The 443,999-nt window shown below is 65.4% G+C and carries 435 protein-coding genes, 3 tRNA genes and 4 pseudogenes (2 of these 442 running past the window's edge); 179 read left to right on the top strand and 263 right to left on the bottom strand.

Going from position 1 to position 443,999, the window contains the following annotated elements; translation table 11 throughout:
• The 3 genes in view from ACQ6S1_RS09275 to ACQ6S1_RS09265 are tightly spaced (at most 38 nt apart) and all read left to right on the top strand, a layout consistent with a single transcriptional unit that may run on beyond the window.
• Positions 1–95, top strand: partial view of an alpha-E domain-containing protein gene (locus ACQ6S1_RS09275; protein ID WP_445040892.1) — the 3' end only. Its footprint begins 850 nt before the window's first position; 95 of the gene's 945 nt are visible here — the last part of the coding sequence; its start codon lies off the left edge, out of view; it ends in the stop codon at positions 93–95.
• 3 nt (positions 96–98) lie between these two features.
• Entirely contained in the window at positions 99–917 is an 819-nt protein-coding gene (locus ACQ6S1_RS09270) for a transglutaminase family protein (protein WP_445040891.1), read from the top strand.
• Between the two features lie 38 nt (positions 918–955).
• Complete coding sequence (locus ACQ6S1_RS09265) at positions 956–1,702, top strand: proteasome-type protease (protein ID WP_445040890.1); 747 nt, start codon at positions 956–958, stop codon at positions 1,700–1,702.
• A 28-nt stretch (positions 1,703–1,730) separates the two neighbouring features.
• Here the strand turns inward: ACQ6S1_RS09265 and fdhD are convergent, their stop codons facing one another.
• From fdhD to ACQ6S1_RS09235, 6 genes are read right to left on the bottom strand one after another with little or no spacing between them, the layout of a single operon-like run.
• Positions 1,731–2,531: a formate dehydrogenase accessory sulfurtransferase FdhD gene (gene fdhD, locus ACQ6S1_RS09260; protein ID WP_445040889.1), complete on the bottom strand. Its 801-nt coding sequence runs from the start codon at positions 2,529–2,531 to the stop codon at positions 1,731–1,733.
• Complete coding sequence (locus tag ACQ6S1_RS09255; RefSeq protein WP_445040888.1) at positions 2,524–2,781, bottom strand: hypothetical protein; 258 nt, start codon at positions 2,779–2,781, stop codon at positions 2,524–2,526. The genes fdhD and ACQ6S1_RS09255 overlap by 8 nt, the downstream gene beginning before the upstream one ends.
• A 10-nt stretch (positions 2,782–2,791) precedes the next feature.
• A complete protein-coding gene (locus ACQ6S1_RS09250; RefSeq protein WP_445040887.1) occupies positions 2,792–3,064 on the bottom strand; it encodes a formate dehydrogenase subunit delta in 273 nt (90 codons plus the stop codon).
• A gap of 3 nt (positions 3,065–3,067) precedes the next feature.
• Positions 3,068–5,923 carry a formate dehydrogenase subunit alpha gene (gene fdhF / locus ACQ6S1_RS09245; protein WP_445040886.1) on the bottom strand — a complete coding sequence of 952 codons (2,856 nt, stop codon included), beginning with the start codon at positions 5,921–5,923 and terminating at the stop codon, positions 3,068–3,070.
• Positions 5,924–5,937: 14 nt separating this feature from the next.
• Positions 5,938–7,497 (bottom strand): formate dehydrogenase beta subunit, encoded by a 1,560-nt coding sequence (locus tag ACQ6S1_RS09240; RefSeq protein ID WP_445040885.1) that lies wholly within the window; start codon positions 7,495–7,497, stop codon positions 5,938–5,940.
• The gene (locus ACQ6S1_RS09235) at positions 7,494–7,967 is read right to left on the bottom strand and encodes a formate dehydrogenase subunit gamma (RefSeq protein WP_445040884.1); all 474 of its coding nucleotides are present in this window, start codon (positions 7,965–7,967) and stop codon (positions 7,494–7,496) included. The genes ACQ6S1_RS09240 and ACQ6S1_RS09235 overlap by 4 nt, the downstream gene beginning before the upstream one ends.
• 210 nt (positions 7,968–8,177) lie before the next feature.
• On the opposite strand from ACQ6S1_RS09235, the gene ACQ6S1_RS09230 reads away from it, so the two are divergent.
• The 3 genes from ACQ6S1_RS09230 to ACQ6S1_RS09220 all read left to right on the top strand — a co-directional run bounded on the left by ACQ6S1_RS09230 (position 8,178) and on the right by ACQ6S1_RS09220 (position 11,764).
• On the top strand, positions 8,178–9,890 hold the full coding sequence (locus ACQ6S1_RS09230; RefSeq protein WP_445041256.1) for an HAD family hydrolase: 1,713 nt from the start codon (positions 8,178–8,180) through the stop codon (positions 9,888–9,890).
• A gap of 90 nt (positions 9,891–9,980) precedes the next feature.
• Complete coding sequence (locus ACQ6S1_RS09225) at positions 9,981–10,898, top strand: diacylglycerol/lipid kinase family protein (protein ID WP_445040883.1); 918 nt, start codon at positions 9,981–9,983, stop codon at positions 10,896–10,898.
• The gene (locus ACQ6S1_RS09220; protein WP_445040882.1) at positions 10,895–11,764 is read left to right on the top strand and encodes a metallophosphoesterase family protein; all 870 of its coding nucleotides are present in this window, start codon (positions 10,895–10,897) and stop codon (positions 11,762–11,764) included. The genes ACQ6S1_RS09225 and ACQ6S1_RS09220 overlap by 4 nt, the downstream gene beginning before the upstream one ends.
• Here the strand turns inward: ACQ6S1_RS09220 and ACQ6S1_RS09215 are convergent.
• Complete coding sequence (locus tag ACQ6S1_RS09215) at positions 11,745–11,918, bottom strand: hypothetical protein (RefSeq protein WP_445040881.1); 174 nt, start codon at positions 11,916–11,918, stop codon at positions 11,745–11,747. The two genes, ACQ6S1_RS09220 and ACQ6S1_RS09215, sit on opposite strands and share 20 nt — an antisense overlap.
• Positions 11,919–11,978: 60 nt before the next feature.
• Positions 11,979–13,748 (bottom strand): chloride channel protein, encoded by a 1,770-nt coding sequence (locus ACQ6S1_RS09210; protein ID WP_445040880.1) that lies wholly within the window; start codon positions 13,746–13,748, stop codon positions 11,979–11,981.
• Positions 13,749–13,885: 137 nt separating this feature from the next.
• Here ACQ6S1_RS09210 and ACQ6S1_RS09205 point away from each other — a divergent pair, with 137 nt between their 5' ends.
• Positions 13,886–14,188: a hypothetical protein gene (locus tag ACQ6S1_RS09205; RefSeq protein ID WP_445040879.1), complete on the top strand. Its 303-nt coding sequence runs from the start codon at positions 13,886–13,888 to the stop codon at positions 14,186–14,188.
• A complete protein-coding gene (locus ACQ6S1_RS09200) occupies positions 14,185–15,144 on the top strand; it encodes an SRPBCC domain-containing protein (protein WP_445040878.1) in 960 nt (319 codons plus the stop codon). Before ACQ6S1_RS09205 ends, ACQ6S1_RS09200 begins: the two co-directional genes overlap by 4 nt.
• Positions 15,145–15,152: 8 nt before the next feature.
• Here ACQ6S1_RS09200 and ACQ6S1_RS09195 read toward each other — a convergent pair whose 3' ends face one another.
• The 8 genes from ACQ6S1_RS09195 to ACQ6S1_RS09160 form a co-directional block, all read right to left on the bottom strand.
• Positions 15,153–15,815 carry a DedA family protein gene (locus ACQ6S1_RS09195; protein ID WP_445040877.1) on the bottom strand — a complete coding sequence of 221 codons (663 nt, stop codon included), beginning with the start codon at positions 15,813–15,815 and terminating at the stop codon, positions 15,153–15,155.
• Positions 15,816–15,944: 129 nt separating this feature from the next.
• Positions 15,945–16,967 (bottom strand): alcohol dehydrogenase AdhP, encoded by a 1,023-nt coding sequence (adhP, locus tag ACQ6S1_RS09190; protein ID WP_445040876.1) that lies wholly within the window; start codon positions 16,965–16,967, stop codon positions 15,945–15,947.
• Positions 16,968–17,075: 108 nt separating this feature from the next.
• Complete coding sequence (locus ACQ6S1_RS09185) at positions 17,076–18,092, bottom strand: bifunctional enoyl-CoA hydratase/phosphate acetyltransferase (RefSeq protein WP_445040875.1); 1,017 nt, start codon at positions 18,090–18,092, stop codon at positions 17,076–17,078.
• A 62-nt stretch (positions 18,093–18,154) separates the two neighbouring features.
• On the bottom strand, positions 18,155–19,216 hold the full coding sequence (locus ACQ6S1_RS09180) for an NAD(P)H-dependent flavin oxidoreductase (protein WP_445040874.1): 1,062 nt from the start codon (positions 19,214–19,216) through the stop codon (positions 18,155–18,157).
• Between the two features lie 39 nt (positions 19,217–19,255).
• Positions 19,256–20,038: an ABC transporter ATP-binding protein gene (locus ACQ6S1_RS09175; protein ID WP_445040873.1), complete on the bottom strand. Its 783-nt coding sequence runs from the start codon at positions 20,036–20,038 to the stop codon at positions 19,256–19,258.
• Complete coding sequence (locus tag ACQ6S1_RS09170; protein WP_445040872.1) at positions 20,032–21,051, bottom strand: ABC transporter permease; 1,020 nt, start codon at positions 21,049–21,051, stop codon at positions 20,032–20,034. The genes ACQ6S1_RS09175 and ACQ6S1_RS09170 overlap by 7 nt, the downstream gene beginning before the upstream one ends.
• Complete coding sequence (locus ACQ6S1_RS09165; RefSeq protein ID WP_445040871.1) at positions 21,038–22,066, bottom strand: ABC transporter substrate-binding protein; 1,029 nt, start codon at positions 22,064–22,066, stop codon at positions 21,038–21,040. The genes ACQ6S1_RS09170 and ACQ6S1_RS09165 overlap by 14 nt, the downstream gene beginning before the upstream one ends.
• A 29-nt stretch (positions 22,067–22,095) precedes the next feature.
• Positions 22,096–22,650 carry an OsmC family protein gene (locus tag ACQ6S1_RS09160; RefSeq protein ID WP_445040870.1) on the bottom strand — a complete coding sequence of 185 codons (555 nt, stop codon included), beginning with the start codon at positions 22,648–22,650 and terminating at the stop codon, positions 22,096–22,098.
• 439 nt (positions 22,651–23,089) lie between these two features.
• Between ACQ6S1_RS09160 and ACQ6S1_RS09155 the strand changes: the two genes are divergently transcribed.
• Positions 23,090–23,176, top strand: a tRNA-Leu gene (locus ACQ6S1_RS09155).
• 168 nt (positions 23,177–23,344) lie between these two features.
• On the opposite strand, the gene copM (ACQ6S1_RS09150) is transcribed toward ACQ6S1_RS09155, so the two are convergent.
• Both copM (ACQ6S1_RS09150) and ACQ6S1_RS09145 read right to left on the bottom strand, forming a co-directional pair.
• Entirely contained in the window at positions 23,345–23,749 is a 405-nt protein-coding gene (copM, locus tag ACQ6S1_RS09150; protein WP_445040869.1) for a CopM family metallochaperone, read from the bottom strand.
• Positions 23,750–23,761: 12 nt separating this feature from the next.
• Positions 23,762–23,986, bottom strand: a complete 225-nt coding sequence (locus ACQ6S1_RS09145) for a heavy-metal-associated domain-containing protein (RefSeq protein ID WP_445040868.1) — start codon at positions 23,984–23,986, stop codon at positions 23,762–23,764.
• A gap of 130 nt (positions 23,987–24,116) precedes the next feature.
• On the opposite strand from ACQ6S1_RS09145, the gene ACQ6S1_RS09140 reads away from it, so the two are divergent.
• From ACQ6S1_RS09140 to ACQ6S1_RS09095, 10 genes are all read left to right on the top strand, one after another.
• Positions 24,117–26,684 carry a heavy metal translocating P-type ATPase gene (locus ACQ6S1_RS09140; RefSeq protein ID WP_445040867.1) on the top strand — a complete coding sequence of 856 codons (2,568 nt, stop codon included), beginning with the start codon at positions 24,117–24,119 and terminating at the stop codon, positions 26,682–26,684.
• Complete coding sequence (cueR, locus tag ACQ6S1_RS09135; protein ID WP_445040866.1) at positions 26,681–27,127, top strand: Cu(I)-responsive transcriptional regulator; 447 nt, start codon at positions 26,681–26,683, stop codon at positions 27,125–27,127. The genes ACQ6S1_RS09140 and cueR overlap by 4 nt, the downstream gene beginning before the upstream one ends.
• 34 nt (positions 27,128–27,161) lie before the next feature.
• Positions 27,162–27,626 (top strand): DUF411 domain-containing protein, encoded by a 465-nt coding sequence (locus tag ACQ6S1_RS09130; RefSeq protein WP_445040865.1) that lies wholly within the window; start codon positions 27,162–27,164, stop codon positions 27,624–27,626.
• A gap of 10 nt (positions 27,627–27,636) precedes the next feature.
• Positions 27,637–28,989 carry an MFS transporter gene (locus tag ACQ6S1_RS09125; protein WP_445040864.1) on the top strand — a complete coding sequence of 451 codons (1,353 nt, stop codon included), beginning with the start codon at positions 27,637–27,639 and terminating at the stop codon, positions 28,987–28,989.
• 30 nt (positions 28,990–29,019) lie between these two features.
• A complete protein-coding gene (locus tag ACQ6S1_RS09120; protein ID WP_445040863.1) occupies positions 29,020–29,778 on the top strand; it encodes a glutaredoxin family protein in 759 nt (252 codons plus the stop codon).
• Positions 29,779–29,902: 124 nt separating this feature from the next.
• Positions 29,903–30,106: a DUF2934 domain-containing protein gene (locus ACQ6S1_RS09115; RefSeq protein ID WP_445040862.1), complete on the top strand. Its 204-nt coding sequence runs from the start codon at positions 29,903–29,905 to the stop codon at positions 30,104–30,106.
• A 156-nt stretch (positions 30,107–30,262) separates the two neighbouring features.
• The gene (gene glgP, locus ACQ6S1_RS09110; RefSeq protein ID WP_445040861.1) at positions 30,263–31,954 is read left to right on the top strand and encodes an alpha-glucan family phosphorylase; all 1,692 of its coding nucleotides are present in this window, start codon (positions 30,263–30,265) and stop codon (positions 31,952–31,954) included.
• A gap of 17 nt (positions 31,955–31,971) precedes the next feature.
• Positions 31,972–32,634 (top strand): CBS domain-containing protein, encoded by a 663-nt coding sequence (locus ACQ6S1_RS09105; RefSeq protein WP_445040860.1) that lies wholly within the window; start codon positions 31,972–31,974, stop codon positions 32,632–32,634.
• The gene (locus ACQ6S1_RS09100; RefSeq protein ID WP_445040859.1) at positions 32,631–33,641 is read left to right on the top strand and encodes a hydroxyacid dehydrogenase; all 1,011 of its coding nucleotides are present in this window, start codon (positions 32,631–32,633) and stop codon (positions 33,639–33,641) included. The genes ACQ6S1_RS09105 and ACQ6S1_RS09100 overlap by 4 nt, the downstream gene beginning before the upstream one ends.
• A gap of 50 nt (positions 33,642–33,691) precedes the next feature.
• Positions 33,692–34,369 (top strand): DUF6629 family protein, encoded by a 678-nt coding sequence (locus ACQ6S1_RS09095; RefSeq protein ID WP_445040858.1) that lies wholly within the window; start codon positions 33,692–33,694, stop codon positions 34,367–34,369.
• Here ACQ6S1_RS09095 and ACQ6S1_RS09090 read toward each other — a convergent pair.
• A complete protein-coding gene (locus ACQ6S1_RS09090; protein ID WP_445040857.1) occupies positions 34,359–35,429 on the bottom strand; it encodes a type II glyceraldehyde-3-phosphate dehydrogenase in 1,071 nt (356 codons plus the stop codon). The two genes, ACQ6S1_RS09095 and ACQ6S1_RS09090, sit on opposite strands and share 11 nt — an antisense overlap.
• 149 nt (positions 35,430–35,578) lie before the next feature.
• On the opposite strand from ACQ6S1_RS09090, the gene ACQ6S1_RS09085 reads away from it, so the two are divergent.
• Both ACQ6S1_RS09085 and ACQ6S1_RS09080 read left to right on the top strand, forming a co-directional pair.
• Complete coding sequence (locus tag ACQ6S1_RS09085) at positions 35,579–36,001, top strand: hypothetical protein (protein ID WP_445040856.1); 423 nt, start codon at positions 35,579–35,581, stop codon at positions 35,999–36,001.
• A gap of 50 nt (positions 36,002–36,051) precedes the next feature.
• Positions 36,052–37,080 (top strand): saccharopine dehydrogenase NADP-binding domain-containing protein, encoded by a 1,029-nt coding sequence (locus ACQ6S1_RS09080; protein WP_445040855.1) that lies wholly within the window; start codon positions 36,052–36,054, stop codon positions 37,078–37,080.
• A 21-nt stretch (positions 37,081–37,101) separates the two neighbouring features.
• On the opposite strand, the gene ACQ6S1_RS09075 is transcribed toward ACQ6S1_RS09080, so the two are convergent.
• The 9 genes from ACQ6S1_RS09075 to arcC form a co-directional block, all read right to left on the bottom strand.
• On the bottom strand, positions 37,102–38,385 hold the full coding sequence (locus tag ACQ6S1_RS09075; RefSeq protein ID WP_445040854.1) for an MgtC/SapB family protein: 1,284 nt from the start codon (positions 38,383–38,385) through the stop codon (positions 37,102–37,104).
• Positions 38,386–38,428: 43 nt separating this feature from the next.
• Positions 38,429–38,947: a cytochrome b gene (locus ACQ6S1_RS09070; protein WP_445040853.1), complete on the bottom strand. Its 519-nt coding sequence runs from the start codon at positions 38,945–38,947 to the stop codon at positions 38,429–38,431.
• A gap of 2 nt (positions 38,948–38,949) precedes the next feature.
• The gene (locus ACQ6S1_RS09065; RefSeq protein ID WP_445040852.1) at positions 38,950–40,479 is read right to left on the bottom strand and encodes a thymidine phosphorylase family protein; all 1,530 of its coding nucleotides are present in this window, start codon (positions 40,477–40,479) and stop codon (positions 38,950–38,952) included.
• Positions 40,476–41,834, bottom strand: coding sequence for an MBL fold metallo-hydrolase RNA specificity domain-containing protein (locus ACQ6S1_RS09060; protein ID WP_445040851.1), 1,359 nt, complete (start codon positions 41,832–41,834; stop codon positions 40,476–40,478). The genes ACQ6S1_RS09065 and ACQ6S1_RS09060 overlap by 4 nt, the downstream gene beginning before the upstream one ends.
• Positions 41,835–41,842: 8 nt before the next feature.
• Entirely contained in the window at positions 41,843–44,212 is a 2,370-nt protein-coding gene (locus ACQ6S1_RS09055) for a phosphoketolase family protein (RefSeq protein WP_445040850.1), read from the bottom strand.
• Positions 44,213–44,241: 29 nt separating this feature from the next.
• Positions 44,242–45,267, bottom strand: coding sequence for a ribose-phosphate pyrophosphokinase (locus tag ACQ6S1_RS09050; protein WP_445040849.1), 1,026 nt, complete (start codon positions 45,265–45,267; stop codon positions 44,242–44,244).
• 2 nt (positions 45,268–45,269) lie between these two features.
• Complete coding sequence (locus ACQ6S1_RS09045) at positions 45,270–47,381, bottom strand: heavy metal translocating P-type ATPase (protein WP_445040848.1); 2,112 nt, start codon at positions 47,379–47,381, stop codon at positions 45,270–45,272.
• Between the two features lie 189 nt (positions 47,382–47,570).
• A complete protein-coding gene (locus tag ACQ6S1_RS09040) occupies positions 47,571–48,011 on the bottom strand; it encodes a universal stress protein (protein ID WP_445040847.1) in 441 nt (146 codons plus the stop codon).
• A 21-nt stretch (positions 48,012–48,032) separates the two neighbouring features.
• Entirely contained in the window at positions 48,033–48,944 is a 912-nt protein-coding gene (arcC, locus tag ACQ6S1_RS09035) for a carbamate kinase (RefSeq protein WP_445040846.1), read from the bottom strand.
• A gap of 252 nt (positions 48,945–49,196) precedes the next feature.
• Between arcC and copM (ACQ6S1_RS09030) the strand changes: the two genes are divergently transcribed.
• Together copM (ACQ6S1_RS09030) and ACQ6S1_RS09025 are read left to right on the top strand one after the other, a co-directional pair.
• Positions 49,197–49,640, top strand: a complete 444-nt coding sequence (gene copM / locus ACQ6S1_RS09030; protein WP_445040845.1) for a CopM family metallochaperone — start codon at positions 49,197–49,199, stop codon at positions 49,638–49,640.
• A gap of 4 nt (positions 49,641–49,644) precedes the next feature.
• A complete protein-coding gene (locus ACQ6S1_RS09025) occupies positions 49,645–50,136 on the top strand; it encodes a hypothetical protein (protein WP_445040844.1) in 492 nt (163 codons plus the stop codon).
• An 86-nt stretch (positions 50,137–50,222) separates the two neighbouring features.
• Here the strand turns inward: ACQ6S1_RS09025 and ACQ6S1_RS09020 are convergent, their stop codons facing one another.
• From ACQ6S1_RS09020 to ACQ6S1_RS09010, 3 genes are all read right to left on the bottom strand, one after another.
• Positions 50,223–51,473, bottom strand: coding sequence for a cyclopropane fatty acid synthase (locus tag ACQ6S1_RS09020; protein WP_445040843.1), 1,251 nt, complete (start codon positions 51,471–51,473; stop codon positions 50,223–50,225).
• 331 nt (positions 51,474–51,804) lie between these two features.
• Positions 51,805–52,449, bottom strand: coding sequence for a methyltransferase family protein (locus ACQ6S1_RS09015; RefSeq protein ID WP_445040842.1), 645 nt, complete (start codon positions 52,447–52,449; stop codon positions 51,805–51,807).
• 22 nt (positions 52,450–52,471) lie between these two features.
• Complete coding sequence (locus ACQ6S1_RS09010) at positions 52,472–52,738, bottom strand: DUF2933 domain-containing protein (RefSeq protein ID WP_445040841.1); 267 nt, start codon at positions 52,736–52,738, stop codon at positions 52,472–52,474.
• Positions 52,739–53,055: 317 nt separating this feature from the next.
• Between ACQ6S1_RS09010 and ACQ6S1_RS09005 the strand changes: the two genes are divergently transcribed.
• Positions 53,056–53,508 carry a hypothetical protein gene (locus tag ACQ6S1_RS09005; protein WP_445040840.1) on the top strand — a complete coding sequence of 151 codons (453 nt, stop codon included), beginning with the start codon at positions 53,056–53,058 and terminating at the stop codon, positions 53,506–53,508.
• Between the two features lie 208 nt (positions 53,509–53,716).
• Positions 53,717–54,121 carry a CopM family metallochaperone gene (gene copM / locus ACQ6S1_RS09000; protein ID WP_445040839.1) on the top strand — a complete coding sequence of 135 codons (405 nt, stop codon included), beginning with the start codon at positions 53,717–53,719 and terminating at the stop codon, positions 54,119–54,121.
• A 69-nt stretch (positions 54,122–54,190) separates the two neighbouring features.
• On the opposite strand, the gene ACQ6S1_RS08995 is transcribed toward copM (ACQ6S1_RS09000), so the two are convergent.
• A complete protein-coding gene (locus tag ACQ6S1_RS08995) occupies positions 54,191–54,538 on the bottom strand; it encodes a hypothetical protein (RefSeq protein WP_445040838.1) in 348 nt (115 codons plus the stop codon).
• 917 nt (positions 54,539–55,455) lie between these two features.
• Here ACQ6S1_RS08995 and ACQ6S1_RS08990 point away from each other — a divergent pair.
• The gene (locus ACQ6S1_RS08990; protein ID WP_445040837.1) at positions 55,456–56,367 is read left to right on the top strand and encodes a Crp/Fnr family transcriptional regulator; all 912 of its coding nucleotides are present in this window, start codon (positions 55,456–55,458) and stop codon (positions 56,365–56,367) included.
• A gap of 21 nt (positions 56,368–56,388) precedes the next feature.
• Here ACQ6S1_RS08990 and ACQ6S1_RS08985 read toward each other — a convergent pair whose 3' ends face one another.
• On the bottom strand, positions 56,389–57,282 hold the full coding sequence (locus ACQ6S1_RS08985) for a DMT family transporter (RefSeq protein WP_445040836.1): 894 nt from the start codon (positions 57,280–57,282) through the stop codon (positions 56,389–56,391).
• Positions 57,283–57,321: 39 nt separating this feature from the next.
• Complete coding sequence (locus tag ACQ6S1_RS08980; RefSeq protein ID WP_445040835.1) at positions 57,322–57,978, bottom strand: RNA polymerase sigma factor; 657 nt, start codon at positions 57,976–57,978, stop codon at positions 57,322–57,324.
• Between the two features lie 312 nt (positions 57,979–58,290).
• Here ACQ6S1_RS08980 and ACQ6S1_RS08975 point away from each other — a divergent pair, with 312 nt between their 5' ends.
• Positions 58,291–59,316 carry a LysR family transcriptional regulator gene (locus tag ACQ6S1_RS08975; protein ID WP_445040834.1) on the top strand — a complete coding sequence of 342 codons (1,026 nt, stop codon included), beginning with the start codon at positions 58,291–58,293 and terminating at the stop codon, positions 59,314–59,316.
• A 31-nt stretch (positions 59,317–59,347) separates the two neighbouring features.
• Here ACQ6S1_RS08975 and ACQ6S1_RS08970 read toward each other — a convergent pair whose 3' ends face one another.
• The 16 genes from ACQ6S1_RS08970 to ACQ6S1_RS08895 form a co-directional block, all read right to left on the bottom strand.
• The gene (locus ACQ6S1_RS08970; RefSeq protein ID WP_445040833.1) at positions 59,348–59,623 is read right to left on the bottom strand and encodes a DUF2274 domain-containing protein; all 276 of its coding nucleotides are present in this window, start codon (positions 59,621–59,623) and stop codon (positions 59,348–59,350) included.
• A gap of 39 nt (positions 59,624–59,662) precedes the next feature.
• Complete coding sequence (locus ACQ6S1_RS08965) at positions 59,663–60,829, bottom strand: TraB/TrbI/VirB10 family type IV secretion system protein (RefSeq protein ID WP_445040832.1); 1,167 nt, start codon at positions 60,827–60,829, stop codon at positions 59,663–59,665.
• Complete coding sequence (gene trbG / locus ACQ6S1_RS08960; protein ID WP_445040831.1) at positions 60,826–61,812, bottom strand: P-type conjugative transfer protein TrbG; 987 nt, start codon at positions 61,810–61,812, stop codon at positions 60,826–60,828. The genes ACQ6S1_RS08965 and trbG overlap by 4 nt, the downstream gene beginning before the upstream one ends.
• Positions 61,809–62,498, bottom strand: a complete 690-nt coding sequence (gene trbF / locus ACQ6S1_RS08955; protein ID WP_445040830.1) for a conjugal transfer protein TrbF — start codon at positions 62,496–62,498, stop codon at positions 61,809–61,811. Before trbF ends, trbG begins: the two co-directional genes overlap by 4 nt.
• Entirely contained in the window at positions 62,495–63,847 is a 1,353-nt protein-coding gene (gene trbL, locus ACQ6S1_RS08950; RefSeq protein WP_445040829.1) for a P-type conjugative transfer protein TrbL, read from the bottom strand. Before trbL ends, trbF begins: the two co-directional genes overlap by 4 nt.
• A gap of 2 nt (positions 63,848–63,849) precedes the next feature.
• Positions 63,850–64,119: a putative entry exclusion protein TrbK-alt gene (gene trbK-alt / locus ACQ6S1_RS08945; protein WP_445040828.1), complete on the bottom strand. Its 270-nt coding sequence runs from the start codon at positions 64,117–64,119 to the stop codon at positions 63,850–63,852.
• A gap of 24 nt (positions 64,120–64,143) precedes the next feature.
• The gene (gene trbJ / locus ACQ6S1_RS08940; RefSeq protein WP_445040827.1) at positions 64,144–64,905 is read right to left on the bottom strand and encodes a P-type conjugative transfer protein TrbJ; all 762 of its coding nucleotides are present in this window, start codon (positions 64,903–64,905) and stop codon (positions 64,144–64,146) included.
• Positions 64,902–67,394 carry a conjugal transfer protein TrbE gene (gene trbE, locus ACQ6S1_RS08935; RefSeq protein ID WP_445040826.1) on the bottom strand — a complete coding sequence of 831 codons (2,493 nt, stop codon included), beginning with the start codon at positions 67,392–67,394 and terminating at the stop codon, positions 64,902–64,904. The genes trbJ and trbE overlap by 4 nt, the downstream gene beginning before the upstream one ends.
• Positions 67,395–67,404: 10 nt before the next feature.
• Complete coding sequence (locus tag ACQ6S1_RS08930; RefSeq protein WP_445040825.1) at positions 67,405–67,686, bottom strand: VirB3 family type IV secretion system protein; 282 nt, start codon at positions 67,684–67,686, stop codon at positions 67,405–67,407.
• Positions 67,683–68,060 carry a TrbC/VirB2 family type IV secretion system protein gene (locus ACQ6S1_RS08925; RefSeq protein ID WP_445040824.1) on the bottom strand — a complete coding sequence of 126 codons (378 nt, stop codon included), beginning with the start codon at positions 68,058–68,060 and terminating at the stop codon, positions 67,683–67,685. Before ACQ6S1_RS08925 ends, ACQ6S1_RS08930 begins: the two co-directional genes overlap by 4 nt.
• Entirely contained in the window at positions 68,057–69,040 is a 984-nt protein-coding gene (gene trbB / locus ACQ6S1_RS08920) for a P-type conjugative transfer ATPase TrbB (protein ID WP_445040823.1), read from the bottom strand. The genes ACQ6S1_RS08925 and trbB overlap by 4 nt, the downstream gene beginning before the upstream one ends.
• 422 nt (positions 69,041–69,462) lie before the next feature.
• A complete protein-coding gene (locus ACQ6S1_RS08915; RefSeq protein ID WP_445041255.1) occupies positions 69,463–71,325 on the bottom strand; it encodes a heavy metal translocating P-type ATPase in 1,863 nt (620 codons plus the stop codon).
• Positions 71,326–71,466: 141 nt separating this feature from the next.
• Complete coding sequence (locus tag ACQ6S1_RS08910; protein ID WP_445040822.1) at positions 71,467–72,252, bottom strand: sulfurtransferase; 786 nt, start codon at positions 72,250–72,252, stop codon at positions 71,467–71,469.
• Positions 72,253–72,297: 45 nt separating this feature from the next.
• Positions 72,298–73,701, bottom strand: coding sequence for a chromate efflux transporter (chrA, locus tag ACQ6S1_RS08905; protein ID WP_445040821.1), 1,404 nt, complete (start codon positions 73,699–73,701; stop codon positions 72,298–72,300).
• Positions 73,702–73,711: 10 nt separating this feature from the next.
• Positions 73,712–74,530 (bottom strand): chromate resistance protein ChrB domain-containing protein, encoded by an 819-nt coding sequence (locus ACQ6S1_RS08900; protein ID WP_445040820.1) that lies wholly within the window; start codon positions 74,528–74,530, stop codon positions 73,712–73,714.
• A gap of 194 nt (positions 74,531–74,724) precedes the next feature.
• Positions 74,725–75,222 (bottom strand): DUF6428 family protein, encoded by a 498-nt coding sequence (locus ACQ6S1_RS08895; protein WP_445040819.1) that lies wholly within the window; start codon positions 75,220–75,222, stop codon positions 74,725–74,727.
• Positions 75,223–75,268: 46 nt separating this feature from the next.
• Here ACQ6S1_RS08895 and ACQ6S1_RS08890 point away from each other — a divergent pair, with 46 nt between their 5' ends.
• The 6 genes from ACQ6S1_RS08890 to ACQ6S1_RS08865 are packed head-to-tail and all read left to right on the top strand — an operon-like array spanning position 75,269 to position 79,655.
• On the top strand, positions 75,269–75,631 hold the full coding sequence (locus ACQ6S1_RS08890; protein WP_445040818.1) for an ArsR/SmtB family transcription factor: 363 nt from the start codon (positions 75,269–75,271) through the stop codon (positions 75,629–75,631).
• Positions 75,624–76,166 carry an arsenate reductase ArsC gene (locus tag ACQ6S1_RS08885; protein ID WP_445040817.1) on the top strand — a complete coding sequence of 181 codons (543 nt, stop codon included), beginning with the start codon at positions 75,624–75,626 and terminating at the stop codon, positions 76,164–76,166. The genes ACQ6S1_RS08890 and ACQ6S1_RS08885 overlap by 8 nt, the downstream gene beginning before the upstream one ends.
• Before the next feature lie 7 nt (positions 76,167–76,173).
• Entirely contained in the window at positions 76,174–76,599 is a 426-nt protein-coding gene (gene arsC / locus ACQ6S1_RS08880) for an arsenate reductase (glutaredoxin) (RefSeq protein WP_445040816.1), read from the top strand.
• Between the two features lie 37 nt (positions 76,600–76,636).
• Positions 76,637–77,725, top strand: coding sequence for an ACR3 family arsenite efflux transporter (arsB, locus tag ACQ6S1_RS08875; protein WP_445040815.1), 1,089 nt, complete (start codon positions 76,637–76,639; stop codon positions 77,723–77,725).
• The gene (gene arsH, locus ACQ6S1_RS08870) at positions 77,722–78,441 is read left to right on the top strand and encodes an arsenical resistance protein ArsH (protein WP_445040814.1); all 720 of its coding nucleotides are present in this window, start codon (positions 77,722–77,724) and stop codon (positions 78,439–78,441) included. Before arsB ends, arsH begins: the two co-directional genes overlap by 4 nt.
• Positions 78,438–79,655 carry an MFS transporter gene (locus ACQ6S1_RS08865; RefSeq protein WP_445040813.1) on the top strand — a complete coding sequence of 406 codons (1,218 nt, stop codon included), beginning with the start codon at positions 78,438–78,440 and terminating at the stop codon, positions 79,653–79,655. Before arsH ends, ACQ6S1_RS08865 begins: the two co-directional genes overlap by 4 nt.
• A 141-nt stretch (positions 79,656–79,796) precedes the next feature.
• Here the strand turns inward: ACQ6S1_RS08865 and ACQ6S1_RS08860 are convergent, their stop codons facing one another.
• The 38 genes from ACQ6S1_RS08860 to ACQ6S1_RS08675 all read right to left on the bottom strand — a co-directional run bounded on the left by ACQ6S1_RS08860 (position 79,797) and on the right by ACQ6S1_RS08675 (position 110,730).
• On the bottom strand, positions 79,797–80,240 hold the full coding sequence (locus tag ACQ6S1_RS08860) for a CopG family transcriptional regulator (RefSeq protein ID WP_445040812.1): 444 nt from the start codon (positions 80,238–80,240) through the stop codon (positions 79,797–79,799).
• A gap of 10 nt (positions 80,241–80,250) precedes the next feature.
• The gene (locus ACQ6S1_RS08855; RefSeq protein ID WP_445040811.1) at positions 80,251–82,245 is read right to left on the bottom strand and encodes a conjugal transfer protein TraG; all 1,995 of its coding nucleotides are present in this window, start codon (positions 82,243–82,245) and stop codon (positions 80,251–80,253) included.
• 16 nt (positions 82,246–82,261) lie between these two features.
• Positions 82,262–84,025 carry a relaxase/mobilization nuclease domain-containing protein gene (locus ACQ6S1_RS08850; protein WP_445040810.1) on the bottom strand — a complete coding sequence of 588 codons (1,764 nt, stop codon included), beginning with the start codon at positions 84,023–84,025 and terminating at the stop codon, positions 82,262–82,264.
• 250 nt (positions 84,026–84,275) lie between these two features.
• Entirely contained in the window at positions 84,276–84,998 is a 723-nt protein-coding gene (locus tag ACQ6S1_RS08845) for a lytic transglycosylase domain-containing protein (RefSeq protein ID WP_445040809.1), read from the bottom strand.
• A gap of 3 nt (positions 84,999–85,001) precedes the next feature.
• Complete coding sequence (locus tag ACQ6S1_RS08840) at positions 85,002–85,343, bottom strand: DUF736 domain-containing protein (protein WP_445040808.1); 342 nt, start codon at positions 85,341–85,343, stop codon at positions 85,002–85,004.
• 36 nt (positions 85,344–85,379) lie between these two features.
• Positions 85,380–85,940, bottom strand: a complete 561-nt coding sequence (locus ACQ6S1_RS08835) for a S26 family signal peptidase (protein WP_445040807.1) — start codon at positions 85,938–85,940, stop codon at positions 85,380–85,382.
• A complete protein-coding gene (locus tag ACQ6S1_RS08830; protein ID WP_445041254.1) occupies positions 85,937–86,674 on the bottom strand; it encodes a DNA-methyltransferase in 738 nt (245 codons plus the stop codon). Before ACQ6S1_RS08830 ends, ACQ6S1_RS08835 begins: the two co-directional genes overlap by 4 nt.
• A gap of 89 nt (positions 86,675–86,763) precedes the next feature.
• Positions 86,764–87,267 (bottom strand): DUF2840 domain-containing protein, encoded by a 504-nt coding sequence (locus ACQ6S1_RS08825; RefSeq protein WP_445040806.1) that lies wholly within the window; start codon positions 87,265–87,267, stop codon positions 86,764–86,766.
• The gene (locus ACQ6S1_RS08820) at positions 87,264–88,406 is read right to left on the bottom strand and encodes a replication initiator protein A (protein ID WP_445040805.1); all 1,143 of its coding nucleotides are present in this window, start codon (positions 88,404–88,406) and stop codon (positions 87,264–87,266) included. The genes ACQ6S1_RS08825 and ACQ6S1_RS08820 overlap by 4 nt, the downstream gene beginning before the upstream one ends.
• The gene (locus tag ACQ6S1_RS08815; protein WP_445040804.1) at positions 88,396–88,677 is read right to left on the bottom strand and encodes a helix-turn-helix transcriptional regulator; all 282 of its coding nucleotides are present in this window, start codon (positions 88,675–88,677) and stop codon (positions 88,396–88,398) included. Before ACQ6S1_RS08815 ends, ACQ6S1_RS08820 begins: the two co-directional genes overlap by 11 nt.
• A gap of 259 nt (positions 88,678–88,936) precedes the next feature.
• Entirely contained in the window at positions 88,937–89,218 is a 282-nt protein-coding gene (locus ACQ6S1_RS08810) for a helix-turn-helix domain-containing protein (protein ID WP_445040803.1), read from the bottom strand.
• Positions 89,218–89,553, bottom strand: coding sequence for a type II toxin-antitoxin system RelE/ParE family toxin (locus ACQ6S1_RS08805; RefSeq protein WP_445040802.1), 336 nt, complete (start codon positions 89,551–89,553; stop codon positions 89,218–89,220). Before ACQ6S1_RS08805 ends, ACQ6S1_RS08810 begins: the two co-directional genes overlap by 1 nt.
• A gap of 51 nt (positions 89,554–89,604) precedes the next feature.
• Positions 89,605–90,174 (bottom strand): DUF2285 domain-containing protein, encoded by a 570-nt coding sequence (locus ACQ6S1_RS08800; RefSeq protein ID WP_445040801.1) that lies wholly within the window; start codon positions 90,172–90,174, stop codon positions 89,605–89,607.
• On the bottom strand, positions 90,086–90,376 hold the full coding sequence (locus ACQ6S1_RS08795; protein ID WP_445040800.1) for a transcriptional regulator domain-containing protein: 291 nt from the start codon (positions 90,374–90,376) through the stop codon (positions 90,086–90,088). Before ACQ6S1_RS08795 ends, ACQ6S1_RS08800 begins: the two co-directional genes overlap by 89 nt.
• A gap of 110 nt (positions 90,377–90,486) precedes the next feature.
• Positions 90,487–90,759 carry a DUF2285 domain-containing protein gene (locus tag ACQ6S1_RS08790; protein ID WP_445040799.1) on the bottom strand — a complete coding sequence of 91 codons (273 nt, stop codon included), beginning with the start codon at positions 90,757–90,759 and terminating at the stop codon, positions 90,487–90,489.
• Positions 90,760–90,870: 111 nt separating this feature from the next.
• A complete protein-coding gene (locus ACQ6S1_RS08785) occupies positions 90,871–91,122 on the bottom strand; it encodes a helix-turn-helix domain-containing protein (protein ID WP_445040798.1) in 252 nt (83 codons plus the stop codon).
• A gap of 167 nt (positions 91,123–91,289) precedes the next feature.
• Positions 91,290–91,463, bottom strand: a complete 174-nt coding sequence (locus ACQ6S1_RS08780) for a hypothetical protein (RefSeq protein WP_445040797.1) — start codon at positions 91,461–91,463, stop codon at positions 91,290–91,292.
• 460 nt (positions 91,464–91,923) lie between these two features.
• On the bottom strand, positions 91,924–92,322 hold the full coding sequence (locus ACQ6S1_RS08775) for a single-stranded DNA-binding protein (protein WP_445040796.1): 399 nt from the start codon (positions 92,320–92,322) through the stop codon (positions 91,924–91,926).
• 670 nt (positions 92,323–92,992) lie between these two features.
• Positions 92,993–93,409, bottom strand: coding sequence for a hypothetical protein (locus ACQ6S1_RS08770; protein ID WP_445040795.1), 417 nt, complete (start codon positions 93,407–93,409; stop codon positions 92,993–92,995).
• A gap of 270 nt (positions 93,410–93,679) precedes the next feature.
• Complete coding sequence (locus ACQ6S1_RS08765) at positions 93,680–94,612, bottom strand: DUF2493 domain-containing protein (RefSeq protein ID WP_445040794.1); 933 nt, start codon at positions 94,610–94,612, stop codon at positions 93,680–93,682.
• Between the two features lie 321 nt (positions 94,613–94,933).
• Complete coding sequence (locus ACQ6S1_RS08760; protein WP_445040793.1) at positions 94,934–95,974, bottom strand: DUF7146 domain-containing protein; 1,041 nt, start codon at positions 95,972–95,974, stop codon at positions 94,934–94,936.
• Positions 95,974–100,323 carry a strawberry notch-like NTP hydrolase domain-containing protein gene (locus ACQ6S1_RS08755; RefSeq protein WP_445040792.1) on the bottom strand — a complete coding sequence of 1,450 codons (4,350 nt, stop codon included), beginning with the start codon at positions 100,321–100,323 and terminating at the stop codon, positions 95,974–95,976. The genes ACQ6S1_RS08760 and ACQ6S1_RS08755 overlap by 1 nt, the downstream gene beginning before the upstream one ends.
• A 155-nt stretch (positions 100,324–100,478) precedes the next feature.
• Positions 100,479–100,895: a hypothetical protein gene (locus ACQ6S1_RS08750; protein ID WP_445040791.1), complete on the bottom strand. Its 417-nt coding sequence runs from the start codon at positions 100,893–100,895 to the stop codon at positions 100,479–100,481.
• Between the two features lie 68 nt (positions 100,896–100,963).
• A complete protein-coding gene (locus ACQ6S1_RS08745; RefSeq protein ID WP_445040790.1) occupies positions 100,964–101,161 on the bottom strand; it encodes a hypothetical protein in 198 nt (65 codons plus the stop codon).
• Positions 101,158–101,613, bottom strand: coding sequence for a hypothetical protein (locus ACQ6S1_RS08740; RefSeq protein ID WP_445040789.1), 456 nt, complete (start codon positions 101,611–101,613; stop codon positions 101,158–101,160). The genes ACQ6S1_RS08745 and ACQ6S1_RS08740 overlap by 4 nt, the downstream gene beginning before the upstream one ends.
• Before the next feature lie 71 nt (positions 101,614–101,684).
• The gene (locus ACQ6S1_RS08735; RefSeq protein ID WP_011583132.1) at positions 101,685–101,879 is read right to left on the bottom strand and encodes a hypothetical protein; all 195 of its coding nucleotides are present in this window, start codon (positions 101,877–101,879) and stop codon (positions 101,685–101,687) included.
• Positions 101,880–101,888: 9 nt separating this feature from the next.
• A complete protein-coding gene (locus ACQ6S1_RS08730; RefSeq protein WP_445040788.1) occupies positions 101,889–102,290 on the bottom strand; it encodes a hypothetical protein in 402 nt (133 codons plus the stop codon).
• Positions 102,291–102,355: 65 nt separating this feature from the next.
• Positions 102,356–102,913 carry a hypothetical protein gene (locus ACQ6S1_RS08725; RefSeq protein ID WP_445040787.1) on the bottom strand — a complete coding sequence of 186 codons (558 nt, stop codon included), beginning with the start codon at positions 102,911–102,913 and terminating at the stop codon, positions 102,356–102,358.
• 154 nt (positions 102,914–103,067) lie between these two features.
• Positions 103,068–103,490, bottom strand: a complete 423-nt coding sequence (locus ACQ6S1_RS08720) for an antirestriction protein (RefSeq protein WP_445040786.1) — start codon at positions 103,488–103,490, stop codon at positions 103,068–103,070.
• Positions 103,491–103,583: 93 nt separating this feature from the next.
• Positions 103,584–103,835 (bottom strand): DUF6117 family protein, encoded by a 252-nt coding sequence (locus ACQ6S1_RS08715; protein ID WP_011583129.1) that lies wholly within the window; start codon positions 103,833–103,835, stop codon positions 103,584–103,586.
• Positions 103,836–103,904: 69 nt separating this feature from the next.
• A complete protein-coding gene (locus ACQ6S1_RS08710) occupies positions 103,905–104,378 on the bottom strand; it encodes a UCP036055 family protein (RefSeq protein WP_445040785.1) in 474 nt (157 codons plus the stop codon).
• Positions 104,379–104,479: 101 nt separating this feature from the next.
• The gene (locus ACQ6S1_RS08705) at positions 104,480–106,651 is read right to left on the bottom strand and encodes a ParB/RepB/Spo0J family partition protein (RefSeq protein WP_445040784.1); all 2,172 of its coding nucleotides are present in this window, start codon (positions 106,649–106,651) and stop codon (positions 104,480–104,482) included.
• A gap of 105 nt (positions 106,652–106,756) precedes the next feature.
• Entirely contained in the window at positions 106,757–107,101 is a 345-nt protein-coding gene (locus tag ACQ6S1_RS08700) for a hypothetical protein (RefSeq protein WP_445040783.1), read from the bottom strand.
• 470 nt (positions 107,102–107,571) lie between these two features.
• A complete protein-coding gene (locus ACQ6S1_RS08695) occupies positions 107,572–107,970 on the bottom strand; it encodes an A1S_2505 family phage non-structural protein (protein WP_445040782.1) in 399 nt (132 codons plus the stop codon).
• A gap of 201 nt (positions 107,971–108,171) precedes the next feature.
• Entirely contained in the window at positions 108,172–108,948 is a 777-nt protein-coding gene (locus tag ACQ6S1_RS08690) for a hypothetical protein (RefSeq protein ID WP_445040781.1), read from the bottom strand.
• Positions 108,948–109,319: a DUF2958 domain-containing protein gene (locus tag ACQ6S1_RS08685; RefSeq protein ID WP_445040780.1), complete on the bottom strand. Its 372-nt coding sequence runs from the start codon at positions 109,317–109,319 to the stop codon at positions 108,948–108,950. Before ACQ6S1_RS08685 ends, ACQ6S1_RS08690 begins: the two co-directional genes overlap by 1 nt.
• On the bottom strand, positions 109,316–110,281 hold the full coding sequence (locus tag ACQ6S1_RS08680; RefSeq protein ID WP_445040779.1) for an ArdC family protein: 966 nt from the start codon (positions 110,279–110,281) through the stop codon (positions 109,316–109,318). Before ACQ6S1_RS08680 ends, ACQ6S1_RS08685 begins: the two co-directional genes overlap by 4 nt.
• A 131-nt stretch (positions 110,282–110,412) precedes the next feature.
• On the bottom strand, positions 110,413–110,730 hold the full coding sequence (locus tag ACQ6S1_RS08675) for a hypothetical protein (protein WP_445040778.1): 318 nt from the start codon (positions 110,728–110,730) through the stop codon (positions 110,413–110,415).
• Between the two features lie 208 nt (positions 110,731–110,938).
• On the opposite strand from ACQ6S1_RS08675, the gene ACQ6S1_RS08670 reads away from it, so the two are divergent.
• The 4 genes from ACQ6S1_RS08670 (at position 110,939) to ACQ6S1_RS08655 (ending at position 115,483) form a co-directional block, all read left to right on the top strand.
• Complete coding sequence (locus ACQ6S1_RS08670) at positions 110,939–111,457, top strand: SOS response-associated peptidase family protein (protein WP_445040777.1); 519 nt, start codon at positions 110,939–110,941, stop codon at positions 111,455–111,457.
• Between the two features lie 401 nt (positions 111,458–111,858).
• Positions 111,859–112,077, top strand: a complete 219-nt coding sequence (locus tag ACQ6S1_RS08665; protein ID WP_445040776.1) for a type II toxin-antitoxin system HicA family toxin — start codon at positions 111,859–111,861, stop codon at positions 112,075–112,077.
• 90 nt (positions 112,078–112,167) lie between these two features.
• Positions 112,168–114,237 carry a hypothetical protein gene (locus ACQ6S1_RS08660; RefSeq protein WP_445040775.1) on the top strand — a complete coding sequence of 690 codons (2,070 nt, stop codon included), beginning with the start codon at positions 112,168–112,170 and terminating at the stop codon, positions 114,235–114,237.
• Complete coding sequence (locus tag ACQ6S1_RS08655) at positions 114,176–115,483, top strand: hypothetical protein (protein ID WP_445040774.1); 1,308 nt, start codon at positions 114,176–114,178, stop codon at positions 115,481–115,483. Before ACQ6S1_RS08660 ends, ACQ6S1_RS08655 begins: the two co-directional genes overlap by 62 nt.
• A gap of 28 nt (positions 115,484–115,511) precedes the next feature.
• Here ACQ6S1_RS08655 and ACQ6S1_RS08650 read toward each other — a convergent pair whose 3' ends face one another.
• The 10 genes and pseudogenes from ACQ6S1_RS08650 to ACQ6S1_RS08605 form a co-directional block, all read right to left on the bottom strand.
• A complete protein-coding gene (locus ACQ6S1_RS08650) occupies positions 115,512–116,600 on the bottom strand; it encodes a hypothetical protein (RefSeq protein WP_445040773.1) in 1,089 nt (362 codons plus the stop codon).
• Positions 116,597–117,055, bottom strand: coding sequence for a DinB/UmuC family translesion DNA polymerase (locus ACQ6S1_RS08645; RefSeq protein WP_445041253.1), 459 nt, complete (start codon positions 117,053–117,055; stop codon positions 116,597–116,599). The genes ACQ6S1_RS08650 and ACQ6S1_RS08645 overlap by 4 nt, the downstream gene beginning before the upstream one ends.
• A gap of 72 nt (positions 117,056–117,127) precedes the next feature.
• A complete protein-coding gene (locus ACQ6S1_RS08640; RefSeq protein WP_445040772.1) occupies positions 117,128–117,973 on the bottom strand; it encodes an HNH endonuclease family protein in 846 nt (281 codons plus the stop codon).
• Positions 117,970–119,544 carry an AAA family ATPase gene (locus ACQ6S1_RS08635; protein WP_445040771.1) on the bottom strand — a complete coding sequence of 525 codons (1,575 nt, stop codon included), beginning with the start codon at positions 119,542–119,544 and terminating at the stop codon, positions 117,970–117,972. Before ACQ6S1_RS08635 ends, ACQ6S1_RS08640 begins: the two co-directional genes overlap by 4 nt.
• A complete protein-coding gene (locus ACQ6S1_RS08630) occupies positions 119,534–121,099 on the bottom strand; it encodes a restriction endonuclease subunit S (RefSeq protein ID WP_445040770.1) in 1,566 nt (521 codons plus the stop codon). Before ACQ6S1_RS08630 ends, ACQ6S1_RS08635 begins: the two co-directional genes overlap by 11 nt.
• The gene (locus ACQ6S1_RS08625) at positions 121,096–122,172 is read right to left on the bottom strand and encodes an HsdM family class I SAM-dependent methyltransferase (RefSeq protein WP_445041252.1); all 1,077 of its coding nucleotides are present in this window, start codon (positions 122,170–122,172) and stop codon (positions 121,096–121,098) included. The genes ACQ6S1_RS08630 and ACQ6S1_RS08625 overlap by 4 nt, the downstream gene beginning before the upstream one ends.
• A gap of 123 nt (positions 122,173–122,295) precedes the next feature.
• A pseudogene (locus ACQ6S1_RS08620) lies at positions 122,296–122,607 on the bottom strand (type I restriction-modification system subunit M N-terminal domain-containing protein); the annotation flags it as partial.
• Complete coding sequence (locus tag ACQ6S1_RS08615) at positions 122,546–122,914, bottom strand: XRE family transcriptional regulator (protein WP_445040769.1); 369 nt, start codon at positions 122,912–122,914, stop codon at positions 122,546–122,548. The pseudogene ACQ6S1_RS08620 and the gene ACQ6S1_RS08615, both read right to left, overlap by 62 nt.
• A gap of 1 nt (position 122,915) precedes the next feature.
• Positions 122,916–123,119, bottom strand: a complete 204-nt coding sequence (locus tag ACQ6S1_RS08610) for a type II toxin-antitoxin system RelE/ParE family toxin (protein ID WP_445040768.1) — start codon at positions 123,117–123,119, stop codon at positions 122,916–122,918.
• A gap of 452 nt (positions 123,120–123,571) precedes the next feature.
• A complete protein-coding gene (locus ACQ6S1_RS08605; RefSeq protein ID WP_445040767.1) occupies positions 123,572–124,999 on the bottom strand; it encodes a tyrosine-type recombinase/integrase in 1,428 nt (475 codons plus the stop codon).
• Between the two features lie 349 nt (positions 125,000–125,348).
• On the opposite strand from ACQ6S1_RS08605, the gene ACQ6S1_RS08600 reads away from it, so the two are divergent.
• Entirely contained in the window at positions 125,349–125,720 is a 372-nt protein-coding gene (locus ACQ6S1_RS08600) for a glutaredoxin domain-containing protein (RefSeq protein ID WP_445040766.1), read from the top strand.
• 34 nt (positions 125,721–125,754) lie between these two features.
• On the opposite strand, the pseudogene ACQ6S1_RS08595 reads toward ACQ6S1_RS08600, so the two are convergent.
• Positions 125,755–126,164 (bottom strand): annotated as a pseudogene (locus ACQ6S1_RS08595) (TIGR00645 family protein); the annotation flags it as partial.
• Between the two features lie 145 nt (positions 126,165–126,309).
• Here ACQ6S1_RS08595 and ACQ6S1_RS08590 point away from each other — a divergent pair.
• The 3 genes from ACQ6S1_RS08590 (at position 126,310) to ACQ6S1_RS08580 (ending at position 129,246) form a co-directional block, all read left to right on the top strand.
• On the top strand, positions 126,310–126,753 hold the full coding sequence (locus tag ACQ6S1_RS08590; protein ID WP_445040765.1) for a hypothetical protein: 444 nt from the start codon (positions 126,310–126,312) through the stop codon (positions 126,751–126,753).
• 477 nt (positions 126,754–127,230) lie between these two features.
• The gene (nirK, locus tag ACQ6S1_RS08585) at positions 127,231–128,703 is read left to right on the top strand and encodes a copper-containing nitrite reductase (protein WP_445040764.1); all 1,473 of its coding nucleotides are present in this window, start codon (positions 127,231–127,233) and stop codon (positions 128,701–128,703) included.
• 72 nt (positions 128,704–128,775) lie between these two features.
• Positions 128,776–129,246: a hypothetical protein gene (locus tag ACQ6S1_RS08580; protein ID WP_445040763.1), complete on the top strand. Its 471-nt coding sequence runs from the start codon at positions 128,776–128,778 to the stop codon at positions 129,244–129,246.
• An 8-nt stretch (positions 129,247–129,254) separates the two neighbouring features.
• Here the strand turns inward: ACQ6S1_RS08580 and ACQ6S1_RS08575 are convergent, their stop codons facing one another.
• The 5 genes from ACQ6S1_RS08575 to ACQ6S1_RS08555 form a co-directional block, all read right to left on the bottom strand.
• Positions 129,255–130,433 carry an NnrS family protein gene (locus ACQ6S1_RS08575; protein ID WP_445040762.1) on the bottom strand — a complete coding sequence of 393 codons (1,179 nt, stop codon included), beginning with the start codon at positions 130,431–130,433 and terminating at the stop codon, positions 129,255–129,257.
• Between the two features lie 105 nt (positions 130,434–130,538).
• Positions 130,539–131,246, bottom strand: coding sequence for a Crp/Fnr family transcriptional regulator (locus tag ACQ6S1_RS08570; RefSeq protein WP_445040761.1), 708 nt, complete (start codon positions 131,244–131,246; stop codon positions 130,539–130,541).
• A gap of 164 nt (positions 131,247–131,410) precedes the next feature.
• On the bottom strand, positions 131,411–131,560 hold the full coding sequence (locus ACQ6S1_RS08565) for a hypothetical protein (protein ID WP_445040760.1): 150 nt from the start codon (positions 131,558–131,560) through the stop codon (positions 131,411–131,413).
• A gap of 12 nt (positions 131,561–131,572) precedes the next feature.
• Positions 131,573–131,869, bottom strand: coding sequence for a cytochrome C oxidase subunit IV family protein (locus ACQ6S1_RS08560; RefSeq protein ID WP_445040759.1), 297 nt, complete (start codon positions 131,867–131,869; stop codon positions 131,573–131,575).
• On the bottom strand, positions 131,866–132,366 hold the full coding sequence (locus ACQ6S1_RS08555) for a cytochrome c oxidase subunit 3 (RefSeq protein WP_445040758.1): 501 nt from the start codon (positions 132,364–132,366) through the stop codon (positions 131,866–131,868). Before ACQ6S1_RS08555 ends, ACQ6S1_RS08560 begins: the two co-directional genes overlap by 4 nt.
• A gap of 258 nt (positions 132,367–132,624) precedes the next feature.
• Here ACQ6S1_RS08555 and ACQ6S1_RS08550 point away from each other — a divergent pair, with 258 nt between their 5' ends.
• The 6 genes from ACQ6S1_RS08550 (at position 132,625) to ACQ6S1_RS08525 (ending at position 138,390) form a co-directional block, all read left to right on the top strand.
• Entirely contained in the window at positions 132,625–133,077 is a 453-nt protein-coding gene (locus tag ACQ6S1_RS08550; RefSeq protein ID WP_445041251.1) for a c-type cytochrome, read from the top strand.
• A gap of 12 nt (positions 133,078–133,089) precedes the next feature.
• Positions 133,090–134,439, top strand: coding sequence for a cbb3-type cytochrome c oxidase subunit I (locus tag ACQ6S1_RS08545; protein WP_445040757.1), 1,350 nt, complete (start codon positions 133,090–133,092; stop codon positions 134,437–134,439).
• A gap of 57 nt (positions 134,440–134,496) precedes the next feature.
• Positions 134,497–135,309 (top strand): CbbQ/NirQ/NorQ/GpvN family protein, encoded by an 813-nt coding sequence (locus ACQ6S1_RS08540; protein ID WP_445040756.1) that lies wholly within the window; start codon positions 134,497–134,499, stop codon positions 135,307–135,309.
• Entirely contained in the window at positions 135,309–137,234 is a 1,926-nt protein-coding gene (locus ACQ6S1_RS08535) for a nitric oxide reductase activation protein NorD (protein ID WP_445040755.1), read from the top strand. The genes ACQ6S1_RS08540 and ACQ6S1_RS08535 overlap by 1 nt, the downstream gene beginning before the upstream one ends.
• Before the next feature lie 13 nt (positions 137,235–137,247).
• Entirely contained in the window at positions 137,248–137,841 is a 594-nt protein-coding gene (locus ACQ6S1_RS08530; RefSeq protein ID WP_445040754.1) for a DUF4142 domain-containing protein, read from the top strand.
• Positions 137,842–137,937: 96 nt separating this feature from the next.
• Entirely contained in the window at positions 137,938–138,390 is a 453-nt protein-coding gene (locus ACQ6S1_RS08525) for a pseudoazurin (RefSeq protein WP_445040753.1), read from the top strand.
• Positions 138,391–138,427: 37 nt separating this feature from the next.
• Here the strand turns inward: ACQ6S1_RS08525 and ACQ6S1_RS08520 are convergent, their stop codons facing one another.
• Positions 138,428–138,904, bottom strand: coding sequence for an Rrf2 family transcriptional regulator (locus ACQ6S1_RS08520; RefSeq protein WP_445040752.1), 477 nt, complete (start codon positions 138,902–138,904; stop codon positions 138,428–138,430).
• A gap of 115 nt (positions 138,905–139,019) precedes the next feature.
• Between ACQ6S1_RS08520 and hmpA the strand changes: the two are divergent.
• The 4 genes and pseudogenes from hmpA to ACQ6S1_RS08500 form a co-directional block, all read left to right on the top strand.
• Positions 139,020–140,219, top strand: a pseudogene (gene hmpA, locus ACQ6S1_RS08515) (NO-inducible flavohemoprotein); the annotation flags it as partial.
• Between the two features lie 21 nt (positions 140,220–140,240).
• The gene (locus ACQ6S1_RS08510; RefSeq protein WP_445041250.1) at positions 140,241–140,726 is read left to right on the top strand and encodes a PAS domain S-box protein; all 486 of its coding nucleotides are present in this window, start codon (positions 140,241–140,243) and stop codon (positions 140,724–140,726) included.
• A gap of 71 nt (positions 140,727–140,797) precedes the next feature.
• On the top strand, positions 140,798–141,928 hold the full coding sequence (locus ACQ6S1_RS08505; RefSeq protein ID WP_445040751.1) for an HPP family protein: 1,131 nt from the start codon (positions 140,798–140,800) through the stop codon (positions 141,926–141,928).
• 22 nt (positions 141,929–141,950) lie between these two features.
• The gene (locus ACQ6S1_RS08500) at positions 141,951–142,790 is read left to right on the top strand and encodes an OsmC family protein (RefSeq protein WP_445040750.1); all 840 of its coding nucleotides are present in this window, start codon (positions 141,951–141,953) and stop codon (positions 142,788–142,790) included.
• A gap of 3 nt (positions 142,791–142,793) precedes the next feature.
• Here the strand turns inward: ACQ6S1_RS08500 and ACQ6S1_RS08495 are convergent, their stop codons facing one another.
• The 10 genes from ACQ6S1_RS08495 to ACQ6S1_RS08450 all read right to left on the bottom strand — a co-directional run bounded on the left by ACQ6S1_RS08495 (position 142,794) and on the right by ACQ6S1_RS08450 (position 151,928).
• Positions 142,794–143,513 (bottom strand): fumarylacetoacetate hydrolase family protein, encoded by a 720-nt coding sequence (locus ACQ6S1_RS08495; protein ID WP_445040749.1) that lies wholly within the window; start codon positions 143,511–143,513, stop codon positions 142,794–142,796.
• Positions 143,514–143,682: 169 nt separating this feature from the next.
• Positions 143,683–144,027: a RidA family protein gene (locus ACQ6S1_RS08490; protein ID WP_445040748.1), complete on the bottom strand. Its 345-nt coding sequence runs from the start codon at positions 144,025–144,027 to the stop codon at positions 143,683–143,685.
• A gap of 55 nt (positions 144,028–144,082) precedes the next feature.
• The gene (locus ACQ6S1_RS08485; protein ID WP_445041249.1) at positions 144,083–145,210 is read right to left on the bottom strand and encodes an NAD(P)/FAD-dependent oxidoreductase; all 1,128 of its coding nucleotides are present in this window, start codon (positions 145,208–145,210) and stop codon (positions 144,083–144,085) included.
• Position 145,211: 1 nt separating this feature from the next.
• Positions 145,212–146,648 (bottom strand): FAD-dependent oxidoreductase, encoded by a 1,437-nt coding sequence (locus ACQ6S1_RS08480; protein ID WP_445040747.1) that lies wholly within the window; start codon positions 146,646–146,648, stop codon positions 145,212–145,214.
• Positions 146,645–146,947 carry a (2Fe-2S)-binding protein gene (locus tag ACQ6S1_RS08475; protein WP_445040746.1) on the bottom strand — a complete coding sequence of 101 codons (303 nt, stop codon included), beginning with the start codon at positions 146,945–146,947 and terminating at the stop codon, positions 146,645–146,647. The genes ACQ6S1_RS08480 and ACQ6S1_RS08475 overlap by 4 nt, the downstream gene beginning before the upstream one ends.
• A complete protein-coding gene (locus ACQ6S1_RS08470; RefSeq protein ID WP_445041248.1) occupies positions 146,928–148,046 on the bottom strand; it encodes an NAD(P)/FAD-dependent oxidoreductase in 1,119 nt (372 codons plus the stop codon). Before ACQ6S1_RS08470 ends, ACQ6S1_RS08475 begins: the two co-directional genes overlap by 20 nt.
• A gap of 21 nt (positions 148,047–148,067) precedes the next feature.
• Complete coding sequence (locus tag ACQ6S1_RS08465) at positions 148,068–148,868, bottom strand: ABC transporter permease (protein WP_445040745.1); 801 nt, start codon at positions 148,866–148,868, stop codon at positions 148,068–148,070.
• The gene (locus ACQ6S1_RS08460; protein WP_445040744.1) at positions 148,865–149,755 is read right to left on the bottom strand and encodes an ABC transporter permease; all 891 of its coding nucleotides are present in this window, start codon (positions 149,753–149,755) and stop codon (positions 148,865–148,867) included. The genes ACQ6S1_RS08465 and ACQ6S1_RS08460 overlap by 4 nt, the downstream gene beginning before the upstream one ends.
• Positions 149,752–150,792 (bottom strand): ABC transporter ATP-binding protein, encoded by a 1,041-nt coding sequence (locus ACQ6S1_RS08455; protein ID WP_445040743.1) that lies wholly within the window; start codon positions 150,790–150,792, stop codon positions 149,752–149,754. The genes ACQ6S1_RS08460 and ACQ6S1_RS08455 overlap by 4 nt, the downstream gene beginning before the upstream one ends.
• 89 nt (positions 150,793–150,881) lie before the next feature.
• Entirely contained in the window at positions 150,882–151,928 is a 1,047-nt protein-coding gene (locus ACQ6S1_RS08450; RefSeq protein WP_445040742.1) for an ABC transporter substrate-binding protein, read from the bottom strand.
• Positions 151,929–152,049: 121 nt separating this feature from the next.
• Here ACQ6S1_RS08450 and ACQ6S1_RS08445 point away from each other — a divergent pair, with 121 nt between their 5' ends.
• Positions 152,050–153,018, top strand: coding sequence for a LysR substrate-binding domain-containing protein (locus tag ACQ6S1_RS08445; RefSeq protein WP_445040741.1), 969 nt, complete (start codon positions 152,050–152,052; stop codon positions 153,016–153,018).
• A gap of 72 nt (positions 153,019–153,090) precedes the next feature.
• Here ACQ6S1_RS08445 and ACQ6S1_RS08440 read toward each other — a convergent pair whose 3' ends face one another.
• The 3 genes from ACQ6S1_RS08440 to ACQ6S1_RS08430 form a co-directional block, all read right to left on the bottom strand.
• Entirely contained in the window at positions 153,091–153,522 is a 432-nt protein-coding gene (locus ACQ6S1_RS08440; protein ID WP_445041247.1) for a c-type cytochrome, read from the bottom strand.
• 152 nt (positions 153,523–153,674) lie between these two features.
• The gene (gene pqqA, locus ACQ6S1_RS08435) at positions 153,675–153,773 is read right to left on the bottom strand and encodes a pyrroloquinoline quinone precursor peptide PqqA (RefSeq protein ID WP_445040740.1); all 99 of its coding nucleotides are present in this window, start codon (positions 153,771–153,773) and stop codon (positions 153,675–153,677) included.
• 67 nt (positions 153,774–153,840) lie between these two features.
• Positions 153,841–154,293, bottom strand: coding sequence for a hypothetical protein (locus tag ACQ6S1_RS08430; protein WP_445040739.1), 453 nt, complete (start codon positions 154,291–154,293; stop codon positions 153,841–153,843).
• Positions 154,294–154,658: 365 nt separating this feature from the next.
• Here ACQ6S1_RS08430 and pedA1 point away from each other — a divergent pair, with 365 nt between their 5' ends.
• Genes pedA1 through ACQ6S1_RS08405 form a run of 5 tightly spaced genes read left to right on the top strand, consistent with a single transcriptional unit; the run spans position 154,659 to position 159,092 of the window.
• Positions 154,659–155,819, top strand: coding sequence for a lanthanide ABC transporter ABC transporter substrate-binding protein PedA1 (gene pedA1, locus ACQ6S1_RS08425; protein WP_445041246.1), 1,161 nt, complete (start codon positions 154,659–154,661; stop codon positions 155,817–155,819).
• Positions 155,820–155,858: 39 nt separating this feature from the next.
• A complete protein-coding gene (locus ACQ6S1_RS08420; protein WP_445040738.1) occupies positions 155,859–156,830 on the top strand; it encodes a YVTN family beta-propeller repeat protein in 972 nt (323 codons plus the stop codon).
• Between the two features lie 44 nt (positions 156,831–156,874).
• Entirely contained in the window at positions 156,875–157,609 is a 735-nt protein-coding gene (gene pedB, locus ACQ6S1_RS08415) for a lanthanide ABC transporter ATP-binding protein PedB/LutE (protein ID WP_445040737.1), read from the top strand.
• Between the two features lie 8 nt (positions 157,610–157,617).
• Positions 157,618–158,475 (top strand): lanthanide ABC transporter permease protein PedC, encoded by an 858-nt coding sequence (gene pedC / locus ACQ6S1_RS08410; protein ID WP_445040736.1) that lies wholly within the window; start codon positions 157,618–157,620, stop codon positions 158,473–158,475.
• Entirely contained in the window at positions 158,472–159,092 is a 621-nt protein-coding gene (locus tag ACQ6S1_RS08405) for a hypothetical protein (RefSeq protein ID WP_445040735.1), read from the top strand. Before pedC ends, ACQ6S1_RS08405 begins: the two co-directional genes overlap by 4 nt.
• A 7-nt stretch (positions 159,093–159,099) precedes the next feature.
• On the opposite strand, the gene ACQ6S1_RS08400 is transcribed toward ACQ6S1_RS08405, so the two are convergent.
• The 4 genes from ACQ6S1_RS08400 to ACQ6S1_RS08385 all read right to left on the bottom strand — a co-directional run bounded on the left by ACQ6S1_RS08400 (position 159,100) and on the right by ACQ6S1_RS08385 (position 162,969).
• The gene (locus ACQ6S1_RS08400) at positions 159,100–159,963 is read right to left on the bottom strand and encodes a substrate-binding domain-containing protein (RefSeq protein WP_445040734.1); all 864 of its coding nucleotides are present in this window, start codon (positions 159,961–159,963) and stop codon (positions 159,100–159,102) included.
• A 36-nt stretch (positions 159,964–159,999) separates the two neighbouring features.
• Positions 160,000–160,527, bottom strand: coding sequence for a c-type cytochrome, methanol metabolism-related (locus ACQ6S1_RS08395; RefSeq protein ID WP_445040733.1), 528 nt, complete (start codon positions 160,525–160,527; stop codon positions 160,000–160,002).
• Between the two features lie 79 nt (positions 160,528–160,606).
• A complete protein-coding gene (gene xoxF5 / locus ACQ6S1_RS08390; protein WP_445040732.1) occupies positions 160,607–162,409 on the bottom strand; it encodes a lanthanide-dependent methanol dehydrogenase XoxF5 in 1,803 nt (600 codons plus the stop codon).
• A gap of 188 nt (positions 162,410–162,597) precedes the next feature.
• Positions 162,598–162,969, bottom strand: coding sequence for a hypothetical protein (locus ACQ6S1_RS08385; protein ID WP_445040731.1), 372 nt, complete (start codon positions 162,967–162,969; stop codon positions 162,598–162,600).
• A gap of 464 nt (positions 162,970–163,433) precedes the next feature.
• Here ACQ6S1_RS08385 and gfa point away from each other — a divergent pair, with 464 nt between their 5' ends.
• A complete protein-coding gene (gene gfa, locus ACQ6S1_RS08380; RefSeq protein WP_445040730.1) occupies positions 163,434–164,015 on the top strand; it encodes an S-(hydroxymethyl)glutathione synthase in 582 nt (193 codons plus the stop codon).
• 69 nt (positions 164,016–164,084) lie between these two features.
• On the opposite strand, the gene mnhG is transcribed toward gfa, so the two are convergent.
• From mnhG to ACQ6S1_RS08350, 6 genes are read right to left on the bottom strand one after another with little or no spacing between them, the layout of a single operon-like run.
• Positions 164,085–164,441: a monovalent cation/H(+) antiporter subunit G gene (gene mnhG, locus ACQ6S1_RS08375; protein WP_445041245.1), complete on the bottom strand. Its 357-nt coding sequence runs from the start codon at positions 164,439–164,441 to the stop codon at positions 164,085–164,087.
• Positions 164,441–164,722 carry a K+/H+ antiporter subunit F gene (locus ACQ6S1_RS08370; RefSeq protein WP_445040729.1) on the bottom strand — a complete coding sequence of 94 codons (282 nt, stop codon included), beginning with the start codon at positions 164,720–164,722 and terminating at the stop codon, positions 164,441–164,443. Before ACQ6S1_RS08370 ends, mnhG begins: the two co-directional genes overlap by 1 nt.
• The gene (locus ACQ6S1_RS08365) at positions 164,719–165,204 is read right to left on the bottom strand and encodes a Na+/H+ antiporter subunit E (protein ID WP_445040728.1); all 486 of its coding nucleotides are present in this window, start codon (positions 165,202–165,204) and stop codon (positions 164,719–164,721) included. The genes ACQ6S1_RS08370 and ACQ6S1_RS08365 overlap by 4 nt, the downstream gene beginning before the upstream one ends.
• Positions 165,201–166,835 carry a monovalent cation/H+ antiporter subunit D gene (locus ACQ6S1_RS08360; protein ID WP_445040727.1) on the bottom strand — a complete coding sequence of 545 codons (1,635 nt, stop codon included), beginning with the start codon at positions 166,833–166,835 and terminating at the stop codon, positions 165,201–165,203. The genes ACQ6S1_RS08365 and ACQ6S1_RS08360 overlap by 4 nt, the downstream gene beginning before the upstream one ends.
• 2 nt (positions 166,836–166,837) lie before the next feature.
• A complete protein-coding gene (locus ACQ6S1_RS08355; RefSeq protein WP_445040726.1) occupies positions 166,838–167,176 on the bottom strand; it encodes a Na+/H+ antiporter subunit C in 339 nt (112 codons plus the stop codon).
• Complete coding sequence (locus tag ACQ6S1_RS08350) at positions 167,176–170,097, bottom strand: monovalent cation/H+ antiporter subunit A (RefSeq protein WP_445040725.1); 2,922 nt, start codon at positions 170,095–170,097, stop codon at positions 167,176–167,178. Before ACQ6S1_RS08350 ends, ACQ6S1_RS08355 begins: the two co-directional genes overlap by 1 nt.
• 88 nt (positions 170,098–170,185) lie before the next feature.
• Here ACQ6S1_RS08350 and ACQ6S1_RS08345 point away from each other — a divergent pair, with 88 nt between their 5' ends.
• Both ACQ6S1_RS08345 and ACQ6S1_RS08340 read left to right on the top strand, forming a co-directional pair.
• Positions 170,186–170,431: a helix-turn-helix domain-containing protein gene (locus tag ACQ6S1_RS08345; RefSeq protein ID WP_445040724.1), complete on the top strand. Its 246-nt coding sequence runs from the start codon at positions 170,186–170,188 to the stop codon at positions 170,429–170,431.
• Between the two features lie 19 nt (positions 170,432–170,450).
• The gene (locus tag ACQ6S1_RS08340; RefSeq protein ID WP_445040723.1) at positions 170,451–171,662 is read left to right on the top strand and encodes an aminotransferase; all 1,212 of its coding nucleotides are present in this window, start codon (positions 170,451–170,453) and stop codon (positions 171,660–171,662) included.
• A 4-nt stretch (positions 171,663–171,666) separates the two neighbouring features.
• Here the strand turns inward: ACQ6S1_RS08340 and ACQ6S1_RS08335 are convergent, their stop codons facing one another.
• The gene (locus ACQ6S1_RS08335) at positions 171,667–172,554 is read right to left on the bottom strand and encodes a LysR family transcriptional regulator (protein WP_445041244.1); all 888 of its coding nucleotides are present in this window, start codon (positions 172,552–172,554) and stop codon (positions 171,667–171,669) included.
• A gap of 93 nt (positions 172,555–172,647) precedes the next feature.
• Between ACQ6S1_RS08335 and ACQ6S1_RS08330 the strand changes: the two genes are divergently transcribed.
• Positions 172,648–174,144 carry a CoA-acylating methylmalonate-semialdehyde dehydrogenase gene (locus ACQ6S1_RS08330; protein ID WP_445040722.1) on the top strand — a complete coding sequence of 499 codons (1,497 nt, stop codon included), beginning with the start codon at positions 172,648–172,650 and terminating at the stop codon, positions 174,142–174,144.
• 13 nt (positions 174,145–174,157) lie between these two features.
• Here ACQ6S1_RS08330 and ACQ6S1_RS08325 read toward each other — a convergent pair whose 3' ends face one another.
• The 7 genes from ACQ6S1_RS08325 to ACQ6S1_RS08295 are packed head-to-tail and all read right to left on the bottom strand — an operon-like array spanning position 174,158 to position 183,136.
• Positions 174,158–175,153 carry an FAD:protein FMN transferase gene (locus ACQ6S1_RS08325; RefSeq protein WP_445040721.1) on the bottom strand — a complete coding sequence of 332 codons (996 nt, stop codon included), beginning with the start codon at positions 175,151–175,153 and terminating at the stop codon, positions 174,158–174,160.
• An 8-nt stretch (positions 175,154–175,161) separates the two neighbouring features.
• Entirely contained in the window at positions 175,162–175,779 is a 618-nt protein-coding gene (locus tag ACQ6S1_RS08320; RefSeq protein ID WP_445040720.1) for a nitrous oxide reductase accessory protein NosL, read from the bottom strand.
• On the bottom strand, positions 175,776–176,606 hold the full coding sequence (locus ACQ6S1_RS08315) for a DUF2705 family protein (protein WP_445040719.1): 831 nt from the start codon (positions 176,604–176,606) through the stop codon (positions 175,776–175,778). The genes ACQ6S1_RS08320 and ACQ6S1_RS08315 overlap by 4 nt, the downstream gene beginning before the upstream one ends.
• On the bottom strand, positions 176,603–177,520 hold the full coding sequence (locus ACQ6S1_RS08310) for an ABC transporter ATP-binding protein (RefSeq protein ID WP_445040718.1): 918 nt from the start codon (positions 177,518–177,520) through the stop codon (positions 176,603–176,605). Before ACQ6S1_RS08310 ends, ACQ6S1_RS08315 begins: the two co-directional genes overlap by 4 nt.
• On the bottom strand, positions 177,517–178,908 hold the full coding sequence (locus tag ACQ6S1_RS08305) for a nitrous oxide reductase family maturation protein NosD (protein ID WP_445040717.1): 1,392 nt from the start codon (positions 178,906–178,908) through the stop codon (positions 177,517–177,519). The genes ACQ6S1_RS08310 and ACQ6S1_RS08305 overlap by 4 nt, the downstream gene beginning before the upstream one ends.
• A 5-nt stretch (positions 178,909–178,913) precedes the next feature.
• The gene (nosZ, locus tag ACQ6S1_RS08300) at positions 178,914–180,851 is read right to left on the bottom strand and encodes a TAT-dependent nitrous-oxide reductase (protein ID WP_445040716.1); all 1,938 of its coding nucleotides are present in this window, start codon (positions 180,849–180,851) and stop codon (positions 178,914–178,916) included.
• A 17-nt stretch (positions 180,852–180,868) separates the two neighbouring features.
• Entirely contained in the window at positions 180,869–183,136 is a 2,268-nt protein-coding gene (locus tag ACQ6S1_RS08295) for a 4Fe-4S binding protein (RefSeq protein WP_445040715.1), read from the bottom strand.
• 308 nt (positions 183,137–183,444) lie between these two features.
• Here ACQ6S1_RS08295 and ACQ6S1_RS08290 point away from each other — a divergent pair, with 308 nt between their 5' ends.
• Positions 183,445–184,314, top strand: a complete 870-nt coding sequence (locus tag ACQ6S1_RS08290) for a ferritin family protein (protein WP_445040714.1) — start codon at positions 183,445–183,447, stop codon at positions 184,312–184,314.
• A 7-nt stretch (positions 184,315–184,321) separates the two neighbouring features.
• Here the strand turns inward: ACQ6S1_RS08290 and ACQ6S1_RS08285 are convergent, their stop codons facing one another.
• The gene (locus tag ACQ6S1_RS08285; protein ID WP_445040713.1) at positions 184,322–185,071 is read right to left on the bottom strand and encodes a sulfite exporter TauE/SafE family protein; all 750 of its coding nucleotides are present in this window, start codon (positions 185,069–185,071) and stop codon (positions 184,322–184,324) included.
• Between the two features lie 97 nt (positions 185,072–185,168).
• Here ACQ6S1_RS08285 and ACQ6S1_RS08280 point away from each other — a divergent pair, with 97 nt between their 5' ends.
• Complete coding sequence (locus ACQ6S1_RS08280) at positions 185,169–186,056, top strand: LysR family transcriptional regulator (RefSeq protein ID WP_445040712.1); 888 nt, start codon at positions 185,169–185,171, stop codon at positions 186,054–186,056.
• Positions 186,057–186,066: 10 nt separating this feature from the next.
• Here ACQ6S1_RS08280 and ACQ6S1_RS08275 read toward each other — a convergent pair whose 3' ends face one another.
• Both ACQ6S1_RS08275 and ACQ6S1_RS08270 read right to left on the bottom strand, forming a co-directional pair.
• Positions 186,067–186,714, bottom strand: coding sequence for a glutathione S-transferase family protein (locus ACQ6S1_RS08275; RefSeq protein WP_445040711.1), 648 nt, complete (start codon positions 186,712–186,714; stop codon positions 186,067–186,069).
• Between the two features lie 14 nt (positions 186,715–186,728).
• Positions 186,729–187,640: an alpha/beta hydrolase family protein gene (locus ACQ6S1_RS08270; protein ID WP_445040710.1), complete on the bottom strand. Its 912-nt coding sequence runs from the start codon at positions 187,638–187,640 to the stop codon at positions 186,729–186,731.
• Positions 187,641–187,712: 72 nt separating this feature from the next.
• Here ACQ6S1_RS08270 and ACQ6S1_RS08265 point away from each other — a divergent pair, with 72 nt between their 5' ends.
• The 5 genes from ACQ6S1_RS08265 to ACQ6S1_RS08245 all read left to right on the top strand — a co-directional run bounded on the left by ACQ6S1_RS08265 (position 187,713) and on the right by ACQ6S1_RS08245 (position 194,347).
• Complete coding sequence (locus ACQ6S1_RS08265; RefSeq protein WP_445040709.1) at positions 187,713–188,282, top strand: TetR/AcrR family transcriptional regulator; 570 nt, start codon at positions 187,713–187,715, stop codon at positions 188,280–188,282.
• A 280-nt stretch (positions 188,283–188,562) separates the two neighbouring features.
• On the top strand, positions 188,563–189,066 hold the full coding sequence (locus ACQ6S1_RS08260; protein ID WP_445040708.1) for a sigma-70 family RNA polymerase sigma factor: 504 nt from the start codon (positions 188,563–188,565) through the stop codon (positions 189,064–189,066).
• Between the two features lie 94 nt (positions 189,067–189,160).
• Entirely contained in the window at positions 189,161–190,129 is a 969-nt protein-coding gene (locus ACQ6S1_RS08255) for a FecR family protein (RefSeq protein WP_445040707.1), read from the top strand.
• A 114-nt stretch (positions 190,130–190,243) separates the two neighbouring features.
• Positions 190,244–193,675, top strand: a complete 3,432-nt coding sequence (locus ACQ6S1_RS08250; protein WP_445040706.1) for a TonB-dependent receptor domain-containing protein — start codon at positions 190,244–190,246, stop codon at positions 193,673–193,675.
• 72 nt (positions 193,676–193,747) lie between these two features.
• On the top strand, positions 193,748–194,347 hold the full coding sequence (locus ACQ6S1_RS08245; RefSeq protein WP_445040705.1) for a biliverdin-producing heme oxygenase: 600 nt from the start codon (positions 193,748–193,750) through the stop codon (positions 194,345–194,347).
• Between the two features lie 36 nt (positions 194,348–194,383).
• Here ACQ6S1_RS08245 and ACQ6S1_RS08240 read toward each other — a convergent pair whose 3' ends face one another.
• Positions 194,384–194,797, bottom strand: coding sequence for a DUF3830 family protein (locus tag ACQ6S1_RS08240; RefSeq protein ID WP_445040704.1), 414 nt, complete (start codon positions 194,795–194,797; stop codon positions 194,384–194,386).
• 98 nt (positions 194,798–194,895) lie between these two features.
• Here ACQ6S1_RS08240 and ACQ6S1_RS08235 point away from each other — a divergent pair, with 98 nt between their 5' ends.
• Entirely contained in the window at positions 194,896–195,483 is a 588-nt protein-coding gene (locus ACQ6S1_RS08235) for an LOG family protein (RefSeq protein ID WP_445040703.1), read from the top strand.
• A 35-nt stretch (positions 195,484–195,518) separates the two neighbouring features.
• On the opposite strand, the gene atzD is transcribed toward ACQ6S1_RS08235, so the two are convergent.
• The 9 genes from atzD to ACQ6S1_RS08190 form a co-directional block, all read right to left on the bottom strand.
• Positions 195,519–196,616 (bottom strand): cyanuric acid amidohydrolase, encoded by a 1,098-nt coding sequence (gene atzD / locus ACQ6S1_RS08230; RefSeq protein WP_445040702.1) that lies wholly within the window; start codon positions 196,614–196,616, stop codon positions 195,519–195,521.
• A gap of 28 nt (positions 196,617–196,644) precedes the next feature.
• Complete coding sequence (locus ACQ6S1_RS08225) at positions 196,645–198,108, bottom strand: amidohydrolase family protein (RefSeq protein WP_445040701.1); 1,464 nt, start codon at positions 198,106–198,108, stop codon at positions 196,645–196,647.
• Entirely contained in the window at positions 198,087–199,133 is a 1,047-nt protein-coding gene (locus ACQ6S1_RS08220) for an ABC transporter substrate-binding protein (RefSeq protein WP_445040700.1), read from the bottom strand. The genes ACQ6S1_RS08225 and ACQ6S1_RS08220 overlap by 22 nt, the downstream gene beginning before the upstream one ends.
• Positions 199,134–199,170: 37 nt before the next feature.
• Positions 199,171–199,941: an ABC transporter permease gene (locus tag ACQ6S1_RS08215; protein ID WP_445041243.1), complete on the bottom strand. Its 771-nt coding sequence runs from the start codon at positions 199,939–199,941 to the stop codon at positions 199,171–199,173.
• Positions 199,942–199,946: 5 nt separating this feature from the next.
• On the bottom strand, positions 199,947–200,840 hold the full coding sequence (locus ACQ6S1_RS08210) for an ABC transporter ATP-binding protein (protein ID WP_445040699.1): 894 nt from the start codon (positions 200,838–200,840) through the stop codon (positions 199,947–199,949).
• Positions 200,841–200,903: 63 nt separating this feature from the next.
• Positions 200,904–202,364 (bottom strand): allantoinase AllB, encoded by a 1,461-nt coding sequence (allB, locus tag ACQ6S1_RS08205; protein WP_445040698.1) that lies wholly within the window; start codon positions 202,362–202,364, stop codon positions 200,904–200,906.
• Between the two features lie 11 nt (positions 202,365–202,375).
• Positions 202,376–203,167, bottom strand: coding sequence for an SDR family NAD(P)-dependent oxidoreductase (locus ACQ6S1_RS08200; protein ID WP_445040697.1), 792 nt, complete (start codon positions 203,165–203,167; stop codon positions 202,376–202,378).
• Positions 203,168–203,194: 27 nt separating this feature from the next.
• Complete coding sequence (locus tag ACQ6S1_RS08195; RefSeq protein ID WP_445040696.1) at positions 203,195–204,223, bottom strand: ABC transporter substrate-binding protein; 1,029 nt, start codon at positions 204,221–204,223, stop codon at positions 203,195–203,197.
• Positions 204,224–204,226: 3 nt separating this feature from the next.
• Complete coding sequence (locus tag ACQ6S1_RS08190) at positions 204,227–205,027, bottom strand: cysteine hydrolase family protein (RefSeq protein WP_445040695.1); 801 nt, start codon at positions 205,025–205,027, stop codon at positions 204,227–204,229.
• Positions 205,028–205,135: 108 nt separating this feature from the next.
• Here ACQ6S1_RS08190 and ACQ6S1_RS08185 point away from each other — a divergent pair, with 108 nt between their 5' ends.
• The 11 genes from ACQ6S1_RS08185 (at position 205,136) to ACQ6S1_RS08135 (ending at position 216,190) form a co-directional block, all read left to right on the top strand.
• On the top strand, positions 205,136–206,053 hold the full coding sequence (locus tag ACQ6S1_RS08185) for a LysR family transcriptional regulator (RefSeq protein WP_445040694.1): 918 nt from the start codon (positions 205,136–205,138) through the stop codon (positions 206,051–206,053).
• A 157-nt stretch (positions 206,054–206,210) separates the two neighbouring features.
• The gene (locus ACQ6S1_RS08180; RefSeq protein WP_445040693.1) at positions 206,211–207,320 is read left to right on the top strand and encodes a BMP family ABC transporter substrate-binding protein; all 1,110 of its coding nucleotides are present in this window, start codon (positions 206,211–206,213) and stop codon (positions 207,318–207,320) included.
• 25 nt (positions 207,321–207,345) lie between these two features.
• On the top strand, positions 207,346–208,446 hold the full coding sequence (locus tag ACQ6S1_RS08175) for an ABC transporter permease (protein WP_445040692.1): 1,101 nt from the start codon (positions 207,346–207,348) through the stop codon (positions 208,444–208,446).
• A complete protein-coding gene (locus ACQ6S1_RS08170; protein ID WP_445040691.1) occupies positions 208,443–209,360 on the top strand; it encodes an ABC transporter permease in 918 nt (305 codons plus the stop codon). Before ACQ6S1_RS08175 ends, ACQ6S1_RS08170 begins: the two co-directional genes overlap by 4 nt.
• Before the next feature lie 9 nt (positions 209,361–209,369).
• Positions 209,370–210,386 carry a formamidase gene (locus ACQ6S1_RS08165; protein WP_445040690.1) on the top strand — a complete coding sequence of 339 codons (1,017 nt, stop codon included), beginning with the start codon at positions 209,370–209,372 and terminating at the stop codon, positions 210,384–210,386.
• A 17-nt stretch (positions 210,387–210,403) separates the two neighbouring features.
• Positions 210,404–211,102 carry a biuret amidohydrolase gene (biuH, locus tag ACQ6S1_RS08160; RefSeq protein ID WP_445040689.1) on the top strand — a complete coding sequence of 233 codons (699 nt, stop codon included), beginning with the start codon at positions 210,404–210,406 and terminating at the stop codon, positions 211,100–211,102.
• Positions 211,099–212,670, top strand: coding sequence for an ABC transporter ATP-binding protein (locus ACQ6S1_RS08155; RefSeq protein WP_445040688.1), 1,572 nt, complete (start codon positions 211,099–211,101; stop codon positions 212,668–212,670). Before biuH ends, ACQ6S1_RS08155 begins: the two co-directional genes overlap by 4 nt.
• Entirely contained in the window at positions 212,667–213,329 is a 663-nt protein-coding gene (locus tag ACQ6S1_RS08150) for a cysteine hydrolase family protein (protein WP_445040687.1), read from the top strand. Before ACQ6S1_RS08155 ends, ACQ6S1_RS08150 begins: the two co-directional genes overlap by 4 nt.
• A complete protein-coding gene (locus tag ACQ6S1_RS08145) occupies positions 213,326–213,709 on the top strand; it encodes a cupin domain-containing protein (RefSeq protein WP_445040686.1) in 384 nt (127 codons plus the stop codon). The genes ACQ6S1_RS08150 and ACQ6S1_RS08145 overlap by 4 nt, the downstream gene beginning before the upstream one ends.
• Positions 213,706–215,502 (top strand): allophanate hydrolase, encoded by a 1,797-nt coding sequence (gene atzF / locus ACQ6S1_RS08140; protein ID WP_445040685.1) that lies wholly within the window; start codon positions 213,706–213,708, stop codon positions 215,500–215,502. Before ACQ6S1_RS08145 ends, atzF begins: the two co-directional genes overlap by 4 nt.
• Before the next feature lie 10 nt (positions 215,503–215,512).
• A complete protein-coding gene (locus tag ACQ6S1_RS08135) occupies positions 215,513–216,190 on the top strand; it encodes a GntR family transcriptional regulator (protein WP_445040684.1) in 678 nt (225 codons plus the stop codon).
• 143 nt (positions 216,191–216,333) lie between these two features.
• Here ACQ6S1_RS08135 and ACQ6S1_RS08130 read toward each other — a convergent pair whose 3' ends face one another.
• Complete coding sequence (locus ACQ6S1_RS08130) at positions 216,334–217,344, bottom strand: aldo/keto reductase (protein ID WP_445041242.1); 1,011 nt, start codon at positions 217,342–217,344, stop codon at positions 216,334–216,336.
• 378 nt (positions 217,345–217,722) lie between these two features.
• On the opposite strand from ACQ6S1_RS08130, the gene ACQ6S1_RS08125 reads away from it, so the two are divergent.
• From ACQ6S1_RS08125 to ACQ6S1_RS08105, 5 genes are all read left to right on the top strand, one after another.
• The gene (locus ACQ6S1_RS08125; protein WP_445040683.1) at positions 217,723–218,817 is read left to right on the top strand and encodes an ABC transporter ATP-binding protein; all 1,095 of its coding nucleotides are present in this window, start codon (positions 217,723–217,725) and stop codon (positions 218,815–218,817) included.
• Between the two features lie 24 nt (positions 218,818–218,841).
• A complete protein-coding gene (locus ACQ6S1_RS08120) occupies positions 218,842–220,128 on the top strand; it encodes an ABC transporter substrate-binding protein (RefSeq protein WP_445040682.1) in 1,287 nt (428 codons plus the stop codon).
• 84 nt (positions 220,129–220,212) lie between these two features.
• A complete protein-coding gene (locus ACQ6S1_RS08115; RefSeq protein ID WP_445041241.1) occupies positions 220,213–221,103 on the top strand; it encodes an ABC transporter permease in 891 nt (296 codons plus the stop codon).
• Positions 221,104–221,105: 2 nt separating this feature from the next.
• The gene (locus tag ACQ6S1_RS08110) at positions 221,106–221,933 is read left to right on the top strand and encodes an ABC transporter permease (RefSeq protein WP_445040681.1); all 828 of its coding nucleotides are present in this window, start codon (positions 221,106–221,108) and stop codon (positions 221,931–221,933) included.
• A gap of 8 nt (positions 221,934–221,941) precedes the next feature.
• On the top strand, positions 221,942–222,685 hold the full coding sequence (locus ACQ6S1_RS08105; RefSeq protein ID WP_445040680.1) for an aspartate/glutamate racemase family protein: 744 nt from the start codon (positions 221,942–221,944) through the stop codon (positions 222,683–222,685).
• A gap of 2 nt (positions 222,686–222,687) precedes the next feature.
• Here ACQ6S1_RS08105 and ACQ6S1_RS08100 read toward each other — a convergent pair whose 3' ends face one another.
• The gene (locus tag ACQ6S1_RS08100; protein WP_445040679.1) at positions 222,688–223,623 is read right to left on the bottom strand and encodes a LysR family transcriptional regulator; all 936 of its coding nucleotides are present in this window, start codon (positions 223,621–223,623) and stop codon (positions 222,688–222,690) included.
• A 104-nt stretch (positions 223,624–223,727) separates the two neighbouring features.
• On the opposite strand from ACQ6S1_RS08100, the gene ACQ6S1_RS08095 reads away from it, so the two are divergent.
• The gene (locus ACQ6S1_RS08095; RefSeq protein WP_445040678.1) at positions 223,728–224,594 is read left to right on the top strand and encodes an SDR family oxidoreductase; all 867 of its coding nucleotides are present in this window, start codon (positions 223,728–223,730) and stop codon (positions 224,592–224,594) included.
• A 249-nt stretch (positions 224,595–224,843) separates the two neighbouring features.
• On the opposite strand, the gene ACQ6S1_RS08090 is transcribed toward ACQ6S1_RS08095, so the two are convergent.
• Positions 224,844–224,933: transfer RNA gene (locus ACQ6S1_RS08090), tRNA-Ser, on the bottom strand.
• A 126-nt stretch (positions 224,934–225,059) separates the two neighbouring features.
• Between ACQ6S1_RS08090 and ACQ6S1_RS08085 the strand changes: the two genes are divergently transcribed.
• Complete coding sequence (locus tag ACQ6S1_RS08085) at positions 225,060–226,151, top strand: DNA topoisomerase IB (RefSeq protein ID WP_445040677.1); 1,092 nt, start codon at positions 225,060–225,062, stop codon at positions 226,149–226,151.
• Positions 226,152–226,190: 39 nt separating this feature from the next.
• Positions 226,191–227,027 (top strand): SDR family oxidoreductase, encoded by an 837-nt coding sequence (locus ACQ6S1_RS08080; protein ID WP_445040676.1) that lies wholly within the window; start codon positions 226,191–226,193, stop codon positions 227,025–227,027.
• Between the two features lie 3 nt (positions 227,028–227,030).
• Here ACQ6S1_RS08080 and ACQ6S1_RS08075 read toward each other — a convergent pair whose 3' ends face one another.
• Entirely contained in the window at positions 227,031–229,193 is a 2,163-nt protein-coding gene (locus tag ACQ6S1_RS08075; protein WP_445040675.1) for an amylo-alpha-1,6-glucosidase, read from the bottom strand.
• Between the two features lie 43 nt (positions 229,194–229,236).
• Entirely contained in the window at positions 229,237–230,358 is a 1,122-nt protein-coding gene (locus tag ACQ6S1_RS08070) for a glycosyltransferase family 4 protein (protein WP_445040674.1), read from the bottom strand.
• Between the two features lie 103 nt (positions 230,359–230,461).
• Here ACQ6S1_RS08070 and mepA point away from each other — a divergent pair, with 103 nt between their 5' ends.
• On the top strand, positions 230,462–231,532 hold the full coding sequence (mepA, locus tag ACQ6S1_RS08065; RefSeq protein ID WP_445040673.1) for a penicillin-insensitive murein endopeptidase: 1,071 nt from the start codon (positions 230,462–230,464) through the stop codon (positions 231,530–231,532).
• On the opposite strand, the gene msrA is transcribed toward mepA, so the two are convergent.
• The 5 genes from msrA to ACQ6S1_RS08040 all read right to left on the bottom strand — a co-directional run bounded on the left by msrA (position 231,472) and on the right by ACQ6S1_RS08040 (position 235,087).
• Positions 231,472–232,128, bottom strand: coding sequence for a peptide-methionine (S)-S-oxide reductase MsrA (gene msrA / locus ACQ6S1_RS08060; RefSeq protein WP_445040672.1), 657 nt, complete (start codon positions 232,126–232,128; stop codon positions 231,472–231,474). The genes mepA and msrA overlap by 61 nt on opposite strands.
• Positions 232,129–232,147: 19 nt before the next feature.
• Positions 232,148–232,468, bottom strand: a complete 321-nt coding sequence (locus ACQ6S1_RS08055; protein ID WP_445040671.1) for a hypothetical protein — start codon at positions 232,466–232,468, stop codon at positions 232,148–232,150.
• 164 nt (positions 232,469–232,632) lie between these two features.
• Complete coding sequence (locus tag ACQ6S1_RS08050; RefSeq protein ID WP_445040670.1) at positions 232,633–233,253, bottom strand: fasciclin domain-containing protein; 621 nt, start codon at positions 233,251–233,253, stop codon at positions 232,633–232,635.
• Between the two features lie 551 nt (positions 233,254–233,804).
• Entirely contained in the window at positions 233,805–234,530 is a 726-nt protein-coding gene (locus ACQ6S1_RS08045) for an anti-sigma factor (protein WP_445040669.1), read from the bottom strand.
• On the bottom strand, positions 234,527–235,087 hold the full coding sequence (locus ACQ6S1_RS08040) for a sigma-70 family RNA polymerase sigma factor (RefSeq protein ID WP_445040668.1): 561 nt from the start codon (positions 235,085–235,087) through the stop codon (positions 234,527–234,529). Before ACQ6S1_RS08040 ends, ACQ6S1_RS08045 begins: the two co-directional genes overlap by 4 nt.
• 126 nt (positions 235,088–235,213) lie before the next feature.
• On the opposite strand from ACQ6S1_RS08040, the gene lepA reads away from it, so the two are divergent.
• The 3 genes from lepA (at position 235,214) to ACQ6S1_RS08025 (ending at position 238,864) form a co-directional block, all read left to right on the top strand.
• Complete coding sequence (gene lepA, locus ACQ6S1_RS08035; protein ID WP_445040667.1) at positions 235,214–237,019, top strand: translation elongation factor 4; 1,806 nt, start codon at positions 235,214–235,216, stop codon at positions 237,017–237,019.
• 8 nt (positions 237,020–237,027) lie between these two features.
• Positions 237,028–237,912 carry a polyphosphate kinase 2 gene (ppk2, locus tag ACQ6S1_RS08030; RefSeq protein WP_445040666.1) on the top strand — a complete coding sequence of 295 codons (885 nt, stop codon included), beginning with the start codon at positions 237,028–237,030 and terminating at the stop codon, positions 237,910–237,912.
• A gap of 187 nt (positions 237,913–238,099) precedes the next feature.
• Positions 238,100–238,864, top strand: coding sequence for a L,D-transpeptidase (locus tag ACQ6S1_RS08025; RefSeq protein WP_445040665.1), 765 nt, complete (start codon positions 238,100–238,102; stop codon positions 238,862–238,864).
• Positions 238,865–238,956: 92 nt separating this feature from the next.
• On the opposite strand, the gene ACQ6S1_RS08020 is transcribed toward ACQ6S1_RS08025, so the two are convergent.
• The 10 genes from ACQ6S1_RS08020 to rsmI all read right to left on the bottom strand — a co-directional run bounded on the left by ACQ6S1_RS08020 (position 238,957) and on the right by rsmI (position 255,701).
• On the bottom strand, positions 238,957–241,107 hold the full coding sequence (locus ACQ6S1_RS08020; RefSeq protein ID WP_445040664.1) for a putative bifunctional diguanylate cyclase/phosphodiesterase: 2,151 nt from the start codon (positions 241,105–241,107) through the stop codon (positions 238,957–238,959).
• A 156-nt stretch (positions 241,108–241,263) separates the two neighbouring features.
• The gene (locus tag ACQ6S1_RS08015; protein ID WP_445040663.1) at positions 241,264–244,068 is read right to left on the bottom strand and encodes a [protein-PII] uridylyltransferase; all 2,805 of its coding nucleotides are present in this window, start codon (positions 244,066–244,068) and stop codon (positions 241,264–241,266) included.
• Between the two features lie 43 nt (positions 244,069–244,111).
• Positions 244,112–246,808, bottom strand: a complete 2,697-nt coding sequence (gene mutS / locus ACQ6S1_RS08010) for a DNA mismatch repair protein MutS (protein ID WP_445040662.1) — start codon at positions 246,806–246,808, stop codon at positions 244,112–244,114.
• 66 nt (positions 246,809–246,874) lie between these two features.
• Positions 246,875–247,789 (bottom strand): l-ornithine N(alpha)-acyltransferase, encoded by a 915-nt coding sequence (gene olsB / locus ACQ6S1_RS08005; protein WP_445040661.1) that lies wholly within the window; start codon positions 247,787–247,789, stop codon positions 246,875–246,877.
• Positions 247,790–247,848: 59 nt separating this feature from the next.
• Positions 247,849–249,378 (bottom strand): YifB family Mg chelatase-like AAA ATPase, encoded by a 1,530-nt coding sequence (locus tag ACQ6S1_RS08000; RefSeq protein WP_445040660.1) that lies wholly within the window; start codon positions 249,376–249,378, stop codon positions 247,849–247,851.
• Between the two features lie 72 nt (positions 249,379–249,450).
• Entirely contained in the window at positions 249,451–250,782 is a 1,332-nt protein-coding gene (locus tag ACQ6S1_RS07995) for a virulence factor family protein (protein WP_445040659.1), read from the bottom strand.
• Entirely contained in the window at positions 250,779–253,385 is a 2,607-nt protein-coding gene (mprF, locus tag ACQ6S1_RS07990) for a bifunctional lysylphosphatidylglycerol flippase/synthetase MprF (RefSeq protein ID WP_445040658.1), read from the bottom strand. The genes ACQ6S1_RS07995 and mprF overlap by 4 nt, the downstream gene beginning before the upstream one ends.
• Positions 253,386–253,426: 41 nt before the next feature.
• Positions 253,427–254,371 carry a glutathione synthase gene (gene gshB / locus ACQ6S1_RS07985; protein WP_445040657.1) on the bottom strand — a complete coding sequence of 315 codons (945 nt, stop codon included), beginning with the start codon at positions 254,369–254,371 and terminating at the stop codon, positions 253,427–253,429.
• Positions 254,372–254,394: 23 nt separating this feature from the next.
• Positions 254,395–254,769 (bottom strand): YraN family protein, encoded by a 375-nt coding sequence (locus tag ACQ6S1_RS07980; protein WP_445040656.1) that lies wholly within the window; start codon positions 254,767–254,769, stop codon positions 254,395–254,397.
• Positions 254,766–255,701, bottom strand: a complete 936-nt coding sequence (rsmI, locus tag ACQ6S1_RS07975; RefSeq protein WP_445040655.1) for a 16S rRNA (cytidine(1402)-2'-O)-methyltransferase — start codon at positions 255,699–255,701, stop codon at positions 254,766–254,768. Before rsmI ends, ACQ6S1_RS07980 begins: the two co-directional genes overlap by 4 nt.
• A gap of 135 nt (positions 255,702–255,836) precedes the next feature.
• Here rsmI and ACQ6S1_RS07970 point away from each other — a divergent pair, with 135 nt between their 5' ends.
• On the top strand, positions 255,837–257,051 hold the full coding sequence (locus tag ACQ6S1_RS07970; protein ID WP_445041240.1) for a penicillin-binding protein activator: 1,215 nt from the start codon (positions 255,837–255,839) through the stop codon (positions 257,049–257,051).
• Positions 257,052–257,060: 9 nt separating this feature from the next.
• On the opposite strand, the gene ACQ6S1_RS07965 is transcribed toward ACQ6S1_RS07970, so the two are convergent.
• On the bottom strand, positions 257,061–257,987 hold the full coding sequence (locus tag ACQ6S1_RS07965) for a hypothetical protein (protein WP_445040654.1): 927 nt from the start codon (positions 257,985–257,987) through the stop codon (positions 257,061–257,063).
• 527 nt (positions 257,988–258,514) lie between these two features.
• A complete protein-coding gene (locus ACQ6S1_RS07960; protein ID WP_445040653.1) occupies positions 258,515–259,447 on the bottom strand; it encodes a LysR family transcriptional regulator in 933 nt (310 codons plus the stop codon).
• 221 nt (positions 259,448–259,668) lie between these two features.
• Between ACQ6S1_RS07960 and ACQ6S1_RS07955 the strand changes: the two genes are divergently transcribed.
• On the top strand, positions 259,669–260,526 hold the full coding sequence (locus tag ACQ6S1_RS07955; RefSeq protein ID WP_445040652.1) for an alpha/beta fold hydrolase: 858 nt from the start codon (positions 259,669–259,671) through the stop codon (positions 260,524–260,526).
• Between the two features lie 54 nt (positions 260,527–260,580).
• Here ACQ6S1_RS07955 and hemW read toward each other — a convergent pair whose 3' ends face one another.
• The 7 genes from hemW to ACQ6S1_RS07920 form a co-directional block, all read right to left on the bottom strand.
• Entirely contained in the window at positions 260,581–261,732 is a 1,152-nt protein-coding gene (gene hemW / locus ACQ6S1_RS07950; protein ID WP_445040651.1) for a radical SAM family heme chaperone HemW, read from the bottom strand.
• Positions 261,729–262,382: an RdgB/HAM1 family non-canonical purine NTP pyrophosphatase gene (rdgB, locus tag ACQ6S1_RS07945; RefSeq protein ID WP_445040650.1), complete on the bottom strand. Its 654-nt coding sequence runs from the start codon at positions 262,380–262,382 to the stop codon at positions 261,729–261,731. The genes hemW and rdgB overlap by 4 nt, the downstream gene beginning before the upstream one ends.
• On the bottom strand, positions 262,379–263,098 hold the full coding sequence (gene rph, locus ACQ6S1_RS07940; protein ID WP_445040649.1) for a ribonuclease PH: 720 nt from the start codon (positions 263,096–263,098) through the stop codon (positions 262,379–262,381). Before rph ends, rdgB begins: the two co-directional genes overlap by 4 nt.
• A gap of 84 nt (positions 263,099–263,182) precedes the next feature.
• Complete coding sequence (locus tag ACQ6S1_RS07935; RefSeq protein ID WP_445040648.1) at positions 263,183–263,911, bottom strand: amino acid ABC transporter ATP-binding protein; 729 nt, start codon at positions 263,909–263,911, stop codon at positions 263,183–263,185.
• 9 nt (positions 263,912–263,920) lie between these two features.
• On the bottom strand, positions 263,921–264,613 hold the full coding sequence (locus ACQ6S1_RS07930; protein ID WP_445040647.1) for an amino acid ABC transporter permease: 693 nt from the start codon (positions 264,611–264,613) through the stop codon (positions 263,921–263,923).
• A 3-nt stretch (positions 264,614–264,616) separates the two neighbouring features.
• A complete protein-coding gene (locus ACQ6S1_RS07925) occupies positions 264,617–265,348 on the bottom strand; it encodes an amino acid ABC transporter permease (protein WP_445040646.1) in 732 nt (243 codons plus the stop codon).
• An 84-nt stretch (positions 265,349–265,432) separates the two neighbouring features.
• Positions 265,433–266,344 (bottom strand): amino acid ABC transporter substrate-binding protein, encoded by a 912-nt coding sequence (locus ACQ6S1_RS07920; protein WP_445040645.1) that lies wholly within the window; start codon positions 266,342–266,344, stop codon positions 265,433–265,435.
• A 218-nt stretch (positions 266,345–266,562) separates the two neighbouring features.
• On the opposite strand from ACQ6S1_RS07920, the gene hrcA reads away from it, so the two are divergent.
• Positions 266,563–267,651, top strand: a complete 1,089-nt coding sequence (hrcA, locus tag ACQ6S1_RS07915) for a heat-inducible transcriptional repressor HrcA (RefSeq protein ID WP_445040644.1) — start codon at positions 266,563–266,565, stop codon at positions 267,649–267,651.
• A 9-nt stretch (positions 267,652–267,660) separates the two neighbouring features.
• Here hrcA and ACQ6S1_RS07910 read toward each other — a convergent pair whose 3' ends face one another.
• Both ACQ6S1_RS07910 and ACQ6S1_RS07905 read right to left on the bottom strand, forming a co-directional pair.
• Entirely contained in the window at positions 267,661–267,933 is a 273-nt protein-coding gene (locus ACQ6S1_RS07910) for a BQ00720 family protein (RefSeq protein WP_445040643.1), read from the bottom strand.
• Positions 267,934–267,957: 24 nt separating this feature from the next.
• The gene (locus tag ACQ6S1_RS07905; RefSeq protein ID WP_445040642.1) at positions 267,958–268,371 is read right to left on the bottom strand and encodes an Hsp20 family protein; all 414 of its coding nucleotides are present in this window, start codon (positions 268,369–268,371) and stop codon (positions 267,958–267,960) included.
• Between the two features lie 237 nt (positions 268,372–268,608).
• Between ACQ6S1_RS07905 and ACQ6S1_RS07900 the strand changes: the two genes are divergently transcribed.
• Complete coding sequence (locus ACQ6S1_RS07900) at positions 268,609–269,541, top strand: ABC transporter ATP-binding protein (RefSeq protein WP_445040641.1); 933 nt, start codon at positions 268,609–268,611, stop codon at positions 269,539–269,541.
• Complete coding sequence (locus tag ACQ6S1_RS07895; RefSeq protein ID WP_445040640.1) at positions 269,538–270,299, top strand: ABC transporter permease; 762 nt, start codon at positions 269,538–269,540, stop codon at positions 270,297–270,299. Before ACQ6S1_RS07900 ends, ACQ6S1_RS07895 begins: the two co-directional genes overlap by 4 nt.
• Here ACQ6S1_RS07895 and ACQ6S1_RS07890 read toward each other — a convergent pair whose 3' ends face one another.
• Entirely contained in the window at positions 270,300–271,052 is a 753-nt protein-coding gene (locus ACQ6S1_RS07890) for a sulfite exporter TauE/SafE family protein (protein ID WP_445040639.1), read from the bottom strand.
• A 159-nt stretch (positions 271,053–271,211) separates the two neighbouring features.
• Here ACQ6S1_RS07890 and ACQ6S1_RS07885 point away from each other — a divergent pair, with 159 nt between their 5' ends.
• A complete protein-coding gene (locus ACQ6S1_RS07885; RefSeq protein WP_445040638.1) occupies positions 271,212–272,108 on the top strand; it encodes an alpha/beta hydrolase in 897 nt (298 codons plus the stop codon).
• A 23-nt stretch (positions 272,109–272,131) separates the two neighbouring features.
• On the opposite strand, the gene ACQ6S1_RS07880 is transcribed toward ACQ6S1_RS07885, so the two are convergent.
• Complete coding sequence (locus ACQ6S1_RS07880) at positions 272,132–272,575, bottom strand: hypothetical protein (RefSeq protein ID WP_445040637.1); 444 nt, start codon at positions 272,573–272,575, stop codon at positions 272,132–272,134.
• Between the two features lie 133 nt (positions 272,576–272,708).
• Between ACQ6S1_RS07880 and ACQ6S1_RS07875 the strand changes: the two genes are divergently transcribed.
• The gene (locus tag ACQ6S1_RS07875; protein ID WP_445040636.1) at positions 272,709–273,044 is read left to right on the top strand and encodes a hypothetical protein; all 336 of its coding nucleotides are present in this window, start codon (positions 272,709–272,711) and stop codon (positions 273,042–273,044) included.
• A gap of 85 nt (positions 273,045–273,129) precedes the next feature.
• Positions 273,130–273,597, top strand: coding sequence for a DUF411 domain-containing protein (locus ACQ6S1_RS07870; protein ID WP_445040635.1), 468 nt, complete (start codon positions 273,130–273,132; stop codon positions 273,595–273,597).
• 143 nt (positions 273,598–273,740) lie between these two features.
• Here ACQ6S1_RS07870 and ACQ6S1_RS07865 read toward each other — a convergent pair.
• Together ACQ6S1_RS07865 and ACQ6S1_RS07860 are read right to left on the bottom strand one after the other, a co-directional pair.
• Positions 273,741–273,816: transfer RNA gene (locus ACQ6S1_RS07865), tRNA-Ala, on the bottom strand.
• A 104-nt stretch (positions 273,817–273,920) separates the two neighbouring features.
• Positions 273,921–274,349, bottom strand: a complete 429-nt coding sequence (locus ACQ6S1_RS07860; protein ID WP_445041239.1) for a TIGR02300 family protein — start codon at positions 274,347–274,349, stop codon at positions 273,921–273,923.
• Positions 274,350–274,489: 140 nt separating this feature from the next.
• Between ACQ6S1_RS07860 and aroA the strand changes: the two genes are divergently transcribed.
• From aroA to ACQ6S1_RS07805, 11 genes are all read left to right on the top strand, one after another.
• Positions 274,490–275,827 (top strand): 3-phosphoshikimate 1-carboxyvinyltransferase, encoded by a 1,338-nt coding sequence (aroA, locus tag ACQ6S1_RS07855; RefSeq protein ID WP_445040634.1) that lies wholly within the window; start codon positions 274,490–274,492, stop codon positions 275,825–275,827.
• On the top strand, positions 275,824–276,459 hold the full coding sequence (gene cmk / locus ACQ6S1_RS07850) for a (d)CMP kinase (RefSeq protein WP_445040633.1): 636 nt from the start codon (positions 275,824–275,826) through the stop codon (positions 276,457–276,459). The genes aroA and cmk overlap by 4 nt, the downstream gene beginning before the upstream one ends.
• A gap of 149 nt (positions 276,460–276,608) precedes the next feature.
• Entirely contained in the window at positions 276,609–278,333 is a 1,725-nt protein-coding gene (gene rpsA, locus ACQ6S1_RS07845; protein ID WP_445040632.1) for a 30S ribosomal protein S1, read from the top strand.
• Positions 278,334–278,434: 101 nt separating this feature from the next.
• Positions 278,435–279,394: a signal peptide peptidase SppA gene (sppA, locus tag ACQ6S1_RS07840; protein WP_445040631.1), complete on the top strand. Its 960-nt coding sequence runs from the start codon at positions 278,435–278,437 to the stop codon at positions 279,392–279,394.
• A 35-nt stretch (positions 279,395–279,429) separates the two neighbouring features.
• On the top strand, positions 279,430–279,735 hold the full coding sequence (locus ACQ6S1_RS07835) for an integration host factor subunit beta (protein ID WP_445040630.1): 306 nt from the start codon (positions 279,430–279,432) through the stop codon (positions 279,733–279,735).
• 8 nt (positions 279,736–279,743) lie between these two features.
• The gene (locus ACQ6S1_RS07830) at positions 279,744–280,091 is read left to right on the top strand and encodes a lipopolysaccharide assembly protein LapA domain-containing protein (RefSeq protein ID WP_445040629.1); all 348 of its coding nucleotides are present in this window, start codon (positions 279,744–279,746) and stop codon (positions 280,089–280,091) included.
• A gap of 53 nt (positions 280,092–280,144) precedes the next feature.
• Positions 280,145–280,813, top strand: coding sequence for a phosphoribosylanthranilate isomerase (locus ACQ6S1_RS07825; RefSeq protein WP_445040628.1), 669 nt, complete (start codon positions 280,145–280,147; stop codon positions 280,811–280,813).
• Positions 280,810–282,021 carry a tryptophan synthase subunit beta gene (gene trpB / locus ACQ6S1_RS07820; RefSeq protein ID WP_445040627.1) on the top strand — a complete coding sequence of 404 codons (1,212 nt, stop codon included), beginning with the start codon at positions 280,810–280,812 and terminating at the stop codon, positions 282,019–282,021. The genes ACQ6S1_RS07825 and trpB overlap by 4 nt, the downstream gene beginning before the upstream one ends.
• Positions 282,018–282,857 carry a tryptophan synthase subunit alpha gene (gene trpA / locus ACQ6S1_RS07815; protein WP_445040626.1) on the top strand — a complete coding sequence of 280 codons (840 nt, stop codon included), beginning with the start codon at positions 282,018–282,020 and terminating at the stop codon, positions 282,855–282,857. Before trpB ends, trpA begins: the two co-directional genes overlap by 4 nt.
• Positions 282,858–282,873: 16 nt before the next feature.
• Positions 282,874–283,794, top strand: a complete 921-nt coding sequence (accD, locus tag ACQ6S1_RS07810; RefSeq protein WP_445040625.1) for an acetyl-CoA carboxylase, carboxyltransferase subunit beta — start codon at positions 282,874–282,876, stop codon at positions 283,792–283,794.
• Entirely contained in the window at positions 283,791–285,119 is a 1,329-nt protein-coding gene (locus ACQ6S1_RS07805; protein ID WP_445040624.1) for a bifunctional folylpolyglutamate synthase/dihydrofolate synthase, read from the top strand. The genes accD and ACQ6S1_RS07805 overlap by 4 nt, the downstream gene beginning before the upstream one ends.
• Positions 285,120–285,165: 46 nt before the next feature.
• Here the strand turns inward: ACQ6S1_RS07805 and trxA are convergent, their stop codons facing one another.
• The 7 genes from trxA to ahcY form a co-directional block, all read right to left on the bottom strand.
• Positions 285,166–285,486, bottom strand: coding sequence for a thioredoxin (gene trxA, locus ACQ6S1_RS07800; RefSeq protein WP_445040623.1), 321 nt, complete (start codon positions 285,484–285,486; stop codon positions 285,166–285,168).
• 71 nt (positions 285,487–285,557) lie between these two features.
• Entirely contained in the window at positions 285,558–289,019 is a 3,462-nt protein-coding gene (gene addA / locus ACQ6S1_RS07795) for a double-strand break repair helicase AddA (protein ID WP_445040622.1), read from the bottom strand.
• Positions 289,016–292,138: a double-strand break repair protein AddB gene (gene addB / locus ACQ6S1_RS07790; RefSeq protein ID WP_445040621.1), complete on the bottom strand. Its 3,123-nt coding sequence runs from the start codon at positions 292,136–292,138 to the stop codon at positions 289,016–289,018. The genes addA and addB overlap by 4 nt, the downstream gene beginning before the upstream one ends.
• A complete protein-coding gene (locus ACQ6S1_RS07785; RefSeq protein WP_445040620.1) occupies positions 292,119–292,838 on the bottom strand; it encodes a nucleotidyltransferase family protein in 720 nt (239 codons plus the stop codon). Before ACQ6S1_RS07785 ends, addB begins: the two co-directional genes overlap by 20 nt.
• Positions 292,835–294,370, bottom strand: coding sequence for a tRNA (adenosine(37)-N6)-threonylcarbamoyltransferase complex ATPase subunit type 1 TsaE (gene tsaE / locus ACQ6S1_RS07780; protein WP_445040619.1), 1,536 nt, complete (start codon positions 294,368–294,370; stop codon positions 292,835–292,837). The genes ACQ6S1_RS07785 and tsaE overlap by 4 nt, the downstream gene beginning before the upstream one ends.
• 2 nt (positions 294,371–294,372) lie before the next feature.
• Entirely contained in the window at positions 294,373–296,844 is a 2,472-nt protein-coding gene (locus tag ACQ6S1_RS07775; protein ID WP_445040618.1) for an ATP-binding protein, read from the bottom strand.
• A gap of 182 nt (positions 296,845–297,026) precedes the next feature.
• Positions 297,027–298,442 (bottom strand): adenosylhomocysteinase, encoded by a 1,416-nt coding sequence (gene ahcY, locus ACQ6S1_RS07770; protein WP_445040617.1) that lies wholly within the window; start codon positions 298,440–298,442, stop codon positions 297,027–297,029.
• 273 nt (positions 298,443–298,715) lie between these two features.
• On the opposite strand from ahcY, the gene ACQ6S1_RS07765 reads away from it, so the two are divergent.
• Positions 298,716–299,192, top strand: a complete 477-nt coding sequence (locus ACQ6S1_RS07765) for a Panacea domain-containing protein (RefSeq protein WP_445040616.1) — start codon at positions 298,716–298,718, stop codon at positions 299,190–299,192.
• A gap of 23 nt (positions 299,193–299,215) precedes the next feature.
• The gene (locus tag ACQ6S1_RS07760) at positions 299,216–299,644 is read left to right on the top strand and encodes a hypothetical protein (RefSeq protein ID WP_445040615.1); all 429 of its coding nucleotides are present in this window, start codon (positions 299,216–299,218) and stop codon (positions 299,642–299,644) included.
• 62 nt (positions 299,645–299,706) lie between these two features.
• Here ACQ6S1_RS07760 and ACQ6S1_RS07755 read toward each other — a convergent pair whose 3' ends face one another.
• The 8 genes from ACQ6S1_RS07755 to ACQ6S1_RS07720 form a co-directional block, all read right to left on the bottom strand.
• A complete protein-coding gene (locus tag ACQ6S1_RS07755; RefSeq protein ID WP_445040614.1) occupies positions 299,707–299,841 on the bottom strand; it encodes a hypothetical protein in 135 nt (44 codons plus the stop codon).
• Between the two features lie 115 nt (positions 299,842–299,956).
• Entirely contained in the window at positions 299,957–300,316 is a 360-nt protein-coding gene (locus tag ACQ6S1_RS07750; RefSeq protein WP_445040613.1) for a hypothetical protein, read from the bottom strand.
• A gap of 68 nt (positions 300,317–300,384) precedes the next feature.
• On the bottom strand, positions 300,385–301,134 hold the full coding sequence (locus ACQ6S1_RS07745) for an SDR family NAD(P)-dependent oxidoreductase (protein WP_445040612.1): 750 nt from the start codon (positions 301,132–301,134) through the stop codon (positions 300,385–300,387).
• Positions 301,135–301,221: 87 nt separating this feature from the next.
• A complete protein-coding gene (locus tag ACQ6S1_RS07740; RefSeq protein ID WP_445040611.1) occupies positions 301,222–302,535 on the bottom strand; it encodes an MFS transporter in 1,314 nt (437 codons plus the stop codon).
• Between the two features lie 132 nt (positions 302,536–302,667).
• A complete protein-coding gene (gene glcF / locus ACQ6S1_RS07735) occupies positions 302,668–303,987 on the bottom strand; it encodes a glycolate oxidase subunit GlcF (RefSeq protein WP_445040610.1) in 1,320 nt (439 codons plus the stop codon).
• Position 303,988: 1 nt separating this feature from the next.
• Complete coding sequence (locus ACQ6S1_RS07730) at positions 303,989–305,194, bottom strand: FAD-binding protein (RefSeq protein ID WP_445040609.1); 1,206 nt, start codon at positions 305,192–305,194, stop codon at positions 303,989–303,991.
• A gap of 5 nt (positions 305,195–305,199) precedes the next feature.
• Positions 305,200–306,696, bottom strand: coding sequence for an FAD-linked oxidase C-terminal domain-containing protein (locus ACQ6S1_RS07725; RefSeq protein WP_445040608.1), 1,497 nt, complete (start codon positions 306,694–306,696; stop codon positions 305,200–305,202).
• A 171-nt stretch (positions 306,697–306,867) separates the two neighbouring features.
• The gene (locus ACQ6S1_RS07720) at positions 306,868–307,413 is read right to left on the bottom strand and encodes a gamma carbonic anhydrase family protein (protein ID WP_445040607.1); all 546 of its coding nucleotides are present in this window, start codon (positions 307,411–307,413) and stop codon (positions 306,868–306,870) included.
• A 248-nt stretch (positions 307,414–307,661) separates the two neighbouring features.
• Here ACQ6S1_RS07720 and ACQ6S1_RS07715 point away from each other — a divergent pair, with 248 nt between their 5' ends.
• From ACQ6S1_RS07715 to ACQ6S1_RS07675, 9 genes are all read left to right on the top strand, one after another.
• Positions 307,662–308,663, top strand: a complete 1,002-nt coding sequence (locus tag ACQ6S1_RS07715; RefSeq protein ID WP_445040606.1) for a Bug family tripartite tricarboxylate transporter substrate binding protein — start codon at positions 307,662–307,664, stop codon at positions 308,661–308,663.
• 100 nt (positions 308,664–308,763) lie between these two features.
• A complete protein-coding gene (locus ACQ6S1_RS07710) occupies positions 308,764–309,246 on the top strand; it encodes a tripartite tricarboxylate transporter TctB family protein (protein WP_445040605.1) in 483 nt (160 codons plus the stop codon).
• Positions 309,247–309,268: 22 nt separating this feature from the next.
• Positions 309,269–310,810 carry a tripartite tricarboxylate transporter permease gene (locus ACQ6S1_RS07705; RefSeq protein ID WP_445040604.1) on the top strand — a complete coding sequence of 514 codons (1,542 nt, stop codon included), beginning with the start codon at positions 309,269–309,271 and terminating at the stop codon, positions 310,808–310,810.
• Between the two features lie 73 nt (positions 310,811–310,883).
• The gene (locus tag ACQ6S1_RS07700) at positions 310,884–311,603 is read left to right on the top strand and encodes a GntR family transcriptional regulator (RefSeq protein ID WP_445040603.1); all 720 of its coding nucleotides are present in this window, start codon (positions 310,884–310,886) and stop codon (positions 311,601–311,603) included.
• Between the two features lie 88 nt (positions 311,604–311,691).
• Complete coding sequence (locus tag ACQ6S1_RS07695) at positions 311,692–312,954, top strand: CaiB/BaiF CoA transferase family protein (RefSeq protein ID WP_445041238.1); 1,263 nt, start codon at positions 311,692–311,694, stop codon at positions 312,952–312,954.
• Positions 312,951–313,724: an enoyl-CoA hydratase/isomerase family protein gene (locus ACQ6S1_RS07690; protein WP_445040602.1), complete on the top strand. Its 774-nt coding sequence runs from the start codon at positions 312,951–312,953 to the stop codon at positions 313,722–313,724. The genes ACQ6S1_RS07695 and ACQ6S1_RS07690 overlap by 4 nt, the downstream gene beginning before the upstream one ends.
• Before the next feature lie 227 nt (positions 313,725–313,951).
• The gene (locus ACQ6S1_RS07685; RefSeq protein WP_445040601.1) at positions 313,952–315,106 is read left to right on the top strand and encodes a LysR substrate-binding domain-containing protein; all 1,155 of its coding nucleotides are present in this window, start codon (positions 313,952–313,954) and stop codon (positions 315,104–315,106) included.
• 25 nt (positions 315,107–315,131) lie between these two features.
• Positions 315,132–315,554 carry a RidA family protein gene (locus ACQ6S1_RS07680; protein WP_445040600.1) on the top strand — a complete coding sequence of 141 codons (423 nt, stop codon included), beginning with the start codon at positions 315,132–315,134 and terminating at the stop codon, positions 315,552–315,554.
• 96 nt (positions 315,555–315,650) lie between these two features.
• On the top strand, positions 315,651–316,598 hold the full coding sequence (locus tag ACQ6S1_RS07675) for a LysR family transcriptional regulator (RefSeq protein ID WP_445040599.1): 948 nt from the start codon (positions 315,651–315,653) through the stop codon (positions 316,596–316,598).
• 10 nt (positions 316,599–316,608) lie between these two features.
• Here ACQ6S1_RS07675 and ACQ6S1_RS07670 read toward each other — a convergent pair whose 3' ends face one another.
• The 12 genes from ACQ6S1_RS07670 to lldD all read right to left on the bottom strand — a co-directional run bounded on the left by ACQ6S1_RS07670 (position 316,609) and on the right by lldD (position 327,852).
• A complete protein-coding gene (locus ACQ6S1_RS07670) occupies positions 316,609–317,223 on the bottom strand; it encodes a glutathione S-transferase (RefSeq protein ID WP_445041237.1) in 615 nt (204 codons plus the stop codon).
• 17 nt (positions 317,224–317,240) lie between these two features.
• Positions 317,241–317,663: a GlcG/HbpS family heme-binding protein gene (locus tag ACQ6S1_RS07665; RefSeq protein ID WP_445040598.1), complete on the bottom strand. Its 423-nt coding sequence runs from the start codon at positions 317,661–317,663 to the stop codon at positions 317,241–317,243.
• A complete protein-coding gene (gene argE, locus ACQ6S1_RS07660) occupies positions 317,660–318,841 on the bottom strand; it encodes an acetylornithine deacetylase (protein ID WP_445040597.1) in 1,182 nt (393 codons plus the stop codon). Before argE ends, ACQ6S1_RS07665 begins: the two co-directional genes overlap by 4 nt.
• Positions 318,838–319,992, bottom strand: coding sequence for an ABC transporter ATP-binding protein (locus ACQ6S1_RS07655; protein WP_445040596.1), 1,155 nt, complete (start codon positions 319,990–319,992; stop codon positions 318,838–318,840). The genes argE and ACQ6S1_RS07655 overlap by 4 nt, the downstream gene beginning before the upstream one ends.
• Complete coding sequence (locus tag ACQ6S1_RS07650) at positions 319,976–320,791, bottom strand: ABC transporter permease (protein ID WP_445040595.1); 816 nt, start codon at positions 320,789–320,791, stop codon at positions 319,976–319,978. The genes ACQ6S1_RS07655 and ACQ6S1_RS07650 overlap by 17 nt, the downstream gene beginning before the upstream one ends.
• Positions 320,791–321,642 (bottom strand): ABC transporter permease, encoded by an 852-nt coding sequence (locus ACQ6S1_RS07645; RefSeq protein ID WP_445040594.1) that lies wholly within the window; start codon positions 321,640–321,642, stop codon positions 320,791–320,793. The genes ACQ6S1_RS07650 and ACQ6S1_RS07645 overlap by 1 nt, the downstream gene beginning before the upstream one ends.
• A gap of 59 nt (positions 321,643–321,701) precedes the next feature.
• Positions 321,702–322,742 carry an ABC transporter substrate-binding protein gene (locus tag ACQ6S1_RS07640; protein WP_445040593.1) on the bottom strand — a complete coding sequence of 347 codons (1,041 nt, stop codon included), beginning with the start codon at positions 322,740–322,742 and terminating at the stop codon, positions 321,702–321,704.
• A gap of 148 nt (positions 322,743–322,890) precedes the next feature.
• On the bottom strand, positions 322,891–324,345 hold the full coding sequence (locus tag ACQ6S1_RS07635; protein WP_445040592.1) for a 4-hydroxyphenylacetate 3-hydroxylase family protein: 1,455 nt from the start codon (positions 324,343–324,345) through the stop codon (positions 322,891–322,893).
• 96 nt (positions 324,346–324,441) lie between these two features.
• Positions 324,442–325,377, bottom strand: coding sequence for a 2-hydroxyacid dehydrogenase (locus ACQ6S1_RS07630; RefSeq protein ID WP_445040591.1), 936 nt, complete (start codon positions 325,375–325,377; stop codon positions 324,442–324,444).
• The gene (locus ACQ6S1_RS07625; RefSeq protein ID WP_445040590.1) at positions 325,374–325,823 is read right to left on the bottom strand and encodes a type II 3-dehydroquinate dehydratase; all 450 of its coding nucleotides are present in this window, start codon (positions 325,821–325,823) and stop codon (positions 325,374–325,376) included. Before ACQ6S1_RS07625 ends, ACQ6S1_RS07630 begins: the two co-directional genes overlap by 4 nt.
• A gap of 16 nt (positions 325,824–325,839) precedes the next feature.
• Entirely contained in the window at positions 325,840–326,514 is a 675-nt protein-coding gene (locus ACQ6S1_RS07620) for a DUF1028 domain-containing protein (protein WP_445040589.1), read from the bottom strand.
• Positions 326,515–326,643: 129 nt separating this feature from the next.
• Positions 326,644–327,852 carry an FMN-dependent L-lactate dehydrogenase LldD gene (gene lldD, locus ACQ6S1_RS07615; RefSeq protein WP_445040588.1) on the bottom strand — a complete coding sequence of 403 codons (1,209 nt, stop codon included), beginning with the start codon at positions 327,850–327,852 and terminating at the stop codon, positions 326,644–326,646.
• A 202-nt stretch (positions 327,853–328,054) separates the two neighbouring features.
• Here lldD and ACQ6S1_RS07610 point away from each other — a divergent pair, with 202 nt between their 5' ends.
• Positions 328,055–328,888, top strand: a complete 834-nt coding sequence (locus ACQ6S1_RS07610) for an oxygenase MpaB family protein (protein WP_445040587.1) — start codon at positions 328,055–328,057, stop codon at positions 328,886–328,888.
• 3 nt (positions 328,889–328,891) lie between these two features.
• On the opposite strand, the gene ACQ6S1_RS07605 is transcribed toward ACQ6S1_RS07610, so the two are convergent.
• The 8 genes from ACQ6S1_RS07605 to cyoA form a co-directional block, all read right to left on the bottom strand.
• Positions 328,892–329,854, bottom strand: coding sequence for a DMT family transporter (locus tag ACQ6S1_RS07605; RefSeq protein ID WP_445040586.1), 963 nt, complete (start codon positions 329,852–329,854; stop codon positions 328,892–328,894).
• Positions 329,855–329,915: 61 nt separating this feature from the next.
• Positions 329,916–330,449 carry a response regulator transcription factor gene (locus ACQ6S1_RS07600; protein WP_445040585.1) on the bottom strand — a complete coding sequence of 178 codons (534 nt, stop codon included), beginning with the start codon at positions 330,447–330,449 and terminating at the stop codon, positions 329,916–329,918.
• Positions 330,439–331,809 carry an ATP-binding protein gene (locus tag ACQ6S1_RS07595; RefSeq protein ID WP_445040584.1) on the bottom strand — a complete coding sequence of 457 codons (1,371 nt, stop codon included), beginning with the start codon at positions 331,807–331,809 and terminating at the stop codon, positions 330,439–330,441. Before ACQ6S1_RS07595 ends, ACQ6S1_RS07600 begins: the two co-directional genes overlap by 11 nt.
• Positions 331,810–331,850: 41 nt before the next feature.
• Positions 331,851–332,642, bottom strand: coding sequence for an SURF1 family protein (locus ACQ6S1_RS07590; protein WP_445040583.1), 792 nt, complete (start codon positions 332,640–332,642; stop codon positions 331,851–331,853).
• Positions 332,643–332,650: 8 nt separating this feature from the next.
• Entirely contained in the window at positions 332,651–333,061 is a 411-nt protein-coding gene (gene cyoD, locus ACQ6S1_RS07585) for a cytochrome o ubiquinol oxidase subunit IV (protein ID WP_445040582.1), read from the bottom strand.
• A complete protein-coding gene (gene cyoC, locus ACQ6S1_RS07580; protein ID WP_445040581.1) occupies positions 333,058–333,687 on the bottom strand; it encodes a cytochrome o ubiquinol oxidase subunit III in 630 nt (209 codons plus the stop codon). The genes cyoD and cyoC overlap by 4 nt, the downstream gene beginning before the upstream one ends.
• Before the next feature lie 4 nt (positions 333,688–333,691).
• The gene (cyoB, locus tag ACQ6S1_RS07575; RefSeq protein WP_445040580.1) at positions 333,692–335,695 is read right to left on the bottom strand and encodes a cytochrome o ubiquinol oxidase subunit I; all 2,004 of its coding nucleotides are present in this window, start codon (positions 335,693–335,695) and stop codon (positions 333,692–333,694) included.
• Between the two features lie 41 nt (positions 335,696–335,736).
• On the bottom strand, positions 335,737–336,915 hold the full coding sequence (gene cyoA / locus ACQ6S1_RS07570; RefSeq protein WP_445041236.1) for a ubiquinol oxidase subunit II: 1,179 nt from the start codon (positions 336,913–336,915) through the stop codon (positions 335,737–335,739).
• 164 nt (positions 336,916–337,079) lie between these two features.
• Between cyoA and ACQ6S1_RS07565 the strand changes: the two genes are divergently transcribed.
• Entirely contained in the window at positions 337,080–338,405 is a 1,326-nt protein-coding gene (locus ACQ6S1_RS07565; protein WP_445040579.1) for an MFS transporter, read from the top strand.
• Positions 338,406–338,565: 160 nt separating this feature from the next.
• The gene (locus ACQ6S1_RS07560; protein ID WP_445040578.1) at positions 338,566–339,555 is read left to right on the top strand and encodes a DUF808 domain-containing protein; all 990 of its coding nucleotides are present in this window, start codon (positions 338,566–338,568) and stop codon (positions 339,553–339,555) included.
• A 4-nt stretch (positions 339,556–339,559) separates the two neighbouring features.
• On the opposite strand, the gene ACQ6S1_RS07555 is transcribed toward ACQ6S1_RS07560, so the two are convergent.
• Positions 339,560–339,997, bottom strand: a complete 438-nt coding sequence (locus ACQ6S1_RS07555) for an Lrp/AsnC family transcriptional regulator (protein ID WP_445041235.1) — start codon at positions 339,995–339,997, stop codon at positions 339,560–339,562.
• 159 nt (positions 339,998–340,156) lie between these two features.
• Between ACQ6S1_RS07555 and ACQ6S1_RS07550 the strand changes: the two genes are divergently transcribed.
• Positions 340,157–341,410, top strand: a complete 1,254-nt coding sequence (locus tag ACQ6S1_RS07550; RefSeq protein ID WP_445040577.1) for a D-amino acid dehydrogenase — start codon at positions 340,157–340,159, stop codon at positions 341,408–341,410.
• On the opposite strand, the gene ACQ6S1_RS07545 is transcribed toward ACQ6S1_RS07550, so the two are convergent.
• On the bottom strand, positions 341,407–342,282 hold the full coding sequence (locus ACQ6S1_RS07545) for a helix-turn-helix domain-containing protein (RefSeq protein ID WP_445040576.1): 876 nt from the start codon (positions 342,280–342,282) through the stop codon (positions 341,407–341,409). The two genes, ACQ6S1_RS07550 and ACQ6S1_RS07545, sit on opposite strands and share 4 nt — an antisense overlap.
• 239 nt (positions 342,283–342,521) lie before the next feature.
• Between ACQ6S1_RS07545 and ACQ6S1_RS07540 the strand changes: the two genes are divergently transcribed.
• From ACQ6S1_RS07540 to ACQ6S1_RS07520, 5 genes are all read left to right on the top strand, one after another.
• The gene (locus ACQ6S1_RS07540) at positions 342,522–344,759 is read left to right on the top strand and encodes a TonB-dependent siderophore receptor (RefSeq protein WP_445040575.1); all 2,238 of its coding nucleotides are present in this window, start codon (positions 342,522–342,524) and stop codon (positions 344,757–344,759) included.
• A 170-nt stretch (positions 344,760–344,929) separates the two neighbouring features.
• Positions 344,930–346,645, top strand: coding sequence for an ABC transporter ATP-binding protein (locus ACQ6S1_RS07535; RefSeq protein ID WP_445041234.1), 1,716 nt, complete (start codon positions 344,930–344,932; stop codon positions 346,643–346,645).
• A gap of 138 nt (positions 346,646–346,783) precedes the next feature.
• Positions 346,784–347,233, top strand: coding sequence for an RrF2 family transcriptional regulator (locus ACQ6S1_RS07530; protein WP_445040574.1), 450 nt, complete (start codon positions 346,784–346,786; stop codon positions 347,231–347,233).
• 74 nt (positions 347,234–347,307) lie between these two features.
• Positions 347,308–347,562 (top strand): hypothetical protein, encoded by a 255-nt coding sequence (locus ACQ6S1_RS07525; protein ID WP_445040573.1) that lies wholly within the window; start codon positions 347,308–347,310, stop codon positions 347,560–347,562.
• A 347-nt stretch (positions 347,563–347,909) separates the two neighbouring features.
• Positions 347,910–348,569: a Crp/Fnr family transcriptional regulator gene (locus tag ACQ6S1_RS07520; RefSeq protein ID WP_445040572.1), complete on the top strand. Its 660-nt coding sequence runs from the start codon at positions 347,910–347,912 to the stop codon at positions 348,567–348,569.
• Between the two features lies 1 nt (position 348,570).
• Here ACQ6S1_RS07520 and ACQ6S1_RS07515 read toward each other — a convergent pair whose 3' ends face one another.
• The 7 genes from ACQ6S1_RS07515 to ACQ6S1_RS07485 form a co-directional block, all read right to left on the bottom strand.
• Positions 348,571–349,056, bottom strand: a complete 486-nt coding sequence (locus ACQ6S1_RS07515) for an Lrp/AsnC family transcriptional regulator (protein WP_445040571.1) — start codon at positions 349,054–349,056, stop codon at positions 348,571–348,573.
• Positions 349,057–349,059: 3 nt separating this feature from the next.
• Positions 349,060–349,920, bottom strand: a complete 861-nt coding sequence (locus tag ACQ6S1_RS07510) for an NADPH-dependent oxidoreductase (RefSeq protein WP_445040570.1) — start codon at positions 349,918–349,920, stop codon at positions 349,060–349,062.
• Positions 349,921–349,937: 17 nt separating this feature from the next.
• Entirely contained in the window at positions 349,938–351,368 is a 1,431-nt protein-coding gene (locus ACQ6S1_RS07505) for an FAD/NAD(P)-binding protein (protein ID WP_445040569.1), read from the bottom strand.
• 30 nt (positions 351,369–351,398) lie between these two features.
• A complete protein-coding gene (locus ACQ6S1_RS07500; RefSeq protein WP_445040568.1) occupies positions 351,399–352,742 on the bottom strand; it encodes an LLM class flavin-dependent oxidoreductase in 1,344 nt (447 codons plus the stop codon).
• 137 nt (positions 352,743–352,879) lie between these two features.
• Positions 352,880–353,995 carry a cytochrome-c peroxidase gene (locus ACQ6S1_RS07495; RefSeq protein ID WP_445040567.1) on the bottom strand — a complete coding sequence of 372 codons (1,116 nt, stop codon included), beginning with the start codon at positions 353,993–353,995 and terminating at the stop codon, positions 352,880–352,882.
• Positions 353,996–354,000: 5 nt separating this feature from the next.
• Positions 354,001–354,579, bottom strand: a complete 579-nt coding sequence (locus ACQ6S1_RS07490) for an SCO family protein (RefSeq protein WP_445040566.1) — start codon at positions 354,577–354,579, stop codon at positions 354,001–354,003.
• Positions 354,580–354,581: 2 nt separating this feature from the next.
• Positions 354,582–355,421, bottom strand: coding sequence for a transporter substrate-binding domain-containing protein (locus ACQ6S1_RS07485; protein ID WP_445040565.1), 840 nt, complete (start codon positions 355,419–355,421; stop codon positions 354,582–354,584).
• Between the two features lie 221 nt (positions 355,422–355,642).
• On the opposite strand from ACQ6S1_RS07485, the gene ACQ6S1_RS07480 reads away from it, so the two are divergent.
• Genes ACQ6S1_RS07480 through ACQ6S1_RS07455 form a run of 6 tightly spaced genes read left to right on the top strand, consistent with a single transcriptional unit; the run spans position 355,643 to position 360,975 of the window.
• The gene (locus tag ACQ6S1_RS07480; RefSeq protein WP_445040564.1) at positions 355,643–356,722 is read left to right on the top strand and encodes an ABC transporter substrate-binding protein; all 1,080 of its coding nucleotides are present in this window, start codon (positions 355,643–355,645) and stop codon (positions 356,720–356,722) included.
• Between the two features lie 59 nt (positions 356,723–356,781).
• Entirely contained in the window at positions 356,782–357,621 is an 840-nt protein-coding gene (locus tag ACQ6S1_RS07475; RefSeq protein ID WP_445040563.1) for an ABC transporter permease, read from the top strand.
• A 26-nt stretch (positions 357,622–357,647) separates the two neighbouring features.
• The gene (locus ACQ6S1_RS07470; RefSeq protein WP_445040562.1) at positions 357,648–358,421 is read left to right on the top strand and encodes an ABC transporter ATP-binding protein; all 774 of its coding nucleotides are present in this window, start codon (positions 357,648–357,650) and stop codon (positions 358,419–358,421) included.
• On the top strand, positions 358,405–358,905 hold the full coding sequence (locus ACQ6S1_RS07465) for a tetratricopeptide repeat protein (RefSeq protein WP_445040561.1): 501 nt from the start codon (positions 358,405–358,407) through the stop codon (positions 358,903–358,905). Before ACQ6S1_RS07470 ends, ACQ6S1_RS07465 begins: the two co-directional genes overlap by 17 nt.
• Complete coding sequence (locus tag ACQ6S1_RS07460; RefSeq protein WP_445040560.1) at positions 358,902–359,846, top strand: amidohydrolase family protein; 945 nt, start codon at positions 358,902–358,904, stop codon at positions 359,844–359,846. Before ACQ6S1_RS07465 ends, ACQ6S1_RS07460 begins: the two co-directional genes overlap by 4 nt.
• 52 nt (positions 359,847–359,898) lie before the next feature.
• Complete coding sequence (locus ACQ6S1_RS07455; RefSeq protein ID WP_445040559.1) at positions 359,899–360,975, top strand: NADP(H)-dependent aldo-keto reductase; 1,077 nt, start codon at positions 359,899–359,901, stop codon at positions 360,973–360,975.
• A gap of 39 nt (positions 360,976–361,014) precedes the next feature.
• On the opposite strand, the gene ACQ6S1_RS07450 is transcribed toward ACQ6S1_RS07455, so the two are convergent.
• Positions 361,015–361,821: a MetQ/NlpA family ABC transporter substrate-binding protein gene (locus ACQ6S1_RS07450; protein WP_445040558.1), complete on the bottom strand. Its 807-nt coding sequence runs from the start codon at positions 361,819–361,821 to the stop codon at positions 361,015–361,017.
• 154 nt (positions 361,822–361,975) lie between these two features.
• Here ACQ6S1_RS07450 and ACQ6S1_RS07445 point away from each other — a divergent pair, with 154 nt between their 5' ends.
• Positions 361,976–363,049 (top strand): methionine ABC transporter ATP-binding protein, encoded by a 1,074-nt coding sequence (locus ACQ6S1_RS07445; protein ID WP_445040557.1) that lies wholly within the window; start codon positions 361,976–361,978, stop codon positions 363,047–363,049.
• Positions 363,039–363,704 carry a methionine ABC transporter permease gene (locus ACQ6S1_RS07440; protein WP_445040556.1) on the top strand — a complete coding sequence of 222 codons (666 nt, stop codon included), beginning with the start codon at positions 363,039–363,041 and terminating at the stop codon, positions 363,702–363,704. Before ACQ6S1_RS07445 ends, ACQ6S1_RS07440 begins: the two co-directional genes overlap by 11 nt.
• Positions 363,705–363,718: 14 nt before the next feature.
• On the opposite strand, the gene ACQ6S1_RS07435 is transcribed toward ACQ6S1_RS07440, so the two are convergent.
• From ACQ6S1_RS07435 to ACQ6S1_RS07390, 10 genes are all read right to left on the bottom strand, one after another.
• The gene (locus ACQ6S1_RS07435) at positions 363,719–365,173 is read right to left on the bottom strand and encodes an FAD/NAD(P)-binding protein (protein WP_445040555.1); all 1,455 of its coding nucleotides are present in this window, start codon (positions 365,171–365,173) and stop codon (positions 363,719–363,721) included.
• A gap of 31 nt (positions 365,174–365,204) precedes the next feature.
• A complete protein-coding gene (gene ssuD, locus ACQ6S1_RS07430; protein ID WP_445040554.1) occupies positions 365,205–366,377 on the bottom strand; it encodes an FMNH2-dependent alkanesulfonate monooxygenase in 1,173 nt (390 codons plus the stop codon).
• The gene (locus tag ACQ6S1_RS07425) at positions 366,374–367,342 is read right to left on the bottom strand and encodes a sulfonate ABC transporter substrate-binding protein (protein ID WP_445040553.1); all 969 of its coding nucleotides are present in this window, start codon (positions 367,340–367,342) and stop codon (positions 366,374–366,376) included. The genes ssuD and ACQ6S1_RS07425 overlap by 4 nt, the downstream gene beginning before the upstream one ends.
• A gap of 73 nt (positions 367,343–367,415) precedes the next feature.
• Positions 367,416–368,258, bottom strand: a complete 843-nt coding sequence (locus ACQ6S1_RS07420; RefSeq protein ID WP_445040552.1) for an ABC transporter permease — start codon at positions 368,256–368,258, stop codon at positions 367,416–367,418.
• Positions 368,255–369,082 (bottom strand): ABC transporter ATP-binding protein, encoded by an 828-nt coding sequence (locus ACQ6S1_RS07415; protein WP_445040551.1) that lies wholly within the window; start codon positions 369,080–369,082, stop codon positions 368,255–368,257. The genes ACQ6S1_RS07420 and ACQ6S1_RS07415 overlap by 4 nt, the downstream gene beginning before the upstream one ends.
• Before the next feature lie 4 nt (positions 369,083–369,086).
• Positions 369,087–370,082 carry an ABC transporter substrate-binding protein gene (locus ACQ6S1_RS07410; protein WP_445040550.1) on the bottom strand — a complete coding sequence of 332 codons (996 nt, stop codon included), beginning with the start codon at positions 370,080–370,082 and terminating at the stop codon, positions 369,087–369,089.
• Positions 370,083–370,102: 20 nt separating this feature from the next.
• Positions 370,103–370,669: a flavin reductase family protein gene (locus ACQ6S1_RS07405; protein ID WP_445040549.1), complete on the bottom strand. Its 567-nt coding sequence runs from the start codon at positions 370,667–370,669 to the stop codon at positions 370,103–370,105.
• Entirely contained in the window at positions 370,662–371,471 is an 810-nt protein-coding gene (locus tag ACQ6S1_RS07400) for an ATP-binding cassette domain-containing protein (RefSeq protein ID WP_445040548.1), read from the bottom strand. Before ACQ6S1_RS07400 ends, ACQ6S1_RS07405 begins: the two co-directional genes overlap by 8 nt.
• Complete coding sequence (locus ACQ6S1_RS07395) at positions 371,468–372,307, bottom strand: ABC transporter permease subunit (RefSeq protein WP_445040547.1); 840 nt, start codon at positions 372,305–372,307, stop codon at positions 371,468–371,470. The genes ACQ6S1_RS07400 and ACQ6S1_RS07395 overlap by 4 nt, the downstream gene beginning before the upstream one ends.
• 190 nt (positions 372,308–372,497) lie before the next feature.
• Entirely contained in the window at positions 372,498–373,697 is a 1,200-nt protein-coding gene (locus ACQ6S1_RS07390) for a pyridoxal-phosphate-dependent aminotransferase family protein (protein ID WP_445040546.1), read from the bottom strand.
• Positions 373,698–373,889: 192 nt separating this feature from the next.
• Between ACQ6S1_RS07390 and ACQ6S1_RS07385 the strand changes: the two genes are divergently transcribed.
• The 5 genes from ACQ6S1_RS07385 (at position 373,890) to ACQ6S1_RS07365 (ending at position 380,838) form a co-directional block, all read left to right on the top strand.
• Positions 373,890–374,591 carry a GntR family transcriptional regulator gene (locus tag ACQ6S1_RS07385; protein ID WP_445040545.1) on the top strand — a complete coding sequence of 234 codons (702 nt, stop codon included), beginning with the start codon at positions 373,890–373,892 and terminating at the stop codon, positions 374,589–374,591.
• 183 nt (positions 374,592–374,774) lie between these two features.
• Positions 374,775–375,755: a Bug family tripartite tricarboxylate transporter substrate binding protein gene (locus ACQ6S1_RS07380; protein ID WP_445040544.1), complete on the top strand. Its 981-nt coding sequence runs from the start codon at positions 374,775–374,777 to the stop codon at positions 375,753–375,755.
• A gap of 75 nt (positions 375,756–375,830) precedes the next feature.
• The gene (locus ACQ6S1_RS07375; protein ID WP_445040543.1) at positions 375,831–376,358 is read left to right on the top strand and encodes a tripartite tricarboxylate transporter TctB family protein; all 528 of its coding nucleotides are present in this window, start codon (positions 375,831–375,833) and stop codon (positions 376,356–376,358) included.
• Positions 376,359–376,368: 10 nt separating this feature from the next.
• Positions 376,369–377,886 (top strand): tripartite tricarboxylate transporter permease, encoded by a 1,518-nt coding sequence (locus ACQ6S1_RS07370; RefSeq protein WP_445040542.1) that lies wholly within the window; start codon positions 376,369–376,371, stop codon positions 377,884–377,886.
• A gap of 24 nt (positions 377,887–377,910) precedes the next feature.
• Positions 377,911–380,838: an FAD-binding and (Fe-S)-binding domain-containing protein gene (locus ACQ6S1_RS07365; protein ID WP_445040541.1), complete on the top strand. Its 2,928-nt coding sequence runs from the start codon at positions 377,911–377,913 to the stop codon at positions 380,836–380,838.
• 3 nt (positions 380,839–380,841) lie between these two features.
• Here ACQ6S1_RS07365 and ACQ6S1_RS07360 read toward each other — a convergent pair whose 3' ends face one another.
• The 3 genes from ACQ6S1_RS07360 to ACQ6S1_RS07350 are packed head-to-tail and all read right to left on the bottom strand — an operon-like array spanning position 380,842 to position 383,377.
• The gene (locus ACQ6S1_RS07360) at positions 380,842–382,194 is read right to left on the bottom strand and encodes a sensor histidine kinase (RefSeq protein WP_445040540.1); all 1,353 of its coding nucleotides are present in this window, start codon (positions 382,192–382,194) and stop codon (positions 380,842–380,844) included.
• Positions 382,191–382,847, bottom strand: a complete 657-nt coding sequence (locus ACQ6S1_RS07355; protein WP_445040539.1) for a response regulator transcription factor — start codon at positions 382,845–382,847, stop codon at positions 382,191–382,193. Before ACQ6S1_RS07355 ends, ACQ6S1_RS07360 begins: the two co-directional genes overlap by 4 nt.
• The gene (locus ACQ6S1_RS07350; RefSeq protein WP_445040538.1) at positions 382,847–383,377 is read right to left on the bottom strand and encodes a PepSY domain-containing protein; all 531 of its coding nucleotides are present in this window, start codon (positions 383,375–383,377) and stop codon (positions 382,847–382,849) included. Before ACQ6S1_RS07350 ends, ACQ6S1_RS07355 begins: the two co-directional genes overlap by 1 nt.
• Before the next feature lie 127 nt (positions 383,378–383,504).
• Here ACQ6S1_RS07350 and ACQ6S1_RS07345 point away from each other — a divergent pair, with 127 nt between their 5' ends.
• From ACQ6S1_RS07345 to ACQ6S1_RS07310, 8 genes are all read left to right on the top strand, one after another.
• Positions 383,505–383,777, top strand: coding sequence for a PepSY domain-containing protein (locus tag ACQ6S1_RS07345; protein ID WP_445040537.1), 273 nt, complete (start codon positions 383,505–383,507; stop codon positions 383,775–383,777).
• Between the two features lie 178 nt (positions 383,778–383,955).
• Positions 383,956–384,306, top strand: coding sequence for a CidA/LrgA family protein (locus ACQ6S1_RS07340; RefSeq protein ID WP_445040536.1), 351 nt, complete (start codon positions 383,956–383,958; stop codon positions 384,304–384,306).
• Positions 384,303–385,013: an LrgB family protein gene (locus ACQ6S1_RS07335; RefSeq protein ID WP_445040535.1), complete on the top strand. Its 711-nt coding sequence runs from the start codon at positions 384,303–384,305 to the stop codon at positions 385,011–385,013. The genes ACQ6S1_RS07340 and ACQ6S1_RS07335 overlap by 4 nt, the downstream gene beginning before the upstream one ends.
• A gap of 276 nt (positions 385,014–385,289) precedes the next feature.
• Positions 385,290–386,369, top strand: a complete 1,080-nt coding sequence (locus tag ACQ6S1_RS07330; protein WP_445040534.1) for an ABC transporter substrate-binding protein — start codon at positions 385,290–385,292, stop codon at positions 386,367–386,369.
• The gene (locus ACQ6S1_RS07325; RefSeq protein WP_445040533.1) at positions 386,366–387,175 is read left to right on the top strand and encodes an ABC transporter ATP-binding protein; all 810 of its coding nucleotides are present in this window, start codon (positions 386,366–386,368) and stop codon (positions 387,173–387,175) included. The genes ACQ6S1_RS07330 and ACQ6S1_RS07325 overlap by 4 nt, the downstream gene beginning before the upstream one ends.
• The gene (locus tag ACQ6S1_RS07320) at positions 387,172–387,957 is read left to right on the top strand and encodes an ABC transporter permease (RefSeq protein ID WP_445040532.1); all 786 of its coding nucleotides are present in this window, start codon (positions 387,172–387,174) and stop codon (positions 387,955–387,957) included. The genes ACQ6S1_RS07325 and ACQ6S1_RS07320 overlap by 4 nt, the downstream gene beginning before the upstream one ends.
• A 20-nt stretch (positions 387,958–387,977) precedes the next feature.
• Complete coding sequence (locus ACQ6S1_RS07315) at positions 387,978–389,432, top strand: amidase (protein ID WP_445040531.1); 1,455 nt, start codon at positions 387,978–387,980, stop codon at positions 389,430–389,432.
• A gap of 132 nt (positions 389,433–389,564) precedes the next feature.
• Positions 389,565–390,662, top strand: coding sequence for a DUF1176 domain-containing protein (locus ACQ6S1_RS07310; protein WP_445040530.1), 1,098 nt, complete (start codon positions 389,565–389,567; stop codon positions 390,660–390,662).
• On the opposite strand, the gene ACQ6S1_RS07305 is transcribed toward ACQ6S1_RS07310, so the two are convergent.
• From ACQ6S1_RS07305 to ACQ6S1_RS07290, 4 genes are read right to left on the bottom strand one after another with little or no spacing between them, the layout of a single operon-like run.
• Entirely contained in the window at positions 390,631–391,401 is a 771-nt protein-coding gene (locus tag ACQ6S1_RS07305) for an ABC transporter ATP-binding protein (protein WP_445041233.1), read from the bottom strand. The genes ACQ6S1_RS07310 and ACQ6S1_RS07305 overlap by 32 nt on opposite strands.
• A gap of 5 nt (positions 391,402–391,406) precedes the next feature.
• Entirely contained in the window at positions 391,407–392,384 is a 978-nt protein-coding gene (locus ACQ6S1_RS07300) for a FecCD family ABC transporter permease (RefSeq protein ID WP_445040529.1), read from the bottom strand.
• Entirely contained in the window at positions 392,381–393,367 is a 987-nt protein-coding gene (locus tag ACQ6S1_RS07295) for a FecCD family ABC transporter permease (RefSeq protein WP_445040528.1), read from the bottom strand. The genes ACQ6S1_RS07300 and ACQ6S1_RS07295 overlap by 4 nt, the downstream gene beginning before the upstream one ends.
• Positions 393,364–394,401 carry an iron-siderophore ABC transporter substrate-binding protein gene (locus tag ACQ6S1_RS07290; RefSeq protein WP_445040527.1) on the bottom strand — a complete coding sequence of 346 codons (1,038 nt, stop codon included), beginning with the start codon at positions 394,399–394,401 and terminating at the stop codon, positions 393,364–393,366. Before ACQ6S1_RS07290 ends, ACQ6S1_RS07295 begins: the two co-directional genes overlap by 4 nt.
• Positions 394,402–394,819: 418 nt before the next feature.
• Here ACQ6S1_RS07290 and ACQ6S1_RS07285 point away from each other — a divergent pair, with 418 nt between their 5' ends.
• The 3 genes from ACQ6S1_RS07285 (at position 394,820) to phnA (ending at position 398,003) form a co-directional block, all read left to right on the top strand.
• Positions 394,820–395,902 carry a DUF2218 domain-containing protein gene (locus ACQ6S1_RS07285; RefSeq protein WP_445040526.1) on the top strand — a complete coding sequence of 361 codons (1,083 nt, stop codon included), beginning with the start codon at positions 394,820–394,822 and terminating at the stop codon, positions 395,900–395,902.
• A gap of 74 nt (positions 395,903–395,976) precedes the next feature.
• Entirely contained in the window at positions 395,977–396,504 is a 528-nt protein-coding gene (gene hutX, locus ACQ6S1_RS07280; protein WP_445040525.1) for a heme utilization cystosolic carrier protein HutX, read from the top strand.
• Positions 396,505–396,752: 248 nt separating this feature from the next.
• The gene (gene phnA, locus ACQ6S1_RS07275; protein WP_445040524.1) at positions 396,753–398,003 is read left to right on the top strand and encodes a phosphonoacetate hydrolase; all 1,251 of its coding nucleotides are present in this window, start codon (positions 396,753–396,755) and stop codon (positions 398,001–398,003) included.
• Between the two features lie 17 nt (positions 398,004–398,020).
• On the opposite strand, the gene ACQ6S1_RS07270 is transcribed toward phnA, so the two are convergent.
• A complete protein-coding gene (locus ACQ6S1_RS07270) occupies positions 398,021–398,980 on the bottom strand; it encodes a LysR family transcriptional regulator (RefSeq protein ID WP_445040523.1) in 960 nt (319 codons plus the stop codon).
• Between the two features lie 273 nt (positions 398,981–399,253).
• On the opposite strand from ACQ6S1_RS07270, the gene ACQ6S1_RS07265 reads away from it, so the two are divergent.
• The 5 genes and pseudogenes from ACQ6S1_RS07265 to nikE form a co-directional block, all read left to right on the top strand.
• The gene (locus tag ACQ6S1_RS07265; protein WP_445040522.1) at positions 399,254–400,561 is read left to right on the top strand and encodes an alkaline phosphatase family protein; all 1,308 of its coding nucleotides are present in this window, start codon (positions 399,254–399,256) and stop codon (positions 400,559–400,561) included.
• Complete coding sequence (locus ACQ6S1_RS07260; RefSeq protein WP_445040521.1) at positions 400,558–402,117, top strand: ABC transporter substrate-binding protein; 1,560 nt, start codon at positions 400,558–400,560, stop codon at positions 402,115–402,117. The genes ACQ6S1_RS07265 and ACQ6S1_RS07260 overlap by 4 nt, the downstream gene beginning before the upstream one ends.
• The gene (locus tag ACQ6S1_RS07255; RefSeq protein ID WP_445040520.1) at positions 402,114–402,980 is read left to right on the top strand and encodes an ABC transporter permease; all 867 of its coding nucleotides are present in this window, start codon (positions 402,114–402,116) and stop codon (positions 402,978–402,980) included. Before ACQ6S1_RS07260 ends, ACQ6S1_RS07255 begins: the two co-directional genes overlap by 4 nt.
• Positions 402,977–403,897 carry an ABC transporter permease gene (locus ACQ6S1_RS07250; protein WP_445040519.1) on the top strand — a complete coding sequence of 307 codons (921 nt, stop codon included), beginning with the start codon at positions 402,977–402,979 and terminating at the stop codon, positions 403,895–403,897. The genes ACQ6S1_RS07255 and ACQ6S1_RS07250 overlap by 4 nt, the downstream gene beginning before the upstream one ends.
• A pseudogene (gene nikE, locus ACQ6S1_RS07245) lies at positions 403,894–405,465 on the top strand (nickel ABC transporter ATP-binding protein NikE); the annotation flags it as partial. The gene ACQ6S1_RS07250 and the pseudogene nikE, both read left to right, overlap by 4 nt.
• Before the next feature lie 23 nt (positions 405,466–405,488).
• Here the strand turns inward: nikE and ACQ6S1_RS07240 are convergent.
• The 9 genes from ACQ6S1_RS07240 to ACQ6S1_RS07200 all read right to left on the bottom strand — a co-directional run bounded on the left by ACQ6S1_RS07240 (position 405,489) and on the right by ACQ6S1_RS07200 (position 416,580).
• The gene (locus ACQ6S1_RS07240; RefSeq protein WP_445040518.1) at positions 405,489–407,210 is read right to left on the bottom strand and encodes an ABC transporter permease; all 1,722 of its coding nucleotides are present in this window, start codon (positions 407,208–407,210) and stop codon (positions 405,489–405,491) included.
• A gap of 44 nt (positions 407,211–407,254) precedes the next feature.
• The gene (locus ACQ6S1_RS07235; RefSeq protein WP_445040517.1) at positions 407,255–408,235 is read right to left on the bottom strand and encodes an extracellular solute-binding protein; all 981 of its coding nucleotides are present in this window, start codon (positions 408,233–408,235) and stop codon (positions 407,255–407,257) included.
• 217 nt (positions 408,236–408,452) lie between these two features.
• Entirely contained in the window at positions 408,453–409,562 is a 1,110-nt protein-coding gene (locus ACQ6S1_RS07230) for an ABC transporter ATP-binding protein (protein WP_445040516.1), read from the bottom strand.
• A 109-nt stretch (positions 409,563–409,671) separates the two neighbouring features.
• Positions 409,672–411,078 (bottom strand): amidase family protein, encoded by a 1,407-nt coding sequence (locus ACQ6S1_RS07225; RefSeq protein ID WP_445041232.1) that lies wholly within the window; start codon positions 411,076–411,078, stop codon positions 409,672–409,674.
• 55 nt (positions 411,079–411,133) lie between these two features.
• Positions 411,134–411,835: a cyclase family protein gene (locus ACQ6S1_RS07220; protein WP_445040515.1), complete on the bottom strand. Its 702-nt coding sequence runs from the start codon at positions 411,833–411,835 to the stop codon at positions 411,134–411,136.
• Positions 411,836–411,877: 42 nt separating this feature from the next.
• The gene (locus ACQ6S1_RS07215; RefSeq protein ID WP_445040514.1) at positions 411,878–412,615 is read right to left on the bottom strand and encodes an ABC transporter ATP-binding protein; all 738 of its coding nucleotides are present in this window, start codon (positions 412,613–412,615) and stop codon (positions 411,878–411,880) included.
• Positions 412,612–414,408 (bottom strand): branched-chain amino acid ABC transporter ATP-binding protein/permease, encoded by a 1,797-nt coding sequence (locus ACQ6S1_RS07210; RefSeq protein WP_445040513.1) that lies wholly within the window; start codon positions 414,406–414,408, stop codon positions 412,612–412,614. The genes ACQ6S1_RS07215 and ACQ6S1_RS07210 overlap by 4 nt, the downstream gene beginning before the upstream one ends.
• Positions 414,405–415,280, bottom strand: a complete 876-nt coding sequence (locus ACQ6S1_RS07205; protein WP_445040512.1) for a branched-chain amino acid ABC transporter permease — start codon at positions 415,278–415,280, stop codon at positions 414,405–414,407. The genes ACQ6S1_RS07210 and ACQ6S1_RS07205 overlap by 4 nt, the downstream gene beginning before the upstream one ends.
• Before the next feature lie 103 nt (positions 415,281–415,383).
• Entirely contained in the window at positions 415,384–416,580 is a 1,197-nt protein-coding gene (locus tag ACQ6S1_RS07200; protein WP_445041231.1) for an ABC transporter substrate-binding protein, read from the bottom strand.
• A 305-nt stretch (positions 416,581–416,885) separates the two neighbouring features.
• On the opposite strand from ACQ6S1_RS07200, the gene ACQ6S1_RS07195 reads away from it, so the two are divergent.
• From ACQ6S1_RS07195 to ACQ6S1_RS07160, 8 genes are all read left to right on the top strand, one after another.
• Entirely contained in the window at positions 416,886–417,857 is a 972-nt protein-coding gene (locus ACQ6S1_RS07195; protein WP_445040511.1) for a LysR family transcriptional regulator, read from the top strand.
• A 94-nt stretch (positions 417,858–417,951) separates the two neighbouring features.
• Positions 417,952–419,247 (top strand): amidohydrolase family protein, encoded by a 1,296-nt coding sequence (locus ACQ6S1_RS07190; protein WP_445040510.1) that lies wholly within the window; start codon positions 417,952–417,954, stop codon positions 419,245–419,247.
• Positions 419,248–419,545: 298 nt separating this feature from the next.
• A complete protein-coding gene (locus tag ACQ6S1_RS07185) occupies positions 419,546–420,022 on the top strand; it encodes a nucleoside deaminase (protein WP_445040509.1) in 477 nt (158 codons plus the stop codon).
• 11 nt (positions 420,023–420,033) lie between these two features.
• Entirely contained in the window at positions 420,034–421,191 is a 1,158-nt protein-coding gene (locus ACQ6S1_RS07180) for an ABC transporter substrate-binding protein (protein WP_445040508.1), read from the top strand.
• Positions 421,192–421,240: 49 nt separating this feature from the next.
• Entirely contained in the window at positions 421,241–422,122 is an 882-nt protein-coding gene (locus ACQ6S1_RS07175; RefSeq protein ID WP_445040507.1) for an ABC transporter permease, read from the top strand.
• The gene (locus ACQ6S1_RS07170; protein ID WP_445040506.1) at positions 422,119–422,928 is read left to right on the top strand and encodes an ABC transporter permease; all 810 of its coding nucleotides are present in this window, start codon (positions 422,119–422,121) and stop codon (positions 422,926–422,928) included. The genes ACQ6S1_RS07175 and ACQ6S1_RS07170 overlap by 4 nt, the downstream gene beginning before the upstream one ends.
• 7 nt (positions 422,929–422,935) lie before the next feature.
• Entirely contained in the window at positions 422,936–424,012 is a 1,077-nt protein-coding gene (locus tag ACQ6S1_RS07165; RefSeq protein ID WP_445040505.1) for an ABC transporter ATP-binding protein, read from the top strand.
• Positions 424,013–424,037: 25 nt separating this feature from the next.
• Positions 424,038–425,543: an amidohydrolase family protein gene (locus ACQ6S1_RS07160; protein ID WP_445040504.1), complete on the top strand. Its 1,506-nt coding sequence runs from the start codon at positions 424,038–424,040 to the stop codon at positions 425,541–425,543.
• On the opposite strand, the gene ACQ6S1_RS07155 is transcribed toward ACQ6S1_RS07160, so the two are convergent.
• The 5 genes from ACQ6S1_RS07155 to ACQ6S1_RS07135 form a co-directional block, all read right to left on the bottom strand.
• Positions 425,515–426,396, bottom strand: coding sequence for a metal ABC transporter permease (locus ACQ6S1_RS07155; protein WP_445040503.1), 882 nt, complete (start codon positions 426,394–426,396; stop codon positions 425,515–425,517). The genes ACQ6S1_RS07160 and ACQ6S1_RS07155 overlap by 29 nt on opposite strands.
• Positions 426,393–427,271: a metal ABC transporter permease gene (locus ACQ6S1_RS07150; RefSeq protein WP_445040502.1), complete on the bottom strand. Its 879-nt coding sequence runs from the start codon at positions 427,269–427,271 to the stop codon at positions 426,393–426,395. Before ACQ6S1_RS07150 ends, ACQ6S1_RS07155 begins: the two co-directional genes overlap by 4 nt.
• Positions 427,271–428,137, bottom strand: coding sequence for a manganese/iron ABC transporter ATP-binding protein (locus ACQ6S1_RS07145; protein ID WP_445040501.1), 867 nt, complete (start codon positions 428,135–428,137; stop codon positions 427,271–427,273). The genes ACQ6S1_RS07150 and ACQ6S1_RS07145 overlap by 1 nt, the downstream gene beginning before the upstream one ends.
• Positions 428,134–429,048, bottom strand: a complete 915-nt coding sequence (locus ACQ6S1_RS07140; protein WP_445040500.1) for a metal ABC transporter substrate-binding protein — start codon at positions 429,046–429,048, stop codon at positions 428,134–428,136. The genes ACQ6S1_RS07145 and ACQ6S1_RS07140 overlap by 4 nt, the downstream gene beginning before the upstream one ends.
• A gap of 220 nt (positions 429,049–429,268) precedes the next feature.
• Positions 429,269–430,528, bottom strand: coding sequence for an amidohydrolase family protein (locus ACQ6S1_RS07135; RefSeq protein ID WP_445040499.1), 1,260 nt, complete (start codon positions 430,526–430,528; stop codon positions 429,269–429,271).
• A 138-nt stretch (positions 430,529–430,666) separates the two neighbouring features.
• On the opposite strand from ACQ6S1_RS07135, the gene ACQ6S1_RS07130 reads away from it, so the two are divergent.
• Positions 430,667–431,080 carry a nuclear transport factor 2 family protein gene (locus ACQ6S1_RS07130; RefSeq protein ID WP_445040498.1) on the top strand — a complete coding sequence of 138 codons (414 nt, stop codon included), beginning with the start codon at positions 430,667–430,669 and terminating at the stop codon, positions 431,078–431,080.
• 6 nt (positions 431,081–431,086) lie between these two features.
• Here ACQ6S1_RS07130 and ACQ6S1_RS07125 read toward each other — a convergent pair whose 3' ends face one another.
• Entirely contained in the window at positions 431,087–431,833 is a 747-nt protein-coding gene (locus tag ACQ6S1_RS07125) for a GntR family transcriptional regulator (protein ID WP_445040497.1), read from the bottom strand.
• Between the two features lie 104 nt (positions 431,834–431,937).
• Here ACQ6S1_RS07125 and ACQ6S1_RS07120 point away from each other — a divergent pair, with 104 nt between their 5' ends.
• The 6 genes from ACQ6S1_RS07120 to ACQ6S1_RS07095 all read left to right on the top strand — a co-directional run bounded on the left by ACQ6S1_RS07120 (position 431,938) and on the right by ACQ6S1_RS07095 (position 437,671).
• Positions 431,938–432,765 carry an ABC transporter ATP-binding protein gene (locus ACQ6S1_RS07120; RefSeq protein WP_445040496.1) on the top strand — a complete coding sequence of 276 codons (828 nt, stop codon included), beginning with the start codon at positions 431,938–431,940 and terminating at the stop codon, positions 432,763–432,765.
• Position 432,766: 1 nt separating this feature from the next.
• The gene (locus tag ACQ6S1_RS07115) at positions 432,767–433,543 is read left to right on the top strand and encodes an ABC transporter permease (RefSeq protein WP_445040495.1); all 777 of its coding nucleotides are present in this window, start codon (positions 432,767–432,769) and stop codon (positions 433,541–433,543) included.
• A 33-nt stretch (positions 433,544–433,576) separates the two neighbouring features.
• Entirely contained in the window at positions 433,577–434,602 is a 1,026-nt protein-coding gene (locus ACQ6S1_RS07110; protein WP_445040494.1) for an ABC transporter substrate-binding protein, read from the top strand.
• Between the two features lie 8 nt (positions 434,603–434,610).
• Positions 434,611–436,053 (top strand): amidohydrolase family protein, encoded by a 1,443-nt coding sequence (locus ACQ6S1_RS07105; protein WP_445040493.1) that lies wholly within the window; start codon positions 434,611–434,613, stop codon positions 436,051–436,053.
• A 200-nt stretch (positions 436,054–436,253) separates the two neighbouring features.
• Positions 436,254–437,261: a quinone oxidoreductase family protein gene (locus tag ACQ6S1_RS07100; protein WP_445040492.1), complete on the top strand. Its 1,008-nt coding sequence runs from the start codon at positions 436,254–436,256 to the stop codon at positions 437,259–437,261.
• Entirely contained in the window at positions 437,258–437,671 is a 414-nt protein-coding gene (locus ACQ6S1_RS07095) for a PaaI family thioesterase (protein WP_445040491.1), read from the top strand. The genes ACQ6S1_RS07100 and ACQ6S1_RS07095 overlap by 4 nt, the downstream gene beginning before the upstream one ends.
• 43 nt (positions 437,672–437,714) lie before the next feature.
• Here ACQ6S1_RS07095 and ACQ6S1_RS07090 read toward each other — a convergent pair whose 3' ends face one another.
• A complete protein-coding gene (locus ACQ6S1_RS07090) occupies positions 437,715–438,848 on the bottom strand; it encodes an ABC transporter substrate-binding protein (RefSeq protein ID WP_445040490.1) in 1,134 nt (377 codons plus the stop codon).
• A 164-nt stretch (positions 438,849–439,012) separates the two neighbouring features.
• On the opposite strand from ACQ6S1_RS07090, the gene ACQ6S1_RS07085 reads away from it, so the two are divergent.
• The 4 genes from ACQ6S1_RS07085 to ACQ6S1_RS07070 form a co-directional block, all read left to right on the top strand.
• Positions 439,013–440,533, top strand: a complete 1,521-nt coding sequence (locus tag ACQ6S1_RS07085) for a class I adenylate-forming enzyme family protein (protein ID WP_445040489.1) — start codon at positions 439,013–439,015, stop codon at positions 440,531–440,533.
• 162 nt (positions 440,534–440,695) lie between these two features.
• Entirely contained in the window at positions 440,696–442,570 is a 1,875-nt protein-coding gene (locus ACQ6S1_RS07080; protein ID WP_445040488.1) for an ABC transporter permease, read from the top strand.
• On the top strand, positions 442,570–443,409 hold the full coding sequence (locus ACQ6S1_RS07075; RefSeq protein WP_445040487.1) for an ABC transporter ATP-binding protein: 840 nt from the start codon (positions 442,570–442,572) through the stop codon (positions 443,407–443,409). The genes ACQ6S1_RS07080 and ACQ6S1_RS07075 overlap by 1 nt, the downstream gene beginning before the upstream one ends.
• A protein-coding gene (locus ACQ6S1_RS07070) for an ABC transporter ATP-binding protein (RefSeq protein ID WP_445040486.1) crosses the window boundary here: on the top strand, positions 443,393–443,999 show its 5' portion. 131 nt of this gene lie beyond the right edge of the window; the window shows 607 of its 738 coding nt (coding positions 1–607); the start codon lies at positions 443,393–443,395; the stop codon falls past the right edge of the window. Before ACQ6S1_RS07075 ends, ACQ6S1_RS07070 begins: the two co-directional genes overlap by 17 nt.

Here is a 443,999-nt window from a genome sequence, read left to right as displayed (position 1 = left end):
AGATCTTTCAAAGCGGCCTGCATGAATTCCTGCAGGACTTTCTCGTCGACAACCAGCGAATCGGCCAGACCATCGCCGACCAATACCTCAACTGACCCATGCGCATCCGCATCACTCACGACACGACCTATCGCTACGCGCCGGCGGCACGCTCGGCGATCCAGGTCCTGCGTCTCACCCCCCGCGACCATGAAGGACAGTTCGTGGCGGACTGGGATGTCCGCACCGAGGGAGACGCGAGCCTGGCGCGGCGCGAGGATTGCTACGGCAACATCACGCATGTGCTGTCGGTCGGAGGTCCGCTGGAGGAGATATGTCTGCGCGCCACCGGGGTGGTGGACACCGAGGACCAGGCCGGGATCGTGCGGGGGGCGGCGGAGCGGTTTCCGCCGGGCCTGTTCCTGCGCCAGACCAGGCTGACGGAAACGACATCGTCCATTCGCGACTTCGCTGAAACGGCCGTTTCCGGCGAAGTGGAGAACCTGGCGCGTCTTCATGCCCTGACCGCCGCGCTATACGACCATCTGCGTTTCGATGTGCATGCGACGGACGTGCTGACGACCGCCGATGAAGCCTTCACGGCCGGCCATGGTGTCTGCCAGGACTTTGCGCATGTGTTCCTGGCGGGGGCGCGCAGCCTGCAGATCCCTGCGCGCTATGTGTCGGGCTATCTCTACAAGCCGGGCGAGGAGGAGCAGGAAGCCTCCCATGCCTGGGTGGAGGCCTATGTTCCGGAACTGGGCTGGGTGTCGTTCGACCCAACCAACGGCATCAGCGCCACGGAATCTTACGTGCGGATGGCGGTGGGCCTCGATTACCTCGATTGCGCGCCGATCAAAGGCTCCTACCAAGGCCTGTCGACGGAAAGCATGAGCGTGACGCTGAAAATCGAAAGCGCGCGCCGCCGCCGCTCCTGATAGACAAGGCACGACAATCCGCGGTGAGGGAGGACGCCATGACCTATTGCGTCGGGATTCTGGTCGACGACGGTGTGGTGATGATCGCCGATACCCGCACCAATGCCGGCATCGACAACATCGCCACCTTTCGAAAGCTGCACGTTTTCGAGGTGCCGGGAGAGCGGGCCATCGGCCTGGCGACCAGCGGCAACCTTTCGGTCAGCCAGTCGGTGTTGTCGTTGCTGCACGAGGGCCTGGCTAACCCGGAGACGGGGCAGGTGGAGACGCTGCTCAACGTGACGTCCATGTTCGGGGCGGCGCATCTGATCGGGCGCGCGATCCGGAAGGTGTACGCGCTGGATGGTGAAGCGCTGGAGGAGCACGGGCTTCATTTCGACATGAAGGTCCTGCTCGGCGGGCAGATCGGGCATGGCCCGATGCGGCTGTTCCACATCTATTCCGAGGGGAACGCCATCGAAGCCACAGTGGACACGCCGTTCATGCAGATCGGGGAGCCCAAATACGGCAAGCCGATCCTGGACCGCGCGATCTCTCACGACGTCGATATACGTGACGCGCTGAAGATCGGGCTGATCTCGATGGATTCGACGCTGCAATCCAATCTGAGCGTGGGCCTGCCGGTAGATATCGTGGTGATGCGCCGCGATCAATTGCGTGCCGCCGTGTCATGCCGGATCACCGATCATGACGATTATTTCCGGGATCTGCGCGAACGCTGGTCGAGCGCGTTGCGCGCGGCGCACCAATCGATCCCCTATCCGCCTTATTCCGAGAACCTCTGACTCGGACGGCCACTGGCGCGTATCGGTGTTATCCGGCCGTTATGTGCTGCTTGCCGGTGAAGACCTCGAATTCGGAGCCACGGGCGATGGCTATGAGGGTTATGCCCGCAGCGTCCGCCGTTCGGAGGGCGAGGCTGGTGGGGGCCGAGACGGCGACGATGGCCGATGCTCCGAGGACGGCCGTCTTCTGCACCATTTCCACCGACACCCGGCTTGTCAGCACGACGATGCCGTGAGCCGCCTCGCGCTTTTCCCGGATCATGCAGCCCACGAGCTTATCAAGAGCGTTGTGCCGGCCCACATCCTCGCGGACCGCCAACAGCCCTTGCTCGGGAGACCAGAAGCCGGCCGCGTGCATGGCGCGCGTCTGCTGGTTCAGGATCTGAGCGGGCGAGAGGCTTTGCGCCGCCTCCACGATCTGAGTCGTGGTAAAGGACGTCTGATGCGGCACTCGACGGGTCGGCTTCACCGCCTCCTCGAGGCTTTCGATGCCGCACAATCCGCACCCGGTGGGCCCGGCAAGGAGGCGCCGACGCCGTGAATATGTGTCCGCGAGCTCGGGCGCCAGCCACATACGGAGCTCGATGCCCTGGTCTTCTTCCACGACTTCGAGGGAGGCGATGTCGTCAATCCCCGAGATCAGGCCTTCGGTGATGCCGAAGCCCACGGCGAAGTCTTCGAGATCGCCCGGCGTGGCCATCATCACGGCCTGCGTGGATCCGCCATAAGTGATTGCGATGGGGACTTCGGAAGGAATAGCGCGCTCGATGGTCGAGAGCGCTTCATTACGCCAGGCAAGGGATTCGACGTGTTCGGCCGGGTCAGGCATGGCCCGCCGGCTTCTCCGCGTCGAGCCGTTCCGCAACTTCGATCAGGGCTTCGGCCAGATTGCGCAGCTGATCCCGCTCCAATGCGAGCTGGAGCGCCGGGACCTTGTCACCCTCCTTGACGGGAGCTGCAATCTCCAGACGAAGGCCGCCCCGTTCATTGGCGAACAGAGCGGTGGTGAAGGCTGCCAGAGGCCACACCTTCAACCGTCCCTGATCGTCTTTTTCCCAGTCCTGAAACGCGTCGCTCATGATCGTGGCGTCAGCCTGCGTCGCTCGTCATCTCACCGAATTCGCGCTGGGTGGGCGCGAGCCGGTCGTCCGTCAGACGCTGGAACGCCTGAAGGACGATGGGCGAAAGGCCCTCGCCTCCGTGCTCGATGTGCGCCGCGAGATCGCGACGCATGACGGGCGACCAGAATTTGTGCAGATGCAGATGGACGCCCGCCACCCCTTCTTCTTCCGGATAGGGAGCGAAGAAGGCGGCGATCTGGTTCGCCATGCGAACCAGAGTCTTGGTGTTGTCGCCGGCCATTTCTTACTCCGCCGCGTCCAGAATACGGGTCAGGGAGATGTCCTCTTCCATGAACTTCTCCTGCCAGTACGACGGACCGTTCGTCTTGCGGATCTGCACTGCCGTGACCTTGTATTCCGGGCAGTTCGTGGCCCAGTCCGAGAACTCGGTCGTGATCACGTTGGCGCCCGTCACCGGATGGTGGAAGGTCGTGTAGACGACGCCGGGCTGCATGCGCTCGGAGATCTTGGCACGGAGAGAAACCTCACCCACGCGGCTCTGGATGGCAACGAGATCGCCATCCCGCAGGCCACGATTTTCGGCATCGAACGGATGGATTTCCAGCACATCCTCGGGATGCCAGGCGGTGTTGTCCGTACGGCGGGTCTGCGCGCCCACATTGTAGTGCGCAAGGATGCGGCCCGTGGTCAGAACCAGCGGGAAGCGCGCCGTGGTGCGCTCGTCCGTAGGCACGAACTCGGTGAGCATGAACCGGCCCTTGCCGCGAACGAAGCGGGAGACGTGCATCAGCGGAGTGCCGAGCGGCGCTTCGTCGTTGCACGGCCATTGCAGCGAACCGACCTTTTCCAGCTTCTCATAGGAGACGCCGGCGAACGTCGGCGTCAGCGCCGCGATCTCGTCCATGATCTCGCCGGGGTGAGAATAGTCCATCTCATAGCCAAGAGCCTTGGCGAGCATCACCGTGACTTCCCAATCGGCATAACCGGCGAGAGGCGGCATGACCTTACGGACGCGGTTGATGCGGCGTTCGGCGTTGGTGAAGGTGCCGTCCTTCTCGAGGAAGGATGCGCCCGGCAGGAAGACGTGCGCGTATTTGGCCGTCTCGTTGATGAACAGATCCTGGATGACCACGCATTCCATGGCTTCCAGACCGGCTGCAACGTGCTGGGCATCCGGGTCGGACTGAACGATGTCCTCGCCCTGGATGTAGATGCCCTTGAAGCGGCCGCCAATGGCCTCGTCGAGCATGTTCGGGATGCGCAGGCCCGGCTCCGCGGAGAGCGGACGGCCCCAGAGGCCCTCGAACATCTCGCGCGTGGCGTCGTCTTCGACGTGGCGATACCCCGGCAATTCGTGCGGGAACGAGCCCATGTCGCACGAACCCTGCACGTTGTTCTGACCGCGCAGCGGATTGATGCCCACGCCTTCGCGGCCGATGTTGCCGGTGGACATGGCGAGGTTGGCCATGCCCATGACCATCGTCGAACCCTGGCTGTGCTCGGTGACGCCGAGGCCGTAATAGATCGACGCATTGCCGCCGGTGGCGTAGAGGCGGGCGGCAGCGCGAACCTGCTCGGCCGGCACGCCTGTGATGCTTGCGACGTTCTCGGGCGAATGGCGCTCATCGGCGATGAACCGCGCCCAGCTCTCGAATTCCGCCAGATCGCAGCGCTCGCGAACATATTGCTCGTTCACGAGGCCTTCCGTCACCACGACGTGAGCCATGGCGTTGATGAACGCCACGTTGGAGCCGGGCTTCAGCTGCAGGTGATAATCGGCCATCACATGGGGCGATTTCACGAGGTCGATGGCGCGCGGGTCCGCCACGATGAGGCGCGCGCCCTCGCGAATACGGGCCTTCATGCGCGAACCGAACACCGGATGGGCGTCGGTCGGGTTGGCGCCGATGACCAGAATGACGTCGGAATGCGCGACGGAGGCGAATTCCTGCGTGCCGGCTGAGGTGCCGAGCGTGACGTTCAGGCCATAGCCCGTCGGCGAATGGCAGACGCGTGCGCAGGTATCGACGTTGTTGTTGCCGAAGGCTGCACGGATCAGCTTCTGAACGAGATAGGTTTCCTCGTTCGTGCAGCGCGACGAGGTAATGCCGCCGACCGAATCGCGGCCGTATTTGTTCTGGATACGGTGGAATTCGGAGGCCGCGTGGTTCAACGCTTCCTCCCAGGAAACCTCACGCCACGGGTCCGTGATCTTGGCGCGGATCATCGGCTTCAGCTTGCGATCCTTATGGGTGGAATAGCCGTAAGCGAACCGGCCCTTCACGCAGGAATGGCCCTCATTCGCCTTGCCATCCTTCCACGGCACCATGCGCACCAGAGTGGAGCCGCGCATCTCGGCCTTGAAGGAGCAGCCCACGCCGCAATAGGCGCAGGTCGTGACCACCGAGTGCTCGGGCGTGCCGATCTCGATGACCGACTTCTCGTTGAGAGTGGCCGTCGGACAGGCCTGCACGCAGGCGCCGCAGGAGACGCATTCCGAGGTCAGGAACGGCTCGGACATGCCCGGCGACACGCGGCTCGCAAAACCGCGGCCGGAAATCGTCAGGGCGAAAGTGCCCTGGACTTCCTCGCAAGCGCGAACGCAGCGGTTACAGACGATGCACTTCGACGGCTCGTAAGTGAAATAGGGGTTCGACTCGTCCTTCGGCATGACGAGCTCGGATGTGGGCGCGAAATGGTTCTTGCCCTCCATGCCGTAGCGAACTTCACGCAGACCGACGGCGCCGGCCATGTCCTGCAGCTCGCAATCGCCGTTGGCGGAGCAGGTCAGACAGTCGAGCGGGTGATCGGAGATGTACAGCTCCATCACGCCCTTGCGGAGGCGTGCGAGCCGATCCGTCTGGGTGGACACCTTGATGCCAGGCGCAACCGGCGTGGTGCACGAGGCCGGAGTGCCGTTGCGGCCTTCGATCTCGACAAGGCAGAGTCGGCAGGAGCCGAACGCCTCGAGCATGTCGGTGGCGCAAAGCTTCGGGATCTCGGTCCCCATCTCCATCGCGGCGCGCATGATGGAGGTGCCTTCCGGCACGCTCACCTCAACGCCGTCGATGAACAGCGTGACCATGTTTTCCGAACGGGACTTCTTGGTGCCGTAGTCGATTTCTTCAACGAGAGACATGAGACGGCCTCCTCTTATTCAGCGGCCTGGAGCTGAGGCTCCGGCGCGAAATCCTCAGGGAAATGACGCATTGCGCTCACCACGGGATATGGGGTGAATCCGCCGAGCGCACAGAGCGAGCCGAGTTTCATCGTCTCGCAGAGGTCTTCGATAACAGCGAGATTCTTTTCCCGCTCCTGGCCAAGACGGATCTTGTCCAGAGTTTCGACGCCCCGTGTCGATCCGATGCGGCAGGGCGTGCACTTGCCGCAGCTTTCCACGGAACAGAATTCCATGGCGAACCGGGCCATTTTCAGCATGTCGACGTTTTCGTCGAACACCACGATGCCGCCATGACCGATGAGCGCGTCCTTCGCGGCGAAGGCTTCGTAATCGAACGGCGTGTCAAACTGATGGACCGGAAGATAGGCCCCCAGGGGGCCGCCCACCTGCGCCGTGCGCACGGGAAGGCCGGAATAGGTGCCGCCACCGAAATCGTTGATCAGTTCGCCCAGCGAAATGCCGAAGGCCACCTCGACGAGCCCGCCGTATTTGATGTTGCCGGCGAGCTGGATCGGCATCGTTCCACGGGAACGGCCCATGCCGAAGTCCTTGTAGAACCTGGCGCCTTCCGCAAGGATCACCGGGACGGAGGCCAGGGACATCACGTTGTTGATGACGGTGGGCTTGCCGAACAGGCCGACAAAGGCCGGCAGCGGAGGCTTTGCACGAACGAGGCCGCGCTTGCCCTCGATGCTTTCGAGCAGAGAGGTCTCCTCGCCGCAGACATAGGCGCCGGCGCCCATGCGGACTTCCATGTCGAAATGGTAGGGCGAACCGCCGATGTTCGTGCCCAGCAGGCCGGCCTGGCGGGCGATCACGATCGCGTCGTTCAGGGCCCGGATGGCGTGGGGGTATTCGGAGCGGGTGTAGACGTAGCCCTTGGTGGCGCCGACCGCGATGCCGGCGATCGTCATGCCCTCGATGAGGACGAAGGGGTCGCCTTCCATGATCATGCGGTCGGAGAAGGTGCCGCTATCGCCTTCGTCCGCGTTGCAGACGATGAACTTGCGGTCGGCCTGGGCGCCCGCGACGGTGCGCCATTTGATGCCGGTGGGGAAGCCCGCGCCGCCGCGACCGCGCAGGCCGGATTCGAACACCTCTTCCACGATGGCCGCCGGGCCGAGCGTGAGGGCGCGCTCGAAGCCCTTATAGCCGCCGAGCGCCTTGTAGGCGTCGAGCGAGCGGGGATCGATTATGCCGCAACGGGCGAAGGTGAGGCGCTGCTGGCGCGTCAGATAGGAATGCTGGTCGACGACGCCGATGCAGAGCGAATGACCGGCCTTGCCTTCGTGGAAGCCGGCGTCGAACAGGGCCGGCACGTCGCCCGGGGTGACCGGGCCGAAGCCGATGCGGCCCTGCGCGGTCTCAACCTCAACGAGCGGCTCAAGCCACAGCATGCCGCGCGAGCCGTTGCGGATGATCTCGACCGGAAGGTTGCGGTTGGCCGCTTCCTGGCGGATGGCGGTGAGGACTTCCTCGGCGCCGCAGGCGAGCGCGGCGACATCGATGGGGACGTAGATGCGGATGGTCACGACTGGGCCTCCGTCAGGATGGCGTCGAGCTTGTGCTCGTCGAGCCGGCCGATCATGCGGTCATCCAGCATGGCGGAGGGGGCTGTTGCGCACAGGCCGAGGCAATAGATGGGCTCCAGCGTGACGCGGCGGTCGGCCGTGGTCTCGCCCAGCTTGACGCCCAGGCGGGATTCGGCCCTCTCGGCCAAACGGTCCGCGCCCGCGGCCTGGCAGGCCTCGGCGCGGCAGATCTTGACCACGTGGCGGCCCGGCAGCTCGCGGCGGAACTCGTGATAGAAAGTCACGGTACCGTAGACTTCGGCGCGCGACAGGTTGAACGCGTCCGCGATCATCGGGATCACGGCCTCGGGAATGAACCCGAATGCGTGCTGGATCTCATGGAGCACAGGCATCGTCGCACCTTCGACGTCCTTGAACTCCTCGATGATGTCCGCGGCCCGTTCGCGGTTCCACGGCTCGAAATGGGACATGATCTACCTGTGTTGCATCTCTGGAACGTCTCCAGAAATGGGGCTTATTCGCTCAAAGATCAACGCGGGATTCTCGTTGAGCGATTTGAAATCGCTATCGTTCTAAACTGGATGCGACGTTTTTCATCGGAACTGCCGATCAATGTGCCGGTTGTGTGCCGGTAAGTGCCGATGATGCGCACATGTGCCGATGACGACGAGGTGACCCGAATGTATCTCCTTGCCTTTGCCACCGATTACGACGGCACGCTGGCTGAACATGGTGTGGTCGACGACAGCACGATCGCGGCGCTGGAGCGGTTGAAGGCAAGCGGACGGCGGCTTCTGATGGTGACGGGCCGAGAGCTTCCGGACCTGAAACGGGTGTTCGAGCGCCTCGATGTCTTCGATGTGATCGTCGCGGAGAACGGATCGCTTCTTTATTTTCCGGAGACCAAGGAGGAGCGGCTCGTCGCGGCCTGCCCGCCACCGGCGCTCGTCGACGCGCTGCGCGGGCGCGGCGTCGAGCCCTTGTCTGTGGGGCAGGGCATCATCGCGACCTGGGAGCCCAACGAGACGGCCGTGCTGGAATGCATCCGCGACCTCGGGCTCGACTGGCAGATCATCTTTAACAAGGGCGCGGTGATGGTGCTGCCGCCCGGAATCAACAAAGCGAGCGGGCTTCTGGCCGCGCTCGACACGCTCGACCTGTCTCCGCTCAACGTGCTGGCGATCGGCGATGCCGAAAACGACCATGCCTTCATGCTGGCGAGCGGGTGCGGCGTGGCGGTGGCCAACGCACTGGATTCGGTGAAGGAGACCTCGGACGCCGTGATGAAGGGCGAGCGGGGCGCCGGCGTGGTGGAGGCGATCGATCTCCTCATCGAGGATGAAAACCATTTCATGGACCGGGCCGAGCCGCGCCGCCGCATCACGCTCGATCCCGATGCGACCGCGATCCTGCGGCCCAACCATGGCGGCGTGCTGATCGCGGGCTCGTCGGGCATCGGCAAATCGACCCTTGCGACCGCAATCGTCGAAAAGCTGTCGGCGCAGGGGTTCCAGACCTGCGTGCTCGATCCGGAGGGCGATTACGACCATCTGGAAGGTGCGGTGGTGTTGGGCGACGCGCGGCATCCGCCGGTGGCGAGCGAGGTCATCGACGTGCTGCGCAAGCCGACCGAGAAGGCGCTGGCGGTGAACATGCTCGGCCTGCGGCTGGAGGACCGCCCGAATTTCTTCATCAGCCTGCTGCTGCAGATCTGCGAGTTGCGGGCGCAAACGGCGCGGCCGCACTGGATGATCATCGACGAGGCGCACCACATGCTGCCCTCGGAATCCGAGATGCCGACGGCCTCGTTCCCGCAGAACCTCTCGGCGGCGATCTATGTGACCGTGCATCCGGACATGATGAGCGCGAAGGTGCTGTCGGGCGTCAACACCATCATCGGCGTCGGCCCCAAGGCGGGCGACGTGATCGCCAGCTTCTGCCAGATCGTGAACATTCCGGTTCCGCCGCTGCCCGAGGGCGGCGACCGCGAACAGGTGCTCTATTGGGACCGCACGAACGACGACCCGCCGCGCCGCATCGAGGTGGACAAGCCGAAGCAGGCGCACCAGCGCCACACCCGCAAATATGCCGAGGGCGAGCTTGGCGAGGAGAGCAGCTTCTTCTTCCGCGGACCTGACGGGAAACTGAACCTGCGCGTTCACAATCTGATGATCTTCCTGCAGATCGCAGACGGCGTGGACGACGCGACCTGGCTGCACCACCTCAAGCAGGGCGATTATGCAAACTGGTTCCGGGACGGCATCAAGGACGACGATTTGGCGGAAGAGGCCGAAGGGGTGCATGGCGACGACGCGCAGGAGACGCGCCGCCAGATCCGCGAGATCGTGGAGCGGCGCTACACCGCCCCGGCACAGGCGAAGGACGGCCGCTAGCGGTAGGCGCCGGAACCCGGCCCCGCCGCAAGCCGTTTGCGGACAGCGGCGCGGGGTCGGTCCGGCCGAAGGCCCTGGGATCACGTCCTTATGCGAGCAGCCGTCGTTCTGAACGCCAAGGCCGGCGCGGATGTCGGCCGTGCGTCCAGCCCGGATGAAATCATCGCCGCCCTGCGGGAGCGGGGCGTGGATGCCGCTCTGGTCGGTACGGCGGACGAGCCAATCGGCGAGCGCATCTGCCGCGCGATCGACGACAGGCCCGATATGGTGATCGTGGGCGGGGGCGACGGGTCGATCGGTTGCGCCGCCCAGAAGTTGATGGGCACGGATATTCCGCTCGGCATCCTGCCTCTGGGCACGATGAACCTGCTGGCGAAGGATCTCGGCCTGCCGCTCGATATTGCCGGCGCGATCGACGTGATCGCGCGTGGCGAGAGCCGGCACATCGATGTCGGGACGCTGAACGGGCAGGTGTTTCTCTGCAAATCCATGATCGGCCTGCCCGCCAACATCGCCCAATTGCGCGAGCGCGGGCGCGGCAGCATGAACGTGCTGAGCTGGCTGCGGCTGGTGCGGGCATTCGCGGTGGGGCTGACGCGCTATCCGCCGCTGTCGCTGGGCCTGAGGATCGACGGCCGCATGCGGCGCGTGCGGGCGCGGGCCATCGCCGTGTCGTGCAACGCCTACGATGCCGGGTTCGGCCGGGTGCTGAAACGCTCGCAGCTCGATGCCGGGGAACTCGTGCTCTACATCCCGCACGGCCTGACCTTCTGGAAATTGCTGAGGCTGGGGGCGGGGCTCGCGACCGGGACCTGGCAGAACCAGGAGGGGCTGGAGAGCCATAAGCTGCGCAGCATGGTCGTCATGAGCCCGCGACCTTTGCTGCGCATCATGCTGGACGGCGAGGTGAGCCTGATGACGCCGCCGCTGCGCTTTCGCATCCGCCCCCGCGCCTTGCGGGTGATGGCCCCGCCGCCCGAAACCGCCGAACCCACGGAGACGACATGACCCGCCTGGTGCACATTTCGGACCTGCATTTCGGCCGCACCGACCCCGAAGTGGTCGACGCCCTGCGCGCGGAGATCCGGGCCGACCCGCCGGACATGGTGGTGTGCTCGGGCGACCTGACGCAGGTGGCGGCGGTGCAGGAATTCAAGGACGCCAAGGACTTTCTCGACAGCCTGGGCGTGCCCGTCTTCGCCATTCCCGGCAACCACGACATCCCGCCGACCAATCTGTGGGAACGCTTCACCGACCCCTACAAGAGGTGGCGGACCTATTATTCCGAGGTGAAGGAGCCGGTCTGGTGCAATGACGAGGTGGCGCTGCTGGGCGTCAACACGGCGCGGCGTTTCGGCTGGCACTGGAACTGGGCGCATGGCCGCGTGACGAAGAACCAGCTGGAGGCGCTGGAAAACCGTCTCGCCGCGCTGCCGAAGGACGTGGTGCGCATCGTCGTGGCCCATCATCCCTTCCTGCCGCCGGACAAGGCGCCCGACACCAAGCTTGTCGGCCGGGTGGACAAGGCGCTTGCCCTGTTTGCGCGCCACGATGTAAAGCTTATCCTGGCCGGGCATCTGCACCGCGCCTATGCCCGCGTGGCGACCGCCGGCGGCGCAGGCTCGGTGGTGGTGGTGCAGGCCGGGACCGCGACTTCGACCCGGCTGCGCGACGAGGCCAACGCCTACAACCGCTTCACGGTCTCGGCGGGACGGGTGTCGATGGACACCCGCGTCTGGAACGAGCACGGCTGGGAGACGGGCTACACGTCTGCGAACCTGCTGGCCCCGCAGCCCGACGAGGTGAAAGAAGTGGTCCCCACCGAAACGGCGGGAACCACGGCCAAGGTGGAGATCACTGGATCGGCGGGCTGATCTCGTCCGGGTTCGGATTGGGCAGCTCATCCGGCAATTGCTCGGGCGGCGGCTCCTCGACCGGTGCCGGGGGTGTGGGCTCGGGCATTGGCGGCGGGATCGGCTGTGGTTCGGGCGTGGGGGTCGTGCCGGGTTCGTTTCCGGGAATGGACATGGCGGCCTCCTCTGCGTGTCCCAGAGGGAACGGGGCGCGAGCGGGCGCGGTTCCGCGCGATCAATCGGCGAAGGTGTCGCTGCGGGCCCGGTCGAGTTCGTCGGCGTAGCGGCGCACCGCATGGCTTTCGTTGAGAAGGCCGATGGGCGTGAGGCCGGTATCGACCACGGTGAGGGTTTCCGCCTCGGTGCGGTCGAACACGGCGATGGCTTCCTTCACCATCATCGCCGGCGTGAGGACGTCGGAGGCGTGGCGCAGGAGCTCGGACACGCGGGTCTTGCCGGAGCGGTCCGACGAGAACGCATCGGGCAGATAGAGCATGCCGGCATATTTGCCGCTGCCATCGATGGCGATGAGGTGCTGCGTGGTGCCGAGCGGAAAACTGGCGCGGACCTCGTCGAGGGGCGCGTCGTGCCGCACCATGGGGACGTCGCGCCGCATCAGCCGTTCGACGGTGAGGGAGCGCAGCCAGCCGACATCGTGGGCGCTGCGGATGGTCTCGCCGCGCAGATGCAGCCGCCAGGTGGAGAAGGAATAGCCGAACAGTTCGCGCACCGTCAGGCCGGAGATGATGGCGGAGGTGAGCACCGCGCCGGTGATGACGAAATCGCCCGTCATTTCGAGGACGAGGAACGTCATCGTCAGCGGGCCGCCGACGATGGCGACGCCGAGCGCCGCCATGCCGATGAGGGCGGCCGTCATGGGATCGACGGCGATGGCAGGCAGCGTCCAGATGAGGATGCCGGCCGCGAGCTTGCCGAACACGCCGCCGAGGAACAGGGAGGCGAAGAACAGGCCGCCGCGAAAACCCGCGCCGAGCGAAATGGCGGAAGCAAACGCCTTCATGACGAAGAGGAGCGCCAGCGCGCCGATCTCGAGGTTGGGCACCAGTTCGTAATGCAGCGCCTCGTGGCCGCTCGACAGGATCTGCGGCGTGACGAGGGCGAGGCCGCCGAGAGCGAGGCCGCCCAGCATCGGGCGAAGAGGCGCGGGGATGCGGGTGGCGTCGAACAGGGCCTCGACCGCCGTGACGCCGCGCATGATGGCGATGCCGCACAGGCCGCAGACGAGGCCGAGTGCGGCGAACAGGGCGTATTCGCCGAGATGGGTCGGCGCTTCGAGCATCAGATGGAGCGGGGCGATGCCGTAGCCCAGCGTGCGCACCGTGAGGGAGGCGGCCAGAGCGGCGGCCATGACCGGGGCGGCGCCGGCGATGGAATAGGTGCCGATGATGAGCTCGAAGGCGTAGAAGGCGCCGGTGAGGGGCGCGTCAAAGGCCGCGGCGATGCCGGCTGCCGCGCCCGCTCCGACCAGAATGCGCATGTCGCTGCGGCGCAGGCGGAACTGCCGGCCGAGCCGCGAGCCCAGCGCGGAATTGACCTGGGTGTAGGCGGCTTCAAGCCCGACCGAGGAGCCGCAGCCATTGGAGATAATGGTCTGCACGGCGACGATGAAGCTGTCGGTGAGCGACATGCGGCCGCCGTGCAGCGCATTGGCCTCGATGGGATCGACGGCCCGTTTCGGCCGTGCGCGGCGGGAAACGATGATGACAAGGCCCAGCACGATGCCGCCGAACGCCGGGACAAGCGCCATGTAGGGACTGGCGAGGCGGGCGGTGCCGCTCAGCCGATCTCCGGCGGGGAGCTGGTAGAGCCATGTCTGGATGGCGTAGGCGGTCTGGCTGATGAGCGTGACCACGGCCCCGCCCGCGACGCCGATGAGCACGGCCAGCACGACGAGCGCCAGTTCGCGGCGGCGGACCAGCGCGCGCAGGCCGGCCCACAGATGAGCCCGGCGTGAGAACATCGGAAAGAGGCGGTGGGCGCGCATGGGTGTGGCAATACACAGGGGCGTGGCGGGACACCACGACAAAGGGCGGGGCTCCGGTGAGCTCCGCATTGAAGATGACAATGGACATGCTACTTTAGCGTGAAGGCGTCGGATGTGGGCGCCGGTGGAGACGGGCCATGACCGTGCTGAACCGCTTTCTGCTCTTGCATGCCCTCGGCGGATTTTCCGTGGCAGTGGTGTTTGTCGGCGCGATGTTGTGGTTCGACGTGGCCGGCCTCGGCACCCTGATCGGGCATTCCTCGTCCGGACTTCTGGCGGCCGCCATCCTGACCTTCGCCACGGGGCTGACCTTCGGCAGCGTGCAGATGGGATTCGCCGTGATGACGCTCGGCACCGGTTCGGACACGCCGCCGCGCGGCCGGCGCATGCCGGCCGGCCTTGCGCGTCCGATCCCGGTTCGCATTCCCGCACGACGGTGACGGCGCCCGTGGGCGATTACGCCACGAGCCCCGAGCCCGGAACGATCCGGCTGGAACGCCGCTTCGCCGCGTCGTGCGAAACCGTGTGGAGCCATCTGGCCGAACCCGAGGCGCGCAGTCTTTGGCTGGCGGGCAGCACGCTCGATCTGCGGCCCGGCGGGGCGGTTGACCTGAAGTTTCACCTCGACACGCCGATGATCGGCGACGAGCCGGGCCTCAATCGCGACGACGACGAGCATCGCCATGGTCGTGTGACGCGGCTGAAACCGCCCCATCTCCTCGCCTTCACATGGGGCGAGGATGGCGAGGTGTTGTTCGACGTGACGGAAATGGGCGAGGATAGCTGCCGGATCGTGCTGACCCACAGGCGCCTCGGCGGGATGGGCGAGATGATCCGCGCGGCGGCCGGCTGGTATGCCCATTTCAACCGGCTGGGCGACGTGCTGGACGAGCGGATGCCGCGGCCGTTCTGGGCGGATTTCGCGACGGCGCTTCTGGAGCATGAGGACCGGATCGGCGAGCCGCCGCTTTCGGTGCGTCTCGTTCGGCATTTCGCCTGCGCGCCCGAACGGATCTTCGACGCCTGGCTCGATCCGTCACACGCCGCGCTGTGGATGTTCGGCGATGGCGCCGGGCAGATGGTGAGGACCGAACTCGACCCGCGCCCGAGCGGCGTTTTCGTGTTCACGGAACGCCGGCGGGGAGAGGACATCGAGCACCGCGGACGATTTCTCGAGATCGACCGGCCGAACCGGCTCGTGTTCGAGTTCGGCATTCCGCGCGTGTCGCCGGAGCGCGATCGCGTCAGCATCGACATCAGCCCGCGCGGCGAGGGCTGCGATCTCGTGCTCGTGCATCAGATGAAGCCGGTCTGGGCGAAATTCCTCGACCAGGCCGAAGCTGGATGGGTGCGAATATTGGCCAAGCTCGTCGACCGGCTGCACCAGCGCGATTAAGTCTTAGCTTATTCCGGCTCGGCGGCGGCGATGCGCTTGCCGCGCACGCGACCCTTCTGCGCGCCCATGATCCGCGAACCGATGGCGACGGCCCCGAGGCTGAGCACGACCACCACGAGGCTGATGCCCAGCAGGTGCCCTTCGCTGATATCCTCCGCCGAGCCGAGGCTGCGAGCGGCGAGATAGCCGGGGGCGAACATGGCCGGCACCCACAGAACGGCCGAGCTGATATTGGCGATCTGGAAACGGCGCTGGTCCATCTCCATCACGCCGGCGACGAGCGGAATGGTGGCGCGGATGGGGCCGAGAAAACGGCCGAGAAAGATGGAGACGAAGCCGTAGCGGCGGAAGAACAGCCGGGCGCGGGCCACCATGGAGCGGTGACGGTTGAGCGGCCAGCGGCGGTAGACGGAGGGGCCGATGTTGCGCCCCACGCTGTAGGACACCCAATCGCCCAGCACCGCGCCGAGGACGGCGCAGGCCATGACCGGTGCGGGGTCGAGCACGCCCGTGCCGATGAGCCCCCCGACCGCGATCATCAGGGCCGTGGCCGGGATGAGGAGGCCGACGAAGGCGAGCGATTCACCGAACGCCAGGAGGCCGACAATGGGCCCGGCCCAGACGCCGTGTTCCGTGATGAACGCGGTTGCGCGTGCGATGAGCTCTTCCACCCGGGAATTCCCTTCACGGTGCGGCCGAAGGGCCGCACCATCGATGCCGGTCCATAAAGACCGCGACGCCTTGCCCGGCGTCGCGACCAGTCTAGACCGGATTTCGTTCCCGCAGGGTTTAAAACCACATCATGGCTGAAGAACGATGCGCCCCTCGACCTTGCCGGCGCGCAGGCGATCGAACACCTCGTTGACGGCGGTGAGCGGCTCGACCGACACGTTGGTCGTCACCTTGCCCTCGGCCGCGAAGGCCAGAGCCTCGGCGAGGTCCTTGCGGGTGCCGACGATGGAGCCGCGCACGGTGATGCGCTTCAACACGACGTCGAAGATCGGAGTGGGAAAATCGCCCGGCGGGAGGCCGACCAGCGCGACCGTGCCGCGCCGGCGGACGCAGGCGATGGCCTGACCGAAGGCGGCCGGCGAGACCGCCGTGACCAGAACGCCGTGGGCGCCGCCGCCGGTGGCCGCGAGCACGGCAGCGGGCGCATCCTCGGTGGCGCAATTGACGACGAGGTCGGCGCCGAGCTTGCGGGCGAGATCGAGCTTGTCCTGCGATACGTCGAGCGCCGCGACATGCAGGCCCATGGCCTTGGCGTATTGCACCGCGACATGGCCCAGCCCGCCGATGCCGGAAATGACGACCCATTCGCCCGGCCGGGCCTCGGTTTCCTTGAGGCCCTTATAGGTGGTGACGCCGGCGCACAGGATGGGCGCGAGCGTGGGGAAATCCGGATTGGGCGGCAGGAAGCCGACATAGGGGGCGCTGGCAATGGCGTATTCGGCATAGGTGCCGTTGACGCTGTAGCCGCTGTTGTTCTGCTTCTCGCAGAGGGTTTCCCACCCCGTCTGGCAATATTCGCAATGGCCGCAGGCATCGTGCAGCCACGGAATGCCGACCGCGTCGCCTTCCCGGAGGCCGGTGACGCCGGCGCCCAGTTTCACCACATGGCCGACGCCCTCGTGGCCGGGGATGAGGGGCATGATGGGCTTGACCGGCCAGTCGCCGTCGATGGCGTGGAGATCGGTGTGGCAGACGCCCGTGGCCTCGATCTTGACGAGAACCTCACCGGGGCCGGGCTCGGGGATCGGAAGCTCCTCGATCGTGAGAGGACGGCCGAACTCACGGGCAATCGCTGCCTTCATCAACGCCATCTGACTGTCTCCTTTTTCTCTCGGGTGTTTGCTTATCCGCCCCTTGCCCAACCCGGTCCTTGATCTTCCTCAAATCCGCGCCCGGAAGCGGCGATACTTTCCGACGCTTTATGCGCCCGGCTCAGCCACGCCCGGCGCGGCCTTCGGCGCGGCGCGCGACAGCAGGACGGCGATGGCGCACGATGCCATGCGGGTGCGCTGGCTGTCGGCGCGGCTCGTCAGGATGATGGGGGTGCGGGCGCCCAGCACGACGCCTGCCGCGTCCGCGCCCGACAGGAAGGTGAGCTGCTTGGCCAGCATGTTGCCGGCCTCCAGATTGGGCACGACGAGGATCTGCGCGCGGCCCGCGACGAGCGAGACGATGCCCTTCTCGCGCGCCGCCTCCTCGTTGATGGCGTTGTCGAAGGCCAGCGGCCCGTCGAGCACGCCACCCGTGATCTGGCCGCGATCGGCCATCTTGCACAGGGCCGCGGCCTCGATGGTGGAGCGCATGGCCGGCGTGACGGTCTCGACCGCCGACAGGATGGCGACACGCGGATGTTCGATGCCGATGACGTGCGCCAGATCGATGGCGTTGCGCACGATGTCGGCCTTCTCCATCAAGGTCGGTTCGATGTTGATGGCGGCGTCGGTGATGATGAGCGGACCGGAATAGCCCGGAACGTCCATGACGTATGCGTGGCTGATGCGGCGCTCGGTGCGCAGGCCCGCTTTGGAGGAGACGACCGCCGACATCAGCTCGTCGGTGTGGAGCGAGCCCTTCATCAGCAGCCCGGCCTCGCCGGAGCGAACGAGGGCCACCGCCTCCTCGGCCGAGGCATGGCTGTGGGGGGCGGGCACGATGCGCAGCGCGTCCGGGGCATGGCCCAGCTCTTCCGCCAGCGTTGTCAGACGCGCCGGCGGCCCGACGAGGATGGGTGCGATGAGGCCGGCTTCGGCCGCCTCGAACGCAGCGCTGAGGGCCGCGGGGCTGCAAGGATGGGCGATCGCGGTTGGCACCGGCTCGCCACCCGCCGTGGCCTCGATGAGGCGGCGATAGCCATCGCCGGCATTGCGTCGGGGACGGGCGATGCCGGCAGCGTGGCCTCCCGCCAGGCCGCTGTCGGTTTTGGAAGACGTGATCATGGCGACAGCCTAGCGCGCGGACTTGACGGGAAGAAGCCGATACTGGCCCGGGGAGCCGCCGATCATGTCACCCATGCAGAGCGGGCGGTCTCGATTTCTCGCGCCAATGTGGCCACAAGATCGGCCGCCGGCATCGGGCGGACCAAAGGTGCGCCCTGGCCTGCCCAGTGCGCACCAAAGCCATGTTCGCCGCGCGCCTTGGCCGCGCCGTGCAGCGCTTTTCCGGCATCGTAGGCGATGGGATAGTCTGGCACGGCGGGATGCGCGAATTGGCCGAGCGCGGTGAAGTGGTTGGCGAGCGCGCGGGCCGGCCGGCCGGAGATGAGATGCGTCAGCCGGGTGTGGGCGGCGCCGGGGCCTGCCAGCGCGATGCGATAGGCGTCGTCGGCCGCGGATTCCGGGCAGGCGATGAAGGCCGTGCCGAGCTGGGCGGCGACAGCGCCGAGGCCGAGCATTGCCGCGATGCCTGCGCCGTCCATGATCGCCCCCGCCGCGATGACGGGCAGCCGCCCCTTCCGTACGAGTATTTGGGTGACCGCGAAGGTGCTCAGCGCATCGTCCGGCTCGGACGGATCGAACATTCCGCGATGGCCGCCGGCCTCGATGCCCTGGGCGACGACGGCATCGAGGCCGGCCTCTTCGATCCGGCGCGCCTCGTCGGGATTGGTGGCGGTGGCGAACAGAAGCGAGCCCGCCGCTTTCAGTGCGTGGATTGCCTCGGCCGGGGGCAGGCCGAAATGGAAGCTGACGACCGCCGGCTTCGTGTCGAGCAGCACCGCGAGCATATCGGGATCGTCGGCGAAGCTTGTGTAGATCGTGCGCAGCGCCTGCGGAGGCTCGGCGCCGAACTCGGCGAAGCGGGGGCCGAGAAATTTCAGCCAGGCAGCCTCCCGCGCCGGATCGGGCCTGGCGGCGGCATGAGCGAAGACATTGACGTTGAAGGGGCGATCGGTGCGGGAGCGGAGCTCCTCGATCATGGCCCGCGCGCCTTCGGCGTCCGTCGCACCCACACCGATTGAGCCGAGCCCGCCGGCGTTCGACACCGCGGCTGCCAGCGCCGGCGTCGACACCCCGGCCATCGGCGCCTGGATGACCGGCAGCTTCAGTCCCAAACGATCGAGCATGATGTCCCTCCGATGGTCTTCACCAACGAAGCAGCGGAACTACCAGCTCGCGTCAAGACCCAGATTGGCGAGCGCCTCGCCGCGCAATTCGTTCAGACGCGGATCGCCGCGCCGCCGGGGATAGGGCAGATCGTTGGCGATCTCGGCGACGATGCGGGCCGGACGATCGCTGAGGATGATGACGCGCTGGGCGAGAAAGAACGCCTCCTCGACATCGTGGGTGACAAGGAGCGTGGTGAAGCCCTTCTGCCGCCAGAGATCGACCAGTTCGCCCTGCATGGTGATGCGCGTCAGCGAATCGAGCTTGCCGAGCGGCTCGTCGAGGATGAGCACGGAGGGGTCATTGACGAGCGCCCGGGCAAAGGCCGCGCGCTGTGCCATGCCGCCCGACAATTGGCGCGGAAAGGCCTGTTCGAACCCCGTGAGGCCGACGAGCTTCAGCGCCTCGTCGACGCGGGCGGACTGGCGGCCCAGCAGACCGCGCGCCTCGAGGCCGAGCGCGACGTTCTTCCAGACCGTGCGCCAGGGATAGAGCGTGGGGTCCTGAAAGACGACGATGCGGGACGGATCGGGCGAGACGACCTCGCTCCCATCGGCCTGTACGGAGCCGGAGGTGGGGTGATCGAGCCCGGCGAGAAGGCGCAGGAGGGTGGACTTGCCGCAGCCGCTGGGACCGAGCAGGGCCACGAACTCGCCCGGCGCGATGTCGAGATCGATGCCGTCGAGAACCGGCAGCGAGCGCCCCTCCAGATGAAAGGCGTGCCGCACCGCTGTGAAGCGGACGTCGACGCCGACCGCCGTATCGGTCTCCGCCGCTACCATTTCAGCACGTCCTTCTGCCAGCTGAGGAGCCGGTCGCGGACGCTGAAGAGCAGCGTGATGAGGCCGGAGAAAACGAGCGCCATGACGAACAGCGCGCCGTACATGTTGGAATAGGCGGCCCAGCCCTGCGCCCATTGCAGATACCAGCCGAGGCCGGATTTCACGCCCATCATCTCGGCGGCGACGAGCACCGAGAAGGAGGCGCCGAGGCCCATGAACAAGCCGACGAAGAGGTGCGGAAGGGAGGCGGGGATGGCGACCTTGAAGATGAGGAAGCCCTCGCGCGCGCCAAGCGTGCGGGCGACATCGTAATAGGCCTTGTCGACGCTGGAGACGCCCGACCAGGTGAGCACGGTGACCGGAAACCAGGTGGCCAGCGCGATGAGGAAGACGGCCGCCGAGAAGCTGGACGGAAAGAAGAAGAACGCCATGGGCAGGAGCGCGGTGGAGGGCACCGGGCCGAGGAAGCGCAGCACCGGATGGACCCAATAGCCGAGCCCGCGCGACCAGCCGATGGCGACCCCGGTGATGAAGCCGGCAATGGCACCGAAGAGATATCCGAACGCCAGCAGCCGCAGCGAGTTCAGCAGGCTGTCGGACAGGCGCGGCCAATCGCCGACATAGACCTCGACCAGCGCGGAGGGCGGCGCGAAGAACGGTGTGGGAAGGTAGGCGGTTTTTGCCGTCAACAGCTCCCACAGCAGGACGAAGGCCGCCAGTACGACAAGCCAGGGGGTGATGCGCCGGAGGGCGACGCCGGCCGCCGGCCAGAACGCGGAAACGGCGGTCCAGAGCCCGAGAAAGGCGGCCCAGCCGACATAGCCGAGATGGGTTTCGCGCGCATAGAGCGGTTCCGCGAAGCCGACGACTTTGTCGGGCAGCAGAAGGGCTATTGCCGCGACGATGGCCCAGGCGGCGACCGACGCCGCCCCCGCCACGAGAAACGGCGTGGCGGTGTGTGACGGGGCGGCGAACTCATGTGCCGGATGGCCGATCTGGTCAGCCGAGGACATCGGGAACGATCTTCTGGGCGAACAGCTCGGAATTGGTGTTGGGTCGGATGACGTTGATCTTCTTGAGCTGTTCGGTGAACAGGACCACGTCCTTGCGCAGCGCGGCCCCTGTGGCATGATGATTGTGGGTGTGGCTGCGCAGGATGTCGGCCACCGTTTCCTTGGGCACATTGCCCGGCACGAAGGGCGCGAACACCTCGGCGGTCTGGTCCGGGTTTGCCGCCGTCCAGGCCTGCGCATCGACGATGGCACGGGAAATGGCGGCCGCGACCTGCGGCTCGTCGCGGATCAGGCTGCCGCGCAGGCCGAACACGCAGCAGGTGGAATTCGCGTAATGGTGGTCGAGGTTGGTGGCGACCTCCACCAGCTTGTCGCGCTCGCGGATGAGATAAAGGTGCGGATCGTCGCCGGCGATGGCCTGCACCTCGCCCTTGCGCAGGGCCTCTCCGAACAGATCCTGCGGATATTGCAGCCATTGCACTTCCTTGTCGGGATCGATGCCGAGCTCGGCGAGGCGGATGGCGAAGAAATTGCGGACCGGGCTGGCCTGGTCCGTGACCGCGATGGATTTGCCCTTCAGGTCTTCGATCTTCGTGATGCCCGCCTCGGGCGGGGCCAGAAGGCGCATGCAGCCGCCATGGGTGCCCACCGTGAGACCGACGTCGAAGCCCTGTTCGAGCGGCTTCAGCCAGCGCAGTGCCATGCCGATGCCGCCATCGGCCTGGCCGGTGGCGATGGCCTGAAGAAGGGCGTCGGTCGGGCCGCTGAAGTTCACCGGCTCCACCTGCAGATTGTATTTCTCGAACAGGCCCTGCTTCAGGCCGACCGAGATCGGCGCCTGGCAGACCGCCGTCTGGCCCCAAGCCAGCTTGAGTGTGCGCTTTTCCTTCAGCGGCTCGATCTGGGCCCAGGCCGCGGACCCGAAGGTTCCGAACGCGGCGCCGAGGCCGGCTGCGCCTGCGAGCTTCATGAGGGCGCGGCGGGAGAGATGATTGTGCTGTGAGCGGTGATCCATGGCGTGTTCCTTTGATCGGATGAGAGCGTTCACGCGGCGCCGCTGAGGGCAGGCGCCGTGCCGCTCGCGGGCAGGCGCCGCACCTCGCCCGGAATATCGATCGCCCGGCGCAGCAGATTGAGGATGGGACAGAAGCGTGCGACTGCGTCGTTCAACTCGGCCAGGTCCTCGACATCCGTGGTGACCGTGACGCGGTAGGACAGATCGTGCGGGTAGACGGGGATGGCGTCGAAGTCCTTCGAGCCGCCGCGCGGATCGATCCGGCCGTCGACCTCGACCGACACGGCCTCGAGTGGAATGCCAAGGTCCGCGGCCTGGATGAGGTAGGTGTGCGTGAGGCAGCTCGACAACGCGCCGAGCAGAAGCTCCGGTGAACTGGGGCCGAGATCGTAGCCCGCGAAATCGGGCGGGCTGTCGGAAATGACCTGGAAATCGCGAATGCGGATGCGGCGGACGCCGCTGCGTCCTTCCGCGCTGGCCCGCGCCGACAGGGGAAAGGGACCGGCGCCCGGCTGGTGGGCCTTTTCGCGGCGCGCCTGAAGGGCTGCGCGCTTCTGGTGGAGATATTCCGGAAGAGTGGACATTCGCGACCTCTTGGATCGAAACGCAGCCTCGCGGCCGGCAATTCACCCGGCCTCTTCGAACTCTCCATAAAACTACAGAACGTGTCAATTAAATAAGAAGAAACAACATATGTAATAAGTATATCGTGTTCCGACGCGTTGCGTGCCATTCGCAGGCCGACATCCGTCTGGCGTTCTTTTCCCGGTTGCGATATAGCAGCCGCCGGCCCGGTCTCGGCTCACCGCCCGAGGGGCCGCAGGCATGCGGGTGTGGTGGAATTGGTAGACGCGCCGGACTCAAAAAGTGGTTTGTCTATCAATCCACAGGAAATCACGACGAATTGAAAACGTCGTTTTTTCAATGGCCTAACGCGGAGGGTGATTGAGAGGGTCGGACTGCCGATTAGGCGCTAGGTGCAGAATAGGTGCAAAGCGCATAGGATAGAATCGGCGGCCATGTGCGGGCGTGGCGGAATTGGTAGACGCAGCGGATTCAAAATCCGCCGTCCTCACGGATATGTCGGTTCGAGTCCGACCGCCCGCACCATCAGTTTTCGGTCCTCAGAAAATCTATTCGGCCGCTCCCTAAATGTGGAGGCGCCACGTTTGAATCGTGTCGAACTCGTCCTCCCTTGGGTGTCCCTCTGAGCAACTGTAGTCCCTGGTGCGAACCAAGCAGGAATAGCGGGCGGAACAGGTGTCCGCCCGCTTTGCCCTAGTGGCCTCGATCGCCGAGCCATCCTCGCATCATCTCGATCTCGGCTTCCTGCGCGGAGATCACTTCCTCGGCCAGAGCGCGGACTTCGGGATCGGTTCCGTGCTCCAGCACGACCCGAGCCATGTCGATCGCCCCTTGATGGTGGGGAATCATTCCAAGCATGAAGTCGACGTCCGCATCGCCGGTGTATTCGATCGCCATGTCGGCGTGCATTCGATCGTTGGCTTCCCGATAGGCACGAACCGCGGCATCGTCAGTTTGTGTGCTCGCGGCTTGAGGCGCGTGCCCGCCGTGATCCCTATGCACGTCGTGGTCGGTTCTGCCGATTTGCGATTCTGCGACCCCGAGCCCGGCTGCGACCGCAATCGCTCCAGCGATGAAGATTGGCGTGAGCCGGTTCATGGCGCACCCTTTTTAGCGACTGACCTGGGCGGCCGGGTAGCCAGCATTTGCGAGAGCGGCTTCCAGAGCCTCGCGTGGCCGATCGGATGTGATCTCCACGTTCCGGTTGGGCAGGTCCGGGGTGACGGTCGCGGCCGGATCGACGGATTGAACCGCCTTGGTGACGCTGCGGACGCAGCCTCCGCAAGACATATTCTTGATGTGGAATTGCATGAGAACCTCCTGTTCGTCTCTCATGCCTCTCCAGATGGGGCTTCCCACCGTTGGAAGGTCAAGGGCAGAAAATAAAAAAAGCGTATTGACCTTCCCATCGTTGGAAGCCCCACCTTGATCGGCGAATGTTGAATTTCGCCTGCAAGGAAGCACGATGAACGCGCCGCTGAGAAACCACATCGCCAAGCGTCAAGACATCACTCTCCCTATTGAGGGGATGACTTGCGCCTCGTGCGTGGGCCGCGTCGAGAAAGCATTGCGGGCTGTGCCGGGCGTGGAATCTGCCAGCGTCAATCTCACGACGGAAAAGGCCGAGGTCTCTTTCGGCGCTCCGGCTGGCCGCGTTGCGCTTGTCGCAGCCATCGAAGGGGCAGGCTATGCGGTTCCTTCGTCGACGATCGAACTTTCCGTCGAAGGCATGACCTGCGCGTCGTGCGTCGGCAATGTGGAGCGTGCGCTGAAGGCGGTTCCGGGTGTGACGGATGCCACGGTAAATCTCGCCACAGAGCGCGCTCAGGTTCGCGGGCTCGCTGCCGCCGCCGAGCTGATCGGGGCGATCGAACGGAGCGGTTATGTGGCGCGGGTGCTGGATCACGGTGTCCCGCACGAAGACGAGACGGAAGCCCGCAAGGACCGAGAGCAGGCGGAATTGAAGCGCGATGTGATCGTGGCCGCGACGCTGACGCTGCCGGTCTTCGTGCTGGAGATGGGCTCCCATCTCATTCCCGGCGCGCACGATCTCATCATGGCGACCATCGGCATGCAGTGGAATTGGTATCTCCAGTTCGCTCTGACGACCATCGTGCTGTTTGTGCCGGGCGTGCGCTTTTATGAGAAGGGCTTTCCCGCCCTCGTGCGCTTGGCACCGGACATGAACTCGCTGGTCGCGGTCGGCACGATGGCCGCATACGTCTATTCGATGGTCGCGACCTTCTCGCCCTCGCTCCTTCCGGAGGGCACGATCAACGTCTATTACGAAGCCGCCGCCGTCATCGTCACGCTGATCCTGCTCGGCCGCTTTCTCGAAGCACGGGCCAAGGGCCGCACCTCCGAGGCGATCAAGCGCCTCGTCGGCTTGCAGGCCAAGACCGCCCGCGTGCGCCGCGACGGCAGGACGGTCGAGATCGCCATCGGTGAGGTCGCGCCGGGCGATGTGGTGGAAGTCCGGCCAGGTGAGCGCGTGCCTGTCGACGGAGAAGTGGTCGAAGGCGAGAGCTACATCGATGAATCCATGATCACCGGCGAGCCGATCCCCGTCGCCAAGGCGGCGGGCAGCCAAGTCGTCGGCGGCACGGTCAACCAGAAAGGCGCGCTGGCCTTCACAGCGACCGCCGTGGGCGGCGCGACGGTGCTCTCGCAGATCATCCGCATGGTAGAGCAGGCGCAGGGCTCGAAGCTGCCGATCCAGGCGCTGGTCGACAATGTGACCATGTATTTCGTGCCCGCCGTGATCGGCGTGGCTTTCCTGACCTTCCTCGTCTGGCTCGTCTTCGGACCAGAGCCGGCTCTTACCTTCGCGCTGGTCAACGCGGTCGCCGTCCTCATCATCGCCTGCCCCTGCGCGATGGGTCTCGCCACGCCAACTTCGATCATGGTCGGAACCGGGCGCGGCGCGGAAATGGGCGTGCTGTTCCGCAAGGGCGAGGCGCTTCAGCTCCTGAAGGACGCGAGGGTCGTGGCGCTCGACAAGACCGGCACCCTGACCGAAGGCTGGCCGGCCCTGACGGATCTGGAGGCGGCCGAAGGCTTCGACCGGAGCGACGTGCTGGCGAAGGTCGCGGCGGTGGAAGCGAAGTCGGAGCATCCGATCGCGCGCGCCATCGTCGAGGCGGCCGAGGCCGAAGGGCTGGTCATTCCCGCGATCTCGGGCTTCGAATCCGTGACCGGATTCGGCGTGAAGGCGGAAGCGGACGGCGAGCGGATCGAGGTCGGCGCCGATCGCTACATGAAGAAGCTCGGCCTCGATGTCTCCATCTTCGCCAAAACCGCATCTCGGCTCGGCGACGAGGGCAAGTCGCCGCTCTACGCGGCGATCGGCGGCAGCCTAGCGGCGATCATCGCGGTCGCTGATCCGATCAAGACGACGACGCCGCAGGCGATCGCCGCCCTGCACGATCTCGGCCTCAAGGTCGCGATGATCACCGGCGACAACGCCCGCACCGCAGACGCCATTGCAAGACGCCTCGGCATCGACGAGGTGGTCGCCGAGGTTCTGCCCGAAGGCAAGGTCGAGACGGTCAAGGCGCTCAAGGCGCAGCACGGAAAGCTCGCTTTCGTCGGCGACGGCATCAACGACGCGCCGGCGCTGGCCGAAGCCGATGTCGGCATCGCCATCGGCACGGGCACCGACATCGCGATCGAGGCGGCCGACGTCGTGCTGATGTCGGGCAGCCTGAAGGGCGTGCCCAACGCCATCGCGCTGTCGAAGGGCACGATCCGCAACATTCGGCAGAACCTGTTCTGGGCCTTTGCCTACAATACGGCGCTGATCCCGGTGGCGGCGGGCGTGCTCTACCCGGCCTTCGGCATCCTGCTCTCGCCGGTGCTGGCGGCAGGCGCGATGGCGCTGTCCTCGGTCTTCGTGCTCGGCAACGCATTGCGCCTGCGTGGATGGAAGCCGCCGATGGGAGCTTCGGGCAACGCAGCGATCCCGGCCGCCCGAAATGCGGCGTCGGACGTGACCGGCAACGACCCTACGGGAACTGAAAGGAGCGCGGCATGAACATCGGTGAAGCGGCGCGCGCTTCGGGCGTCAGCGCGAAAATGATCCGCTACTACGAGCAGACCGGCCTGATCCCGGCGGCCGATCGCACGGTGGCCGGTTACCGGGACTACTCCGAGACCGACGTGCATATGCTGCGCTTCATTCGGCGCTCGCGCGATCTCGGCTTCTCGGTCGCGGAGATCAACGATTTGCTCGGGCTCTGGCGAGATCGCAGCCGGCAAAGCGCAGACGTCAAGCGCATCGCGCTCGCCCGCATCGAGGACCTGCGACGCAAGATCGACGAGATGGAGCAGATGGCTGCGACGCTGGAGCACTTGGCGTCCTGCTGCGCCGGCGACAATCGGCCGGACTGCCCCATCCTTGCCGACCTCGAAAGCCCCGGTGAATCCGATGAAGAGCCGAAGCGCCCGCGCGGAGCGATAGACACGCGCCTGCAATGATGAGCAGGCGCCCGACAGGGAATGGAGATCGACGATGACAGAACTATCACGGCGAAAGGTGCTTGGCCTGGCTGCAATCGGCCTCAGCGCGACCGTAGCCGCCAGCATTCCGGGACTTGCAGCGGCCGCGCAGCCGGTGATTGACGTCGCTCGCTCTCCGAGCTGCGGCTGCTGCGGGGACTGGATCGACCACATGCGCGCGGCCGGCTTCACGGTCAACGACAGGCTTATCGACGATCTCGCGCCTCTCAAGGCGCAGCTCGGCGTGCCGGCCGACCTGCAATCGTGCCACACCGGCGTTGTCGAGGGCTATGCGATCGAAGGCCACGTCCCGGCTGAGGACGTGCTTCGTCTCCTGCGTGAGCGACCATCCGCGACCGGCCTTGCGGTGCCCGGTATGCCCCTCGGCTCTCCGGGCATGGAGGTCGGCGGACAGACGGAGTCCTACGAGGTGATCCTGTTCAGCGCGTCGGGCCGCGACGTATTCGCCCGCCACTAAGACTCGCCTCATGTTGTCCGTCCTCGCCAACCGCACCTATCGGAATCTGTTCGCCGCACAGATCCTTTCGTTGATCGGAACTGGCCTGACCACGGTAGCGCTTGGGCTGTTGGCCTATGATCTGGCCGGCGCCCATGCGGGACAGGTTCTCGGCATCGCGCTCGCCATCAAGATGATCGCCTATGTGGGCGTCTCGCCCTTCGCCGGGGCGCTGGCGGGGCTGTTACCCCGGCGCGGCTTTCTGGTGAGCCTCGACGTCGTCCGGGCTGGCATGGTCCTGCTCCTGCCGTTCGTCACCGAGGTCTGGCAGATTTACGTGCTGGTCTTTCTGTTCCAGTCCTGCTCCGCCGCCTTCACGCCCACCTTCCAAGCGACGATCCCCGACATCCTGCCGGACGAGGAGGAGTATACCTCGGCGCTGTCGCTCTCGCGGCTTGCGTATGATCTCGAAGCCCTGCTGAGCCCGCTGCTGGCCGCGCTCGCGCTGACGATCATCAGTTTCCATTGGCTGTTCGTCGGAAACGCCGTCGGCTTTCTCGCCTCCGGCCTGCTGGTTCTTTCGGTGGTCCTGCCTGCCGCGAAGACGGTGCAGCGTCCCTTTATGGAGCGGCTAACGCGAGGGAGCTGGATCTACTTCGCCACACCGCGACTGCGCGGGCTTCTAGCGCTGAGCTTCGCGGCGGCGGCCTCCGGCGCGATGGTGATCGTCAACACGGTCGTGATCGTCCGTGCCGGCTTTGGCGGAGACGAGGGCGACGTTGCGTGGTTCTTCGCCGCCTACGGCGCAGGCTCGATGGCCGTTGCGCTCGCCCTGCCGAAGCTGCTCGACGGCCGCTCTCCGCGTGCCGTGATGATCGGTGGGGCTGCCGTCCTGCCGGTGCTGCTTGTGATCGCGGCGGTTCATCCGACGTGGTGGACGATCCTTTCCGTGTGGTCGTTGCTCGGCGCCGGCGCGTCCGCGATCATGACACCGGCCGGCATCCTGCTGCGCCGGTCCGCCCATCCGGAAGACAGGCCGTCGCTGTTTGCGGCGCAGTTCGCCCTCTCCCATGCCGGCTGGCTGGTCACCTATCCGCTCGCCGGTTGGCTCGGAGCGAATGTCGGCATGACTGCGGCCTTCCTCGTGCTCGGCGCGGGAGCGGCGGCAGGCGCATTTGCGGCCATGGTTCTGTGGCCCAGCCACGATCCGGGGATCATCGAGCACACCCATGAGGAGATCGAGCACAGCCACCCGCTGGAGGCTGGCGCCGATCATGCCCCACCGATCGCAACGCGCTCCCGGGACTCTCACCGGCACGCGGCCATCCGCCATGCGCATCCCTTCGTCATCGACGATCACCATCCGATCTGGCCGAAGCCCTGACCGCAAGAACGACAACGACAGGAGGATGAGATGACAACTCTCACCGACGGGAAAACGGCGACCCTCTATCGCCTCTCCACCACTGACCATCTGTGCCCATATGGGCTGAAGACGAAGTCGTTCCTCGAACGGCGGGGGTTCGCGGTCGAGGACAACTTGCTCACCTCGCGCGCAGAGGCCGACCGCTTCATGGCCGAGCACGATGTGAAGACTACGCCGCAGGTCTTCATTGGCGGGAAGCGGATCGGCGGCTACGACGAGACCCGCGCGCATTTCGGCAAGCCGCTGCGGGGAAAGGACGAGACCACCTATCAGCCGGTGATCGCGCTGTTCGGCGTGGCTTTCCTGATGGGTCTCGCCGTAAGCTGGTTTGCGTTGGGCACGATCTTCGACCTTCACGCGATCGAGTTCTTCATCGCGATCGCCATGTGCCTGCTCGGCATCCAGAAGCTTCAGGACGTCGAGAGCTTCTCCACGATGTTCCTGAACTACGACCTGCTTGGGCGGCGCTATGTTCCCTACGCCTATTTCTACCCCTTCGGCGAGACACTGGCGGGCGTGTTGATGCTGGCCGGAACGCTTCTGTGGATCGCGTCTCCCGTTGCGCTGTTCATCGGCACGGTCGGCGCGGTTTCGGTGTTCAAGGCAGTCTACATCGACAAGCGCAAGCTCAAATGCGCTTGCGTGGGCGGCAACAGCAACGTGCCGCTCGGGTTCGTCTCGCTGACGGAAAACCTGATCATGATCGCCATGGCGATCTGGATGCCGCTGCGCATGGGGTGGATTTAGCCGGGAAATGGCAAGTTCACTCGAAATACTCGGCCTCGATCTCTTTAACCTGCATCAACGATCGGCCCGCGTTTCCCGGTGATCCTTCTGTCGTTCCGCAATGCCCAACAATGGAGCGATGGCAATGTCAGACAGCGAAACGATAGCGGCCGGCGAGCTGGTCCACCTCAGAATCGAGCAGCGGGCGTATCAGATCTGGGAGGACGAGGGGTGTCCCACGGACTGCGAACTCGACCACTGGCTGCGCGCCGAGTCCGAGGTCACAGCAGCAGATGCAGTGCCCGAGCTGGAAGTGGCAAACGGCGCGGGGTCGAGGAAAAAGTCCTGAGCCTTGCTGCCTGCAACGACGAAGCGAAGCCGTCGCCGAGTTCAATCGTTCGGGTGAAGTGAGACCTGCCCGGATCGACGAGTGGCCGGCACACGACCACGTGTGGTCGGCCACTCATGTGTCAGTGCGCGAACCACATCAAACAGGGGATACGAGTTGAAATTCTTTGAGCGCTCCGTGCGCCGGGCCCGGATCGCCTACTTCTCGATGGAGATCGCGCTGCGGCCGGAGGTCCATACTTACAGCGGCGGGCTCGGCGTCCTTTCCGGCGACACCGCCAGATCGGCCGCTGATCTGGATTTGCCTATGGTCTTCGTGACGCTGCTCAGCAGACAGGGCTATGTCCGTCAGGCGATGACGCCAAGGGGCGAACAGGAAAGCGGCCCCAATCCCTGGTCGCCCGCGGATTGGGCCAAGCCGCTTCCAGGGATGGTCGCTGTGCAGATCGAGGGACGCGATGTCTGGATTCGGCCGTGGCTCTATGCAGTGGAATGTCCGCTCGGCCACGCTGTTCCGGTCCTGTTGCTTGATACGGACCTCCTGGAGAACGAGCCGGCGGACCGGGGCATCACTGATTTTCTCTATGGCGGTGACGACGCGTATCGCCTGAAGCAGGAGATCGTCTTGGGGATCGGCGGCCGGCTCATCCTGCGGGCGCTCGGCTTCGAGATCGACAAGTTCCATCTCAACGAAGGCCACGCCGCGCTCTTGACGTTGCCGCTTCTGCGGGAGGCATCACTAAGCGACGCCGATTCATCCCAACGCCACTTGCGATATGACATCGGCGCTGTCCGCGACCGATGCGTTTTCACGACGCACACGCCTGTCGAAGCAGGCTTCGACAAATTCGACTACAAACTCGTGGGGACCATACTGGGCGACTACGTCGAACTCGAAACACTGAAGGCTCTGGCCGGTCCAATGCGGCTCAACATGACGCAGCTCGCGTTGAATCTCTCCAGCTATGTGAACGGTGTGGCGCGCCGACATGCAGAGACTTCTCGCCAGATGTTTCCTGGCTACGAGATCACTTCGATCACGAATGGCGTGCATGTTCACACATGGACGCATCGTGCCTTCGGCGACCTATACACCAGCCGATACCCCAATTGGGCTCACGAGCCGGAGACACTGGCCTTTGCCGACGAGCTCGATGACGCCACGGTCTGGAGCGCCCATCAGGAGGCAAAGGCGGAGCTGCTTGCGATCATATCGGAAGAGACGGGCGTGCAACTGCGCGACGACGTTCCGCTTATCGGCTATGCCCGCCGGATGACCGCCTACAAGCGGCCCGAGCTGGTTTTTTCTGACATCGAGCGGTTGATCGCGATCGCGCACAAACACCCCTTTCAGATCGTCCTGGCCGGGCTGGCACATCCCAAGGACGAAGGGGGTGCCAAGGCAATCGCGGCGTTTCGCAGGCATATCGAACGTCTCGACGGCATCGCTCGGATCGTCTTCCTTCCCGGCTATGACATGCGGCTTTCGGCTGCCCTGGTGGCTGGATGTGACATCTGGCTCAACACGCCCCTGGCTCCTCTCGAAGCTTCGGGCACGAGCGGGATGAAGGCGGCTTTGAACGGTGTTTTGAACCTGAGCGTGCTGGATGGATGGTGGCTGGAAGGCTGTGTCGACGGCGTCACCGGGTGGTCGATCGAGGGATCGCCGCCTGGCACGGGTGATGGTGCAGCACTCTACGCGAAGCTGGAGGATGTGGTCCTGCCTCTCTACTACCAGGATCGGCCAAGGTGGGTGTGGATGATGAAGCAGACGATCAGCAAGATCGGGCCCCTGTTCAACAGCCACCGCATGATGAACCGATACGTGACCGAGGCATATGCACGCTAGGGGAACGGGGCTTTCCGATGCAGGCGAAGGACCTGATGACAAGGAACGTGGCGACGGTCAGCCCAGACCATAGCGTTTGGCATGCTGCCCGCATCATGCTCGCCGGAGGCGTGAGCGGCTTGCCGGTCGTAGACGACACGGGCAGGTTGCTCGGGCTCATCACCGAGGGCGATCTGTTGCGAAGAACCGAGCTTGGGACGTCGGGCCTGATCCTCGACGCCGGTGGTTCGCAAAATAATGCGGCGCGCGAGTTTGTCAGGAGCCGGAGCTGGAAGGTTGGCGACGTCATGTCCCCGCAGGTCATCACGATCGAGGAAGACACTCCTGTCCATAAGGTTGCGATGCTGCTGGGCGTTCATCGCATCAAGCGCCTCCCCGTCATTCGGGATGGCCGGCTTGTTGGCGTCGTAAGCAGGGCTGACCTGCTCAAGGTCGTGGCGGCTGGCAAGCCCGAGCCAGAGGTCAAGGGGGACGAAGCCGCGCGTCGTGCGATCGTGGCCCGCCTTCAAGACGCCCTGGTCTACCTGAGCCGCCAACCCTCGGTCGAGGTTGCCGCAGGGCGCGTCCGCGTCGCCGGCACGGTGCGATCGTCCGCTGAACGGGATGCAATCCGGTTGATCGTCGAGAGTGTTGCAGGTCCGGGATTTGATGACCGGCTTGAAGTTGAGGTCGAGCAATGAAGATCGCGGTGTTCGAGGCAGAGGACTGGGAAGAGGCCGCGTGCGCCGGCCTGCGACCCGTCCATGAGGTGCGCTGCACCCGCCAGTCGCTGAACAGAACCTCGGCCGGTGAGTATGCCGACGCGGAGGTGGTCAGTCCCTTTATCGCCTCGAGGATCGATGCCGAAGTGCTTGAGAGCCTCCCCGCTCTCAAGCTTGTCGCGACGCGATCGACAGGCTTTGACCATATCGACCTTGGAGCGTGCAGGCGCCGAGGGATCATGGTGGCCAACGTCCCCGACTATGGCGATTCCACTGTGGCGGAACACGCCTTTGCGTTGCTTCTCGCGCTGGCCCGCAACATCGTCGACAGCGTGGACCATACCCGTCGCGGTGGCTTCTCCATGGCGAGAACTCGCGGCTTCGAGCTTCACGGCAGGGTCATGGGAGTGATTGGAACCGGCCGAATCGGACGTCGCGCCATTGAGATCGCCAATGGCTTCGGCATGAGAGTTATCGCCCATGATCGCCACGAGGACCATGAGGCTGCGTCCAGGCTGGCGTTTTCCTATGGCGCGCTGGGCGCGGTGCTGGAGCAGGCGGACGTCGTTTCCCTCCACGTGCCGTCCCTGCCCGAAACGGTCGGGCTCATCGGAGATGCGGCGTTCTCGGCGATGAAACAGGGGGCTATCCTGATCAACACGTCGCGCGGAAATGTTGTCGACACCGAGGCGCTGGTGCGGGCGCTGGCGGAAGGAAAACTGCGCGCAGCGGGGCTCGATGTCTTGCCGCAGGAGCCTTTGATCCGCGAGGAAGCCGAGATATTTCGCCAGCAACGGTTTCTCGATGCCCCTGATCTCAAGGCACTTGTGGCAAACCATGTGTTGCTGCGGTTTCCAAACGTCCTCGTCACGCCACACAACGCCTACAACACGGACCACGCGCTTCGCCGGATCATCGACACGACCCTGGCCAACATCAGGTCCTTCGCTGCGGGAAACGCCCTCAACATCGTGGAGGGCCGATAGCGTGGCGGCCGGCACCCGCCAGCGCAAGAGAGCCGACCGGATGTGACGCGATGTGCCTTTCCGCCACGGTCAGTTTTGCCGCCGCTGCGGTCCTCATCCCTTCCGGCGCCGTTGCGACGGTCTGGGCGTGGACCGGGGATCGCCGCTATCTGATGCTCGCGATCCTGCCTCTTCTTTTCGGCCTGCAACAAGCGGCGGAAGGCATGGTGTGGGTCGCCGGAACTGCCGGGCATGCTCATCATGTCGAGCAATATTCCTTCATCTATATGTTCTTCGCCTGGATCGTCTGGCCGGTCTGGATTCCGATGTCGGCCTACTTCCTCGAGAGCGGCGGGCGAAGCGCGATCATCCTGTTGTTTGTGATCGCCGGAGCCATGCTCGGTGGCCTCCAGTTCGTCCCCTACTTCGTGCATGACGGGTGGCTGTCGACGTCGTTTCTTGCCTGGGCGGTTCGATACGAGGACATCAACCTGCTCGATGCTATCGTGTCGCGGGTGGTGACATACGGGATCTACCTGGCCGCGGTAATCGTGCCGCCCTTGCTGGTCCGCGATCGCGCCGTCAAAGTATTCGGACTGCTGGCAGGCGTCGTCGTCGTGGTTACCTACCTGTTCTTCTCCTACGCCTACATCTCCGTCTTCTGCTTTGGCGGCGCGCTGATCTCGACCTACTTGCTAGCGCTGATCTGGTGGAAGCGATCGGATCGGAGAGCTTTGCTCAGCGCATAGGCGTTCGCCCGGATGGCGTCAGACAAGACCGCGTCCGATGCCCAACGCGGCGTTGGTGCGGGCGATCGAATCCGCGGCCTCCGGTGCGGGTGACGCAAGCGCGCGGATGGCATCGATTGTGTCGGGAATGACGATCGCCTGGTTGTCGACCATGTAGGCGTAGAACAGCTCGTCGCCCTGGACCTTCAGCATATCCTCCCACAAGGCGACCTCGTAGAGGCTGTCGTGCGGGCGGCTGAGATCGGCCATAAGTTCTTCTGACGGTGTTGAGCGCCGTCAGCCCCTCGTCCGTGCGGATGAGGGCGATACGGGGGGAGGCGCGAAACGCGTCGACCACCTCGTCCTTGGTCGCCGCCCGCGTCAACTGAACCGACCAGTAGTGCAGGTGCGCAAGCGTCTGAGGGACCTTTACAGCCATCGTGACGACATCGAGATCAGGATCGACACTCTGAGCATCGGGGCCTTGATGGCTTGGGATTTCGGGCTCCGGCACCAGCGTGTTCATGATGCCTCCCTCGTGGCTTTCCCAAGGATCGGTGGCGCGCCGAAGAAGCGTCCCGCGCGCCCGTTTCAAAAGGCCGGCAGTCTTGAGCGCCGTGAGGGTCCGGACGATCGAGGTGGTGTTGCAGGAGACCACGCGGGTCGCTGTGCGGCCGATTGCGCTGGCGAAAGATACTTCTGCAACGAACGAGTGGCCTGTCACGTCGTGTTTTTCGCCGCCGTGGACGATGAATTTAAGTTCGCGTGCCCGATAGGTCTCGACATTCTTCGCGGCGATGCGCTTGGGCGTGCAATCCACCACCACGTCAGCTTGCCCGAGAAGGTCGTCCAGCACGCCAGTCACCGTCACGCCGGCATCGGTCATCGCCTTGGCGTCCTCCTGCGTCGCGCCGAAGAGCGCGATCCCTTTCGGCCCGAGCGGGCGGACGCGCCAATCCGCAACGATGTCGGCCACTCCTGCCAGCTCCATATCGTCCTGTGCGAGGACGGCGTCTGCGACGCGTTTTCCGATCACGCCATACCCGTTGATGGCGACGCGGATGGGGGTGCTCTGAGTCATGCCGATTGCCTTCCCTGGGCAAGGATGTGTGACAGATTTTGCCGAGTCTCCCCTTCTGCCGTAGCTGCATCCTTGATCGAGGTTAAGGACACCAATAGAAGTGACGGCATTGGTGCTCCGGTAGTTCTCAACTTCTGCTGGAGACAAGCATGCAAACGACACAGAACCGCCTAACAGGCGGCCTCCTTACGATCCTCGGCGTGCTCGCCTTGGGAACCGGCATCTATTTCCTGGGCATCCGTCCCACATTGCTTCCCGAGGATATCCGGTTCACCGGCATCGACGCGGCGACGTTGCCGCAGCCGTTCCTCGATTGGCTCGGAATCGTCTTTCGGACATGGGGTGGGTTCATCACCGGCTTCGGCATCGTGATCATCGGGATCGGTTTTGCGACTTTTGTAGGGGACACCAAATGGCTGCGCTACGGGACAGCCGCGGGTATCCTCGTCGCCTTCGGACGGTTCGCTTACAGCAACGTCGTCATCAGCGGGGATTATCTGATCTTCATCGCGTCGATGTTCGTCGTGGCGCTGATCGCCGCTGCACTTCTGCTCTGGAGGGCCGAGCCATAGTCAGTGTGGCTCGGCCTGTTGAGCCGATGTGAGGAAGGTGGCCGGCAAGCATGGGAAAGGCCACAAAACATATCCTGATCGTCGGCGGATACGGGCATGTCGGAAAGCTGATTGCTCGGGAGCTGCTTGCAAAGCCGAACCTGGGAGTTCGGCTGGCTGGCCGAAACCGCGAGAAGGCTGAGACGGCGGCGGCTGCGCTCGGGTGCGGCTTCGCAGTCCTCGACATCGCCAAGAGCGAGACCTGGGAGCCAGCGGTTGTCGAGTCCGATGTCATCGTCATGTGCATCGATACGCCCGACAACAGCTTCGCGGCGCATGTCTTGATGAAGGGGAAGCACTACGTCGACATTTCGGCTAATCCGGCTGTGATCGAGAGTGTCGAGTCGCTCGACAGCTTGGCGCGTTCTTCCGGCGGCAGCGCGATTGTGTCGGTCGGCTTCGCGCCTGGACTGACCAACCTGATGGTCAAGTCCGCTGCCGCGCGGATGGATCGCGCCGAAACGGCGCGGATCGGCGTCCTGCTGGGGCTCGGTGATGCCCACGGCGAAGCGGCAATTCTCTGGACGCTGAGCAACGCGAGCGATCCCAAGATGCCTGATCGAACGCCGGCACACATCCGCTTTGGCGACGATCGCAAGGCTTCCGTCGCCTATCCATTTCCCTTTTCCGATCAGTATGCGGTGCGACGAACGCTTGGTCTCTCGGACGCCAATACGTTTCTGTCGGTCGGCCACGACTTCTTCACGACGCTGGCGTTCCGTGGAGCCCCGCTCTTGCGGGATCGTCCCCGCGCGCAGCGGGCGATTGCAGCACTCCTTACGCGATTGCGGGTCGGCTCTGATCGGGCCGCGCTTGCCGTCGAGGTTCTCGGCCGCCTGAATGGCCAGCGGGCGTCGGTTACGATGACATGCGAGGGCCACCGAGAGGCCGTGATAACCGCCCGAGTGGCGGCTTTTTTGATCGGCCGACTGCTGGTCACAGCGGCGGCGCCGGGCGTGCATCACATCGACGAGGTCGTCGACGCCAACGCAGTTTTTGATGAACTTGCAGCCTTCGGCGTCGCCATCACCGTTCGCTAGAGGGGCTCACCAACTCGGCCACTATGAGCCGAGAACACCGGGGGAGCCGGGCCAATCGAAATGGGGTAGCGTCAGGAACGCGGCGTAGCCGATCGCTCCGGCGAGAAGGGTTGCGAAGACGATCGGAAGCCAGAAGCGCACGGGACCTGTCGCGGCTGCGACGAAGAGCCGGCCCAGCGCGTTGGTGGTGAGCGCAAGCAGAACGGCGTGGCCGACTGCTTCAAGGTGCGCGGCCTCACCAAGCAAGCGCAACGCGCTCAGCACGGCGACGTCGACCTCGAAAATTCCGGAGATCGCTGACGTGACGACCATGCCGCTCGTGCTTCCCATGGCCAGGACGGCGCTGATCGTCGAGACGACGGCGAAGAAGAGAGCGAAAACCAGCAGAGCTGGCAGGTCGAACGGATTGCGCAGCACCTGAGCGCCGTCGCCCTCCAGTCTGCCCCTCATGAGAAAGAAGGTGCCGCACGCGGCAAAGACGACGACAGCGGCAAGGATGGCGAGGCCGGCTACGCCCAGCACCGCCGGCGCGACGATGATGACTATGCCGGTCACCCGCAGCACGGACACGCCGGCAGCAAGCGTTGCCGCGCCAGCGAGCGGCCAAGGGTTTGCGCCGCCGGCGGCGGTGCGTGCTAGCGCAACGGTCACGGCCGTTGACGAGACGACGGCCCCGGCCAGCCCGCCAACGAGGATACCGCGAGTGGTGCCGAACAGGCGAACGGCGATGTAGCCCAGGAAGGAGATCGCTGCCGTCAGGACCGTGAACAGCCAAACCTGATAGGGATTGAAACCGCCCCAGGGATCGATGGCGCGGGCGGGGAGCATCGGCAGGATGATGGCCGTCATCACGGCGAGCACCATCGCCGACCGAAGCTCTACCCAGGACAACTTTCGCAGCAGGCCGTGGAGCGCGTCCCGGCTGGCGAGGATCGCAGCCAGCGCGGCGCCCCCGGCCGCTGCGGCCCGCTGATCCCCGGCGATGGCCAGTGCGCCGAGCATGAACACGCCGAGCCCAGCGATGATGCCTGTGACGCTGAACGTCTCATCACGGAGGGCCTCGCGCGTCTTATACCAGGCAAATACCGCCGTGAAGGCGAGAAGCCCCGCGATCAGCACTGCCGGCGAATCCATACTGATGGCGAGCGCGGCAGTGACGCCGCCGAGAAGCCCGGAAATCCCGTAGGTCCGAATGCCCGCCGTGCGACCGCCCTCGGCCGTCTCCCGGTCTCGCCAGCCGCGCTCGAGTCCGACGAGGAGGCCGATCGCGAGCGCAAGCCCGAGGTTGAGGATCAGCGTGTCCATCAATCGGTCCGGCCGGGGCGAGCGCGAAATGTTCCTAGCCGGGTCATCGGGCGCCGCCGATCATGCGACGCAGCACGTCATCGCGGCGGTAGAAATGATGCCAGAGAGCGGCCGTGACGTGGATCGAGACGAGGACGAGAAGAGCCCAACTCAGCAGGCTATGGGCTGGAGCGACGCGAAAGCTCACATACATCGCGACCGTTCCGGTGACCGGCAGCGCGATCAGCAGGCCATAGAGTGCCCAATGCGCGGCATGAGCCACCCAGCGCTCCAGATCCGATCGGTTGTCCGGGTATGCAGGTCGACGGAGAACAAGGCGGAGGCCGAGCTGACCCAGCGCCAAAGCCAGGATGAGCCAGCCGCTCCAGGCATGAACCTCATGGAGGAAGAGATCGAACGGGTCCGGCTGGGCGGGCGGATGGGCCAAATGAGTGCGCCGGATCGCCCACGAGGTCGGAATCTGAACCAGGCAGAGGGCGAGCACGGCCCAATGCATTGCGCGCTGCTGGATGCTGTATCCGGTGCGAGACCGGGCATCTTGCTGCTCGGTCGCCGCCGACAATCTCAAGGCTCGATCTCGATCATGTCGCCGGCCTGCGCCGCATAGTCCAGAGCATAGGCCAGCTCGCCGGGCGTCTCGGCGTGGACGTGGAGAAGCGGCTGTCCCCGGTCGATCTCGTCGCCCAGCCGGACCTCCATGTGAATGCCGGCCGCTTTGGCGTCGGGGGCGCCCGCGAGCTTCGCAAGCCGGGCGAGCTTGCGGTTGTTGACGTGAACGACACGTCCGGCACGTGAAGCGACCAGGGGATGAATGTGAGAGGCGCTCGGCGGCGTGCGCAGTCCGCCCTGCGCCTCGCAGATCGCCGCGAACTTCTTCCATGCGCGACCTTCGGCCAGCGTGTCCAACGCGAGCGCCAGACCCTCTCCCTTGCCGGCCTTGCCGCCAATCTCCAACGCAGCGCCGGCCAACATGGCCGCGCGGCGGCGCAGATCGTCCGGAGCGTCGGGCGCATCCTGCAGCACAGCGAGGACGTCGAGCGCTTCGAGGGCGGGACCGATGCCGCGGCCGACCGGCTGAGACCCGTCGGTCTGGACGCACGTTGCGGAAAGACCGAAGCGGCCCGCGACCGCGCTCATGCGGGCTGCAAGATGGGCGGCCGTCTCCTCGTCTCGAACTTTCGCCGTGGGTCCGACCGGAATGTCGATCACGACGTGGGTGGAGCCAGCGGCGATTTTCTTTGAGAGCACCGAGGCGATGAGCTGGCCTTCGGTGTCGACGTCCAACTCGCGCTCCACGCGCACGAAGATGTCGTCGGCCGGGCTCAGATGCACGGCTCCGCCCCAGGCGACGCAGCCGCCTTCGGCCTCGACGACGCGCCGCAGCGTGGCGAGGTCGAGATCGACGGGCGCGAGCGTCTCCATCGTATCGGCGGTTCCGGCCGGAGAGGTGATGGCGCGCGAGGAGGTCTTGGGCATGAGCAGGCCGTTCGCCGCGACGATGGCCACGACGATGGGCGTGGTGCGGTTGCCCGGCAGACCGCCGACGCAATGCTTGTCCACCACCACAGGGGCATCCCACTGCATCTGGTCACCGACCGCGATCATGGCCCCGGTCAGATCGGCGGTCTCGTTCTCGTCGAGCGGCAGGGCCGCGCTCGCGGTCAGGAAGGCTGCGAGGTGGACGTCCGTGTAGCGCCCGGCAACGACGTCTCTGACGATTGCAGAGAAGGCATGGCCGTCGAGCCGATGCCCATAGATGCGCCGGCGCACGCTGGCGAGCGATTCCAGTGCCGGAGGATGGGTGACGCGAACGGCGTCGCCCTCGGAGACGCCGAGCAGGTTCCAGGCTGTTTCGGACAGGCCGACCTCGTCGTGGCCGAGCAACGCATCGCCATCGACCTGAAACAGCGTTGCCTGAACCTGTCCCTTTCCGTTGGTGACGAGGACTTGGGCGCGCGCGGACAAGCCTTCGGCACGGCAGACGTGACAGTCGGAACGCATGACGACGACGGGCTGATGCTGGGTATGCAGAGCCAGACGCCGAGCGCGCAGCGTGGGTTGCTCAGGACCGGGAAGGGAAAGGAGCGCGGTCATAGGTCGAACGCTTGCTTCTGGCGTGGCACGGTGGCGTTCCAGCCCAGTTCGCGATCGATGCGGACGCGCAGGGCTTCCGACGCTTCGTCCTCGCCATGGACAATGAAGACGCGGGAAGGCGCATGCTGGAAACCGGATAGCCAGCGCATCAGCTCGTCGGCGTCCGCGTGGGCAGAAAGCACGGAGAGGTCGTCGACCTCGGCGCGCACGGGCACCCAGTGTCCATGGATCTTGATCTCCCGCGCGCCCTGAACCATCGCGCGACCGCGCGTTCCAGCCGCCTGATAGCCGGAGAACAGGATGGTGTGCTTCGGATCGGACGCGAAGGATTTGAGATGGTGGAGCACGCGGCCGCCGGTCGCCATGCCGCTGGCGGAAATCACCACCTTCGGCCAGGCGCTCGCGGTGATCGCTTTGGAGTCTTCCACGTCGCGGGTGTAGGTGGCGATCTTGCAGATCGCGGCGCACTCATCATGGCTGAGGCGATGATCGTCGCTGTGGGCGTGCAGGAGGTCGGTCGCGTCGATCGCCATGGGGCTGTCGAGATAGATCGGAATGCTGGACAGACGCCCCGCCGATTTCAGCTTCCACAGGTGATAGAGAAGAGACTGCGCGCGGCCGACCGCGAAGGCCGGTATGACGACTGTGCCGCCGCGCTTGACGGTGCGTTCGACGACAGCGCCCAACGCGTCGGTCGTTTCGACGGGATCGTGGATGCGGTTGCCGTAGGTGGATTCGACGACGACAAAGTCCGCTTGCGGAATGGAAGCCGGATCGGGAAGCACTGGGTCGCCATAGCGGCCGAGGTCGCCCGAAAAGGCCACGCGGCGGCCGCTCCATTCGACGTCCGCGCTGGCCGCGCCGAGGATATGGCCCGCGTGGCGGAACGTCAGGGTCGCGCCGCTCGGCAGTTGGACGGCAGTGTCGAACGGCACGGTATAGAAGGACTCCATCGCGCGCTCGGCATCGCGGACGCCGTAGAGCGGGAGGGCCGGCTTGTGCTTCGAAAACCCCTTGCGGTTGGCGTAATCGGCGTCCTTCTCGTTGAGGTAGCCGCTGTCCTTGAGGATCAGCTCGGCCACGTCGCGCGTCGCGGCTGTGGCATAGATGCGCCCCTTGAAGCCGTCGCGGACGAGCTTCGGCAGGTAGCCGGAGTGATCGAGATGGGCGTGGGTAAGCACCACCGCGTCGATGCTAGACGGGGCGATCGGCAACGGCTCCCAGTTCATCTCGCGCAAGTTCTTGAGACCCTGGAACAACCCGCAATCGATCAGGATGCGGTTGTCGCCGTTGGTGAGAAGGTGTTTCGATCCGGTGACAGTGCCCGCACCGCCGAGAGAGGTGAGCGTGAGCATGAGGGCCTTCAGATGGTAAATGCAGCGATGTCGCCTGGATGGCCGCGACCGTCCACGGCGTCCCGCTCGGCGGGCGCGAGAAAATCGTCACGGCTCCAGCCGGCAAGCGGGACGGCGGCGTCGATCAGATGCGCCCAGGAACAGCGATTGGCGAACAGCATCCCGGCCACGTCGAGCGTGCCCCCTCGGCTGACATAACCGCGTGCGGCCGTTCTTTCGGGCCCACCATCCAGTCGCCGAAGCAGGCCGAGCATGGGTTCCGGTCGGGTGTGCGAGACGACTACGCGCGGCATGCCCTTCGGGAAGAGCGCGGCCAGTTCTTCGTCGCTCACCGTGAAGTCGGCCTCGATCGGGTCGCGGGGGACACGGAAGCGGCCCGGCTCGAACAGGGCCGTGACGAGGACGCGACGCCCGTGGGCCTTGAGACGATGAGCGGCCTTCAACGCCTCCTCGAGTTGGTAGGCTCCGATGGCGGCGATCTGAAGCTCGGCGCTCGCCGCGTCCCCCTCGATATGCGCCGCCCCTTCGCTGACCAGGCGTGCAGCCGCTCCGGCGTCGAAGCGGTGCGGCATGTCGCGCTTGGAGACGATCAGGCACGCAACTTGGCCGCGGCCGTCATAGACCGAGCGGAGCGCAGCCATCGCGGTGTTGGCGTCGACCGGGAACAGGACGCGGGAAGTGTCGGACATTTCACCCAACAGCGCCTCGCCGATCGTCGGGTCCTGATGCGACTGCTCGTTTTTGGAGTTCTCCCAGGTGTGTGAAGTGACGACGAGGGGCACGGAGATCCACCCCGGTTCTTGTCCGGTCTCGCGTTGACGCCGAGAGAAGACGATCTCCTGCCGCAGGCCACCGAGCATCTTCATCGCGAAGGCTTCGTAGCTGACGATCAGGTTGATGCCGCCCTTGTTGGCGAGCGCGGCTCCCGCCACGGCTTCCTCGTTGAGCGCGGTGATGACCGCGCCGTCGATCGCATCGGCGACGCCCGGGTCCGAGATGTTCACGCGATGGCGCAGCCTGTCGAGTGTGGCGCCCATGTGGTTTGAGCGCAGTTCGTCGGGATTGCCGACGCGCGGACGCAAGCCGGGGTTGGCTTCAACAACACGGACGAAAAAGCGGTCGAGCGCGTGCATGGCGCAATCGGGCGGATCGCCCGCAGCGGTCCATTGCGGCTCCGGCAGGTCGGGCGCGGGCGGATTGCGCGTGGCGAGCGGGTGCCGGCTCTCGCGCTGACGGCCCTGCCAGTCATGGGACGCGATCTCGCCGACCGCGCGCTCGATCGCATCGGGCGCAACGAACAGAGCGCGGGCCGCGTCATTGAAGGCGGCTCGAGCTTGCTCGTCATGTGCGGGGTTGCCGCCAAGCGGAAGATTGTGAGCGGCGTTGGTGCCGGCGCCGGGGAAGCCGAAGCCCTTGACCGTCTCGGCGATGACGTAGGGGATCGGCGCAGGATAGGTCCGGCCGGGATCGGCCGCAAAACGTTCGAGCCGGGTTTCGGCCTCTATGATCGCGCAGGCGATGGCGGCAGGATCGCGGCCATCGACGATGAAGGGATCGAAGCCGTTGAGCCTCAGATGGTCGGCGAGCCACCCGGCGCCACCCTGCTGCGCGATCTGGACGCGTTCCTCGATCCGCCGGCCGTTGAGGATCATCACCGGAACGGCAAGCCCGGAATCGTTCGCCCGCCACCAGCGCGGCGTCCAGTCCGAGCCGCGCTGTTCCTCGAACGCCCCGTCGCTCAGGAAGGCGACGAGGCTTTCGCCCGGCAGCGGCGCATGGACGTATTGCACCTCGGCGAAGCCGAGATAGCCGCCTTCCGAGATCGCGCCGGCGGTATTCGGTCCGGCATGGCTGCCGAGCGGCACCGCGGCGCGCCCCTCCGCGTCGATCGCATAGGAATAGAAGTCGGCCGCGAGCTGCGAGAGACCGATTTCGCTGCGGTCATATCGGCCTCGTTGGGCGTCCGAGACGTCGCCGGTCAACGCATTGACCGCCTCGATCGCGGCCACGCAATGGCCCTGACCCATCATCCAGGCGCGCGTCCTCGCGGTAATCGCGTTGGCCGCAAGGTAGCCGACGAAGGCGGGCACCATGTTGAGAGAGCCGCCGGTGTGACCCTCCGGCGTCGGCTTGAACGCCTCGGCCGGCAGCGGCGCGCCGGAAAGATCGACGCGGCGGGCGTAGGTCATGTGAACGACGGTCCACATGGCAGCGGATGTCAGACGGTCGGCGGCAGAGAGGATGCGGTAGAGGGCATCCGGGTCGATCCGTCCGGACGAGGCCAGGGTTGCGACCTGCTCCAACGTCTCGTTGTTGTGCTCGATCGGGCCATAGCCCTTTCGCCATATCTCGAAAGCTGTCGTAGTCGTTTCGCTCATATCGTCGCCGCTCTCGGTCTTCTCGTTCGTCAGCTCACGCCGCCTGTCCAGGACGGAGGGTCACTGGCGGGAAAGGAATCGAAGCCCGCCTGCTCCACCTCGTCGCGCGGCTCCGGTGGGCGGCGATGCCGCACGAGGTCGCCGTCGCTGGTGTCTGCGGAGGCCATCGCCTTCGCGACCAGAGGGGCGAGACTGACGACGTCGCTCTCATGGGGAACCGAGTCGGCCGAGACCACCCGATCGCATAGCGGCGCGAGCCGCGCGAACGAGTCCTCCGCAAAGAGGCCATGCACCACGGCGACCACCGGCCGAGGGAAACCCTGAAGCGGGAGTTGCCGTGCCGCCTCGATCAATGTGTGCCCCGAGGCTGCTATGTCGTCGGCGAGCACCGGCGTTCGTCCGCGCCATTCGGACAGGTCCGGCAGGGCGATGTCGACATTGCGGTCGCCATGACGGATCTTGCGCAGGACCGCGTGCGGGGCGCCGATCCGCTCGGCAATCGCCGAGACCCATTGCTCGCTTTCCTCGTCGGGGCCGACGATCAAGGGCATTTCGACCTCTGCTGCGATCCAGTCCGCAAGCAAGGGAGCTGCGTGCAGCGTATCGGTCGGAATGGTGTAGAGCGCCGACAGCGTCGGATAACGATGGAGATGCGGATCGACCGTCACCAGCCGGTCGAAACTCGACGAGACCAGGCGCGCGAAGCTCTTCGATGTCACCGCCTCGCCCGGCTGAAAGCGTCGGTCCTGCCGCATGTAGGAGAGATATGGAGCTATGAGGTTCACTTGCCGCGCACCGAGATCGCGGGCGGCATCGGCGGTAAAGATCAGGCGCAGAAAGCCATCATCCGGCCTGGCCAGGGTGCAAACGAGATCGACCGCCTTCTCCTTCACATCCGACAGGATGCGCACATAGGTCTCGCCATCGGGAAAGCGTCTCGTCTCCAGCGCGCCGAGTTCCCATCCGCCGGCATCGGCGAGCCGCCGCGCGAACCCTTCGTTTCCGGGCAATGGCAGGATCAGTCTGCCGCTCTTTTCCGGCGTCTCGTCCGTCATCGTCAGCCCTTCCGCCTGTAGTTGCGCAGGAACTGGGCGTTGATGGCGACGATGACGGTGCTGGCCGACATGAAAACGGCGGCCACAGCAGGCGTCATCATGAAGCCGGTGCCGAAGGTGATGCCGGCCGCCATCGGAATGGCGACGGCATTGTATGCGGTCGCCCAGATCAGGTTCTGCACCATCTTGCGGTAGGTGGCGCGCGAGAGCCCGAGGATCGCAGCGACGTCACGCGGGTCGCTCCTGACCAACACGACATCGGCCGATTCAACGGCTACGTCGGTGCCCGCACCGATGGCGATCCCGAGATCGGCCACGACCAGCGCCGGCGCGTCGTTCACGCCGTCGCCGACCATGGCAACGGAGAGCCCGCGCGCTTGCAGCTCCTCGATCTTCTGAGACTTCTGATCGGGCAGCACCTCCGCGAAATACTCGGTAATGCCAAGCTCCTCCGACACCGCTTTCGCGACGCCCTCGGCGTCCCCGGTGAGCATGACGGAGCTGATGCCGAGCGATTGAAGCTCGGCGATAGCTTCCTTCGATTCCGGGCGGACGATGTCAGCGAGCGCGAACAGCGCGCGCGGCGTGCCCTCGCGGACAAGGACAACCACCGTCTTGCCCTGTCCTTCGAGCCGCTTGAGGCTGTCGTGAGCGATCGCGTTGCCCTGCCGCGCAAGGTGACCGGGGCTGACGATGCGGATGTCCTGGCCGTCGACTTTGGCGACGATACCTTCGCCGGTGATGTTGCTGACCTCGCTCGCCTTCGGAACCGTCAGATCCCGGCCCTTCGCCTCCGCGACGATGCCGTGGGCGATCGGGTGCTCTGACTGGCTCTCGGCCGCTGCCGCATAGGCCAGTTCCTCGTTCTCTTCGCCATCGCCGAGCAGCACGATGTCGCTGACGCCGAAGCGGCCTTCGGTCAGCGTGCCGGTCTTGTCGAAGACGGCGGCGTTGAGATTGCGGGCACGCTCGAAGGCGGCGCGGTCGCGGATCAAAAGGCCATTGCTGGCTGAGAGCGAGGTGCTGACGGCCACGACGAGCGGAACGGCGAGCCCGAGCGCATGCGGACAGGCCACCACCATCACCGTCACCATCCGCTCCATCGCGAACGCGAGGGGCGCACCCAACACCAACCACCAGATGAAGAGCGTTCCGAACCCGACCGTGAGGGCGATATAGGTCAGCCACGAGGCCGCGCGGTTGGCCAGGTCCTGCGTGCGCGAGCGGGTCGCCTGCGCTTTCTTCACCAGATCGATGACCTGCGCGAGATAGGTCGCATCGCCCGTGGCCGTAACGGTGATGGTGACGGCATTGGCCCCGTTGATCGCCCCACCTATGGCTGTCGCGCCTACGCCTTTGGTGACGGGGCGGGATTCGCCGGTCAGCATCGCCTCGTTGAAGCCGGACGATCCCTCGACGATCTCGCCGTCGACCGGAACCTTGGCGCCGGGCCGCACCAATACGCGGTCGCCCGGCTGGAGCGCCGAAATTGCAACCTCGTGCGTCGTGCCGTCAGCATCGATCCTGGTCGCGCTGTCGGGAAGAAGCCGCACCAGCTCCTCGAGCGCGCGCGAGGCGCCCATGACCGAGCGCATCTCGACCCAATGGCCGAGCAGCATGATGGCGATCAGCGTCACCAGCTCCCAGTAGAACTCCTCGCCGGGAAAGCCGAAGGTGACGGCGGCTGAGAAGAAGTAGGCCGCCGATATCGCCAGCGCGATGAGTGTCATCATTCCGGGCTGGCCCTTGCGCAGCTCGGAGCTGAAGCCGGTCAGGAACGGCCAGCCACCATAGACGTAGGCGATGGTCGAAAGGACGAAGAGCACATAGCGGTCGCCCGGAAAGGCCAATGCCTCGGCGATGCCGAACCAGTGCTGGATCATCGGCGACAGCAGCAGGATCGGGGGGGTCAGGACCAGCGTGATCCAGAAGCGGCGGCGGAAATCGGCGACCATCGCGGCGTGGTCGTGCCCACCATGGCCCGCGTGCTCGGAATGGCTTGACCCGGCGGCGGCCACGATCTTCGGGTCGCCATAGTAATCGTCTCCCCCGCGATGCCCGGTTGCATGCGTCTGATGGTTCTGATGGCCGTGGTGGGAATGGGGAGAACTCATCAGGACTGTCCTTGGTCTGGTCGCGGCGATGCTGAGAGCGCAACTGGTGTGTTGTTTCCGTCCGGAGCCTCGCCCGTTCCCGGCACCGAATCTTTGATCGAGGTTAAAGTCTCCATCGGCGCGGAGCACATTCCACCGGGAGTCTTGACCATGCCGACTGATGGCGAGAGGCGGGTGGTGAGACGACTGCTATCTCACCACGAGAACGGGAATCGGTGAGTGGCTGACCACCTCGCCGGTCTGGCTGCCGAGCAACAACCGGCCCAGGCCACGCCGGCCGTGCGAAGCCATGACGATCAGCGAACAGCCTTGATCCGCGGCGACGTCGAGGATGGCTTCTGCGGGTCGACGGCCCGGAACGTGGCGCGTCTCACAGGCGACCCCGAGCTTTGCGGCATCAGCCTTGATGGGGTCGAGAAGTTCATGGGCGAATTTGACCTGATCCGCATCGTAGCGCTCGAAGTCACCCGGTCCGAGGGCCCAGCCCTCCCCGGCATAGATCGGGAATGGTTCGGTGACCGTCACAACCGTAACCCTCGCGTCAAGGTTCTTGGCCAGTGACAGTCCGTGGTCGACGCCCTTGCGGGCAAGCTCTGATCCGTCCGTGGTGATGAGGATGTGCTTATACATCGCGTTGGTATCCGTTCTTTTTCATTGCAGGGAGAATGTTGTGCCCCAGCGCCGTTCGAGGATCGCGCGGGCATCCTCGAGCCTGCCGATTCCGGCGATCCGCCCATTCGCCGAGGCGAATGCGACCGACGCCTCGACCTTGGGGCCCATCGAGCCGGGCGGGAAGTCTGTCGGGTCGATCTCGTCGGGGCGGACGCGCTCGATCCGACGCTGGTGCTCAGTGCCCCATCCCTCGTAAACGCCGTCCACATCGGTAAGCATCAGGAAGGCGTCGGCGGACAGTTCTTCAGCCAAGAGTCCGGCGGCACGGTCCTTGTCGATCACGGCCTCCACGCCGACGAGGTCGCCTTCCTTGTTGCGGATCACGGGAATCCCGCCGCCCCCGGCGCAAATCGCGATCACACCGTTTTCCACCAGAAGGCGGATCGTTTCGATCTGGGTGATGCGTCCGGGCAAAGGCGAGGCGACTACGCGTCGCCATTTGCCGGGACTTTCCTCGACAAGCGGCCAGCCGTTGCGTTCCCCGATCAGTTTGGCTTCCGGCGCCCCGTAGTTCGGCCCGATCGGCTTCTCGGGCCGCTGGAAGGCTGGATCGTCGCGGTCAACCTCGATCTGGGTCAGCAGCGTCGCGATGCGCGTTCCTTCCGGCAACACGTTGGCCAGCTCCTGCTCGATGAGATAGCCGATCATGCCGATGCTCTCGGCGCTGATAATGTCGAGCGGAAAAGGCGGGACCTCCTTGTAGGCCGCCGCCTGCAGAGCGAGCAAACCCACTTGCGGCCCGCTTCCATGAGCAACGACGATCTCGTGCTCGCGAGCAAGATCGGCGAGCGCGCGGGCCGCCGTGCGCGCGTTGGCCCGCTGGACGTCCGCCGTCATCGGCTCGCCGCGCTTGAGGAGCGCGTTTCCGCCTAGCGCCACGACGACCCGCATGTATCGCTCCCATCCTCGAAACCATGCCGCCGCGCACCGCGCTTGGTGCGAAAGGCGGACCGGACTCGACTGTTCTCCCCATCTTGGGGACCGCCCGGAACTGCATGTTGCTGGAGCGAAAGTGTCGATCGCAGCGAGTGCGTATTCTTTAATCCAGATCAAGTCTTGGCACGACGACGGCCGCTAGTTTCCGGAACGACGTGCTTCTCTCTGAACATTCCGTGGGAGGCGTGCGAACTAGGAGATGTCGCGATGCAACTCTTTGGACGAATGGCCCTGGTCGCTGGGCTAGCCATCCTTCCGATCGGCGTGATGGCGCAAACCGATCCCCACCACCCGGACGGAGATGGTGAGCATACCGAGCCCGCTCCCGTTCAGCCATCCGGGCCCATGATGCAGATGATGGAAGGCATGATGGCGGAGCGCATGGCGACGATGCCAGAAGCCTCACGAGCCTATATGGGCGCTATGATGGGCATGCACGCGCCCATGATGGAGGCGATGCAGGAAGAGAACGCCGACGTCGCGTTCGTCAAGGGCATGATCGCGCATCACCAGGCCGCGATCGACATGGCCCGTGCGGCTCTCGAGTTCGGTGAGGACGAGCAAAGCCGCCAATGGGCGCAGGAGATCATCGACGCCCAGCAGGCCGAGATCGACGCGATGCGGGCGTGGCTGTCTGATCGCGGTGAATAGCGAGATGGTCAAGCGCAAGCCGTCAACGGTGAGGAGATTGTTCGCCGGGCGAACCCTGTCCGCAACGCTCGGCGCGCTTCTCGTGTCGGCAGGCTTGGCGTCGGCCGACGACGGCTACCAATCGGCCGATGGGCTTTCGGTGTATGTGGGCATCATGCCGGCTTCTGTCGTTCGCGGCCATCCCTCCGACCATGAGGAAGGCGCGATGCACGGCGGAGCACCCGCTGGACGGCACCCTCAGCACATCGTCGTCGCCGTCTTCGACACTCGGACGAGCGACCGGATCGAAAACGCCGAGATCGTGGCAACGGTCTCCTCGCTCGGCCATGTCAGCCATGAGCGGATCGATCTGGAACCGATGTCGATCGCCGGCACGATCACGTATGGCGGCTTCGCGAACTTTCCTGGCCGCAGCCGTTATGAGATCGAATTGTCGATTTCGATCCCCGACCGGGACCGGCCGACCCACCTCACATTTTCCAGCGATCATCCGTAGTCGCGTTTGCCGGAGGGCAAGAGTGGCAAAGCCCGGAGCGGAAGGGGCAGAGGTCGCACCGTTGCGGCCGCTAGAATGGCTTTTGCCTACACCGCACTCGTTCGCACTCCGGTATCGGAGCTGGAGTTATGAAGACGGGCCTCTTCCGCGCCGATGTAATCGCGCTTCAGCGGAACGCTCGTCTGCCTCTTAGCGATCTGCATCTGAAACACCATCATACCCTGATACCGGAACGCCATTTCCGAGACCGCAAGGTAGAACTCCCAAAGGCGCGCAAAGCGCTCGTCGTAGAGATCGACCGCCTCGTCGCGCCGCGCAAGGAATCGCTCCCGCCAATGGCGTAGCGTTTCGGCATAGTGAAGTCGCAGGATCTCAACGTCGGTGACCACAAGTCCAGACTTTTCCACGGCCGGAAGCACTTCGGACAGGGATGGAATGTATCCGCCAGGAAAGATGTATTTTGCAATCCATGGATTGGTGAAACCTGGCTGGTCGCCCCGTCCGATCGAGTGAAGCAATAGAACGCCGTCGTCGGCAAGCAGATCACGGCACTTGCGAAAGAATGTGCCGAAGTGGCTGACGCCGACGTGCTCGAACATGCCGACCGAGACGATACGATCGAACCTCCCCTCGACCTCGCGGTAGTCGCAAAGCTGGAAATTCACCCGGTCGCCGTGAGGCGCCGCCGCCGCTCGTTGGCGTGCATATCCATGCTGCTCTTCTGAAAGGGTGATGCCGGTCACGCGAGCGCCATAGGTCTCGGCCAGGAAGAGCGATAGTCCTCCCCATCCGCAGCCGATGTCGAGAACCGACGCGCCAGGTTCAACGAGAAGCTTTGCGGCGATATGCCGTTTCTTGGCTGTCTGCGCTTCGTCCAGCGTCAGGTGCGACTCCGCGAAATAGGCGCAGCTATATTGCCGATCCTCGTCGAGAAACAGATCGTATAGGCGCCCGTCAAGGTCGTAGTGGTGAGCGACATTCCGCCTGGACCGTTTTCGGAGGTTGCGTTGAAGGATACGACGCAGCGCGAGCCGGGTTCCAGATAGCAGTCGCGACGTAAACCGGCGTTGGAGGGCCTCGCCCTGCGACAGGAGAAGATTCAGCAGATCGGCAATGGTGCCGTTTTCGATCGAGAGCTGGCCATCGGCGTAAGCTTCTCCGAGCCGGAGTTCGGGGTCCGCAAGCACACGCCTCTGCGCGGCCATGCAGGCAAAGCGGACCGAAACGGGCGGACCGCTGCCGTCCCCGAAGACCTTGGTGTTGCCTCGGGCTGTTGTGAGCTGAAGTGAGCCGTTTTTGATCAGACGATCAAGCGTTCCAAACAGAATTGCGTCCACGTGTCGATACCGAGCTTTGCGAGAAAACCAGAGCAAGGCGACAATGGCGCGAGGCCGAATATTCAGACTTTAAAGTGGATCAATCAGTTCGAGGGGCTGTGGGTATCGAGCCCTACCGCTGTTCTTAGTAGGTCTCATAGCACACCCGCGCGATCATCCGGCAGAATGTCTTCATCAGCCTCGGGGTCGTCGCGCTCCTGGTGCCCGCGACGATCTTCGGCCTCGGCATCGGGCCGGCGGTCGCGCTTCACGAGGGCTCGACGCTGATCGTCGTCTTTAACGCACTACGGCTGCTCGCCTGGCGAGACTGATGGAAGGCGCTGGATTCCCGTCAAGCTGGCCGTGGGGTTAAACGAGGGAAGTATCCCGGCACGTCTCGCATGTAGCGCGCATATGCTTCCCCGTGCTGAGCAAGCACTTCCTGCTCCTCCCGGCGGGCAAGCCGCCAATACATGAAGACGAGGATCGGGAACATAACGGCGGTCAGGAGGGTCGGCCACTGGAGCAGGAACCCGAACATCACGAGGACGAAGCCCACATATTGGGGATGACGGACCCAGGCGTAGACGCCGGTGGTCGCGAGCACGGCTTGCTTCTGAGCTTCGTAGAGCACCTTCCACCCGGAGGCGATCAGCATGAACCCGCCACCGATGAACACGAAGCTCAGAAGATGGAACGGTCCGAAATGCGGGTTTAGCCGCCAGCCAAGCAGCGTCTCCAGAAGATGGCCGGCATCGTGGGATAGCCAGTCGATCTGGGGATAGCGCGTCTGTAGCCAGCCCGAGAGGAGATAGATCGTCAACGGAAACCCATACATCTCCGTGAACAATGCGACGATGAACGCGCTGTAGGCGCCGAAAGAACGCCAGTCGCGAGTTGTCGACGGCTTGAAGAAGCTGAATGCGAAGAAGATGAACACGGCCGAGTTGAGGAACACCAGCGACCAGAGCCCGTAAGCTTGAACGTCGTCGTGCATGTCTTCGTGCTTCCCTGGATGCTTAATGTTTGTGGGGAGGATTGTCAGAACGCCTCGAAGACGAGCTTCCGCCATGGTCGTGGCCACCGTGGCTTCGGTGCATGAAAATATGGAGCAGCGGACACGCCAGGATGATAAGCCATGGCAGCCACCCGAGCAGGTGCGCACGATGCTCGGCGATGAGGTAGAAGGCGCCAATGGCAAGAAAGCCCCACAGCGCGATGGTCGTGGCTGGGCTGCGCCGTGGCGGTTGATCGTCGTGATCGTGATTTCTCTCGCTCGGTGCCATGATCCTTCGACCTTCCTGGAAATAGTGTGCGCGTTCCCGGTCATGGTGGGGCTCGGGATGATCCAACATGAGCAGGCGAGCGCATGGAGACTTTGATCTCGGTTATAGTTTTGGCCGGTTTCGCCGCGATCCCGGCAACCCGCCTCGAAGCGTTCCGAGGCGGATTCCGGGCGCCTTCGACACCGTTTGACGCTTGATCTGGATTAAAGATCGCGGTCTGGCCTCAGCCCTAAGCTGCTTTGGTGTGGCCACTGCGAACGATGCCGATCGGCCACGCAAACCATCCTCGCCAGCAGTATGGAGACAGGAAAATGCCCGTGGAGACGAAGGACGGTGTGACGTCAGGAACCGAACGATTGAACGCAGTCATCGCTCGGTGGGGCCTCCCCTCGGCGGCCTACCCCGGCGCGATCGAAAAGAGCCTCAAGCGATGGCAGGCTCTTGCCACCGAGCTACAGACAATCTTTGCCGAAGCCTACGAAGCCGAGATGAAATCGGGCGTCGAGCGCGGCGACCGCCTTGGCCAATCGCTTCATGCATTCATGCTTTGTCGCAACCCGAGTGATTTCCTAGCCGCGCAGTCCCAGCTCTCCGCCGTCCTTCACGAAAGTGCTTCGCATCGCGCGAAGCGCTTCTCCGACGTGACGCAAGGTGTGCATGGGTGCTGTGCCTCGATGGCGCGGGAGACGGCAGACGATTTCCGTGGGCAGCATTCCGAGGTCGAACAGCCATTGGACAAAGCAGGAAAACGGCAGACCAGCTCAGCATGAAGACGACCGTGAGGCCGTAACGCTTGCCCTCAACCCGCGCGCCTCGACCGGATCGGTGAAGCGTCGAGGAGTTTGGTCAGTTCGTAGCAACGTTCTTGATCTCGGTTAAAGAGTCAACCGGATCGCCGTGGAGACTGATCCCGCAGACTGTGCCGACAATCCGGTGCGAGACCTGTCGGGAAAAGAACCACACTGAAAGGAACGTCCCATGAAAATGCAGAAACTTATGATTACGTCGGTCGTGGCGGCTGGTCTCGGCTTCGCGGCTTCGATCCCGGCATGGTCGCAGGCCGACCACAGCACGATGCACGGTGGCCCGGCCGCAGGCGAGACATCCGTGTCGCCCGATGCCGATCCGGCGGTTCGCGGTTACGTCGATGCGATGGAGACGATGCACGCCGCGATGTCGACCATGGACTACAGCGGCAATCCGGACGTGGATTTCGCCCGCGGCATGATCCCGCACCACCAGGCCGCCATCGACATGGCGCGCGTCGTCCTCGAGCACGGGTCCGATCCGGAAATCCGTCAGCTCGCCGAGGATGTCGTTTCGGCGCAGGAGGCCGAGATCGCCCAGTTGGAGGAATGGCTTCGCGCGAACGCGCCCGAATAAGCGCGGATGCAAGGATGAAAGGGAGGCGCGGGTTGGCGCCTCCCTTGTCGTTTTCCGGGGTCGCTGGCCTCATGCGGCCGGCAGACTGTCGAACGAGGTGACGAGATCGTTGACGGTGCGCGCGCACGAGCCGAGGCGGATGTCGATCCCGGCGGCCCGGAGCCTGTCACGGTCGGGAACGGCCACATAGCCGCAAATGAGACGCGTTACTCCGCTGGCCAGGATAAGGTCGCACGCGGACTCGTTCGTCCGGGCAGCGTTGGCACGATACCGCCGTCGCCGCTCCACGGGATCGACTATGAGGAGCCCATCGCTCTTGGCGAAAAACGGGCTCAGCGCATACCTTCGGCGGTCGCGGGCGACGAGTAGCGCGACGCTATGCTTTCGATCAGAAGAGGGCGAGGCTGTCGATGCCATTCCTGGGCCGTGAAGAAGTCAGTCGGACTTGTCACTGAACCGTCACTATCATCGCCCCGGCTGCCGCGCACTTTAATCTCGATCAAGTGAGGCAACGAAAGCTCATCCTTTGACCTCGCAATCGACGGGCAGGCCGTGCGAGCGGTATTCGACACCAAGCAAGTCTGGCATACGGGCGAGCGATGGTCGACTGCTCGTCTGCACACGGCGATGGGAGCCTTTCGCTGGGCTGTCAGCCGATGGCGAAGACGGTTGATCTCGATCAAGGCGCCCCGAGCGGTATTGTCGTGTAGTGCGGGGGCGTGATCTTGCGCGCCAAGGGCGATGGGGTAGACTCCCCGCCGGATAGAGCGTGAAGGGGCGCTGGGTCGTCAACGGAGCGGAACAAGCAAATGCTAAGGTTTCTGGCATTGCTGGTCGTCTGCACGGTTTCCTTTTTGATGCAAGGGGAGCCAGCGTCCGCGCACGAAGCCAGGTTCGTTCCGCTTCAATCTATCAGCCAGCCGGCCGCTGTGGCAGATGTCGTTTTGACCGCAGCGACTCCCGCCAACGACTGCTCCTCCCGACTGTCGTGCTGCACCATGGTGTGCGCACCCTGCAAGTTGCCGCTGCCAGACTATCGCGGCGAGTTCATGTGGAGACCCCTCGAAGCGTCCGCCATGCCTGGTCTCCGTGATGATTGCCTCCGATCGATCATCCTCGGCAGAGACCCTCCGGTCCCGCGCCTCAGCTTCCTCTAGGTCGTTGCCTCGCGTGCCCTGACCACGCCGACACGCTCGCGTGCCCGCTCTCCCGTTCGGGGAGCTGGCGGAGGACGCGTTGGAGGCGCCGCTACGGCGGAGCGAGGCTCTTCTTCAGGACAGTTGCTGGCTGCGGAATGCAGCCGCCGGAACGGGCCGTGCGCCCGGAGGTGTAATATGAGCTGGGATCGAGCGTCCTTATCGAAAGAGGCAGCCCGGTCGCTCTTCCGCGACGAATGGGACGATTTTGAACGCGGACGGAGCAGACCATTTCTTCGAGGATTCGTGACACGGGAAGCGGAGCGCCCTCCGGGCGTTGCGCTCGGTGAGTTGAGCAGGCGCCCAAAGCGCGAGGGTGACGGAAATGTCGGCCAGACCTGGGCTCCGGCGACGGGGTTGCCGCCGTCAACCGATGCCTATCGCCTGCTTCCGCGGCACCGCAAGGGTGACCGCAAGATCGCGGCTGGCCGAGATTTGTTCAGTATCGGTGATACCAATACCGCAATCTTCAACCTGCTCTCGGGTTGGGTTGCGATCTACACACTACTGGAGGACGGAAGACGGCAAATCGTCCACTTCGCGCTGCCTGGGGCGGTGATGGGAATGCCAACGTCGAAGGGCGCCCAGGTCAGCTACAGCGCGCAGGCATTGACCGAAGTGGTCGTCTCCGTCATCCCGAACAGCGTGCTGGCAGCGGCCTCGCGGGACGATCCGGAGTTGAGCATGCGGCTGGCGAGCGCGTTGGCACGCGATACGTCAATGGCCTATGACCATATGACCAGCATCGGACGCCGGACGGCGCGCGAGCGCGTGGCGCACCTGCTCCTGGAGTTGTTCACGCGCTATCGCGCCCAATGGCCGGGCGACCGTATCGAGGAAATGGCGATCCCGCTGACCCAGGAGCAGATCGGGGACGCGACGGGACTAACCTTCGTCCATGTGAACCGCGTGCTCAGCACGCTCCGCAAGGAGAAGATCGTCCATTTCCACTATCGGCGGCTCCGGATCTTGGACCCCGATCGGCTCATCGAGGTCGCCGGCGTCGATCCGCAGACCGCCATGTCGTGGTTTCAGCGACGATCGCCTTGAAGGGCAGCAGGTGTGGTTGAACTAGGCGGTCGGAGCGATTTGGCCCCGACTGTTCCGTTGGACGATCACGACGCCGATGCAAGTCAGAATGAGACCCGACACCAACAGAGGTCCGATCTGCTCATCGAACGCGATGACACCGATCAGAAGGGCCAGCACGGGCGTAAGGAACGTGAAGGCGTTGGCGTAACTGAGAGGAATCCGTTCGAGCACCCAGAACCAAAGCCAATATGACAGGGCTGTTCCGGGGAGTGCCAGCAAGACCAGCGTGAGCGCAAAGCCGGGTGAAAGGTGGATCTCGGAGGGCTGCTCCGTCAGCAGCGCCAGGATCGCAAGAGGCAACGCGCCGAGGAGGAGTTGCGCAGCCATTGCGACGAGAGGATCGATGCTGCCGCGGATTGTTTTCATCACCACGTTGCTGACCGCAAGCCCAGCAGCGGCGAGGAGAGCGTAGGACAGGGCCGCAACCTCCCCGAAGCCATCCCCGAAACCAAGCTGTGGCATCGCGATGGTGATGATCCCCAGGAAGCCGATCCCCAGGCCCATGTATTGCGCTGGTCGCAATCGTTCGGAAAGAACCCCGAACGCGAGCACCGCAGCGATCAACGGCTGGGTGTTGGTCAGAATCGTCGCGAGGCCCGGCGATACGAACTCCGCAGCGCGGAACATTCCGAAATAAGCCAAGGTGGTCGCTCCCAGACCTATCGCACACAGTGCAATCCACGATCCGACATCCGTAGGGATCGGACGTCGGAGGATGGCCGCGATAATAGCTAGCGAGAGGCCGGCAATCATCGCCCGCAGCGTGGCGAAGGTGATGTGAGGCGCGTGCTCCAGGCCGAGCGTGACAAGCGGAAAGCAGAGCGCGTTGAGAAAGGCGACCAGGATGAGGATTGGTATCGAGCGAGTGAGCATGAACCCGTCACCGGACGGAGCTGCTGCGAAGCGCTGCCTTCATTTCACGCGACCCGCCACGGCGGCGTGTTCCACTCTAAATTTCTCCGCCTTCTCGCAATGGCAGTCGAGGAAGCCGTGTATGGGACAGGTCCGACACATCTCCTCCAGGCGATTGCGCAATGCGCGACGCCCGCGGTGCAGCCGCACGGTGACGTTGTTCAGCGACGTGCCAAGGCTTGCTGCGAGCCGGTCACGGGGCTCGCCCAGAATGTCCGCGCGCCAGATGATGTCGGCGTATTCGGCCTTGAGCGTCGGCAGCAAACGATAGAGGCAGTTGCATATAGCGGCATCCATCTCGGGGTCGGGCTCGGCCTCCGCGTTTTCCAGAGTTTCGGGGTCCAGCTCTTCTTCGCGCTGGCGTCGCCTGATCACATCGCGTTGATGGTCGACGATCGTTGTCGCGAGAATCCTGCCCAGCCAACCGCGCACGGTGCGAACGTCACGGAGCTGCGAGGCTCGCTCCAGTGCGCGCAGGGAGAAGCGTTGAAGCACTTCCTCCGCCTCGTCCCGGTCTCGAAGGCGGTTCTGAAGAAAATGCAGTATCGTCTGCTGTGCCTCGACCAGTGCTCGTTGCACTGCCGCGTCGTGAGGCTTCGCGGTCTCACCTTCCCAGGGCCCTTCAGGCACTTCGTGATCTTCGTCGCGGGCCACCATACTCTCCTTCTCGGCAGCAAATCCGGAATTGCTCGGATGCTGAAGCTCGTTCCAATAAGGTGAAGCTTCAGGCTCGTAAGTCTTTAATCCAGATCAAGATTTTCTCGTCAGCCGAATCTTAACCTGCTTAGCGATGTGGCGGAAACCGCACGACAGGTTCCAGCACCGGCTGAATGAAGGCGATCGTCGACGCTCGTTCCGTGCGAGTGAGAACAGCTTTGCGGACAATTCTCCCGAGCGCATGTCGGAAGCTGACCACCCTTTGCCATGGCGGCCGATTGACGGATCTGCGTCTGGAAAGGAGGCGGGAGCATGAACGACGATCGGCGCGAGTGGCAAATGCAAGTCCGGAATGAAGGGCACTCAGACGAGAGCCCTCCCCTCGATCTTCGCGCACTTCGCTACGTGCTGGCAGCAGCCGAGTATCTGAGCTTTCGCCGCGCCGCCGAAGCTCTCGATGCACACCCGTCGAGCGTGAGCCGAGGCGTGAAGGACCTCGAAGACGAAATCGGGGTCGCGCTCTTTGAGAGAGGCTCGTCAGGGGTTCGACTGACGGACGCTGGCGCCCACTTTCTGGATCAGGTCGTTCCAGCGGTGAGACAAATCGGTTCAGCATTTCGAGCGGCGGGCGCCGCCGGCCGTGTGGCTGCTGGCACCGTTCGGGTTGGCATCATCGTCTCGATAGCGGGCGGGTTCATGCGAAATCTGTTGCTCGACTATTCGTCGAAGCATCCAGAGGTGGCGGTCGAAGTCTACGATGGCGGTCGGCGGGATCATGTGGCGGCCCTGCGTTCTCGGCAACTCGACGTCGCCTTCTTTTCTGGAAGCGGGGAGATTCCCGACTGCGAGAGCGCCGAACTGTGGCAGGAGCGGGTTCACGTGGCGCTGCCGGTCAGCCATCCTCTTTCGGGCTTCGAGCGCCTCGATTGGCCGATGTTGCGGGACGAGCAATTCATCGTAACCAGACGTGAGCCAGGCCCGGAGGTTCACGACTACATCGTGCGACGAGTCGCCGACTACAGCACCTATCCGAGAGTGGAGCACAAACCCTGCTCTCAGGAGACCTTGATGAGCCTCGTCGCACTCGGCCAAGGCATCACGCTCGTTTCGTCGGTATGGACAGAGGTGCGCAGGCCCGGCCTGGTCTTTCGGCCGCTTACCGCATGCGAGGATGTTGTCCCGTTCAGTGCTGTTTGGTCTCCGGACAACGACAACCCTGCACTGCGCCGCTTCGTGTCGGTCGCTTATCTGCTCGCTGGCCGCTCCCGTCACGGGAAGGCGCTTACGGTTCGGGCGCAACGCCCGAACGTTGGCGGACGAGATCGGCTCAAGCCCTAGCCGACGATTTCCGGAAACATGCCTTTTGCGCTCACGCGCCCGGTTCGTGTCGCCGCGAAAGGTCGGCAACAGGCTTCGAGCGATCATCGCCGCGGTCTTTCCTGGCCCGGCGGGTGCGCCAGCCACGATCCGAGCGCAGAAACTCTTCCAGCATGTGCGGGATCAGGGCGATGGCGTCAACCGGCTCGTAGAGCCGACTATGCTCTGCGGCGTATTCCTCAAGTTCCTCGCTCAGAGGCTCCGGCAGCATGATGGTCCTGCGGACGTAGCGGACTTTGGGGAGCGGCCCCAGCTTTAGTTCGGACATGGCGCGCCTCCTGTGGCTCTTGGGTTCGTTCTGGCCGCGTCAGTGTGCAGCGTAGGGCTCAAGCACGAGATCGCGTGTGACCACGACGCGCATCGGGAATCCCGGACGAACGGTCAGCGTCGGTGCGACCTGCAACTGGCGCTGGATGATCTGCTGGCCCGCGTCGTTGATCGTGTCGCCAGCGCCCCGACGGATTGCCTGGATAAGCCGGTCCTCGTCACTTGAGACAAGGTTGGTGCCGACAGCGAGCAACGTGGACAGCCCGGCGGCCCTCGCCAGATCCCACCAATGATAGTCGACCTGATCCTCAAGGCCGGCATAGCCGGCGGTGTCAGCGCCAGGCTGGCGTTCGAGAACGATCGAGCGGCCATTCGGAAAGATCAGCCGGTTCCAAACCAATAGTATCCTGCGCTGGCCAAAGGTGACGCCCGCGTCATACTGACCGATGATCCGGGTCCCCTGCGGAATCAGCAGCAGACTTCCGGTGGGCGAATCGTAGACGTGCTGCGTAACCTGTGCCGTGATCTGGCCCGGCAGGTCCGATCGGATGCCGGTGATGAGCGCCGCCGGGATCACTGATCCGGCCTGGAGCACGTAGGGCGATGCCGGTGCAGCGACGCGATCTTGCGCCACGGTGCGCCGATCGACCTCGGCGTTGAGGAAAGCCAGATGCCTGTCCTGAGTGCCGGCCGCTGTCGTGCCGGGCGCACCGCCGAGGTTCGGCTGGAAGGTCGGCAGGCCGGAGCTGCCGTCCGAACGGGTCTGAAAGAAGAGCTGGCTGATGCGCGCGGCTTCCATCTCCGCAAGCCGTCGCTGCTCCTCCGGGTCCGCTTGCGGCACGGGCATGGTCTCGGCAGGAATGGGGCGGCCCTCCTCGCGAGAACGCACGATCGGCCCGCCCAGATCGCCGGGCAGCGGCGGCCCCAACTGCGGGATGCCGGTGTAGTCGGATGGCAGTCCTTGCAAGCCGTCGGCGGTCTGGCGCCGGTCCGTGGTGAACAGCTCCTCGCCCTGCCGTTGGCGATCGGCGGTCTGGAGAGCATAGATCAGCGCGCCGCCGATGCCGAGCCCGGCGATGAGGCCGAGCCCGGTGAGCACCTTGCGCGAGACGCGCGTGACGCTCGGCGCGTCGCCCCGCAGCCGCATGGATGCCGCCGTTTCCGTCGCCGCCATCCCTTCCCCCTTTCCGGTCTCGTTGACGGTCATGTCGTCGGCCTCCCGTCAGTCCTGACGATCCGCACGACCTGCTGGCGATCGCCGCTGCCAAGCCTCAGCTCAGCCGCACCGAAGAGGCGATCCACGATCAGGACGTTGTTGTGGACGCGACTATTGACGATTTCCGGTTGCCCGTCCGAGCCGATGACGAAGATCGGGGGCATCTCGCCTTGCACGATTCCGCGCGGAAACTCGATATAGACACGTCTCCCGTCGTCGTAGACTGAGATCGGGCGCCAGGGCGGCGCGTCGCCGGTGAGGCCGTAGCGGTAATTGCGCGCGGCGACAGCCGGGATGACCGGCGCGGCCGGCACTGCCTGGCGCTGCGACGCCGGGGGCGTGGGATAGGCCCACGCGACTGCCGGCATATAGGGGGTTTCCCCAGAACGAAGTTCGATCATGTAAACCCGCCGGTCGGTGCTGACGACGAGGTTGGTCGTTATGTCGGGCCGCGTGGGCTTGACAAGAACATGCACGCGGCGGTTTGCGCCGGACCCGGATTCAGTGTCTCCGATAATCCACCGGGTCGTGTCACCAGCCGCAATGGGGCCGGCTCCGGTCAGGCTTTCGCCCGGCTCGAGTGCGATCGTCGTGATCTGGCCGGGCGCGGCGTAAACTTGATACAGCGCGCCTTCAGACCAGGGGTAGATCTGGATCGCATTGTAGTAGCCCTCGCGCCGTGGCTCGACGCGCGCGGCGAGATTGGCGTTTTCGACGCGGGCGGCGGGCGTCGAGGCCGGCGACCCGCCTGTCCCTGGTGTCCATGCAGGAGGAACGTGGATCGGCCGGGGTGTTTCGTCGGTGATGGCGGCCGGCACCACGGCCAGCGGCGGCACATCGGCGTCGTAGGTGATCTGCGGCGGTCGCGGCGCCGTTGCGCAGCCGGCAAGCGCCGTAGCCGACATGAGCGCCGCGAGGAGGATACTGGCGCGCGCGGCCCGGCGACCATGCGCGAATATGGTGGGTTGCTTCATTGCCCCAGCTCCCGAGACCAGTTGATTGCATTGACGTAGACTCCCAAGGGGTTGCGCCGCAGTCGCTCGGCATCCCGCGGCGCCTGAATCGCGATGGTCAGGATCGCGGTCCATCGCTCGGTGCCGGCGAGCTGGCCGTTCTCGAATCGGCGCTCGGTCCACGCGACGCGGAACGAGTCCGGTGAGGCCCGGATGACGCTGGACACCTCGACACTGATCTGCTGACGGCCGACGCGGGTGAACGGATCGTTGGCGCGGGCGTAGTCGTTGAGCGCGATCGCGCCGCGGTCGGTGGTAAAATCGTAGGCGCGCAGCCAATTCGTCCTGACGACGATGGGATCGGCGGGCAGGCCCCGGACCTGCTCGATGAACCGCGCAAGGTGGAACGCGATCTGCGGATCGGTCGGGCGATAGTCGGCCACAGCGGGTTCGACGGCACGGGCCTCTCCCCGGCCGTCCACCTCGACCACCCAGGGCACGACGGTGCCGCGTGCCGACTGCCAGACCAGGGCCGAGGCGAAGCCCGCCGACAGGATCAGGCAACCGAAGGCCATGTAGCGCCAATTGCGGGCTTGCACACGGGCTGAGCCGATGCGGTCGTCCCACGTCTGAGCGGCGCGCTGATAGGGAGTTTCCGGTTCCGGTGTCTTGCCGTAGCGGGTCATAGGTCGCTTGAAGATGTTCATGTGCGGTCACTCTGCGAAAGGCTGATGGAGGCGCCGCCGCCGTGGCTGTCGCCGGAACGGACGGCATGGGCGGCCGCGGAGACGCCATGGCTCATCGCCTGGCTGCGGCGCATGCGCTGAGCCCAGGCGGGCGGGCCCCCGGTGGACGAGGAACCGGGTGCTCCGGGCTCTCCCCCGATCGTTCCCATCGAGGAACTGCCGCCGGTTACGGCCATCGCGGAGCGTCCGCCGGCGGCGTAGGACGAGCGCATGGACTCGGAGGCGCGGGATACGGCGCGCTTGACGGGGGCCATCGTGGCGCTGCCGCCGGCGCGCGCGACGCCGCCGAGCCCGGATGCGATGCCGGCAGCCCCACTCTGTCCGGCCGAGCCGAGGGTATAGGCCGTAGCGGCGCCGCCTGCGGCGGCAGCTCCTCCACGCGCGGCGGCGGCGCCACCAGAAAGAGCGGCTGCGCCACCGCGAGCGGCGAGCATCGCGCCGCCACCTGCTGCGACCCCTGCGCCGGCTACTGCAAGGCCGGTCCCGACGGCCGCGCCCGCGCCGAGCTGCGGGCCGCCGCTGACGATACCGTTGGCGATTCCTGGCCCGAAAATGCCCAGGCCGAGCAGGGAAAGCGCCGCCAGGACGATCGCCATCGCGTCCTCGACGGTCGGCTGCTCGCCGCCAAAGCCGGCGGTGAACTCGCCGAACAGTGTAGAGCCGATGCCGATGATGACGGCCAGGACCAACACTTTGATGCCGGAGCTGACGACGTTACCCAGGACACGCTCGGCCATAAACGCACTTTGCCCAAACAGTCCGAACGGGATGAGGACGAAGCCAGCGAGAGTGGTCAGCTTGAACTCGATCAGCGTGACGAAGAGCTGGATCGCCAGGATGAAGAAGGCGAGCAAGACGAGGGCCCACGCGAAAAGCAGGCAAATGATTTGCAGGAAGTTCTCGAAGAACGACCAATAGCCCATGAGGTCGGAGATGGATTCGAGCAGCGGACGGCCGGCGTCGAGTCCAGTCTGCGCGACACGACCCGGCCGCATGAGGTCGGCGGTCGAGAACCCGGTCCCGGAGGCTTGCAGGCCGAGTCCGGCGAAGCTGTCGAAGACGATCTGCGCAAGGCTCTGCCAGTTGCTGATCAGGTAGGCGAAGACGCCGACAAAAATGACCTTCTTGATGAACTTCGCGAGAACATCGTCATCCGCTCCCCACGCCCAAAACAGGGCGGCGAGCGTGACGTCGATGACGATGAGCGTGGTCGCAATGAACGCGACCTCACCGCCGAGCAAACCAAAGCCGCTATCGATGTATGTGGTGAAGACCTGCAAGAAGCGGTCGATGACGCCTGCGCCTTCCATGCTCAGCGTCCTTCGGTCCGGCCGAGGAAGCGGCGGCGGTTTTCGGCCCAGGTGTTCAGACACTCAGGATCGCGAGTTGCGGCCTCGCCCAAGCCCTGGCACCTGACGAGGCTTTCGCGCAGAGGATCGGCGCGGGGCGTATCCGCGCCGATCGCAGGCGGTGGACGGTTGGGCGCTGGAGCGTCCCGGCGCGCCATATCGATGACCGCCGCCGTCATCGCGATGGAGACGAAAACGATCGCACCGATGCGGGTGAGCACTTTGCCGTCCATGGTGTCCCCCTTTCCGGTCGGGCTCTAGTTGCCCGGCTGGTAGCCGGGACCGGGGGTGAGGAAGCGCTGGCGCTGGACGCGCCCCTGCTCAGCCGCAGCCGCACGCTCGGCATCGACGAGGGCGGTGGCGCGGCCGTTGGCGGCGAGCATGGCGGTAAGGTCAGCGAGCTGTTGTGCCTGAAGCGCGAGGAGCTGATTGCCCGCCTGTGTCGCCTGGAGGGCGCCAACGGCGTTCTGGCTCTGCCCGACCAGGGCGGACATCTCGGTCCTTTGGGCGTCGATGTTGCCAACGACGCCCGCCTGGACCCGCATGGCGTCCTGAAGCGCGCCGACCGTGTTGCCCCAACGATCTCGCGCCTGATCGACGAGCTGACGGTCCGTCATCGAGAGATCGACATTGGCGTATTGATTGTCGAAGATCTGGTCGATCTCCCGAACGTCGAAGGCGATGCGCTGCGCTTCACCGAGAAGCTGCTGCGTTCGCGAGACAGCCTGCTGGAGCTGCTGGAGTGACGAGTGCGGCAGGCTGGTGAGGTTACGCGCCTGGTTGATCAACATCTGCGCTTCGTTTTGCAGCGACTGAATCTGGTTGTTGATCTGCTCGAGAGAACGCGCTGCGGTCAGAAGGTTTTCTGCGTAGTTTGTAGGATCGAACACGATCCGGCCAAAGCCGAAGAGCTGCGCATGAGCCGGCGTCGAAATGACGGGCGCGAGCGCAAGTGGGGATGCAAGTGCGAGCGCGATTGCGCTGGCGCCGACGAGCCGGCGCGTGGGATTGGTGGTCATTGATCGATCTCCTTCGGAGGCTGGTTGGGGAGCGGCACATCGGCCGGCGCCGTGTCGCTGCCGGCAATGTTTGCAAGGTCGGGAATGAGGTCGGCTGCCCAGCCGAGTCCGCACTCGCCGAGCCAAGCTTCGAGGAAGTGGTCGTGGCCGCTGGCGGCGAGCACGCGGTCGACGCGGGCATGGTGCTGCTTGGAGGATGCGGCGCAGAGGGCGAGAGCGATGTCGCCCAGGCCCAGCTCGAACAGGCGATTGCCGCGACGGCTCTGGCAATAGTAATCGCGTTTCGGTGTCGCCCGCGCCAGGATTTCGATCTGGCGGTCGTTGAGGCCGAACTTGCGGTAGATCGCGAGGATTTGCGGCTCGATGGCGCGTTCGTTGGGCAGGAACAAACGCGTCGGGCAGCTCTCGACGATCGCGGCCGCAATCGCGGAATCGCCAATGTCGGAAAGCGACTGCGTGGCGAAGATCACGGCTGCGTTCTTTTTTCTGAGCGTCTTCAGCCACTCGCGAAGCTGGTCGGCGAAGTTCTCGTCATCGAGCGCAAGCCAACCCTCGTCGATAATGAGGAGCGTGGGGCGGCCGTCCAGGCGGCCCTCGATGCGGTGGAACAGGTAGGTCAGCACGGCAGATGCAGCGCCGGTGCCCACCAGGCCCTCGGTCTCGAAAGCTTGCACCGAACCCTCGCCGAGGTGCTCGCGCTCGGCGTCGAGCAGTCGGCCCCAGGGACCGCCGACACAGTAGGGTTGCAGGGCACGCTTCAACTCGTTCGATTGCAGCAGCACCGAAAGCCCGGTGATGGTGCGCTCGTCGACGGGCGCGGAGGCCAGCGAGGTTAGCGCCGACCACAGGTGCTCCTTGACGTCGGGGGAGATCTGGACGCCCTCGCGGCTGAGGATCGACACGATCCAGTCCGCCGCCCATGCTCGCTCGGGAACATCATGGATACGCGAGAGTGGCTGGAGAGAGACGGTCGCGTCTGCGCTGTCGCTCAGCCCGCCGCCCAGGTCGTGCCAGTCGCCGTCCATTGCGAGCGCGGCGACTCGGATCGAGCCGCCAAAGTCGAAGGCGAAGATCTGGTTGTTCTCGTAGCGGCGGAACTGGAGCGCCATCAGTGCCAGCAGCACGGACTTCCCCGCGCCGGTCGGACCAACGACGAGGGTGTGGCCCACGTCGCCCACGTGAAGGGAGAACCGGAACGGAGTCGATCCCTCGGTCCTGCCGTAAAGCAGCGGGGGCGCGCCGAGATGATCGTTCCGTTCCGGCCCCGCCCACACGGCCGAGAGCGGCACCATGTGGGCGATGTTGAGCGTCGAGACCGGCGGCTGCCGAACGTTGGCGTATGGTTGGCCGGGCAACGAGCCGAGCCAGGCTTCGATCGCGTTGATGGTTTCGGGGATCGACGTGAAATCCCGCGCCTGAATGATCTTCTCGACCAGCCGGAGTTTTTCAACCGCGATCGCCGGATCGCGATCCCACACCGTGACCGTGGCGGTGACGTAGGCTTCGCCCACGTCGTCGCTGCCCAGCTCCTGCAGGGCCATGTCCGCGTCGAGCGCCTTGTTGGCGGCGTCGCTGTCAAGCAGCGTGGACGCCTCGTTGGTCATCACTTCTTTGACGATGGCCGCGACAGACTTGCGCTTCGCGAACCACTGGCGACGGATACGCGTAAGCAGCTTGGTCGCGTCCGTCTTGTCGAGCAGGATCGCCCGCGTCGACCAGCGATACTCGAAAGCCAGCCTGTTCAGCTCGTCGAGAATGCCGGGGAACGTGGCGGTGGGAAATCCCGTGACTGTGAGCGTGCGCAGATGATGCTCGCCCAGGCGCGGTTCGAGACCGCCGGCCAACGGCTCGTCCACGAGAATCGCGTCGAGATACATCGGCGCCTCGGGGACGCGGACCTTCTGGCGCCGTGTCGAGACGGTGGAATGGAGATAGGTCAGCGTCTCGCCGTCATCGAGCCAGTCGACTTCCGGCACGAAGCCTTCGACAAGCTGGAGGATGCGATCGGTGCGATCTACGAACCCGGCGAGCAGTTCCCAGGGGTCGACCCCGGTGCGCGCTTTGCCCTCATACAGCCAGCTCTCGGCGCGGCTCGCCTCCTCGGCTGGCGGCATCCACAGGAAGGTCAGGAAGTAGCGGCTCTCGAAATGGACGCCCTCGGCCTCGAACTGCTCGCGCCGCTCGACGTCGATCAGGGCGGAGGCCGCGTCGGGAAACCGGCTGTCGGGATAGTGGGTCGCCTGGACGCGCTGCGCTTCGACGAACACCGCCCATCCGCTGCCAAGCCTGCGCAGCGCGTTGTTAAGCCGGGCCGTCGTGCCAACCAGCTCGGCCGGCGTGGCTGAATCGAGATCCGGGCCCCGGAAGCGCGCGGTGCGTTGGAAGCTTCCGTCCTTGTTGAGCACGACGCCCGGCGCGACAAGAGCGGCCCAGGGCAGATAGTCGGCGAGACGGGCGCTTCGATTGCGGTATTCGGCGAGGTTCAGCATGATCATCCCCTCACGAGCGCATGAAGGGCGGATAGCGCAGGTGCCGGCGCGTCACGTCCATGAACTGCGCGTCGCGTCGCGCAGCCCACACGGCTGCGAAATGCCCGATCGCCCAGATGACGAGGCCGGCGAGCCAGAGGCGCAGGCCGAGGGCGATCGCTGCGGCGATTGTGCCGTTGGCAATGGCGACGGCGCGGGGCGCGCCGCCCAGAAGGATCGGTTCGGTCAGCGAGCGGTGGACCGGCGCGAAGAAGCCGGTGATCGGCCCGGTGTGATCTCCGAGACCGTTCATCCGACCAGCGCTCCACCGCCGAATGAGAAGAAGGACAGGAAGAAGCTCGACGCGGCGAAGGCGATCGACAGACCGAATACGATCTGGATCAATCTCCGAAAGCCGCCGCTGGTGTCGCCGAATGCGAGCGTTAGGCCCGTGATGATGATGATGATCACCGCAATGATCTTGGCGACCGGCCCCTCGATGGATTCGAGGATGGATTCCAGAGGCGCTTCCCACGGCATCGAGGAGCCGGCCGCATAGGCCGGGAGCGTGTAAAGCATCGTGGCGGCAGCGATTCCTGCGGTGCTGAGCCGGCCGAAGATGAATCGATAATAGGTCGGACTGCGCAGGCGGCGTGCCGGGCGCACGGACTTTCGTTCCGGGTTCATGACGTGTCTCCGTCGGGGCCAAGGGTTGCGGGCTTGAGGCGGTAGTCGCCGTCCGGGCCGAGCCCATCGACGGCGGAAAGTTCGGAGAGACGGCGCGCGGCGCCGCGGCCGGAGAGCACGGCGATCAGGTCAACCGTCTCGGCAATCAGAGCGCGCGGGACGGTGACGACGGCTTCCTGGATGAGCTGCTCGAGACGACGCAGTGCGCCGATAGCGCTACCGGCATGGATGGTGCCGACGCCACCGGGATGGCCGGTGCCCCAAGCTTTCAGGAGGTCCAACGCCTCGCTTCCGCGAACTTCCCCGATAGGGATGCGATCGGGCCGAAAGCGCAGCGACGAGCGCACCAGATCGGAGAGCGTCGCCACGCCGTCCTTGGTGCGCATGGCGACGAGGTTGGGCGCGCTGCACTGAAGCTCGCGCGTGTCCTCGATAATGACGACGCGATCGTCGCTCTTGGCCATCTCGGCCAAGAGCGCATTGGTGAGCGTTGTTTTGCCTGTCGAGGTGCCGCCGGCGACGAGGATGTTCTTGCGCGCGGCGACCGCCATGCGCAGCACCTCGGCCTGGCTGGCCTCCATGATCCCCGCGGCCACATAGTCGTCGAGGGTGAAGATTGCGACCGCCGGCTTTCTGATCGCGAAAGCCGGCGACGAGACCACGGGCGGCAGGAGACCTTCGAACCGCTCGCCCGTCTCGGGCAACTCGGCGGAGACGCGCGGGGAGCGCGGATGCACCTCGACACCGACATGATGCGCCACTAGCCGTATGATGCGTTCGCCGTCAGCGGGCGAAAGCCGCTCTCCCGTATCGGCGAGCCCCTCAGAGAGGCGGTCGACCCACAGGCGACCGTCCGGATTGAGCATGACTTCCACGACGCGGGTGTCTTCGAGGAAGCCGGCGATGGCCGGACCCATCGCAGTGCGCAGCATCCGCGCCCCGCGTGTCGTCGCCTCTGATTGCCGGCTGAAGTCCGCCATTCCAGTCCCCGTCTTTCTCGTGCGCGGGATGGATCGCCGCGCCTCGGGGACGATTAAGAGAACCGGAAAAAGTGCTTATGCAACAGGGATTTGATCGTAGTAGTGCCTTGGCGTGCAAAGACAGGAGAACGGCGGAGTCGCCGTTACAGGATCGCGAGGAAAATCGCGAAGGAATCGCGAATCAGTTTGATTGACGGTGTCTTCAGCCGGTGACGGGACGCACGGTATCGCGTCCAATTTGGGGTCATTGCGGTCAAGGGCCTTAAATACGCCGCTGCGGCCGGCGCGGGGTGGAAACGGGACTGGCAGCTTCTACACCAGAACGTAGGAAAGCGGTCGTTTCTTAACCTGCGGGTTATTGCCGTCTGCCGATGGGCGGGTGCCAGAGGAGGTAGACGCGCGCAACCCATCTTTGATGCTGCCTATCGTCGAACACTCCTGATTGGATCTGCGAGGAGTCTGAGCCCGTTCAGTACCACCAGCACCGTGCCGCCCTCGTGTCCGAGAACAGCCAAGGGCAACGGAAGGTTAAAGAACAGGGTCGAGGTGACGAGGAGCACCATCATCCCCAGGGCGAAGCCCAGGTTCTGGCGGATCACCCGCTGCGTGCGCCGCGCCAGGCGGTGTGCGGCAGCGAGGCGAGCCATGTCATCGGACAAAAGCGCCACATCGGCGGCCTGAAGCGCGACCTCGCTGCCGGCCGCGCCCATGGCGATGCCGACGTCAGCCCGCGCCAGCGCAGCCGCGTCGTTCACGCCGTCACCCACGAAGGCTACCCGGCCCTGCGAAGCCAGTTCGCCGACCAACCGGACCTTGTCCTCGGGCAGAAGATCGGCATGGACATTCTCGGCCGAAAAGCCCAGTTTCGCCCCGATCCGCAAACCCACCGGGCGACGATCGCCGGTCATCATGGTGATCGCGCCCACCCCCTCCTTGCGCAGTGCGGCAAGCCCGGCTGCCGAGGTTTCGCGCGGGCGATCGGCGACGCTCAGGGCGCCGATGACCTGGTCGCCACGCCCGAGCCAGGTCACCGTCTGCGCCGCCTCGGCCAGCACGGCGAACTCCGGCCCCTGAATATCGGCTCCCATGCGCGCCGCCATGCGCGAGTTGCCGGCCCAGATCGCGCCGGTCGCGTCACGGCCGACGATCCCCTCGCTCGGCACGGTTTCGACATCATGGACCTCGGCGGGCTGAATGCCGCGCATCTCGGTATAGCGGCGGATCCCGCCGGCGATCGGATGCTCGGACTGCGCCTCCAGCCCCGCGATCAGCGACAGGAATGTTTCCTCGCCTCCCGGCGCGACGATGTGCGTCACCTCGGCCTTGCCGGTGGTAAGCGTGCCGGTCTTGTCGAAGGCGAAGGTCTGAACCTCGGCCAGCGTCTCCAGCGCCGCACCGCCCTTGAACAGAACGCCGCCGCGCGCCGCCGCGGCCAGTGCCGACAGGATTGCCGCAGGCACGGAGATCACGATGGCGCAGGGACTGGCCGCGACCAGGAGCGTTGCGGCGCGATAGAGCGCTTCCTGCATCGGCCAGTCCAGCCACAGGAACACCGCCCATGCTAGCCCCGAGCCAGCCAGCACCGCTATCGTATAGCGTTGGCCGAACCATGCGCTGAAGCGTTCGGACGGCGCGCGCGCCGCCTGGGCTTCGGTCACGAGTTGGATCATCCGGGCCACAGTGCTATCGGCAACCGAACGGGTGATAGTGACCGCCAGCACGGCGTTGAGGTTCACCGTCGCCTCGAACACCTGCGCGCCGGGGCGCTTTTCGACCGGCATCGATTCTCCCGTGATCGTCGCCTCGTCCAGCGAGCCCTCGCCTTCGAGCACCACCCCGTCGGCCGGCACCCGCGCGCCGGGGCGCAGCACCACCACGTCGCCGGGGGAAAGGTCAGCGACCGACACCTCGGTCACCGAGCCGTCCGGGCTTCGACGCAGCGCGGTATCCGGCCGGAGCGCCATCAGCGCCTCGACCGCGCGTCGCGCCCGTCCCATGGCGCGCTGCTCGAGCGTGGTCGAAAGGCTGAAGAGCGTCAGCAGCACCGCCCCTTCCAGCGCCGCGCCGACGGCGGCGGCGGCTATGGCGGCCACGATCATCAGGAGGTCGATGTCGAGCACCCGTTCGCGCCAGAGCGCCGCGAGTGCCCGCACTGCCGTAGGCACCCCGCCGGCGAGATACACCAGGGCGAGGCCCAGAGGACCCCACGGGCCGGAAATCGCGAAGCCATCGAACGTCGCGAGAACCATTCCAACCAACGTCACGCCGGTCAGCGCCGTCATCATGCGGTCGGATGAAAAGTCGGACGGCAATGTCGTTTCCTGGCTGTGCCGCTTGCGGCAGTGGCTGGGTAGATGTGGATGTTATCGCTTCGGACCGGACATACACAGCCCGCGCCCAGTCGGCCAAGATATCCGGCTACGTGCTCATCGCTCTATCGGGCAGCTTTCGTCCTTCGCCCAGTCCGAAAAGCTCAAGTAATAGACATTCACATCATCAAATCCGGCACGGACTGCGGCGATAGCTGCCAGAGCAGCGCGGCCGCCGCCGTCGCAGTGAGTAACGATGTGATCTCCCGGCTGGAATCCCGTTGCGGTTATCATCATCCGTAGGGCTTCAGCAGATTTGAGATGGCCTTTCTCTATGAGATCGGCATGGGGCAGAAGCTTCGCACCGGGAAGATGACCGCCGCGTGCGTTGTTCTTGAGATTGGTGCCGGCGAACTCGGCATTGGTCCTGGCGTCGAAGATGGCCGAATCCTTCAGTCCCATCTTCAGCGAAGACCGATCCACAAGGCCCACGGTGCCGGCACCTGCCCTTGGCACAAACGCACCCCCAAACCGAGAGGGTCTTGTCGATCCGTCGATATTTGCTTGTTTCAACGCCGGCCAGCCGCCATTCACAATAACGGCGTTGGCCCCGAAGAATTGAAGCACGAACCAAACCCGCGCCGCTTCCGTCATGCGCCCGTCATCGAAGATGACAGCCATGTCCGTGTTCGACAGCCCGAGCGCCGCGAACTGGCCTTGCCAGTAGTCGAGATTAACAAAGGACGTATCCTCCGATTTGGCCGCCTCGATCCAAGTCTCAATGGGCACGCGCGCCGCGCCTGCAAGATGGCCAGCCTCGAACACGTCCGGGTCGCGCACATCAAGCAGGCGCGGGCTGTCGAGTTGTGAGATATATTCTGCTTCGATCACGGGATCGGCCATGTCACCGCCTTTTGTAAGATTGCATGATAGAAAACCGGGGCGCGCTCAGAACGACGCCGGGAGTTGTTGCAGCAATAACCCCGCCACGGCACAGGCTCCTAGCGTCGGAATCATGCCGACCTTGAACCGCAGCATTGCGATCATGGCCGCAACGGACAGCAGCGCCGCCCGCCAGTCGATTGACGCCAGCACCGGTAAGTCCGGTCCAACACCGAAGACCTCGAAGCTACGGACTTCCCCAAAGACAACGTGCAGGGCAAACCAGATCGCCAGGTTCATCACCACGCCGACGACGGCAGCGGTGATCGCGGTAAGGGCTGCTGAAACCGACCTGTTGCCGCGCAGCGCCTCGCTATAGGGCGCACCCACGAAAATAAACAGGAATGAGGGTACGAACGTCACCCAAAGAGTGAGCAGCGCGCCGAGACTGCCAGCCAGGAACGGATCGAGCGTACCGGGATCGCGATAGGCGGCAAGGAAGCCGACGAATTGCAGCACCAGGATCAGCGGCCCCGGCGTCGTCTCGGCAAGCCCAAGCCCGTCGACCATCTCACCTGGGGCCAGCCAGCCCAACGATTCGACAGCGGCTTGCGCCACATAGGCAAGGACAGCGTAGGCACCACCGAATGTCACGACGGCCATCGTCGTGAAGAATGTGCCGATCTGTGTCCAGACGCTCGATTGACCGGTCAGCAGCCACAACAGCAGGACAGGCCCGAGCCAGAGCGGCAGGCCGATCGCCAAGGCGCGAGCAGCACGCCTCCACGACGGAGTGGCATGACCAAGTTCGCCCCGTTCAAACATGGCATCTATAACGCCAGCGGCGTCGGGCGTAGTCCCGCCCGAACCATGTCCGCCGGCGGTGAACAGCGCGGGCGCTGCGCGGCTGCCAGCCCAGCCAACAATCCCGGCGATCAGGATGATGAGCGGAAAAGGGATGCGCAGGACGTAGATGCCGACAAAGGCGGCAACGGCGATCGCGACCATCACCCGGTTCCGCAAAGCCCGCCGCCCGATGCGCAGGACGGCCTCGACAACGACGGCGAGGACCGCTGCTTTGATTCCAAAGAAGATGGCGTCCACCAGCGGAACATCGCGGTAGAGGGTAAAAAGGATGCTGAGCGCCAGCATGATGAGAGCGCCGGGCAGGACGAACAGGATGCCGGCGATGAGGCCGCCGAGGGTGCGGTGCATGAGCCACCCGATATAGGTGGCGAGCTGCTGAGCCTCCGGCCCCGGCAGCAAGATGCAGTAATTGAGCGCGTGAAGGAACCGTTGCTCGCCGATCCAGCGGCGGTCATCGACCAGTTCCTTGTGCATCAATGCGATCTGACCGGCTGGCCCGCCGAAGCTCAAGAGGCCGATCCTGGCCCACACCTTCGTCGCTTCGCCCAGAGTCGGCGTTGTGGGCGCACTGGTGGCTACATCTGGTGCAACAGAAATCGTCATTGCAATGCCCTCACGCCGGCTTCTGCCCGGAGGGCCAATTGTGCGTTTCTTCGGTCGCGTCGCGGCACCAGCGATAGAACGCGTCGTAAAGCAGGAAGCCCGCTTCGAGTTGTTCCAGATCGTCACGGAACATGCGGGACAGACCCAGCGAAGCGGCAAGGAAGCCGGCCGCTTGCGGAGCCAGGTCAAGCCTCGCCGTATCCGCCGCGCGCACGATCGTTGCCAAACGTTCGAGCGGATCGGATGCGAGGCCAAATTCCTCGATCATGGTGTCGAACGTGCAACGCTCGCCGCGATGGCTCCAGAACACGCCGTCAATATCGAAGGGCACTGCCGCAAAACGCTCCGCCACCTTCTGAACTTCGGAAGCGGCGACGAAAAGGAACACGGCACGCGGATCGACAAACCGGCGGATGAGCCAGGGGCAGGCGATGCGATCAACCTTCGGCCGTGCTCGTGTCACCCAAACGGTTCGACCCTCGCGGTCGCGCGGCGGCAGCTTTTCGGTTCTCACCAGCACCCCGCCCGAAGCCCGCCATGCCTCAAAGCCGCCTTCCAGGGTCTCGGCCTTCACACCTGAGTGGCGAAGCCAGGCGGCAACCCCCTGGCTGATCTTTCCTCCGGTCTGGCAGACGACGACGACATTTCCGTCGCCAAGACCGGCCGCCCAGGCGGCAACATCTTGGAAGTCACGGTGCTGTGCAGCCGGCAGCAAACGCGGATCGGCGTCGAAATCCTCGGTCACGCGCACGTCGATGATGGTCGGCGCGTTCGGCAGGCCGATGAGGCGGGTAAGTTGGGGTGTCGTGATTTCAGTGTTTGACGGCATGGGCGTCCATCCCTCTCTTTGGGGAGATTGGACGCGATCTTTGGGCTGTCGCCTCACGGGGCAATCGCGAATAGCCCCTTACATCCTGTCTAGTCGGAAGCGAAAAGTCCCGCAAGACCTGCGACACCTTTTGCGACAAACTCAAGTGACGTAACGAGCTTTAGGAATTGCACGACAAGGCGGCTCGGCCGAGCCTACCCGCAACAGGCCGGCGTTCCCGCCTGCTGCGCACGATGCCTGGGCTTGCAGATCGCCGGGCGTGGGCTGAGCCGCACAATCGCCCGGTCGCTCTCGATCTCGACGCCGGCCACGTCATAGACCTGCATCGGATCACCGGGCCGGCTCACTTCCCAAGTTAGCCGCGCGTCCGCGTCGAGCTGGACCCTGCCGCCGACCTTGCCCAAGATCGACCGCAACTTGGCGACGGTCATGGGCGTGCCGCTCTCGGTCGGGGGAATATCCTCTACCTGCAAGACCGTCTCCCGCCACGCATCGGGATTGCCCCCGCAATCGAGCGTGACGAAGGAACCGGCCTTGACCTCGGTGATGTGATAGCCAGCCTGCACCTGTTGTCCGTCGCCATAGGCGAGGACAAGCGCCTTGTCGGCATGGGCCTCCAATACGTCGAGGATCGCCCCGAGCGAGGCGTCATCGGGAAATTCCGTGATTAAAGGGCTGGCGTGAACATTCATGTCCGTGTATCCATATTTCAACTACTCTTGAAATGTTGAGGCATCCATGAACGAAAAGCAAGCCCTCTCCGCCTTCGGGGCGCTCTCCCAGGAAACCCGCCTGCGCATCGTGCGCCTGCTGGTCACGGCCGGCCCCGAAGGGATGCCGGCCGGCGCGATCGGGGAAGCGATGGACAGCGCATCGTCGTCGCGCATGTCCTTCCACCTGAGTCACCTTGAACAAGCCGGCCTCGTCGAGTCGCGCCGGGACGGGCGCTCCATCATCTACAGCGCCGCCTACCCGGCGCTGTCCGGCCTGCTCGAATTTCTCATGCGCGACTGCTGCCAGGGTCATCCCGAAGTTTGCACCCCGGCTGTCGCCGCGCTCGCCTCCTGTTGTGTTCCCACAAAGGACAACGCCCATGCCTGACACCACCACGCCCGAACGCATCTTCAATGTCCTGTTCCTCTGCACCGGGAACTCGGCTCGCTCGATCCTCGCCGAAAGCATCCTGAACAAGGACGGCGTGGGCCGCTTTCGCGCCTGGTCCGCCGGAAGCCAGCCCAAGGGTGAAGTGAACCCGCTCGCCGTCACGACGCTGGCGAACTTCGACTATCCCACCGATGGCCTGCGATCGAAGGCATGGGACGAGTTTGCCGGGCCTGACGCCCCTGTCATGGATTTCGTATTCACCGTCTGCGACAACGCTGCCGGTGAAGCCTGTCCGGTCTGGCCGGGCCAGCCGATGACGGCGCATTGGGGGATCGAGGACCCCGCCGCCGTCAAGGGCACGGAGATCGAGCGCCAAACCGCATTCGTGACCGCGTTCCGCTATTTGAGGAACCGGACCGCGATCTTTGCCGCGCTTCCCTTCGCCAGCCTCGACAGGTCCTCCCTTCGCACCAGGTTGATCGAAATCGGCCAGAGTGACGGCGCGACGTCGCCCCGCGACAGCGCGGCGTGAGGCGGCAATGGACGTCATAATCTACCACAACCCCGATTGCGGCACCTCGCGCAACACGCTCGGCCTGATCCGCAATTCCGGCGTCGAGCCGCATGTCATCGAATATCTCAAGACGCCGCCGTCCCGCACGCTGCTCGTCCGGCTCATCGCGCGCATGGGCATTTCCGTGCGCGAGCTGATCCGTGAGAAGGGCACGCCCTACGGCGAGCTTGGCCTGAACGATCCGAGCTTGAGCGATGCAGAGTTGCTCGATGCGATGATGGAGCATCCAATCCTCATCAATCGTCCGATCGTCGTCAGCCCCAAGGGCGTTCGGCTCTGCCGCCCGTCGGAAGCCGTGCTCGATCTGCTGCCCCAGCAACGCGGGGAGTTCCTGAAAGAAGACGGCGAGCGCGTCGTCGACGAACACGGGCGGCGCGTCGCTTCCGCCTGAATTCGACCTCCGCAAGCCTCTTGATTGGAGAATACGAATGGCTTCCCTCAAGCCAGCGTCCCGCCTTGGTTTCCTAGACCGTTATCTGACAGTGTGGATTTTCGCCGCGATGGCGTTCGGCGTCGTGCTTGGCACGATATTCACCGGCTTGCCGGACGCTCTCAACGCCATGTCGATCGGCACGACCAACATACCGATCGCCATCGGCCTAATCCTGATGATGTATCCGCCGCTCGCCAAGGTCCGCTATGAGGAACTGCACCGCGTCTTTTCCGACAAGCGGGTGCTGATCCTCTCGCTGGTGCAAAACTGGATTATCGGCCCGACGCTGATGTTCGCCCTGGCCGTGATCTTCCTGCGCGACCACCCGGAATACATGACCGGACTGATCCTGATAGGGCTCGCCCGCTGCATCGCCATGGTGCTGGTGTGGAACCAGCTCGCGCGCGGCGACAATCAATATGTCGCAGGTCTGGTCGCCTTCAACTCGATCTTCCAGATTCTGTTCTTCTCGACCTATGCTTGGTTCTTCCTCAGCGTCTTGCCGCCTCTCTTCGGGCTGGAAGGCAGCGTGATCGACGTGGGCTTCTGGACCATCACCGAGGCGGTGCTGATCTATCTCGGCATCCCATTTCTCGCCGGGTTCCTGACGCGACGCATCCTTGTCGCCCGCAAGGGTGAGGACTGGTATGAGCGCGAATTTCTGCCGCGCATCAGCCCGATAACGCTGGCCGCGTTGCTGTTCACCATCGTCGCCATGTTCAGCCTCAAGGGCGGAGACGTGGTGGCGCTGCCTCTCGATGCCCTACGCATAGCGATCCCGCTGGCACTCTATTTCATCATCCAGTTCATCATCAGCTTTGCGATGGGCCGGCTGATCGAGGCAGACTATCCGCGCACCACGGCCATTGCCTTCACGGCGGCGGGCAACAATTTCGAGTTGGCCATCGCGGTCGCCATCGCGGCTTTCGGCCTTGCGTCGCCGGTGGCTTTCGCCGCCGTCATCGGTCCGCTCGTGGAAGTGCCCGCGCTGATCCTGCTCGTCCATGTCGCGCTCAGGCTCGGCGCGAGGTGGTTTCCAGAAAAAGAAGCGCCGGTTGCAATGCCGGCGGAGGTCAAGCCGTGACGGTTTCCGACCTTCCCAATGTGGTGCACGCCGCGCTCGACAACCCATCTATCGAGCGCCTGCGAACGACGCCTTCCGCTCATGCGCCGCGCATTTTGCTGCTTTACGGCTCGTTGCGGGAACGCTCCTATAGCAAATTGCTCACGCTTGAGGCCGAACGCCTGCTCAACCATTTCGGTGCGGAAACCCGCGTGTTCGACCCGCACGGGCTACCACTGCCCGATGGTGCGTCTGTCGATCATCCGAAGGTGCAAGAGCTTCGGGAACTGTCGCAATGGTCCGAGGGCCAGGTCTGGACGAGCCCCGAACGCCATGGTGCCATGAGCGCAATCCTCAAGGCGCAGATCGACTGGATACCGCTCGCGGTCGGTGCGGTTCGTCCGACTCAAGGCCGCACCCTGGCCGTGATGCAGGTTTCGGGCGGTTCGCAGAGCTTCAATGCCGTCAACCAACTCCGTGTGCTCGGCCGGTGGATGCGGATGCTCACTATCCCCAACCAGTCCTCGGTCGCCAAGGCATATCAGGAGTTCGACGAAGCGGGCCGGATGAAGCCCTCATCCTATTATGACCGGGTGGTCGACGTGATGGAGGAACTGGTGAAGTTCACGCTCCTCACCCGCGATGTCGCTCCCTATCTCACCGACCGCTACAGCGAGCGCAAAGAAACGGCCGAAAAGCTGGAAGAGCGCATGGCTCTCAAGAGCGTCAGGGGATGACGAACCTGCCTGCTCAAACGGATTCGTCGTCGGGCGCAAGAAGGTGGCCGATCATCTCAGTGCTCGGCATTGTGCAGATATTCGCATGGGGCAGTTCGTATTACCTGCTGGCCGTCCTCGCCGCCCCCATCGCTACTGATACGGGTTGGCCGCTTTCGTGGATCGTCGGCGCGCTCTCTATCGGCCTGCTCGCGGCCGGCATCGTTTCTCCGCGCGTGGGTGACGCCATCGGCCAGTATGGCGGGCGGCCAGTCCTGGCTGTAGCTTGCCTGTTGCTCGCTGGCGGTCTCGTCACCCTTGCGGTTTCGCCGTCCCTATGGGTGTTCGTCCTCGGATGGATCGTGCTCGGTGTCGGCATGGGAGCCGGCCTCTATGACGCGGCCTTTGCGACGCTCGGCGGTTACTATGGCCGTTCCGCCCGATCCGCCATCACTACCCTGACCTTGTGGGGCGGCTTCGCAAGCACGGTCTGCTGGCCGCTCTCGGCCGTGTTTCTGGAGCATTTGGGATGGCGCGGGGCCTGCATGGCCTATGCTGCCATCCATCTCGCGGTCTGCCTGCCGCTCGTGCTGCTGGTCCTTCCGAGCAACGGCAGGCCCAAGCCAATCGGTGGCAAAAGCCAGACTCCCCCGATCGCGCTGCGCGACCATGAGCGCCGGGCCTATCTGACCATGATGGCGATCGTGGTGCTGGCCGGATTGGGCGTCACCATCATATCGGTGCATTTGCTGACCCTCTTGCAGCAACGCGGGCTGTCGCTGGCTGAAGCCGTAGCACTCGGCGCGCTGATCGGCCCGGCCCAGGTCGCCGGCCGGATTGGCGAAATGGCGAGCGGGGGGAGGCATCACCCCTTCTGGACGCTCGCGGCCGCTTCCCTCCTGAGCGCGGCGGGGATGGTGATGCTCGCGGCTGGTTTCCCCATCATCGGCCTGTCGCTCATCCTCTACGGGGCCGGCAATGGCATCTTCTCGATCGCCAAGGGCGCACTCCCGCTCGCCCTGTTCGGTCCCTCCCGCTATGCGCCGATCATGGGGCGGCTCGCCCGGCCCAGTCTCCTCGCCCAAGCTATCGGCCCGACCGTGGGCACGATCCTGCTTTCGGTCGCGGGAACCGATCAAACCCTTATGGCGCTGGCCGTTCTCGCCGTCGCCAATCTCGCGCTCGTCGCGCTGCTATGGGGACCGGTGAAAGGAAATTCAATTGCGCAGGAATGAAGGCTATCTCATGCTTGCCGTCGCAGAACTCTCGACAAGTCCTGTAAAGGGCTGCTTTCAGGCAGACACTTCAAAGCCATGAACGGCAGAGATGAGGTCGTGAGCTGTCTATTTGAGGCCAGTAAGAGGCCCCTCGTGCCGTCATTGCCGAGGCGCACCTTCGGCTTCGTCGGCCGCCGTTCGATTGTCAATGTCGTCGGGGATCTCATTCAGGAAGCTTTCGCCCGCCTGCACGCGGCGGGCGAGCGTGTCGATGAAGCCCTCGTAGCGCTGGCGTGCCTTTGCCTGCGCGCTGGCGTGCGCATCGGGATCGAGAGGCGGCGTCACGGCAAGCCAGAAGCGAACGAACAGGGCCATTGTCTCAACGGTCACGCCAACATTGCGCTCGAGCCGCATGAGCTGGCGCGACAAGCGGTCGAGGCGACGGGTGAAGGCGGCCTCGCGCCGGTCGGCGCCGTCCGGCGAGAAATAGGAGGCGACTGCGGCCTCGACCACGGCCGTTTGCGCAATGCGATTGCGAGCGGCGGCATCAACGATCTGGTTGTGAAGCTCGGCATCGAAATAGCAGTTCATGCGGCGGCGCATTGGTGTTCCCTCACAAGTCCATTCCGTCACCGGGGTTCATCGATACCTGACGGGCGACGCTACGCATCTGGCGCCGTAGCGCCTGGTTCTGGGACTGCCGCAGTCGGTCCTCGGCATTGTCCTCGACCAGCGCGAACTCACGTTCGGGGGTCGGCTCGGTGGTGTCATGAACGATCTCGACATGTTGCGGCAGCTCAGGCTCCCGGCGCACACCGGCGTTGGCGCCGTCCTGCTCGGCCTTGTCGACTTCGGCGAGGAGCGAGGCATCCGGCCGTCGGGGCCCAAGCGCCGACCAGCCATCGGCATGGGAGACGCGCTGCTCGGTCGTCGGGTCGGGCGGCTGAAGCACGCGTTCTGTGAAGCGGGCGTCCTCGAAGTAGCGCGCCTTCTTTGCCCGGATCGGCGGCGAGCCGGCGATCATCACGATCTCATCGTCTGGCGGCAACTGCATCACCTCGCCGGGGGTGAGAAGCTGCCGAGCGGTCTCCGAGCGCGATACCATCAGGTGTCCCAGCCACGGAGCCAGGCGGTGGCCAGCGTAGTTCTGCATGGCCTTCAGCTCGGTCGCGGTCCCAAGAGCGTCGCTGATGCGCTTGGCCGTCCTCTCGTCGTTGGTGGCAAAGCTCACCCGGACATGGCAGTTGTCGAGGATGGAGTTGTTCTGCCCATACGCCTTCTCGATCTGGTTGAGGCTTTGAGCGATGAGGAAGCTCTTGATCCCGTAGCCCGCCATAAAGGCCAGAGCGCTTTCGAAAAAATCCAGCCGCCCCAAAGCTGGAAACTCATCGAGCATCATCAGCACGCGATGCCGTTGATCCCTGGCGTTCAGATCCTCGGTGAGCCTGCGGCCGATCTGGTTGAGCACGAGCCTGATGAGCGGCTTTGTCCGCGAGATGTCCGACGGCGGCACAACGAGGTAGAGGCTGGCCGGACGCTCGCCAGAGACAAGGTCGGCGATGCGCCAGTCGCAGCGGCGCGTGACGTGGGCGACGACGGGATCGCGATACAGGCCAAGAAAGCTCATCGCCGTCGAGAGCACGCCTGAGCGTTCGTTGTCCGATTTGTTGAGCAGCTCACGTGCAGCCGACGCGACAACGGGATGCGGACCCTTCTCGCCGAGGTGCGGCGTGGCCATCATCGCTTTCAATGTCGTTTCGATGCGCCGGCGTGGATCGGAAAGGAATGAAGCGACGCCGGCCAGGGTTTTGTCGCCCTCGGCGTAGAGGACGTGGAGGATCGCGCCGACAAGCAACGAGTGCGACGTCTTTTCCCAGTGGTTGCGTTTCTCCAGCGAACCTTCCGGATCGACGAGCACGTCGGCGACGTTCTGCACGTCCCTGACTTCCCACTCGCCCTTGCGCACTTCGAGCAGCGGATTGTAGGCGGCAGAGTGCGCGTTGGTCGGATCGAACAGGAGCGCGCGGCCGTGCTTTGCGCGGAAGCCGGCAGTGAGCTGCCAGTTTTCGCCTTTGATGTCGTGGACGACGCAACTGCCGGGCCATGTCAGCAGCGTGGGGACGACGAGGCCAACGCCCTTGCCGCTCCGTGTCGGGGCAAAGCACAGCACATGCTCCGGCCCGTCGTGTCTGAGATAGTCCCGCTCGAACCTTCCGAGCACGATGCCATCCGGACCGAGCAGGCCCGCCGCCGCGATGTCCCTCTTTTCGGCCCACCGTGCCGAGCCGTAGGTGTCGAGTCCGGTCGCCTCACGAGCCCGGATCACCGACATCGTGATGGCGACGGCGATCGACAGGATGCCGCCCGAGGCCGCGATGATGCCGCCCTCCCAGAAAATGCGCGGTGCGTAAGCCTCGAACGAGAACCACCACCACATCAGTGACGGCGGCAAATAGACCGGCCACCCGAACAACTCGAACCAGGGCTGACCGAGTTGAGGCTGGAATCCGAGACGCCAGGCCACCCACTGCGTGCCGCCCCACACGGAGGTCAGCACGATCAGGGAGACGATGATGATCTGGCCCCAGAGGATTTTGGTCTGCGTCATGGCGAAGTTCCTTTCGTCAGATGCCGAGATCGCGCTTGCGGCCCAGGCTCCAGTCGATGCCGCCGCCTGCCTTCGCGACGCCTGCGATGTGCTGGCCAAGCTTCTTCTCGATCTCGCGGGACCAGGGCACGAGCTGGAAACCAAGCCCGTCGTCGATCATCGCGAAGCGCCCGGAGGAGAGGGTGAGCTGACGGCGATAGACGCCCGCGACATGCTCGCCGGCCTCGGCCTGCTGGGGCGGCAGGCCGGTCTCGGCCGAGAGCTGGTCGCCGACCGCATCCAGTTCCCGTCGGCGCAGCGTCGCCAGGAGATTGCGTTGCAGGATGATGCGGTGGTTCTCACGACGGGCGAGGCCCTCGTCGGCGAGATGGCCGGCCCGCGCGTTCATCGCATCGCGCACTTCACGGCCGAACCCGCCCATTGCGAGCGGCATGGGTTCGCGCTCGACAAGGCGATGGTCAAGCCAGGTGGCTCCGGGCGCTGTGACCTGCTTTTGCAGGTCGAGGTCGGAGCGATTGGCGAGCACCAGGGTCGGCCGCTCATCGTTTGGGGAACCGAACCGGCGCACCTCGACGATGCCGCCGATCCCCGGCGCGTGCTCGAAGGCGTCGACGCCCCGGAAGCGGACGTGATGCGCGCGCCCGTCCGTGCCGTCGATCACGGCATAGGCTTCGCCGGTCAGCTCGTTGTGCAAGCCCTTGTCGACCAGCCGACCAATGATGGGTGGGCCGGCCTTGCCGGCGTCGATCGCGAAATCGGCGACGCCCCGGTCTCGCCCCTGCTCGTAAAAGGCGCGGTGCATGGTCTTGATGATGTCACCGCGCATCGAAAGGTCGCGCAGGGTGCGTTCGGCCTCCAGTCCCACCATCCACTCGCCAGGACCGGCCGATGTGGCGAGGTCCATCTTCTCGAGATGCTGGAGTCGGCCGACCATCAGGCGTCGGATTTCGGGATCGCCGGCTCGGGGGTTGTCGGGCCGCAGGTCAATATAGCCGACGTCGTTGGCGGCGATGCGGATCTCGACATCGATCCGCGTCCACCGTTCGGCCGTGACTTCCTTTTCCAGAGCCGAGCGGATTTCTTGCTCCGGCTTCGGTCCCAGCTCGATCCCGGCCAGTTCCTCGGCGCGTGAGCGCAGGCCGTGGCTGATGTAGTCGCGGGAGATGACGAGATCGGCGCCGGTCTGGTCAACGCCCCTGACAAGGAGATGGACGTGCGGGTTGTCCGTGTTCCAGTGATCGACGGCGACCCAGTCGAGGTGGGTGCCGAGATCGGCTTCCATCTGCTTGACGAGATCGCGGGTGAAACCCTTGAGGTCGGTCATCTCGGCCGCGTCCTCGGGTGAAACGATGAAGCGGAAGTGGTGCCGGTCATCCTGGCAACGCTCGGCGAAGCCGCGATCGTCAGCCACGTCGGACACGGCGTCGAACATGATGCCGTTCTCGCCGTCACGGCTCACGCCGTCGCGCTTGAGATAGTTGAGATGCGCGGAGAGCGGTGCGGCGCGGTAGGCCCGGCCGCCATGGCGCGCGATACGGGCCTTGACCACGACGCGGCGATTGGAGCCGAAGAGGCGCGTGCGACTGAAGCTGTTCCTGCCGCGCCCGAAGGTCGAGCGACCACGATTGGACGAACCTTTGCCCGGTGCTTTGTAGGTTGATGTGTGGCCGACCTTCTGCGCGGCGCGTAGCACCTGATTGACGAAGCTCTTCTGGCGCGGCGCGCGGGTCGAGCGGATGCGTCCCGGACGGACGTTGAAATCGCGGTCGCCGTCGCTCATGCCGGCCTCCCTCGGAGGTCCGCAAACGGGCTTGGGGTCGCGCAAGCCGTTGAAATCGCGAAGAAACCACTTGGCCGTGGCACACGGCCCGACCGGCTGGCACGCCAAAAGACATGCGATGGCAATGGCTTACGGCAAAATGGCGTGCCGCTTTTATCTCGCCCTCCGACTGTCGTAGGTCGAAGATCGGCCCTCCCTTCCGTCATTCCTGCCCGGCCATGCGCCAGCGCGCGCGAGGTTGCGAAGCCGGTCATGGCCGGTCTCCGCCGCCTGCACGGGGGACGAAGATGGTCTCGCCGGTCGCCGGATCGGCCGCCTCCGACGGCGAGTGAGGCGCTGTCGGAACGGCGTCGAAGCCCGTAACGAACAGCGGTGCCTCTCGCCAATCGGCCGGAACGGGAGGACGGGAAATCGCGCCTTCGGGCAGCGGTTCGCCGCCGAGAACAGGGGCGAGCGCGGCGACGTAAGCGCGCGTCTCGGCCGGCAGGGGGCGGCCCGTGGAGAGGTATTCGTCGTAGCGGCCGGGCCCGGCATTGTAGGCGGCGAGCATCGCACCGACATCGCCGTAAAGGTCCCACATCTCGCGCAGATATGCGGCGCCGGCCATGATGTTGTCGCGCACTGCGAACGGGTCGTTGCCAAACCGATACCGGACACGCAACTCGGCCCAGGTATCGGGCATGACCTGCATCAATCCCCGCGCACCAGCAGAGGAAACGGCGCGCGGATCGCCAGCGCTTTCGGCGTCGAGGACGGCCGCGATCCACATCGCGGGCATGCCGAAACGGTGTGCGGCCTCGGCGATATACACGGCGTAGGGACCGACGATCTCGGGGCGTTCGGCCGGCACGGCTTGCGCCATCGTGGTGGCCGACGGCGCGATGGCGAGGACGAAGCCGGAAAGGAGAAGGGAGGCGATGCGGCGACGAACGCCGCACCGCCGACCCGCCTGCCGGATGCAGAGAACGGGCATAGGTCAGTCCTGCCTGGGTTGCTTTTTCGGGGGGAACCAGCGCACCGACCAGGTTTGGCCTTGCTCGTCGGTCTGGAACATATGCCCCCGGATGGGTGGCCCGAACATCGGATCTTCGAGCAGGATGTTGAACCCGGTTCCGGCCTGCTCGCCCGCGCGCTTCCATGCCGCGCCGAAGGGACCGTGCTTGCTGGCCAGCCAGATGCGGTAGTCTGGATAGTCCGTGTCGCTGTCCGGATTCGGGTTCTCGACTGGCAGCATGAGGAGTTCCCGGTCGAGTGTCAGGGTCTTGAGGCTGCCGGAAAAGCCCTCCTCGTTGCGGACGAATTTTGCGATGATCGCCATGAGAATGCTCCTTTGCGGTGGCGGTTGCGGAAGGGATCACGGTTCCAGAGCCGGGTCGGCAGAACGCCATCGGAAGCGGCCGTCGCCGGCCTCGTCAGTCCAGACGGGGATTACGCGGGCGGTGATCGAGCTGGTGGGAAGCGGACCGAAATATCGGCCGTCGAAGCTGTCGGCGGCGTCCCAGTTCATCAGGAACACCTCGTCTTCGCCGAGCTGCCGGCAGCCTTGCCAGGACGGCAGAGGGCGGCCCAGCGCATCACGTTCGCGGGCGTCCCCATAGGCATGGTCATAGGCGAGTATCGTCGTGCCGCGCCGGCAGACGATCGTGCCCGAGAGGGCGAGGACGCGCTTGATGAGCGGGACGTTGCGGGCGAGATAGCCGCGCTCGTTGAGGAACTCGGCGAGCGGCGCGGGGGGCATCACCGCAACGAGATCGGCGACGTCGATCCGGCCAATCGGCTCGATGGCGTAAAGCCCGATCGGAACGCTGGCCGAGGCGTTCCAGATGAAGCGGGGGCCGTGCCCGGTCCATACGGGCGCAGCGACCAGGGCTGCTCCGGCGAGCATGGAAAGGAGAGTGATGCGGCGTCTCGTCATCGCTCATGCTCCGCGTCTGAAGCGGGCCGCGGGCCGATTCCACCGAGCGGGAGGACGGCGGCGATGCGCGCGCGGGCGCGCTCGGCCATGTCGGCGTCGATCTCGCAGCCGAGATAGCGGCGGCCGGCGAGCCGGCAGGCTTCACCGGCCGCGCCCGAGCCTGCGAACCAGTCGCCGACCAGACCGCCCGGCGGGCAGCTCGTGCGGATCAGGATCTCCAGAAGCGCGGACGGCTTTTCGGTCGGATGGATGGCCCGACCGTGGGCGTTGCGGACGAAGATGACCGACCGCATGATGCGCGGCCCGCCGTCATGGCTGACATAGTGGCCGGCGCCGATCTGGCCGGTGTGCGGCGGGCGTTGTTTCCGGCGCACGGTGCGCGCCGTCGCATCGGCCGTCGTCTGCACGTCATTGTAGATGTCGCGCCAAGCGGACTCGGCCGGGTAGAATTGGACGGCGAGTTCGTGAACGCGCTTGATGCGGTCAGCGTGGAAGCTGGTGCCGTTCTGCTTTTCCCAGACGATCTCCTGAGCGAGACGGAATCCGGCATCGGCGAACAGGTCGGCGGTCGCCATGAACGACCGCAGCGAACCGAAAACCCATAGCGAGCCGCTGTGTCGGAGTGCGGCGCGTGCGAGCGGCAGCCATCCCGCGACGCGGCGGTCCCAGCCAAGCGAGGTTTCTCCGTAGGGCGGGTCCGCGAGGATCATGTCGAACGGCCCTCGCGCGGGCATGAGGTCACGACAGTCTCCGGTGAGGAGCACCGCCGCATGATCCTGCCGCTGCGTTGACTGGAGGTCGGGACGATCCGGGCGGCGCGGGATCATGGCGTAATCTCCCGCCGCAAGAGCCAGAGCCGGTGCCGTTCGGGGGTGTAGGCACGCGGCTCCTGGCCGACCGTCAGGCGACTGTGAACATGCCGCCAATGGTCGGGAGCGGCCTCGGCCGGATCGAGGCCGAGGGCCTCAACGGCGTCGATGGCGAGCAACACCTTTTCGACCTTGGGCCAGCCTTTGATCGACAGCAGCAGCTCGCCGCCTCGCCGCACGAAGGGGAGCGTCTGATAGGCTTCGCCGGGGCGCACCGCTCGGGCAATGTCGATGCGGGAGACGACTGTTCCATAGCCGTTAGAGGCCCACCGGACGAAAGCGATGACGCTATCCGGCGTGAAGCTGACGATGCGGCGAAATCGGTCAATGCGCTGCTCCGCGGCCGGATGTCCGAAGCGAAGCCAGTGCTCGACACGGCCTTCGCGCCAGGTCAGCTCGACATGGGTGAGGTGCGGTGCAGCCTTGTAGGCACCGCGCACGTCGGCGGGAGGCCTCATCGGTCGCCTCCCGCGTCGAGATCGAGAGGAAGCGTGACGGCTTCGGCGTTGTGCGTCCCGGGAGCGTCGGCCGTGCCGTTGCCGGGGCCAACGACCGGGTTTTCCCCATCTTCCGGGCCCAGAAGAAAGTTAGAATCTCTGTTAGATTCTCTGTTAAGGCCCGGAATCGCACTTTCCGGCCAGAGGCTTAGCTGGGGTTTGTGCGCCTGATCTCCCGATAGGATTGCGCCTGATCTCCCGATAGTGCGTGCGCCTGATCTCCCGATGGTTTCCACAGGACCATCCACAGGCCCGCGGGAATCTCCGGCAGGGAGAAAGCGCAACATCTCTCGGCGGCCGTCGCGTTCGACGCGCAGGCGGTATCCTGGCAGCGGCTGGCGGGCCGCTATGCGGCGGATGTCGATGGCGAAATCAGAGACACGCGCGAGGCTGCCGGACTTCTCGTGAAGGTGCGGAACGTCGAACAGCCAGCCATGCGGCTGGTGGCCTGCATGCTTGCGCGCGACGCGGTAGAGCCAGCGTTCGATGCCGCCCTTGAGCCGGAAGTAAGCGGGGTCGATCGCCAGCACCAGCGAGCGGTCGACGACGCCGCGATAGAACCAGTCGGGCAGGACGAACTCCATGCCTTCGACGCGGCCGGAGTGCGTCGTCAGCTCTTCCCATTCGTTCACCCAGGAGAACTGATGCCGCCGCCAATGCTCTCCGTGCCGGATGGTCGTGCGCACGGCCGTCGATTGCAGTCGGGTGAGCGCTGCTTTGAGCAGGCGGTAGTCGCTGGCTCCGGTCTCGCGGCCGATGGCGGTGAGCAGATGGTAGGGTGTAAAGCGCAGGAACCGTGATGTCGAAAGGCCGTGGTTCTGCGCCTCGACGATCTGGCTGGCGGCCCAGATCAGCACGTCCGCATCCCATATGGTGGCCATGCCGTGCTCCGCCACGGCATAGACCTCGACGCGGATCTCGCCCGACTCGTAGAGGATCGGACGGGTGCGGCGGGACTTCGCGAGAGAGAAGAACGGGCGCTCCATGAGGTCGCGCTGGTCGCGCGGCACGGCGGCACCCGTCGCGACCACGAAGGGGTCGAGGGTGGAGCGTTCAGATGCGGCAAAGCGACGGCGCGGCACGGTTGCCTCAGCGCGCATAGCGGCCGGAATGGGCCGGTGGCTGGGGATCGTGGCGCTTGGCCGGCAGGACGGTGCCGCGCGGATCGGACGTCGAGGTGACGGCACCGCGATCGGCCCAGGCTTCCAGGTCGTCGACGGCGTAGACGACGCGGCCGCCGAGCTTGCGATAAGCGGGGCCGGTGCCGTAAGTGCGATGCTTTTCCAGTGTGCGGGGCGACAGCCCGAGAAACTCGGCCGCTTCCTTGGTGCGCAGAAAGCGCGGCGGCAATGCCGCTATTTTGGTGGACATAATCGGGCCTCCGTGGGTTCGTCAGGAGCCGCTGCCGATTGGCGGCGGATGGAGGCCACGGTGGCGAAGGAAGGACGCGAGGGGGGAGGACGCAGTTAGGGGGTGCCTAATTCGAACACCCATCGACGCCATTGAGCTAAGCGCGGTGGGCCGATGCCCGCCCGCGTCTATGGCGTGAGATCACGCAAACAAGGTTTGCAGACTGTGAGGAGGAAGGTGGGAAATCGTGCGTCGATGGGACGCTGCCAGCGCGGTCGGGTCAGGCGACTTCGCGGATGCGCAGCTCGACATGGAGGCCAGCGGAGGCCGCCATGTTGACAAGCGTGTCCAACGCGAACAAGTCGATCTTGCCGCGCACGAGATCAGACACGCGCGGCTGTGTGACACCGAATACCTTGGCCGCGTCGGACTGGCTCATGCCGGTGCGGTCGATATGGTCCTTCAGGGCCATCATCAGCGCCGAGCGGAGCTTCATGTTCTCGGCCGCGGCGGGCGTGTCTTCGATGGCGTCCCACACGTTCTTGAAGCGGTTCTTGCTCATCAGCCCAACTCCTTCATCAAGTCCCGATACCGCCGTGTGGCCAGATCGAGATCGGTCTTTGCGGTGCGCTGCGTCTTCTTCTGGAAGCAATGCAGCACGTAGACAGCATCGGCGAACTTCGCGACGTAGATGACGCGGAACGCGCCGGACGCATCGCGTATTCTGATCTCCTGAACGCCCTGCCCGATGGTGGGCATCGGCTTCCAGTCGTCGGGCTGGCGGCCGCTCTGCACCTGATCCAGTTGGTGACCGGCCTCACGCCTCGCCGAGGTGGGAAATGCGCGCAGATCGTCGAGGGCGCTACCCCGGAACTCGACAGGCTTCGGCTCAGGCATCTCATCTCCTATACAAAATTTTGTATGGATTGGCAAGATGGCGCATCGCGGTCAGGCATGACGACGCCGCTGGTGGAGGAGCCGCCGATAGCCGCCCGCGATCATGGCCCGTCCGTCCCGAACGAGCCGGTTGACGCGGCCTCGCCAGGGTGAGGTTTTCCACGGGTGCTCAGCCGTGCGGGAGGGACCAAACAGCACCTCGGCTATCTCCCGCAAGCTGGCCTGCTGCGCGCGGCCGTCGACGGCCTGAAGCATCAGGCGCAGCTTGCGGCGCTGCTGCATGGTCAGGCGCCGGTCAACCGGAACGGGGCGACCGAGAAGGGCGCGCCAGAACCGCTCGATCTCCTGAAGGCGGTCGAACGCGTCGGCGTCGAGCAGCACGAGCGCGGCCAGTGGCGCGCCGGGCGAAGTCCCGTCAAGGACAAGGAGTTGGACGTCAGCGCCGGCATCTCGATAGCGCAGATGCAGGCCGTCGGAGGCTACGATCGCGCGGCCGAGATCGAGCGATGCCGAACCTTCGCCGACAGGAAGCTCACGAGGAACCGCGACGAGCGGCAGCACGCCGCTGTGACTCTCCGCCGACCAGAGGACGAGTTGATCCACCCATGTATGGGACGGCATCGCCGGGAAATCGCAACCCCCAGCGGCGCTGGATAACCTCCTCAAGCTCGGTCCTGTCCGGCGCTTCGCGCAGGAGCGTTTCGTAGTCGTGCTGGTAGTGTGCGTTGCGACGCAACCATTCCCAAGCGAACCCGGCGGCCGGCACATGATCGAGGTAATCGTAGGCGGCCTCGTCTCGCCAATGGGATGTATCGGGAACCATCGGTGTCCTCCCCGAAATCTACACATCCGAATGTTGATTGATTCCGAGGCAACGCGTTTCTGTGAAGCCAGCGGTGGCGCAACAGGTGTCGGGTGTCGCGCAATGCTTGTTCAGTGACGACTTTGCCGAACCATCTCGCGGTAGAAGTGCTCGCTCGTCCAGCGGGCGCGAGCAAGATGGGCGGTGTGGACACGCAAGGCGCGCTCAGGCTCCTCGCAAGGGTCGATCCCGAATAGGATTTCGACCGCCTCCTCCCAATCGGAACCGCTGGCTTCGGCGTGCAGCAGACGCATGTAGAGCTTGAAATGTGCCCGGTCGTATTCGGTGAGTTCGTCACTCAGGGGCGGTTCTTCGAGGAAGGCGGAGCGAGTCACGGTCAACATCCGTCTCAACACGATTTCGTCAAGGCCGCCGCGCAGGCAATCATTATTTCAGCTTGCCCGCGATGGGTAGCGGGAATCCTCGGCCGTGGAGAATGTGCGTGCGCGAGGCAGTCAGGACGTGATCGTAGCGTTCGGCCTTTGAACCAGCATGACACCGCGCCCGCCTTCGGTCGCGATGAATACGACGCCGGCCTTTTCGAGCGCGCGCTGAACTTGAACTCGCGTCGACTCGTGGACTTTCAGGTCGCGCCTGTCTTCGAGGCGTTTGAGGGCGGTCAGCGATACGAGGGCCTCTTCTGCTAGCGCTTCTTGTGTCCAATCAAGCAACGCCCGCGCGGCCCGAACCTGTCGGGCAGTGATCATGCCACAGATCACCGCCACAACTTGGGGCGTAGGCGCCAGAAATACGGCTATTATAGTCGTTTTTCGCGGTAGACATCAAGCATTCTCAGAGGCGTCGGCCGCTAGAAGGTGCGTCGGTGGAGAGCGCCGCTCGCCGGTGATTCGAGCACCGGCGGCGGCCCGGCCTGTCACGCCGCATGCGGGTCGAATGTGTGAATGACTGCGCCATCGTCGCCGTCGTATTCGGATTCGGGCATGACGCCGAAACTGCCGTCTCCGGCTTGGAAGACGACGATGCTCACCATGAGCGAGATGGCGAGGCTCCAGGCGCGTTCGAAGGCGAGGTTGCGGGAGAGTGGCATTGTCTTTGCTCCTGTCTTGATGCGGGGAGCATCCCCGCGACAGGCGCCGGACTTCCGGGTTGCGGCCGCGATCACCTCGGAAGGCGCAGCCGCACGAGGCGGCACGCCAACGGCGTAGCCGACCCTTTACGGGTTGAACGTCAGGTCCGCGTTCCGGTGGACGGAATGCGCTATGAAGCGGGAGGATCGTCCGGATTCAGGGAGCAAATGCCGCGCCCCCGAAGCCCCGGCGTTCTGCCCCGGAGTCTCCTCTTGCGCGGGAAAGCCGAATGGACGTGATGGGTGTCGAAGGAAGGATAAGAGCGCGGCGGAAGCAGGCGTCCGCGGCAGCGCGACGACGGCGGGATGCGAGGCGGCGCGGCGCGATGGGAAACGACAGGGTTCGCCGCAGCGTCCTGCCGGCCGGTGAACATGACTAAAGCCCCGGCGGCTCTCGCCGCCGGGGGCTTGATCGGACGCCTCAGAAGGGGATTTCGTCGTCGGGATCGTTGGCGCCGCCGCCATCGTTCGAGCGCTTCGGCCAAGCCTGAAACTCGATCTTCTCGGCGATGACCTCGGTGGTGTAGCGCGTGACGCCTTCCTTATCCGTCCACTTCGAGGTCTTGTTGCGTCCGATCACCAGCACCTTCATGCCCTTCACGCACTTCTCGGCGGACTTGGCCTGGCCGTTGAAGGCGGCGACCCGGTGCCATTCGGTGTCCTGCACGGCGCGGCCGTTCTCGTCCCGGACGATGTTGCCGTCAGCGTAGCGCGGGCGCGAGGTGGCGAGAGAGAAGTTGGCGACGCGGTTGCCGTTGCCGGTGTTGCGGATTTCGGGATCGGCGCCGAGATTGCCGTTGAGGATAACGATGTTGGTCATTTCATGTCTCCGTTTGCTCTCGCCGGAGGGACCGTCCCTCCGACGTGAACCCGGCCAAGGCCGGCGGAAGCCGTTTGCAATCGCCGACTCGTCGGCGGCTTGCCCTCACGCCCCGAGTGGTGCGGGCAGGCGCTTCAGCGCCAACACGGTCGGAAAGGCGTGGGGGTTGCGGGCGGCGGCCGAACGGACTTAGGGATTCATCGAGGAGGAGGGATATGTCCTTCCGCAGAACCCAAACGGGGCGAAGTGCCGAAACACCGTCCTCTTCGGCAAAGACTTGGTATCGAGACCGCATCTAACGTCAAAACCAGATGCGCCGTCGACCTTCCTTTCTCAGCCGCATTCCGGTTCGGAGACGGAACCGTCCACGGGCGGGGTGGCTCGGACAGGAGACAGTGTTTGGCGCCCGTCGCGGCTCGACGTCGCACATGAACGACGACGTGCGAAGTGCATGAAGCTGAGTGATCCGGTGAAAGCGACGATCGAACGTGGATTCCATAGGCGTTGAGATGGACCCCGCCGAGGTATCGGCCGATGGTGAGTTTTCGTCGGCCGCTGTGGGGAACTAGGCGGTCGGCACCGATCTCAAGCCGATCCTCAAGCGACAGTCCGATGCCGATGCACTCGGTGGTCATCCGTCCCGGCTTTAGTCGAATCGGGCGGCAAGCACCTACCGCGACAACGCGGCCTCACCGAGCGCGTTAAGATTCACGATCGCGGCGATGCCGACAATGACGCCGGCGGTGATGCCAACCGAGTTGAGGAGGATTGCGGAATCTGTGGCGTTCTTCAAAATGCCGTAGATCAGAGCATAGCCGGCGATGAACGCGGGGATTGCGAAGACAGCGAGCGCGAAAAGCCGAACCGCCGGGTTCCTGGCAATGCCGACGACCGCGATCACGAGGGCGACGGACGCCAGCGCAGCACCGAGCGCCGCGAGTCCCGACATGAGGACGCCCGCCTCCGTGGCATAGACCCACTGGAATGCCGTTAGCCCGACCATGAACGGAAGGGCGTAGATGGCGAAGTAATATGCGATGACGCACACCACGATCGCGGCGGTGATCGCAAGCAGGATGAGTGACATGGCGGCCTCCTTGCTAGACGGTAGAATCGCCCGAAACACTATCGCGGGCAAGGTGTTTATTTGCGGCGCACGGCGATGAACGGCGAAGCTGCGAGCCTCGTCATCGGCGGCACCGGGATGCTCTCCGAGAGGATGCGGCGGCTTGCGCCTCGCTGCTTGCGGTCGCTACAGGAGCCGTGACGGTGGGCTTGGGGGGCATTGCCGCGCCGACACGTGGACGCTCTCGGATCGTCGGCAAGCCGGTGTCCGTCGACGGGAGGAAGGTGGCGCTCACGCGCCACCTTCATACATCCGGGCCGGAATGCCTAGCTTGCGGGCCTTGTCGTAGATATTGCCCTGAATCCCGCCGGTGCCAAAGACGAGGACGCCGACCGGGAGGATTTCGAGCATCGCGTCGTTGCGCTTGTAGGGCGCTTGCTTCGCCGGATACTTCTTGAAGTCCGGCTTCAGCGGGATCTGCTTGACCTTGCGGTCATCTGCCCAGCGGGCGGCGATCTTCTCGGCGCCGCGATCGGAGCCTCCGTGCATCAGCACCATGTTGGGCCGCTTCTCAAGGGCCTGGTCGAGCTTCGCCCAGATGAAGTGGTGGTCGTTGAAGTCGGTGCCGCCCGAGACCGCAACTACCGGACCGGAGGGTAGCATCACCTCGTTCTCGGCGCGGCGCCGGGCAGCCAGGAAGTCGCGGCTGTCGATCACCGCCGCCGTCAGGTTGCGATGGTTGACCAGCGAGCCGGTGCGCGGCCGCCACGGCGTGCCGGTCTGGCGCTCGAAGTGATCACTGGCCTGGTCGCGCATCAGCTCGAAGGCGTTGCGCCGCTCGATCAGGGTCTGGCCCTCTGCCGTCAGGCGCTCCAGCTCGGTGGATTTCACTTCCGAGCCGTCCTGCTCCCGCTGAAGCCGGCGCTGGGCAAGTTCGTTGTCGTCAAGCTCGCGTTCGATTCGGCCGGCTGCGCGGTGGAACAGGTTGACCGTTCCCCAGAGCAACTCGTCGAGATCGGGTTCAAGGCGGGTATCGCCGAGCGTGGCAACCAGGGCGTCGAAGATGTCGGCGATGGCGCCTGCCACCATGTTGCCCTCGGGCAGCGGGCGAGGATCGGGTTCATCCTCGAATGGGCGGTAGCCGTAGAGCTGCAACTCGTTGAGGACGTGATCGGTTGGGGACGAGGTGTGGACCGGCTCGAAATCGTCGTCGTGTTGGGTCATCCCGGTGCTCCTTGTGAGGTAGCCGCGACCGCCGCGGCCTTCATGGCGACGAAAGCCCACGGGCGGGACGGTCTGGCAGTCCCCGCGCTTTCGCGGGGGCCTCGATGGCCGGGTCCGGCTAATTTGCTTCGCGCTGCAAAGGCGGGGCTCGTCCCCGCCGGCGGAAATTAGCCGGACGCGGCCATTGCCTGTCCGGCCAGTTTGTGGGCCGCTCGCCCTCTCAGAAGGCCAAGGTCGCCGGCCTCTCCGCACACGGACAAGGGGTCTGCATGACCCCACGACATCGCGCCGGTCTGATCGCCGGGGCTCGATCACAATGGCTCAACTGCTGAGGAAGCGGCCTGCATCGTCGGGGTGGAGCTGGTCCTTCAGCAACGCAATGAGAGCACCGAGGCCGTCATCGCGCAGATCGTTGTTGAAGTCGCCTCCGCGAGGTGCGAGCCCGACCGCATCGATCCCAGCCGCCGTAGCAGTGGCGATCAACTTGTCCCGCGCGCGGTTTCCGGCCGGGTCTCGATCACGGACGACATAGAGCCGGCGCAGTCCCGGCGGGAACTGGATGGCCGCGAGGTGTGCCGCAGATAGCGCGGCGATCATCGGCATCTGGGGCAGGCCCGAGCGGACCGACAGCACCGTCTCAATGCCTTCGCCGGCCGCCATCACCGCGCCCGACCGTCCGAACCGGACACCGTTGCCGAGAAGGTCGCCCATCGCCCGGCGTGGTGTTTCGACAGCCGCCTTTCCAGCGCCGTCCGTGGCGAGCCAGGTGCGATGCGCTCCGGTCACCACGTCGGCGAGGTCGGTGACGGAGGCGATCATCGCCGGCAACGCCTGGGTGACGCGAGACCCTCTGGATCGGTAGTAGCAGCCGGGATGGAAGTGCAGGCTTCCGAGATCGTGCAGCGCCGTGATGCCGCGATTGCGCAGATAGATTTCCGCAATTGTCCCGCGGATGGGCTGCGAGATGGCAACCAGCCGGCGCGCGGCTTCGCGCGATCGTGGCGGTGCCGGCTTCCGATGGAGATCAATCCCATCCGGCGGATCGGGGTCTGGCAGCGCCAGAAAGCGGCGGGCTTCGGCTGCGATGGCGCGGAAGTCGGACCGTCCGATCGACGCGCCGATCACATCGAGCAGATCGCCATAGGCGTCGGGAACGGCTGCGTCGGTCCAGTTCCCGGCTGCGCCCCTGCCGCTGTCCGGGCCGGTGAGGCGCACATACATTGAGCGGCCGGGCGTGTTGTTGATGTCGCCGACCAGCCAGTAGTGGCCCTCGCGGCGACCGTTGGAGAGATATTGGCGGCAGACCGCCTCGGCCCTCCGGCCGAGACGGATTGCCAGCTCCGAGGCGTCGTGCCGGGACATTACGCCGCCTCCCGCTCGCCGATGCGCTCGACCGACCAGCGGTCGAGGATACGGCCGAGCACCGCGACGCCGGACGCATCGGTCGGCACGAACATCCTGAGCTTCCACGAGATGATCTCGTGAAAAAGCCCGTAGGCCGTCAGCCGCTCGCGCATCGTGTCGGTAAAGCCCGACAGCTCGATTCGGTGTGCGCCCATGACGCGGACGCGGCGAAGCTGAAGGCCCTCTGTGAGATCGAGTACTGTGCGACCGTCCATGAGCGCCGTGAAGGCGTCATCGGGCGTGAGCGCCGTCGTCCCGGTCGCGGTGGCCTGCGCGACCCAGGCCGGCGATACGCGCCGGCCGATGACGCGCTCGCCAGCGTCGGTCTGGAGCCGATAGACGCGGGTGGACTCGTTCGGCAGCCGCTTCCAGATCGGCAGCAGTAGGCCCGTCACCATGTGCAGGGTGCCGTCGTAGAACTCCGGCACCTCCGCGACCTCGGCGTTCCAGGTCGAGGCGAAGACGTCGCGCTCGGCTTCGACCCAACGGGTCTCGCCCAGGAGACGGGTGGGAATGTTCTGTTTTTCCATCGGCCGGATCAGCCGGACGCGCCGCTCGATCTCGCCATCGTCGAGCATGACGCTGGTGGTCGGAACCTGCACGGCCGCGCGGCTCGATTGCTCGTTGACGAGGAGCTTCGCGCGCGGGTCGGCCAGCTCGGCCAGGGCGGCCTCGAGCGTCACCGGCCAGTTGCGCCTCCGCTCCGTGATCGTCAGCAGACGGGTTTCGGCGCCAGTCCGGGGATGGGTGTAGATCGTCTGCCGATCGGTGACGACGAAGCTCTCCGCGCGCAGCGTTTCGAGCCCGGCGTCGTAGGTGCCGGAAGCGATGGCGCCCTCGATGCGGGCTGTCAGGAGCTGCTCGAACACCGCAAAGAGGATGCCCTGAAGCTCGATCGTCAGGGCCAGCAGACGGTTGAGAAACGTTGTGATCGGCGGAAGTTCATCCTTGATGCCGTTCTCGTCCATCAGTTTCAGGCCGGTGGCGGCCTCGAAGCGTTCGAGCGAGCAGCCTTCGACCTTGCCGCGCACGAGCAGGAGATAGAGCTGGCGCAAGGCATCCCGCGCATAGTGCGATTCAAGATTGTCCTCGGGCCGGAACAGCCCTTGGCCGCCGGTCTGGCGCTGGCCGCGCGTGATCGCGCCCAGCGTGTCGAGCCGCCGCGCAATGGTGCTGAGAAAGCGCCTCTCCGCCTTCACATTGGTCGAGATCGGCCGGAACAGCGGCGGTTGCTTCTGGTTGGTGCGATGCGTCCGGCCGAGCCCCTGAATGGCGGTGTCGGCCCGCCAGCCGGCTTCGAGCAGATAGTGGACGCGCAGTCGCGTGTTCTTCGCCGACAGTTCGGCATGGTAGGACCGGCCGGTGCCGCCCGCGTCGCTGAACACCAGCGCCCGTTTGGCGTCGTCCATGAACGCCTGGGTCTCGGCGAGGTTGGCCGAGGCCGCTCGGTTCTCGACCACCAACCGATCGACGGTGACGCCGTGGCCGACCTTGCGGACGATACGCCGGGACCGGCCCGTGACTTCGGCCACGGTGTCGGTGCCGAAATGCTGGACGAGCTGGTCGAGCGCGCCGGGGACTGGCGGCAGGCTGGCGAGCTTGGCGATAAGCCCGTCGCGCCGGGCCACCGCCTGGCGGCACTCGACTGGCTGGCCCGCGCGCGATACGGGCCGCGACGACAGGTTGCCCTCGGAATCGGTGAACGGCTCGTAGAGCTGCACCGGGAAGGAATGGGCAAGATAGTCGAGCACATATTCCCTTGGGGTAATGTCGACGCGGACGTCGTTCCATTCCTCGGTGGGCAATTCCGCCAGCCGGCGTTCCATCAGTGCCTCGCCGGTGGAAACGATCTGGATGACGGCTGCGTGGCCTTCCTCCAGATCGCGGGCGATCGAGCGGATCAACGTCGGGGTTTTCATCGACGTGAGCAGATGGCCGAAAAACCTCTGCTTGGCGGATTCGAAGGCGCTGCGCGCCGCCGACTTCGCCTGCCGGTTCAGGGTGCCGGACGAGCCGGTGATATTCGACGCCTCCATCGCTGCATCCAGATTGTTATGGATGATGGCGAACGCCCCGGCATAGGCGTCGTAGATGCGGGTCTGCTCGGACGTCAGTTCGTGTTCGACCAGCTCGTATTCGACGCCGGCGAACGAGAGCGAACGGGCGGTGTAGAGGCCGAGCGCGCGTAGGTCTCGCGCGAGAACTTCCATGGCCGCGACGCCACCGCCCTCGATCGCCTCGACAAACTCGGCGCGTGTCCCGAACGGGAAATCCTCGCCGCCCCAGAGGCCAAGACGCTGGGCATAGGCGAGATTATGCACCGTGGTCGCGCCGGTGGCCGACACATAGACGATACGAGCCTGGGGCAGCGCATGTTGCAGACGAAGGCCGGCCCGACCCTGCTGGGACGGGGCGACGTCTCCGCGTTCGCCCTTGCCGCCGGCCGCGTTGGCCATCGCATGCGCCTCGTCGAAAATGATCACTCCGTCAAACTTCGGACCCAACCATTGGACGATCTGCTCGACCCTGGAAACCCTCTCTCCGCGCGCGTCGGAGCGCAGCGTGGCATAGGTCAGAAAAAGGACACCCTCATCGAGCGTGATCGGCTGGCCCTGCGGGAATCGCGATAGCGGAAAGATCAGCAGACGCTCCATTCCGAGCGCCCCCCAATCGCGCTGGGCATCCTCCAGCAGCTTGTCGGACTTCGAGATCCAGACCGCCTTGCGCCGGCCCTGCATCCAGTTGTCGAGGATGATGGCGGCAGATTCCCGGCCCTTCCCGACGCCGGTGCCATCGCCGATCATGAATCCTTGGCGGAACAGGAGGGCGTCCACGGCGTCCTCCGGCGCGGCCGAGACAACGTCGAGCGTGTCGTCCACCGTCCAGGCGCCGGGGATGTGGTCCGAGTGGGCCTCGCCCGCATAAATGACGGTCTCAAGCTGCGCGTCCGATAGGAGCATGTGGACGTTCTTTGGCAGATGCGGCCGATAGCTCGGCTTTGGCGGCGCGACGCTCGCCATGGCCGCGGACTGGACGAGCTTGGTCGGATGGGCCTGGGCGCCGGGAATGCGGAGGACCTGAAGGCCGTAGTCCTCGTAGATCGCGTCGCCGATGTGGCCGCCCTCGGCGGCCTGCCAATCATGGGTTTCGTAATGGAGGGGTGCCGCCTCCGGCGTGGCGGGCGGAACAGGGCGCGCGATCCGCGCGGTCCGGTTGAGATAGCCGCGCACGGTGCGGGGCGCGGACGCGGCCGGCGACGCGGCAGACAGGAAGGGCAATTCGACCGCGAGCCGGGGCGGAACCTGTTCGGCGATCCATCCCATCAGTGTGGCGACGTCTTGCGCCACGCCTGGAACGCCAGGGAAGATCGCCGGATCGTCGGCCGGCAGCCTGTCGATGATCGTGAGCCGTGTGTCGATCGTCGTGCCGTGCTTGGCATAAACGGACCCGTCGATCGCCGATGTGAAGACGACGCGACCGCGTTCCTGCAGACGGGTGAAGGCCGAGGTCCAGGCCGGATTGTCTGGCGCGAAGCTGGCGCCGGTGATCGTCACCAGCCGGCCGCCGGGCGCAAGGCGCGCGAGCGCCGAGGCGATATGGCGAAACGTGGCTTCGGCCATGCGGCCTTCGACATTCGCCATCACGGAAAATGGCGGATTCATGAGCACGACGGACGGAACCATGGCCGGATCGAGATGATCGTCGATCTGGGCCGCGTCGAAGCGGGTGATGGTCAGGGCCGGAAAGAGGGAGGAGAGCAGCCCGGCGCGCATCTCGGCCAGCTCGTTGAGAACGAGCGCGCCACCGGCGATCTCGGCCAGAATGGCGAGGAGGCCGGTCCCCGCTGAGGGTTCGAGCACACGGTCGGTCGGGGTGATGGCGGCGGCGGTCACTGCGGCCAGGCCGAGCGGGATCGGGGTTGAGAACTGCTGGAAGGTCTGCGCTTCCTCGGAGCGGCGGGTATGCGTCGGCAGCAGCCCGGCGATCCTGACCAACAGCGGCAGGCTGTCGGCCGGGGAGCCGGCTTTACGCAACAGCGCCTTCCCGTATCTCCGGATGAACAGGACGGTCGCCGCCTCGCACGCCTCGTATGCGGATTTCCAGGTCCATGCGCCGGTCGCGTCGGAGGCGCCGAAGGCGGACTCCATCGCGGCGCGCAACGTGGCGGCATCTACACGTTGGCCGCGTTCGAGATGGGGAAGCAGCAGGCCGGCCGCGTCGAACACGCAGGCGGCAACATCGGTTTCGGCGGCGAGCGAGAGCGACGCGGTGGCGGATGCCGCCGCGGATGCGGAAGTCATGGTCATGGTGGGAACCTCGGGAGAGCGGAACGGGATAGAACCCGCATGGCGCTCTCTCTCGACCGCACAGGTTCAAACCCTTCCCCGGCCTTCCTCTCCCTCTCAGACGGTGAACTGGTTGGCGTGACAACAGCGCCCCGCCGGAAGGCTGGGCGCTTGCCTCAGTCATAGGGGTTGCCTCCGTCCAGCACGGTGGCAAGCCAACCATCGGTGTAAAGCCAATCGACGGTTTTGCCCGTGGCGAGATCAAGGACGTGCAGGCCCCCTCCGAAAGCATTGATGCGCGGCCGCGAACAGGTGTTGGCGTATTGGAAGCCCCACAACCCCTTGAGGCCAAACTCGGCGGCGCAGCGCTTGACGAACTGGATGACATGCTCGGGATCGCCGGTGACGTCATCGCGCATCCAGAGCGTGGTTCCGCCATGCTCGGGCTGGATCGAAAGGACAAACCCGTCCGATGGTGGATCTTCGGCGGCATTTTCCGCCGAGAGTGCGTTGTAGAGGTCGAGAGCGCGAGCGGCGTTGTCGGGAGTGCCTACATCGAGCACGCAAGAGAAATGGGTAAAGAATTCGGCCATGTCGGTTTCCTGAAACGAGAAGCCCCGGCGCGAGGGCCGGGGCGGTTTGTGGGAAGACGGGATCGGGGTCAGTGCAGGGTCAGGCTGACGCCGCGCTGCGCCTGGGCGTGGCATCGCAGCATCTCTCGGTAGAACTTCCGGCGAAGGAGCCGGCGGCATGGATCGCGCCGCACCCAGGCAGGCAAACGCTTCACCGCCGCGCGGAGAACGACGCGTTCGGTGTCCAGCACCGTGACGGGGAGATCGGAATAGATGGCGCGCATCATGGCCCTTCTCCTGATGGAGAGACGTCGTCCGCCGTTCCACCATCGTCCGTGGGCTCTTCCGGGTCGCGCGCATCCGCCAAGATCGCGTCGCCGCGCGCCACGGCGGAGGCGGCTCGCTCTATCCATTCGTCGGACGATGGCCGGCCGGCCCTGACGTCATCGAGCAGCATTTTGAGAAGGCCATGCAGGACCTCGAATTGTCTCGCCCTGCGCTGAATGGATTCCTCGAAATGCGAGGGGATGAGAACCGGCGGGGCGGATCGGCTTGCCTCGGCGCCTTTCCAGATTCCCGTGACGAAGGTTTCTCCTGCACACTCGCGATCAAGCGTCATGCCTCTCCAGTCCTTATCCTCGACGGCCTGACGGCAAGCTCCCGCAACCGTGTCGTCGCGATAGGTGCGATGCCGGTAGGACGGCAGAAAGCGGGTGGTCTCGATGGTGTAAACGGGCATGACGGCCTCCTGAAACGAGAAAGCCCGGCGCGAGGCCGGGCAGGATTTGGGGGATTGCGACGCCGGTAGCGTCAGAGACGGAAATGCCTCGCCAGCCGCTGGGCATCGGCATGGTGGCGTAGCATGTCGCGGTAGAACTGCTTGCGTGCATCCCGCTTGGCGGGATCGCAGCGGGCGGTTCGGGCGAGCCTGCCGCGCGCGGCGCGGATGACGGTGCGGTCGCTGTCCCACACGAAGATGTCGAGGCGCAGATAGGTGGCATACATGCGCGCCTCCTAGACGTTGATGCGCTCGCACAGGGCGTCGATCTGGGTGAGATCGAGGCCGGCGTGCGTGTCGTCATTCGTGACGATGCTCTTGAGCGCCTGGTCGATGTCACCGCGCGCAACGGCGAGCTGAAGGAGCCGCAGGCCCGTCAGCACGGCGTCGCGTTCCTGGGCGGTGACGTCGATGGTCAGGAATGCTTCGACGGTCTCGCCCTCTTCGAGCAGGCGAACTCCGTGATACTCGTCGATCTCGTAGTCGTCGAACTCCTGCACATGGCCGGTGGCGAACCATTCGCCATCGTAGTGGACGCTCTCGGCGAGCTTTCGTGCCTCTTCGGGCGTGTCGGCCTCGAGGACGGTTTCGTAGTAGGCGAAGGCGTCGTGGCCAGCGCTGACGACAAATTTCGGCATGGGAAACTCCGTGGGTTAAACGCCCGGAACGCGGCCGGGCCGAGGGGCGGACGTCGGTTGGGTGATCACGCGGCCTGCGGCAGCCGCAGAAGCTCGGTGGCGGTCTCGCGCCAGATGGGATCGACCAGCCGGGCCTCGTGCAGTCCGGCGCAATAGCGAAACTCGCGGGCCGATACGTGCTCACCGCGGTCGGCGGCGGCGAAGGCGCGGCCGCGCAGCCGGCTGGCGTCGGTCACGACGCGGCGTGCCTCGGCGTCGGAGAAAACCGGCTGTTGCCAGACGATGGTTCCGGCCCGGATCGCACCGGCCAAGACCAGGCCGTGTTCGCGGTCAAGGATGACGGCGAAGCGGGGCGAAAAGCGCAGCGCCTCGTCGGCGCCGATGCGGATGTCGCCGCGCGAGACGCGCTGGCTGGCGACGCACATGGCGTCCTCGGGCGTCGGGCCTTCGCCGATAACGACGGTGCGGTCGAAGCTGTCGGCTTCCTCGGAGCCGTCATAGCTGGCGACGCCGATGCAGGTGACGCGGAGCGGGAGCCTTGCGGCGCGATGCAGGTCCGGCATCACCTGGCGCGCGAGAACATCGCCGATCGTCGTGAAGGTGGTCTGGGGGTTACGGTTCATTGGAGAAACTCCTGCGACGGGCGGCGGAAGCCTCTCTCCCGCCTTCCAACCCCTCACGGCCAAACCGGCCCCTCTCTCACTCTCGCCGTCAGCAACCGCGGCACAGCGGGCATGAAAAAAGCGTCCTGCCGCGCGGCAGGACGCTTTGTGCCAGTCAGTCGATGGCCGCGAAGATCGCGGACGATTCGGGATGTCCGTCCGAATAGGCAAAGAGGCGCTGGTAGCCGGCCGCCAGGTGGTTCGACTCGAACTTGAATGAAAGATGCGACAAGACGAACAGCGTGGCGATGATGCCGGCGGCCTCTGCGGAGACCTCGCCACGGAACTCCGTCAGCGCGCTTTCGATCCGGAAGCGTCGATCGGTGTCGGGTGCGAGGAACAGCGGTTTGCCGTCGCGCTCGTAGAAACTCCAGAAGCCGCCGCCATAGTCATAGGGGCTGAGGCGCTCCATGATCGTATAGACCGTGTTTTCGGCGACGATCAGGAACTGAAGTCCGAACAGGGCTGGCAGGAACTTCTCGCGGCGGTCGTCGGGAACGATGGTCGCGGGCCTGCGGGTGGTGAGGTCGATTGTCATGAGTCTGGTCTCCAGAGTGATTGAAGGACAGGCCCGGACGGCGCTCTGTCTTCGCCCGCCCGAACCTGCCCCGGTCCGTCAGCCCTCTTTCTCTCAGACCCTCGGGACGAAGCCGTTCGGGTCGTCGGGATCGGGCGGGAGGTAGGCGTCGTAGGGATTGCCGTCCGCCAGGTGGCCAAAGGGCGTCATGACGAAATCGCCGTCGTCCGCGCGGCTGACCGCGCAAATGACATAGCGATGCTCGCCGGTCGCGGCATCGAGGCACTCCATAAGTGCGAGATTGCCGTCGCCGGCCGCGCGCAGGAGCGTTTTGAAATTGGTGCGGGCGTGATCGGGAATGGCCATGGTGATCTCCTGAAACAGGATGGCCCGCCGTCGTGCGACTGCGGGCCGGGTCAATGTGAAGTCGGGTGATCAGGCGGCGCGGCCTTCGACGGCATCCGCACCCACCTCATCGGCCGTGACTTCATCGAGCCGGGCCCGCGTATATCCAGATTTCGCCAGCCAGAGTTCGGCCGCCTCGCGGTTGTCGGCGAGGTGCAGCAACTCGACGTTGTCGCCGACATTCTGGACGACGCGGACCTGACCCACCTTCGGGCGCTCGACCACGCGAAACTGGAGATCGCTGTCGATTCCGTAGGTGTGCATCACCGTGACCAGGATGATGCCGCCCGCGCTGAAGTCGCCCTCGCGCAGCGTGAAGCAAGGCGGGGACGAATAGGTCGGCCGTTCGCGGCCGGGCTCCTTGCGCACAAGGCGGCCGACGCCGTTGCGGCGCTCCCAGGCGGCGAGCTTCTTGGTGAAGCGGGTGGGTGGCTTTGGGGCGCCGTCCGAATAGGTGACCAGCGAGCCCAGTGGCGCGCAGTCGAATATGAGGGATGCTGACATGGAAGGTGTCTCCTGAAACGAAAACGGCCCGGCGGGATGCCGGGCCGTGTGGTGGAAGAGGAAGAGAGACAGGGCGGCGGGTGCCGCCCCGTCGGTGCGCGTCATTCGGCGGCGACAAGGGCCTCCGGATCGCCGTCACTTTCGGTCGCGGCGACTTCGCCGTCGCCGGCGAGGAAGTCGGGCAGCGCGACATCAGGCTCGTCCGCGTCGGCCGCAGCCTCGTCGGCCGGCTCCTCGCTGAAGAGGCGCAGGGGTTCCGGGAGCCAGCCGGTATTGGCAAGCCGCTCCTCGGCCTCGGACGCCATCGCCATCTTGTCCTTCTTCTGAAGGTCGAGAAGATTGGCGGTGCTCTCGCCAACGCCTTCGGCGATGGCTTCGAGGATGCGCTTCTTCGTCACGCGACCGAAATAGTTCGCGACGGTGGGCCGGAACCCGGCTTCCGCCATGTCTAGATCGGTCACGCGGGCGAGGCGATCGGTTTCCGCCATGCGAGCCTGGAGCTGCTTTTCGGAGATGCCGCTGGCGCTCAGGGGATTGGGCCTCTCGTAAAGCGCGTTGATCCCGAGGGAAACGCAATGGGCGAGCAGCGCCAATCTGCCATCACCGTCAAGAGCGTCGAGCCAATCCCACAGCGCGTCGTCGTCGGTCGGGACCTGGGCCTTCCATGCGGCGTGCCGCTCGTCCACGGCCTTGGCGTAGGGCGTGGTCTTGAGGTCGGTTCCCTGATTGCTGCAATAGACCTCGTGAACCGAGACTTGAACGCTCGCGCCGCGCGTGGACCGCCTGAATGTGTCACGAACCAGCTTGTGCAGCACCGCCGTCATGGCGACGTGCGGATTGCTACCCACTGCGTTGCGCAGCGCGATGGTGCGATGCGCGGACAGCTCGATCACCAGCTTCTCGGGGAGAGGCTTGATGACGTCCACTTCCTCGTCGGGCTCAACCGGCTGGCCGTTGACGGTGACGACGGTGTGCTGCGCGTCGGCCGCCATATCGTCATCGCCGTCGATGCCGACCTCCGGCTCGACGCCTTCGGTGTCCTCTCCATCGACGGTCTCCACCGGCTCGTCCTCGGGACGCACCCAGCCGCGATCGACGACAAGCTCGCCGTCCTCGTCGACGGTGACGAAGGCGCCGCCGATGGCGATGTCGGCCGGATCGAAGACGGTCGGGCGACGCTCGAAGGCTTCGAGCTGCTTTTCGATCTCGCCAAGGCGCCGATCGATTTCTTCGGGCAGCTCCTGATCGGCAGGATACTTGGCCTCAAGGCGCTCCTGCTCGTCGCGCAGCTTTTCGCGCTGGCGACGCTCCTTCGCGGACATTTCAGCGGGCGTGCCGACGATCCCGCGCAGGTCGTGGTCATAGCCATAGGGAAGGTCGAGGTCGGCTTCGACCCACTTCCAGCCCTCGGTGGCCACCTCGTCGGCGGCGGCCTTCAGCTTCTCGGCAACCAGACGGTCGAGGAGCGACACGTCTTCGAGCCAGCCCTCCTCGTCATCGTCGAAGAGGTAGCGTGGCAGGACCGGCCCGCCCGCTGCCAGGTAGGCGTCGAGGCCGACGAAGACCGCGCGTTTGTCGGACGCGGGAACCTCGGTCTCGGTGAGCATCTCCCGGATTTGCCAGGGCTCCTTGTGGTGGGACTGCCGGACGGCGTCCCATACTTGTTCTTGCCGCTCGTGATCCGGGTGCGCGGTAAACGCCTCCAGCGTCTTGAGCGTCATGCCGTTTTCGGCATAGACCTCATGCAGCTTGGGCGAGACCTTGGCGAGCACCAGGCGCTGCTCGACATAGCGCGTCGTCGTGAAGTAGGCGCTGGCGACCTCCTCATGGGTCATACCGCCATCGACCATGCGCTTGAACGCCTTGAACTGGTCGAGGGGATGGAGCGCCAGCCGGAACGTGTTCTCGGCGAGCGAGTCGTCGACGGCGGAGGTCTTGGCGTTAGCCTTCTTGACGATGCAGGGGATCAGGCCATCCTCCGGGAAGCGGCCGGCCGCGACCAGACGTGCGATCGCACGATAGCGGCGGCCGCCCGCCGGTGTCTCGAAATCGCCGGTCTCGTTGCCGTCGGCGTCGAGGACAGCGCGGACGTTGATGCCCTGGATCAGATCCTCGCGGCGATCGATGTCGAAGGTAAGCTCGTCGAGGCCAGCTTCGACGTCGACCTCGCGCACATTGTCGTTCGACAGATGGATGCGGTTGAAGGGAATGTCGCGCGCCCGCGAGAACTCGATCAGTTCGAGGGCGGGCTTCTTCTTGGCAGCTCGGGCCATGGTGGTTTCTCCGTGACGGGCGCCGAGAGCCACTCTCTCGACCGTAAACCCGTCACGAAAACCCCATTCCCTCTCTCCCTCTAACCTTCCGCGGCCGGCACCGCGTCAGCGGCCGAAGCGCTGGCACGGCCGCTCTTCATTGACGCCATATTTCCGGCGCAGCGCGACGATGGCCGCCTCCTGTCGCTCGATCCTGCGCCGCAGCCGGTCGAGGTCCGGCCCGACCGCAACGAGCAGATCATCGAGGACACACAGATACGCGGCCTCGTCCGCGCCGGTCCACCGGCTCATGCGGCGGTTATAGTGGCGTGCCTTCGGCCTCTGCTGGATCGTCATGGCCTCGGCGCGGTCGCGAACGGCGCGTTCGGCGAGGGCGAGGTTGTGGCGGGCATCGGCGAGGGTCTGCTCCATGCGCGCGAGAGCGGCGCTCAGGGCGTCGCGGGTCATCATGATGATCTCCATGTCGATGGGAAGCCGGGCCGCCAGCCGGGCGCGGCGATGGTTGTGGGAAGAGCAATGAGGCAGTCAGGGGTCGGAGGCATCGTCGCCGTCGCGGAAGCGCGGCGGTATCTCGTCCTCCGGCCCTTGCCAGAGGGATACGATCGCCGCGCCAGATCGTGACGAAGCCGCCGCCCTTTGGCGCGGGCTTCGGCGGCGCGGCCTCGAAGTTGCGGCAACTGAAGTTCCCCGCCGTGCCTGCGAAGGCGGGTATCTCGGAATTGCCGAGCAGCACGCGGTCGCAAGTGCCGGTCGGGCGCTTCACGCGGCGGCGGGAGAGGCCGAGCCGGAAGAACTCGTAGTCGCGTTCGAGGTTTTCCGGCGGCGGCGTCCAGTGGCGGCAGTCGCGGCAGCGGCCCGGCCTGTCGGGCGTGGGATCGTCGAGCGGCGGCCCGCCATTGTGGCGGAGCGGAGGCGGGCGGTCAGCCATGACGCACTGCCTTCGCCGGCGCTGCAAGCACGGCGCGGAAGGTGGTCGGCAGGAACACGTTCTCGGGCGAGTCGGCGAACATCGGTGCGATCTGGTTCGGGCGATAGCCGGCCAGGCCACATCCGATCGGCGTGACCTCGAAACGCAGGTCCGGCCGACGACGCGCGTAGCCGAGGAAGTCGGCGACATAGCCGCGGATCACCTCAAGCGGGAGGACGCGCAGATGGCGATCCTTCGTCGGGATCGCATAGGAATTGCCCTGCGGACCGACGCCGCGGCCGTAGATCGCGCCACGGTGCTGGCACGCCCACAGCCCCGCGCCCTTGCCGTGGCGGCCGGCGAGGTTGGAGCCGAAGACGAAGACGGGTGGGGTGGAGATCGGGACAGACATGGAAAGCTCCTGGCTGTTGCCGCTCGCCGTGAGCGGTAGGGCTCCGAGGGACCGCCGCAATCCCGGACGTCACCGAAGCGGTCGCCTGCGGGCGGCTTGCGATGGGGAACGGCAAGGCCGTTGACTTTGCGGGGGCTGCGACGGCACGCGGGGAGAACACCGCCTATGGCGAGCGGCGGCGGCCAAGAGCAGTCGTGATCGTCACGCCGCCCTCCCGCTCGTGACCCGTCCGGGCCGTGCCGCCCGCCGGACTACAACCGGCCGCGTGTCGGCCGCCTGTGCGATGCGCTCGATGGTGGCCAGGTCCGTGTCGGAGCACTCGCCCGTCACTTCGATCTCGACGAAATGGCCGCCGCTGCCGACCTTGGAGTCCCGCAGGCGATGATTGGACGAGGTGTAGAAGCTCTCGTGCCGCTCGATGAGACGGACGCGCGAGCGCAGGAAGAGGATGCCGGAGCCGAGATTGCCGCAGAACAGCAGTTCGTCCGCCTCCGTGGTCTTAGGCCCGCCGCCGACCTTGCGCTGGCCGATCTGGCGGAAAGCGGTATCGAAGCTCGACGGGTCCGGCGTCATCCGCGCCTTCAGCTCCGCATGGAACGTCCACGGCGGCCGGTGCGGATCGACGCGGCCGAGGTCGATCTGGTGAAGCAGGTCTGCGAAATAGCCCGGATCGGCCGGATAGGGGCAGGTCCGCCAGATCTCGCGCACCGTGCGCCGCAGCGCGTCGGGCAACGCGAAGAGACGGGCTCGGGCCTTGCGCCAGGAGGACGCCCGCATCCGGCGACGCTCATGCTCGGCCTCGTCCCACCAGACAGCGCGACGGGCCATTTCCTCGTCGACGCCGTGCTGCCCGGCTGCGATCTGGTCGGCGAAGAGGGGCAGCGCCTCGCGTTCGAGGCGCTGCTTGCGGAGGAACGCCGCGCGCTTGCGCGACGTGTCATTGTAGGGTTCGGGCCTGTGCCAGCGGCGGAAGCGCATCACGAGCCCTCCCGCGCCGCGCGGCGGGCTCGATAGAGGATGCGTTCCGCCGCACGGATGCTGCCGGCCTCGATGGCGGCTTCGGCCCAGACCGAGAGCGGATAGTCGCCCGTAAACAGGATGTCGCGCTCGATGCCCATGCCCCAGGGAAGGCGCACCGAGGTCATCTCCGCGAGCGAGAACGACCCGACTTCGGGTTCCCCGAAATCGGCGAGGCCGTAGAGCAGATCGCCGCCTTCATCCAGCTCGGTCGCCAGCCAGACGCCTTCGCCGAGTGGGTTGAAGAGTTTCACCACCGGCACATGGTCGGCGCCGTGGTCGTGGCCATTGGCCAGAAGCTGCGCGCGCAGCTCGTCGGTCAGGAGGATCATGCCGCCCTCCTGTCGATCTCGACCGCGCCCATGTCGGCGTCGCCGCTGTCATCGGCCTCGGCGCTTTCCGGCAGGAAGCCGAGCAGCCAGTCAGCCGCCTTGCTGGCGAGACTGGCGGCCCGCACGATGGCGCGGTTGTCCTCGCGCAGCACCTCGAGCCAGGAGCCGATATAGTCGGCATGGCGCACCGTGGGCGTGATGCCGAGTGAGGCGCAGCAGAACGCCGCGTTCAATTCAGCGACCAACTCCTCGAAGGCGTATTTCTTCGTGCCGAAGCCGCCCGAGAGGTCACGGTCGAGCCGGGAGGCATGGCCCGTCGCGTGCCCCAGCTCGTGCAGGGCGGTGCGGTGCCAGTTGATGGGCTCGAAATAGGCTAGCGGCGGCGGGACCTGAACATAGTCGAGCGCCGGGACGTAGAAGGCCCGGTTGCCGCCGATGCGCAGGTCGATGTCCGTTGCCGTTATCAGTGCCTCGACCCTGGGCTCGATCAGACCAGGAGGCGGCGGCGGTGCCGCGGCCATGACGTCGTCAGGCATGCCCTCGCATTGGGCTGCGTTGAAGACGCTGTAGCGCTTGAGGAACGGGATCGCCTGCGGGTCTTCGCCGACCTCTGCGGCCCGGGTCTTCTCGCCGTCGGGGACGAACTTGTTGGCATAGACGATCGTTGTGCCGCGCTCGCCCTTCATCACGTTGCCGCCGAGCGACCCGGCCTGCTTGTAGGTCAGCCAGCTTTGGCAGGGGTAGCCGTGCTGGACCACTGCGCCCCAAAGCAGCAGCACATTGATGCCCGAATAGTGCCGGTTGGTCGCAGCGTTCTTCGGCATGGCGAGCGGGGCGGCGGTGCTGCCCCAGGGCTGGACCCATGGAAGCTTTCCGGCCTCCAGCTCGGCGATGATCTTGTCGGTGATGTCGTCGTATAGGCTTGGCCGGTCGTTGCCGGGGCGTTGGGATTTCCTGGCCATCGGGATCGGTCTCCGCGACGGGCCTCGGGAGCCTCTCTCCCGATCCTCAACCCGTCACGGCCAACCCGGCCATCCTCTTACTCTCGCTGCGCCGGCCGAGCCGGCGCAAGGTGGCGCCTCGACGGGTGCGATCAATAAGACAGCGCACAGGGCCGCGCGGCCCAACGTGCGTTGCGGTGTGTATCGAAATCAGGGTCGATTTCGCGGCAGAGACGATCGCCTTCCCTGCGCACCGTCGAGTCTATGCCGGCGATGCGCAGCGCCTTGGCGAGACCCTCGCAATACTTGTCGACGATCAGCGCGGCCAGGTCCGGCGTCTCGGCCCCGCGCTCGACATCGTGCTTCCGAGACTGCGCGTAGGATCGCAAGTCGGCGAGCACCTGATACTCGATCGCGTCGAGCAGGTGCGGCCAAATCGTTCCCGGTGGGAGATCCTTGAGCACATCCATTTACACAGCTTCTCCTTGAACAAGTATCTGTGTGTCAAAAGCCGATGCGTGGCGGATTGCGGCTCGCGGCGGCTAGCCTCTCGCGTCAGGGATCGAAGCCCGCCAGGGTGAAGACCCGCGTAGCGGTGCTTCGGCGCCAGCCGAGAGCCCGGCCCGGAGGGCGACGCCCGGCCTCGAAGTTCCCAGATTTTCGCGATAGACCTGCACAATGTGCAATGCCTACGAGCAACACGTCAAATGGGTCGAGTACGTCAAGATGATGCAGGCGTTGGAATTGAACGTTCCGACGCAGCAAACCGAACTCGACCTCCCGTTTGTCGACGACATTCGGATAAATCAGATGGGGCCTGTCATGCGGGCAGCCGAGAACGAGGATGAAGTCGAGTTGGTGCCGTTGAACTTCGACCTGCCGTCCGACCGGCCGAAGCGCGGTCCGGTCTTCAACTTTCGCTCGGAAGGGCGCGACTTCTCCAAGACGAGACGCTGTCTGATTCCTGCATCGGTTTCTTTCGAGTTTACCGGCACGAAGTACCCGAAAACCAAGCATCGATTCACGCTGAACGGCGCACCCTTCATGGCCATTGCCGGAATCTGGCGCGAGGCAAAGGGCAATCACCCGATGGCCTTCGCCATGTTCACCACCGATCCCGGCCCGGACATCGCGCCGTACCACGACCGCCAAGTCGTAGTGCTATGGCCCGAGGACTGGCAGCCTGGATTTGGCTGACCAAGCCGGAGGCGGAGTTGCTGCGGCCGTTGGAGGCAGGTTCGCTTGCCGTGCAGACCGTGCGCAAGGGTGCAGCCTGAACTTTTTTCCCTTCGGCTTGAATCGACCGGGCGTTCGTGTCAAATTGCAACTACCGCGACGCAGCAATGCGGGCGCTCCACCCTCACCTAAGCGGTGAGGGGCGGCAACGCAGGGAGTACCGGTTCTTCCGGTCGCCCTGTACGTCTTGGGATCGCTTGTTGATGCTGTCGCCGCCTTCGGTGACGCCGGACCTAAGTCCGGTAAGCGGAAGGAGGATGCGCACGGAGCTATCCAACAACTCCTTGGCACCTCGGATCGTCAACCACGTGTTGCGGTCGGAAAAGCTGCGTGCTGTCGGCCGCCAGCCAAGGAGTATGTAAATGTCTTCCAGTTCAGAGATGAAGAAGGTTCGTCGCACGCTCGAGCGTGACGGGTTCACTGCGGTCAAGACTCGCGGCGGCCACTGGCGCTTCGAGCACCCGCAGATGCGTGGCCCGGTTTTCGCGGCCGACACGCCTTCAGACCGTCGTGGCATCAAGAACCTGATGTCGGAGCTTCGGCGCAAGCTGCGCGCCGCCAACGACAACCAGGGCATCTGATGCCAAGGGCCGCCCATTCGGTGGGCGGCCCCAAACGCAAATTGAACACCGGCGATAGACGCGTGCGCGCTCGCCCAGGAGATTCAGAAAATGATCAAGTTGATTTCGGACGATCACGTCCTTCCCCGGCCGGTGGAGCGCTTGCCGGAATATGCCCATGCCAAGGCGCGCCAGGCGCTTGCCGAAAAGATCATCGATGCCTTTGGCCTTTCGGACGCGTCAGCCACCGCTATTGCCAATGCCGTCGTCGATCCGAGCGAGGTGCGCAAGTCGATCGGCGACACGACCGATCCCGATGTTGAAAAGATTCCCGTCCCCGGCGGCACGCTGCTGGGAATCCGCACGAGTGTGTGGGCCCGTCGGACGATGCCGGACCCCCGCAATCCCAGGACGCTTCCGTCTCGGCGGCACCCGTTCGCTATCGACCCCGGTACCGGCGGGGAAGACTCCAAGTTCCGCCCAGTCCCGGAACCGCACGCACTCGATGCCGAGGAGAGGCATAAGGCGGAACTGGCGGTGGACATCGAGAACCGTCATCACCTGACTTGGGCGGCCCAGCAGGCGGCTAGCTTTGTCCTCGCCGAGAACGACTGGCGTGGCTCGATCGAGTCGCAGGGTGTGATGGAGGCGGTGTGGCTGGTTGCCACGACGTACCAACATGCCGACGGCTCGGCACCGGCAACGACATTGACCACCGTCGAGGGTTCGTCGCGCACCACCGCAGTCCACAACATCCTCGGCGTGCATTCGGCCGACGTCCCCTATGACGATGGCGATGCGAAGTTCCGTGCGCATATCCGCAAGCTGAATGATGCGTTTGAGCGTGGCGAGCGGGATCGGGAGACTCTGGTGGCGCTGCGCTGCGAGCGGATTCCGGCTTTGATCCTGGTCGGTTTCCGCCCGCACGCCGAAGGCTCCACCGGGTTTCCGACCGCGGTGAAGTCGCTGGTTGCACTGCGTCACGTTGATCCGCCCAAGCCTTGGGGCGAAGGGCCGGAGAATGAATCGTTGGCCGATGAAGTGCTGGATGAGCTGTATCGGCGCGATTTGATCTCTCAGACGCAGCGTGACTACTATGCGGGCTCATGTACCCGCGCGGAAGCGCGGGAGGCGCATTTGCCGGATGACCCCGTGCAGCGCGCGGCGCAGATCGTGCGGCTGTTCACCAACAAGGATGATCGGTTCGACGAAGCCATCCGCGTGGCGGTGACTAGTCAGTCAACCCGCAAGCGTATCACCACAAAGCTGATGAACGAGCTGGCGACGGCGCTCGTTCTTCGGGCCGTGGCGGATGATCGTGGCAAGGTCGACCAGATTCGCCGCTATCTGCGCCATGCTTTCAGCAAGTCGGCGCATCGCGAGATCTGGGACGCAACCGGCCGTTCGACAGACCAGCTCGTGCAGCAGGCGCTGAACGAGGTGCGCGAGTCGATCGGCGATGGCGATACCAACGAGCCCGGACCCGCGTCCCTGGAACTCGCGATCCGCGCCGCCTATCCGCTGGTTGTGTCCGGCCGCCTCAATGCTGATCGCGGCTCGTCGGGCAACGACCAGCCAGATCGGCGCACGCCGGGCGAGGTCTTGGATGTAATGCGTCGCTCGCTGCATGGGGTACGCCAGCTTGGCCAAGCGCTCCAAGACTTTGAGCAGGCGCGCCCGCTTCGCGCGGTAGACGAGGAGGGCGCGGTCAAGCGCACTTTGGAGGGATCGTCGGATCAGACGCTGAGTGACATCTACCTGCGGAACGAGTTCCCGCCACACGGCAAGGCCAAGGCGGCTCGGCCGGGCGATACGCCGACCGACCACTATAACAATGCGCTGGACGCGCTTGGCAAGGCGTTTGACGAACTTGAACAGCGTTTCGGTGAATTGTCCAAGGTCGTGGGCGAGGACGGGCAGCCGCTCGTCGATGCCCGGGGCGTAGAATTGCGGCTGACTGAATCGTGGCGCGACATCCTTCGTCGCGTGGACGAGGAGGCCGTGATCTGGGCGCGGGCGTTCCGCAAGATGTACGGCTCCCGGAGCGACGCGGGCCGGGCACAGTCCGACGAAGATGATGGTGAGCACGATCAGGATCCCTACGCCGATATCGACAACGATGACGAGGACCTCGAGCGCCCTCACGAGAAGGACCTGGAGGGCGAAGCGATCGGCCGGTAGGCGTCGAGAGGCGGGTCCACCCAAAGGTTGGATCCGCCCAAGGCGTGCCGGGCTATTTCAATGGGGAACTAGCCTGATGTTGTTTGAGAGCAAAGAGCGCATACGCACCACGCCGAAAAAGCCCGGCGAAGACGATTTCTCTTTTTACGACTCGGCAGCGCGGCCGGAATTTGAGGTCTATCGCCAGCTTGTCAACGGCTGGGTCGAGGAGCTTCCGGAAGCCGACCGCGCTGAGACTATTGCGCGGCTCCGGAAGAATGACAGCCTCGGCTATCAGGCGGCGTTGGCGGAGCTGACGATCCATGCGTCACTGGTCCTCCGTGGTTATGATGTCGAGATTCACCCTTCGTGCGCGCACCCAACGCGCAAGCCGGACTTCCTGGCGAAGGACGTAGATGGGAATCCCGTGGCGTATGTCGAGGTCACGACGTTCGGGCCGGCGCAGGAACATGTGGCGCGGATCAATCGCGAAGCAACCATCTACAATGCGATCGACAAGGTAAAGCTGCCTCCCGGCTTCCGCCTGAGTTATGACGTGGAGGTCTACGGTCATAGCAATCCCAACGTCGGCAAGCTCTGCAAGGACATCGCGGCATGGGCGGAGGCGTCGCAGCAGGACGATCCGGAAGTCACGCCGACAAAGGTCTTCGAGGCCGATGACTGGAAGATCGAGATTGGCCTCATCGGGGGCTTCAAGCTGGACGCGCCGGTCGAGCACGCGATCGGCGGTGCTATGGGGGACGTCCGGGTCGTCAGCGCAGAGACGAAGATCAAGGAAGCTTTGAAGAAGAAGGGCAGCCGCTACGGGAAATTCGTGGCGCCCTACGTCATCGTGGTCGTTGATTGTAGCGACGAACTCACGGGCGGGGACCGGAACGCGGAATCGCTGATCGACGCCGTCTTCGGAACTATCGTAACCGAGGTCATCACGTATGATTCCGGCGAGCGCGTGATTGCCGACAAGCGGCTCGACGATGGGTATTTTGGTAGCCCGGAGACGCCTCGGCATCAGAATGTCAGCGGTGCCGTCCTCCTGCCGAAGCCGCACCTTTGGGACCTCCGCACCGAGAGATGGCAGCCGTTGCTGGCGACCAACCCATGGGCGGCGCATCCTTTGCCACCGGATTTCCTTCCGCTTCCCGGCTACGCATATCTGGTCGAACGCGATGAGTTCGAGAAAGTCGATGGCACACGGCTTGCCGACATTCTCGGCTTGCCGGACGTCTGGCCCCCCGAAGAGGACTGAAGTTGGCCGCGAAATCTTGGCATCGGCGTCAGATCAGCGCCGCTTTCAGCGCCTCTATCATGGATCGGGATAGCCGAATGCTGTTCATGAGGTCACCTGGCCGCCAGCCTGCGACGGTGTGACCGATATCGAACGAGGGCAAGCCGATGAGCTTCTGACGGAGGGCAAGCGGAAGGCTCACTTGCGCGGATGGATTCTCGAAGAGGACAGTCGCGTCGTCTAGGCAGATCACCGCCGCCGCATACTTGCTCGGCGGCGTTCGATGGGGATGGAATCGCCCAAAGTGTTGCATAGTTCCGATGCTCTGAATCCCTGGGCGATCCTCTTCAAGGATTGGCGCGCCCTTCCACCCGTAAAAGGCGTACCAGACCGGCCCCGAGGTCAGGGTGCCAGCTCTGCCGCTGATCAGGGGCGACGTGTTTTCCACTTTCAGGATACCGGGCCATTTCCCGAGATCGCGAAAGTCCAGCCAAAGCAAGGCAAGCTGGCCTTCGGCCACCTGCCTTTCCCCGGCCTTGATGCTGCAGATGCGACTGATGGCGTTCGCCTGTGTGGAGTCGCCGGGCTTGTCGGGGTTGGGAGCGCCGAACGGGTGGAGTTCCATTGCTGTAAACTCCAGTCTGGCTCCGGCCGTTTCGATGGTGGACCTCTCAACTCCTTCGGGCAGGTTGCCCGCGGCAACTTGCTCCGCCAGTTGGATCTGGTCGCTGTCTTCCTGCTTAGTTGCGACCTCGACAAATCCAGTTTGGCCGTCAATCTCGAAGCTGAAGTCCGGAGTGGCAGTCGATGTTGTCGGCACCGGCAGAACAGCCAGTCCTGCTTCCAGCAGCGCACCATAGCAACGTATCTCCGCGAGCACTGCGGCGCAGTCGGAAGGGTTGCCCGTCTGGGCGATCCGAGGCTTGTTCCGCGTCAGCCATTGGCTGCCATGCTTATGGCGGCCGATGGCCTCGATGGCGCTATTGACCAGATAGTCTTTCGGCGATCGATCATAGTCGCGAGCGAGATCGTGTGCGTTGAGGGCCGTCCATGCAGGGTGTCGCCTACCACTTGCGTCGGTGTGATTTTCCACGATTTTCTTCTCGCCTTCCGTCAGCAGGGACGTGAGGCTGGTCATTCGCAAACTTGGGGTTCTCCTTCCGATCCAGATGGCTGATCGTCTATACTCTTTCGAGTTTTGCACCTTTCATCAAGACTGACTAAGTTCCTTTTCAGCGAACTTGCGGAAGTCTTGCGGGACCGAGCGCGCCCGGTCGAGCGGTGTGGTTGCGTAGTCCAAGGCATCGCGACCGAACGATCGCGCACCTTGTCCATGGCGCGATCGACGGACCATCGGGCGGCGCCCTGACGAGTGCCGGTCCGGCGCTTCTCGTCGGGCAAGCCTAGGGCCAGCTCGAGTTGGATCGTTGGTCGGTCCGGGATATGAGAGACCGAGACCGCAAGTAGCGTGATGAACCGTTCCTTCGGATGAGCGGCGAGGGCGGCAAGGACCAATTCCTCGGCGATCTCGGCAATCATAGCAGTGGCGGAGCGTGGTGCATCTAGGGACAAAGATCGCGTGACGGCACGCATATCGGCGAACCGCCACCTGCCATAGAATTGAAGCATGACAACCCTCTTCCAGATAGATGGCTTCCGGCTCGTTCAGGCTGCCGCTGCTTCCTCGACAGCCTCGATAAATTCGGCAAGACCGTTCGCGCGAAGGCAGGCCCGTGCCGTGGCTGCATAAGCCGCCTTTGGGCCGGCAGCCGCACTCAACTTCTCGATCAACCGATTCACTCGCTGGTGATCTTGAAGCGTGCACGCCTCGTATGTATCGGGGCACGCTAGGCGATACTCTTCAATTAAGTCTGACACTTCCCGCCATTTCTTCTTTCTCGCGGCTACGAGACGTGGGCTATCGAGATAAAGAAAGTGAACGGTAGTTTCGACGCGCTTTTTTACAATCGCGTTGCCGGGGTCGACCGGGATGGGCAAACCCTCCTCATCGAACGTCATCAGCTTTGGATCAGTTTTGCTGGCTGGATCTAAGAGGAGAACCGTCTCGCCCGCCGTGTTTCTCTGATCCCATGTCGCTCTCACGGAACCAGCCGACAGTGGGAAGTAGTCCCACTTCCCCCTGGTTGCTCCAACGCCGTCTGTGTGCGGCGAGTTTGGGTAGCTGCCCGCGATGCGATAATTTTTCCAGTCGAAGGCCAGCCATGGATAGCCGTCGTGGACAGTGCGGTCTTCGTCCAGCGCTCTCAGTTTCGGTCTAAAGTGGTCAACGTGCCAGTCGGAAACAGCATCAGGAGCCTCTGAGTACCAGCATTTACTGTGAGACATCTGAAGGAGAGCGTCTTTTATTTCTCCCCAGACACCCCCTTTGCCGTCAATGTATGCCTTCCGTTCGGCTTTTGTGTCGAACTGATCGAGCGCGACCTGCATAGCGGCTACTTTTTCTAGCCAGCCTGCCGGGAGTTTCGCCTCATCCTGAAAAATATAGATCATATACGTTGGCCCCTGGGAGCCATGATTTCAGCGAGAATCTTTTTCGCTACACGATTGCGTTGGGCGATTGTCTCAGGTGATAGGGCGGATCGTCCTTCATTTTTTAGGTCTTCGAGTGCTTTCAAGAACAGCTCATATTCTGGCTCCCGATCTTCAATGACAAATCCGAGTCTTCTCAGCCGTTCACTTAATTGCAGTAGCCTATGTTCTTCTGAGGCGCTGCGTTGCTCGATGCGAAGAAGGCTGTTCCTCTCGTCGAGTTCTTTTTGGGTATCAGGATCCAACGTGGTCGGAAGTCCAAATACCTGCGTAAGGATGCTGGTAAAACCAAGTCCCCTTGGATCTACTTCTGGCGGGCTCACTGTGACGACGCCGGCTTTCGAACGTGCCATCACTTGAACCTGCGAAGCTTTCAGGCTTCCAATCGTTAAGGGGTCATGGGTCGTGAGGATGATGTGGCTCTCTCCGCGCTGCGCCACATCCTTGACGAGATGAAGGTAATCCCATTTCCAGTTTGGGTTCAGGTGGGTATCCGGCTCGTCTAAAAGGAAAAGGCTCTCATCTTGACTTGTAAACCGCATGAGCCCGAGAACGCTAAGTAACTGCTTCTCACCATCGCTGATTTCGTGAAAGGGAATCTCCCCTTCGACATTTTCCTTGTCGACCCAGATGCGTACCTCCCTGATAAGGTCGGAGATATCGAGCGTTTCGAGCAATGCGAAAAACGTTCGCTCATCTTCAAATGACCGAGCAACGTCGTTCAGCGCGCTAAGGTCTTTCAGAAAAATGTATATTTGCTCTTCGTTGGTCGGCTTGGCTCGATAATCGTCTTGTTCCCGAGCGCGATCAGCAATTGGTGCTAGGGCTTGATCCCACAGCTTATCAAGCAGTGTTCGTACGAGACCTGAGGAATTCCAGAATGTTTGATCGCTAGCTTTCGAGCTAGCCGCCGAGGAGCGGCCGTCCGCCCATCGCGGCTTTCTGAGGACAAGGAGGGCGCTGTCGAAACCAGTGATCCCCATATGCTTTTTTAAGAACGTCTTCGCAGAGTCCGATCCAAACGCAAAATAACTCAACAGCGCCAATTGGCCATAAGCGGGCCTGCAATAGAACAGCCGTCGAAGGTCGATATCATGTATGTCTGCCGCCGACGACTTTGGAGCAATCACGCGCTTGTAGTAACGAAGTTGATGCTTATCAAAAAGCTGCTCAAGCCTTCTGCTTGATCCAGAATAGTATCCAAATACGTTAGCAGGGAGGTATGTGGATTTTTGCTTATTGAATGCTGAGCGGCTCTTGGACTTTCCGTCAATTTTGACAGAGAACTTGCCATCCGCCCTGTTCTCAATCTCGATCCGGTGCCCATGGCAGTTGTAGGCTATCGCGTATGAAAACGCCGTCAGTTCATTAAGATCTAGGTCGCGGAAAATGGTGACTAGAGCCTCTATGACGTTAGACTTTCCGGTTCCGTTTTCTCCAACGATGACTGTGGAAAGCTCCCCCTCATCAAAGTCGATTTCTACGTCGACAAGATTTTTGAACTGACCGATCCTGAGCCAATCAAGCCGCATCGTGCGCCACCAACTCATCTTCGGTGCGGCCGAGTGCCACGTCACCCCTACCCATCTCTACCCGCAACTGCTTGTAGAATTCGTCGATCGACATCTCGCTCTTGCGCCAGAGCTCCTTTGCGGAAGCGGTACCGCCCATATCTGCGAGGGTCATCATGAGATGGTTCGATGTGACGTCCACTCTCCTTTTGTCGGTCATGACTGGCCCTCTCCTTTTGGGGCGGGATGTGCTCTCCGGTGATTGGCTGCGTCGAGATCGGCGTACCTGCTGACCATCCTTCGCCTGCCTAATTCGCTGCATGAGGACGCGTACAGGTTCGTCGTCCGGCACAGGCGGCACGAGGTCACCACGAAACGCCTTGGTTAAGATTGCCCTTTCGAGATGCCCTAGTGTCTCAAGCGCCTCGTCTGCTGTTTGCCGGATGGCATCGATAGCGTCGAACACCCGGTCGATGTGATCTGCAATCCTCCGGAAATCCTGAGCGGGAAACACGGGGACGGGCAAGCCACGAAGAGTGGCACCGCTGATTTTAGGCATGTTTCCTGAGGTGCCGGTGGCTCGATCCCGCAGATAGCGTCGCGCCGGACCAGAGTTGAGGTATCGCCAGAGATAGCGCCGTCGGTGTGGATCGCGCACCCGCAAGCGCATCATGAGATCGGGGTAGATATAGGTATGGTCCGGACCATCGAAGATGGCGGTCGCGCCAAGGTGCTCTAAGGCGTTGGCGCGCTGAACCAGGAGATCGCCCGACCTCAGCCAATATCTGGACTCGCTGTCCGGCCGCTCGTAAATGCGTTTAACAGCAGCCTCATCAAGCCGCAGATAACCGGACGTCGTAGCGGTGAGGCGTAGAGTTAGTGGTCCTGTCGCGTCGGGGCCTGTTTTGGGTGACCAGCCGTTCGTCGGACCTTCGTCGATCAGTTCGACCAAAGGGATGTAGTTTGGGCTTTGCCCGTCGTTGGTGGCATTCTCTTCGAACGCTCTTGCGAGAACCGCCTCTCGATACTCCTCGCTTGCTGCGACGGACCCCAAGATGTTTGTCTGAGCCACGCGTAACCTCTCCAGATAGGCTACGATTGCCGCGGCGATCCGGCGCTGCTCTTTGGTGGGAGGGAGGCTGATTTTCGTTTTCTGAAACGTGCCTTTCGTGACGTGTCTAAGACCCACGCCCCCATGGGCCTGGCTTATTAGTTCCTCTAGGTTTTCGTTGACCGCGAATTTGAGGAACACTGGATCGATGAGATCTCTATTGAAATCCATACGATAGATGTGCTGATTGAGGATCGCGGGACCGCCTTCCCAAAGATGGGCTCCAAATGATGTTCCGGGCGTACCAGACCACGCAAACAGCAGGTCGCCATCATCGATGACGTATTTCTCTTCAACCGGGCCATCAAAATAGTTAAAGGCGGCGGTAGGCCTGTTGAGATTTTGAATCCGGACAATCGGTCGTCCTACCTCTGACCATTCTGAGGGCTTGAAAGCACGACCATTTACAAGTTCGCAAATGTCGCCAATCGGGACGGCTGCCCAATGTTGAGGTAGCGAGGTCACTGATCGTCACTTTCCTCGACCGTCAACTCTTCACTCAACGTATCGATCTGATCGATGGCGGCGCGGAGCAGTTGTGAAATTCTCGCAGCTAATTCCTCGGGTTCCGCTCCGGCTCCACCGATGTTCTTGTCAGCACGCAGCCAAGTGATATCCAAATTATCGTCGCGCGCCGCTACCTGCTTTCGTGTGAAACGTCGGAATCGACCTTGCTCACCGAGGTCTTTGCGCGGGCTTCTGCCGAGCGCATCCGAACCGAAGCACGCTTCAAATTCTTCAAAATGTGATGCCGCAAGCGGCTGCTTCCTGCCGAACGCCGGCATGCCGGTGCGCATGTCGTAGATCCATGTCTCCTTGGTATTCCCGTGCGGCTTCTCACCCCGAGAGAAGAAAAGCACGTTTGTCATTACGCCCTGCGCGTAAAAGATGCCGTTGGGCAGTCGAATGATAGTATGCAGATTGCACTTTTCCAGAATGTCCTGGCGCACCTTTTTGCCGACGCCGTCTTCGAAGAGGACATTGTCCGGGAGCACGACTGCGGCCCGACCGCCAGGCTTCAGCGTCAGATAGATATGCTGCAGGAACGCGAGCTGCTTGTTGGCGGTGGGGAAGGGAAGGTCGCTGCGTCGCCGACGGGCGCCCCCAGCACGCGCGCCAAATGGGGGATTGGCCAAGATGACATCCGGCGGGGTCAGCTCGGCAGAGTCAACAGTGAGCGCATCTCCCAAGACTAAGCGTAAGTCTAGGCCGTGCAGAAAGGCATTCATTAAGCAGATTCGGTATGTTCCTTTCTCTATCTCCATCCCCTCGAAGTGGGGGCGACGATGCTTGGACGCCTTCGGTTTAGTGCCTGTGCCCGCGAAGTCGTTAGCAGATACGAGGAAGCCGCCGCTGCCTGCGGCGGGGTCTTGGATCAGTTCGCCGCTTTGGGGCTGCACAAGCCTAACAATAGAATCAATGAGAGCGCGGGGTGTAAAGTATTGTCCGGCTCCGGAACGTGCATCCTGCGAGTTCTTTGCGATCAGGCCTTCATAGATGTCGCCCATCATGCTGGTTGAGATGGACTGCCAATCCAACTTATTGATTCCGTCGATGACGGCTCGAAGGTTCTCACTGTGTGAAAATACAGTGGTTGGAAACGCGTAGATTCTCCGAACTCGATCGTCGTCTGCGTGCCCCCCAAGGAACGTCAGGACATCTCGATAATGAGTTAGGAGATCCCTTCCGCGATAGTTGACGATGTCATCCCAGCGATACCCCTTAGGGATGAGCCTTTCAGTATCGTTCTCAGCTGCAATCCTTAGGAACAACAAGTAGGTCAGCTCAGAAATGTACTCATGGTAACTAATGCCATCACCTCTTAGGATATGGCACAAATTCCAAATCTTTTGAACGATGTTATCGTATCGCAAATCACTGTCCCCGACGTCGTAGCGGATAGAAGGCCGATTAGGCAGGCCTGCGCCGCCGCGCTGCCATGGGCACTCGATTGGCCTTTCCGGCTGTGACATCGCCTAAGCGTTGCAACCGAAGCAGTGGTCGAGCAGGCAATTGCACCGTAAGCTCAAGCTTCCCTCCTACCGCTTCGACGTAGCTCCTCAGAGTCGACAGATACATGTCCGCCTGACCTTCGATCTGAGAGACCGAGGGTTGCTTGATATTCAGAGCGGAGGCGATATCCGCTTGCGCCTTGCCTGCGATCTGCCGCAGCTCGCGCAAGCCCTCCACCTCCTGCTTCATATCCTGATAGCGGGCGTCAACGGCTACCTGCTCTTCGGGGGGAAGTGCGGCGATGATGTCTTTCAGGCTTCGGCCCATCTCAATTGCCCTTTTTTGCGGATTTCAGGCTTTCAAGATGCTCTGAAAACCGTAGATCTGCCTTTGCGATCAGCGCCTTGTAGAAGCGCTTCTGACTGACGCCGGATTTATCGCCCGCTACAAGAACGATGGCCTTTCGCTTGGGATCGAAGGCGAAGGCCGCACGCCATTCGCCGTCGCCGCCCTCGAACCGCAGCTCCTTCATATTGGCACGTTTCGAACCCTTGAGCGTGTCGGCGTGAGGCCGCCAAGCTGGGGACCGTAAACGGCCAATAGCCTAGCGGCGGCGATCAACGCGACACGGATATCACGCTCAAAAGTCAGAACCTCAGCCTCGAAGACGGGGTGGAATTCGACCTCCCAACCCATATAGGTTGAAACCTATATTCGGTCAATGGGTAGGATACGAGGCACCGTTGGCGATGCTGTTATCCAGCGACGGTAGCTCTTCGCCCATGCGGCGAGATCCTCTACCGCATGGCGGACCTACTTTCGAACTTGTGGCAGTCCGCCCCCGCCTAGGGAGCGGTAACATTCCAATGTGTGCTTCGAGGGCGAGATGACGCGCGGCCGCTTCGGTGTCGACAAAACGGATTGGACCCCGCGCCGTCGACGAATTTTGCGCGCTTGAGTACGTCCGGGGTTGGCCAGCGGCGCTCAGGCTTTGCTCTTTCCGGCACGGTTCGCCTCCGTTCCCTCGGCCCGCTTCGTGCCAGGCGGAACGGAGCGGTTTTCGCCGCTGCGGTGGCGGTAGGGTCGATAATTGCCGAGCCGCGTTCGCGATGGATATACGCCGTCTTCGAAACCCAGCGGTTTTCCGTCGGGCCCGAGGGCAGGCTCTGCGTGCTGGGCAATCGGTGCGATAGACGACGGCTCCTGGGCCATAACCGGCGCAGACGCAGGGGGCTGCGCTCCTCCAACAAGGGATAGACGCCGCTGAGTGACCGCCTCGGCCGCCGCCCTTACCGGATCATCTTCGGTATGGACGTATTTCATGAACATGGTGACCGTCTTGTGGGCGGTAAGCGCCATGCCGACTTTCACCGGGATGCCTGAATTGGCGATGTCAGTTGCGGAGCGGTGACGGATGCCGTGTGTGCCGATATGCGGTAGACCGGCGCGCTGCAGGATGCGGCGCCACCCGTGATAATAGGTGTGCTTCGACATCGGCAGGTTCGGATCGAAGACTGACGGGCACACGAATGGGGACTCCTCCAGCCGCGGCGCTGTCTTGAAGAGCCGAAGCGCCTCCGCGCTCATCGGCTTGGACATTTCCCCGGTCTTGCTGTCCGGCCAGACGACGCGCCGGTTCTGGAAGTCCACCCAGGCCCATTCGAGCTTAAGGATTTCGGACATGCGCGCGGCAAACTCGAACTGCAAACGGATGGCGAGAATGATGAAGGGGTGTTCCAGACCCTCGGCTTCCGAGCGGTCGAGATACTTGTAGAGCTTGCGCAACTCGGCATCAGTTATAAGGCGCGTCCTGCCGCGCTCGGGATATTTTGGGACATGCCGACAGGGGTTGGAGCCATCAGCTCGCAGTCCCCATACCTCGGCCATGTTGAACATCTTGCGCAGCGCTGCCAGCACACGATTGGCGTTGGTCGGGCTCTTGGCCATCTTCTTCATCAAGGCCGAGATGTCGGCGCGTGTCACATCGGGCACCTTGAGATTCCCTAGGACGGGGATGATGTAGCGCTTCCCATACCCGCGGTTCGATTCGACAGTGGACGGCTTGTTGTGCTGCTCCGAGTATTCCTTGATGAAGCGCGAGAACAGCTCCGTGACGGTAGGAGCCTGCCGGGCGGCGGCGCGTTCCGAGCTGGGATCGATCCCGCGGCGAACCTCTGCGAGCCAGTCCTGGGCGATGCGCCGCGCCTGCTCCACGGTGATCTCGCCATAGCGTCCGATAGCGGGCTTCCTGCGCTGACCGTTGTGAGCGACGTAGGCGAGCATGAAAATCTTGCGACCGGCGGGCGTGACCTTTAAGAGAAAGCCAGGTGTGGTCGTATCCCGGAGATCGTAATCGCGTTCTTTCGGGGCGGCGGCGTCGACGGCAGTTTTCGTGAGCTTGATCTTGGGCATTTCCTAACCTCCGTTGAGGTCGGTTCTCAGGTGCAGAATAGGTGCATCCAGAAAGCCAACCGTAGCGAACATCCGGTTAGGTATGAGTGTCTCGATAAGTCAAAATGTCCATACAGGACAGGCGCTTATCGGGAAAACGGATACCCCCGGATACATACAGGATAGGGGATATCCGCTCTCTCAAAATCCGGTTCCGAAAGGAGTGCCGGTTCGACCCCGGCCACCCGCACCATCTTTCTCAGAGAGTTCTTGGCAATGCATGCCCCTCGGATGGGCTTGCGGCGACGGTCGGGCGTCGCGACGTAAGGGCTCGACGCCTGGCTGGACCGGGCGCTCGATGGAGCTCTCGATGACCGACAATTCAGCCACCAAGATCTACCTCAAGAAATCCTGCCCGTTCTGCCTGAAACTGCGGATCTTCCTGACCGAAGCGGGCATCGCCGACCGCTTCGATTATGTGGAGTTCGAAGACGGCGACGCGACCCACACGGCGCTGCGCCAGCAGATGGAGGAGGCGGGGCAGGAGCCGAGCTTCCCGGCCGCGGAGCTGGAGCCCGGCAAGCTGACCCCCGGCACCGACGACCTCATCGCGCGCTTTGCGAAGGATACGGGCGTCGACCCGGCGACGCTGCCGCTGCTCGCTTATTATTCGGATGGCGTGTTCAAGCACACGATCGCGATGTTCCGTGAACTGCGCGAACTGAAGGCCGGGCAGGCCTGAGCCGGCCGGCCCCGGGCGGGGATGCCGTTCCCGCCTAATGCTCCTGCTGGGTCATGCGATCGACATAGGCGATGCCGATCGCCGACAGGATGAAGATGGAGTGGATGATGGTCTGCCACATCGCGGCTTCGCTCGTCAGGGTGCTGCCCTCCGCGCCGATGCGGCTGGCCTCGATGAAGGTGCGCAGCAGGTGGATCGACGAGATGCCGATGATGGCCATGGCGAGCTTGACCTTCAGCACGCCCGCATTGACGTGGCTGAGCCATTCCGGCTGGTCGGGATGGCCGGCGAGATTCAGCCGGGAGACGAACGTCTCGTAGCCGCCCACGATCACCATCACCAGAAGTTGGAGATCATCACCACGTCGATGAGGCCGAGCACCGTCAGCATGATCTGCTGCTCGGTGAAGAAGGTGGCGTGGCTGACGAGGTGCCAGAGTTCCTCGTGGACAAGGTGGAACCCTGAACCAAAGTGCGCGGGGTTGTAGACACGAATTTCGGACTTGAACGTTTGATTGCACTGCGTAATTTGAAAAGCAGAGAGATCGGACACCTCTTCCGCCCCTGAAATAATTGGTTTTGGAGATTAGATGATCAGAACATCGATATTGGCTTTATCGCTTGCGTTCCTCGCTGTACCAGCCCTGGCTGAGGGTAACGAAGTCAATCGTGCAGGTCTCTACGAAAGCGAAGGTGGGCCATCTCTCAAGGTGGATCTGACGCATAAGTCAGGCAACGATTATTCTGCCGCTATTTCGACGACGGTCAAAATGACCGATACGTCACGAGGTTGCGCTGGAAGTCTGAAAGGCGATGTCAAAATTACCGGTGCCAACGCGACCATGTCCATTCCCAACGAAGGGTTCATTAAAGGCAAGGAAGAATCGCTGCAAAACAGCCGTCTTTGCACTGTGAACTTCAAGTTCAAGGATAAATTTACGTTGGAACTGGAAGAAGTTTCCGGTTGCTCCTACTACCATGGTGCCAGTTGCGATTTTAATGGCACCGTCGTGCATGAAGCGAGCGGGATTTAGCCAAGACCCGTAAACCGGCCTCAAGTCACAACGTTAGAACTTTAAAATGGCGGCTGTAGGATGGACAGTCGCCATCTTCGTTATCAGCCGTGTACTGACCGAAAAGCATCGGAACGTGGTTCGTTGGAGGTGTTCATTGCGGCGGATTCCGTGGCAACGAATACGAGAATCAGTAGAGCGTTGAAAATCCGGTGAATCGAACAAGCTCTGCGAAGGATTTGGCGTTCATGTTCACTGTGTCAGGTGAGCAAGCCACCCAGCCATCATCTTTGATGTGGCGACCGGCCGGCGAGGGGCAAGAAAACCGCCCGGCGTGTGCTTAGGACGTTTTTCAGAGGGCGCGGAGGTCGGGGTCGAGCCTTTTGCGGCGGATTCGAGCCGGCAATATCCGGGTTTCTACGATGTTTGTTCCAGCGCAAAGAAGGCAGTTTTTCGCAAGCGCACACCTCTCTGCGACAGACATCAGGGAGATGTATCGTGACACGGAAATGGAGAGGTCTGGCCGCCCTCACTGCGGTCCTGCTCATGCATTCGAATTTGGCATGGGCCCAGCAACACAACCATTCGGCGCCGGCCAATGCAGCCCCCGCGGCCAGTGCGCCCGCGGCGCCGGCACAACCCGCCGCGCCGAACGCGCAGGGCAAACAGCTCGGCTCCCACGGGGGTGACGTGCTGAGCCCCACGGTGTTCACGCTGCGCTCGGGCATTGCCGAAGGGCGGATGGTGTATATCGGGGTCGGCGGCGAGATCAACGACAAGGTCAACCCCCAGCTGATGGTGCATGAAGGCGAGATCGTCCAGATCAACTTCATCAACGGCGAGGGCGCCGAGCACGACGTGGTGATCGACCAATATCCATCGAGATCCGAGATCGTGACGGCCAAGGGGGCCGGTTCCACGTTCTCCTTCACCGCGACCAAGACGGGCGAGTTCGTCTATTTCTGCTCCGTCGCGGGCCACCGCGAAGCGGGCATGGAAGGCCGCCTGCTCGTCATGCCCGGAAAGCGCGCGGCGATGACCTCCGACGCGGCCGACGTGACGCGCGACCCGAGCGATCTTCCCAAGCCGATCGAGGCGCGTGCGCCGCAGGTGGTGCGGGTCGATCTGGAGACGGCGGAGCTGAAAGGCCAGCTCGACAACGGCACGACCTATACGTACTGGACCTTCAACCACAAGGTTCCCGGACCGATGGTGCGCGTGCGTGTGGGCGACACGGTCGAGGTGCACCTCAAGAACCCCGAGAACAGCGTGATGGTCCATTCCGTGGACTTCCACGGTGCGACGGGCCCCGGCGGCGGTGCCGAATTCACCCAGACCGACCCCGGCGACGAGAAGGTGGTGACGTTCAAGGCCCTCATTCCCGGCCTCTACGTCTACCATTGCGCCACCCCCAGCGTCGCCCATCACATCACGAGCGGCATGTACGGCATGATCCTGGTGGAGCCGGAAGGCGGCCTGCCGCAGGTCGACCGCGAATTCTACGTGATGCAGGGCGAGCTCTACACTGCGCAGCCCTTCGGAACGCGCGGCGAGCAGGAGATGGATTACGAGAAGCTGATCTCGGAAAAGGCCGAATACTTCACCTTCAACGGCGCCGTGGGCGCGCTGACCAAGGCGCATCCGCTGCGGGCGAATGTGGGTGAAACGGTTCGCATCTTCTTCGGCGTCGGCGGCCCGAACTACACCTCGTCCTTCCACGTGATCGGCGAGATCTTCGACCGGGTCTATCAATCGGCCAGCCTGACCTCTCCGCCCATCAACGGCGTGCAGACGGTGACGGTGGCGCCGGGCGGCGCGACGGTGGTGGAGTTCAAGGTGGACCGTGCGGGACGCTACGTCCTGGTGGATCACGCGCTGTCCCGCGCCGAGCGCGGCCTGGCCGGCTTCCTCGTGGTCGATGGCGAGCACAACGACGACATCATGCACGAAGGCCCCGCCAAGAAGCAGTAAGGCCACGGCCCTTCCCGCGACAAACCAAAGCCGCCCTTCGGGGCGGCTTCTTCATGTCAACCGAGGTGAACCATGTTCGACGTCAATCTTGCCCGGGCCCTTCATGTGCTGGGGGTGGTGCTGTGGATCGGGGGGCTCGGCATGGCGACGCTCGTGCTGCTGCCGGCGATCCTGAAGGGGGCGTTCGGCGAGCGGGGCCGCCAGGTCTTCCACGCCATCGAGAGCCGCTTCATCTGGATCGCCCGCGCCTCCACGCTGATCGTGGGGGCGAGCGGCTTCTACATGGTGTGGGCGCTGGACGCCTGGGACCGCTTCCACTCGGCCGATGCGTGGTGGATGCACGCGATGGTGGGCACCTGGGCGCTGTTCATGCTGCTGCTGTTCTTAGGCGAGCCCCTGGTGCTGCATCGCATCATCGCGCGGCAATGGGACCGCAATCCCCGCCGCAGCGTGATGATCCTGTACGTGGTGCATCTCGTGATGCTGATGCTGAGCCTCGTGACCGTGGGCGGCGCCGTGCTGGGCAGCCACGGCGCCCTGTAGCGGCGACGCTATTTCGCGAGGCGGGGGCCGGTGAGTATCCGCCAGTAAACGACGGCGAAACCGATGAAAGCCGAAGCCCAGATGGTCGCCGCGGCGTGGAGCATGGGAATTCCGCCCCATCCGAGCGCGGCCAGCACCCGCAGGACGGCGCCGAGAATGACGAGGGCGTAAAGCGCCTGCGTCGCGGTGGTGGCGCGGAGCGGGCGGCCGGTGTGGCCGAGGCTGGACCGCGTCATCATGGCGAGGATCAGCGTGCTCATGGCGCCTGCCGTCCAGGCATGGACGCCCGCACTCTCGCCCACCCTCCCGAACGCGGCGAGGCCGAGCAGGAGGAAGCCGACCGGCACGAAAAGATAGGAAAGGTGCAGGATCGCGACGAGGCGGTCCGGCCAGGTGCGGTGGCCGGCCCAGCGCGCCAGCCGCAGGGCCTGAACGAGGCCGGCCACGACGAGCGCGGCCCCGGTTACGGCGGCCGATGGCGCGGCGACCCACAAGACGAGCGCCGCGACCGCGACGATGAGGCTTGCGATGTCGAAGCGGTTGAAGGCGATGGGCATGGTGCCGGGCTGGGCGCGCGCCAGCCAATTGCGGGTGAAGCTGGGGATGACCCGCCCGCCGATCAGCATGACGAGCGCCAGGACCGCCGCGATGCCGATGCGCCAGCCATGATCCGCCGAGCCCTGCATCTGCGCCTCAAGATGGAAGGTGACGTTGCCGGCCAAAAGGACCCCGACCGCGATGAGCACTTTGAGATTGCGCCAGTTCCTGCCTGCGAAGATCTCGCGGCCGATGGCCAGGGTCAGCAGGAGGAGGAAGGCGTTGTCGGCGAGGAGGGCGAACAGCCATCCGGTGTGGGCGGAGCAGGCGGTGACGATGCGGCCGAACAGCCAGATCACAACGAGGACGAGGAGCGTTCGGCCCTGAAGCGGGAGATTGCCCGTCCAGTTCGGCACCGCCGTCAGCAGGAAGCCCGTGACGATGGCGACGAGGAAGCCGTAGAGCATTTCGTGCACGTGCCAATCCTGCGGCGTGAACGTGCTGGAGAGTTCGAGCGCGCCGGTCAGCATCAGCATCCAGGCCAGGATCGCCCCGCCCGCGTAGAGCGAGCCGAGAAGGTAGAAGGGCCGGAAGCCGTAGCTGAGGATCGGCCATCCCGAATGGGGCTGAAGGCGGGGAATCGGAGGCATGGGAAGGCTCGTCACGTTTCGCGAGGACTGCGTTCAGACATCTGCCCAAGATAGGGTGCTGTCTTTGAGCCGCCGCAAGGACTCCCCGTCAATACGGTGCTCTCCTTAGCCCAAAGGCGCCTCGGGTGCGTTGGCGAGATGGCGCAGCTTGGGCAGATCGCGCAGCACGATGCGCTGGCGGCCGCCGGCGACGAGGCCCTGATTGTCCCAGCTGCTGAGAATGCGGCTGACCGTGTGCAACGTCGTCGCGGTCATCTCGGCGACGTCCTGCCGGCTGATGGGGAAGATGATCTCGATGCCGCCTTCGACGTCGCGGCCTGCCTGTTCGGCGAGCCGGAGCAGGGCATGGGCCACGCGGCGCTCGACCTCCTGCGTGGAAATTTCCACCATGCGGGTCTGTGCGTCCTGAAGGCGCTCGCCGATCTTGTGGAGGGTCTGGGTGACCAGGTTCGGATAAAGCTGCGACAGGCGCGGCCAGGTGGATGACGGCCAGGCCAGCGCGAGACTGTCCACCACGGCCAGCGCGGTGGCGGGATAGGTGTCGCGCCCGATGGCAATGGCGACGCCGAAGATCTCGCCCGGGCCGAGATAACGCATGACGACCTGCGCGCCATCGGAGGTGAGTTTTACCGCTCGGACATGGCCTTGAACGAGGACGAAGAACGAATGCGCGTGCTCTCCCTCCTCGAAGATGGGGGTGTTGCGGGCCGCGCGAACGGGCCGCGCCTGCTCCAGCAGGTGCGTGAGGCCCTTCTCGTCCAGCCCCGAAAATATCGGCAGGCCGGAAATGATCGTCCGATCAATCGCCGACAATTCATTCCCCTTTTGCGGACATGGTTCGCGCCTCGATGCCTGATGAAGAGGCAGGTTGACCATATCTTAGGCGCAAGCCCGCGGCCATTGGCCGTCTGTCTACGCGCGGACCGGGTCCGGGTTCCATCACCGCGATGGCGCATCCGACCTCGAAGCCATGGCTTTCAGGACAGGAAGAGCACGATCGCGATGATTATGGACATGATGGCGGCCGTGATCGCACCGACCAGGCTGACGGCGCCCTGGCGGTACATGAAGGCGATGACAAGGAGGATGGCGGGGGCCGCCACGATCAGACCAAGAGCCTGGTTCATTTCATGCCCGCCTTACGGGTTCGAGAAGCATTGGACGCCGTGGTGGACGCATCCTGCGGTGTAGACCGCGATCAGGAGACCGCACAGCAGCACGAGAAAGACGATGAAGAAGGCGCGCCAGCCGCCGGCGTGCCGATCGATCCCGACGAAAAAGCCGAGGATCAGCCAGGCCTTGAGGCCGCCGAGCGCGAGGAAGGCGATGGCCTGCGCGCCCGACGGCAGAACGCCGGGAGCGAGGGTAATGGCGAGGCTGGCCAAAGTGAGGCCGAGCAGGACGAGCCAGGCGTTTCGCAGTGTGGAAGCGATCATTCGAGCAGGTACACGACGGGAAAGATCAGCACCCACAGCACATCGAGCAGGTGCCAGAAGGCGGCGCCCGTCTCCAGATTCTCCGCATCGTCGCCGAAACCGACAATGCCGAGCAGGATGATGCCGAACACGATGTGCAGAGCGTGGAAGCCGGTGATGAGGAAATAGAGCTGGAAGAAGGTGCTCGTTTCGATGCCGATGCCGGCGCCGAACATGGCGGCATATTCCGTGGCCTTGATGGCGAGGAACAGGACGCCCAGCGCCATTGCGAGCACGAGGGGCCAGGCGGCCGCGCGGCCCGCCCGCTTCCGCGCAGTGGCAAGCGCCACCAGGAAGCCCGAGGTGAGCAGCACGAAGGTGTTGGAGCCCGCGAGAACCGGGTGAAGATGGGTGTGGCCGTCCGCGAAGCCCGCGGGGTCGAGGAAGCGGGCCACCGAAAAGCCGACCAGCAGAATGGCGAACACCCCGAACTCGCCGAGAATCAGGATCCAGATCATCGGATTGCCCGGCAATCCCGATAACGGTCCCCAATCCGCGATTTCACTGTCTGAAGATTGGTCGCTCACGGTCCGGATCGCGCCTCTCGATGGCTGAAACCCACGTCCGTTCTTTCAAACTGGACCAAGCCCAAACTTCTTTGTTCCCGCACAAAGAGTGTGGCGCGGACGCCCGCTAGCGTGGCGTCGTTCGGCCGTCCGGATTTTCTGCTGCCACGGATCGAGCGACAGACCAATCGCGAAAAGGCTCATTCGCCGATGAGTGAAAGATTTACGAAGGCGGCTGCCCGCAACATCTTCTATGGCGGGTCGATCTTCTTCTTCGTCACGTTCGTGGCGCTGACGGGGCACACCCATTACTACATCCGCACGTCGAGCACCGACGAGACGACGCTGACCGACGCGGTGAAGCGCGGCAAGCATGTCTGGGAAAAGAACGCCTGCATCAATTGCCACAGCCTGCTGGGCGAGGGTGCCTATTTCGCGCCCGAACTCGGCAATGTGTGGGTGCGCTATGGCGGCCGGGAAGACCCGCAGGGCGCCCGTGAATCCCTGATCGCGTGGATGCAGTCCCAGCCCAGCGGCGTGGAAGGACGACGGCAGATGCCGAACTTCCACCTGCAGGACCAGGAACTGAACGACCTGATCGATTTTCTCGAATTCACCAGTCGCGTGAACACGCAGAACTGGCCGCCGAACGTGGCGGGCTAAAGGGGCACGACGATGAAATATCCGACCCAAAAAGTCGCCCTGGCCTATTTTGTCTGCGCGATGATCCTTTTCGGCGTGCAGGTGCTGGTGGGGGCGCTGGCCGGCACCGTTTACGTGATGCCGAACTTCCTGGCCGACCTCCTGCCGTTCAACATCCTGCGCATGATCCACACCAACGCGCTGATCGTGTGGCTGCTGATGGGCTTCTTCGGCTGTGCCTATTACCTCGTGCCGGAAGAGGCGGAGCGGGATATCGAAAGCCCGTTGCTGGCCTATATCCAGCTCGGCCTCTTGATGTTCGGCGCGCTGGCCGCCGTGGTGGGCTATGCCTTCGGCGTGCATGAGGGCCGCGAGTTCCTCGAGCAGCCGCTGTGGATCAAGATCGCCATCGTCATCGTGGCGCTGATCTTCCTCTACAACATCTCCATGACCATGCTGCGCGGCCGCAAGACCGCGATCGGCAACGTGCTGCTTCTGGGGATGTGGGGCATCGCCATCTTCTGGCTGTTCTCGTTCTACAATCCGAGCAACGTCGCGCTCGACAAGGTCTATTGGTGGTACGTCGTCCATCTGTGGGTGGAAGGCGTGTGGGAATTGGTGATGGCCTCGGTCCTCGCCTTCCTGATGATCAAGATGACGGGCGTCGACCGCGAGGTCATCGAGAAATGGCTCTACGCCATCATCGGTCTCGCGCTGTTCTCCGGCCTGCTCGGCACCGGACACCATTATTACTGGATCGGCGCGCCTGCATATTGGCAATGGGTGGGCAGCATCTTTTCGGCCTTCGAGGTGGCGCCGTTCTTCGCCATGGTCATCTTCGCTTTCACCATGGTGTGGAAGGGCCGTCGCGATCATCCCAACCGGGCGGCGATGCTGTGGTCGCTGGGCTGCACGGTGGGTGCGTTCTTCGGCGCCGGCGTGTGGGGCTTCATGCACACGCTGTCCTTCGTGAACTATTACAGCCACGGCACCCAGGTGACGGCCGCGCACGGGCATCTCGCCTTCTACGGCGCCTATGTGATGCTGAACCTGGCCATGATCAGCTACGCGATGCCGTATCTGCGCAACCGCCAGCCCTACAACCAGATCCTCAATATGTGGAGCTTCTGGCTGATGAGCTCCGGCATGGCGTTCATGACCTTCACGCTGACCTTTGCGGGCGTGGTGCAGATCCACCTGCAGCGCGTGCTGGGCATGACCTACATGGAAGTGCAGGACCAGCTCGCCCTGTTCTACTGGATGCGCCTCGGTTCGGGCGTGGTGGTGGTGCTGTCGGCGCTGCTGTTCATCTACTCGATCTTCGGCCCGGCCCGCGAGGAGCGGCCCGCCCGCCTCGCGGCCAACCTGCAGCCCGCCGAATAACATTGTTCAAATGGGCGGGCCTCCGGGCCCGCCCGTCCTCACAGGAGCACACGATCCGTGTCGATCCCGCTCGCCTCCGTCGACGCATCCGCGCCTGACGTTCCCTTCTACCAGCCGGTGGGGTCCGAATGCGCGATCTTCGAGCACGCCTATCGCAACCGACTGCCCTTGCTGCTCAAGGGCCCGACCGGCTGCGGCAAGACGCGCTTCGTCGCCCATATGGCCGCCCGGCTCGGACGGCCGCTTTACACCATCTCCTGCCATGACGACCTGACCTCCGCCGATCTGACCGGGCGCTATCTGCTCAAGGGCGGTGATACGGTGTGGGTCGACGGCCCGCTGACACGCGCGGTGCGGGAGGGGGCGATCTGCTATCTCGACGAGGTGGTGGAGGCCCGCAAGGACGTGACGGTGGTGCTGCACCCCGTGACCGACGACCGCCGCACGCTGCCGCTGGAACGCACCGGGGAAACGCTGGAAGCGCCGCCGGAATTCATGCTCGTGGCCTCCTACAATCCCGGCTATCAGAACGTTCTCAAGACGCTGAAGCCCAGCACGCGTCAGCGCTTCGTCTCGATGCAGTTCGGCTTTCCCGGGCTGGAGGCGGAAGCCGCCATCGTGGCGCGCGAGAGCGGCCTTGCCGCCGAGCGCTGCCTGGCGCTGGTGAAGGTGGCGGACGCACTGCGCAATCTGAAGGGCCAGGACCTGGAAGAGGGGGCTTCCACCCGCCTCATCGTCTATTGCGCGACCCTGATCCGCGACGGTCTCGACCGTGACACGGCGTTGCGCGTGGCCTTGCTGGAACCTCTGTCGGACGATCCGGACATCGTGGCCGGACTGGTCCGCGTCGCGCAGATCGCGATGGGCTGATGGGTATCTGGACGTTCGAGCCGGAAGAGACGGTCGGGCGTTACTGGCACCGGCTGGTGGGGGCTGCGCGGACCTATCGCGCCTATCCCGATGCCGCCGTGCGCCTCGATGACATGACCGGCCGGCTGGGCCTGCTGTTCCGGGCGTGCGGCGGGCCGGGCGCGATCCGCATCGTTGCCGCCGGGCATTCCGCCTCCAACCACCGCCTCAAGATGCGGCAGGCCATGGCGCTCGACCGCGAGACGATGGAGCGCCCGATGCTGGACGCCACCACGCTGCGGCTGCCCGGAGAGATCGACATCTTTCCGGACCGTGCCGACAATGCCGGCCTGTATGAATGGTTGGCGGCCTCGTTCGCCCACGCCGTCGCGCCGGCACAGGCGAGCGGCGACCCCCTCCGAGACGATCTGGAGCGCCTGCGGGCGGGCATGCTGACGACGCGCTCCGCGCTGGCCGCCTGGCCGGGGCTGCGTCCGCTTTATGCGCGGCTGTGTGCGGCGAGCCTGGCCGTGCGGCCGAAGCGGCATCTGCCGGGGCTGGAGGCCGATCTCGAAAACGCCATCCGCTCCGTGCTGGCCGAAGGCGCCGCAGGTGCCGAGCCGGCGGCGCCATGGCGGGCGATCGAGGAGAAGGCCGCCGCTTCCGCGACGCTGCGGATGAACCGCAACACCTACCGCACCTTTCTGCCCGTGCCGGTGTGGGGCGAGGTGGTGGGCGACGGCGAAAGCGTGCCGCAGGCCGACAACGACGAGGGCGGCGGTGACGGGCTGCATGTCGACAGCCGGCGGCGCAAGGCCATCCGCAAATCGACCGACAACAGCGACCGCGGCGATCCGCTGATCCTGCACCGCTTCGAGACCATTTTCAGCCTCGCGGAGATGATCAACGTCAACCGAAGCGTCGAGGACGACGACGAGGAAAACGCCCGGCAGGCCGCCGAGGACACGCCGGAACTGACGATCGGCGCCAATTCGAAGAAGGCGTCCACCCGGCTGAAGCTCGACCTCGATCTGGCGCCGCGCCAGGCCGAGACCGCGCCGCTGGCGGCCGACCGAACCTATCCGGAATGGGACTGGAAGCGGCGGCGGCACATCCGCGATTATTGCTGCGTGCACGCGGTGACCGCTGCGGAGGAGGGCGAGGACTGGACGCCCGATCTGGCGATGCAGCGCACCATCCGCAATGTGCGCCGCCAGTTCGAAGCGTTGCGCCCGCGCCGGCAAACGTTTCTGGCGCAGCCGGACGGCGACGACCTCGATCTGTCCATGGTGGTGCGCGACGTGGCCGACCGGCGGGCGGGCGGCGCCGGCTCGGAACGGGTGTTCACGAATTCACGCTCCGCCGCGCGTGACCTGTCGCTGGCGGTGCTGATGGACGTGTCGCTGTCGACCGATTCCTGGCTTCAGGACCGGCGGGTGCTGGATGTCGAAAAGAGCGCGCTTCTGGCGCTGACGCATGGCCTGACCGCGTGCGGCGACGAACATGCGATCTACACGTTCACCTCACGGCGCCGGCAGAACGTGACGGTGGCGAGCGTGAAGGATTTCGACGAGCGGCTGGACGCGCGCGTGGTGCGCCGCATCGAGGCGCTGAAGCCCGGCCAGTACACGCGGATCGGCGCAGCGATCCGCCACGTCACGAGCCAGCTCGAAAAACGGCCGTCGCGGCATCGGTTGCTGCTGCTGCTGACCGACGGCAAGCCGAACGACGTCGACCATTACGAGGGGCGCTACGGCATCGAGGACACGCGCATGGCGATCCATGAGGCACGAAAAGCGGGCCTGCGGGTGTTCGGCGTGACCGTCGACGAGAATGCCCGCGATTACGTCCCGCACATTTTCGGGCCGGGAGGCTACGCCATCGTGCGCGACATCGCGCGCCTGCCGGCGGCGTTGCCCGCCATCTACCGACAGATCACGAGCTGAGGAGAGCCAGCCCATGTGGACCCGACATTCCATCGCCCTTGCCTGCTGGCTTCTGACCGGCGCCGGCGCCTTCGCACAGGCCTCGCTGACGCCGAATCCGACGCCACGGCTGCCGCCTCAGGAAGGCCAGGGGCTTGCCGCCGGGGACGAAGCGTTCATCCGGCACGCGGTCAATTTCAGCCAAGCCGAAGTGGAGGCGGCGCGCCTTGCCTCCGAGCGGGCGAGCGATCCCGCGGTCAAGGCGCTGAGCGCGGAAATCCTGGCGAAGCACGAGGAGCTCGGTCAAAGGCTCCAGCAGGAGGCCGCCCGCTTCAAGGCGCCCGAGGCCGCAGCCGGCGCCGCGCATGCCTGGGACGACGACATCACGCGCCTGAAGGGCCTTCAGGGCGAGGCGTTCGACAAGGACTATCTGGGCTGGCAGCTGCGCGCCCATCTCGGACTGGTGAACCTGTACCAGACGCAGGCCTCGCACACGCCGGAATCGGACCTGGCGAAATTCTCGATCACCACGCTCGCCGCGATCCAACAGCAATTCGGTGCGCTCAGGGAAATCGGGGCGAAATATGACCTCAAAGTGGAAACGGTCGGCCAGCCGCCTCAGTATTGATCCTGAGGCGTTGCGGCCTCCGAATTTGATCTGGCGCAAATTCGATCATGGGTGGGAAGTGCTAGGTAGGGGCACGTTTTTTCCCAGGAGGTTCCTATGTCTTTCCAGAAAGTGGTGCTGGCCTCGATGGTCGGCGGTGCGCTGATGTTCGGCGCGATCTCGGCGCAGGCTGCCGACCACCAGGTGCAGATGCTCAACAAGGGCGAGCAGGGCAACATGGTGTTCGAGCCGTCGTTCCTGAAGATCGCCAAGGGCGACACGGTGACGTTCGTGCCCACCAACAAGAGCCATGACGCCGAGAGCATCGAAGGCATGATGCCCGAGGGTGCCAAGCCCTTCAAAGGCAAGATGAACCAGGAGATCACGGTGACCTTCGACGTCGAGGGCGTCTATGGCTACAAGTGCTCGCCGCATTTCGCCATGGGCATGGTCGGCCTGATCCAGGTGGGCGATACCGCGCCGAACCTCGAAGCCGCCAAGGCGGTGAAGGTGCCGAACCTTGCCAAGCGCCGCCTCGAAGAGGACTTCGCCAAGGTCCAGACGCAGTAATCATCATCGGCGGGAGCCATCCTCGCGCCCGTCAGCTTCAGGGCGGGGTCTCCAGGCATGGAGGCTCCGCCTTTTGCGTGGCCGGCGGCAACGCACTCGCCCAGGCGAAAAGCTCCGCGATGTGCGAGCCGCGCGAGGCGACATCCGCCAACGTGTAGCGGTCGAGGACGGCAAGGAACGCGGCCAGCGCCTCGCCCAGAATGCCGTTCAGCCCGCAGGCCGGCGCGATCACGCAATTGCGGCAATCGACGAGATCGAAGCCCTCTTCGGCGTGGCGGACGACCTCTCCCACGACGATCTGCGCGGCCGGGCGGGCCAGCTTTATGCCGCCGGTGCGGCCGCGCGCGCTGACGACATAGCCGGCCTTTCCAAGGTCGTGGACCACCTTCATCAGATGGTTCTTCGAGACGCCATAGGCTTTCGACATCTCCGAAATCGAACACACCTTTCCCTCGCGCGCGCTCAGATAAATGAGCACCCGCAGGGTGTAATCGGTGTAGCGCGTCAGCCTCATGGGGTTCGGAGCGGGTCCCGTGCGTTCTCGACCGCAATATATGCATTTGGCTTGCATGATTTGAAGCGGTTGATAGATGTGGCTGAAATACATGATTTGTTTTGAGGGCGCCGTGATGTTGAGCGAACGCACGATTGCGATTGTGAAGGACAGCGTTCCCGCGCTGAACGAACACGGCCTGGCCATCACCCAGGCGATGTATGCGCGCCTGTTCCAGAACGCCGAGATCCGCGCGCTGTTCGACCAATCCCATCATGGCGACGAGGCCGTGCAGCCCAAGGCGCTGGCCGCCGCGTTGCTGGCCTATGCGTCGAAGATCGACGAGCTGGATGCCCTGAAGCCGGCAATCGAACGGATCGCGCAGAAGCATGTCTCGCTGCAGATCAGGCCGGAGCATTACCCCCATGTGGCGGATGCGCTGCTGGGCGCGATCTCGGCGGTGCTGGGCCGTGCCGCCACGCCAGAGGTGCTGGAGGCGTGGGGTGAGGCCTATTGGTTCCTGGCCGATGTGCTGAAGGGCCGCGAACAGCAGCTTTACGGGGCGCTGGACAGCACCGTGGGCGGCTGGAGCGGATGGCGGGCGTTCCGCGTGGCCGAGAAGGTGCGCGAAAGCGACGTCATCACTTCCTTCATCCTGGAGCCGGTGGATGGCGGGCCGGTGATGGCGCACAGACCCGGCCAATATCTGACGTTCCTGATCGACGTTCCCGGACGCGGCGAGCTGAAGCGCAATTATTCGATTTCCTGCGCCGCGAACGGCACGTTCTACCGGATCTCGGTGAAGCGCGAGCCGCAGGGGGCCGTCTCGCAATGGCTGCACGACCAGGCCGGGATCGGGACGGAACTGAAGGTGGGTGCGCCGGCCGGCGAATTCGTGCTGCCGGAACCTCCGGCGCGGCCGGTGGTGCTGCTGAGCGGCGGCGTGGGGCTGACGCCGATGGTGAGCATGCTGGAAACGGTGGCGGCGCGCTATCCCGGCCTGCCGGCTTTCTATGTGCACGGCGCGATCAATGGCGGCACCCATGCGTTCGGGGAGCGCGTGCGCAATCTCGAAACCGCGCACGGAAATATCTCCGTGACAAATTTCTACAGCGCCCCGGGGCCCGACGATGTGGCCGGACGGGATTACGACGAGGCGGGGTTCATCAGCGTGGACTGGCTGCGCGCCAACACGCCGATGGCGGAGGCCGATTATTTCATCTGCGGGCCCGTGCCCTTCCTGAAGGCCTTCGTGCGGGGGCTGGCCGAAGCAGGCGTGGCGCCCGACCGCATCCATTATGAATTCTTCGGCGCCGTCGACCAATTGCTGGAGGCGTGGCCCGACGCGCTCGACCTCGTGCCCGCCAACACGGCGCCGGGGGACGGGCCGCAGGGCGAGGCCATCTATGTCGCGCCGGAGGCGATCGGCGCGGCGCTTCTGCACACCGATGCCGACGCGGTGGTGGTCAGCGACCATGCGGGCTTCATCGTGTTCTGGAACCCGGGCGCGGAGCGCATCTTCGGCTTCACCGAGACGGAGGCGCTGGGCCAATCGCTCGACATCATCATTCCCGAGAGCCTGCGCGCGCGGCATTGGGAGGGCTATCGGGAGACCGCCGCCTCCGGCCACAGCCGCTATGGGGCCGGCGATCTTCTGGCTGTGCCGGGCCTGCGCAAGGACGGAAGCCGCCTCTCGCTGGAATTCACCATCACGCTCCTGAAGGATGGGGAGAGCGTGAACGGCATGATCGCGGTGATGCGTGACGTGACGGCGAAGTTCGAGGAGATGCGGGCGCTGCGCAAGAAAGTGGCGGCACTGGAAACCGAGGCGCAGCCCACGTAGAACTACCCTCCCGCAGCTGGATCGCGGTTTGTGCTTCCGGCAAATGCCTCTCTCATGAGCCGGGTTCATTCATGGCCGACAACGCACGTATCCCGGGTGGATCGCGCTTCCCGCAGTTGAAATTGTTCCGCCCGATCCTGGCCGGCGCCACGCTTCAGGATCGACTGTTCGCCTCGCTGGGGGCCTTTTTCGGCATTGCGCTGACGGCCTTCATCTCGGCCTGGCTGACGGGGGTGGGGCCGCATCTCATCCTGCTGGTGCCGCCCATGGGGGCATCCGCCGTGCTGGTGTTCGCCGTGCCCGCCAGCCCGCTGGCGCAGCCCTGGTCGACGATCGGCGGCAATGTGATCTCGGCCTTTGTCGGCATCACGGTCGGAACGTTCGTGCACGAGCCGGCGCTGGCGGCGGGCCTCGCGGTGGGCATCGCCATCGCCATGATGTCGCTGCTGCGCTGCATCCATCCGCCGGGCGGCGCGGCCGCTCTGGTGGCGGTGTTCGGCGGACCGGCGGTGGCCTCCGCAGGCTTCCTGTTTCCCATCGTGCCGGTGGGCCTCAACGCCGTGCTGCTGGTGGGCAGCGCGATGATCTTCCATCGCTTTTCCCGCCATTCCTTTCCGCACCGGCCCGCGCCGCCTGCGCCCGCGCCGAACGTGCATGGCACAGCCGACCGCCCGGCGACGGAGCGTGTGGGCTTCAACGCGCAGGACATCGAGGCGGTGCTGGCCGATCTCGGCGAAACCTTCGACATCGCGACGGGCGATCTGGAACGCCTGCTGCGGGAGATCGAGACGCGGTCGCTTCGGCGCAGCTATGGCGAGCTGGCGTGCTCCGACATCATGTCGCGCGATATCGTGACCCTGGACCGGGCCGATTCCGCCGAGCGTGCGCGTGCGCTGCTGGTGGAGCACGATTTCCGGGTGCTGCCCGTTCTGGACGGCCGACGCGTGATCGGCACGATCGGGTTTCCGGAATTGTTGCGCGCCGAAGGACGCCCGGTCGGCGAATTCCTGTCGGCGGCCGTGACGACGGCGCCTGACGTTCCGGCGATCGATCTGGCGCGACGCCTTGCAAGCGGGCCGGTGCATGCCATCGTGGTGGTGGATGCGCAGGGAGACCTGCTCGGGCTCGTGACGCAGACCGACCTGCTGGCCGTGATGGCTGACGGTGTCACCGACACGCTGAGGCGCGCCCGCACCCCCTGACCCCTTTTCGAGGACGACGAGCATGGCCGACGACCTTCCCGCGGTGACGATCACCCAGACATCGGATTACCAGTTCCTCGTCGATTTCGGCTCCGGCTTTCCGCAGATCACGGCCGACGAGCCGCCGCCCCATGGACGGGGCGAGGGGCCGCGGCCGGAGCAATTGCTGACCGCGAGCGTGGCGAACTGCCTGTGCGCCAGCCTGTTCTTCGCGCTGACGAAATCCGGGCAGGACGCGAAGGGGGTGAGTGCCCGCACCACCTACCAGACTGGACGGAACGCGGACGGCCGCCTGCGCGTGACCGGGATCGACGTCGATATGGCGGTGGGAGCGGTGGCCGGGGATTGGGACGGTGCGGCGGACCGGGCGCTGCAACGCTTCGAAAACATCTGCACCGTGACCGAGAGCGTGAAACAGGGCATTCCCGTGCGGGTGTCGCTGACCGACGGGAATGGCGAAGCGGTGAAGATCGGCCAGCCAGTGGCCACGGTCGCTGGCGCGGACACCGCACGCGGTTCAGGTGCGCAGCATCCGGCCGAGCTGATCCGCCTGTTCGTGCGCCATGCCAATGCGGGCGATGTCGACGGGCTGGTCGGGCTTTACGAGCCCGATGCGGTGCTGGCGGTCGGCGGGCCGGTGGCCAAGGGGCATGACCAGATCCGCGCCTTCTACACCGACCTTCTCGCCAAGAAATCCTCGTTCAAGCCCGTCGAGCCGTTGCATACGATCGAGGCCGGGGACGTGGCGCTGACGGTGGTGAAGCTGCGCGAGACGAAATTCTCCACCGAGGTGGCGCGCCGGCAGGCCGATGGCCAATGGCTTTGGGCGATCGACGAATTGAAGGTCGATCTCGACGCCTGACGTTCAGGCGACCGGGGTCCGCAGGTCGCCCACGCCGTCGACATGGCCGTGCATGACGTCTCCACGCTGGATGGCGCCGACGCCGGCAGGCGTGCCGGACATGATGAGATCACCGGCCGCCAGCGTGAACAGGCCGGACAGGTAAGAGATGATCTCCGGCACCTTCCAGATCAGCTGGTTGAGATCGCCGGTCTGACGGCGCTCGCCGTTGACGTCGAGCCAGATGGCGCCCGTATCGGGATGGCCGATCTCGGAGGCGGGCACGATCTCGCTGCATGGCGCGGAGAACTCGAACGCCTTGCCGAGCTCCCACGGACGGCGAAGTTCTTTCGCTTCGCCCTGGAGGTCGCGCCGCGTCATGTCGAGGCCGATCGCGTAGCCGAAGACGTGGTCGAGCGCGCGCTCGACGGGGATGTCGGCACCGCCGCTGCCGAGGGCCACCACCATCTCGATCTCGAAATGAACGTCCTGCGTCTTCGACGGGTAGGGGAAGGGCTCGTCGTTCGGGAGGATGTTGTCCGGGTTCTTCTGGAAGAAGAAGGGCGGCTCCTTGTCCGGGTCGTGCCCCATCTCGATGGCGTGGGCGGCGTAATTGCGGCCGACGCAATAGATGCGGCGCACCGGGAAGCGGGCCGAGGTGCCACGCACCGGCAGCGTCGCCGGCTTCGGCGGCTCGATCACGTAGTGCGCGTCTTCGGCGGCAGGCAGGGTGGGACGGGTCATCCGGCATTCTCCAGAACGCGCATCGGGATCAGGCGCTCAAGGATGCCGATCCGTGGCGTGATTCCAAGGGGCCGGAGAGCATTTTCGCGGCTGGCCGGGCCGGGCCGGGCAGGCGGTCCACCGGCAGGACGTGCCCGCCGGCGGAAATGGCGCTGAACCTGACGATGGATCAGGCGGCAGCGATGACGACGACTTCGATGAGCACGTCCTTGCCGAGCTCGGCGATGCCGATCGTGGCGCGGCTCGGCAGGTCTTCGGCGGCGACCCACGAGGTCCAGGCCTTGTTCATCTCGTCCTTCTGGCTCATGTCGGTGATGTAGAGCATGGCCGAGAGCATCTTGCTGCGGTCGGTGCCGGCTTCCGCGAACAGGGCGTCGAGCTTCTTGCAGATCTGCTCGGTCTGGCCGCCCATCGACTGGGTGCGGTCGTCGGCGACGAGGCCGCTGAAATAGATGACGCCGTTGTGCTCCACGAAGCGGTGCAAAATCGGGGTCTGGATGCTGCGCTTGATCATGAGATCCTCGGTTTTTCGGTTGGTTGGCGGGGACAGGTGAAACGGGTGCGGCGGCTCAGGCCGCGGCGGCGTTCGCGAAACGCCGGATCGAGAAGGGCTCGATGGGCAGGTTCGTCTCGCCCGTGGTGATGAGCTGGGCGAGGATGGAGCCGACGATGGGCCCGAGCTGGAAGCCGTGCAGCGAATAGCCGAAGGAATGGAACAGGCCCGGCTCGGTGGCGCTTGGCCCGATGACGGGAATGCCATCCGACATGCGGGCCTCGATTCCGGCCCAGGAACGCATGATCTGGGCGTCGCGCATGACGGGGAAGAGGGCGCGGACCGTGCGGGCGTTTTCGGCCAGCGCACGGTAATCGAGCACGGTGCGGTTGGTGGCGGGATCGGCGCGGCCGAGATAGCCGCCGCCGATCAGCACCGTGCCGTTGGCGAATTGCTTGAACGAGAGCGTGCGCGACATCGCCCCGACCACCGGCGTGAGGAACGGCGCGCGTCTCTCCGTGATCATGAGCATGGGGGCCACGACTTCGAGCGGCACCGGCTCGCCCATCGACGCGGCGAACTGCCCCGCCCATGCGCCCGCGGCGTTGACGAGGATCGGGGCCTGGAGCGTCTGGCCATCGGCGAGGCGGGCGGTCCACAGCGCGCCCTCGCGCGATACCGAGGTTACGGCAACGCCTTCGATGATGCGGGCACCAAGGCTCGCGGCCTTGTTGCGGAACGCCTGCACCGTGCGGAAGGGCAGGGCCGCGCCGTCTTCACGCGAGAACAGCGCGCCGACGCAATGATCGGAGACGGCCGGCACCCGCTCACGCAGCTCGGCGCGGTCGATCACCTCCTCGTGGTCGAAGCCGGAGGCGAGCAGTGTTTCGCGGCGGGCCTGGCACTTGGCGAGATCGGCTTCGTTCTCGGCGATCTTGACCTGGCCGTGGCTCTCGAAGCCGCAATCGTCGTCGACCAGGTCCTCGATGCGGTGCCAGAGCTCCATCGAGGCCAGGCTGAGGGGGATTTCCGGCAGAGCGCGGCCGAGACGGCGGACCCCGCCCGCATTCACGCCCGAGGCATGGCGGCCGGGATAATCCTTCTCGACCACGACGACGCTGACGCCCCGCATCGCCAGATGCAGGGCTGCGGAACAGCCATGGAGGCCGCCGCCGATGATGAGGACGTCGGCTCCCTTCACGATCTCAGCCTCGCGCTACCGCCTTCAGATCGGTGTCGGTGCGGTCGAGCGTCGCGATCTCGGCGAGGGTGATCGGCTTCACCGGGGCGCGCAGGCGGTAATAGCCCACCTCGGCCGGAGACACGCCGCGCGCATCCGCGATGGTTTCGGCGACCGTGAGCCCGCACAGACGGCCCTGGCAGGGGCCCATGCCGCAGCGCAGGAACGATTTCAGCTGGTTCGGACCGGCGACATTGAGATTGGTGACCGCGGTGCGGATCTGGGCGCCCGTGACCTCCTCGCAACGGCAGGCGATGGTGTCGCCATCGACGGTGCGGAACGATTTGGCCGGACGGTAGAGCGTGTCCAGGAAGGCGCGGCCGCGGCCGAAGCGGGCGAGGGCCTGACGAACCGGCTCGGCGCGCGCGGCCTTCTCGGTGTCGGTGATCTTGCCGAGAGCCGACAAGGCGTCCAGGGCGGCGAGGCGGCCGCGCTCGGCGGCGGCCTCCGCACCGGCGATGCCCGCGCCGTCACCGGCGACGGTGATGCCGGAAATGGTGGTGCGGCCCCATTCGTCGGATTTCGGCTTCCAGCAGAGCTGGAGCTCATCCCACACCAGTTCGCAGCCGCTGGCGCTGGCCATGTTGACGTTGGGCGTGACGCCCTGATGCAGGAACAGGTGGTCGGCCTCGATCGTCTTCGTGACGCCGCCGATCGTGTAGCTGACGCGCGCGAGATGGTCGGTGCCCTCGGCGCGCAGTTCGGTGACGCCCTGGATGACCTTCGTGCTCTGGCGCACCTTGCGCATCAGCTTCAGGCCCTTCTTGAGATAGGGAGAGCCGAGGAAGGCGGGCATATGGGGCAGGGCGGCCCACCAATTGGCGCGCGGCGTGGTGTCGAGGATGGCGGAGAAGGTGCGGCCGGCGGCAAGCGATTGCGCCGCGATGAGCCACAGGAGCGGGCCGGAACCGGCAAGCACGACCTTGCCCGTGGCGGTGGCGCCTGCGGTCTTCAGCAGGATCTGGGCCGCGCCCGCCGTCATCACGCCCGGCAATGTCCAGCCGGGGATGGGAAAGGGCCGTTCCAATGCGCCGGTGGCCATGACCACGTGCCGTGCGGTGATGACGCGGGTGGTGCCGCCCTTGGAAATGCCGATCTCGAGCGTGGACGAGAGCTGCCAGACGATGGCGCCGGGCAGGTAGGTCGCGGCACTGGCGGTGAAGGCGGAGGCGAGCTCCGCGCCCATCCAATATTCGTTGCCGAGGATCGCGCGGTCCGACACCGGCGTGGCGCCGATGGAGCGGTAGATCTGGCCGCCGGGGGCGGGGTTTTCGTCGATGAGCAGCGTCTTGACGCCGGCCTTGGCGGCAAGCGTTGCGGCGGACAGGCCGGCGGGGCCGGCGCCGATCACGACGAGCGCGTAATCCGGCTCGAGTTCGGCCAGTTTGTCGATGGTGTTCATCGTCCGAGTTCCCGTTTGCCCCGGCCGATCTGGGTCTGGATGTCCATGCCTTCGCGAACGGGGACGAGGCAGGCCTGCTGGTTGCCCACGCCGTCGATGGTGACGAGGCATTCGAAGCACACGCCCATCAGGCAATAGGGCGCACGGGGCGCGCCGCTGACCGGCGTGGAGCGGCAGGTCTCGATACCGGACAGGAGCAGGGCGGCAGCGACCGTGTCGCCCTTGCGGGCCTGCGCGGGCTGTCCGTCGACGGTGAAGGCAAGATTATTGCCGGGGATATCAGGCAGCCGCTGAAACATGGAATCTCCGCAGGCTAAAGGCGTTGTATTCGGAGGGCAGGGAGCCGCCGGCAATGGCCGGGGCGAACAGCCGGGTGTGGGCGGCGGCCAGGGTGACGCCGCTGTGGCAATTGGCGACGAACACGCCGGGAACGGTTCCCGACTGGTCGTAGATCGGGAAGCCGTCGCGGCTCATCACACGCAAGGCCGACCAGGTGCGGACCACGTTGAGCCCACCGAGGCGGGGGAACATGCGGATGGCGCGATCGGCCATGACCGACATGATGCCGCCGCGCATCTCGTTGTAATCGCTGGCCTCTTCCTGGCTGTCGCCGATCATGACGCCGCCTTCGTCGGTCTGGCGGACGGTGGAGACCGGCAGATCGAGGAAGGGTTCGGTCTTCTCGGTGACGATGAGCTGGCCGCGCACGGGCCGAAGAGGCACGTTCATGCCGACCATCGAACCGAGGCGCTCGTTGCCGAGCCCTGCCGCAAGGACGAGGCGGGCGGCGGAGAAGCGGCCGGCCTTGGTGACGATTGAGAAGCCGTCGCGGCCGGGCTCGATGGTCTCGACCAGCGCCTCGGAACGGTATTTGCCGCCGAGCCGGTGGAAGGCCTCGTGCAAAGCGCGGAACAGCTTCAGGGAGTTCACGTCGCCGTCGAGCGTGCAATAGGTGCCGCCCGCGACCTCGGGGCCGACTTCCGGGAGGCGGCGGCGGATCTCGTCGCCGTCGAGCACCTCGACCTCATAGGGCCGCACGCCCGGCTGGTTGTGGAGCCGCTTGATCATGTCGGCGCGGCGCTGCACCTCCGCCTCGGTGAGGAGGAGGTGATAGCCACCCGGCCGCCGGTACGCGAGACTGAACCCGACGGTGTCCTCAAGCTCGGCGTTGAAGGCCTGCCATTGATCCGCGGACTGGCGTGTCCATTCGGAATAGGCCGGCATTCCGAGGCCCTTGTTCTGGACCCAGATGAGCGCGAAATTTCCGCGCGAGGCACGCTTGGCGACATCGCCCTCGTCGAGCATCAGGACCTTGCGGCCCTCGCGCACGAGGCCGTAGGCGATGGCGGCCCCGACCAGACCGCCCCCGAGGACGGCGAAATCGTAATCGTCTTGCATGGTTTTCACATGGCTCCCCGGTCAGTGGCGTCCCGGCCCGACGAGGAGCCGTTCCATGCCGAACAGCCGGTCGAGGATGACCATCACGATGACGGTCATGAAGATCAGCAGCGCGGACACCGAGGCGACCAGGGGGTCGATGTTGTCTTGGATGTAGAGAAAGAGCCGAACCGGCAGGGTGGTGGTCTGCGGCGTCGAGATGAAGACGCTCATCGTCACCTCGTCGAAGCTCTGGATGAAGGACAGGATCCAGCCGGACATGACGCCCGGCATGATGAGCGGAAGCGTGACGCGCTTGAACGTGGTCCAGCGCGAGGCGCCGAGCGAGACTGCCGCGTTCTCGATGGTGCGGTCGATGCCGACGGATGCGGTCAGGATGAGGCGCACGGCGAAGGGGAAGACCACGATGAGATGGCCCGCGACGAGGGTCCATTTCGAGACGCCGAGCCCGGCTTCCGTGAAGAAGCGCAGCAGCGCGATGCCGAGCACGATGTGCGGGATCATCAGCGGAGACTGGAACAGGCTGAGAAGCGCGCCGCGGCCGGGGAATTGATAGCGCCCGATGGCCATGGCGGCCGGCACGGCCAGCACCACGGCGAGGGTGGAGGCGGCCGCTGCCAGCCACAGGCTGGTGCCGAACGAGCGGATGAATTCCGGCCGGTCGGCGATGGCGTAGAACCAGCGCAGCGAGGGGCCTTCCGTCGGCAGCGACAGATAGCCGTGCGAGGTGAAGGCCACCACGCAGACGATGACGATGGGCGCCAGCGTGAAGACGATGACGAGCGTGTGGAAGATGAGGGCGAGCGGGCCGTTGCGGTTCATTGGAACACCTGCGCGTAACGGCGTTCGACGAGGCGGTTGCAGCCGACGATGATGATGATGTTGGCCAGCAGCAGGAGTACCGCGATGGCGGCGCCGAGCGGCCAGTTCAACGTCGACAGGAACTCGTCATACGCGAGCGTGGCGGCGACCTTGAGCCTGCGGCCGCCGATGATGGCGGGCGTGGCGAAGGCCGAGGCGGCCAGCGCGAACACGATGATCGAGCCGGACAGGATGCCGGGCATGATCTGCGGGAGCACGACGCGCCGGACCACGGTGAAGGGGCTTCCGCCGAGCGATGCGGCGGCGTTCTCGACCTGCGGATCGAGCCGCTGCAGCGCTGCCCACACGGCAACGATCATGAACGGCATCAGCACGTGGACGAGCGCGATCACCACGCCGGTCTCGGTGTACATGAAGCCAAGCGGTGAGGAGATGATGCCGAGCGACATCAGCACCTGGTTGACGAAGCCGGTGGAGCCGAGCAGGAGCGCCCAGCCGAGCGTGCGCGCGACGACCGAGATGAGCAGCGGGCCGAGCAGCGCCAGCAGGAACAGGCTGCGCCATGGCCCGCGCATGCGGTGCAGGATGTAGGCCTCGGGCGCGCCGATCAGCGCCGCGAACAAGGTGACGAGCGCCGAGATACGCAGGGTGCGCAGGAAGATCTCGTGGAAATAGGGGTCGGAAACGATCTCCGCGTAATTCGCCAGCGAGATGTCCTTCGAGATCCCCGAATACATTCCGAAGGAATGCAAAGAGAGGATCAGCGTCATCAGCAGAGGCACGATGATGAGCGTGCCGACGACCGCGAGCGCTGGAAGATTGAGGAGATAGGGCGTCAGCCGCGAGGCGGTCGCGCCGGTTTCGACCGAAGGTGCCGCGGCGCTCATGCGGGCTCCTTCGCATCGGGCGGCAGGACGCGCATGTCGTCCGCCGACCAATCGAGGCAGATGGTTTCACCCACGGCCGGAAGCCGGACGCCATTGTTCGGGGCGAGCACCGAGAGGGTGCCGGCCTCGCTCTCCACGCTGAAGAACCATTGGCTGCCCTGGAAGACGCGCTTCTTCACGACACCGGGAAGCCCGGCATTCGAGAGGCGCACACGTTCCGGCCGCACGGCCACGAGCACGGGGCCCGAGACATTGGCGCCGGACACGGTCCAGTTGTGACCCTTGACGCTGACGTTCGAGCCTTCGGCGCGGCCCTCCAGCGTGTTGGTCTTGCCGAGGAAGTCGGCGACGAAATGGGTGGTGGGGGTCTGGTAGGTGTCTTCCGGCGAGCCGATCTGCTCGATGCGGCCCTTGTTGAGCACGACGACCCGGTCGGACAGCGCCATGGCCTCGGCCTGGTCATGCGTGACGAGAATGGTGGTGAGGCCGATGCGCTCCTGGATGTCGCGCAGTTCGCCCTGCATCTCCTCGCGCAGCTTGGCGTCGAGGTTGGAGAGGGGCTCGTCGAGCAGGAGGAGGTGGGGCTCGATGACGAGCGCGCGGGCCAGCGCCACGCGCTGCTGCTGGCCGCCCGACATGCGGCGGGGGTAGCGGTCGGCATAGCCGGCAAGGCCCACGAGCGCGAGCGCCGCCTCGACCTTGCGGTCACGGTCGGCGCGGTTGACGCCCTTCATTTCGAGGCCGAACGCCACGTTCTGGGCCGCCGTCATGTGGGGGAACAGCGCGTAGCTCTGGAACACGATGCCCAGACCCCGCTTCGCCGGCGGGATCTTCGCGAGATCGCGGCCTTCCAGCAGGATGCGGCCCGACGTGACTTCCACGAAGCCCGCGATCATCTGCAATGTCGTCGTCTTGCCGCAGCCGGACGGGCCGAGCAGGGAGATGAATTCACCGCGCTCGACGTCGAGCGAAATGCCGTCCACGGCGAGATGGCCGTCGAAGGACTTGGTGAGGCGGTCGAGCGACAGGAAGCTCATGTAATGGGCACCAGAACGTCATGGCGGACCGCCGCGTGTGTGCCGCGGCGGACTGCGATTTCAGGGAAAACGAAGAAGGGGAGCGCCGATCAGCGCTCGACTTCGCGCGACCAGCGGGTGCTCCACCGCTCACGGACGGTGTTCACGTAATCCCAGTCGATGACGCGCAGCTTGCCGACCCGCTCGGGGCCGTAGGGAATGCCCTCGGCTTCCTCGGCGGTGAGGACGGTGTTCTTGTTGACCGGGCCATAGCCATAGGCGGTGGCGACGATCTTCTGCACGTCGGGCGACAGGAGATACTGGATCAGGGCCTGGCTTTCCGGCTGCGACTTGCCGGCGACCGGGCAGGCGGTGATGCCGAGCGCGACGGCACCCTCCTTGGGGTAGACCATCTTGACCGGGAAGCCCGTGTTGGCCAGCGCGTTGATGCGGGCCGAACCCCAAACGCCGATCACGGCCTGGTTGCTCTGGAACAGAGCGGTCATCTGGCCGGGCGAGGGCTCATAGGAGAGGACGTTGGGACCGATCTCCTTGGCGAAGGCCTCGAAGCCGGGATCGATGTTCTTCTCGTCGCCGCCCTTGACCTGTGCGGCCATGACCAGCGCGTGAAGGCCGTAATTGTTGCTGAGCGGCGGAATGACGAGCTTGCCCTTGTATTTCGGGTCCTTCAGCTCGGCCCAAGAAGTGGGTTCTTCCCAGCCCTGCGCCTTGAAATACTCAGTGTTGTACATGAAGCCGGTGGCGACGACGCCGATGCCGGTGGCCTTGTTTCCGGTGATCTTCGCGGTGTCGTAGAGATCGGAATAGACCGGGGCCGGCGCCAGATCCTGGCAGAGGTTGAGCGCGAGCGCCTGATACATCGGGCCGTCGTCCATGACCGCGACGTCGATCTGCGGGTTGGACCGCATCGCTACCAGACGGGCCAGCGTGTCGGTGGAATTGCCCGCCATATATTCGACGCGGACGCCGTGTTCCTTCTCGAAATTCGGGATCACCTTTTCCCGCATGATCTGCTCATACGAGCCGCCATATCCGGCGAAATAGATGACCTTGTCCTGCGCCTGGGCCGGTGCAGCGACGGCTCCCAGCGCGAGTAAAGCGGCGGCGCCGAGAATGGGGTTCAGCGGGTGGCTCATGGGCGTGACCTCGTTGAATTGATTTTCTCCATAACAATTCGCAATTGGACAAAGCCGGGTCAAATGTTGAATCATGGAGCTCCCATAACCTAATATTATAATGCTGGCTAAGTAGGCACGCGTGTTAAACAATCGGCAGATCGAGGCGTTTCGCGCCGTGATTTTGAGCGGATCGGCGACGGCCGCGGCTAATTTTCTTGGGGTGAGCCAGCCCGCAATCAGCCGTTTGATCCAGGATCTGGAGACCCGCCTGCGTCTGAAGCTCTTCCAGCGCACGGGGGGCAGGCTGCTGCCGACGGGGGATGCGCTGACGCTTTACCGCGAGGTGGAACGCTCGTTCGTGGGGCTGGATCGCATCGCACGCGTGGCCCACGATCTTCGCGAGCGGCGTGGTGGCGCGCTGCGCGTCGCGGCGCTTCCGGCGCTGGCCGTGGGCTTCCTGCCGGATTTCGCCGCGACCTTCATGGCGGAGCGGCCGACTGTCGACATCAGCCTGCACGGGCTGAATTCGCCCTTCGTGCTGGACTGGGTCCTGACAGGCCAATGCGATCTCGGCATCGTGGGCGAGCAGTTCCAGAACCCGGGCATCACCACACAAATCCTGCCTCCGGTGGCGGCTGTGGCGATCGTCCCCGCATCCCATCCGCTGGCGGAGCGGGAGGTGATTCATGCGTGGGATTTCGAGGGGCAGGACTTCATCGAGATCGGGACGACCTCGCTGATCCGCCGCAAGGTGGATACGGTGATGAAGGAGCATAACGTCCATCGCCGCATCCGTGCGGAGACGCCGCTGACGATGATCGCGTGCGGCATGGTGGCGGCCGGGTTCGGCTGCTCGGTGGTCGATCCCTTCACCGCCCAGCGCTACAAGGGCACGAAGCTCGTGGTGCGCCCGTTCGAGCCGCGCGCCACCTTCGAATGGGCGATCATCAGCTCTCCCTTCACGCCGCGCTCGCTGATCGTGGGGGAGTTCCTCGAGGAGTTTCAAAAGAGCTTCGAGAGCTACAGGCAGGCCACGTCCGACGACGCGGGGGGCGCGCTCGATGTCGCGGGGATGGATCCGGCCGACGAGGCGACGTTGCCGGTTTAGAGGCCGCCCGACGCTGGCGGCGGCCCGGGGGAAGCGAGCGCGTTGCCACGCCCGCCTCCGCATTGCGAGCCTTCAGGGTTGGGCCAATGTGACCGGCGCGCCGTCGAAGGTGTGGAGATAGGCGATCAGATCCTTGATCTTCTGCTCGTCCTTCACGCCCGCGAACGCCATCTTCGTGCCGGGGATCTTGCCCTTGGGGTTCTTGATGAATTCCGTGAAGGTCGGCTCGTCCCAGGTGAGGTGGGCGGCCTTGTTCGCCGGTGAATAGGCATAGCCCTCGACAGTGCCCGAGACCCGGCCGAACAGCCCATTGAGCGTAGGACCGACGCCGTTCTTGGCCGTGGGGCCGACCTGATGACAGGCCCGGCAGACGGCGAAAACCTTCTGGCCTGCGTCCGCGTCCTGCGCTTGTCCGTCAGCCGTGCCGACCAGCAAGGCCGTGCCGATCAGGGCGAGCGTGCTTGCGACCCGCCACGGCGTTTTTTCCAAGGATGATGATCCCATGTCCGTCCCGTCCATACTTTCAGGGTGAGCCGGGGGCGGCGCGACGATGCCGGCCGATGATACGCCGATCGTGTTCGATGAACGCCGCCCCGAATGGAAAGCGCGCCCCGGCCCACAGGCTTTTCGGGGCGCGATCATGATTGACGAGCGGGCTATAGAAGATCGCTGTCGTCGAGGCCTTCAGCCGAACTGTAGGAGGTGACTTCGAGACCACAGCGGGTTTCGTTCACTTCAGGTGTTTCCCAAACCATTCTTTTCTCCCGTATTGTTCTTCTTGCTTTGTCCGCCCGGCTGAATCGGTGCCGGGTTCTTGTTGTATTACTTGGACCCTATGTGCTGATCGGCCTCGCGGGCCGCAGCCATGCATTCCGTTTCCTTTCCCTGACCGTCGAGATCTCGGGCGCGCTGGAGCGCGGCCGTGGCGTTTTCCATGTTGGCGCCCGCCGAGGCCTGGCCCGGGCCTGCTTCCTGCGCCGCCGTGGGACGGCCCTGGGTCTGGCGGCGGACATCCTCCGGAGAGGTCGCGGCCCCGTCGCCTTGCCGGCCCATCGCGCTGGTCGGAGGATGCTGCCCGGAGGGAGCGGCCTGCGTTGTTGCGGTCGGCGCGGCGCCCTGGGCCCCGGCCGTGGGGCCGGAACCGGCATCGTGTGCCGACAATGTCTTGGTGAGCCGCTCGATCTCGGTCGTGCACGGCCCTGCGTTTGCCTGTGCCGTGCCGAGGCCTAGGCCCAGCAGGCATGAGCCGAGAAGGACAAGCGTTCCTGTTTTCATTTCCACCTCCTTCAACCGGGAGGGGAGACATGTCGGCAAGGGATCCGGAAATCTCAGCGCTGACACTGCATCCGCTCCTTCTTGCGCGATCTTATCGGCAAACGCGGGTGTCGCAAGTATCGGCGGAGAAAAGGCCGCGAAACCGACCTCTCGTCACGCGTCCTTCTTTACGAGAAATCCGTATTAATAATCTTGTATACCAGAGATTGCAGGATAGCGTTCCATTGCCGGCCCGTTATCCGAATCTTTTACTTGACGCGGGTCGTTGCGCTTTGTGACAGTTTTGACAACAATCAGCTCTCCATGCCTTTGACGGAGAACGCATCTTGGCGGTTTTTGGAAAAAAGCGTGCGTGTCTCACGGCTGTGGCGCTGGTATCGGCGATCTGGCCCGCAACCGGAAGTTTCGCGGCGGATGTGAAGATCGGCTATCTCTACCAGCCGGGGCCACGGGAGGCCTTGTCCCTGATGAACATTCCCGCCGCGAACAACGGCCTGGCGGGCGCGGAACTCGGCATTGCCGACAACAGCACGACCGGTCGCTTCGTCAATCAGAATTTCGTGCTGGAGCCTCTGCGTCTGCCGGCCGGCGAGGACCCAGCCGCCGCGATCTCGAAACTCGCCGAAGGGGGGATTTCCTTCGTGGCCGCGGATCTGCCGGCCGATGCCCTGCTGAAGGCCGCCGATGCGGGGCGGGACCGCGACGTGCTCATCTTCAATGTGGGCGCGGCGGACGACAGCCTGCGCGAACAGGATTGCCGCGCCAACGTGATCCACGTCGCCCCCACGCATTCGATGCTGGCGGACGGGCTGGCGCAATATCTCGTGTTCAAGCAATGGCGCAAATGGTTGCTCGTGACCGGCTCGCACCCGGCCGACAAGCTGTATGGCGATGCGCTGCGGCGGGCGGCCAAGCGCTTCGGCGCGCAGATCGTGGACGAGCGCACGTTCGAGGATCGCGGCGGCGCCCGGCAGACCGACAGCGGCGTGGCGCAGGTGCAGCGGCTGGTGAGCACGTTCACACAAGGCGCGCCCGCCTACGACGTGCTGGTGACGGCGGACGAGAGCGAGGTGTTCGCCGATTACTTCCCCTACCGCACCTGGGACGCACGCCCCGTGGCGGGATCGGCCGGCCTCGTTCCGGGCTCATGGCACCCGTCGCACAGCCAATGGGCGGCGCTGCAGATGCAGAGCCGCTTCCAGAAAAGCTTCCAGCGCCTGATGACGCCGCGTGACATCCAGGCCTGGTCGGCGGTGCGGATGATCGGCGAGAGCGCGACGCGGGCCAATTCGGTCGAACCGGCCGCCATCACGAAATATCTGAAAAGCCCCGATTTCTCGCTCGCCGCCTTCAAAGGGCAGAAGCTCACCTTGCGGGATTGGAACCTGCAATTGCGGCAGCCGATCCTGCTCGGCGACGGACGCATGGTCGTCTCGGTCTCGCCGCAGGAGGGATTTCTCCACCAGGTCTCCGAGCTCGACACGCTCGGCATCGACAAGCCCGAAACGAAGTGCCGCCTGCAATAGGCCGAGGACATTCGGCAGCAAAACAAGAAGGAGGAAACAATGAAAATTCCCGCTTTGTTGCTCACCGGCGTCCTGGCCGCCGCACTGCCCTCGCAGGCGATGGCCTACAAGGCCTATGTCTCGAACGAGGGCGGCAATTCGGTCTCCGTGATCGACATGAGCAAGTTCGAGGTGATCGCCACGATCAAGGTGGGGCAGCGCCCGCGCGGCATCGAACTGACGCGCGACGGCAAGCACCTGCTCGTCGCGGTGGGCGACGACGACACGATCGAGATCATCGACACCACGACGCACGAGATCATCGGCAATCTGCCGTCCGGCCCCGACCCGGAATTGTTCACGCAGGATCCGGAAGGGAAGATCGTCTACATCGCCAATGAAGACGACAACATGGTCACCATCGTCGACCTCGAAAAGCGGCAGCCCTTGGGGGAGGTGCAGGTCGGCGTCGAGCCGGAAGGCATGGCGGTGAGCCCGGATGGCAAGCTGCTCGTCAATACGTCGGAAACGACCAACATGGCGCATTTCATCGACACGCAATCGCATCAGGTGATCGCGAACGTATTGGTGGACTCGCGGCCCCGCTTCGCGGAATTCAAGAAGGACGGCACCGAATTGTGGGTGTCGGCCGAGATCGGGGGCACGGTGAGCGTCATCGACCCCGAGAAGAAGGAGGTGATCAAGAAGATCACCTTCGACATTCCGGGCCTGCGCGCGGAGGCCATCCAGCCGGTGGGCGTGCGGCTGACGAAGGACGGCAGCAAGGGCTATGTGGCGCTCGGCCCGGCAAACCGGATCGCCGTCATCAACGCCAAGACCCATGAAGTGGAGAATTACCTGCTGGTGGGCCAGCGCGTCTGGCAGCTCGCCTTCACGCCCGACGAGAAATATCTGCTCGGCACCAACGGGGTGTCCAACGACGTGTCGATCGTCGATGTGACCACGGGCAAGGTGGTGAAGACCGTCCAGGTGGGCGAACTGCCTTGGGGCGTTGCGGTCTCGGAGGAGTAAGAGCCACGAACGCCCAACCAAACCTGACGCGGCTGCAGGCGGCGGTGCCTGCAGCCCTTTCCGTCACCGGCGTCAGCCATGCCTATGGACGGCGCGCGGCGCTGGACGACGTGTCGTTTGCGATCGAGGCCGGAACGCACACCGTTCTTCTGGGGCTGAACGGGGCGGGAAAAAGCACGTTGTTCGCGCTTATCACCCGCCTCTATGCCAGCCGCCGGGGAGCGATCAGCATTTTCGGCCATGACATCGGCCGCCGGCCGGGCGAGGCGCTGCGCCGGCTTGGCGTCGTGTTTCAGTCGCGCACGCTCGATCTCGATCTCACGCTGATGCAGAACCTGATCTATCACGCCGCGCTGCACGGCATCGGCGGACGCGAAGCCCGCACACGCGCCGAGGAGGTTCTGGACAAGGTGGCCTTGGCGCGGCGCGGCCATGAGAAGGCGCGCAGCCTTTCCGGCGGGCAGATGCGCCGTCTGGAAATCGCCCGCGCGCTGCTGCACCGCCCCGAACTGCTTCTGCTGGACGAGCCCACCGTCGGCCTCGACATCGATGCGCGGGCCGACATCCTGGCCCATGTGCGGCGGCTGGTGGCGGAGGAGCGGTTGTGCACGTTGTGGGCGACGCATCTCGTGGATGAGATCGAGGACCGCGACGGCGTGCTGATCCTGCACGAAGGGCGGCTGCTGGCCCATGGTCGCGCCGGCGATATCGCGGCCGACATGGCGGCGCGGGATATCCGATCGGCCTTCCTGCGCCTGACCGGGGCGACGAAGGGGTGAGCGCCATCATGACCGCCATCGACCTGCCGCGCACCGAGCGGCGATCCGGCTTCTCGCTCCGGCATTATGCGATCTGCCTGCAAGGCATCGTGTGGCGCGAGATGCTGCGCTTCCTGCATCAGCGCGAGCGTTTTCTCTCGGCACTGGTGCGGCCCCTGGTGTGGCTGTTCATCTTCGCCGCCGGATTCCGGCAGGTGCTGGGCGTCTCGATCATCCCGCCCTACGAGATCTATGTTCTCTACGAGGTCTACATCACGCCCGGCCTCGTCGCGATGATCCAGCTGTTCAACGGCATGCAGTCCTCGCTGTCGATGGTGTACGACCGCGAGACCGGCAGCATGCGTACGCTGCTGGTGAGTCCGCTGCCGCGCTGGTTCCTGCTGCTGTCGAAGCTGATCGCAGGCTCGGCCATCTCGATCGTGCAGGTCTACACCTTCCTCGCCATCGCCTGGTTCTGGGGCATCGAGCCGCCCCTGATCGGCTATCTGACCGTGCTGCCGGCGCTGTTCCTGTCCGGGCTGATGCTGGGGGCGCTCGGCATGCTCGTGTCGTCGCTGATCAAGCAGCTGGAGAACTTCGCGGGCATCATGAACTTCCTGATCTTTCCGATGTTCTTCGCCTCATCGGCGCTCTATCCGCTGTGGCGGGTGCGGGAATCCAGCCCTGTGCTCTACTGGATCTGCGAGCTGAACCCGTTCACCCATGCGGTCGAGTTCATCCGGTTCGCGCTCTACGCCCAGTTCAATCCCATGGCCTTCGCCGTGGTGGCGGGCTGCACGCTCGTCTTCATGGTGGGCGCGACCCTGGCCTACGACCCCGCACATGGAATCCGCGCCCGGCAGGGCCCGCCCGGAGGTGGCTCATGATGTCTCTCGCGCGTGGCGGCGTCGCCCTTCTCGGGCTTGCCGCCGTCCTTACCGGGCCGGCCGGTGCGTTCGACCGGCGCTTTCCGGACTGGCCGTGCGTGCAGGTGCGGGTGCCGTCTCTGTCGGCCGGGTCGGTGTGGACGGGCCCGCCGATCGACGATGCGCTGAATGTCTGGCGCAACGATTCGGAGATCAATGCGCTGGTGGAGCGCATCGCCGTGCGGCGCACGCCGCTGGATGAGGCCGAGCGAGCCGTGGCCGATTTTCTGGGCAAGGCCGGCGACGCCAAAGCGGAGAAGGCAAGGCTGATGGTGGCCGGCCTGTACGAGACGCTGAACCGCGAGCGGGCAGACGTGATCAGCGGGCTGGAGCGACTGACCCGCCGCCAGCGCGATTTTGCCAGCAGCATCGAGAGCGACGCGGCAAAGCTGCGCGATCTGCAGGCCAAGCCCGATGCCGACCGCAATGCGCTGACGGAACTGACCACCAAGGTGCAATGGAGCACGCGGATCTTCGAGGAGCGCCGCAAATCCGTGCGCTATGCCTGCGAGGTTCCGGTGCTGATCGAGCAGCGGTTTTTCCTGCTGACCCGGGCGGCCCAGCGCGACCTCGGCTGATCGGGGCTCAGGGCGCCCCGATCCGTTCGTTCTGGTCGTTGAGCAGAGGCACGCCGTAATCGAGCAGGATCTTGTCGATCTCGGCCCGGTTCTCGCGGATCAGGCGGTTCAGCGCGCGCTTCCATTCCTGATCGGAGGCACGCACTCCCATGGTGATCTGGAAGGCCATGCGCGGGCCTTTCGTTTCCTTGACCAAGGGAACAACGGTTAGGGGCGGCGTGGCGTTCTTGCCGAAATAGCCGGCCATCGGCCCCCAGAGCACGCCGGCGTCGATCTCGCCGCTGGCGATGTCGTTCGTCATGTCGCGGGCCGAGGAATCGATGCGGGTATCGACGAGCAGGGGGTAGGCACGGGCGCGCTCGATCAGGCCGTTGGCGAGGAGGAGATTGACCGGCGGGGTCTGGGCCACGACGCCGACGCGTTTGCCCGCAAGGCGTGGGTCCGACAGCGTCTCGACGCCGTCGAGCCCCTGGCCGGGCTTGTAGATGAGGGCATAGGCCGTGCGGTAATAAGGATTGGTGTTCTGGACGAGCTCGTCGCCCTGAGCGTAGCCGATGACGACGTCGCAGGTGTGAGCGCCCAGCGTGTTGCGCACGAAGCCGATGGCCTGCGGGAACCAGGCGTAGGACACGCTCTTGCCAAGCTTGCTGGCCAGCAGTTCGGCGATGCGGTTCTCGAAACCCTCCTCCTTGTCGTTGGAGAAGGGCATGTTGCCTGGATCCGCGCAGACGCGGAGCACCCTAGGGTCGATGAGTTCGAGCGACAGCTCATCCGGCTGCTGGGCCGATGCCGGGGCGCAGGCCAGCGGCAAAGCGAGGGCAAGCACGGCCAGCCCCCGCAGCCCTTTGGCGATGTGTCGAATTCCCGCCATTGTCTATTTGTCTCCGCTGAGCCGTAAAACGATGGCCTAGCGGCCCATGCAGGCGTTCTCGGCTTCGACGAAGGATTTGGGCTTGTCCGCATGCTTGTCGGGACGCGCGCGATTCACCACGCCGGCATTGCGGGCGCGCAGATACACGTAGATGTCGTCGAGGTAGCACATCACGTTCGGGTTCGTGCCGAAGGCGGGCATGACGTTCTCGTGGCCGCCGCCGACATTGACGCGGCCATTGACCACGATCTGCTGGAAATCGGCGTAGGGCATGGTCTTGAGCGACTGGACGAGGGACGGCGCGTAGCTGGAGCCTTCTCCCGCCGGGCCATGGCAGACATGGCATTCGGCGTGGTAACGGCGATAGCCGGAATAGGTGTACCAATCGGTGCTGCCGGTCTCGTCGACCTTGAAGGTGGGATTGCCTTCGGCGTCAGCGAACTTGCCGTCTTCCTCGGAAGCCGCCGCCGGGTCGCCGGACCCGTCGGCGCTGTAGGCGAGGCCGGTGAGCGCGAACGAAGCAGCGAGGAGCGCTCCCGCGACGGCGTGGAATTTTACGATCATATCCATCGGACCTTTGACGATGCGGACGAAAAGCGAGGGTTCTCCCGGCCGTGGCCGGAAGAACCTTTCGTGGCGATGCTCAGTCCGGAACGGAGAACACGGTGAGCTGTCCGCCGAGCGCGGTGTAATCGCGCAGGGCCGCATAGCCACCGACGGCGCCGAGGCCGGCGGTGGATTCGGTGAGACCGGCCGCAAGGCCGATGCCCGCCCAGCCGCCGACACCGGACAGCACGGCGATGTATTGCTTGCCGTCATGCTCGAAGGTGTTGACGTTGCCGATGATGCCCGACGGCGTCTTGAAGCGGTAAAGCTCCTTGCCCGTCTTGGCATCGACCGCCTTCAGATGGCCTTCCAGCGTGCCGTAGAACACCACGCCCCCCTTGGTGGCCAGTGCACCTGACCAGACCGAGAAACGCTCCGGGATCGTCCAGACGATCTTTCCGGTGGTTGCGTCCCAGGCGATGAAATTGCCCATGTTCTCCGAGCCCTTGGGCGGATACATGGACAGGGTGGCGCCGACATAGGGCTGGCCGGCCGTATAGCTGACGCGGAACGGCTCGTAATCCATGCAGACGTGATTGGTCGGCACGTAAAACAGGCCGGTATCGGGAGAATAGGCCGAGGGTTGCTGGTCCTTGGTGCCGAGCGCCGCCGGGCAGATGCCGGTGACGTTGGTGTCCTCGCCCGCCTGATGGGTCGAATATTGCGCGACCACTTGTGGACGGCCGTAGGTTGGGGACGATTTGTCCATGTCGACCTTGGTGGCCCAGTTGACGACCGGATCGTATTTCTCGGCGACGAGCAGCTCGCCGGTGACGCGGTCCAGCGTGTAGCCGAAGCCGTTACGGTCGAGATGGACGAGCGCCTTGCGGGTGGCGCCGCCCATGGGCAGATCGGCCAGGATCATCTCGTTGACGCCGTCATAATCCCATTCGTCATGGGGCGTCATCTGGTAGAGCCATTTCGCCATGCCGGTGTCGGCGTCACGGGCGAAGATGGTCATGGAATATTTGTTGTCGCCGGGACGCTGCGAGGGGTTCCAGGTCGACGGGTTGCCGGTGCCGTAATAGATCAGATTGGTTTCGGGATCGTAGGACGTCCATCCCCACGTCGTGCCGCCGCCGATCTTCCACTGGTCGCCTTCCCAGCTCTTGAGGCTGGAATCCTTGCCGATCGGCTTGCCGAGCTCGGTGGTCTTTTCGGGGTCGACGAGCATGTCGGCGTCCGGACCGACCGAATAAGCGCGCCACGCCACCTTGCCGTCTGACAGATTGTAGGCGGTGAGATGGCCGCGTACGCCGAATTCGGCGCCGGAAATACCGATGAGCACCTTGTCCTTCACGACGAGCGGCGCCGCGGTGCCGGTTTCACCCTTGCCGGGATCGCCGTTCTTGGCCTGCCAGGCGACCGCGCCGGTCTTGGCATCGAGCGCGACGACGGTTGCGTCGGCCTGGTTCAGGATGATCTTGCCATCGCCATAGGCCACGCCGCGATTGACGGTGTCGCAGCACATGACGGGGATGACGCTGGGATCCTGCTTCGGCTCGTATTTCCAGATGATCTTGCCCTCTTCCTTGAGATCGAGGGCGTAGACGATGTTGGGGAACGGCGTGTGGATGTACATCACGCCATCGATGACGAGGGGGCCGCCTTCATGGCCGCGCAGCACGCCGGTGGAGAAGCTCCAGTTCGCCTGCATCTTGCCGACATTGCCGACGTTGATCTGGTCCAGCGATGAATAGCGATGATTGGCGTAATTGCCGGATGGCATGACCCAGTTCTTCGGGTTCTTTTCCATCTGGATGAGTTCGTCGTTGGCATTCGCCGGGCCCAGGGTGAGCGAAGCGACGCCAGCAATCAGGGCGATCTTCAAGTAATGCATTGCCTTCCTCCCGTTATTTATCGGTTATTTGTTGGCTTCGCTCAGTCGTGCGGATCTTCGTCCGCTTCTCACTGCAGCGTATGCTTGCGACATGCCGGCGACCTCGGAAGAGGGGCGCTGGAACATCTGACCCTTGCGGCAAATCCTCCTCTCTTTTCGTTGTACGGCGCGGGTTCGTAGCCGCGCCGTCAGAAACAGCGCACTTCCGCCTCCGCTTGGGCGCGGCGCAATTCGTCGGCCGCGGCGCGCGCGGGCTCCGCGGAGCGGAATACCGCGCTCCGCTCTCCTGGAAGCTGGATCAGGCTGGCCACCGTCTCGCCCGTGACGTAGCGGTCGTAGGGCAGGATCGTCGCGACGACGTCGATCGAGCAGGAGCAGCGGTCGAGCGATTCACGCGTCGTGCCGTTGGCCTGCATACAGGCAAAGACGTAATCGACACGCGCGGCCGTGGGGTAATCATTGGCGGTTGGAGCATTGGCAGGCTGGGCGAAGGCCGAAGTTGCACCCAGGCATGCGCAGAAGAAGAGGCCGGGCCCCACAACGGCACGCAGGAAGCTCATCGCCGCGCCCTCTCCCAAATGAGGCTGCCTGTTTCGACAGGTGCATGGAGCCGAAGCACCGCGAACCTGCCCTTACACGTTTTTCGTGCAGCCATTCTTGAAGTCATTATTCGCAAATAAATTCGTTGTGCAAGACAAGTTTACGCGTGATGTCGATCTCAGGATAAACGCTATGTGCTTCGCCGCGTGGTATCCAGAATATCTGATATCACAGCATTCATGGACCGCTACGTGGCGGAATCTGTTGCGTAATCGCGGGAAGAGGTGTGTCATGCCGCGCAGCCAAGGTCTTGTCGAGATGAGGCAAGAGGAAAGGCGGCGCGCTGATAGCAGCTCCTTCCCCACCCTCGACGGCCTGACCGCGGTTTTTCGAACGTGATGCGCCCGTCGGGCAAGTCGATCCGGTGCATCGTGATCTGCTGAAGCAGCGACAGAACAAGCTGCAAGACAGGGAGGAGAAAACGATGGCGACGACCAGCGGGATTTCATTGCATCCGGCGATCGACCAGGGGGTTCGGCCGGGATCGAGCAGTTTTTCAGGCGGGACTTTGGTGTGCGAGTGCACCGACCGGCCCGTGACCGTGCAGATCAATTCGGAGGTGCTGCACAACCATGCCTGCGGGTGCACCAAGTGCTGGAAGCCGAGCGGTGCGGTGTTTTCCATCGTGGGCGTGGTGCCGGACGACGCCGTGAACGTCACCGCCAACGAGGACAAGCTGGAGGTGGTGGACCCGAGCGCGACGATCCTGCGGCATGCGTGCCGCGAGTGCGGCGTGCATCTCTACGGCCCCATCGAGAAGGAGCATGCCTTCAAGGGCCTGTCGTTCATCCACAGCGAGCGGTTCGAGGAGGAGGGCGCCGCACCGCCCGGCTTCGCGGCGTTCGTGTCCTCCATCATCGAATCCGGCACGCCGCCGAGCCAGATGGAGTCCATCCGCGCCCGCCTGAAGGAATTGGGCCTCGAACCCTATGACGCGCTCAACCCACCCTTGATGGATGCGCTCGCGACCTATGCCGCGAAACAGGCCGGCACGCTGAGGGAGTGATTTTCCGGAGCGGTCGCCCCTGACCGAGAGAACGAGGGCGGCTGCGGGGACCTGCCTCGCAGCCGTGTCCTATGGCGCGGGATCGTTCCCGGGCTCCAGGGGATCACTCCCCTCCAGCCGGTCGCGATACAAGACGGCCTGCACCAGCAGCATCAGCGTGACCGGGGTTGTGATCGTGACGAACAGGCCGATCAGGATCTCGTGGACGATGGGCCTGGTCTGCGACATCGAGAAATACACCATCGACGCCACGAGAATGCTGAGCATGCCCAGCGTCGCGCCCAGCGTGGGCGCGTGCACCCGCTCGTAGAAGCTCTTCAGCCGCACGAGACCGAGCGTGCCAATGAGGGTGAGACCCGAGCCGAACAGGATGAGCGCCGAGGTGAGCAGCGCCGCCCAGAGGGGAAGGTCGTGAAGCGCCGGCATCATTCGATGATCTCTCCCCGCATGATGAATTTGGCGAGCGCCACCATGGCCACGAAACCGAGCAGCGCGATGACCAGGGCCGCCTCGAAGTAGAGCGTGGTTCCGGAACTGATGCCGAACACAAGGATCAGCAGCATGGCGTTCACGTAAAGGGAATCCATGGCGACGATGCGGTCCTGCGCGCGGGGGCCGCGCAGGATGCGGAATGTGGCCACGATCATGGCCAGAGCGAGCATCACCTGACCGATGAGCAGGGACCAGGCGAGGATCGAGCCGCTCATTCGAAAATCTCCATCAAGCGATTTTCATACCGGTTCTTGATGATCGACGCCCAATCGTCGTCGTCAACCAGATCCAGAACGTGAATCGTGAGCAGGCCGGTGGCGGGGTCGTAGGCCACCCAGCTTGTGCCCGGCGCCGCGGTGATGAGACAGGCGAGGACGGACAGGCCGTAGGGCGAGCGCAGGCGCAGCGGGATGTCGACGAAGCCGGATGTGCGGTCATGCTCGCGGCCCAGGATGACGCGCGCGACATTGATGTTCGAGCGCACCATGTCGATCGCGAAGGCCCAGATGAGGGCAATGACGGTCATCGGGTGCCGCATGCGGAAGGGCGGGACGTCGAGGACCTGCAGGACGAGGGGGCCGAGCAGGCCGAAGGTGACGCCGAGCAGCAATTGGCCCGGCGACACGCTTTGATTGAGCAGAAGCCAGATGCCGAGCAGGGCCAGCGAGACGTAAGGATGGGGGAGGACCCGCCTCATTGCGCACCTCCCGTCCCCGCATCGCCCGCCTGCGGTACGATGAGGGTCTGCGCCTGGGCGCCGCCGCCCCGCAGGCCCTCGGCCGTGGCCTGCATGAAGCGCATGGTCGGGCCGGCCTGGATCGTCATGGCGAGGCACAGGACGAGCAGTGCGCCGACAGGGGCAAGCTCGATGACGCGGACGCCCGGAACCTCACGCTCGATCGAGGCCCAGAAGGCACGCAGGCCCGCGCGCACCATGGCGATGACCGTGATGAAGCCCGACAGCAGGAGCGTGACGATGAGAACCCATGTCTCGAGCGGCAGCCCCGGGTTTCCCGGCGCCTCGCCGCGCCCGATGGCGCCCGCGAGAATGGCGAATTTGGCGACGAAGCCGGAGAGCGGCGGCAGGCCCGACAGAAGCAGTGCGCAGGCGATGAAACCGATGCCGAGAACCGCGAGAACCGCCGGCACGGCCGGGCCCTCCTCGCCGTCTTCGCCCGCTTCCTCCTCGTCCTCGACGCCATAGGCCTCCAGGGTGACGGCAATGATGTCGTCTGCGGGGGCGCGGCCGCGCTCGATGAGCTCGATGAGGAGGAAGAAGGCCCCGATGGCGAGGGTGGAGCTGACGAGATAGAACAGGGCCGGGCCGACGATGGCGGGATCGTTGGTGCCGATGACCGCGAGCAGCGTGCCTGAGGAGACGAGCACGCTGAGGCCGGCCAGCCTGTTGAGATCCTGAGAGGCGAGCATGCCCAGTGCCGCGAAGCCGACGGTGGCGACACCGCCCGCGATCAGCCAGCCCGTGCCGAACATCACCGAGCCGTCGATCTCCGTGCCGGTGAGGATGGAGCCAACACGCAGGACCGCGTAGATGCCGACCTTCGTCATGATGGAGAACAGGGCGGCGACCGGCGCGCTGGCCGCCGAATAGGTGCTGGGCAGCCAGAAGCCCAGCGGCCAGATCGCGGCCTTCACGAGGAAGACGATGCCGAGAATGCTGGCGCCCATTTCCAGCAACACGCGCTCACGCGCGGCGAGCTCGGGAATGCGTCGCGCCAGATCCGTCATGTTGAGGGTGCCGGCGCTGCCGTAGATGAGGCTGACGCCTATGAGGAAGACGAAGGACGCCGCGAGGTTGATGGCGATGTAGTGCAGGCCGGCGCGCACGCGCGCCTGGCCCGAACCGTGCAGGGCAAGCCCGTAGGACGCCGCCAGCAGCACCTCGAAGAACACGAAGAGGTTGAAGAGATCGGCGGTGAGGAAAGCGCCGTTCAGCCCCATCAGCAGGAACTGGAACAGGGGGTGGAAATAGCTGCCCGACCGGTGCCAGTGCGCCAGCGAGAACACCAGGGCCGCGCAGCCGAGGATCGCCGTCAGGAGCAGCATCAGGCTGGACAGCCGGTCGGCGACGAGCGAGATGCCGAATTCCACCGGCCAATCGCCCAGCCGATAGGTGCGGACGGCGTCGGCGGGATCGCCCGTGGCGGCGGTTGCCAGGAGGGTCGCGGCGATTGCGAGCAGAGCGAAGGTCGCCAGAAGGCTGATCGCGGTGAGAAGCACCCGGGTGCGCCCGTCGATCAGCAGCATCAGGCCGCCGGCGATGAGCGGCACGATGATCGGCGCGACGATGAGATGATCGGACCAGTTCATGATCAGCTCTCCCGACCATCGACGTGGTCGCTGCCGGTCAGGCCGCGGGAGACGAGCAGGACGACGAGGAACAGCGCCGTCATGGCGAAGCCGATGACGATGGCGGTCAGAACGAGGGCCTGCGGCAGCGGATCGACATAGCCCGACACGTCGGTGCCCGCGTCAGGATGGAGCACGGGCGGCATGCCGACCCTGAGCCGCCCCATCGAGAAGATGAAGAGGTTGACCGCGTAGGACAGCAGCGACAGGCCGATGATGACCTGGAAGGTGCGCGGCCGCAGCAGGAGCCAGATGCCCGAGGCGGCGAGGATGCCGATGGCGATCGAGATGACGAGTTCCATCAGACCCTCTCCTCGGTCAGCGGTGCCGCGGGAGTGGGAGCCGGTCGCAGGACGCGCAGCGATTGATGGGCCAGCGCGATGAGGATGAGGACCGTGGCGCCGAGAACCAGCGCAAAGACGCCGAGGTCGAACAGCAGTGCGCTCGCCATGGGCGTCTTGCCGAGGATCGGCAGATCGGCATAGGCGAAGGCGGAGGTGAGGAAGGGCTTTCCGAACCACAGCGCGCCCGAGCCTGTGAAGGCCGAGACGAGCAGGCCCACCCCGATCCAGCGCACCGGCAGGACGCGCAGCCGCGCCTCCACCCAGCGCGCGCCGCCCGCCATGTATTGCAGGATGAACGCGACGGCGAAGGTGAGACCGGCGACGAAGCCGCCGCCCGGCAGATCATGGCCGCGCATGAACAGGAAGGTCGACATCATGGCGATGACCGGGAACAGCAGGCGCATGACGAGCCCAGGCACCAGCATGTAATGCGCACCCAGCGGGTTCTTCTCGACCTTGTAGCGGTCGGCGTCGAACTCCTGCTGGAACTGCTTCTGCTCGGGATCGCCGATGCTGTCGCGCGCCGGGCGGAAACGTCGCAGCAATGCGTAGACCGTGATGCCGACGATGCCGAGCACGGTGATCTCGCCCAACGTATCGAAGCCGCGGAAATCGACGAGGATGACGTTCACGACGTTGCGGCCGCCGCCTTCCGTGTAGGCGCGCTGCAGGAAGTTGGTGGCGACGCTGCCCTCGAGCGGCCAGATCATGGCGGCGTAGGCAAGGCCGGCAAGGCCGCCGCCGGCGATGATGGCGATGATGAGATCGCCGAAGCGACGAATGCGGGCCCGGACGCCGGAATCAAGATCCGCGCCCTCGATGCGCTTGGGCAGCCAGCGCAGGCCGAGCAGGAGCAGCACCGTCGTCACGATCTCGACGAGCAATTGGGTGAGGGCGAGGTCCGGCGCGGAGAACCAGGCGAAGGTGACGCAGGTGGCAAGGCCCGCGCCTCCAGCGAAGATGACGGCGGCGAGGCGGTGATATTTGGCCTGATAGGCGGCCGCGATGGCGGAGGCCGCACCCACGAGCCAGACCAGGCCGAAGGCGAGGCCCGCGCCCTGCGGCCAGGTGAATTCCAGCGAGCCCGGCCGGAAATAGACCGACCAGAGGGCTGCGAGGATGACGACGACGACCAGAAGGCGCAATTGCGCCTGCAGCCGGTTGGTGCTGACGACACGCTCCACCGCCCGCGCCCAGCGCCACGAGAGGATGACCATGGCCCGCTCGAAGATGCGCTTGTCCTTGAGCTTGCGCAGGAACGGCGCGCCTTCGATATCGCCCGACAGATAACGCTGCAAAGCGAGATAGATCACGATGCCGCCGATCAACGCGATGATGCTCATCACGAGGGCCGGCGTGACGCCATGCCAGACGGCAAGACTGTAGGTTGGCGTCTGCGGGCCGAGAGCGCCGCGAACGGCGATGGCGAGGAAGTCGTGGATGGTCCAGGCAGGAACGACGCCGACCAGCACGCAGATCGACACCAGAAGCGCCACCGGAAGGAGCATCCACAGCACCGGATCGTGCGGGGCGCGGGGAAGGTCCGTGGCCGGGGGGCCGAAGAAGACCTGATGGATGAGGCGCAGCGAATAGGCCACGCTGAACATGCCGGCGAGCGTCGCAAGATAGGGCAGGCTGCTGTCGAGGAAGGTGTCGACATGCGCTTCCATCGTCTCGGCGAAGAACATCTCCTTCGACAGGAAGCCGTTGAGCAGCGGGACGCCGGCCATGGCCGCCGCCGCGACCGTGGCCAGAACCGCCGTCATCGGCATGGCGCGGTAAAGCCCGCCGAGGCGCCGGACATCCCTCGTGCCGGCCTCGTGGTCGATGATGCCGGCGGCCATGAAGAGCGACGCCTTGAAGGTGGCGTGGTTGATGATGTGGAAAATGGCCGCGACCGCCGCGAGCGGGCTGCCGAGGCCCAGCAACAGGGTGATGAGCCCGAGATGGCTGATGGTGGAATAAGCGAGCAGGCCCTTCAGATCCTGCTGGAACAGGGCCAGGAAGGCGCCGATGAGAAGGGTGGCGACGCCGATGGGCGTGAAGACCCAGAACCAATATTCGTGCCCCGCCATGGCCGGCCACAGCCGCGCGAGCAGAAAGACGCCCGCCTTCACCATGGTGGCCGAATGCAGGAAGGCGGAGACCGGCGTCGGCGCCGTCATGGCGCGCGGCAGCCAGAAATGGAACGGGAATTGCGCGCTCTTGGTCAACGCACCCAGCGCTATCAGGATCAGGGTGGGAAGATAGAGAGGATCGGCGACGATCTTGGGGCCGGACGTCAGAACCACATCCAGATCGAAACTGCCGGCGATGCGCCCGAGGAGCAGCATGCCGGCGAGCAGGCACAGGCCGCCCGCCGAGGTGACGGTGAGGGCGATGCGGGCTCCCTCGCGCGCGCTCTGATTGTTGTACCAGTACGCAATGAGCAGGAACGAGAAGAGGCTCGTCAGCTCCCAGAAGAACACGATCTGAATGAGATTGCCGGACAGTACTATGCCCAGCATCGCGCCCATGAAGGCGAGCAGATACGAGAAGAAGCGCGGAACGGAATCCGTCGGCGACATGTAATAGCGGGCGTAGAGGACGACGAGCAGGCCTATGCCGCCGATAAGAACGGCCATGCTCCAGGCCAGACCGTCAAGCCGCAGGATGAAGTTGAGCCCGTATTCCGGCAGCCATTCGAACTCGGCCCGCACCATCTGCCCGTCCATCACCGACGAACGGAGCGCCAGACCCGCGCACAGCACGCCGAGGGACACCGCGCCAGCCAGAAGCGCCTCCGCATTGCGCGCGTTGCTGGACAGGAAAACCGCAAGAAAACTGCCGACGAAAGGAAGGACGATGATGAGGGCTAGTAGGGTCACATCGTCCGGCATGGGCTGGGCGGATCCTTTCCACGGATTTGCGGCGGCGGCAGGCTTGCTGAAGTTCGCCCATTATGGTTGACTTTGTGGGCGAAATGCAATGGTTGAAGCTATGATTTTATGTCCCGAACAGTGTCGCGCTGCGCGTGGGCTGCTCAATTGGACGCAAGAGCAGCTCGCGGTGTCCGCCGGCGTCTCGCGCAGCACCATACGTGACTTCGAATGTCACCGGCATGAACTCCAGCGCGCCTCGGAGGCGCAGGTCATTGCAGCGTTGGAAGAGGCGGGCGTGAAGTTCCTTGGCCGCACCGGGGAGGGGCCCGGCGTGCGCCTGCGCCGGGCGTGACGCAGCGCCTGACCTTGAGATGCGGCGCGGGGACACACGCGGCTCTGATCCGCCGAGGAAGGACATCGCCCTGAACCCGCTCTACCAGGCCATGCGCACCACCATCTTCGAGGAGATGTCGCAGCTGGCGCGGGCGCATGGCGCCATCAATCTCGGGCAGGGCTTTCCGGATGGCGCCGGACCGCTGGATCTGCGGCAGGATGCGGCGCGGGCCGTCCTCGACGGCTCCAACCAATACCCGCCGTCGATGGGCCTGCCCGAACTTCGCGCGGCGGTGGCCCATCATTACCGGGCCCATCAGGGACTGGATGTCGAAGACCGCGATGTGCTGGTGACGTCCGGCGCGACGGAGGCGATCGCGGCTGCGCTGCTTGCGGTGCTGTCGCCCGGCGACGAGGTGATCCTGCTCGAGCCGATGTACGATGCCTACCTGCCGCTCGTGCAGCGGGCGGGCGCGCAGGCGCGGTTCGTGACGCTGCATCCGCCCGAATGGCGGCTCCCTATCGCGGATATCGCGGCGGCGATCGGGCCGCGCACGCGGGCCATCGTGCTCAACGACCCGATGAACCCGGCAGCCCGCGTGTTCGAACGCGCCGAGCTGGAGGCGCTCGCCGCTCTCTGCGCGGCGCATGATCTGGTCGCGATCTGCGACGAGGTGTGGGAGCATGTGCTGTTCGATGGCCGGCCGCATCATTCGCTGCTCGGCCTGCCCGGAATGGCCGAGCGGGCGGTGAAGATCGGGTCCGCCGGCAAGATTTTCGCGCTGACGGGCTGGAAAGTGGGCTTCGTGTTGGCCGGGCCGCGTCTTCTGGGGCCGATCGCGCGGGCGCATCAATTCCTGACCTTCACCACCCCGCCCAACCTGCAATCAGCGGTGGCCTTCGGCCTCGGCAAGGAGCGCGCCTTCTTCACACAGATGCGCGCGGATCTGCAGCGTTCGCGGGACCGCCTCACCGGCGCCCTGACGGGTGCGGGCTTTGCCGTTCTGCCGAGCGAGGCGACCTATTTCCTGTGCGTGGACCTGGCGGCCTCGGGCATCGTGGGACGTGACGGCGATGTGTGCCGTGCCTGGGTGGAGGAAGCGGGCGTCGCGGCCATTCCGGTGTCGGCCTTTTATGCCAGCGGGAACGGCACGACCAACGTGGTGCGGCTGTGTTTCGCAAAAGCGGCTGCAGTGCTGGACGAGGCGGCGGAGCGGCTTGGCCGCTGGCGCACGCGGCATGTGACGTGACGGCTCAGGCGCGCACGAGCGATCCGCGTTCGCGCTCCACAGCCTCGAGGATGCAGGCGTAGACCTCGCGCACCCGGCGCGTGTTGTGCACGTCGGGATGCGAGGTGATCCAATAGGTGCGGCGGAAGGCGATCTCGGGCAGGACGCGCACGAGTTCCGGATGACGCGCGGCCACGTAATCGTGGACGACGCCGATGCCATGGCCTTCGCGGATGGCGTTGAGCTGGCCGGCGACGCTGCCGCATTCGAACCTTTTGGGCATCAGCCGGCGCAGGGTCGCGCCGTAATCGAGCGCGGCGCTGTAGGAGAATTCCTCGACCTGGGTGATGTGGAGGCGGGTGCGTACGTCGTCCTCGCTGCGGATCGGGCCGTGACGGGCGAGATGCTCCTGCGCGGCATAGACGCCGAGGGTGTAGTCGGACAGCTTCCGGGTGATCAGCCGCCCCTTCTGCGGACGATCGAGCACAATGGCGATGTCGGCCTCGCGTTTCGACAGGGAGAAGGTGCGGGGCAGCGGGACGAGCTGGATGACGAGCTCCGGATGCCGGTCGGAGAGGGCCGCCAAAGCCGGGGCGAGAAGGGTGTTGCCGAGCCCTTCCGGCGCGCCGACGCGCACCGTGCCGCCAACATTGGCTGTGATGCCGGACAATTGCGCGGCCACGCGCAGGAAGCCGGCCTCCGCTGCCTCGGCCGCCGGTAGGAATTGCTCGCCTGCGGGCGTCAGGGTGCAGCCGGCGTTCATGCGCTCCACCAGCTTCACGCCAAGCCCGGTCTCCAATGCGGAAAGCTGGCGGGCGACGGTGGCGTGATTGATGCCGAGCCGGCGCGCCGCGCCCAGCAATTGGCCGGTGCGGGCGACGGCCAGGAAAATGCGTGCCTGATCCCAATCCATCGACATCCATTTCCGCATAATGAAGGCGCAGAAACGCGCCTTGAGCCGCATTTATGGAATTGCTTTGCTTGCCGCCGCAAGGGAGAGCTGCGAATGAGCACCATCGAGCATTTCATCGGCGGACGCCGAATGGCCGGTCTATCCGGGCGGATATCGGCGGTGTTCAACCCGGCGACCGGCGCGCAATCGGGCCAGATCTCCATCGCGCGCGCGGATGAGGTCCGTGAGGCGATTGCCGGCGCTGAGCGGGCTTTTCCCGGCTGGGCGGCCACGACGCCGCTGCGCCGTGCGCGGGTGCTGAACGCGTTCCTGCGGATTCTGGAAGAGCGGATCGACGAGCTTGCCGCCGTCATCACCGCCGAGCACGGCAAGGTGCTGTCGGACGCCAAGGGTGAGATCCAGCGTGGCATGGAGGTGGTGGAATTCGCAACCGCGGCTCCGATCCTGCTGAAGGGCGAGTTCACGGAGAATGTCGGTACGCGGGTGGACAGCCATTCGCTGCGCCAGCCGCTCGGCGTGGTGGCGGGCATCACGCCATTCAACTTTCCGGCCATGGTGCCGATGTGGATGTTTCCTGTCGCGCTCGCCTGCGGCAATTGCTTCGTGCTGAAACCCTCGGAGCGTGACCCTTCGGCCTCTCTCCTCATCGCCGAATGGCTGACGGAGGCCGGCCTGCCGGACGGCGTGTTCACGGTGCTGCAGGGCGACAGGGAGACCGTGGAGGCGCTGATCTCCGACCCTGGCATCGCCGCCGTGAGCTTCGTCGGATCGACCCCGATTGCCAAGCATATCTACACGACCGCGACGGCCGCCGGAAAACGCTGCCAGGCGCTGGGCGGCGCCAAGAACCACATGATCGTCATGCCGGATGCCGACCTGGACCAGGCTGTGGACGCCCTGATGGGGGCGGCCTATGGCTCGGCCGGTGAGCGCTGCATGGCGATCTCGGTGGCGGTGCCGGTGGGCGAGAAGACGGCGGACGCCCTGATGGAGCGGCTGGTGCCGCGCGTGCGGGCGCTCAAGATCGGACCGGGCACCGACCCCGACGCCGAGATGGGGCCCGTGGTCACGAAGGCGCATATGGAGCGCATCAAGGGCTACATCGATGCCGGCGTCGCGGAGGGCGCGGAGCTCGCGGTCGATGGGCGCGGCTTCCGCATGCAGGGCTATGAGGATGGCTATTACGTCGGCGGCACGCTGTTCGACCGCGTGACCGAGGACATGTCGATCTACCGCGAGGAGATCTTCGGGCCGGTGCTGTCGGTTGTTCGCGCCGACAGCTACGAGACGGCCGCGCGCCTCATCAACGAGCATGAATTCGGCAACGGCACGGCCATCTTCACCCGCGACGGCGATGCCGCGCGGGAGTTCGCGCACCAGATTCAGGTGGGTATGATCGGCATCAACGTACCGATCCCGGTGCCGATGGCGTTCCATTCCTTCGGCGGGTGGAAGGCCTCGATGTTCGGCGACCACCACATGCACGGCGCGGAAGGCGTGCGTTTCTACACGCGCCTGAAGACGATCACCACGCGTTGGCCGACGGGCATCCGCTCGGGTGCGGACTTCATCATGCCGACGATGAAGTGAGACCGACGCCGGCTCACGCCTGAATCAGGCGGGCTTCTCCGGACGATGTGACGAGGTGGACCTGCCCCTCGCCGATGCGCCGGAGAATGCGCTGGATCTGTGCCGGTGGCAGCAGGTTGAAGGCAGTCGAGAAAGCATCGGCGGCGGCGGCCGTCGGCATAAGTGTCGTGACGCTGCGGTGCAGGTGCGAGGGCGCACCCGTGCGCGGGTCGAGCAGATGATTGAACCGGCCGGCCGGATCGAACCGGAAGCCGTAGGCTCCTGAGGTGGCGACGGCCCGATCGACGGCGTCCAGCGTCTTCGAGACGCGGTCGGGATGGTCGGGATCGGCGATGCCGACGCGCCACGGCTCGCCGGAAGGCCGGGCGCCGAGGGCTCGTGGCTCGCCCATGTCCACAAGGCTGCTTTCGATACCGCCGGCGCGCAGGAGATCGACGACCCGGTCGGTCGCATAGCCCTGCGCGACGCCGTTGAGCGTCAGCGCCATGCCGCGCCGGGCGAAGACGATTCGGTTCTCGTCGAAAGAGACATCGCCGAACCCGACACGGGCCAAGACGGCCTCGATGGCCGCGCGGGACGGGCCATCCGGATCGGGCGAGGGCCGGGAGAAATGATCGCGGTGCAACGTCCAGAGCGGCTGGACGGTCGGATCGAACGCGCCGCCGGTCAGCTCCCAGCAGCGGCGGCATTCGGAGAGGATTGCCGTCATGTCGGTGCTCGGCGACACGAGCATGCCCTGCCGGTTGAGGCCGACGAGGGCTGAATCCTCGCGGTAGAGGCTGAACTCCGCTTCGAGACGGCGCACCTCGGCCAGCGATTGCCGGACGAGGCGTTCGGCCCTGGCGCGGTCGTGATGGTGGACCTGCAGGCTGGCGACAGCGCCCATGGCCTGCCCGGTCCAAGTCACGACATGGGCTTCGGCCCGTGCCGCACTGCCCCAAGGCAGAAGGGCGAGGCCGGCCGCGGCGGCGCTGATGCCGATAAAGCGTCTACGAGAGAAGGACGACATGATTGTTCCTAATGGGCGTGCATGCCCGCAGGCGCAGGGGCTTCATGGCCCGAATGATCGGAATGGCCCGAATGGTCTCCTGCGCCGGGCTCCGCATCCGTGTCCGCGGGCTCGGGCGTTTCGGTGGCGGCGCTGAGGATGTAGTCCTGCGGCAGGTCGTCGAAGGCCTTTACCTCCCCGCCATTCTCGCCCGCGAACTTTTCCGCGGCCGCCTGATCCGAGAACGGGACGGCCTCGTCGGCGCCCATGCCGCCCTTCATGCGGCTTCCGACAACGAAGAAGGCCTTTTTGGCGTCGACCCAGTTGGTGGTGCCGGGCTGGTCCCAGTTCGGGGCCTTGGACATGTCGGAGACGTAGATGGCCCGGACATCCTTCGGCTCCTCCGGCAGCATGGTGAAGGAGATCGCGTCCCTTGCGGACGAGAACCAGACGGCGTCCTTTCGGCTTGCGAGGATGATCTGACCCTTCGGACCGGTGTGCTCCAGAACGTTCATGCCGCAATAATGGCCGATCGAGGCACGGGTCATCTCCTGCGGCGGGGGCGGGGCCTCGGCGGCCTTCTCGTCATTGCAGCCCGCGAGGGCGAATGCGCCCAGAACGGCGACGGCAAGGAGGGACTTTCTCATAATTCTCTCCGGGAAAAGGCGAGCGCCGCGAGGCCCAGCGGAACGAGGGCCCACGCGATGAGCGCGGCGAGGAGGATGGGCGGATGGAGGCTGGCCGTCTGCGCGACGCCGGCCATGCCGGAAAAGGCGCTGGCGCCGGCCGAGCCCGTCAGGTTGAACAGGCGATAGGCATCGGCCGGATTGGCCAAAAGGAGGGCGTTGAGCAGCCCGCCGGACAGGGTCTGGCCCTGATCGACAACCAGCAGGCCGAGCAGCGCCATGTCGTAGATCAGCACGAAGACGAGCCAGATGCCGATGGCGATGCCGGCAGCCGTGCCGCGCTCGCGCACCAGGGCACTGACGAGATAGCCGAGCGCGATGAAGACGGCACCGAGCAGGATGGAGGAGCCGATCATGGACGCAAAGGCCCGCCAGCTTTCGGCATCGATCGTGGCGCCGGTGGCGGCAAGGGCCGCCGCAGCCGCGCCGTAGCCCAGCAAGGTGGCGAAGGCCAGGATGGACAGGTGGCCGACGAATTTGCCGAGCAACACCTGCCAGCGTGCCACGGGATAGCTGAGGAGCAGCAGCATGGTGCCGCGCTCCATCTCGCCGACGATGGCGTCGTGCGAGATCAGCAGTGCGATGAGCGGCAGCAGGAAGATGGTGAGGCTGGACAGGCTGACGATCACGACATCGAGCGCGCGGACGCCGACCGTGCCCGTCGGGGCGCTGCCGAGAAAGGTGAGGGACAATGCGAGACCCGCCAGCAACAGGGTGGTGGCGAGGACCCAGCGATTGCGCAAGCCTTCCTGGATTTCCTTGCGCGCGATGATGAGGATGTTGTTCACCGCGCATGCTCCTGCGACAGAAGGAAATGGGCGTAGAGCTCGTCGAGCGTGGGCGGCACGACGTCGAGGTCTTCGACCGGAGCGCCCTCGGCGGTCGCCCGCCGCAGGATCTCGATCTTGTGTTCGGAGGTGGCCTCGACCTCGATCGTGTTGTCGTGGGTCCGGCGCCATCCATCGCGCAGGCCGAGCCGCTGCGGCGCGTCCTCGAGCCCGGCGGGCACTTTGAGTCGGATGCGAATGGGCAACTTTGCGATGCGCCGCAATTCGTCCAGCGTGCCGTCGGCGACCTTGATGCCGCGGTTCATGATGACGACGCGGCCGGCGCGTTCCTCCAGTTCGGTGAGAGCGTGGGACGACAAGAGCACCGTTGCGCCGCGGCCGCGCAATTCCTCGACGATCTCGTAGAAGCTCTGCCTCAAAGCGGGGTCGAGGCCGGTGGTCGGCTCGTCGAGCAGCAAGATCCGGGGCTCGCCCAAAAGCGCCTGCGCAAGGCCGAGACGCTGCCGCATGCCCTTCGAATAGGTGCCGACCCGGCGTGCGGCGGCGTGGCCGAGCCCGACGCGGTCCAGCAGGGCGCCGATGGATGTTGTGGATTCGCCCTTGAGGCGCGCGTAGAAGGACAGGGTCTCCTTGCCGGTCAAAGCCGCGTTGAAGGACACGCTCTCCGGTAGGTAGCCCAGCCTGCGCCGGGCCGCGAACTCGCCTGCGGCGGGATCGTCGCCGAGCACCTTGATGGAGCCCCCCGTGGGACGGATGAGGCCAAGCATCAGCTTCATCAGCGTGGTCTTGCCGGCGCCGTTGTGGCCGACCAAAGCGATCGTCTCGCCTTCGAGCAGGCTGAACGACACGTCGCGCACGGCTTCGACCTTGCCGAAGGTTTTGACGACGTTTCGGATATCGACGGTTGCGGTCATTGCGCGCTCCCCGCGGGTTGGGGCCTCGGGGGCGGGGCCATGAGGGGTTTGCTGTCGACCACACCGCCCGGCAGAAGGGCCGGAAACTGCGCCTGCGCCCAGCGGAGGACCTGAACGGCGGGGCTGTTCATCAGCACCTTGGCCTGCGGCGCGGTCCACAGCACCTTGTCTACGAGATCGTTGGGCCGGTAGGGGCTGTCGCCCAACCCGTCTCCGTTGAGGTCGAAGGCGGGATTGTCGCTCCAGTAATTGCCGCGCCCGTCCTTGGACCAGTCGAGGTGGCGGGTGCTGACATACTTCACCTGGTTGCGATTGCGGATGAAGGCGTTGCCGACCATCTCGTTGCGCTCGGAGCCGGCGGTGAAGTGGATGCCGATCTCGCAGCCCTCGAACCAATTGTCCCGGAACCGGTTCTGGTTGGCGTTGTAGATGAAGACGCATTTGCCGGGACCGGGGCGGGCGTCCGTGCCGGGATCGATGTCGGCGACGTCGGAATCCGGGACGCTGTGCTCCTTGTCATCGCCGCCGCGCGTGCCGGCTGTTTCCCAGCGTTCGGCCGGCTGCAAACGTCCGAGAACCATATTGCCGGTGATCTGCGACTGGTTGGCGTAATTGAACAGGAAGCCATGGTCGCGATCGCCGTCCGAGATGTTTCCCGTGATCTTCAGCCGATGCGAGAACATGATGGCGTAGGCGACAGCGTTGTTGGTCGATACGTTGTCGCTGATCTCGCTGTCGTTCGTGTACATGTAGTGGATCGCGAAGCGAACATCTCGGAAACGGTTGCCCGAGAAGACGTTGCGCTTGCTGGTGATCGTGTAGATCCCGTCACGCCCGTAACGGACGCTGTTGTTGAGGACCTTGGCACCCGTCGCGTTCCACACGGAAATGCCGTTGCCGGCCTCATTCAGCCGGCCCTCGCGCAGGCCTATGATCTCATTGCCGCGCGCAATCGAGTCCTGCGCGCCGTGCAGATAGATCCCGTAGAGATTTCCCTCGATCCGATTGGATTCGACGAGGGCGCCGGTTGCGGTCTTCTCGACGAAGACGCCGGCATCCATCTTTTCGAGGTCCTTGCCGGAGCCGCGAATGGTGAGGCCGCGCACCACGGCTTCGGGAGCCGAGACGCGGATGACGCTGCCGGTGCCGGATCCGACGACAATCGCGCCGGGCTCACCTTCAACAATTATCCGGCGTGCGATCCGGAGAGGCCCGCGGTGCTCGCCCGTCTGCAGGACGAGCACGTCATCCTCAGTGGCGTTGTCGATGGCGTGCTGAAGATCGCAGCCCGGAGGCAGGCTGATGCGCGCGGCCCATGCGGGCAGGCCGAAGCTGGCGGCGAAGATCGCCGTCAGCCCCACGCGTACGAGTGTACGACATCCCATCATGGGGGTCAGCCTGCCCGTGGCTCGACGAACATGCGGCCCTTCATTTCCATATGCATGGCGTGACAGAACCAGGAACAATAATACCAGTACACACCAGGCCGATCGGCCTTGAAGGTGACCGATGCCGTCGCCTGCGGGGCAACTTCCATGTTGATGCCGTAATTGACGATGGCGAAACCATGGGTGAGATCTTCAATCTCGTCGCAATTGGTCACGAATACCGTGACTTCATCGCCCTGTTTGACCTGAAAACTCTCCAGCCCGAACGTCGGTGCGACGGAGGTCATGTAGACGCGCACCTTGTCGCCGTCGCGGATCACCTTGGAGTCGCTCGTCAGATCGATGCCGTCCGCCTTGGCCTGCTCCACGGCATCGGCAAAGAACGGGTCTTCGCGATTCCAGATGTGGACCGGGTTGAGCTTCGAGTGATGAACGATGGTGGCGTCGTGCGGTTCGGCGAAGCTTGGGCTGTCGTGCACCAGCACCATCTTGTCGCCGGAGATGTCGATCAACTGATCGTTCTCGGGCTTCAGCGGGCCGACATTGAGGTAGCGGTCCTTCGAGAACTTGTTGAGCGAGATGAGCCATTTGCCATCCGCTTCCTTGGTCTGACCCATGGAGGTGTGATTGTGGCCCGGCTGGTAATGCACGTCGAGCTTCTGGATGATGGGATTGACCTTCTCACCCGTGAAGGCGCGCTTGGCGGCGTCGATGTTCCACTTCACGATCTGGCTGTCGAGGAAGAGCGTGGTGTAGGCGTTGCCCTTGCCGTCATAGGCGGTGTGCAACGGACCGAGGCCCACTTCCGGCTCGCCGACGATGACGTCGCGCGGCTGGATCTTGTCGTCGAACAGATCGTCGAGCTTGCGCACGTCGAAGATCGAGACGGTCGGCGACAGCTTGCCGTTGACGACGAAATGGATGCCGTCGGGCGCGGTGTTGATGCCGTGGGGGCTGTTGGCCACCGGAACGTAGCGGGTGTAGGGCGATCCGTGGCGGCCATCGAGCACCGGCACGCCGCCGATGGTCTCGAACTTGCCGGCCTTCACCGCCTCTTCGATGCGCTTGAGGTTGAAGATGACGACCCAGTCCTGCTCCTTCTCCATCATCTCGGCAAGGGTGACGCCCTCTTCCGAATTGTAGCAGGTGGCGAAGGAATATTTGCCCTGGTAATCGGCGTCGGTGTTGTCGAGGTTGCCGTCGACGCGAATCTGCCAGGCGACCTTCATCGTGTCGCCGTCGACCGCTGTGTAGATCGAGGCGTACTGCTTGGGATCGTCCAGGATCTTGCCGTCGTTCGGGATCGGCACGCGGTCTTCGCCGTTGCAGAACACGTAGCCGGTGCGCGGGTATTTCTGCACGCGCAGGCCATGCACGGTGTGCTGATTGGGCAGCTGGAGGATCTTGTCGCACTTCATCACGTCGAGACGGATGCGGGCGACGCGGGTGTTCAGCTTGTCGTTCACGAAGAGATAGCGCCCGTCATAGGTGCCGTCCGTGAAGGACAGATGCGGATGGTGAAGGTCGCCGGCGGTGTAGATTCCACCCTTGTCCTTCAAATATTCCACGGCCTCGGGCGTCAGGCCTTCGGTGAGGATCTTGCGGCTTTGGTCGGTCAGGCCCCAGCCGGTGGCGCTGTCGCGGTTGAACACCGGAATGCGCATCAGCTCGCGCATGGAGGGCAGGCCGACGACACGGACCTCGCCGGTCTGGCCGCTGGAGAAGAAGGTGTAATATTCGTCGAGCTCGCCCGGCTTGACCTCGTATTTGGCGGCTCCCTGGGCGCCTGCCGATGCCTTCGGCGCGGGCTGCGCCTCGGCAGGGGTTACGGCCGTGCCCGTCTCGATCAACGAGATGCCCGTCGCACCGGCGGCGGCCGCAACGGCGGTGGTGCCGAGCAATTGCCGCCTGCTGAGGCCGGCTTTCTGTTCGTCCTGTGACATGTGAGTCTCCTTGCTCATCAAACTGTGGCTGCGGGTTCGGCTGTGACCGGCTCGGCGCCGGGCACGCTCAAGGCTTTTCCTTGCTGGGTGATGACGGGTTTGACGGGGCCGGCGCCCTTCTTGCCTCCGAGCATGGAGGGTGACGTCAGGGCCTCGCGCTTCTCGCGCTTGAGGCGCACCTGGATCATGTGCGGGCAGCGGTGATCGTCGTGGTAGAGCTCCTGGCAATGCATGCAGTAGATGCATTCATTGACGTTGATGAAGCCCTCGGGGTGGATCGACTGGACCGGGCATTCCTTGGCGCAGCGCTGGCAGGGCGAGCCGCATTCGGGCCAGCGCTTGAGCCATTCGAACATGCGGATCTTGCCGGGGATCGCGAGCGCCGCGCCGAGCGGGCAGAGATAGCGGCAGAAGAAACGCTCGATGAACAGACCGATCGACAACAGGGTCAGCGCGTAGACCACGAAGGGCCAGTCGCGGGCGAACTTCAGGATGATGGAGGTCTTGAAGGGCTCGACCTCGGCGAAGACCTCGGCCAATGCGATGTCGTAGAGCGACAGGCCGAACAGGCCGAGGAAGATCATGTATTTGATCGGCCACAGGCGCTCATGCAGGGCCCACGGCACCTTGATCTGCGGCACCTTCAGCCATTGCGCGAGGTTGTTGGTCAGCTCCTGCAGGGCGCCGAAGGGGCACAGCCAGCCGCAGAAGGGACCACGGCCCCAGAACAAAAGGCCCGCCGCCACCGCCGCCCACAGGATGAAGATCAAGGGCGCCGCCAGGAAGAATTCCCAGCTGAAATTGGTGATCAGCGAATTGATGAAGGTCAGGACGTTGACGACCGAGAGTTGGGCGTTCGCGTACCAGCCAAGCCAGACCAACGTGAAGGTGAGATATGCGCGCCGCACCCAGACATGCACGCGCGGATGCCGAACGAGGCTGTCCTGGAAGAAGAAGATCGCGGTGAGCGTCAGGAGTGCGAAGGCGGTGATGGCGATGGAGGTAGTGTAGGTTTTCCAGATCTTGAGCCAGAGCGGCTCCTCGATCTCGCCGGCCAACATGGGATGGGCATCGTCGACCGGTTCCGCTGCTGCGGCGGGCGTGCCGGGGGCGGCGTTGCCCGCAGATTGAGCGGCTATGGCAGGCGCAGGCGGCTGCTCGATATGCAGATACTGGTCGGGCAGGGTGTAGTCGAGTTCGTAGGTCAGGAAGGCCTTGTCGCGCGCGCCGATGTTGCGCTGCACGAGCAATTGCACCTGCCAGGCCTCGGCCGGGTCGAGCTTGAAGTCTTCCGGGATGACGAACAGCGCGATCTCGCGCAGGGCCGGTGCGCCGTCGGCCGCAAAATCGCTGAGGCGGGTGTGGTTGCGGTCGCGGAAGCGGACGCTCTGCCCGTCCTGCAGCAGCTCGATGCGGTCGAAGATACCGCCCCGGACATAACCGGATCCCTTGAAGGAATAGGCGCCTTCGCCGGCAACGACGATGGCGTGCTGGTCGGGCTTGAGCCGCGCCTTGAGCTGCTCGTAGCCCTGATCGCCGAGCAGGCTGCGGCCGATGGCTGGCACGCTGACCGGCGCCACATACAGATCAATGAAGCTATCGTCGGGATTGCCCGTTTCCGCGTTCTCGGCGGCTTCCTTGTTGCCCGTCTGCTCGAAGCGTTCGTTGACGTCTCCGACGCTGAGGGACAGGCGGCGGACGGAGCCGTCGCCCAGCAGGGTCTGCCAGTCCTCGACCTCACCCTTCTCGGGATCGAGTGTCCGGATCGCTTTCGGCGCGTCCGCTTCGGACGCCAATGCTGCGCCGCCCAGGCGGCCGCTGCGGATGAGGCGGACGGCGGAGCGGACGACGCTGTCGCCCATGACGAGAACGGTGACGGTCGCGCCGCTGACGATATCAACCTGCGGCGGTCGCTCGGCCCCGGTCGCGACCTTCGTCATGTCGTGTCCGATGAGGGCGTTCATCGCGTCGACGATGCGGCGCTCGGGGATGCCGATGAGGACGATGGGTTCCTTGTGGCCGACCAGCTTGACGGCGGTGACGACGCCGTTCGGATCGATGCCGACCAGGATGTTGATCGGCTTGCCGGAATAGCCGACGGCGCCCGTGACGTCGGTGTTCAGATAGACGTAGCCGAGCAGTTTGTCGCCGCCGCGGACGGGGACGAGGGCGGGTTCACCCTGCGGGGCTTCGAAGCGATCCGCGCCGGGAAAGAAATCGGCCGGCTGAGTCTTCGAAAGAAATTCCTGCACATGTCCGACAGCAAAGGCCGGGCTCGCTGCCATCAGCAAGGTAAAGAGAGCGCACTGCAAACAGAAGATGCAAATGGATCGGGCAGAACGTGTGAGGTGTAGTTTTTCCAACTTGGGAAGCTGTCCTGATCCAGCGTTTGCTATAGGGAGGAAACAAGCAGAACTTTTATAAGTAATCTGCCTAGGAGTCCTACGTATCCAGCTATTCAGGGTTCGCACTAGGTGAACCCCGAGCTTATGCCTGACCCGGAAGCGGATATCTTTGTTCTGGCGCAATGACGGGGCGAAGTCTGCTCTGCCACTTTCGTTGGATGGTCGGATGCGTGCCATGGAGAAGCGATATGTCACGTTTGAAGACCGAGCCGGCGGAGCCCGTGACGTCCCTGGACGAATTGTTCGCCATCGCCGCGGCGATGGAGCAGGAGGCGGCGGAGCGTTACGCCGAGATTGCCGGCCGCCTGCGATACGAGGGCAATCAAGCTCTCGCCGAAGTGTTCGAAGGTCTTGCCGCCGATGAGCGCGGCCATCTTGAGAATGTCGGCCATTGGTCGCGGCAGACGAAGGGGCGCGACCCCGATCCCGCCTTGATCCGTTGGGAATTGCCCGAGACGTTCGACGATGAGGGCGTGGCGGCGGCCGATCCGCAGCTGCTGAACGCCTATCGGGCTCTGGCCATGGCGGTGCGCAACGAGGAGCGTGCCTTCGCCTTCTGGAGCTATGTGGCCGCACACGCCGAAGCCGCCGACATCCAGCACGCGGCCGAAGTGATGGCTCATGAGGAATTGGGGCATGTGGCGATCCTACGTCGGGAACGGCGCAAGGCGTTCCATTCCGGGCGCCTGCAGGATGGGGAGGGCAGGGACGAGCAAGATCTCGCCGATCTCGAGGAACGGCTCGCCGACCTGCTCGATGGGCTGGTTGCCGATGCTCCCTCACGGGAGGGCGAACGTCTGCGCGATCTCGCTGCCGAAGCTCGGCGCCATGCCCGGGAGCTTGTGCAAATTCCGGTGCGTCTTCCCCGACATGGTCTTTCCGGTTCGCCACCGGCCGACCCCGTCGCGCTGGCCGAGCTCCTGACCGACCGCTATCTGGAAATCGCCGACCAATTGCAGGACGAGGACGCGCTGACGCGGATGCAGAAGCTCGCCGGCGACGCCATTGCCCGGCTTGCCTGGCTGCGTGCCGATCTGCCGGAACTGAAGCGCTCCTGACCGCCGCCTAGAGCAGGGGCCGGATCGCCATCTCGCATCCGAGAAGCAGGAGGCAGATGAGGAAGGCGCGGCGGAAGGCCGGCGGGCTGATGCGGGCGCGCACCTTCTGTCCCGCCCACATGCCGGCGAGTGCCGGGGCGACCGCACCGGCCGAGAGGAGAAGGTCGGCGGACTGGACCGCGCCGCGCGCGCCGAGCCCGGCTGCGAGAGCGATTGTCGAGATGGTGAACGACAGACCCAGCGCCTGGACGAGATCGTCGCGCGAGAAGTTGAGCGCCTGAAGATAGGGGACCGCCGGAATGACGAACACGCCGGTCGCGCCGGTGACGAGGCCCGTGGCGGCCCCGATGGCGGGCGACAGGATCGGCTCGAGGCGTTTCGGGACGCTGAGCTGACGCGCGGCAAGCGTGTAGGCGGAATAGAGGATCAACGCCCCGCCGAGCATTGCCGTGGTGAGGCGAGTGTCTCCCCCTGCGATCCAGGAGGAGCCGATGATCGTGCCCACGAGAATCGCGAGCATCATCGGCCAGAGCCGCATCACGAGCGGACCGACATTGCGGCCTGCCAGCAATTGCCAGACATTGGTGACGAAGGACGGAACGATGAGCAGGCTTGCCGCGACCAGTGGGGACATGAGTGCGCCGAGCACGCCCATCGCCAATGTGGGCAGGCCCATGCCGGTGACGCCCTTGACGAAGCCGGCTCCGAAAAACGTGAGCGTGATCGCCGCGAGGAGGGTAATGGACAGATCGGGCATGGCCCAGGGGTGAGCCGCCCAGCCATGTCGCGCAATGCGGAATCTCCGATGTAGGCTTCGGCTGGACCGAAGGCTGAAACCGTGATGATCTTTGCGCATGCGCTTTGACCTGACCGATCTGCGCCTGTTCCTGGCCGTATTGGAGGCCGGCAGCATCACGCATGGCGCGTCCGAGGCGGGGCTGTCGCTGGCGGCCGCCAGCGAACGGCTGCGCGACATGGAGGCGGCGGGGGACATCGTGCTTCTCCATCGCGGCCGCCGGGGTGTGAGGCCGACCGAGGCCGGCGAGGCGTTGGCCCACCACGCACGCGCGGTGCTGCACCGGATGGCGCAGATGCGCAGCGAGCTCGGGGAATATGCGAAGGGCTTGCGCGCCAGTGTCCGGGTGTTCGCCAACACCGCCGCCATCACCGAGTTTCTGCCCGAACGTCTCGCGCCATGGATGGCTGCGCATCCCCAGGTCGATGTCGAGCTCAAGGAGCGGCAGAGCGTGGATATCGCCCGCGGCTTGGCGGCGGGGTTCGCGGAGATCGGCATCCTGTCGGATGCTTCCGGCCCCGATGGTCTCGTGATGCGCCCCTTTGCGCTGGATCGGCTGGTGCTGGTGACCTCTCGCGACCACCGGCTGGGGAGGATGGCGGAACTCCGTTTCGCCGATGTGCTCGACCAGCATTTCGTCACGCTGACCGAGGGCGCCTTGCGGCAGCATATCGACATGCAGGCGGCGCGCCTTGGCGCGAAGCTCAAGATCCGTGTGGCGCTTCGCGGCTTCGACGGCATCTGCCGCATGGCCGGAGAGGGCGTCGGCGTCGGTATCGTGCCGGAAGCGGCGGCGCGGCGCTGGAAGCGGTCGGCCGGCATCGCGATTGTCCGGCTTCAGGACGATTGGGCGACGCGCCGGCTGTCCGTGTGCGTGCGCGACGAGGCGGATCTGACATCCGTGGCACGAAGCCTGTTCGGGCATCTCGCCGGGGCGGGTCGCTAGTCCCTTCGGCTCAAACGAGACCTTCCTGTCGCAGCGCCCGCTGAACGGCCGGACGGGCCAGCACCCCGGTCATCAGCCGCGCCCAGTTCGGCCAGCCCTCATCCATATCGAGGCCGATCCGCCTGCCCCAGAGCCAGAACACGACGAGATAGGCATCGACGATCGAGTATCGGCCCGGCACGGCCCAATCCCGGCCGTCGGACAGGATGCGGTCGATGTGGTCGTGGGCGATGCGAATGCTGTCCAGCCCCTTCGTCCGGACCGCGTCATGCAGCGCAACGTTCGGCACGAAACGATGCGGACGCCAGAGCTGTCCGTAGCCGATGCCGTGGAGATCGACCGACATCCAGCTCAGCCATTCCAGGCAGCGTGCCTCGCCGGCCGGATCGGCGGGCAGCAATTCCGCCTCGGGATGGCTGCGCGCGAGAAACATCAGGATGGCGACAGCTTCGGTCAGCAAACCGGCGCCCGCTCCTCCGGGCACGCCGGTCAGAGCGGGGACGCGACCTTTCGGGTTGAGCGCGAGATAATCGGCCGTCGTGGTGCCCTCGCCGTTCCTGGCCGAGCGAATGTCGGTCTCATAAGGCATGCCGATTTCCTCAAGCACGATGTGGACGGCGAGCGAACAGGCGCCGGGCGAACAATAGAGGCGGTGCATGGAAGACCTCCGGTTCAGGGATCGATGATGCGGGCCGGCCAGGGATTGCGGCCATCACGGAGCCATTCAAGGGAATCGAGCCAGAAGCCCGTGGAATGGCTGTCGTGGAACAGGCCGAAATGGCCGATGGCGGTGCGCCCGTAATCGGCGGGCCGCAGCAGCACCGCGATACGCTGCGAGCCGGTGTAATAATCGAGCGTGCGGCGGATTGCGGGGACGGTGCCGAGTTCGTCGTCGGAGACGGCCAGTGCCAGTATGGGAGCACGCAATGCGGCCATGCGGTCGAGCGCGCGCTGCCGCTCGTCGCGCGGATGGCTGCGCTCGAAGCGCCGGCCGCGAAAGCTCCATTCATTGGCCACGCCGGCCGGCAGATCTTCCAGCCAGCCGAGCCGGCGGCCGGGGAAGTGGCCGCACAATGCGGTGAGGCATGGCATCGCCACATGCCATTTGAGGAACAACGCCCATCGCCGGTCCGGGGCGTAATCGCCCCACCATGCGTATTGTGCGCCCATTGTGAGCATGCGGTCGATGGCGGCGGCGTTGTCGGCAAGGCCCGGAAGGAAGCCGCCAATGCTGTGCCCGACGACGAGCAGGAGATCAGCGCGCGCGTTTTCCTGCGTGAAGCGCAGCGCCGCCGCGAAATCGCGCTCGCCCCAATCCCGCCAGCGAAAGGCGCATCCTCGAAGACGATCCGGCCGCGACAGACCTATGCCGCGATAATCGTAGGTCAGGACCTCGAATCCGTGGCCGGCGAGGAAACGTGCGTAGCGATGGTAATAGCGCGCGAGGACGCCGGTGGCGGGATTGATGATGATCGTGCCGAGCGCGTCCTTGCGCGCTGATCGCCAAAGATGGCCGCCGAGACGGACGCTGTCATCGCAGAAGATCTCGATGCTTTGCGGTTCTTGCCATCCGCTGGTCGGCATGTGCTGGCTCATGCCGCGACGCTAGGAGGCGGATCGCGTTGTGTATATTCACTGGTCAGTATACACGGCGGCATGAAATCCGCGATCAAGCCCACACGCGACCGCATCCTAGAGGCCGCCGGAAAACTGTTTCATGCGGAGGGGATCCGCGCCGTCAGCGTTGATGCCGTGGCCGAAAAGGCCGGCCTGACCAAGCGCACGCTCTATTACCATTTCCGCAGCAAGGACGATCTGATCGCGGCCTATCTCGATACCCGCGACCAGCCCAATCTCGCCCTTTTCCAACGCTGGTTCGCCGAGACCGAGGGGGGCACGGCGGACAAGGTCCGGGGCGTCTTTCGCAATCTCGCCGCTTCGGCGCGGCATCCGAAATGGAAGGGCTGCGGTTTCCTGCGGACCTCGGTCGAGCTGGTGCAGATGCCGGGCCATCCGGCGATCGTTGCGGGACGGGCGCACAAGAAGCGCGTGGAGGACTGGCTGTGCTCGGTGGTTGCGGAAGGCCGATCCGAGGATCAGGCTCGCCTGCTGGCGCGGCAGATCGTGCTTCTGCTGGACGGGGCGTTCGCGGTCGTGCTGCTTCACCGCGACCCGGCCTATATGGACAGCGCCGGCGAGGCGGCAGCGCGATTGATCGGCGAATGAGGCTGGCGATCTCGGCAGGCGATCATTTCCCAAATACCGGGCAGAGGCGCCGGGACAAGCTTTCCTGTCTGCAATTGGAATATATCTAAATCATTGTTCTTGCTGAGTTTATCGGCGCCAAGTATCCTTGGGTTCAATTGTTTCCTGCCGCAGCTTCAGACGTGCGGCTCTGCATCAGCATTGTTCGATGTTCTCGGCGATACCCAACCTCCTCTTGCGCATGCTTCGGGCTCCCGCCTGTGTCGGGGCCGGATATCTGCGCGCCGGTGGGGGCTAGCCCATGGCGTGGGACATCCGGACATTGTTCCAGAGCCATGCCGCGGGCGTCGCGCGATCGCTTCGGCGGCGGGGCTTGAGCGAGGATCTGGCGGACGACATCACGCAGGACACGTTCGTGCGGGCTTTGGCGATGCCGCCGTCCGACGGGGCCGTGATCCATAATCCGCAAGCCTATCTCTACAAGATGGCGCGCAACCTCAGCATCAACCATGCGCGCCGTCAGCAATCGCTCGAAATGGTCAATCTCAGCGATGACCTGGTGGGGCAGATCGCCGACCCGGCGCCGATGCCAGACAAGGTGTGCTACGACCGGCAGCTTCTGAAAATGACCGAAGATGCGCTCGCGGAACTGCCGGAACGCACGCGCATCGCCTTCGAGCTGCACCGTCTGGGCGAGATGACCATCATCGAGGTGGCCCGCCGGATCGGCTTGTCGCCCACCGGGACGTGGGGCCTGATCCGCGATGCCTATCGGCATATCGTGCTGCGCACCGGCGGCCTGTGATATCCGGCAAGGAATCTTGAAAATGTCGTCGGCTTGTTTGTCCTAGACTGGAAGGGGCCGGGCGCTGACGGGAATCGCCGCCCCGGGGGGAGGGATGACGATGCGTGAGGGCGGTTCCGAGGCGGATCGATTGCTCGACGAGGCGATCGATCTCGCGATCCGTCTTCAGATCGATCCCGATAACCGGGTGTCTTCCGAACTGGTGCGCACCTGGCGCGCCCGCAGCCCGATCCATGAAAAGATCTGGGCGCGGGTGGCCGATGCGCACGGTCTCGCCGGGAAAATCCTCACCGACCGCCGCAAGGCGGAGCGGCGTCGGAAACAGGGGCTGACGCGGCGCAATCTGGTGATTGGGGGCGGGATCGGCCTCGGGGCGGTGGCAACCGGCGCGTTCGTCATTCCCGGCGCGATGCTCGACGCGCGCGCGGACCATTTCACCTCCAAGGGAGAGCTGAGGCGCGTGGCGCTGGATGACGGCAGCGTCGTCACATTGGGGCCGGACAGCGCAATCGCGCTTGCTTATACGCCCGAGGCGCGGCGCGTGGATCTGCTGAAGGGGATGTCGTTCTTCGAAGCCGTGCCCGAGGCCGGCCGTCCCTTCATCGTCTGGTCCGGCTCGTTTTCGGCGAGCGCCTCGGCGGCGGCGTTCGATGTCTCGGAAAGTGCCGGGACGGTCCGGGCGTCCGTTCTCGACGGATCGATCGATGTGCGGGCGCCGGATCTGTTCGCCGGCGCGGGCCGGAACCTTCAGGCCGGCGACTGGATAAGCTTCGACCCAAATGCGCGCAGCAGCCGGCAGGGCCGGCGCGAGCAGGCACAGATCGCCGCCTGGCGCGACAAATTCCTGCTGGCGGACGACGAGACGGTCTCGAGTCTCGTCGCCCAGGTCGGCAGCTGGCTGCCGGGCCGCATCTGGGTCGCGGATCCGTTCATCGGCGGGCAGAGAGTGAGCGGTTTGTTCGACCTGTCCGACCCGCGCCGCGCGCTCGAAGCGATCGTCCATCCCGTGGGCGGGCATGTACGGTCGGCGTCCAATTTCCTGACCGTCGTTTCACCGATCTGAAAAAAGTTTGGCGGCCGGGTGAAAAATCCGACGCTCCGATTGTCCTAGCTGTGGGCTTGGATGATTTCGGTCAACGAAACGGCATGCCCCGATTATCGGCAGGGGTGGCGTGGAATGGCTTGGCGGGCAGTACAGCGGAAGAACAGGGCGAGTGGTGTTTCGGCGCTTTATGCGGCCCTGATGATGGGAAGCGCGGCCGGGGTCGCCTCCCTCGCCGGCATCGGCGTCGCACAGGCGCAAACCCGCCCGTCCACGCTGACGTTCCAGGTGCCGCGGGGTCCGCTCGGGCCGGCGCTCGCCGCGTTCGGGCGCCAAAGCGGCCTGCAGATCACCTATCGATCGGCCACGGCCGCGGGAAAGACGACGGAGGGGTTCAGCGGAACGGCCACGCGCGAGCAGGCGCTGACCGGCATCCTGCGCGGTTCGGGGCTGTTTTATTCTCTTCCGAACGCGACGACCGTCGCAATTTCCGCCCCGGAGCCGCAGGCTGCCGCTTCGTCCGGGGGAGACGCGGACACGATCCAGCTCGACGAAATCGTCGTCTCGGGCGGGACGCGCACCGGTGTGATGTCGCCGGACACGCCTTATGAGACCCCTGGATCGGTGTCCCACATCTCGCAGGAACAGCTCAGCCGCTTGCCCCCGATCTCGCCCGGCGACGTGTTCGTCAACGCGCCCGGCGTGCTCAACGGCGGCAACCGGGTGGGAACCTCGCTCAACCCCAATATTCGCGGCCTGCAGGGCATGGGCCGCGTCAACACCACGATCGACGGTGCGCTCAACTCATCCACCTCCTATCGCGGCTATGCGGGCAATCGCGACGAATCCTATGTCGATCCGGACATGATCGGCGGCGTCGATATCTCCAAGGGGCCGAGCGATGGCGTTGGTACGGGCGGCATCGGCGGCAGCATCAATTTCCGCACGCTTTCGGCCGAGGATCTGGTCCGGGACGGCGAGAACTGGGGGGCGCGTTTCAAGGGCGGGATCGGCAGCAATACGCGCGCGCCGCTCATCCGGCAAAACAGCTCGGTCGCGCCGCCTGTGCTGCGCGATGCCGACCGGCCGTCCTTCTTCAACAATGACAGCTGGTCCGGCAGTGTCGCGACCGGCGTGCTGCAGGAGAATTTCGAGGGCGTGTTCGCATTCTCGAAGCGCCGGCAGGGCAATTATTTCGCCGGCAAGAATAACGTACCCTCGGGCTTCATCTTTCCCGAGAACGGCGGCCTCAATCCCGGACGCAATGCCGTGGTCCGTCCCGGAGACGAAATCTACAACACGTCCGAAGATACCGATTCCCTTCTTGCAAAAGGTAAGTTCAAATGGGGCGACGGGCAATCCTTCGAGCTCGGCTACATGCTGTACGACAGCAAAGCCGGTGAGGAGGACGAGGCCCTCATCAACATCGTGACCAATCTCGGCCAGCGCCAGCTCAGCCAGACGCGGCTCGACACCTACACCGCGAAATACCGCAACGCGCCCTCGGACAATCTGCTGGTCAATGTCCGCGCCAATCTTTGGTACACCGATCTGGAGCACAAGCGCGGGCAGGCCTATCCGGCCGGCTTCCGCGACCACAGCATGAAGACGACGGGCGGCGATCTGTCGAACCGTTCGGTCATCGATACCGCCTTCGGCGCGCTCACGCTGGACGGCGGAGCCGAATTCCGTATCGAGCATGCCGAGGCGCCGGATCTTATCGAGGCTGGCGGCCAGACCAGCCGAGGGCCGAACGGCTTCCGCACGCTGACGAGCGGCTTCGGAAAAGGCAGCTTCGCGCCGACCGATTGGCTGGAAGTCTCGGCCGGCGCCCGGCTCGATTATTACGAGGCCGAGGGCGAAGGGGTCGCGTCGATCTTCCCGGACCGCTCCGATTCCCGGTTGAGCCCGAATTTCGGCGCGGTGGTGACGCCGATCGAGGGTGTGCAGCTCTTCGCCCAGTACAAGGAGGGCTATCGGCCGCCGAGCCTGCGCGAACTGTACTGGGAAATCTACAATCTGCAGGTCAATCCGGACCTGAAGGGGGAAGTGTCCAAGGGCTGGGAGTTCGGCTTCAACGTCCTGCGCGACGACGTGTTCACGTCAGGCGACAAGGTGCGTTTCAAGGCCAGCTATTTCCGCAACCGTTACGACGATTATGTCATCGTCCAGGATGTGCCGGGCGTCGACGGCCAGCAACAATATACGAATATCGACCGCGCCAATTATCACGGCATCGAACTGTCGGGTTCCTACGATACCGGCACGTTCTTCGCGGAAGGCGCCTTCACCAAATATCTGAAGGCGGAATATTGCACGCCGGGCGAGGGCTGCGTGCTGCCACGCCTCGACGAGACGCTCGCAAATGTCACGCCGGCGACGTTCGTTCCGCCGGACTGGAGCGGCAGCATCACCGCGGGCGTGCGGCTGTTCGACGAGGCCCTGACCCTCGGCGGCCGCGCCGTGTTTTCCTCGACTCGTATCGGCTCCGACTGGCCGCCATCGGGCACGGGGATCGGTCTTGTCGGCCTCAACTTTACCTGGCCGGAATTCGTGGTGTTCGACCTCTTCAGCACCTACAAGTTCAATGACGACACCTCGCTCAACCTCAGCGTCGAGAACATCACGGACCAGTATTATTATGGTCCTCTCGCCTCGACCGGCATGCCGTCTCCGGGCCGCACCGCGCGCCTCGGCCTGACCCATCGCCTGGGCGGTGCCGGCTTCCCGCTGATCCCCGGACTGCCCTCGCTGGGGCGGGCCTCCGAAGGCGCGCCGGGCGACAATTGGACCGGCCTTTATGTGGGCGGACATTGGGGCGTGGCCTCGGCCGATGTGTCGGGTTCGGTCACGACAGGCGCCGGCGATTCCGTGTCACCTGGCGAGGCGGCGGACTATTCCGACGATGGTCGCATCGGCGGAGCGCAGATCGGCTACAATCACCAGTTCGAGAACAAGGTCGTTTTCGGCGTGGAAGGCGATTTTTCCATGCTGGGCCAGAAGGGCGGCACAAGCCGTGTCCTTGCCGATGAGTTTCCAGGTCTCGCAGCCGCGGGCTATCTGGAGTCGGAAACGGACTACGAACTGGACTGGACGGCGACCCTGCGCGGCCGTCTCGGCTATTCCTTCGGACGGCTCATGGTTTACGGCACAGGGGGCGTGGGCATCGTCCAGCAGACTGGAACGCGGTCGCAGTATCGGGGCGCCCAGGCTACTGCCAATCCGACCTCCACCGAGCAATATTTCTCGGAAACGGATTCGGGCATCGGTTTCGGCTGGACGGCGGGGGCAGGCTTCGAGTTCGCAGTCGCCAACAATTGGTCGCTCAAGGGCGAATATGCCTTCGCGAATTTCGGCGGTGCCGATCTGCGGTTCGATGAGGCGCGCGGCGGCGTTGGACGATCCTATTATGGAGTCGTAGGTAGAACGTGTATTCGGCCGCCCAATATAGGCTGTCGAGATGTGTATGACACTGTTCCCGGCAGCAGCGATGCGGTCGAGGGCCGCGAGGCCAAGAACGACGCGGAACTCCACACGGTCAAAATCGGCTTGAACTACCGGTTCTGATGGACAGAGGTGGCGGCCGCGCATGTAAACTCATGCCGGCCCGGACCAGACAATACAAATAGAAGGCATGTCATGACCCTCGACACGACGATCGAAGCCCCGCTGCGCTCCAAGCAATTGAAGGCCGATACGCATTCGACGCACGAGCATCTGGACAGTTCGATCATGGCCGGCAGGCCCTTTGCGAGCGTCGAAAATTACGGTTTGTTCCTGAAGGTGCAGCACGGGTTCCATCGCGACATCGATGCGCTCTATTCCAATCCTGAGCTCGACAAATTGCTGCCAGACCTGCCGGGCCGTCGCCGGCTAGGCCTGATCGAGCAGGATCTCGCCGATCTCGGAATTCCCGCGCCCGAGGCCGAGCGCGCACCTGTGTTCGGCGATGCGGCGGATATTCCGACCGCGCTCGGCTGGCTCTACGTGGCAGAGGGGTCGAATCTCGGCGCGGCCTTCCTGCTGAAGGAGGCGGTGAAGCTCGGCCTTTCGGAGGAGCGCGGCGCGCGGCATCTGGCCGGCGCACCCGAGGGCCGCGGCCGCCATTGGAAGACGTTCACGGCGGCCCTGGACGCGCTGGACCTCGACGAGGTCGGAGAACAGCGTGTCCGCGACGGCGCTATTGCCGCGTTCCAGCGGGTGCAGAGCCTCGTCGACGGGACGTTCCCCCGGCGATAAGCGCTCGACCCGCCGGCGTTGGAGATGGCGGCGAGTCTATCGCTTCCGGAAGACGATCGTCTTGGCGCCGGTCCAGAGCGTGCCGCGTCCGAGCTCGGCCAGCTTGTCCAGCCCGTCCGTGATCGTCAGGAAATGGTTGCCGGCGAGCGGGCCGGCCTTGGAAGCGAAGGCGACTGGGCCGTAGGCGAGCAGAATCTCGGTCTCCGACACGCCGCCGGGATAGAGGATCACCTGGCCCGGGGCAGGGTGGCTCGTCGCGTTTTCGAAGGACAGGCCGAAATCGTGGTCGCCGAGCGGGATCCAGCAGGCTTCCCCGCTCCAGCGCACATGGATGATGCGTTCCTCATAGGGCAGCACCGCCTCGAACGCCGCGACCGTCTTCGGGGCGGCGTCCCGCTCAAGACGTGCCGGGAATTCATGACCATCGATTTCGACGATGATCTCGCTCATGGGACAGACCTTTCCTTTAAGGTGGGACGGGGAATCGCAGGGTCCGCGACATGGCGGGCGCGCGACATCTGACGGATGCGGAACGTGGAGCGGAATGAATGGCTGGGATCGAACGCCGGATCGAGGCGATCGCGATTTTCTGCGGCTCCAATTTCGGGGGCAATGCCGATTACGCCGATGGTGCGCGGCGTCTGGGCCGGACACTGGCGGAAGCCGGAATCACGATCGTCTATGGCGGTACGCACAAGGGGCTGATGGGCTGCGTGGCGGATGCGGCGCTGGAAGCCGGCGGGCGATTGCACGGTGTCATCACGCAGCGTCTTCATGATCGCGGGCATGCCCATCCCAGGCTCGAGCAGATCGAGATCATGCCGACACTGCGGGCGCGCAAAGAGCGCATGGCGGCGCTGGCTGATGCGTTCATCGCGCTGCCCGGCGGCATCGGCACGCTGGAGGAGTTTCTGGAAGTGTGGACGATGAACCAGCTGGCCGAGATCGACAAGCCGGCCGGCCTGCTCGACACGCGCGGATTCTTCGCGCCGCTTCTGAGCTTCATCGATCACATGGTGGAGGAGCGCTTCCTGCCGCCCGCGCACCGGCATTCGATCGTGGTCGATGCCGACCCTTCGACGCTGCTTGCCGGCATCCGGACCTTCGAACGGGTGGACGTGCCGAAATGGCTTTGATCGGCATTCGGTAGCGCGTCCGGCAGAGGGGGATATCAAGCGTCCCGCTCCATTCGCCGGGCAATGATGGCGACCGGGCCTCCGCCGTCCGGTCCCTGATGCTCGGCACCGCCGGACACGAAGAGTTCCGTGGTGCCGGTGACGCCCGCAAGGACGCCGCCCACAAACGCGCGTGCGTGGCGCGTTGCGGAGAGATCGCTGTCGTCGTTCATCGTGTGGCGGCTGCCACGGACGAGGCCCGAACGGGACGCTTCCGCCTTGGCGAGCAGGGCCTCGAAACGCGCCTTGTCGGGAACGCCGAGCGCGGCCTGAAGTGCGCGCACCGGCCCGGCATCGACGACGTCTTGCATAAGGGTGTGCCCGACCGCGAGCGGGCCGCGCCAATCGTCGCTCATGCCCAGAACGAGGATCTCATGGCCGAGAAGCTCGATGCCGGCCGACGTGCTGGCGCGTGCGGAGAACAGCGCGAAATTGCGGCCGATGTCGTCGTCGCCCATTTGTGTTTCCTCCACTTCGCCGAGAGCCAGCGCGACGCCGAGGGCGCTTGCCCCGCGCGACAGGCCCATGGATTTCAGCGTGTCGGTGGCGGCGCAGCTTTTCCCCCGCTGAGCAGCCTCCGCGATGCGGGCGGAGGTCAGCAGGGGGCATTTGATCTGGACGAAATGGACATCCTCGGCGTGGGTGATCCCGGCTTCGGCCATGGCGGCGAGCACGCCGTCGCGGACGATATCGACCTGTGATCGGCGGCCGATATCCTCGGGACGAATATCGGGCGTGATGGCGGTGCCGATGGCCAGTGAGCCGCCGGGTCGGGCATCCTCGCCCGCGCTTTCATGCCGTTCGAAGACGAGGAAATGCGGGCTCAGCGCGCCCTCCGTACCGCCCGACATCACCAGAGCGACCTTTGACGCCCGTTCCGCGCCGACGCGAGCGGCCAGGAAGTCGCCCAGCGCGCGTGTGGCGAAACCGCGCGTGAAATCGTTGACGCAGCCATTGCCCTCGGTTTTGCCGAGGATGGCGACGATGCCCGACGGATCGAGCGCTCCCTCGGCGACGAGGCGTTCAAGGCCGGAGACGTCGTCAGGCCCCGAGGCGGGCACGCGGTGGAGGCGGGCGGTGAATGGCACGGTCATCGTTCTTTCGGGAGGATCTCGCCGCAGACTAGCAGCAGGCGGGTTCGTGAAAATGGCTGCGAAGCGCCGTTTCCAGATGGGGCAGGGCTTCGGCGAGGCCGGTGGATGTCGTCATTTCATGGCGCACGCGATCGAGCAATTCGCTCTCGATCGCCGCATGGTCGAGGCCGGTGAGACGACCGTGTTTGGCGGTCGTGCGACCGGCAACGATCATCTCCGCGATATGCCCTTTGGTGGCGCGAGCCAGCAGGAGATCGAAGGGATCGGGCGACAGCGGGAGACGGTCGGAATCGAGCCGGTCGAGATCGAGGAGCAGGAGGTCGGCAGGCTCGCCGGGAGCAACGTGGCCGCCGGACGCGTCGCCGGTCACGGCTTCGCGGCCATTTCGCATCGCCATGTCGAGGATCTGCCGTCCTGGCCAGTGTTCTTCGAAACCCCAGCCGCTGTGAAGGAGATTGGCGAGGCGCATTTCGCGCAAGGCGTCGTCGTCCTCGTCGAGCGCGAGGCCATCGAGCCCGAGCGCGACGCGGCAGCCCTGGCGGACCATCTCGGCCAAGGGCGCAATGCCGGAGCGGATCTGGAGGTTGGAGCCGGTGTTGACGGCGATGGTCGCGCCGCTTTCGGCGATCAGGGCAAGCTCGTCCGGCCAGGCATGGGTGCAATGGGCAAGGGTGAGGCGAGGGGACAGCAGGCCGATGTCGCGCAGCCATGCGACCAGCCCGCCCGGATGCTCTCGGTCGGCCCAGGCACGCTGGTAGCGTGTTTCGAGGAGATGCATGTGGACGCGGCGGCCCGTGCGTGCGGACGCATCTGCGATGGCTTCGAGAAGTGCGGGGCTGCACCATTGCGGGCCGGCCGGGCCGTATTGCACGCGGATGTCCGGGCCGAGCGCGTCGTCGGCCTCGTCGACGAGCCGGATCTGGTCGGCGACGCTGGGTGGGGGCGTGCCGATACGCGCCTCGATCTCACGCCGTGCGTGCGGCGGCAGGGCGGCGAGGACGGGTTCGCTCGGGCCATAGACCAGTGGGTTCCGGTCGCGCATGGCGACCGCAAAGCCGATGCGCAGGCCGATGTCGCGCGCGGCACGGGCGGTGGCCGCGGCCTCCTCGGGGACCGCAGCAAAGGAGCGGAAGCGCGTGTGGTGCACCATGACCACGCCCGCCCCGCCGAGCGCGCTGCGGCCGAGCGAGGCTGCGGCGCAGAGATAGGGATCGACGTGCGGCAGGAGCGCGAGATAGCTCAGCCAGAGTTCGAGGGGCTTGCCGAACGCGCCGAACGAACTGGTCCGTAACGGCCGGGCATGATCGTGGGCGTTGACGAGGACGGGCATCGCCAGAAGGCGGGAGGCGCCGCCTGCCGCATCGACGGACGCGATGCGATCGTCCTCTATCGTCAGCGAGAGGGGCGTGCGGGAGCCATATCCCCTTGCCAGGAGGGCGCACGCACAATCGATGCGCCGGTTGGATGGGTTCACGGCTGGGCGTCCGGCCATGCGCGCTCGCCGGCTTCCGGCAGGAAGGAGCGGTCGAAGACCTCACCGGCGTCCGGCTGCCTGGGCAATTCGTAGGCCGTCGCGATGGAGCGGATGGAACGCTGGAGGCGCGCGCTGTCGAGATCGCCAAGGCCGAGGCGTTTCGTTTCCTCGGTGCCGATGACCCGATCGAGCGCGAAGCGCATGCGTGCGGTTTCCGCCTTCGCATCGACCAGGGGTTCGACCGCAACGACGGAGGCGACGCCGGCCGCCGGATCTGCGATTACCTCGCGCAGCGCACGGTTCACCGCCCGCACGAGGTCGCGTACCGCCTCCGGCTTTTCGGCAGCCAGCTTGCGGGAGACCATGACGCCGTTGGAATAGAGATCGAGGCCGTTCGCGGAGAAATCGAGCCAGCGGAAGCCGGCCTCGGGATCCTGCCCCATGGCGATCAGGTTCACGTAGCTCGTGACGTTGAAGACCAGAGATGCGGCGACATCGCCGCGCAGCAGCATCTGCTCCTGAAGGTTGGGCTGCATGTTGAGGACTTCGACGCTGCCGGACGCGACGCCGTTGGCTTCCAGAAGTAGCGGCAGGAGCCGTGTCGCGGCGGCCGAAGCCGGGCCACCGACCGTGCGCCCCTTGAGATCCGCGATGCTCCGGATCTCGCTGTCGGCTTTCACGAGAACGGAGAAAGGTGCGCCGTTGTAGATCTGGTAGACCATGACGGGCGCATTGGCGGGGTCTTTCGCCGCCTGCTGGATGATGGCGTTGATGTCTCCGAAGCCCGCATCATAGGCGCCGCTGGCGATGCGGGTGATTGTGGCGGCCGAGCCTTCGCCCTGATCGATCGTAACGTCCAGCCCCTCCTGATCGAAATAGCCCTTTTTCTCGGCAAGGAGGAAGGGGGCGTGGATGCCCTGGTATTTCCAGTCGAGCGTGAAGCGGACGGGCACCTTGTCCTGCGCCAGTGCCGGTGCGGCGGTGAGGGCGCAGGCCAGGAAGGCGCCCGCGAGAGAGCGTGCGGCAAGCAGGGTCTTCAGCATATCCGGTCCCTTTTTCGATGAATGATGTCCCGGGCCGTCAGCCCATCGCGAATTCGGTCTTGCGGTTGGCCCAGCCGGTGACGCGCTTCTCGACGAGGGAGAAGACCGCGTAGAGCGCGACGCCCAGCCCGGCCAGGATGAAGAGGCCCGCGAAGACGAGCGGCACGTTGAAGTTGGAGGAAGCGATCAGCATCATGTTTCCGATGCCGCGATTGGAGGCCACGGTCTCGGCGATGACGGTGCCGACAAAGGCGAGCGTGACGGCGACTTTCAGCGAGGCGAAGAGGTAGGGCATGGTGCGGGGCAGGCCGACATTGAAAAGGATGTCGGTGCGACTGGCCTTCCACGTTTTCAGCACGTCCTCGAGTTCGGGCTCGGTGGTGGCGAGGCCGGTGGCGACGTTCACGACCACGGGGAAGATCGAGATCACCATGGCGGTGATGATGGCGGGCACCGTGCCGGCGCCGAACCAGAGCACGAGGATCGGCACGATCGCGACCTTCGGGATCGAGGAGAAGCCGACGAGGAGCGGGAAGGCGACCTTGTAGGCGAACCGCGACGAGCCGATCAGCATGCCGATCAGGACGCCCGTGGAGACGCCGAGCGCGAAGCCGACGAGCGTGGTGTAGAGCGTCTGCATGGTGTGCGGCATCAGCGCCGGCCAGCGTGTGACGAGGACGTAAATGATCTCGCTCGGCCGCGGCAAAATCAGCGGGCTGATCGAGAAGGCGAGGCAGGCGGCTTCCCAGACGAGGAAGAAGCCGAGGATGACGAGAAGCGAGCCGATGCGCTCGTGCGAGAGCTTCATCTTCATCACGCGCTTTCCTTCTGTGCGGAGACGGTCTTCTGCTCGGAACGGGCCTGGACGATGAGACCGCGCAGGCGGTGGCCGAGCGCGACGAAGGCCGGCTCGGCGGTGGTGTCGACGGTGCGGGGCCGGGCGAACGGCACGTTTTCATCGACGAGGATGCGGCCGGGCCGCGCGCTCATCACCACGATGCGGTTGGCAAGGAAGGCGCTTTCGCGCAGATCGTGCGTGACGAGCAGCACCGTGGGGCGCGTGTCCATCCACAGCGTCTGAAGCACCTCCCACAATTCCTCGCGGGTGAACTGGTCAAGCGCGCCGAAGGGCTCGTCGAGAAGGAGCAGCGTCGGTTCGTGGATCAGTGCGCGGCACAGCGAGGCGCGCTGCTGCATGCCGCCGGACAATTGCCAGGGATAACGGTCGCCGAAGCCGGCGAGGCCGACCTTTTCGAGCAGCGCGTCGGCGCGCTCGCGATATTCGCCCCGCCGTTTGGTGCGCCAATGCTCGCGGAAGCCGGCGATGATCTTCAAGGGCAGCATGACGTTGTCGCGGATCGTCAGCCAGGGCAGAAGCGTGGGGTTCTGGAACGCCATGCCGATGCGCACATCCTCGGCCCCGACCTCGCGGCCGCCGACGAAGACATAGCCCGTGCTGGCCCGGATCAGCCCGCCGACGAGCTTGAGAATGGTGGACTTGCCGCAGCCCGACGGGCCGACGAGGGCAACGAAATCACCGGCAAAGACCTTGAGATCGGTCTCCGACAGGGCTTTCACCGCGCCGTCTCCCTGCCCGTAGGACAGGGACGCCGCCTCGAACTGGATCAACGGCGTGGGCGATTGGGACGGGGCATCCGGATCGAAAGGCCGGGCCCCGGAAGTCGCATTCGGGTTCAGCATCTGCATGGCCTTCTCCGCGTGCGCACGTCCAGGCGGGCAATCCGCCCGGATGTGCGGCTCGAGCAATGTTCAGGCGACCACGCGCGGACGCGGGGACGGAGCGAGGGGTTGCGTGACCGCCTCCATGGTCTGGTCGAGGTTTCGGGGCTGGGGCTTCGGCATCTTCTGCACGCGGCGCACCGAGCAGCCCCAGCCGGCACTGTCTGCGACGATCGTGCGGTCGCGCATGGCGAAGCGGCCGCGCACCATGGTGTGGACCGGCAGGCCGACAGTCTCCATGCCTTCGAACGGCGTGATCTTGGCCCGGGAATGAAGCTCTTCCGTGCGGATGACGTGACGGCGCGCGAGATCCACGAAGGCGATGTCGGCGTCGGCCCCGGGCACCAGAGCGCCCTTGCGGGGGAACAGGCCGAAGGCCCGTGCCGGCGCCGCCGCCGACATGCGGACATATTGTTCGAGCGTGAAGCGCCCTTCGTTCACGGCGGTGAGCATCAGCTGCATCTGCGTTTCGACGCCGGGGAAACCGCAATCGGCCGTCCAGATGTCGTCGCGGCGCTTTTCCTCGGGATCGTGAGGCGCGTGATCGGTCGCGATCATGTCGATCGTGCCGTCAGCAAGCGCCTCCCAGAGAGCGGCCTGGTGATGCGCCTCGCGCACCGGGGGATTGACGCGGATGATCGAGCCCAGCGTGTCGTAGGCGCGCTCGTCGAACAGGAGGTAATGCGGGCAGGTCTCGCCGGTGATGTCGACGCCGCGCGCCTTGGCCTCGCGTAGGGGGCGCAGTTCGTCGGCCGAGGAGATGTGGAGGATGTGGATGCGCGCGCCGGTCCATTCCGCGAGGATGGCCGCTCGCGACACCGCCTCGGTGGCCACGATGGCCGGACGGGAGGCGAGATGGGCCAGCGGATCGTGCCGGCCGGCGGCCCGGAGCTTCTTCTGGCGCCAGGCCATGATGGAGGCCGTCTCGGCATGAAGCGAACAGCGCATTCCGTGCGTGGCCAGGATCTCGAAACCCTCGAGCATCGCGCCGGTGGAGGGCGAGGGCAGGTTTCCGAACGTGTTGCCCATGAAGCATTTGAAGGCGGCGACACCGCCCTCGATCAGGGCTTCCAGCTGGTCGATGTTGTCCTCGGCAAGGAGGCCATAGATGCCGAAATCGACATGCGCCTTTTTCGCCGCTTCCAGTTTCAGCGCCAAAGCGTCGGGCGTTCCCGTCGGCGGGTTGACGTTGGGCATGTCGAACACGGTGGTGACGCCGCCCATGGCTGCCGCCTGGGTGCCGGTGCCCCAATCTTCCTTATGGGTGTAGCCGGGCTCGCGATAATGCACATGAGCGTCGATGGCGCCGGGCAGGAGATGCAGGCCCGTGGCGTCGAAGGTCTCGCGCGCCGGCGGCATGGCTTCCGCCGTGCCGACTGCCACGATCACGCCGTCGCGGATGGCGAGCGACGCAGCCTGCGTTTCGGTCTCGCCGGCGATGATGCCGCCGTGGACGACGAGATCGGCGTAGGGGAGGGATTCGGTGGTCATGATCGGTCCTTTCAGAGCATCGCCCAGCCGCCATCGACCGGCAGGTCGACGCCGGTGATCTGGCGGGCGGCGTCGCTGGCGAGGAAGACGCAGGCGCTGGCGACGTCCTCATCGGTGGAGACGCGGCGGAGCGCATAATCGGCGGCGTGGCGCTCGGCCGCCTCGGCCTCGGTGATGCCGAGGCGCGCGGCCATTTCCGGCACCACCTTGGTGCGGAAACGCGGCCCGTCGACCATTCCCGGCGCGACGCAATTGACGTTGACGTTGTGCGGGCCGGCCTCCAGCGCGAAGGATTTGGTGATGCCACGAAGGCCCCATTTCGAGGCGGAATAGGCCATCCGGCCGGCCCGTCCGCGCATGCCGAACGTGCCGCCGACATTGACGATCTTGCCGCCGCCGGCTGCGATCATCGCAGGCATCACGGCGCGCATCGTGTTGAAACAGCCCGCCATGTTGAGCGTGACGATCTCGTCGAATTCCTCGGGCGTGGTCTCCCAGCCGGTCTTTCCGATGGGACCCGAACCGCCGGCGACGTTGACGAGAACATCGACCCGGCCGAAGGCTTCCAGCGTGGAAGCGGCCAGCGCCTCGCAGGCCGCCGCATCGGTGACGTCGCAGGAGACGACGAGCGCCTGGGCTCCACGCTGACGGGCTTCTTCTGCCACCGGCTCGATGCTGGCCGTGTCGCGTCCGGCCAGAACCAGATCGCAGCCTTCGTCGGCGAAGGCGAGGCTAACGGCCGCGCCCATTCCCTTGGCGGGACCGGTGATGATCACGGTCCGCCCCTTCAATCCCAGTTCCATGATGTTCGTCCGCTTCCTGGCTGTCGTTCAGTTCACGACCTTGGTCGGCCGGTCCGCGAGCGGCGGTAGGAAGGCATCGGTGAAGACCTCCTCCAGCGCCGGGGTGCGGGGCAGGGCATTGGCCTTCACGACCACGTCGATGGCCCGCTTCATCCGATCGGGATCGATGGCGCCGAGGCCGATCTTGCCGATCTCCGGATGGTTCATCTCGGCGTCGAGCGTGGCTTTCGTCCGCTCGATCTCGACCGCTTCGTTGAGCAGTGGCTCGCGCTTCATCACGGCCGCGACGGAGCCGTCCGGATCGGCGATCATGTCCGCCGTCGCGCGGTTCAGCGCGGCCACGAGCGATTTCAGCGCTTCGGGGTTCTTGGCCGCGAAGGCCTTCGACGAGACGAGCGCGTTGGAATAGAGATCGAGCCCGTAATCGCCAAACGCGATGAAGCGGAGGTCCTTTTCGGGATCGATGCCGGCGGATTTGGCGCTGAAGGCGATGGTGTTGACGTAGCCGAACACGCCGTCGACCTGCCCGCTCATCAACATTTGTTCGCGCAGGTTCGGCTGCATGTTGGTGATGGTGACTTTCGAGGCGTCGATGCCGGCCGCCTCGGTGAAGGCGGGGAAAAGCTTCAACGCGCCGTCATTCGCCGGGCCACCGATCGTCTTTCCGACGAGATCGGCGGGCTTCTCGATGGGGCTGCCGGCCTTCACCGCGATGGCGAAGGGCGGAGTGTTGAACATCTGGTAGACGCCGATGGGCGCCTGCTCCGGCCGGGTGGCGGCGAGCGCGATCAAAGCGTTGATGTCGCCGAAGCCGACATCGTAGGCGCCGGTCGCGACCTTGGTGATGGACGCGGCGGAGCCCTCACCCTGGTCGATGGTGACGTCGAGTCCCGCCTCGCGGAAATAGCCCTTGTCTTCGGCCAGGAAGAACAGCGCCTGTGGACCCTGATATTTCCAGTTCAGGACGATGCGGACGGGCGTGTCTGCCAGCGCTGCCGTGAGCGGCGCGGCGGAGGCGAGAAGCGTAAGGGCAAGGCCTGCGAAAAGACGGCGCATGGGTCAGGCTTCCGTTGCTGGGGTTGCGGGTTCAAAAGCGGACAGGAGGGATGTGCTGTCGGCGACGAAGCCGTGGAGCGTTTCCACGAGCCAGACCACGGCGTGCTCGATCTCGGGCGGCGAAACGGTGGCGCAGAGATCATCGATGAGGATGCAGTCGTAGCCGCGTGCGGAGGCGTCGGTCAGCGTCTCGAAGACGCAGCGGTCGGTGTTGATGCCGCAGAACAGAAGCGTGCGGACGTCCATGTTGCGCAGGAGGCTGTCGAGCTCGGTGTCCGGAAAGCCGGAGAAGCGCTGCTTGCGGACCTCGAAATCCGTCGGGTCGCGGGTGAGGTCCTCGACGAGCGCCGCGCCGAAGCTGCCGGTTTCCAGCACGCCGGCATCCGCGCCGGGGAGACGCTCGCCATAGCCTGTGGCGCTTTTCGTGCGCTTGCCGCGCAGGAGCGTCGAGGCGGGCAGATGCGCCGCGTGGCCCGGAAGGCCCCAGTTCAGCCAGATGACCGGCAGAGCGGCGCCACGGCAGGCACCAGCGAAAGCCTCGATCTGCGCGACCGGAGCCTTGCCCTGCCGGCCGGCCTTGGCAAACCAGCCTTCAGCGTGAAGGAAATCGTTCTGGAGATCGACCGCGATTAATGCGGTTCGGGACAGATCGATCTCGACGTCATTGGGCCGCGCGGCGAACCTTGCCGGGCGTTCGGCAAGAGCGGGGCGCAGGGTCGAAACGGCATCCCGACCCATCGTCCAGGTCTGTCCGGGAAGGGTGCCCAGCCGGAAGGCTTCGTCGGTAGGCGAAAGGTCGGTCACGCGTTGAGCTCCTTGACGAACTCACGCTAGCCCCTTGCCGGTGGATACCTGAAATGCTGTTTAATACGTAATTCGATACGAAAAAGTATACACCATGAGGTTCTGCCGATGCGTCATATGCGGATCTGGTCTTACGTGGATCTGGCGGCACGCCACGGCTCGATCCGCCGTGCGGCTGAGGACCTCAACATCACGCCGTCCGCGCTGCAAAGGCGGATTCAGGACGTCGAGGACGATCTCGGAACGGCGATCTTCGAGCGGTCGGCGCAGGGGGTACGCCTGACCGCCGCCGGCGAGACTTTCATCCGCTGGATCCGGCAGCAAAACGTCGACCTCGAGCGCACGCGTTCCCAGATCGAAAGCCTCGGCGGGCTGAAGCGCGGCCATATCCGCATTGCGTGCAGCCAGGCGCTGGCCAATTATTTCCTGCCGCAGGAGATCGCCAAGTTTCGCGAGGACTACCCACGCGTCAGCTTCGCCATCTCCGTCGTCGATCATGACATCGCGCTGCAGAGACTGGTCGATTACGAGGCGGATATCGTGCTGATCTTCCGGCCGCGCCGCAGTGCCGAGCTTCAGCCGCTCGTCACGGTGGGGCAGCGCCTCCATGCGATCATGGCGAGCGACCATCCGCTGGCGAAGCAGGAGAATGTGCGGCTGCGCGATTGCGCGCCCTATCCTGTGGCGCTCGCGGATCGATCCTTCGGCTCAAGGCGGGTCGTCGATGGAATACTCTCCACGAGCTCGTTCACCTTCTCGGTGGATTTCGAGTCGGATTCCTTCGAGATGCTGCGCAATCTCGCCCGCTCCGGCGATGTGATCACCTTCCAGATCGAGATCGGATCGGAAACGTCGTGGCTGGAGCCGGGGCTGGTTTCCGTGCCGGTTGCCGATGCCGATCCAACCCACGGGCCTCTGGTCTTGGGCCAATTGCGCGGCCGCACTTTGCCTGTGGCGGCGGCGAAATTCGTGGAGCAGGTGGCCCGGCGGCTGGACGGCACACGGCAATTGCCGCAAGAGGCCTAAGCGCTCATCAAGGCATCATCGCTGCCTATTATTTAATCAAACAGCGTGAAGGAGGATGATTGCCGATTTGGTGTAACGCTTTGATTTTAGGGATTTATCCATTCTGGCATGGCCATTGCATACAATCCTGTATCGTCTCTTGACCCGGGATTCTCGTATGTCGTTCCTTCCACTTCATCGTCGGCGCTTCCTCATGGGAGCAGGTGCTCTCGCGCTCAGCCCCCTTCTCGTCAAAAAGGCTCGCGCGGCTGAAGAGCTGACAATCGGCTTCCTCTATGTCGGGCCCAAGGACGATTTCGGCTACAATCAGGCACATGCCTTGGGCGCCGCGGCCGTCAAGAAGATGGCCGGCGTCACGGTGCTGGAAGAAGAGAACGTCGCCGAGAGCGAGGCCGTCACGCGGTCGATGCAGTCGATGATCGAGCTCGACGGCGCGCAACTCGTGTTCCCGACCTCGTTCGGCTATTACAAGCCGTTCGTTCTCAATTCGGCTGCCGCCAATCCCGAGACCCAGTTCCGCCATTGCGGCGGGCTGTGGAGCGAGAACGACCCGAAGAATGCCGGCTCCTATTTCGGCTATATCGGCATGGCTCAATATCTGTCGGGTATCGTCGCGGCTCATCAGACGAAGTCGAAGAAGCTCGGCTTCATTGCTGCAAAAGCAATCCCGCAGGTTCTGCTCAACATCAACTCGTTCACGTTGGGCGCGCGCTCGGTCGATCCGTCGATCACGACGCAGGTGATCTTCACCGGCGACTGGTCGATGCCGGTAAAGGAAGCGGAAGCGGCGAACGCGCTGGTCGATCAGGGCGTGGACGTGATCACTTGCCATGTCGACAGCCCCAAGGTGCTTGTGCAGACGGCCGCGGGACGCGGATGCTTCGTGACCGGCTATCACACCAGCCAGGCCGAGCTTGCGCCCAATCATTACCTCACGGGCGCGGAATGGGATTGGGCGAACGTCTACCGCTCCTTCGTCGAGAAGGCGCAGGCCGGCGAGGCGATGCCCAATTTCGTGCGTGGCGGCCTTGCCGAAGGCTTCGTCAAATCGAGCCCGTATGGCGCGATGGTGGGCGATGCCGCCCGCAAGCAGGCCGATGCCGTCCGCGCCGAGATGATGAAGGGCGGATACGCCATCATCAAGGGGCCGCTCAAGGACAACAAGGGCAAGGAGATCGCGGCGACGGGACAGAGCTATCCCGAGACCGCGATCGAGCTGGAGAGCATGGATTACCTCGTCGAGGGCGTGGTCGGCTCGGCCTCCTGACGCGGTAGACAAGGGCTCATATTCCATGACGTTGACCACCGCCTTCGCCGCCCCGGCGCGCGGATTGTCCGAACCTGCGTGCCGGCGCATCGAAGCCGTCGCGCTGCCGGTTCTTGCGATCCTCGCGGGCTTCGCCGCCTTCGCCGTCTTCCTCTCGGTCCTGGGCCATTCTCCGGTCCAGTTCGCGCAGCTCGTGTGGCGGGGCGGTTTCGGCACGCCGTTCTCGATCGCCAACACGCTGCAGCGTGCGGCGCCGCTTCTGCTGACCGCGCTCTGCGTTGCGCTGCCCGCGCAGCTCGGCCTCATCGTGATCGGTGGAGAGGGGGCCTTCGTGCTGGGCGGCCTCGCGGCGGCGGTGACCGGCGTCATGGCCGCGGGCCTGTCTCCGGTGCCGGCGCTGGTGGCGATGGTGCTGGCCGGCGGCCTGATCGGCGGTTTGTGGATCGGTTTCGCCGGATGGCTGCGCCATGCGCGCGGCGTCAACGAGACAATCTCCTCGCTGCTGCTGGCCTACATCGCCATCGCGCTCTTCAACCATTTCGTCGAAGGGCCTCTGCGCGATCCGGCGAGCCTCAACAAGCCGTCCACTCTGCCGCTGCCGACGGAGCTGCGGATCGGCACCATGCCGGGCCTCGACGTGCACTGGGGCTTCGCGGTGGGCGTCGTGGCCTGCCTGCTCTCGGCTTTTGTCATCCGGCGCACGACGTTCGGTTTTGCCGCGCGCATCGCCGGCGGCAATCCCCGGAGCGCTGCGGTGCAGGGGCTGCCCGTCGGCCGCCTCGTCACGGCCTTTGCCTTTGCGGGCGGCGCGGCGGCCGGAATCGCGGGCATGATCGACATGGCGGCCGTGCACGGCAGCGCCAATTCCGCGCTGATCGCGGGCTACGGCTATACCGGCATCCTCGTTGCCTTTCTCGCTCGGCAGAACCCGTTGGCGATCATCCCGATGGCGATCCTCGTCGGCGGCATCGCAGCGGCGGGCGGGCTGGTGCAGCGGCGTATGGGATTGCCGGACGCGACGATGCTGGTGCTTCAGGGCTGTCTGTTCCTGTCGATCCTCTTGTCCGAAACCTTGAGTGGACGGCTCGTGCCCCGATCGCTGCGCGCATCGGAGGCCGGCCGATGAGCATCGATCTCTGGAGCGTCCTGATCGCCGTGCTCGGCGGGGCCATTCGTGTCTCGACGCCGTTCCTGTTCGTGAGCCTCGGCGAGTGCGTGACCGAGAAGAGCGGCCGCATCAACCTGGGTCTCGAGGGCACGCTCGTCTTCGGTGCGATGGCCGGGTATGGCGGCTCACTTCTGACCGGCTCGCCCTGGGCGGGGGTGCTGATCGCCGGCTGTGCGGGTGTTCTGTTCGGCCTGCTGCACGGCTTCATCTGCTCGCTGCGCGGGGTCAACGACATCGCGGTCGGCATTGCCTTGATGATCCTCGGCACCGGGCTCGCCTTCTTTTTCGGCAAGCCCCTGATCCAGCCGGCGGCGCCGATGCTGGCGCCGCTCGATTTCGGCTTCTGGACGAGCGATCCGGCGCTGCGTGCGGCGCTTCAGATCAATCCGCTGTTTCTGGTCGGCATCGCGATCGCCTTCGCCATGGGGTTCGTGTTCCGGCGCACACGGACTGGGCTCGTCCTGCGCATGGTCGGCGACAGTGAGGATGCGGCGCGCGCGATGGGCTACGGGATACTGCCCGTGCGCATCGCCGCCACGGCGTTCGGCGGCTTCATGGCGGGCATCGCGGGGGCATATCTCTCGCTTTATTACCCGGGCTCCTGGAACGAGGGCATCTCGTCCGGCCAGGGGCTGATCGCCGTGGCGCTGGTGATCTTCGCGCGGTGGAACCCGGTGGCCTGCTTCGGCGCCGCCCTGCTGTTCGGCGGGGCAGGGGCGCTCGGCCCCGCACTTCAATCGGCGGGCGTCTCGGGCGGCACCTACCTCCTTTACGCCGCGCCTTACGTCCTCACGCTTGTCATTCTCATCCTGACCTCGTCGCCGCGCCGTGCTCTCGAAGGTGCCCCGCGCGAACTCTCGATCACGAAATAGGAGCCCGACATGAACGGCCTCGGTGGACTGAACAAATCGGACAACGGTGTGGTCATCGGCTGCGTGCAATTGCAGCTTCCCAATGTGGTGACGAAGGACGACCTCGCGCGGCAGACCGCGCGCATCGTGGAGATGGTGGGCAAGGCGCGGCGCAATCTGTCGACGATGGATCTGGTGGTCTTTCCGGAATATTCGCTCCATGGCCTGTCCATGGACATCAACCCGGAGATCATGTGCCGGGTGGACGGGCCGGAAGTGGAGGCCTTCCGGCAGGCCTGCCGCGACAACGCGATCTGGGGCTGCTTCTCCATCATGGAGCTGAACCCCGGCGGCATGCCCTACAATACCGGCCTCGTAATAGACGACACGGGCGAGATCCGGCTGAACTACCGCAAGCTGCACCCCTGGGTGCCGGTGGAGCCGTGGGAGCCGGGCGATCTCGGCATCCCCGTGATCGACGGGCCGAAGGGCGCCAAGCTCGCCCTCATCATCTGCCATGACGGCATGTTCCCTGAAATGGCGCGCGAGTGCGCCTACAAGGGCGCCGAGATCATGCTGCGGACGGCGGGCTACACCGCCCCGATCCGGGAATCGTGGCGCTTCACCAACCAGGCGAACGCCTTCTGCAACCTCATGGTCACCGCCAATGTCTGCATGTGCGGCTCGGACGGCTCGTTCGATTCCATGGGCGAGGGGATGATCGTGAACTTCGACGGCACGGTGCTGGCCCACGGCACCAGCGGGCGCGTCGACGAGATCATCACGGCCGAGGTCCGGCCCGATCTGGTGCGGGAGGCCCGGCGTGGCTGGGGCGTCGAGAACAACATCTACCAGCTCGGCCACCGCGGCTATGTGGCCGTGAAGGGCGGGGCGCAGGATTGCCCCTACACCTACATGACCGACCTTGCGGCCGGCCGCTACCGCCTGCCCTGGGAAGACGAGGTGAAGGTGGTCGACGGGACGTCGTGCGGCTTTCCGGCCCCGACGCGCCTCTACGGCCAGAACCTGCCGAACGCCGCCGAATGAGAGCCGAGGACATCATCATGGACAAACTGACCCCTTCCGCCCGCACGATCGCCTCGACGCCCTATGCCTGGCCGTATGACGGCAGCCTTTCTCCCCAGAACACGGCGCTGATCATCATCGACATGCAGATCGATTTCTGCGGACAGGGCGGCTACGTCGACAAGATGGGCTACGATCTGTCGCTGACGCGCGCACCGATCGAACCGATCGCCCGCGTCCTCGCCGCCATGCGCGAGGAGGGCTACCACATCATCCACACGCGCGAGGGGCACCGGCCGGACCTCGCCGATCTTCCCGCCAACAAGCGCTGGCGCTCGCGCCAGATCGGCGCGGGCATCGGCGATCCCGGCCCGTGCGGCCGTATTCTCGTGCGCGGCGAGCCCGGCTGGGAGATCATCCCGGAACTGGCGCCGCTGCCCGGCGAAGTGGTGATCGACAAGCCGGGCAAGGGCTCGTTCTGTGCCACGGATCTGGAGCTGATCCTCAATTCGCGCGGCATCCGCAACATCGTGCTGACCGGCATCACCACGGATGTCTGCGTGCACACCACGATGCGTGAAGCAAACGACCGTGGTTTCGAATGCGTGATCCTGGAGGATTGCTGCGGCGCGACCGACCGGGGCAACCACGAAGCCGCCATCAAGATGGTGACGATGCAGGGGGGCGTGTTCGGCGCGGTGGCCAACAGCGCGGCATTGATCGAGGCGATCGGGTGAACGCTCTCGCCGCCATCCGCCCGGCCGAGTCGCCAGCGCCGGCGGCCGTGCATTCGCGCCCGCTGCTCGAAGCCATCGGTCTGACCAAGACGTTCGGCAGCTTCACGGCGCTGGAGGGCGTGTCGATCGCGCTCCATCCCGGCACGTTTCACGCGCTTCTCGGGGAGAACGGGGCCGGAAAGTCCACGCTGGTGAAATGCATCCTGGGCTATTACCGCCCGGATTCGGGCGACGTGGTGCTGAGCGGGCGCGAGGTCGAGATCAATTCCCCGCGCGATGCGCGGCGGCTTGGACTCGGCATGGTCTACCAGCATTTCACGCTGGTGCCCGCGATGACGGTGCTCGAAAACCTCGTCATGGCGGGTGCGAACGTGCCGCGCGTGGTCGATTGGCGGGCGGAGCGCACGAAGCTGGCTGCCTTCATGGAGACCATGCCGCTGAAGGTGCCGCTCGACACGCCCGTGCATCGTCTTTCGGCAGGAGAGCGGCAGAAGACCGAGATCCTGAAGCAGCTCTACCTCGGCAGCCGCGTGCTGGTGCTGGACGAGCCGACCTCCGTGCTGACGCCCAACGAAGCCGAAAAGGTTTTGAGCTTCCTGCGGGCGCAGGCGTCCGAAACGGGCATGGCGGTGCTGCTCATCACCCACAAATTCGCCGAGGTGACGGGCTTCTGCGACCATGTCAGCGTGCTGCGCAAGGGCCGGCTGGTCGGTGGCGGGCGCGTCGATGCGCTGAGCGTCGACGAGATGGCGCGCCTGATGATCGGCGAACGGCAACTGACCGAAGCGCCGGAGCGCGCCGCATCGGCCCCCGCGCAACCCGTGCTGCGCATGGAGAGGCTGGAAGCCGGTCTGCCGGGTACGCGTGGCGCGATCTCGATCGAAAGCCTCGGCGTGGCACCCGGCGAGATCGTCGGCATTGCCGGCATATCGGGTAACGGCCAGACGACACTGGTGGAGGTTCTTTCCGGCCAGACCCCAATTGCGAGCGGCGCCCTCAAGGTCGGCGGCGTGCCATATCGGGCGACCCGTGCGGAGGCCCAGCGTCTGAAGGTGCGCTGCCTTCCGGAAGAGCCGCTGCGCAATGCCTGCGTCGGCCGCATGAGCGTGTCGGACAATCTGGCCTTCCGCACCTTCGACCGAAGCGAGACCGGCGCGCCGCTGCGGCTGCTCGACCGCCGGCGCATGCGAAGCGAGGCCGAGCGCCTGATCGCTGCCTACAGCGTGAAAACGCAAAGTCCGTCGTCCCCCATCGCCACCCTTTCGGGTGGAAACGTGCAGCGCGCGGTGCTGGCGCGCGAGCTTCAGGGCGAGACCGATCTTCTGGTGGTGGCCAATCCCTGCTTCGGGCTCGATTTCGGGGCCGTTGCCGATATCCGCGCGCAATTGATGGCGGCCCGCAATAGGGGAACGGCCGTGCTGCTCGTGTCGGAGGACCTCGACGAGGTGATCGCCCTGTCCGACCGCATCCTCGTTCTCTTCGAGGGGCGCGTGGTGATGGAAACGGCAGGCGGCGCGGCGGCCGACCCGTTCGCGATCGGCCGGGCCATGGCGGGGCATGTGTCGTGACCGAGATTCAGGCGCTTCCCTTCCCGCTGGAGATCGATCGCTCACGCCTCGGTCTCGTCGTCATCGACATGCAGCGCGACTTCCTCGAACCCGGCGGCTTCGGCGCCAGTCTCGGCAATGATGTGCGCCCGCTTCAAGCCATCGTGCCAGTGGTCGCGCGGCTCATCGCCGGTTTCCGAAAGGCGGGGTTGTCCGTGATCCATACGCGCGAATGCCACGCGCCCGATCTGTCGGATTGCCCGCCCGCCAAGCTGATGAGGGGCGCGCCCGGCCAGCGCATCGGCGATATGGGGCCGATGGGTCGCATCCTCGTGCGGGGAGAGCCCGGCGCGGAGATCATTCCCGAACTCGCGCCACTCGCTGGCGAACCCGTCATCGACAAGCCCGGCAAGGGTGCGTTCCATGCGACGGCGTTCGGCGCGGAATTGCAGCGCCTCGGGCTCTCGCAACTGGTGTTTGCCGGCGTCACCACGGAGGTCTGCGTCCAGACCACGATGCGCGAGGCGAACGATCGCGGCTTCGAATGCCTCCTCGCGGAGGATGCCACCGAAAGCTATTTCCCCGAATTCAAGGCGGCGACCCTCGCCATGATCCGCGCGCAGGGCGGCATCGTCGGCTGGACCGCGCCGAGCGCAGCCATTCTGGAGGCCATTGCATGAGTGCGCCGCTTCACCTTCCCACTCTTCTCACGCACGGCTTCGAGACAGCCGATTACGAACCCTTCCGCGAGGGCGTCGAAATTTGCCACATCCAGCGCCCCGACAACGGCGATGGCCCGGCGCTCGCACTGCTGCGTTACCAACCCGGCGCCGCCGTGCCCCGGCACGAGCACACGGGGCTCGAGACGATCTGCGTCCTCCGGGGCAGCCAGAGCGATGAGAGCGGCACCTATCGAACGGGAGACGTCGTGCTCAATCCACCCGGCAGCGTCCATAGCGTCTGGTCGGATGAGGGCTGCGTGGTCCTGATCTCCTGGGCCGCTCCCGTGCGCATTCTCGACGATTCCGAACCCGCCTCCGCCGAAAGCCTGCACTCATGACCTTGCCCGCGATCTTGGATTTTGCACGCCTCCGCGCGGCCTATGCCGAGGGTTTGTCGCCGACCGACATGGTGGACGCCCTTGCCCGGCGCCTCGATGAGGCCGACCCCGCCATCTTCATTTCCCGCGTGTCTGCTGAGCATCTGAGAGACGCCGCCGCCGAGCTCCTGGCCCGCGCTCCCGAGCCGAATTCCTTGCCGCTCTGGGGCCTGCCGTTTGCCGTGAAGGACAATATCGATGTCGGGGGCCTTCCGACCACGGCGGCGTGCCCGGAATTTGCGTATGAGCCTGTTGCGGACGCGTTCGCTGTCGCGCGCCTTAAGGAGGCGGGCGCGCTCGTCATCGGGAAGACCAATCTCGATCAGTTCGCGACCGGGCTCAACGGCACGCGCTCGCCCTATGGCGCCCCGCGCTGCGTGTTCGACGAGGCCTATGTGTCGGGTGGTTCCTCGTCCGGCTCGGGCGTTGCCGTCGCGTCGGGGCTGGCGAGCTTTGCGCTGGGCACGGATACGGCCGGATCGGGCCGCGTGCCGGCGGCGTTCAACAACATCGTCGGCATCAAGCCCTCGCCGGGCCGGGTGTCCAATACGGGCGTCGTTCCCGCGTGCCGCTCCATCGACGTGGTCACGTTCTTCGCAGCTTCGGTGGCGGACGGGATCGAGGCGCGGCGTGTGGCGGAAGGCTTCGACGAGGCTGACCCTTTCTGCCGCCGGTTCGGTGCGGCACCTCTGCCCGATCGCCTGCGGCTCGGCGTGCCGGCCGATGACGAGCTGGAATTCTTCGGCAATGATGCCTACCGCGCGCTCTATCTCGCCGCCATCGGGCGCACCCGGGCGCTCGGTGCCGAGATCGTGCCTTTCGATTATGGCTCGTTCCGGCAGGCGGCCGCGCTTCTTTATGAGGGCCCCTGGGTGGCCGAGCGCCTGCACGCCGTGCTGCCCTTCATCGACGGCCATGCGGATGCCATGGATCCGACCGTGCGCGGGATCATCGAGGCAGCGCGCCCGATGAGCGCGGTCGATGCCTTCGAGGGCCGCTACCGGCTGGAGACCTTCCGGCGTGCGGCGGAGCGTGAATGGGCGAAGGTGGATGCGCTGCTTCTGCCGACCTCGCCCGACATCCAGACGGTCGAGGCGATGCGGGCTGATCCGGTGGCGCTCAATGCCCGCTTCGGGCGCTACACCAATTTTGCCAATTTCTTCGGCTGCGCCGCGATCGCCGTTCCCGCCGGGTTCACCGATGGCGGCCTCCCGTTTGGTGTCCAGCTCGTCGCCCCGTCCGATACGGATGCCGCGCTGGCGCACTTCGCCGCGGAGATGCACGAGGCCGTGGGCACGGGCGCGGGCCTCGACCGGGGTCTTGTGCTTCCGGACGTCGGCCGCTCATCAGCCGTTACTCTTGCGATCGTCGTGGTCGGCGCGCACCTTTCGGGCATGGCGCTGAACGGGGAATTGACGCGCCTGGGCGGGAAGCTGCTGCGGGCCGCGCGCACGGCACCGGAGTACCGGCTCTATGCGCTTGCCGGGACCGTTCCGCCCAAACCCGGCCTCGTGCGGGAGCCGGGGTTCGCCGGGCCCGGCATCGAAGCGGAGATCTGGCAATTGCCGCCGGAATCGTTCGGGCGCTTCGTTGCGGCCATTCCGCAGCCGCTCGGCATCGGCAAGGTGAGCCTCGACGACGGGTCTGAGATCTCCGGCTTTCTGTGCGAACCGGCGGCTTTGCGGGACGCCGCCGAAATCACCGCGTTCGGTGGGTGGCGACATTACATCGCCGCCCAGGCCGACGCCGCCTGAGCGTCCGCGCATGAGCGTGCAACGAAGCAATGGGCGCAAGTTCGGGCCGGTAAAGCGCACGCAGGCCGATATGATCCGCGAGGCGCTGTCCGACCGGATCGTTCACGGCATATTGCGCCCGGGCGAACCGCTGGATGAAACGGGCCTCGCGGCGGAATTCGGCGTTTCCCGGACGCCCATCCGCGAGGCGCTTCGGCAATTGGAGACGATCGGCCTTGCCCTGTCGCGGCCGCATCGCGGCACGATCGTCACCAATATATCGGAGGACGAGCTTCACGATATCTTCCGCGTGATGGGCGAGCTGGAGGCGCTGTGCGCGCGGCTGTGCGCCGAGGCGATGACGGAGGAGGAACGCGACGCGTTTTCCCGGCTTCATGCGGGTGCTGATGAATGCGTGGCGCGGGGCGATGTCGACAGCTTTCGGGCCCACAACGAGCGCTTTCATGATGCGCTCTATGCCGGCTCGCACAATGTCTTCCTGGAAGACCTCACGCGCTCCGTCCGCCGGCGGCTTGCGCCGTTCCGGCGCATGCAGTTCGAAGCCGTGCGCCGCATTGAAAGCTCGCAGCGCGAACACGGCCTTGTCGTGGCCGCCATCGTCGAGGGCAACGGCCCGGAGGCTGCGGACGCCATGCTGGCGCATCTTTCGATCGTCGAGCGGATGGTGGACAAGGTTTCGCCGACCTAACCTTGTCGAGACCGTCTTACATCAAAATCTCCGCGCCGGGGGCGATTTTGAGATCGCCGGCGAGGCCGTCTCGCCCGGCGTGCGATTCCGATAGGTGGGAGAGGCGTCGCTCGAGGCGGCGTCCCTCCTTGTACGCTTCGGGCTCAAATCGTCCTGAGCAACCGGCCTTCGACGGGATGGCTGGGATCCGTGAAGCCCGGTGTCGACGGATGCCCCTGAGCAACAAGCCGGTTCACGAAGTCTTCGTCTTCGGCCGTGATCGTGAGATCCAACGACGCGAAATAGCTCTCCCATTGCTCGAACGTGCGTGGACCTGCGATCACGGCCGACACCGCTTTGTTGGCGAGCACCCAGGCCAGCGCGAAATCCTGCGGGGCATAGTCGCGCGAGGTGGCGTAATCCTTGATCTGTTCGGCGATCGCGAGGGATTCCGGACGGAATTCGACCTCGTGGATGCGCTTGTCGTTGCGAGCCGCGCGACTCCCCTCTTCGGGGGCGACGCCAGGCTTGTACTTGCCTGTCAGCACGCCGCGCGCGAGTGGGCTGTAGGGCACGACGCCAAGCCCGTAATTGTGGGCGGCGGGCAGCTGCTCCGTTTCGGCCGAGCGATTGACGATGTTGTAGAGCGGCTGGCTGGCGACGGGACGGTCGAGATTGGTGAGATCGGCGATGCGCACCACCTCGGCGATGCGCCAGCCCCGGAAGTTCGAGACGCCATAATATCTGATCTTCCCCTGTGAGATCAGATCGCCGATGGCGCGGACCGATTCTTCCAGAGGGGCGTCGAACACCGCACGGTGAAAATACAGGAGGTCGATGTAATCCGTGCCGAGGCGGCGCAGGCTGCCCTCGACGGCCTGGATGATCCATTTGCGCGAGATGCCGCCTTCGTTCGGCCAATCGCTGAGGACGCTGCCGAACTTCGTCGCGACGACCCAGCGGTCGCGGTCTGCCGCAATGGCCCGGCCGACGATCTCCTCGGATCGACCTTCGGTGTAGGAATTGGCCGTGTCGATGAAATTGACGCCGTGCGAGCGTGCGGAATCGACGATGCGTGCTGCCGTGGGTTCATCCGTGGCGCCGCCGAACATCATGCTGCCCAGGCAAAGCGGCGAGATCTTGAGGCCGCTCCGGCCGAGATATCGGTAGTTCATCTGCATCATCCCTCTGCTCAATTCCGAGCGCTTCCGGCGGTACCGAAATATAAGTCTATATTCACAAGGCGTTGCGGGTCGGGAAGTTCGAAAATGAGCCACGATCGTCGTCGGCCGTTCGCGATCGAGGGTGCTGCCGGATATCGCCATAGCCCCCCGGTTGCGGTTCGATTGGTAGGCCGCGATGCCACGCTCGGCACGGCCAGATTGCATAGGAGCTAGCCCTCAATCGTATGCATGTGCCCAATATAGAGGCGGTCAGCTCGCTCTGCCTGTCAGGTGGTCACGTAGCGACGAAACCTGACAATCAGCAGGCCGTCGCGGCGTGGTGCCCGCTGGCACGCGCATTGCAATGCGCTTTTCCGGGCGGAGACGTGCATGGAACCAGCGCAGCTCGAAATCGTCGGGGTGACCAAGCGTTATGCGGGGGGCGCCGTTGCGGTCGATAATGTCAGCCTGAAGATACCGGCGGGCACCTATTGCTGCCTTCTTGGCCCATCGGGCTGCGGCAAGTCCACGACATTGCGGATGATCGCGGGCCACGAGACGATCTCGGAAGGCGACATCCGGCTGGGCAACAGCGTGGTCACGGACCTCCCGCCCGCCGCGCGCGGCACCGCGATGATGTTCCAGAGCTATGCGCTGTTTCCACATCTCGACACGGCCGAAAACGTTGCCTTCAGCCTCAAGATGAAGGGCGTCGGAAAGGCAGAGAGGCGGGTGCGGGCGCTCGATATGCTGAAGCTGGTCCACATGGATCATCTCGCAGATCGCCGGCCGTCGCAGTTGTCCGGGGGGCAGCAGCAACGGGTGGCGCTGGCGCGTGCGCTGATCACGGACCCGCAGGTTCTGTTGCTGGACGAACCGCTGTCGGCGCTCGACCCCTTCCTCAAGATCAAGGTTCGGCAGGAGCTGAAGCGGCTTCAATTGAGGCTCGGCATCTCGTTCGTGCATGTCACGCACAGCCAGGAAGAGGCCATGGCGCTGGCCGATCTGGTGGTGGTGATGAATGGCGGCCGGATCGAACAGGCCGCCACGCCGCGCGAGGTGTTCAACCGGCCGGCCACGGCTTTCGTTGCGCGCTTCATGGGTGATCACAATGTGATCTCCGGACGGGTGAGCGAGCGGCAGTCCGACGGCCTCCTGTTCGAGGTGCCGGGAGGCGGTACGTTCCACGCGCCCCCGGCCGCCCGCGATGAGGGCGAGACGATCGAGATCGCCGTTCGCAACGACCGGGTGAAGATCGGCGGGCCGGCGAGTTCCGGCGGCTGCTTCATGACCGGCCTTGTCCAGAACGTCGAATATCACGGGCAGAAGGTGCAGGTGTCGCTGACGGCACCCGGCGTGGACGGATTCGACGCGCAGATCCCGGAGTCCGACTTCTTCGCACGGCCGCTGCAGATCGGCGACGCCGTGCCGCTGACCTGGGCGCCGGAAGACGTCCACGTCCTGCAAGCTTCCGCAAACGCCTGACCGGCACGCACGAAGGAGAGCCAGATGACCAGCACAGCGGCGAAGGGCACATTATCGCGGCGGAGCATTCTGAAGGGAGCGGGTGCGGCCGCAGGCCTGGCGGCGGGTTCGGGCGCCATTACGGGTTTCCCGACGATCTGGGCGCAGAACCCGATTACCCTGCGGCAGGTCGGCACGGGCGTGTCGAACATCAATGCCATCGCCGAGAAGTGCAAGGAAGATCTTGGCATCACATTACAGATGACGGCGCTGGATTCCGACGCCGCCGCGCAGCGCACCGTGACGCAGCCGAACAGCTATGACATCGCAGATGTCGAATACTGGATCTGCAAGAAAGTATTTCCGTCGGGCAAGCTTCAGCCCATGGATGTGTCCAAGATCAAATATTACGACAAGATCGTCCCGCTCTTCGTCAACGGCAAGCTGACCCCGGAATCCGACATCGCGCAGGGCACAGCGCCCCACACCGTGACGTTCGTCGAGGGCAAGGATTCGACGAAGTTCGCGAAGGAGCCGACCAACTGGATGACGATGGTTCCGACCATCTACAACGCCGACACTTTGGGCATCCGCCCCGATCTCGTCGGCCGCGAAATCACCAGCTGGGCCGACATCATGGACCCCGCCTTCAAGGGCAAGACGGCGATCCTGAACATCCCGTCCATCGGCATCATGGATGCGGCCATGATCATGGAGGCCATGGGCGAACTGAAATACGGCGACAAGGGCAACATGACGAAGGAGGAGATCGACAAGACGATCGCCTTCCTCATCAAGGCCAAGAAGGATGGCCAGTTCCGGGCTTTCTGGAAGAGCTTCGACGAGAGCGTGAACCTGATGTCCTCGGGCGAGGTGGTGATCCAGTCGATGTGGTCACCGGCCGTGACGGCGGTGAAGGCCAAGGGCCTGCCCTGCGTCTACCAGCCGCTGAAGGAGGGCTACCGCGCCTGGGGTGGCGGTATCGGGCTCGCCAGTCATCTCAAGGGCGCGCAGCTCGATGCGGCCTACGAATACATCAACTGGTACCTGTCGGGCTGGGTCGGCGCCTATCTCGGCCGACAGGGCTATTATTCGGCCTGTATCGAGACGGCCAAGGAGCACATGTCCGCGGACGAATGGGCGTTCTGGATGGAGGGCAAGCCGGCGGCCGAGGACATCAAGTCTCCGGAGGGGCAACTCATCGAAAAGGCCGGCGCGGTGCGCGACGGCGGCTCCTTCGACGAGCGGATGGGCAAGGTCGCCTGCTGGAATTCGGTGATGGACGAGGACCGCCACATGGTCCGCAAATGGAACGAGTTCATCGCTGCCTGAACGCGCTGCCGGGCCGTGGCGGTGCCGCGGACCGGCGCATCCCAGGAGCGGGGAGGGGCAGGATTGACCGACAATGTCCTCGCAATGGTGGAGGCGGCGCCGTCGACGGCCGTCGCCCCGCGGGCGCGCGGCGGGCTGCTGACGCCTTATCTGCAGGCGCTGCCGCTCGGCGTTATCCTCGGGATCTTCCTTGTCCTGCCGATCCTGACCATCGTCATGGTCAGTTTCTGGGACTACGATTCCATCCAGATCATCCCGGATTTCATCACGCTCAATTATGAAGAGACCCTCGGCTCCTGGGTAACCTGGACGATCTACCTCAACACCCTGAAATACACTGTCATCGTCTGGGGGCTGACACTCGTGATCGGCTTCTGGGCGGCCTATTTTCTGGCGTTCCATGTGCGCAGCGCCGGCATGCAGATGGTGCTGTTCCTGATCTGCACGGTGCCTTTCCTGACCTCCAACATCATCCGCATGATCTCGTGGATTCCGTTCCTCGGCCGCAACGGACTGATCAATCAGTCCCTGATGAATATGGGCGTCATCACCCGGCCGCTGGAATTCCTGCTGTTCTCGGATTTCGCGGTGGTGCTGGCCATGGTGCACCTCTACTCGCTGTTCATGGTGACACCGATCTTCAACACGCTGATGCGGATCGACCGGTCGCTGATCGAGGCGGCGCGCGATGCCGGGGCAAGCTCTTTCCAGATCCTCACCAACGTCATCATCCCGCTGGCCAAGCCCGGCATCGCCATCGGCTCCATCTTCGTGGTGACGTTGGTGATGGGTGACTTCATCACCGTGCGCTTCATGTCGGGCGGGCAGTCGGCCTCTGTGGGGCTGATGATGGCGAACCAGATTTCGGTGCTGCAATATCCGGCTGCTGCGGCGAATGCCGTGGTGCTGCTGGCCGTGGTGCTGCTGATGGTGGCAGGCATCCTGCGCGTCGTGAACATCCGCAAGGAGCTGTAGGCATGGATCGCGAACGCCGCGGCGCGGGCTTCTATGTGCTCGCCGCCTTCTTCACGCTCTTCGTGCTGTTCCTTTACGGCCCGCTGACGACTATCTTCATCCTGTCTTTCCAGGGGCCGGGAGGGGGCCTGACCTTCCCCATGAACGGGGTCTCGCTGCACTGGTTCCGGAACCTGTTCGAGACGCAGGCCGTGGGCGATTTCGGCGGCTCGTTCACCCGTTCCTTCCTGCTCGGATTGATGGTGATGGCGACGACCGTCATCGTCGCGCTGCTGGGGGGCATGGCGTTTCGGCGCCCGTTCTTCGGCTCGACAATTTTGTTCTACACCGCCATTGCCAGCCTGATCGTGCCCTCCATCCTGGTCAGCCTCGGCATCGGACTGGCTTTCCAGGTAGCCGGGCTGGAACCCTCCTGGTACTCATCGGCCTTCGGTGCGCATCTGACATGGACGCTGCCCTTCGGGCTGCTCATCATGTTCGCCGTCTTCAACCGCTTCAACCCGGCGTATGAGGAGGCTGCGCGCGATCTCGGCGCGACCTCCTGGCAGACCTTCCGGCATGTCGTGCTGCCGCTGATCCTGCCAAGCCTGATCGGCGTGGGTCTGTTCGGCTTCACCCTGTCCTATGACGAGTTCGCGCGGACATTGATGACGTCCGGCTCTTTCAACACCCTGCCGCTCGAGATCTACGGCATGACCACCAATGTCACCACGCCCGTGCTGTATGCGCTGGGGACGGTGACGACCGGCTTCTCGGCCCTCATTATCCTCGCGGCGCTTGGCGCGATCATGATATCGCAGCGCGCCGGCCGCCGTCGGGCCTCAAGTTAGGAACGATCGTGCGCGTCCTCGTCGTCAATCCCAACACCAGCACAAGCATGACGCGGAAGATCGGCGCCGCAGCGCAAGCCGCGGCCTCGGCGGGCACGGAGATCATTGCGCGTAATCCCGAGATGGGCCCCGCCAGCATCGAGGGTTATTACGACGAAGCCTTCGCAGTGCCGGGCCTGTTGCAGGAAATCGCACGGGGCGAGCGGGAGGGCGCGGATGGTGCCGTCATCGCCTGTTTCGACGACACCGGCCTCGATGCCGCGCGGGCGCTTGCCGGCTTCCCGGTCGTGGGGATCTGCGAAGCCGGGCTCACGGTCGCCGGCATGATCGCGGCACGGATCTCTGTGGTGACCACGCTGAAGCGCTCGGTGGTGCCGATCGAAGGTCTCGTCGTCCGCTACGGCTTCGAGCGGCGGGTGCGGGTGCATGCCGCCGACATTCCCGTCCTGTCGCTGGAGGAGCCTGGTTCCGGTTCCGGCCGTCTGCTGAGGCAGACGATCTCCCGCGCACTGGAAAGCGATGGCAGCGAGGCCGTAGTGCTGGGCTGCGCCGGCATGGCGGACCTTGCCCGAGATCTCTCGAACGAATTCGGGTTGCCCGTCATCGACGGTGTTTCGGCCGGGGTGCGGATGGTCGAAGCTCTGGCAGGGCTCGGCCTCAGAACCGCGAAAAGGGGCGCTTACGCGACGCCCCTGGATAAGGAATATACGGGACTTCTGGCGCCTTTCGCGCCGCGTTCGATCGGCCCGTGAGCTCAATCCTGCTTTTGAATATTCACCGCCGTCTCTGCCAGAATATCTTCGACGTAACGGAGAAACGCCTGGACCTTCGCGGAAAGCAGGGTCGGCGATTTATAGTAAGCATAGAGTGGAAACCGTTCTTCCGACCATTCGGTCAAAACTTCGATCATGGCCCCTGATCGGATATACGGCCGACTGTAAAGCTCAAGCGGCTGAGCGATGCCGTGTCCCCCGATGCACGCTCCCAGTAACCCGCCCGTATCGTTCACCGAGAGACGGCCGTTAGGACGCACGGCGACGATCTTCTTTCCGCGCTTGAATTCCCAGCCATAGGATCGGCCGGTCGTCGGATCCCGCATCAGGATGCAGTGGTGCTTGTCGCTCTCCACGTCTTGCGGCTTCTGTGGAGCGCCATATCGGCTGATGTAATCAGGTGAGGCGCACGTCAGAACCCGGGTTTCCAGAAGAAGTCTGCACCCCGACAGGGCGGTTTCCGGCGGTCCAAAGTGCACGCCGACATCGAAACCATCCGCCAAAAGATCTCCCACTCCTTCACGCACCAAAATCTCGACCGACAGGTCAGGATGTGCGTCGAGAAAGCCGCCTATACGGGGTGCGAGCACGTGATGACCGAAAGCGGCGTCCGTGCTTATCTTTAGTTTTCCTCGGATCGCCGCCGTTGCCCCGCCTGCCCGAATGGCGGCTTCCTCGATTTGAGACAGCAGGGGGAGAACTTCTTCAAAGAAACGTCGCCCTTCATCCGTTAGGCGGACCGCGCGTGCGTTACGGTGAAACACGCGCAGGCCGATCCGTTCCTCAAGACGTGCGACGGAACGGCTAATCGCTGACTGGGTCAAACCAAGCGCCGCGCCGGCCCGGACAAAGCTTCCGGCTTCAACCACCGCGCTCAGAACACTTATGCCGCTCAGCAGCCGACTGTCGAACTTCATGAAGGCGCTAATCTCATCCTTGGCCTGACATAAATGCATTTTTGGAATGGATGTCACAGACGTAGCCTTCCCGCACGACCAGCACAACACAGGGAAGGTGTGAGATGTCCGATTTCAAAGGATCGAAAGACCCAGCCGATCAATCCCATGTTTCGCGCCGCGGCATTCTGGCCGGCGCGGCCGCCATACCGGCCATAATGTCGCTTGGGGGTGCAGAAGCCCGCGCACAGGACCGGCCATCTGCTGGCAAGGTGGCGATCGTAACGGGATCGTCGCGCGGAATAGGCGCGGCAACGGCCAAACGCCTGGCTCGCGACGGCTACCGTGTGACCGTCAATTGTGTGGTCAACACCGAGCTTGCGTCTCAGGTGGTCCGCGATATCGAGGCCGCGGGCGGCGAGGCTCAATGGGTGCAGGCCGATGTCAGCGACCCCGCTGCCGTGGAACGCCTGTTCGCAGCCAATGAACGCGCTTTCGGTGGCGTCGACGTCGTGATCAACAATGCAGGCATCATGAAGCTTTCGCCGTTTGCCGACATGACGGACGACGACTTCAACCGCATGGTGGACGTGAATCTGAAAGGCGGTTTCTATGTCCTGCGTCAGGCGGCAAGACGCGTGCGAGACGGTGGGCGGATCATCAGCCTGTCTTCCAGTATCACCCAGCTTCGCTCGCCCACCTACGGGCCCTACGCGACGACGAAAGCTGCGCAGGAACTTCACGCCAACATTCTGGCGAAGGAACTTGCCGGGCGTCTGATTTCCGTCAACGCAATAGCGCCGGGCCTCGTCAATACGACGCTGTTCACGGACGGAAAGACCAAAGAGGCGATCGATGGCTTCGCCCAACGCACTCCCCACAGACGCCTCGCAGAGCCTTCCGACATCGCCGACGTGATCGGGGCTTTGTGTGGTTCGGATGGAGGGTGGGTGAACGGACAGACGATCTTTGCCAATGGCGGTATCATCTAAACGTTCGCTTGCGAGTGCCAGCTGCGCCGCCTGAGGCGGCGCAGTTCGCCCAGTAGTTTATCGGCTAAACGACGCATTCCAAGACGACGCTGCCCCGCCTGCTAGCGAAAGATGGCATTGGCGAGCTGCTGTGCCAACTCGGCTCAGGTCGATCCCTGGGCGCTTGGTGCTGCACTTTGGTAAACGCAGTTGGTGCGCCGTGCCAGGATCAGCGGCAGCAGTAACCCATCGAGTGTGATTTGCGGTTTTTGGCGGAGGGAGCGGGATTCGAACCCGCGATACGGTTGCCCGTATACACACTTTCCAGGCGTGCGCCTTCAACCACTCGGCCACCCCTCCGGGACCCGCGCCGTGACGCGAGTGAGGCCGCTATAAACGGCTCCGTCCATCTTCGCAATGCGCTGTTTTGAACTAGGCGCAACCGCTGGCCGGCTGCGGCGTTGTTCCAGGCTTTGTGACGGAGAGATGATGGACGCGGCCGTGCTGGACCCGGAAGACGATGTCTGCCCGGCCTATGACCCCGAACTCTCGGCAGAGAATGCCGGCCTTGTCTATGTCAGCGATGAGGGCAAGGGCATCACGCGCCGTCGCGCGGGGCGCAGCTTTGCGTATTACTCTCCCAAGGGAGAACTGATCCGTGATGCCAAGGTGCTCGGGCGCATTCGGTCTCTGGCGATACCGCCGGCCTATACCGATGTGTGGATCTGCCCGAAGCCGAATGGCCATATTCAGGCCACGGGGCGGGACGCGAAGGGGCGCAAGCAATATCGCTACCATCCGAAATGGCACGAAGTGCGGGATGAGACGAAATATGAGCGCCTCATCGAGTTCGCCGAAAAGCTGCCGGAGATCCGCGAGCGGATCGACGAGGACCTCTCGCGGCGGGGACTGAGCCGGGAAAAGGTTCTGGCGACTGTGGTGCATCTGCTGGACACCACTTTGATCCGGATCGGCAACGAACGCTACCGGCGCGACAACAAGAGCTTTGGCTTGACCACGTTGCGCAACCGCCATGTGGAGGCCGGCTCCGAGCGATTGAGGTTCTCGTTTCGGGGCAAAAGCGGCAAGGATTGGAAGCTGACGGTATCGGACCGCCGGATCGCCCGGGTCGTGCGACAATGCCAGGACGTGCCGGGGCAGCAATTGTTCCAGTATTGGAACGAGGACGGATCTCCGCACCCGATCGGCTCCCACGATGTGAATGATTATATCCGCGAGATCGTGGGTGCGGGTTTCTCGGCCAAGCATTTCCGCACCTGGGCCGGGACCGTCACGGCGGCTCATGCCCTGAAAGAGGCCGGTGGGTTCTCTTCGAAGACCGAAGCGACCCGCAAGTTGAACAAGGCGATCGACCGCGTGGCGGAGCGGCTCGTCAATACGCGTGCCATTTCGCGGCGCTGCTACGTGCATCCCGGTATCGTGGAGAGCTATCTCGAAGGTCAGATCGAGGATGCGCTTGCCGCCGACACCGGCGCGGCCCCGGACGGTTTGCGTCCGGAGGAGGCGGCGGTTCTCACCGTTCTGAAAAGGCGGCTCGAAGAGAGGAACAAAAGCTGAGTGGAGGTCATTGCGCCGGAAGGACAAGGAGACCCCGATATGACGATGCCTCCCCAGAAACAGAGTGACCAGCCCGGCAACGAGCACGAAATGAACCCGCGGCCGGATTACGAGCCGCGCTTTCCCGGCGTGGGCAAGCTGAAGGGCAAAAAGGCGCTGATAACCGGCGGCGATTCCGGGATCGGACGTGCGGTCGCGGTGGCGTTCGCGGAGGAGGGCGCCGACATTGCCTTCGTCTATCTCGACGAGCATGAGGATGCACAGGAGACCGTGCGCCTGATCGAGCAGCGCGGGCGCAAGGCCGTGGCCATCGCCGGAGATCTCGGCTTCGCGGATTTTTGCGAGAAGGCCGTGGAGCAAGCTGTCTCGGACCTCGGCGGTCTGGATATCCTCGTCAACAATTGTGCGGAACAGCACGTCGTTGAAGATTACGCCGAGATCGAACCGGAGCAGATCGAGCGCACCTTCCGCAGCAATATCTTCAGCTACATGTTTGTGACCAAGACGGCGCTGAAACATCTTGGCGAAGGCGGCATCGTCATCAATACGGCCTCCATCACGGCGTTTCGCGGCAATCAATTGCTGGTGGATTACAGCGCGACACGGGGTGCGGCCGTTGCCTTCACGCGGGCTCTTTCCCAGCAATTGGCGGAGAAGAAAATCCGCGTGAACGCGGTGGCGCCGGGGCCGATCTGGACGCCTCTGATCCCCGCTTCCTTCGACGAGGAGAAGGTGGCCAAGTTCGGGACAGATACGCCGCTGGGCCGGCCGGGACAGCCGAACGAGGTGGCAGCCTGCTTCCTGTTCCTCGCGAGCGAGGAGAGCTCCTACATTACCGGCCAGGTGATCCATGTGAACGGTGGTACGCCGCTGTAGGGATCACCGCACCTCTATGATCCTGAGATCGCCGCGGCGCTCGACCACGGTCAATGCGACATCGCCGCCGTGGCGGTTCAGGACAAGATCGGCGCCCGCCTCTCCGAGCTGGAGGTTGGTGAGGCAGAGCCTTTCGATGAAATCGGGCAGGACCGGCCGGTCGAACAGAACCTCGCCACGGGCGTGGTCGAGCGTCAGGCCGAGGCTGGCCTGGATGAGGGCAAGCGGCGTGGCGGCGGCCCAGGCCTGCGGGGAGCAGGACACGGGATAGCCGATCGGCCCCTGACGCTGGCGGCGGGTGAAGCCGCAGAACAATTCCGGCAGGCGCTGCAACTCGATCTTGCCCGCGGCTTCGATGAGGCCACAGAAGATCTTCAGCACGTCGTCCTTGTAGCCGTAGCGGGCGAGGCCGAGCGCGATGAGGCCGTTGTCGTGCGGCCAGATGGAGCCGTTGTGGTAGGACATCGGATTGTAGCGCGACGCCGATGTCGACACCGTGCGCACGCCCCAGCCCGAGAAAGATGACGGACCGAGCAGATTGTCGGCCACCCGGCCGGCGCGCTCGGGGCTGGCGATGCCGGTAAACAGAGCGTGCCCGGCATTGGAGGTGGAGATCTCACAGCGCCGCTTCCGGCCGTCGAGGGCGATGGCGTAAGTACCGAGATCCTCGCACCAGAATTCCTCTTCGAAACGCCTCCTGATGTCGGCTGCGCGCTGCTCGAAACCGGCGCCTTTCTCGGAATGGCCGAGGCAACGCGCGATCTCGGCCGCTGCGTTCCAGGCGCCGTAGACATAGGCCTGCACCTCACACAAGGCGATCGGGCCCTGGGCCAGCTGGCCGTCTGCATGGAACACGGAATCGAGGCTGTCCTTCCAACCCTGATTGGCGAGGCCGGTGTCTCGCTGGCGGTGATATTCAACGAAACCGTCGCCATCCACATCGCCGTAATCCTCGATCCAGGAAAGAGCGGCGAGGACGTTGGGCCACAGCTCCTGCAGTGTTTCGATATCCCCTGTCCGGCGGAGATATTCGCCTGCCAGCAGCACGAAGAGCGGCGTGGAATCGACGCTGCCGTAATAGAGGCCGAATGGCACCTCCCGCAGCGCCGCCATTTCTCCCGCCCGCGTTTCGTGCAGGATCTTGCCGGGCTCGGCATCGCGATAGGGATCGATGTCCTTCGCTTGCGTGGCGGCGAGGTACTTCAGCGCGCCCCGGGCGATGCTGGGGTCCACCCACAGCATCATGAGGGCCGTGATGATGCCGTCGCGCCCGAAGGCGGTAGAGAACCAGGGAATGCCGGCATAGGGATAGGGTCCATGCGGCGTATCCGTCACGAGCATGGTCAGATCGGCCATCGAGCGGCTGACCACGTCTTCAACGAGCGCGCTGGAGCTCGAAATGTGGAGAGGGCGCGCGTTGGCCCGGCGCAGTGCACGGCGGGATTCCACGAAGGATTTGAAAAACACCCGCTCGGAAAAGGGTGCGGGCTCGGCAGGGTTGCAGGAAATGCGGATGAAAAACACCTTCCGCTGCTGTGCCGGCAATTCGAAATCGTAGACCGCGAAGGACGGCTCGATGCGCTCCGGAACCGGAAAGAAGGCGATCTCGGTGGAGCGCGTCGCGCCGTCGAGCCCCATATATTCGAACGTTACGGCGCTTTCGCCGGTGACCTGACTGTTGCGGACGCCACGTGCCGGCCGTCGCTGCCCGCGGGCCTCGAACAGATCGGCGAAGTCACAATCGAAGGTGGCGCTGATCCGCAGACGCCGCGGCTGATCGTCGTAATTGTAAACGGCCAGCCGCTCGTAGAGGCCGTCGGACCAGATGAATTTGCTTCGGCTGATGTGGATCGTGTCCTTCGGCAGGACGAGGTTTTCCTCCTCGAAGAAATCCGGATTGGTGAGATCCACCGTCAGCGCCGCATTGTCGCTCTCCATGTTGGAGGAGAGCAGCATGGGGCGCGCGCCGTTGAGCCGCAGTTCGAGATGGGAGAGATGGCGCGTGTCGCGGTGGTAGACGCCGTCCGGATTGCCTTCCCAGGCGAGCAGATCCCCATTCGTGTCGAGCACGGCAAAGGTGTCGCCGTGCTTGAGGCGCGTAGGGCGACCGCCATCGAGCGCCTCGCGCGCAGGTATGTAGAATTGCGACGCAAGCATCTCGTTCATGTTCCCCCGCCCTCTGCGTACACCCTTGCCTGCGATGTCTGTCCTAAAGAAGACGGGATGCCGCGATCGCGGCCGGAACGTCGATAGGTGCCGGCTGCTGCGCGAGACGTTCCGCGATCGTCTCATGGCTCGGCAGGGAGATCGGCTTGCGCAGGAGGGATTCGTAGAGCGCTACATAATCCTCGGCCATACGCCGCGCGGAGAAGCGTTGCTCGAACCGTTTCCGCACCGCCCGGCGATCGAGCTGGAGGAGTTTCGGCAGCTGCTCGTGGGCTTCCTTGAGAGTTTCGACGACGTAGCCCGTGAGGCCGTTCTCCATGACCTCGGGAACCGATCCCCGGTTGAAGGCCAGGACCGGTGTTCCGCAGGCCATGGCCTCGATCATGACCAGGCCGAAGGGTTCGGGCCAATCGATCGGGAACAGCAAAGCGCGGGCCTTGCCGAGGAAATCCTTCTTCTGGGCGTCGTTGATCTCGCCGATGAACTCGACGCCCGGCTCTTTCAGAAGGGGCTCGATCACATCGTGGTAATAGGCCTTGTCGGCCTTATCGACCTTGGCGGCGACCCTCAGCGGAATGCCGGCCTCGCGCGCGATCAGGATGGCGCGATCCAGACGCTTCTCGGGGCTCACGCGGCCGATGAAAGCGAGATAGCCGCCATCGCCCTCGCCAAAGGGAAGAAGATCGAGCGGCAGGCCGTGATGGATGGTGCGCGACCAGGATGCGAAAGGAACGGGCCGCCGCTGGTCGTCCGAAATCGAGACGAGGGGCGTTCCGGCGAATTCCTTGTAGACAGGGACGAGATCCGGAAGATCCTGCCGTCCATGCATTGTGGTGACGACCGGGTGGATGCCGTTGGCGAAGGTGGGGAAGTGCAGATAATCGGTGTGGAAGTGCAGCACATCGAAATCGTCGGCTTCACGCAGGACACGGTTCATCAACACCATGTGATGGGCGTAAAAGTCCTGCACATCGTCGAGGCGGAGCGCTCTTTTGGAGCCGGGGACCAGGCGTGCTGCGGTGCGGCTGTCTCCGGAAGCGAACAGGGTAACCTCGTGCCCCATCTTTACGAGTTCTTCGGTCAGCCAGGATACAACTCTCTCCGTTCCGCCATACAGCCGGGGTGGGCAGCTTTCACAGAGAGGCGAGATTTGTGCGATGCGCATGACAAATCCTCGAAGGCCGGATGCCGACTGCGATAATCTCGGCGGAAGCATTCTGGTTCCGTCCCTTCGATCCGCCTTCGCCTCTCTTCGGTGCATGCCCAATATGCGAACAATTTTCCTGAATCTCTGCGTGTCTGCAGGTTTCGCCTTTGCCTTGTGTCTGGCGGGCGGCGCCGGGGCCCAGGCCGTGCCGGAGCCGGTGCAGAAGCCGGCCGGGCTGAATATGCGGCCGCTCGATCCCGCGACCGCTCCGGCCAAGCAATTGTTCGGATACAAGAGCCGGCCGGCCGATCTGCAGGCCCGCAGCATCGGCTCCTATGCCAAAGGGTGCCTGGCGGGCGCACGGCCGCTGCCGATCAGCGGACCCGCCTGGCAGGTGATGCGGCTGTCGCGGAACCGCAATTGGGGGCATCCCGCGCTGATCGCGCAATTGGAGATGCTTGGAGAGGCTGTGCAGCGCAACACCGCCTGGCCGGGCCTTCTGGTGGGGGATCTCTCGCAGCCGCGCGGCGGACCGATGCTGACGGGGCACGCCTCGCACCAGATCGGGCTGGATGCCGATGTCTGGCTCAATCCGATGCCGGCGCGGTTGCTCACGGCCCGTGAGCGGGAGGAGATCTCGGCGGTGAGCCTCGTCGCCAAGGACTGGATGGATGTGGACCCGAAGATCTGGACGCCGGAGCACCTGAAGGTGATCCGTCTGGCGGCGACGTTGCCGGGCGTTGAGCGGATCTTCGTCAACCCCGCGATCAAGAAGGCGCTGTGCCGCGAGGCCGGGGGCAACCGGGCCTGGCTGAACAAGGTGCGACCCTGGTGGGGGCACAATTACCACATGCACATAAGGCTGGCCTGCCCGCCCGGAATGGCGAGCTGCAAGCCGCAGGCGCCGGTGCCGCCGGGCGATGGCTGCGATGACAGCCTCGCCAGCTGGTTCAAGAAGGCGCCGCCGCCGAAGCCTGTGCCGCCGGTGAAGCCCAGCAAGCCGAAGCCGCCACCGCCACCCATGCGTCTGGGCGACATGCCGGACGAATGCCGCTTGGTGCTGGACGCGGCCGATGCCGGATTCCTGCCGGCGCTGGCCTCCGGCGCGGCGTCAGCGCCCGATCCGGAGATTCAGGCCGATACGCCGATGCCGACGGGGCAGGACACACCGGTGCCGCCGATCCCGCAATAACCGCGCGGGTTCTTCGACAGATATTGCTGGTGGTAATCCTCGGCGAAATAGAACGGGCCCGAGGGCGCGATCTCGGTGGTGATGGCATCGTAGCCCGCCGATTGAAGGGCGCGCTCGTAGACGGCCTTTGACGCCGTCGCGGCCGCAAGCTGGGCCTCACTCGTGGTGTAGATGGCCGAGCGGTATTGCGTGCCGACATCATTGCCCTGGCGCGTGCCCTGCGTTGGATCGTGCGCTTCCCAGAACGTCCGCAGCAATTCATCGTAGGAGATGATCGCGGGATCATAGACCACGAGCACCGCTTCGGTGTGGCCGGTGTGGCCCGAGCAGGTTTCCTCATAGGTCGGATTGGGCGTGATGCCGCCGGCATAGCCGACCGCGGTGACCCAGACGCCGGAAATGTCCCAGAACTTGCGCTCGACGCCCCAGAAGCAGCCGGCGCCGAAGATCGCGGTTTCCAGACCGTCCGGATAAGGGCCCTTGAGGGCGCGGCCGTTGACGAAATGCGTCTCGGCGGTGGGAAGGGGGGTCGGCCGGCCGGGCAAAGCGTTGTCGGCCGAGGGCAGGGGAATTGACGGCTTCAAGAATGAGAACATGGGCAATTACCTCCCGAAATCAGTAGCGGCGGGGCAGCGGCCGGACGACCTCCCGAGGCTTGCGGCCGACGAGCAGCAGAAACAAACCGGTCAATCCAAGTACTGCGACGGCGGGCTGGGCGAACAGCCAGCGGCCGATCGGATCCCACAACACATCGGATGCCGACCGCAGCGAGGCTTCGATGCCGGCGACCGCATTGGGCCAGAGAATGCCCACGGCATCGGACAGCGACGACAGGACGACGGCATCGGCCGCGATGGACCGGGTGCCATCGATCACCAGCATCACGAAGGCCGCGGCGAACACGAACACGCCGACAAAACGCACCAGAAACCGCATTCAGCCCCTCGCGCAGGACAGGAGATAGGGATCGGCCGCGCCGAATTCCATATCGGCGCAGTCTAGCGCCAGATGTTTAGCGGTGCGCGGATCCCGACGCAAAAAGGAAAGGCCGCGAACGGCCTTTCCCCTGTGCGATGCCGGTCGGGAACAACCGGAGGGGGTCAACCCGGCATCAGCACAGTGTCCACGACGTGAATGACGCCGTTGGATTGCATCACGTCGCCGATCGTGACCATTGCCTGGCCGCCTTTGGCGTCGGTGAGGATGAGATTGTCGCCCTTCATGCTGGCGGTCAGCGTTTCGCCGTTGACGGTCTTCCAGGTGGCCTTGCCGCCGCCCTTCTTGATATCGGCCATGATGTCGGCGGCGGAGTGCTTGCCGGCCACCACGTGGTAGGTGAGGATGCCGGTCAGCATCTTCTTGTTCTCGGGCTTGACCAGGGTCTCGACGGTGCCCGATGGCAGCTTCTCGAACGCCGCATTGGTCGGTGCGAACACCGTGAACGGGCCCTTGCCCGACAGCGTATCGACCAGCCCGGCCGCCTTCACGGCGGCGACGAGGGTGGTGTGATCCTTCGAATTGACGGCGTTCTCGACGATGTTCTTCGACGGATACATGGGCGCGCCGCCGACCGTCACCGTCTTCTCGCTGGCCTCGTTGCGCATGCCATCGCTGGCGGCTTCCTTCTTCATCATGCCCTGAGCAAAGGCCGGGGCAGCGGCGAAGGTGGCCGCCGACAGGCAGATGGCCGCGGCGGTCGTCAGGAAATGTGTGCGTCGCATAGGGTTCGTTCCTCTGTCCGTGCGCCCCATTCTGATGAGGGGCATGAGCGGAGGTACGCAGGCGCCGACGCGGCGGATGCAAAAAAGATCGAGGCTCCGGCAAAAGGCGTGATTCATCCTCGCGTCTCCTCGTCTGTCGCGATGTCTGGAAGGTGCTCCCTCACGAGGAGCGGGGGACGCAGACGGCGTCCTCGAAAGCAAAAGTGTTGACGCGATCTGCGTCCCCACGCGCGGCGATTTCTGTCCGGAGGCGGCGGGCGCTTCCACGGCACGGGCCGCCGAAGCCTTTTCCGGCCCCGGCCACCCGAACCGTCCCCAGCGATCCGATCGTCGCAGACGGGTCATGGTGCCCGACGGGCCCGCTCGTCAGGCGCGCATTGCTGCACGCCCTATCCTCCGGCCTCCCGGGACCGTGGCGACCAGACCACGGGCGCAGGCGCCGCTCCTCATCCCACGCCGCCCGCCTGGTACCCGGCCGACGCTCCTCGCAGGGTGAGGATGCCGGAACATGTAACAGAAGATAGGAATATTGTCAAGACCGAGCAGGGCCGTCAGATGGCCTGCATCGCGCCCTTGGCGACGACCGGGCCGGTCGGCTGGCCGGTCGGCGAGCCGCCCATCGGCTCCACCGAAATCGCGAGCGCCGCATCGGCGCCGGCGTGGGGCATCATTTCGTGGGGCATCGTCATGGCGATCGGTCCGCGCGCCTCGAAGGTGCCGAGGGAGCGCGGCGTGCCGTCCGCCGGGATAAGCCAGAGTTCGTGCGTGTGCTCGGCCGGTGCGGCCGCATCGATTGCCGGCATCAGCATCATCCGCCCGGTGCCGCGATCAATCGAGGCCATGAAGCCCGATTGGCCGTTGTCGAGATTCAGCACGGCAATCATCGGCGGCGGAGCCGGGGGTGTTGCGAACAGACCGAACGCAAGTCCCGCCGCTGCGAGGCTCGACGTGGCCAAGCTGAGGCCGCGCCAGAACGGCAGGCTGTTCCACAGGCCCCGTTGCTCGCGGGACGTCGAGGCACTGACCGGCACGCGGCCGAGTTCGGCTTCGATGCGCTGCCAGACATGAGCCGGCACAGCCTGGGGCGCAACGTCCTCGGCGATCGGGCCGAGCCGGGCTTCCCAGAACGCCACCTGCGCTGCGAAAGCGGGTTCCGCGGACACGCGCCGTGCCAGCAGCGCTCGCGCATCGCCTCCGACGAGGCCCAGCACGTATTCGGCCGCGAGCAGGCGCTCGTCGCCGTCGCCGAAATCGTCGTGCGGTTCGTGGGCGCTCATCGCTCCAGACATCCTTTCAGCTTCATCAGGCCGCGACGGATCCAGCTCTTCATGGTGCCGAGCGGCACCGCATCCCGCGTCGCCAGTTCCTCATAGGTCGCGCCATCGAGGAAAGCCGAGCGGATGGCGGCTTTCTGGCGGGTCTCGAGCTCGTCGAGACAGGCCATGAGGGCCTGCCGCTCCTGAGCATCCTCGACCTCGGTGAACGCGGTCTTCGCCGGATCGGCGATCTCGGACGCGGCATCGAGCGGGGCGCCGAGCCGCCGCACCTTGCCGGCGCGCAGGCGATCGAGCGCCTTGTTGCGGGCCACGGCGACCAGCCACGCAATGGCCGAAGCCCGGCCCGGCTCATAGGTGCCGGCACGCCGCCACACCGTGACAAAGGTTTCCTGCAGCACCTCTTCCGCCTCGCTCCGTTCGCTGCAGATACGCAGGCAGACGCCGAAAAGCTTCGCCGAAGTGAGACGGTATACCTCCGCGAACGCGGCGCGATCACCCCTGCCGGCGGCCTGAAGGCGCTCGGACAGAACAGAAGCAGGGGAAGACGGGCGGTTCATATGCCGCCGGATCATACAGAAGCTGCGCCGCAGCGTAAGCGTCTTGCCGGGTCGGAGCGCAACAAGAATGCGGCCGGTCCGTGTCTGTTCTTGCCGGTGTGCTGGCGGCGGTGCTAACCACGCGGAATGAGTGCGAGCGCCATCCCCAATATCCGCAATTTCTCCATCGTCGCCCATATCGACCATGGCAAATCGACGCTTGCCGACCGGCTGATCCAGCTGACGGGCGGCCTTTCCGCGCGCGAGATGACCGAGCAGGTTCTCGATTCGATGGACATCGAGAAGGAGCGCGGCATCACCATCAAGGCGCAGACCGTGCGCCTGACCTACCCCGCGAAGGATGGCCAGACCTACATCCTGAACCTGATGGACACGCCCGGCCACGTCGACTTCGCCTATGAGGTCTCACGCTCGCTGGCGGCGTGCGAGGGCTCGCTGCTGGTGGTCGACGCCTCGCAGGGCGTGGAGGCGCAGACGCTCGCCAACGTCTATCATGCGCTCGATGCCAATCATGAGATCGTGCCGGTCCTCAACAAGATCGACCTGCCGGCCGCCGAGCCTGACCGGGTGAAGGCGATGATCGAGGAGGTGATCGGCCTCGACGCCTCCGACGCGGTGGAGATCTCGGCCAAGACCGGACTTGGCATTCCCGACGTGCTCGAAGCCATCGTGACGCGATTGCCGCCGCCGAAGGGCGACCGCGATGCGCCGCTGAAGGCGCTGCTCGTGGACAGCTGGTACGACGCCTATCTCGGCGTCATCGTTCTGGTGCGCATCTTCGACGGCACGCTGAAGAAGGGCCAGCGCGTGCGCATGATCGGCACCGGCGCGACCTACGAGGTCGACCGGATCGGCACCTTCACGCCGAAGATGACGAATGTGGACGTGCTGGGCCCGGGCGAGGTGGGCTTCATCACCGCCGCCATCAAGGAAGTGGCCGACACCCGCGTCGGCGACACCATCACCGACGAGAAGAAGCAGACCGCCGAGCCCTTGCCGGGCTTCAAGCCGGCCCAGCCCGTGGTGTTCTGCGGCCTGTTCCCGGTCGATGCCGCCGATTTCGAGGATCTGCGCGCGGCGATGGGGCGGCTGCGCCTGAACGACGCCAGCTTCAGCTACGAGATGGAAAGCTCGGCGGCGCTGGGCTTCGGCTTCCGCTGCGGCTTCCTCGGACTGCTGCATCTGGAGATCATCCAGGAGCGGCTGGAGCGCGAGTTCAACCTCGATTTGATCGCGACGGCGCCGTCCGTCGTCTATGAGATCTTCATGCGCGACGGCACGAAGATCGACCTGCACAACCCGGCCGACATGCCGGACCTGATGCAGATCGAGGAAATCCAGGAGCCGTGGATCCGCGCCACGATCCTGACGCCCGACGAATATCTCGGCGGCGTGCTGAAGCTGTGCCAGGACCGGCGCGGCACCCAGATCGACCTCAATTACGTCGGCAAGCGCGCGATGGTGGTCTACGACCTGCCGCTGAACGAGGTGGTGTTCGACTTCTACGACCGGCTGAAATCGATCTCGAAGGGCTATGCGAGCTTCGACTACACGATCACCGACCTTCGCGCCGGCGACCTCGTGAAGATGCAGATCCTCGTCAACGAGGAGCCGGTCGACGCGCTCTCCATGCTGGTGCACCGCACCCGCGCCGAAGGGCGGGGACGCGCGATGTGCGAGAAGCTGAAGGAGCTGATCCCGCACCATCTGTTCAAGATTCCGATCCAGGCGGCGATCGGCGGCAAGGTCATCGCGCGCGAAACGATCTCGGCGCTGCGCAAGGACGTGACCGCCAAGTGCTATGGCGGCGACGTTTCCCGCAAGCGCAAGCTGCTGGACAAGCAGAAAGAGGGCAAGAAGCGGATGCGCCAGTTCGGCAAGGTGGAGATTCCGCAGGAAGCTTTCATCGCCGCGCTGAAGATGGACGAATAGGAGAACGCGTGACGGATCTCTACCCCGGCCCCGACGTCGTCATCGACGGCGTGCATGTCGATCTCGATCATCCCGAATTGCCGGAGGAGATCGAGGAGCGCGCTTTCGCAAGCGGTGGATTTCCGTACGACAAGAAGCTGAAGAAGGACGCCTACGAGGCGCAATTGCGGCTGCTGCAGATCGAGCTGCTGAAGCTGCAGGCCTGGGCGAAGGAGACCGGTGCGCGCATCGTGGTGCTGTTCGAGGGGCGCGACAGCGCCGGCAAGGGCGGTACGATCCAGCGCTTCACCGAGCATCTGAACCCGCGCTCCGCCCGCGTGGTGGCCTTGGCGAAACCGAGCGACGTCGAACGGGGGCAATGGTATTTCCAGCGCTACATCGCGCAATTGCCGGCCGCCGGCGAGATCGTGCTGTTCGACCGCTCCTGGTACAACCGCGCCGTGGTGGAGCCGGTGATGGGCTTCGCGACGCCGGCGGAGGCCGATCACTTTCTCGAGACGGCGCCCGTCTTCGAGCGCATGCTGGTGGAGGACGGCATCCGCCTGTTCAAGGTGTGGCTGACGATCGGGCGGGAGATGCAGCTGAAACGGCTGTTCGACCGGCGCCACGACCCCCTGAAGCACTGGAAGCTGTCGCCCGTCGATTATGAGGGGCTGCCCAAATGGGACGAGTATGGCGCCGCTGGTGAACAGATGCTGCGCCGCACCCATTCCAAGGCTGCGCCCTGGACGGTGATCCGCTCGAACGACAAGGGCCGCGCCCGGCTGGAGGCCATTCGGCTGGTGCTGAAAGGCATCGACTATGCCGGGAAGGACAAGAACGCGATCGGCAAGCACGATCCGCAGATTGTGGCGGATGCGGCAAGTTTTTTAACCAAAGGCGGGCAAATTTAACCACGTTGCGGACAGCGGGATCGGACGCCTCCAGAGGAGGAGCCGATGTTGTTGCCCGGAGGCAACAGTGTTGCGCTGCCGTGTTTTCGCCATGGATCCGCCTTCCGTCTTGCGGGTTTCCTCGGCTAAGCAATCGGTGCCGCCGCCTTGTTGCACCTGTTGCGTGTCAGAGTTGAGATACCCGTTCATGTCCCTTCCCACGATCGATCGTCGCTGCTTCCTGGTGTCCGGTGCGGCGGCACTTGCCCTCGCTCTGGGCGGATGCGTCACCTCAGGCACGACTGCGATGGCTCCTGCGCAGAGCGGCGGCCCGCGTTACAACCATCCGCGCGACGTGCTCGACATGTACGGGCCGCTGCCGAACGAGAAATTCCCAGTGCCGGCGACGGATATTTCGCGCGTGCATCCCAAGTTCATCCGGCAGGTCGTGGCCTATAACGGGCCGGAACAGCCCGGCACGATCGTCGTCGATACGCAGGAGCGGTTCCTCTATCTGATCCAGGAAGGCGGCCAGTCGCTGCGCTACGGCATCGGCGTGGGTCGCGAGGGATTGGCCTGGGATGGCCGCGCCACGATCAAGCGCAAGGCGATGTGGCCGCGCTGGACGCCGACCGCCGACATGATCCGCCGCGAACCAGAGCGCAACGCGCAATGGGCCGGCGGCATGGAAGGCGGCCCGCAGAACCCGCTGGGTTCGCGCGCGCTGTATCTGTTCCAGGGCAACCGCGACACGCTGTACCGCATCCACGGAACGAGCGAGCCGCACACGATCGGCACGGCGGTGTCCAGCGGCTGCATCCGCATGTTCGCGCAGGACATCATCGATCTCTACCAGCGGGTTCCGACCGGAACGACGGTGGTGGTGCACCAGCACGGCATGGTTGGAAACACCGGCCCGATGGCATCCTACGGCCAGGGCGGCCAGGGCGAGTATTGGCGCCAGCCGCTCTGAAAAGGGCGCAATCTTTCAAACGCGTAAGGCAGCCGCCCCTCGGGGCGGCTGTTTTCGTTTGATCGACAGATGCGGCGCGGACGCCGTGTGATCTAGGCGGGGATGGTGTCGGGCTGCGGCCGCGGGGCCGCGAGGAGGGCGGCTGCCGAGGGGGCGGGCAAAGCGCGCGCGAACAGGAAGCCCTGACCTTCGGGGCAACCCTCGGCCTTGAGGCAGGCGAGATCGCTTTCGTTCTCCACGCCCTCGGCAGTGATGGTGATGCCGAGACTGGCGCCGAGGCTGAGGATGGCGCGCACGATGGCTTGGGAATCGGGATTGTGCGTGAGGTTGCTGACGAAAGACCGGTCGATCTTGATCTTGTCGAACGGGAACGAGCGCAGATAGCTCAGCGAGGAATAGCCCGTTCCGAAATCGTCCATGGAGATGCGGACACCGAGCGCGCGCAAGGCGTGAAGGGTGGCGAGCACGTGCTCGCTCTTTTCGAGCAAAAGGGTTTCGGTGATCTCAAGTTCGAGGCGCTGCGGGGCCAGGCCCGACGTTTTCAGCGCATCGGCAACGACCGCGAACAGATTGCCGGCGCGAAACTGGATCGGCGAGAGATTGACCGCGACCTTGATGTCGTCCGGCCAGGCGGCGGCGTCGCGGCAGGCGCGGCGCAGCACATAGGCGCCCAGCGAGGTGATGAGGCCCATTTCCTCGCAGACGGGGATGAAATCCGCGGGCGAGATCTCGCCTATTTCCGGGTGGTTCCAGCGCGCGAGAGCCTCGAAGCCGGACACCACGCCGGTCGCCAGGGTGACGAGGGGCTGGTAATGAACCTCGAACGCCTCGGTTGCCAGAGCGTGGCGGAGGTCGAATTCCATCCTGCGGCGGGCCTGAAGCCGGGCATCCATGCCGGTCTCGAAGAAGCAATAAGTGCCACGGCCCTCCGTCTTGGAGCGGTAAAGCGCCATGTCGGCGCTCTTCAGGAGCCGCTCGCAATCGGCGCCGTCGCCCGGGCCGAGCGCGATGCCGACCGAAATGCCCACGGAAATGATGTGGCCATCGATCTCGTAGGGGGCGGATACCGCCTGCACGAGGCGACCTGCCAGTGCGCTCGCGTCTTCCGGATTGGCGATGCCGGTCTGCAGGATGGCGAATTCGTCGCCGCCGAGCCGGGCGACCGTATCGGTTTCGCGCACCTCGTCGCGCAGGCGCATCGTGACCAGCTGGAGCAGATGATCGCCCGTGGGATGGCCGAACGTGTCGTTGACCGCCTTGAAGTCGTCGAGGTCGATGCAGAGCATGCCGACCATTTCGTCGCGCCGGTTGAGGCGCAAGGCCTGGGCCACGCGCTCGCGGAACAGGGTGCGGTTCGGCAGGCCGGTCAGGGCATCGTGGTGCGCCATGAAGGCGACGCGCTGCTCCGCCCGCTGGCGCTCCGTGATGTCGACCATGGCGAGCAGAGCCGCCGGGCGGCCCTCATACGGAAGATCGCGGGCATAGACGACGACGGAAATCTCCTCGCCATTGCTCTTGCGCTGCCGCCAGGTGGTTCCGGTTTCCGGCTCCGATGGTTTCGGGGTCCCGATGTCTCTTTCGGGCACGCGCAGATCGGACAGCCGCATGCCGAGCAGTTCGGCGGCGCTGAAACCGTAATGCTGCTCGGCCGCCTCGTTGACGGCGAGGATGCGGTCGTCGTCCAGTGCATGGACAAACATGGGAACGGGGTTCTCGGCGAAGAGCAGGCGGAAGGATTCCTCGCGTGCCTTCATCTCGGTGACATCGACCCGCAGGCCGATGATGCCGCCATCCTTGGTGCGGCGTTCCTGGATCAGGATGGTGCGGCCATCCTTCAGCTTCTGCTCGTGACGTCCTTCGGCGCGCTGCAGATGGGCCATGCGCTGGGCGATCCATTCCTCCTCGCGGCCGGCCGCATCGGGGTAATTGCCGCGCGAGACGCCGATCCGCAGCGTCTCCTCCAGGCGAGCGCCCTCGTGGAACAGGTCCGCCGTGCCGGCATACATCTCGGCGTATTTCTGGTTCCAGAGGATGTATCGGCCGTCGCTGTTGAGGAAGACGATGCCCTCGGGCAGGATTTCCAGGGCTTCGCGCAGGCGCTCCTCGGCGCGGCGGGCCTGCGCGAGCGCGGCTTCGGCGTCGAGGCGGGCGGTGGTCAGCGCGTCGAGCGTAACGGTGCCTGAGGCGTCGGCGGCCCCTGCCGTCACCGCCTGCTGCGCGTCTCGATCCCCGATCCCGGCCATGTCTCTCCCGCTCCTCGGGTCAAGCTATGTCGCGCGGGACTTAACGACATCTTTCCCCGAAGCTGGATGGATCGGGTTTTCGCGGTATTTGACCGAAGTTTTTGCCCATTGCCGCAGGTTTAGGCATGCACAAGCGTCATGTTCGTCACCACGCGGTCAGTGCAGCGGGCCAAGTTCTGCGGGCGATGACAGCACGTCCACAAGCGCAGACCGGATGGCTTCCTGGCGCGCGGGCGAGGTGATCTTCCCGCCCGTCAGATCGGTCACATAGAACACGTCGACCGCTTTCTCGCCAAACGTGACGATGTGCGCGGAGGCGATGTTGAGGTTGAGCCGGGAGACGCTGGCCGTCAGCTCATAGAGCAGGCCCGGCCGGTCGAGACCCGAGACCTCGATGACCGTGTAGCGGTGCGACCATTCATTGGTGACGATGACCTGCGGCTCGATGTCGAAGGCGCGGGTGCGGCGGTGGCGCTGCTCGGCCTTCTTCTGCATGGCGTCGGTCAGCCACACCTCGCCCAGGAGCGCGCGCTCGATGGTGGTGGCGATGCGCCCCGCCCGGCGGCGTTCGTCGTCTTCATCGGCAAAGGCGCGATCGACGAAGATGGAATCGAGCGCCATGCCGTCGGTCGTCGTGTTGATGTAGGCGTCGACGATGTTGGCGCCGATGGCCGCGCAGGCGCCGGCGATGACCGCGAGCAGACGCGGATGGTCCTGCGCGAGGACGGTGATCTCCGTCACGCCGTGTTCGGCATGGGTCGTGAAATCGGTGGCGAGGCGGGTGTCGGCCTTCTCGGCCTGCCGGAAGAAGCGGGCATGGGCGACGCGGCGCTCCGGCTCCACCTTCAGCCAATAGGGCGGATAGTGCCGGGAGGCGTAGGAGGCGTAATCCTCGTCCGACCAGTCGGGCAGCGCCTCGCGCGTGCGGGCCTTTGCGGCGGCGACGCGCTTGTTGCGATCGGTCATGGAATGACCGCCGGCGAGGACGAGCTCGCTCTCCCAATAGAGCGTGCGCAGGAGCTGGCCCTTCCACGCCGTCCACACGCCCGGGCCTACGGCCTTCACGTCGGCGACCGTGAGCACGAGCAGCATCTTCAGACGCTCCAGCGTCTGGACCTTGGCGGAGAAGGCCTGGATCGTGCCGGCGTCGGAGATGTCGCGCGACTGGGCCGTGTTGGACATCAGCAGGTGGTTCTCGATGAGCCAGGCGGCGGTCTCGGTGTCGGCCGGCGAAAGGCCGAGGCGCGGCCCAAGCTTGCGCATGATGCGCGCGCCAGCGAGCGAATGATCGTCCGGCCGTCCCTTGGCGATGTCGTGAAACAGGACCGCGACGTAGAGCAGGGTGCGGCTCGTGATTTCGGGCAGCACCGAATTCGACAGCGGGTGCTCTTCGTTCAGATTGCCGGCTTCCATCTCGGCCAGGATGCCGACCGCCCGGATGAGATGCTCGTCCACCGTGTAATGGTGATACATGTTGAACTGCATCATCCCGACGACCTTGCCGAATTCCGGGATGAAGCGGCCGAGCACGCCGGTCTCGTTCATGCGGCGCAGAACGGTCTCCGGCGCCTGGCGCGAGGTGAGGATTTCCAGGAAGAGCCGGTTGGCCTCGGGATCCTCACGCGTGGCGCGTCCGATCAGCTTGAGCGAGCGCGTGACGAGGCGCATCGCGTCGGGGTGGAGGGCCAGATCGTGGCGATCCGCCAGATGGAAGATGCGGATGAGGTTGACGGGATCGCGCGTGAAGACCTCGTTGTCGCGCACCGTCAGGCGCTCGCCCACGACCAGGAAGTCCTCCGTCTCCGGCAGCGGGCGCGGCTTCATGGCGCTGTGCTTCCACGGACGGAAAATGCGATCGAGCCGAGGCGGCTTCTTGGCGTGCTTCTGCTCCAGAGCGGCGCAGACGATGGCGGTGAGATCGCCGACATCCTTCGCGACGACGAAGTAATGCTTCATGAAACGCTCGACCGGCGTGAGGCCGGGATGGACCTGATAGCCGAGGCGGGAGGCGATCTCGGGCTGCAGATCGAAGCTCAGGCGGTCCTCGGCGCGGCCCGTGGCGAAGTGCAGATGGCAGCGCACGGCCCACAGGAAGTCCTCGGCCTTGAGGAACATGGTGAGCTCCGAGCCCGAGAACAGGCCGGCCTCCACCAGATCCTCGACCTCGCGGACGCGGTAGACGTATTTGGCGATCCAGAACAGCGTGTGGAGATCGCGCAGGCCGCCTTTGCCCTCCTTGACGTTGGGCTCGACCACATAGCGCGAGGTTTCGGTGCGGCGGTAGCGCTCGTCGCGCTCGGCGAGCTTGGCGGTGACGAATTCGAGCGCGGTGCCCTGCACGACCTCGCGGTCGAAGCGGGCGGCCAAAACCTCGGCAAGCTCGACGTCGCCGCAGATCGGGCGGGCCTCGAGCACGGCGGTGCGGATGGTGATATCGGCGCGCGACTGGCGGATGCATTCGTCGAGGCCGCGCACGGAATGGCCGATCTTCAAGCCGAGATCCCACAGCACGTAAAGCATGGCCTCGACCACCGCGTGGCCCCAAAGCGTGGCGTCACTCGGTGAAAGAAACAGGAGATCGATGTCGGAGCCCGGCGCGAGCAGGCCGCGCCCGTAGCCGCCGACCGCGATGATGGCGAGACGCTCGCTGGCGGCCGCGTTCGGAGCCGTGGGATGGACGTGGCGCAGGATATAGGCGTGCAGCGCGCGGATGATCTCGTCCATGAGGTGCGAGATCTGCTGGGCGCAGGCGCGGCCGTGGGCATTTTCCTCCAGCCAGAGCCGGGCGATCTCGCGGCCCTCGCGCAGAGCCTCCTTGAGCCGGGCCTTGACCGCGTTGACCCGCGCCGGCTGATCGTCGGCATGGGTGGCGGCGATGGCGTCGAGATCGGCGTCGAGCCGGGCGCGATCGATCAGGATGGGCAGCGTCGAGACGGGCTTCTTGCGCAGGGCGACGTTCATGCCGCCAATCTATGCCGTGGCCGGGCCCGCGAACAGGGGCCTTTCAGCCGGATGAGCGCAGGGATTTCAGCCGATAGAGCGCCTCCAGCGCGGCGCGGGGGGTGAGGGCGTCGGGATCGAGCGCGTCGAGGGCCTCCAGCGCGGGTTCTTCCTCGGCAGGCGGGGGAGCGCTGGCGGGCTGGGCGAGAGCGGCGAACAGGGGCAGGTCGTCGATCAGGGCCTTGCGCGGGGCACCGCGTTCGGCGCCTTCGAGTTCGGCGAGGATGGTGCGGGCGCGCTCGACCACGGCGCCGGGGAGGCCGGCGAGCTTGGCGACCTGCACGCCGTAGGAGCGGTCGGCAACGCCGGGCGCGACCTCGTGGAGGAAAACCACGTCGCCCTTCCATTCGGCCACGCGCATGGTGACGTTGACGAGACGCTCGAGACGCTTGGCGAGCTGCGTCAGCTCATGGAAATGGGTGGCGAACAGCGCCCGGCTTCGGTTCGTCGCGTGCAGATGCTCGACCGTAGCCCAGGCGATGGACAGGCCATCGAAGGTGGAGGTGCCGCGGCCGATCTCGTCCAGGATGACAAGCGAGCGCTCCGTGGCCTGATTGAGGATGGCGGCGGTTTCTACCATCTCGACCATGAAGGTGGAGCGCCCGCGTGCGAGATCGTCGGCCGCGCCGACGCGGCTGAACAGCCGATCGACCACGCCGATATGGGCGGATGCGGCCGGCACGAAGCTACCGGCTTGGGCGAGGATGGCGATGAGCGCGTTCTGGCGCAGGAAGGTGGACTTGCCGCCCATATTGGGGCCGGTGACGAGCCAGATTTGACCTGCTTCTCCGTCACCGACCGACAGAGTGCAATCGTTGGCGATGAAGGCCGCGCCGGCCAAAGCCTGCTCGACAACCGGGTGGCGGCCGCCCTCGATCTCGAACGCCAGCGAGCGATCGATGCGGGGACGGGCGTAGCGTTGCTCGACCGCGAGCTCGGCGAGAGCTGCGGCCACATCGAGCCCGGCGAGTGCGTCCGCGACCTTCTTCAGCACCTCGTGCGCGGAGATGATCGTTGCCGACAGAGCTGCGAAGATCGCCATTTCCCGCGACAAAGCGCGGTCGGCCGCGGCGGCGATGCGGGTTTCCAGGTCGGACAATTCGACCGTGGAGAAGCGCATGGCGCCCTGCAGCGTCTGGCGATGAACGAAGGTTTCATTCCACGGGGGAAGCCGCAGCTCCTCCCCGGCCTGGGCGGGCACCTCGACGAAATAGCCGAGAAAATTGGTATGCTTGATGCGCAGGGTGCGGTGGCTGGTCTCTTCGGCATAGCGCGCCTGCATGCCGGCGATGACGCGGCGGGAATCGTCACGCAATGCGCGCTGCGCGTCGAGCTCGGCGTCCTGGCCCCCACGCACGAAGCCGCCATCGGAGGTGCGCAACGGCAGATCGTCGGCCAGCGCGTCGCACAGGGCCTTTTCCCATGCCGGATCGGGCGAAAGCAGTGCGGCGCGGATGCCCTCGAGGACGGCCGGGAGGTTGCCGTTCAGCCGCGCGGCAAGGGTGCCGGCGGCTATGAGCCCGTCGCGGACGCAGGCGAGATCACGCGGGCCGCCCCGGCCGAAGGCCAGACGCTGCACGGCGCGGGCGAGATCCGGCGCGGCCTTGAGCGAGGTGCGAATGTCGCTCCGTAAGGCGGCATCGTCGACGAAATGCGAGACCGCATCCAGCCGCGCGAGAATGGCGTCCGGGTCGGTGAGGGGACTGGCGAGGCGCTCCGCCAGAAGGCGGCTGCCGCCGGCCGTGACCGAGCGGTCCACCGCATGGAGGACGCTGCCGGTCTGCTCGCCGGACAGGGTGCGGGTGAGTTCGAGGCTGGCGCGGGTGGCGGCGTCGATTTCGAGAAAAAGCCCGCGTTCCGAGCGGCGGGGAATGGCAAGCGGCGGGTGGGCCGCGCGCTGGCTGCGGGCGACATAGCTCGCGGCAAGCGCCGCGGCGCAAAGCTCGGACCGGCTGAGCGCGCCGAAGCCATCCACGGTGGAGGTGCCGTAAATCTCGCCCAGGCGGCGGGCGGCGCTGGCGCCATCGGACATATCCCGGCCGGCAGGCGCGAGCGGAACGCCGAGACTTCCGAGAAGCTCGGCGAGGGCGGCGTCTTCGAGGAAGCTTTCCGGCACCACGATTTCCGCGGGTTCGAGCCGCGCCAGCTCCGCGCCGAGGCCTTTCTGGCCGGCCTCCGAAACAGCGAAGATGCCGGTCGAGATATCGAGCGCGGCGATGCCGAACACGACCTCCTCTTCGCCCGTGCGCAGGCGCGACAGGGCGGCCAGGCGATTGGCGCGCCGGGGATCGAGCAGATTGTCCTCGGTGAGGGTGCCGGCGGTGACGAGGCGCACCACATCGCGCTGGACGACGGATTTGCCGCCGCGCTTCTTCGCTTCCGCCGGGTCTTCGATCTGCTCGCACACCGCAACGCGGAAGCCGCGCTCGATCAGCCGGTGCAGGTAATCCTCGGAGCGCTCGACCGGCACGCCGCACATCGGGATGTCGGCACCCCGGTGCTTGCCGCGCTTCGTCAGCGTGATGCCTAGGGCGCGGCTGGCCAGTTCGGCATCGTCGAAGAACAGCTCGTAGAAATCGCCCATCCGATAGAACAGGAGGCAATCCGGATTGGCGCTCTTGATCTCGAGATATTGCGCCATCATGGGCGTGACGCGGCTGTCCGCCCCGCTTTGCCCCTCGCTCGCCGTGTCCGCTTTCATGCCGTCTTTGCTAGCAGAGAGCGCGGGCGGTTTCACGCCATCCCATGCGGCTGGCTGTGGACGGTTTCAGGCGGCGTGGCGGCCGGCCGAGGGTCCGTAATAATCGATGTAGCGCGGATTGATGATCTTGCGGGGCAGGATCATCAGCACGTCGGTGGTGCCGAACTGGCGATCGACCACCGCGCCGTCACCCACCATGGCGCCGAGCCGCAGATAGCCCTTGATGAGGGGCGGCAGCGCACGCAAGGCCGCCTTGGGGTCGATGGCTTCCTTCGGGATGAGGTCCATCGGCACGCGGTGCTGCGCCAAGGCGCGCGCCGCCCATTCGCCGCCGGCGGTGTGATAATGGTGGAGGTAGCTGAGCGGCAGCGCGAGCGCGTTGGGATCGGTGCCCTCCAGGCTGGCGCAGCCGAACATGATGTCGGCGTCGTGAGCCAGGATGTAGGCCCAGATCCCCTGCCACAGCAATTCGACCGTGCGCTTGTCGCGGTAGGCGGGCAGCACGCAGGAGCGGCCAAGCTCCAGCATGTTCTGGCCGGGATGGGCGGCGAGAAGCGGCGCGATGTCGAATTCCGACGCGGTGTAGAAGCCACCGGCGATCCGGGCCGCGTCCTGCCGCAGCAGGCGATAGGTGCCGACGACACGGGGCTTTTTCGGCTGGCCGAAATGCCCCGGCGCGAGTGTGTGATCGAACACCACGAGATGATCGCAGACCGCGTCGTAACGGTCCTTGTCGCGGCGGGTGAGGCGCGCCGCCGGGCTGGGAATGGCCGACATCTCCTCGAAGAAGACGCGGTAGCGCAGCCGCTGGGCGCGCTTGATCTCCTTGCGCTTGTGCGCGAGGCGGACTTCGAGGTTGCCGATCCGGCCGAGGGTCTCCGGCATCCGTTCCGGCCCATGCGGCGTGGCGCCGGCAAAACCCGGCCACCATCGGGCGGGCTTTACTGCGAAAGGCGGGAACAGTGAAGTAACGTTCTGCATAACACCTGTTCCAACACATTCTCAGGACAGATGTGTGACAAATATCCGGCCCGGTTAAACTAGGCGGCCAGCGCGACCTTGTCGACCAATGTCCGATAGGACAGGGCTTCGGCGAGATGAACGCGGCCGACCTCCTCGGCCCCGGCAAGGTCGGCGATGGTGCGGGCGACCTTGAGCACGCGATGATAGCCGCGTGCTGATAAGCGCATGGCGCTGGCGGCCTCCTGAAGAAGGCGCAGGCCCGCTTTGTCCGGCGCGGCCGCGACCTCGATCGCGCTGGCGCCGGCCTCGGCATTGGTGCGGGCGGGCAGGCCCATGGCCTCATACCGGAGTTTCTGCATGCCGCGCGCGGCGGCGACACGGGCCGCGACTTCACGGCTGCCTTCGGTCGGCGGCGGCAGGAGGAGATCGGTGGCCGTGACGGCGGCGACCTCGATGTGCAGGTCGATGCGATCGAGCAGGGGGCCGGACAGGCGGCTGCGATATTCATCGGCGCAGCGTGCGCCGCGCCGACAGACATGGCCAGGCTCGCCGGCGCGGCCGCATTTGCAGGGGTTCATGGCGGCGATGAGCTGAAAGCGGGCCGGATAGGTGATGCGATGATTGGCCCGTGCCACCGAAACATTGCCGGTCTCGAGCGGCTGGCGCAGCGCATCGAGAACGGCCGGCTGGAATTCCGGCAGCTCATCGAGGAACAGGACGCCGTTGTGGGACAGCGCGATCTCGCCGGGGCGTGGGCGGACACCCCCGCCGACAAGGGCCGCCATGCTGGCCGAATGGTGCGGAGCGCGGAAGGGCCGTCGGTCCGACAGCACGCCGCCCGCCAGATCGCCCGCGACCGAGCGGATCATGGCGAGCTCCAGCAATTCCGGCGGGGCGAGCGGCGGCAGGATGGACGGCAGGCGCGCGGCCAGCATGCTTTTGCCGGCGCCGGGCGGGCCGACCATGATGAGGTTGTGCCCGCCGGCAGCCGCGATCTCCAGCGCGCGCTTGGCGGTTTCCTGTCCCTTCACGTCGCGCAGATCGAGATCGTCCGGCACCGTTTCGCGCAGGCCGGGGCGTGGGCGGGCCATCAATTGCGTGCCCTTGAAATGGTTGACGAGCTGGATGAGGGATTGCGGGGCGAGGATATCCAGATCGGCGCTGGCCCAGGCGGCTTCCGGCCCGTCGGCGGCGGGGCAGATGAGGCCGTGGCCGCGCGCATTGGCGGCGATGGCGGCCGGCAGGACGCCCGCGACCCGGCTGATCGTGCCGTCGAGCGCCAGTTCGCCGAGCACCGTGTAGCCGGCAAGAGCTTCCTGAGGCAGAGCGCCCATGGCGGCCATGAGGCCGAGCGCTATGGGAAGATCGTAATGGGAGCCTTCTTTCGGCAGGTCGGCCGGGGCGAGGTTGATGGTGATGCGCTTGGGCGGCAGAGCGAGCCCCGATGCTGTGAGGGCGGCACGCACCCGCTCGCGTGCTTCGGTGACGGCCTTGTCGCCGAGGCCGACGAGTGTGAAGGCGGGCAGGCCCGAGGCGAGCTGGACCTGGACGTCGACCGGCTTCGCCTCGATGCCTTCGAAGGCCATTGTTGAGACGAACGCGACCATGAATTGCTCCCCAGCAATGATGACCGCACGCTGGACGAAGCGGGCGTGCGCGTCAAGAACATTTGAAGAACATCAATGGGTTCGACGCCGGGCTCCTTCCAGAATGCGGGCCGCGAGGGCCTCGTAATCCTCGTCGAAATGGTGGCCGCCCTCGGTTTCGACTATCTCGATGCCCTTGCCGGCGAGGGCGGGGCAGGCGCTGTCGTCCTCCTCGCGTCCATAGATGCACTGGATCAGGGCGGGATCGATGCGGGCAAGTTCCGGAAGGGTGGGATGGCCCTCGGCGGTGGCCTGTCCAAGCCACCCGGCGACCGAGATTTCGTAGCCCGCCTGTTCGGAAAAGCCGAGAAGGGATATCTGGGAAACGAGCTTCTGCGTGGCGGCGGGGAGGAGATTGAAGACTTCGGGCAGCATATCGGCACCGAAGGAATAGCCCACCAGAAGAACATGCTTTGCGTGCCAGCGTGTGCGGTAGCGGTCGATGATGGATTTGAGGTCGCGGGCGACGTCTTCCGGCTTTTTCTCGGACCAGAAATAGCGCAGCGAATCGACGCCGATCGTGGACACGCCACGGGCCTGGAAGGTTTCGGCGATGGTCTTGTCGAGGTCGCGCCAGCCGCCGTCACCGGAATAGACGATGGCGATCGTGTCGGATGGCGTGGTGGCGGCGAGTTCGACGAGGGGGAGCGCGGACAGGCGGTCGTCGGCTTTCGTCGGCGCGGCGAGGCTTGCGACAAGAGCGACGGCGAGCGCGTGGGATGGAGTGTCTGCGGTGTCAGACGCCTCGATGGCGATGCCTCGAGCGGCGACGGCCGTTACCACGCCGCGGCCGTTCTGGCTTGCGGCCGGCGTCGAGAGCGCGCGGATGGCGGCGATGCCGGTTTCCGGCGGATCGGCATCGAGACCGCAGAGCGGCTTCGCGAAGGTGGGCGGAGCTTCGGCATCGACGGCGATGGCCGCGCCGATGGTGGCGGCGGGGGTCTGCTGGGCGATGGACAGGACAAGGCCGCCGCCTTCCGCGAAGCCGCCGATGACGGGCGAGCGATAGGTCTGGATGCCGAGCTCGCGCTGCACCTGATAGCTGACGCCTTCGAGATCGCTGACGAGATAGAGGCATTCGCCGTCGTCGGCGTCGAGGCGCGTCTTGTAGTCCGCCAGGTCGATGCCGATGGCGGCGATGCCGGCGGCCTGCACCTCCTCGGCGGCGGCCTGTTCGCGCGCGCCCCAACCATCGAGGCCGGAGACGATGTAGGCGACGCCCTTCGCAGAAATGGCGGGCTTGAGGATGAGGGGGGTGCCGAGAAGACCGGCGTCGAGCGGGGGAGCGGGCGGCGGTGGCGCGACCTCCTGCGCGGCGGCAGGAAAAGCGAGGCCTGCGAGCAGGAGAGCGAGCCGGATTTTCACTTCGTGATGACCCCCTTCAACCCGCCGCCGATCAGCGCCGCGACATCGGTGAGCGCGATGGCCGGCTCGATGCCGCCCGGCACCGCGAAATAGCGCGGGCTCCAATGCGGGCTGAATTTGGTCTTGAAGGCCCGCAGGCCCCGAAAATTATAGAACCGCTCGCCGTGCTCGAACAGGGCGCGACCGATGCGGTGCCAGAGCGGCGCGGCCGGGCTGCGCGACATGCCCGACAGCGGAGCCATGCCGAGCACGAACCAGTGGAATCCCTGGGCCTTGAAATGAAGGCACAGCGTGGTGAAGAGAAATTCCATGGCGATCTTGGGCGCTTCCTTCTCGAAGCGCATGAGGTCGATGGAGGCTTCCTCCCGCGTCTGCGTGGTGAGCAGATTGGCGAAGGCGACGATGCGGCCCTCGTGGCGAAGGATCGCGACGGGCTGAGAGAGGATGTAAGTGGGGCTGAAGGCGCCGAGCGAGAAGCGTTTTTCGCGCGCCTTGTGATGGGCCAGCCAGGAATCCGAAACGCGCTGGAGGTCCGTCAGGATGGCGGGAATGTCGGCGATTTCGACGATTTCGAAAACGAGGCCTTCGCGCTGGCCGCGCGCATGGGTCTGGCGCAGGGTGGCTCGCCGGGAGCCGACGAGGTCGAATTCGGTGAGGTCGAGACGTGCTTCCTCACCGAGCTTAAAGGCCTGCAGGCCGACATCGGCGTAGAGCGCCAGATTGTCGGCGGCGACCTGGTAGAACACGGCGCGGGCGCCGGCTTCGCGCGCAGCTTCCACGAAGCGCCAGATGAGCGCCGGCCAGGCATCCTGCGGGCCGATCGGATCGAACAGCGCGACCCAGGTGCGTGCCCGCGCGCCATACATGATGAAGGCGCGGCCATCTTCCGAAAACATCAGGCTCTTGTCGCCCGTGCGCGCCAGATTGGCGTCGGCCTGTGGCTGGCCGTCGATGATGGGGCCGATGCGCTCGAGATCCTCGGGAGTGGGGATGGTGGCGGGATAGCGGGCGTGGCGAAGCAGGTTCCAGCCGGCGATGCAGCCCGCGAGAAGGGAAATGCCGAGCAGAGCCCGCAGCGAGCGCGGCGCTTCGGCCGAAACCTCGAACTGCCACCAGAGCTCGTGCACGTAATCGACATCGCGATAGGCCACGAACAGGACGGCCAGGGCGGTGACGAGAATGGTGGCGATGGCCGCGAGCCAGGCCGGCGACAGGATCTGGTCGGTCAGCAGCGAGGGGCGGGTGAATTGATCGCGCGTCGCGATCAATGAGAGAAGCAGGAGCACGAGGAGGCCGGCCTCGATCAGGGCGACGGCCTTGATCAGCGACAGCACGATGGCCGCGCCGATGGCGAACAGGGCGATCCACCACGCGCCCGTGAGGCGGAAGGCCAGACCGCGCGCCACGATGAGGAGGCCCAGCCCCAGAACGCTGGAGAGGAAATGGGCGCTTTCCAGCACGAACAGGGGCACGATGCCGGACAGCGCGCCGAGCGCGGCGTCGGTCGCGGGCGTGACGCTCGACAGGATGAGGATGGCGCCGAGGCAGAAGGTGAGCGCCGACAGCACGGCCGGAGCCACGCGGGCCGCGTTGCGGATGGCCGTGGAATGCGAGCCCTGGACGATGCGGCGCGCGGTGAGAAAGCTCGCGGCCAGCGCGGACACGAACAGGGGCAGCAGATAATAGATCGCGCGATACAGGATGAGCGCGCCGAACACCTGGTTGATCGGCATGTGACGGCCCATGACCGCGATGATGACGGCATCAAAGACGCCGATGCCGCCCGGCACATGGCTGAGAATGCCGAGCCCGACCGCGACGCTGTAGATGGCGATAAAGCCCGGCAGCGTCATGCCCGAATCCGGCAGGAGGAACCAGAGCGCCGCGCCGGAGCAGGCCAGATCGCCCGCCGCGATGATGATCTGAAGGGCGAAGATGTGCGGCTTCGGCAGCCGGATGACACGGCCGAACAGGCGCGCTTCCTTGCCGAGCGCGGATAACACGCCGAGGAAAATGACGAGACCGACGGTGGCCCAGCCCGCCCCCTGCAGCAGCGAAGGAGGCAGGCGCAAGGGCGCCGCGACGTCTTCGGCCACGAAGATCAGTCCGAGGCCGGTGACGGAGGCGATGCCGAGCGTGAAGGTGGCGGTGACGAAGGCGACGATCTTGCCGATGTCCTCGGCGTCGAGGCCCATGGGCGCGTAGAAATGATAGCGCACCGCGCCGCCCGTCAGGGGGCCGAAGCCCGCGACATTACCGACCGCATAGGCGAAGAACGAGGTGAGGCCGACCTGCGGATAGGGCAGCGGGCGGCCGATGAAGCGCAGCGCCGACACGTCGTAGAAGGACAACGTGATGAAGCTGGCGAAGGTGGCGAATATGGCCAGACCTATCGACGACCAGGGGGTCGATGCCAGTTCCTGCGCGATGTCCTGATAGGTGACCTCTTCGGCGAAATGGCTGAGCGCGAGCCAGACCAGGCCGAGCACGATCGCCACGACCAGGGCCGTGACGGCATGACGCCATGGGCCGAGACGCGCCAGCGAGAAGCGGCCGGTCTCCTCCTCGGGAGCGGCCGGGACATCTGTGTTAGGGGCGGCCATTCGGCACCGAAGAAAGAGGACGTTTCGCGGCGGTCGGCCGATCAGGACCGGCGTGCGTCGGCGATCCTGTCCCAGATGATTGCGGCAATATCCGGCCCGCCGACCCGCTGGATGGCGCGAATGCCGGTGGGCGAGGTGACGTTGATTTCGGTGAGGTAATCGCCGATCACGTCGATGCCGACGAACAGGAGGCCCATCTTCTTCAATGCGGGGCCGATGCGCTCGCAGATCTCACGCTCGCGCGGCGTGAGTTCCGTGGCCGCCGCCTGGCCGCCGCGCACCATATTGGAGCGGAGATCGTCGGCCGCCGGAACGCGGTTGACGGCGCCTGCGAATTCGCCATCGACGAGGATGATGCGCTTGTCGCCCTGGGCCACGGCCGGAAGGAAGGTCTGCACCACCCAGGGCTCGCGCCACGTGGTGGAGAAGATGTCGATCAGGGAGCCGTAATTCTGATCGTCCTGCCGGACGCGGAACACCGCCGCGCCGCCATGGCCGTACAGCGGCTTCATGACGATGTCGCCATGTTCGGCTCGGAAGCGGGCGATCTCGGCGGGATCGCGGGTGACGAGCGTCGGCGGCATCAGGTCCGGGAATTCGGTGACGAACACCTTTTCCGGTGCGTTGCGGACGGAGGCCGGATTGTTGACCACGAGCGTCTTGGGGTGGACGCGCTCCAGCAGATGCGTCGTCGTGATGTAGGCAAGATCGAAGGGCGGGTCCTGCCGCAGCAGGATGACATCGAAATCGGAGAGCTTGCGCCGTTCGCTTTCGCCCAGAGTGAAATGATCGCCGGCCCTGTCGCGCACCTGCAGAGGCTCGGCGCGCACGAAGGGCGTGTCGCCGACCAGAGCGAGGCGATCGGGCGTGTAATAATGCAGCTCATGGCCACGCGCCTGCGCTTCGAGCAGCAGCGCGAAGGTGGAATCGCCGGCGATGTTGATGCGGTCGATGGGATCCATCTGGACGGCGACGCGAAGGGCCATGGCTGATTTTCCGTGGATGGCGGTCAGAACTGGGTATCGAATGCCGCTTCGAGATGGCGCGGCAGATGGCCGGGCGCAACCAGAACGGCGTCGAAGCGCATGTCATAGCCCGAGAAACGGGGATGACGCGACAGGAATGCCTCGGCACCCCGGACAATACGGCTGCGCTGAAACGGCAGGATCGAGGCGGCGGCGTCATCCAGCGTGGCGCGGGCCTTGACCTCGATGAAGACGAGCGTGCGGCGGCGCAGGGCCACGAGATCGATCTCGCCCACGGGCGCGGGGTAGCGCCGGGCGAGAATGCGGTAGCCCTTGAGGCGGAGAAGCAGGGCGGCGATTGTTTCCGCGCGCAGGCCGAGCGTGTAGGCGGCGCGCCGTGCCCGACCTTGCCGCGTCATTCGTCGCTGCTTTTCGCGAGTTCGAGGGCGCGGGCATAGACCTCGCGCCGGGGCGTGCCTGTCGCCTTCGCCACCTCCGCAACGGCGTCCTTCAACGAAGCGTTCTGCAAGGCCTGGCCGAGGGCGGCATCCAGATCATCCGCTGAGGCGGCCTCCGGCTCGCCGGGAGGGGCGATAAGAAGCACGATCTCGCCTTTCGGTTGCGGCGCGTCTTCATAGGAAGCGGCGAGCTCTGGCAAGGTGCCGCGTCGGATCTCCTCGAACTTCTTGGTGAGTTCGCGGGCGACCGCCGCGGGACGCGGTCCCAATACGTCCGCGAGATCGGCCAAAGTGGCGGCGATGCGTGGACCGGTCTCGAACAGGACGAGCGTGCCGGGAATCTCGGCCAGCGCCGCCGCGCGGGTGCGGCGGGCCGCGCTCTTGGGCGGTAGGAAGCCTTCGAAGAAGAAACGGTCGGTCGGCAGGCCGCCGAGAACGAGGCCAGTGAGGACGGCGGAGGCGCCCGGAAGCGCCGTGACGGGCAGGCCCTGATCGGCCAGATCACGCACCAGCTTGAAGCCGGGATCGGAGACGAGCGGCGTGCCGGCGTCGGAGACCAGCGCCAGTGCCGCGCCCGCTTCGAGGCGGGCCAGCACTTTCGGCCGCATCTCGGAGGCGTTGTGCTCGTGATAGGGCAGGATCGGCGTCTTGATGCCGAAATGGGTGAGGAGCTTGCGGGTGACGCGGCTGTCCTCGGCCAGGATGGCGTCCGCCGCGGCCAGGGTGTGGAGCGCGCGCAGCGAAATATCACCGAGATTGCCGATGGGCGTGGCCACGACCGAGAGCCCGGCGGGTGGGCGCACCGCATCGATGGCGATGCCCTCGATCCAGAATTGCGGCGCGGCCGATGTCGCGGGCCTCGTTCGGCCGGCATTGGGAGCCGGGCTTGGCATCGGTGAATCCGTCGTTTACCACAGGGGCCCGGACGTTACGCCGTGACCCTTGCAGGGGCAATGCGGCGAACGTGGATATTGCCGCAGCTCGCCACGACGAGGCGCGGCCACTCACGATGGAATTCGGTGAGCCAGATGATTTCCGCCGCGTCTTTTCTGCAGACCTTGCCCCGTTTCGCCGTGCTGGGCTTTGCCGCGCTCGGCCTCGGAGCCTGCGTCTCTTCCGGTGGCGGATCGGCCCCGCGCGCCTCCGCTCCTGAATCGTCGACCATGGCGGCACCCACGACCGAAGTGTCCTCCGGGCAACTGGACGCCGTGACGCCGGGTGCGGCTAAGGTGGCGCTGATCCTGCCGCTGACCGCCAGCGGTGGCGCGGGCGAGGCCGGTCGCTCGATGAAGAACGCCGGCGAGCTGGCGCTGGCCGAGCTTGGTGTGTCGAGCGTGCAATTGATCGTCAAGGACGATGGCGGCACGCCGGCCGGTGCGGCCAGCGCGGCGCAGGAGGCCGTGAACGAGGGCGCGGAGATCATTCTCGGGCCGTTGTTCGCGCAGGGCGTGGTTTCGGCCGGCCGCGTGGCCAAGGGCGCAAATGTGCCGTTGGTGGCCTTCTCGACCGATGCCAGCGCCGCGACGAACGGGGTGTATCTGCTGAGCTTCCTGCCGCAATCGGACGTCAACCGCATCGTGGCGCATGCCGCCAAGAACGGGAAGAAATCGTTCGCGGCGCTCCTTCCCGAGGATGCCTATGGCAGCGTGGTCGAAGGTGCGTTCCAGGAGGCGGTGGCCAAGAATGGCGGGCGCGTGGTGGCGCTGGAACGCTTCGCCAATGCCGGAGCGATCGGCGCTGCGGCGGGACGGATCGCCCAGGTCTCGGCCTCGGCCGACGCGATCTTCGTGCCCGACGAGGCGCCTGCGGCGGCTGCGGCTCTGGCCAAGGCCGGCGTCGATCTCAAACGGGTGACGGTGCTGGGCACCGGCCTGTGGGACGACGGGGCGGTGCAATCGTCGGCGGCTCTGGCGGGCGGCCTCTATGCCGCGCCAGATACAGCGGGCTGGCGCTCGTTCCAGCAGCGCTATCGTGCGCGCTACGGGTCGGACCCGGCGCGGACCTCGACGCTCGCCTATGACGCGGTTTCGCTGGCGGCAGCGCTCAGCCGTTCCGAGCCGGGCCAGCGCTACACCGCGCAGGCGCTGACCAATGCGTCGGGTTTCCAGGGCGTGGACGGCATCTTCCGCCTGCGGGCAAACGGCCTCAACGAGCGTGGGCTGGCGGTGCTGCAGGTGGGCTCGGGCGGGGCGCAGATCGTGGCCCCGGCGCCGAAGAGCTTTGCCGGTGCGGCGGGTTTCTAGCCCCGCTGTTCACATAGACCGGGCCAGGGCCATGCAGCTTGTCTCGCGCAGGCCCATGCGTGCGAAGTCCGGAATGCTGGGGCGCTGTGCGAACGCCTCCTTGATGGCGTCCTGATCGCCATGCTCGATGGCATTGGCGCGCATTTCGAAAATGCGCGCCCGTTCCACGAACCGCGCGAGGTTTTCTTCCCACATGGGCGGTTTTTCGGGGAGACTTGCGTCCGCCAGGATGAAGGCTTGGCTTGCCAGGACCCAGGCGTTGGCCAGCGCGCGCAAGGCCGGTGCCGCTTGCGGACTTTGCGGGTTGCCTCGGCGGGCCGCCGTCATCGCCTCAAGGTTTTGCTTGCGCGACAGATCGAGGCCAGGAGCGCTGAGATCGTTGTGAGCGGCCGAGCAGGCCTGCGCGGCGATGGGAATGAAATTCGCGAATTCGGGCGGATTGCCCAGCGAGTCGAACAGGTGGGCGCAGTCGCGCCGGTCGAAGCCCAGCCTGGCCAATGCGTCGGATTGGGAGACGCTGCTCGTATCCAGATCGTCGACCGGCGGCCATTGCCAGTTTTCCAAATCCGCCAGGAAGGCCAGGCGCTTCCTGTTGATCTCGATCTTCGACCGGCCGTAGGCGAGGTAGGCTTCAAGAGCCGGCGAGGACGGCAGATTTCGCATCTGCGCGATGGCCCGCTCCAGATCGGCGTTGACCGCCCGTAGCAACTGCGAAACACGGGCTGCCTCATCCGGAGAGGGTGCGCCCTGCTTGCGCAGCTTGCGCGCGATGAGGTCGATGCCCGCATCCCGCGCGGCCTTGAACGTCCGGTAGTCGCGGGCGTCGATGATGTCCCGGCACACAATGTTGGCCTGGGTGGCGAAAGCCTGATCCTTGGCCATCGCAGCCGGGATGGCCAGAAGGGTAGCGACAACAAGCAACAGGCAGCGTTTCAACGTTTTCTCCCGATCTATGCTCAGGACGAATGTGGTAGGCCGAAGCTTGGCGGTCGGTCATCAATTGCCGACCCCTGCGGAGGTTTGTCGTTGATTGCAGATTCGTAGAAGGCTGTCACACGTCACTGGAGGTACAGACGACTTTCGATCAGTCAGGAGACACTTTGGAACTGATCTCTGATCGCAATGATGAGGTTCTGTATTTCCTCTTCTACATGCTTTTCCTCTACCCGCCTCTGATGTTCTTTTCGGGCTGGGCGATACCAGCCGCTCGACCATTAATGCTGCACGGGAACTGGTATGTTCGGCGTTCCTTTGACCTACTGGTCGCAATCGTGCCCTACGGTCTTCTCAGGGGCGGGGCCGCGTTGATCGAGGTCGTATCCTAGGACGGCCGCTTTCCTGAGGCTCGACTTGGCAACAGCGCTTAGCCGTTCCGGGCCAGCCCTACACCGCGCAGGCGCTGACCAATGCATGAGGCGTCGACGGCACGAACGCCTTCTTCCGTCTGGGCCGCGGCGGGGCCTCTAGGGGGCTGGCAACGATATTATCGACTCGATGTGCAGAAGCTCGCGCTTCAGCGTGGGCACCACATGGTCGATGAAGGCCCGCACGACGCCTCCCTTCGCGCGATCGCGAGGGAACACGATGTGCACGGCCATTGGCGGCGGCTCGACATCGGAAAGAATACGGACGAGCCGGCCGGCGGCGATATGATCCGCGACCTGATAGGATCGGGCGCAGATGATGCCGTGTCCGCGCAGGGCGGCGTCGATGGCGGCCGCGGCGTTGTTGACGCTCAATCGGGTGCGCACTCGCACGGACCGCATCCGCGTCCCGCGATCGCTCGCCACACGGAAGGGCCACAGTTCGCCGTCGCCTTCCGCATTTAACCCGATGCAGTCGTGGCGATCGAGATCGCCCAATGCGAGCGGTGAACCATAATTGGCCAGATAATCGGGAGACGCGCAGAGCAGCGTGCGTATGTCGCCGACGTTGATAGCCGTCAGTGTTGAATCGGGAAGCGGCGCAAGGCGCACCGCGAGATCCACACCTTCGCCTATCAAATTGACGATCCGGTTTACCATCAGAACGCGCGCGGCGACGTGAGGATGGATTCGGAGAAAGCTTTCGACGAGAGGCATTACCTTCAGGCGCCCAAACAATTCAGGCGCTGTAAGTACTATTCCGCCACCAAGAGGCGTCCCGGAGCCTCCGGGCTCGATCTCCCTCAGTTTCGACAGTACATCGCGCCAGATTGCCAGGTGGCGGTCGCCGGCCGGAGTGAGGCTGATCTTGCGGGTGGAACGCCGCAACAGCGTTTCGCCGGCATGATGCTCGAGGAGCGTCACCGCGCGGGTAGCGGCCGCCGGTGAGCGGCCATGCCGCCGTGCTGCGGCAGCGAGCGAACCCTCATCCACCGCCGCCACGAACAGCGCGATCGCATCCAGCCGATCCATTATTTCAGAACCTGCAATCAAGCCAATCTGAAGGCAACATTATCCTGCGGTTTGCAATAAATACATGAGGATTGTCGTTAAGGAGACAATCGTTGAACCGCCATGCCGACGTGTATTCGCGCCGCTCCATTCTCACCATCCTAGCGGCATTGCCGATGACGTCGGTCATGCCACGAAGGGCAGGGGCGGTGCCCGCAATTGAAAAATCGAAGGAGAATACGATGCCCGTCGTTCACTACCGCACCCAGAAGGTGGGAGAGGTGGAGGTGTTCTACAGGGAGGCGGGCCCGGCCGATGCGCCGGTCATCCTTCTGCTCCACGGATTCCCCTCCGCCAGTCACATGTTCCGGGACCTGATCCCCCAACTGGCCGATCGCTACCGTGTGATTGCGCCGGACCTGCCCGGCTTTGGACAGACCAAGGCGCCGCCACGTGGAGTATTCACCTACAGCTTCGACGCCCTGGCTGACGTGATCGGGGGTTTCGTCGACGCAATAGGGCTTCGTCGCTACGCGCTCTACATCTTCGACTATGGCGCACCGATCGGGCTGCGCCTCTCGATGAAATATCCCGAGCGCGTCACCGCCATCATTTCACAGAACGGGAACGCCTATGTCGAAGGCTTCAGTGACGAATGGGGAGCGTGGGAAGCCTATTGGCGCAACCCGAGCGCCGCGAACCGGGAGGCGTGCCGAATATCCCTCGCACCGGATACAATCCGGAACTGGCAGTACGGCACTGGATCGGACCGGAGCCTGTTGCCGCCCGATGGGTATGAACTCGACATCGCCTACATGGCGCGTCCCGGAGCAGAGGATATCCAGCTCGATCTGATCCTCGATTATCGCAGCAACGTGGCGCTCTATCCCGCCTTCCACGCCTATTTCCGTGAGTATCAGCCGCCGCTTCTGGCGGTGTGGGGGCGCCATGACCCGGCGTTCATTCCCGCGGGGGCTGAGGCCTACAGGAAAGACCTTCCCGATGCCGAGATCCATTTGCTTGAGGCGGGGCATTTTGCGCTGGAGACGCATCACGGCGTGATTGCCGCGCATATCCGGGACTTCCTCGGCCGCGCATAAGTAGAATAAAGCTGGTTTCGATGGCTGCGTTTACTAACGCGGCCATCGGCCACCTCATGCTGCCAGATCGGCGACCACGGCGTCGAGGACGGGGAAGCCTTCCAGCGTCACGCTGAGCCGGCCCGGAGCGGGGCGGGTGATGAAGCCGCTGGCTTCCAACGCGTCGACGCGGCGGGGATCGAGCTGGAAGCCGGCGATGCGCTCGAACCGCGCGACATCGATGCCTTCGCTGAGGCGCAGGCCCATCAGCAAATATTCGTCGGCCATCTCGATCGCGTCGAGCGTTTCGTCGCTGATGACGCCGTTGCCGGTTTGCTCGACGCGCGCGGCCCAGTGTTCCGGCTGGCGCTCGGTGGACATGGCATGGCGGCCATCGGCGAGATTGATGCGCGAATGCGCGCCGGGCCCGACGCCCGCCCATTCGCCTGAACGCCAGTAGAGCAAATTGTGACGCGACTGGGCGCCCGGGCGGGAATGATTGGAAATCTCATAGGCCGGCATGCCCGCCGCACCCGTGACCTCCTGCGTGACATCCCACAGGGCCCGAGACGTGATCTCGTCCGGCATCAGGAGCTTGCCTGCGGCGTGGAGCGCCGCGTAGGGCGTGCCTTCCTCGATGGTGAGCTGGTAGAGCGACAGATGCTCGCCCGCACGTGTAAGGGCGGCGGTCAGCTCGGCGCGCCAATCTTCCGGCGATTGGCCGGGGCGGGCGTAGATCAGATCGAAAGAGGAGCGGTCGAACGTGGTCTGAGCGATCTCGATGGCCCGGAAGGCTTCCTCCGCCGAATGCATGCGGCCCAGGCGCTTCAGCTCCGCATCGTCGAAGCTTTGCACGCCGAGTGAGACGCGGTTGATCCCTGCACTGCGATAACCCGCGAACCTTTCGGCTTCCACGCTGGTCGGATTGGCTTCCAGGGTGATTTCGGCGCCGGGCTCCATCGGCCAGGTTTTGGCAATGGCGTCGAGCACGGCCGCGACCGTCTGCGGCTTCATGAGCGAGGGCGTGCCGCCGCCGAGAAAGATGCTGCGGACGCTGCGGCGGGGCGTGAGCGCGCCGAACCAGGCAATCTCCTGAGCGAAGGCGCGCGCGAAGCGTTCTTCATCGATCGGCTGATGCCGGACGTGGCTGTTGAAGTCGCAATAAGGGCATTTGGCGGCGCAGAACGGCCAATGGACGTAGACGCCGAAGCCCGGATCCTCGCTCAAGGCGCGGGAGCCTCCCCGAAGCAATTTTCGGCCAGCGCGAGGAAGGCGCGGGCGCGGTGGGACAGGCCGGAGCGGGCCTGCCAATCCACGCCGTGCTTCTCGTCTGCGCTCATCTCGCCGAACGTCCGCTCGTGCCCTTGCGGGCGAAACATCGGATCATAACCGAAACCGAGGCTTCCGCGCGGGGGCCAGACAAGGTTGCCCACAACCGAACCTTCGATTTCCTGCGCGGTGCCGTCCGGCCACATCAGGCACAGGGCCGCGACGAACGCGGCGGAGCGCTGCTGCGGCTCTCGAGCGCCACGGCTTTGAAGGTCGTCTTCCACGCGTTGCATGGCGGCGGCGAAATCCTTCGACGGACCGGCCCAGCGTGCAGAGAAGATGCCGGGCGCACCCCACAATGCCTGCACGGCCAGCCCCGAATCGTCGGCCAGAGCGGGCAATCCGCTGGCCTGGGCGGCGGCCTGCGCCTTGATGCGGGCGTTTTCCGCGAATGTGGTGCCGGTCTCCTCGGGCTCTGGGAGGCCGAGTTCACCGGCGGACACCAGGTCGAGCCCGAACGGCGCCAGAAGCTCACGGAATTCGCGCAGCTTGCCGCCATTGTGCGTGGCGATGACCAGCCGGCTGCCGCGCGAAAGGCGGCGGCTCACGCGATCGCCAGCTTCTGGAGATCGACGAGGTCGGCGATGCCCTTCTTGGCCAGCGCCATCATGCCTAGCAGCTCGTCCTCGGAAAAGGGCGCACCCTCGGCCGTGCCCTGCACTTCGACGATGCCGCCGGTGCCGGTCATCACGAAATTGGCGTCGGTCTGGGCCGTGGAATCCTCGGCGTAATCGAGATCCAGCACGGGCGTGCCGCCGACGATGCCGCAGGAGATTGCCGCCACATGGCCGCGCAGCGGGTTGGCCGGGATCATCTGGCGCGTCAGCATCCAGGTGAGGCAATCGTGCAGGGCGACCCAGGCCCCGGTGATGGAGGCCGTGCGGGTTCCGCCATCGGCCTGCAGCACATCGCAATCAACCGTGATCTGGCGCTCGTTGAGGGCGCGGAGATCGACGATGGAGCGCAGCGAACGGCCGATGAGGCGCTGGATTTCCTGCGTGCGGCCGGACGGCTTGCCGGAATTCACCTCGCGGCGTGTGCGCTCATGGGTGGCGCGGGGCAGCATGGAATATTCGGCCGTGACCCAGCCCTTGCCGCTGCCGCGCAGCCAGCCGGGAGCGCGCTCCTCAACCGATGCGGTGACCAGGACATGCGTCTCGCCGAACTTCACGAGGCACGATCCCTCGGCGTAGCGCGCAACCCCGCGTTCGAGCGAGACGCGGCGCATTTCATCGGGCGCGCGGTTGGAAGGGCGTGCGGACATGGGGACGAACCTGAAACGTGAAAGGGATCGCGCCCTTCTTGCCCCAGCCTTTGGCCGGGGGCAAGGCAGAGGATAGCGGCAGCCTCAGTGATCGAGGATCTTCGAGAGGAATTGCTGGGCGCGCGGCGAACGCTCGGTGTTGAAGAACTCGTCCTTGTCGGCGTCCTCCACGATCTGGCCGCCGTCCATGAATATGACTCGGTTGGCCACCTTGCGGGCAAAGCCCATTTCGTGGGTGACGACCATCATGGTCATGCCCTCGTGGGCCAGCTGGACCATGATGTCGAGCACCTCCGAGATCATCTCCGGATCGAGCGCCGAAGTGGGCTCGTCGAACAGCATCGCGATGGGGTTCATCGCCAAGGCGCGCGCGATGGCGACGCGCTGCTGCTGGCCGCCGGAGAGCTGGCCCGGGAATTTGTGGGCATGCGCCTCGAGCCCGACCCGCTTCAGCAGGGTGTGGCCGGTGGCGACGGCCTCCTCCTTGCCACGGCCCAAGACCTTGCGCTGGGCGAGCGCCAGATTGTCGGTGATGGAGAGGTGGGGGAACAGCTCGAAATGCTGGAACACCATGCCGACGCGCGAACGAAGCTTGGGCAGGTTGGTCTTCGGATCGTTGACCTTGATGCCGTCGACGAAGATCTCGCCCTTCTGGATCGGCTCCAGGGCGTTCACGGTCTTGATGAGGGTGGATTTGCCCGAGCCCGACGGGCCGCAGACCACGACGACATCGCCCTTGGCGATGTTGGTGGTGCAATCGGTCAGGACCTGGAAATTGCCATACCATTTGTCGACATTGCGGATTTCGATCATGGCGAGGCCTCAGCGGGGAACGGCGATCCGCGTCTGAAGACGCTTCACGAGCCGGGAAAGGATGAAGGAGATCACGAAATAGACGACGGCCGCGAACAGATACATCTCCACGAGCCGGCCATCGCGCTGGGCTATCTTGGAGGCGGCGCCGAGGAAGTCGGTGATCGACAGCACGTAGACGAGCGAGGTGTCCTGGAACAGCACGATCGTCTGGGTGAGGAGGAGCGGCAGCATGTTGCGGAACGCCTGAGGCAGGACGACGTAGCGCATGACCTGGGGATAGGTGAGGCCCATGGCGTAGCCGGCTGAGACCTGCCCCCTGGGTATGGACTGGATGCCCGCCCGCATGATCTCGGAGAAATAGGCCGCCTCGAACAGGGTGAAGGTGAGGAGCGTCGATGCAAATGCGCCGACTTGGATGGGCCGCGGCGACCCCGTGATCCATTGCCCGATATAGGGAACGAGGAAGTAGAACCAGAAGATGACGAGGACGAGCGGCAGCGAGCGGATGAAGTTCACATAGCCGGTGATCGGAATGGCGATCCAGGAGGGGCCGGCCAGGCGGCCGATGGCCAGCAATGTGCCCAAGGCTATGCCCATGACGGAGGCGAGCACCGTCAGGGTCAGGGTGAAGGTCATGCCTTCGAAGAACAGATAGCCGAGCGAGCGGCGGATGACGTCGAAATCGAAATCGGCGAACATGCCTTAGCGCTCCGCGATCATGCCGGGGACGGCGAGCCGGCGCTCGACGACGCGCATGCCGGTGACGACGATGAGATTGACGATGAGGTACAGGATCGTCGCCGCGGTGAAGGCTTCGAAGACCTGGAAGGAATATTCCTGCATGGAACGGGCCCGGGCCGTGAGCTCAAGCAGGCCGATCGTCAGCGCCACCGAGGAGTTCTTGATGAGGTTGAGGAATTCCGACGTCAGCGGCGGCAGGATGATGCGCACGGCGCGTGGCAGCAGCACGTAGCGATAGGTCTGATAGGTGGTGCAGCCGAGCGCTGTGGCCGCCTGGGACTGGCCCCTCGGCAGGGATTGGATGCCCGCCTGGACCTGCACCGCGACGCGGGCCGAGGTGAACAGGCCGAGACCGACGACCGAGGTGTAGAAGGCCGAATACGGAAGTTGCTTCAGCCAGGTTCCGGCGGCGCTCGGCAACAGCTCCGGCAGCACGAAATACCAGAGAAAAAGCTGCACCAGCAATGGGATGTTGCGGAAGAACTCGACGTAGGCGGTGCCCAGCGTCTGGCCGATGCGGGAGGGCAGGGTGCGCAGGATGCCGATGCCTGTGCCCAGAACGAGCGCGATGATCCAGGCGATTATGGAGACCTGAAGAGTTATCCAAAGGCCGTGGAACAGCAGGTCCAGATAGGTGCCGTTGCCCTCGGGCGAGAGCTCCCAGAAGATGTTCCAGTTCCAGTTGTAGCTCATGCCCGGTGCTCTGACGAAAAGGCACCAGGCGCGCAAAGCGCCTGGTGCCGGTAAGGATGGCTCGGGTTCATACCGAACGCGGGATCAGTTCTGATAATCCTTCGGATCACCGGAATCCGTCGGATTTGCAATGACCTTCTTGAAGGCTTCGCCGACGGGCAGGTTCAGGTTGATGCCGCGGGGCGGAATCGGCTGCGTGAACCATTTGTCGTAGATGCCGTTGATCTCGCCGCTCGTGTAGATCTTGGTCATGGCCTCATCGACGACCTTCTTGAAGGCCGGGTCGTCCTTGCGGAGCATGATGCCGTAGGGCTCGGTGGACAGAGCGTCCTCGGAGATCACGTAGAGCGAGGGATCCTTGGCGTTGGCCGCGAGGCTGGCGAGCAGGATGTCGTCCATCACGAACGCGGCGGCGCGATCGGTCTCGACCATGAGGAACGCCTCGGCGTGGTCCTTGGCCGGGATGATGCGCATGCCGAGGTTCTGCTCGGTGTTCATCTCGTTGATCTGCTTGATGTTGGTCGTGCCGGCGGTGGAGACGACGGTCTTGCCCTTGAGGTCGGCTACGGTCTTGAAGTTGTTGGACTTCTTGGACACGAAGCGGTTCGCCGTCACGAAGTGCGTGATGGTGAAGGCGACCTGCTTCTGGCGCTCGAGATTGTTGGTGGTCGAGCCGCATTCGAGATCGACCGTGCCGTTGGCGATCAGCGGGATGCGGGTCGCGGAGGTGACCGGGTTCAGGGCAACCTTCAAATTGGGCTCGTTCAGCTCGGCCTTAACCGCATCGGCGATCTTCAGGCACAGTTCATGCGCGTATCCCACGACCTGCTGCTTGTCGTCGTAGTACGAGAACGGGATCGAGGAATCGCGATGGCCGATCGTGATCGTGCCGCGTTCCTTGATCTTCTGAAGGGTGCCGGTGAGTTCCTGGGCGCCGGCCGGGGCGGTGAGCCCGATGGCGGCAGCCACAATGAGAAAGAGACGTCCCTTGCGCATGTTCTCTCCTGGTTCGGCGTTTATGCCCGATTTTTCGAGCGCTTATGCCTGATTTTTGGCCTTGCTCATGGCCTGGTCAGATCGTGCCCCGTCTTCTGCATCCCTGTCCAGAGGGGGTTTCCCCAGACGAAGCATAAATCATTCCAAAGTGAACAACGGCGTGGATTTGGCCCGGTTGCACCAATATCTGTAACGGGCAACGGACCGGAGGAGAAAACGTGCCGCGCAATCGTGTGCCAGCCGAGGATGCGGGTTTCGCACTGTCCGATCTGAGCGAGCGTTCGCGCGAGATCTTCCGCCAGATCGTCGATTCCTATCTTCTCACCGGGGAGCCCGTGGGGTCGCGCAATCTGTCACGCGTGCTGTCGGCGCCCCTGTCGCCGGCATCCGTGCGCAACGTTATGGCGGATCTGGAAAATCTGGGCCTCATCCATGCTCCGCACACCAGTGCGGGCCGCCTGCCGACCGAAACCGGACTGCGCTTCTTCGTCGATGCGATGCTTGAGTTCGGCGACGTGTCGGAGACCGAGCGCCGTTCGATCGAGGCCGAGGTCGCAGGCTCGAACCGGTCGCGGTCGGTGGAGGATATCCTGTCGCAAGCCTCGACGCTGCTGTCGGGCGTGTCGCGCGGGGCGGGCGTGGTGCTGACCAGCAAGCAGGACGTGCGGCTGAAGCACATCGAATTCGTTCAGCTCGAACCCCGCCGGGCGCTCGTCGTGCTGGTGGCGGAGGACGGGTCGGTGGAGAATCGGCTGCTGCCCCTGCCGCTTGGACTGCCCGCGTCGGCGCTGGTGGAGGCCAGCAATTTTCTCAATGCGCGGGTGCGCGGGCGCACGCTTCTGGAGGCGCGCGCCGAGATCGAGGCGGCGCGCATCGCAGCCTCCGCGGAGCTGAACGACCTGACGGCGGGGCTGGTGGAGGCGGGGCTTGCGGATTGGGGCGAGGGGGACGGGGATCAGCGCCGCCTGATCGTGCGCGGACAGGCAAACCTTCTGGGCGACCTCAGGGCGCTGGAAGATCTGGAGCGCGTGCGGCTGCTGCTGGACGATCTCGAAAGCAAGAAAGAGGTGATCGAGCTCCTGGGCCGGGCCGAGACGGCGGACGGCGTGCGGATCTTCATCGGCTCGGAGAACAAATTGTTCTCGCTGTCCGGCTCGTCGATGATCGCGGCGCCGTTCCGCGACCGGCGCCAGCAGATCGTGGGCGTGCTCGGCGTGATCGGCCCGACCCGGCTGAACTATGCCCGGATCGTGCCGATGGTGGACTATACCGCGCGCCTGGTCGGCCGGCTGGTGGGAGAGAATTGAGCCGCCGTCTCAGTGCAGGCTGACGGTTTCCAGCTCGTGCTCCCAGGCATTGGCGAAGGCGGCCTCCAGCGAATCCGTCAGCAGGATGGGCGTGCCGTCCGCGCCGAGAAGGGCGAACAGCTGCATGCCCGGCTCGAGGTCCGGAGCCTGCGGGAACAGCCGGTTGACCTCCTCCGATAGCATGGCGCGCACGTAAGCGATCTTGCCGTCGCCGAGACCCGCGAGCTGGGCATCGGTGAACATGCTGTGGCCGGACGTGTTGGTCTTGCTGGTGTCGATCATGATGGTACGCCTCCCGGCCCCGTACTAGCGGGCCGCAATGTCGATCTTTCGGACGGTGCGCGCGGGCTCCGGCCGGGCGAGATCGATGGTCAAAAGGCCGTGCGACAGGTCCGCGGCGAGGACGTCCATCCCCTCCGCCAGCACGAAGACGCGCTGGAACTGGCGCGCGGCAATGCCGCGATGCAGGAACATTCTCGGTGCTTCCTCGGTCTGGCGGCCGCGGATGGCGAGCTGGCCATCCTCGATCGTGACCGTCAGCTCTTCCGGCTTGAAGCCGGCGACCGCCAGCGTGATGCGGATGCGCTCCGGGACCTCGGCCTCGGCCGGCAGCCGCTCCACATTGTAGGGCGGGTAGCCGTCTCCGCTCCTCGTGGAGCGGCCGATGGCCCGTTCGATGTCCTCGAAGCCCAGCAATAGCGGGCTTGAGAGGGAAGTCATGCGCGTCACGTCAAAGCCCTTTCGGAAAGCAGCTTTGGGAAGGTGAGACCCGGAAAGCGGCATCTCTCGTTGCCCTAGAATTTGGGGAGAACGGGGCCGCTTGCAAGTGTGCCGATGCGTGCGCCGATCAAGTGCCCGTGTGCGCCGATGCACGAACGCGTGTGCCCATAGTAGGACTACCGATCCGGCCGGGCGCACCCATATGGGGCGGACCTTCCACGGAACAGCACCCCTCCCATGCAGCAGCCGATCATCCAGGTTTCCGGCGTCAGCAAGACCTATGCCTCGGGCTTCCAGGCCCTCAAGCGCATCGATCTCGACATCAAACAGGGCGAGATCTTCGCATTGCTCGGGCCCAACGGCGCGGGCAAGACCACCCTCATCAGCATCATCTGCGGCATCGTCAACGCCTCGACCGGCCAGGTGCTGGCCGATGGCCACGACATCCTGAAGGATTACCGGGCGGCGCGCTCCACGATCGGCCTCGTGCCGCAGGAACTGACCACCGACCTCTGGGAAACGGTGTGGACGACGGTGGCGTTCAGCCGCGGCCTGTTCGGCAAGGCGCCGAACCCGGCCTATCTCGAAGAGATCCTGCGCACGCTCTCGCTGTGGGACAAGAAGGACACCCGCATCATGGCGCTGTCGGGCGGCATGAAGCGCCGGGTGATGATCGCCAAGGCGCTGTCGCACGAGCCGCGCATCCTGTTCCTCGACGAGCCGACGGCCGGCGTCGACGTGGAGCTGCGGCGCGACATGTGGGAGATGGTGCGCGGCCTGCGCGAACGCGGCGTGACCATCATCCTGACCACGCATTACATCGAGGAAGCCGAGGAGATGGCCGACCGGATCGGCGTGATCCGGGGCGGCGAGATCATCCTTGTCGAGAACAAGAGCGCCCTGATGCGCCAGCTCGGCAAGAAGCAGCTCATCGTCCATTTGAAAGCGCCGCTGGACGTGATCCCGCAGGCGCTGGACGGCAGCGGGCTCGCGCTTTCGGAAAACGGCGAGGACCTCGTCTTCACGTTCGACGCCGAGGCGGAGGACAACGGGATCAGCGACCTGCTGCGCCGGCTCGACGAGAGCCGTATCGAGATCAAGGACATCCAGACGCACCAATCCTCGCTGGAGGAGATCTTCGTCGGTCTGGTCGGGGGAGGCCGGGCATGAATTATCACGGCGTGAAGGCCATCTATCTTTTCGAGATGTCGCGGATGTGGCGCACGAAGCTGCAGAGCATCGCCGGGCCCGTGATCTCGACCGCGCTCTATTTCGTGGTGTTCGGCTCGGCCATCGGCGGCCATATGAACGCGATCGACGGCGTCAGCTACGGCGCGTTCATCGTGCCCGGCCTCGTGATGCTGGCACTGCTGACGCAAAGCATCATGAACGCCTCGTTCGGCATCTACATGCCGCGCTTCTCGGGCACGATCTACGAGGTGCTGTCGGCCCCCGTCTCGCCGTTCGAGCTGGTGATGGGCTATGTGGGCGCGGCGGCGACGAAATCGGTGATCCTCGGCCTCATCATCCTCGCGACGGCGCGGCTGTTCGTGGATTTCAGCATCGACCACCCGTTCTGGATGGTGGCGTTCCTCATCCTGACCTCGGTGACGTTCAGCCTGTTCGGCTTCATCATCGGGGTGTGGGCCGACGGGTTCGAGAAATTGCAGCTGGTGCCCGCCCTCGTGGTGACGCCGCTGACCTTTCTGGGCGGCAGTTTCTACTCGATCGACATGCTGCCGCCGTTCTGGCAGACGGTGACCTTGGCAAACCCGGTGGTCTATCTCGTCTCGGGCTTCCGCTGGAGCTTCTACGGCCAGTCCGACATTGGAGTGGGCATCAGCTTCGCGATGACGTTCGTGTTCCTGATCGCCTGCCTTCTGGCGGTGCGGTGGATCTTCAAGACCGGGTATCGGATCAAGCCGTGATCAGGCGAGGACGGCGCTCGCGCCGTCCCACACCAGCTTCAGCCCGACGAGGACCATCAGGCCGTAGATGACCTTGTAGAAATGCTGGGGCGAGGTGCGGCGCACCAGCAGCACGCCCGCCCAGGCCGAGGCGATGGCGAGCGGCATCAGGACCGCCGACGTGGTCAGCGAACGCTCCGAGAACTGGCCGAGCGCCATGAAGGGCGGGATCTTCAGCCAGTTCACCACGGTGAACAGAAGCGCCATGGTGCCGACATAGACCTCGCGCGGGAGACGCTGCGGCGTGAGGTAGATCTGCGCCGGTGGGCCGCCATTGTTGGCGATCATGCTGCTGATGCCCGTGAGCACGCCCCAGAACACGCCGGCCGCATCGCTGCGCGGGCGGGGCGGGGCGTCGGCGGCCGTCAGGAAATGGCGGGCACCGAAGATGACGCAGATGGTGCCGAGCGTCAGCTGCAGCATGGCGTCCGAGATGTAGGCCGCGATCAGATAGGCGATGAACAGGCCGATGACCGCCCCCGGGAACAGCGCCCGCAGATTGGGCCAGTCCCATTTGCCCCAATAGGCCCACAGCGTGACGACATCCTGCACCATGAGGATGGGCAGCATGATGGCCGCGCCCGCGAGCGGCGAGATCTGAAGCGCGAGGATGGGAAGGGACAGCGCCCCCAGCCCGGAGAAGCCGCCCTTGCCGAGGCCAAGCAGGATGACGGCGGGGATGGCGACGACGTAAAAGCCGACATCGGTGATCATGACCTGCGGCGTACGACCGCAGGGCCCGCCGATCAAGCCGGATGTGAGACGGCGTGCGGTTTTACCGTTATCCGCATGGGCAGATCAGGCTTGGGCTTTGCCTGTTCCTGTCGTATTGGCACGACCGCGCCGCCCGGCGAGCCCTGAAGGATGCCCGCAATGCACGATTTTCGAACCCTGCGAGGAGGCGGGCCGGGGCATCTTGCCATGGCCCTGCTGGGCGCCGCGCTGCTGCTGGTGGCCGCGCCCGCGACCGCGAGGGAGGCCTGCCCGGCCGAGGCTTCGGTGACCGTGCCGATGCCCGACCCGGTCTCGGGCCGGAAATACGAAATCTATGTGAGCCTGCCCGCCGGCTATGCCGAGAGCACACGGACCTATCCCTTGCTGGTGATGGCGGATGGAGGGTGGTCGTCCCCGAAGCTCGGCTGCGAGCCGCGCCGGCTGGCGGAGGCCGGGGAGATCGACGTGGAGCCGATCGTCGTCGGCCTGTCCTATGCGGAGGGCGAGACCCGTGAGGACAGCCGCCGCCGCGATTACACCCCCGTCTCGCTGAAGGCGCGCAGCCCCATCTACGGCGAGGCCGAGGCCTATCAGACCTATATCCGCGACGTGGTGCTGAAGCATATCGCGGCGCATTACCGGATCGACCCCGCCCGCCGGATCTATTGGGGCCATTCCTATGGCGGCCTGCTGGGCGCGCGCATCCTGCTGACGGAACCCGAACTGTTCCAGACCTATCTGCTGGGCAGCCCGTCGTTCTGGTTCGGCGACAAGGCGATCTACGGCTTCGAGGAGGCCTATGCGACGCGTGCCAAGGCGCTCGACGCCCGGGTGTTTCTCTATGTCGGCGGCAAGGAAATCGCACGCTACGAGAAAGGCCGCCGAGGCAAGACGCGCGACATGATCGCGGGCATGAACGAATTCGAGGCGCGTCTGCTGTCGCGCGGGTATAGCGGGCTCAGGGTGACGTCCACGATCATCTCGGACCGTGACCACCGAAGCTCGATCGGCCCGGGGTTTTCGTGGAGCGTGTCACAGGCGCTGAAGCGGCCGTGAGGGTTTTTGGCCGAAGGGGCGGCTCAGCGCCCTTGATTGCTCAGAAACCGCCCGGCTTCTTCCATAACGGCTTGATCAATCTGCCGGGGATTGCGGCCGTCCGTTTCCCACGCATACTCGTCGAACAGTAAGGCAAATCCCTCCAGCTCGACCGCACCGCAATCCGGTTCTCTTGCGAGTGCTTCGCTGATCAGGCCTGCTCCCGAACGAAGGGTACGTTTGTGAGACAGGATCTCCCTGCATACGCCGCCTGCCTGAAGCCGATGCACGTCGGCATCGCACAGGCTGCTCAGGTTTCGCTCTGAAAAGATGAGCTCGGCGGAAGCCTTTCTGCCCACCGCATCGTCGGCCGCCACGAGGTCGAACCACGAGGCACGGGAGGTGGCGTCCAGCCTCTCTTCGAAGAAGGACATGACCTCGTCCAGGGAACGGCGCCCCAGCCGGTAGAAGGCGAAGAGGGTGCTCACCTCGTCCGCGAAAGAATTTGGTCGCTGAGGCTCAGTCATCGTTGATCACGATTTTATGGCGAGCGATCTTCAGGGTGGCAAGCGGCCGCCCTCCGCGATTATCTCTCCGGGAAGCCCTGTTCCGGGAAGCGCGATGAGTGAGGACGGCCAGAAAATTCTCGACCGGGCCTATGACGGGCTGGAGCAGGAAGTGCCGGACAAGGTGGCGCGGGCGCTGCGCTGGCTGCGCGATCCCGCATCGCGCTGGATACGCATCCCGGCGGGCGTGCTGTGCATCATCGCGGGCTTCTTCTGGTTCCTGCCGGTGGTGGGGCTGGAGTTCTTCCCCATCGGCCTGTTGCTGATCGCGCAGGACGTGCCGTTCCTGAGAAAGCCGGTGGGCCTGTTCCTGATTTGGCTGGAACGGCAATGGGTGCGGCTTCGGCGCTGGTGGGCGCGGACAATCGGCTGGCCGGCGAAGAGCGATTAGCCCAAAACGGGCTTTCCCGGTATCGCGGCCGGCCGACCCGTGCGGTTAGAACAGGCGAAACGGTGTCACATTCGAGGAGAGGGCGATGACGATACTCACCCGCCGCGCGGTGCTCGGACTGGCGGCCGGCGGTCTTGCGGCCGTGTCGCTTGCGGCCTTGAGCCTGCGGGTGGAAGCGGGGCAGGCGGTGATCGACGTGGCGCGGTCGCCGCAATGCGGCTGCTGCGGCGGCTGGATCGATCACATGCGCGCTGCCGGCTTCACGGTGAACGACCGCCTTCTCGACGACGTCGTGCCGCTGAAGACGGCTCTGGGCATCCCGGCCGATCTGCACTCGTGCCACACGGCCGTGATCGAGGGCTATGCGATCGAAGGGCATGTGCCGGCGGAGGACGTGCGGCGTCTTCTGGCGGAGCGGCCGGCGGCGCGGGGCATCGCCGTGCCCGGAATGCCGATGGGCTCTCCGGGCATGGAGGCGGGATCGCAGCGCGATCCCTATGAGGTCGTGCTGTTCGGCGCCGAGGGCCGCACGACGTTCGCGCGCCATCCGTAGGCTGATCGAGTGGGGCTGATTCAGCTATCTTTTCGGCTGGCTCGCTCGCGGTAAAGCGAGGATGGGCAGGCATCGACCCATCGATAGCTCGACAGAAGCCAAAACGAAGTGCCCGATAAGCCGAGCCGCAGATTTCAGGGAGATGGTGGAGCCAAGCGGAATCGAACCGCTGACCTCTTCAATGCCATTGAAGCGCTCTACCAACTGAGCTATGGCCCCAAACCTTTTGCCGCCGGCTGTTGGATGATGCCGGGGTAGTCCGCCGTCCGATTCGGCTCAGCCGCGCCGGACGGGTGCTCTAGAACCACAAAAGCGCGGCGACCTCAAGCCTCTTCATCGTTGGCGAGGTCGGGATCGATCAGATCGGAGACGTCGGAGCCTTCCTCGTCTTCCTCGAGGAAGGTGTCGTCGTCGGAATCGTCGTCGTCGGGGATATCGTCCTCGATCTCGAGATCCTCGTCGGCCGCGGGCGCCTTCTTGCCGGAGGCGTTCTCGTCCTGATCGGCGTCTTCGAGGCTGACCAGTTCGACATCGCCGGCCTCATCGTCCAGCAACTCCTCGCCGGCATCGGGACGGGTGTCCTTCGGCTCGGCGCGCGCGGCGCTGCGGGCGGCGGCGGCCGTGGTGACGAGCGCCGCAACCGGAACCACCATGCCCGTATAGGGCGAGATGATGGGGTTCTTGTTGAGATCGTAGAATTTGCGCCCCGTCACGGGACAGACACGCTTGGTGCCGAGTTCGGGTTTGGCCACGAAGAGATACCGATGATTGTCTGGGTTGAGGCGCTCCATGCAGCGCCAATCCTGATGTGTCAAGTAGAGGCGGCCATTGTTGGCGGCAAGAGCGCTCGCGTGCTAGAGGCTCACGGTTTTTCCACGAACCTTTGGCGGTCATGTCCCATCACAACGAGCCCTCGCCCCTTTCGGCGCGCCGCTCCGGCCCCCTGTCGGGCCGTGTTCGCGTGCCGGGAGACAAATCCATCTCGCATCGCGCGATGCTGTTCGGCCTGCTGGCCGTGGGCGAGACCACGATCGAGGGATTGCTGGAGGGCGAGGACGTGCTGGCGACCGGCCGGGCCTGCGCCGCTCTCGGCGCGACGGTGACGCGCCACGGCGAGGGCAGATGGAGCGTGCACGGAATGGGCGTGGGCGCGCTGCTGCCGCCGGACGAGCCGCTCGATTTCGGCAATGCCGGCACCGGCGCGCGCCTGATGATGGGCGTGGTGGCCGGGCATGGCATCAGCGCCGTGTTCGACGGCGATGCCAGCCTGCGCAAGCGCCCGATGCGCCGTGTGCTCGACCCGCTGGTGCAGATGGGCGCGAATGTGATGGACGCGGCCGAGGGCGGACGCCTGCCGCTGACGCTGGCCGGCACGCGCGACCCCATCCCCCTGACCTATGAGACGCCGGTGCCTTCCGCGCAGGTGAAATCGGCGGTGCTGCTTGCCGGCCTCAATTCGCCCGGCCGCACGATCGTGATCGAACGCGAGGCGACGCGCGACCACACCGAAAAGATGATGGCGCATTTCGGCGCCGACATCAGCGTGACCGAGGAGGGCCATGGCCGCCGCGTGGTGCTGGAGGGCCGGCCCGAGCTGAAGGCCGCCCATGTGAGCGTGCCGGCCGATCCGTCGTCGGCGGCGTTTCCCCTGGTGGCGGCCCTGATCGTGCCGGGCTCGGACGTCGTCATCGAGGGGATGATGGACAATCCGCTGCGCACGGGCCTCCTGACCACGCTGCTCGAAATGGGCGCCGATATCGAGGTGCTGGAGCGCCGTTACGAGGGCGGCGAGAACGTGGTGGACCTGCGCGTGCGCGGCTCGCGGCTGACGGGCGTCGAGGTGCCGCCCGAGCGCGCGCCCTCGATGATCGACGAATACCCGGTGCTGGCGGTGGCGGCGGCGTTCGCCTCCGGCACCACGATCATGCGCGGGCTGGGCGAGCTGCGCGTCAAGGAAAGCGACCGCCTGGCGGCCGTGGCCGATGGCCTGGCGCTGTGCGGCGTGACGGCGCGCATCGAGGGCGACGACCTCATCGTGGAGGGCGGCACGGTGCCCGGCGGCGGGCCGGTGGCGACCCATCTCGACCACCGCATCGCCATGAGCTTCCTGGTGATGGGGCTCGCGGCCGACGGGCCGGTGACGATCGACGACGGCGCCATGATCGCGACCAGTTTCCCGGCCTTCGGCCCCCTGATGAGTGGGCTCGGCGCGGAGATCTCTGCCGCATGATCATCGCGATCGACGGGCCCGCCGCCTCGGGCAAAGGCACGCTCGGCAAGCGGCTGGCGGCGCATTACGGCTTCGCCCATCTCGATACGGGGCTGCTCTATCGCGGCGTGGCGCGGGCGGTGCGGGCGGCCGGGCTCGATCTGGCGGACGCGATCCGCGCGGAGGAGATGGCGCGGTCGCTGGACGTGTCGACGCTCGACGGCGACGATCTGCGTGGCCCGGAAATGGGGGAGGCGGCGTCTGTCGTCGCGGCCCATCCTGGGGTGCGCCAGGCCCTGGTGGCGCTGCAACGCGATTTCGCCGCCCAGGCGCCCGGCGCGGTGCTGGACGGCCGCGACATCGGCACGGTGATCTGCCCGCACGCCGAGGTGAAGGTGTTCGTGACGGCTGATCCCGAGGAACGGGCGCGGCGGCGCCATTGCGAGCTTGCGGCGCGCGGCGATGCCATTACCTATGAAACCGTGCTGGCCGATATCCGCGCCCGCGACGCCCGGGATTCGGGGCGTTCGGTGGCGCCGCTGCGGCCGGCCGACGACGCCCGCTTGCTCGATACAACCAGAATGGATATAGAAGCGGCGTTCCGGGCCGCCGTCGCCATTGTCGACGGTGCGGGTTCGCGGCATCGCGCCTGAGCGCGGCCCGTATCTTTTCCGGACAGATCATGCGTCCCGATCCGCCGCCCGAGCGCCGGCCCGTTCTCCTCCGAGGAGGCGGTCCAAGTTTCGGCGGATGGGGGCGTTTTGCAACACGAACCGCCGGTGCTGAAGGAAATCGCCACCACATGAACGCCACGACGACCACCGCCAACCCGACCCGCGACGATTTCGCGGCGCTTCTCGAAGCCAGCTTCCAGGATCACGATGTTGCCGAAGGCAGCGTCATCAAGGGCATCGTCACCGCTATCGAGAAGGATGTCGCGGTTGTCGACGTCGGTCTCAAGACCGAGGGGCGCGTCGCGCTTCGCGAATTCGGTGGCCATGGCCGTGACCACGGCCTGAGCGTCGGCGACGAGGTCGAGGTCTATCTCGAGCGCGTCGAGAACGCGATGGGCGAAGCGGTGCTGAGCCGTGACAAGGCCCGCCGCGAAGAGAGCTGGGTCAAGCTGGAAGTGGCCTTCAACGACGGCCAGAAGGTCGAAGGCGTGATCTTCAACCAGGTCAAGGGCGGCTACACCGTCGATCTCGACGGCGCCGTGGCGTTCCTGCCGCGCTCGCAGGTCGACATCCGTCCGGTGCGCGACGTCGGCCCGCTGATGGGCATGCCGCAGCCGTTCCAGATCCTCAAGATGGACCGCCGCCGCGGCAACATCGTGGTGTCGCGCCGCACGGTTCTCGAAGAGACCCGCGCCGAGCAGCGTCAGGAACTGGTGCAGAACCTCGAAGAGGGTCAGGTCATCGACGGCGTCGTCAAGAACATCACCGATTACGGTGCGTTCGTGGACCTCGGCGGCATCGACGGCCTGCTGCACGTGACCGACATCGCATGGCGCCGCGTCAACCACCCGACCGAGGTGCTGACCATCGGCCAGCAGGTGCAGGTCAAGATCATCAAGATCAACCACGAAACCCACCGCATCTCGCTCGGCATGAAGCAGCTGCTCGCCGATCCGTGGGAGGGCATCGAGGCCAAGTATCCGGTCGAGGCCAATTTCTCGGGCCGCGTGACAAACATCACCGATTACGGCGCGTTCGTGGAGCTGGAGCCGGGCATCGAAGGCCTGATCCACGTTTCCGAAATGTCGTGGACCAAGAAGAACGTGCACCCCGGCAAGATCGTCTCCTCGTCGCAGGAAGTCGAAGTGCAGGTGCTCGAGGTCGACGCTTCCAAGCGCCGCATCTCGCTGGGCCTCAAGCAGACCCTGCAGAACCCGTGGGAAGCGTTCGCCGAGCAGTTCAAGGTCGGCTCCGAGGTCGAGGGCGAGGTCAAGAACAAGACCGAGTTCGGCCTGTTCCTGGGTCTCGACGGCGATGTCGACGGCATGGTTCACCTGTCGGATCTCGACTGGAACCGTCCGGGCGAAGTCGCCATCGAGGACTACAAGAAGGGCGACATGGTCAAGGCCGTCGTTCTCGATGTGGACGTCGAGAAGGAGCGCATTTCGCTCGGCGTGAAGCAGGTTGGCGGCAATCCGTTCGACGAGGCCCGCAGCGGCGAGCTTCGCAAGAACGCGATCGTCACCGTTGAAGTGACGGCCGTGAACGAGGGTGGCATCGACGTCAAGATCCTCGAGACCGAGCTGACCGCCTTCATCCGCCGCGGCGATCTCGCCCGCGACCGTCAGGACCAGCGCCCCGAGCGCTTCACCGTGGGCCAGCATGTCGACGCCCGCGTGACGCAGTTCGACCGCAAGGCCTCCAAGGTCGCTCTCTCCATCAAGGCGATGGAGATGGCGCAGGAGAAGGAAGCGATCGCGCAGTACGGCTCGTCCGATTCGGGCGCGTCGCTCGGCGACATCCTCGGCGCAGCGCTCAAGCAGCGCGCGGCCGGAGACCAGGACGAAGACTGAGCCTCGCGCCCGTCTTCATGATGCGACCATGAGCGGCCCGCCCGGGGATATCCGGGCGGGCCGTTTGCCTTTAAAAGACCCGCGGAACATGGGAGCGGCGAATGGCCTTTGATGCGGATGGCATTGTGGAGCGCAGGCGGCTGCGGCGGCGCGTGAGCTTCTGGCGCGTGGCGGCCCTCGTATGCGCGGCGCTGGCGCTGGTGTTCGGCGGCCTGAAGCTGTCCGGCTTCGAGCCCGGCAAGGGCACGCCCCATGTGGCGCGCGTGCAGCTGAGCGGCGTCATCCTGGGCAACGACAAGCGCCACAAGATGCTGCAGGAGATCGCCCGCAGCCGCGCGGCGGCCGTGCTGCTGGAAATCGACAGCCCCGGCGGCGGCGTCACCGCCTCGGAGGAGCTCTACCACGACATCCGCGCCATCGCCGCGAAGAAGCCCGTGGTGGCCGTGCTGGGCTCCATGGCCGCCTCGGGCGGCTATGTCGCGGCGCTTGCGGCCGACCACATCGTGGCGCGGCAGACCTCGCTGACGGGTTCGATCGGCGTTCTGGTGCAATATCCCGAGGCGAGCGGGCTGCTCGGCAAGCTCGGCGTCAACGTGCACGAGGTGAAGAGTGCGCCTCTGAAGGCCGCGCCGAGCATGTTCACGCCGACGACGCCCGAGGGTGAGGCGGCGCTTCAGGCGCTGGTGATGGACAGCTTCGACTGGTTCAAGGCGCTGGTGACCGAGCGGCGCGGGCTCGAGGGCGAGAATCTGGCGCGCGTGGTGGACGGGCGTGCCTTCACGGGGCGGCAGGCGCTCGATCTCGAACTGGTCGACGAGATCGGCGGCGAGGACGAGGCGCGGACCTGGCTCGCGGACAATCGGGACGTTTCGCGATCTCTGCCGGTGCGGGAATGGAAGCCCGAGACCTCCGGCCTGTCGGAGCTCGGGCTGGCGCGGGGGCTTGCCGCCGCCGCGGCCGACGGGCTCGGCCTGCCGGTTCTTGCACAGCAGATCCGCGCCGAGGACCGGGGCGATCTTGACGGTCTCGTGGCTATCTGGCACCCTTCCGTTGTAAAATAAAAAATAATATCCACCAATGGTTTAGGGAGAGTGGCTTGATCAAGTCTGAGCTTGTCAGCCGCGTGGCGGCCGCCAACCCGCATCTGTATCAGCGCGATGTCGAAAACGTCGTCAACGCCATCCTCGGAACGATATCGGACGCTCTGGTGCGGGGCGACCGGGTGGAGCTGCGCGGCTTCGGTGCGTTTTCGGTGAAGAGCCGGCCGGCGCGGATGGGACGAAACCCGCGCACGGGTGCGCACGTTTCGGTTTCCGAGAAGGCGGTGCCGTTCTTCAAGAGCGGCAAGGAAATGCGATCACGGCTCAATCCGGGCGTACCGGACGTGCCGGACGAGGATTGAGGGACCGGATGCGGCGTTTGCTGACGATACTCGTGCTTGTTCCGCTGGCGGCGCTGTTCGTGGTGCTGGCGCTGGCCAACCGCACGCCGGTGACGTTGTCGCTCGACCCGTTCTCGCCGGAAGTCTCTGCCTATTCGATCCAGCTGCCGCTGTTCCTCGTGATCCTGCTGTCGGTGGGGATCGGGCTTCTGGTCGGCGGGTTCGCCGACTGGCTGAGCCAGGGCCGCTATCGCCGCGAGGCGCGCGACCGCCGCTACGAGGTGCGTCGGCTGGAGGAAGAGACGGCCAATCTCCGCGCGACCGCGCCGAGCGGCGGGCTGCCGGTGCCCTATCAGGGCGAGAGCCCGAGGCTGTGAACGGCGTCTTGCCGTCCATTGTTTTCGCGGGCGCGAGCGCCATCTGAACCCGGATGCCAACCGAAATCAAAATATGCGGGCTGCGCGATGCCGCCACGCTCGACGCCGCGCTCGATGCCGGCGCCGACGATGTCGGCTTCGTGTTCTTCGAGCGGAGCCCGCGCCATATCGGGCTCGATGCGGCGGCGGAGCTGGCGAAGCGTGCGCGGGGCCGTGCCGTCTCGGTGGCCCTGGTGGTGAACCCGGACGATGCGCTGCTCGACGCCATCATGGCGCAGGTGGCGCCCGACGTGGTGCAGTTTCACGGGCAGGAAGATGCCGCGCAACTGGAGCGTTTCCGCGCGCGTCATGGTGCGCGCCTATGGAAGGCGCTTCCGGTCTCGACCGCCGAGGATCTACGGGCCGTTTCCCTCTTTGCCGATGTGGCCGACCGCGTGCTGTTCGACGCCAAGCCCCCGAAAGGGGCGGAGCGGCCGGGCGGGCATGGTCAGACCTTCGACTGGAACGTGCTGCGCGGTCTTGACCCGCAAACCCGCTTCATGCTTTCCGGAGGGCTCAATCCCGGCAATGTGGCCGAGGCCGTTCAGGCCACCGGCGCGGAGGCGGTGGATGTGTCGTCCGGCGTGGAAAACACGCCCGGCGAGAAGAGCCCCGATCTGATCCGCGCCTTTGTGCGCGCCGTGCGCGGGGCCGAGGCCCGGCAGGAGACGTTAAGCGCGTGACCGTTCAGCCCAATTCCTTCCGCAGCGGCCCCGATGAGAGCGGCCGTTTCGGCATTTACGGCGGGCGCTTCGTCGCCGAGACCCTGATGCCGAATATCCTGGAGCTGGAGCGCGCCTATGCCGAGGCCCTCGAGGACGCGGATTTCGCGGCCGAGATGTCCGGCTACATGACGCATTATGTCGGACGGCCGAGCCCGCTCTATTTCGCCGAGCGGCTGACGGAGAAGTTCGGCGGCGCGAAGATCTATCTCAAGCGCGAGGAGCTGAACCACACCGGCTCCCACAAGGTGAACAACGTGCTGGGCCAGATCCTGCTGGCCAGGCGCATGGGCAAGACGCGCATCATCGCCGAGACGGGCGCGGGCCAGCACGGCGTGGCGACCGCGACGCTCTGCGCGCGGTTCGGCCTGAAATGCGTGGTGTACATGGGCGCGGTGGACGTGGCCCGGCAGGCGCCGAACGTGTTCCGCATGAAGATGCTGGGCGCCGAGGTGATCCCCGTCCAGTCCGGCTCGAAGACGCTGAAGGACGCGCTGAACGAGGCGCTGCGCGACTGGGTGGCGAACGTGGACGACACGTTCTACTGCATCGGCACAGTGGCGGGGCCGCACCCCTATCCGGCCATGGTGCGCGATTTCCAGTCCGTGATCGGCCATGAGGTGCGCGAGCAGATGCAGGCGGCGGAAGGCCGGCTGCCCGACAGCCTGCTGGCCTGCGTGGGCGGCGGCTCGAACGCGATGGGCCTGTTCCATCCCTTTCTCGACGACCCGAGTGTCGAGATCTACGGCGTGGAAGCGGCCGGCCATGGCCTGACCGGGCTGCACGCCGCCTCGATCGCCGGCGGACGACCGGGCATCCTGCACGGCAACCGGACCTATCTGCTGATGGACGAGAACGGTCAGATCGAGGAAGGGCATTCGATTTCGGCCGGCCTCGATTATCCGGGCATCGGGCCGGAGCATTCCTGGCTGAACGATGTCGGCCGCGTGACATATCTGTCGTGCACCGACGACGAGGCGCTGGAGGCCTTTGGCGTGCTGTCGCGGCTGGAGGGCATCATCCCGGCGCTCGAATCCGCGCATGCCTTGGCCAAGGTGGCCGACCTCGCGCCGAACAAGCCGAAGGATCATCTGATGGTCGTGAACCTGTCCGGACGCGGCGACAAGGACGTGCCGCAGGTGGCCGAGATCTTGGGAACCGAACTGTGAGCGAGACCCGTATCGATCGCCGCTTCGCCCTGTGCCGACAGGAAGGCCGCGCCGCGCTCGTGACCTTCGTGATGGCCGGCGATCCGGACCATGCGACCTCGCTCGACATCGTCAAGGCGCTGCCGGGCGCGGGGGCCGATCTGATCGAGATCGGCATGCCCTTCACCGACCCGATGGCCGATGGCCCGCCGATCCAGGCGTCCGGCCTGCGGGCGCTGGCGGGCGGCGAGAACCTGACGAAGACATTGGCCCTGGTCGCGGATTTCCGCGCGGCCGACGCCGACACGCCGATCGTGCTGATGGGCTATTACAACCCGATCTACGTCTACGGCGTCGACCGCTTCCTGAAGGACGCGCTGGCGGCCGGTGTGGACGGTCTGATCGTGGTGGATCTGCCGCCCGAGGAAGATTCGGAATTGTGCCTGCCGGCGCTTGCGGCCGGGCTGAATTTCATCCGGCTGGCGACGCCGACGACGGACGACAAGCGGCTGCCGCGCGTGCTCGCGAACACGTCCGGTTTCGTCTATTACGTGTCGGTGACGGGCATCACCGGTTCGGCGACGCCGGATTTCGATGCGGTGGCGCATTCGGTGCGGCGCATCAAGGCGCACACCGATCTGCCGGTGGCCGTGGGGTTCGGCGTGAAGACCGCCGCCCATGCCGAGGCGGTGGCGCGCAACGCGGATGCGGTGGTCGTCGGTTCGGCTCTGGTCGAGGCGGTGCGCACCAGCCTCGAAAACGGGCTTGCCACGGAAAAGACCGTGTCGGCGGTTACCGACATCGTGCGCTCGCTGGCCGAGGGGGTCGAGGCGGCCCGCTCGATGGCCGCGAACTGAGCGTCGAGGGAGCGTCATGAACTGGATCACCAACGTCGTCCGTCCGCGCATCAAGGGCCTGCTGGCGCGGCGCGAAGTGCCCGACAATCTGTGGGTGAAGTGCCCCGACAGCGGGCAGCTCGTCTTCCACAAGGATGTGGAGGCCAATCTGTGGGTGATCCCGGGCTCGGGCTACCACATGCGCATGAAGGCCGATCAGCGCCTGAAAAGCGTGTTCGACAACGGTGAATGGGACGAGATCGCGTTCCGGGACGTGGCGATCGATCCGCTGAAATTCCGCGACGAGAAGCGCTATGTCGACCGGCTGAAGGACGCCCGCAACAAGACCTCGATGAAGGACGCCGTACGCGTGGGCGCGGGCGATCTCGACGGGCTCGAAGTGGTCGTGGCCGTTCAGGATTTCGACTTCATGGGCGGCTCGCTCGGCATGGCGGCGGGCGAGGCCCTGATTGCCGGCCTGACGGAAGCGGCGAACCGCGGCGCTCCGTTCATCCTGTTCGCGGCCTCGGGCGGCGCGCGCATGCAGGAGGGTATCCTTTCGCTGATGCAGATGCCGCGCGTGACGGTGGCCGTGCAGGTGCTGCGCGAGGCCGGCCTTCCCTACATCGTGGTGCTGACCAACCCGACGACGGGCGGCGTGACCGCCTCTTACGCCATGCTGGGCGACATCCAGATCGCGGAGCCGGGCGCGCTGATCGGCTTTGCCGGGCCGCGCGTCATCGAGCAGACGATCCGCGAGAAGCTGCCCGAAGGTTTCCAGCGCTCGGAATATCTCAAGGAACACGGCATGGTGGACATGGTGGTGCATCGCCATGAACTGCGTGGCGTGCTGGGCCGGCTCTGCCGCATCCTGACCAAGCAGCCCGCCGTGACCTTCGTGCAGCCGCCGGTGCCGGCCACCGACGAGGACGTCGCGCTGGAAGCAGCCGCCGAGTGAACGAGCCGCGGGCGGTGACGGACGACAGCGACGCCATTCTGCAGCGCCTGATCGCGTTGCATCCGCGGCGCATCGATCTGTCGCTCGGCCGGATGCAGGCCCTGCTGGAGCGGCTGGACCATCCCGAGCGGCGCGTGCCGCCGGTGATCCATGTGGCCGGCACGAACGGCAAGGGATCGACGGTGGCCTTCCTGCGGGCGATGCTGGAAGCCGCCGGCAAGCGCGTGCACGTCTACACCTCGCCGCATCTCGTGCGCTTTCACGAACGTATCCGGCTGGCCGGAAAGCTGGTGGACGAGGCCGCTCTGGTGGCGGCGCTGGAGCGCGTCGAGGCGGTGAATGCCGGCGAGCCCGTGACGCAGTTCGAGAGCACCACGGCGGCGGCGTTCCTGCTGTTCGCCGACGTGCCGGCCGATGTGCTGCTGCTGGAAGTGGGGCTCGGCGGGCGGCTCGATGCGACGAATGTGATCGACCGGCCGCTTGCTTCCGTGATCACGCCGGTCTCGATCGACCATGTGGGCTTTCTCGGCGATACCATCGAGGAAATCGCCATCGAGAAGGCGGGCGTGCTGAAGCGCGGTGCGCCCGGCATCATTGCCGCCCAGACGGAGGCCGCGCGTGAGGTGATCGAGGTTTGCGCGGCTCGGCTCGGCGTGCGGCTCGTGATCTCAGGACAGGACTGGCAGGCACGCGAGGAGCGCGGGCGGCTGGTCTTTGAGGATGAGGACGGCCTGCTCGATCTGCCCCTGCCGCGACTGGCGGGACGGCATCAGCAGGAGAATGCCGGCACCGCCATCGCGGTGTTGCGCGCGCTGCCGGAACTGGGCGTGAGCGCAGCGGATATCGAGGCCGGGCTGCAGAACGTGTCCTGGCCGGCGCGGCTGCAGCGGCTGACTAACGGCACGCTGCTCGATCTGTTGCCGAAAGGCTCGGAATTGTGGCTCGACGGCGGGCACAATCCGGATGGCGGGCGGGCGGTGGCCGCGGCTATGGCCGAGCTGGAGGAGCGCGTGCAACGTCCGCTGATCCTCGTGGCCGGCATGATCAACACCAAGGATTCGGAAGGTTTCTTCGCGCCGTTCGCGGGGCTTGCCGCCGGCGTTCACACCGTGCCGATCCGCAGCAGCGAAAACGGGCAGAATGCGGAGGAGGTGGCGCTTGCCGCCGATTATGCCGGCCTGCCGGCGCTGCCGCACGACAGCGTGGAAGAGGCGCTGAGCGCCATCGAGGCCGAAGAGGACATGCTGCCGCCGCGCGTGCTGATCCTCGGCTCGCTCTATCTGGCGGGCGAGGTGCTGAGCGCCAACGGCACGCCGCCGGAATGAAAAAAGCCCCCGTTTCCGGGGGCTTTTTCGTGACGCGAGCCTGAGCTCAGATGGAGGCTTCGATCCACTGGGCGAGGCGCGCCTTGGGCGCGGCGCCGACATGGTTCGAGATCTGCTTGCCGTCCTTGAACATCAGCAAAGTGGGGATGGAGCGGACGCCGAACTGCGCGGCGATCTGCGGGTTCTCGTCGATGTTGAGCTTGGCCACCTTGACCTTGCCCGCCAGCTCGCCCGAAATCTCCTCGAGCGCCGGGGCGATCATGCGGCACGGGCCGCACCATTCCGCCCAGAAATCGACGACGACCGGGGTGTCGGACTTCAGCACATCCTCGGCGAAGCTCGAATCGGAAACCTTTACAGTGGCCATATGAACACCTGCCATTTTGCGCCGGATATCCGGCCAAGTTGGGCGGAAGGTAGGAATGTGTCCGCCGCGCGTCAAGGAAGGGCGGGCATGGCGAGGACGCGGCGCAGCATTGCGTCGAGCCGGGCCTCGGGGATGGAGTCGAGCCGGCGCGCCGCTGTCCACAGGATGGCGGCCTCGATAATGCGGCCCGGGAAGATGCGGGCGAGCACCGCGCGATAGAGCGCGAGCTGGGCGACGTAGGAATCGGGCGCCTCGGACGGGACGGCGCGCTCGCTCTTGAAATCGACGATGAGGACGCGCTCTTCCGTCACGAGCAGGCGGTCGATGCGGCCCGCGACCAGCAGAGCCGTGCCGTCGGCGCGCAGGATCTCGCCGGCGACCGGTGCTTCGGCGCGGGCGGCAGGACCGAGCAGATCGGCGAATTGGGGATCGGCGAGGAGGGCCAGCGCCTCGTCGGCCAATGCGGCGCGATCGGGCTGCGGCCAGAGCGCGGCCGTCCGGGCGAGGAAGGCGTGGGCGGCGGGTGCGCGGTCGCTCTCGGGCAGCCCGGGCAGCTCCTCCAGCAGAAGATGCAGGAGATTGCCGCGCTCCAGCGCCGGGACGGCGAAGGATTCTGTGCTTTCGGTGTGGATGTGCGGCAAGGCGCGCGAGGGCGCGAGCGGACGCGGCGCGGCCGTCTCGACGGGGGCGGGCGCGGCGAGCCAGGCCGGAAGGGCGGTTTGCGCGATGGATGGGGCGGGATGCGCGGCGCCCGGGGCAAGCCCGATGGCACCGCGCACCAGAATGTCGCCGCCGAAAGCCGGCACGTTGTGGCGGGTGATTTCGGCCGCGTCCGGACCCTCGAAGCCGTTGAGGATGAGGCTGTACCAGGCGCCCTCGCGCGACGTGCGCTGGCCGACATGGCCGGCGATGACGAGGCGGTCAGCGGCGCGCGTCATGGCGACGTAGAGCAGGCGGCGGTGCTCGCCCTCGTCGGCCGCTTTCTCCAGCGCGCGCGCGGCGGCGAGGGCCGGCGGATCGTCGTCCTTGCGCATGGCCCAGGCGAGCAGAGGGGGCTCGTTCGCGGTGCGGCCGGGATCGTTGATCTCGTAGACGACCGGCGCCATGCCGGGCGCGCGCGGGCAGCCGAAATCGGCCAGCACGACGAGGCCGGCTTCGAGCCCCTTGGCGCCGTGCACGGTCATGACGCGGACCTCGGAGCCCGCGGTGTCGAGGTCGCGCTTGATCATGGCCGGGGCGGCGCGCATCCAGGCGGCGAAGCCGGAGAGGGTGGCCGTCTCGCTTTCGCCATAGGCCATTGCGAGCTGGAGGAATTCGTCGAGCACGTCGTCGACCTCGCCGCCGAGGCGGGCGCGGAACGCCCGGCGACCGCCGCCATGGCCGAGCAGGCCGGCGTAGAAATCGAACGGGCGCTGGCCGCGCGCCTCCGAGGTCCAGCGGGCGAGCCGTTCTTCGGCCGCGTGGAAGCGGCTATCGTCCGACCGGCGCAGGGCGCCGCGCAGGCTGCCACGCCGGGTGGGGGCGAGGCGCATGAGATCATCGTCGTCGAAGCCAAACAGCGGACTTTTCAGGACGCCGGCCAGCGCGAGATCGTCGGCCGGCTGAAGGATGGCGTCGGCGAGCGCGAGACAATCCTGCACGGCGATGTGGCCGCCGAGCTCGAGACGGTCGGCGCCGGCGACGCGGACCTCGGCGTTCTTCAGCTCGCGCAAGATGGCCTCGAACAGGGGGCCGCGGCTGCGCACGAGGATGAGGATCTCGCCCTCCGGAACGGGCGGACAGGGGCCGAGCACGTCTTCGCCGCGCGTCCAGCCGCGCACGGCGCGGGCGATGCGGCGGGCGAGCTGGACGACCGGGCTGGTCTCGGCCATCGCGTCGAGCGGCGCGTTCCAGGGCTTGTCGTCTTCGGTCTTTTCGGCGGGCTCGATCAGGGGCCACAATTCGACCCGGCCCGGCGTATCGAGGCGGGCGGTGTCGTGCACGGTCGGCTCGTTGGCGGAAGACAGGCCGGCATGGGCGAGCGGGTCTGTGAAGGTCTGATCGACCGCACCCAGCACGTCCGAGGTGGAGCGGAAGCTCTGGGTGAGCTGGAGATGGTAGAAGGGCTGCCTCACCGCTTCATGTTGGCTTGTATAGACACGACGCCAACGATCGAATTCGGCAGGGGCCGCGCCCTGAAAGCTGAAGATGGATTGCTTCTCGTCGCCGACCGCGAAGATGGTGCGGGCCTGCGTCCGCGCCCCTTCGCCGGCGGTGAATTCGGCCGCGAGGCCGGAGACGATCTCCCATTGCTCCGGCGAGGTGTCCTGCGCCTCGTCGACGAGAATGTGGTCGATGCCCTGATCGAGCTTGTAATGCACCCATGCCGAGCCGGGCGCGCGCATCAAGGCCCGGGTGTGGGTGATGAGATCGGCGAAATCGAGCGCGCCGCGCCGGGCTTTCTCCGCGCGATAGCCACGCCAGACCGCGTCGGCGATGGTGAGGATGGCGATGCTGCGCTCGCAGGTGGCGGCGGCCTTGCGGCGTTCGAGGAGGGCGACCAGGCGGGCCTGCTCGTCGAGGAGAAGCTGGTAGAGATCCGGACGGGCCTCGCGCAGCTTTTTTGTGACGAAGGGATCGGCGCGGGGCGCCATCTTGCCCGTGAAGCAGACGCCCATATAGGCGGAATGCCGGTCACTCAGGTCGGCGGCAGCGCGCGAACGGTCCAGACAATCCGCGAGGTTCTGATCCTTCGTGGTGCCCGAGCGCAGCCATTCCGTGAGCATCGGCCACGTGGCGAGCATGTCCTGCTCGTCGACGATCTCGGCGTTGATGCCCTCGACGCTGTCGCCCGGCCGAAGGTCGAAGGCGGCGGCCATGCGCTCCGCGATGCGTGCCGAGGCGTCGGTGCCGTCCGGGGCATGCATGAGGGCGTCGAGATGCTCGCCGCGCGTGAGGATTTCGCCCAGGGCGCGGCTCATGGAGAAATCGCTGGTTTCCGCGACGAGCTTAGCCAGCGCGCGGCCGATGGGGCCGTTCGCCTCGCCGGCGGCGAGCGCCAGGACCTCGGCGCGGGCGGCGGCGACCAGTTCGTCGCGGCCGCGATCGTCCAGCACGGTGAAGGAGGCGGGGATGCCGGCCTCGAACGGGAATTGGTGCAGCACGCGTTCGCAGAAGGCGTGGATGGTGAGGACCTTGAGGCCGCCGGGGGTTTCCAGCGCGCGGGCGAACAGGCGGCGGGCACGACGGCGGTTTGTGGCGCCGGTGCCGGCCCCGAGATTACCGAGCTCGGTGTCGAGATCGGGATTGGGGAGGACGGCCCATTTCGCGAGGCGGCCGAACACCCGGTTCGACATGTTGGCGGCGGCGGCCTTGGTGAAGGTGAGGCAGAGGATGCGGGAGGGCTCGACGCCCGCCAAAAGGAGGCGGATGACACGGTTGGACAGCACCGTGGTCTTGCCCGAGCCGGCATTGGCCGAGACCCAGGCCGAGACCCCCGGATCGGAGGCGCGGAGCTGGCGGGCCTTCGTCTCGTCGCTGGCGTGAAGCGTCATTCCTCGCCGCCCTCCTCGGGATCGGGAGCGATGGACCATTCGGCGTAGCGGGCCAGATGGTCGTAATCGCCGGTGATGCCGCGCAGGAATTTCGGCTGGGTGTGGGAGCGGTAGGGCTGATCCAGGTTCTCGAAATCGGCAATCAGGGCCTTCAGCTTGGCGAGCGCCTCGTCGGCCACCTCGGCTGCCGTGCGGTCCTTCAGCTTGATTGTGCGGTCGCGCCCGGCCTCGGCCTGCCCCGAGAGGCGGACATAGATGAATTCTTCGGCCGTGCCGCGCACCGCGCCCTCGAACGCGCCGTGGCGGAGAATGGCGCCTTCCAGCGGCAATTGCGGGGAGAAGCCGACGGTGACTTCCTTGTCGCTGGGCGGCGCGCCGGTCTTGTAATCGACGATGGCGAAGCCGTTCGTCCTGAGATGATCGAGCCGGTCGGCGCGGACGGACAGGGTGAATTCGCGCCCGTTGCCGAGCGGCCAGGACAGGCTGCCGCGCTGCTCGGTGTGGATTTGTGCGATGCCTTCGCGGCGTCCGCGCTCCCAGTCTACGAACCAGCGGGCGATGCGCTGGAAGCGTGGCCACCACAGAGCGCGCACGTCCGGATAGGCCCAGATGGGATCGAAGGCCGCACGGCCGATGGCGCACAGGCGCTGCTCGGCATCCGGGGCGAAGGGGTCTTCCTCCGCGACGAAGCGGGCCAGCGCATCGTGCACGATGGTGCCGCGATCGGAAGCCTGTGGCGGCGCGCCCAGCGGATCGAGAGGCTGCAGGCGCAGAACGTGGCGGGCGTAGATGGCGTAGGGGTCGCGGATCAGCGTCTCGATCTCGGTGACGGAGAGCCGCTGCGGCCGCAATTCGACCGGCGGGCAGGGGCGGGGCGCCTCGATGCGGGTGAGCGGTGCGTGGTCGAGCGCGCGGGCGAACTCCAGATAGGATGTGCCGCGCGCCTTCACCGCATTCCACGCCTCGCCCGAGACGGCGGCGAGGCGTTGCAGCCAGCGCGAGGCGACGCTCGGCGCACCGCCGGCCTTCAGGGCACGGGTGAGCACCACGTCCGAGCCGCCGAGCGCGGTCTCGAAATCGTGGGCGGCGAGGCCGATGCGCCATTCCGGAGGGGGCAGGCCGAGCGCGCCGCGCATGGGACGCGACAGGAAGGCGTCGTTGACGGCCTGCGGCGGCCAGACGCTTTCGATGAGGCCGCCCATGACGATGCGGTCGAAGCCGAGCAGGCGCGCCTCCAATGTGCCCAGCACGCGCAGGCGCGGATGGCCGGCGACGCGGGGCAGGGCGGTGCGACCGCTGAGCATGGCCTTGAACAAGGCCGGATAATCGGAGAGCGCGGCCGGGAGGGGCCTGGCGTCTTCGCTGATCGCTTCCTCGAAGAAGGTATCGAGGCCGGCGCTGTCGGGATCTGGGTCCTCGCCGGGGGCGCTCGTGACGGCATCGAGCGCGGCGCGGTGGGCCATTAGAAGATCGTGCAGCGGGACTTCGCGATGGCCACGGCCGAGCGCACAGAGCGGTTCGAGCGCGGCGTGGAGACGCTCGACGAGCGCATGGGCGGCGGCCCAATCCTCGTCGTTCAGGCGGCGGCGGGTGGAATGGGCATGGCGCGCCTGTTCCGGCGTTTCGGCGCGGGCAATGCGGATGGCCTGACGCAGGCCTTCCGTGCCCGGTGGCGGCGCGGGACCGCGCAATATTCCGAGCTCGAGCGCATTGGCGGCGCGATGCAGCTCGGCGGGTTCGACGCCGAAACGGGCGAGCGGATGGCGCAGCAGGGGAACGAGGTCTTCGGGCGCAAGATCGGTGCGCGCGGCATCGGCCACGAGGCGGGCGAGGGTGCCGACGGGGCTGTCGGCCAGCGGCATGCCGGCGCTGTCCTCGGCATCGATGCCCCAGCGCTTCAGCTCGGCGACGACACGGCGGGCGAGCGGACGGTCGGGCGTGACGAGGGCGACGGTCTTGCCCGGCGTTTCGAGTGTTTCGCGCAGCGCGATGGCGATGACGAGTGCCTCCTCGCGCTCATTGGCGGCTTCGATCAGCGTGAGGCAATCGAGGGCGTGGAGGCTGTCCGCGAGCGGGGTCTCGGACCAGGAATGGGTTTCCTCGGCGGGGAGAAGGGCGCGCGAGACGAGATGGCGGCGGGCGTCGCGGTCCGGATCGGGCCGGGCGACATGGCCGACTTCGCCGCGCTGCACGTCGAGCCGGGTGAGGAGGCGGTGGAAGGCGTGCTGCGGATGCGTCCAGGCGGAGGCGGGCACCGGGCCGTCCGTCTCCTCGCCGCCGATGGCGCGCCAGATGTCGTCGCCGGCGTCGGTGTCGAGGCCTTGCAGCACGACGGCGCCTCGCGGCAGGCGCGAGACGGCGGCCATCAATTCGGCGGTGGCGGGGTTGGTGCCGGTGGAGCCGGCAATGAGGATGGGCGTGTCCGGCCGCTCGCGGGCGATCTTGGCGGCCAGCGCGCGCAGGCCGGCATTGCGACGGGCGGCACCGCCCATCGCGCCGCGCTCCGTGAGGAAGGCGGGCCACGCCTCGGCGGCGATGTTGAGGAAGCCGGTGGTGAGCTTCCAGATCTCGTCATGCTCCGGCGGGACGAGCCCGACGAGCTTTTCCCACGGCACGCCTTCGGTCTCGAAGCTGTCGATGAGGCGGCCGAGCTCGGCGGCGAGCGACATGGCGGACGCGGGGCTCGTCGGGATGAGGTCGGCCGCGTCGTCCGGCTGGACGATGGCGCCGGACACGGCCCTTGCCCATTGCTGGATGAGCCGCGCGAGGATGAGCCGGCGCGCCGTTTCGCCGATGGCGGGCGGCAGCTCGGGGGAGGCGATGTCCTCCGGTGCGGCGAAGGGGTCTTCGTCCTCGGCGAAATCGCCCAGAGCCGCGATGCGGGGCAGAAGGGCCGCGCCGCCGAGCTTGCGGGCGAAAATGGCCTCGAGCTCGCGCGCGGAGCGGCGGGTGGGCAGATAGATGCGGGCATCGAGCAATGCGAGCGGATCGTCGGCGGCGCGCACGCCCGCGAGGAGCCCGCCCTCGATGAGGTAATCGGCCAGCACGTCGAGGAAGGGAACGCCCGGCGGGATCGTCAAGACGTTGGGGCGCGTCCTGTCAGGCGGCGCTTTCGGCATAGCATGCCTCCGCCTCGGCGATGGCCTCCGGCGTGCCGACATGCATCCACAGGCCTTCCATGCGCAGGCCGAACAGACGGCCCCCATCTATGGCGCGGTCGAACAGCCGGTTGAGCGAGAACGGGCCGTCCGGCGTGCCGGCGAAGATGTCCGGCCGGACGATCATGGCCCCGGCATAGACGAAGGGAGCGACGTCGCGCTCGGCGCGGCGGGTGAGGCGGCCGTCGCCATCGGACAGGAAGTCGCCGCGCCCGTCATAGCCGACGCTGCAGGCCGTGGGGGCCAGCAGGAGCAGCATGTCCATGGCGGCGGGGTCGAACAGATCGGCCAGCGTGCGCAGGTTCGGCCGCAGGCCCTCGATCCAGATCGTGTCGGCGTTGATGACGAAGAAGGGGTCCGTGCCGAGCCGGGACAGCGCCTTCTTCACGCCGCCGCCGGAATCGAGCAGAGCGGTGCGCTCGTCGGACAGGACGATCTGAGGCCGCTCTCGCGTCTCCAGATGGGCTTCGAGAATATCGGCGTGGTGGTGGAGGTTGACCACGGCGCGCTCGACGCCCGCTGCCGCCAGCCGGTCGAGAACGTGATCGATGAGTGGCCGCTCGCACACCGGCACCATGGGCTTCGGCATGGTGTTCGTCAGCGGCCGCATGCGGGTGCCGAGGCCGGCGGCGAGCACCATTGCGGAGCGGATCTGGCTCATTTCGCGGCCGCGTTCCCGAGAGGGCCCATCGTCTCGTCGTACCAGGCCCGTAGATCGGCCAGCGACGGATGGGCGAGATTGCGTTCGAGATAATGCAGCAGGCGCGGCAGATGGGCGAGATAGTTCTGTTTGCCGTCGCGCACCGCGAGCCGGACGAAGATGCCGAGGATCTTGGTGGCGCGCTGGGCGCCGAGCGTGGCGTAGGCCCGGGCGAAGGCGGCGGGGTCGAACACCTGCGGCGCGGCGCGGCGGGCGCCGACATAACGCAGCAGCATGGACATTTCGAGCGTTTCCGGCACGTCGATCCGCGCATCCTGCAGGAGGGAAACGAGGTCGTAGGCCGGATGGCCGATCACGGCATCCTGGAAATCGAGCAGGCCCACGCGGCGCAATTCCTTGCGATCGGGCAGCCACATCAGATTGGGGGAATGGTAATCGCGCAGGACCCAGGTGGGGACAGCGTCGGCCAGCGGCTCGACGGCCTTGCGCCACAGCCGGACGAAACGCTCGCGGTCCACGTCGCGCGCGGAGATGCCGGCATGGGGCAGGTACCAATCGACCAGAAGCTCGACCTCGATCAGGAGCGCGTCCCGGTCATAAAGCGGGACCTGATAGGCGTCGCCGTCCTCCATCGGGATTTCGCCGGGCAGCTCGATGGCGTGCAGGGCGGCCAGAAGATCGGTCGCGGCGGCGATGCGCTCCTGCGCGTATTCCCCGCCGACGAGGAGGGTTTCCCGGCCGAAATCCTCGGTCAGGAGGAGGCCGCGATCGAGATCGCTGGCGTGGATCTTCGGCGCGGAAAAGCCGGCACCGCGCAGCCCGTCCGCCAGCGCCACGAAGGGGCGGACGTCTTCGGCGAGATGGGCGATCCGGCTGTAGGGCTTGCCGTCGCGGATGGGTGGACCATCCGGCCGGCGCGGGGCGTCCATGAGGATGGCGCTGCGCTCGGGCACGACGAGCTTCTCGTAGCGGCGCGAGGAGGCGTCGCCCTGGATGTGAATGCGGGTGGCGCCGGACCAGCCGGCCATGTCGAGGAAGGCGGCGATCTCCAGACCGCGGGCGATGCGGCCGAGCCAGGGGCCCGGCGCCTCGATCCGAACGCGGCGGGCGCGCTCCGGAGCCTGCGGATCCATGGAGAAGGTGAGGGCAAGCGCCTCGCGCGTCAGTTCCGGATCGGCGCGGTCCGGCCATTCCACCAAGGATATGGCGCTCGGGCCGGCCTCGTCCCAGCCGATCTCGGACAGCTCGGCGGCGTCGGCGATGCGGTAGAGGTCGGCATGGAGGATGGGGCCGCGCGCCGTCTCGTAGGTCTGGATCAGGCTGAAGGTGGGGCTCGGCACGTCGAGGTCGGGATCGCCCGCGAGCTGGCGGATGATGTGGCGGGCGAAGGTGGTCTTGCCGGAGCCGAGATCGCCCGACAGGGCAATGACGTCGCCCGGCGCGAGAAGGGGCGCCAGCGCCGCCGCGAACCGGGCGGTGGCCGCTTCGTCGGCGAGGGTGAGAACCTGATCAGGATCGGCTGGTCTGCTCATGCTCATTCGGCGGCCAGTTGGGCCGCGCGTCCGTTCAGCGGGAAGGTGCAGGTGACGCGGGTGCCCTGGTCCGGATGGCTGTCGATGGCCACCGTGCCGCCGTGCAGCTCGACGAAGGAACGCACGATGGACAGGCCGAGCCCCGCGCCGCGATGCCGCGAACCCTCGGTGTGGCTCTCGAAGCGATCGAACACGCGCTCCAGCAATTCGGGCGCGATGCCGGGGCCGTTGTCGCTGACGGTGAAGAACAGCACCTCGCCCTGACGCGTGACCGAGAGGCTGACCTTCTCACCCTCCGGACTGAAGCCGATGGCGTTGGACAGGAGATTGAACAGCACCTGCCGGATGCGTTTCTCGTCGGCGATGAAGGTGCCGATGTCGTTGGGGATGGTGATTTCCAGCGTGAGGCGGGTGTCCGCCAGCCGCCCGCGCACGCCCTCCACCGCGAATTGCACGGCGGCGCGCACGTCGACATGGTCGAGCTCCAGCTCCATGGCGCCGGCGTCGATCGTCGCGAGATCGAGGATGTCGTTGATGATGGTGTAGAGCGAGGCCGAGGATTCGAGGACGTGGCCGGCATAATCGCGCTGGCGCGGCGTGAGAGGGCCGGTCGACGGATCGACGAGGAGCTCGGTGAAGCCGATGATGTTGGTGAGCGGCGAGCGCAGCTCGTAGGAGACGTGCTTGACGAAGGCGTTCTTCAGCCGGTCGGCCGCTTCCAGCGCCTCGTTGCGGTCGATCAGCATGCGCTCCATGGCGACGCTGGCGGTGATGTCCGAGAAGGTGACCACGGTCGCGCCATCGGGCAGCGGTACGGTGGCGATGTCGATGGTGACGCCGTCGGTGCGCTGGATGCGGCCCTGCGCCGGAACGCGGCCTTCCGGCATGGCGGTGATGGCCGCCTTCAGCATGGTCCACGGCTCGGCGGCCTCATGCAGCGCGCGGCACATGGCGAACACGCGGTCGGCGTGGGGCTTCGTGTCCAGCTCGGCGGGCGCCAGACGCCACATGGCGGCAAAGACCGGATTGAAGAGCCGGAGCCGGCCGTCGGAGCCGAACACCGCGACGCCCTCGCCCAGCACGTCGAGCGTCTCGCGCTGGACGCGGATCAGCGAATTGTAACGCGATTCCAGGTTGATGCGCTCGGACACGTCGTCGAACAGATAGGTGACGCCGCCCTCCGGATTGGGCGTCTGCACCACGCGCATGGTGCGGCCGTCGGGCAGATGCCACCAATGCTCGCGCGGCTCGACGGCGCGGTAGGCCTCCTGAAGCTGGGCCTTCCATTCGCGGAAATTCGGCGGCTCGGGCAGGGCTTCCTCGCCGCGCAGCCGGTCCCAGATGGTGGAATCGGTGGGCTCCTGGATCAGGAAGCCGGGATCGAGCTTCCAGATCTGGCGGAAGGCCTGGTTGTGGAAGGCGAGGCGGCCATCGGCACGGAAGATGGCGACGCCGGTGTGCAATTCGTCCAGCGTCTTGCGGTGGGAGGCGGTGCGGCGGGCGAGATCGCCGCGCACATCCTCGAGGTCCGACACGTCGATGGCCATGCCGTAGCGGGTGGCGCCGTCCGAGAACTCGCACAGATCGAACATGCGGCGCTGGCCGGCGGCGATGGCAGGCGCGGTGGTGCGGAACGGCTGGCCGGACACGAGCGCGGCGCTGGCCGCCTCGCGTACGGGCGCATCGAACAATTCGAGCGCGCCATCGACCGCGGCCTGTGGGCTTGCCGCCTCCACGGCGCGGGCATAGGCCGGGTTGACCCAGGTGAGGCGGCCATCCGGCGCCCGCAGCCAGGCCGGCTGGGGCACACCGTCGAGCAGCGCGCTGAGGCGGTCTAGCTCGCCCTGGATGACGGTCTGGCGGTTGTGCATCTGCGCGATGGTGAGGCGCTCGCTCTGCACGCAGCGGATGCGCAGAAGCGCCCGCCCGCCGACTGCGCGGCCCTCGATGGCGATGTGCTGGCCGCGACGGCTGCGGACCAAAGTCTCGAACCCCTCGCCGCGCGTGCGCAAGGTGTCTACCAGGCCTTCCATCCGCACCGCTTCGTCGGTGGACAGCCAGGCGCCGAAGCCCAGAACGCGGCGGCCGGCGGGAACGCCGCTCTCGGCCTCCAGCGCGCCATCGACCTCGACCTCGCCGCCGGGATCGTTGAACGTGACGATGATCTGCGGCTCGGCCGCGATCAGCGCCTCGGTGCGGTCGAGCCGCGCCCGCAGATCGCTGACCGTGCTGCGCAGCTCGGCCTCGCGCTCATTGGCGCCGATGCGCCAGCGCGCGAACAGATAGGTGGTGGCGGTGGTGACGAAGACGAGGCCGAGCGAGATGGCGAGCGGCCCAAGCCCCGCATGCTGCTGCGGATCGAGAGAAAAGGGTGCAGCCGACGCCCCCGCCGGCCACACAGCCGCCAGGACGGGCGAAAGCGCGAGCCCCCGCCGAGCCACCCGAAACCGGGCCCCCCTGGACCGGATGTGCATCCTATCTCCGCCTCGCCGATCCCCCTGGCCGCCGCATGAGGGGCCAGCTCCCCGAATCAGTTTCAATGTACCTGCAACCGGACTCGCGCCAAAATGTTCGTGCGGCCACACAGCCCGAAAATGGAAACGGGCCCGCGAAGGGCCCGTTTCTGTGGATAGAGCGGGGATAAACCCCGGCCCGATCAATAGCGGTAATGGTCCGGCTTGAAGGGGCCGGCCTGCGGCACGCCGATATAGGAGGACTGCTTGTCCGACAGCTTGGAGAGCTTGACGCCCACCTTGTCGAGATGCAGCGCGGCGACCTTTTCGTCGAGGTGCTTGGGCAGGACGTAGACTTCCTTGCCGTAGCGCTCCGGGTGCACGAACAGCTCGATCTGCGCCAGGGTCTGGTTGGTGAACGAGGCCGACATCACGAAGCTCGGATGGCCGGTGGCGTTGCCGAGATTCACCAGGCGGCCTTCGGACAGCAGGATGATGCGCTTGCCGTCGGCGAACTCGATCTCGTCGACCTGCGGCTTCACGTTCGACCATTTCAGGTTCTTGAGCGCGGCGACCTGAATCTCCGAGTCGAAATGGCCGATGTTGCAGACGATGGCCCGGTCCTTCATCTCGCGCATGTGCTCGATGGTGATGACGTCCACATTGCCGGTGGCCGTCACGAAGATGTCGGCGCGCGGGGCGGCGTCTTCCATGGTGACGACTTCATAGCCTTCCATCGCGGCCTGAAGCGCGCAGATCGGATCGACCTCGGAGACGAGCACGCGGCAGCCGGCATTGCGCAGCGAGGCGGCCGAGCCCTTGCCGACATCGCCGAAGCCCGCGACCATGGCCACCTTGCCGGCCATCATCACGTCCGTGCCGCGGCGGATGCCGTCGACCAGGCTCTCCTTGCAGCCGTAGAGGTTGTCGAACTTCGACTTCGTCACCGAGTCGTTGACGTTGATGGCGGGCCACAGCAGCGTGCCCTTCTTCTGCATGTCGTAGAGACGATGCACGCCGGTGGTGGTCTCTTCCGTGACGCCGCGGATGCTCTGGGCGCACTTCGTGTAGAAGCCGGGGTTCGATTTCAGGCGGCCCTTGATGGCTGCGAACAGCACTTCCTCTTCCTCGTTGTCGGGCTTGTCGAGGAAGGCGGTGTCGCCGGCCTCGGCGCGGGCGCCGAGATGGACGAGGGCGGTGGCGTCGCCGCCGTCATCGAGGATCATGTTGGGCACGCCGCCGTCGGCCCATTCGAAGATGCGGTGGGTGTATTCCCAGTAATCCGTGAGGCTCTCGCCCTTGATGGCGAATACGGGGGTGCCGGTGGCGGCGATGGCGGCGGCCGCGTGGTCCTGCGTCGAATAGATGTTGCACGATGCCCAGCGCACATCGGCGCCGAGCGCCTTCAGGGTCTCGATGAGCACGCCGGTCTGGATCGTCATGTGCAGGGAGCCGGCGATGCGCGCGCCCTTCAGCGGCTGCGACGGCCCGAACTCCTCGCGCGTCTTCATCAGGCCGGGCATCTCGATCTCGGCGATCGTCAGCTCCTTGCGGCCCCAATCGGCAAGGCCGATGTCGGCGATGGCGTAATCGTTCGTGTTCGTCGCGTGCACGTTCATGCGGGATCTCCCTGGAATTTGGCGGGCTTGTAGCACGCGGGGAGATGCCCGGCAATGTTGGTATAAAGATGTCTTTATGTGGCCAGAAAGGAGCATTGCGACTAGAAGGTGTGGTCCTAGGCACATCCTATACTAGGCCTAGCCATGGCTTTTTTAGGCTAGAGGTATATTATATGAGCTGATTGTCCACACTATGTGTGGTTCGTGCCGTGCAAGGTTAGCTTGCGCGGCTTTTGTGACTCAGGTGAGGCGAACGACGAGAGGTCTTCGACTATGCCCTACAAACCTTCGCATGTTGCTAATGCCTTTTTGAACCGGGCGCGCGCAGAAGGTTTTTCTGTTGATCAGCTAAAAATACAAAAGCTGGTGTATTTTCAACATGGGTGGTTTTTGGCCACTCGAAATGCCCCTGCAGTGGGAGACCTGTTTGAAGCGTGGCCCTACGGTCCCGTTCTCTCCTCCTTATACCAGGAATTTAAAGCTAACGGATCTAGCCCTATTCAAGGGTGGGCTACAGATATCGATCCTTTGACCGGTGACAACAAGGCGCTCATGGTGAATTTGAGTGACCGATACTTCTATGATGTATTTGATCAAGTCTGGAATCGGTATAAAGGTTACAGTGGGCTCTATTTATCTAACTTAACGCACGCGCCCGGAACCCCTTGGTCTAAAGCTCGCGAGCGCGGTGCGACATATCTGAAGAATGAGGAGATCAAAGAGCATTTCATAGAGATCGCGAATAAATAACTTTGAACAAGGCTCTGGTTGGCATGACGATAGCTGATGATATTGGGCCAGAAATTCAGCCTGCGGAAGAGAGCGTAGCCGGCAGCGAAACCGTAGATTTGAGTAAGATTCGCTATGCGCCTACCGAAGTTCCCAGCGCGACACCTGGGGCCTCCGCGCACAAGGAAGCCAGTATGCTGGCTCATGAGGCGGAGCAATTTAAGAAAGAGCTGGGGCTTCTCGGAATTCCATTTGGGGGGCGTAGCGAAAAGCCCGGAAATATTTCGGCTTTGGTGATATGCGTCTCGTTAGCATTGATTTTTATAATATATGCCGCAGAGCGAATTATTTCGGTCAAGTTTGGAGATAGCGTCTCTAGCTTTGATTTTGACCGCATTTTCGGGGCGCTTACGAGCATAATAACCCTCGTGCTGGGATACCTGTTCGGAAGCAATGAGCGGTCCGGTAAGTAGCTGATCTTCTGGCTCTTAACCTTAGCCCGCGTCGGCGCAAAGCCGCGGCCTTTCAAGCCCCCTCAATCCACCGTCACGCCCTTTTCGCCGATGCTGATGTCGAGCGTGTTCTGGTCGCGCTCGTAGGCCTGGTAGGCGAAGAAGCCGATGCCGGCGGCGAGGACGAAGATGATGGCGATGAGGACGGGGCGGGACATGCTGTTTTCCTGTGGTGCGGAATGTGCCGGCTGAACGGACCAGTGCTGTGAGCTTGATTTAATTCCGGAGGATGGGCGGTCGTTCCCGCGACATGGCCGGGGTTGGTGTCCGCGCTTACTTCCCCATGCCCGGAATGTAGCCCGTGATCCGGCCCATCAGGCCTTCGTTTTTCGCCTTCTCGGCGGCGGCTTTTTCCTCGGCGCGTTCCTTTTCGAGCGCGTCGACGCGGGCGGTGAGGGCCTTGATGGCGTCGGCCTGGGCGTTGGCGCGGTCGGTGGTGACCTGGCAATCCCATTTGCCGCCCCGCAGGCCGCAGAGATCGAACACGCCCGTGTGGGCGTCGAGCCTGATGACCTGATCGTTCAGCTCCAGAAGCTGGTAGCGGCCGTTCTGGGCGAGATCGGCCAAGGTCTGCTGCTGGGCGTGGGCCGTGACGGGCAGGAGGACGAGGGCGGCAAGGACGAGGCGGCGCATGGCATGGGCACTCCGGAAGATGTGGAGTTCATGCGACGCGCAGCGGGCGAAAGTGGGGCGGGTGCGCCTCAGCTTTCGCGGTGGATCTGCCAGCCGCCCCAGGACTGGCTGACGGGCATGACTTCGAGCGAATTGATGTTGACGTGCGGCGGCTGGCCCGCCACCCAGAATACGGTCTCGGCGATGTCCTCGGCCTGGAGCGGGTTGGCGCCCTTGTACAGCGCGTCGTTGGCCTGCCGGCTGCCGCTGGTGCGCACGAGGGTGAACTCGGTCTCGCACATGCCCGGCTCGATGGAGGTGACGCGCACGCCCGTGCCGTGCAGATCCGACCGCAGGCCGAGCGAGAACTGGCGCACGAAGGCTTTCGTGCCGCCATAGACGTTGCCGCCGGGATAGGGCCAGTTCGAGGCCGCCGAGGCGATGTTGACGATGAGGCCGCGCCGCTCGATGAGGCGGGGCAGCAGACGGTGCGTGATGGTGGCGAGGCCGGTGACGTTGGTGGCGATCATGGTGCGCCATTGATCGAGCGAGGTGTCGGGCGCGCGGTCGGTGCCGAGCGCGAGGCCGGCATTGTTGACCAGCACGTCGATGGCGCGGAAACCCTCCGGGAGGCTTTCGAGCGCCGTCTCGATGGCGGTCTCGTCGGTGATGTCGAAGGCGAGGGGGTGAAAGCTCTCGCCCAGCTCGGATTTCAGGCCCTCGAGGCGCTCGGCGCGGCGGCCTGTGCCGATGACCCGCCAGCCGCCGCCCGCGAAGCGACGCGCCATGGCTTCGCCGAAGCCAGAGGTCGTTCCCGTGATGAGGATGGTGCCGGTCATTGCTGCTGCTCCCGCGAGTCGGATGTCGTGCGCCGACAATCGTTATTCGCGGGGCGGGATGCAAGCCGGGCGCCCACCCCCGCCGGCTCAGATGAGCGGTTTGTTGCGCGTCTCGGTGTCGATGGCCAGCACGCCGATGGCCGCGATGACGAGGAGGCCCGAGAAGACGCCGAGCGCGAGGCCGAAGCTGGCCGCCATGATGGGCGCCATGACGGACGGCGCCAGTAGGCCGCCGGCGCGCGCCATGGCCCCCGCCGCGCCCATGCCCGTGGCGCGCAGATTGGTGGGGTAGATCTCCGGCGTGAAGGCGTAGAGCGCGCCCCAGGTGCCGAGCAGCGCGAAGCTCATGAGCAGCGAGGCCGAGGCGATGCTGGCGGAGGACGCGGCGAGGCCGTAGAGCCCGCAGCCGGCGGCGCTGAGGATGAGGAAGCCCGCCAGGGTGTGGCGGCGGCCCCATTTCTCGACGCCGTAGGCCGCCAGCGCATAACCGGGGATCTGCGCGAGCGCGATGAGGATGAGGAAGGCGTTGCCGCGCACGAAGCCGAAGCCCTGGCCCGCGAGCTGCGAGGGCAGCCACACGAACACGCCGTAATAGGAGACCGAGACCAGAAACCACGCCAGCAAGACGAGCACGCTGCGGCGGCGGATCTCCGGCGCGAACAGAGCCGCGATGGAGGCCTTCGGCAGGATGGGCTCGGACAGCTCGCCCGCTGCGAGCTGGCGGCCATTGGTGGATGCGATCTTGGCGAGCACCTCCTGCGCCTCGGCCCCCCGGCCCGTGCGCAGGAGGTAGAGCGGGGATTCGGGCACCCAGAACCGCAGCACGATGCCGATAAGGGCCGGCACGGCGGTGACGATGAAGAGGATGCGCCATGCCTCCTCCGCGCCGGAGCTGACCACCAGCCAGCTGGCCACGGCGAGGATGATGGTGCCGATGGCCCAGAAGCCTTCCAGCGCCACAAGCCAGCGGCCGCGCCGGTCGGCCGGCAGGAATTCGGCCATCATGGCGTAATCGACCGGCAGGGTGCCGCCGACGCCGACGCCCGTGAGGAAGCGGAAGGCGAGAAGCCAGGCGAAATCGGGCGCGAAGGCCGAGGCGAGGCCGAACACGGCGTCGATGAGGACGGTGATGATGAGCACGCGGCGGCGGCCGATGCGGTCGGCCACGCGGCCGAACACGAAGGCGCCGATGAGCATGCCGAGGAAGAACAGCGTTCCCGTGGCCAGCGCGCCCGGCACGGTGAGGCCGAAGCTCTTGGCGATGGACGGGGCGGTGAAGCCGATGGCCAGCACCTGCATGGCATCCGCCGCCCAGACGATGCCGAACACGCCGAGCAGGCGTTTCTGGAACCGCCCGACGCCGGCGGACGACAATGCGTGATCGTAGGAAATGGCCGACATGATGCCCCCGCTGTGTTAGCCCATGCCGCTTCTAGAACTCGATCTTTACCGACTGCAAGCCTGTTTTTCTTGCAACCTCCAAGTATTGGCTGCGTCTATCAAGTGATAGACTTTTCCTTGGATCGGTTCTGATCAGGCCGCGGCCGGCTGCGAAAGGGGATGGCCGGCGAGCTTTTCCGGCACCGGGCCGCCATAGGCCCAGTCCAGCAATTCGGCCGTGTGCACGATGGGAATGCCGGTGCCGGACGCGATCTGGGTGATGCAGCCGATATTGCCGGCGGCGATGATGTCGGGCGCGATGCTCTCGATGTTGCGCACCTTGCGATCGCGCAGGCGGCCGGCGATTTCGGGCTGGAGGATGTTGTAGGTGCCGGCCGAGCCGCAGCAGATGTGACCCTCCGGCACGTCGCGCACGGTGAAGCCCGCGCGCTCCAGCAGCATTTTCGGCGGCAGGATGACGCGCTGGCCGTGCTGCAGGGAGCAGGCCGAATGATAGGCCAGGACCTGACCGCGCGGCTTCTGCGCCGGCAGATCGAGCGTCATCAGATATTCGGTGATGTCGAGCGCACGGCCGGAGACGCGTTTGGCTTTCTCCGCGTAATCCGGATCGCGCTGCAGCAGGTGGGCGTAATCCTTGATGGTGGTGCCGCAGCCGGACGCCGTGATGAGGATGGCGTCGAGGCCGTTGTCGAGTTCGCGCGTCCAGGCGTCGACATTGTTGCGGGCGAGCGCGATGGCTTCCTCCTCGCGGCCCATGTGATGGGGAAGGGCGCCGCAGCAGCCTTCGCCCGCGACGTGGACGACCTCGATGCCCTGCCGCGCGAGGAGGCGGCGGGTGGCGGCGTTGATGCCGGGATCGAGCACCGATTGCGCGCAGCCGGCGAGGATGGCGACGCGGCCCCGCTTCGGCCCGGACAGGGTTTCGAGGGAACGATCGACGGGGCGGGCGGCGGCCTGCGGAGCCAGGCGCAGCATGGCGGCCATGCGGGTGAACGGGCCGCCGAGGGCGTCGAACAGGCCGGCGAACGGACGGGCGAGACGCGCCGCGCCGATGGCCAGGCGGAAGCGGCCGGGATGGGGCAGGACGAAGGCGACGAGCGCGCGGGTCAGCCGGTCGCCCAGAGGGCGCTTGTAGGTCTTTTCGACATGGGTGCGCGCCATGTCGATGAGGTGCATGTAATCGACGCCCGACGGGCAGGTGGTGGTGCAGGACAGGCAGGACAGGCAGCGATCGATGTGGAGCGCGATCTCGGCATTGGCCGGCTTGTCGTTTTCCAGCATGTCCTTGATGAGGTAGATGCGGCCGCGCGGGCTGTCGAGCTCGTTGCCGAGTTCCACGTAAGTGGGGCAGGTGGCGGTGCAGAAGCCGCAATGGACGCATTTGCGCAGGATGGAATCGGCTTCCGCGAGTTCCGGCCGGGCAAGCTGGGCAGGCGAGAATTCGGTGCGCATGTCAGGCCATCCGTGCGGGATTGAGAATGCCTGCGGGATCGAGGCTGTTCTTCAGGCGGCCGGCGAGGGCGACGAGCGCCGCCGGCTGGGGCGGGAAGGCGGGGACATCGGCGAAGCGGGCCGCGCCACGCACGAGGCTGGCGTGTCCGCCGGTTTCGGCGACCGCGCGGCGGATGGCGCCGGCCAGCGCGTCGGGCGCATCGTCCAGCACTTCGAGCCAGATCAGCCCGCCCGACCAATCGTGGAAATGGCGGATGGCGCCGGCCTCGCCGATGGTGCGGACAAGGGCGGCGGCACCCGTGGGAGCCACGCTGATGCGCCAAAGCGGCTTGTCGCTTCCGGAGAAGGGGCGCACGTCGCGCAAGGCGCGCCACAGGAGGTCGGACTGCGCCTGTTCGAGCACGGCGATCTCGGCATCGGTGCCGAGGCCCTCGATCAGCCTTTCGGTGCGGTAGGCGACGGAGGGGGTGACGCCCTCGACCCGGAGCAAAGCGACGGAGCGGGCGCCGATGCCAAGCTCGGGGGGGAGAAGCGGCGCGGTCTCGGCCGGGATGTGGGCGGCGCTGGACACTTCCCACGGCGAACCCAGCGCCCGGCACAGGCCCTGAATGGCGAGGTCGTCCGCCAGATCGAACACCGCCAGGGTGGACGAGGTCTGCGGGCGCGGCAGCACCTTGAAGGTGATGTCGGTGACGAGCGCGAGCGTGCCCCACGAGCCCGCGAGACCGCGCGGCAGATCATAGCCCGTGACGTTCTTCACCACGCGGCCGCCGGCCTTGAAGATGGTGCCCGCGCCCGAGACGCCCTTCACGCCGAGCACGTGGTCGCGCGCCGCGCCGGCCTTGACGCGGCGGGGGCCGGACATGTTGGCGAGCAGGACGCCGCCGATGGTGCCGCGGCCGGGCGCGATGCCGTAAAGGGGGCCCGTGTCCATGGGCTCGAAGGCCAGCTGCTGCCCGTGCTCAGCCAGAGCGGTTTCGATCTCGGCCAGCGGCGTGCCGGCGCGGGCCGACAATACGAGCTCGTTCGGCTCATAAAGCGTGATGCCGGTGCAGCCACCGATGTCGAGCACATGATCGGCCCGGACCGGGCGGCCCCAGCCACGCTTGCTGCCATGGCCGACGATCTCGATGGTTTCACCCCGGGACGCGCAGGCCCTGAGGAGGTCGGAGGCCTCGGTCTCGGAGCGGCAGGAAAACTGGGTCATGGCGCTCAGAACCGCGGAATGTCGGGGAAGGGGATGGCCCCCTTGTGGATGTGCATGCGGCCAAGCTCGGCACAGCGGCACAATTGCGGGAAAACCTTGCCCGGGTTCAGCAATTGCTTCTCGTCGAAGGCGCATTTGACGAGCTGCTGGATGGCGAGGTCGTCCTCGTTGAACATCGTCTCCATCAGATCGCGCTTCTCGACGCCGACGCCGTGCTCGCCGGTGAGGACGCCGCCGACCTCCACGCAGAGCCTGAGGATATCGGCGCCGAAGGCCTCGGCCTTTTCGAGATCGCCCTCGATGGCGGCGTCGTACATGATGAGCGGGTGCAGATTGCCGTCGCCCGCGTGGAACATGTTGGCGACGCCGAGGCCGTATTGCTCCGACATCTCGCGCATGCGGCGGAGCACGAGCGGCAGTTCCTTGCGGGGAATGGTGCCGTCCATGCAGTAATAATCGGGCGAGATGCGGCCGACCGCCGGGAACGCCGCCTTTCGGCCGGCCCAGAACGCCTGGCGCTCGGCTTCGGTCTGGGAGACGCGCAGATGGGTGGCGCCCTCGCCGCGCGCGATCTCTTCCACGCGCGCGATGAGATGGTCGACCTCGCCCGCCGGCCCGTCGAGCTCGACAATCAGAAGCGCCTCGACATCGAGCGGATAGCCGGCGTGGACGTAATCCTCGGCGGCGTGGATGGCCGGCCGGTCCATCATCTCCATGCCGCCGGGAATGATGCCCTCCGCGATGATGGCGCCGACGCAGGCGCCCGCGCCCTCGCTGGTGGGAAAGCCGAGCAAAACGGCGCGCGCCGTCTCTGGCGCCTGAAGGATACGCACCGTGACTTCCGTGACCACGCCGAGCAGGCCTTCCGAGCCTGTCATGAGGGCGAGGAAATCATAGCCCTCCGCATCGAGATGCTTGCCGCCGAGCCGCACGATCTCGCCGTTCATCAGCACGATCTCGAGCCCCAGCACATTGTTGGTGGTGAGGCCGTATTTCAGCGAATGCACGCCGCCGGAATTCTCGCCGATATTGCCGCCGATGGAGCAGGCGATCTGCGAGGACGGGTCGGGCGCGTAATAGAAGCCCTGGTTCGAGACCGCCTTGGTGATGCTGAGATTGGTGACGCCCGGCTGCACGACCACCGCGCGGTTCGGGAAATCGATGTCCAGGATGCGATTGAAGCGCGACATCACCAGCAGCACGCCGTCTTCCAGCGGCAGCGCACCGCCGGACAGGGACGTGCCGGAGCCGCGCGGGACCACGCGGATGCCCATCTCATGGCAATAGCGCAGGACTTCCGAGACCTGCTGAACGGTTTCCGGCAGCACAACGACCATCGGCATCTGGCGGTAGGCGGTCAGGCCGTCGCTCTCGAACGGGCGCAGGCCGTCCGGATGCGAGACGACGCCCTCGCCGGGCACGATCTTCTGCAGGGCGGCGACGATCTCGTCGCGACGCTCCAGCACGCCTTCCAGAGGAGCCGGCATTGCCAGAAAGGTCATGAGGGTGTGCTTTCCTCCGGCTTTGCGATGTGACGCCGACGCTGTTGCCGCGCCGTTGAGACCTTTCGCGGTCGTGGACGGCCGAGGAAGGCTGTTTCGAGAGAGCCGTCCGATGGGCCGGCTTCACAGTTTAGAAACACTAAACCTTGCGCGCGGTGGCCGGCAAGGCGTTCACGCGGGTGGTGGGGTTCCGTCCAGCCGCTCGAGGCCCTCGCGATATTTGCGGCCGTTCTCGACATAATGCTGGGCGACCTTGCGCAGGCCCGCGACCTCATCGTCACTCAGCGTGCGGATGGCCTTGGCCGGCGCGCCGACGATCAGCGAACGCTCCGGAAAGCTCTTGCCTTCCGTGACCAATGCGTTAGCGCCGACCAGCGAATCCGCGCCGATGCTGGCGCCGTTGAGGATCGTTGCGCCCATGCCGACGAGAGAGCCCGCGCCGATGGTGCAGCCATGAACGATGGCGCGATGGCCGATCGTGACGTTTTCGCCGATCGTCAGCGGGAAGCCGGGATCGACGTGCAGCACCGCGCCGTCCTGAATGTTGGTGGCATCGCCGATGACGATCTCATCATTGTCGCCGCGGATGACGGCGCCGAACCACACGCTGGATTCCGCGCCCAAGGCGACGCGGCCGATGACATGGGCGTCCGGGGCGATCCATACGCCGGCTTCGTGACGTTTCGGTGCGGTTCCGTTCAGGGCGTAATAGGCCAAAATGATGATCCCTTTTAAGCGAGCGTTTCCGCGGACTTATGCGTTATCACAGTGCCGGATGCCGACGTTGATGACGCGTCTGGATGGGTAAACATACGGAAAAATAGCGTTCAGCCATGCAGAAAACGGTTGTCCGGCATGCGCTATCTGATTAATAATTATTGATGCGGTCCCGGACAAGCAGGGATCGCACGCGGCAGGAAAACCCTGCGGCAGCCGGCAAGAAACATGCGGGAGGATCTGAGAACATGAAGGCATCCCTGAAACTTGCGGCGTTCGCCGCGGCCAGTGTGTGCACCCTGGCGCTGCCCGCTGCGGCGGAGTGGAAGCCGAACCGTCCGGTCGAGTTCGTCGCGGCCGCGGGCCCCGGCGGCGGCACCGATACGTTCGCACGCGTCATCCAGTCGGCGCTGACCAAGGAAAAGCTGCTGACCACCCCGGTCATCGTGACCAACAAGGCCGGCGGCAGCGGCGCGGAGACGTTCATCGACGCGCGCTCCAGCAAGGGCGACGAATACAAGCTGTTCTTCGGCACGCAGGATGCCTACGTCCTGCCGCTCGCCAACAAGCTGTCCTACAAGATCGACGACCTGACCCCCATCGCGGCCATGGTGTTCGACCCCTTCATCCTGTGGGTGAACCCGAAGGCATCGGGCATCGAGGACGTCGCGGGCTTCATCGCAAAGGCGAAGGAAGCTCCCGGCTCCATCAAGATGGGCGGCGCCAAGGCCAAGGAAGCCGATGCCGCGCTCGTGACGCTGATCGAGCGCGCGGCCGATATCAAGCTCTCCTACATCCCCTACAAGAGCGGCAGCGAAGCGGCGATCCAGGTTGCCGGCGGCCACATCCAGGGCAACGTCAACAATCCGAGCGAGAGCGTCGAGCAATGGCGCGGCGGCGTACAGAAGCCGCTCTGCGTGTTCGAGGAAGAGCGCCTGGCAGACACGACGGAGATCGTCGGCGGCCAGTCGTGGAACTCGATCCCGACCTGCAAGGAAGCCGGCCTCAACGTCGGTTCCTTCGCCCAGCCGCGCACCATTTGGGGCGCCAAGGATATGCCGGCGGAGGCGCTCGCCTTCTACACCGATTTGTTCAAGAAGGTGGCCGAGAGCGAGGAGTTCAAGGCCTACGAGAAGCGCGGCGCGCAGATCCCGCGCCTGCTGACCGGCGACGAGTTCAAGTCGTTCATCACGACCCACGAGCAGACCTATCGCGACATCTACAAGCAGGCGGGCTGGCTGCGCGAGTAATCGACCGACACATCAGACCGGCCAGCGCTTCGCCGCGCTGGCCGTTTTGCATTCTTGACGACGTAGAAGGCGGCGGGCGAACGGGCCCGGGAGCGGATCCATGGAAATTTCACGCAGAACAGGCGAGATCGGCGGTTCGATCGTAACCGGACTGCTCGGTGCTCTCGTCTGCTACGGCGCGACGGAGAACGGCATCCAGTGGGATTCGTCCGGTCCGCAGCCCGGCTATTTCCCCTTCTACATCGGCTGTCTCATCATCGTCGGCAGCCTGGGAGCGCTCGTCCAGACGCTTCTCAGCCGCAAGGACGGCGAGGTGCCGTTCGTCGATGCGGAACGTGCGCGCAACGTCGTGATGTTCTTCCTGCCGATCATCGCCTTCGCCGCTCTGTCGGTGTGGCTCGGCCTCTACATCGGCATCTTCATCTACATCTTCTACACGATGTGGATCCCCGGGAAGATGCAGGTCCACAACGCGCTGCTGACCGCGATCATCGTGGTGGCGGTCAATTACATCCTGTTCGAAGTGCTGTTCACCGTGCCCCTGCTCAAGGGTCCCGTCCTGAACGCGCTCGGCATCTACTGAGCCCGGCGAGCGGAGACGGATCATGGGCAATTTCGGCCTGCTTTTCGAAGGCTTCGGCGTCGCGCTGACCTCCTATCACATCATGATCATGGTCATCGGCGTTCTGCTGGGCCTGATCGTCGGCGTGCTGCCGGGTCTCGGTGCGCCCAACGGCGTGTCGCTGCTGCTGCCGCTGACCTTCACGATGGACCCGGTGTCGGCGATCATCCTGCTGACCAGCATGTATTGGGGCGCACTTTTCGGCGGCTCCACCACGTCCATCCTGTTCAACATTCCGGGCGAGCCGTCCTCCGTGGCGACCACGTTCGACGGACATCCGATGGCGAAGCAGGGCGAGGCCGTGCGCGCCCTGACGCTGGCCTTCATGTCGGCGGGCATCGGCGCGCTGACGGGCGTTCTCGTCATCACGGTGCTGTCGGGCTGGGTTGCGAACTTCGCGCTGCGTTTCGGTGCCGCTGAATATTTCGCCGTCTACTTCCTGGCGTTCTCCAGCTTCATCGGCATGTCGACCGGCTCGCCGTTCAAGACGCTCGTTTCGATGATGCTGGGCTTCGCCGCCGCCACCATCGGCGCCGACACGATCTCCGGCGAGAGCCGCCTGACGTTCGACATCGAGCAATTGATCGGCGGCGTCAGCTTCCTCATCGCCGTCATCGGCCTGTTCGGTCTCGGCGAATTGCTGACGACCATGGAAGAGAACATCGAGTTCCACGGCGTGAAGGCCAAGCTCGACCTCCGCACTATCCTGCGGACCATGGCGGAGCTGCCGCGCTATTGGGCAACGATCATCCGTAGCGCCGCGATCGGCATCTGGATGGGCATCACGCCCGGCGGCCCGACTGCCGCCTCGTTCATGAGCTATGCGCTCGGCCGCCGCTTCTCGAAGAACGGCGCGAATTTCGGCAAGGGCGCGCCCGAGGGCGTGATCTCGCCGGAAACGGCCGACCATTCGGCGGGCTCGTGCGCGCTGCTGCCCATGCTGGCGCTCGGCATTCCCGGCTCGGCCACGGCGGCGGTGATGATGGGCGGCCTGATGATCTGGGGCTTGGCGCCCGGACCCATGCTGTTCACCACCCGCCCGGACTTCGTGTGGGGCCTGATCGCCAGCATGTATATCGGCAACGTCATCGCCGTGATCCTCGTGCTCGCCACCGTACCCCTGTTCGCCTACATCCTGCGCGCGCCGTTCCGCATCATGGGCCCGATGATCACCATGGTGTGCATCATCGGCGCCTATACGGTGGCGAGCCACACCTTCGACATCTGGCTGGCGCTGCTCTTCGGCGTGGTGGGCTATATGTTCAAGAAGCTGGACTACCCGCTGGCGCCGTTCGTGCTGGCCATGGTGCTCGGCCACAATGCGGAAGACAGCTTCCGCCAGGCCATGCTGACGTCGGGCGGCTCGGCCGACATCTTCTTCTCGAACGGCCTCGTGGCGACCATGATGGGTCTGGGCATCTTCTTCCTGTGCCTGCCGATCATCTCGATCGGTCTGCGGCGCGCGGGCATCAGCTTCCGCATCCGCCGCTCGATCGAAGCCGAGACAAAGGTCGGTTCGGTGTGATGGGGGTGTTCCTCAAACACCCAACGAACGGCTATCGTGGGATTCGCAATCCGCAGATGTGAGGCGTCAGATCATGGCACGGGACCCCATCGTTCGGCAGAGCCTTCATGAATCGCTCGTGGCGCCGCTGCGGGAAATGATTCTCAGCGGCGAATTGCGTCCGGGCGAGAAGGTGCCGGAGGAGCAATTGTGCGAACGGTTCGGGGTGTCGCGCACTCCGATCCGCGAGGCGCTGAAGGTGCTGGCGGCCGAGGGCGTGCTGCAGATCCTGCCGCATCGCGGGGCGGTAGTGAGCCGCATCACCGAAGAGCAGATCAACGAGCTGTTCCCGATCATGGCATCGCTCGAGCGCCTGGCCGGAAGCCTGGCCTGCGCCCGCGCGACCGATGCCGACGTGGCGCAGATGCGCAAGCTGCACGACGAGATGATGCGGTTCTACGCCGACAAGGACGAGCCGAATTATCTCAAGCACAACCGGCTGATCCATGACGGGTTCTTCGTCATCGCCGGCAATTCGACGCTGCACGCCTTCTACCAGCAGATCCTGACGCGCATCCATTCCTGCCGTTTCGTCGTGCGCAAGACGGCGGAGCATTGGAAGGCCGCGGTCGACGAGCACAACGAGATGATCCGCGCCTTCGAGGCCCGGGACGGCGAGAGACTGTCCGACCTTCTGGAGCGGCATGTGACGAAGACGACGGTGGGCATCGCCCGCGATTACCTGAAGCAGGCCCGGGACGAGCCCACGCCGGCCTCATCGCCCCGGGGACGGGCGCAGGGCCGGGCGGCCTGACGCGGAGCCGGCCCCGAGAGGGTCGGATTTCCGCCACGATAATTATTGATTAGAAAACGAATTCGGTTCCGACCGAGAAGGAATGATGATGACCGATATTCTCGACACGAAGGCGGATGCCCCGGCGCCCCAGCGCGCGGGCGGAGACGATGCCGCATCCCGGTTGCCGCTGTCCGGCGTGCGGGTGCTCGACTTCAGCCAGGTGATGGCGGGTCCGTTCTCGACCATGCTGCTGGCCGATCTCGGCGCCGACGTCGTCAAGATCGAGCCGCCGACCGGTGACCAGACCCGTTCGGCGATGGGCTTCAAGATGAAGGGGCCCGATTCGATGGGCTTCCTCAACATGAACCGCAACAAGAGGTCCATCACGATCGACCTGAAGACCGATGCGGGACGCGAGGCGTTCTACAAGCTGGTCGAGACGGCCGACATCCTGGTCGAGAACTACCGCCCCGGCGTGGTGAAGAAGCTGGGCGTGGACTACGAGACGCTGAAGAAGATCAACCCCAAGCTGATCTACGCCTCGATCTCGGGCTTCGGCCAGACCGGCCCGTGGGCTGACCGCCCCGGCTTCGACCTGATGGCGCAGGCCATGTCGGGCGTGATGAGCGTGACCGGCCATCCGGGCATGCCGCCGGTGAAAGCGGGCGTGCCGGTGGCCGATATCGGCTGCGCGCTGTTCTGCACCTATGCGCTCCTGAGCGCCTATATCGGCCGCCAGAAGAGCGGCGAGGGCCAGTACATCGACGCCTCGCTGTTCGAGGCCGCGCTTGCCTTCTCCATCTGGGACACGTCCGAATATTGGGGCACCGGCGTGATGCCCGGCCCCGTCGGTACGTCCAACAAGATGAGCGCGCCCTACCAGGCCGTGAAGTCCAAGGACGGCTATTTCGTCATGGGCGCGACCAACCAGAAGCTCTGGAACCAGCTGTGCAACCAGATCGGCCGCACGGAGCTGCTGGAGGACCCGCGCTTCGAGACCAATCCGGCGCGCCTCAAGCACCGGGAGATCCTGATCGAGGAACTCGAGAAGACCTTCGTCACGAAGACCTCGGACGAATGGGTGGACGAGCTTCTCGCCGTCGGCATTCCGGCCGGCAAGATGAGCTCCTATCCGGAGGCGTTCGAGAGCGAGCACGGCCAGCATCGCAAGATGCGCATCGAGATCCCGCACCCGATCGAGGGCACGGTGCCGAACATCGGCTTCCCGGTGAAGCTGATGGGCACGCCGCAGCAGATCCGCATGCATCCGCCGCTGCTGGGTGAGCACACCGACGCGGTGCTGGCGGAAGCCGGGCTCGACGCGACGGCCATTGACGAGCTGAAGGCACGCGGAGCGTTCGGCAAATGAGCGGCCAGGTTCATTATTCCGTCGAGAACGGCGTCGGCCGTGTCGTGTTCGACCGGCCCGAGGCGCGCAATGCGATGACCTGGGGGATGTACGATTCCCTGTCGAACATCTGCAGCCGTATCGCCGAGGACAAGAGCCTGCGCGTCGTGACGCTTCGCGGCGCGGGCGGCGAGGCCTTCGTAGCCGGCACCGACATCGAGCAGTTCCGCAGCTTCAAGAGCGGCGAGGACGGTCTGGCCTATGAATCGATCATCGATGCCCGGATCGGCCAGCTGGAAAGTCTGCCGGTTCCGACCATCGCGATCGTCGAGGGCTTCGCGATCGGCGGTGGGCTGGCCATGGCGATGGCGTGCGATTTCCGCATCTCGACGCCCACGGCGCGCTTCGGCGTGCCGATCGCGCGCACGCTCGGCAATTGCCTGTCCATGGCCAACACCGCGCGTGTGATCGCCTCGTTCGGCTATGGCCGGGCCAAGCGCATGCTGATGCTGGCCGAATTGCTGAACGCTGAAGAAGCGCGGACCTGCGGCTTCCTGACCGAGATCGCCGAGCCGGACGTGCTCGACGAGCGCGTGGGGATCCTGGTTTCGAAGCTGTCGTCGAACGCGCCTGTCACGATGTGTGTGTCGAAGGAAAGCGCGCGGCGCATCTTCAACGCCAACATCCCGGACGGCGACGATCTGATCGCGGCCACCTATGGCAGCCGCGATTTCAAGATCGGCGTGGAGGCCTTCCTGACCAAGCAGAAGCCGGTCTGGACGGGCGAATAAACGCGCCATATCCGTAAAATTCTGGCGGCTCTCCTTCGGTTCTCCGACGGGGAGCCGTTTTTGCTTCTGTGGTTGGGAGCCGGCTGCGCGCGTCTCGGTTCTAGCTTTTGAAATGCTGATGCATTTCGAAAGAAACTAATATTTTGCCTATCCGAAGCCAGCCCCATAATCGCTGACGTCCGCGACGTTGGGAGCTATCTCCCTTCGTGACATGGAGGACCGACGAGATGAGCGACGACAATCTGCGGCAGAACTTCCTGGCCGGCATGAGCTTCGCCGCTTCCACGGTCAACATCGTGACGACGGATGGGCCGGCGGGGCGTTTCGGGCTGACGGTTTCGGCGATGGCCTCGGTTTCGGCCGATACGCCCAAGCCGACCCTGCTGGTGTGCGTGCACCATCTGAGCCCGGCGGCGCGGGCGATCCTCGAAAATGGCGTGTTCTGCGTGAACGTGCTGCGGGACGATCAATCCTACATTTCGGATTGCTTCGCGGGCCGCTTCAAGACGGCGGACGGCGACAAGTTCTCCTGCACATCGTGGACGCCGGAAGTGACCGGGGCGCCGCGCGTGGTGGACCCGCTCGTGGCGTTTGACTGCCGGGTTGTGTCGAGCCAGCAGGTGGGCACGCATTTCGTGCTGTTCGGCGAGGTGGAATCAATCTTCACCATGGGAGCGGGGTCGCCGCTGATCTATGCCAACCGGGCCTATGGCACGCCGGCGCGCATCGAGAACGGACCGCGCGACACCGACACCCCGGCGGAAACGTTGCGGCTCGGCATCTTCCACACATTCGGCCCCTATGTGGTGCCGGAGATCCTGGAACGGCTGACGAAGAAGGGGCGGCGGCTCGATCTGAAGCTCGTGGAGGGCGACCAGCGCCGCGTGGTGGAAAGCCTGAAGGCGGGTGAGGTGGACGCCGCGCTCGTCTACGACATGGACATGCCCGCGGGCGTCGATGTGGAGCGGCTGAGCGCGCTGCAGCCCTATGTGCTGCTGCCGGCGGGGCACAAATTCGCCGACCAGGGCGCGGTGCCGCTGGCCGACCTCGCCGCCGAGCCGATGATCCTGCTCGATGCGCCGCCGAGCGGCGATTATTTTAAATCCCTGTTCGCGGCCGAGGGGCTGACGCCGAACATTCGTTTCCGTTCGCATTCGTTCGAGATGGTGCGCGGCCTCGTGGGGCGTGGGCTGGGCTATGCGCTTCTGGCGGCCAAGCCGGCCTCGGCCATGTCGTATGACGGGAGAGCGCTGGTGACCAAGCCGCTCTCCGACAGGACCGAGCCCAGCCATATGGCGCTGGCGGTCCGTGCCGAGGGCGAGCTTCCCGTGGCCGCGGCCGCCTTCGCCGCCGAATGCCGGGCGCTGTTCCAGCCCGCGTGATTGTTTGCCAACGAGGTTTCGCCCGATGACGACGCACACCCGCATCCGCCCCTTCAACACCAAGGACACCTATCCCGAGCAGAGGCTCGACAACGATCTGTGCCAGACGGTGGTGGCACGCGGCACGATGGTGTTCGTGCGTGGCCAGATCGGCCAGGATCTCGACACCGGCGACAGCGTGGCGATCGGCGATGCGGAGGGCCAGACCGAGCGGGCCATGGCCAACATCAAGATGCTGCTGGAAGAGGCCGGATCGCAGCTCGAGCACATCTGCAAGATCACGATCTACATCATCGATCCGCGCTACCGCGAGCCGGTCTACCGCACAGTCGGCAAATGGCTGAAGGGTGTGCATCCCGTTTCGACCGGCATCGTGGTGTCGGCGCTGGCGCGGCCAGAATGGCTGGTCGAGGTCGACGCGATCGCCGTCATTCCCGACGAGCGATAAATCAGGCGGCGCTGCGTGGCGCGCACACTACGGCCGGAGCAGGACGACCGCGAAGATCCCTTGCGATCCGCGCCGCCGGGCCTCAGAAGACAGGCCATGCGGTACACGCTCCGGCAGCTCGAATATTTCATCGCGGCGGGTGAGACCGGCAGCATCACGCTGGCCTCGGAGCGCATCCACATCTCGCAGCCCTCGATCTCGACGGCGATCTCGCATCTTGAGCGCGAGCTCGGCGCGCAATTGTTCGTGCGCCACCACGCGCAGGGATTGTCGCTGACGCCGACCGGGCGGCTTTTGCTGCAGGAGGCCAAGCGCCTCGTGGAGCAGGCCGAGGGCCTGTACGCGCTGGCCTCGGAAGCGTCGACGCTGGTGCGCGGGCGGCTGAATGTGGGGTGCTTCATCACGCTGGCGCCGATGGTGATGCCGGAGCTGACGCATTCCTTCACGACCGCGTTCCCCTCGACCCAGATCAAGCAGGCCGAGGATTCGCAGGAGGCGCTGCTGGACGCGTTGCGTCGCGCCGAGATCGACATCGCTATCACCTACGATCTGCAGATTCCGGACGAGATGGCTTTCGAGCCTCTGGTGAGCCTGCCGCCCTATGTGTGGGTGGGAGAGGGGCATCCGCTGGCCGGGCAGACGGCAACGACCCTGGATGAGCTGGCGGAACTGCCGCTCATCCTGCTCGACCTGCCGGTGAGCCGGGATTATTTCTTCGCGCTGTTCCTGAAGGAGGGGCTGGAGCCGAACATCGCCGCCCGCACCACCTATCAGGAAGTGGTGCGCACGATGGTGGCGAACGGCTATGGCTATGCGCTGGCCAATATCCGCCCGCGCTCGGATATGGCGCTGGATGGACGGCGCATCGTCGGGCTCCGGTTGTCGGGCGAGCACCGGCCGATGAGGATCGGGCTCGCCACGCTCAAGGATTTCCGCAAGTCACGCCTCGTGGAGGCGTTCGAGAACCATTGCCGCTCCTACATCTCGGACAATTACATCCCGGGAATGTCGGCGCCGGCGTTCGGCAAGCGCGTGCGCGTCTGAGGGACGGCGCTCAGGCCGGCTTGTCGACCGGAACGGTGGCCTGCATCGAGGGGCGTGAGGAAAAGGCCGCGTACCAGGCGGCCAGATCCGGATGGCCGTTGCGCCAATCCAGATCCGGGAAGCGGAAATCGAGATAGCCGAGCGCGCAGCCGATCGCGATGGTGCCGATATCGGCCTCGGTGCCGAGCGTGCCCGATGTCTTCTCGAGATGATCGAGCGCGGCTTGGACCTTGCGGAGCTGGGCGTCGCTCCACTCGCTCCATTGACGCTCGGCCGGCCGGGCCACGGTCTCGTAGCGGGTGAGAACCGCAGCGTCGACGATGCCGTCGCCCAGCGCCTGCAGGGTGAGGGCCGCCCAGCGCGCCGCGCCTGTCGGGAACAGGGTGCCGCCGGCCCGGACGTCGAGGTATTCGCAGATCACGCGGCTGTCGAACAGGAGCTCACCCTCCTCCGTCATAGCGGCGGGGATCTTGGCGAGCGGATTGAAGGCGGCGATGCGCTCGTCGCGCTTGACCGGATGGGCGGCGCTGTCGAGGCATTCGATGAGGTCAATCAGGCCCAGCTCGTGAGCGCACACCATGACCTTGCGCGTGTAGGCGGAGGTGGGGGCGTAGAACAGCTTCAGCGTCATGGAGGGGCCTTTCAGGGCTGCTGATCGTCGGCGCCGATGGCGGCGAGGCCGGCGCGGGCCACCTCGACATCCTGTTTGCCGGTGCCGGACCCGACGCCGATGCCGCCGACGCACACGCCGTCGAAGATGATGGGAAGTCCGCCTTCAAGATTGGTCAGCCGCCCGCCCGAGGCAATGGCGAGCTTGACCTCCAGCTCCGGATCGAGCCGGGAGGTGGGCTGACGGTGCGAAGCGGCCGAGATGGCCTTGGATTTCGAGGTTTCGGCCGACAGAAATTTTGCGCCGTCCATGCGCACGAGGGCCAGAAGCGTTCCGGCCTCATCGACGATCGTGATGTTCTGCGGCACGCCAAGCTCTTCCGCGCGGGCAACGGCGCCTGCGAGCGCCTTCAGCGCGCCGGCATGGGTGAGCTTGGCTGCGGGTCTCGTGGTCATTTCGGATTGTCCGTTTCCAGTGGGTGGCGGATCGTCTCCGCCAGGCGCTGCATCATAGAGCCGGCGGCCGCAAGTTCGTCGAGGCCGATCCATTCGTCGGGCTTGTGGCCGCGCGCCATGTCGCCCGGCCCGCAGACCAGAGTGGGGATGCCGGCAGCGGCGTAGATGCCCGCTTCCGTGCCGAAGCTGACGGCGCCGGGTGGTGAATGGTCATGGGCGAGCGTCGCTACGAAACGCGCGGCGGCGCTGTCGGCCGCGCTGTCGAGTGCGGGGTAGGCGGAGAGTTCCTCGACGAGGATATTGGCCTCGGACGCGCGGGCCTGAAGCGCGCGGCGTTCGATCTCGATCACGGCATCGATGCGGGCCAGGATGGGCGTGGCATCGCGGCCGGGCAGGGTGCGGATCTCGAATTCCAGAACGGCCTTTTCGGGCACCAGATTGACCGCGCTGCCGCCATGGATCGAGCCGACATGAATCGTGGTGAACGGTGGGTCGAACAGGGCGTCGCCGGGATTGGCCTCTTCCTCGCGGGCGAGATTGCGCAATGCAGTGGCGATGGCGGCAGCGGCCTCGACGGCGTTGGCGGCGAGATGCGGCATGGCGGAATGGCCGGTGCGGCCAATGACGACCACGCGGCGAGCGATCTTGCCCTTGTGGGCGCGGGCGACGCGCAGCGAGGTGGGCTCGCCGACGATGGCGAGCGCGGGCCGGGCGGGAAGGGCGGCGATGGCGGCGACGAGATCCGGGGCGCCGCGGCACCCGACCTCCTCGTCATAGGAGAAGGCGAGGTGGATGGGCGTCGCGCCCGTCGCCGAAACGAAATCCGGCACATGGGCCAGCACGACCGCGAGGAAGCCTTTCATGTCGGTCGCGCCGCGTCCGTAGATGCGGCCGTCGCGCTGCGTGGCGGTGAAGGGCGGCGTGGTCCAGTCCTGCCCGTCGACCGGAACGACGTCGGTGTGTGCGGACAGGACGATGCCGGGCACAGATGTGTCGCCGATGGTGGCGAGCAGCGAGGCCTTGGTGCCGTCGGGCGAGGGGATGCGGCGTGACGGCACGCCGAAATCCGCCAGATGGCGCTCGATGTAGTCGATGATCGGCAGGTTCGAGCGGGCGCTGACGCTGTGGAAGCCGATCAGGTCGGACAGGATGGCGGCGATGTCTTCCGGCTTCGTCATGCGGCTTCGACGTCTTCGAGCGGGAAGGCGGCGATGTCGGCCGGTGTCGTGGCGAGGCCGACGCGCGCCCCGACCGGCCACAGCCCCATGGCCTCCACGCCCGGGGAGCGGACCAGGACACGCTCGCGGGCGATACCGGGGATGTCGATGTAGAGATCGACGTGATCGCCCTGGAACACCTGGGCCGCGACGATGCCGGTGAGGCGATGGGCTTCGTCGGGCGCATCGACCGTGAGGTGCTCGGGCCGGACGAAGACGTCGACGTCGGCGCCCTGATCGAGGCCGATAAGCGGCGCGGCGGGCACCTCGAACGCCACATCGGCGACATTGACGAGCGCGACCTCGCCCGCGCGGCGCACCAGATTGCCGCGCAGCACGTTCACATCGCCCACGAAGGAGGCGACGAAGCGATCGGCGGGGCGGCGGTAGATGTCGCCCGGCGCGGCGATCTGGCGGATGCGGCCGGCCGACATCACGGCGATGCGGTCGGACATGGACAGGGCTTCGCTCTGGTCGTGCGTGACGAAGATGGTGGTGACGCCGAGGTTGCGCTGGATCTCCTTCAGCTCGACCTGCATGGAGCCGCGCAGGTTCTTGTCGAGCGCGGAAAACGGCTCGTCGAGCAGGAGGACCTTCGGACGGATGACGAGGGCCCGGGCGAGCGCCACGCGCTGCTGCTGGCCGCCGGACAGCTCTTTCGGCTTGCGCTCGCCATAGCCCGAAAGCTTGACCATGCGGAGCGCCTCGTCCACGCGCCGGGCGATCTTGGCCTTTTCGATGCCGCGCGTCTTGAGGCCGTAGGCCACGTTCTTCGCTACGCTCATATGGGGGAAGAGGGCGTAGTTCTGGAAGACGATGCCGATCTCGCGGCGGTGGGCCGGTGTTTCGGTGACGAGTGCGCCGTCGATGAAGATCTCGCCGTTGTCGGAATCGAGGAAGCCGGCCACGAGGTTGAGCAAAGTGGTCTTGCCGCAGCCGGACGGGCCGAGCAGCGTCATGAATTCGCCCTGCGGAATCTTCAGCCAGGCTTCGTGGAGGGCGGTCGAATCCCCGAACCTCTTGGTGACGCCGTCGAGCTGGACGGCGATGCCCCGGCCGTTTCTCTCCTGAGCGGCGGTCCCGTCCGTGCGCTGATCAGTGACCGTCGACATTGAGGACCTTTCCGAGACCGAGGAACGCGTTTGCAAGGCTGAGCAGAGCGGCCGTGACCACGATGTAGATGACCGACAGCGCCGCCAGAGTGGGGTCGGCGTATTCGCGGACATAATTGTACATGGCGACGGGAAGCGTCTGCGTGGCCTGGTTGCTGACGAAAAGCGTGGCCGTGAATTCGTTGAACGACAGGATGGCGGCGAACAGCCAGCCGCTGACGAGGCCGGGGATCAGCAACGGCAGCGTGACCGTGAACAGAACGCGCGTGGGCGTGGCGCCCAGGCTGGCGGCCGCGAGTTCCAGCCGGGTGTCGAGGTTCTGCAGCGAGATGTAGACGCTGCGGATCACGAAGGGCAGGACGAGCACGACATGGGCGAAGATGACGAGCGGAAAGCCGCGCCCCGTGCCGCTCAGGGCCGACAGCATCAGGAGCCCGAGCCCGATGGTGAAATGCGGGATGACGAGCGGCGACAGCAGGATGCCTTCCAGCGTGCGCTTCAGCGAGAAGTCGTAGCGGTGCAGGGCGTAGGCGAAGCCTGCGCCGATGACGAGCGCGATGGTGGAGGCCCAAACCATGACGATGAGGCCGTTCCAGAAGCCCTTCTGGAAATCGCCGTATTCCAGCGCGCGGTGGAACCAGCGCAGCGAATAGGTTTGCGGCGGGAAGCTGAGAATGGCGCGGTCGTTGAAGGCCGTCATCGCCACGACGATCGCCGGCAGGATGATGAAGCCGAGAATGAGGACGACGAAGATGCGTCCGGACCAGGCGAGCGCGGTCTGGCCGAGGGGGCGGCTCATCAATGCACTCCCATCTTTTCAAAGGGCCGCGTGGCCTGCCGCATCAGTGCGATGGCGGCGAAGGTGAGGGCGAGGCCGACGAGCGAGAGGCTGGCCGCGAACGGGAAATTGAAGGAGGCAAAACCGAGCTGGTAGACGAGCGTCGATACCGTGTTGACCTTGCCGCCGCCGATGAGCTGCGGGGTGGCGAAGGCGCTGAACGTCCAGGCGAAGGCGGTGCTGAAGCCGGCGATGATGCCCGGCATGGACAGCGGCAGCGTGACTGTGAGGAAGGTGCGGACGGGGCCGGCGCCCAGGCTCTGCGCTGCCTTCTCATAATTGCGGTCGATGTGGGACAGCCCGGCCGCCAGCATGATGACCATGATGGGCAGTGTGACGTGGACGAGGGCCACGACCACGCCAAGCGTGGTGAACATGAGCTGGACGGGACGCTGGATGATGCCGAGCCCCATTAGCACGCTGTTCACGAAGCCGTTGTTGCCGAGCACGATCATCCACGAATAGGTGCGCACCACCTCGCCCAGGAAGAGCGGCGTGACGGCGATGATGAGGATGAGGGAGCGAAGCGCCGGGCTGCGGGCGCGCACCAGAGCGTAGGCAATGGGATAGCCCAGCAGAAGCGTGAACAGGGCCGTCTCGATGCAGAGCAGAAAGGTCTGCCAGAAGGCCCAGGCGTAGAGCGGGCGCAGGAGCGCGGTGAAATTGTCGAGCGTAAAGCCGCCGACATCGAGCGAGCCCGGCACATAGGCGCGCACGCTGTACTGAAACACCGCCAGCATCGCGGCGACGAGGCCCATGGCCAGCAGCGCGGCCGGCGAGACGAACAGGCGGAGAAAGGGCCTTTGGGTCATCGGTCCTCGTGACGCAGGGAGAAGGGGCGCGGCGGTGGATGCCGCCGCGCCGGACGTTCTCAGTTCGCGATCATGTTCTCGGCGAACCATTTGCGCCATTCAGCCGTCTTCTCGGCCCGGAGCTTGTGATCGATGATGATCGACTGCTCCCATTGCTCGGGCTTGGTGAAGACGCCCGGCAGCTTCGCGGTCTCTTCCGACAGCTCGGCGTTGGTGACGACGGGGCTCCCCTTCTTGAGCTCGGCGATCTTGGCCTGCACCTCGGGATCGAGCGCGGCGTTCAGGAATTTGTAGGCCAGATCGAGGCGCTTGGAGCCCTTGTTGATGGCCATGGTGTCGATGCCGAGCACCGGGCCTTCCTTCGGGATGGCGAGCTCGATCGGCACGCCCTGATCCTTCATGTAATAGGCGTTCATCGACAGCACGACCTGGACCGCCGTTTCGCCGGTGGCGAACAGCTGCTGGCTGTTGGCGTCGTTGGTGTAGAAGGCCTTGAAATTGGGCTTGAGCTCGAGAAGCTTCTTCTCGCCGACCTGCCAGTTCGCGGCATCGCCGCCCGACAGCTTGGCCGCCACGTTGATGATGTGGCTGGGGTCGAAATCGGGCGCCGAGATCTTGTCCTTCAGGGCCGGGTTCCAGAGACCTTCCCAGCTGTCGAACTTCACGCCCTCGGGCAATTGATCGGGCAGATAGCCGATCGTGTAGACATAGGCCCACGAGCCGATGTGGTAGGGGCTGATCTTGGCCTGCTCGACCAGATTGGCGGCGTTCGGCACCTTGGCGAGATCGAGTTGCTCATAGAGCCCGTCGTTGGCGTAGAGCCAGCCAACATGGGCGGTGGTGAAGGTGATGTCGCTCTCCGGCGCGCCGCCGGCCAGCTTGGCCTGGTTGAGCCGGTCCATGGTGCCGCCGGTGATGTATTGCACCTCGACGCCGGTCTCCTCGGTGAATTTCTTGCTGATGGCCTCGTCGATCAGATCGCGGAAGCTGCCGCCCCACGTGCTGACGACGAGCTTTTCCTGCGCCGCGGCTGAAGATGCCAGTGAAGCAACGCCGATAGATGCGGCAAGTATGGCAGGTAGAACAGAAATTCTGTGCATGGTGATCCATCCCTTTGAAAAGGTTGAACAGGGTTACGCCCTAGAAAATATCATGCAATTTCTGTGCCAATTTCTCCGGGTATACAACGGGCGCACCTTGCGTCCACTGTAGGCATCGTGAACAAAGCGTCAAACGGCTATTTCGAGATTATTGCTTCGGCGCGGTGATGCGGTCCGACAGGTCGGCCGCCTTCTTGACGAAGTCGAGCGGGCCGTTGAAGTCGAAGCTGTTGTAGACGGCCGCCAGATGGTTGAAGTGCGGCGCCTGGGCGAACTGCACGAAGGTGAGCCGGTGGCCGGCGTAATCGGAGTTCAAGAGGTCGCGGGCGAAAGCGAGGAGCTTGCGGCGATCGTCCGACTGCCAATTCTGGTTCAGCGAATAGAACTTGTCGAGCCATTGCCCCGAGCCCTCGGCGGCGAAGGCATCGGCATTCGGCGTGATGCAGATCTGGCCACCGCACAATTCGCGGGCAATGTGCATCATGGCCGGCAGCTGCGAGCAGGCCAGGACGCGGCCGGCATAGAGCATGGATTGCTGCGGCATCAGGAGGCCGCCGGGGCTGCGCTCCGCCATGGCGATGGACGCGGTGAGGTGGGCGTTGATGCCCTCGCGGTAGACGACGAGGTCGGCCAGCTTCTCGCGGACGGCCTGCAGCTTGTCGAGGCCGGTCTGCTTGGCGTTCCACATCGCCGCGCCGATCATCATGTCGGCGTTGTAGAGAAGGCGCAGGACGTAGGGGAACGCCGAATAGCGGTGCAGCGTCTGGCGCACGAACTGGGCGGCGCGGGTGTGCCGGTAGAAGAAGACGTCTTCCCAAGGGATCAGCACGTCGTCGAACACGACCAGTGCCTCCACCTCGTCGAAGCGGTTGGCGAGGGGATAATCGGTGACGTTCGACTTGCCGGCGAAGCCCGAGCGGCAGATGTGCTTCACGCCCGGCGCGCCCATCTTGACGATGCAGCCGACCGCATAATCGGACAACTTCTCGGTGGACCATGCCCCGACGGTGGGCTTCAGATAGGCCTGGTCGGCATAAGCCGCGGCGGTCTCGTATTTCGCCCCGCGGATGATGATGCCGGCATCGGTCTCCTTGGTGACATGCACCATGAGATCGGGATCCTGATCCTGCGGGGCGAGCGAGCGGTCGCCCTTCGGATCGGTGTTGGCGGAAACGTGGAAGATGTCCTTCTCGATCACCGCCTGGATGTGATGGTCGATGTTGCCGGCGAAGCGGGGATCGATCTCGGCCAGCACATCGCGGCCGTCGGTCAGCGACCACATCTCGCCGATGGTCTCGTCACCGACACGGGTGACGACGCCGCCGATGTCCTTCATCACCTGATCGACGGCGACCAGCTTGTCCTGCCAGTCCTTCGCCTCGCGCGGCGGCTTGTAGAAGATGGAATGACGTTCGCCGCCGTCCTCATAGCTCAGCGTGTCGCGGAACTGCGCTTCGTGCGCCATGTCGTACATGCGCGCCTTGATGTCGATGATGGGTTTCAGCGCCGGATGCTTCGTCACGTCCGTGACGCGCTCGCCTTCGATCCAGACCTCACGGCCGTCACGCAGGCCGTCCCGATATTGCTCACCCGTACGGATCATGGCGCTGAACTCCTCTCGTACGGAGAGGATGGCGCGGGGCCCGGCATCAATAAAATAGTTTTATCAGGCTCGCGGCTTCAGGAAGTCCGAAGCAAGTCAGTAGCCGCGAGCGGGATCGACGCGGCTTTCGACGGGCTGACTGGACCGCACACGGCGCACATTGTCGGCGATCTGGCGGGCGGCGGAGCGCGGCAGCGCGACCGAGGCGAGATGCGGCGTGATGAGGACGTTGTCGAGCGTCCACAACGGGCTGTCGGGCGGCAGGGGCTCGGTGGCGAAGACATCGAGCGTGGCGTCGGCGATGCGGCGCGTGCGCAGTGCCTCGACCAGAGCCGCCTCGTCGACGACGGAGCCGCGCGAGACGTTCACGAACTTTGCGCCCTCGGGCAGCAGGGCCAGATGCGCGGCGTCGAGCAGGCCGTTCGTCTGCGCGGTGGCCGGCAGCATGCAGACCAGAATGTCGGTGTTCGCGAGGAAGGCCGGCAGCGCGTCCGGCCCCGCCATGCAGGTGACGCCCGCAACGTTCTTTGGCGTGCGCGACCAGCCGGTGACGGCGAAGCCCTGGCGGGCGCATTCCTGCGCGGCGGCGGAGCCGAGTTCGCCGAGCCCCATGATGCCGACGCGAATGTCTTCCGGGCTGGTGGGGTGGATGTAATGCCAGCGGCCCTCGCGCTGGGCGCGCTCGAAGACCGGTATGTCGCGGGCGTGGCGCAGGACGGCGAACAGCACGAAGCCGGCCATCATGCGCGCCATCATGGGGTCGGACAGGCGGGTGATGGGGATATCCGGCAGATCGGTGCGGCCGACGAGGGAATCGACGCCCGCGCCCAGATTGGTCACGAGCCGGAGGTTCGGATAAGCGGCGAAGAAATGCTGCGGCGGCTTCCAGACCAGCGCGTAGCGGACATTGGCGGGCTCGGAGATGTCGTCCGCCTGCCGCACGTCGAGGTCGGGCAGTTCGGCCTCGATGGCTTCTTTCCACGGACCGAATTCATCCGGCCCGCTGTAGAAGACCATGCATTCCCGGCTCATGCCTTCGCCTTTTCCGCGATGAGGCGGGTGAGCGCGGTGAGGGCCAGTTCATAGCCGAGCGCGCCGAGCCCGGCGATGACGCCCGTGGCCGCCTTCGACACGAAGGAGCGGTGGCGGAAGGGCTCGCGCTTCCAGATATTGCTCATATGGGCCTCGATGATCGGGCCTTCGAAAGCCAGAAGCGCGTCGAGGATGGCAATCGAGATGTAGGTCAGGCCCGCGGCGTTGATGACGATGCCGTCGGCTTTTCCGCGCGCCTCCTGAATCCAGTCGACGATCTCGCCCTCGTGGTTGGACTGGCGGAAATCCAGCGTGATGCCGAGCGTCGCGGCATGGGCCTCGCAATTGGCCTTGATACCGGCGAAGCTCTCGGTGCCGTACAGGCCCGAACTGTCGAGTCCGTAGAGATTGGCGTTCGGGCCGTTGATGAAGAAGATGGTCGGCATGGATGGCTCTTGGGGCTCAGAGATCGCCCGGCACGCCGTAGCTCGGCGCGGCGGAGGGATCGAGGGCGCGGGTGACGTAATCGTTCAGCTGGGGGCGGTAGAGCGCCCAGAGCGACGACAGCTCGGTGATGGGGCAGTTTTCCGTCCAGTCGACGCGCAGATCGGCGATCGGCCACGACACCTTGTCGACGATCTTGAGGCCGGCGGAATGGACGGGGCCGGCCTCGCCGCCCGCCTCCAGCGCCGCTTTCATGGCAATCAGCAGGCGATCGCCGAGATGGCCGGTGCTGGCGAGGAAAGCATCGACCATGATCTGCGGCACGCGCTCGTCGGCCAGGAGATTGCCGCCGCAGGCGACGTTCTCGGCCCTCGCATCGGAAAAGGTGCCGAGCGCCTTCGGGCCGGAATGAATGGCGGAACGGCCCGCCGCATCGACGGCGAGGACCTGCCGGAACTCCATGTGCGGACGCGATGCGGCCAGAGCGGCGATGGCCTGCGATGCGTCGGCACCGAGCGCCATCAGATCGAGCGCGGCGGGGCCGAGCGACGGGTCGGTGACGTTCTGGCTGAGAACCGCACCCACGCCGGCCCGGGCATGGGCGCAGCGCGCGGCGACCGCCGGGGAGGAGGAGGCGACCGCGACGCCGAGCATGCCGGTTTCGGAGCAGCGGGCGGCGATGGAAAACGTCATGAACGGGCCTCCTTCACGCAAGCGCCCCTGATGGCGGGACGTCCCCGCATCCGCCATCGCAGATTGCGGGGTTTGGGGAAAGAAGCCGTTTCGACGTCACTGCCTCCGCTTTTCCGAAGAAGGCTCGGTTCAGCGCAACGCGTTTTCCGGCGCGGCGGCGGCGGTGCGCACGGCGGCATCGACGGCGCTGGCCGGCTGGAACGCCTCCGAAGCCAGGACATCGCGCGTGATCTCCTTGATCGAGCGGGTCGCGGTGAGCGCCATGGCGACGCGCATCTCCTTCTCGAACAGATCGAGCAGGTTGGAAACGCCCGCCTCGCCCGCCGTGGCGAGCGCCCACAGGAAAGCCCGGCCGAGCAGGACACCGTCGGCGCCGAGCGCGATCATGCGGACCACGTCGAGACCCGTGCGGATTCCGGAATCGGCGAGGATGGTGATGTCGTTCTTCACGGCGTCGGCGATGGCGGGCAGCGCCTTGGCCGAGGACAGGACGCCGTCGAGCTGGCGGCCGCCATGGTTCGACACCACGATGCCGTCGGCCCCGAACTTCACCGCGTCGCGCGCGTCATCGGGGTCTAGGATGCCCTTGATGATCATCGGGCCCTTCCAGAACTCGCGGATCCATTCCAGGTCCTTCCACGAGATCGAGGGGTCGAAATTGTTGGCGAGCCAGGCGATGTAATCCTCGAGCCCCGTGGGCTTGCCGAGATAGGCCGAGACGTTGCCGAGATCGTGCGGGCGGCCCTTGAGGCCGACATCGTAGGCCCAGCTGGGATGGAGAAGCGCCTGCCAGATGCGGCGCGCGGGCCCGCCCTTGCCGGACATGCCGGAATGACGATCGCGGTAGCGCGCGCCCGGAACGGGCATGTCGACGGTGAAGACAAGGGTGTTGATGCCGGCCGCCTGCGCGCGCTCCAAAGCGTGCTTCATGAAGCCGCGATCGCGCAGCACGTAAAGCTGAAACCAGATGGGCGCGGTGGTCTGGCTCTGAACTTCCTCGATCGGGCAGGCCGAGACGGTGGAAAGCGTGAAGGGAATGCCCTTGCGCGCGGCGGCCCTGGCGGCCTGCACCTCACCCCGGCGGGCGTACATGCCGCACAGTCCGATGGGGGCAAGCGCGACCGGCATGGCCAGCTTCTGGCCGAACAGCTCGGTTTCGAGGCTCAGCGCCGAGACGTCGCGCAGCACGCGCTGCTTCAGCGCCAGGCCGGCCAGATCCTCGACGTTGCGGCGCAGCGTGTATTCGCCATAGGCGCCGCCATCGGCGTAGTGGAACAGGAAGGGCGGAACCTTGCGGCGGGCGGCTTCGCGGTAATCGGTCGGGGAGGAGATGATCATCTTCGGGCTCCGGCACCTGGAACTGCCGGTTCGTCAACGCCAATCGGCACTTCGGATCAAAGAGAAACCATAGGAGCAAAGTCGGCAAGGGACAATGACGCGGACGCGCGTTCCGGCTGCTGGATGCATTTTCCGTGGCGCCGCGATCACAGGCGCGACAAGGACACGGCCCCGCTCTGGCGACGGCGGGCTTTCGGCCTAGATGAAGTGGATGGAGAGCGTCCGCAGCGCCATCAAGGGGCAGGTCCACCGGATGGTGGGATTCGATGGCGGCCGGGCTCCGGAAGCGCGGCCGGACGAGGGATTGTTCGGACCCGATTCCGTGTGCTGGAACGTGCACCGAGACTTCACCACCATGATGATCGGCGGCGTCAGTGCGCTGCTGCTGCAGATGCTGCATCCGGCGGCGCTGGCGGGTGTGCTGGACCATTCCGGCTTTCGCGACGACATGAGCGGACGGCTGCGGCGCACCGCGCAATTCATCTCGGGCACCACCTACGGCCCCAGGGAACGCGCGCTGTCGCTGATCGAACGGGTGCGGCGGGTGCATGAGCGTGTGCAGGGCGAATTGCCGGACGGCACGCTTTACCGTGCGAACGATCCCGAACTGCTGACCTGGGTGCATGTGGCCGAGGTGAGCTCGTTCCTGCGGGCCTATCTGCGCTATCAGGACCCGTTCATGCCCGGGCGGTTGCAGGATCGCTATTTCGCGGAGGTCGCGGAGATCGCTCGGCGTCTTGGGGCCGAGGACGTGCCTGTCAGCCGGCGGGACGTGCGAATCTACATGCGGGCGGTGCGGGCGGATCTGCGAGCGGATGTGCGCACCCGGGAGATCGCGGGTCTTTTGTTGTCGCAGCCCGCATCGAAGCCGGCTCTCGCGCCGGCGCAGGCGCTGATCATGGAAGCCGCCGTCGATCTTCTGCCCGATTGGGCGTCCGACCTGCACGGCCGGCGCGTGCCGCCCGCCCGCACGGCGGCGGTGCGGGCGGGCGTGCTCGGCATGCGCGGCGTGATGCGCTGGGCGATGCGGGGCTAGGCGTCAGATCGTGGAGGCGCTGGAGGGCCGTTTGTGCCCGGCCTCCTCGGCTTCGGCCTCCGCTTCGACCAGATCGGCGCTGACCGCTTCGCCTGCGCCGATCGTGCCGGTCTCGATGGGCGGCGTGCGGCCCGCCAGCGCCAGCAGCGCGACGCCGCCGACGATGGCGAGCCCGCCGAACAGCTTGTAAACCGACAGGGAATCGCCCAGCAGCACCACGCCGAGAATGCCCGCGAAGACCGGCGTCAGCAGCGAATACATCACGACATTGGACAGCGAATAGGTCTGGATCAGCCGGTACCAGGTGCCATAGGCGATGATCGACGAAACGATGGCCGTGTAGAGGATCGCGGCCACGCCCGTCATGTTGATCGCTTCGAGGTGGGGAACGGGATTGCCTTCCAGCAGCAGCGACAGGAGGGCGACCTGCGGCACGCATAAAAGCGCGGTCAGCCCGTTGATGTGGATGGGCTTGATGGGCGGCGCCACGCGGATGATGACGTTTGCCGCCGCCCAGCAGGCCGCGCTCATGAGAAGCAGGGCGAAGGGCAAGGGCGGCGGGATGGTGGGCCCGGCCACGAGGATGAGAAGGCCCGCGACCGCGAACAGCAGCCCCGCCGCCCGTTTCCACCCCAGAGGCTCGCCGAGAAAGGTGACGGCGATGAGCGTGGCCATGGGCGCGCCGAGCTGGACGAGGAGGGCACCGGTGCCGGCCTCCGCCATCTGGAAGGCGACGAAGAGGAGGCCGAAATGGCCGGTACCGAGCGTGACCGAGATCAGCAGGAGCCACGGCAGCTCGCGCCGGTGAAAGCGGCAGAACGGCAGGAGACACGCGCCCACCAGAATGAAGCGCAGCGTCATCAAGAGGAAGGGCGGCACTTCGGCCACGCCCAGTTTTGCCGCCACCACATTGCCGCCCCAGGCGAGGGCGACGAACAAAGCGGCAAGCTGCGCCTGAAGGGGCATTTCTTTCGGGTCCTGAAGAATTGGGGTCGGCCGGATGGCGAGCAGGCGGCGGGCCGGGGGCTTATTTGACCTGACGTTTCTCGAGCTTTCGCGCGAGGGTTCGGCGGTGCATGCCGAGACGGCGGGCGGTTTCGGAGATGTTGAAATCCGTGGCGGCGAGCACTTCGTGGATGTGCTCCCATTCCAGGGTCTTGATGGATGTGGGGCGCGCCGACAAGGGCACGTCGGTATCGCCCTCCGATTTCCGGAAGGCGGCCTCGATGTCGTCGGTGTTCGAAGGCTTGGCGAGATAATGGCAGGCGCCGAGCTTGATGGCCTCGACGGCGGTGGCAATGCTGGCGAAGCCCGTTAGCACCACGATCAGCATGGACGGATCGTGCGCGTGAAGCGCCTCCACGCATGCGAGGCCCGAGGCGCCGGACAATTTGAGATCGACCACCGCACGATCCGGCGAGCGGGTGAGGAGCAGGGCCGGCAGGTTCTCGAACCCGGAGGCCACCAAAACCTCGTAGCCGCGCCGCTCGAACGAGCGTTTCAGGGTGCGGGCGAAGGCGGGGTCGTCGTCGACGACGAGGAGGAGCGGCTTAGTGGGCATCGCCCCTCCGCGGCTCAAGTGTCAGGGCACCGAGCGGCAGCGACAGGACGATGCGTGCGCCGCGCGCCGTGCGGTTGCGCGCCACGAGCTCGCCGCCCAGCTTGCGCAGCACATTGGCGACGAGGAACAGGCCGATGCCGCCGCCCTCGCGCCCCTTGGTGGATTGATAGGGCGTGCCGATACGCTCCAGCAGAGCCGGCGGGAAACCCGGCCCGTCATCGGACACGGTGACGATCAGTCTGTCCTCGTCGCGCGTGATGACGCATTCCAGCCAATGGGGCGAGGCCTCGATCGCGTTGTCGAGCACGTTGACAATGGCCTGGCGCAGCGCCGAATGGGCTGCGATCGGCGATGCGCCCTCGATTGTGTTGCGATAGACGAATTGGAGCGGGCGGCGCGCCGTGCGCCATTCCTCGATGACGCCGTCGAAAAAGGCGCCGAGCGTGGTGATGCCGGCCGACTCGCCCGAAGTCTCGCCGGCGGCGAGAAGCGTGCCGCCGACGATGGCCTTGCAGCGACGGACCTCCGCCTGCATGGCCTCGATATCCTGCCGCAGATCGTCGTTGTCCATCAAAGCGGGCATGCGCCGCCAATCGCTGAGGATGACGGCAAGGGTGGCGAGCGGGGTTCCCAGCTCGTGAGCGGCGCCGGATGCGAGCAGGCCCATGCGCACGATGTGATCTTCCTCCGCGGCCCGCTGCCGGAGATCCGCGAGCCGGACCTCGCGCTCGTGGACGTTGCGGTTGATGCGCGTGACGAAGATGACGAGCAGAACCGCGATCAGGACGAAGGCGATCACCTGGCCTTCGAGGTGAAGCTGGAAAGGGCTCGTTCCGATGTCCGCCGGCAGCATCATCGGCCGGTAGGTCATATTGATGGCGACGAAGCACAGGCCGATCAATACGACCATGGCCCAAGCCCCGCCGGCATTGAGCAGGACGGCGCCGAGCGTGACCTGCAGCAGATAGAGCGAGCTGAACGGATTGGTGGCGCCGCCGCTGAGATAGAGCTGCGCGGTGAGGGCTGCTACGTCGAAGGCGAGGGTGGCGAACATCTCGGCGTTGGACACCGCCACGCCCCGCCGCAGCCGGACGAGGCCCGCAATGTTGAGCGCGACGAGCGCCGCCAGGATGGCCGACATGGCGGCGAGCGGAAGATCGATGCGCAGCACAGATTGCGCGACGAAGATGGCCGCGATCTGCCCGGCGACAGCGAGCCAGCGCAGCTGGATGAGCAGGGAGAGGTTCTTGCGGCCGGTGGATTGCTCGGCCGAATGGGCGGGCTGCGGACGGATGGGTTCAGCCAGGAGATCTGCGGGCAACGAGCCCTTGTCGCCAACGTCGGAGGCGGGTGCGGTCAATGTGAACCTCCGCAAGGGCGCGCGCCTCGGGCGGCCGTCCCTCACCCCTCCGATGTGTGGCCGCGGGCGGCCCGGCGCAAGCGTCGCCCGTCGCGGACCACCCAGAACGCGGCACCGGCCAGCATGGCGGCCAGAACGTACCAGGTCAGCGCGTAGACGAGGTGATTGTCTGAAAAGCGGATGACGGTGAGCCCGCCGACGGGGAAGCCTCCGGGATTTGGGTGGGCATCGGCGTCGATGAAATAGGGGGCGGCATCGGTGAGCCCGCGTGCGGCCGCGATGGCGGCGACGTCGCGCGAGTGCCAGCGGTCGGCGGCCGGATCATTGCTGCGCAGGAAGCCGCCGCCCGGCTCGGTGAGGCGCAGAAGGCCGGTGACCTCGGTCTCGCCCTCGATCCGGCCCTCGGCGCGGCTTGCGGGATCGCGCCGCTCGCGGGGCACGAAGCCGCGATTGACGAGCACGATGTCGCCGGAGGCCGTGCGCAGCGGGGTCAGCACCCAGAAACCGGCGCCGCGCTCGGTGAGCGCCTGGACGAGGGTTTCGCGGTCGTGGAGAAGCGTGCCGGCGATGCGGAGGCGGCGGTATTCGTCGGAGGCGGCATCGATCTCGCCCCACCGGGCGCGAGCCGGCGGCGCGACCGGTTCGGCATGCACACGCGCGTCGACGCGGGCGATGAGATCGTGCTTCCAGAAGAGACGTTGCACCTGCCAGGTGCCGAGAGCGATCAGCGCGGCGAACAGGAGAAGGCCAAGCGCGCCCAGCACCCCGAGCAGGAGGGGAGAGCGGCGGCGGACGGCGCTTTCGTCGTCCGCGGTGTCGTCGGGCCGAGGCATCACGCCGGTCACGGCATGTTGCGCATGTCCTGGTGCGATATCGGCATCATGTTCGAGTTGAGGTGGTACATGACCCAGATCGAGCCGGTGAGCGCGATGACCACCATGACGATGGTGAAAACCAGCGCCAGGAAGGTCCAGCCGCCTTCGGACTTCGTGTTCATGTGCAGGAAGTAGATCATGTGCACCACGATCTGCGCGACCGCGAACGCCATGATGGCGAACGCCGTGATGCGCGAATTCTCGAACACGCCGCCCATGACGAGCCAGAACGGGATAGCGGTGAGGATGACCGACAGGACGAAGCCTGTGACATAGCCGCGAAGCGTGCCGTGGGCCGGGCTTTCATGCTCGGTGTCGGCATGCTGGACGTGGGCGTGGTCGGGATGGGCCTGGAGGGTGGGCTCGTTGGGGCTCATGGCAGGACACCCATCAGATAGACGAAGGAGAAGACGCCGATCCAGATCACGTCGAGGAAGTGCCAGAACATGCTGAGGCACATCAGGCGGCGGCGGTTCTCGGCGATCAGGCCGTGCTTGCCGAGCTGAACCATCAGCGTGACCAGCCAGATGATGCCGAAGGTGACGTGCAGGCCGTGCGTGCCGACGAGGACGAAGAACGCCGAGAGGAAGGCGCTGCGCTGGGGCCCCGCGCCCTCGTGGATGAGTTCCGCGAACTCGTAGAGCTCGAATCCGAGAAACGCCGCGCCAAGCAGGCCCGTGACGGCCATCCAGACGAGCGTGGTGCGGAGCCGGCCCTTCTCCATCTCCAGCATGGCGAAGCCGAAGGTGATGGACGAGACCAGCAGGAGGGCCGTGTTGAGCGCAACCAGCGGCAGGTTGAAGAGGTCCGCCCCCGAGGGGCCTGCCGCGTAATTGTGTCCGTAGACCGCATAGCAGGCGAACAGGATCGCGAAGATGAGGCAATCGCTCATCAGATAGATCCAGAAGCCCAGCAGCGTGCTTTCCGAATGGCCGTGCTCTTCGGCCACGTAGAAGCTGAGTTCCTCGCCGTCGGCGACGTTGGTGGTGTTGGTGTTCGCCATCGTCTTACGCCTGTCTCGCCAGCAGGTCGGTGCGCGCGGCCTCGGTCCGCACCACGGTCTCGGCCGGGATGTAGAAATCGCGCCGGTAATTGAAGGTGTGGGCGATGGAGACCACGAGGATGCCGGCGAAGGAGAGGGCCGCCAGCCACCAGATGTACCAGATGAGCGCGAAGCCGCAGACGAGGCTCAGCGCCGACAGGATGATTCCGGTGCCCGTGTTCTTCGGCATGTGGATGGGGCGGAAGCCCTCGAGCGGGCGGGCATAGCCGCGCTTCTTCATGTCCGACCAGGCGTCCATGTCATGGACGCGCGGCTGGAAGGCGAAATTGTAGTCCGGCGGCGGCGAGGAGGTGGACCATTCCAGGGTACGGCCGTTCCACGGATCGCCGGTGAAATCGGCCAGTTCATCGCGCTTCAGGATGCTGACGGCGATCTGCACGATGAAGGACAGGATGCCGAACAGAACGAGCACCGCGCCGAACGCCGCGATGACGAACCAGATCTGCAGCGACGGATCGTCAAAATGGTTGACGCGCCGCGTCACGCCCATGAGGCCGAGCACGTAAAGCGGCGTGAAGGCGAACCAATAGCCGGACACCCAGAACCAGAACGACATCTTGCCCCAGAAGGGATCGAGCCGGAAACCGAAGGCCTTCGGGAACCAGTAATTGACGCCCGCGAACAGCCCGAACACAACGCCGCCGATGATGACGTTGTGGAAATGGGCGACCAGGAACAGGCTGTTGTGAAGGACGAAATCGGCCGGTGGAACGGCCAGCAGGACGCCCGTCATGCCGCCGACCGTGAAGGTCAGCATGAAAGCGATGGTCCACATCATGGGCAGTTCGAACCGGATGCGGCCCTTATACATCGTGAACAGCCAGTTGAAGATCTTCGCGCCCGTCGGGATCGAGATGATCATCGTGGTGATGCCGAAGAACGAGTTCACGCTCGCGCCCGAGCCCATCGTGAAGAAGTGATGGAGCCAGACGAGGTAGGACAGGATGGTTATGACGACGGTCGCGTACACCATCGAGGCGTAGCCGAAGAGGCGCTTGCCGCAGAAGGTGGAGACCACCTCCGAGAAGATGCCGAAGGCCGGCAGAACGAGGATGTAGACCTCCGGATGGCCCCAGATCCAGATGAGGTTGACGTACATCATGGCGTTGCCGCCGAGATCGTTCGTGAAGAAGTTCGTGCCGACGTAACGGTCGAGCGAGAGCAGCGCGAGCACGGCGGTCAGCACGGGGAAGGTGGCCACGATCAAGACGTTGGTGCAGAGCGAGGTCCAGGTGAAGACCGGCATCTTCATCATGCTGAGGCCCGGCGCGCGCATCTTCACGATGGTGGCGATGAGGTTGATGCCCGACAGGGTGGTGCCGACGCCCGCGATCTGCAGCGACCAGATGTAATAATCGACGCCGACACCCGGGCTGTAATCGGCCCCCGACAGCGGCGGATAGGCCAGCCAGCCGGTGCGTGCGAATTCGCCGACGAACAGCGACGCCATCAGCAGGATCGCGCCCGACGTGGTCATCCAGAAGCTGAAATTGTTGAGGAACGGGAACGAGACGTCGCGCGCGCCGACCTGAAGCGGCACCACGTAGTTCATGATGCCGGTGACGAACGGCATCGCCACGAAGAAGATCATGATGACGCCGTGCGCCGTGAAGATCTGATCGTAATGGTGGGGCGGCAGATAGCCCTGTACTTCACCGAAGGCGACGGCCTGCTGGGCGCGCATCATCAGGGCGTCGGCAAAGCCGCGCAGCAGCATGATGATGGCCAGGATGACGTACATGATGCCGATCTTCTTGTGATCGACGCTGGTGAGCCATTCGGTCCAGAGATAGCCCCACAGCCTGTAACGCGTGACGAGGCCCAGCAGCGCGAGCCCGCCCAGGGCGACGACGGCGAACGTCACGACCAGAATGGGCTCGTGATAGGGGATCGCCTCGAGCGTCAGACGTCCGAAGAGAAACGCCTGAAGATCCGGATTGGAGAACATGGGCACTGCTCGTTTCGACTGATGGCGAATTCGGGGCCGGTTTAGTGGTCGTTCAACTGGTTCGGGGCCGGAGAGCCGTGCCCCGGCATGTTGTGCTGGTGGCCGCCGCCGGAATCGGGCTGCTGCGGGGCGCCCTGATTGACGTCCGGCGATCCGCTGTCCGGCTGCATGCCCTGGGGCTGTTCGTCGGATTTCGGCTCGCGGCCCGTTTGCGGGAAGGTGGCGCCCGGCGCTTCCTGTCCCTGCTCGTTGAAGCGGCTGTCGTATTCCAGACGCTCGCGCGCGGCGTGACTTTCCTTGCCGCCGCCGCCCATCGCGTCGATGTGCATCATCTCGTTCATGCACATCTGGCCGGGCTTGGCGCACATATTGACGATCGAACCGAAGAGCCCGTCCTGCACCGATGAGAAATAGCGCACGGGCTCGCGCTCGCTGGGCTTCTCGATGGCCAGATAAGCCTGCGCGTCGAGTGCCGCGCCCTCGGCCTTGGCCTTCGCCACCCAATCGTCGAAGCCCTGCTGGCTGAGCCCGTGGAAGCGGAAGTTCATCTTCGAGAAGCCGGAGCCGCTGTAATTGGCGGAGAAGCCCTCGTATTCGCCTTCCTTGTTGATGACGGCGTGCAGCTTCGTCTCCATGCCGGGCATGGCGTAGATCTGGCCGGCGAGCGCGGGCACGAAGAATGAGTTCATCACCGAGGACGAGGTGAGGCGGAACTGGATCGGCCGGTCGATCGGGGCGGCCAGCTCATTGACGGTGGCGATGCCCTGCTCCGGATAGATGAACATCCACTTCCAATCGAGCGCCACGACGCCGATCTCGAGCGGCCTGACGTCGGCGGCGATGGGGCGCTGGGCGTCGATGCGGTTCAGCGGGCGGAACGGGTCGAGCAAATGGGTGCTGATCCAGGTGAGCGCGCCGAGCGCGATGATGATGAGGAGCGGCGCGGTCCAGATCAGCACTTCGAGCTTGGTGGAATGGTGCCAGTCCGGATCGTAGTCGGCATCCGTATTGGACGAGCGGTAGCGCCACGCGAAGATCACGGTCGCGGCCATGACGGGGATGATGATGACCAGCATCAACAGGGTGGAGGCGATAATGAGGTCGCGCTGCTGGACCGCCACGTCGCCCGACGGGTTCATCAGAACGAGGTTGCAGCCCCCGAGCAGGCCGGCCATGGCAAACACAACGAGGGCGCGCGAAAATCTCACGAAGGACACCATCTGCATATGACGGACGCGAAGGGTCATCTAAGCTTCGCGCCCTGGGGAGGGGATTGGACGTTTTGTCCAAGGCCCGGCATTTGCACTGGCGCAAGGTGCGCCCTATCCGTTCTGATAAGCAGGGCCGCTGATGTGCACGGCCGTCGTCTATAGGGGATTGTGGCATGGCCACAGGCAGCGGAGAAGCGGCGTCGTCCACGCCGTTGGAACGGGATGCACGGCTCGCGCATGCCGATGGCAAGATCTCGCCCGGCGAGCTTGCGCTCGGTGTCATCATCGGCCGCACATCCGAGGCGTTCGATTTCTTCGTCTACGGCATCGCCTCGGTGCTGGTGTTCCCGGCGCTGCTGTTTCCTTTCACCGACCGGCTGACCGGCACGCTCTATTCGTTTGCGATCTTCGGCCTGGCCTTCATCGCGCGGCCCATCGGCTCCATCCTGTTCCTCGAAGTGGATCGACGGCATGGGCGCGGCGTCAAGCTGACGATCGCGCTGTTCCTGCTGGGCGGCTCGACGGCGGCGATCAGCTTCCTGCCGGGCTACGACCAGATCGGCATCTATGCGGCCGTCGCGCTGGCGGTGTTCCGGCTGGGGCAGGGCTTTGCGCTGGGCGGGGCGTGGGACGGCCTGGCGCCGCTGCTGGCGCTGAACGCGCCGGAAAAGCGCCGTGGCTGGTACGCGATGATGCCGCAGCTCGGGGCGCCGTTCGGCTTCATCGTGGCGAGCGGACTGTTCGCCTTCTTCCTGGTCAACCTCTCGCAGGAGGACTTCCTCGGCTGGGGCTGGCGCTATCCGTTCTTCGTGGCGTTCACCATCAACGTCGTGGCCCTGTTCGCGCGGCTTCGGCTGGTCGCGACCGAAGAATACGTGCAGCTTCTCGACCGTGGGCATCTCCTGCCGATGCCGGCCTGGCAGCTGATCCGCCACCAATGGCTGGACATCATCGTCGGTGCCTTCGTGCCGCTGGCGAGCTTCGCGCTGTTCCACATCGTGACGATCTTCCCGCTGTCCTACATCGACCTCTACACCGAGCGGGAGCCGGGGCAGTTCCTGCTGGTGCAGCTCGGCGCGGCGATCGTGGGCGCGATCTGCGTGGCGCTTTCCGGACTTCTGGCCGACCGTTTCGGCCGCCGCACCATGGTGGGAGCGTCGGCGGTGGGCATTGCGGCGTTCAGCTTCGTCGCGCCCATGCTGCTGCGCGGCGGAGTGAGCGGGGAGACGGTGTTCCTGTTCGTCGGTTTCGCGCTGCTGGGCCTGGCGCTCGGCCAATCCACCGGGGCGGTGGCCGACCGTTTCGCCGGCGAAAACCGCTACACCGGTTCGGCGCTGACCTCCGATCTCGCCTGGCTGGTGGGCGCGGGCTTTGCGCCGCTCGTCGCGCTTGGCTTCACCAGCAGTTTCGGACTGATGGCGGCGGGTGCGTATCTGTTGTCCGGCGCAGTGTGCACGCTGCTGGCGCTCGGCATCAACAAAAGGCTGGCGACGAGCTAGGACGCGGCGTCCTCCAGGCCGAGGCGGGCGGGCGCGATTTACGCCTATTGTCCGTGCTGCATCGTGGAACCCTGCTGCGCATGACGGCTTTATGTGCCGTGGTTTCTCGTGCGGGCGCCCCTGATCGCGGGTGTCGGCACACCTTCCGAAGGGAATGCCTGTGAGCGTCGGCCTGATCGCGCTTCTCGACGATGTCGCCGCCATCAGCAAGGCGGCAGCGGCGTCCATCGACGACATTGCCGGGCAGGCCGCGAAAGCCGGCGCCAAGGCGGCGGGCGTGGTCATCGACGATGCGGCAGTGACGCCGCGTTATGTGGTGGGTGCGGCGGCCGAGCGTGAATTGTCGATCGTCGGGCGCATCGCTGCCGGATCGCTGCGCAACAAGTTGATCTTCCTGCTGCCGGCTGCGCTGTTGCTGGCGGTATTCGCGCCCTGGGCCATCACGCCGCTGCTCATGCTGGGCGGCGCCTATCTCTGCTACGAGGGCGCGGAGAAGGTTCTGGAGGCGGCTCTTCCGCATCAGGCCCATGTTCACGAGGCGCAGATCACCGCTCCGCAGGATGCGGCCGCGTTGGAGGATCAGAAGATCGCCAGCGCCATCAAGACCGATTTCATCCTCTCGGCCGAGATCATGGCGATCACGCTGTCGGTGGTGCCGGAGGCGAATTTCTGGACGCAGGCCGTCGTCCTGGCGCTGGTCGGCACCGTCATCACGGCCGTGGTGTATGGCGGCGTGGCGCTGATCGTGAAGGCGGACGATGTCGGCCTCGCGCTTGCGGCCACGCGGTCGCCGTCCGTGTTCGGCGGCCTCGCGCGCGGGATCGGCCGGGGTCTCGTGGTCGGCATGCCGGTGTTCCTGAAACTGCTTGCCGTGGTGGGAACCGCGGCCATGATCTGGGTCGGCGGCGGCATCATCGTGCACGGCCTGGCAGGCTATGGCTTTTCGCAGATCGAACATGCCATCCACGATGTGGCGGTGGGCGCGGCGGCTTTCGTGCCGGCGGCGGCGGGCGCCGTGGAATGGATCGTGACGGCTGCCGGGGCAGGGCTCGTGGGCCTCGCGGTCGGGGCGGCGGTCATTCCGCTCGTGGGCTATGTCATCGGCCCGCTGTGGAAGCGCGTGGCGGACCTTCGCACCCGCCCGGCCTGAACGATCACAGCACGCTGCGGATCGCAAAGCTGGAATTGATGCGCGCGACGCCGGGAAGGCGCGACAGGACCTCCTTGTGGAGCCGCTCGTAATCGCCCGCGCCCTGCGCCTCGACGCGCAGGAGATAATCCTCGTCGCCCGTCATCAGATAGCCTTCCCGGATTTCGGGGTGCTTCAACAATTCGGCCTCGAAGCGGTTCAGCACCTCTTCCGTCTGGCGCTCCAGCGTGATGCGGACGATGACGACGTGCCGGTCTTCCGCACCGGGGCCGACGAGCGCGGTGTAACCGCGGATCGTGCCGTTTTCCTCCAGCATGCCGACGCGGCGCAGGCAGGCGGAGGCTGACAGCCCGACCTCCTGCGCCAGAGCGACATTGGTGATGCGGGCGTTGCGGCGGAGCGCCTGCACGATGCGACGGTCAAAGGGGTCGAGATTTCGCATAATCGTGCGCATGATAGCATGATCTTCGTGTATGCGCACATTTCAGGCCGTTTATTCGAGCTTTAGGCCGAACATTCGACGATCCTTGTTGCACGATGCGATGTCGTGCTTGCGCGTGAAAGCGCAGGCGATGTTACGGATCGTGCGCGGGATGTCGCGATGAAGATCATTGTTCTGGGCGCGGGCGTGATTGGAGTGACCAGCGCCTATTATCTCGCCAAGGCCGGCCACGAGGTCGTGGTGATCGACCGCCAGCCGGGACCGGCGCTGGAAACGAGCTATGCCAATGCGGGGCAGGTGTCGTTCGGTTTCTGCTCGCCCTGGGCCGCACCGGGCATTCCGCAGAAGGCGTTGAAATGGCTGTTCATGCAGCACGCCCCGCTGATCCTGCGGCCGAAGCTCGATGCCGCCATGCTGGGCTGGATGGCGCGCATGCTGCGCAATTGCACCGCCGCGCGCTACGCCCTCAACAAGGGCCGCATGCTGCGGATGGCCGATTACAGCCGTGCCTGTCTCGATGATCTGCGCACCGAGACCGGGATCACCTATGACGGGCGCCGCAACGGCACCGTGCAATTGTTCCGCACCGAGGCTCAGGTGGAGGCTTCGGCCAAGGACGTGAAGGCTCTGGCGGAAGACGGCATCGCCTTCACGATATTGGACGCCGAGGGCTGCGTGCGTGCCGAGCCTGCTCTGGCGCGCGTGCGCGATCGCATCGCCGGCGGGCTGCTGACGCCGAACGACGAAACGGGCGATTGCTTCAAATTCACCAACGCGTTGGCCGAACGGGCGCAGGCCTTGGGCGTACGCTTCGATTATGGCCGCGACATCAAAGGCGTGACGGTGGAGAGCGGACGCGTGACCGGCGTCGTGACCGGTGAGGGTGTGACGGCGGCGGACGCCGTGGTGGTGGCGCTCGGCAGTTATTCCACGCTGATGGTGCAGCCGCACGGCATAAGCCTGCCGGTCTATCCGGTGAAGGGCTATTCCTTGACGATCCCGATCCGCGATGTGGCGCTGGCCCCGGAATCGACCGTGATGGACGAGACCTACAAGATCGCCATCACGCGGCTGGGCGACCGCATCCGAGTGGGCGGCATGGCCGAATTGTCGGGTTTCACCAACGATCTGCATCCCGCCCGCCGCCGCACTCTGGAACATTCGGTGAGCGATCTGTTCCCCGGCGGTGATCTGGAACAGGCAAGCTTCTGGTCCGGCCTGCGGCCGATGACGCCGGACGGCACGCCGGTGATCGGGCGCACCGGCGTCGAGAACCTGTTCCTAAACACCGGCCACGGCACCCTGGGCTGGACCATGTCCTGCGGATCGGCGGCGTTCCTGGCCGATGTGATCGGCGGACGCCGGCCCGAGGTCGACCCTGCCGATTACGGCGTCGGGCGCTACGCGGCCTAGCCTCCGCGCACGCGCCTCTGCCAGGTGGCGGGGGGCTCGCCCACGGCGCGGCGGAAGGCGCGTGTCAGGTGGGCCTGATCGGCGAAGCCGGTGGCGGCGGCAATCTCGCTGACCGAGCGCTCGCCGGCCCTGAGCAGGTGCTGAACGCGGCGGATGCGGGCGTTCATCTGCCATTGATAGGGCGGCATGCCCGTGGTCGCCTTGAAGGCGTGGCTGAAATAGGATTGCGAAAGGTCGACCAGGGCCGCCAGCTCCTGCAGGCGGATGGCGCGCTCGCAATTGGCCTCCATGAATTCGGTGACGCGGCGCATCTGCCAGTCGGTCAGCGGCGTCCTGCGGCGCTCCAGCTTCCGGCCGATGGCCAGCACGTCGATCATCAACGCAAGGGCGAGGCCTTCCCCGTAAAGATCATGGCGCGGTGCATTCGAGCGGCATTCGTCGGCGATGATGCGGGCAATACCCATCACCCGCTCGTCCGAAAACCTCAGGCGTGGAGTGTCCAGCGCCGTGGCGTCGAGGTCTTCGCCAAGCCTTTCCGCCAGCATTGCGGGATCGAAATGCAGATCGAGGTGCCGGATTTCGCAGATGTCGTCGCTCTGCGTCCACAGCGGCATGCCGGCCGGGATGTAGCTGAGCTGGCCGAGGCCGCTGGGCGCGCCGCCGCCCGGGCGAACGAGGGTCTGGAACGGGGTGCCGGTTTCCTCCAGCAGGATGAACATGCGCGGATGGGGAGAGACATATTCTCCCCGCGCGCCGGGGTTCAGCCGGGCGTGCCAGAGATCCGCCACCACGCCGTTCCACGCCCGGCAATGGAGATCGTCCAGCACCAGGATGCCTTCCCGCATCGTTTTCATATTGGCGCGGAAGGTCATTAATATCGGTCGCCTCTGACGGCGCTCCTGTGTCGGTTCGGCAACAATGGCGAGCGTTCGAACGGTTGGGCCGGAACAATGAAGACAACAGCCCAAAAGTTTTCAAAGGGCAATAGGATTCAACAATCCTCGACCAATTGCGAATGGTAAGCGCAAATCTTCCGGCCTGTTGATGTGCCCGGGATCATTACTTTTGAACCGTTCTTATCTGTATAGGAAGGTTCTTCGGGATTAATTCGATGCGTAATACTTGCGGTGCTCAGTTTAGACTTGTTCTGATGAGCGGGGCTGCGCTTGTGGCGCTTTCTGCGTCGTCCGCATTCGCACAGAGCGGGTCCGGAGAGATCCAGCTTCAGGAGATCACCGTCGAAGGCGGCGGATCCGGAAACGGCGCGCAGGACGGAACCGCGACGGGGCCCGTGCGGGGCTATGTGGCGACCCGCTCCTCCACCGGCTCGAAGAGCAACACGCCCATCGAAGCAATCCCGCAATCGGTCTCGGTGGTCGGCCGCGAGGAGATCGATGACCGCAAGGCGCTGAAGGTGGACGAGGCGCTGCGCTACACGGCGGGTGTGTCGGCGCAGACCTTCGGGCCCGATCCGGACACCGATTGGTTCTTCATTCGCGGTTTCCAAGCCACGCAGACAGGCGTGTTCCTCGATGGCCTGCCGCTCTATTCCTATGCGTTCGGCGGCTTCCAGATCGATCCGTTCCTGCTGGAGCGCGTCGAGGTGCTGAAGGGGCCGGCCTCCGTGCTCTACGGCGGCGCGAACCCCGGAGGCATCGTCAGTCTCGTCCGCAAGAAGCCGACGGGCGACGAATTCGGCTATGTCGAAGCCGGCATCAACAATTGGGGAAATGCCTATCTCGGCCTCGATGTCGGCGGCGTGGGCGGGGAAAACGACAAATGGTCGTACCGCGTGACCGGGCGTCTGGCCGGCGGCGATCAGTTCACCGATTATTCCGAAGACTTCCGCGGCACCATCCTGCCGCAGATCACCTACACGCCGAACGACACCACGAAGATCACGGCCTACGGATACTTCGCCGGGCTGGACGAAATCCGCAATGGCGGCAGCTTCCTGCCCTATTACGGCACGGTGCGGGATGCGCGCTTCGGCCGGATCGACCGCGAGGCGTTCTATGGCGAGCCGGACCTCGACAACCAGGATCGTTTCCAGTTCCTCGTCGGCTATGAATTCGAGCACGAATTCGACAGCTGGAAGCTGACGCAGAACGTGCGCTACGGCTGGGAAAAGGGCTCCCAGATCGGCCCCTACGGCTATGGCTATGAGCATCCGGACTTCCCGTTCGGAGGTGCGCCGCAGCCGGATCCCGAGACTCCCGGCAATCGACTCTTCCGCATCGGCTTCGAGGAAGAGCATGTGGTGAACACGTTCAACGTCGACACGCGCGGCGAGTGGAGCGTGGATACGGGGCCGCTCAACCATTCGTTCCTGGCGGGCGTGGAATACCGCTATTACAACATCGAGCAGATGCAGGCGTCGGGTGGCGGTACGTCCATCGACATCGAGAACCCCGTCTACGGAGTGCTCCAAGGGCCGGCCTTTGCCTATATCGATCAGGATCTGACGCAGCACCTGGTCGGCGTGTATCTGCAGGATCAGATCCGCTTCGGTGACGGCTGGCTCGTGACGCTGAATGGCCGTTACGATTACGTCGAAACGGATTCGGTCAGCCCCGTCGGCTTCAATTTCTCGCCGAGCTTCAAGAGCGACGACAGCGCTTTGAGCGGCCGGGCGGGCCTTGCCTATGAATTCGACAACGGTTTCACGCCCTATGTCAGCGCGGCGACCTTCTTCAACCCGGTGTTCGATGCAACCCCGATCGAGGGTGCCGACGACGAGCCGTTCTCGCCCGAGGAAGGTTATCAGTTCGAGGCCGGCTTCAAGTACAAGCCCGCCTTTGCCGATGCGCTGATCACGGCCTCGGTCTTCCATATCGTGCGCGAGAACGTGGTGCAGAACGCGCCGACCGACGCCAACCAGAACAACAAGGCGCAGCTGGGCGAAGTGACGTCGACAGGCTTCGAGATCGAGGCCAAGGCCAACCTCACCGAGAACCTGAAGGTGCTGGGCGCGTTTACGGCCTATGATCTGGAGATCACCGAGGACGTCAACGCCGCGTTGATCGGCAACACGCCGTTCGTCGTGCCCGAGGTCATCGCTTCGCTCTGGCTCGATTACGGGATCAAGGACGGTACGTTCAAGGGCGTCAGCTTCGGTGGTGGCGTGCGCTATCAGGGCCGCTCCTTCGCCGACAATCTCAACCAGTTCGAGGTGCCCGGAGCCACTCTCGTCGATGCTGCCGTGCGCTATGAGCGTGAGGATTGGGGCGTGGCCCTCAACGTGACCAACCTGCTCGACAAGGAATATGTGAAGTCGTGCCAGGACCTCACGGCCTGCGGTTATGGCGATAGCCGCACATTGACGCTGTCCGCGCATTACAAATGGTGAGCCCGGGCTAGTTCAGCTATCGCGGGACGGGTGCCATGCAAGGCGCTCCGTTCCGCTCGGCGTTTGCGCCTCGTTGCAGCCCCGTGAGAGAGGGGCTAAAGCTGTCAAAGCCTCACGACTTTGACCGAGTTTCAGCGCCGTCCGCACGGCGCGCATGACGTGCCATGGACATCCTGAAACGCTTCTTCGCCTATTACGCGCCTTACAAGGGGCTGTTCGTTCTGGACTTTTCCTGCGCGGTGCTGTCCGGGCTGCTGGAGCTCGGCTTCCCCATGGCGGTGAAGCTGTTCGTCGATGAGCTTCTGCCCGCGCAGGACTGGACGTGGATCATCGTGGCCGCCGCGGCGCTGCTCGGGGTCTATCTCGTCAACACCGGCCTGATGGTGGTGGTGACCTATTGGGGCCACATGCTCGGCATCAACATCGAGACCGAGATGCGCCGCAAGGCGTTCGACCATCTGCAGAAATTGTCGTTCAGCTTCTACGACGAGCAAAAGACCGGGCACATCGTCGGGCGCATCACCAAGAACCTCGAAGAGGTGGGCGAGGTGGCGCATCACGGGCCGGAGGACGTGTTCATCGCCGTGATGACGTTCATCGGCGCATTCCTGCTGATGTTGAGCGTCAATGTGGAGCTGGCGCTGATCACGGCCGTGATCGTGCCGCTGACGGCGTGGCTGACCAGCCTCTACGGCCGCCGCATGACGCAGAATTTCAGCGCGCTGTTCCGCCGGGTGGGCGATTTCAACGCGCGGATCGAGGAGAATGTCGGCGGCATGCGCGTGGTGCAGGCCTTCGCCAACGAGGACCACGAGCGCGCGCTGTTCGCGCAGGACAATGCCCGCTACCGCGAGACCAAGCTCAACGCCTACCGGCTGATGGCGGCGTCGATGTCGCTGTCCTATTTCGGCATGCGGCTGACGCAGGTGATCGTGATGATCGCAGGCACGTATTTCGTCATCCGGGGCGAGCTGTCGAATGGCGGCTTCGTCAGCTTCCTCCTGCTTGTCGCCGTGTTCTTCCGGCCCATCGAGAAGATCAACGCGGTGCTGGAGATCTACCCGAAGGGCATTGCGGGCTTCCGCGGTTATCTCGATCTGCTCGGCACGGCGCCGGACATCGCCGACCGGCCGGATGCCATCGAGGTTGCGTCGCTGAAGGGCGATATCCGCTATGAAGGCGTGGCGTTCGGCTATCGCGGAAAGACGGCCGTGCTGTCCGGGCTCGACCTGCATATCCGCGCGGGTGAGACGGTGGCCTTCGTCGGCCCGTCCGGTGCCGGCAAGACCACGATCTGTTCGCTTCTGCCGCGCTTCTACGAGCCTCAGGACGGCCGCATCATTGTCGACGGCGTCGACATCCGGGACATGACCCTGGCTTCGTTGCGGCGCCAGATCGGTATCGTGCAGCAGGACGTGTTCCTATTCGCAGGTACGATCCGCGAGAACATCGCCTACGGGCGGCTCGGCGCCTCCGACGCCGATATCCATGAGGCCGCGCGCCGCGCCCATCTCGACGCCATGATCGCGGGGCTGCCGGCCGGCCTCGACACCGTGATCGGCGAACGCGGCGTGAAGCTGTCGGGCGGGCAGAAGCAGCGGCTCGCCATCGCCCGCATGTTCCTGAAAAATCCGCCGATCCTGATCCTCGACGAGGCCACCTCGGCGCTCGATTCCGAGACGGAACGTGCGATCCAGCGCTCGCTCGAGGAATTGGCGGAGGGGCGCACCACGCTCGTCATCGCACACCGGTTGGCGACCGTCCGCAATGCGGATCGCATCGTGGTGGTGACGCAGGACGGCATCGTGGAGCAGGGCCACCATCGCGAGCTCGTGGCGCAAGCGGGCATCTACCGCCGCCTCCACGACACCCAGTTCGCGAGCTGAGGGACCCGCTGCAGCCGATCCCGCTATTGCCGCCGGTTTCGGGAAGCCGCCGTGCGGCTGATTCCGCCGTCCGAATGTGAAATGCCGGTCATCTGTGCTTGAATATGGGCCCGCGCGGCTTTAGCTCCCTGGATCGAGATGCTTACGGCGAAAGCAAAATACGGCCTGAAGGCCATGGCGCACCTTGCGGGCGTGCCGAGCGGCAAGCCTTCGCTGATCGCCGACATCGCGGCGAAGCACGGCATCCCCAAGAAGTTCCTCGATGCCATCCTGAACGAATTGCGGCAGGCGAAATTCCTGGTCAGCAAGCCCGGGCGCGGGGGCGGCTACATGCTGGCCCGCCCGGCCGACCAGATCATCGTGGGCGACATCATCCGCGTGCTGGACGGGCCCCTGGCCGGCGTCCCCTGCGTCAGCCGCAATTTCTATGCACGCTGCCAGGATTGCGTGAGCGAGGAGCATTGCAAGGTGCGCCTTCTGATGCTGGAAGCACGCGAGGCCTTGGCGCAGGTTCTCGACAAGCGCACCTTGGCCGAAATGGAGCAATTCGGCCGTAACCCGATGGATGAATTCGTCTATACGATCTGAGGCTTCGGATCGTTGTTTGGAACGAGGCCGGGGGACGGGCGTTGGTATCCAGTATTTCGACTGGAGATCAGCGAATGAAAAAGATGTTCATTGCACTGGGCCTGGCCGCTTTCGCCACGATGCCGATCGCCGCGCCGGCTCTCGCTCAGACCGTGATCGTCACGCCGCCGGAAGAGCCACCGCCGCCTCCGCCGCCGGTCGAGCCGTCCACGGTCATCGTGACGCCTCCGCCGGAGCCGACCGTCGAGTGTCGGGAGACGAAGAGCACCGAGGACAAGATCATCGGCTCGGAAACGAAGACCACGACGGATTGCGTGCGCACGCCGTAAGACGTCACGCATTTCTTTCAGGAACCGCCTCGACAAGCCGTCGGGGCGGTTTTTTCTTTGCCGCGCAAATAAAAGGTGTTCTCGGCCGAGCCGGTTCTTGGCCCGTCCATCTCGGGTAAGTCATGGTTTCGTCAAGATAAAACGCGTTTATGATGTTTCGCTTCTGGCCAATTCATTTTGCCAAATAAAGTTATTCGTGGTTCTCGTCCGGATTCACCTATGTCAATGCCGTAGATTTGACGGCGTTCTTGAATGCTTCGGCATCGCCGAGGAAAACCAAGATGAGCCCGGATCACCTCATGAGTTCCGCGTTCGGACGATCGGACGGGGTCCCCCGGACCGAGATCTTGCGCCTTCCACTCGCTGCGCGGCGCCCGGAGCCGCATGCCAACCGGCTTCTTGAGAAATACGACCTCAATCTTCTTGCTCTGTGCGCCTCGACACGCGGGGTTGAGCTTGCCAGCGGCGAGGATCTTTCCAACCGGCGCGATCAGGTGTTTTTCCCGGAAAGCGGTTTGATCTGCGAGATCGAGCAGGGCCTGTCCAACCGTTCGGTGGCGACGAGATGCGTGGGGCGCGAAGGGCTGGTGGGCATCGACCTGCTTCGTGGCCCGAATTCCGCCTCCGCACGGGCGATCTGCGGCTCGCCCGTGCGGGCGCTGATGGTGGACGTCCGGGAGCTGACGGCTGCCGCCGCACGTTATCCGGAGCTTCAGGGCCTGCTGGATGGCTATCGCCAGATCGTCCTGGAGGAGGTCTGCCGGAACCTGCTGGTTGCGGCACACCTCACGGTTCAGCAGCGGCTGGCCTGTTGGCTGCTCTCGGCTTTCGAGCGATGCGGGCCGGAATTCATCGTCACGCACGGCACCCTGGCCACGTTTCTCGGCGTGCGCCGCGCGGGCGTGACCACGGCGCTGCACATCCTCGAAGGCGAGAAATCGATCGTCTCGACGCGGGCGCGGGTCCGGCTGCTCGACATCGACCGCCTGCAGAAGATGGCCGCCTAGATCAGAAGGGAAGAACGGTGCGCGCCGACATGGTTTCCATGGCGAAGCGTGACGTGACGTTCTTGAGCTGCGCGCCTTCGATCAGCCGATTGTAGAAATCGTCATAGGCTTCCATGTCCGGCACGACGACGCGCAGGAGATAATCCACGTCTCCGGCCATGCGGTAGGCGTCCATCACCTCCGGCATGGCCTGGATGTAGCGGCTGAACGTGTCGGTCCATTCGCGGCTGTGATTGGCTGCCTCGACCGCGACGAACACGGTGAGGCCGAGACCGACTTTCCGTGGGTCCACCAGCGCGACGCGGCCTGTGATGATCCCATCGGCTTCCATGCGCCGGATGCGGTTCCAGCAGGGCGTTTGGGACAGGTTTACCTGCCGCGCGATCTCGGCGATGGGCTTTGAGGCGTCGGCCTGAAGGATGCGCAGGATCTTCTGGTCGATCTTGTCGAGCGACGCGGTGCGTTTGGTGGCGACCAGGGCGTCCATGGATTACCGGAACGCCCAGCCCAGACGCTCCAGCACTTCGCGCAGGATGTCGCGTCCCTTCAGCGCGGAGGCCGAGCGCAGGCGGTCCAAGGCGAGCGCGGTCCAGGGCTGGGGATCGAGCTTCTGCTCGGCGCGGAAGGCGCGGCTGTGCGCATCGTGGCGGGCCAGCGCGTCGGCTTCGGCGGCTGTGGAATAAGAATTGCGGTGGAGGACGGCATCCTGCGGAAGCCGGGGCTTGATGTCGGCGGCAATCGAGGTGTCGATCCGGCCGACGACGAGGCCGAACACGGCGAAGGCGCGCGGCGGCAATTCGAGAAGTTCGGCCACCGCCTCCGGATCGTTGCGCAGGGCGCCGACATAGACCGTGCCGAAACCGAGCGATTCCGCCGCAACCAAGGCATTCTGCGCGGCGAGCGTGGCGTCGATAACGGCCAGGAGAACGCTTTCGGTGTAATCGAGGCCCTCTGCCGCGACGCCCTCGCGCCCGGCGATCCGCTCGACGCGGGAGAGGTCCGCTACGAAGACGAGAAGCAGCGGGGCCTGTTCGATGTGCTTCTGGTTGCCTGCGATCCTGGCCAGGCGGCGTTTGATATCCGGGTCATCGACGGCGACGACGCTCCACGCCTGGATGTTGGACGAGGTCGGCGCGGATTGCGCAGCCGCCACGAGTGTTTCCAGCGTGCCGGCGGGCAGTGGGTCCGGCCGGTAGGCGCGCACCGAGCGATGATTGAGCTGGCTGGCGAGCGTGTCGTTCCACGGGCCCGCGCCGATCGCGAGGGGTTCGCGATAGCGGCGTTCGAGCGCAATCAGCGAGGAGACGGCTTCGTTCTCCTGAAAGGCGCGTGGGGTGATTGTCTCGTTCATGCCCGCTTCTCCATGCGTCAGGCGACCGCGCGTGGCTGCTGTACCGAGCCTGCGGCGAGGGCCGAGGCCGTGATGATGGCGCTGTCGACCTGTTCGCGGATCGAACTGGATTCCCAGGACACGCCACGCAGCGGATGGCCCACGGCATAAAGTGTCGTGGATGGCTCGCCCTCCGCGCCGATCAGCGCTTGGGTCGCGAAATCGGCATCGACGCCGAAGCCGGTCGGATGGGGGCGCACGAGATCGCGGGCCAGAAGATTGCGGATCAGCGGGTCGTCGATCCGCGTCCAGTCGAACTCGTCGCCTGTGCAATTGACCACGCGATCGACGCGAAGGCGGTCGGTATGGCGCGACCCGCGCGGGCGGAGCGTCACCTCGACGCCCTCGCCATCGATCTTGAAGGCAAGGATGTTCGCCGCGCGGTGGGAAAAGCGGCCCTGCGCGCGTGCCCGTTCGAGAAAGGCGTAGGAGAGCGGGGCGGCGCGGTGCAGCGCCACATCCCAGAAGATCCGCAAACGCCGGGTGAACCGCACGCGATCGTGGTTGCTCAGGCCGGTCCACAAAGCGAGGAAGTGCTGCCGCACCATGGGCGCCAGCCTCTGCCAGTCTTCGCCCGCCGCCCGGATGGCCCGGCGTTCCTTCTGGACGAAGCGGAGGATCTGGCGAAGCGTGCGGGGCAGCGGCCGCGCGGCGAAAATGTCGGTCCAGGGCGTGACTTCCCGGCGGGGCTGTATCACGAGGCCGCGCCGGGACGCGGCAACGTAGCTGCCCTTGAACCCCTGCTTCTCCAGGCTGATGAGCGCGTCGAGCATTGTGAGGCTCGTTCCGAGGAACAGCACGCTGCGTGCGCCCTCGATGTCGCGGAACGCGCCGGGGGCGTAGACGTCGCCGATATAGGCGGGATGCGCCGCGAGTTCGGCGGGAACGAAGGGCGGAATTCGACGAAACAGGCCCGTTGCGAGCACGATTTGCTCGGCCGTGAGGCGTCCCCCGGAGGCCAGAACCAGATGCGCCGCGCCCGTGCCGTCGATGCACACATCGACGACACGATCGTGCACATGGGTGAAGCGTATATCAGGCGAGGCTTGCTTTCGGGCCTCGGCCAGTTCGTGTTCGACGTATCGCCCGAACAGGTCGCGCGGCGGTGTGCTTTTCGCCAAGGGCACGCCGAGCGGCGGTGACCATCCCCCGGCTTCGGCATGGGTTTCCAGCCAGCGCACGAGATGGTCGGGATCGTCCGGATACAGCGAGAACAGGCCCGCGACGCCGTTGACGAGATGGTCCGGATCGGGCGTGCTGTAGGCGATGCCGCGCCCGAGGCGTTCAGCCGGGTCCACCACAATCAATGAAAGCGGACCCGGAATGCGGCGCAGGATGTTGATGGCCGTGACGGCGCCGGCAAAACCGCCACCCACGATCACGATGCGGCGTTCGGCGGTGCTGGGCATCCTGATCCCTCCCGAAATAAAGGCCTGGGATCAGGCGCTGGCGCGCTGAGGATCGGTGAAGCGGCTTTGCGGTCGCGGCAGGCCGAAATGGTCGCGCAAAGTGGTGCCCTCATAGCGCTCGCGGAACAGGCCGCGCTTGCGCAGCAGCGGCACGACATGCTCGGCGAAGGCGTCGAATCCGCCCGTCAGCCAGGGCGGCATGATGTTGAAGCCGTCGGCCGCGCCGTTCTCGAACCAATCCTGGATGTGGTCGGCGATCTGCTCGGGCGTGCCGGCCTTGACGAAATGGCCGCGCGCGCCGGCCAGCCGATTGATCAGCTGCCGGATCGTCAGCTCCTCGCGGTTGAGAATATCGACGACGAGCTGGAAGCGGCTGGCACTGGCGATGGTTCCTTCGAGATCGAGAAGATGGCGCGGAAACGGGCCGTCGAGATCGAACGAGGACAGATCGATGCCGATCATCTGCCGGAGCTGGTGCAGCGAGAATTCCGGCTGGATGAGGTCGTTGAATTCGTCCTCGAGCAATTGGGCCTCGCGCTCGGTGCTGCCGATGAAGGGGCTGAGGCCGGGCAAAACCTTGATGTGCTCGGGCCGGCGCCCGAGCGCGACGGCGCGCCGTTTGATGTCGGCGTAGAATTCCTGTGCGCTGCCGATGGTCTGGTGGGCCGTGAAGATGGCCTCGGCATATTGCGCGGCGAAGGAACGGCCGTCTTCGGAGGAGCCGGCCTGTACGTAGACCGGCCGCCCCTGTGGCGTGCGCGGCGTGTTGAGCGGACCGCGCACCCGGAAATGCTTTCCGACGTGATCAATGGTGTGGATCTTGCTGGTGTCGGCGTAGATGCCCGATGCCGGATCGGCCAATACGGCATCGTCCTCCCAGCTGTCCCACAGGCTGGTGATGACCTCGACGAACTCCCGGCCGCGCTCGTAACGTTCGGCATGTACCGGATGCTCCGCCAGGCCGAAATTGTGCGCGGCCTTTTCCGCCGATGTGGTGACGATGTTCCAGCCGGCGCGGCCTCCGCTGATGTGGTCCAGCGATGCGAAGAGGCGCGCCAGATTGTAGGGCTCGAAATAGGTGGTGGAGGCCGTCGCGATCAAGCCGATGTAGGACGTGGCGGCCGCGATTGCGGAGAGCCAGGTGATCGGCTCGACGCGAAAGCGTGAGGCGTAGCGGATGTTGTCGGCCAGGGCCGGGCCATCGGCGAAGAACAGGGCGTCGAAGGTGGCGGCCTCCGCGCGGCGGGCGAGGTCCTGATAATAGCCGATGTCCAGCAAAGTCTTGACGTCCGACCCCTTGTAACGCCAGCCGGCTTCGTGATGGCCGCCGGGGTACACGAAGAGGTTGAGTGACAGCTGTCGCGACGTGCTCATGGCCTATCTCCGGGATCTCGATTTGGGAGGTCTGCCGCCTCATCCCGACGGCTGTCTTGGATAATTCACAACCTCAGAAATTAAATGTCAATCCAGAAGATAGATATTTGTCCTGAGATATAGACATGCTGCTTCTGTTATAATGTGTTCAGGAAGGCGAGCAGTGCATCGCGCTCCTGAGGTTTCAGGAGAAATGGGTGAAGGAGACGGTCCTTGCGGGCCGCCTCGCGATAGAGGGGGCGCTGGGCTTCTGCGGAATTGCGCGCCCAGACCTCGCCTCCGCCACGCATGTAGAAATTGAGAATGCCCGCGAGCGACGTGAACGTGCCGTTGTGCATGTAGGGTGCGGTGCGGCCGATCTGGCGCAGGCTTGGCGTGCGGAAGCGGCCGGTATCATCCGCATGAAAGGTGACATCGTGGCGTCCCAGATCCTGCGCCGGCTCGCCGAAGGCCGAGAGGCCGAGATTGTGGAACTGATCGTCGGTGAGTTGCGGGCCGTTGTGGCAATTGGCGCATCGTGCCTTGGTGCGGAAAAGGTGCATTCCCCAAAGCTCCCGGTCGCTCAGCCCGGCAGCGTCGCCCGCGAGGAAGGCGTCGAAGCGCGTTTCCTGTTCGAGCGTGGACATGAACGCCGACAGCGCCTGCGCGAGCGCGGTATCGTCGATGACGCGCACTCCGTTGATCTCATGAAAGCGCCGGCGGTATCCGTCATGGCTGTTCAGCCTTTCGAGGGCGACGGGCAGGGCCGCTTCGCCCATTTCGTCGGCACGCCGCAGCGGCTTCAGCGCCTGGGAGGCCAGCGAGGTGCCGGCACCGTCCCAGCCCCAGATCCGACGTTCGGCCACGCCGACGAGAGAGGGCGTGTTGCGGTGGCCCTGCCGCCCGTGGATGCCGGACGGTTTGGCGCGTCCGTCGCTCCAGCCCATCGCCGGGTCGTGGCAGCTGGCGCAGGAGAGATCGCTGGTTTCGGACAGGATGGGGTCGTGAAAGAGCGTCCGTCCAAGCTCCACCGCCCGGGTGTCGCGCTGCGATGTCTGTGGAGGGCCGAATTCGACGAAAACAACTCCCGGCTCGATCCAGGGCGCGGGCCAATTGGCGGCCGGGCCGGAATAAGCCTGCCGCAGTGCCGCGAACTCGGCGGCGGCCGGAGCCGCGGAGACGTGCGGCGCGGGACGGCGGTCGCCGGGCAGGGCGTCGGGAGACACAAACGCGCAGAGACCGAGCGCCAGAACGCACGCGGCAAGCCTCTTCATCGCGCCTACGGGCTTGCGATGAGGCGGCGGAACCTGGCGATCTGCGTCGCCTGATCGGCCCGGTAATCGACGCTGTCGAAGAATTGGCCGCGGCGGTCCATCAGATAGACGAGTGCGGTGTGGTCCATCGTGTAGCTCTCGCTGTCCAGGGGAACGCGCCGGTAGACAGCCTTGAAGGCGCGGGCGATGGCCGCCGTTTCTTCCGGCGTGCCGCGCAGGCCGGTGATGCGCGGGTCGAACGCGGCGACGTAATTGGCGAGAACCTGCTCGGTGTCGCGCTCCGGGTCGACGCTGACGAACAGGATGCGAAGATCGTTCGCCTCATCGCCCAGTTCTTTCAGGATCAGGGAGAGTTCGAACAAGGCGGTGGGGCAGACGTCCGGACAATGGGTAAAGCCGAAGAAAAGGGCGTAGGGCCGGCCTTTCAGATCGGCATCGGAGATGCGCTGGCCCCGATGGTCGGTGAGACTGAAGGCGCCGCCCACATCCGGCCCCGCCGGCTGCGCCCACGACGCGAGAGGCACGAGGACGAGGAGCGAGGCCAGCAGCAGGCGCAATCTGACGGGCTTGGGAATTCGCAGCATCTTCAATGGCAATCCGGGGCTTCCTGATCGAGGTAGACTTCGAAGGCCACGTTGCGGGCCCAGCGTGCGCGGCGCGCCTCCCAGTTTTCCGCCTCGGCGATGACGGGCAGAGCGGCGCGAATGTCGGCGAGCAGCGGGCTGTTCTGCCGGGGGAGAGCGACCACCAGCGTGGACGGGGCTGTCGCGGGCAGGGTGGCGGAAAATTTTGACCAGGAATCGTCCTTGAACAGCGCGTCAAGAAGGGCCCGATCATGGAGTGCGGCATCGCATTCGCCGGTGCGGACGGCCATGAGCGCCCCGGCCGGCGCGCGCTCGATGCGGATGCGGGCTCCGAACGATCTGGCGAGCGCCTGGCCGGCGCGGTTGGCCTGCGAAACGCACACCACGCGGCCGGACAGATCGGGCCAGTCATGGATATTGGTGTCGGTGCGCATGGCCACGCTGGCGCCCGAGACGAAACCGGCCGGCACCAGTTCGATGAAGGACGGATTTTCGCTTTCACGGGGCACACGGTTGATGACCGCGTCCACCCGGCCGGAGGTCAGTGCCGTCTCGGTCTCTGCGGGAGCGATCGTGACAAGCTCGATCGTGCGCCCAAGATGCCGGGCGATCTCACGGGCGATGTCGATCTCGAAGCCCTCCTCGGTATAGAGGCGAACATCGGTCGCGGCCTGCGGTGGCGGCAGATAGGGCACGCCGATGCGGATGGTCTCCGCCACTTGCGGAGCCGCAAAGGCCACTTGCGGGACCGAGAGGATGACGCCGAGGCCCAGCGCACACCACGCCATGCGGCGCGACGCGGACCGCAACACCACGGAGGCCGGCAAAGGGGGCACCATCATCCTCGCACATCGTTGGTTTCAACGGATGCAGGATAGCCTGCGGCGTCCGGAAGATTATTTTGTTTGGATTACGTGCTGTGGCTAAATTTTCCGATATCTAGCGAATACATAGAATATAACGCCATATGTGGAAATCGATGCCCTTTGTATCTTTCAATAGTTGACGAAGTTCTTGGTATATCTGAACATTATTGTCATTCAGATATTTCCCGGAGTTCGCTATGGGCCTCAACACTATTCAGGTCTGGGCCGGACGGTCGCTTGCCGCTGCTGCTTTGCTTGCAGGTGCTTTCCAAGTGGCCCCGGCCGCCGCCGCAGAACCGCTTCCCTACATCAATCTCCAGGTCCGCCCGTGGACCGTGGTGGCGCAGCGCAAGGGCTTCCTGAAGGAAGAGTTCGACAAGGTCGGCATTCCGAAGGTCAACCTCATCGCTTCCGGCACGGCGGAGCTCGTGGGCGCGGAATCCGCCGCGCTCGACAAGGGCTCGATCGCCATTGCCCAGCGCATGATCTATCCGGCGACCGTCCACAAGGCGAACGGCCTCGATGCCGTGATCGTTTGGGAATCGGAGCCGTCGAACGGTTTCCGCACTCCGATCCTGGCGCGGGCCAACGACACGTCCATCAATTCGGTGCAGGACCTCGAGGGCAAGAAATTCGCGAGCAGCCGTATCAGCTGCTATTTCACCTCGCCGTTCGAGATCCTGAACAAAGCGGGGCTGCCGCTGGATTCACGTCTGAAGCCCGGCCGCGTGCGCTACCAGTCTATCGACAACACGGCAGCCACCAATGCCGCGTTGCTCAGTGGCGCCATTGATGCGACCGCCGCGCATCTCGCCGTCAACAACGCCGCCGCCCTGTGGCTCTCGGGTTCGGTCAAGGTGGTGGGCCGTTCGCCGGATGACGGCGTCTACGTCAACGGCGCAGGCCGCGTCTCGTATTTCGCGATGCGCGATTTCGTGAACGAATATCCGGAGGCGGTGAAAGCCTTCCTGATCGCGCATGAGCGCACCAAGGACTGGATCCACCAGAACATCGACGAAGCCTCCGAGATCATCGCCGAAGGCACGCGCGTGCCGGTGAACATCGCCAAGTTCCAGATCACCGACCCGTCGAGCTACGAGTTCATGGCCGGCGAACGCGATGCCGACAAGGCCCGCAAGGGGATCAAGGAATTCCAGGCCTGGTACATCGAGAACGGCGACGACATCCTGACCGACCGCCGGCTCAGCGACGAGCAGATCGACCAGTTCGTGGACGGCCGTTTCTTCGCCGGTGGTGAGTACTCCATCTACAACTGACCCGACGACCGCCGGAGCCCATGCCCGGCGGTCGTTTCCGTTTCTCCGAGGGGTACATCATGAGCGACAGTCAAGCTCTGGGACCGGCCACACTCGCCGGCTCGCCGCTTCAATCCGTCTCGGCCCGCTTCGGCCGGCTGATCCGGGGACGGAGTTTCATCGGCCTGATCCTGCCGCTTGGCATATTGGTGCTGTGGCAGGTCGCCACGTCGTTCCAATGGATCGCGCCGGTGTTCCTGCCCACGCCGCTGGCCACGGTGAAGGCGTTCTGGACCATGCTGACCGTGCAGGACCTGAAGAAGGATTTCCTGGAGAGCATCTTCATCGTCGGGCAGGCCTTCATCTACGGCTCGGTGGCGGCTGTCGGCCTCGGCATCGCCGCCGGACTGTCGCGCCGGGTGGAGCAATTCTTCGGCCCGACCTTCGACACCATCCGGCACATCCCCGGCATCGCCTGGCTTCCGCTGATTGTGCTGTGGCTGGGCATCGGCGCACCCGCCAAGGTGCTCGTCATCGCCAAATCGGTGTTCTTCCCCGTGTTCCTCAACACGCTGCAGGGCATTCGAAATGTCGAGAAGAGCCAGATCGAGCTGGGGCGCGTGCTCACGCTCACGCGCTTCCAGATGGTGCGTCGCATCATCCTGCCGAGCGCGATGCCCAACATCATGGTCAGCCTGCGCTATGCGGCGGGGCTTGCCTGGGCGCTCGTCGTGGTGGCGGAAGGCCTGAGCGGCCTCGAGGGCATCGGCTTCCTGATCTTCCGCGCGCAAGGGCTGCTGCTCACCGACCAGCTTCTCGTCTGCATGGTGATCATCGGGTTCGTCGGCTTCGCGATCGATCGCGGCATGTTCCTGCTGCAGCGTTACGTGCTGCGCTGGAAGCAGGGCTACGACGGCTGATCCCCCTCGCATCGAAAGGAAACACCATGGCCGAGCTCGGTCGCCTCGATATCCGCAGGGTCAGCAAGAGCTATCCCCGCGATGAAAGAATCCTGAAGGTCCTGTCCGACGTCGACCTCGACGTCGCGCCGGGAGAATTCATCAGCATCGTCGGGCCCAGCGGCTGCGGAAAGTCCACGCTGCTGCGCCTCATCGTCGGCCTCGACGAGAATTACCAGGGCGACATCCTGCTGGACGGCGCCCGCATCTCGGGCACCAGCCTGCTGCGCGGCATCGTCTTCCAGGACCATCGCCTTCTGCCGTGGCTGACGCTGGAGCAGAACGTGGCGCTGGGGCTGGAGAACACCAAGCTTTCGGCGGACGCCCGTGCGCGCGCAGTGCGCGAGCATATCGCGCTCGTCGGACTTCACGGCTTCGAGCGGGCATATCCGCACGCATTGTCGGGTGGCATGGCGCAGCGCGCGGCGATCGCGCGGGGTCTGGTCAACCAGCCGGAGATCCTGTTGCTCGACGAACCTCTCGGCGCGCTCGATGCGCTGACACGGCTGCGGCTTCAGGAGGAATTGCTGCGGATCTGGCGGGCGGAGAAGGTGACGATGATCCTCGTCACCCACGATGTCGACGAGGCCATCTACCTCAGCAACCGCGTGGTGGTGATGAACGCCAATCCCGGGCGCATCGTGGCCGACATCGCGGTCGATATCCCGACGCCGCGCGACCGGGCGAGCCATGAATTCGTGGATCTGAAGCGCCGGATCCTCGAACAGATGGGCGAGTATGGCCATGCCAAAGCGGCTTAGGCAGTCTGCGGCGGGGCTGATGGTCTCGGTGGGCCGGTTGGCGCTTCGGGCCTGCGTCGGAGTGTTCATCGGGCTTGCGCCGGCGTTCGCGGTGGACACGCCGCCTTCGTCGGACCTTCCCGATCTCTCCGCCATCCGCGCGCGGATCTATTCGGGCGAGTACGAGATCGCGGTGAAGGACCTGCTGGAGGTTTCCGAGACCGCCCAGCATGCCGACATCTACAATCTCCTGGGCTACAGCCTGCGCCACCTCGGCCGCTACGACGAGGCGGCCAAATGGTACAAGCAGGCGCTCTATTACGATCCCGCCCACCGGCCGGCGATCGAGTATCAGGGCGAGCTCTTTCTCGCGATCGGCGATTTCGACTCGGCCCGGCAGAACGTGCAATTGCTGGAATTGCTGTGCGGCCCCGCCGGCTGCCGCGAACTCGACATCCTGCGCAGGGCCTTGGCCGAGGCGGAAGCGGTGCGGGGTGCATCGTGAGCGTGACGGACTTCGCGGTCATCGACTTCCACACCCATTTCATCGATCCCGGCTGGGCGCTTCCCCAACCGAGGGGAAGTGACGAAGAGCGGGCGCGCTGGACGGCCATTCACCGCCTCATCGGCGATGAGAGGATGCTGCTGGCGGACATCGAGAGCGGGGATGTTGCGGTGCGGGTGGTCAACACGCCCACGGCCCTGTTCGATCCGGACGCCGGGCCGGATGTCTATCGCCGAATCAACGATCAATTGGCGCTCCTGGCAGCGCGTCATCCGGGCAGGATCATTCCGCTGGCCAGCGTCGATGCGTTCGACGGCGAAAACGCCGCGCGCGAGCTGGAACGGGCGGTGCGAGAACTCGGGTTTCGGGGCGTGTTCGTGGACAGCGCCAAGGGCGATCGGCTGCTCGATGCGCCGGAAGCCCTGCCGGCGCTCCAGGCCGCAAACGATCTGCGCGTTCCGGTTTTCGTGCACCCGATCAATCCGCAGCCGCTCACGGGACAATTGGCGCCCTACGGCTCTCTGGGTATCCGGCTGGCGCGTGGCACGGTGAACGCGGCGGCCCTGGTGGCCCTGCTGCGATCGGGCCGCCTCGACCAACTTGGCGATCTGCGGATCGTGGTGACGGCTTTGGCGTTCGGAGGCATTCTGCTGGCGGCCGGGCTGCACGATGCGCCGGAGCACGAGCATCTTCTCGGGCTTCTGCGCCGCCATGTGCATGTGGACACGATGACCTTGCAGCCGACGCTCGTGCGGGCGGCGGTCGACATCCTTGGCATCGACAATGTGTTGGCCGGCAGCGACTGGCCGATCGTCAGTCGCGGGCCGGTGCGGCAGGTGCTCGAGCGGGTGTTGATCGACGCGGGCCTCGGAGCCGCGGATCGATCGAAGATCGGGCATCTGAACGCGCGCCGCCTTCTCGCGCTCGACACGCCCGCCTGATAGGATCAGGGTATTCCTCCTCTCATGATCTGCGGGGCCTTGCGCCCTGCACATGTCCATTCTTCCGCAGGATTTCATGCTCGAATATCGTCGTCTGGGGAACACCGACATTTCGGTGTCATCCATCGCGCTCGGCACCATGACATGGGGCCAGCAGAACACCGAGGCCGAGGGTCACGAACAGCTCGATTACGCGCTGGCCCAGGGCATCAACCTGATCGATACGGCCGAGATGTATTCGGTGCCGCCGCGCGCGGAAACGCAAGGTTCCACCGAACGGATCATTGGCTCCTGGCTGAAGGCGCGCGGATGCCGCGACAAGGTGGTGCTGGCCTCCAAGGTGTCGGGCCGCAGCGATCGCACCTGGATGCGGGCCAGCGGTACGCCGAAGCTCGACCGCGCCAACATCACAGAGGCGATCGACGGGTCGCTGCGCCGCCTGCAGACCGATTACCTCGACCTCTACCAATTGCATTGGCCGGACCGGGTGCTGCCCCTGTTTGCCGATGCGGAGAACGTGTTCCGCGATGTCGCGCCCGTGCCGGATGAGGTGCCGATCGAGGAGACGCTGGGCGTGCTCGACGATCTTGTCCGCGCCGGAAAGGTGCGCCACATCGGCCTGTCGAACGAGACGCCCTGGGGCACGTCGCGCTTCCTCCAAGCCGCCGCGCTCGGGAAGGGGCCGCGCGTCGTCAGCGTGCAGAACGCCTACAATCTCTTGAACCGCACCTATGAGCTCGGCCTCGCCGAATTCGCGGCGCGCGAGCAGGTGGGCCTGTTGGCCTATTCGCCCCTGGCGCAGGGCTATCTGACGGGAAAATATCTGAACGGCGCCCGGCCGGCCGGTGCGCGCACCACCCTGTTCGACCGCGCCCAGCGTTACCAGAAGCCGGGGGTCGAGGAGGCGGTGAAGCTCTACGTCGATATTGCCCGGGATTTCGGGCTCGATCCGGCGCAGATGGCGATCGCCTTCGTCACCACCCGCAGCTTCGTCACGTCCAACATCATCGGGGCGACGAACATGGATCAGCTGAAGGCGGACATCGCATCGACCGACGTGACGATCACGCCCGAGCTGGAAGAGCGGTTCGACGCGGTGCACCGGGTCTATATGAACCCGGCTCCCTGAGATCGCGGTGGGCCGGACCGTTCCGGCCCACCTTTTCGCTTACCAGGCCGGCAGCACGGCGCCGCCGAATTCCTTGTTAAGGAAGGCTTTCACCTCGTCGGACTGATAGGCCTTCACCAGCCTGGCGATGGCGGGCTTGTCCTTGTCCTCTTCGCGCGCGGCGATGAAATTGCCGTAGGGATTGTCGGTGCGGCTTTCCTGGACGAGCGCGTCCTTGCGGGGATCGAGCTTTGCACCTAGCGCGTAGGTCGTGTTGATCACCGCACCGTCGAGATCGGCGAGCTGGTTGGGGATGAGGGCCGCGTCGAGCTCGACGAACTTCACCTTCTTCGGATTGTCGGTGACGTCGAGCACGCTGGGCTGCAGGCCCGTTCCGTCCTTCAGCTTGATGAGGCCGTTCTGCGCCAGAAGGATCAGCCCGCGTCCGCCATTGCTGGGGTCGTTGGGAATGCCGATCTGTGCGCCTTCGGGCAGATCCTTGAAGCTGGTGTGCTTGCGGGAATAGAAGCCGATCGGCTGCACGATGGTGAAGCCGACGGGAACGATCTTGTAGCCGTGGGCCTGGATCTGTGCATCCAGATAGGGCTTGTGCTGAAATGCGTTGGCGTCGAGATCGCCGCGTGCGAGCGCCTCGTTCGGCAGTGTGTAGTCGGAGAAGGTGACGATCTCGACTTCGAGGCCGTCCTTGGCAGCCGCGGCCTTCGCCACTTCGGCGATCCGCTCCTCGTCGCCGCCGATCACGCCGAGGCGGACGCGCTCGGCGGCCTGAGCGGAAAAGGGATTAGCGAACAAAGCGAGGCCAAGTGTAAGAACGAGCGCGGTCAGCTTTCCGGCGTTTCGTGCCATGATGAAATCCATTCCCTTCCACGAGGTGCGTCTTCCAGCGGAGGAGCGCAGCCTATACGAGTTAAAAATACATATCTATTCTGAGTACGAAAATAAATGACATTCAGTTCATGTTCTAAAGCGCATTGGCACGCCGCCGACAGCCGGGCAAGCCATGACGGATGAGTCCGCGGGCGACGTGCCGCCGCGCATCGTCATCGAAAATGCCCGAAAGGTTTTTCCGGGGCGGGAGGGCCGTGACGCGTTCGTGGCTCTGGACGATATAAGCCTCGATGTCGCGGCCGGCGAAATACTGAGCGTCATCGGGCGCAGCGGGGCCGGCAAATCCACGCTGCTGCGGCTGGTGAACGGCCTCGAACAGCCCACCAGCGGCCGGGTCGTCGTCGAGGGTATGGATATTTCAGTGCTTGCCGGCGGTGCGTTGCGGGATGCGCAGCGTTCCATCGGCATGATCTTCCAGCACTTCAATCTGCTGTCCTCGCGCACCGTTTATGGAAACGTGGCGCTGCCTCTGGAGATCGCGGGTTTTCCGAAGGCACAGATGGACGGGCGCATCCTGCCTTTGCTCGATCTCGTCGGGCTCGCGGATCGCCGCCATCATTATCCGGCAGAGCTTTCGGGCGGGCAGAAGCAACGGGTGGGCATTGCCCGGGCTCTGGCCAATCGGCCGAAAGTGCTGCTTTCCGACGAGGCGACCTCGGCGCTGGACCCCGAAACCACCGAGCAGATCCTTGGCCTGCTGCGCACGGTGAAGGCGGAGTTCAACCTGACCATCGTGCTCATCACGCATGAGATGTCGGTGGTGAAAGCCGTGGCCGACCGCGTGGCCGTGCTGGAGCGCGGGGCGCTGGTGGAGCAGGGCGCGACGTTCGAGATCTTCGCGCGGCCGCAGCATCGGACGACCCGGTCCTTCCTTGGCACCGTGACGGGCTCGGTGCTGCCGTCATGGCTGCGGGAGCGCCTGTCCGACAGCCCCATTCCCGGCGGCGCCACTCTCATCCGCATCGTGTTCATCGGCGAGAACGCGCCCCAGCCGGTGTTGACCCGATTGGCGCGCACGCAGGACCTGGACGTCAACATCCTGTCGGGGCAGGTGGACGAGATCGGCGGCCGTCCGTTCGGGACGCTCGTCGTGTCACTGCCCACCGATCCGGAGCGGGACGGGCGCTTCCTGACGGCCCTGCGCGATCTCGGTCTCGCCGCGGAGGTGATCGGCTATGTCCGTTGATCTCCTGATGCTCATCGCCTGGGCCGCGTGGCAGACGATCTACATGGTCATCGCCTCGGCGGTTCTGGGCACGCTCATCGGGCTGCCGGTCGGCGTGTTCCTGGCGACAAGCCAGAAGGGCGAATTGTTCGCGCTGCCGGCCGCTAATCTGATGCTCGGCCTCGTGGTGAATGCGGCCCGCTCGACGCCGTTCATCATCCTCGTGGTCGCCATCATCCCGTTCACGCGGCTGATCGCCGGAACCTCGATCGGCACGCAGGCAGCCATCGTGCCGCTGACCATCGCGGCCGCGCCGTTCATCGCGCGGCTTGTCGAGGGCGCGATCCGCGAGGTGGACCAGGGGCTGGTCGAGGCCGCGCGTTCGATGGGGGCGACGCCGTTCCAGATCGTGCGCAAGGTGCTGCTGCCCGAGGCGATGCCGGCCATTGCGCTGGCGCTGACGCTCGCATTGGTCAGCCTCGTCGGCTATTCGGCGATGGTGGGCACCGTCGGTGGCGGCGGGCTCGGCGATCTCGGCATTCGTTACGGCTATCAGCGCTTCATGCCGGAGGTGATGATCGTCGTCGTCATCGTGCTGATCGTGATGGTGCAGGGCATTCAGAGCGTCGGCAATCTGATCGCGCGCCGTCTCGACAAAAGGCACAGGCGAGGGTGAGAGGCGCCGGCGGATCAGGCGGTCTTTTCTAGCGGCAATCCGTTGCGATGCCACCAATCGTCGGCCCAGAGCAGGGCGTGTTTCGCCACCATCTCGGCGTGCAGCGTGATCTGGGGCAAGCCCATCAACTCGCCGACCTTGCCGCGCGCGAGCGGGCCGGCGACGAGGAGGTTCCCGACAGGGTGGCCATCGACGCCGATCGCGACATTCTCGTCGTCAACCAGAAGGCCGAGGCCGAGGCCGTCCGGCTGCACGAAACCCTGATCGGCGAGCGCGCTCAGCGCTCCGTTGGTCTTCAGGATGGATTCGTGGCCCGGGCCGTTGGTCAGGACGACATGATCGACCGAGATCGTGCGCTTTGTGCCGCCCTTTCGACCCCGCAGGGAGAGGTCGACCTCGATCCGTGATCCGGCGTCGCGCACCTCGCGGAGGGAGGCGGAGATAATTTCAAGGCCACCGACATCGCGGCGGCGCTGGAGGGCGGCCTCGATCTGCGGCGCGACACGATAACGGTGCACATCCCAGAACGGGCGCAGATGGCGCACAAGGCGGCGCTTTTCGCCGCTCGGCAGGGACGACCAGATCGCAGAGGCATCCCGCCGGACCGCGTCGAGAACGCTGTGCCAGGGCAGGGTGAGATCCGCGGCCTGCGCGACGGCCGTGCGGATGCGAAGCAACAGCTCGAGGGCCGTGGCCGGGGGTGGGTTCGTGAAGTCGCCGTAGGGGCCGATCGTCGCCGCCGAATGGCCTCGTGAGGTGAGACCCCGGCGTGACACGGCGATGATGCGGCCTTCATGGCCGCGCCTTTCCAGCGATGCCACGACATCGGCCATGGTGAGCCCGGTGCCGACGATCAACACGTCGTTCCCGGTCTGGACGGCGCCAAGCGCATCGCTCGCCCATGGGTCTGCAACGATGCGGGGGTGCGGCACGATGCGGGAGAATATCGCGGGCGGCGCGGGCGGCGGATGGCTGGTGGCGATCACCAGGAGATCGGCCGCAAGCACATCCCCCTGCGCGACCTCGACGCTCCAGCCTTCGCCCGTTCGCTGTGCCGACACTGCGCGATCCTGCACATGGCTGAAATTGATCTTCGTGCCGACGAGGCTGCGCATCAATTCGCTGCGGGCATAGGTGCCGAAGACGAGGCGGCGCGGGAAGATGCGGCCGTCGGGCAGTTCGGCGTCGCGATCGCCGTCGACGGCATGATTGTCGCGCACCCAGCGGTCGAAATGGGCCGGATCCTGCGAGAAGACGCTCATCTTGGTCGTCGGCACGTTGACCCGGTGGGCCGGATCGGACGTGGAATAGGCCAATCCGCCGCCGACCCAGCCGCGTGGCTCGATCACGGTGACATCGAGCGGCCTCGGGCTGCCATAGGCGAGGTTCATTGTCAGGACCGCGCCCGTGAGGCCGCCGCCGATGATCACGATGTGCGGGCGCCCGCCTCGTCCGCTCCATTCGTTCATCGGCGACGGCCTCCGTACAAGACTTGGATCCCTAAGATTGCGCCTGCCGCCGTTCAGGTGCCAGTGCGTTGGCCATCATCTCACCGAACGGCCCCATGTTCACGCGGGCTTCGGGCGACCGCACCGGTTGCTTCAGCGGCAGGAGGGGCAGCACCAGCTCGGCGAAGCGGTAGGCTTCTTCGAGATGCGGGTAGCCGGACATGATGAAGGTGTCGATGCCAAGGGCCATGTATTCCTTGAGGCGCGCGGCCACCGTCTCGGGATCGCCGACGAGGGCGGTGCCCGCGCCGCCGCGCACGAGGCCCACGCCCGCCCACAGATTGGGACTGATCTCCAGCCGGCTGCGGTCTCCGCCGTGAAGCGCCGCCATGCGCTGCTGCCCGACGGAATCCATGCGTGCGAACACTTTCTGCGCGGCGTCGATCGTCTCCTGGTCGAGATGACCGATCAGCTTGTCGGCCGCCGCCCAGGCTTCCTCGTTCGTCTCGCGGACGATGACGTGGAGGCGGATGCCATAGGTGAAATTTCGGCCCTTGGCCTGGACCTTCGCCTCGGCATTGGCCAGCTTCTCGGCCACCGCGTTCGGCGGCTCGCCCCAGGTGAGATATTTGTCGATGGTTTCGGAGGCGACATCGATCGCGGCGTCGGAGGAGCCGCCGAAGAAGAGCGGCGGACCGCCCTCCTGATGCGGCGGAAAGAGCAGACGGCCATCCTCGATCTGGATGTGCTCTCCCTGATAATTCACCGTTTCACCCCGCAGCAATGCGGAATAGACGTTGAGGAATTCGCGCGTCACCTCGTAGCGCTCGCCATGCGGCTGGAAGATGCCGTCGCCTCTGTTTTCGACGGGATCGCCGCCGGTGACGACGTTGATCAGCAGGCGCCCGTCGGAGATGCGGTCGAGCGTGGCCGTCATGCGGGCGGCGACTGCCGGCGATTGCAGGCCCGGACGCACGGCGACAAGGAAGCGAAGGCGCTTCGTCAGCGGCGCGAGCGCGGAGGCGACCACCCAGCTGTCCTCGCAACTGCGCCCGGTGGGGAGCAGCACGCCGTAATAGCCGAGCAAATCCGCGGCCTGGGCCACCTGGCGGAGATAGCCGAGATCGACCTGGCGCGCCCCGATCTGGGTACCGAGATAGCGCCCGTCGCCATGGGTGGGCAGGAACCACAGGACATTCGCGGATTGAGCGGGGGCGAGGGTCATGATCCGGCCTTTCGCACGGCGTCGGCGATCTTGATGGGCTTGGGGATGAGGCCGAGCTCGAGGAACGTGTCGGCCACTTTCTGCTGGTCGGCGATGACCGCCTCGGACAGCGGCTTGACGCCGAAGCTCTGGCGCTTGATGGCGATGTCGAGAACGGGCGCGGGAATGCCGGTGGAGGGCGCAAGCTCGGCCGCCGCGGCCGACGGGTCCTTCTGGATCCAGTCGCCCGTCTCGCGGATGGCCTCGATCAGGGCGTCGATCACCTCGGGATTGGCGTCTGCGAAGCGGCGCGAACCCAGATAGAATTGATAGTTCGGGACAATGCCCTCGGCGGTGGTCAGCGTGCGCGCCTTGATGGCGGATTCCGCCGATGCCTGGAACGGATCCCAGATGGCCCAGGCGTCGATCGAGCCGCGTTCGAAGGCGGCGCGCGCGTCGGCCGGCGGCAGGAAGGCGGTCTTCACGTCGCTGTAGGAGAGGCCGGCCTTCTTCAGTGCCTCGACCAGCAGGAAGTGGACGTTCGAGCCCTTGTTGAGGCCCACCGTCTTGCCCTTCAGCTCGGCGACGCTCTGGATCGTGCTGTCGGCGGGAACGAGGATGGCCTCGCCCTTCGGGGCTGGCGGTTCGGCGGCGAGATAGATCAGATTTTCGCTGGCGGCCTGCGCGAAGATCGGCGGGGCCTCACCCGTCTGCCCGATGTCGACGGCGTCGGCATTGAGGCTTTCGAGAAGCTGCGGACCGGCCGCGAACTCGCTCCACTTCACGCTGACGCCGAGCGGCTTCAGTTTTTCCTCGAGTGTGCCGCGTCCCTTGAGCAGAACGAGTGTGCCGTATTTCTGGTAGCCGATGCGGACCACCTTGTCGGCGGCATTGGCCGGCGCCGCCATGAACAGGGTGGTCGCGCCGAGGGCGAGAGCGAGCGTTGTGGCCAAAGTGAGGGCTGAGCGGCGAGTGACGTGTGGCATGGTCATGACCCTTGCGAGAAGCTGGTGTGTGCGGCCGATGTCGACATCGAGGCGTGCGGCGTTCCGTTTGCCATCAGCGCAGCATCCCCCAACGGCGGACGGTGACGGTCTCAAGCCCCCGGAAGACCAGGGCCTCGACCAGAAGGCCGATGAGGATGACGGCCGCGAGGCCCGCGAACACGACGTCGGTGAGGAGTTCGTTGCGGGCGCGGAAGATGAACCAGCCGAGGCCGCCCTGGCCGGAGCTGACGCCGAAGACAAGCTCGGCGGCGATGAGGGTGCGCCAGGCGAAGGCCCAGCCCACGCGCAGCCCCGAGATCAGCGAGGGCAAAGCCGACGGGATGAGGATCTGGGACACATAGCGCACGCCGCGCAGCCCGTAATTGCGGCCGACGAGGCGATGCGTCTCCGGTACGGCCTCGAAACCGGCCAAGGCGGCCAGCGCGAAGGGCCAGATCACCGCGTTGACGAGGATGAACAGCAGGCTCGCCTCGCCCAGTCCGAACCAGAGCAGCGCGAGCGGCAGAAGGGCGATGGCCGGCAGCGGGTTGAGCATGGCGGCGATGGTCTGCAAGGCGTCGCGCAGGAAGGGGCTGGCCACGGCGAAGGAGACGAGCGTGACGCCCAGGAGCAGCGCGAGAAAATAACCCTTCAGCAGCGTGCCCAGCGAGCCGGCCGCCGCGAACAGAAGGCCGTCGTTGAGCAAGGCGCCCCAGAAAGCGCGGGCGACTTCCACGAAGCCCGGCAGCATGATCGGGTTGTTCTGGTAGCGCGCCGCGATCTCCCACGCCGCCACCAGGATGAGGAGGACGAGCAGGCGGCGCACCGCCAGCGAATTGAAGAACGGGCCGAGCCGGGACAGGCCGGTGCGGGGGCGGATCAGCGGATCCGCGTTGGTGTGCACGGCGTCCGTCATCGATGAGGCTCCTTGCCCGCGCCGAACAACAGATCGTGCACCTCACGCACCACGCGGTCGAAGGGCGGCGTGCCGACGTCGGAGGCGTCGAGGTCCGAGGTGTCGAAGGTGGCGATGGTGCGGCCCGGATGAGCGCTGAGCAGATGAAGCCGCGTGCCGATGAGCACGGCCTCGTCGATGGCGTGCGTGACGAACAGGAGCGTGATGCCGAGTTCCTTGGCGAGCTTCAGCAGGTCTTCCTGCATCTGCAGCCGCGTCAGTGCGTCCAGCGCCGCGAAAGGCTCGTCCATCAGGAGGATGTCGGGCTCGGCCGCGAGCGCGCGGGCGATGGCGGCGCGCTGCTTCATGCCGCCCGACAGCGTGTGGGGATAATGATCGAGGGCGCGGGAGAGACCGACCCGCATCAGTGCCTCCCGCGCCCGCTCACGAGCATCGCGCCGCGAGACCCCGCGCGCGACCCGGAGAGGAAAAGCCACATTGTCGATGATCGTTTTCCAGGGCAGGAGCTGGTCGAACTCCTGAAACACGACGATGCGGTCGGGCCCCGGGCCCGTCACCGGGCGACCGCGCACCAGAAGCTCTCCCGAGGCTGGATGCAGGAAGCCCGCCGCCGCCTTGAGGATCGAGGATTTGCCGCAGCCCGAAGGCCCGAGCAGCACCAGCCGCTCGCCCTCGGCGATGGTGAGGTCGACGTGATCGACCGCCCGGGTGATGCCGGCGCTCGTCTCGTAATCGAGCGTCAGGCCGCGTGCCTCGAACACCAGCGGGCCGGCGGGGGCGCTGTGCGGTTCGTTCGCCACGAGTTTCAGGGCCGGCAGCGTCATCGGATCAGCTGCCCGGCTGGTCGTGCAGATCTTCGAAGGTGTAGTCCTTCCAGCTGCCGGGCTTGGTCTTGATGGCGCCGGTCTTCACCATGAAATCCGCGAATTTCTGCGTGTTCAGCGGCACGGTGGTGAACTTGACCTCCGGGTTCTCGATGACTTCCTGCACGAATTCCGGCGTCAGCTTGGACTTCTCGGCGCGCACATAGATTTCGGCCGCTTCCTTGCGGTGGGTGCCGGCCCATTCGGTGGCTTCCCGGAAGGCGCGCAGGAAGGCCTGATAGGTCTTCGGGTTCTCGTCGCGGAACTTGATCGTGGAATAAGCGAGCGTCGGCGTGATCGGCCCGCCCAGCGCATCATAGGAGCTGAGGACCTTGTGGATCTTGGGGTCCTTCAGGGCCTGATCCTGATAGGGCTGATTCGACAGATGCGCCGTGATCTCGGTCGAGCCGGAGAGGAGCGCGTTCGTCGCATCGGGATGGGGCAGCGAGATCTGGTTGGCGTCGAGCTTGTTGTGCACGCCTTCGCCGAACTCCTTCTCGGAGGCGATCTGAAGGGTGCGGCCCTGCACCGAGACGATGGCGGCCGGGGTGGCGATGCGGTCGTTCGGCCCGAAATCCTTGAGGCTCTTGATGTTGGGATTGTTGGTGAGCAGGTAGCTGGGCTGCGCGCCGAAGGCGCCGATGATCTTCACCGAGCCCTTGGTGCGGTCCCACACGGTGAGGAAGGGGCCGATGCCGGCCGAGGCGATGTCAATGGAGCCGGACAGGAGCGCGTCGTTGACGGCGTTGCCGCCGCTGAGCTTGCGCCATTCGACCTCGATATCGACGCCGAGCTCCTTGCCGTGTTTCTCGATGAGCTTCTGCTCACGCAGCACGTGGAAGGGAATGTAGAGCGTTCCGAACTGCTCCGAGATGCGGATGGTGCCCTCGGCCGAAGCGTGCGACAGGGTCGCGCCGAGCATCAGGGCCGAAGCGAGCAGGGTTTTTGCGAGGGCTTTCATGGCGGGCTCCTGAGGCAGGGTCAGATGGAATAGGAGGGGGCGGGCGTGTGCTGGCGGAACGCGCCGTCCCAGAACAGCAGCGGATCGATGGTTTCGGCCCACAGGCGCGTGTGCACGACGCGGCCGAAGAACACGGTGTGGCTGGAGGCCGCCAATTCCTGTGAGACCACGCAGTCGAAGCTTGCGAGGCAGCCCGACAGGGCCGGAGCCCCGGTGGCGAGCGTCACCCAATCGCGGCCCGCAAACCTTGCGCGGCGGTCCTTTTGAGTTGCGAAACGCTCGGCGACCTCGCGGTCATCCTCGCCCAGCACGTTGATGCAGAATCGGCCCGTCTCGTGGATCGGCGAATGGGTCGAGGCGGTGTTGGCCACGCACACGAGAAGCGTCGGCGGATCGACCGAGACCGAGGTGACGGAGGTGGCCGCCATTCCGTGCCGTGTTCCGTTGAGATCCGTGGTCACGATGGAGACGCCGGACGCAAGCCGCCGCATGCCGCCCTTGTAAAGCGCGCTGTCCATCAACGCTTCCTCGGCGCTGTCGTGGATCGCGGAGGTGCGGAAGGGGAGAATGCGTGCGCCATCAGACATGAGCGGTGTCGCTCCGAGTGTTTTTACCGAACAGATGATCGAGGATCTGACCCTCGAGACGGGCGATTTCGGCCGTGCCGCGGCGCCGGGGACGTGGCAGCGGAACGGGGAGATCGAGAGTGACGCGGCCGCCATCGATGAGGATGACGCGGTCGGCCAGAGCCAGCGCTTCCGCGACATCGTGCGTGACGAGCACGGCCGTGAAGCGCTGCTCGCGCCAGATGCGTTCGAGAAGGGCCTGCATGTCGATGCGGGTCAGGGCATCGAGCGCGCCGAGGGGCTCGTCGAGCAGCAGGAGCCGCGGCCCGCTGACCAGAGCACGCGCCAGCGCCACGCGCTGCTTCTGCCCGCCGGACAGCACCGAGGGCCATTCGCCGGCGCGGTCGAGCAGGCCGACCTCCGCCAGCAGATTCCGGGCGCGTGTGCGCTGATCGGGCGCCGATCCATCGCCCGCGAGGCCGATCTCGACATTGGCGAGGACGCGCTGCCACGGCAGGAGACGCGGTTCCTGGAACATGATGCGCGCGGACCCGGCGCTTCGTTCACCGTCGCCCAGGATGATGCGGCCCGTGCTCGGCTGGTCGAGACCGGCCAGGAGGCGCAGCAGCGTGCTCTTACCGCAGCCGCTGCGGCCGACGATGGCGACGAACTGGCCCGCCGGGATGTGCAGATCGATGCCGGAGAGGACGTTCTTCGTGCCGAAGCTGCGGCCGACGCCGCGAAGATCGACCGAGGCGCCGCTCTCCCTGGCCGACGGGCTGGCATCCGCATCGTGGCTCACGGCGTAAGCGGTGAGGCTCATCGGGCGGTCTCGTCCTGGAAAGCCGGATGCCAGCTAAGGGCCGCACGCTCGCCCAGATGGGTGAGGACATCGGCCAGCTTGCCAAGCAGGGCGTAGATCAGGATGGCGAGCACGACCACATCGACCAGCAGGAATTCGCGCGCCTGCATGGCCATGTGGCCGAGGCCGCTTTCCGCCGCGATGGTTTCGGCCACGATGAGCGTGAGCCACATCACGCCCAGCGCGAAGCGGAGCCCGACGAAGATGGACGGCAGAGCCCCCGGCAGGATGACGCGGCGAAACAGCGTGCGCGACGACATGCCGTAGGCGCGGCCCATCTCGATCAGCTGTGGATCGACGCTGTGCACGCCGTGCAGGGTGTTGATGTAGATCGGGAAGAAGACGCCGAGCGCCACGAGGAACAGCTTGGCCTCCTCGCCGATGCCGAACCACAGGATGACGAGCGGGATCAGTGCCAGATGGGGCACGTTGCGCACCATCTGTAGGCTGGTATCGGTGAGGCGGTTGCTGAGCTCGGACAGCCCGTTGGCGAGGCCGAAGCCGAAGCCGATGGCACCGCCCACGACGAGGCCGGCCAGCGCCCGAAGCGTGCTGACGGCCATGTGGGTGACGAGCTCGCCGGATTTCAGCGCGCTCCAGCCAGCCAAGGCAACGGCAGAGGGCGCGGGCAGGACATTGCCCGCGATGAAGCCGGTGCGGGACAGCACTTCCCACAGGACAAGTGCGAGAACAGGAATGAGCCATCCCAGCCATTCGCGTCCCGCGAGAAAAGCAGGCAGCCGCACCGGCTGGCGCCGCCGCGTATCTGCATGCTCGGAAAGGGCGATGTTGCTCATGTCGTCTCCGGTGCACCAATCTACACACCAGAAAATGGCAACTGTCAAATAACCACTATCAAAAAGGTTGATATATAAACATCGGTTTTAAGATGTGTAATACGTGGTCTGATTGGGCCGGTCGCATTGCAAATGAAAACGGCGGCTCTCGAAAGAGCCGCCGCGTGGCGTTCCGATATTCCGACTTGCGTCAGGCCACCGGTTCCAACGGTGCGTTCGTGGTGGTGCGATCTTCCAGCACCTCCATGGCGGCCAGGACGCCGCCGCGCCGGTGGGGCACGCCCGCGGCCGACAGGCCCATCTCGACGCCGGTCAACGCGCCCAGAAGGGTCAGGTTGTTGCACTCGCCAAGATGGCCGATGCGGAACACCTTGCCGGCCAGCTTCGACAAGCCCGCGCCGAGCGACATGTCGTACTTCTCAAGAACGATCTTGCGGAAGGCGTCGGCGTCATGGCCCGGCGGCATCAGCACCGCGGTGAGCACGGGCGAATATTCCGATGGCTCCTCGCACAGCACGTCCAGACCCCAGGCGCGCACGGCCGCGCGGGTGGCCTCGGCCATCTTGTTGTGCCGCGTGAACACGTTGTCGAGGCCTTCCTCCAGCAGCATGGCGATGGCTTCGCGCAGGCCGTAGAGCAGGTTGGTCGCGGGGGTGTAGGGGAAATAGCCGTTCGCGTTCGGCTTCAGCATCTCCTCCCAGTCCCAATAGGAACGCGGCATCCGGTTGGTCTTCGATGCGGCGATCGCCTTTTCGGAGATGGCGTTGAAGCCGAGGCCCGGCGGCAGCATCAGGCCCTTCTGCGAGCAGCTGACCGTGACGTCGACGCCCCATTCCTCATGGCGGAAATCGGCCGAGCCGAGCGAGGAGATGGTGTCGACCAGGAGGAGGGCCGGGTGATTGGCGGCGTCGATCGCCTTGCGGATGAGCGCGATGCGGCTCGTCACGCCCGTGGAGGTCTCGTTGTGGACCACCATGACGGCCTTGATCTTGTGCTCGCGGTCCTCAGAGAGCTTGGCTTCCACGGCGGCGGGGTCGACGCCACGGCGCCAATCGCCGGGCATGAAATCCACCTCGATGCCGAGACGGCCGGCCATCTGCCGCCACAGGGTGGCGAAGTGGCCGGTCTCGGCCATCAGCACCTTGTCGCCGGGAGACAGCGTGTTCACGATCGCGGCTTCCCACGCGCCCGTGCCGGAGGACGGGAAGATGATGACCGGGCCCGAGGTCTGGAACACGGCGCGGCAGCCTTCGAGAACCTCGCGGCCGAGCACGCCGAATTCGGGACCGCGATGATCGATCACCGGCATGTCCATGGCGCGCATGACGCGCTCGGGAACGGGGCTGGGGCCTGGAATCTGCAGGAAATGACGTCCGGTTTTGTGTGCCACGAGCTTCCTCCTTCAGCCGTAATCCGTCCTGGTCGGCATTGCAGCTCATCGTTTTGCATTCATTTTGTCGGTTGGCAACCGCCTTATGCATAAAAGCATTGAATGCAAACCGTCGACAATGGCCGCGTGTAATGCTTATGTCATTGCACGAGCGGCCCTGCGGCCCTTTGGAGCGGAACATTGGTCGCAATCGTGGAATCTGAAAAAGCGACGGCGCTTTCCCGTAAATCGTCAGCCTTGCTGCACGACGAGGTATTGGCCCGCCTGCGCGACCATATCGTGGAGGGGCATATCCCCGACGGGGCGCGGGTGCCCGAGCGGCAGCTCTGCGAGCTTCTGGGAATCTCCCGGACGCCGCTGCGCGAAGCGCTGAAGGTGCTCGCGGCGGAGGGCATGATCGAGCTGCTGCCGAATCGCGGCGCGCGGGTGCGCGCCCTTCGGGCCGAAGACATCCGGGATCTCTGCGACGTCATGGGCGGGCTCGAGGCCTTGGCAGGGCGCCTTGCCTGCGAACGGGTGACAGCGGAGGAACTCGCGACCATCGAGCGGCTGCATTACGAGATGTATCGCCACTACCTCAACCGCGATCTGCCCAATTATTTCCGCTGCAACCAGGCGATCCACGAGGCCATCGTGGAAGCGTCCGGAAACGGGCCTCTCAAGGCAAGCTATTACAGTGTTGCCGGGCGCATCCGGCGGGCGCGCTATTCCGCCAATCTGGATGACCAACGTGATCGCTGGGGCAAGGCGATGCGCGAGCATGAGGCGATCCTCGACGCGCTGCGCCGCCGTGCCGGGCACGAGCTGGCGGACATCATGTTCCAGCATCTGCGCAATAAGCAGCTGACCTTGCTGGCCGCCGTGACCGGTGAAGCCGGCATCGCCGCCGAATAATAATCACCGCGAATCGCAGACGTTTTTAACGCCCGGTTAGGGGCGATCGCACGGGCATGGCCATTCGAAATGCGCCTTTAAAAAAACAATCCGCGAGTTTCAATTCGTGTTTGCATTCAAAACGCCCTCAATTTATGACGGATGTAATGCGCCAAATAGAGCGCGACATCTTGGGAGGGATTTATGAAGCGTATTGCCGCCGCCGCCCTTATCAGCATTTTCGGGTGTGGAAGTGCCCTGGCCTGGGAGCCCACGAAGGCTGTCGAACTCGTCGTGCCGTTCTCTGCCGGCGGCGCTTCGGACCAGATGGCCCGCGTGGTGCAAGGCATCATCCAGAAGAACAAGCTTCTCGCCCAGCCCATGATCGTCGTGAACAAGCCCGCGGCCGCCGGTGGCGAGGCGATGCTCGACATCAAGGCCTCGCAGGGCGATGCGCACAAGCTCATCACTACGTCGAGCGGCATCTTCCTGACGCCGATGACCAGCAAATTGCCGGTGGTGTGGACCGATTTCACGCCGATCTCGATGCTGGCGCAGGACGCTTTCCTGCTCTGGGTGAAGGCTGACGCGCCCTACAAGAACGCCGCCGACTTCCTGGCCGCGGCCAAGGACGCCAAGCCCGCGCTGAAGATCGGCGGGACGGGCTCCAAGCGCGAGGACCAGCTCATCGTGACCGGCATCGAACGTGCGGCCGGTTTGCGCTTCAACTACATTCCGCATTCGGGCGGCGGTGCGGCCTCCACCCAGCTGTCGGGCGGACACATCCACGCCGACACGAACAATCCGTCCGAGGAAATCGCCAATTGGCGCGGACAGGCCAACCGTCCGCTCTGCGTGTTCTCCGAGAAGCGGCTTCCCTACACCGAGAAGGTGACCAACGACACGTCGTGGGCGGATATCCCGACCTGTCCCGAAAGTGGCCTTGACGTCCATTACGAAATGCTGCGCGGCGTCTTCATGCCCGGCGGCGTCACGCCCGAGCAGCAGGCTTTCTACGTCGACCTGTTCAAGCGCGTCAGCGAGACCGACGAGTGGAAGGATTACATGAAGCGCAACGCGCTGATCCCCGACTACCGGGATGGCGAGGCGTTCGTGTCCTTCCTGAAGGCCGATGAGGAAAAGCATCGCGACCTTCTGAGCAAGGCCGGTTTCCTCTCCAAGTGAGTGTCGGTGCGGGGCGGCCGATCATGCCGCTCCGCACGATCAGCATCTTCCCGATTGGCGAAGAGGACATCGTCCATGACTGACTCGTCCATGATTGACCCGAATCCGGAAACCGATCCGCAAGCCTCCGACGAGCGGGGCATTTCGCGCCGTACCGTCGAGGTCGTGGTGGCGGTGACGCTCATCATTCTTGCCGGCCTGGTGCTGTGGGATTCCTATGGTCGCGGCGCCGCCTGGGACGGCGGACCTGAAACCGGCTATTTCCCGGCCCGCGTCGGCTGGCTGTTCCTCGCCGCCTCCCTCTACATTCTGTGGCGTGCCTTCCAGCGCGAGCCGGAGATGTTCGCCTCCTGGCAGCAATTGCGCCATGTGAGCCGCGTGCTCCTGCCGCTGATCGGTTTCGTCGCGCTCATCAAGCCGCTGGGCATCTATTCGGCCTCGGCCGTCTTCATCGTCGTGTTCATGCTGCTCTCGGGCGCGCGAAACTGGCTGTCGATCATCGCCTTCGCCGTGATCTTCCCGCTCGTGTGCTTCCAGATCTTCGAAGTGCAGTTCCTCGTGCCGCTCCCCAAGGGGCCGCTCGAATCCTATTTCGGATATTGAGGTCGAACCGATGCAAGATTTCGGATCCCTTCTCGCCGGTTTCGAGCTGGCTCTTTCCTGGCACAACATCATGTACATGGTCGTGGGGGTGCTGCTCGGCATCGTGGTCGGCGTTCTGCCCGGCCTCGGCGGCCCGAACGGCGTCGCCATCCTGCTGCCGCTCACTTTCGGCATGGACCCCACGTCCGCCATCATCCTGCTGTCGTCGATCTATTGGGGCGCCCTGTTCGGCGGGGCGATCACGTCGATCCTGTTCAACATTCCGGGAGAGGCCTGGTCGGTCGCGACCACGTTCGACGGCTATCCCATGGCGGTGCAGGGCAGGGCCGGCGAGGCGCTGACGGCGGCCTTCACGGCCTCGTTCATCGGCGCGCTGTCGGGCGTCCTGCTCATCACTCTCGTCGCGCCGCTCATCGCGGGCTTCGCCTTGCGGTTCGGGCCCGCCGAATTCTTCGCGGTGTTCCTTCTCACCTTCTGTTCGTTCATCGGCATGGGCAAGGAGAACAAGGGCAAGATCGCGGCCGTGCTGTGCATCGGCTTCCTTCTGGCGGCGGTCGGTCTCGACACCATCTCCGGTGATCTGCGCATGACCTTCGGCGTCACCGAATTGATGCGCGGCTTCGACTTCCTGGTCGTGGTCATCGGACTGTTCGGCGTCAGCGAAATCCTGCTCACCGTCGAAGAAGGGCTGCACTTCAAGGGCAAGCGCGCCGGCGTCAACCTGAAGGTCGTTCTGCAGACCTGGGCGCAATTGCCCCGCTACTGGCTGTCGCTGCTGCGGTCGTCGGTCGTCGGCATGTGGATGGGCGTGACGCCCGGCGGCGCCATCGCGGCCTCGTTCATGGGCTATGGCCTGGCCAAGAGGTTCTCGCGGCGCTCGGCCAATTTCGGCAAGGGCGAACTGGAGGGCGTGCTCGCGCCGGAAACCGCCGCCCATGCCGCCGGCACCTCGGCGCTTCTGCCCATGCTGGCGCTCGGTATTCCGGGTTCGGCCACGGCGGCCGTGCTGCTGGGCGGTCTCATGATCTGGGGCCTGCAGCCGGGTCCGCTCCTGTTCGTCGAGCAGAAGGAGTTCGTCTGGAGCCTCATCGCCTCGATGTATCTGGGCAATCTGGCGGGCCTCCTCATCGTGCTGGCCACGGTGCCCCTGTTCGCGGCGATCATGCGCATCCCCTTCGCCTTCGTGGCGCCGGCGATCCTGATCATCTGCGCGATCGGCGCCTTCACCATCGCGAACTCGATCTTCGACATCTGGCTCATGCTCGGCTTCGGCGTCATCGGCTATGTGTTCAAGAAGCTCGATTACCCGCTGGCGCCGATGGTTCTGGCGCTCGTGCTCGGCGATCGCGCGGAGGATGCGGCGCGGCAGGCCCTGATCGGCTCGGAAGGCAGCCTCGACGTGTTCTTCTCGAACGGCCTCGTCACCACGCTGATCGTGCTCGCTCTTCTGTTCCTCGTCTGGGGTCCGCTGAGCGATGGTATCGCGCGGCTGCGCAATGGCCCGCGCACGGCCGAGGTGCAGCACTGAATCGTCGGTCCAGGGAAAAACCCGATGCATGGCGTTCATCCAAAGGCGGGGCCTTCGCCCGTCGACGAAGCTTTCAAGCGCCGCCTCGGTGCGGCGCTTGAAGGGCGGGTCCGCACCGATCTGTTCACGCGCGGCCGCTATTCGACCGACGCCTCGATCTACCAGATCATTCCGGCCGCCGTGGCCTTTCCGAAGGACGAGGCGGACATCGTGGCGGCGCTGCAGGTGGCGGCCGAGCACGACGTGCCGGTCATCGCGCGCGGCGGCGGCACCTCGCAGAACGGGCAGCCCATCGGCACAGGCCTCGTTCTCGATTTCAGCCGCAACTTCAACGCCATCAAGAATTACGATCCCGAACGCCGCACCGTCACGGTCCAGCCGGGCGTGGTGCTGGAGCATCTGAACGCGCGCACCAAAGGCGACGGGCTGTTCTTCCCCGTGGAGCCTTCCACCCAAAGCCGGTGCACGCTCGGCGGCATGACCGGCAACAATTCGTCGGGCGCGCGCTCGCTGCGCTACGGCAAGACGGTGGACAATGTCCGCGCGCTGGCGGCGCTCACGCATGACGGCGAGGCGTTCCGGCTTGGCCTCGGCCGCGATGCCGTCAGCGGATCGCCGCGCATCCGCGCGCTGATGGGCGACATGCTGGCGCTGGCCGAAAGCAAGCGCGCCGAGATCGAGAGCATCTATCCGAAGGTGCAGCGCCGCGTCGGCGGCTACAATCTCGATGAGCTTTTGCCGGCCGAGCCCAATCTTTCCCACCTCCTGGTCGGGTCCGAGGGCACGCTCGCGATCACCACCGAGATCGAGCTGGCGCTGTCGCCGCTGGCCACGCACCGTGTGGTCGGCGTCTGTCATTTCCCGAGCTTCCGGGCGGCGATGGAGACGACGAAACATCTCGTCGAGCTCGATCCCGTTGCGGTGGAACTGGTCGACAACAACGTGCTGGTGCTCGGCGCCGAGATCCCGACCTTCCGGCGCACGTTGGACGACATCACGCGCGGCGAACCGAACTGCCTGCTGCTGGTCGAATTCGGCGCGGACACGCAGGACGAGCTGGAACGCGACCTCGTGCGGCTTGACCAGTGCATGGCGGACCACGGCTTCCCGAATTCGGTCGTCAATGTGCGCGAAGTCTCCCGCCAGAAGCAGGTGTGGGAGGTGCGCGAAGCCTGCCTCAACATCATGATGTCGATGAAGGGTGATCGGAAGCCGATCTCCTTCATCGAGGATTGCGCGGTGCCGCTCGAGCATCTGGCGGATTACACCGACGCCATCACCGAATTGTTCGCCAAACACGGCACGCGCGGCACGTGGTATGCGCATGCCTCCGTCGGCTGCCTGCATGTGCGCCCCATCCTGAACATGAAGCAGGAACAGGGCGTGAAGGACATGCGCGCCATCGCGGAAGCCGCGTGCGATCTCGTGCGCAGCTTCAAGGGCTCGCATTCCGGCGAGCATGGCGACGGCATCTCACGCTCGGAATTCCACGAGCGCATGTTCGGCACGCCTCTGGTGCGGGCGTTCGAGGCGGTGAAGGACGGCTTCGACCCGGGCAACCGGCTGAATCCCGGCAAGATCGTGCGTCCACTCAGCATGAGCGACCGCAGCCTCATGCGCTTCAAGCCCGATTACGCGGTAACGGAACCGCACAAGTCGGCGCTGGACTGGTCGGATTGGGGCGGGTTCGGCGGCGCTGTCGAGATGTGCAACAACAACGGCACGTGCCGCCGGCTGAACACCGGCACCATGTGCCCGTCCTACCGCGCCACGCGCGACGAGCAGCACGTGACGCGCGGCCGGGCCAACAGCCTGCGGCTCGCGATCTCCGGCCAGCTCGGCCCCGACGCCTTCACCTCGAAGGAGATGAAGGAGACGCTCGATCTGTGCGTGTCCTGCAAGGGCTGCCGTCGCGATTGCCCGACCGGCGTCGACATGGCGCGCATGAAGATCGAGTTTCTGCATGCCTATCACGGCAAGCACGGCCTGCCGCTGAAGGACCGGCTGATCGCCTATCTGCCGCGCTACGCGCCATGGGCTGCCCGGCTGGCGCCGCTGCTCAATCTGCGCGACACGCTGCCCGGGCTTGCCCGCCTGAGCGAGCGGATGCTCGGCTTCAGCGCGCGCCGCACCCTGCCGCGCTGGACGCAGCCCTGGCGGCAGGTGGCCCCTCATGGGGGGGCTGGAGACGTGGTCGGCGACGGCCGGGACCTCGTGCTCTTCGGAGATACGTTCAACCGCTATTACGAGCGCGAGAACCTGGAGGCTGCCGAGCGCGTTTTGGTGCGCGCGGGCTATAGGCTGCACCGTGTCGAGGCGGCGACGGGAAGTGCCCGGCCGCTGTGCTGCGGGCGCACCTTCCTCTCCGCCGGATTGGTGGAGGAGGCCCGCGCCGAGGCGCAGCGCACCATCGACGCGCTGACGCCCTACGTCACACGAGGGGCGCGCATCGTCGGGCTCGAGCCCTCATGCCTGTTCTCCTTCCGCGATGAATTTGGCGCACTGCTGCCGCGCGAGGTCGTGCAGCCGGTATCGGAAGCCGCATTCCTGCTGGAGGAATTGCTCTTGGCCGATCTGAACGCCGGTGCGATTTCCCTGCCGTTGATCGACCAGAAGGGACGAATTGCCCATCTGCACGGTCATTGCCACCAGAAGGCCTTCGGTGCGATGGGGGCAGTGGAAGGCCTGCTGCGCGCCATTCCCGGCCTTGAGGTGAAGCCCATCGAATCGAGCTGCTGCGGCATGTCGGGTGCGTTCGGCTATGGCGCGGCCACGATCGATGTCTCGATGGCCATGGCCGAGCTGTCGCTTCTGCCGGCGGTGCGCAAGGCCGGGCCGGACGACCTCATCATCGCCGATGGCACGAGCTGCCGCCACCAGATCCATGACGGGGCGGACCGCGAGGCGGTGCATGTGGTGCGTGCGCTCGACGCGGCGATGGAGCCCGCCTGAGGATCAGCCCTTCAGAGTGAACCCGGCGGACAGGCCGCCGAGCGGCGCACGCGACAATTCGAGCTCCGTGCCGTATGCGCGCAGGATATCGGAGACGATGGCGAGGCCGAGCCCGGCGCCGCCTTTCTCGTCCTGCCGCTTGCCGCGCGCCATGGCCGCGGCGCGCTGGTCGTCGGGCATGCCCGGCCCGTCGTCCAGCACCGTGAGGCGGGTGGATCCCTCGCCGCGTTCGATGCGCACCTCGACGTGGGTGCGGGCGGCGCGGCTGGCGTTCTCCATCAGATTGCCCAGCACTTCGTGCAGATCGTCGGCATCCATCGGGATCAGGGTTTCGTCGGGGTCGTGCACGGCGAATTCGAGCGCCATGCCGCTCGGCGTGCGGGAAAGCGTCCGTGCGATCGCATCGGCCACGCCCTTTGCGGAGATCGGGGCGGCGCGGCCGGCATGGCGTGCGCGTGAGCGGGCGAGTTCGCGTTCCACCGTGCGGCGCATCTGCGTGCCCAGTTCGCCGATGGCGCCGGCGATCTCCGTTTCGCCCCGCTCCTGCAGCCGCCGCACGTCGGCCGACAGGGCTGTCAACGGCGTCTTGAGCCCGTGGGCGAGGTCGGCGGCCCAGTCCCGGGCGCGTAACAAGGCATTGTCCTGCGCGTCGAGCAGGATGTTGACCTCGGCGACGAGGGGTTCGATCTCGGTGGGCACGTCGTTCGCGAGCCGGCGGGACCGGCCCGAGCGCACCGCTTCCACGCCCTGGCGTATGCGTGCCAGCGGACGAAGGCCTGCGCCGACCTGGGCATAGGCGGCGGCGAGGAGCACCAGGCCGAGCAGGGACAGGGCAATCAGGAGCTCGCCGGTGAAATCCTTCTGGAGGACACGGAGGTCGTCGCGCGTCAGGCCCGCCGCGATGCGTATGGTGCGATCCGCGCCGGCCTGCGACAGCGAGACCCGCCGCTCGCGGATGAGGAGGCTGCCTCCCGATGGGTCGGGTGCGATGGAGCTTCGTGTCTCTCCCATCGGCGGCTCGGTGCCGGGGGCGGCGAGTTCGGCGTCCCACAGCGAGCGCGATCGCAGGCGTGTGCCGCCGATCTCGTCCAGGATCTGCCAATAGAGGCCGCCATAGACATTGGCAAAGCGCGGATTGGCGGGTTCGCGCGAGAGAATGAGGCGGCCTTCGGCGTTGAAATCGGCCGCGCCCGCGAGCTGGCCGAGATAGACGTCGAGTTCCTGCTCCATGCGGCGTTCCACGTGCCGCTCGAACAGCGCGGAGATGCCGATCCCCGCCACCACCAGCGCAAGCGCGGTGGTGGCCAGCGCGAACAGCAAAAGCCGTAATCGCAGGGAACGCAGGGGCGCGATCATCCCCCCATCACATAGCCGAAGCCGCGCCGGGTTTCGATGCTGTCCGCTCCAAGCTTGCGGCGCACGCGGCCGACCAAGACCTCGACGGCGTTGGATTCGCGGTCGCCGAGTTCGCCCTGCAGATGCTCCGCAAGTTCGTGCTGCGAAACCACCCGCCCCGGATTGTGCATCAGATAGGCGATGAGGCGGTATTCCTGGGGAGACAGAGCAATGGGGCGGCCGTTCCGCGTCAGCCGCATCTGCCGCGTGTCGAGCGTGAGTTCACCCAGGGTGAAGATCGCGCTGGCATGGCCGCCGGTGCGCCGCAGATTGGCACGAAGGCGGGCCAGCAATTCCTCCATCTCGAAGGGCTTCGGCAGATAATCGTCGGCTCCGGCGTCGATCCCTTCCACCCGCTCGCGCCAGCTGCCGCGCGCGGTCAGGATGATGACGGGGAAGGTGCGGCCGTTCTCGCGCCAGCGGCGCAGGATGGACAGGCCATCCATGCCGGGCAGGCCGAGATCGAGGATGATCGCGGCGTAATCCTCGGTGTCGCCGAGAAACCAGGCGTCCTCCCCGTCTGCGCAGGTCTCGACCACATAGCCGTTCGTCTCGAGGCACGCGACGATGTCCGCGCTGATCCGGGGATCGTCCTCGACGCAGAATATCCTCATCAATCGTCGTCCTCGTCCACGTCGAGGATGGCCCCGGTGCGCGGGTCTACTTCAAGCTCGACCACGCGACCGCGCGCGGTCTGGATCTTGATCTCGTATTCCAAGACGCCATCGTCTTCCGACAATTCCACGTCGATGACCTCGCCCGGAAAGCGCGTGGCGATCTTCGCGAGGATCTCCTTCAGCGGCAGCATCTCGCCGCGCTGGACAGCGGCGCGGGCGCGATCGGCATCGGTCGTCGGTGGAGGTGACGGTGGAGCAGGCGGCGCGGGCTCCACGGGCGAAACGGTTTCGGCGACCGGGGCCGGGGGCGCGGGCACGTCAGGCGCCGGGATGGGGGCGGCTTCGGGCGCGGCTTCCGGAAGCTGCGGCGCCGTTTCGGGCCGGGAGGCGACAGGGGCGGGCGCGATGGTTTGCGCGCCTGAATCTGGTGTCGCGCCCGGACGATTGGCGAGGTGCATGCCGCCCGCGCCCAGCCCCGCGCCGAGCGCGAGCGTAAATCCCAGCAATCCGATCGTCCTGTTGTCCATGCAGGTTCTATGGGCTCGGCGAGATGACAAATCGCTGACAGCCATCCTCAGTTAGCTGTCATGGGGCCTCTGCGAAACTGCAAACCGTCGCTGATCGAGCGATGATCGTTTCGGAAAGGATTTTCCCATGAACCTCGTCAAGTCCGCCCTCGTCGCCGCCACTCTCTCGGCTCTCGCCCTTCCGGCTCTTGCGGACGACCGTCGTGTCGATCGCAGCGACTGGCTGAGCGTGGGCGAGATTTCCTCCAGGCTGGAAGCCGCCGGTTACACGCGCATCACCGATATCGAGAGCGACGACGGTCTCTATGAAGTCGATGCAACCTCTCCGGAAGGCCATCGTGTGGACCTTGACGTCGATCCGCGCACGGGCGCCGTGGTCCGCAGCGAACGCGACGATTGATGCGCCGACGGGCTGCAGCCGGACATCCCGATTGCGGCCCATCCTTTTCGCCGCAACGCGACAAGGATTGGACAGTGCCTTCCCGAATGCTGATAGGATGACGGAACGGGCCTGGCCGTTTCTCTGACCGCCACATGATCCGCCGCATTCGGTGGCGCGTGCCCGTGCGGAGGGGGCGGTGATCAAGCAACTCACGGGCACGCTGATCCTGGCCGTGATGTATCTGATCGGGGCTCAGATCGCGGGCCTGTTCGATATCGGAATTCCCGGCGCGGTGTTCGGCCTTGTCCTGTGCGTCATCGCCATGTTTGCGGTGCCCGGGTTGCAGGATCCTCTTCGGGCCGGAGGGCCGCCGTTTCTCGTTTTGATCCCGCTGTTTCTCGTGCCGGTCGTCGTGAAGATGGCCGTCAGTCTCGACTTCGCGAATGTGATGACGTGGCTGGTCGTGGCCGTGGCCGCCGCCACGACGATTCTCGGCCTCCTGATAACGGGGCTGATCGTGAAGCTTGTCTTCGGCGGCGCGCGATGACGCCTCTCATCCCGTCGCTAGCGCTCACCCTCGCGGCCTATGTCACAGGCGTGCGCGTCTATCGTGCCGCGGGCGGCACGCCGTTCCTGCATCCCATCCTCGTCTCCATGGCGGGCGTGCTGGCCGTGCTGGGCCTGTGCCGCGTTGCCGGCCGTCCGGTCTCGGAGGACTACATCGCGGCGAACGGTTTTCTGATCGAATGCCTGATGCTGTCGGTCGTCGCGTTCTCCCTGCCGCTCGTCGACAACGCCCAACAATTGTACCGCGACATGGTCCGCGTGATGGTCTGCACCGCTCTCTGCGGGGCGATGCTGGGCGCAACCACAATCGCCATCTCGCTGGCGCTCGGGTTCGGCTCGGATCTGAGCGCGGCGATCGGCCTGCGTTCGGTCACGGCGCCGATGGCGCTGGCCATCGCCACGGCCAACGGCCTGTCACCCGACACCACGATGCTGTGCATCTTCGTCACGGGGGTTGTCGGCGCGATCCTCGCGGGACCGGCTTTGCGCCTGATGGGGATCGAGGACGAGCGCCACACCGGCCTCGTGCTGGGCATCACCTGCCACGCCTTCGGTGTCGTCCGCGCGCTGGAGATCTCGCCTTTGGCCGCGGCCTATTCGATGATCGGGATGATCCTGACCGGGCTGTTCTATTCGTTCACCTATGCCTGGGCGCTTGCCATGATGCGGGGCCTCGGCTGGCTGTAGGTCCGTCACTTCATGCGGAGGTACAGGCTAATTCCCGTATTTATCTGTCGAATAGACGAATTATGTATATTCCCGGCGTAGATGGGTTTGACGGAACGTGCCAAATCTGTCGATCAACACGCTGTTCTTCGTCGTTCGTATAGGTGGGAGCCATGGCCGTCATCGCGGCGGTGTTTCGCGCCAGGCGGTTCCCAAGGCCCGGGAACGGCCCATATGAGGCGGCGGGCTCTCAACAGAAGATGGCCGAATTTCCGGTTCGATACGCACGAGGACATCATGGCAGCTTTCAGGATCCGTAGCCTCGGCGTGCTCCTCGCCGCTCTGATCGCCGTCCCTGCCTCCGCGCAGACGCTGGAGAAGGTGAAGATCGGCCTCGCGATTCCGCCGTCCGTCACCGAGGGCAGCATCCAGGCCATCGCGCGGGAACTGAAGCTGTTCGAAGACGAGAAGCTGGACGTCGAATATGTCGTTCTGCCGGGGGCCGGCGCGCTGTTGCCGCAATTGCTTCAGCGCAACATCACGCTTGCCCTTCCGCTTCCGGAAACGCTGCTGTCGGCCCACAAACCCGGCCAGCCGCCGCTGCCGGTGACCTATGTCTACAATGCCGGGCCGAGAAACTCGCTGGAGATCGCCGTCAAGGCGGATTCCAAGATCCAGACGCTGTCTGATCTGAAAGGCGGCTCCATCGGCGTCGGCGCGCTGACCTGGGGCACCATCCCGCAGACCCGCGCGCTGCTGCGCTCCGTCGGCCTCGAACCCGGCAAGGACGTGCAGATCGTGGCGGTGGGCGTGCTGGGTTCCGGTTTCCACGCCTTGCGCGAGGACCGGGTGCAGGCGCTCAACTTCAACAGCACCTGGATCGACCTTCTGGAGAACGAGGGCACGCCGGCGCGCCGCCTGGAATTCCCGCCGGTCTTCCGGCAGATGATCGTCAACGGCTATCTCGCCCATCGCTCGACTCTGGAGAGCAATCCGGCGCTGCTGGAGCGTTTCGGCCGTGCCTGGACCAAGGCGCTCGTCGTGTGCGACACCAATCCGCGCGCCTGCATCGAGGCCTTCTGGCGCAGCAATCCGGCGGCCCGGCCGCAGGGCGATACCGCCGCCGCGCTGGAAACCAATGTTCGCCTGCTGCAGCGCTGGATCGAGCCTCTGGTGCGCGATGCCGAGGGCAAGCTGCGCACGCCCGGCGCCTATGATTACGACATCATCCGCGCCTACATCACCGAGATGCGGCGCTATGGCGAATTGGCCACCGACGACATCCCGGTCGAGGATTATTTCACCAACGCTCTCGTGCCGGCGTTCTCGCAGTTCGACCGCGCGGCACTCGAGGCACGGGCCCGGGAGCTCAAGTGACATCCGTTTCGGGTAACGCGACGGGGCCGAAGCCGGCCCTGTCTGTTTCACATGTGCGCTTTTCCTATTCCGGGGCATCCGGGCGGCCGATCTTCGACGATCTGTCGCTCGATGTGGCGGAAGGCTCCTTCGTCGCGGTGCTCGGCTCGTCGGGCGGCGGCAAGTCCACATTGCTGAAGCTGCTGGCCGGCCTGGCAAGGCCGCAGGCGGGCAATATGAGCTTCGCGGGCACGCCCATCAGCGGCCCCCGCCGGGAAATCGGCATGGTGTTCCAGAAGCCGACCCTGCTGCCCTGGCGCACCGTGCGCGACAACGTGCTGCTGCCGGCCGGGTTCGCCGCGAAGGCGAGCGAGGCGGAGAGGGCGCGCGCTGATCATCTGCTGGAGACCGTGGGCCTTTCGCAGAGCGCAGGCCTCTACCCGAACGCCCTGTCCGGCGGCATGGCACAGCGCGTGGGCCTCGCGCGCATGCTGCTGCACGATCCCCGGCTTCTCCTGCTGGACGAGCCGTTCTCCGCACTCGACGCCATGACCCGCGAACGGCTGAGCCTCGAATTGCAGCGGCTGTGGATGGCGGGGCGGCCGACTGCTCTCTTCGTCACCCATTCCATTCCGGAGGCCCTGTTCCTGGCGGATCGCGTCGTGGTGCTGGCCGGCGCGCCGGCGCGCATTCTGGCCGATGTCGAGGTTCCGCTGCCGCGCCCGCGCACGGTGGAGAGCATGGGCACACCCGAATTCAACGCGCTGGCGCTTGAATTGCGGCGGCTGTTCGACCAGGCCGCCGGCGAGGGGACGCCTGCCGCATGAAACGCCTTTTCAACATCGTCGCTCCCCTCATCACCTTCGTGCTCATCATCGGTGCGTGGAGCTATGCCACCGGCCCCGGCGGCCTTCCGGCCTATCTCCTGCCAGCGCCGGGCGATGTCGCCCGTGCGCTGTGGACGGGCCTCGCCGGCGGGGAATTCTGGCCTCACATCCAGTTCACCCTGACCTCGACCCTTGTCGGCTATGTGCTGGGCTCGATCGCGGCGGTGATCGCAGGCGTGTTCGTGGCCGAAAGCCGGACGTTCGAGCGCTTCGTCTTCCCCTATATCGTCGCCATCCAGGCCATGCCGAAGGTGGCCCTGGCACCGCTCATCCTCGTGTGGTTCGGTTTCGGGCTGGCGTCGAAGGTGGTGCTGGTCGGGCTGATCTGCTTCTTCCCGCTCCTGGTGAACACGATCGGCGGCATCCGCCGGGCCGATCCCGAATTGATCGCGATGGCGCGCTCGTTTTCGCGCTCGTCCCTTTGGATCTTCCTGCACATCAAGCTGCCGGCCGCCGCCAGCGCCATCTTCGCAGGCCTTGAGATCGGCATCGTGCTGGCCCTGATCGGCGCCATCGTCGGCGAGTTCGTCGCCTCCGAGCGCGGTGTCGGCTACCTCATCGGCTCGGCGACGGTGAACATGAATGTCGCCGTGATGTTTGCCGGCGTGGTCATCCTCGCCGTGTTCGGCGTGCTGGGCAGCACGCTCGTGCGGGCCCTGCAACGCCGTGTGGTATTCTGGGAAGGCGATGCCGACGAACGCCTGCGCGCCGAGCGTTCCTGAAGTTGATGGAAGGACCAGTCATGCAATCCCTGCCGGAGGATCTGGCTTTCGCGCCGGCCGTCGATCTGGTTGGCAGCCTTGCGCGGCGTGAGATCAGCGCGCGGGCGCTGCTCGAACTCCACATCGCGCGCATCGCCCGCTATCCGGAGATCAATGCCGTGATCTTCACCGATCTCGATGCCGCGCGGGCGCGGGCCGACGAGGCCGATGCGGCGCTGGCGCGGGGCGAAAGTTGGGGGCCGCTGCACGGCCTGCCTATGACGGTGAAGGAGACCAACATCGTCGCCGGCTGGCCGACCACCTATGGCGATCCGGCGGCCCGCGATCACGTTCCCGAGCGCAGCGCCGTCATCATCGACCGGCTTCGGGATGCGGGCGCCATCATCTTCGGCAAGACCAACGTGCCGCTGAACGCCCTCGACTGGCAGAGCTACAACGCCATCCATGGCACGACGCGCAATCCGTGGGATCTGTCGCGCACGCCGGGCGGCTCGTCGGGCGGGGCCACGGCCGCGCTGGCCGCCGGGCTCGTGCCGCTGGAACTCGGCAGCGACGCCGGCGGCTCCATCCGCTTTCCCGCGCATTTCTGTGGCGTGTACGGCCATAAGCCCACGCCGGGCGTGGTGCCGGTAGATGGCAATGAGCGGCCGGGCAGCCTGCTCGACAACGACCTCGTGGTCAGCGGTCCGCTGGCGCGCTCCGTCGCCGATCTCGAACTGGCTTTCGACGTTCTGGCTGGTCCGGCGGGGCCGGATGCCATTGCGTGGCGACTGGAGCTTCCCGCGCCGCGGGCGACGCGGCTTTCCGATTTCCGGGTCGGCTTCGTCAAGGATTCGCCGGTAGCCGAAGTCGACGAGCCCTACCGCGCCGCGATCCGGGCGCTGGCGCAGCGATTGCGGGATGAAGGCGCGTCCGTCACCGAGGACGTGCTGCCCTTCACCGATCATGAGGCGCACCACGCCACCTATCTTCAGCTTCTGCGCGGTTCGGCCTCCAGCCGGCTGGCGCAGGCCGCTTACGAAGATGCGGTGCGTCGTGCCGAAACCACGTCAAACGACAGCCCCTATGTGAAGCGGATGCTGGGCGCCTTCGCGCAACGGCATCGCGACTGGATACTGGCGGAGGAAGCGCGCGCGCGCCTCAAGCGCGACTGGGCGGCCTTCTTCGAGCGCTTCGACGTGCTGATCGCGCCGGTGTGCGCCGGCGCGGCCTTCCCCATCGACGAGGACACCCCGCGTGAGCAGCGTACGCTGGCGATCAATGGCCGCCGCGTCGATTACAACGATCAATTGTTCTGGGCCGGACTGGCGACCCTGCCGTCGCTTCCCGCCACCGCCGCGCCGATCGGCGAGGTCGACGGATTGCCCTTGGGCGTGCAGATCATCGGGCCCTATCTCGAAGACCGCACGACGCTGGCCTTTGCCGCCGAGCTGGAGCGGCTGTGGAGCTTCCGTGCACCGAAGGGCTTCGTGTAGCCATTCCGTAATTTGCGGGACGCCGGCATCCTCTGTTAAGGGCGTTTTCAGCGCACGGTCACGTGCGCTGGCGGCGGGAGCACCGGCCCGTATTATCCGGGAAGCGCTTTTCGTTAGGTGCCGGACATTCGCATGCAGACGCAGGTTCTACGAACGATCGTTCTGGCGCTGGCAATGGCCGTGCCGTCCATGAGCACGGCTTCGGCGGCCGAGCCCTCCTATGACGAGTATAAATTCTGGCTCGTGGCCTGCGATAATGTCCTGCACTGCACGGCCAAGGGGTTCGAGGCGGAAATGGCCGAATACCCGGAGCTTGCGGTGTCACGCGCGGCCGGGCCGGATGCGGAGGCGCGTGTCATGATCCGCGCGCCGTTCGCCGTCGAGCCGGCGGATCTGCGGGTCGACGGCAAACCCATCGGATTGCCGGCCGAGGTGTGGAGGATCGCGCGGGACGGGCAGTTCACGACGCTCTCACTTAACCAGCCGCAGGCAATTGCGGAATTGGTGTCCCAGTTCCACGATGCCGGGAAGCTTCAATTCGGGACGCACGAAGCTGCCGTTCCGCTGGACGGCCTGGTCGCGGCCCTGTTGCGGATGGACGAGCGGCAGGGGCGTGTCGATGATGTGAGCGCGCTGATCCGCAGGGGCGCGGCGCCGACGTCGGCGGTTCCTCCCGAGCCGGCCTTGCCCGCCAAGCCCGTCTACACGCCCGCCGCGCCGTTGACGAACGGCGAGGGCGACGCCCTGCTGAGGCGGGCCCGGACCGATCTGGCGCATGTGTTCCAAGAGGACGATTGCAATGCCGGACGCGACGGCAATCTCGACGTTTCGGAGGCGTACCCGCTCGATGACCAACATGCGTTGGTTCTCATCGATTGCGCTCTGGGAGCTTACCAATCGTGGTCGCTGGTTGCGATCGTGCCGAGAGCCGAGGACACGCCGTCGATCCCGTTCCAGCCTGTTCTGCCCTTCCTCGATGACAAGACGCCGATGGTTCATCTCATCGAACCCGTTTTCGACCCGCACACGGGCACGTTGACGATGAGCGCCAAGCTGCGCGGGCTTGGCGATTGCGGCATCACGGCCGAATGGGTCTGGGATGGGAAGGCGTTTCGACTGACGGCTGGCACCTACCAATCGGCATGTGGTGGCAGCGGGCCGGGTGAGTGGCCCGTGGTCTACCGGTCCGGTCCCGCGCCTAAAACGGGATCACCATCGGTTTCCCCGTAACCGGGTCCGGCTGGATCAGGGCGGCGAGGGCGAACGCCGTCTTCAGGTTCTCGGCCGTCAGCACCTCGCCCGGCAGGCCCTGCGCCACGAGGCCGTCGGGACCTAGCAGGATCAGATGATCGGAGAAGCGGGCCGCGAGGTTGAGGTCGTGCAGCACGCTGACGACCGTCGTGCCGGCGTCCTGGTTGCGCTGGCGAAGCAGGTTCAGCACCTCGATCTGGTGGGGCAGATCGAGCCAGGTCGTCGGTTCGTCCAGCAGCAGAAGGGGTGTCTGTTGCGCCAGGACAAGGGCGAGCCAGGCTCGCTGGCGCTGACCGCCGGAAAGTTCCTCCACGCGGCGTTCCTGCGAGGCGGTCAGTTCCACGGCCTGCAAGGCCTCGGCGCAGGCGTCCGTGTCCGCCTGGTTCCACGGCGACAGCAGGCCGCGCCACGGCGCACGACCGCGCTTGACGAGATCGCCCACGCTGATGCCCTCCGGCGCGAGCGGCGCCTGCGGCAGGATGGCGAGGCGGCGAGCCAGAGCCCGGGTGTCGTGCCGGTTGATATCCTCGCCGCCGAGCGTGACTTCGCCCGAACGCGGTCGGATCAGCCGGGCGAAGGCGCGGAGCAAGGTAGACTTGCCGCAGCCATTGGGCCCCAGGATCGTGGTGACGCGCCCTGCCGGCAGGGTGAGCGACAAATTCCGGATGATCGTCCGTTCGCCATAGCCAAGGGTCAGGTCGCGGGCGTGCAGGGTCATGTCGGTCACAATTCGCCCCTTCCCATTTCGCGTGACAGGCGCCAGAGCAGATAGGGCGCGCCGATTGCGCCCGTCATCACGCCGATCGGCAGGTGCATCCCGAAGAAGCCGAGACGCGTGATGAGATCGGCCAGCACGGTGATGATGGCGCCGGCGGCGGCCGCGGCCAGAAGCGCTCCGCCCGGCTGTGTGGTGCGGGCGAGGCGCGCGCCGAGCGGGCCGGCCATCAGCGCGACGAACGGAACGGGCCCCGCCACGGCGACGGCGGCGGCGGCCAGCGCGACGCCCGTTGCCGCCAGAAGCCAGCGCGCCCGCTCGACCGGGAGGCCAAGGCCGGCGGCGAGATCGTTGCCAAGCTCCAGCGTTTCGAGCGCGCGCACCTGAAACGCCAGAAGAAACGCGGCCCCGCCGCCGATTCCGAAGATTTGCGCGACATGGCCCCAATCGCGCGCAGCCAGCGAGCCCGACAGCCAGCGCTGTGCTTCCGCCGCCTCCGGCCCCGGCAGGCGTGTCATGAGGAAGGTGCCGAAGGCCGAGGCGGTGAAGCCGACGCCAAGGCCCACGAGGACGAGCGTCAGAGTGGGCGTGGCATGGCCCGGCCGGTAGGCAAGGAAGGCAACAAGGATTGCTGCGCCCAGCCCGCCGAGCGTCGCCACGAGCGGGAGGGGAAGTGCGATGCCGAACGTGACCGCGCCGAGGATGGCGAGGCCTGCGCCGGAGGTGAAACCCATGATGTCGGGCACCGCGAGGGGATTGCGGAACAGCATCTGGAAGGTCGCGCCCGACAGGCCGAGCGCGGCGCCTGCCCCGAGCGCCGTCGCGATCCTCGGCCCACGGATCAAGCGGATCGTCAGCGCGTGCGTGGTGTCGCCCTGGGTCAGCGCGTCCCACAGCGCGAGGAGGCCGAAATTCACTTCGCCGGCCATCAGCGAAAGCCCGGTGGCGACGAGGAGCAGGGTGGCGAGGAAAACAGCGCCCCTCACGTCTGCGCCCCGGGCTTCAGCCGCCGCGCGATCCAGACGAAGACCGGCCCGCCGATCAAGCCCGTCATTACGCCCACCCGCACCTCGGCCGGCGCGAAGATGAGGCGGCCGGCGGTGTCGGCGAAAAGAAGAAGGGCTGCGCCAAGCAGGGCGGAGGCGATCAATTGGGCGCGCAGGTTCGCGCCGATCATATGCCGCGCGATGGGCGGAACGATCAGCCCGACAAAGGCGATGGGCCCCGCGACGGACACGGCCGCGCCTGTCAGGATGGTGATGGCGAGAAGCGCGACGGCCTGCACCCGGGCCGGCCGTACGCCGAGCCCGCGCGCAAGGGTGTTGCCGAGCGAGAGCACTTCCAGCCGGGGCGCCTGCAGCAAAGCGAGCAGGGCGCCGGCCACAACCACGAGGCTCATGACATCAACTGGGCGCGAGACAGCGGATGCGAGAGAGCCCGCCACCCAGAAGCGCAGGATTTCGAGCGTCTCGCCCCGGATCAGCACAATGGCCGACACGCACGACAGGAGCAGAGCGTTCAACGCCGCCCCAGCCAGTGTCAGGCGGATGGGGCCGGCATCGCCGCGCAGGCCTCCGCCCAGCATGAACACGGCCAACGCCGCCAAGGCCGCGCCGGGGAACGACAGCAAGGTCATCAGCCCGCCATCGGCCTGCTGCAGCAGCAGAGCGCCGAAGACGATGGCGAAGGCCGCGCCGGCATTGACGCCGAGAATGCCGGGATCGGCCAGTGGATTGCGCGTCAGCGTCTGCATCAGGCTTCCGGCCATGCCGAACGCCGCACCGGCCACGAGGCCCGCGAAGAGGCGGGGCAGGCGGATCGACAGAATGGTGACATGGGCCGGATCGTAGGGATCGGGTGCGGTGAAGGCCCGCCAGATATCGTCGAACCCGACATGGCGGACGCCCAGACCGAGCGTCAGCCCGACGGCCGCCACGAACAGGACCACAACCAGCGCCCAGCCCTTCACGATGCAAGCCCCGCTTCCACGGCCGAGGAGACTTTCGTCTCGGGCCGGCCGTCGGCCGCGGCGGTGAGATCGGCTTCCAGCGCCTTCAGCGCGAAGGGCAGCGACAGCACGCTGCCATGCGACATGGCGCCCGCCAGCAAGGGCCCGGCGAACACTTCGCGGCCTTCCCGATGCGCTCTCAGCGTCTGGCGCATCGGCAGATCGACGAGGTCGGAGACCTGCGTCATAGCCGATATCCAGACGAGCACATCGGCGTCGATGGGCGTCAGATCCTCGGACGACAATGGCGCGAAGAAGCCTTCCGGCCCGGACAGCTCCCGGACCTGTGGCGTCGGTTCGAACCCGAGATCGGCGAGGAAGCGGGCGCGTGTGTCCGATCCGAGAAAAGCGCCGGTTTCGCCGCCGGTGTGGTAGGCGGCGACAGCGGTCTTGCCATGCCACACCTGATTGCGCGCGCGGGCATCGGCAAAGGTTTGCCGTGTCTCGCGGATCAATTCCTCCGCTCTGCCGTCGCGCCCGATCGCGCGGCCGAGAACGCGCGTCATGGCCTCCCAGGACGTGCCATAGGTGGTGTGGTCACGCTCGTGCATCAGAACCGGCGCGATGCGCGACAGCACGTCGTATTCGGCGTGGGAAATGCCCGAGCCGATTCCCACGATCAGATCGGGCGCGAGCGCCGCCACCTTCTCGATGGGAACCTCTCCGGAAAACAGAATGGGCTCGGCGCCGCCGAGATAAGGCTGGGCCCAGGGCCAGACGCCGAACGGGTAGCCGCCATACCAGTGCCGCACTGCGATGGGCGGAAGGCCCAGCGCCAGGAGGGTGTCGTGCGTGGTGTAGCCCAGCGAGACCACACGGCTGGCCGGGCGCGGCAGAACGATCTCGCCGAAGGCATGCTCGAAGCGGATGGCCCCATCCTGGGCCCGCGCCTTTCCTGCAAGGAAGGACGCAAAAAGGCAGCCGGCCAGACCGAACACCACATGCCGGCGGGTCGGTGATGACGGCATGGCTCCACGCACGGTGTGAGAGATCATCCTTGTCCTGCTGCCCACAGCCCGCATCCGCATGTTCCGCCATCACCCTGAGCGTCTGGAGATGCCTGCACGGCCGTCCGGCAAGATGTTCGAGGCAAGACTGAAATATTAATCGCTGCTTCGAGTAAAGGAGAATGCGGTGAAAGCAAAGGTGGCCGAATGTCGTGGTGCTGCTCGGCAACATTCGGGTCGTAAGCGACGGCACCTACTTCGGGTCGAATTCCAAAAGCTTCAACGACGTTCTTTTTAAGTGTTCCAAACTAAACGCAAGATCATTTTTCGCTTATGAAAAAGATTGCCGTCGAAATCTGCATTCGATACCGCTGCCGTTAAAGAGCGGTCCAGACACGCCCATGTGCTCCAGCCGCGCTCCCGTATCCCGAGCAGGCCCTGCCTGACCAGATACCCAGAGACATTGATGAACCAGCTCGTTGCCCGTGCCGTTGTCGAGATCGCCAATCCCGAGCCCATCATCGCCGAATTGTGCGATCACCTGACGGAGCACGACGCCGCGCTCCATCAGGAGGGTGGGGCGCGGTTCGTGACCTTTTCCTTCGGCCGGGGCCGGCTGGAAGCGGCGCCGGGCCGCATCGAACTGCAGGCCGAGGCGCCGGACGAGCTGGGCCTCTATTACATGCGCATGACCCTGGCGGGGCATCTCAAGGAGTTCGCCGGCGACGCCGACCCGATCGTGGTCTGGACGGGCGACGGCAGCGACATCGTCACGCCGCCGAATTTCCGTCCGGTGCGGGTCGCCGCCGTGCGGCAGATCACGCCGCGCATGCGCCGTGTCACCTTCGTCGGCGCCGACCTCATTCGTTTCGCCCAGAACGAGGATCTCCATCTCGGCCTCGTCATTCCTCCGGAGGGCTCTGAATTCGCATGGCCCAAGGTCGGGCGCGACGGACTTCTGCAATGGGGTGAGGACGGCCCGCGGCCGATCGTGCGCTATTACACGGCGCGGACCTGCGAGCCGGGCACCGGCCGGATCGACGTCGATTTCGTGCTGCACGAGGATGCCGGGCCGGGCTGCGAATTCGCCGCGCGCGCCAAGGCGGGCGATATGCTCGGGCTGGTCGGGCCATTGGGCGGGAGCGTCCGCGCCGACCGCGATTGGTATCTGCTGGCGGGCGACGAGACGGCGCTGCCGGCCATCGCCCGCACTCTCGAATTCCTGCCCGAGACGACGCGGGGCATTGCCCTCATCGAGGTCTCCGGGCCGGAGGAGGAGCAGGAGTTAGTCCACTATACCCGCATCGAGGTGCGCTGGCTGCATCGGGGCGCGGCGCATCCGGGCGCGCCGCTTGCCGAGGCCATCCGCCAGGTGGATCTGCCCAGCGACGTGCCGTTCTTCGTGTGGGCCGCCTGCGAATATCAGGCCTTCAAGTCCGTCCGCGCCTATCTGCGGAAGGAGCGCGGCCTGAAAAAGGACGAGCATTTCGCCATCGGCTATTGGCGTGCCGGACCGCAGGACGCCCACGACGAATCCGGAGACGATTAGAAGCCGCCGGACGCTTCCTGATCGACCCGAACGATGCGTTGCACCTGAAATCTCTTTCAAACGAGGCCGTTCCCATGACCGTCAGCCAGGCAAATCTCGACATCATCCGCAAAGAGCTGGCCGAAAATCCGGGCGGCGTGCTGGAATCCGTGGCCGCGCAGCATGGCGTTTCCTTGCAGACGATCATCGAATGCCTGCCCGGCGATATGTGGCGGCGCATCGAGGGCGAGCGCTTCGTCGAGATCATGGAAGAGCTGGCGGGATGGGGCGAGATCCTGTTTCTCGTCCACACGCCGGACATCGTGTTCGAGGTGGAGGGCCACATCCCGCTCGGCACGATCGGGCGCGGCTATTACAATCTGAAGGGCGGCAGCCCCATCGGCGGACATTTGCGGGCCGACAATTGCAAGGCTATCATCCTGCTGCGCCGCCCGTTCATGGGCAACAGCGAGTCCATGTCCGTGCAATTCTTCAATGCTAACGGCGGCTCCATGTTCAAGGTGTTTGTCCGTCGCGACGAGAACCGCCAGCTCAAGGCGGACCAGGCCGAGCGCTTCCTGCAATTGTTCGCGCGCTGCGACCAGCTGGAAAGCGCGGAATAGCCGTCCGGTTTTCCGCTTGCTGCCAAGGCATGCCGAACCGATCTTCGGGGCCCTGCGAACCATTGCGGGGCCCTCGGCCTTTTTGCGCCCGGGCCCCAAGGTCCGCACCGTGGGAGGGGTGGGGGCGATTGTTCCAAACGCTCACATCGCCCCGGAAATAAAGCAAATTTATCCGCGTCAGCGGATTGCCTAATCCTGCATTGCGGGCCGCTCGTGAGCGGTCGCGATCAGCACAGGAAGGGCAATAGATGTCGGCCACGAACACTCCCATTATCGAAGCCAATGGGCGAAGCTATCGCTGGCCGGTGCGTCCGACGGTCGTGATCTGCTTCGATGGCTGCGACCCGGCCTACATCACCGCGTCGGTGGCCGCCGGGACGATCCCGACGATCGCCCGCTTCCTGCGCGAGGGCTTCCACAAGGTGGCGGATGCAGCCATGCCGACCTTCACCAACCCCAACAACGTGTCCATCGTCTGCGGCGTGCCGCCCTCCGTCCATGGGGTGGCCGGCAATTATTATCTGGATCGCGAGACCAAGCGCGAAGTGATGATGCTGGACGCGCATCTGATGCGGGCGCCGACCATCCTGTCCGAATTCTCGAAAGCCGGAGCGAAGGTTGCGGTCGTCACCGCGAAGGACAAGCTGCGCAAGGCGCTCGCCTTCGAAATGAACGGCATTGCCGTGTCCGCGCAATATGCGGATACGTGCACGATCGAGGAAAACGGCATCGAGGACCTGACCGGTCTCGTGGGGCGCGGCACGCCGGACCAATATTCGCCGGATCTGTCGCTTTTCGTTCTCGATGCCGGCATTCGTCTTCTGGAAACGCGGCCGCTCGATCTGCTGTATCTGTCGCTGTCCGACCTCGTTCAGCACAAATATGCGCCGGACGCGCCGAAGGCCCATGAGTTCATGACGGCGGTGGACGACCGTCTGGCGCGCCTTCAGGAGCTGGGCGCCACGATCGGGATCGTCGCCGATCATGGCATGAACGACCTGTCGCGTGAGGACGGCACGCCGAACGTGCTCTATCTGGGCGATCTACTGGACGAGGAATTCGGCGCGGACGCGACCCGCGTCATCTGCCCGATCACCGATCCGTTCGTGAAGCATCATGGTGCGCTGGGCGGCTTCGTGCGCGTTCATTTGATGACGGAAGGGCTCGACCGCGCCTCGGTGCTGGCGTCGATTGCGGCTCTCCCCGGTGTCGAGCTTGCGCTGACCGGCGAGGAGGCGGCGGAACGGTTCGAGTTTCCGTTGGATCGCGAGGCCGATATCGTCGTCGTGGCCGAACGCGGCGTGGCGCTCGGTGCGCGCAAGGTGGACCACGATGTGTCGCAGCTCGCGGGAGAACGCTTGCGCTCACATGGCAGCCTTGCCGAACAGCCCGTGCCGTTCATCCTCTCGCACCCGCTCAACGCGGATTACACCGAACGCTCGGCCGGCAGGCTGCGGAACTTCGACATCTTCGACTACGCGGTGAACGGCGTTCTCTAACCGCGCTTTCGCTCGGCTCAGGCCGGCTGACCCGCCCATTCCTTTTGTGGGCGGGTTTTTTCGTCCGAGCCCGGCTTCCGCTGCGCGGGGACCGACGATCTGATCCAGTCGACGAACGCCGTTGCCTTGTCGGGCTCGCGCGAGGTGGGGTTCGTGAAGATCTGGTAGAGCGGCCCATCGACCCGGATTTCGGGGAAGGGCTCGATGATCTCGCCGCGCAGGAGTTGATCCTCGACGAGGAAGGTCGGGACGACGAGCGCGCCCCGGCCGGCGAACATCGTGTCCAGCCCGATATAGAAATGCGGCGGCTTCGACGCCTGCCGTGCGAGGCTTCCCGGCAGGCCGGCGGCCTTGAGCCAGGCTTTCAGTTCGCCCGGTCGTGTCGCGACGTCGAGCAGGCCGAATTCGCTCATGCGTTCGCGCGGGACGGCGCCCTTTTCCGCGAACAAACGTGCCGAAACCACCAGCGACAGGGTTTCTGAAAACAGATCCTGCGGCGAAAATTGCACCGGGATGATGCCGCCGCGACGGATCGCGACGTCGAAGGGCATGTCCAGCCAATTGTCGTTGGTGTGGGTCGGTCTGACCATGGTGTCGACCGATTGCTGCGGGGTGTGAAATTCCGGCAGCTTGGGGATCAGCCAGCGCATGGCGAAGGTGGCCGGCGCGATGACCCGCACGATCGCGGCCGGCACACGGGCGGGCCGCACGCCATCGAACGCGTCCTGAATGTCGTCGAAGATATTGCCGAGCAGATCCGCAATGCGGGCAATCTCGGCCGTCGGGATCATGCCCTTGCGCTTCTCGACGAAAAGCGGCGTGCCGACCCAGGCTTCCAGCTGTGACAATTGCTTGCTGATCGCGCTGTGCGTGATCGACAATTCGTCGGCTGCCGCCGTAACGCTGCCTGTGCGCACGACGCTTTCCAGAAATATGAGACTTTTGAGGGGTGGAAGGCGACGCTTTCGCTGTTCCATTTGCTCACACTTCTTGGGAAACAAAGTCACTGTACTGGATAGCTTCCGTAGAGTGAAATGTAAATGCATCAAATACTGATGCGTATACACGAAACCAGACTTTATACGCCGGCAACATGACGCTGTCGTTACGTTCCTAACGGAAAGATGCCTCGCATGACCGGCGTGCTGTTTTCTCGGGCCGCACATCTTGCCCCGCAAGGCAAACGGCGCCTCTCGGTGACGAGGCCTTCGAGGCCGATCGCGCGGCCGGCTCTCGGGGGATTGTGAGCCATGCGCCGTGTCGTCCTCGTGATCCTCGACGGGCTCCGCCGGGATCTCGTCAGCGCCGCCCGCACGCCGCATCTGGCCGCGCTGATGGAGCGTGGCACCGTGTTTGCGCGCTATCGCTCCGCCTTCCCCTCGGCAACACGGGTCGTGTCCTCGACCTTGGCGACCGGATGCTGGCCCGCGCGGCACGGCCTGGCCGGAAACACGATGGTTCTGATGGAGAACGGCAAGCTGGTGCGGCATGACGCCGGCCGGCCCGATTTTCTCCAATGGAAGCGTGTCGTGACCGGATGTTCGCTGGCGGTGCCGACCCTGGCCGAACGGCTGGCGCCGCATGGCGGAGCTATGATCTTCAGCAATGTTTCGCCGGGCGCGGCCTATGCCCACGATCCCGATGGTCACGGCCATGTCTTTCATCGCGCCGGGTCGTTCGGGCCGGGCCGGGTTTCACTGTCGGATTCATTGCCCATCGGCTGCGACGCGGCCGGCGATGAATTCATGACGAGCCGCTTCATCGCACGGGCGCTGCTGCCGGAAGGTCCGGCCCTCGCCCTGCTGTGGATGGGCGAGCCCGATCATATCCAGCACGAGGCGCCGCTCGGTTCGCCCGAGCATTTCGAAGTGCTGCGCGCGGCCGATGCGCAACTCGGCCGCGTCATCGTGGCGGTCGAGGTGCTGCGTTCCATCGGCGAGGACGTGCTGCTGATCGCAGGCTCCGACCATGGCCATGAGACGGTCGGAGGCGTCGTCGATATCGAGGACGAGTTGGTCGCGGCAGGCCTCAAGGCAGGCACCGCGTCGGGCGATATCGTCGTCGCCTCGAACGGCACCTCCGCGCTTATCTATGTCCATCCCGATCATGAGGACGCCCTCGGCCGGATCGAGGCGTTCCTGCGAAGCCGATCCTGGGCCGGCTCGGTTCATGCAGGTCCGGAACTGGCCGTGATCGGGCAGGCCCCGACGGGCGGCCTCGCCTTCGCCGTCTCGATGAAGGGCGACGACACGCCGAATGATTACGGTGTGCCGGGCACCTGTCTCACCGCGAAGCCCCAGGGCGGCAAGTCCGATCGCCTGGGCTTCGGCCAGCACGGCGGCCTCAATGCCCACGAGCAGGCGCCGGTTCTCGTCATGGACGGCGCGGGCTTCCCGTCCGGCGCAGTGCATTCGGGCCCCGCCGCAATCGTCGATATCGCGCCGACCGTTCTGCGCCATCTCGGCCTGCTCTCGGGCGGGCTGGACGGCCGCGCCCTCCAGCCCGGCCCGGCCGACCTCCTCCCTTCGCCAATGCCTCCTCAGGAGAACTGCAAATGACCAATCTTCGCTTCACCCGCCGTACCTTCCTTGCCGGGACCGCGGCCGCGGTCCTGGCCGGCGGCCTCGTCAGCCTGATGCCACGTGGTGCGTTCGCGGCGACCGAACCCGTTCGCGGCGGCGTGCTCCGCTATGCGACGCTCGGCCTCGACACCTCGGACCCGCATCGCCACACCGGCTCCATCGCCGTGCAGCAGATCTATTCCGAGGCGCTGGTGTCGATCGCCGAAGACGGATCGGTCGAGCCCTTCCTCGCCGAATCCTTCGACGTCTCGGACGACGGCAAGACCTACACCTTCCGCCTGCGCGAGGGCGTCGTCTTCCATAATGGCGATGTCCTGACCGCCGCCGACGTCGTGGCCAATGTCGAGCGCGTGCGGACGAGCGTGAAGGGCGGCTGGCTCGCCTCCGCCATGAAGCTTCTCGACAATGTGGAAAGCACGGATGACCGCACGATCGTGATCCGCATGCGCGAGCCTTACGCGCCGCTCGCCAATCTCCTGTCGGAGCTTTGGATCCTGTCGCCGAAATCGCCCGGCTGGGGCGAGACCATCACGCTGCCCATCGGCACCGGCCCGTTCAAGTTCGGCACCTGGCAACCGAAGGTGAAGCTGACCGCTCCGGCGCACACCGATTACTGGCGCAAGGGCATGCCCTATCTCGAGTCCGTGGAAGCCGATCTGCGCGACGGTGCGGACCTTTCGCTGGCCCTGCGCGCGGGCGAGGTCGACATCGGCTATGTCAGCGCCGAAGCCGCCAAGCAGCTCTCGTCCGACCCGAACCTGCGCGTCTCGCATCTGAAGGACGCCGCCTGGTACTTCGTGGCCTACAACAATCGCAAGCCGCGCAAGCCCTTCGACGATGTGCGCGTGCGCCAGGCGCTGGCCTATGCCATCGACAAGGCCGGGTTCATCGCCTTCGCCACGGCGGGCTCTGGCATCACCGGCAACCAGATGGTCGGCCCGGGCAATGTCTATTTCGACGAGGCGCTGGCCAAGGCGGACGTGCACGCCAAGGCCGACCTCGACAAGGCGAAGGCGCTTCTGAAGGAGGCCGGCGTCGATCCGTCCAGGGAAACGATCGAATTCGTGTCCTGGCAGGAGACCTATCCGCAGGTCGTGGTGCAGATGGTCCGCAAGCTCGGCTTCAAGGTGAACCATGTCGCGCTCGACGACATCGGCGCCCAGAAGCGGCTCGGTCAGTACGATTGGGACATGAACTGCTTCCATTCTGGACCGCGGGCCGACATCTTCCTGCGCTATGTGCGCCTGATGAGCGATGGCCCGAACCCCGTTCTGTGGGGCGGTCTCCAGGACCCCGAATTCGACCGGCTGGTGAATGCCGCCGTCACCGAGCCGCAGATCGAGGCCCGCCGTACGCATTACCTCGACGCGTGGAAGCGCGTGATGGACAAATATTACGTCGTGGTTCTGGGTCTCGGCTACGACCAGATTGTTCTGCGGAGGGATGTGCAGGGCTATGAGCCCGGCTTCACCTGGTCGCCGAACGTGGCCGGCGGCGGTGTCGCGCAGGCGTGGCTGGCGAGGGGGAAGTGACCCTCACTTTGGCGTCGGGCAGCCGTTTGGTGGCGAGGCGGGGCATTTCGCTCCGCCTCGGCCTTGCGGTCGCCGTTATGGTCCTGATGGCGGCTGTCGCCATTCTCGGCCCGGCGCTGGCACCTTTCGACCCGCTCGAACAAGACCTTCTGGCGCTCAACCAGCCGCCGGGGCCGGTCCATTGGCTCGGCACGGATCATATCGGGCGCGATGTGTTCTCCCGGCTTGTTCTGGGCACGCGCACCACGCTGATGGTGGGGCTCGGCGGGGCATTCGCCGCCTTCGTCATCGGCGCGGGCCTCGGCCTATTTGCCTTGTCGCTGGGCCGCGCGGCAGAAACCTTGATGTTCGCGGCGATCGATCTCGTCCGGGCGATGCCGGACGTGCTGCTCGCACTGCTGCTGATCGTCGCGCTGGGTGCCGGAACCATGCCCGTGGTGATCGCGCTCGGCATCGCGTTCTCACCATTCTTCGCTTATGTGGCGCGCGCCATCTTCCACCGCGAAACGGCGAAGGAATATGTGGCCGCGGCCCGGCTGTTCGGCGGTGGCCGTCTGCACATATTGCGCCTGCATCTTGCGCCGAACCTCATCGGCGGCCTCGTCACGCAGGCGGCCATCCTGCTGCCGCGCTGCGTGGTGACGGAATCGGTGCTGAGCTTTCTCGGCCTCGGCACCTCGCCGGACGACCCGAGCTGGGGCCGCATGGTGGCCGATTCCAGCCGCTACATCGAAATTTCGCCGGGCAGCATCCTCGCGCCCGCTCTCTCCATCATCGTGCTGACGCTCACGCTGTCGGTGCTGGGCGATCACGTCCGCCGTGCGCTCGATCCCTTGCGCGATACCGGGGTGGGACTGCCATGATGCGCGCTCTGCCCGTCCTGTCCTGCGCCATGGGCTCGCTGCGGATGCTCGCCCAGGCGGCGGGTATCGTGCTCGTCGTGTTCCTCCTCGTTCGGGTCGTTCCGGGCGACGCGGCCGACGTCATGGCCCTTCAGGGCGATCTCAGCCCGGAGCAGCAGCAGGCCCTGCGGGAAAGCCTGGGCCTCGACCGGCCGATGGCCGAGCAATTCGTAAGCTGGGTGTCGGCAGCCCTCCAGGGCGATCTCGGCCGATCGTCGCGGTTCGACACGCCGGTCTCGGACATGCTCGGCACCGCCCTCCCGCTCACCCTTCTTCTCGCCATGATGAGCTTTGCGCTGGGCCTCGTCCTCGCGCTAGGCGTTGCGGTGGGGGCGGTCACCACCGGAAACCGCGTGCTGCACGCGCTGGTGCGCGTCTTCAATGTGTGGTCCGTCGCGCTGCCCACCTTCTGCGTCGGGGTGCTGGGCGTCCTCGTTTTCTCGATCTGGCTGAAATGGCTGCCGGTGCTGGGCTCGATGGTTCTGCCGGTCGTCATCCTCGGCATCGACAGCGCCGGCGTCATTGTGAAACCGCTCTATGAGGAATTGCGGGAGGCCGCAACGTCGGCCCATGTGCGCACCGCCCGCGCCAAGGGCCTGCCGGCATGGCGCATCACGCTGCGCCACATCATGCCCGCCGCCTTGCCCGTGACGCTCGCGTTGTCGGGCCTCGTGCTGACAAGCCTCGTGGCCGGCACGCTGACCATGGAAGTGCTGTTCGGCCTGCCGGGTCTGGGCAGCCTGATGCTGAACGCCATCCAGGGGCGCGATTATCCCGTGCTCCAGGCCGCGACCATCGTCATCGCGGTCGCGCTCGTCGTGATCAACGGCGTGACCGATTTCCTCCACCGCCTGGCCGATCCGAGGCTCTCGGCATGAACACGTCTGTTCTCAGCCTGCGCGATCTGTCGATTAGCGCTCTCGACGTGTCCGGGGAAGAGCGGCGACTGGTTCACGGGGTGTCGCTCGATCTCATGGCAGGGCAGACGCTCGCCTTGATCGGAGAATCGGGCTCCGGCAAATCCTTGACCGCGCTGTTCACGATGGGCCTCGTGCCGGCCGCGCTGCGCATCGCCGAAACGAGCATTCTGGCGATCGACGGCCGGCCGGTGCCGCTGCGCGACGAGCGCGCCTGGCGGGATCTGCGCGGGCGACGCATCGCCATGGTGTTTCAGGATCCGATGGCCTGCCTCAGCCCTTTCATGCGGGTCGGTGCGCAGATCGGCGAGGTGCTGCGCCGCGTTGGCGTGGCTCGAAAGGCCGAGCGTCATCGCCGCATCGTCGACGCGCTTGCCGAGGTCGACCTGCCGGATCCCGACGCCCTTGCAGGGCGTTATCCGCACCAGCTGTCCGGCGGCCAGCAGCAGCGCGTGATGATCGCCATGGCGCTGGCCGGGCAGCCGGATATCGTCATCGCCGACGAGCCCACCAGCGCGCTCGATGCCAGCGTGCAGGCGGAGATCGTGGCTCTGCTGGCGCGGCTGCAGGCGCGGCGCGGCATCGCCATGCTGATCATTACGCATGATCTGGCTGTGGCCGGGGCGCTGGCGCATGAGGTCGCGGTGATGGAGCGGGGCCGCATCGTGGAGAGTGGGCCTGCCGCGCGCGTCCTCGCCGCGCCGGAACATGCCTATACGAGGCGGCTGGTGGATGCGCGAAAGACCTTCTCTGAGTGCGAAGCGGCGCCGGGGCCGGCGGCGTCCATGGCGGTATCGGTGCAGGATCTGTGCGTCGATTATGCCCGGGGCGGCCTCTTCTCGCGGCCCTTCCGCGTGGTTCACGGCGCCAGCCTCTCGATCCCGGCCGGGAGCACAATCGGGGTTCTCGGCGAATCCGGTTCCGGCAAGAGTTCGCTCGCAGGGGCGCTCGCCGGGCTCCGCCCGTTCGCCGCCGGACGCATCCAGCTTCTCGGGCACGATCTCACGCCATCGGGCGGATCACTGCCCGCGCGCGTTCGCCGGCAATGCCAGATGGTGTTCCAGAATCCTTACGGCGCTCTCAATCCGCGCCTGACGATCCGCCGCGCTCTGGCCGAACCGCTCGCGCTGGCGCGGATCGCTCCTGCCGAACATGCACGGCGCATCGCGTCGGCGCTCGATGAGGTGGGGCTCGATACGTCGTACGCCGAGCGCTTTCCGCATCAGCTCTCGGGCGGGCAGAGGCAGCGCGTGTGCATCGCCCGCGCACTTCTGGGCGAGCCGAAAATGCTGATCTGCGATGAGGTGGTGTCCGCCCTCGATATGACGGTCAAGGTGCAGATCCTGTCGCTGCTGCGCCGCCTCCAGGCGGAACGCGGCTTCGCCATGCTGTTCGTGGGGCACGACATCGACGCCGTCGGCTGGATATCCGACGAGGTGCTGGTGATGGAGAAGGGGCGCATCGTCGACCGGTGCTCCTCCGGCGCGTTGCGGTCACCCGAGGGCCGCGCGCCCTACACGCAGCGGCTGCTGGCTGCCCGGACGCTCAGCCGTCATGCCTCTTCGGAGGTGACGTTTCCCGCGGGAGACGCGCGGCGATTGATGGGGTTCCCCACGCGCGACAGCAGCACGACGGGCAGGATGCCGATCAGCACGATGAGAAGCGCCGCGATGGAGCCTTCTTCATAAGTGCCGCGCGCCGCCTCGCCGTAGAGATAGGTGGCCAAGGTGTCGAAGTTCAGCGGTCGCAGCAGCAGCGTCGCGGGCAGTTCCTTCATGCAATCCACGAAGACGAGCAGCCCCGTCGCGGCGATCGCAGTTCGTGACAGCGGCAGGTGGATGCGGCGGAACGCCCCCGTTGGCGTGTGGCCGAGCGTGCGGGCGGCGTGATCCAGCGAGAATGAAATCCGCGTGAAGCCCGCCTCCACGCCGCCCGTCGCGATGGCCATGAAGCGCGACGCATAGCCCATGATGAGCGCGCCGCCGCCTCCGAGAATGAGAAGGCCGGTGGTAAGGCCGAGGAGGTTTTCGGCGGCATCGGCGATGAGGCGGTCGGCGAGCCCGACGGGTGCGAGCAGACCGATGGCGAGCACGGTACCCGGCACCGCATAGCCCAGAGTGGAGGCACGGGCGGCAAGAGCGTTGGCGCGGCTCTTGCCGAGCCGTGCCGAATAGGCGACGGCCAGGCCGCACGCCAACACGATGAAGGTGGCGATGGCCGAGACCGCGATTGTGTTGCCGATCTGGCGGATCATGGCCTCTGAGATGCCGGCGAAGCTGAAGCGGACATAGGCCTGGTGGACGAGATAGGTCGCGGGCGCGACGAAGCCGAGCGCCACCGGAAGGGCGCAGAACAGGAAAGCGCCTGCCGCCCGGAGCCCCGTCAGCCGCACGGGTAGCATGGGCAGCGGCCTCTGCGCGGTCGCGGCGAAGCGCTGTTCACGCCGCGCCCAGCGTTCCAGCCCCAGAAGCGCGACGATGATCAGGAGCATGACCAGAGAAATCTGCGCCGCGCCCGGCAGGTCCGAGCGGCTGACCCAGGTCGAATAGACCGAGACGGTGAGGGTGCGGACACCGAGGAATTCGGATGCGCCGATATCGTTCAGCGCCTCCATGAGGGCGAGGCTTATGCCCACCACGATGGCGGGGCGGGCGAGCGGGATCGCCACCCGGCGGAACACCGCGCCGCGCCGCGTGCCGAGCGTGCGCGACACCTCGATGAGGTTCGCGGCCTGCGTCAGGAACATGGCCCGCGTGGTCAGATAGACATAGGGATAGAGAACGAGCCCGAGCAGCAGGATGCAGCCGGCCATGGAGCGGATGTCCGGCAGGCGGAAATCGCGCGGGCTGGCATAGCCGAGGAGGTCGCGCAGCGTGCTCTGGACGATCCCGACGGGATGCAGGATGTCGAGATAGGCATAGGCGATGATGTAGGTCGGCACCGACAGTGGCAGCAGCAGCGCCCATTGCAGGATGCGGCGGCCGGGAAATTCATAGGCCGTGACGAGCCATGCCGCGCCCGTGCCGATGGTGCAGACGACCATTCCCACACCCACCAGAAGGATCAGCGTGTCGCGCGCCGCCTGGGGCAGCACATTGGCCGCGATATGGCTCCACAGGCCATTGCTGCCCTGCGCCGCGATGAGGATGAGCGACAGGATGGGCAGGCAGACCAGAGCCGCGATCGCTATCGATACGGCAAGCCAGGCGCGGTCCTGGCGGAAACCGCGCGCGGATATTTGTCCGACGCTGTGATCCTGAAGGGCTATGGTCATCAGAAGATAGAGAGGCGGCGCCTTGGCGCCTCCTCATCCCTGTATCAATTGTCGAAACCGACCTTTTCAGCGAGCTCGCTGGCCGTCTTGCGGAAGGCCGCGGTCTTGGCGAGGTCGAGATCGTCGGCCTTCAGCGTGCCATATTCCGCGATGAGGGGATCGACGGCCGCCTTCGAGTTCACCGGATACTCGTAATTGGCCTCGGCGTAGATCTTCTGCGCCTCGTCGGAGACGAGATATTCCAGGAACTTCACGGCATCCGCCTTGTTGGGCGCGTTCTTCGCCACGGCCGCGCCGCTGATGTTCACCTGCGTTCCGCCGTCCTTGAAGGTGGGCAGCACCATCTTGATGGCCTCGGCCCATTTCTGCTGTTCGGGGCCGCCACGGCCGCTGCGCATCAGACCGACATAATAGGAATTAGCGATGCCGATGTCGCACAGGCCGCCCAGGATGTCGCGCGCCACGTCGCGATCGCCGCCGCCGGCCTTGCGGGCCAGATTGGCCTTGACGCCCTTGAGCCAGGTCTCGGCGGCTTCTTCGCCGTGATGGGCGATGTAGGAGGCGGTCAGGGCCACGTTATAGGGATGCTGACCCGAGCGGATGCAGACCTTGCCCTTCCATTCCGGATCGGCCAGATGCTCGTAGGTGAAGTTGGAAATGTCGAGATCGCGCTGAACGTAGAGGGCGCGGGCGCGCAGCGACATCGCGAACCAATTGCCGTCGGGATCGCGCAGGTTTGCGGGGATCGCGGAGGCCAGGATCTCCGACTGGACGGGTTGCGTGAGGCCCTGCTCGACGAGCTGGACGAGCTTGCCGGAATCCACCTCCATCATCACATCGGCCGGCGAACGGGCGCCTTCGGCGGCGACCCGCTCGGCCAGGCCGTCCTTCAGGAAGATGGTGTTGATCTTGACGCCGCTCGACTTGGTGAAACCGTCGATCAGGGGCTTCATCAAGCCGGGTTCGCGCGTCGTGTAGAGGTTCAGTTCCGCGGCCATGGCGCCCGTGCTGCCAAGAACGAACATGGCGGTTCCGAACAGGGCGCATCGCGCCGAAGCTGACGAGATCAATGAATCATCCTCCCCGATGATCGAGCCGGCGAAAGATGCGGCTCGTATGAGGATAAGGGAGGAACCACAATTCGGCGGGCCAGTAAATGCGGCCTGCTGTCCAAAGCTTTACCTTGGAATTATTATAATTATCCTTTACTTTGATTTCAGAGGCTACGACGAGCCTTTGCTGTCAAAATACCAGTACTTCTACCGAAGCAAGCTGAACCGAGGCGCTGTCACCGTTCTTGAGACGGCTTCGCGTGGTCGACCGCACCCTTAGCGCCGAGGGCACGCCCGGCACGAGCAATCGCACTTCCTCGATCTCGCCCCTCAGGGTGCAATCGAGCACGGTGCAGGAGACGCCGGTATCGTTCGAGCCGCCGATGCGAAGATCGTGCGGGCGAATACAGACCTCGACCTTTTCCCCTTCCGTGCGTCCCGGTGCGGCGAAGCGGCCGAGCGGGGTGTCCACGCCGCCATCGCGGCAGGTGCCCGGCAGTTTGTTGAACGTGCAGAAGAAATCGGCGGCGTAGACGCTCTGCGGGGTTTCGTACAGATCGCGCCCGGACCCCGCCTGCACGATCTTGCCGGCGCGCATCAGGAACACCCGGTCTCCGCAGGACAGCGCCTCCTCCGGATCGTGAGTGACCATGAGCACGGTCGTGCCGAACTCGCGCAGAACGGCCAGCGTGCCCGTGCGCAATTCCTCGCGCAGCCCGCGGTCCAGATTGGAGAAGGGCTCGTCCATCAGCAGGATGCGGGGCTGGGGCGCGAGAGCGCGGGCCAGCGCCACGCGCTGCTGCTCGCCGCCCGACAGCATATGGGGAAAACGCGCGGAGAGATGCCCGATGCCCAGCAGATCGACCACCTCTGCCGCGCGGGCGCGTGCCTGCGTCTTTCCCAGCCGTGTCAGCCCGAACAGGATGTTGTCCGTGACGCACATATGCGGAAACAGCGCGTAATCCTGGAACATGAAGCCGATGCGCCGGTCTTCCGGTTCGACATAACGGGCGGTGCCGGCGATTTCCTCGCCGTCGAGAAGGATGCGGCCCCCATCCGGCCGTTCCACGCCGGCGATCAGGCGCAGCAGGGACGATTTCCCGCAGCCGGAATGGCCGACCAGGCAGATGATCTCTCCGCGCGCCACGTCGAGCGAGACGTCATCCACAGCCGCGACGGTGCCGAAGCGGCGGACGAGATGTTCGATGCGAAGATAGGTGCGATCCGCCTCGATTGCGGGCTCGGCAATCCCGCCCTTCGTGGCGCGTGCCGCCTGCGGTTCGGTCGGATCGATGCTCATCGTTGAAATCGGCGCAGCCTTGATAGCCGGAACGGCGCGTGGTCGGTCCGCCCTTATACAAGGCGCTTTCGCGATCTAACAGGCCGCAGGGGCGGTCGCGGCGTTGCCGTCAGGCGTCGTAGCGGCGGATGTTGAAGCCTGCGGGTTGCGTGCGCTCGTAGGCGGCCGCCGCCCGGATCACCACGTCTTCCCGGTAGGCGCCGCCGACGATCTGGAGGCCGACCGGCATGCCGTCGCGCGCGATGCCCGCGCATACGCTCGCCGCAGGCTGACCCGTGAGGTTGAAGGGATAGGTGTAGTAGACCCAGGACACCAGATTGCGGTCGGCAAGATGCGCGGGAATGTTCACGCCGGCGTCCAATGACGTTACCGGCAATACGGGCGACAGCAGGACGTCGAAACGCTCGAAGAACAGCCGCATCTTCTCGCGCAGGGCGTAGCGCTCGAACACGTTGGTGTAATAGGCCCGCATTTCCTGGGCGAGGGCCGGTTCCAGCACGTCGGCCACGGCGGGATCGAGCAGATCGCGTTTGTTCTCGATGAAGTCGCGCAGGCGAATGCCGACGCCCGCGTAGAATTCGGCGGTCCAGAGCGGTGCCGGGTCGGCGTCGAAGATTGTGTCGATCTCCTCTACACGGCAGCCGAGATCCTCGAACGTCTTGGCGGCGCGGCGGGTGATCTCGACGACCTCGGCGTCGGGACGCGCATAGCCCAGCGTGGGCGAGTAGGCGATGCGCAGGCCGGCGACAGACGCCTTGGCCGCGCCCAGCACGTCCGGTACCGGGCCGGCGACGCCGAACGGGTCGCGATTGTCCGGCCCCGCGATGGCGGAGAGAACAAGCGCGGCGTCGTCCACCGAGCGGGCGAGGGGCCCGACATGCGCCAGCGTCGGTGTCGCGGAGGTCGGCCAGACGGGCACGCGCCCGAAATGGGCCTTAATGCCGGCAAGCCCGGTGAAAGCCGCCGGGATGCGGATGGAGCCGCCGCCATCGGTGCCCAGCGCGAACGGCGTGATGCCGGCCGCGACGGAGGCGGCCGCGCCGGCGCTCGATCCGCCCGGCGTCTTGTCGAGGTTCCACGGGTGGCGCGTGATGCCCGTGAGGGGGCTGTCGCCGACGGGCTTACAGCCGAATTCGCTGGTCGTGGTCTTGCCGATGAGGATGGCGCCGGCCGCTTTGGCGCGCTCCACCGCCGGGGCGTCGGCCGCCGCGATGTTGTCGGCCATTGTGCGGGAGCCGGAGGCGTAGCGCACGCCGCCCACCGCCATCAAATCCTTCGCGGAGAAGGGCAGGCCGTGCAGCAGGCCGAGCGGGGCGCCGCGCATCACGGCCTCTTCCGCGACCCGGGCCGTGGCCAGCGCCTCCTCCGGCATCAGCAGGAAGAAGCAATTGAGGCTACCCTGCGTGGCGGCGGCCTTGTCGAGCGCGCGCCGTGTCAGCTCGACCGGCGAGATCTCTTTCGCCGCGACACGCCGGCGCATCTCGTGCGCACTCATGTAATCGTATTCGGCCGACATCATCCGCTCCCGCGCAGAAGGGCGGTGCGCACCTTTGGGGCGCGCACCGAATGGTTCAGTCCTGCACGATGGCGAAGGCGCGGACCGGCGAGCCGGAGCCGCCCTTGAACTTCAGCGGGGCGCCGAAGAACTGGAACTCGCCCTTGCCGATCAGGGATTCGAGATTCACCAGCCATTCCCAATGGCTGATGCCGAGTTTGCGGCACAGGCGATGCTGGGCGAAGATGTTGTCCGAGGGGCGGTCGGTGGAGGGACCTTCGACGCCGTGCATCTTCGAGCCGCGATCGTGGAGCCATTGTGTGGCTTCGGCGGTCAGCTGCGGGTTCTTCCAGACCGAATCCAGCCCCGGGTAATTACGCTCGTGGAAGCCGGTGCACAGCAGAACGATGTGGCCGTCGACCGTCACGCCGGCCTTCTTCTCGGCCTCCTCCATCTCGGCGACGCCGATGTCGCCGAGGTCGGGGATGTGGCGCAGATCGAAGCACACCGCCTTGCCCATGAACATTTCCAGCGGCATTTCGTCGACGGGTGCGCCCTCGGGATTGACGTGGCGGAACGCGTCCACATGCGTGCCGACATGATCGAGCATGGCGATGAAATTGGTCTGGAAGGTCATGGCGTCGCCCGGCACGCCGAGATTGTGCGACTTCGAGCTCTCATGGCTCATATGGGTGGTGATGACCGGGCGCTGAAACAGCTTGTGCGCGGGCATGTTGTCTTCGATCAACAGGCTGAGATCGATCACTGTCTGGGCCATGACTTGCTCCTTGCTGGATGAGAATCGTGCGGCGTGGCCCGTTCAGGCCGCGCTCTTCTTGCGGCCGAGAAAGGCCTCCATGACCTCCGGATCACGCGCCAGCTCGGCGCTCGGGCCATGGTACGAAATGCGCCCATTGGCGACCACGTAGGCGGTGTGCGCGATGGCGAGGGCGTAAGAGGCCAATTGCTCGACGAGCAGGATCGTGAGGCCGGAGCGGTTCAGATCGGCCAGCACGCCGATGAGCTGGTCGACGATCTTCGGCGCGAGGCCAAGCGACAGCTCATCGATGATGAGGAGCTCGGGCTCCGCCATCAGGCCGCGCGCGATGGCCAGCATCTGTTGCTCGCCGCCGGACATCGAGCCGGCCTGCTGGTGAAGCCGCTCGCGCAGGCGGGGAAACAGCTCCAGCACGCGCTCCAGGCTGGCCTTGGCGCGCGGGGACTTGAGGCCGCCATGGACATAGGCGCCGAGGATGAGATTGTCCTCGACCGTCTGGGCGGGAAACAGAAGCCGCCCCTCGGGCACCATCACCAGGCCGCGCGCGGCCTTCTTGTCGGCGGAGAGGCGGGTGGTGTCCTCGCCCCGGAACAGCACCTGCCCGCCGGACGGGCGCACCAGCCCGGTGGCGCCGCGCACCATGGACGATTTTCCGGCACCGTTATTGCCGATGACGGCGACGAGCTGCCCAGGATGCACCTTCAGCGAAATGTCGCGGACCGCCATTGCCGCGCCGTAGCGCAGTTCGAGGCTGCGGATGTCGAGAAGCGCCTCGCTCATGCTGTGGCCTCCAGGGAATGGCCGGTGTGGGGCGTGCCGAAATAGGCCTCGATGACGCGCGGGTCCTCCTGAACGATGGCGGGTGTGTCGGAGGCGATGACCTGGCCGTAATCCAGCACCGTCACATTGTCGGCCACCGCCATGATGAGCTCGACGTGATGCTCGATCAGGAGGACGGAGATGCCGAGCCCGGCGATGCGGCGGATCATGGCCTCCAGATCGTCGATCTCCTGCGTGGTCAGGCCGGCGGCCGGCTCGTCCAGCAGAAGAAGGCTCGGCTTCGAGGCCAGGGCGCGGGCGATTTCCAGCCGCCGCTGCAGGCCGAAGGGCAGGAAGCGCGCGGCCTCATTGGCGTAATCCTCGAGGCCGACGAAGGCGAGAAGGCCGATCGCCGTGCGGCGCGACAGCTCTTCCTCGCGACGGAAGCGCGGTGTGCGCAGCAGAGCGGGAACGATGCTGTAGCCGAGACGCTGCTGATGCCCGACCATGACGTTTTCCAGCACCGTCATCTCGCCGAACAGCTCGGTGTTCTGGAAGGTGCGGGCGAGGCCGATGCGGGCGATCTCGTGCGAGCGGCGGCCGGTGAGCTGCACACCGTCCAGCTCGCAGCTTCCTTCCGCCGGCTGGTAGAAGCCGGAAATGGTGTTGACGAAGGTGGACTTGCCGGCCCCGTTCGGGCCGATCAGGGCATGCACCTCGCCGCCCTTTACCCGCAATGATGCCTTGGACAAAGCGGTGAGGCCGCCGAACCGCACGGTGAGATCGCGCGCCACGAGCTCGGACGTCGGCGCGTGCCCGTCCGGCCGCAGGCTCTCGGCGGCGGGAATGCCTTCGCTGGCCGCGACGGCACGCGGGGCCGGGCGCAGGCGCTTCACCGCCGCCGCGATGGTGCCGACGATGCCGCGCGGCAGGGCGAACATGACGAGCAGCAGCAGCGCGCCATAGGCGAATTTCTGCCAGAGCTGGAATTGCTGAAGGTATTCGGGAAGGTAGGTGAGGATGTAGGCGCCGATGACCGCGCCGAAGGTGGAGCCCGCGCCGCCCAGGATCACCATCAGCAGGAAGCGCACGCTGTCCGAGAAGGTGAAGATGTCCGGCGAGATGTACGAATTGAGGAAGGAGTAGAACGTGCCGGCCACGCCCGCCGTGACTGAGGCCACGACGAAGGCGAGCGTGCGCATCATGGTGGCGTTGATGCCCAGGGCCCGCGCCGCCGTCTCGCTCTGGGAGACCGCGAGCATCGCCCGTCCGTAGCGCGAGACCTTGAGGTTGTGCGTCAGCAGCGTGGCGAGAAACAGCGTGACGGCGAGGACGCCATAGAAGGCGTAGCCGGAGAGTTCGACGCCCAGCAGGTTCGGCATGGGGATCGAGGTCAGGCCGGTGGTGCCGCCCGTCAGCGACTGCCATTCGATGGCGACGTTCTCGATGATGATGCCGAAGGCGATGGTGACCACGGCGAGATAGACGCCGCGCACCCGCACGCTGGGATAGGCCAACGCGATTCCGAACAATCCGGACACGATGGCCGCGCCGATGCTGGCGGTGATGAGATCGAAGCCGAGCCGCGTCGCCAGGATGCCGCCGGTATAGGCGCCGAGCGCGAACAGGCCGGCCTGGCCGAGCGAGATCAGACCCGTGAGGCCGACGAGGACGTTCAGGCCCACGGCGATGATGCCGTAGATCAGGAACAGCATGAACAGGCGCAGTTCGTATTCGTTGTCGGACGCCAGCGGCACCGCGACGAGGACGAGCGCGAGGAGGACGAAGCCAAGGGAGGTGAGGTGGCGGCTCATACCTTGGCCACCTCGCGCTTGCCGAACAGGCCCTGCGGGAACACGAGCAGAACGAGGATCATGACGCTGAAGCCGATGATCTCGCGCGCGGCGGTGGAGATGTAGCCCTCGATGAATTTCTCGCCCACGCCATAAGCGAGGCCGGCGACGACGACGCCCGGCGCGCTGACGATGCCGCCGATGATGGCGACCGCGAACCCTTTGAGGCCGAGCAGCACGCCCATCGTGGCCGAGGCCTGCACGACCGGTGCGACCAGCACGCCGGCCGCCGCGCCCAGAAATGCGGCGAGTGCGAAGGAGATGGCGACCACCCGGTTGACGTCGATGCCCATCAGGGACGCCGCGCGCCGGTCATGGGCGACGGCCTGCATGGCGCGGCCGATGAGGGTGTGTTTCTGCATGAGGCGCAGAGCCAGCATGGCGGCCAGCGCGACGAGCGGGATCAGCAATTCTTGCGGATAAACACCGGCGCCCAGGACCTGCACGGCCTTTTCGACGCCCGGTGACGGCAGAGCGCGCGAAAAGCCGCCGAACTGCATGGTGGCCAGGCTCTCGATCATGATGCCCACGGCGATCGTGGTCAGCATCCACCCCATCGAGGCGTTGGCGCCGGTGAAGGGGCGCACGGCAAAGCGTTCGAGCAGCGCGCCGAACAGGCCTCCCGCGAGAACCGAGAGCAGGCACGCCAGCCACAGCGGCAGGCCGGCATCCACGCCCATGACGGCGAGGACCGCACCGATCATCAAGGTGTCGCCATGGGCGAAATTCACCGCGCGGGCGGCGCTCCACATGATGTGGAAGCCGAGAGCGACGAGGGCATAGATGCCCCCGATCGCCAGCCCGGACAGGGTGTATTGGACAAAGGTGCTCATGCCGATGCTCGCGGGCTGGGCGCGCGGTGCGCGCCGGGGCCGGATGCGCACGCCTGCGGGGGCGTGCGCCGTGTGGAAGGATGTGCGGGCCGCGCCCGCTCCTTCACTCGGTCTTGCCGTAGGAGGTCTGCTCGATCGGCAGCAGCTTGCCGTCCTGCCAGACCGTCAGCTTGTAATCCTTGGGCAGGATGGCGTCGTGCCGCTCGGGATCGTTCTTGTCGAAGGCCGGCTGATAATCGGCGACGAGGCCCGTATAGTTCACGTCGTAGAGCGCCTCGCGCACCTTGGCCCAGTCGAAGGCGCCGGCCTTCTCGATGGCGGCCTTGAGGATGTAGACGGCGTCATAGGAATTGGCGACGCCCGAGCCCATCTTGATTTGGGAAGGATCCGTCAGCTTGTACTTGGCCGAGATCTTGTCCCACAGCGCCTTTTTCTTGGGATCCATGTCGCCCATGAAGGTGTAGGTCTGGATGACCTGCACGCCATTTGCCAGCGGGCCCGCCAGCTCGCCGAGATTGCCGGCGATGCCCCACGCACCGATGATCGTCGGCTTGTAGCCGACCTTGTCCATCGACCGCAGGATCTGGTTGCCCTCGCGGTCGAGCGCCCAGAACAGCACCACGTCGGCGCCGGCGTCGCGTGCGCGCATGACCTGCGGGCTCATGTCCTGGTCGTTCCAGTTGAAGGTTTCGAGCGCGACCAGCTCCTTGCCCGCGCCTTCCATGGCGGCCTTGACGTCGGGCACCGCGCCATTGCCCCAGCCGGTGTTTTCGTAGAGCAGGGCGATCTTGCCGGTCTTCGAGGCCTTCATTGCCTTTTCGACGAGGAAGCGCGCCACCCATTTGTCCTTGGCGGAGACACGGAACATGTAGTTCGTCTCGGCGCCGTTCTCGATGGCCTTCGTGTTGGCGGCCATGATCCCGATATAGGGAATGCCGATCTTGTTGACGGGTTCGGCCTGCGCCACCGCAACGGTCGAATGGTAGCCGCCGAGGATGGCGATGCATTTGTCGGCCAGCGCAATGCGGCGGGTGTTGTCCACCCCGCGCGGGGGCGCGCCGGCATCGTCGTATTGCACGAAGCGCAATTGCTTTCCGAGGACGCCGCCGGCCGCGTTGATCTCCTCCACGGCGATTTCCGCGCCCATCTTCGCGGCCTGACCACCGAAGGCGGCGGGACCGGTGACACCCACCGAATTGCCGATGCACGGATTCTGCTCGGCGGACGCGGGCAGGGCGGATATCGCAAGCAAGGGAAGCAGATACGCAGCCGCACGTGTCGTGAATCGAGAAGAATACATCGGCATCATCCCCAGGATATTGCTCTCACCCCGGACATCCCCAAAGATATCGGAGGTCATGTGGTTCATCCACTGAGGATCATGTTCGTTGCGGAACGCGGCGAAGCGCCAATATTATTTAACGATGTCGGTATAGATTTTTCCTATGTGCCCGATTTGGTGGCATCCAAAATACAGGATATGTCCCTTAAGTAGCTATATTATCTACATAATACGGCCTCTATGACTATAGGATCGAATGGAAAATGAGTATTTTTTGACCGCATGGTTGACCATCATTTGAGCAGGGAGGCTTTGGCGTAACCTTGGATATCCGACAGCTCCGCTATTTCATGCAGGTGGCCGAGAGCGGCAATTTTTCCCGCGCGGCGGAGATCCTGCGCGTGGCGCAGCCCTCGCTCAGCCAGCAGATCAAGAATCTCGAGCTTGAGCTCGGCGTGGAGCTTCTGGTGCGGCATTCACGCGGCGTCACACCCACGGAGGTCGGACTGCGGCTCTATGAGCACGCCCAGCGTATCGTCACCGAGACGGAACGCGCCCGGGAGGTGGTGCGCACCACGGCCCTGAACCCGAGCGGCGAGATCCGTGTCGGATTGCCCACCTCGGCCTGCCGCAACCTGTCCCTGCCCTTGTATGAGGCCATCGCCCGGCGCCTGCCGGACATCAAGTTGCACATCATCGAGGCGATGACCGGCGCGCTCGACGAGTGGATTCAGAGCGGCCGGCTGGATGTGGCGCTGCTCTACGATCACAAGGCCTTCGAGCACGTCGCCTGGACGGAGATGATGGTCGAGGATCTCATGCTGTTCCTGCCGCCTGGCATGCAGGCGCCCGAGAGCGGGGCGATGGCGCTGCGCGACATCTTCACCTTGCCGGTCCCGATCATCGCGCCCGGCCGTCCCAATGTGGCGCGCGTGGTCATCGATCAATTGCTCGCCCGCTACGACATCTCGGCGCGGATCTATGATTGCGAGAGCCTTCCGGCTATTGCCGAACTGGTTCGCGAGGGGCATTTCGCGGCGGTGATGCCGCATTTTGCCTTTCTGGCCGAGATCAAGCGCGGCGAGATGATCCCGATGCGCATCGTGGACCCGGTGCCGTCCTGGCGGCTGTCGGTCGTGGTGTCGGAGCGCACGATGAACAGCCGTGGCAGCGGCGGGGTCGCTCAGGTCATGGCCGATGTCATCAGCGATCTCGTCGCGCGCGGCGTGTGGAAAGCACGCTCCATCCCCCGGGACGCGATGGATGGCGACAAAGCAGAACGGGCGGGGAACTGAACAAGCCCGTCTTGGGCCGTCCAGCCGGCGGCACATTTCATGCAGGCCCGGCTTGCCTCCCATTTTCCTTCCGAACCCGCATGCGAGAGCCGCAATGATCTTCGATCTCATCGTCCGCGACGCCAATCTGCCGGATGGCCGGTCCGGCTTCGACATCGCCTGTCGTGGCGGCAAGATCATTGCGGTGGAGCCCGGCATTCAGGCGGAGGCCGGTTCCGAGATCCATGCCGAGGGCAAGCTGGTCAGCCCGCCTTTCGTCGACATCCATTTCCACATGGACGCCACGCTTTCGCTCGGCAATCCGCGCCTCAACCGGTCCGGGACGCTGCTGGAGGGCATCCAGTTGTGGAGCGAGAAGCGGCCCAACCTGACCCATGAGGACGTGGTCGAACGTGCCATGCGCTATTGCGATCTCGCGGTGGCGCAGGGGCTGCTCGCCATTCGCACCCATGTCGACGTGACGGCGTCTCACCTGATCGGCGTGGAAGCCTTGATCGAGGTGCGCGAGCGGGTGAAGCCCTATCTCGATCTCCAGCTCGTGGCCTTCCCGCAGGAAGGTTATTTCCGCACGCCGGAGATCGCCGGCAATCTGGCGCGGGCGCTCGATATGGGCGTGGACGTCGTCGGCGGCATCCCGCATTTCGAACGCACCATGGAAGACGGCCGCCGCTCCGTGACGGCATTGTGCGAGATCGCTGCCGCACGCGGCCTGCCGGTCGACCTGCATTGCGACGAAACGGACGATCCCATGTCGCGCCACATCGAGACTCTGGCCTATGAGACCCAGCGGCTCGGCCTGCAGGGGCGGGTGGCGGGCTCGCACCTCACCTCCATGCATTCCATGGACAATTACTACGTGTCGAAGCTGCTGCCGCTGATCGCGGAAGCCGGCATACATTGCATCCCCAATCCCATCGCCAACATCGTGCTGCAAGGCCGCCACGACACCTACCCGAAGAGGCGGGGCATGATGCGCGTGCCGGAGCTGATGGCGCTCGGCATCAATGTCGCCTACGGGCAGGATTCCGTGCTCGACCCGTGGTACTCGCTGGGCAATGCCGACATGCTGGACGTGGCGAGCATGGCCGTCCATGTCGGCCACATGACCAGCCTCGCGGCCATGCGGGCGAGCTTCGACGCCGTAACCGTCAATGCGGCCAAGGTGTTCGGGCTGGAGGGCTATGGCGTCAAGCCGGGCTGCAATGCCGACCTCGTCCTGCTGGAAGCACGCGATCCAATCGAGGCGATCCGCCTGCGGCCGGCGCGGCTGGCGGTGGTGCGGCGCGGGCGCGTCATTGCCCGATCGGCATCGCGTGCCACGAGCCTCGAGCTCGACGGGCGGCCGGACCTCGTGAAACCCTGGCTGTACGCGCCCACGCTGCCGGCCTGAGGGGCGAATCCAGCCGTGCTGCGACCGATTTGCCCGCGGCGAAGCTATGATTGAACCCTGTCCTCAGAAAAAGATTGCTGCCTTCGCTTTCATCAAGATGGCGTTTTCGAAGGCGGCCCATGGCAAAGCATTCGTCAATAAAACGAGAGAATTGCTTAAATCACAAGCTATCTCTTTTTCTTATAGCAGGCATCGAAAAATCGTCTTTTCTTAAGGGCGGATCGCGAACCTAATCTCGCTTCATGGAGGGCCGGGGCAGGATTTCGCATTCTGTTGGGCCAGATCGAAGGAGCGATCCTTGCCAACGCCCGAAGACTTCATGCGCCGTGCGATTGCGCTGAGCCGCGAGCAGATGCTGAGCCATGGCTCGGCGCCCTTCGCCGCTGTCGTCGTCAAGGACGGCGCGATCGTGGGCGAGGGCGTCAACAACGTCGTCAACAACAGCGATCCCACCTCCCATGGCGAGGTGGAGGCCATCCGCGACGCCTGCCGCCGCCTCGGGACCTGGGATCTCAGCGGCTGCGATATCTACACCACCTGCGAGCCGTGCGAGCTCTGCGTCGCCGCGATGTGGTGGGCGCGCGTCAGCCGCATGTACTACGCCAACACGCTGCAAGATGCCGACGAGATCGGCTTCGACCTGCGGCCGCTGCGCGACACCGTGCGTGCCGATCTGTTGCGCCGCCCGATCACGGCCGAGCGCGTGCTGCCGCAGGAGGCGCGGGCCGTCATCGACGAATGGACCACGCTGCCAAGCTACCGGATTCCTCAATAACCAGCCCAGGAGTGCCGATCGTGCCGAACTTCAAAATCACGGATCCCCGCGGCCTTTTGAGGCCCACGCGCCGCCAGTTTCTTCAAGGGACAGGCGCCTTGGCCGGCGCCGCCGCGCTCGGGGTGTCCGCGCAGGGCGAGGCCTATGCGCAGGACAAGGTGCTGAACCTGCTGTCGTGGCCCGGCCATTCCGACCCCGCCTTCGTGAAGCCGTTCGAGGACCAATACGGCGTCAAGGTCATAGCCAAGGAATATGTCGGCGGCGAGCCCATGCTGGCCCTGATGAACCAGTCTCCGCCCGGCTCGTTCGACGTGGTGCTGGCCGATGCCGAATATATCGGCATGCTGCGTGAGGGCGATTTCATCGACGAGATGGACCCCGCCGATTATCCGCTTGCCGATTACTGGCCGGAATTCCAGAAATTCCCGCTGCATTGGGCCGACGACAAGCTCTATTCCGTGATGATCCGTTTCGGCTATCTCGGCATGGCCTACCGTACCGACGTGCTGACCGAGGAGGACGTGAAGTCCTACAAGGCGATGTGGAGCCCGAAGGCCAAGGGCAAGGTCGGCTTCTTCGACTGGTACCTGCCGAGCATGGGCTGCCTCAGCCTCTACGACGGCAACAAGCCGCCCTTCGACATCGACGATGCCGCTCTCGACAAGCTGAAGGAGACCCTGTTCTCGCTGAAGCCGCAGACCAGCGGCTTCTACAGCATGGCCGACCAGTTCGCGGCTTTGACCAATGGTAGCGCGGGCGTCATCCCCGGCGTCGGAGATTGGGTTGTACTGCTGCTCCAGAAGGAGGGGGTGCCGGTCGCGGCCTCCGTGCCCGACGAGGGCGGCATTCAATGGACGGAATCCATGTCCGTCGTGAAGAGTTCGCCGAAAAAGGACCTCGCCAAGGCGTTCATCCAATACGCGGCGTCGCCGGAGGGGCAGATCCGCTCCGCCCGCCTGCCGTCGTATTGGGCCTCCATTCCCAACAAAAAGGGCTGGGACCTGATGAACACGGAGGCTCCGGAGGACGCCAAGAAGCTGCGGCACACCTTCGACGCCCGCAACGTCATGGACGAATACAAGGACGGCAAGATTTTCATCCGCCAGACCCCGGTCCAGCAGGACATCGAGGCCTGGAACGACATCTGGTCCGAATTCAAGAGCATGTGAGCGCCCGGCGCGCGGCCCCGGCTGCGCGCCAGCCTCCTGAGCCGCCATCATGAGCCCTTCTCCGCCTGTCACTTCACGCCCGCGCGCCCGCGCCACGCGGCTGCGCTTCGCCGTCGCGCTGGGGCTGCCCAGCCCGCTGTGGCAGGCGCTGTTCTTCGTGGTGCCTCTCGGCTTTCTCGTGGCCATGACCTTCTGGACGGTGAAGAGCTTCCGCCTCCAGCCCGATTTCACGCTGGCCAATTGGACCGCGATCCTGAAGGCAGGGTTCTTCCAGAACGCCTTCATCTACACGCTGTGGCTCTCGCTGCTCGCGGCGGCCTTGGCCAGCATCATCGCCTTTCCCGCGGCCTACACCATGGCGTTCCGGCTGAAGCCGCATGTGCGCCGGCTCATGGTGTTCATGCTGGTGGTGCCGTTCTTCACCAGCCTGCCGGTGCGCATCTATTCGATGCAGGTGTTCTTCAGCCCGCAAGGCATCATCAATTATCTGATCGCGCCTCTGGGCCTCAGTCCCGTGCAGGTGCTGAACACGACGACCGGCACGCTGATCGGTTTCCTGACGCTGACCCTGCCGCTCGTCGTGCTGCTGCAGACCTTCGCTCTCTCGTCGATCGACATTCGGCTGGTGGAGGCAGCGCACAATCTGCGCTGCGGACGGCTGCGCACCGTCTTCACGATCATCATCCCCTCGGCCCGCGTCGGTCTGGTGCTGGCGGCGGCCCTGGCCTTCGTGCTCTGCTTCGGCGATTACATCAGCCCGCAATTCCTCGGCGGATCGAAGCCGCCGACGCTCAGCATCCTCATCGCCGATCAGGTGAAGTCCGGTAACCACTGGCCGCGCGCCTCCGTGGTCGCCGTCAGCATGATCGTGACGCTGACACTTGTCCTCGGCGTGCTTCTGCGGATCGCCTATGGGGGGCGTAAGGCATGAACGGCACGTTCGGCCGCGTGCTGCGCGGCGTCTTCCTCTACGGCTGGACGGCTCTCGTCTTCGCCTTCGTCTTCGCGCCAATCCTGTCGACCATCGTGTTTTCATTCAGCGCCGACCGCTTCCCCAGCCTGCCCTGGGGCGGTTTCAGTCTGCAATGGTACGAGGCGGTGCTGAGCGATCCGACGATGCGGCGCAGCCTCGGCAACAGCCTGATCGTGGCGGGCGGTTCGGCCGTGCTGGCCACGTTCATCGGCTTCACGGCGGCCTATGTGGACTACCGTTTCCGGTTCTTCGGCAAGGCTGCCTACATGGCCCTGGCCTCGCTGCCGCCGACGGTCCCGCCCGTCATTCTCGGCGTGGCCATGCTGACCTTCGAGGGACGCATCGGCCTGTCCGGCACCCTGTTCGGCATCATCGCCGGCCATGTGGTGATCTGCGCGCCCTTCGCGATGGCGCTGATCCGGATGCGGTTGAACGATCTCGACCGCGATCTCGAACCGGCCGCCTGGAACCTCGGCGGCGGCCCCTGGAGGACACTGCGCGAGGTCATCCTGCCCTTCACCGCGCCGTCCATCCTCGCCGCATTGTTCATCACCGCGTCGGTGTCGTTCGACGAATACATGATCGCGTGGTTCGTCTCCGGCCTGCAGGAAACCCTGCCGGTGCGGGTGCTGGCCATGCTGCAGGGCCAGGTGAGCCCGCGCATCAACGCCGTCGGCTCCCTCGTGTTCGGCGTCAGCGTCGTGCTCGTCGTGCTGGCGCAGATCCTTGCCGGGCGCAGCCTGGCGTCCCGCAAGCGGAAGTGAGACGGCGATGGCTGTGACCATGATCGAGATCGACGGCGTGGCCAAGCATTACGACCAGCAGGTCGCGGTGGCCGACGTGACCCTGTCGATCCAAAAGGGCGAGTTCATCGCGCTCATGGGCCCATCCGGCTGCGGCAAGACCACGACGCTCCGGATGATCGCAGGTCTCGACCAGCCCAGCACGGGCGAGATCCGGATGTGGGGCCGTCGCCTCAACGACGACCCGCCCTGGGAGCGCGATACGCCGCTCGTCTGGCAGAGCTATGCGCTTTTCCCGTTTCTGTCGGTGCAGAAGAACGTGGAGTTCGGCCTGAAGCAGCGCGGCGTACCGGCTGGCCCGCGCGCGGCCAAGGCGCGGGAATGGATGGAGCGCATGGGCATCGCGGCCTTCGCCGATCGTTCGCCCGCGCAATTGTCGGGCGGCCAGCGCCAACGCGTGGCCCTTGCGCGCGCACTCGCAACGGAGCCTGAAATCCTGCTGCTGGACGAGCCCTTGAGCGCGCTCGATCCGCATCTGAAGGTGAAGATGCAGGCCGAGCTGGTGCGCCTGCACCGCGAGCTCGGCATCACCTTCGTCTGCGTCACCCACAGCCATTCGGAGGCCTTCGCCATGGCCGACCGTGTGGTCATCATGAATGAGGGCAGGGTGCAGCAGGTGGGCGCCCCGCGTGACATCTACCGCCGCGCCGGCAACCGCTTCGTGGCCGAGTTCATCGGCGGCAACAACCTCATCCCCGGCACCATAATCGGCTCGGGCGTGGAGGGATGGGTGTTTTCAAGCCCGCTCGGCGCGCTTTCGGCGGCACCCCAGCCGGACATGGAGCCCGGGCAGGAGGCGCTGCTCGTGGTCTCCGCCGACAACATCGCCATTTCCGCCCGGGAGACCGGGCTCGTCAACGAGATCGCGGCCGACGTGCTGACGCTCGATTTCCCCGGCTCCAGCGTGACCGTCTTCCTGGAGGCGGGCGGTGTGGAACTGCGCGCACAGACGGGGCTGCGCGATCTCGAAGCCCTGTCGCTTGCGCCCGGCGACCGCGTGTTCGCGCGCTGGGCCGCGGCCGACGGCTATTTCCTGAACTCCTGAACACTGCGAACGATTGAGGGTAGACATGGACATGTTCATCAAGGGCGCGACGATCCTTGCGGTCGGCGGCACGCACGGCTTCGAGCCCTTCACGGGCGACGTCCACATCAAGGGAGACCTGATCGCGCAGGTGGGCTCCAACCTCGAGGTGCCAGAGGGCGCCGAAGTCATCGACGGCACGGGCAAGCTGGTCATGCCCGGCCTCATGAATTCGCATCTCCACACCAATGAGGCCCTGTTCAAGGGACGCTACGACAACATGCCTCTCGAGGTGTGGATGCTCTACGCCTACCCCATCCTTGCGGCGAAGGCGCTGCCGCCCCGGCTCGTCTATCTGCGCAGCATGCTGGTGGCCATGGAATCGCTGAAGACCGGCGTGACCTGCATCACCGACGATCTCTACGAGAGCCCGCGGCAGGAGATGCATCTGCTGGGCGCGGCGGTGGATGCCTATGACGATGCCGGCATCCGCGCCACCGTTTCCGCCCATGTGGTGGACCGGAACTTCCTCGACACGATCCCCTTCGCGCGGGAATACGTCTCGCAGGAGCTTCAGGAGGAAGTGGGCCGGCTGCCGAAGGTCGGCGTCAACGATTACCTCGGCTTTGTGAAGGATGCCCACGGCCGCTTCCATGGCCGTTCGGGCCGCATCCGCTTCATGCTGGCGCCCTCCGCGCCGCAGCGCTGCACGCCGGAACTGATGCTGGCCGCGAACGATCTGGCGAAGGAATGGGGCGTGCCTTTCCACACCCACATCGTCGAGACCAAGGTGCAGGGCGTGACCGGGCCGGAATTCTACGGCAAGACGCTGATGGCCTACATGAACGATCTCGGCCTTTTGAACCCGTGGACGACGATCGCGCATTCCATCTGGGTCACGGACGCCGACATCGAACTCATGGGCCGGGCCGGCGTGTCGGTGGCGCACAACGCCATCTCCAACCAGAAGCTTGGCGCCGGCACCGCGCCCGTCCGCAAGCTGCTTCAAGCGGGCGTCCATGTCGGCCTGGGTTCCGACGGCATCTCCACCAACGACACGCCTCGCATGTTCGACGTGATGCACACGGCCGGGCTGATGCACAACGTCAACAATCCGGACTGGTCGCGCTGGCTCACGGCGTCCGAAGTGCTGCATGCCTGCACGCTCGGCGGGGCGCGAACCGCGCTGCTTCAGGACCAGATCGGTTCGCTGGAAGCCGGCAAGAAGGCCGACCTTCTCATTCTCGACATGGAAACGGCGAGCTTCTCGCCGCTCAACGACATCCGCAACCATCTTGTCTATTGCGAGAACGGGTCGTCGATCGAGAAGGTGATCGTCAACGGCGAGATCGTGGTGGAGGACGGCCGGCTCACCCGGGTGGACGAGAAAGCGCTGCTGGCCGAATTGCGCGCCGCGATGCCGGAATTCCTCGAATATCATCGTGGCGTGGAGGCCGCGAATGCCGTGTTCGAGCCGGCCTTCACCAAGGCCATTCAGCGCTGTTATGCGACCGATCTCGGCTTCACGCGCTGGGCGTCCGATCTGGGCTAGGCGCCGGACCCGCGAGATCGAGCCCGGAGGTCGATCTCGCCGTCAACCTCAGCCGCCGCACCAGGGCTACGAGGAAGAGCGCCGTCAGCACGAGGACGATGGTCGGCGCGGGGCCGCTGTCGAGGAAGAAGCTGGCATAGGTGCCCGCCAGCATCGACAGCGTGCACGCCAGAACGGCCACGACGAGCATCTTGCCGAACGAGCGCACCAGCAGGAAGGCGATCGCGCCCGGGCTCACCAGCAGGGCCACGGACAGGATGAGGCCGACGGAGGTGAGGGTGCCGACGATGGTCAGCGAGAGCAAAGCGAGAAGCCCGTAATGAAGCCACGCGGTGCGCAGGCCGGACGCCTGCGCCTGCGCCGGGTCGAACACGAAAAGCAGGAAGTCCTTCCATTTGAGCAGCAGCACGCTCGCGGCGACCAGCGCAATCGCGCCTGACGTCATGAGATCTCCCGGCCTGATGCCCAGCATGTTGCCGAACAGGACATGGTCGAGATGCTCGTTCGTGGTGATGGACGTGTAGAGCACGATGCCGAGCCCGAACATGCCGGAGAACACCACGCCCATTACGGTGTCCTGCTTGACCCGGCTGTTGTCGGCCAGATAGCCGGTGGCGATGGAGCAGACCATGCCGGCCGCGAAGGCTCCGATGATCAGCGGGATGCCCGTGATCCAGGCCAGCACCACTCCCGGCAGAACCGCATGGCTGACGGCGTCGCCCATCAGGGCCCAGCCTTTCAGCACGAGAAAGCACGACAGCAGCGCGGTCGGCACGGCCACCAGCAGGCAGATCAGAAAGGCGTTCTGCATGAAGGGGAAGCTGAACGGCAGCAGAGCGGCGTCGAGGCTCATCGCAATGCCTCCCCCGCTTCGTCGTGCGCAAGTGCGCGGGCGGCGAGCCTTCGCGTCGCCAGCATTCCGTGCTTGGGCGCGAACACGAAGGCCGTGAGGAAGATCAGCGTCTGCAGCGTGACGATGATGCCGCCGGTCGCGCCATCGATGAAATAGCTGCCATAGGCGCCGACGAAGCTGGTCAGGGTGCCGATGGCGATCGAGACGAGGATGAGGCGCGGAAAACGGTCGCACAGCAGATAGGCGGTGGCGCCCGGCGTCACCACCATGGCGATGACGAGGAATGCGCCCACCGTCTGCATGGCCGCGACGACGGCCGCCGACAGCAGCGCGAAGAAAACGGCCTTCAGAAGGTTCGGGCGCAGGCCGATGGAACGGGCGTGGTTTTCGTCGAAGAACACGACCATCAGATCCTTCCATTTGGCGGACAACACCACGAGGCACACCAGTCCGATGATGACGAGCTGCAGCGTGTCCTCGGGCGTGATGGCCAGGATGTTGCCGAAGGTAATGGTCTGGATGCTGATCGGCACGGGGCTGATCGAGGTCATGAACAGCCCGAGCCCGAAGAAGGAGGTGAAGATGATGCCGATCACGACATCCACCTTCAGCCCCGACCGGTCGGAGAGGAACAGCATGGCACCCGCCGCCAGCCCGCCGGAGATGAAGGCGCCCAGCGCGAAAGGCAGGCCCAGCATGTAGGCCGCAGCAACACCCGGCACCACGGAATGGCTCAGCGCATCGCCGATCAGCGACCAGCCCTTCAGTATCAGATAGGCGGACAGGAAGGCACAGACGCCGCCGACCAGCGCGCTTACCCACATCGCGTTCATCATGTAGGAATAGCCGAACGGCTGGAGCAGCAGATCGACCATTACGGTGCCTCGCCGCTGGTGCCGGCGCGTTGCACACGGTCGCCGTAATGCACATAGGGGCGTTCGTCGTCGGTGATGATGCTTACCCCGCGCGGGTCGTCGTCGTCATGCAGGGTGTGGCCGGGCAGGGTGAAGTGGCGAAGCACGCCGCCGAACGCCCGCTCCAGATTTTCGTGGGTGAAGACGTCCTCGGTCGGGCCAGAGGCGAGGATCGTGCCTTTGACCAGTACCGTGCGGTCGCAGAATTCCGGCACCGAGCCCAGATTGTGGGTGGAGACCAGCATCACGCGGCCCTCGTCGCGCAATTCGCGCAGAAGAGCCACGATCTGGTCCTCGGTCTTCACGTCGACACCGGTGAAGGGTTCGTCGAGCAGGATGATGTGGCCGTCCTGCGCCAGCGCACGGGCCAGGAAGACGCGCTTTCTCTGCCCTCCGGACAACTCGCCGATCTGGCGTGCGCGAAATTCGCTCATGCCCACGCGGGCGAGCGCCTGGTCCACCGCGGCACGGTCGGCAGCGGAGGGGCGGCGCAGAAAGCCCATATGGCCGTATCGGCCCATCATCACCACGTCCTCGACGAGGACGGGGAAGGTCCAGTCCACCTCCTCGGCCTGCGGCACGTAGGCGACAAGGTTTTCACGCAAGGCTTCGCGCACATTGCGGCCGAGCAGCCGGATCTCGCCGCGCGCTGCCGGCACGAAGCCCATGATGACCTTGAAAAGGGTCGACTTGCCGGCCCCGTTCACCCCGACCAGCGCGGTGATGGTGCCGCGCGGCACCGAGAAGGTGGCATTGCGCAGAGCCGTATGCCCGTTGCGATAAGTAACGGTGACGTCGCGGACATCGATGCCGTCGACAGCGGTCATTTGCCGGCCTCGGCCCCGGTCAGACCGTCCACGACGGTCTGCGAGGTCACCCGCAGCAGGTCGATGTAGGTCGGCACGGGACCGTCCGGCCCGCTCAGCGAATCCACATAAAGCACGCCGCCGAAGGAGGCTCCGGTCTCACGCGCCACCTGTTTGGCGGGGGCCGAGTTCACCGTGCTTTCGCAGAACACCACCGGCACCTTGTGTTCCCGCACGCCGTCGATGACCTTGCGCACCTGCTGGGGCGTGCCGGTCTGGTCGGCGTTGATGGGCCAGAGATACAGCTCCTTCAGGCCGAAATCGCGCGCCAGATAACTGAACGCACCCTCGCAGGTGACGAGCCAGCGACCATCCTCCGGAATGGCGGCCAAACGTGCGCGCAATGGTTCGATCGCCTCGCGCAGCCGGGTCTTGTAGGCTTCCGCATTCGCCCGATAGCTCTCCGCGTTCGTGGCATCGTGCGTCACCAGCGCGTCGCGGATGTTGTCGATGTAGATGAGCGCGCTCTCGGCCGACATCCAGGCATGGGGGTTCGCGGCTCCGCGATAGCTGCCCTCCGAAATCGGGATCGGCGTGATGCCCTCGCTCAGAACGACGGACGGTACCTCTCCCAGATTGGCCAGGAATTGCTCGAACCAGCGTTCCAGATTGAGCCCGTTCCACAGAATGAGGTCGGCGTCCTGAGCGGCCACGATGTCGCGCGGCGTGGGCTCATAGCCGTGAATCTCGGCGCCGGGCTTGGTCACGGCCACCACTTCGGCCGCGTCGCCTGCCACGTTTCGCGCCATGTCGGCGATGACGGTGAACGTCGTCACCACTTTGAACGGCTTGTCGGCCGACTGCGCCCATGAGGGACTCGTTGCGGACAGGATGGCGGTGAGGGCAAGGATCGCCGGAACGCGGCTTCTCATATGTCTTCGTCTCCAAAACTCGATCACATATATGCTAATGCGAACTATTCGCATCAAGCAAGCGGCTTTTGCGAATTAATTGCATCAGGCAATTTGTCACGAGATCTGCTGGTTGGGCATTCCGTCGAGGATGGACTGGTTGTGGGATGGTTCCCCACCATCAGCGCCCAAATTCCCTCTTTGGTTCCCGCGATACCTTCGTCATCTTCGCAAGGTGCCCTTAGGCCTTGTCGGATGGGCCACCTGACATTGAGGGTTTAAGCAGGCGCGGGGCCGGTCTCTCGAAGGTCTGGCGGCCGGCCTTGAAGCCGGCAATCGGGGCCAAACCCTGCGCGACCGCGTTTGTCGCGTCCTGCGAGCGCAGGGCGATCATGTCGGCAGTGGCGCCCACATGCACGCCGTAGTCTTTCAGGTTCATCAGGCGGGCCGGAGCGGTGGTGACGAGATCCAGGCAGGTGCGGAAGCCCGCCGGATCGACCTGCGCGACGTTGGCGTAGAAATTCGCCATCCTGATCAGGGACGCGTCGCCGAAGGGCGTGAACGGATTCAGGACGTTGTTCGTGGCGATCGAGCAATTGACGCCCTTTGCCATCAGGCGGTGCGCCGGTGCCAGCCCGCGCGGCACGTGGTGGCTGCATCCGCGCCCCATCAGATACAGATCCGTCGCGGGCAGCACCGTGACCGCAACTCCGCATTGCGCCAGGCGCTGTGCGATCGTTTCCAGCGTTTCCGGCGGTACGGCGGACAATTTGGTGACGTGCCCTATGGCGACCCGGCCGCCCCAGCCCGAGCGCTCGGTCGCGAGGCAGATCAAATCGAGATGCATCCAGGAAGGGTCGAGATCGAAGTCGAGATGGAAATCGAGGTCGAGGTCGTAGCGGCGTGCGAGCGTGAACAGGATCTCGATCTGCTGCGCCGGATCGCTGTCGGTGTAAGGGCAGCCGCCGAGAAGGTCCGCGCCCCTTTCGATGGCCTCTATCAACAGTTCTTCGGTGCCTGGATAATTCGTCATTCCCTCCTGTGGGAAGACGCAGATGTCGAGATCGATGGCCCAGGCATAATCCCGCTTGAGACGGCGCACAGCCGCGAAGCTGCGCAGGCCGATTGCCGGATCGATCTCCAGATGCGTGCGCATATGCGTCGTGCCGTGGGCGATCGCGCTTTCGAGCACCCGCGCGCCCCGCTCATAGACATCCTCCTCGGTGAATTCCGCCTTCATCCGCGACACTGCCGCGATGGCCGCCGAAAGGTCACCGAGTGCCGGGTCGCAGCGATCGAGCAGGCAGGCCTTGTCGAGATGCACGTGGCTGTCGACGAGCCCGGGAACGATCAACGCGCCACCGAGATCGAGATGGTGGTGATCGCCGGAGATCGAGGACGCGATGTCCACGATGCGGCCGTCCGAAATGCCGATGTCGAAGCGGCCGGTGCGGTCGAGCAGGCGGACATCGCGAAGGAGAAGCTGAAGGGGCATAATCATCCGGTGGTCATACGGTGCGGATGCGAGAATATCGCAAAGATGGGCGCACACGCGCACATAAAATGCGCACACTTGGCGCGATAAAGTGCATACATGTTGTGATCTGCGGGTTTAATTTGATGGTCCCAGGAGGATCCAATGACCGAGAACCCGTCAGCCGCCGACCGCAACGCGGAAATCGTGCGCCTCTATCTGGAGGCCAGCATGATTCCCGACCCCGATTCCGCGGCGCAATACATGAAGCCCGGCACCGAAATCACGTTTACGGGCGGCCGCGTTTTCGATCATCCGCGCGGTCCGACGGCCTTCAACGCCAGCCGCTACAAATGGGTGAAGAAGCGCATGGAGCGTTTCGACGTGGCTCCCGCCGACGGCGAGACGGTGGTCTACAGCGTCGGCACGCTCTATGGCGAATGGCTCGACGGCACGCCCTTCGAGGGCAATCGCTACGTCGACCGCTTCGTCGTGCGCGACGGGCTGATCGTGAAGATGGATGTGTGGAACGACAGCGCCGAGCGGCTGCTGGTCGCCAGCGGGGCGGTCGCGCCCTGAGGTGCCTTATCCGGCGGCGGCCCGGGCCGGCCGCGGTGCGGGATCGGCCTCCTCGGCGTAAGGGGCCAGGATGTCCATGATGTCGAGGCCGCGCGGTTTCCCGGGCGCGACGAGCGCCCGGTCGGCCACGGCGGCAATGTGGTGGTGCATCAGCCCGATCACCCTCTCGGCATCTCCGGCTTCGAGTGCATGGATGATGTCGCGATGCTCCGCCACCGCGCAGTCCGAGGAATGTGGGCGGCTGAAGAGCGAGAGCGTCAGGCAGCAGCGATAGGCGATCTCCCCCACATAGCGGATCAGGATCGGGCTCTGCGTCATCTCCGCGAGAAGGATATGGAACTCGGTGGCGAGCCGGATCGAGATCGGGCCGGGACCGCCGCGCGCGGCCTCCTCGGCATCGACATGGGCGTGCAGCGCCGCGATCTGCGCCTTGCTCAATTGTCCGGCAAGCTGGCGCACAACGAGGCGCTCCAGCTCCAGCCGCACATCAAAGGCATCGCGTGCCTCCTCCCAGCTCGGCGTGGCCACCACCGCAATGCGGTTGCGGCGCAATTCCACCAGGCCCTCGGAGGCGAGCTGACCGAGCGCATGGCGCGCGATGGTGCGGCTGACGCCGAAGCGTTCACCCAGTGCATCTTCCGGCAGTTTCGCCCCGGGTTGCAGAGCCTGCTCGATGATGGCGCGGCGCAGCGCGCGGCAGATCACGCCGACCCGGTCGCCTCTTTTTTCCCCGTTCACGCGCGTGGCTGCCATGTCGGCTCCCGGATCCTGTTCTCCATCCCAGATTAGCGCCCGTAATGGCTGCCCCGCAACCGGGTCGATGCAAACTGGCATCCTGCTTGCATGCACTTTCCATCATGAGCAGCATGCACACCCACCCCACAGCTATCGAACTCTCCGCCGCGGCCGTCACATTCGGGCGCGGCGATAACCGGGTCGCGGCCCTGGCGCCCACCACGATGCGTATTCCCGACGGCGAATTCGTCGCGCTCGTCGGGCCGTCGGGCTGCGGCAAGTCCACCATTCTTCGCCTTGCGAGCGGCCTGATCCAGCCCTCGGACGGTGCCGTCATCGTCGGCGGACGCGAGGTCGCGGCCAAGGCGCTGCGCATCGGCATGGCCTTCCAGAACCCCACCATGCTGCCCTGGATGACGATCGAGCAGAACGTGATGCTTCCGCTCAAGATCGTGCAGCCGTTCCGCTCGGAGTTCCGCGCCAAGAAGCGCGGGGCGTTCCGGGACAAGGCGCATGCTCTGCTGGAGCAGGTCGGGCTGAAGGGTTTTGCCAAAAGCTATCCGTGGCAGCTCTCGGGCGGGATGCTGCAGCGCGCCAATCTCTGCCGCGCGCTGATCCACGAGCCGCGCCTGCTCCTGCTCGACGAGCCCTTCGGCGCGCTCGACCAGTTCACGCGTGAGGAGCTGTGGATGATCCTGCAGGATCTGTGGCTCACCCATCGCCCCACAGTGCTGCTCGTCACGCACGATCTGCGCGAGGCAGGCGTGCTGGCCAGCCGCATCTGCGTGATGAGCGCGCGGCCCGGTCGGGTCATCGACGACAGCCCCGTCGATTTCCCACGCCCGCGCACCGTCGCACAAACCTTCGAGCCCGATTTCGTGGCGCTCAATCAGCGCCTGCGCGGCCTGATCGTCGAGGCGCGCACCTCCTCCCAGCCCGTGGTGGCCTGACATGATCGATCTTCGCCTGAAACAGAAAGTATGGGCCGGCCTGCTGATCGTGGGGTTCTTCGTCGGGTGGGAGGTGTTCTGCCTGGCGTCCGGCATGTCCGACCTCATCCTGCCGCGCCCCACGCAGGTGCTCGAAACGCTCATCGCCCGCCTGCCGGTGCTGTGGCCGCATATCATCCAGACGGTGCTGACCACCATGACCGGCTTCGTGCTCGGCGTGGCGCTCGGGGTGCTGCTGGGCGCGGTGATCGGCGTTTCGCGCGTCGCCTACGAGACGGCCTATCCGCTGCTGATCGGCTTTTCCTCGATCCCCAAGGTCGCGGTGGTGCCGATCTTCGTGCTTTGGTTCGGCTCGGGCACCGTGCCGGCGGTGTTGACCTCGCTGTCGATCTGCTTCTTCCCGATCGTCGTCAACATCGCCACCGGCCTCGCGACGACCGAGCCCGAGATGGAGGACGTGCTGAAGGCGCTCGGCGCGTCCAAGCTCGACATCCTGTGGAACGTCGGCCTGCCGCGCACCATGCCGTTCTTCTTCGCCTCGCTGAAGGTCGCGATCACCTACGCCTTCGTCGGCACGGTGCTGGCCGAAACGGTCGCGTCCAATCGCGGCATCGGCAATGTGATGATGAGCGCCTCCTCGAACTTCGACGTGCCGCTGGTGTTCGCGGGCCTGTTCATCCTCGCGGCGCTCGGCGTCGCGCTCTACGTCGCCTTTTCCCTCATCGAGGGCCGGCTCACCGGCTGGGCCACCCGCAAGAACGATTTCGCGGCGGCCTGATCCTTTGCCCACCAAGTCCACAGGAGAGAATCAATGTTGAGAAAGCTGGCCGCAGGCCTCATCGCGGGCGTCCTGATGACGGGCACCGCATTCGCTCAGGACACGACGATCCGCTTCACGCTGGGCTGGAAGACGCAAGGGTCGGATGCACCCTTCTTCCTCGCCAAGGACAAGGGTTACTTCAAGGAAGAGGGGCTGAACGTCGTCATCGACCAGGGCGAGGGCTCGGGCGCTACCGTCACCCGCATCATGGGCGGCGCCTATGATGCCGGCTTCGGCGACGTAAACGCCATCATCCAGAACTCGGCAACCCGGCCCGAGGACGCCCCCGTCATGGTCTACATGATGTGGAACCAGCCGCCCTTCGCGGTGGTGACGAAAGCGACGAGCGGCATCGAGAAGCCCGAGGATTTCGAGGGCCGCACGCTCGGCGGGGCGCAAGGCACGCCGACCACCCGCCTGCTGCCGGTGTTCGCCAAGAAGAACGGGCTCGACATGTCCAAGATCAATGTGTCGAACATGGCGCCGAACCTTCAGGAGCCGATGATGATCCGCGGCGACATCGACGGCGCGCTGGTCTTCAACATCACGAGCTATTTCAACCTCGTGCTCAATCGCCAGGACCCGGACAAGGATTACCGCTGGTTCCAGTTCGGTGATTTCGGCCTCGATCTGTATTCCAACGGCGTCATGGTTTCACGCAAGCTCTTGACCGAGAAGCCCGAAGCGGTGCGCGGTCTGGTGCGGGCCGTCAACAAGGCCCTGATCGAGATCGGCAAGGACCAGGATGCCGGCATGAAGGCAGCCGTGAACTTCGACAACCTCATCAATGCGGACGTCGAGAAGCGCCGCCTGCAATATTCGTTCGAGAAGCTGATCGTTTCCGACGAGATGAAGGAGATCGGCGTCGGTGACATCAATGACGACCGCATGACGCGGGCCATCGGCTTTGTGGTTGAAGGCTACGATTTGAAGCGCACGCCCACCTCGGCTGAAATCTTCTCGCGCGATTTCCTTCCGCCGCGCGACGAGCGCAGCCTCGTCTACACCAAGAACTGAGGAGTGCCATGTCCGCCCCGACACGCATCACGGACGTTTCCGACGCGTTCTGCGGGGCGGACAATCTCGCCGCGAATGGCGTCCGCGTCCGCCATTCGGACGGGATCATCGATGCGGTCGAGCGCTGTCCGGAGGCGGCCGAACGTCGACGCCTCCTGATCCCCGCGCTCGTCAACGCCCACGATCACGCGCGGCCGGCCATGTCGTCGTTCGGCGCGGCCGACATGCCGCTCGAACTCTGGCTGCCGCGCGCCTCGTTCGCGACGCCGCCAGACCCCTATCTCGCCGCCGCCGTCTCGTTGGCACGCTCCGCACGCGCGGGCTGCGGGTCGGTCATGGTGCATTACACTCGCCCGAGCGGTCGCATGGATCTCGTGAGCGAGGCGCGCGAGATCGCCCGCGCGGCCCGCGATGTCGGCGTCCGCATCGCGTTCGCGCTTGCGGTGCGTGATCGCAACCCGCTCGTCTATGGCGACGAGGCCGGCGTTCTGGCCGAATTGCCGGAGGAGGCGCGCCGCACCATCGAGGCGGTGTTCCGCCGCCCCCCGCCCGGACCGCGCGACTATGTCGACCTTGTCGATTCCATCGCGGCCGAGATCGCGGGGCCGATGGTCGACGTGCAATACGGCCCGGCTGGCGTGCAATGGTGCTCGCGCGCCTTGCTGGAGACGATTGCCGAGCGCTCCGCGGCGACGGGGCGGCGCGTGCACATGCACCTCCTCGAAACCGGGCTTCAGCGCGTCTGGGCCGACCGCGAATTTCCCGGCGGAGTGGTCCGTCATCTTCGCGAGATCGGCCTGCTGTCCCCGCGTCTCACTCTTGCGCATTGCGTTCACGCGCGCCCGGATGAGCTCGATATGATCGCCGAGGCCGGTGCGGCGATCGTCACCAATTTCTCCTCGAACCTGCACATCCGGTCGGGCCTTGCCCCGATCGGAGACGCGCACCGGCGCGGCTGCGCCATCGCGGTCGGCGTGGACGGGCTCGCCTTCGACGAGGACGACGATGCCCTGCGCGAAATGCGCCTCGTGCAGGCCATGCATGGCGGCTGGGGTTTCGAGCGCACCTGGACGCAGGAGACGTTTCTCGATGCGATGATCGCCAATGGCCGCCGCTCGATTGGCGCGCCCGGCGATGGGCGCATCGCCTCTGGCGCGCCGGCCGATTTCGCGGTGCTCGATCTCGATGTGCTGGACCGCGACCGCATCATGCCCGTGGATCCGGTGAAGATGCTGTTCGCGCGCGGCAATCTCTCCGCCATCCGCGAGGTTGTGGTCGCAGGGCGCACGATCGTGCAGGACGGGCAGCCGACCGGGGTCGATCTCGACCTCTTGCAGGACGAACTCCGGCAATTGTTCCGGGGCGATCGCAATCATGCGCTCGAAGCTGCATGGTCGCCCTATCGTGCGGCGCTCGCGCGCTGGTACGGCGCGTTTGCCGGTTGCTGCTGAGGCGCGGTTTTAAAATTTCGAGAGCCAGCGAGGCCGCTCACCCCGATATGGACGGGCGAGAGAGGAGCTATTGCGTGCAGCCGCCATAATAACATTCGCTAAATGCGGCAACCCAGCTCTCCACATAAAGGATCAGAGCATAGCCCTTCCAAATGTCGAGCCAGCTTGTATACGAGCCGGACGTTTCAAGGAGCTGACCGATGAAGGCTATCAGATTTCACCGCCATGGCGGGCCGGAGGAGATCGTCTACGAGGATGTCGACGATCTCGCCGTGCCGCCGGGGCATTATTTGGTCCGGGTGCGCGCCGTGGCGCTCAACGGCTTCGATCCGATGATCCTGCGCGGCATACCGGGCCTCAAGACCCCGTTGCCGATGATCCCGGGTGGCGACATCGCCGGTGAGATCGTCGAAGCCGCCCCCGACATCGCAAGCCCGCAATTCGTGCCCGGCGATCGCGTGCAGGTCGTGCCGTATCGGCCCGGCATCGGTATGGTGGGCGAGACGCTGCCCGGCGGCGCTGCGGAATTGCTCGCGGTCCCTGAGGAATGGCTCGTGAAGATCCCCGACAACGTGTCCTTCGTGCAGGCGGCGGCGCTTCCGATCGCCTATGGCACGGCGCTGCGCCTTGTGGATGTGCGCGGCAAGATCGCGGCGGGTGAAACGGTGCTCGTGCTCGGCGCGACGGGTGGCGTGGGTACGGCCATTGTCCAGCTTGCCAAGCAGCGCGGTGCCTATGTCATCGCGGCGGCCGGTTCGGCGGACAAGGCCCAGAAGCTGCTCGATATCGGCGCCGACCGGGTGATCGATACCTCCGCTGAAGACTTCGTGACCTATGTGCATCGCGAATTCGGCAAGCCGCGCATCTGGGGCGATGGCGGCGGTGTCGATGTCGTGGTCAATTACATCGGCGGCGAGACTTGGACCAAGAGCCTGCGCGTGCTCAAGCGGTTCGGCCGCATGATCACCTGCGGTGCGACGGCGGGCTACGATCCGAAGGAAGACATCCGCTACATCTGGTCGTTCGAGCTGTCGATCGTCGGCTCCAATGCGTGGCAGCCCCAGGATCAGGTGACCTTGCTCGATCTCGTCTCGAAGGGCGAGCTCGATCCCGTCATCGACCGTGTTCTGCCCTTGTCGCAGATGCGTGAGGGGCTGCAGACGCTGATCGACCGGCAGTTCTTCGGCAAAGTGGTGCTGGAAGTATGAGCCTCTCCGTCAGCGCTCTCCAGACCATCGTCGATACGGCGCCCTATCATCGCTGGCTCGGCATCCGGGTCGTTGCCATCGACGCCGACGCCACGCAGGTCGACACCGAGATCGTGCATCGTCGCGATTTCGATCGCCTCGAGGATGGCACGCAATTCCATGGCGGCGTCATCGCGGCCTTCATCGACACCACAGGCGATCTCGCGATGACGGTGGTGGCCGAGGGCATGGTGCCGACCATCAATCTCAGGGTGGATTATCTGCGGCCGGCGGTCGGGGCGTTCCTGCGCGGCCGGGCTCATATCCGGCGCAGCGGGCGCACTTTGGGCGTCGTGGATATCGATATCCTTGACGACAAGGACCGCCTTGTGGCGGTCGGCCGCGGCACCTACAGCGCCGCGACCGGTTAGGGCACTGGATCGGCGCCGCCCGGTAAGGCAGCGCCGGTTCACCTTACTTGTCGAGAACGTAAGCGCCGTTCTTGATCCGGATATAGGTGATTTCCTTGTTCACCTCCCGGTTCTCGTCGTATTTCGTCGTTCCCGTCACGCCCTCGAAGGCCGGCGCATTGGCCAGCGCGTCGCGCACGTTCTGCCCGGTGACTTCCTTGCCGCTGCGGATGACCTCGCGAATCGCGTTCACGCCCACGCTGATCGAATCCCAGGCAAGGCCCGAATACTGGTCCGGCAAATGGGTGTACTTCGCCTTGTAGGCATTCACGAAATCCGCATGGCGCGGATCATCGGCAAAGAAGCTCGTGTACAGAAGAATACCTTCCGCCGATGCGCCCGCCAGTTCGAGGAACTTCGGATTGCTGAGCGGATCGGGCGCGCCGATCGGGATGGTCACGCCGGCCTGGCGAACCTGCTGCACGAAGGCAGCCGCTTCCTGGTAATGCACGGGCAGGAAGATCGCATCCGGCTTCAGCGACTTGATCTTGCTGATGAGCGGACGGAAATCGCGCGAATTGGGTGCGATGGCCTCGACCAGCAAGACCTCGCCGCCGCGCTTCTCGATCTCGGCCTTGGTGAGCGTCGCCGTCACCTGGCCCCAATCGTCCTGGAAGTGCGGGATCACGATGCGCTTCGCGCCGAGCTTGTCGAGCACGAGATCGCCGTGCCGCGCGGCGAGCAGGTCCTGCCGGGTGTTCTGGCGGAACTGATAATCGCTGAACTTCGGAAAATCGGGATGCGACGACGAGGGGCTGATCTGGGGGATCTTGGCGTCGCGCAGGATGGGCGCCGCCGCCAGAGATGCCGTGGTCGAGAAGCTTCCGATGGTGAGGACGAGGCCCGGCGTCGATGCGAATTTCTGCGCGATGCTGGCCGCTTCCTTGGGTGAATTGCGGTCATCCTCGATGAGGATCTTCAGGGGCCGACCCTCGACCCCGCCGGCCGCGTTCACCTGCTCCTCGAACAGGACGATCGACTCGCGGAAGCGCTCGCCGAAATTTGCGACATTGCCGGTCAGCGGCGCCAGCAGGCCCACAACGACAGGGTCCTCCGCCCGTGCCGGAGGGACGGAAAAAACGCTGGAGGCGAGCAGCACGCCCAGACCGCCCAGCAATGAACGACGACCAATAATCATGAGCCTAAGTCCCGAGTTCGGACGCACGGCCCCGATGAGCCATCACACGCCTAATTACACGTTGTAATTGATGGTTTCGCACTGTCACATAATACTAGCGTATAATTTGCTAGTTTTATATATCCATGCAATAGGCAATTCGGGATCAACGAGGCGTAATAACAGTGACCGCGAATTTGTCCAGCGTATTGGACGGCGGGCGCGACCATGATGTCGCGCTCATCGAAGTCGTCGATGGCGGGTGCAACGTCTTCACCTACGGGGATGTGCGCAGCCGGGTCAGCGCGCTGGCGCGGGGGCTTCGGGCCCGCTTCGCGAGGCCGGATTTCCGCGTTGCCGTTCTCGCCAGCAACAGCGCCAATTACGTCTTTGTCTATTTCGCCGTGATGCGGGCCGGGGGAACCATCGTTCCCTTCAACCCCAGGGCCAGCCAGGACGCTCTCGACTTCCTCATTCCGGATGCCGCCATCGACCTCGTCCTGACGGACGTCCCGCGCCAGATCGCGAGCGTGGACCAGATCGTGATCGGCAGCCCGGCCTGGGATGAGCTGCACGATGCGGGCTCCATCCAGCCCGCCGAGGTCGATGACGAGACCATCGCGCAGATCCTCTACACGTCGGGCTCGACCGGCACGCCCAAGGGCGTTCCGCTGTCGCACAGCGGGCAGCATTGGGCCGTTGTGGAAGGGGCCAAGATCATTCGCGACCCTGGCAGCTTCCGCGTGATGGTGGCCGCGCCCCTGTTCCACATGAATGCGCTGTTCAATATCAAGCGCAGCTTCTTCACCGGCGCCTGCGTGGTGCTTCTGCCCGGCTTCACGCCCGCCTCCTTCGCTGCGGCCTTGGCCACCTATCGCTGCGACTGGGTGTCCGGCGTTCCCACCATGATCGCCATGCTGGCGCAGCACATCGGCGATGCCGTGCCGCGCGAGTTCGCCAATGTGCGTTATCTGTTCATCGGCTCGGCGCCCTATGGCGATGCTCTCGTGAACAGCGCGCGCCATCTGTTTCCCAACGCCGAATTCGCCAATTTCTACGGGACAACGGAGGCCGGCCCCACCGTGTTCGGCCGCCATCCGGACGGCCGCGAAAGCCCCAGCCTGTCGTGCGGCTATCCGCTGTTCCCGGAGATGATCCGCATTGTGGGTGACGACGGCGCTGTGCTGGAAGGCCCCGGCCTCGGCGTGCTGCACATGCGCACGCCCGCCAATATGCGCGGCTATCTGAACCGGCCGGAGGTGACGAGCGCGGTTCTGTCCGAGGATGGCTGGTACGACAGCCGCGACGTGGTCACCCGCGATGCCGACGGCTTTCTCTATTTCCTCGGCCGCTCCGACGACATGTTCAATTCAGGCGGCCACAACATCTACCCGGCGGAAGTCGAGAAGGTGCTGGAAGCGCATCCCTCGATCGCGCAGGCCATCGTCGTGCCGGTGCCGGACGCCCTCAAGCACGAAGTGCCCGTGGCCTTCGTGGTATCGCGCGATGGCGGCCAGATCCCCGAGGCGGAGGTCAAGGCCTGGTTCATCGAACAGGCGCCGGCCTACCTCCATCCGAGGCGCATCTTCACCCTTCCGACGATCCCGCTGGCGCAGACCAACAAGATCGATCGTGCCCGGCTGAAGGCGATGGCGCGGGAGGCCGTGGGCCGGGGCGGCGGCGAGCAGAGGTCGAGCGCGGCGTGAGCCCGCCGCTCCCATCCCGGAAACCCGCGCCCCCTGTTTGAAGACGCCGGTTCCGCCGACCATCACGGCGCGTGCACACGCGCGCCGCCGAGTTTTCTTTGAACGAACGGCCGGCCATTTCCCCTCTCCGGAAACCGGGCCGAACCAGGATCACGGCACGTCATGGAACTCTTTCTCAGCCAGGTGCTGAACGGTCTGGCCATCGGCCAGGTCTACGCGCTCATCGCACTTGGTTTCAGCCTGATCTTCGGTGTCGCGAACATCATCAATTTCGCGCAGGGCTCGCTGTTCATGCTGGGTGCGTTCGTGGCGTTCACGGGCGTCAATGCCGGTCTGCCGCTGCCGGCCGCCGCGGCGCTGTCGATCGTGACGGTGACGCTCATCGGCCTCGTCGTCGAGCGGGTCGCGCTCCGTCCGCTGGCCGGCGCAGCCTATATCGCGCCGTTCCTGTCGACGCTTGCCATCGCGACAATCATCGACCAGAGCGCCGAGATCATCTGGTCTCCGCAAAGCCAGCCGTTCCCCGCCTTCTTCCCCGATACCACCTTCTATTTCGGTGCGGCCTACGTCACCGGCACCGATATCGGCATCTTCCTGTTCGGTCTCGCGGTGACGGTCGGCCTCAGTATCTTCCTGTCGCGCACATGGACGGGCCGCGCGCTGCGTGCCACCGCGCAGGACGCCGCCGCCGCGACCCAGATGGGCGTGCGCACCGACCGCGCGCGGCAGATCGCGTTCGGACTTTCGGGCGCGCTGGCCGCCATCAGCGGCATCCTGGTCGCGCTCTATTTCCAAAGCGTGTTCCCGCAAATGGGTCTGCCTTTCGGCCTGAAGGGCTTCGCGGCGGCGCTGATCGGTGGCCTCAGCAGCATGCCGGGCGCGGTGCTGGGTGGGTTGCTGCTCGGCATCACCGAAGCCATCGCCAGCGGCTATGTCGGCGACAGCATGCGCGACGCCATCGCGTTCTCGTTCCTGCTCGTCATGCTGCTCGTGCGTCCGCAGGGCCTGCTCGGCAAGAAAACACTGGACGCGCTGGGTGGGGCAGGGGCTGCGGCGGGTGCCATGCCGACGACCAGCCTTCTCGCCTCGTCGTCCGCCCAGCGCGGCCGGGAGCGGGCCTATTTCCTGCGCCCTCGTTATCTCGTCCTGGTCGGCATCGCGCTGGCGGCCGTGCCGTTCGTGGTGACGAGCCCATATTTCCTGCAAGCCTTCATCTATGGCCTGATCTTCGCTCTGCTTGCGGCGAGCGTCAGCCTCGTGTCCGGTGCGGCGGGCGTCCTGTCCATCGGCCACGCCGCGTTCTTCGGCATCGGCGCCTATGCCGTGGCCCTGCTGGCGCGTCCCTACGGCCTGCCGGCCGAGCTCACCCTTCTGGCATCGGCGCTGGTCGCGGGAGCTGTCGCGACAATCGCAGCCATCCCGCTGCTGCGCCTGTCCGGCCACACGGTCGCGCTCGGCACGCTCGCCATCGGGCAGATTGGCTTTCTCGTCTTCCTCAACTGGATCTCGGTGACGCGGGGGCCCATGGGCATCCTCAACATCCCGGCGCCTGGCTTTTCCCTGCTCGGGGGCTTCACGGTGACGACGCTTCCGGGCCGGGTCTGGTTCGTTCTGTTCTTCGTCACGCTGGGCCTTGTCGTGATGGAGCGGTTCGTGGCGTCGGAGATCGGGCGCGTCTGGCGCGCGATCCGCGAAGACCGGCTGGCCGCCCAGACCGCGGGCGTGCCCGTCAACCGCTACCTCTTCCTGGCCTTCGCCGTCAGCGGCGCCTTCGCCGGGATGGGCGGCGGCCTTTTCGCCTATGTGCAGACCGTGGTCAGCCCGGAGAGCTTCAACGTCGATACCTCCATCCTGCTGCTGACGATGGCGGTGCTCGGCGGCCTCGGCAACATCACGGGCGCGGCCCTGGCCGGCTTCGCGCTTGCCGTCGTGCCCGAGCTGCTGCGCGGCTTCGACGATTACCGGCTGATCGTCTACGGCCTCATTCTTCTGATCACGCTGCGGGTGCGCCCGCTCGGCCTTCTGGGAGCGCGCTGATGAGCGGCCTCGTCCTCTCGCATGTCTCCAAGGCGTTCGGCGGCCTGAAGGCCACCGACGATGTCAGCTTCTCCCTGTCGTCCGGGCAGAGCGTTGCCCTCATCGGGCCGAACGGCGCGGGCAAATCCACGCTTGTCCAGCTGATCAGCGGCATCGAGCGGCCGGACAGCGGAACGATCGAGCTTGAGGGCGAGCGCATCGACCATCTCTCTCCCGACCGGCTGGCGCGGCGCGGCTTGCTGCGCAGCTTCCAGACCTCTCGCGTTTTTCCGGCGCTGACCGTGTGGGAAAGCGTGCTGGTGGGCACGCAGGCGCGTGTGCTGTCGTCGGGTGGCCATGGTCTGATCAACCCGGCGTCGGAAACCTTCGCCGCCCTGCTGCGCACGCCCTCTTGGCGGCGTCGCAATGCCGAGCAGGCCGAACGCGCGGAAGAGGTGCTGAAACTGTTCGGCGAGCGGCTCTGGCCCCGGCGGGACCAGCCGGCTTTTTCGCTCTCCTACGCCAACCGCCGGCGGCTTGAAATCGCCCGCCTCCTCGTCGCCGAGCCGCGCTTCCTGCTGCTGGACGAGCCGACGGCCGGCATGAACCCGACGGAAACGGAGGAGATGACCACGCTCCTGCTCGATCTGCGGCAGCTCTACCCGCAACTCGGAATGCTGGTTATCGAGCACAAGCTCTCACTGGTGCGGCGCATCGCGGACCGTGTCGTCGTCCTGAACCAGGGGCGGGTGCTGCTTGAGGACACCCCATCCCACGCCCTCGATCATCCGGAGGTTGTCGAGGCCTATCTCGGACGTGCGCGCACGAAGGAAAGGTTTGCCGATGCCCATCTCGGCTGAGACGCCTGCAATCGTCGAGATCGACGGCATCGATGTTCATTATGGCGCCGTGCAGGCCCTGTTCGGCCTCAGCCTGAAAGTGCATCAGGGCGAGGTCGTCTCGGTGCTCGGTGGCAATGCGTCCGGCAAGTCGACCACGACCAAATCCGTGCTCGGCCTCGTTCGACCGACGCGTGGCAGCATCCGCGTCTTCGGTCAGGACGTTGCGCGCCTCGCGCCGGCCGACATCATCGCGAAAGGCGTGGCCAGCATCCCGGAAGGCCGCCGGGTGTTTCCCGAAATGTCGGTCGAGGAAAACCTGCTTCTGGGCGCCTACCCTGTACGGCGCGAACCGCGCAAGGTCACCGAGGGGATGGAGCGCGTGTTCGAGTGGTTTCCGCTGCTGAAGGAGCGACGTGCGCAGGCGGCGGGCACCTTGTCCGGCGGCGAGCAGCAGATGCTGGCCCTGGGTCGGGCTTGGTTGCGCCGGCCGACTTTCGTGTGCATCGACGAGCCCTCGATGGGCCTGTCCCCCAAATTCGTCGATTGGGTCTACGAGGTCCTGGCCCGGTGGAAGGCCGAGGGGATCACGATCCTGCTGGTCGAGCAGA

It is taken from the genome of Terrihabitans aquatilis (assembly GCF_052542005.1).
This window is presented reverse-complemented; position numbering and strand designations above follow the sequence as displayed.

Excerpts from the sequence above, each read along its gene's own strand:
- ACQ6S1_RS09270 (WP_445040891.1), top strand. The coding sequence starts at position 99 with ATGCGCATCCGCATCACTCACGACACGACCTATCGCTACGCGCCGGCG.
- ACQ6S1_RS09265 (WP_445040890.1), top strand. The coding sequence starts at position 956 with ATGACCTATTGCGTCGGGATTCTGGTCGACGACGGTGTGGTGATGATC.
- fdhD (WP_445040889.1), bottom strand. The coding sequence starts at position 2,531 with ATGCCTGACCCGGCCGAACACGTCGAATCCCTTGCCTGGCGTAATGAA.
- ACQ6S1_RS09255 (WP_445040888.1), bottom strand. The coding sequence starts at position 2,781 with ATGAGCGACGCGTTTCAGGACTGGGAAAAAGACGATCAGGGACGGTTG.
- ACQ6S1_RS09250 (WP_445040887.1), bottom strand. The coding sequence starts at position 3,064 with ATGGCCGGCGACAACACCAAGACTCTGGTTCGCATGGCGAACCAGATC.
- fdhF (WP_445040886.1), bottom strand. The coding sequence starts at position 5,923 with ATGTCTCTCGTTGAAGAAATCGACTACGGCACCAAGAAGTCCCGTTCG.
- ACQ6S1_RS09235 (WP_445040884.1), bottom strand. The coding sequence starts at position 7,967 with ATGTCCCATTTCGAGCCGTGGAACCGCGAACGGGCCGCGGACATCATC.
- ACQ6S1_RS09230 (WP_445041256.1), top strand. The coding sequence starts at position 8,178 with ATGTATCTCCTTGCCTTTGCCACCGATTACGACGGCACGCTGGCTGAA.
- ACQ6S1_RS09225 (WP_445040883.1), top strand. The coding sequence starts at position 9,981 with ATGCGAGCAGCCGTCGTTCTGAACGCCAAGGCCGGCGCGGATGTCGGC.
- ACQ6S1_RS09220 (WP_445040882.1), top strand. The coding sequence starts at position 10,895 with ATGACCCGCCTGGTGCACATTTCGGACCTGCATTTCGGCCGCACCGAC.
- ACQ6S1_RS09215 (WP_445040881.1), bottom strand. The coding sequence starts at position 11,918 with ATGTCCATTCCCGGAAACGAACCCGGCACGACCCCCACGCCCGAACCA.
- ACQ6S1_RS09210 (WP_445040880.1), bottom strand. The coding sequence starts at position 13,748 with ATGCGCGCCCACCGCCTCTTTCCGATGTTCTCACGCCGGGCTCATCTG.
- ACQ6S1_RS09205 (WP_445040879.1), top strand. The coding sequence starts at position 13,886 with ATGACCGTGCTGAACCGCTTTCTGCTCTTGCATGCCCTCGGCGGATTT.
- adhP (WP_445040876.1), bottom strand. The coding sequence starts at position 16,967 with ATGGCGTTGATGAAGGCAGCGATTGCCCGTGAGTTCGGCCGTCCTCTC.
- ACQ6S1_RS09185 (WP_445040875.1), bottom strand. The coding sequence starts at position 18,092 with ATGATCACGTCTTCCAAAACCGACAGCGGCCTGGCGGGAGGCCACGCT.
- ACQ6S1_RS09180 (WP_445040874.1), bottom strand. The coding sequence starts at position 19,216 with ATGCTCGATCGTTTGGGACTGAAGCTGCCGGTCATCCAGGCGCCGATG.
- ACQ6S1_RS09175 (WP_445040873.1), bottom strand. The coding sequence starts at position 20,038 with ATGGTAGCGGCGGAGACCGATACGGCGGTCGGCGTCGACGTCCGCTTC.
- ACQ6S1_RS09170 (WP_445040872.1), bottom strand. The coding sequence starts at position 21,051 with ATGTCCTCGGCTGACCAGATCGGCCATCCGGCACATGAGTTCGCCGCC.
- ACQ6S1_RS09165 (WP_445040871.1), bottom strand. The coding sequence starts at position 22,066 with ATGGATCACCGCTCACAGCACAATCATCTCTCCCGCCGCGCCCTCATG.
- ACQ6S1_RS09160 (WP_445040870.1), bottom strand. The coding sequence starts at position 22,650 with ATGTCCACTCTTCCGGAATATCTCCACCAGAAGCGCGCAGCCCTTCAG.
- copM (WP_445040869.1), bottom strand. The coding sequence starts at position 23,749 with ATGAACCGGCTCACGCCAATCTTCATCGCTGGAGCGATTGCGGTCGCA.
- ACQ6S1_RS09145 (WP_445040868.1), bottom strand. The coding sequence starts at position 23,986 with ATGAGAGACGAACAGGAGGTTCTCATGCAATTCCACATCAAGAATATG.
- ACQ6S1_RS09140 (WP_445040867.1), top strand. The coding sequence starts at position 24,117 with ATGAACGCGCCGCTGAGAAACCACATCGCCAAGCGTCAAGACATCACT.
- cueR (WP_445040866.1), top strand. The coding sequence starts at position 26,681 with ATGAACATCGGTGAAGCGGCGCGCGCTTCGGGCGTCAGCGCGAAAATG.
- ACQ6S1_RS09130 (WP_445040865.1), top strand. The coding sequence starts at position 27,162 with ATGACAGAACTATCACGGCGAAAGGTGCTTGGCCTGGCTGCAATCGGC.
- ACQ6S1_RS09125 (WP_445040864.1), top strand. The coding sequence starts at position 27,637 with ATGTTGTCCGTCCTCGCCAACCGCACCTATCGGAATCTGTTCGCCGCA.
- ACQ6S1_RS09120 (WP_445040863.1), top strand. The coding sequence starts at position 29,020 with ATGACAACTCTCACCGACGGGAAAACGGCGACCCTCTATCGCCTCTCC.
- ACQ6S1_RS09115 (WP_445040862.1), top strand. The coding sequence starts at position 29,903 with ATGTCAGACAGCGAAACGATAGCGGCCGGCGAGCTGGTCCACCTCAGA.
- ACQ6S1_RS09105 (WP_445040860.1), top strand. The coding sequence starts at position 31,972 with ATGCAGGCGAAGGACCTGATGACAAGGAACGTGGCGACGGTCAGCCCA.
- ACQ6S1_RS09100 (WP_445040859.1), top strand. The coding sequence starts at position 32,631 with ATGAAGATCGCGGTGTTCGAGGCAGAGGACTGGGAAGAGGCCGCGTGC.
- ACQ6S1_RS09095 (WP_445040858.1), top strand. The coding sequence starts at position 33,692 with ATGTGCCTTTCCGCCACGGTCAGTTTTGCCGCCGCTGCGGTCCTCATC.
- ACQ6S1_RS09090 (WP_445040857.1), bottom strand. The coding sequence starts at position 35,429 with ATGACTCAGAGCACCCCCATCCGCGTCGCCATCAACGGGTATGGCGTG.
- ACQ6S1_RS09085 (WP_445040856.1), top strand. The coding sequence starts at position 35,579 with ATGCAAACGACACAGAACCGCCTAACAGGCGGCCTCCTTACGATCCTC.
- ACQ6S1_RS09080 (WP_445040855.1), top strand. The coding sequence starts at position 36,052 with ATGGGAAAGGCCACAAAACATATCCTGATCGTCGGCGGATACGGGCAT.
- ACQ6S1_RS09075 (WP_445040854.1), bottom strand. The coding sequence starts at position 38,385 with ATGGACACGCTGATCCTCAACCTCGGGCTTGCGCTCGCGATCGGCCTC.
- ACQ6S1_RS09065 (WP_445040852.1), bottom strand. The coding sequence starts at position 40,479 with ATGACCGCGCTCCTTTCCCTTCCCGGTCCTGAGCAACCCACGCTGCGC.
- ACQ6S1_RS09060 (WP_445040851.1), bottom strand. The coding sequence starts at position 41,834 with ATGCTCACGCTCACCTCTCTCGGCGGTGCGGGCACTGTCACCGGATCG.
- ACQ6S1_RS09055 (WP_445040850.1), bottom strand. The coding sequence starts at position 44,212 with ATGAGCGAAACGACTACGACAGCTTTCGAGATATGGCGAAAGGGCTAT.
- ACQ6S1_RS09050 (WP_445040849.1), bottom strand. The coding sequence starts at position 45,267 with ATGACGGACGAGACGCCGGAAAAGAGCGGCAGACTGATCCTGCCATTG.
- ACQ6S1_RS09045 (WP_445040848.1), bottom strand. The coding sequence starts at position 47,381 with ATGAGTTCTCCCCATTCCCACCACGGCCATCAGAACCATCAGACGCAT.
- ACQ6S1_RS09040 (WP_445040847.1), bottom strand. The coding sequence starts at position 48,011 with ATGTATAAGCACATCCTCATCACCACGGACGGATCAGAGCTTGCCCGC.
- arcC (WP_445040846.1), bottom strand. The coding sequence starts at position 48,944 with ATGCGGGTCGTCGTGGCGCTAGGCGGAAACGCGCTCCTCAAGCGCGGC.
- copM (WP_445040845.1), top strand. The coding sequence starts at position 49,197 with ATGCAACTCTTTGGACGAATGGCCCTGGTCGCTGGGCTAGCCATCCTT.
- ACQ6S1_RS09025 (WP_445040844.1), top strand. The coding sequence starts at position 49,645 with ATGGTCAAGCGCAAGCCGTCAACGGTGAGGAGATTGTTCGCCGGGCGA.
- ACQ6S1_RS09015 (WP_445040842.1), bottom strand. The coding sequence starts at position 52,449 with ATGCACGACGACGTTCAAGCTTACGGGCTCTGGTCGCTGGTGTTCCTC.
- ACQ6S1_RS09010 (WP_445040841.1), bottom strand. The coding sequence starts at position 52,738 with ATGGCACCGAGCGAGAGAAATCACGATCACGACGATCAACCGCCACGG.
- copM (WP_445040839.1), top strand. The coding sequence starts at position 53,717 with ATGAAAATGCAGAAACTTATGATTACGTCGGTCGTGGCGGCTGGTCTC.
- ACQ6S1_RS08995 (WP_445040838.1), bottom strand. The coding sequence starts at position 54,538 with ATGGCATCGACAGCCTCGCCCTCTTCTGATCGAAAGCATAGCGTCGCG.
- ACQ6S1_RS08990 (WP_445040837.1), top strand. The coding sequence starts at position 55,456 with ATGAGCTGGGATCGAGCGTCCTTATCGAAAGAGGCAGCCCGGTCGCTC.
- ACQ6S1_RS08985 (WP_445040836.1), bottom strand. The coding sequence starts at position 57,282 with ATGCTCACTCGCTCGATACCAATCCTCATCCTGGTCGCCTTTCTCAAC.
- ACQ6S1_RS08980 (WP_445040835.1), bottom strand. The coding sequence starts at position 57,978 with ATGGTGGCCCGCGACGAAGATCACGAAGTGCCTGAAGGGCCCTGGGAA.
- ACQ6S1_RS08975 (WP_445040834.1), top strand. The coding sequence starts at position 58,291 with ATGAACGACGATCGGCGCGAGTGGCAAATGCAAGTCCGGAATGAAGGG.
- ACQ6S1_RS08970 (WP_445040833.1), bottom strand. The coding sequence starts at position 59,623 with ATGTCCGAACTAAAGCTGGGGCCGCTCCCCAAAGTCCGCTACGTCCGC.
- ACQ6S1_RS08965 (WP_445040832.1), bottom strand. The coding sequence starts at position 60,829 with ATGACCGTCAACGAGACCGGAAAGGGGGAAGGGATGGCGGCGACGGAA.
- trbG (WP_445040831.1), bottom strand. The coding sequence starts at position 61,812 with ATGAAGCAACCCACCATATTCGCGCATGGTCGCCGGGCCGCGCGCGCC.
- trbF (WP_445040830.1), bottom strand. The coding sequence starts at position 62,498 with ATGAACATCTTCAAGCGACCTATGACCCGCTACGGCAAGACACCGGAA.
- trbL (WP_445040829.1), bottom strand. The coding sequence starts at position 63,847 with ATGGAAGGCGCAGGCGTCATCGACCGCTTCTTGCAGGTCTTCACCACA.
- trbK-alt (WP_445040828.1), bottom strand. The coding sequence starts at position 64,119 with ATGGACGGCAAAGTGCTCACCCGCATCGGTGCGATCGTTTTCGTCTCC.
- trbJ (WP_445040827.1), bottom strand. The coding sequence starts at position 64,905 with ATGACCACCAATCCCACGCGCCGGCTCGTCGGCGCCAGCGCAATCGCG.
- trbE (WP_445040826.1), bottom strand. The coding sequence starts at position 67,394 with ATGCTGAACCTCGCCGAATACCGCAATCGAAGCGCCCGTCTCGCCGAC.
- ACQ6S1_RS08930 (WP_445040825.1), bottom strand. The coding sequence starts at position 67,686 with ATGAACGGTCTCGGAGATCACACCGGGCCGATCACCGGCTTCTTCGCG.
- ACQ6S1_RS08925 (WP_445040824.1), bottom strand. The coding sequence starts at position 68,060 with ATGAACCCGGAACGAAAGTCCGTGCGCCCGGCACGCCGCCTGCGCAGT.
- trbB (WP_445040823.1), bottom strand. The coding sequence starts at position 69,040 with ATGGCGGACTTCAGCCGGCAATCAGAGGCGACGACACGCGGGGCGCGG.
- ACQ6S1_RS08915 (WP_445041255.1), bottom strand. The coding sequence starts at position 71,325 with ATGATGACGGCGCTGACCGGCGTGACGTTGGTTGGAATGGTTCTCGCG.
- ACQ6S1_RS08910 (WP_445040822.1), bottom strand. The coding sequence starts at position 72,252 with ATGGCCGATCCCGTGATCGAAGCAGAATATATCTCACAACTCGACAGC.
- chrA (WP_445040821.1), bottom strand. The coding sequence starts at position 73,701 with ATGACGATTTCTGTTGCACCAGATGTAGCCACCAGTGCGCCCACAACG.
- ACQ6S1_RS08900 (WP_445040820.1), bottom strand. The coding sequence starts at position 74,530 with ATGCCGTCAAACACTGAAATCACGACACCCCAACTTACCCGCCTCATC.
- ACQ6S1_RS08895 (WP_445040819.1), bottom strand. The coding sequence starts at position 75,222 with ATGAATGTTCACGCCAGCCCTTTAATCACGGAATTTCCCGATGACGCC.
- ACQ6S1_RS08890 (WP_445040818.1), top strand. The coding sequence starts at position 75,269 with ATGAACGAAAAGCAAGCCCTCTCCGCCTTCGGGGCGCTCTCCCAGGAA.
- ACQ6S1_RS08885 (WP_445040817.1), top strand. The coding sequence starts at position 75,624 with ATGCCTGACACCACCACGCCCGAACGCATCTTCAATGTCCTGTTCCTC.
- arsC (WP_445040816.1), top strand. The coding sequence starts at position 76,174 with ATGGACGTCATAATCTACCACAACCCCGATTGCGGCACCTCGCGCAAC.
- arsB (WP_445040815.1), top strand. The coding sequence starts at position 76,637 with ATGGCTTCCCTCAAGCCAGCGTCCCGCCTTGGTTTCCTAGACCGTTAT.
- ACQ6S1_RS08865 (WP_445040813.1), top strand. The coding sequence starts at position 78,438 with ATGACGAACCTGCCTGCTCAAACGGATTCGTCGTCGGGCGCAAGAAGG.
- ACQ6S1_RS08860 (WP_445040812.1), bottom strand. The coding sequence starts at position 80,240 with ATGCGCCGCCGCATGAACTGCTATTTCGATGCCGAGCTTCACAACCAG.
- ACQ6S1_RS08855 (WP_445040811.1), bottom strand. The coding sequence starts at position 82,245 with ATGACGCAGACCAAAATCCTCTGGGGCCAGATCATCATCGTCTCCCTG.
- ACQ6S1_RS08850 (WP_445040810.1), bottom strand. The coding sequence starts at position 84,025 with ATGAGCGACGGCGACCGCGATTTCAACGTCCGTCCGGGACGCATCCGC.
- ACQ6S1_RS08845 (WP_445040809.1), bottom strand. The coding sequence starts at position 84,998 with ATGCCCGTTCTCTGCATCCGGCAGGCGGGTCGGCGGTGCGGCGTTCGT.
- ACQ6S1_RS08840 (WP_445040808.1), bottom strand. The coding sequence starts at position 85,343 with ATGGCGATCATCGCAAAATTCGTCCGCAACGAGGAGGGCTTTTCCGGC.
- ACQ6S1_RS08835 (WP_445040807.1), bottom strand. The coding sequence starts at position 85,940 with ATGACGAGACGCCGCATCACTCTCCTTTCCATGCTCGCCGGAGCAGCC.
- ACQ6S1_RS08830 (WP_445041254.1), bottom strand. The coding sequence starts at position 86,674 with ATGCCCGCGCGAGGGCCGTTCGACATGATCCTCGCGGACCCGCCCTAC.
- ACQ6S1_RS08825 (WP_445040806.1), bottom strand. The coding sequence starts at position 87,267 with ATGAGGCCTCCCGCCGACGTGCGCGGTGCCTACAAGGCTGCACCGCAC.
- ACQ6S1_RS08820 (WP_445040805.1), bottom strand. The coding sequence starts at position 88,406 with ATGCGCGCTGAGGCAACCGTGCCGCGCCGTCGCTTTGCCGCATCTGAA.
- ACQ6S1_RS08815 (WP_445040804.1), bottom strand. The coding sequence starts at position 88,677 with ATGTCCACCAAAATAGCGGCATTGCCGCCGCGCTTTCTGCGCACCAAG.
- ACQ6S1_RS08810 (WP_445040803.1), bottom strand. The coding sequence starts at position 89,218 with ATGAGCAAGAACCGCTTCAAGAACGTGTGGGACGCCATCGAAGACACG.
- ACQ6S1_RS08805 (WP_445040802.1), bottom strand. The coding sequence starts at position 89,553 with ATGCCTGAGCCGAAGCCTGTCGAGTTCCGGGGTAGCGCCCTCGACGAT.
- ACQ6S1_RS08800 (WP_445040801.1), bottom strand. The coding sequence starts at position 90,174 with ATGCCGTCCCATACATGGGTGGATCAACTCGTCCTCTGGTCGGCGGAG.
- ACQ6S1_RS08795 (WP_445040800.1), bottom strand. The coding sequence starts at position 90,376 with ATGGTTCCCGATACATCCCATTGGCGAGACGAGGCCGCCTACGATTAC.
- ACQ6S1_RS08790 (WP_445040799.1), bottom strand. The coding sequence starts at position 90,759 with ATGTTGACCGTGACTCGCTCCGCCTTCCTCGAAGAACCGCCCCTGAGT.
- ACQ6S1_RS08785 (WP_445040798.1), bottom strand. The coding sequence starts at position 91,122 with ATGATCACTGCCCGACAGGTTCGGGCCGCGCGGGCGTTGCTTGATTGG.
- ACQ6S1_RS08780 (WP_445040797.1), bottom strand. The coding sequence starts at position 91,463 with ATGCCACTCTCCCGCAACCTCGCCTTCGAACGCGCCTGGAGCCTCGCC.
- ACQ6S1_RS08775 (WP_445040796.1), bottom strand. The coding sequence starts at position 92,322 with ATGACCAACATCGTTATCCTCAACGGCAATCTCGGCGCCGATCCCGAA.
- ACQ6S1_RS08770 (WP_445040795.1), bottom strand. The coding sequence starts at position 93,409 with ATGTCACTCATCCTGCTTGCGATCACCGCCGCGATCGTGGTGTGCGTC.
- ACQ6S1_RS08765 (WP_445040794.1), bottom strand. The coding sequence starts at position 94,612 with ATGACCCAACACGACGACGATTTCGAGCCGGTCCACACCTCGTCCCCA.
- ACQ6S1_RS08760 (WP_445040793.1), bottom strand. The coding sequence starts at position 95,974 with ATGTCCCGGCACGACGCCTCGGAGCTGGCAATCCGTCTCGGCCGGAGG.
- ACQ6S1_RS08755 (WP_445040792.1), bottom strand. The coding sequence starts at position 100,323 with ATGACCATGACTTCCGCATCCGCGGCGGCATCCGCCACCGCGTCGCTC.
- ACQ6S1_RS08750 (WP_445040791.1), bottom strand. The coding sequence starts at position 100,895 with ATGGCCGAATTCTTTACCCATTTCTCTTGCGTGCTCGATGTAGGCACT.
- ACQ6S1_RS08745 (WP_445040790.1), bottom strand. The coding sequence starts at position 101,161 with ATGATGCGCGCCATCTATTCCGATCTCCCCGTCACGGTGCTGGACACC.
- ACQ6S1_RS08740 (WP_445040789.1), bottom strand. The coding sequence starts at position 101,613 with ATGCCCGTTTACACCATCGAGACCACCCGCTTTCTGCCGTCCTACCGG.
- ACQ6S1_RS08735 (WP_011583132.1), bottom strand. The coding sequence starts at position 101,879 with ATGTATGCCACCTATCTGCGCCTCGACATCTTCGTGTGGGACAGCGAC.
- ACQ6S1_RS08730 (WP_445040788.1), bottom strand. The coding sequence starts at position 102,290 with ATGCCGAAATTTGTCGTCAGCGCTGGCCACGACGCCTTCGCCTACTAC.
- ACQ6S1_RS08725 (WP_445040787.1), bottom strand. The coding sequence starts at position 102,913 with ATGAACCGTAACCCCCAGACCACCTTCACGACGATCGGCGATGTTCTC.
- ACQ6S1_RS08720 (WP_445040786.1), bottom strand. The coding sequence starts at position 103,490 with ATGACAATCGACCTCACCACCCGCAGGCCCGCGACCATCGTTCCCGAC.
- ACQ6S1_RS08715 (WP_011583129.1), bottom strand. The coding sequence starts at position 103,835 with ATGGCCATTCCCGATCACGCCCGCACCAATTTCAAAACGCTCCTGCGC.
- ACQ6S1_RS08710 (WP_445040785.1), bottom strand. The coding sequence starts at position 104,378 with ATGTCAGCATCCCTCATATTCGACTGCGCGCCACTGGGCTCGCTGGTC.
- ACQ6S1_RS08705 (WP_445040784.1), bottom strand. The coding sequence starts at position 106,651 with ATGGCCCGAGCTGCCAAGAAGAAGCCCGCCCTCGAACTGATCGAGTTC.
- ACQ6S1_RS08700 (WP_445040783.1), bottom strand. The coding sequence starts at position 107,101 with ATGATGACCCGCGACGCCCTGAGCGCCGCTCTCGCGCGCATGGAGCAG.
- ACQ6S1_RS08695 (WP_445040782.1), bottom strand. The coding sequence starts at position 107,970 with ATGTCTGTCCCGATCTCCACCCCACCCGTCTTCGTCTTCGGCTCCAAC.
- ACQ6S1_RS08690 (WP_445040781.1), bottom strand. The coding sequence starts at position 108,948 with ATGCGCTTCCGCCGCTGGCACAGGCCCGAACCCTACAATGACACGTCG.
- ACQ6S1_RS08685 (WP_445040780.1), bottom strand. The coding sequence starts at position 109,319 with ATGATCCTCCTGACCGACGAGCTGCGCGCGCAGCTTCTGGCCAATGGC.
- ACQ6S1_RS08680 (WP_445040779.1), bottom strand. The coding sequence starts at position 110,281 with ATGGCCAGGAAATCCCAACGCCCCGGCAACGACCGGCCAAGCCTATAC.
- ACQ6S1_RS08675 (WP_445040778.1), bottom strand. The coding sequence starts at position 110,730 with ATGGATGTGCTCAAGGATCTCCCACCGGGAACGATTTGGCCGCACCTG.
- ACQ6S1_RS08670 (WP_445040777.1), top strand. The coding sequence starts at position 110,939 with ATGTGCAATGCCTACGAGCAACACGTCAAATGGGTCGAGTACGTCAAG.
- ACQ6S1_RS08665 (WP_445040776.1), top strand. The coding sequence starts at position 111,859 with ATGTCTTCCAGTTCAGAGATGAAGAAGGTTCGTCGCACGCTCGAGCGT.
- ACQ6S1_RS08660 (WP_445040775.1), top strand. The coding sequence starts at position 112,168 with ATGATCAAGTTGATTTCGGACGATCACGTCCTTCCCCGGCCGGTGGAG.
- ACQ6S1_RS08655 (WP_445040774.1), top strand. The coding sequence starts at position 114,176 with ATGACGAGGACCTCGAGCGCCCTCACGAGAAGGACCTGGAGGGCGAAG.
- ACQ6S1_RS08650 (WP_445040773.1), bottom strand. The coding sequence starts at position 116,600 with ATGACCAGCCTCACGTCCCTGCTGACGGAAGGCGAGAAGAAAATCGTG.
- ACQ6S1_RS08645 (WP_445041253.1), bottom strand. The coding sequence starts at position 117,055 with ATGCGTGCCGTCACGCGATCTTTGTCCCTAGATGCACCACGCTCCGCC.
- ACQ6S1_RS08640 (WP_445040772.1), bottom strand. The coding sequence starts at position 117,973 with ATGATCTATATTTTTCAGGATGAGGCGAAACTCCCGGCAGGCTGGCTA.
- ACQ6S1_RS08635 (WP_445040771.1), bottom strand. The coding sequence starts at position 119,544 with ATGCGGCTTGATTGGCTCAGGATCGGTCAGTTCAAAAATCTTGTCGAC.
- ACQ6S1_RS08615 (WP_445040769.1), bottom strand. The coding sequence starts at position 122,914 with ATGGGCCGAAGCCTGAAAGACATCATCGCCGCACTTCCCCCCGAAGAG.
- ACQ6S1_RS08610 (WP_445040768.1), bottom strand. The coding sequence starts at position 123,119 with ATGAAGGAGCTGCGGTTCGAGGGCGGCGACGGCGAATGGCGTGCGGCC.
- ACQ6S1_RS08605 (WP_445040767.1), bottom strand. The coding sequence starts at position 124,999 with ATGCCCAAGATCAAGCTCACGAAAACTGCCGTCGACGCCGCCGCCCCG.
- ACQ6S1_RS08600 (WP_445040766.1), top strand. The coding sequence starts at position 125,349 with ATGACCGACAATTCAGCCACCAAGATCTACCTCAAGAAATCCTGCCCG.
- ACQ6S1_RS08590 (WP_445040765.1), top strand. The coding sequence starts at position 126,310 with ATGATCAGAACATCGATATTGGCTTTATCGCTTGCGTTCCTCGCTGTA.
- ACQ6S1_RS08580 (WP_445040763.1), top strand. The coding sequence starts at position 128,776 with ATGTTCGACGTCAATCTTGCCCGGGCCCTTCATGTGCTGGGGGTGGTG.
- ACQ6S1_RS08575 (WP_445040762.1), bottom strand. The coding sequence starts at position 130,433 with ATGCCTCCGATTCCCCGCCTTCAGCCCCATTCGGGATGGCCGATCCTC.
- ACQ6S1_RS08565 (WP_445040760.1), bottom strand. The coding sequence starts at position 131,560 with ATGAACCAGGCTCTTGGTCTGATCGTGGCGGCCCCCGCCATCCTCCTT.
- ACQ6S1_RS08560 (WP_445040759.1), bottom strand. The coding sequence starts at position 131,869 with ATGATCGCTTCCACACTGCGAAACGCCTGGCTCGTCCTGCTCGGCCTC.
- ACQ6S1_RS08555 (WP_445040758.1), bottom strand. The coding sequence starts at position 132,366 with ATGATCTGGATCCTGATTCTCGGCGAGTTCGGGGTGTTCGCCATTCTG.
- ACQ6S1_RS08550 (WP_445041251.1), top strand. The coding sequence starts at position 132,625 with ATGAGTGAAAGATTTACGAAGGCGGCTGCCCGCAACATCTTCTATGGC.
- ACQ6S1_RS08545 (WP_445040757.1), top strand. The coding sequence starts at position 133,090 with ATGAAATATCCGACCCAAAAAGTCGCCCTGGCCTATTTTGTCTGCGCG.
- ACQ6S1_RS08535 (WP_445040755.1), top strand. The coding sequence starts at position 135,309 with ATGGGTATCTGGACGTTCGAGCCGGAAGAGACGGTCGGGCGTTACTGG.
- ACQ6S1_RS08530 (WP_445040754.1), top strand. The coding sequence starts at position 137,248 with ATGTGGACCCGACATTCCATCGCCCTTGCCTGCTGGCTTCTGACCGGC.
- ACQ6S1_RS08525 (WP_445040753.1), top strand. The coding sequence starts at position 137,938 with ATGTCTTTCCAGAAAGTGGTGCTGGCCTCGATGGTCGGCGGTGCGCTG.
- ACQ6S1_RS08520 (WP_445040752.1), bottom strand. The coding sequence starts at position 138,904 with ATGAGGCTGACGCGCTACACCGATTACACCCTGCGGGTGCTCATTTAT.
- ACQ6S1_RS08505 (WP_445040751.1), top strand. The coding sequence starts at position 140,798 with ATGGCCGACAACGCACGTATCCCGGGTGGATCGCGCTTCCCGCAGTTG.
- ACQ6S1_RS08500 (WP_445040750.1), top strand. The coding sequence starts at position 141,951 with ATGGCCGACGACCTTCCCGCGGTGACGATCACCCAGACATCGGATTAC.
- ACQ6S1_RS08495 (WP_445040749.1), bottom strand. The coding sequence starts at position 143,513 with ATGACCCGTCCCACCCTGCCTGCCGCCGAAGACGCGCACTACGTGATC.
- ACQ6S1_RS08490 (WP_445040748.1), bottom strand. The coding sequence starts at position 144,027 with ATGATCAAGCGCAGCATCCAGACCCCGATTTTGCACCGCTTCGTGGAG.
- ACQ6S1_RS08480 (WP_445040747.1), bottom strand. The coding sequence starts at position 146,648 with ATGAACACCATCGACAAACTGGCCGAACTCGAGCCGGATTACGCGCTC.
- ACQ6S1_RS08475 (WP_445040746.1), bottom strand. The coding sequence starts at position 146,947 with ATGTTTCAGCGGCTGCCTGATATCCCCGGCAATAATCTTGCCTTCACC.
- ACQ6S1_RS08470 (WP_445041248.1), bottom strand. The coding sequence starts at position 148,046 with ATGCAAGACGATTACGATTTCGCCGTCCTCGGGGGCGGTCTGGTCGGG.
- ACQ6S1_RS08465 (WP_445040745.1), bottom strand. The coding sequence starts at position 148,868 with ATGAACCGCAACGGCCCGCTCGCCCTCATCTTCCACACGCTCGTCATC.
- ACQ6S1_RS08460 (WP_445040744.1), bottom strand. The coding sequence starts at position 149,755 with ATGAGCGCCGCGGCACCTTCGGTCGAAACCGGCGCGACCGCCTCGCGG.
- ACQ6S1_RS08455 (WP_445040743.1), bottom strand. The coding sequence starts at position 150,792 with ATGAGCTTCCTGTCGCTCGACCGCCTCACCAAGTCCTTCGACGGCCAT.
- ACQ6S1_RS08450 (WP_445040742.1), bottom strand. The coding sequence starts at position 151,928 with ATGAGCCACCCGCTGAACCCCATTCTCGGCGCCGCCGCTTTACTCGCG.
- ACQ6S1_RS08440 (WP_445041247.1), bottom strand. The coding sequence starts at position 153,522 with ATGGGATCATCATCCTTGGAAAAAACGCCGTGGCGGGTCGCAAGCACG.
- pqqA (WP_445040740.1), bottom strand. The coding sequence starts at position 153,773 with ATGGTTTGGGAAACACCTGAAGTGAACGAAACCCGCTGTGGTCTCGAA.
- ACQ6S1_RS08430 (WP_445040739.1), bottom strand. The coding sequence starts at position 154,293 with ATGAAAACAGGAACGCTTGTCCTTCTCGGCTCATGCCTGCTGGGCCTA.
- ACQ6S1_RS08420 (WP_445040738.1), top strand. The coding sequence starts at position 155,859 with ATGAAAATTCCCGCTTTGTTGCTCACCGGCGTCCTGGCCGCCGCACTG.
- pedC (WP_445040736.1), top strand. The coding sequence starts at position 157,618 with ATGACCGCCATCGACCTGCCGCGCACCGAGCGGCGATCCGGCTTCTCG.
- ACQ6S1_RS08405 (WP_445040735.1), top strand. The coding sequence starts at position 158,472 with ATGATGTCTCTCGCGCGTGGCGGCGTCGCCCTTCTCGGGCTTGCCGCC.
- ACQ6S1_RS08400 (WP_445040734.1), bottom strand. The coding sequence starts at position 159,963 with ATGGCGGGAATTCGACACATCGCCAAAGGGCTGCGGGGGCTGGCCGTG.
- ACQ6S1_RS08395 (WP_445040733.1), bottom strand. The coding sequence starts at position 160,527 with ATGATCGTAAAATTCCACGCCGTCGCGGGAGCGCTCCTCGCTGCTTCG.
- xoxF5 (WP_445040732.1), bottom strand. The coding sequence starts at position 162,409 with ATGCATTACTTGAAGATCGCCCTGATTGCTGGCGTCGCTTCGCTCACC.
- ACQ6S1_RS08385 (WP_445040731.1), bottom strand. The coding sequence starts at position 162,969 with ATGAGCTTCCTGCGTGCCGTTGTGGGGCCCGGCCTCTTCTTCTGCGCA.
- gfa (WP_445040730.1), top strand. The coding sequence starts at position 163,434 with ATGGCGACGACCAGCGGGATTTCATTGCATCCGGCGATCGACCAGGGG.
- mnhG (WP_445041245.1), bottom strand. The coding sequence starts at position 164,441 with ATGCCGGCGCTTCACGACCTTCCCCTCTGGGCGGCGCTGCTCACCTCG.
- ACQ6S1_RS08370 (WP_445040729.1), bottom strand. The coding sequence starts at position 164,722 with ATGAGCGGCTCGATCCTCGCCTGGTCCCTGCTCATCGGTCAGGTGATG.
- ACQ6S1_RS08365 (WP_445040728.1), bottom strand. The coding sequence starts at position 165,204 with ATGAGGCGGGTCCTCCCCCATCCTTACGTCTCGCTGGCCCTGCTCGGC.
- ACQ6S1_RS08360 (WP_445040727.1), bottom strand. The coding sequence starts at position 166,835 with ATGAACTGGTCCGATCATCTCATCGTCGCGCCGATCATCGTGCCGCTC.
- ACQ6S1_RS08355 (WP_445040726.1), bottom strand. The coding sequence starts at position 167,176 with ATGGAACTCGTCATCTCGATCGCCATCGGCATCCTCGCCGCCTCGGGC.
- ACQ6S1_RS08350 (WP_445040725.1), bottom strand. The coding sequence starts at position 170,097 with ATGCCGGACGATGTGACCCTACTAGCCCTCATCATCGTCCTTCCTTTC.
- ACQ6S1_RS08345 (WP_445040724.1), top strand. The coding sequence starts at position 170,186 with ATGGTTGAAGCTATGATTTTATGTCCCGAACAGTGTCGCGCTGCGCGT.
- ACQ6S1_RS08340 (WP_445040723.1), top strand. The coding sequence starts at position 170,451 with ATGCGGCGCGGGGACACACGCGGCTCTGATCCGCCGAGGAAGGACATC.
- ACQ6S1_RS08335 (WP_445041244.1), bottom strand. The coding sequence starts at position 172,554 with ATGGATTGGGATCAGGCACGCATTTTCCTGGCCGTCGCCCGCACCGGC.
- ACQ6S1_RS08330 (WP_445040722.1), top strand. The coding sequence starts at position 172,648 with ATGAGCACCATCGAGCATTTCATCGGCGGACGCCGAATGGCCGGTCTA.
- ACQ6S1_RS08325 (WP_445040721.1), bottom strand. The coding sequence starts at position 175,153 with ATGTCGTCCTTCTCTCGTAGACGCTTTATCGGCATCAGCGCCGCCGCG.
- ACQ6S1_RS08320 (WP_445040720.1), bottom strand. The coding sequence starts at position 175,779 with ATGAGAAAGTCCCTCCTTGCCGTCGCCGTTCTGGGCGCATTCGCCCTC.
- ACQ6S1_RS08310 (WP_445040718.1), bottom strand. The coding sequence starts at position 177,520 with ATGACCGCAACCGTCGATATCCGAAACGTCGTCAAAACCTTCGGCAAG.
- ACQ6S1_RS08305 (WP_445040717.1), bottom strand. The coding sequence starts at position 178,908 with ATGATGGGATGTCGTACACTCGTACGCGTGGGGCTGACGGCGATCTTC.
- nosZ (WP_445040716.1), bottom strand. The coding sequence starts at position 180,851 with ATGTCACAGGACGAACAGAAAGCCGGCCTCAGCAGGCGGCAATTGCTC.
- ACQ6S1_RS08295 (WP_445040715.1), bottom strand. The coding sequence starts at position 183,136 with ATGGCAGCGAGCCCGGCCTTTGCTGTCGGACATGTGCAGGAATTTCTT.
- ACQ6S1_RS08290 (WP_445040714.1), top strand. The coding sequence starts at position 183,445 with ATGTCACGTTTGAAGACCGAGCCGGCGGAGCCCGTGACGTCCCTGGAC.
- ACQ6S1_RS08285 (WP_445040713.1), bottom strand. The coding sequence starts at position 185,071 with ATGCCCGATCTGTCCATTACCCTCCTCGCGGCGATCACGCTCACGTTT.
- ACQ6S1_RS08280 (WP_445040712.1), top strand. The coding sequence starts at position 185,169 with ATGCGCTTTGACCTGACCGATCTGCGCCTGTTCCTGGCCGTATTGGAG.
- ACQ6S1_RS08275 (WP_445040711.1), bottom strand. The coding sequence starts at position 186,714 with ATGCACCGCCTCTATTGTTCGCCCGGCGCCTGTTCGCTCGCCGTCCAC.
- ACQ6S1_RS08270 (WP_445040710.1), bottom strand. The coding sequence starts at position 187,640 with ATGCCGACCAGCGGATGGCAAGAACCGCAAAGCATCGAGATCTTCTGC.
- ACQ6S1_RS08265 (WP_445040709.1), top strand. The coding sequence starts at position 187,713 with ATGAAATCCGCGATCAAGCCCACACGCGACCGCATCCTAGAGGCCGCC.
- ACQ6S1_RS08260 (WP_445040708.1), top strand. The coding sequence starts at position 188,563 with ATGGCGTGGGACATCCGGACATTGTTCCAGAGCCATGCCGCGGGCGTC.
- ACQ6S1_RS08255 (WP_445040707.1), top strand. The coding sequence starts at position 189,161 with ATGACGATGCGTGAGGGCGGTTCCGAGGCGGATCGATTGCTCGACGAG.
- ACQ6S1_RS08250 (WP_445040706.1), top strand. The coding sequence starts at position 190,244 with ATGGCTTGGCGGGCAGTACAGCGGAAGAACAGGGCGAGTGGTGTTTCG.
- ACQ6S1_RS08245 (WP_445040705.1), top strand. The coding sequence starts at position 193,748 with ATGACCCTCGACACGACGATCGAAGCCCCGCTGCGCTCCAAGCAATTG.
- ACQ6S1_RS08240 (WP_445040704.1), bottom strand. The coding sequence starts at position 194,797 with ATGAGCGAGATCATCGTCGAAATCGATGGTCATGAATTCCCGGCACGT.
- ACQ6S1_RS08235 (WP_445040703.1), top strand. The coding sequence starts at position 194,896 with ATGGCTGGGATCGAACGCCGGATCGAGGCGATCGCGATTTTCTGCGGC.
- atzD (WP_445040702.1), bottom strand. The coding sequence starts at position 196,616 with ATGACCGTGCCATTCACCGCCCGCCTCCACCGCGTGCCCGCCTCGGGG.
- ACQ6S1_RS08225 (WP_445040701.1), bottom strand. The coding sequence starts at position 198,108 with ATGGCCGGACGCCCAGCCGTGAACCCATCCAACCGGCGCATCGATTGT.
- ACQ6S1_RS08220 (WP_445040700.1), bottom strand. The coding sequence starts at position 199,133 with ATGCTGAAGACCCTGCTTGCCGCACGCTCTCTCGCGGGCGCCTTCCTG.
- ACQ6S1_RS08215 (WP_445041243.1), bottom strand. The coding sequence starts at position 199,941 with ATGAAGCTCTCGCACGAGCGCATCGGCTCGCTTCTCGTCATCCTCGGC.
- ACQ6S1_RS08210 (WP_445040699.1), bottom strand. The coding sequence starts at position 200,840 with ATGCAGATGCTGAACCCGAATGCGACTTCCGGGGCCCGGCCTTTCGAT.
- allB (WP_445040698.1), bottom strand. The coding sequence starts at position 202,364 with ATGACCACCGAATCCCTCCCCTACGCCGATCTCGTCGTCCACGGCGGC.
- ACQ6S1_RS08200 (WP_445040697.1), bottom strand. The coding sequence starts at position 203,167 with ATGGAACTGGGATTGAAGGGGCGGACCGTGATCATCACCGGTCCCGCC.
- ACQ6S1_RS08195 (WP_445040696.1), bottom strand. The coding sequence starts at position 204,223 with ATGCGCCGTCTTTTCGCAGGCCTTGCCCTTACGCTTCTCGCCTCCGCC.
- ACQ6S1_RS08185 (WP_445040694.1), top strand. The coding sequence starts at position 205,136 with ATGCGTCATATGCGGATCTGGTCTTACGTGGATCTGGCGGCACGCCAC.
- ACQ6S1_RS08180 (WP_445040693.1), top strand. The coding sequence starts at position 206,211 with ATGTCGTTCCTTCCACTTCATCGTCGGCGCTTCCTCATGGGAGCAGGT.
- ACQ6S1_RS08175 (WP_445040692.1), top strand. The coding sequence starts at position 207,346 with ATGACGTTGACCACCGCCTTCGCCGCCCCGGCGCGCGGATTGTCCGAA.
- ACQ6S1_RS08170 (WP_445040691.1), top strand. The coding sequence starts at position 208,443 with ATGAGCATCGATCTCTGGAGCGTCCTGATCGCCGTGCTCGGCGGGGCC.
- ACQ6S1_RS08165 (WP_445040690.1), top strand. The coding sequence starts at position 209,370 with ATGAACGGCCTCGGTGGACTGAACAAATCGGACAACGGTGTGGTCATC.
- biuH (WP_445040689.1), top strand. The coding sequence starts at position 210,404 with ATGGACAAACTGACCCCTTCCGCCCGCACGATCGCCTCGACGCCCTAT.
- ACQ6S1_RS08145 (WP_445040686.1), top strand. The coding sequence starts at position 213,326 with ATGAGTGCGCCGCTTCACCTTCCCACTCTTCTCACGCACGGCTTCGAG.
- atzF (WP_445040685.1), top strand. The coding sequence starts at position 213,706 with ATGACCTTGCCCGCGATCTTGGATTTTGCACGCCTCCGCGCGGCCTAT.
- ACQ6S1_RS08135 (WP_445040684.1), top strand. The coding sequence starts at position 215,513 with ATGAGCGTGCAACGAAGCAATGGGCGCAAGTTCGGGCCGGTAAAGCGC.
- ACQ6S1_RS08130 (WP_445041242.1), bottom strand. The coding sequence starts at position 217,344 with ATGAACTACCGATATCTCGGCCGGAGCGGCCTCAAGATCTCGCCGCTT.
- ACQ6S1_RS08125 (WP_445040683.1), top strand. The coding sequence starts at position 217,723 with ATGGAACCAGCGCAGCTCGAAATCGTCGGGGTGACCAAGCGTTATGCG.
- ACQ6S1_RS08120 (WP_445040682.1), top strand. The coding sequence starts at position 218,842 with ATGACCAGCACAGCGGCGAAGGGCACATTATCGCGGCGGAGCATTCTG.
- ACQ6S1_RS08115 (WP_445041241.1), top strand. The coding sequence starts at position 220,213 with ATGGTGGAGGCGGCGCCGTCGACGGCCGTCGCCCCGCGGGCGCGCGGC.
- ACQ6S1_RS08110 (WP_445040681.1), top strand. The coding sequence starts at position 221,106 with ATGGATCGCGAACGCCGCGGCGCGGGCTTCTATGTGCTCGCCGCCTTC.
- ACQ6S1_RS08100 (WP_445040679.1), bottom strand. The coding sequence starts at position 223,623 with ATGAAGTTCGACAGTCGGCTGCTGAGCGGCATAAGTGTTCTGAGCGCG.
- ACQ6S1_RS08095 (WP_445040678.1), top strand. The coding sequence starts at position 223,728 with ATGTCCGATTTCAAAGGATCGAAAGACCCAGCCGATCAATCCCATGTT.
- ACQ6S1_RS08085 (WP_445040677.1), top strand. The coding sequence starts at position 225,060 with ATGATGGACGCGGCCGTGCTGGACCCGGAAGACGATGTCTGCCCGGCC.
- ACQ6S1_RS08080 (WP_445040676.1), top strand. The coding sequence starts at position 226,191 with ATGACGATGCCTCCCCAGAAACAGAGTGACCAGCCCGGCAACGAGCAC.
- ACQ6S1_RS08075 (WP_445040675.1), bottom strand. The coding sequence starts at position 229,193 with ATGAACGAGATGCTTGCGTCGCAATTCTACATACCTGCGCGCGAGGCG.
- ACQ6S1_RS08070 (WP_445040674.1), bottom strand. The coding sequence starts at position 230,358 with ATGCGCATCGCACAAATCTCGCCTCTCTGTGAAAGCTGCCCACCCCGG.
- mepA (WP_445040673.1), top strand. The coding sequence starts at position 230,462 with ATGCGAACAATTTTCCTGAATCTCTGCGTGTCTGCAGGTTTCGCCTTT.
- msrA (WP_445040672.1), bottom strand. The coding sequence starts at position 232,128 with ATGTTCTCATTCTTGAAGCCGTCAATTCCCCTGCCCTCGGCCGACAAC.
- ACQ6S1_RS08055 (WP_445040671.1), bottom strand. The coding sequence starts at position 232,468 with ATGCGGTTTCTGGTGCGTTTTGTCGGCGTGTTCGTGTTCGCCGCGGCC.
- ACQ6S1_RS08050 (WP_445040670.1), bottom strand. The coding sequence starts at position 233,253 with ATGCGACGCACACATTTCCTGACGACCGCCGCGGCCATCTGCCTGTCG.
- ACQ6S1_RS08045 (WP_445040669.1), bottom strand. The coding sequence starts at position 234,530 with ATGAGCGCCCACGAACCGCACGACGATTTCGGCGACGGCGACGAGCGC.
- ACQ6S1_RS08040 (WP_445040668.1), bottom strand. The coding sequence starts at position 235,087 with ATGAACCGCCCGTCTTCCCCTGCTTCTGTTCTGTCCGAGCGCCTTCAG.
- lepA (WP_445040667.1), top strand. The coding sequence starts at position 235,214 with ATGAGTGCGAGCGCCATCCCCAATATCCGCAATTTCTCCATCGTCGCC.
- ACQ6S1_RS08025 (WP_445040665.1), top strand. The coding sequence starts at position 238,100 with ATGTCCCTTCCCACGATCGATCGTCGCTGCTTCCTGGTGTCCGGTGCG.
- ACQ6S1_RS08020 (WP_445040664.1), bottom strand. The coding sequence starts at position 241,107 with ATGGCCGGGATCGGGGATCGAGACGCGCAGCAGGCGGTGACGGCAGGG.
- ACQ6S1_RS08015 (WP_445040663.1), bottom strand. The coding sequence starts at position 244,068 with ATGAACGTCGCCCTGCGCAAGAAGCCCGTCTCGACGCTGCCCATCCTG.
- mutS (WP_445040662.1), bottom strand. The coding sequence starts at position 246,808 with ATGAAAGCGGACACGGCGAGCGAGGGGCAAAGCGGGGCGGACAGCCGC.
- olsB (WP_445040661.1), bottom strand. The coding sequence starts at position 247,789 with ATGCAGAACGTTACTTCACTGTTCCCGCCTTTCGCAGTAAAGCCCGCC.
- ACQ6S1_RS08000 (WP_445040660.1), bottom strand. The coding sequence starts at position 249,378 with ATGGTCGCGTTCGTCTCAACAATGGCCTTCGAAGGCATCGAGGCGAAG.
- mprF (WP_445040658.1), bottom strand. The coding sequence starts at position 253,385 with ATGGCCGCCCCTAACACAGATGTCCCGGCCGCTCCCGAGGAGGAGACC.
- gshB (WP_445040657.1), bottom strand. The coding sequence starts at position 254,371 with ATGGCCCTTCGCGTCGCCGTCCAGATGGATCCCATCGACCGCATCAAC.
- ACQ6S1_RS07980 (WP_445040656.1), bottom strand. The coding sequence starts at position 254,769 with ATGACGCGGCAAGGTCGGGCACGGCGCGCCGCCTACACGCTCGGCCTG.
- rsmI (WP_445040655.1), bottom strand. The coding sequence starts at position 255,701 with ATGCCAAGCCCGGCTCCCAATGCCGGCCGAACGAGGCCCGCGACATCG.
- ACQ6S1_RS07970 (WP_445041240.1), top strand. The coding sequence starts at position 255,837 with ATGATTTCCGCCGCGTCTTTTCTGCAGACCTTGCCCCGTTTCGCCGTG.
- ACQ6S1_RS07960 (WP_445040653.1), bottom strand. The coding sequence starts at position 259,447 with ATGGATCGGCTGGATGCGATCGCGCTGTTCGTGGCGGCGGTGGATGAG.
- ACQ6S1_RS07955 (WP_445040652.1), top strand. The coding sequence starts at position 259,669 with ATGCCCGTCGTTCACTACCGCACCCAGAAGGTGGGAGAGGTGGAGGTG.
- rph (WP_445040649.1), bottom strand. The coding sequence starts at position 263,098 with ATGTCCGCACGCCCTTCCAACCGCGCGCCCGATGAAATGCGCCGCGTC.
- ACQ6S1_RS07935 (WP_445040648.1), bottom strand. The coding sequence starts at position 263,911 with ATGATCGAAATCCGCAATGTCGACAAATGGTATGGCAATTTCCAGGTC.
- ACQ6S1_RS07930 (WP_445040647.1), bottom strand. The coding sequence starts at position 264,613 with ATGTTCGCCGATTTCGATTTCGACGTCATCCGCCGCTCGCTCGGCTAT.
- ACQ6S1_RS07925 (WP_445040646.1), bottom strand. The coding sequence starts at position 265,348 with ATGAGCTACAACTGGAACTGGAACATCTTCTGGGAGCTCTCGCCCGAG.
- ACQ6S1_RS07920 (WP_445040645.1), bottom strand. The coding sequence starts at position 266,344 with ATGCGCAAGGGACGTCTCTTTCTCATTGTGGCTGCCGCCATCGGGCTC.
- ACQ6S1_RS07910 (WP_445040643.1), bottom strand. The coding sequence starts at position 267,933 with ATGATCGACACCAGCAAGACCAACACGTCCGGCCACAGCATGTTCACC.
- ACQ6S1_RS07905 (WP_445040642.1), bottom strand. The coding sequence starts at position 268,371 with ATGACTTCCCTCTCAAGCCCGCTATTGCTGGGCTTCGAGGACATCGAA.
- ACQ6S1_RS07900 (WP_445040641.1), top strand. The coding sequence starts at position 268,609 with ATGCAGCAGCCGATCATCCAGGTTTCCGGCGTCAGCAAGACCTATGCC.
- ACQ6S1_RS07895 (WP_445040640.1), top strand. The coding sequence starts at position 269,538 with ATGAATTATCACGGCGTGAAGGCCATCTATCTTTTCGAGATGTCGCGG.
- ACQ6S1_RS07890 (WP_445040639.1), bottom strand. The coding sequence starts at position 271,052 with ATGATCACCGATGTCGGCTTTTACGTCGTCGCCATCCCCGCCGTCATC.
- ACQ6S1_RS07885 (WP_445040638.1), top strand. The coding sequence starts at position 271,212 with ATGCACGATTTTCGAACCCTGCGAGGAGGCGGGCCGGGGCATCTTGCC.
- ACQ6S1_RS07875 (WP_445040636.1), top strand. The coding sequence starts at position 272,709 with ATGAGTGAGGACGGCCAGAAAATTCTCGACCGGGCCTATGACGGGCTG.
- ACQ6S1_RS07870 (WP_445040635.1), top strand. The coding sequence starts at position 273,130 with ATGACGATACTCACCCGCCGCGCGGTGCTCGGACTGGCGGCCGGCGGT.
- aroA (WP_445040634.1), top strand. The coding sequence starts at position 274,490 with ATGTCCCATCACAACGAGCCCTCGCCCCTTTCGGCGCGCCGCTCCGGC.
- cmk (WP_445040633.1), top strand. The coding sequence starts at position 275,824 with ATGATCATCGCGATCGACGGGCCCGCCGCCTCGGGCAAAGGCACGCTC.
- rpsA (WP_445040632.1), top strand. The coding sequence starts at position 276,609 with ATGAACGCCACGACGACCACCGCCAACCCGACCCGCGACGATTTCGCG.
- sppA (WP_445040631.1), top strand. The coding sequence starts at position 278,435 with ATGGCCTTTGATGCGGATGGCATTGTGGAGCGCAGGCGGCTGCGGCGG.
- ACQ6S1_RS07830 (WP_445040629.1), top strand. The coding sequence starts at position 279,744 with ATGCGGCGTTTGCTGACGATACTCGTGCTTGTTCCGCTGGCGGCGCTG.
- ACQ6S1_RS07825 (WP_445040628.1), top strand. The coding sequence starts at position 280,145 with ATGCCAACCGAAATCAAAATATGCGGGCTGCGCGATGCCGCCACGCTC.
- accD (WP_445040625.1), top strand. The coding sequence starts at position 282,874 with ATGAACTGGATCACCAACGTCGTCCGTCCGCGCATCAAGGGCCTGCTG.
- trxA (WP_445040623.1), bottom strand. The coding sequence starts at position 285,486 with ATGGCCACTGTAAAGGTTTCCGATTCGAGCTTCGCCGAGGATGTGCTG.
- addA (WP_445040622.1), bottom strand. The coding sequence starts at position 289,019 with ATGACGCTTCACGCCAGCGACGAGACGAAGGCCCGCCAGCTCCGCGCC.
- addB (WP_445040621.1), bottom strand. The coding sequence starts at position 292,138 with ATGCCGAAAGCGCCGCCTGACAGGACGCGCCCCAACGTCTTGACGATC.
- ACQ6S1_RS07785 (WP_445040620.1), bottom strand. The coding sequence starts at position 292,838 with ATGAGCCAGATCCGCTCCGCAATGGTGCTCGCCGCCGGCCTCGGCACC.
- tsaE (WP_445040619.1), bottom strand. The coding sequence starts at position 294,370 with ATGAGCAGACCAGCCGATCCTGATCAGGTTCTCACCCTCGCCGACGAA.
- ACQ6S1_RS07775 (WP_445040618.1), bottom strand. The coding sequence starts at position 296,844 with ATGCACATCCGGTCCAGGGGGGCCCGGTTTCGGGTGGCTCGGCGGGGG.
- ahcY (WP_445040617.1), bottom strand. The coding sequence starts at position 298,442 with ATGAACGTGCACGCGACGAACACGAACGATTACGCCATCGCCGACATC.
- ACQ6S1_RS07765 (WP_445040616.1), top strand. The coding sequence starts at position 298,716 with ATGCCCTACAAACCTTCGCATGTTGCTAATGCCTTTTTGAACCGGGCG.
- ACQ6S1_RS07760 (WP_445040615.1), top strand. The coding sequence starts at position 299,216 with ATGACGATAGCTGATGATATTGGGCCAGAAATTCAGCCTGCGGAAGAG.
- ACQ6S1_RS07755 (WP_445040614.1), bottom strand. The coding sequence starts at position 299,841 with ATGTCCCGCCCCGTCCTCATCGCCATCATCTTCGTCCTCGCCGCCGGC.
- ACQ6S1_RS07750 (WP_445040613.1), bottom strand. The coding sequence starts at position 300,316 with ATGCGCCGCCTCGTCCTTGCCGCCCTCGTCCTCCTGCCCGTCACGGCC.
- ACQ6S1_RS07745 (WP_445040612.1), bottom strand. The coding sequence starts at position 301,134 with ATGACCGGCACCATCCTCATCACGGGAACGACCTCTGGCTTCGGCGAA.
- ACQ6S1_RS07740 (WP_445040611.1), bottom strand. The coding sequence starts at position 302,535 with ATGTCGGCCATTTCCTACGATCACGCATTGTCGTCCGCCGGCGTCGGG.
- glcF (WP_445040610.1), bottom strand. The coding sequence starts at position 303,987 with ATGCGCACCGAATTCTCGCCTGCCCAGCTTGCCCGGCCGGAACTCGCG.
- ACQ6S1_RS07730 (WP_445040609.1), bottom strand. The coding sequence starts at position 305,194 with ATGACCCAGTTTTCCTGCCGCTCCGAGACCGAGGCCTCCGACCTCCTC.
- ACQ6S1_RS07725 (WP_445040608.1), bottom strand. The coding sequence starts at position 306,696 with ATGACCTTTCTGGCAATGCCGGCTCCTCTGGAAGGCGTGCTGGAGCGT.
- ACQ6S1_RS07715 (WP_445040606.1), top strand. The coding sequence starts at position 307,662 with ATGAAGGCATCCCTGAAACTTGCGGCGTTCGCCGCGGCCAGTGTGTGC.
- ACQ6S1_RS07710 (WP_445040605.1), top strand. The coding sequence starts at position 308,764 with ATGGAAATTTCACGCAGAACAGGCGAGATCGGCGGTTCGATCGTAACC.
- ACQ6S1_RS07705 (WP_445040604.1), top strand. The coding sequence starts at position 309,269 with ATGGGCAATTTCGGCCTGCTTTTCGAAGGCTTCGGCGTCGCGCTGACC.
- ACQ6S1_RS07700 (WP_445040603.1), top strand. The coding sequence starts at position 310,884 with ATGGCACGGGACCCCATCGTTCGGCAGAGCCTTCATGAATCGCTCGTG.
- ACQ6S1_RS07695 (WP_445041238.1), top strand. The coding sequence starts at position 311,692 with ATGACCGATATTCTCGACACGAAGGCGGATGCCCCGGCGCCCCAGCGC.
- ACQ6S1_RS07690 (WP_445040602.1), top strand. The coding sequence starts at position 312,951 with ATGAGCGGCCAGGTTCATTATTCCGTCGAGAACGGCGTCGGCCGTGTC.
- ACQ6S1_RS07685 (WP_445040601.1), top strand. The coding sequence starts at position 313,952 with ATGAGCGACGACAATCTGCGGCAGAACTTCCTGGCCGGCATGAGCTTC.
- ACQ6S1_RS07680 (WP_445040600.1), top strand. The coding sequence starts at position 315,132 with ATGACGACGCACACCCGCATCCGCCCCTTCAACACCAAGGACACCTAT.
- ACQ6S1_RS07675 (WP_445040599.1), top strand. The coding sequence starts at position 315,651 with ATGCGGTACACGCTCCGGCAGCTCGAATATTTCATCGCGGCGGGTGAG.
- ACQ6S1_RS07665 (WP_445040598.1), bottom strand. The coding sequence starts at position 317,663 with ATGACCACGAGACCCGCAGCCAAGCTCACCCATGCCGGCGCGCTGAAG.
- argE (WP_445040597.1), bottom strand. The coding sequence starts at position 318,841 with ATGACGAAGCCGGAAGACATCGCCGCCATCCTGTCCGACCTGATCGGC.
- ACQ6S1_RS07655 (WP_445040596.1), bottom strand. The coding sequence starts at position 319,992 with ATGTCGACGGTCACTGATCAGCGCACGGACGGGACCGCCGCTCAGGAG.
- ACQ6S1_RS07650 (WP_445040595.1), bottom strand. The coding sequence starts at position 320,791 with ATGAGCCGCCCCCTCGGCCAGACCGCGCTCGCCTGGTCCGGACGCATC.
- ACQ6S1_RS07645 (WP_445040594.1), bottom strand. The coding sequence starts at position 321,642 with ATGACCCAAAGGCCCTTTCTCCGCCTGTTCGTCTCGCCGGCCGCGCTG.
- ACQ6S1_RS07640 (WP_445040593.1), bottom strand. The coding sequence starts at position 322,742 with ATGCACAGAATTTCTGTTCTACCTGCCATACTTGCCGCATCTATCGGC.
- ACQ6S1_RS07635 (WP_445040592.1), bottom strand. The coding sequence starts at position 324,345 with ATGATCCGTACGGGTGAGCAATATCGGGACGGCCTGCGTGACGGCCGT.
- ACQ6S1_RS07630 (WP_445040591.1), bottom strand. The coding sequence starts at position 325,377 with ATGAGCCGGGAATGCATGGTCTTCTACAGCGGGCCGGATGAATTCGGT.
- ACQ6S1_RS07625 (WP_445040590.1), bottom strand. The coding sequence starts at position 325,823 with ATGCCGACCATCTTCTTCATCAACGGCCCGAACGCCAATCTCTACGGA.
- ACQ6S1_RS07620 (WP_445040589.1), bottom strand. The coding sequence starts at position 326,514 with ATGACGTTTTCCATCGCCGCCCGCTGCTCCGAAACCGGCATGCTCGGC.
- lldD (WP_445040588.1), bottom strand. The coding sequence starts at position 327,852 with ATGATCATCTCCTCCCCGACCGATTACCGCGAAGCCGCCCGCCGCAAG.
- ACQ6S1_RS07610 (WP_445040587.1), top strand. The coding sequence starts at position 328,055 with ATGAAGTGGATGGAGAGCGTCCGCAGCGCCATCAAGGGGCAGGTCCAC.
- ACQ6S1_RS07605 (WP_445040586.1), bottom strand. The coding sequence starts at position 329,854 with ATGCCCCTTCAGGCGCAGCTTGCCGCTTTGTTCGTCGCCCTCGCCTGG.
- ACQ6S1_RS07600 (WP_445040585.1), bottom strand. The coding sequence starts at position 330,449 with ATGCCCACTAAGCCGCTCCTCCTCGTCGTCGACGACGACCCCGCCTTC.
- ACQ6S1_RS07590 (WP_445040583.1), bottom strand. The coding sequence starts at position 332,642 with ATGCCTCGGCCCGACGACACCGCGGACGACGAAAGCGCCGTCCGCCGC.
- cyoD (WP_445040582.1), bottom strand. The coding sequence starts at position 333,061 with ATGAGCCCCAACGAGCCCACCCTCCAGGCCCATCCCGACCACGCCCAC.
- cyoC (WP_445040581.1), bottom strand. The coding sequence starts at position 333,687 with ATGGCGAACACCAACACCACCAACGTCGCCGACGGCGAGGAACTCAGC.
- cyoB (WP_445040580.1), bottom strand. The coding sequence starts at position 335,695 with ATGTTCTCCAATCCGGATCTTCAGGCGTTTCTCTTCGGACGTCTGACG.
- cyoA (WP_445041236.1), bottom strand. The coding sequence starts at position 336,915 with ATGGTGTCCTTCGTGAGATTTTCGCGCGCCCTCGTTGTGTTTGCCATG.
- ACQ6S1_RS07565 (WP_445040579.1), top strand. The coding sequence starts at position 337,080 with ATGGCCACAGGCAGCGGAGAAGCGGCGTCGTCCACGCCGTTGGAACGG.
- ACQ6S1_RS07555 (WP_445041235.1), bottom strand. The coding sequence starts at position 339,997 with ATGCGAAATCTCGACCCCTTTGACCGTCGCATCGTGCAGGCGCTCCGC.
- ACQ6S1_RS07550 (WP_445040577.1), top strand. The coding sequence starts at position 340,157 with ATGAAGATCATTGTTCTGGGCGCGGGCGTGATTGGAGTGACCAGCGCC.
- ACQ6S1_RS07545 (WP_445040576.1), bottom strand. The coding sequence starts at position 342,282 with ATGACCTTCCGCGCCAATATGAAAACGATGCGGGAAGGCATCCTGGTG.
- ACQ6S1_RS07540 (WP_445040575.1), top strand. The coding sequence starts at position 342,522 with ATGCGTAATACTTGCGGTGCTCAGTTTAGACTTGTTCTGATGAGCGGG.
- ACQ6S1_RS07530 (WP_445040574.1), top strand. The coding sequence starts at position 346,784 with ATGCTTACGGCGAAAGCAAAATACGGCCTGAAGGCCATGGCGCACCTT.
- ACQ6S1_RS07525 (WP_445040573.1), top strand. The coding sequence starts at position 347,308 with ATGAAAAAGATGTTCATTGCACTGGGCCTGGCCGCTTTCGCCACGATG.
- ACQ6S1_RS07515 (WP_445040571.1), bottom strand. The coding sequence starts at position 349,056 with ATGGACGCCCTGGTCGCCACCAAACGCACCGCGTCGCTCGACAAGATC.
- ACQ6S1_RS07510 (WP_445040570.1), bottom strand. The coding sequence starts at position 349,920 with ATGAACGAGACAATCACCCCACGCGCCTTTCAGGAGAACGAAGCCGTC.
- ACQ6S1_RS07505 (WP_445040569.1), bottom strand. The coding sequence starts at position 351,368 with ATGCCCAGCACCGCCGAACGCCGCATCGTGATCGTGGGTGGCGGTTTT.
- ACQ6S1_RS07500 (WP_445040568.1), bottom strand. The coding sequence starts at position 352,742 with ATGAGCACGTCGCGACAGCTGTCACTCAACCTCTTCGTGTACCCCGGC.
- ACQ6S1_RS07495 (WP_445040567.1), bottom strand. The coding sequence starts at position 353,995 with ATGAAGAGGCTTGCCGCGTGCGTTCTGGCGCTCGGTCTCTGCGCGTTT.
- ACQ6S1_RS07490 (WP_445040566.1), bottom strand. The coding sequence starts at position 354,579 with ATGCTGCGAATTCCCAAGCCCGTCAGATTGCGCCTGCTGCTGGCCTCG.
- ACQ6S1_RS07485 (WP_445040565.1), bottom strand. The coding sequence starts at position 355,421 with ATGATGGTGCCCCCTTTGCCGGCCTCCGTGGTGTTGCGGTCCGCGTCG.
- ACQ6S1_RS07480 (WP_445040564.1), top strand. The coding sequence starts at position 355,643 with ATGGGCCTCAACACTATTCAGGTCTGGGCCGGACGGTCGCTTGCCGCT.
- ACQ6S1_RS07475 (WP_445040563.1), top strand. The coding sequence starts at position 356,782 with ATGAGCGACAGTCAAGCTCTGGGACCGGCCACACTCGCCGGCTCGCCG.
- ACQ6S1_RS07470 (WP_445040562.1), top strand. The coding sequence starts at position 357,648 with ATGGCCGAGCTCGGTCGCCTCGATATCCGCAGGGTCAGCAAGAGCTAT.
- ACQ6S1_RS07465 (WP_445040561.1), top strand. The coding sequence starts at position 358,405 with ATGCCAAAGCGGCTTAGGCAGTCTGCGGCGGGGCTGATGGTCTCGGTG.
- ACQ6S1_RS07455 (WP_445040559.1), top strand. The coding sequence starts at position 359,899 with ATGTCCATTCTTCCGCAGGATTTCATGCTCGAATATCGTCGTCTGGGG.
- ACQ6S1_RS07450 (WP_445040558.1), bottom strand. The coding sequence starts at position 361,821 with ATGGCACGAAACGCCGGAAAGCTGACCGCGCTCGTTCTTACACTTGGC.
- ACQ6S1_RS07445 (WP_445040557.1), top strand. The coding sequence starts at position 361,976 with ATGACGGATGAGTCCGCGGGCGACGTGCCGCCGCGCATCGTCATCGAA.
- ACQ6S1_RS07440 (WP_445040556.1), top strand. The coding sequence starts at position 363,039 with ATGTCCGTTGATCTCCTGATGCTCATCGCCTGGGCCGCGTGGCAGACG.
- ACQ6S1_RS07435 (WP_445040555.1), bottom strand. The coding sequence starts at position 365,173 with ATGAACGAATGGAGCGGACGAGGCGGGCGCCCGCACATCGTGATCATC.
- ssuD (WP_445040554.1), bottom strand. The coding sequence starts at position 366,377 with ATGACCCTCGCCCCCGCTCAATCCGCGAATGTCCTGTGGTTCCTGCCC.
- ACQ6S1_RS07425 (WP_445040553.1), bottom strand. The coding sequence starts at position 367,342 with ATGCCACACGTCACTCGCCGCTCAGCCCTCACTTTGGCCACAACGCTC.
- ACQ6S1_RS07420 (WP_445040552.1), bottom strand. The coding sequence starts at position 368,258 with ATGACGGACGCCGTGCACACCAACGCGGATCCGCTGATCCGCCCCCGC.
- ACQ6S1_RS07415 (WP_445040551.1), bottom strand. The coding sequence starts at position 369,082 with ATGACGCTGCCGGCCCTGAAACTCGTGGCGAACGAACCGCACAGCGCC.
- ACQ6S1_RS07410 (WP_445040550.1), bottom strand. The coding sequence starts at position 370,082 with ATGAAAGCCCTCGCAAAAACCCTGCTCGCTTCGGCCCTGATGCTCGGC.
- ACQ6S1_RS07405 (WP_445040549.1), bottom strand. The coding sequence starts at position 370,669 with ATGTCTGATGGCGCACGCATTCTCCCCTTCCGCACCTCCGCGATCCAC.
- ACQ6S1_RS07400 (WP_445040548.1), bottom strand. The coding sequence starts at position 371,471 with ATGAGCCTCACCGCTTACGCCGTGAGCCACGATGCGGATGCCAGCCCG.
- ACQ6S1_RS07395 (WP_445040547.1), bottom strand. The coding sequence starts at position 372,307 with ATGAGCAACATCGCCCTTTCCGAGCATGCAGATACGCGGCGGCGCCAG.
- ACQ6S1_RS07380 (WP_445040544.1), top strand. The coding sequence starts at position 374,775 with ATGAAGCGTATTGCCGCCGCCGCCCTTATCAGCATTTTCGGGTGTGGA.
- ACQ6S1_RS07375 (WP_445040543.1), top strand. The coding sequence starts at position 375,831 with ATGACTGACTCGTCCATGATTGACCCGAATCCGGAAACCGATCCGCAA.
- ACQ6S1_RS07370 (WP_445040542.1), top strand. The coding sequence starts at position 376,369 with ATGCAAGATTTCGGATCCCTTCTCGCCGGTTTCGAGCTGGCTCTTTCC.
- ACQ6S1_RS07365 (WP_445040541.1), top strand. The coding sequence starts at position 377,911 with ATGCATGGCGTTCATCCAAAGGCGGGGCCTTCGCCCGTCGACGAAGCT.
- ACQ6S1_RS07360 (WP_445040540.1), bottom strand. The coding sequence starts at position 382,194 with ATGATCGCGCCCCTGCGTTCCCTGCGATTACGGCTTTTGCTGTTCGCG.
- ACQ6S1_RS07355 (WP_445040539.1), bottom strand. The coding sequence starts at position 382,847 with ATGAGGATATTCTGCGTCGAGGACGATCCCCGGATCAGCGCGGACATC.
- ACQ6S1_RS07350 (WP_445040538.1), bottom strand. The coding sequence starts at position 383,377 with ATGGACAACAGGACGATCGGATTGCTGGGATTTACGCTCGCGCTCGGC.
- ACQ6S1_RS07345 (WP_445040537.1), top strand. The coding sequence starts at position 383,505 with ATGAACCTCGTCAAGTCCGCCCTCGTCGCCGCCACTCTCTCGGCTCTC.
- ACQ6S1_RS07335 (WP_445040535.1), top strand. The coding sequence starts at position 384,303 with ATGACGCCTCTCATCCCGTCGCTAGCGCTCACCCTCGCGGCCTATGTC.
- ACQ6S1_RS07330 (WP_445040534.1), top strand. The coding sequence starts at position 385,290 with ATGGCAGCTTTCAGGATCCGTAGCCTCGGCGTGCTCCTCGCCGCTCTG.
- ACQ6S1_RS07320 (WP_445040532.1), top strand. The coding sequence starts at position 387,172 with ATGAAACGCCTTTTCAACATCGTCGCTCCCCTCATCACCTTCGTGCTC.
- ACQ6S1_RS07315 (WP_445040531.1), top strand. The coding sequence starts at position 387,978 with ATGCAATCCCTGCCGGAGGATCTGGCTTTCGCGCCGGCCGTCGATCTG.
- ACQ6S1_RS07310 (WP_445040530.1), top strand. The coding sequence starts at position 389,565 with ATGCAGACGCAGGTTCTACGAACGATCGTTCTGGCGCTGGCAATGGCC.
- ACQ6S1_RS07305 (WP_445041233.1), bottom strand. The coding sequence starts at position 391,401 with ATGACCCTGCACGCCCGCGACCTGACCCTTGGCTATGGCGAACGGACG.
- ACQ6S1_RS07290 (WP_445040527.1), bottom strand. The coding sequence starts at position 394,401 with ATGATCTCTCACACCGTGCGTGGAGCCATGCCGTCATCACCGACCCGC.
- ACQ6S1_RS07285 (WP_445040526.1), top strand. The coding sequence starts at position 394,820 with ATGAACCAGCTCGTTGCCCGTGCCGTTGTCGAGATCGCCAATCCCGAG.
- hutX (WP_445040525.1), top strand. The coding sequence starts at position 395,977 with ATGACCGTCAGCCAGGCAAATCTCGACATCATCCGCAAAGAGCTGGCC.
- phnA (WP_445040524.1), top strand. The coding sequence starts at position 396,753 with ATGTCGGCCACGAACACTCCCATTATCGAAGCCAATGGGCGAAGCTAT.
- ACQ6S1_RS07270 (WP_445040523.1), bottom strand. The coding sequence starts at position 398,980 with ATGGAACAGCGAAAGCGTCGCCTTCCACCCCTCAAAAGTCTCATATTT.
- ACQ6S1_RS07265 (WP_445040522.1), top strand. The coding sequence starts at position 399,254 with ATGCGCCGTGTCGTCCTCGTGATCCTCGACGGGCTCCGCCGGGATCTC.
- ACQ6S1_RS07260 (WP_445040521.1), top strand. The coding sequence starts at position 400,558 with ATGACCAATCTTCGCTTCACCCGCCGTACCTTCCTTGCCGGGACCGCG.
- ACQ6S1_RS07250 (WP_445040519.1), top strand. The coding sequence starts at position 402,977 with ATGATGCGCGCTCTGCCCGTCCTGTCCTGCGCCATGGGCTCGCTGCGG.
- ACQ6S1_RS07240 (WP_445040518.1), bottom strand. The coding sequence starts at position 407,210 with ATGACCATAGCCCTTCAGGATCACAGCGTCGGACAAATATCCGCGCGC.
- ACQ6S1_RS07235 (WP_445040517.1), bottom strand. The coding sequence starts at position 408,235 with ATGTTCGTTCTTGGCAGCACGGGCGCCATGGCCGCGGAACTGAACCTC.
- ACQ6S1_RS07230 (WP_445040516.1), bottom strand. The coding sequence starts at position 409,562 with ATGAGCATCGATCCGACCGAACCGCAGGCGGCACGCGCCACGAAGGGC.
- ACQ6S1_RS07225 (WP_445041232.1), bottom strand. The coding sequence starts at position 411,078 with ATGTCGGCCGAATACGATTACATGAGTGCGCACGAGATGCGCCGGCGT.
- ACQ6S1_RS07220 (WP_445040515.1), bottom strand. The coding sequence starts at position 411,835 with ATGGCCCAGACAGTGATCGATCTCAGCCTGTTGATCGAAGACAACATG.
- ACQ6S1_RS07215 (WP_445040514.1), bottom strand. The coding sequence starts at position 412,615 with ATGAGCGAGGCGCTTCTCGACATCCGCAGCCTCGAACTGCGCTACGGC.
- ACQ6S1_RS07210 (WP_445040513.1), bottom strand. The coding sequence starts at position 414,408 with ATGAGCCGCCACCTCACCTCCCTTGGCTTCGTCCTCCTCGCGCTCGTC.
- ACQ6S1_RS07205 (WP_445040512.1), bottom strand. The coding sequence starts at position 415,280 with ATGAGCACCTTTGTCCAATACACCCTGTCCGGGCTGGCGATCGGGGGC.
- ACQ6S1_RS07200 (WP_445041231.1), bottom strand. The coding sequence starts at position 416,580 with ATGTATTCTTCTCGATTCACGACACGTGCGGCTGCGTATCTGCTTCCC.
- ACQ6S1_RS07190 (WP_445040510.1), top strand. The coding sequence starts at position 417,952 with ATGATCTTCGATCTCATCGTCCGCGACGCCAATCTGCCGGATGGCCGG.
- ACQ6S1_RS07175 (WP_445040507.1), top strand. The coding sequence starts at position 421,241 with ATGAGCCCTTCTCCGCCTGTCACTTCACGCCCGCGCGCCCGCGCCACG.
- ACQ6S1_RS07170 (WP_445040506.1), top strand. The coding sequence starts at position 422,119 with ATGAACGGCACGTTCGGCCGCGTGCTGCGCGGCGTCTTCCTCTACGGC.
- ACQ6S1_RS07165 (WP_445040505.1), top strand. The coding sequence starts at position 422,936 with ATGGCTGTGACCATGATCGAGATCGACGGCGTGGCCAAGCATTACGAC.
- ACQ6S1_RS07160 (WP_445040504.1), top strand. The coding sequence starts at position 424,038 with ATGGACATGTTCATCAAGGGCGCGACGATCCTTGCGGTCGGCGGCACG.
- ACQ6S1_RS07155 (WP_445040503.1), bottom strand. The coding sequence starts at position 426,396 with ATGAGCCTCGACGCCGCTCTGCTGCCGTTCAGCTTCCCCTTCATGCAG.
- ACQ6S1_RS07150 (WP_445040502.1), bottom strand. The coding sequence starts at position 427,271 with ATGGTCGATCTGCTGCTCCAGCCGTTCGGCTATTCCTACATGATGAAC.
- ACQ6S1_RS07145 (WP_445040501.1), bottom strand. The coding sequence starts at position 428,137 with ATGACCGCTGTCGACGGCATCGATGTCCGCGACGTCACCGTTACTTAT.
- ACQ6S1_RS07140 (WP_445040500.1), bottom strand. The coding sequence starts at position 429,048 with ATGAGAAGCCGCGTTCCGGCGATCCTTGCCCTCACCGCCATCCTGTCC.
- ACQ6S1_RS07135 (WP_445040499.1), bottom strand. The coding sequence starts at position 430,528 with ATGATTATGCCCCTTCAGCTTCTCCTTCGCGATGTCCGCCTGCTCGAC.
- ACQ6S1_RS07130 (WP_445040498.1), top strand. The coding sequence starts at position 430,667 with ATGACCGAGAACCCGTCAGCCGCCGACCGCAACGCGGAAATCGTGCGC.
- ACQ6S1_RS07125 (WP_445040497.1), bottom strand. The coding sequence starts at position 431,833 with ATGGCAGCCACGCGCGTGAACGGGGAAAAAAGAGGCGACCGGGTCGGC.
- ACQ6S1_RS07120 (WP_445040496.1), top strand. The coding sequence starts at position 431,938 with ATGAGCAGCATGCACACCCACCCCACAGCTATCGAACTCTCCGCCGCG.
- ACQ6S1_RS07115 (WP_445040495.1), top strand. The coding sequence starts at position 432,767 with ATGATCGATCTTCGCCTGAAACAGAAAGTATGGGCCGGCCTGCTGATC.
- ACQ6S1_RS07110 (WP_445040494.1), top strand. The coding sequence starts at position 433,577 with ATGTTGAGAAAGCTGGCCGCAGGCCTCATCGCGGGCGTCCTGATGACG.
- ACQ6S1_RS07105 (WP_445040493.1), top strand. The coding sequence starts at position 434,611 with ATGTCCGCCCCGACACGCATCACGGACGTTTCCGACGCGTTCTGCGGG.
- ACQ6S1_RS07100 (WP_445040492.1), top strand. The coding sequence starts at position 436,254 with ATGAAGGCTATCAGATTTCACCGCCATGGCGGGCCGGAGGAGATCGTC.
- ACQ6S1_RS07095 (WP_445040491.1), top strand. The coding sequence starts at position 437,258 with ATGAGCCTCTCCGTCAGCGCTCTCCAGACCATCGTCGATACGGCGCCC.
- ACQ6S1_RS07090 (WP_445040490.1), bottom strand. The coding sequence starts at position 438,848 with ATGATTATTGGTCGTCGTTCATTGCTGGGCGGTCTGGGCGTGCTGCTC.
- ACQ6S1_RS07080 (WP_445040488.1), top strand. The coding sequence starts at position 440,696 with ATGGAACTCTTTCTCAGCCAGGTGCTGAACGGTCTGGCCATCGGCCAG.
- ACQ6S1_RS07075 (WP_445040487.1), top strand. The coding sequence starts at position 442,570 with ATGAGCGGCCTCGTCCTCTCGCATGTCTCCAAGGCGTTCGGCGGCCTG.